The sequence below is a fragment of the Enterobacter sp. FW301-JW81 genome (assembly GCF_058788735.1).
The window spans coordinates 56,251-517,623 of record NZ_JBYTBA010000002.1; the positions used below are offsets into that span (position 1 = coordinate 56,251).

Below are 461,373 nucleotides of genomic sequence, written 5' to 3' on the forward strand. Positions count from 1 at the left end.
GCTCTCTTTCTGGCGCAGCAGGTCGGCAAACTGCTGGCGTTTGTCGTGGGTGACCCACTGAAAGGTTTGCTGATAGTTGGCGATAAACTGATTAAAAAGCGCCGGCAGTTCAGGACGCGACTGCCCCTGAACGGCAATGTGCGGCGTGTCGGAGAGCAACTGTTTGCAGTGCCAGATAAACTCGCTAAAACCGCTGAACCCCAGCTTCTGACACAGACGCATTATGGTGGCAGTGGATACGAACGTCGCCTGAGCCAGCTCGCGAACCGTAATCTTGCCGACCAGCAGCGGATGTTCCGTCAGGTGGGCAAGGACGCGGTACTCCGCGCGGGTCAGGGATGCCCCGCGCGTTAACAGCGTGGCCAGGCGGTTATCCATTACTTCGCCGGTTCAACCGGCAGGTCGTCACGCGCGCCCCATTCGCTCCAGGCACCGTCGTAGAGCGTAACGTCATTTACGCCGAGCGTGGCGAGCGCCAGAATAACCACGCAGGCCGTTACGCCGGAGCCGCAGCTGGCAATAACCGGACGGTGTAAATCCACGCCCGCACGGTCAAAAATAGCGCGCAGCTCGTCGGTGGTTTTCAGTTCGCCCTCAAACACCAGATCGCCCCACGGCACGTTCAGCGCGCCCGGAATATGGCCGCGCTTGAGCCCCGGACGCGGTTCGTCCGCTTCTGCATTAAAGCGTGGCGCAGGGCGAGCATCGACTATTTGGGCCGTTTTTTCATGGCTCACGACCAGCACGTCGGTCAGGCGTTTCACCACGTGAGCGTCGAAGGTGGCATCGAATTCGCCTTCCGGCAGCGTCACGTCGCCCTGCTGGAGCGGCAGCTCGTCGCGCTTCCAGCCCGCGAGGCCGCCCGCCAGAATCGAGACCTTTTCCACGCCGAAGTTTTTCAGCATCCACCACGCGCGCGGGGCCGAGAAGAGGTTACCTTCGTCATAAACAACGAGGTGTTTGTCTTTGCTGACGCCCAGCTCGCGCATCGCCACGGAAAACGCTTCCGGGCGCGGCAGCATGTGCGGTAGGGGAGAGGTGTGATCGGAGAGGGCTTCAATATCAAAAAATACCGCGCCAGGCAGGTGTCCTGCGCGGTATTCACCGGGAACATCGCGATGCTCTTGCCCCGGCGGGGCCATACGCGCGTCAATAATCTGAACTTCCGGATCGTCACCGTGCTCAATCAGCCAGTCGGCGGCGACAAAATATGAGGTGGACATGGGTTGCCTCCATTCTTTTCCGTAAAAAAGGATTGTCGGTGTTTTTTCTGACACCGACAAGCAAACCACGTTCAACTCGCGAGCAAGCCCCTATTTTTTCACCGTTTCGCCGTCCTGCCAGGCTTTTTGCAGCGCAGGCCAGTAGTCGCGGTTGGCCTCGATCATCTCATCGAGAATTGCCTTCGCGTGTTCCATGGTCGGCACGGTGCGGTTAAGGGTGAATGCCTGGAGGGCTTTCTCATAGCTCCCTTCGATAGTCGCCTCTACCAGCAGCTGTTCAGAGGCGAGCTGCTGTTGCAAAAGGGTCTGATGGAACAGCGGCACCTGGCCGATGCGAATCGGTTCCGGACCTTCGGAGGTGATATAAGCGGGGACTTCCACCACGGCATCGTAAGGCAGGTTGGTAATCGCACCGCGGTTTTCCACCATCACCAAATGGCGGCTCCGCAGGTTAAAAGCCAGCGAGCAGGCGACGTCAACGATAAATTCACCGTGGACGCCCACGTGGAAGGCATCCGGCAGAACCCCGGAGCGCTTGTACTCTTCGGCGGCGGCGAACAGCTTTTTCTCGCGCCCGTCCATCACTTCATTGGCGCGGGTATAGTCCGGGTTCTGATGCTCCACAATCTGGTTCGGCATCAGGTAATACTGCAGGTACGGGTTCGGCAGATACTCCGGGAAGTTGTCCATAATCGGCTTAATGTTGCGCCAGGTCTTCACCCAGGACGGATCGGAATGCTGCGGATCGGTTTTGGCCGCGTCTTCCGTCAGCAGGCCAAACTTCGCAATATGCTTACGCAGCTCTGGCAGCTTGTCCTCGCCGTCCACCAGCACGCGGGTAAACCAGCCGAAGTGGTTCAGACCGAAGTAGTCGACCTCCAGCTTGTGGCGATCGACACCCAGAATCGCCCCCATGTTACGCATGGCAGCCACAGGCATATCGCAAATGTTCAGCACGCGCGCGTTCGGGCGCAGGCGCCGCACCCCTTCCGCGACGATCGCCGCCGGGTTGGAGTAGTTCACGATCCAGGCCTTCTCGTGCGCGTAGCGATCCACCAGATCGATAAGCTCCACCATCGGCAGGATGGTGCGCAGACCATAAGCCAACCCGCCGGGCCCGCAGGTTTCCTGGCCTACCACGCCGTGGCGCAGCGGGATCTTCTCGTCCTGCTCGCGCATCTTATACTGGCCGACGCGCATCTGGGCGAAGACAAAATGCGCGCCGCTAAAGGCCACTTCCGGGTCGCTGGTTACGGTGAATTTGATGCTCTGACTGTGGTCGCGAATGACCTTCTCGACGACCGGCGCAATGGTGTTCTGACGCGCGTCGTCGATGTCGTAGAGGCGGATTTCAGCCAGCGGGAAATCCTGCAGGCGCATCATCAGGCTTTTCACAATACCCGGCGTGTAGGTGCTGCCGCCGCCGGCAATCGACAGAATGAATGGGGGTGTAAACATCTTTAGCTCCTTTCAGAGAAACGTCTCAACGGCTTCTCGCATTTTTTTGACGTGCAGCCCGTAGACCACCTGAACGTTGTTACCTTGTTTGATAATCCCTTTCGCGCCGGTCGCCTTCAGGCGTGGCTCGTCGATAATGGCGACGTCCTTCACCGTGACGCGCAGGCGGGTATAGCAGTTATCCACCACTTCAATATTTTCCCGACCGCCGAGACCCGCCACGATGGACTCACCCAGCCCGTCGTTGTTGCCTTTGGCCTGGTACTCCTGCTTGCTGTAGAGGCGCGTCTCCTTATCGTCATCCTCACGGCCCGGCGTCTTCATGTTGAAGCGCAGGATCAGGAAGCGGAACACCGCGAAGTAGAGGGCGAACATGATCAGCCCGACCACGATGTACATCGGCCAGTTGGACTTTTCCGTGCCGAGCGGCAGGTTGTAGAGGATGAAGTCGATAATCCCATTGGCGCCGATGGCGTGAACGCCCAGCAGCGAGAACAGCATCATGCCGATGCCGGTCAGCACCGCGTGCACAACGAACAGCAGCGGGGCGACGAACAGGAAGGAGAACTCAATCGGTTCGGTCACGCCGACCAGCAGAGAGGTGAGCGCTGCCGGGATCAGAATCGCCTTTGCCGCCGCTTTGCGCTCCGGCTTCGCGGTCATGTACATCGCCAGCGCCGCTGCAGGCAGGCCAAACATCTTGCTGATGCCGCGGGCGTCCCACACCACGGTGCTGCTGAGCTGCTTCACGTCCGGGCAGGCCATCTCGGCAAAATAGATATTGCGTGCGCCCTGATAGGTTGCGCCGCAGACCTCCTGCGTGCCGCCAAGTTCGGTATAGAGGAACGGGGTATAGACCAGATGATGCAGGCCGGTAGGCACCAGAATGCGTTCCAGGAAACCGTAGATTGCGACGCCAAACGGCCCGGAGCCTTTGATGGCCAGCGCCAGGGCGCTGATGCCGTGCTGGGCAAACGGCCACAGTTCACTCATCACCACGCCGAGCAGCATGGAGACGGGGAGCATGACGATGGCGACAAAACAGTGGCCGGAGTAAATCGCCATCGCGCCGTTAAACTGTACGCCGGAGTATTTGTTGTACAGGTAGCCGGAAAGCGCCCCGGTCAGTATCCCGGCAAAGACCCCCATTTCCAGCACCTGCACGCCCAGTACCATCGTCTGCCCGGCCGCTTTCATCTGCGCCGCTGGCGCCAGCGCGCCCTGCAGCTGTAGCGTTACGTTCATGGCGTTAATGAACACCACAAAGGTCACCAGGCCAATCAGCGCGGCATAGCCTTTATCGCGCGTCGCCAGGCCAATCGGGATGCCGACGGCAAACACCAGCGCCAGGTTGACCAGCACCGACACGGCAGATTTCGCGATAAGCTGACCAAGATGCTGGATCAGCGGATGGCCAAGAAACGGCAGATATTCCGCAAGATTACCGTTACCCAGCACGTTACCAAAGGCAATAAACAGACCGACGATCGGTAAGATCAGCACCGGTCCGTACAATGATTTTCCGAAATTTTGTAGGGCGTTCACGGCTCGTTTCATGGCTTTCTCTCTTATTGAACCGCGCACTCGGGGTGCGTCATGGTTATAAAACTAGCAGCCTTCAGACATGTTTATCCATCTATCTTATTGTTTTAAAAACAAATGACCTCAAAGGTAACATGTAACGTTTGGTGCTGTGATCGGTGTAGCATTGCCGGGTGACAGTAGGGGACCGTTCTGCGAGGCGCTTTCAGGATTCTAAAATTGGACTTTTTGAATTAATGAAACTTGCGGATAATACTTATCCGGACGACGACCAACAGGCCCCATAGGCCAGGGACAAAGGATGAAACCGTTTCGCCTAGCCGCGATTTCTCTCGCGCTGCTTACCACGTTTACGCTTGTCGGCTGTGATAACAGCGACGATACCACTCAGTCTGCGGCTCCCGCCGCCTCCACCCCATCGACACCGAAAGCCGCGGAAAAGCCCGACGCTGATAAGCTGGCAAAACTGGCGGCGCAGAGTCAGGGCAAAGCGTTAACCCTGCTGGACGCCTCAGAGGTGCAGTTGGACGGCGCTTCAACGCTGGTGCTGACATTCTCTGTTCCGCTCAATCCCGATCAGGATTTCGCGAAAACCGTGCATGTCGTGGACAAGAAAAGCGGCAAGGTTGATGGGGCGTGGGAACTTGCGCCTAACCTGAAAGAGCTTCGCCTGCGCCATCTGGAGCCTAACCGCAACCTGGTCGTCACCGTTGAACGTGACCTGCAGGCGCTGAACAAGGCGACGTTCGGCATTGATTATGAAAAAGCCCTGACCACCCGGGACGTTGAACCCACTGTAGGTTTTGCCAGCCGCGGCTCGCTGCTGCCGGGCAAGGTAGTGGAAGGTCTGCCGGTGATGGCGCTCAACGTCAACAACGTGGACGTGAATTTCTACCGCGTGAAGCCCGAATCGCTGGCCTCTTTTGTCAGCCAGTGGGAATACCGCAACTCGCTGACCAACTGGGAATCCAACAACCTGCTGAAGATGGCAGAGCTGGTTTACACCGGTCGTTTCGATCTCAATCCTGCGCGCAACACGCGTGAAAAATTGCTGCTTCCCCTGAAGGATATTAAACCGCTCCAGCAGTCTGGCGTTTATATCGCGGTCATGAACCCGGCCGGGCATTACAACTACAGCAACGCCGCAACGCTCTTTACCTTAAGCGATATTGGCCTGTCCGCTCACCGTTATCATAACCGTCTGGACATTTTCACCCAGAGCCTGGAGAACGGCGCGGCGCAATCCGGCGTTACCGTTACCCTGCTAAACGATAAAGGGCAGACGCTTGCCGAAGCGAAAAGCGACGGCGATGGCCACGCAAAGCTTGAGACCGACAAAGAAGCCGCGCTGATCCTGGCCAGCAAAGACGGCCAGACCACGCTGCTTGACCTCAAGCTGCCTGCGCTCGACTTGGCGGAGTTCGACATCGCAGGGAGCCCTGGCTACAGCAAGCAATTCTTTATGTTTGGCCCACGCGATCTCTACCGCCCGGGCGAAACGGTGATCCTTAACGGTCTGCTGCGCGACAGCGACGGTAAGCCACTTCCCGACCAGCCCGTGAAGCTTGACGTACTGCGTCCGGACGGACAGGTCGCGCGCACGATCGTCGTCAAGCCAGAGAACGGACTCTATCGTTTTAACTATTCGCTGGACAGCGGGGCGCAGACCGGCATGTGGCATATCCGCGCCAATACGGGCGATAACCTGCAGCGTCTGTGGGACTTCCACGTCGAAGATTTTATGCCTGAGCGTATGGCGCTTAACCTGAGCGGGCAAAAAACGCCGGTTTCACCTCAGGATAACGTCGACTTCAACGTGGTCGGGTATTACCTCTATGGCGCGCCGGCCAACGGAAATTCTCTGCAGGGCCAGCTTTTCCTGCGTCCGCTGCGTGATGCGGTGGCTGCGCTGCCGGGCTTCCAGTTTGGTGATATCGCCGAGGACAACCTGAGCCGCAGTCTGGATGAAGTTCAGCTTACGCTCGACGAACAGGGGCGTGGGCAGGTTTCTACCGAAAGCCAGTGGAAAGAGGTGCACTCTCCTCTCCAGCTGATCCTGCAGGCCAGCCTGCTGGAGTCGGGCGGTCGTCCGGTGACGCGCCGTGCCGAGCAGGCCATTTGGCCAGCGGCGGAGCTGCCGGGCATCCGTCCTCAGTTCGCCAGTAAAGCCGTTTACGACTACCGCACCGATACCACCGTTAACCAGCCGATTGTCGACGAGAACGGCAACGCCAGCTTCGATATCGTGTATGCCGATGCCAGCGGGGCGAAAAAAGCCGTTTCCGGGTTACAGGTTCGTCTGATCCGCGAGCGCCGGGACTATTACTGGAACTGGTCGGAAAGCGAAGGCTGGCAGTCGCAGTTTGATCAAAAAGATCTCATTGAAGGCGAACAGGAGCTGACCCTTAAGGCCGATGAAACCGGCAAAGTCACCTTCCCGGTTGAGTGGGGCTCTTATCGTCTGGAGGTTAAAGCGCCGGATGAGATGGTCAGCAGCGTGCGCTTCTGGGCGGGCTACAGCTGGCAGGATAATAGCGACGGCTCCGGGGCTGCGCGCCCCGATCGCGTGACGCTGAAACTGGATAAGCCAGCGTATCAGCCTGGCGATACCATCAATCTGCACATTGCAGCGCCGGCAGCAGGCAAGGGCTATGCAATGATCGAATCCAGCGAAGGGCCGCTGTGGTGGAAAGAGATCGACGTCCCGGAAAACGGGCTTGATCTCGCCATCCCGGTCGACAAGGCCTGGAAACGTCACGATCTCTATCTCAGCACGCTGGTGGTTCGTCCTGGGGATAAATCCAAATCCGCCACGCCGAAACGCGCGGTCGGTTTGCTGCATCTGCCGATGGGCGACGAAAATCGCCGCCTGAATATTGCGCTGGATAACCCGCAAAAAATGCGTCCAAACCAGACGCTCTCTGTGAAGGTGAAAGCCAGCGTGAAAGAGGGCACTGTGCCGCAGAAGGTGAACGTGCTGGTTTCGGCGGTGGACAGCGGCGTGCTGAACATTACCGATTACGTCACGCCAGATCCGTGGCAGGCGTTCTTTGGTCAGAAGCGCTACGGCGCGGATATCTACGATATCTATGGCCAGGTCATTGAAGGCCAGGGCCGCATGGCCGCGCTGCGTTTTGGTGGCGATGGGGACGAGCTGAAGCGCGGCGGCAAACCGCCGGTGAACCACGTTACCATTATCGCCCAGCAGGCGCAGCCGGTTACGCTTGATGCCAACGGGGAAGGCACCGTTACGCTGCCGATTGGCGACTTCAACGGCGAGCTGCGTCTGATGGCGCAGGCCTGGACGGAGGATGATTTCGGCAGCAGCGAAAGTAAGGTTATTGTGGCCGCGCCGGTCATTACCGAGCTGAATACTCCGCGCTTCCTGGCAAGCGGGGATACCTCGCGCCTGACGCTGGATCTCACCAACCTGACCGACAGGCCGCAAACGCTGAACGTGGCACTGACCGCAACCGGCAAACTGTCTCTTGAAGGCGCACAGCCGCAGCCGGTGCAACTGCCGCCAGGTGCACGAACTACCCTGTTTATTCCGGTGCGCGCGCTGGACGGCTATGGAGATGGTGAAGTGACCGCGCAGGTGACCGGCCTGCAGCTTCCTGGCGAGACCTTCGCTCCGCAGCAGAAGAGCTGGAAAATCGGCGTGCGTCCGGCGTTCCCCGCACAGACGGTGAACACGGGGGCCATGCTGAACCCTGGTGAATCCTGGACCGCACCGGCGCAGCATAGCAACGGTTTCTCTCCTGCCACGCTGCAGGGGCAACTGCTGCTGAGCGGCAAGCCGCCGCTCAACCTGGCGCGCTATATTCGCGAACTGCAGGCGTATCCGTATGGCTGTCTGGAACAAACCACCAGCGGCCTGTTCCCGTCTCTCTACACCAACGCGGCGCAGCTTGCCGCGCTTGGCATCAAGGGAGACACCGATGATAAGCGCCGTGCGGCCATTGATATTGGCATCTCGCGCCTGCTGCAAATGCAGCGTGAAGACGGTGGTTTTGCGCTGTGGGATAAAAACGGTCCGGAAGAGTACTGGCTTACGGCCTACGTGACCGACTTCCTGGTGCGCGCGGGCGAGCAGGGCTACAGCGTGCCTACCGACGCGGTCAATAACGCGAACGGCCGTTTGCTGCGCTACCTGCAGGATCCGGGCATGATGTCCATTCGCTATAGCGACGATACGCAGGCCAGCAAGTTTGCCGTGCAAGCCTATGCCTCGCTGGTGCTGGCTCGTCAGCAAAAAGCACCGCTGGGCGCGCTGCGTGAAATCTGGGATCGTCACGGGCAGGCGGCTTCCGGGCTGCCGCTGATGCAGCTGGGTATGGCGCTTAAGCTGATGGGCGATGCTCCGCGCAGCCAGCAGGCGCTGGATCTGGCACTCAAAACGCCGCGTAACGACAGTAAAACCTGGATGGCCGATTACGGCAGCCAGCTTCGCGATAACGCGCTGATGCTTTCTCTTCTGGAAGAGTACAAGCTGCTGCCGGACGCGCAAAATACGCTGCTGAATGTGCTGTCCGAACAGGCCTTCAGCCAGCGCTGGCTGTCCACCCAGGAGAGTAACGCGCTGTTCCTGGCCGGACGTTCGCTGCAAACCCTTTCAGGTACGTGGCAGGCGAACACTACGCTTTCTGATACCGCGTCAGGCGGGGATAAGGCGCTGGTACAAAACGTCAACGGTGACCAGCTTGGCGCGCTGGAGGTGACTAACACCGGGACGACACCACTGTGGGTCCGCCTGGACAGCACCGGTTATCCAGAAAATGCGCCTCAGCCGAGCTCGAACGTGCTGCAGGTTGAACGTCATATTCTGGCAACCGACGGCAGCACGAAGTCGCTCTCTTCGCTGAAAAGCGGTGAACTGGTGCTGGTGTGGCTGGAAGTGAAAGCCAGCCAGAACGTGCCGGACGCGCTGGTGGTGGATCTCCTCCCTGCGGGTCTGGAGCTGGAAAATCAGAACCTGGCGAGCAGCAGCGCCAGCCTGCAGGACAGCGGCAGCGAAGTGCAGAACCTGCTCAGCCAGATGCAGCAGGCTGACATTCAGCATATGGAATTCCGCGACGACCGCTTTGTCGCGGCTGTACCGGTAAATGAAGGTCAGCCGGTCACGCTGGTTTATCTGGCGCGCGCCGTAACGCCGGGAACTTACCAGGTGCCGGTTCCGATGGTGGAGTCAATGTACGTGCCGCAGTGGCGGGCGACGGGTGCGGCCAGTGGCCCGCTGATTGTTGTTCCATAATATGCGAATGGCACGTCTGACACGCTCCCGCTGGCTGTGGCTGGCGGGAGCGCTTCTCGTTTTATGGGGACTTATTGTCATCGCCGACCGCCTGTGGCCCTTGCCTCTGAAAGAGGTTAACCCCGCGCGGGTGGTGGTGGATGAGAAGGGAACGCCGCTCTGGCGTTTTGCCGACAACGACGGGATCTGGCGCTATCCGGTTACGATTGAAGAGGTCTCTCCCCGCTATCTTGAGGCGCTGCTCCAGTACGAAGATCGCTGGTTCTGGGATCATCCTGGCGTAAACCCGCTCTCTGTCCTGCGTGCCGCCTGGCAGGATCTCATTTCTGGCAAAGTCGTCTCTGGCGGCAGTACGCTCACCATGCAGGTAGCACGCCTGCTGGATCCACATCCGCGCACCTTTGGCGGTAAAATTCGTCAGCTCTGGCGGGCGATGCAGCTGGAGTGGCATCTTTCCAAGCGCGACATTCTCACGCTCTATCTCAACCGCGCACCCTTTGGCGGTACGCTGCAGGGGGTTGGGGCGGCAAGCTGGACCTATCTTGGCAAACCGCCGTCGCAGCTCAGCTATTCCGACGCGGCGCTGCTGGCTGTGCTCCCGCAGGCACCGAGCCGTTTACGTCCGGACCGCTGGCCTGAGCGGGCCGAAGCGGCGCGCAATAAAGTGCTCGATCGCATGGCGACGCAGGGGGTCTGGTCTGCAAAGCAGGTCAAAGAATCCCGTGAAGAATCGGTATGGCTGGCGCCCCGACAGATGCCGCAGCTGGCTCCGCTCTTTGCACGCATGATGCTCAGCAAAAGTCGCGACGCTAAAATTGTCACCACGCTTGATGCCGGGCTGCAGCGGCAGTTGGAAGAGCTGGCAATGAACTGGAAATCCCGCCTGCCGGCACGCAGCTCGCTGGCGATGATCGTCGTGGATCATACCGATATGAAAGTACGCGGCTGGGTTGGATCGGTGGATATCAACGATGACACGCGTTTTAGCCACGTCGATATGGTCAATGCGATCCGATCGCCAGGATCGGTGCTGAAACCGTTTATCTACGGCATGGCGCTGGACGATGGTCTGATCCATCCCGCCTCGTTGCTGCAGGACGTTCCAAGAAAAACCGGTGATTATCGCCCCGGGAATTTTGACAGCGGGTTCCACGGACCGGTCAGCATGAGTGAAGCGCTGGTGCGCTCCCTCAACCTGCCGGCCGTCCAGGTGCTGGAAGCCTACGGGCCAAAACGTTTTGCCGGGATGCTGAGTAACGCAGGCCTGCCGCTGATCCTGCCTGCGGGGGCTCAGCCGAATCTGTCTCTGATCCTCGGCGGGGCCGGCGCGCGGCTGGCAGATATCGCTGCGGCCTACAGCGCCTTTGCCCGACACGGTAAAGCGGGAAGGTTGCGGCTACAGCCTGGCGATCCGCTGAGTGAACGACCGTTACTCTCGCAAGGCTCGGCGTGGATTATCCGCCGTATTCTGGCGAATGAGGCGCAGCCGCTACCGGATAACGCGCTGCCGCAGGTTGCGCCGCTGGCCTGGAAAACGGGCACCAGCTACGGTTACCGCGATGCCTGGGCCATTGGTCTGAATGCCCGCTACGTGATAGGCATCTGGACCGGGCGACCGGACGGCACTCCCGTGGCGGGGCAGTTTGGTTTTGCCAGCGCGGTTCCGCTACTGAACCAGGTTAATAACCTGCTTCAGTCACGTTCAACGGTAGACGAAGCCCGTTTGCCGCGCGATCCGCGCCCGGCAAGCGTCGGGCGGGGCGCGATCTGCTGGCCTGGCGGTCAGTCGCTGCCGCAGGGCAGTGAAAACTGCCGACGCCGTCTGTCGACCTGGCTGCTTGAAGGGAGTGAACCGCCCACGCTGCTGTTGCCGGAGCAGGAAGGCATTCGCGGCATTCGTTTCCCCGTCTGGCTGGATAAAACGGGCAAACGTGTGGCAGCGGATTGCCCGGATGCAACAGAGAAGGTTCTTGACGTCTGGCCGCTGCCGCTGGAGCCGTGGCTGCCTGCCAATGAGCGTCGTGCGGCACGGGTTCCTCCTTCATCAGCAACCTGTCCTCCGCTCTCGCAGGACGCACCTGCGCCACTCATCCTGACCGGCGTGCGCGAAGGGGCCGTCATTAAACGTCTGCCGGGGGAATCCCGCGTTTCTCTGCCGCTTCAGGCGACAGGCAATAGCGGCGAGCGCTGGTGGTTTTTGAACGGAGAGCCTCTCGACGTGAAAGGAAGAGTTTACACATTACAGCTTGATAAATCGGGCGATTATCAGTTACTCGTTATGGATGAGACCGGGCAGGTTGCGACGGTGAATTTTACGCTGCAGTGACCTTAAAACTGCATTCGGCTGTGAGCTGTTGCTAAAACTCGTCTTATTTTAAAAAAATGTTACCTGAATCCATAGGCAATGGCGCTATTGCTCATTATAATCCGCGCCACACCATACTCAGGTATGCAAAACAACAGAACATTGACAGAGGTTATCATGGCTATTGAACGTACTTTTTCCATCATCAAACCAAACGCGGTGGCAAAAAACGTTATTGGCAGCATCTTCGCTCGCTTTGAATCAGCAGGGTTCAAAATTGTTGGCACCAAAATGCTGCACCTGACCGTTGAGCAGGCTCGTGGTTTCTACGCTGAGCACGAAGGTCGCCCATTCTTTGACGGCCTGGTTGAGTTCATGACCTCCGGTCCAATCGTTGTATCCGTGCTGGAAGGCGAAAACGCAGTACAGCGTCACCGCGATCTGCTGGGTGCAACCAACCCGGACAATGCGCTGGCAGGTACCCTGCGCGCTGACTATGCAGACAGCTTCACCGAGAACGGCACTCACGGTTCCGACTCCGTTGAATCTGCTGCGCGCGAAATCGCTTTCTTCTTCGCAGAAGGCGAAGTGTGTCCACGTACCCGTTAATTTAACGGTTTCGTTTACACATTATTTTCGTAAATGCCGCGTCCAGACGTGGCATCCCTGCGCCAGACTTTGTACAATGCAACGCCCCGGACGAGCAGACCGCTTTCCGGGGCGTTTCTATTCAACCCTCCATGGGCCATAACGTGTAACAACGAGGCCGGTAAATATTATGTCTGAATTAGTGAATACCTCCGAAGTCGCCATTCCTGCGGTTCCAAATAAAAATGGAAAAATCAACCTGCTGGATCTGAACCGTCAGCAGATGCGCGAGTTCTTTAAAGAGATGGGCGAAAAGCCGTTTCGTGCCGATCAGGTCATGAAGTGGATGTACCATTACTGCAGCGACAATTTTGATGACATGACTGACATCAACAAGGTCCTGCGCAATAAGCTCAAAGAAGTGGCTGAAATCCGCGCACCGGAAGTGGTGGAAGAGCAGCGCTCGGCCGATGGCACCATCAAATGGGCGATTGCGGTCGGCGATCAGCGCGTTGAAACCGTCTACATCCCGGAAGAAGACCGTGCCACGCTCTGCGTCTCTTCTCAGGTGGGCTGTGCGCTGGAGTGCAAATTCTGCTCAACCGCGCAGCAAGGCTTTAACCGTAACCTGCGCGTGTCAGAAATTATCGGCCAGGTCTGGCGTGCCGCGAAGATCGTGGGTGCGGCTAAAGTGACCGGTACTCGTCCCATCACTAACGTGGTCATGATGGGGATGGGTGAGCCGCTGCTGAACCTGACCAACGTGGTTCCGGCGATGGAAATCATGCTGGATGACTTCGGTTTTGGTCTGTCCAAGCGTCGCGTGACGCTGTCTACCTCAGGCGTTGTGCCTGCGCTGGACAAGCTCGGCGATATGATTGACGTTGCGCTGGCAATCTCCCTGCACGCGCCAAACGATGAAATTCGTGACGAAATTGTGCCGATCAACAAAAAGTACAATATCGAAACCTTCCTCGCTGCCGTGCGTCGCTATCTGGAAAAATCCAACGCTAACCAGGGCCGCGTAACCATTGAGTACGTGATGCTCGATCACGTCAACGACGGTACCGAGCATGCGCATCAGCTGGCTGAATTGCTGAAAGATACGCCATGCAAAATCAACCTGATTCCGTGGAACCCGTTCCCGGGCGCGCCGTATGGCCGCAGCTCGAACAGCCGCATCGATCGCTTCTCCAAGGTGCTGATGGAGTATGGTTTCACCACCATCGTGCGTAAAACCCGTGGTGATGACATTGATGCAGCATGTGGACAGCTGGCAGGTGATGTGATTGACCGTACTAAGCGTACCCTGCGTAAACGCATGCAGGGAGAGACGATCGCGGTTAAAGCTGTTTGATTATTATGCACTCACGGCGCATTATCTGCGCCGTGAAGCATAATCTTACTGAATAACCAGTCAGATTCGTGATGACTGCTCAATAATTACGGTGCGTTTCATCCGACTTTCGGGCAGTATGTAACGACGTAACAACAGTTTAGCCGTACGGGCAGGGCTGTACTGTCATCTCCGGGCTGACAGTCTTATACTGTCTGTTCAAGGTTAACTGACCAGAAGTTTCGCGGTGCGGGTGGCATTGTGACTCACCGGCACCTGAACCCTTTTTTTCACGTACCAGTAGTTGTAGCGAATGAATACTGAAGCCACTCACGACCAACATGAAGCACTCTCCACTGGCGTTCGTCTTCGCAACGCCCGTGAACAACTCGGACTCAGCCAGCAAGCCGTTGCGGAACGCTTGTGCCTGAAGGTTTCCACGGTTCGCGATATTGAAGAAGATAAGGCACCTGCCGATCTGGCTTCAACTTTCCTGCGCGGTTATATCCGCTCTTACGCAAAACTGGTGCACATCCCCGAAAACGAATTACTGCCAATGATGGAGAAGCAGGCCCCGGTCCGTGCAGCAAAAGTTGCGCCGATGCAGACCTTCTCCCTGGGGAAACGTCGTAAAAAACGTGATGGCTGGCTGATGAGCTTTACCTGGCTGGTACTGTTCGTGGTGATCGGTCTGACCGGCGCATGGTGGTGGCAAAACCACAAGGCGCAGCAGGAAGAGATCACCACCATGGCCGATCAATCCTCCGCCGAACTCAACCAGGCCGGAAGCGATAACGCCCAGAGCGTGCCGCTGAATACCGACGGCGCGGCCACCTCCAGCGAGCCACAGACGGCTGCGACAGAGGCGCCGGCGACCAATGCTGCGCAGGCTCCGGCAGCAACGGCTAACACCGCTCCGCAGGCTCAGCCTCAGGATCAAAACGCGGTGGTTTCCCCTTCTCAGGCAAATGTTGACACTGCGGCGAACGCGCCTGCGGCCACTCAGCCTGCAGACAATACCGCAGCGTCTCTGCCTACCAGCCCGGCGGGCACTGCCACAGCAGCCGATCCAAACGCGCTGGTGATGAACTTTAGCGCCGACTGCTGGCTGGAAGTGACTGACGCGACGGGTAAAAAGCTGTTCAGCGGCCTGCAGCGTAAAGATGGCACGTTGAACCTAACCGGCCAGGCTCCTTATAAACTTAAAATCGGCGCTCCGGCAGCGGTACAGATCCAGTATCAAGGAAAACCTGTCGACCTGAGCCGCTTTATCAGAACTAACCAGGTTGCACGTCTTACCGTTAATGCCGAACAATCAGCAGCACAGTAACAGACGGGCAACGCGGGAGATTTTTCATGCATAACCAGGCTCCGATTCAACGTAGAAAATCGAAACGGATTTACGTTGGGAATGTGCCAATCGGCGATGGGGCACCTATCGCCGTTCAGTCGATGACCAACACGCGCACCACGGACGTGGAAGCGACGGTCAATCAAATCAAAGCATTAGAGCGAGTAGGCGCGGATATCGTTCGCGTCTCCGTCCCGACCATGGACGCCGCCGAGGCGTTCAAGCTGATTAAACAGCAGGTCAGCGTTCCTCTGGTCGCGGATATCCACTTCGACTACCGCATCGCACTGAAAGTGGCCGAATACGGCGTCGACTGCCTGCGCATTAACCCGGGCAACATCGGGAACGAAGAGCGTATCCGCATGGTTGTGGACTGCGCGCGCGATAAAAATATTCCTATCCGCATCGGCGTCAACGCCGGTTCCCTGGAAAAAGATCTGCAGGAAAAATACGGTGAGCCTACGCCGCAGGCGCTGCTTGAATCCGCGATGCGCCACGTTGATCATCTCGATCGTCTCAACTTCGATCAGTTCAAAGTCAGCGTAAAAGCGTCCGACGTTTTCCTTGCGGTGGAGTCTTACCGTTTGCTGGCAAAACAGATCGACCAGCCTCTGCACCTGGGGATCACCGAAGCGGGCGGCCTGCGCAGCGGTTCTGTAAAATCCGCGATCGGTCTGGGGCTGCTGCTCTCCGAAGGGATCGGTGACACCCTGCGCGTTTCGCTGGCGGCCGATCCTGTCGAAGAGATCAAAGTCGGTTTTGATATCCTGAAATCACTGCGTATCCGCGCACGTGGGATCAACTTCATTGCCTGCCCAACCTGCTCGCGTCAGGAGTTCGACGTGATCGGTACGGTGAACGCGCTGGAACAGCGCCTGGAAGACATTATCACCCCGATGGACGTCTCCATCATCGGCTGTGTGGTGAACGGTCCGGGTGAAGCTCTGGTGTCAACCCTGGGCGTGACCGGCGGTAACAAGAAAAGTGGTCTCTATGAAGATGGCGTCCGCAAAGATCGTCTGGATAATAGCGACATGATCGACCAGCTTGAAGCCCGCATCCGTGCCAAAGCCGCCATGATGGACGAGACACAGCGTATCAGCGTTCAGCAGGTTGAAAAATAACGTGATGGGAAGCCGCAAGCTTCCCATGTATGATTGAACCCATTCTTTGGGTTTTTTTTGTATATAGAAAGAGAATAAACGTGGCAAAAAACATTCAAGCCATCCGCGGCATGAACGATTATCTGCCTGGCGAAACCGCCATCTGGCAGCGCATTGAAGGCACGCTGAAGCAGGTGCTCGGCAGCTACGGTTACAGCGAAATTCGTTTGCCGATTGTAGAGCAGACCCCGTTATTCAAACGCGCGATCGGTGAAGTCACCGACGTGGTTGAAAAAGAGATGTACACCTTTGAGGACCGCAACGGCGACAGCCTGACCCTGCGTCCTGAAGGTACGGCGGGCTGCGTACGCGCCGGCATCGAACATGGTCTTCTGTACAATCAGGAGCAGCGCCTGTGGTATATCGGACCGATGTTCCGCCACGAACGTCCTCAGAAAGGGCGTTATCGCCAGTTCAATCAGCTGGGGGTGGAAGTGTTCGGCCTGCAGGGCCCGGACATCGACGCCGAACTGATTATGCTGACGGCTCGCTGGTGGCGCGCGCTCGGTATCGCCGATCACGTTTCCCTCGAGCTGAACTCTATCGGTTCTCTGGAAGCGCGCGCTAACTACCGCGATGCGCTGGTGGCGTTCCTGGAACAGCATAAAGAGAAGCTGGACGAAGACTGCAAACGTCGCATGTACAGTAACCCGCTGCGCGTTCTGGACTCTAAAAACGCAGACGTTCAGGCACTGTTGAACGATGCGCCAGCGCTGGGTGACTACCTTGACGACGAATCTCGCGAACACTTCGCGGGCCTGTGCAAGCTGCTTGAAGCGGCGGGCATTGCCTATACCGTGAACCAGCGCCTGGTACGCGGTCTGGACTACTACAACCGTACCGTGTTTGAGTGGGTGACCACCAGCCTCGGTTCTCAGGGCACCGTCTGTGCCGGTGGCCGTTATGACGGCCTGGTTGAACAGCTTGGCGGTCGTGCGGCTCCTGGTGTTGGCTTCGCGATGGGTCTTGAGCGACTTGTTTTGCTGGTTCAGGCAGTTAATCCGGAATTTAAAGCAGATTCCGTTGTCGATATATACCTGGTGGCCTCAGGCGCGGAAACGCAGTCTGCGGCGATGCAGCTTGCCGAACGCGTGCGCGACGCGCTGCCGGAGGTGAAGCTGATGACCAACCATGGCGGCGGCAACTTCAAAAAACAGTTTGCTCGTGCCGATAAGTGGGGCGCAAGTATTGCACTGGTGCTGGGTGAGTCCGAAGTGGCTAACGGCGAAGTGGTGGTCAAGGACCTGCGCTCTGGTGAGCAGACAACGGTAACGCAGGACGGCGTTGCGGCGCACTTGCGCACTCTATTGGGCTAAGGAGAAGGACTGCGTGGAAATTTACGAGAACGAACACGATCAGGTCGACGCGATTAAGCGCTTCTTTGTCGAAAACGGCAAAGCGCTGGCTGTTGGGGTTATTTTAGGTATTGGTGCGCTGTTGGGCTGGCGCTACTGGAACAGTCATCAGGCGGATTCCGCGCGCGGCGCGTCTCTGTCTTATGAAAATACCATTAGCGCAATTCATGCCGATCAGCCGCAAACGCTGACTGCGGCAGAGAAATTTGCGGCTGACAACAAAAACACCTACGGTGCACTGGCTGCACTGGAAGTGGCTCAACAGTACGTCGATAAAAACGAACTGGATAAAGCCGCCGCCCAGCTGTCTCAGGGCCTTGCTGCGGCCAGCGATGAAAACCTGAAAGCGGTGATCAATCTGCGCCTGGCACGTATTCAGGTTCAGCAGAAGAAAGCTGACGATGCGCTGAAAACGCTCGATACCATCAAAGGCGAAGGTTTTGCTGCCATCGTTGCCGATTTGCGCGGTGAAGCACTGCTGAGCAAAGGTGACAAAGCGGGCGCGCGTAAAGCGTGGCAAGCTGGCGTGGATAGCAAAGCATCACCTGCGCTGAGCGAAATGATGCAGATGAAAATAAATAATTTGTCCGTCTGAGAGGGACCCGATGCAATTGCGTAAATTACTTCTGCCAGGACTGCTTTCTGTTACGTTATTGAGTGGTTGTTCACTGTTCAGTGGCGAAGAAGACGTTGTAAAAATGTCCCCACTGCCGACGGTTGAAAACCAGTTTACTCCCTCCACCGCATGGAGCACCTCCGTGGGCGATGGGATTGGTGATTTCTATTCCAACCTTCATCCGGCCTTTGCCGATAGCGTAATCTATGCGGCTGACCGCAAAGGTACCGTGAAAGCGGTGAACGCCGATGACGGAAAAGAAGTGTGGTCTGTTAACCTGGCGGAAAAAGACGGCTGGTTCTCCCGTAAACCTGCACTGCTTTCTGGCGGCCTGACCGTTGCCGGCGGCCACGTTTACGTGGGTAGCGAAAAAGCACAGGTTTATGCGCTGAACAGCAGCGACGGTTCTATTGCCTGGCAAACGACCGTGGCGGGTGAATCCCTGTCTCGTCCGGTAGTGAGCGACGGCCTGGTGCTGATTCATACCAGCAACGGCCAGCTGCAGGCGCTGAACGAAGCGGACGGTCTGGTGAAATGGACCGTTAACCTGGATATGCCTGCGCTCTCTCTGCGCGGTGAATCCGCGCCGGCTACCGCATTTGGTGCCGCCATTGTGGGCGGTGACAACGGTCGCGTGAGTGCCGTGCTGATGCAGCAGGGCCAGATGATTTGGCAGCAGCGTATCTCCCAGGCCACTGGCTCAACGGAAATTGACCGTCTGAGCGACGTGGATACAACGCCGGTTATCGTTAACGGTGTGGTTTACACGCTGGCCTATAACGGCAACCTGACCGCGCTGGATCTGCGCAGCGGCCAGATCATGTGGAAACGTGAGCTGGGTTCTGTGAATGATTTCATCGTTGATGGTAACCGCATCTATATGGTTGACCAGAATGACCGTCTGCTGGCGCTGAGCACCGAAGGCGGCGTGACGCTGTGGACGCAAAGCGATCTGCTGCACCGTCTGCTGACCGCACCGGCACTGTACAACGGCAGCCTGGTGGTTGGTGACAGCGAAGGGTATATGCACTGGATCGATCCGGATAACGGCCGCTTTGTTGCACAGCAAAAAGTCGACAGCTCCGGTTTCCTCACCGACCCGGTTGTGGCTGACGGCAAACTGCTGATTCAGGCAAAAGACGGCACGCTGTACGCGATCACGCGTTAATTACCCGGCGGTTGTAGTATACTAAACGGCTCCTGTTCACTCAGGAGCCGTTTTGACATTTTTAAAAACGCCGCAAAAGCGACGTTATTTTGAATTTTATGAGGCTTCAAACATGGTACCTGTGGTCGCGCTTGTCGGGCGCCCTAACGTTGGAAAATCCACTCTTTTTAACCGTTTAACACGCACCCGTGATGCGCTGGTTGCGGATTTCCCGGGGCTGACGCGTGACCGTAAGTACGGTCGTGCAGAAGTAGAAGGACGCGAGTTCATCTGTATTGATACCGGTGGTATTGACGGCACGGAAGATGGCGTTGAAACCCGCATGGCGGAACAGTCGCTGCTGGCGATTGAAGAAGCCGACGTGGTGTTGTTCATGGTGGATGCGCGCGCTGGCCTGATGCCTGCGGACTCCGCTATCGCTAAACACCTGCGTTCGCGTGAAAAACCGACCTTCCTGGTGGCGAACAAAACTGACGGTATCGATGCCGATCAGGCCGTTGCCGACTTCTGGTCTTTAGGTCTGGGTGAAATCTACCCGATTGCGGCATCGCACGGTCGCGGTGTGACCAGCCTGCTGGAAACCGTTCTGCTGCCGTGGGTTGACGAAGTTAACCCGCCGGAAGAAGTCGATGAAGATGCTGAATACTGGGCGCAGTTCGAAGAAGGTGAAGAGGGCGAAGAAGAGCCTGAAGACGACTTCAACCCGCAGGATCTGCCGATCAAGCTGGCTATCGTGGGTCGTCCAAACGTAGGTAAGTCTACACTTACTAACCGTATTCTGGGTGAAGAGCGCGTGGTCGTTTACGACATGCCGGGCACCACACGTGACAGCATCTACATCCCAATGCAGCGCGATGAGCGTGAGTATGTTCTCATTGACACCGCCGGGGTGCGTAAGCGCGGGAAAATCACCGATGTGGTGGAAAAATTCTCCGTTATCAAAACTCTGCAGGCGATTGAAGATGCCAACGTGGTGCTGCTGGTTATTGATGCGCGTGAAGGCATCTCCGATCAGGACCTCTCTCTGCTCGGCTTTATCCTCAATAGTGGGCGCTCACTGGTTATCGTGGTCAACAAATGGGATGGCCTGAGCAATGAAGTGCGTGAGCAGGTGAAAGAGACCCTCGACTTCCGTCTGGGCTTCATCGACTTTGCTCGGGTGCACTTTATCTCTGCGCTGCACGGCAGCGGCGTGGGTAACCTGTTCGAATCCGTACGTGAAGCATACGACAGCTCCACCCGTCGTCAGAGTACCGCCATGCTGACCCGTATCATGAATATGGCTGCGGAAGACCATCAGCCGCCGCTGGTGCGTGGCCGTCGCGTGAAGCTGAAATATGCCCACGCCGGTGGTTATAATCCGCCAATCGTGGTGATTCACGGCAACCAGGTGAAAGACCTGCCGGATTCCTACAAACGCTATCTGATGAACTACTTCCGCAAATCGCTGGACGTGATGGGCACGCCTATCCGCATCCAGTTCAAGGAAGGGGAAAACCCGTTCGCCAACAAGCGCAACACCCTGACGCCAAACCAGATGCGTAAGCGTAAGCGCTTGATTAAACACATTAAGAAAAGCAAATAAGCTTTCATCGTAAATTGCTAGCTATCATAAGCATCCTAAAGCCCGAATATTTCGGGCTTTTTTGTTTTCAGGGGCTATCATAAGAGTACAGGAAAGTGCATCCTTTAGGTGTACACAGAGGTGTACCCAGCATGCTGTTATGTCGTTTTGGGTACACCTTTACGCTTTTGGGTACACTTTTTGATGTACCAGTAGATTGCTAGGTATACGTGCATGCCAAAACTTACCGATATGCAGATCCGAGCGTGGATCAAGAGTGGCGAACGATTCGAGGGTAGGTCCGATGGCGAAGGACTTTATCTCCGCTTTCGCAAAGAAGACAAAACTCCATTCTGGCGTTTTCGATACAAACTTGCCGGCAAGCCTCGGACCTTAATGATTGGTTCTTATTCTGTTATCTCGCTTGCTAAAGCAAGGGAGATTGCTAAGGAACTTGCAGCCCGTGTTGCTCTTGGGCATGACGTGGCTGCAGAGAAGCAACAACGCAAGGCTGAAGCGATAGCGAAAATTGAAGCTGAAAAGAACGCTATCCACGTTTCTGAACTTGCAGCTGAGTATTACTCTCGTCAGATCGAGCCTACGTACAAGCATCCAGAGCTTTTCCTCGCTAGCCTGCAAAAGAATATTGTGGCCTTAATTGGAAAAATGAAGGTCGAAGAAGTTCGCCCACGCCACGTTGATAGTGTTCTTCAAGACGTTCTTAAGCGTGGGTCGCCCACAGTCGCTAATGACGTTCTCCGTATGCTCAAACGCCTGTTTGACTTCGCGGTCGTTCGAGGCATGATTGATGTTAATCCTGCTATATCATTCGGCTCAAAAGATGCTGGGGGAAAGGAGAAGGGAAGAAAGCGGGCATTGAGTCGTGATGAGTTAATAATGTTCTTTAAAGCGCTGCGTAGTGGGCAAGGAATCAGCAGGGAAAATGAGCTAGTTTTTAAACTTATTTTGGCGCTGGGTGTGCGCAAAATGGAGTTATGTGCTGCTGAATGGACTGAGTTCGATCTTGAGAAGGGCGTCTGGCATCTTCCCGGCTCAAGAGCAAAGAATGGCGATGACATTGATATACCATTGGCGCAGCCGGTGATCGAGTGGATAAAAGAAATAAGACTTTTTGCTGGAAACAGCCGTTGGTTTATACCCGGCAGGAGAGCCAGTAGCAGAACTCACATTAGCCGAGCAACTCTCAATATGGTCATGCCGTCTGTGTTGAGGGAAATGCATGGAATCGAGCCGTTCAGTATTCATGACTTGCGCCGTACTATGCGCACTCAAATGGCGGCGTTAGGAATTGATCCTTTGATAGCCGAGCGTTGCTTAAACCATAAAATCCCCGGCGTTGAAGGTATCTATAACCGGCACCAGTACTTCGAAGAGAGAAAAGCTGCATTATCGTGTTGGGCCGAATTAATGGTGACGTTGGAAAGAGGGGATAACTGAGGAGTTATGACATCTAAAGTGAAAGGGAGTAAAGCATGAAAGACATCTTGAGGAAATCACCAATTGAGAGGTTATGTGCTTCTGTATCCATCACGCCACAGGAAATGGCATTGGCACTCGCCGGTTTGAATCCACTAATGCGTCTCAGTGATGTACCCCCTGAGCACTCTGACTATGTTGATCTTACTCGCAAATCAATTGCGAGGGCGCTAAAAGTTCACAGGGATAAAAAAATAACTACAGATGAAGCTTGTAACGCCTTAGACATTTTTTTAGCTGCTTTCCCGTTCGTTGAAGAAAGTACACCCGAAGTAATCGCTCAAAAAGTTAAAGAAGCTATTGATGATTTGCGCGGCACTAAAGGATGGGAGGAGAAGGCTCGTAATTTAGGTGGGCTGCAGCTTATAAATTACATAAAAGAAACAAACAGAAGTGGACGTGGCCAACACCGTAAACAAGATGAACAGGAAGGAACGATGAAGATGATGGGGGTTCTCATTCATCTCTTAGTTAAAAAGTCCGGGGCATCCTCATATGTTAACTCGGGAAAGCCCAATATAAGTGCAATTTATAGTGACGTATTGGAATTATTAGAATCTGAAGGTTTATCAACGAAAGGCATAAGCCGAGCGGCATTTGCAGCAAAGGCAAAACAGGCGCTATTAGCGATGTATGCTGCAGAATAGAGTTTAGTTAGAGTGCCCGTTGCGTACTTGCACGAAGACAAAATGGGCATCTTATCGGTTTTCATTACTCAATATTTATCCGCCTTACTAAGCTGTTCCGCAACAAAAAAACTCATTCATTTCCTGATCACCCCCCCTCGATATCCACTTTCCCCTTTTATGTCATGGTTAGTCCGCTGTATTACTTAGCGCACTTGTACGCAGTTTCGCGCAGTTTTGTGCGGTTTTATGATGTTGTGGGCTATTGAATATTGTTGAATGACGTTGAGTGATGTTGAGTGATACGACGTTATGCATTGGTAGGTTAAGTCTTCTCATATAACCTCACTGCAAGTCATAGCTGGGCATTAACGGCCAATAACAGTCATTAACAGCCAATGTAACCCATTGAGTTACATGTGATGAGCATACATACCAAATGATACCTAGAGATACCTAGGCCTACAAAAAGATGTAAAGCGTTGATAACTCATCATGTTCGTATGACTTGTAATGTCCTGTTTTATAACAGTGATCAAATTTTCGGCGGTCACCTTGTTTTTCAAAAGATATTCATTATTTCAAAAGAAACCTAATTTCTTTCAAAAGAATCTATTTATGCTGGAAATGCTGCGTAAGGAATCATTAAACTTCATCTAACCTTACCAGCTATCACAGGAGCATAAAAATGTTGGAAAAACAGGAAGTTTACTCAGCTATTCCTACTGAAGGTTACATCCGTCGTTTCCGTATGCCTGCGTTGCTTGGGGTATCCATGCCCACAATTGATCGTTGGGTCAAAAATGGAATCTTGCCACGTCCCGTCAAATTGAGTGACAACGTGACTGCTTTTGATGCGCTAGAGATTAATCGCTGGCTAGAAGAGCGGCGCAAAGCTAACTAAGTCAGATCTTCACTTCTGTAAATTAGATTCGAGGAACAGTATGAAATCAAATAATGGCCTTAATGGTCAGGGCTTCCCTCACCCTGAAAACTGTAGTGATGATATTTCCGTTATCAATTTTGAGGGGCTAAAAGTTCGCATTGTTAAGCTCAATGGCGAACCGTGGTTCGTTGCAAAGGATGTTTGCGCGGCGCTGGAATTATCCAATTCGCGTATGGCGTTGCAGGCTCTGGATGATGACGAGAGAAATACCGTAACTTTAACTTACGGTATTCGTGGAAACCCAAATCATAGTGCTGTCTCTGAATCTGGTTTTTACAAACTGATCGCCCGTAGCCGCAAAGCTACTACGGCAGGCACATTCGCCCATCGTTTCAGTAATTGGGTATTTCGCGAGGTGATTCCCTCAATCCGCAAAACTGGCTCTTATGGCGTGCCGTTCGTGTTCCTGAACGATTTTAGCCGGCGTATGGCAGCCTATCAGCAGGAGGCCAGTAAACGCGGTTATAAGTTGCAGCAATGTAAGGGTGCTAAAGAGGCTCTTGAACGCGAGGAGATTCAACTATGGCGTAAGTATCAGCCTGAGCTGTTAGGTGAAGATGTTCACGAGACGTTCACTGAAGTTCGGCCAGCTATGGATTTAAACAAAAATCGAGTTCATGAATAACTTGCGTGCTCTTGCGATGTAGAGCACTCAAAATAAGTTTGTCGCGACAGCTCACTAAACAATTCGAAAAGGTTAATGCCATGAAGAACAATTATGCCCGTCTGGGGCAGGGCTTCGCTCACCCCAAAAACTCCTTGCCTTGTTATTCAACTGAAGGGTATGCTTTAAAAGCACCAGCAAAATCTGGTGTCGGGCGTGAGAACCCGGATAAGCAAAAGGCGATACCAGACGCCTATAGCGTCTTTTTTTGTGTCGTAAAGCCAGTACATCTTCATTCAGCGGGGAAGATCCGCGTCGAATCTATGGTGGCGCTGGCGGGGCAGCCGAAAGGCTGGCCGGTATCCTTTTGCACCGGTATTCTCACCCCCGTCAGTGTCACCACCCTTTATGAGCGTGAGAACTCAGGTGGTGACTCCAGTAAGCAAAAGGAGGCTGCCACATGGCTACTACCCCAACCCAAAAACTGCCCAAATTCACCTGGCTTTTCCTCGGTACGCCGAAAGGCCGGACCTGCACTCCCGTTGTTATCCGCATCGTTGCCGACAGTGAGCAAGAAGCCCGCGAGTTTTATTCCCGCTGGGATCTTATCTTTGCCGCCAAAATTCGCTCTGAATGTTCGCTTTATCAATACAGCAGCGGCGCGTTTGAACTGGATGTTGCGAAATTGGGAGGTAGCTATGTTTAACCTCCAGACCCTGACAGCTAAAGCCCGCGAGCTGCGCGGCAACGTGGTAAAAGCCACTACTACGAAAGGTAGCCGCACCATGACCCCCGTTTACGAACGGGAAGAGCAGCGCAAACTGCGCGAGCGCATCCAGCAGACCCAGCCGGACTGGGTTTTACTCTGGTGGGATATTGCGACCGTTACCGGCTGGCGTACCAGCGACGTGTGCAACTTCCGTTACTCCTGCATCAACTGGGAAACCGGCATTGCAACAATCATCGTAGCGAAGCAGACCAAAGCAGCAGAAGCCAGAGCGACCCGGAAGGGGATCGAGATTGTTCGCCAGCAGCGCAAGGACGCTGCCCGGCTTGCTGGCGATCACATTGGGTACATGCACTGGGATAGCGTGAGCTGCGACGAGCTGGCCGCCGGCATGACGGAAGAAGAACAGGCGATCGTGTTTGAGCTGGTGGCAAAGGCTGAAGTGAAGCACGACACCAAACAGCTGCCGCCGGGCATCATCAAACGACTGCGCGAACGCATGGAGCGCAATCTTATCGGTGACGACCTGGTATTTTCCCGCAGCCAGATTGAAAGTAATCGTTGCCAGTCTCTGGAAGGTAGCGTGAGCCGCCAGACAATCTGGAAGAAACTGCACAACGTAATGGTGTGGTTTACCCGCGTGGTAAACACGCGTCTGCGCCTGAGCGCCTATTCCAGCCGCAAAATTGCCGCCTTTAATCTCATGTCTGCCGGCGGCGAACAGGGTTTGCTGGTCGCCTCTGAAATGCTCGGGCACAGTAACCCGGCAATCACCCGAACTTACCTCCAGTTAGGCAGTAAGGCCTCCGCCATTCAATCCCGTCTGGCCATGGAGGTATCTGTATGACAACCGTTATCCCGATTTGCCGTCTCGGCGCTTTTCTCGAGCACGTATCTGAACAATTAAATAGCGCGCGATATTGTTTTGCCCGCCAGTCATTAAGGTATGGGGAGGAGAAATTATGACTCCTGTTTACGATCTGGTTCGCCGGGCCGACGGCAAAAACGTTTTCAGTTTCCCGGCCGGCGGCCGCTATCTGGTGGACACGTCGAACGGGTTGCAGTCGATGCGCCCCCTTATGGACGACGAGATCATTTTCACGGTGGAGAGTGCCGCGCGCTTTCTTAAGAGAATTGGTTATCAGGTAATCCCGCCAGCGGCGTAAGGTAAAAATATGACGATTAAAAATTCCGGCTTAACTGCTGGTGGCCGCGCTCACCCTGAAATCAGGCCGGGCGATAAATGGAAGGACGGTCGAGGCAACATCGTAATTATCGAAAGTTACCGATTCGACAGAGTGACATATTGCCGTGAAGGGTACAGCTCACCGTGTTTTTGCACGCCCGAAAGACTGGTACGGGAGTTTGAATTTGTTTCTTCCGCGCCGGTCGCCGGCGAAAAAGATATCGATCGGATTATGCGTGTACAGGGCATCGAACGAATTCGGGTTATGCGGGAAATCATCAGGGAGCGAGGGAACAGAAAATGAAGAATGCACCAAACCTTAAAAAGCAGCCGGCGGATCTCATGGAGGAGTCAATTATCTTTGCCGGAGCCGATGCCTGGACGTTCGCCAAAGCATGGCAGGAAATGAACCCGATTGGTGACACCGTGCCGCCGGTCGTGCTGGATAAAAAGCAGCTGGCAGAGCTGGAGAATATCCGCATTGTGGATGATGGCCGGCTCTATGCCCGGGTTTGCCGCGGCGGGCATCTGACCGAACGGCAGATAACCATTCTCGCGACAAAGCTGGCGGTGGCCGGCGTGGAGCGCGCGCAATTCTACTCTGAAGGTTATCAGCTTCTGGAGGACTGGACGCCGCAACTGCCGCGCCTCAGAGCCGATGCGGAAGCCGGCAAAAGCATGGTGATCGGCAAACCGCTGACGGATGTAAACCTCCGCGACCTGGCTGATAACGAAAAGGCGCTCATACTGGCCGCGCGTTACACCGGCATTGCGATCAATGAAAACAGCGAGGGCGTGTACGTCTACCGTGCCGGCATCTGGGAGAAAACGTCTCTGCTCGAGCTGAGCCGCGAAATGGTGGCTATCTACAACGAGAACAAAACTAACTTCAGCAAGCGCGCGATCAACAACGTTATCGACGCCCTGAAAATTGTTATCCCGGTAATGGGAGAGCCGCGGCGCAGCCTGATCCCCTTTGCTAACGGCGTCTACGATATGGAAACCGGCGTTTTCTCCGAACACAGCCAGGATAACTGGCTGACCAACCACAACGGCGTGAGCTACACGCCGGCGGTGCCGGGCGAAAACCTCCGCGACCACGCGCCGAACTTCCATAAATGGCTAAGTTACGCATCAGATAGAGACGCAATTAAGATGCAGCGCATCGCTGCAGCGCTCTTTATGGTGCTGGCGAACCGGTACGACTGGCAGCTGTTCCTCGAGATAACCGGGGAGGGCGGCAGCGGGAAAAGCGTCTTTACCCATATCGCCACGATGCTGGCCGGCGCGCATAACACCGCCAGCGGGAACATGGCGGCGCTCGACAGCGCGCGTGGGCGGGCGCAGTTCGTAGGGAAAAGCATGATAACGCTTCCTGATCAGCCCAAATATTCAGGAGAGGGCACCGGGATAAAGGCAATCACCGGCGGGGATGCCGTGGAGATCGACCCGAAACACGAGCACCAGTACACCGCCGTTCTGCGGGCGGTGGTTGTGGCCACGAACAACACGCCGATGATTTTCACCGAACGTGCCGGTGGCGTGTCCCGGCGCCGCGTAATTTTCCAGTTTAACCGGCGCGTCAGCGAAGAGGATAAGGATCCCGACCTGGCAGAAAAGATATCCGCTGAAATTCCGGTGGTTGTTCGTCGGCTGCTGGCGAACTTTGCGAACCCGGAAAAAGCGCGGGCGCTGCTGCTGGAGCAACGGAACAGCGAAGAAGCACTGGAGGTAAAGCAGAAAACGGATCCGCTATATGCCTTCTGCGCGCATCTGGAGCGCCTGGCTGATTGCGTGGGAATGCTGGTGGGTAACCGTAACCCGCCTCATCGCCCCCGCATGTACCTCTATCACGCTTATCTGAAGTTTCTTGAGGCGAACGGTTTCGAGAAGCCGCTGACGCTGAATAAATTCTCTGAGGGAATGGAAAGCGCCATGCGGGAGTTTAATCACGAATACCGCAAGGAGAGAAAGACCCGCGGCGTGGTGACGAACGTCGAACTTTCAGAGAGTGCGGAGGACTGGCTGCCACAGGCGCACCCGTTAGCTGAGGAAAAAAGATGAATGTTTAGCTAAATATGGCGAAAGGTGTTCATAGTGTTCATTGATTGGTTAAAGTTCAATTAAATCAATAAGATTGACTATGAACACCTTTGTTTAAGGTATTCATAGGGTATTCATAGTGTTCATAGGTCACTTTAGCTCTGTGCTCATAAAGCAAACAGAAATATGAACACCATGAACACTTGTAACCCCTGTATGTAGACCGGTGTTCATAGGTTAATTTGTTGTTTTGTCTGTAATTTATCGCCTTTATGAACACCATGAACACCTTGAGGGCAAATTCTTTAAAACGCATCCGCTCTTTTCGCGTTGTACACCCCTGCAATTTCATTAATATCGTTTCATAAATCGCAATTGATTATTCGATTGTTGCGATTAATGGAACTTTAACGGTCGCTATAACAGGGGGCATCATGAGCAAGGTTAACGTTAAGCCCGTTCTGCTGAACGGGGAACAGATTCAGGCTCTGAAAACCATTCAGGAGAGGGAGCGCCAGAAGTCGGGCATGGGGATCGCGCCGTCAATCCATGCTGTTGCGCGCAAGGTATTTGATGCGGGGCTGTCAAAAATGGAGGCAGGGCAATGAGCTACTCAATCAAAATTGGGAAACACAGCATCGAGCTGGCAGGTTATGCCGGTAAGGTTGTTGCGCCAAATACTCAGATGGCCGCTTTATTCCGTGGTATGGCGGGCGAACTCACCAGCCTGAGGACAACGGCGCAGCAGGCCGAAGCTGAGGCGGATTTGCTGGACTTTATCCGCAACGATCCGGATCTGAACGAACAGGCAAAAAATCGCAGGGCAGGTGAAGCCCGGAACCCGGACACGCTCAAAGACTTTACCCGCGGGGTGGCAGCCGTAAGCGAGCAGGCCGCAAACATTCTCGATTACCTGAAGAACAAGCTCGCTCCGGTTAATCCACTGGCATCTGATGATGTTCAGGGATTCATGCGTGACAGTGAAATGCGCCAGGCATTCGCCCGACTGGATCGCCGCAGCCAGGAAAAAATGCTGCTGTCGATGCACAGTGGAAAGCATCAGGAGCTGGCGGACGCCTTACTAAGGGCGCACGCAGTTTGTTCGGGGCTCGATACGGAACAGCTAAAACGTCTCGCCTTCTCCCGTATCGCATCAGAGAACGGGCAGGTGATTAGCGCGGTTGCCGATCTGGTCGACGCGGTAAGGAAAGACGTCGCACAAATTACAGCTGTCCGAACCTGGTATAACAATCTCGTGTACGGGAAGAACGACGATCCATCAGACGTACAGCCACGCATGACCGGCCTTGATCAGTTAAGCGAACATGTCAGCGCGATGCTCAAAGGCAGCCAGCGGCAGACACATTCAGAAGAGAAGCAGGCCGCCTGAGGGCGGCTTTTTTCTGCCCGGAGGGATACACCAGAATGCTGTTAAGTAAATCAGCCTACGCCAGGCATATGGGCGTCAGCCGGCAAACTGTTTACGGCTGGATAGCCCGCGGTGAAATTGTAATTTCAGGCGATAAAGTGGATGTTGACGCATCGCAGGCTAAACAAAATTCTGCTGGTGCTGGCGAACACCAGACTGAAATGACGTGGGCGCAGGCCGCCGCATGGGTATGGGGGCATGGCGGCGGGAAAGCACTGCCAGCTGATATTGATGCTGGCCAGCGAATAGAGGCCGCAGCCGCTGAGCTGGGTTTTGAAGTTCAGCACGAGCCCGATGAACAATTGCTGATTCTCTTCCGGCCGGATGAAGAAACCCACAGCTTCTATGGCAAAGATCACATGGCTGGTGGTTTGCGTTTCCTGCGTTCCGAGCTGGCCTATGTGGCAGCAATGCATCCAGACACCCAGGATGACTGGAGCGAAACAGGATTAAAGGCACTCTGTTTGCTGGCAGGCGAGAAACTGTAAACCCCCGGCCAAACCTAACTCCTCTAACTTGACACTTTTTCGTGAAAAACAGGGAAAAGTGTCAACCCCACCTAACGGATCCTGACGCCTACGAACAGCAGCTACAGCAGAAGTGTAAAGGGCTGGCGTTGAGAATTGTTGAGCCTTGGTTGTTAGCTTTTGTTAATCCTGATGCGAAGCAGGGCAGGTGTCAGCCTGTTATGGTTTGTTATGCCTTACTAGGGAAAACCAGGGGTAAAGTGTCAACCGCTACCGCTTTAGAAAACTTCAGGTACACGAACTCGGGAAGGGGAGGTGTTAAGCACTCCCCCTTTGCAACCATCCTCGAGCCTCTTTCAGATCGCTGTTCTGGTTTGCCCGGACGCTGGCGTTCAGATTGAGTTGTCAAAAGTTGTCACCCACCGGCAGCGCCAAAGGGCATTTTCGGCTGAACGCGCTCTAAGTTACAGTTGCTTTCAACAGACTTGTATAACTATTTCTGTTATACATATCATGAAGATAAGGTCCATTATGGTGGGATGTCAGGTAATATATATTTATAAAATTGTGGCTGAGTACGATAATGAAATAACCTTTGAATTTGTTGTTAACATTGGAGGGTTGTAAGTGAGCTTAGATTGGATACTTCAAAAAAAAGAAACCCACCGCCTTTATTCTAATGCGACTTGGGTTCCATTGCGGGCAGTTAAAACAAATGAACAAGGCCATGTATATAAGGTTGGTTATGAGAGTGATTTCTTCGGTTGTGGTTCTATAGCTGTTCCAATTGAGTTTAAAGAACAAGCCGAAAACCTTAGTTGGAACGATATTGGAATTGTAGAAACAAAACCTTATGCATACAGGAATGGTCAATATTCTCCTGTAGACCAATATGAATATCATGATAATGAACCTATAGGCCTACACTTGGTTTTTGATTATTCCCTTCCAGTGTTGGGTGGGAATATATGGATGCTAAATCCTGATTTGATTATGGCTCTTCGGATAGTCAAAGAGGAGAACTCTTGGGTTAGACCAGAAGAAAATTTTGTTGAAGTTGTTCGAGAGTTTTATGATAGTCAAGGTGAACCAAATTTAATTGAAATAAAGCGAGAGTATTTAATTGATTATCTTGCTGCAAGAAATTTATCATTGCGTTTATCGTATTATAAGCAGCGTGTTATAAACGTTGCATCTCTTGAAAATAGTCAATTTAGTGGATTGGCAGATCATCATGAAGAACAAAGGGATGGTGGTCGTTTCCAACTAAGAGTCTGTAGTAATAACGACGTGTTTGGTGGTAAATGGGCTATGTTCCGGACTTGGCGAACAGATATTGATGAGGATGAAGATGCACCTGTTATGGGGCCGGAAAACGAAAGTAATACTGCTTACGAAAAAAAGGAGGGTAACCATAGTGGATATGAAGGGACTCGAATTGAAGGAGAGTTCTGGCGAGATGAATGGATTGAACATCACGGCTTAAGCAAACGTGTCCGAGGCGATGATGATCCTAATTTGCCTCATTTTATTATTGAAACTGATGGGACACGATTAGCGTCCTCTAAACTGAATAAAGAAGATATCGGGCGCTGGTTATGGTTTCGTTCAAGTATCGTAAATGAACTTTTAAGCTTTCGCGGATTTTCTATCGAATGGTTTACGTCTGAAACAGGAGCCTTAATATCGGCTTCGCAAAAAAGTGTTCATTTTGGGATAAATGCTGCAGATCTCATTACCGTCTATGCTTGCGACATTGCTCGTCTAGATGGCTGGGAACAACATGTCTGGGCCGCGCATAATGTTGTCCCTGATGGCAAAGTATCTTCTGAGCTTTTGGCTGCGCAAGTTAAAGCGATGCCGGCTGAAACTTATGCAGTTGAGTTCTTGTTTTTTGAAGTTATGAAAATGTTGGAAGATATATTTAAAGAAAGACTTGGAATTGCATTGTTCTCACATGATATTGATATTAATGAGGCTAAAAAAAATATTCTAAGGTTTGTAAGCAGAGATCAGGCATCCTTACTTCGGTTGGCTAAAGAAATTGTAAGATATTTTTCAGATAGACTAAATGTCCGAGAATTAAGAAAAATATCAATGCATCCAGATAAGGAAAAATTAGGTTCAAATAAATTATTGCAAAATATTTTATCTCAAAAAGTTGGAGAAGAAAAAGCTCGAGAAATTTTTGGACCGATAGTTGGTGCCTATGATATGAGATTGGGAGATGCTCACCCAACAAGTTCGAAAATTGGAGATGCTCTTAGACTCGCTGGAGTTGAAGATGATATCTCCTATTTACGAAAAGGTGAACGATTAATTTCCAATGTCGGTCAATCTATTTGGTTTATTGGGAAGTATATTAATGAATAGAAAAACAATGCAAAATGGTTCGAAAGTAATCATTGATCTTTCTAATCCATTAGAGCTTCCTCTTCACTATATTGAACGGCTAAATAACATCAAGGAACTTTGTGAATCCATTGAATTTTCTGATGAATTTGTTCAGCATCAAAATGTAAGAGGATTAGTGAGGGATATAAATGAATACTGCCTGCAAAATAAAATAGTTGGTATTCACTATACAAGAGCTGAACCTGAAAGCATTTTAAAAAAAGGGTTGCTGATACGAAATGGTAGAGATATAAGAGAAACATTTCTTAATGAATATGGATATCTTTTTTCAGAAGATGAATTAATCTATATGAGAAAAGTTTGGCATAAATATTACCGAAATCAGCAAGAATCAGTTAGAGATGGAAGGGTTTTCTTCAACTTCACTGAAACAGCACTGGATAATCGTGGAGCGGAATTTTTACTGGGCATGTATGGTGGTGAACAAATCAATATGTGTTTTGAGCCTGAAGAGCCTATCGGTTCAAAATTAAACTCAATTGGTAAGGCTATGGTTATCAGGTGTTCATTAGACCCCCATAGAATTAAAACATTTATTGAACACCCATGGGGACAAATACTTATGTCCTCATTTCATTCACTACATAACCATGAAGTTCATCAAATCGATCAAGATGGTTATCAATTTGTACCAGTAAAGCCTGAAGATATCCTTGAGATCAGAGTATTGGATCAGTGAAGAGAGGGGGTATGAACTATAAGCAAATGCCCTAGATATGTTTAACTCTTGATGTAATCGGTCAACTAGAGCTACCGAAGCTCTTTTGGAGTGTACCCAAGGGTGTACACAACTATAATGTTAAATTTAAAAAGTGTTTAAATAACAATTACTTAAGTAATTATTGGGCGTTCACATTAAGAAAAGCAAATAAGCTCTGTCGCTCTCACGAAAGCCCGCGTTATCGCGGGCTTTTTTTTGCCCAATCATACCGCCGGTTTTCTCTGTGTGAAGTCAATCACTATTCACTTTTAACCATTTTTAAATCTAAGAAAGTAGACAATCGTCGAATTTTCATCTTAAAGTCCAGGGTCCGGTACTAGACAAAACTAGCGCCTGGTTATCAAATGGTTAACCAACTTTTCGCCGCATGTAAAAAATCGGCCAGATACGTAACTGGCCGGCGTACATGATGGTGTTTACAAGCACGACGACATACCTTTCGGGAGAATTATGCAATCCTCTGTTAATCAAAAAGAGAGCCGAACGTTCTTCGGCCATCCGTATCCGCTCGGTTCACTGTTCTTCACCGAGATGTGGGAGCGTTTCTCGTTTTACGGCATTCGTCCGTTACTGATCCTGTTTATGGCCGCCACCGTCTATGATGGCGGGATGGGGCTGGCGCGTGAAAACGCCTCAGCGATTGTCGGTATCTTTGCCGGTACCATGTACCTGGCCGCGCTGCCGGGTGGGTGGCTGGCCGATAACTGGCTCGGCCAGCAGAGAGCCGTCTGGTACGGTTCAATCCTGATTGCTCTCGGTCATCTGTCGATTGCGCTCTCCGCGGTGATGGGGAACAACCTGTTCTTTATTGGCCTGATGTTCATCGTGCTCGGCTCAGGGCTGTTCAAGACCTGTATTTCGGTGATGGTCGGCACCCTGTACAAAAAAGGCGATGCGCGTCGCGACGGCGGTTTCTCGCTGTTCTACATGGGCATCAACATGGGCTCGTTCATCGCGCCGCTGATTTCCGGCTGGCTGATTAAAACCCACGGCTGGCACTGGGGCTTTGGTATTGGCGGTATCGGGATGCTGGTGGCGCTGATTATCTTCCGCGTGTTTGCCGTTCCGGCGATGAAACGTTATGACGGTGAAGTCGGCCTCGATTCCACCTGGAACACCCCGATCGTTAAGCGTAACGGCGTGGGCGTTTGGCTGCTGGCGCTGGCGGCTGGCGTGGCAACGATCGTGACGCTGATTGCGCAGGGCGTGATTGTCATTAACCCGGTCGCGGTAGCCAGCGTGCTGGTCTACGTGATTGCGGCATCCGTTGCGCTCTACTTTATTTATCTGTTTGTTTTTGCGGGACTGAACCGTAAAGAGCGCGCCAGGCTGCTGGTCTGCTTTATTCTGCTGATCTCCGCGGCCTTCTTCTGGTCTGCGTTTGAGCAGAAGCCAACCTCGTTCAACCTGTTTGCCAACGACTACACTAACCGCACGATCGGTGATTTCGAAATCCCTGCGGTGTGGTTCCAGTCAATCAACGCCCTGTTCATCATCCTGCTGGCACCGGTGTTCAGCTGGGCATGGCCGAAGCTTGCGAGCAAAAATATTCGTCCGAGCAGCATCACCAAGTTCGTTATCGGTATTCTGTGTGCCGCAGCGGGCTTTGGCCTGATGATGCTGGCGGCGCAGAACGTGCTGAGCAACGGTGGTGCGGGCGTGTCGCCATTCTGGCTGGTGGGCAGCATTCTGATGCTGACGCTGGGTGAGCTGTGCCTGAGCCCGATTGGTCTGGCGACCATGACGCTGCTGGCGCCGGAAAGAATGCGCGGCCAGATGATGGGGCTGTGGTTCTGTGCGAGTGCTCTGGGTAACCTGGCGGCGGGCCTGATCGGCGGCCACGTGAAGGCCGACCAGCTGGATATGCTGCCGGATCTCTTCGCGCGCTGCTCCATCGCGCTGCTGATTTGTGCCGCGGTACTGATCGTTCTCATTGTTCCGGTGCGCCGCATGCTGGAAAATGCGCAAACTAAGCCGGCTGCTAACGCCTCATAAACCTCGATTTTGCCGGGGCGGCGTTATGCCCCGGCAATTTACTCAACGAGGTAAGAACATGCTGTTAGGGTTTGTTGGTCTTGGCGCAGTCGTTGAAACAGCTTACCTGCCCGCAATACGAAAACTTTTTGATACTCCCCCTCACTGTTTAGGCTTTGATATCCAGCCCGTAAAACAGCCGGAGGGTATAACGCGCTGCTCCACACTGTCTGACCTTCTCTCCCAGCCGCTTGATACCCTGTTTATCACCACCGCATCGCTGCACCATCTTGAGGTGCTGGAGCAGGCCATAGCCTCGCCCGTGCCGCGCATTGTGGTTGAAAAACCGATTGTCGCCATGCTTTCTCAAATCGAAAAGCTTAACGCGCTGCTGGCCATGCCCGGCGTGGCGCCCCGCGTGCTGGTGATCGACCACTGGATGGCGCGCATCGACACGGTGAAGCGGCAGCTGGTTGGCAATGTCTCTGACATCGTCAAAATCGACGGCTTTTTGCAGGAGCCGAGCGGATTTAACGCCGCAGGAGAACCCATCGCGCTTAACTTTGCCACTGGCGAGCCGGACGCGCGTACGCTTCGTCACCCTGATGGCGTGATTCTGGATATCGGTACGCACGTGCTGGCGATGCTGCGCGAAACGGTGCGCTATCTGGGCGGGAGTGATGAGATGACGTTGCAGGTGGTCACGGCTAAAGACCGCCTGGGCCACGCTATCGCAAAAGGCGACCTGACCACGGCGGAAGGTGAGGCGCATCTTCAGGGACACATCAGCGGCGTGTCGGTGGATATCTGGCTTAACAAATACGCGGGACCCGCGGGCGGGCAAAAAGGCTTACGGTTCTGGTTGCGCGACGGGCGGACCATCAGTTACGACCGGCACGGCGCAGAAGATGTGCTTGAGCTGATAAATAGCGACACGCGTCAACGCTGGAACATTCCCGGCACGATCTACGAGCACTGTCTTGCAGAGCATATTCTGGGCGCCAACAGCCTGTTTGAACGGGATCCGCACGAGGTGAGCCGCACGACGCGCCGCAGGATCGAGGAAGTGACACTGCTGCTGGCGTTACAGCAACAGCTGCGTGGCCCGCACTGACCGCGACGTGGTAAAATTATCGCAGACCTGAACCCTTTAAAGGAGTCACCATGACGATTACCTGCCCGGATTGCCAGGCACCGCTTGAGCCTCAGAATGGGGTAGCGCACTGCGAAAGCTGTAATAAGGATATTGCGCTCGAAGCCCGCTGCCCGGAGTGTCATCAGCCACTCCAGGTATTAAAAGCCTGCGGGGCGGTGGACTATTTCTGCCAGAACGGCCACGGTCTTATCTCTAAAAAACGCGTGGAGTTTGTTCGGGCCGAAGGTTAATCACACACGCAGCCTTCGCCCTTCTTCCACAGCTCGACCAGCGACTCGGGCGCTTCCTGCTCCGGTACCAGCACGATGATATCGGTGTAGTGGGCCTGATTTTGCCCGGTCCAGATAATCTGGATGCGGAAATAGCGCTGGTCGCCGCTGCCGGGTGACGAGGCCTGCCCCGGCGGCTGGCCGCGCGGAAAGGCCTGTTCAAGGATGCTCACCAGGCGCTGGCGCTGGGCCTCATTGAGCGAGGACAGCGCGATGGTGCGCTGGCCGCTCAGCTTAGGAATAAAAGCGACGCCGCCTTCCCGGGCCAGCTCAACCACGGCGTCATCCGTCAGTTCCGGAACCTGCATTTACAGCACTCCCACCTGTTCCCAGGCTTGTTTTATGGCCGCCCCAACGCCGCTGCCGGAGCGTTTCTCTCCGTGCGCTATCGTCAGTTTTGCAAAGGCCTCAAAATCCGCATCCTGCGCCAGATTGCGATCGCAAACCGTGTCGTACCAGGCATAACCCGCTTTTTCCCAGGCGTAGCCGCCGATCGCCGTCGCGGCCAGATAAAACGCCCGGTTGGGGATGCCGGAGTTCAGATGCACGCCGCCGTTATCCTCGCGCGTTTTAATGAAATCTTTCATGTGCGCGGGCTGCGGGTCTTTGCCGAGCAGCGGGTCGTCATAGGCGGTGCCCGGCTCAGACATCGAGCGCAGCCCTTTGCCGTTGATCCCTTTCGCCAGCAGCCCTTCGCCAATGAGCCAGTCTGCTTTATCGGCGGTTTGCTTCAGATGGTACTGTTTGACCAGCGAGCCAAACACGTCTGACAGCGACTCGTTCAGCGCGCCCGACTGTTCAAAATAGATAAGCCCGGCTTCGGTCTCGGTAACGCCGTGGCTCAGCTCGTGCCCCACGACGTCAATGGCGATGGTAAAGCGGTTAAAGATTTCCCCGTCCCCGTCGCCAAAAACCATCTGCTGGCCGTTCCAGAAGGCGTTCTGATATTCCCGGCCATAATGCACGGTGCCGGTCAGAATCAGGCCCTTGTTGTCGAGTGAATCGCGCCGATATGCTTTCCAGAAGAAATCATGGGTGATACCCAGATAATCGTAGGCTTCATCCACCGCCACGTCGCCGTTCGACGGCTGGCCTTCATAACGCACTTGCGTACCCGGTAGCTCCTGGGTCTGCTTCGCATCGTAGATATCACGCTCCAGCTGTCCGGCCTTGCTCACGTGCGGCGCGGCGGGCTTGCCGGGCATGTGGGCCATCAGAGTCTGGACATGGGTCAAGGTCTGGCGGGCACAGCGCTGCTGCGGCTCGGAACCGCTTTCGATAATGCGACGAAGGATGTAGGGGGGAATGACACTGTAAAGATGGGACATGCTGCTCTCCTTAGTTCTGGCAAGGCCGAATAAAAGGGAATAGCAGCAGTATAGTTTCTAACCGGCGAAGAATTATCCGGTTTTTCGCTGACGCGGCTTTTTCGCCGGTTTAATTGATTTCACTTCGCTTTCTACCCAGCCGTCCGACAGGCGGGTTGTCAGCACATCGCCGGCGTTCACCTGTTTGGTCTGCTTGAGCACTTTGCCGTCCGTCGCCGTCGTCACGCTGTAGCCGCGCGCCAGCGTGGAGAGGGGGCTGACCGCTTCAAGATGGGTCACCGCATTGCCGAAACGCTCGCGGGTGGTGCTCAGACGCGCGCGGATAGTTTCCGCCAGACGATACTCCAGCTGCTGGATCCGCGTTTGCGCGCGATAAATTTTCGGCTGCGGGTTCTGCTGGTTCAGGCGCTGTGTAGCTCGCTGCTGGCGCGAGACCGCGCGCTTAAGCTGCGCATCCACCGCAAAACTCATGCGCTGGCGCAGACGTTCCAGCACGGTCTGCTGACGCGCCAGACGCAGCTGCGGGTGCTGCTGCTGAAGACGGTGATGGATCTGGGTGAAGCGGCGAGTGCGGCTGGCGAGGAAGTAGTCCATCGCCATCTCCAGGCGCTGCTGGCCGTTCTGAAGCTGACGCAGCAGCTCCAGCTGGTTGCGGCTCACTACTTCCGCCGCCGCGGACGGCGTAGGCGCGCGTAGATCCGCGACAAAATCCGCAATCGTGACGTCCGTTTCGTGGCCGACGGCGTTCACAACGGGGATTTGGCTTGCGAAAATCGCTCGCGCCACGCGCTCGTCGTTAAAGCTCCACAGGTCTTCCAGCGAGCCGCCACCGCGCCCAACGATTAATACGTCGCACTCCTGACGGGCGTTCGCCAGTTCAATGGCGCGCACAATCTGGCCCGGCGCGTCGTCACCCTGTACGGCGGTCGGGTAGATAATGACGGGCAGGGAAGGGTCCCGACGCTTGAGCACGTGCAAAATATCGTGCAGTGCCGCACCGGTTTTTGAGGTGATGACCCCCACGCAGTGGGCCGGTGAGGGCAGGGGCTTTTTAAACTGCTGGTCGAACAGCCCCTCGGCAGAGAGCCTGGCTTTTAACTGCTCATACTTCTGCTGTAACAGGCCTTCACCCGCGGGCTGCATGCTCTCGACGATAATTTGATAATCACCGCGCGGCTCGTACAGGGTGATATTGGCGCGCACCAGAACCTGCTGGCCGTGCTGAGGACGAAACGTGACGCGACGATTGCTGTTGCGGAACATCGCGCAGCGCACCTGGGCGGTATCGTCTTTTAGCGTAAAGTACCAGTGGCCGGAGGACGGCTGCGTGAAGTTTGAGATTTCACCGCTGATCCAGACCTGCCCCATTTCCTGCTCAAGCAGCAAACGCACCGTCTGATTCAGGCGGCTGACGGTATAAATTGAGGGGGATTGAGAGGATAACATGTGAGCGGGATCAAATTCTAAATCAGCAAGTTATTCAGTCGATAGTAACCTGCTGAGAGGCAATCGCAAGCATTTTTTTCAAAAAAGTGTAGATGCAATCGGTTACGCTCTGTATAATGCCACGGCAATATTTAACCACCCAGGTCAGAGATATTGCCCATGCTACGTATCGCTAAAGAAGCACTGACGTTTGACGACGTCCTCCTCGTTCCCGCTCACTCCACCGTTCTGCCGAATACTGCCGATCTCAGCACGCAGTTGACGAAAACCATTCGCCTGAACATTCCTATGCTCTCCGCGGCAATGGACACCGTGACTGAAGCGCGCCTGGCTATTGCCCTGGCACAGGAAGGCGGCATTGGCTTTATCCACAAAAACATGTCTATCGAACGTCAGGCGGAAGAAGTTCGCCGTGTGAAGAAACATGAATCCGGCATCGTGTCTGATCCACAGACCGTTCTGCCAACCACCACCCTGCACGAAGTGAAGGCCCTGACCGAACGTAACGGCTTCGCCGGTTACCCGGTTGTGACCGAAGAGAACGAGCTGGTCGGTATCATCACCGGTCGTGACGTGCGTTTCGTGACTGACCTGAACCAGCCTGTCAGCGTGTACATGACGCCAAAAGAGCGTCTGGTTACCGTTCGCGAAGGCGAAACCCGCGACGTGGTGCTGGCAAAAATGCACGAAAAACGCGTTGAAAAAGCGCTGGTTGTCGACAGCAGCTTCCACCTGCGCGGCATGATCACCGTTAAAGATTTCCAGAAAGCAGAACGTAAACCTAACGCCTGTAAAGACGAGCATGGCCGCCTGCGCGTCGGTGCTGCGGTTGGCGCCGGTGCCGGTAACGAAGAGCGCGTTGACGCGCTGGTTGCCGCAGGTGTTGACGTCCTGCTGATTGACTCCTCTCACGGCCATTCCGAAGGCGTTCTGCAGCGTATTCGCGACACCCGTGCCAAATACCCTGACCTGCAGATCATCGGCGGTAACGTGGCCACTGGAGCAGGCGCTCGCGCGCTGGCAGACGCCGGCTGCAGCGCGGTGAAAGTGGGTATCGGTCCTGGCTCTATCTGTACCACGCGTATCGTGACCGGCGTGGGCGTTCCGCAGATCACCGCCGTGTCTGACGCGGTAGAAGCGCTGGAAGGTACCGGTATTCCGGTTATCGCTGACGGCGGTATCCGCTTCTCTGGCGACATCGCCAAAGCGATCGCCGCGGGCGCAGCTGCAGTAATGGTCGGCTCCATGCTGGCCGGTACCGAAGAATCCCCGGGTGAAATCGAACTCTACCAGGGCCGTTCTTACAAATCTTACCGCGGTATGGGCTCCCTGGGCGCGATGTCCAAAGGTTCCTCTGACCGTTACTTCCAGACCGATAACGCCGCAGACAAACTGGTGCCGGAAGGTATCGAAGGTCGCGTAGCGTATAAAGGCCGTCTGAAAGAGATCATTCACCAGCAGATGGGCGGCCTGCGCTCCTGTATGGGTCTGACCGGCTGTGGTACCATTGACCTGCTGCGTACTAAAGCGGAATTCGTACGCATCAGCGGTGCGGGTATCCAGGAGAGCCACGTTCACGACGTGACGATCACCAAAGAGTCCCCGAACTACCGTCTGGGCTCCTGATAAGTTTCCGCGCCCGGCTTCTGCCGGGCGCTCTGTTTTTGTTTCACTTGCCTCGGAATTAGCGTCAATGACGGAAAACATTCATAAACATCGCATTCTCATCCTGGACTTCGGTTCGCAGTACACTCAGCTGGTGGCGCGTCGCGTACGTGAACTGGGCGTTTACTGTGAGCTGTGGGCATGGGATGTCACGGAAGCACAGATTCGCGAATTCAATCCAAGCGGCATCATCCTGTCCGGCGGCCCGGAAAGCACTACCGAAGCGAACAGCCCGCGCGCGCCGCAGTACGTGTTCGAAGCTGGCGTGCCGGTATTCGGCGTCTGCTACGGTATGCAGACCATGGCAATGCAGCTGGGCGGCCACGTAGAAGGCTCTAACGAGCGCGAGTTTGGCTACGCACAGGTAGAAGTCGTCACCGACAGCGCGCTGGTGCGCGGTATCGAAGACTCCCTGACCGCAGACGGCAAACCGCTGCTGGACGTGTGGATGAGCCACGGCGACAAAGTCACCGCCATCCCGTCTGACTTCGTGACCGTTGCCAGCACCGAAAGCTGCCCGTTCGCGATCATGGCGAACGAAGAAAAACGCTTCTACGGCGTGCAGTTCCACCCGGAAGTGACCCACACCCGTCAGGGTATGCGCATGCTGGAGCGCTTCGTGCGTGACATCTGCCAGTGTGAAGCCCTGTGGACCCCGGCTAAAATCATCGACGACGCCGTTGAGCGTATCCGCCAGCAGGTTGGCGATGACAAAGTGATCCTCGGCCTCTCCGGCGGCGTGGACTCCTCCGTAACCGCAATGCTGCTGCACCGCGCGATTGGTAAAAACCTGACCTGCGTCTTCGTGGACAACGGTCTGCTGCGTCTGAACGAAGCCCAGCAGGTCATGGACATGTTTGGCGATCACTTCGGTCTGAACATCGTTCACGTGGAAGGCGAGCAGCGCTTCCTGGACGCGCTGAAAGGCGAGAACGATCCGGAAGCGAAACGTAAGATCATCGGTCGCGTGTTCGTGGAAGTGTTCGACGAAGAAGCGCTGAAGCTGGAAGACGTGAAGTGGCTGGCGCAGGGCACCATCTACCCGGACGTGATCGAATCCGCGGCCTCCGCCACCGGTAAAGCACACGTCATCAAATCTCACCACAACGTGGGCGGCCTGCCGAAAGAGATGAAGATGGGCCTGGTTGAACCGCTGCGCGAGCTGTTCAAAGACGAAGTGCGTAAGATCGGTCTGGAACTGGGTCTGCCGTACGACATGCTCTACCGTCACCCGTTCCCGGGCCCGGGTCTGGGCGTGCGCGTGCTGGGCGAAGTGAAGAAAGAGTACTGCGACCTGCTGCGTCGCGCGGACGCTATCTTCATCGAAGAGCTGCACAAAGCTGACCTGTACAACAAAGTGAGCCAGGCGTTCACCGTGTTCCTGCCGGTTCGCTCCGTCGGCGTGATGGGCGATGGCCGCAAGTACGACTGGGTTGTTTCCCTGCGTGCGGTGGAAACCATCGACTTCATGACCGCGCACTGGGCGCACCTGCCGTATGACTTCTTAGGCCGCGTGTCTAACCGCATCATCAACGAAGTAAACGGCATTTCCCGCGTGGTGTATGACATCAGCGGTAAGCCACCAGCTACGATTGAGTGGGAGTGATTTCCCAACCGGAAACGTCTGGTACTAACAGCTTCTAAATTATCTCTAAGCCCGCGGATTGCGGGCTTTTTTTGGGCCATGGCTGGCAACACCATGCGTGGTTTAAACGTGGTATTTCGAGAGGGGGGATTTATCGGTAAAACTGTGGTTTACACCCGATCCCATGCTGCACCAATTCAAGACTAAAGATAAGCGTTACAAAGAAAATAGCCATGTGGTTTATGGATGTTACCATTACCGCTGACCTGTCTCTTCTCGCTATGGCGTTGTCAGGTTAGTGCCAGGAGGGGAAGTTGTTGTGACGAAATATGCTAAATTATGTAGGGCTGATTACGATTAGGGAAAAGTAAAAACCTTAGCCACTTATGTATCAGCTTGACTGGCAAAAATTAGGGAGACGTAAGGTTTGACGAAGACTGAATATAGAGAAATGTTGCAAGGCACTTTAAAAAGCTACACACAAAGTGCAGTCGATATGATCTTTAAGATCAAGACTAACCTTCCAGAAAAAGCTAAGTCAGTCGAAGTCGGTATTCACCCTAATCAGGATGAGGACGGAATGTTTTCTGTCATGGTTCATCTTTGTGGCCCAGACCCGTATGTTCTCAACAAAGCTATAGCAGATTATCGATTACTTTTTGATGTAAAAGTAATCGAGGGCAAATTACATCCAAATGTACCCATATTAGATCCTGACGAAGCTTCATTTTCGATCAATGACATGATTGTTGAAGTTAGTATTGATTGGGTCAAGATAATATGGAATTTGTCTGGAGGTCTGAAAATTCCAGGATATGTATTTGGAGACGAATGTTCTTCAACAGATCTTATACCATTGAGCAAATGAATTGTCCGCTCCTCGCTCAAAGCAGACCTACGATTCGGTTAGCTTCCGCTCTGTGTCAGAAGTGGACGTTACTAACAGCGTAGTGTGTTAATCTATAGGGCGCAGGTCAGCTTATCTCTCATCAACTGTTTGAATTCTTGAGGAGCAGTAATATGGCAGTAGTACCTAGACTAAATGCACCAAGTAAAAAAATGATCTGGCAGTACTGGATTGACAACGGAATTCAAAGAGGTTTGGATGATACGCGCTATGATAATGCGTGTGATTTTAATGTATGTGTATGCTGTGGCCGCGAATCCTCAAAATTGGAGAGGGCGCATATTATCCCTCACTCACTAGGCGGAAGTAATGATGTCTCAAATTATATTCTGCTATGCAGTAAATGCCATAGAGAAAGCCCAGATATTGCTAATGAAACTGCGCTTATTGAATGGATGAATGAGCAACCTACTGAAATGGAAAGCTTGTTAAGACTAATCCAGCAGGAAATGGATAAATATAATAAAGAAACTCAAATGACAGTTAATGAAATTTTTATTAAAGAAATTTTCAGTGAGTTGTTCAAAAAAGCAGGAACACATGGTGGTAGATATTCTGATGCAACCAAGGTGTATATTATTAGGGAAGCTTTGAAAAAAATATTTATTCAGACTATTTGATGAATTAAATTACTTACAGTTATCCAGGTTAACCAGTCCATTAAATGTTAAATTTTATTTTACATTAGATTTGAATTTTTCTTTTAAGGATATGTCCGCTCCTCGCTCATACCGGACCTAACCCGCCCCACAAGCTCACTCCGTTTAGAGCATAGTCGTTCGGGTCTCTAAAATCGCATGACTCACCTGGATAGGACCCTTACAATTGCCTCTGAGCCGAACTTGCGACAACTGTTAGGTCACCAAAAAGCTAAACGGGGCCTTTCATGCTGAAACTCAGAACCATGCAGGTTTTTTCACCCTCATGATGGTTCCACCGCGCCGCTGCAAAGCCGACACCCATTCACCAACGGAGATTATCATCTTGAACAAGTCAATACTCGCATGCTCTGTGGCCGCGTTGCTGGCCGTGTCCGCCATGTCCGCCCAGGCCAGGCCCCCCGCCAGGCTCAAGTCGCCAGCATCGGGCGTGCTCTGCGACCGGTATGTATGCGCTAATGACAAGGGGATATCCCGCGAGTTGACAGAGACGTATCTCGGTAAGAAGGCTGCTGCAAACGAGGTGTTCACGTCGAGCAATGTCGATCTGACCGAATTCACCTTTGCCAACGGCATTTTCTGCGATGTAAAGGAACGACTGTGCCGTGAAGATCGCTATTATGGCGCGAACGGACAGCGCTCCGGGGCTGTATCTACAAAATACACTAAGCTTCTCTTTGACGAATAATGGTGATGAATAGAGACTACGTTATAAAGATATAAATTATATTTTGTAGTGTATATTTTAAATGATTACGTGGTTGTCAAAATTAAATTACTCGTTAAAGGTTTTATTGCGGAATATTATTCCATTACTACCCTTTAGCTGAGCGTAACAGTGAAGCGGTCTGGTTACGTGAATTCCCATTCACTACCATGAGCGAATAAAGGAATGATAAACCGCATAATTATTGTCGGCGGCGGCACGGGAGGGACGATTGTCGCCAACCTGCTGGCCAGAAAGTTACGGCGTGAAATTGCTGCCGGTCAGGTGGAGTTGATGCTGATCTCCGAATCGCCGGTACATTACTACAAACCGGCGTTTATGTATGTCGCGTTTAACCTCTTCCACCACCATGAACTGGCACGGCCTCAACGGCAATTACTGAGTCCGGAAATTCGATTTATTACCGATAAGATTGAATCCTTCGATTTTAAACAGCGTCGACTGTACGGTGCCAGTAAGCAATATTACGACTGGGACCTGCTGGTTATCGCAACCGGCTGCACGCCTTTCCCCCAAAAAATCCCTGGCCTTGCCGAAGCGGGCGATCATTTTTATCAATACGCGGCGGCAAGACAATTAGCGCATAAGCTCTCCACCATTAAAAAGGGGCGAATATTTATTACCGTCTCTTTCCCGGAAACGCCGAATGTTCCCCATCAGTGCGGCATCGCCCCCATTGAAACCACGCTGATGGTTGATGACTATCTGCGCCAGCGCGGCGTACGTAATCAGGTTGAGATTGTTTATACCTATCCGACCGTCGCGCAGCTGCTGCGAAACTGTCTGTTCCTGCAGCGTCCGGTTGGGGAGGCGCTGGGTGATATTTTTGCTGCCAAAGGAATACAGCATCAGCGCGGCTTTACCTTAAGCCATGTCGACCCTGACGGCAAAATTGCTTATTCCGCCGAGGGCGATTCACAGAACTTCGACATCCTGATGGCAACGCCTCCCATCAGAGCAGTAGAAGCGGTGCGTAACACCGGGCTCAGTGAGGTTCACAACGGTGAAGGCTGGCTGCCGACGGATCACCAAACGCTGGGCGTCTACGGCTTAGAAGGGGTGTATGTGATCGGCGATACCGTTGATCTCCCGATCAGTAAAGCGGGAGGGTCATGCCACAACCAGGCGCCGATCGTTGCCGACAACATTGTGGCGGAGCTGCACGGCAGACCGCCCGGAAGCGGTAACCACTACGACGGGCGGGTTCAGGCGGTCGCGCAGATGGGGCTCTGGGCGGGCATGCCGCTGGTGTATGACTATCGCAACGATGTCACGCCTATGCCGGCAACCAGGCTTGGCGGCATGCTGCGAAACGGCTTCAACCGTGGACTATATTGGGGCGTTGTGAGGGGGATGTTCTGATGAGTGAACAGGAACAGTTATTAAAAAGCCTCGCCCCGCTGATGGCAGGCAATCGTCTGAATAATCTGGTTGATCTGCTCGCCGTAGTAGCAGACCTGCTGGAAATGACCGATAACGCGATGGTCGAAAAACTGGCTGGCGTTTTTGAAGATGTGGTCACCGTGGGCTGGGAAGGCGGAACCGCGCTACGCATGGCGTGGGGTGAGCAGATTAACCGGGAAGGGGACATCTCGCTTCTGCAGGTGTTCGCCGCGCTCAACGATCCTGATACCCGCCGCGGCATCATGCTTCTACTGCGGGTCTTACAGATTACGGGGCAACGTCTGAATTCGCTTTCTTCCGTCAGTTATGCTGATTGCCCCGAGATAAGGAGTCGTTAATGTCTGGCTGATGCTCTTCAGGCGGCCGGGTAGCGGCTATGCCTTACCTGGCCCACCAAACTGCACCGGGGCTATTTCTCCCCGCCACCCAGCCGATACGCCAGCGCCACCACCAGCGACTGCACCAGGCACAGCGTCGCCGACTGAGACCGGAACGCATCCACCTGCGCCTCTTTTACCACAAAGCAGAGATCGCTAAACGTCGCCAGGGGGCTTATCTGGCTGTCCGTAATCACGATCTGCCGCGCGCCGACGCTGGCGGCAGTTTCGCTCACCATCACCGTCTCTTCCGCGTACGGCGAGAAGCTGATCGACACTACAATGTCGCGCGCCTTAATGCGGCTGATCTGCTCGCGCAGCATGCCGCCCATGCCGTCGAGCAGGATAGGGCGACACTCGAGGTGGCTCAGGGCGTAGGTGAGGTAGGCCGCGACGCTAAAGGAGCGGCGCAGTCCGGCGATGTAGATGGTATCGGCGTCGGCCAGCAGTTGTACCGCGCGCTCCAGCATCTCCGGTTCGGCGCGGGCGGCCAGCTGCTGCAGCGCCTGCGCGTTTGAACGGGCGAATTCCTGCAGGATATCGAGCGGTGTCTCCGGCACGGCCTCGCTCTCCATTTCGCGGAACAGCCGGGCGCGGTCGCTGTAGCTGGCGGTCTCTTCTACCAGGTTCATGCGAAACAGCTGTTTCATTTCGTTGAAGCCGGTGAAGTCAAAGGCGTTGGCAAAGCGGATCAGCGTCGAGGGCGGCACGTCGGCGCGCTCGGCAATAACGGCAACCGTATCAAAGGCCACGCTGTTGGTGTTATCCAGCACGTAGCGGGAGACCTGCTGCAGCCTCTTGCTCAGGCTATCGTAGCGATCGCGGATTTGCTGCTGCAGTTCGTTCAGGCTAGTTGCTGTCGTCATGTTATCCCCCAAATACAGTCATATGATTCTAAACGCAAAACCACGTTTTTTAAATGTCGGCCATCCATCTGGCAGCAAAAATGAAACAGAAGCTTCAGTCATTTCCTCGCCCGAAAAGTCTTAATAGCGCACGCGGGGTCAGTGTTGCTGGCTGTTAACATAAAAATCCATCCTTGATCACAATAATCATTATTTATTTTATTTCAACTTAAAATGGAATATTTGTTTCATATATAGTGTTCTGTACAGAGTGTTCAGGTCACAGTCACGTATCAACAGCGAGAGGTTAAGGATGGAGACGGTAGCGAATTTTATTCACGGCGAATGTGTCACCGGTTCAGGCCAGCGCGTTCAGGCGATCTTCAACCCGGCCACCGGCGAGCAGATCCGCCAGGTTGTGATGAGTACGGCGCGGGAAACCGAACAGGCGATTGCCGCCGCGCAGCAGGCGTTTCCGACGTGGGCGCGCCATGCTCCGCTGAAGCGCGCGCGCGTGATGTTCCGCTTTAAGGCGCTGCTGGAAGAGAACATGGAGCGCCTGGCCCGTATCATCAGCGAAGAGCACGGCAAGGTCTTCTCCGACGCGGTGGGCGAACTGACCCGTGGCCTGGAAGTGGTGGAGTTTGCCTGCGGCATCCCGCATCTGCAAAAGGGCGAACACTCGGCGAACGTCGGCACCGGCGTTGACAGCCACTCGCTGTTGCAGCCGCTCGGGGTCTGCGTCGGGATCACGCCGTTTAACTTCCCGGCGATGGTGCCGATGTGGATGTTCCCGATTGCGCTGGCGACCGGCAACACCTTCGTTTTGAAGCCGTCGGAAAAAGACCCTTCTCTCGCGCTGGCGCTGGCGCAGCTGCTGAAAGAGGCCGGCCTGCCGGACGGCGTGTTTAACGTGGTGCAGGGCGATAAAGAGTCCGTTGACGTGCTCCTGACCGACCCGCGCGTGCAGGCGGTGAGCTTTGTCGGCTCCACGCCGATTGCGGAATACATTTACCAGACCGCGTCCGCCCACGGCAAGCGCTGTCAGGCGCTGGGCGGCGCGAAAAATCACTGCATTTTAATGCCGGATGCCGATATGGAGATGGCGACCAATGCGATCATGGGCGCGGCCTACGGCGCGGCGGGGGAACGCTGCATGGCGCTCTCGGTGGTGCTGGCGGTGGGGGATAAAACCGCCGATGACCTCTGCGCCCGGCTGGAGAAACAGATTGCCGCGCTGCGCGTTGGGCCGGGTCTGGACCAGACGCCGGAAAACGAAATGGGGCCGCTTATCTCCTCCGCGCACCGAAGCAAGGTGCTGGGCTATATCGACAGCGGGGAAGCGCAGGGGGCAAAGCTTCGCGTGGACGGCCGCGGCTTCAGCGTGAAGGGGCACGAGCAGGGCTACTTCGTCGGGCCAACGCTGTTCGATAACGTCACCCCGGAGATGACCATCTATAAAGAAGAAATTTTTGGCCCGGTGCTTTCTGTGGTGCGCGTAGCAGATTACGCCAGCGCGGTGGATCTGATTAACCGCCATGAATATGGTAATGGCTCGGCCATTTTCACCCGCGACGGCGGCTGCGCGCGCCGCTTCTGTGAAGAGGTGCAGGCGGGCATGGTGGGCGTCAACGTGCCGATCCCGGTGCCGATGGCGTTCCACAGCTTCGGCGGCTGGAAGCGTTCCATCTTTGGCGCGCTCAACGTCCACGGCAACGACGGCGTGCGTTTCTACACCCGAATGAAAACCATCACCGCGCGCTGGCCGGAAATGCAGCAGGAGACAGGCGCTGCGTTCTCCATGCCGACGCTGGGCTGACAGGAGGTTTTATGCAAACCGAACGTATGACCATGGCCCAGGCGCTGGTCCGGTTCCTGAATCAACAGTACGTCAGCGTGGATGGCAACGAAACGCTCTTAGTGGAGGGCGTCGCCACCATCTTTGGGCACGGCAACGTGCTGGGTATCGGCCAGGCGCTGGAGCAAGATCCGGGCCATCTGCAGGTGATGCAGGGCTGCAACGAGCAGGGCATCGCCCATATGGCGACGGGATTCGCCAAACAGCACCGCCGTCAGCGTATTTTTGCCGTTACCTCCTCCGTCGGGCCGGGCGCCGCCAATATGGTTACCGCCGCGGCAACCGCCACGGCGAACCGCATTCCGCTGCTATTGCTGCCGGGCGATATCTACGCCAGCCGCCAGCCGGACCCGGTGCTGCAGCAGATTGAGCAGTATCACGATCTCAGCATCAGCACCAACGACTGCTTCCGCCCGGTCTCCCGCTACTGGGACCGCATTAACCGTCCCGAGCAGCTGATGAGCGCGATGCTAAGCGCGATGCGAACGCTTACTGACCCCGCCAATACCGGCGCGGTGACCATCTGCCTGCCGCAGGACGTGCAGGGGGAGGCCTGGGACTATCCGCTGAGCTTCTTCGCGCGTCGCGTGCACCACATCGAACGTCGTCCGCCCGATCCGCAGCGTCTGGCGCAGGCGCGGGCGCTGATTGCCCGCAAGCGTCGTCCGCTGGTGGTGTGCGGCGGCGGCGTGCGCTATTCCGGCGCGCATGAGGCGTTTCGCGAATTTGTCGAGACGCTGCAGCTGCCGTTTGCCGAAACCCAGGCCGGAAAGGGGGCGCTTGTAAGTGACCACCCACTTAACCTGGGCGGCGTAGGGGTGACGGGGGGAATGGCCGCCAACCAGCTCGCGCCACAGGCCGACCTGGTGATCGGCATCGGCACGCGCCTGACCGACTTTACTACCGGCTCCAAGGCGCTCTTTTCCCACCCGGACGTCGAATTCCTGCTGCTGAACGTGGCCGAGTTTGATGCCCTGAAGCTGGACGCCACCGCGCTGGTTGCCGATGCTCAAACCGGGCTGCAGGCCTTGACCCACGCGCTCGGGGATTACCGCAGCGGCTGGGGAGAGGCGATCGCTAATGCGAAATCCGCCTGGCGCGACGAGAGCCGTCGCCTGTGGGATCGCCAGTGGCGTCCTGACGACGCGCCTGAAGTGGCGGGGCACCTGGACGCGCAGCTGGCGGAATACGGCGAGGCGCTCAACACCCGGCTGACCCAGACGCGGGTGCTGGGGCTGATTAACCAGCATGTGGAGGATAACGCCATCGTGGTGGGCGCGGCTGGTTCGCTGCCGGGTGATTTACAGCGCCTCTGGCAGGTCAAAACGCCGGACAGCTATCACCTGGAGTACGGCTACTCCTGCATGGGCTACGAGATTGCGGCGGCCATCGGCGCGAAGCTCGCCAGACCCGAACAGCCGGTGTACGCCATGGTGGGGGACGGCTCCTACATGATGCTGCACTCCGAGCTGCAAACCGCGGTGCAGGAGGGCATTAAGGTTACCGTTGTGCTGTTTGATAACGCCAGCTTCGGCTGCATTAACAACCTGCAGATGGGGCACGGCATGGGCAGTTTTGGCACGGAAAACCGCCGTCGCAACCCGGAAACCGGGCGGCTTGACGGGCCGCTGGTGAAGGTCGACTTTGCGCAAAACGCGGAAAGCTACGGCTGCCGCGCGTGGCGGGTAAACGACGAGCAAAGCCTGCTGGCGGCGCTTGAGGCGTCACGCGCGCATCCGGGCCCGACGCTGCTGGACATCAAGGTATTGCCGAAGACCATGACCCACGATTACGCCTCCTGGTGGCGAACCGGCGACGCGCAGGTGGCGGCGTCTTCTGCCGTGCGCGAAGCCGCGGAGCAAACGCAGGCGCAGGTGAAAAAAGCCCGCCAGTATTGAGTTTTCCCGCCGTAACGAAATTTTCATTTCATTTCCCCTCACCCTAACCCTCTCCCCAAAGGGGAGAGGGGATGGTTCGGTGCGGCCTTTTCTCCCTGGCCCACCAGGGGAGAGGGCCGGTATGAGGGGCGCTTCTGTACGTCCTCTCATGTTGTGAGATTGATAACAAAATTTATCTCATTCATCTCAAAAGTGTTAACCCGCACTCAAAAACATAATTTTCACTATTTATAAAAATGAAATAAATGTTTTATTTATAGGGTCGTTAGTTCACAGCATTCACCAACACCGGGAGCCGTTATGTTTAACATTGCTTTACTGGGCGCTGGCCGAATTGGCCAGGTACATGCAGCTAACATCGCCAGCCACGGCGCGACCACGCTCTGGTCCGTGGTTGACCCGAATCAGGAATTTGCCACCCGTCTCGCCGCGCAGTATCAGGCCCGCCAGCAGAGCCTGGATGAGGCGATGACCGACCCTAACGTTCACGCCGTGCTGATCGCCTCCGCGACCGATACCCACGCGGACCTCATTGAAATGGCCGCCCGCCACGGCAAGGCCATCTTCTGTGAAAAGCCGGTACATCTCGACCTCGCCCGCGTGCGCGACTGCCTGAAGGTGGTCAAAGAGTACGATGTGCCGCTGTTCATCGGCTTTAACCGCCGCTTTGACCCGCAGTTCCGCCGCGTGAAAACCGATGCCCAGTCCGGGCGCATCGGCAAGCCGGAATCGTTGCTCATCATCTCCCGCGATCCGTCTCCGCCGCCTGCGGAGTACGTGCGCGTTTCCGGCGGCATGTTCCGCGATATGACCATCCACGACTTTGACATGGCGCGCTTCATCATGGGCGAAGAGCCGGTGTCTGTGTATGCCCAGGGCAGCAACCTGGTTGATCCGGCGATTGGCGAGGCGGGGGATATCGATACCGCGTTTATCGTTCTGAAATATGCCTCCGGCGCGATGGCGACCATCGTTAACAGCCGCCGCTCCTCGTATGGCTATGACCAGCGCCTGGAGCTGCACGGCTCCGAAGGGCTGCTGTGCGCGGGCAACATTCTGGAAAACCAGGTGCAGCACTACGGCAAACAGGGCTGCACCAGCGCGCTGCCGGAACACTTCTTCCTGCAGCGCTACAAATCCGCTTACGCCGCGGAATGGGAACACTTTGTTGCGGTCCTGCGCGGCGAAGCGGTGCCTGACTGCAGCGGCGATGATGGTGAACGTGCGCTGTACCTTGCGGATAAAGCGCTGGAGTCGCTGCGTAGCCAGCGCGAGATCGTCCTCTAAACACAACCACCCTACACAGAGAGACATAATAATGAAAAAACTGATCGTAGCCGCCCTCATCGCCATGACGTCCGGGGCCGCCCTCGCCGAAAACGAGCAAATTGTTTTCAGTACGCCAAACCTGGCCATGCCGTTTGAAGTTCACATGCAGCGCACGGCGGTGAAAGCCGCAAAAGAGATGGGCGTGAAGCTTCAGGTGCTGGACGGGCAGGGCAGCTCGCCAAAACAGGTGGCTGATCTGGAAAACGCCATTACCCGCGGGGCGCAGGGCTTTATCGTCTCCCCGAACGACGTGAACGCGGTCTCGAGCGCGGTGGATGAAATTCAGGATGCGAAGCTGCCGGTCGTCACTCTTGACCGCTCCGTCGACAGCCAGAAAAAAGTGCCGCACTTCGGCGCCAACAACTATAAGGGCGGCCAGGCAATTGGCGACTTCGTCAAAACCAAATTCCCCAACGGCGCGGAGATCATTCTCCTCACCGGCCAGCCGGGCTCTTCCTCCAATATTGAACGCACCAAAGGGATCCGCGACAGCCTGAAGGCGGGCGGGGATAAGTACAAGATCGTCGCCGATCAGACCGGGAACTGGATGCGTTCAGAAGGGATGCGCATCGTGGAAAGCGTTCTGCCTTCGCTGCCGAAACGCCCGCAGGTGATCCTCTCCGCCAACGACGACATGGCGCTGGGGGCGATTGAAGCGCTGCAGAGCCAGGGCGTGAAGCCGGGCGAGATCCTCGTGACCGGCTTTGATGCGGTACCGGAAGCGCTGGCCCGCGTGCGCGATGGCTGGCTGGCGGTGACGGCGGATCAGCGTCCGGGCTTTGCGGTGCAGACGGCAATGAGCCAGCTGGTGGCTAACGTGCGCGAGAAGAAAGCCATCACCGGGGCCGACTACCCGCCGACGCTGATCACCAAAGAGAACCTGCAGCAGGCCGAGCGTATCGGTGAGGCCGGTAACTAATATGTCCCGAGCCGCCTCTGGCGGCTCATCATGAGGAGGAGCAGACCGATGTCGCAACCCTTACTGAACGTGACCGACCTGGCAAAAAGCTTTTCCGGCGTTTGGGCGCTGAGCAGCGCGCAGCTGACCGTCGGCAGCGGAGAAATTCACGCCCTGTTGGGGGAGAACGGGGCGGGAAAATCCACGCTGCTGAAGGCGCTCGCGGGCGCGCAGCCGCAAACGCGCGGCGATATCTGGTTCAACGGCGAAGCGCTGCCGGTGGACGACTCCCCGGTGGAGCGGCAGAACAAGGGCATTATCACCATCTATCAGGAGTTCAACCTGCTGCCCAACATGACCGTCGCGGAAAACATGTTTCTCGGACGCGAGCCGCGCAGGCGTAACCTATTCGTCGACGAAAAGGCGGTCAACCAGGAGGCGCAGGTCATTCTCGATTACCTGCAGCTGAACGTTGCGCCAACCACGCCGGTCGCCCGCCTGAGCGTCGCCCAGCAGCAGATGGTGGAGATCGCCCGGGCGCTGACCCTCAACGCCCGGCTAATCATCATGGACGAACCGTCTGCCGCGCTAAGCGACAGCGAGGTGGAAAGTCTGCACCGCGTGGTGCGCGAGCTTAAAAACCGCGGCGTGAGCATTATCTACGTCACCCACCGTCTACATGAAGTTTTCCAGCTCTGCGATCGCTTCACCGTTTTCCAGGACGGCCGCTTCACCGGCACCGGCGCGGTGGCGGAGACCAACGTCGAACAGCTGATCCGCCTGATGGTCGGGCGCGACGTGGCCTTTAACCGTCGTCCGGCCAGCGAAACCCATCATGAAGACAAACCCGTCCGCCTGGCGGTGAAGGGACTGAGCCGCGAAAAGCCGCCGCTCGATCCGCACGGTATCGCCCTGCATGACATCAGCTTCCACGTTCACGCCGGGGAAGTCTTAGGCATTGCCGGGCTGGTGGGCGCGGGACGCACCGAGGTGGCGCGCTGCCTGTTTGGCGCAGACGCGTTTACCTCGGGAAGCTTTGAGCTGGACGGCGTGCCGTACCACCCGCGCGACCCGCTTTATGCCCTCGACCAGGGCGTGGCTTTGGTGCCGGAAGATCGCAAAAAAGAGGGGGCAGTGCTGGGGCTGTCGATTCGCGACAACCTGTCGCTCTCCTGTCTCTCCTCGCTGCTGCAGTGGCGCTGGTTCGTCAATACCCGCAAAGAGGACGACCTGATTGAGTCCTACCGCAAAGCGTTGCAGATCAAAATGGTCAACAGCGAGCAGGAGGTGCGCAAGCTCTCCGGCGGCAACCAGCAAAAAGTGATCCTCGCTCGCTGCATGGCGCTCAATCCGCGGGTGCTGATCGTCGATGAGCCGACGCGCGGCATCGACGTGGGGACCAAATCGGAAGTGCACCAGGTGCTGTTTGACATGGCGAAAAAGGGCGTAGCGGTGATCGTGATCTCCTCCGATCTGCCTGAAGTGATGGCGGTATCCGACCGGATCATCACCCTCAGCGAGGGCCGGGTAACCGGCGAGATCCACGGTGACGACGCTAACGAAGAACGGCTGATGACGATGATGGCAATCAACCACAACGCCCTGAACGCGGCATAACGGAGTTTCTCATGACGCAGATGATTTCTAAAACGCAGGCCCCGGTCAAACGCGCCGGACGCATCGATCCCATCGCCTTCTTCGAGCGCTTCGGGGTGCTGATTTTCATGATCCTGCTGCTGATCTTCTTCCAGTCGCAGAACAGTAACTTTTTCTCTGAACGCAATATTTTCAACATCCTGACCGAAGTGTCCATCTACGGGATCATGGCCGTGGGGATGACCTTCGTCATCCTGACCGCCGGGATCGACCTCTCCGTCGGCTCCATTCTGGCGGTGTGCGCCATGACCGCGGCGTACGTGATCAAAGGCGACAACTTCACCACCGTCGACCCGAACGCCTGGGGCGGCATGAGCTGGCTAATCGGGCTGGGGATTTGTCTGGCGATGGGCACGGCGATTGGCTTCCTGCACGGCCTGGGCGTCACCCGCCTGCGCCTGCCGCCGTTTATCGTCACCCTCGGCGGGATGACCATCTGGCGCGGCCTGACGCTGGTGATTAACGACGGCGCGCCGATCGCCGGTTTCGACCCAGGCTACCGCTGGTGGGGACGCGGGGAGCTGCTCGGCATCTCCATTCCAATCTGGATCTTCGCCATCGTCGCCGTCGGCGGTTATCTGGCGCTGCATAAAACCCGCTGGGGCCGCTTCGTCTACGCCATCGGCGGCAACCCGGAGGCGGCGCGCCTGGCGGGGGTGAACGTCAAGCGCGTGCTGGTCAGCGTCTACGTGCTGATTGGCTGTCTGGCGGGGCTGGCGGGCTTCATTCTGAGCGCGCGTCTGGGGAGCGCCGAGGCGGTCGCCGGGATCTCCTTTGAGCTGCGCGTCATCGCCTCGGTGGTGATTGGCGGCACCTCGCTGATGGGCGGCTACGGGCGCATCGGCGGCACCGTTATCGGCTCCATCATCATGGGTATTCTGATTAACGGCCTGGTGCTGATGAACGTCTCGGCCTACTACCAGCAGATTATCACCGGATTAATTATCGTTCTGGCGGTGGCGTTTGACACCTACGCCAAGAGCCGTCGCGGCGCACTGTGAGGATCACGATGAAAGAGGTTCGTATTGGATTGATTGGCACCGGGTATATCGGCAAGGCGCACGCTATCGCCTATGCCCAGGCCCCGACGGTGTTCAACCTGCGCGGCAGGCTGGTGCGCGAGATGGTGGCGGAAGTCACGCCGGAGCTGGCGGCAGAGCGCGCGCGGGCGTTTGGCTTCAACCGCTCCACCGGGGACTGGCGGGCGCTGGTGGCCGACCCGGCTATTGACGTGGTGGATATTTGTTCACCTAACCACCTGCATAAAGAGATGGCGCTGGAGGCGATCCGCCACGGCAAGCACGTCTACTCGGAGAAGCCGCTGGCGCTTAACGCCCACGATGCGCGCGAGATGGTCGACGCCGCGAAGCGGGCTGGGGTGAAAACGCTGGTGGGGTTCAACTACATGAAGAACCCGACCGCGCAGCTGGCGAAGGAGATTATCGCCCGCGGCGAGATTGGCGAGGTGATCCACTTCTACGGCACCCACAACGAAGACTACATGGCCGACCCGCTCTCGCCCATTCACTGGCACTGCTTCAGGGAGACCGCCGGGCTGGGGGCGCTGGGCGATCTCGCGGCGCATATCGTCAATATGGCCCAGTACCTGGTGGGGGATATCGAGCAGGTCTGCGGCGACCTGAAGATCGTGGTCCCGGAACGACCGGTGAAGGCCGGATCGTCGGAGATGATTGCCGTCGAAAACGAGGATCAGGCCCACGCGATGGTGCGCTTCGCGGGTGGGGCGCAGGGCGTGATTGAAACCTCCCGCGTCGCCTGCGGCCGCAAGATGGGACTGTCGTACGTCATTACCGGAACGAAAGGCGCCATCAGCTTCACCCAGGAGCGCATGGCGGAGCTGAAGCTCTATCTGCATGACGATCCGGTGAACCGTCAGGGGTTCCGCACGCTGCTCGTTGGCCCCGCGCACCCGGATTACGCCGCGTTCTGCATGGGCGCGGGCCACGGGATTGGCTTTAACGACCAAAAAACGGTGGAGGTGCGCGACCTGGTGGACGGGATTGCCGCCGACGCGCCGATGTGGCCGGACTTCGAAGAGGGCTGGAAGGTGTCGCGCGTGCTGGACGCGATTGCGCTCTCGCACCGGGAAGGCCGCTGGCTGAACGTGAACGACATTGTCTGATGAGGTATCAACGTGGAAAAGCAGTTTGATGTGATATGCATGGGCCGCGTGGCGGTAGACCTCTACAGCCAGCAGATTGGTGCCCGTCTTGAGGATGTCTCGAGCTTCGCCAAATACCTCGGCGGGTCGTCCGGCAACGTGGCGTACGGCACCGCGCGCCAGGGCCTGCGCTCGTCGATGCTGGCGCGCGTCGGCGATGAACATATGGGCCGCTTCCTGCGGGAAGAGCTCAACCAGGTGGGCTGCGATACCAGCCATCTGATTACCGATAAAGAACGCCTCACGGCGCTGGTGCTACTCGGCATTAAAGACCGGGACACCTTTCCTCTGATTTTTTATCGCGATAACTGCGCGGATATGGCCATTACGGCCAGCGATGTGGACGAACGCTACATCGCCTCCGCACGTTGTCTTGCCATCACCGGGACCCACCTTTCTCATCCGCAGACCCGCGAGGCGGTGCTGACGGCGCTGGGCTATGCCCGCCGTCATGGCGTGCGCACGGTGCTGGACATTGACTACCGTCCGGTGCTGTGGGGGCTGACCGCCTTAGGCGACGGCGAAACGCGCTTTATCGCCGCCGATAAGGTCACCCGCGAGCTGCAGGAGGTGCTGCACCTCTTCGACGTCATTGTCGGCACCGAAGAGGAGTTTCACATTGCGGGCGGCAGCACGGATACCCTGCAGGCGCTGGGGCAGGTGCGCGTCGTCAGTGAGGCAACGCTGGTCTGCAAACGCGGCGCGCTCGGCTGTTCGGTCTATACCGACGCCATTCCGCCCCGGCTGGACGACGGCCTGACGGTGACCGGCGTGCGCGTGGAGGTGCTGAACGTCCTCGGCGCGGGGGACGCGTTTATGTCCGGCCTGCTGCGCGGCTACCTGAACGACGAGGGCTGGGAGCAGGCGTGCCGCTACGCCAACGCCTGCGGCGCGCTGGTAGTCTCGCGCCACGGCTGCGCCCCGGCGATGCCGAGCAAAATCGAGCTGGATGACTATCTCTCCCGCGCCGCGGATGTGCCGCGCCCGGATCTCGATCCGCGTCTTAACCATCTCCACCGGGTGACCACGCGCCGCCGCGAGTGGCCGGAGCTGTGCGTGATGGCCTTCGACCACCGCAGCCAGCTTGAGGATATGGCGATGCAGTGCGGCGCGTCGCTTAAGCGCATTCCGGCTCTGAAGCAGCTGATCCTGCAGGCCAGCCGCGAGGCGGCGAGCCGCGCGGGGCTGGAGGGCAAAGCCGGCCTGCTGTGCGACGGCACCTTTGGTCAGGACGCGCTGAACGCGATCACCGGGGAAGGGTGGTGGATTGGCCGCCCCATCGAGCTGCCGGGCTCCCGGCCGCTGGAGATGGAGCACGGCAACATCGGCACCCAGCTTATCAGCTGGCCGCAGGAGCACGTGGTGAAGTGCCTGGTCTTTTTCCATCCGGAAGACGCCCACGGCCTGCGCCTGGAGCAGGAGCAGAAAATCGCCGAGGTGTACCACGCCTGCTGCCGGTCCGGGCACGAGCTGCTGCTGGAGGTGATTTTGCCCGCGACCATGCCGCGCAGCGACGAGCTCTACCTGCGCGCCATCTCCCGCTTCTACAACCTGGGCATTTACCCGGACTGGTGGAAGCTGCCGCCGCTCTCGGCCGACGGCTGGGCGGCGCTGAGCGAGATTATCGAACGCCGGGATCCGCACTGCCGCGGGGTGGTGATCCTCGGCCTGGACGCCCCGGCGGAACAGCTGCGCGCCGACTTTAAAGCCGCAGCGGGGCAGACGGTAGTAAAAGGCTTCGCCGTAGGGCGCACGCTGTTTGGCGATGCTTCCCGCGCGTGGCTGAAGCACGATATTGACGATGCGCAGCTGGTGGCGCGCATCCGGGACAACTACCTGCAGCTCATCGCCTGGTGGCGCGAGCGCGGACACGCATAATGGAGACGACAATGAGTGTGCAATTAGGCATTAACCCGCTAACGTGGACGAACGACGATCTGCCTTCTCTCGGCGCGGAGACGTCGCTGGAGACCTGTCTGAGCGAAGGGAAAGAGGCCGGTTTCGCCGGTTTCGAACTGGGGAATAAGTTCCCGCGCGAAGCGCGCCTGCTCGGCCCCATCCTGCAGCGCCACGACCTGCAGCTGGTTTCCGGCTGGTACTCCGGCCGCCTGCTGGAGCGCAGCGTGGAGGAGGAGATCGCCGCCGTGCAGCCGCACCTGACGCTGCTGCGCGAGCTGGGGGCGAAGGTGCTGGTATTTGCGGAAGTGAGCGGCTGTATTCACGGCGAGCAGCAGACCCCGGTACACCTGCGCCCGCGCTTCCCGCAGGCGCGCTGGAAAGAGTACGGCGAGAAGCTCACCGAGTTTGCCCGCTACACCCAGCAGCAGGGCGTCCAGATTGCCTACCATCACCACATGGGCACGGTGATTGAGTCTGCCGACGACGTGGACAATCTGATGACCCACACCGGAGAGGAGGTTGGATTGCTGCTGGACACCGGCCATCTGACCTTTGCCGGGGCCGATCCGCTGGCGGTGGCGCAGCGCTGGGCGTCGCGCATCAACCACGTTCACTGCAAAGACGTGCGCGCCGACGTGCTGGCGGACGTGAAAAACCGTAAAACCAGCTTCCTCGACGCGGTGCTGAGCGGCGTGTTTACCGTGCCGGGCGACGGCTGCGTGGATTACCCGCCGATTATGCGGCTGCTGAAGGCGCAGGACTATCACGGCTGGCTGGTGGTGGAGGCCGAGCAGGATCCGGCGATTGCCCATCCGCTGACCTACGCCCGTCTGGGGTATAACAACCTGAGCCGCCTGGCGCGCGACGCCGGGCTTATCTGAGGAGGCGACATGTCACGTCTGTTATCACGCTGGCAACAGCCGAACGGTGAAGGGCGCACGCAGTCCGTCACGCCGGAAAGCGCCGGCTGGGGATATGTTGGCTTTGAGGCGTATGAGCTGCAGGAGGGGCAGCAGCTAACGCTGCCTGCCGTCAGCGAAGAGCGCTGCCTGGTGCTGGTCGCCGGACGCGCCTCCATCAGCACGCCTTCCGCGCAGTTTAACGACATCGGCGAGCGGATGAGCCCGTTCGAGCGCATCAAGCCGTGGGCGGTTTACGTCACCCCGCAGGAGACGGTGCAGGTGAAGGCGCTGACGAAGCTGGAGCTGGCGGTCTGCGCCGCCCCCGGCAAAGGCACGTACCCTACGCGGCTGATTGCCCCGCAGGATATCGACGGTGAGGCGCGCGGCAAAGGCCACAACCAGCGCTACGTGCACAACATTCTGCCGGAAGACAAACCCGCCGACAGCCTGCTGGTGGTGGAGGTGTGGACCAATGAGGGCTGCACCAGCTCGTACCCGAGCCATAAGCACGACACGGATAATCCGCCGCAGGAGACGTACCTGGAAGAGACCTACTACCATCGCCTCAACCCGGAGCAGGGGTTCTGCATGCAGCGCGTCTACACCGACGACAGAACGCTGGATGAGTGCACGGCGGTCTATAACCGCGATGTGGTCATGGTGCCGAAGGGCTACCATCCGGTGGCGACGATGGCCGGGTATGACAGCTATTACCTCAACGTGATGGCCGGGCCGGTGCGAAAATGGATGTTCACCTGGGAAGAGGACCACGCGTGGATTAATAGCGATTATCCCGCGCAGAGGGGCAACTGAGGCGGCCTTTCTTGTCGGGTGGCGCTGCGCTTACCCGACCTACGAAACCGTAGGCCCGCGCAAGCGCAGCGCCGCCGGGCAAATTGTCCTCAGTGCATCCGCCTCGCCTGCTCAATCGTCCGGGCGATGGCGTCCGGCTGGCTCACCATCGACACGTGGCTCGCCGACACCTCGGTGGTTTTCGCGTGGATCGTCTTCGCCATCGCGCGTTCAAGCGCCGGGTTAATCATCCGGTCATTCTGACTCACCACGTACCAGCTCGGTTTGTTGTGCCACGCGGCGTGAGTCACTTTTTCTGCGAAAGCGTCGCCCTTTATTGGCCCCTGCGTAGCCGCAATGATCTGTTGTTCACCCGGTTTCACGTCAGGCGCGAAATCCTTCCTGACGGCGTCCGTTGGCAGATATAAATAGCCGTCCGCCGTTTTGGCGATGCCCGCGCTGCCCGACGGCTCGGGGTAGCTTCCTGCCAGATCCGCCGTCGACTGCCCGGAGTCCGGCGCAAATGCCGCCACGTAAACCAGCGATTTTACCCGCGCATCGTTGCCCGCTTCGCTAATCACGGTGCCGCCCCACGAGTGGCCTACCAGCACCACATCACCCTGGGCGCGGGCGATGGCTCGCCGCGTGGCGGCAACGTCATCTTTTAGCGACGTAAGCGGCAGCTGGACGGCAATGACCTCTGCGTGCTGTTTCTGCAACAGGGTAATCACCTTATTCCAGCTGCTGCCGTCGGCAAACGCGCCGTGCACCAGCACCACGCTGGTTTTACTCTCCGCAAAGGCGCTGGCGGAAAGCGCCAGCAGGCCTGCCGTCAGTACAGTCAGTGCTTTCATTCTGGGGCTCCTTAAAAATGGTGGACCGCCGCGTGGGGCGGGACGGTGAATTCAATGGTTTTGTGGTCGAGCGGCTTGTGCGTCGGGTCGGCCAGAATAATCGTCACCTTGTGCTTGCCGGCGGGCAGCCCCACCAGGATCACCGGCTCTCCGCTGGCGTCAGCCCAGTGCCACGGCGCGTCATCCACCACCACGTGAATGTGCCCGATGCGCGGGGCGACCCTGAGCGCATCGGGACCGAATACCGGCTCGATGCGCAGGTTTTCGGCCCGATACTGAATAAACACCGCGCCTTTGCTCAGCGGGCCGGCAAGGGGCGGATCGACAATCAGTTTTGCCGGCGGCTGTGGGCGTTCCAGCGGGGCAACGGCGGCGGGGCCATTCACGTCGGCGGCGCTCAGGTTGTCCAGGGGCGTGGCCCAGGCGCCGCTGGACGACGCCAGGGCCAATAATGGGAACAGTAAATAACGGCGGATCATCGGTTTCTCTCCTCATCGGTTCTGAATGGCGACAGGGAAAGAAAACCATTTTTATGTATCGGAGATATTTGCCGGAGGCGGCGTTTTGTACCCGTTTGTTAGCGTGGCCTGCTGGATACAGTGCGATACAGTTTGCCTGCCGCGACGGCGCACGATCGCTATCGCCAGCCCGGCAATCACCAGCGTCAGCCCCGTTGACACCCACATTGCGCCAGCGATACCCAGCGTTTTGTTGAGCCACGCATAGGCAAACGGTGAGGCTGCCGCCATCAGCTGGCCGGGGATAAGCAGCATGCCCGTTCGGCGGGCATAGCTTTCCGTGCTAAACAGCTCCAGCGGCAGGGTGGCTTTTACGATGGTAACCAGCCCGTTGATGGCCCCGTAGCCCAGCACAAACCCGGCTGCGCACCAGACAAACTGGGAACTGCTTAGCCCAACCAGAAAGCAGAGCGGCATGGCGAGCGCGGTGAAAAGCGTGAGTTTGGAGGGGGTTAAGCGGGCACCCGCCAGCACTTCCAGCGAGCGAGCAGCCGTCTGGCCTATCCCCCACAGCATGCCGATGGCGACCGGCAGGCCGAAGTGGATGATAAACTCCGGCAGATGGGTAGAGGTGCCGTTAGAGACAAAGGTGATAAGGGCAATGAAGGCGGCATAAAGCCAGCCGTTACGCCGCTCGCTGTTCAGCGGCGGCGCGGTGACCTTTGTCGTCACCGTCAGCTGCTGCGGGGGAAGCGTGCGTATCAGCACCGCGCTCAGCAGGCCGAAGAGAGCATAGACGTGCAGCGCTTCCTGCCAGCTCATCACCTGAAGCAGACCATAGCCCAGCGGCCAGAAGATAGCGGAGGCCAGCCCGCCCGCCAGCGTGACGCGTGAGATTGTTCTTCGCGCCTGCTGTCCGTAGAGGTTCACCAGCGCGGCGAACAGCGCATCGTACAGAGACAGGCGCATCCCTACGCCGGTGACCAGCCAGGCGCAGTACCAGCCAGCAAGCGTCTGGGTATACGCCATCCCCGCGCAGCTGATGGCGATCAGCAACGTGCCGCTCATCACCACCTTCTGGCCGCCAAAGCGCGCCAGCAGGCGGGCGACAAACGGGGAGACCGCCGCCATCACCAGCATCGCCAGCGTCAGGCCGAGGTAAATCTGCGGTGACGACCATCCCCGGTCGGCTGAAATGGCCAGCGCAAAGGTGCCGGGCATGTAAAACGAGATCCCCCAGTTGATGAGTTGATTACATCCCGCCGTGAGGGCGAGTCGGCGAGGCAGGGCAGGTGTTTCCATTAGTTTTCATTCCGCTATGCAGTTGTCCTGAGCATAACTCGCGGGGTATTGTGCTGGCAGGGCAGCAACCTTATGCGCGGTATAAGAGAAACTTTGAATGACGACGCTTAATCTGGGCTATCTCGCCACGTTCCGTCTGGCGATCCAGCGAGGCAGCTTTTCAGCGGCAGCGGATCTGCTGGGCATTTCCCAGCCCGCCGTGAGCCTGCAAATACGCCAGCTGGAGCAATTTCTGCAAACGCGGCTGGTGGAGCGTACCGGGCGGGGCATTAAGGCGACGGATGCCGGGCAGGCTTTACTGGCGCACGGGGAGCGTATTCAGCAGGCGGTGGATGAAGCCATCCGCTCCGTGAGCGCGTTCAGCCACGACGTGAGCGGCACCATTACGCTTGGCACGGGGGCAACGGCCTGCATTCATCTTCTGCCGCCGCTGCTGGAGCAGCTACGCCGAGAGTTTCCGCTCCTGAGCGTGGGGGTGACGACAGGCAACACCCTCGACATCGTCAGGGCCATCGAAGAAAACCGTCTCGATATGGGGCTGGTGACGCTGCCGGTGAGCGGCAGAGCGCTGGACGTCATGCCGGTGATGGACGAGGAGTTTGTCTTTATCGCATCATGGGAGCAACAGGATGCATTCAGGGAGCTCACCCCGGAGGCGCTGCACGCCCAGCCGCTGATTGCCTTTGAATCCGGCAGCGGTACCCGGGCGCTGATCGATGGCTGGTTTGCGTGCAATGGGTTAACGATCGCGCCGGTGATGCAGCTTGGCAGTATAGAGGCGATCAAACGCATGGTTCGCGCGGGGCTGGGCTACAGCATTGTTCCGCGCATGGCGGTCGAACAGGATGCCGATCGTGACGGGCTGTGCGTGATGTCGCTGACGCCCGTGCTGCAGCGGCAGCTGGCCGTGGTGATGCGGCAGGACAAAATCCTGAGCAAAGGCATAGCAGGCATTATTCGGATACTGCAAAACCCTCCGGCGGCCTAGCGGTCAGCGGTATCGACGGTCAGGCTGGATTGCTGTGACTGGGTTTTATCCTGATGGTGGTACCAGGCGCCAATCGAAGAGTAAACGAAGCGGCCAAAGAAAAACAGGAAGCTGATGAGCAGTATGATGCGGGTCATCCGGGTGTTAAATCGATGTCGTTTGCGCATACGCGTGACCTGACTCACTCTGTTTTTCCTGGGTAAGCCCATTTGGGCGATGAGGATATTAAGGCACAGCGGGAAGAGGGGGTCAATTCTGATGTGTGTAAATAACCGTCAATGTTTACATTAATTGATGTTATTGAATTTAATTAATGCATTTACCATATTGATAATATGAAGAAAATTATTTCAAAAAAAACGCCACAAAGCGTTATTTGCGTAAATTAGTTTGATTTAAGTCAACGGATTCCCGGCCCTGATATTTAAAATCCTTCCTCCACACTGTTCGCCCCGCACGTTGCTGGGCAGCGCGTACGTCAGGTTGGATGCCTGTCTTTATTTTCCCTCTGGAGCGATAGGGGTTTAACCGGGCATCTATGAACATTATTGCTTTCCTGATAAAAAATGAAAACCGCTGGTGGGCATTGCCGCTTATTTTGCCTGTGGTTTTACTTCCCATACTGAGCGTCGCGAATACGTTCACGCAGCTGGGCGACGGTATTGCGGCACTCTACTATTTGCCCCTCTCGTTTTTGCTTTCGCTGATGATGTTCTTTGGCCTGGAAGCCCTTCCTGGGATCGCGCTGTCGCTGTTTATCCGCTATTACCCGTCGGTCGGGATGTTTGAAACCGTCGCCGGTATGCTCCATTTTATCATCCCTTTGGTGCTCAGCTGGGGCGGTTACCGGGTGTTTGCGCCCCGACGGAATATGACGGCTTACGGCGACGTCCGGCTGATGGCGCAGCGCATCTTCTGGCAGGTCTTCTGCCCCGCGACGCTGTTTCTGGTGCTGTTTCAGTTTGCGGTCTATCTGGGCGTGTATGAGAGCCGCCAGAGCCTGGCGGGGTTAAACCCTCTCAATATTCGCACTCTCATTAACTACCAGGCGCTGCTGGTCAGCGGGCTGACGGGCGTGCCGTTGAGCTATCTGCTAATCCGCCTGATTCGCCATCCGCGTTATGTCAAAAGCCTTGTCTCGCAGATCCGTTGCCAGATAGACAAAAAGGTGACGATCGTGGAGTTTTTACTGTGGGCGATTGCGCTTGGCGGGCTGCTTTCGCTGCTGCTGCTGCCGATGAATGAAAACAGCTCCATTTTCACCACCAACTACACCCTGTCGCTGCTGATGCCGGTGATGCTCTGGGGCGCGATGCGTTTTGGCTATAAGCTGATATCGCTGATCTGGACGCCGGTGCTGCTGGTGTCTATTCACTATTTTTACCACTATATCCCGGTGAACCAGGGGTATGACATTCAGCTGGCGATCACCTCTTCCAGCTACCTGGTCTTCTCGTTTGTGGTGATTTATATGTCGATGCTGGCGACTCGCCAGCGCGCCGTGAATAAACGCTCCCGCAGGCTGGCGCTGCTCGACCCCGTCGTGCACATGCCTAACCTTCGGGCCTTGACGCGCGATCTGGCGAAGAACCCGTGGTCGGCGCTCTGCCTGCTGCGTATTCCGGAGCTGGAAATTCTGGGCCGAAATTACGGCGTGTTGCTGCGTATTCTGTATAAACAGCAGCTGGCGCAGTGGGTTAACGGCACGCTCCAGCCCAATGAGCAGGTGTACCACCTGACCGGGTATGACCTGGCGGTGCGACTCAACGCGGAATCGCACCAGCAGCGGATTGAGGCCCTGGACGAGCATATCAAACAGTTCCGCTTCGTCTGGGACGGCATGCCGCTGCAGCCGCAGGTTGGTGTGAGTTACTGCTATGTACGGTCTCCGGTTAACCATCTCTATCTGGTCCTCGGGGAGCTCGGGGTGGTTGCCGATCTGTCACTCTCCTCCAACCATCCGGAAAATCTTCAGCAGCGTGGTGCGGTCCATTTGCAGCGCAGCCTGAAGGATAAGGTTGCGATGATGAGCCGCCTGCAAAAGGCGCTCGATAACAACGAATTCACCCTGCTGGCGCAGCCCGTTCGCGGCCTGCGTGGCGATCGCTATCACGAAGTCCTGTTGAGGATGCCGGATATCAACGGGGTATTGATCTCTCCCGATCTGTTCCTGCCCGTCGCGCAGGAGTTTGGCTTGTCCTCGAGGGTGGATTTGTGGGTGCTGGAGCACACCCTGCGCTTCCTGGCCGCGCGACGCGAAAGGCTGCCCGGCCAGCGTTTTGCCATTAACCTGGCCCCGTCAACCGTTTGTCGGGTGCAGTTCCCGCTTGAGGTCAGCCGCCTGCTGGCGAAATACGCCATTGAGCCGTGGCAGCTGATTTTTGAGGTGACCGAGTGCAGCACCTTCGGCAGCGGGGAGCAGGCGCTACACATCCTCCAGCAGCTGCAGAAAATGGGGGTACGCATTGCGATTGATGATTTCGGCACCGGGTACGCGAGCTATGCGCGGCTGAAAAGCGTAGATGCGGACATACTCAAGATCGACGGCAGCTTTATCCGCAATATCGTCAATAACAGCCTGGATTATCAGATAGTGGCTTCGATCTGCCATCTGGCGCGCATGAAGAAAATGCTGGTGGTGGCAGAGTATGTTGAGACCGAAGAAATACGTAGCGCGGTTCACGCGCTAGGCATCGATTACGTGCAGGGCTATCTGATTGGCAGGCCGGCACCGCTTGAGTCGCTGCTGAAAGCTGAGGCGTCCACCGCGGACGCCTGAGCCGTTACGCGGCGACGTCGGCGCTCTCTTCTTCGATTTTGAGCAGCCAGCCGGTGACCGCTTCCCAGTACTGCTGCTCTTTTTCCAGGTCCAGCAGGACCAGCGCGTTCTGGCTAAACCAGTCGTGCGGGAAGCTCAGCGTCCAGTGATGGTCGTCGGTTTTCAGCTTCAGCGTTGGCGGCGTGGTGGTGGCCTGACGCTGGTTGTTGAGCAGCACGCCCAGGCGCAGCAGCTGAATCATCGGCAGGAACTGCTTCTTCTTGAACAGCGTGAAGCGCGGCAGATCGTCGAGCTTGATGGCTTTACGGTGATAGCGCACCAGGGTTGCCATCATGGTTTGCTGCTCCTGGTTGAAGCCGGGCAGATCGCTGTTTTGCAGAATATAGGCCGAATGGCGGTGCATCCCGCTGTGGTTAATGTTCAGTCCCACTTCGTGGAGCATCGCGGCCCATTTCAGCAGGGCGGCAAGCTGCGGATGGGCCAGCTTAGGGTTCTGCTCCTGCCACTGATCGTACATCTGAACGGTCGTTTCCAGCACGCGCTTTGCCTGTTCACGGTCGATGTTGTACTGGTTTGCCAGGCTTTGTGCGGTGCGGCTGCGGATATCCTGATGGCGGAAGCGGCCTTCCATCTCATACAGCACACCTTCACGCAGCGCGCCGTCAGAAAGACGCAGCTCTTTAATGGCCAGCGCATCAAACACGCCGCAGAGGATAGCCAGACCCGGCACGAAGACCGCTTTGCGCTCGTCGGAAAGGCCCGGCAGGCTTAGGGCGTCGAAGCTTTTATGTTTCAGCACTTCTTCGGTAAGCAGCGTCAGGCGCTCGGGCGTGATAAACCCGTCTTTTTCGCCCATCGCCAGCAGCACTTCATGCGCCGCTTTGATGGTGCCTGACGCGCCCAGCGCGACGTTCCAGCCCTGAATACGGTACTGCCAGGCCAGGTTTTCCAGCTTCTGGACAGCGGCCATACGCGCGCGCTGGAAATTTTCACGGGTGATGGTGCCGCCCGGGAAATACATCTGCGCGAAGCTGACGCAGCCCATACGGCGGCTTTCCACCAGGCGCGGCTCAAAGTCTTCGCCGATCACCAGCTCCGTAGAGCCGCCGCCGATGTCGATAACCAGCTTGCGCCCTTTTTCCGGCTGGGTGTGTTCAACGCCCATGAAAATCAGACGCGCCTCTTCGTTGCCGGAGATGATCTCAATCGGGTAGGGGATCACTTTTTCGGCCCGCTTGAGGAACTCTGGCGCGTTCAGCGCCTGGCGCAGGGTGTGGGTGCCCACGATGCATACGCTGGAGGGCGAGAAGCCCTGCAGACGTTCGGCAAACAGCGACAGGCAGTTTAACCCACGCTCCATTGCCTCTTCGCTAAGCATGCTGCGCTCGTCAAGGCCATCCGCCAGGTGCACGCGCTGCTTCAGACGACCAATGATCTGCAGCGCGCCATCCACCTCACGGGCGATGACCATGTGGAAACTGTTAGAGCCAAGATCGACCGCGGCGAATTCCTGCGGGCGTGGGGTCTTATCATTTATCGGCATAGGTTAATCGGGTTGCTCGAGTGATTTGATATAGTCGTAAATCGCCAGTTGCGACCGCACTTTACGACGGTTGCCGCGCGGTACGTAGCGGTTACTGAGTTCTTTGTCGATATAGCGTGCTTTCACGGTATCGCTGAACAGAATCTCGATGATGTCGAGGATCTGCTGCTTCAGACGCGGATCCAGCAGCGGCGTCGCGACTTCAATTCGGTAGTCAATATTGCGCGTCATCCAGTCTGCAGAAGAGAGATAGACCTGTTTATCACCCGCATTATCAAAAATATAGACCCGATCGTGTTCCAGGTAACGGTCAACAATGCTGATCACGCGAATATTGTCGCTGATGCCTTCCAGTTCCGGGATCAGGGAGCACATGCCGCGGATCAGCAGGTTAACCGGCACGCCGGAGCTGGACGCCGCGTACAGCCTGTCCACCAGCCCTTTGTCGACCAGGTTATTGAGCTTCAGCGTGATGCCGGACGACAGCCCTTTCTGGGCATTGGCGATCTCTTTATCGATCATATCGTACAACAGGCGGCGCGAGTTCTGCGGCGACACCAGCAGATAATCGAAGCTCACCGGCCGGTACGGGTTCTCAATAAAGTTAAATACGCGACGCACCTCGTTCGTGATGCGGGCATCCGCGGTCAGCAGCGAGTAGTCGGTATAAATTCGCGCGGTTTTCTCGTTAAAGTTCCCGGTACCGATGTGGGCATAACGCACGACATCGTCGCCCTCTTTACGGGAGATCAGGAACAGTTTGGCGTGAATTTTCAGCCCCGGCGCGGAGAAGATAACGTGAACGCCCGCTTCCGTCAGACGGCGCGCCCAGTGAATATTCGCCTCTTCGTCGAAGCGTGCCTGCAGCTCAACCACCACGGTGACTTTTTTGGCGTTGTGCGCCGCATGGATCATCGCATCGATGATGCGGGAATCTTTTGCCACGCGGTAGATGTTGATTTTGATCGCCAGGACGCTCGGGTCGAAAGAGGCCTGACGCAGCAGTTCCAGCACGTGCTCGAACGTGTGGTACGGATAGTAGAGCAGGACATCGCGTTCGCGAATGGCGTCGAACCCGTTGCGGAATTTATCAAACCACAGATGGCGCAGGCGCGGCAGCGGCTTGTTGACCAGATTGGCTTTGCCGACGTTCGGGAAGCCAATAAAGTCTTTAAAGTTGTGGTAGCGGCCACCCGGCACGATGGAGTCATAGCGCGAAATGGTCAGCTTCTCGCGCAGCATTTCCACCATGGCGTCCGGCATATCGCGCTGATAAACAAAGCGCACCGGCTCGGCCGTCAGGCGCTGTTTGAGGCTGGAGGACATCAGCTCCATCAGGCTGGCTTCCATCTCGTGCACCAGGTCATATTCGGCGTCACGGGTCATCTTCATCGAGTAGGCGTTTAACGCATCGTAATCGAAGAAGCCTTTAAAAATGTCGTCCAGGCAGTAGCGCAGGATGTTATCCAGCAGGATCATTGGCTTGCGTCGGCGCGGGGTTTCCGGCGGCAGGTTCACAAAGCGTGGCACCTTGTCGGACGGGATCTCCAGCAGCGCGTAACGGATAGACTCACCGCGAATGATCTCCACCGCCAGGTAGGTGTAGTCATCTTTCAGGAACTGCACCAGATCGGTTTCGCGGTTGATCAGAATCGGGGTAATGTGCTGGCGCAGATAGTGTTTGAAGTAGTGGCGCAGCCAGTTTTGCTGGTTAACGGAAAGCTGGCGTTCGTTAATCAGGAAGATTTGATTACGCGCCATTTCCAGCAGGAGTTCGTTATACAGGCCGTCAAATTCCTGATCGGCTTTCAGCACGCGAGACTGGATTTTGCCCAGCAGATGACGCGAGTGAGAGTTTAAGCCCTGTTCTTCGCTAATGATGATGCGCCTTTTCAGCTCGGCAAAGCGAACCTTATAGAACTCATCCAGGTTGTTGGAATAAATGCCCAAAAAACGCATGCGCTCGATCAGCGGGTTACTTTTGTCAGCCGCTTCCTGGAGTACACGTTCGTTGAATGCTAACCAGCTTAGCTCTTTCTCGATATATAACTTTTCCTGACCCATTACAGCTCACACTCCAGTTCAATCACAGGACGTGGTAAATCCGTCTCGTCCTTATTATGGCGAGCATTTCCACGATATGTCCAACAGTGCCAGAAAAGTATGACAGTTATTTTTTTGTTGGGGATTTTAGAAGGTTGGAGAAGGGAATATCGGGTAATGCAATGTACAGGTCGGGTAAGCGTGGCAGCGCTACCCGACATATCCAACTACTCTTCCGCCGCATAACCCTGTGGGGGTAACTTCACGCCGTCCAGCCAGGCTGCGCCGTCGCGCATTGCCAGACGCCCGTCAACAAACCAGCTGACCACCAGCGGGTAAATGGCATGCTCCTGGCTCTGCACGCGTTCAGTCACCTCTTCTTCGCTGTCGCCGTCAAAGACCGGGACTTTCGCCTGCAGGATCACCGGACCGCCGTCCAGTTCGTCAGTAACGAAATGCACGGAGGTGCCATGCTCTTCATCGCCGTTTTCCAGAACCTGACGATGGGTGTGCAGGCCGGGATATTTCGGCAGAAGCGAAGGGTGAATATTCAGCAGACGGCCTGCGTAATGCGCGACAAAAGCCGGGCTCAGAATACGCATATACCCTGCCAGCACCACGACGTCAGGGGCGTAGGCATCAATCTCCTGAACCAGCTCGCGGTCAAAGGCTTCGCGACCGGCAAACTGGCTGGCTTCCAGCGCGTGCGCGGGAATATTCGCTTCCCGCGCGCGCTCAAGGCCGAACGCATCGGCCTTGTTGCTGAATACTGCCCGAATGGTGCCGTTGATTTTCTTCTGTTTGCAGGCGTCAATTATCGCCTGCAAATTGCTTCCGTTGCCGGAAATGAGCACCACGATGTTTTTCATTCAATGACCACACGCTGTTCGGAATCGGAAGCTTTAATCGTACCGATTTTCCACGCGTTTTCACCTTTCTCTGTCAGCAGCTTAACCGCTTTATCCGCTTCGCTTGCCGGCAGGGCGATAACCATACCTACGCCGCAGTTAAAGGTGCGATACATTTCGTGAGAGCTCACGTTGCCTGCGGTCTGCAGCCAGTTGAAGACGGCTGGCCACTGCCATGACGATTCGTCGATCACCGCCTGCGTGTTATCCGGCAGCACGCGCGGAATGTTTTCCCAGAAGCCGCCGCCGGTCAGGTGAGCGATAGCGTGAACGTCGACGTTCTCGATAAGCTCAAGCACGTTTTTCACGTAGATGCGTGTCGGCGCCAGCAGATGGTCGGCCAGCGGTTTACCTTCAAGCTCGGTGGTCAGTGGGTCGCAGCCGCTCACCTCAAGGATTTTACGCACCAGAGAGTAGCCGTTAGAGTGCGGGCCGCTGGAGGCCAGGGCGATCAGCACGTCGCCATCGGCCACTTTGCTGCCGTCGATAATTTCTGATTTTTCTACCACGCCGACGCAGAAGCCTGCGACGTCATAATCTTCACCGTGGTACATGCCCGGCATTTCCGCGGTTTCGCCGCCGACCAGCGCACAGCCTGACTGCAGGCAGCCTTCGGCGATGCCGCTAATCACGCTGGCTGCGGTATCCACGTCCAGTTTGCCGGTCGCGTAATAGTCGAGGAAGAACAGCGGCTCTGCACCCTGAACCACCAGGTCGTTTACGCACATCGCGACCAGATCGATACCGATCGTGTCGTGACGTTTTAAATCCATCGCCAGGCGCAGCTTTGTGCCTACACCGTCAGTACCCGAGACCAGAACAGGTTCACGATATTTTTGCGGCAGCGCGCACAGTGCGCCGAATCCACCCAGACCACCCATCACTTCCGGGCGGCGGGTTTTTTTCACCACACCTTTGATTCGGTCAACCAGCGCATTACCTGCGTCAATATCAACACCGGCATCTTTGTAGCTGAGAGAAGTTTTGTTGGTCACGGCTCAAGTCCCCACGCGATTGCATAGCTAGTAAGAAAAATCGGCGCAATTCTAACAGTCCAGGCAAACGTTTGCGAGCCTATTCTCGGCGAGAGGATTTTTTTTTCTGTTGCGTCCCGGACTGCGCGCAAACTTGATTCCGTTCACGAAAATGAAACCGGTTTCGGCGATCTGCTTGCAAGCGGTTTGCGGAATGAACATCATAAACTGAAACCGGTTTCAGTTTCATTCAGGAGGGATGAAGGCATGAACATCGCCGCATTTGATATTGGTGGCACTGCATTAAAAATGGGTATCGCGACGGGGCAGGGAGCGCTGCTGCAGAGGGATAAGGCCGCCATTAAGAACAGCGACGGCGAGGCCATCCTTTCGCAGATGCTGAACTGGGTGGCGGCGCATCCCGGGCTTGCGGGGATCGCCGTCAGCGCGCCGGGGTATGTGAATCCGCATACCGGGTTTATCGAGATGGGCGGGGCGATTCGCCGCTTCGATCAATTCGCGATGAAAGCCTGGCTTGAGGCGCAGACGGGATTACCGGTCACTGTCGAGAATGACGCTAACTGCGTGCTGCTGGCGGAGCGCTGGCAGGGCAAGGCGACGGATATCGACAACTTTCTGGTGCTGACTATCGGCACCGGGATCGGCGGGGCGATTTTCTGCAATGGCAAGCTGGTTCACGGGGCGCGTTTTCGCGCCGGGGAATTCGGCTACATGCTCACGGAAAGGGCGGACTCAAGACGCGTTGTCCGCCACTCCATGAATGAAAACTGCACGTTACGCACCCTGCGCAAGCGTTACGCCGATTGTCACGGGCTGGCGCTGGATGACGTGACCGGAGAAGCCATTTTTGACGGTTATGACGCAGGCGACGCCGCGTGCCGTCGCCTGGTGGATGATTTTCTTAACGGCATTGCGACAGGTCTTTATAACCTGGCGAATGTTTTCGATCCGCAGACCATTTTCATTGGCGGCGGAATTGCGGAGCGGCCCGGTTTTATGGATTTGCTCCGCACCCATCTCGCGTGGTTTGGCATCGCGGATATCGCCGATGTTGTCAGCCACGGCAACCGCGCCGGGTTAATTGGCGCGGTTTACCACTTCAGACAGCAGTATCCGTCAGCAATCCGCAACATCGAATGAGGGAAAGAGTATGTCAGGATTTAAAGCAGGTTTTCTATGGGGCGGCGCGGTTGCCGCGCATCAGCTGGAAGGCGGCTGGAAAGAGGGCGGCAAAGGGGTGAGCGTCGCCGACGTCATGACCGCCGGCGCGCACGGCGTACCGCGTGAAATCACCAACGGCGTGCTGCCCGGGAAAAACTACCCGAACCACGAAGCCATCGATTTCTACCATCGCTATAAGGAAGACATCAGGCTCTTTGCCGAGATGGGGTTCAAATGCTTCCGTACCTCTATTGCCTGGACGCGTATTTTCCCCAAAGGGGACGAGCGGGAGCCTAACGAGGCGGGTCTGAAGTTCTATGACGATCTGTTCGACGAATGCCTGAAATACGGCATCGAGCCGGTTATCACGCTCTCTCACTTCGAAATGCCTTTCCATCTGGTCACGGAGTACGGCGGATGGCGCAACCGCAAGCTGATCGACTTCTTTGTTCGCTTCGCACACGTCGTTTTCCAGCGCTACCAGCATAAAGTGAAGTACTGGATGACCTTCAACGAGATCAACAACCAGGCCAACTTCCACGAAGACTTTGCGCCGTTTACCAATTCCGGGCTGAAGTATGAGCCGGGCGAAGACCGCGAGCCGGTGATGTTCCAGGCCGCGCACTATGAGCTGGTGGCGAGCGCCCTGGCGGTGAAGGCGGGGCGCGAGATTAATCCGTCGCTGCAGATCGGCTGCATGATTGCCATGTGTCCTATCTATCCGCTGACCTGCGCGCCTGACGATATGATGATGGCGATGAACGCCATGCACCGCCGCTACTGGTTCACCGACGTGCACGTGCGCGGCAGGTACCCGCAGCACCTGCTCAACTACTTTGAGCGTCGTGGATTTGCGCTGGATATTACCGAAGAAGATAAAGCGGCGCTGACGCAGGGCTGCGTGGACTACATCGGATTCAGCTATTACATGTCTTTCGCCACCAAAGCGACGGCGGATAATCCGCAGCTGGACTACGACGAGAGCAAGAGCCTGGTCTCTAACCCGTACGTGCAGAAATCCGACTGGGGCTGGCAGATTGACCCGGTAGGGCTGCGCTACTCCCTGAACTGGTTCTGGGATCACTACCAGCTGCCGCTGTTCATCGTTGAGAACGGCTTTGGCGCTATCGACGTGCAGGAGAGCGACGGCACCGTGAACGATCAGTACCGTATTGATTACCTGGCCGCACACATCCGCGAGATGAAAAAAGCGGTGGTGGAAGATGGCGTGGATCTGATGGGCTACACCCCGTGGGGCTGCATCGACCTGGTGTCTGCCGGAACGGGCGAAATGAAAAAGCGCTACGGCTTTATCTTTGTCGATAAAGACAATGAAGGTAACGGCACGCTGAACCGCAGCAAGAAAAAGTCGTTCGACTGGTATAAGCAGGTGATTGCGAGCAACGGCGAGCAGCTATAATTGCCCGGTGGCGCTGCGCTTACCGGGCCTACGGGACGTGTAGGCCGGGTAAGCGTTAGCGCCACCCGGCAGAACCCCGCACCCAAGCCGGAGTTTCGCCTCCGGTTTTTTTGTCTCTAAATCACTTTGCTTGATATACGTCAAGCAAGATGGGTATGGCCTAATCCGAAAAAAGCGGTATAATCCCGCGATTTTTTTGCGGATGCCACCTCAGAGGAGAAAGAGAATGAAGATTGTGGAAGTGAAACACCCACTCGTTAAACACAAGTTGGGCCTGATGCGTGAGCATGACATCAGCACGAAGCGTTTTCGCGAACTGGCCTCTGAAGTCGGCAGCCTGCTGACCTACGAAGCGACCTCCGATCTGGAAACAGAAAAAGTCACCATCGAAGGCTGGAACGGCCCGGTGCAGGTTGAGCAGATCAAAGGGAAGAAAATTACCGTTGTGCCAATCCTGCGTGCCGGTCTCGGCATGATGGAAGGCGTGCTTGAGCATGTGCCAAGCGCGCGTATCAGCGTGGTGGGGATCTACCGTAACGAAGAAACCCTTGAGCCGGTTCCTTACTTCCAGAAGCTGGTGTCTAACATCGACGAGCGTATGGCGCTGGTGGTTGACCCGATGCTGGCGACCGGCGGTTCAATGATCGCTACCATCGACCTGCTGAAAAAAGCGGGCTGCAGCAGCATTAAGGTGCTGGTGCTGGTTGCGGCACCGGAAGGGATCGCGGCGCTGGAAAAAGCGCACCCGGACGTTGAGCTGTATACCGCATCTATCGACCAGGGGCTGAACGAGCACGGGTACATCATCCCGGGGCTGGGCGATGCTGGCGATAAGATCTTTGGTACGAAATAATCGAATAACGATAAATAAGCCGACTTTGATAGTCGGCTTTTTTTTGAATAAAACACACATAACTAACCATCTCAGAGGAAAACACTATGACGCGCCGTGCTATCGGGGTGAGTGAAAGACCGCCGCTTTTACAGACTATCCCGCTTAGTTTGCAGCACCTGTTCGCCATGTTTGGCGCAACCGTGCTGGTGCCAATCCTGTTTCACATTAACCCGGCTACCGTGCTGCTGTTTAACGGTATCGGTACGCTGCTGTACCTCTTTATCTGTAAAGGCAAGATTCCGGCGTATCTGGGGTCGAGCTTCGCGTTTATCTCGCCGGTTCTGCTGCTGCTGCCGTTGGGTTATGAAGTGGCGCTGGGCGGGTTTATCATGTGTGGCGTCCTGTTCTGCGTGGTGTCCTTCATTGTGAAGAAAGCCGGTACCGGCTGGCTGGACGTCATGTTCCCGCCTGCTGCGATGGGTGCCATCGTTGCGGTCATCGGTCTGGAGCTGGCGGGCGTGGCGGCGAATATGGCCGGTCTGCTGCCTGCTGACGGTCAGTCACCGGATACCAAAACCATTATCATCTCGCTGGTGACGCTGGGCGTAACGGTGTTTGGCTCCGTGCTGTTCCGCGGCTTCATGGCGATTATCCCGATCCTGATCGGCGTGCTGGCAGGCTATGCGCTCTCCTTCGCAATGGGCGTGGTGGATACCACTCCAATCGCTCAGGCGCACTGGTTCGCGCTGCCAACCTTCTATACGCCACGCTTCGAATGGTTTGCTATCTTCACCATTCTGCCTGCGGCGCTGGTGGTGATTGCAGAACACGTCGGCCACCTTGTGGTGACGGCGAATATCGTCAAGCGCGATTTAATCCGCGACCCGGGTCTGCATCGTTCCATGTTTGCCAACGGCTTCTCGACCATTATCTCCGGGTTCTTTGGCTCCACGCCAAATACCACCTACGGTGAGAACATCGGCGTGATGGCCATTACCCGCGTCTACAGTACCTGGGTTATCGGCGGGGCGGCAATCATCGCCATTCTGCTCTCCTGCGTGGGCAAGCTGGCGGCAGCGATTCAGATCATTCCGGTACCGGTAATGGGCGGCGTTTCTCTGCTGCTGTACGGCGTGATCGGTGCCTCCGGTATTCGCGTGCTGATTGAATCCAAAGTGGATTACAGCAAGGCGCAGAACCTGATCCTGACCTCGGTTATCCTGATCATCGGCGTGAGCGGTGCGAAGGTACACATCGGCGCGGCCGAGCTGAAAGGCATGGCGCTGGCGACCATCGTGGGCGTGGGCCTGAGCCTTATCTTCAAGCTGATCTCTGTGATCCGCCCAGAAGAAGAGATACTGGACGTTGACGACAGCGAAAAAGCGTCACACTGATCGTATTAGCCGGGTGAAGGATCGCCCGGTTCTCTCCTTGCAGGTTCCGTGTTAAACTCCGTTCCGATTTTATGTAAGATCTGGTTGAGGTACTTCTGAACGGACCGGCACAGCTCTCTCTGCCACTCTATCTCCCTGACGACGAAACTTTCGCGAGTTTCTGGCCGGGTGATAACCCCTCTTTACTGGCTGCACTGCAAAACGTGCTGCGCCAGGATCACAGCGGATACATCTATATCTGGTCACGCGAAGGCGCGGGGCGCAGCCACCTGTTGCATGCCGCCTGTGCGGAGCTTTCCGCGCGGGGTGATGCGGTAGGCTATGTGCCGCTGGATAAACGTACCTGGTTTGTGCCTGACGTGCTGGAGGGAATGGAACATCTCTCACTGGTCTGCATCGATAATATCGAATGCGTGGCGGGGGATGAGCCGTGGGAAATGGCGATCTTTAACCTCTATAACCGCATTCTGGAATCGGGCAAAACCCGGCTGCTGATCACCGGCGATCGCCCGCCGCGTCAGCTTAACCTTGGTCTACCGGACCTGGCGTCTCGTCTGGACTGGGGACAAATCTATAAGCTCCAGCCACTGTCGGATGAAGATAAGCTTCAGGCGCTACAGCTTCGCGCAAAGCAGCGTGGGTTTGAGCTGCCGGAGGACGTGGGCCGCTTCCTGCTCAAGCGTCTGGACCGGGAAATGCGCACGCTGTTTGACACGCTCGATCAGCTCGATCGCGCTTCCATTACCGCCCAGCGCAAGCTGACCATTCCATTTGTGAAAGATATTCTCAAGCTTTGAGTTTTTTGCCGGGTGGCGGCTGCGCCTTACCCGGCCTACAAGGGCCGAGCGGTTTTCGTAGGCCCGGTAAGCGTAGCGCCACCGGGCTAGAGATCGTCCATCAGGTGCTCCACCAACAGCGGAATCGGCCTCCCCGACGCCACGCTTCGTCCGCTTTCACGCCACAGCGCCGTTCCGCTGATATCCAGATGGGCCCACGGAATGGTCGGCGGGCAGAAGTGATGCAGCAGCCACGCCGCCGAGGCGCTGATCGCCGCATTGTTGGTCGGCGTGTTGCACAGATCGGCGATGGCGCTGTCGGTCTGCTTTTTCAGCCGCGCGTCCAGCGGCAGGGACCACACTTCGTCGCCGCTCCGTTTACCCGCCTGCGTCAGCGCCGCGCGCAGCGGTTCATCCTGGGTCATCAGCCCGCTCAGCTCATACCCCAGCGCTTTCACCACCGCACCCGTTAGCGTCGCCATATCAATAATATAGCGCGCCTGCGGATGCCGCTGGCTGGCCCAGGCAATCGCGTCCGCCAGCACCAGCCGGCCTTCGGCATCGGTATTATTGATTTCTACCGTAGTGCCGTTGCAGGCCCTCGCCACCGTGCCGGGCTGCATGGCGTCCGGACCTATGGCGTTTTCCGCCAGAGCCAGCACGCCCATAATGCGAACGGGAAGGCCAAGCTCTGCGACGGTCAGCATCAATCCCAGCACGTTAGCCGCGCCGCACATGTCGTATTTCATGGTGTACATGCCTGCGCCTTCCTTTAGCCACAGGCCCCCGGTATCAAAGGTAATGCCTTTTCCTACGTAGCAGCGCACCGGGCCGTCAGAAACACCGTCATAGTGAATCGCCAGCAGCCTCGGGGGGCAGGAGGCGCCTTTACCGACGGCATGAAGGAGCCCCAGGCCTTGCTCAACAATGTCTGTTTCGTTGAGCACCTCGCACCGCAGGGCGGGGAAGGGGGCACACCGTTTTTGCGCCTCTTCGACCACAAACTGCGGCGTGCAGCGGTCGGAGGGGGTATCCGCCAGACGACGCGCGCAGATCATACCCCTGGCGATAGCCTGCTGCTGGCGGAAGATAGCTTCCAGCTTGTCCCGCTGTTCCGGCAGGCAGAGCGCGGTAATCTGCTCAAGACGAACGTCGCTGGCGGTTTTCTTCAGCTGCAAATCACTCAGCCTGTACGCCTGGTTAAAGAGAAAACGCAGCACCTGTACCAGCACAACGTCGTCGATGTTCGTGACGTCCAGTACCGCATGAGGGCTGACGGGAGAGGCCAGCAGCGGGCGCAGCGCCGCGAGCAGCCCTTCGGTCAGGCTGTCCTGCCAGAGCGCATCGGGCAGCAGGGTTATTCGGGCATACGGGGTGCAGCCGAAGCGGGCGTCGGCGATGCCGTCAGACGCGCGCATTTCCGCGACTAGCGCTGTGTCCGGCAAATGGGTACAGGAGGCGCGGGCGATGACATGGCTCTGCGGTTCTGCCTCTGAAAGTGCGGTAATGAACTGATACGTAATCATCATTGTTCCTCAATCGGCTCGCGGATCCGCGCGGCGTAGGCCTGCATCCATTCGTCATCCACGGCGTGATAGTGCGTTTTCTCCTGCCGGCGCTCGGTGCGAAATACGGTAAGCGGCTGGTGGGCGGTGGCGACCACAAACGAGAAGGTTTTGATGTTCGTCGCCGCGCCGAACTCGCCTTTGTTATTCATGCACACCACGGAGAGATCGCCCACGCGGCCAAAGCGCGACATCAGCCTGTCTTCCAGCTCGAAAACCGCTGAATCCGCCGCCTGCTGCGGCGTCATGCCCTGCGCCATGCGGCGAACGATTTCGTAGCTGGTACAGCCCTTCATCAAATCTTCCCCCACGCCCGTGGCGGTGGCGGCGCCAGTTTCGCTGTCGCAGTAAAAGCCGGAACCGATAATCGGCGAATCGCCGAGTCGGCCGCGTTTTTTCATAAACAGGCCGCTGGTGGAGGTGGCGACGCTCATCGACCCCTGTTTATCAAGGCCGATAATGCCGACGGTGTCGTGGCCGTCGTACGGGCTTAAGCCTTTATCCAGCGTCTCCCGACAGCGCTTGCGGTAATGCTGCATGGCGCGGTCGGTGAGCATGGTTTTGTCGGCAAAGCCCTGGCTCAGCGCCCATTCGCGCGCGCCCTGGCCGACCAGCAGGCTGTTATAGCGCTGGCGGCTAAGCGCCTGCGCCACGCGTGCCGGGTTGGCAATATCCACCAGATTGCCCACGGCACCAAACGCCAGCGTGTCGCCGTCCATGTAGGCAGCGTCCAGCTCAACCTCGCCATTTTCGGTGGGCAATCCGCCGTAGCCGACGGATTTATAAAATGGAAAGTCCTCGACGGCGGCAACGGCATCAACCACTGCCGCAGAGACCGGTTTTCCCGCAGCCAGCGCAGACGCCGACTCCGTGACGCCTTCAAGCGCCATTCGCCAGGTGGCGATAATTCCCCACATGCTTTACTCCTGTTTTGCAAGTGTCGTGTCGGTTTGCGTCGCGGTAGCCACTTCCGCCGCGCGGTACTGCTTGTCCACAATGCGCATAAAAGGCAGATACAGCATGGCGCCAATCAGCAGGTTGATAAGCTGCATCACGCTACCGCTGAGATGCCCGGTGACTATGAAACCGCTGATCACCGGCGGCAGCGTCCAGGGAATAAAGACCCCGGTGGTCACGGCGACCGCGCCAATTTTCATGGCGGCATACTGCACAGTGACCAGCACCAGCGGGACAAGGTTGAAGGGGATAAGCATGATCGGGTTCATGATCACGGGCAGGCCAAACAGAATCGGTTCGTTGATGTTAAACACCGACGCCCCTGCGCCCAGTCGCGCGACTTCCCGCATGTTTTTACTGCGGGCGAAAATCAGCATCGCAATGACCAGCGACAGCGTAGCGCCTGCGCCACCCATCCAGATCATGTCAAAAAACTGTTCCGTAATAATGTGCGGCGGCGTGGCGCCTGCCTGAATGGCCGCGATGTTATCGGTCTGGTTTTCCATCCACAGGGGACGAATAATGCCGTTGATCATCGAGCCGGAGTTAATGCCCACTGACCACAGGATGGTGATGCTGAATACCGTCATCAGCGCGCCAAAGTAAGAGGTGCCGTAGTGGCGCACCGGTGTGGCGACCACCTCATAAATAAACTGATGAATCGTGTTGTAGTGGGTGTTTTCAAAGACGATGCGGATAATCAGCACCAGAATCATGACCAGCAGTGCCGGGATCAGCGCCGCAAAAGACTCCTGCACTGCTGGCGGCACGCCGTCCGGCATTTTGATGACCAGATTTTTGCGCTTGAGCCAGCAGAACAGCTCCGTCCACAGCAGCGAGCCAATCATCGCCACGAACAGCCCTTTACTGCCAATCCACTCCACCGGCATCACGGTGATCCCGCCGTTTTCCGCCACTTTGTTAAACGGGGTCAGGATCAGAAACGCGACCAGCGCCAGAATGCCGCAGGAGATGCGGTCTTCGCCGTAGTGTTCGGCCAGGCGGAAAGCCACCAGGAAGCTGATAAACAGCGACATGGTCGAGAACACGGCGTTGAACGGAATTTCGATGATGGCGCTCCAGCTGGCGCCAAAGGCCTGAGACATAAACTGCTGATAGGTTTGATTCGGAAACGAGGAGATCACCAGCAGAATAGAACCGACGATGATAAAAGGCATGAACGACACGTAGGCGCCGCGAATGGCCCCGAGATGCCGCTGCTGTGCCGTTTTGGCCGCCAGCGGCATCAGCTTTGCTTCAAGAAATCCCAGAACATTGTTCATTGTGAACTCCGTACAAGATTGAGTGGTGCGGTTTATGTTATGTCTGTGGATTATCAGTGAAGCGTGGCGAGCGAAAGGTGAAATCGGTCACAAAGCAACCGCCTGTGCTATATAAATCTCATATGATTAGTTAACGGAATTGTAGCGATGGAAATTAAACTGCATGCCAATGCCACCACCACGCCACGCATTCGTCGCTATCTCCAGCAGTCCGATAAAAGCGACAGGGAGCTGGCGACCGAGCTCGGTATCTCCGTCACGACCGTCAGGCGCTGGCGCAACCGCGAGCAAATTACGGATAACCAGACAACGCCAAAAGTGATACACAAGGCACTGAGACAGGAACAGGTTGCGCTGGTGAATGCTTTACGTGAAGTCACGGGCGCGCCGCTGGACGAACTGCTGCTGATGGTCAATGAAGGACTCGGGATCGCCGTCTCCCGCGCGACCCTGAACCGTTACCTTAAGCCGGCTTCGATAAAGCAAAAGGGCGCGACGCTGCAGGGGAAAAAGGCGCTGAAGGCGGGCATCTTGCCGCAAAAACTTCTGCTGCATCATCTGCCTCTGTCGCTGCATATGGACGATGGCGGGGAACAGCATCTGCTCTGGGCGCGTGAACCCGTGAGCGGCTGGTGCTACGCCCGGCTGTATGCGGGCATTTCTCCGCCGCTGCTGACCCGCTGGGTGAACGACGCGCTGAAAGCCTGTCCGGCTGATATTCAATCTGTTGAGACTTTCGGGTTAGAGGTGAACCAACCGGAAGGCGGCGCCGCCGTGAAAGTGAACCCGCAGCAATACCGCGCCATTCAGGTTACTCTGCCGCTATGCGACATCATTCCACGCCTGAACAGCGAGCCGGCAGGCGAGCTGTTGATTAAGCTTTGCGAATTTTACAACCGGGGAAAGGTGCAGAAAAAGTTGGGAGAGAGTACGCCGCAGGCCTTTCTCGAAGCGCTGCGGCGTAACGATTAGAGGATCTCAAGCACGTCTTCCGGCGGGCGGCCAATGCGTGCCTGGCCGTTTGCCACCACAATCGGTCGCTCAATCAGCTTTGGATTTTCAACCATCGCCTGTACCAGCTCCGTCTCGGTGAGACGGCTGTCGTCCAGATTAAGCGACTTATACAGGTCTTCTTTCTTGCGCATCAGCTCTCTTGCACTGCCCATCCCCAGCATGTGCAGCAGTTGGCGAACGGTCTGCGCGTTGGGTGGAGTCTCGAGATAAAGCACCACCTCCGGCTCAACGCCGTTAGACTTCAGCAGGCTCAGGGTGTCGCGGCTCTTGGAGCAGCGAGGGTTGTGATAGATTTTTACGGCGTCTGTCATGACGTGAATTCTCCTTTATTACATCTTCTCGTACGGCTTAAAGCGCTGCTGCAGGCCGCGCAGCTGGTCGATTCGCGCGTCATAACGGGCCTGCTGGAGGCTGCCGAGTTTAACCTGCGCGCTGGCGCTGCTGAGCGTGGAAATCGCCTGATCGAGGCGCCCCACCAGGGCAAAGCCTTCGGCACGCGCCGCCAGCTCCTGATCGCGGTTGCCCAGCTGAGCTTCCGCCTGTGCGAGCAGGTCCCAGCCGTTTTGATCGTCTTTATTATTAAAGGTGTAGCGGTTCAGAATGGTCGCCGCTTCCCCCGGCTGGCCGCCCTGTAAGTAAGCATTCGCCAGGTTAAGCTGCAGCACCGGGTTGGTACGGACGTCTTTCGCCCCTTTCAGGCGGTTAATCGCATCGGCAGGTTTTTTCTGCCCCAGATCGATATCCGTCGAGAGATCGAGATACCACGGGTTATTCGGGTCTGCAGCCAGAAGCGGCTGCAGCGCCTTACGCGCCTCGTCGTATTTGCTGGCTTCCATCGCCTGTAGCGCCTGACCATACTGCGCGGCGTTTTTCTCACGCACGTTGCCTTTCGCCAGGGCATCCAGCAGGTCGCTGGTGAGCTGGTTACGCCCGGAATTGTACATCCCGAGCGTTCTCACTTTCGCCATGTAGAAATCCTGCGAAGACTGGACCACGACGGGACGCATCTGGTTGGCACGGTTTCGCGCATCCGACAGGCGGCTTTCCGGTAGCGGGTGCGTGAGCAGAATTTCCGGCGGGCGGGAGGAATAGCGCGCCTGATCGAGCAGTTTTTCCAGGAAGCTCGGCATGGCCTGCGGGTCGAAGCCCGAACGCTGCAGCACCTGAATGCCGATGCGGTCCGCTTCCTGCTCGTTTTGCTGGGTAAAGCTGATCATCCCCTGACGCGTACCGGCCAGCGTACCGGTTAAGGCGGCCATCCCGGCCTGCGGGCTGGCCATCGCCAACAGAATAGAGCCCAGGGCACCCACCCAGGTGAGCGGGGCGTTACGCTTCTGGTCTTCCATCGCACGCGCCAGGTGGCGCTGCGTGACGTGCGAAATTTCGTGCGCCATAACCGAGGCGAGCTGGCTTTCGTTATCGGAATAGCGAAATAACGCCGAATGCAGCACCACGTTACCGCCAAAGAAGGCGAAGGCGTTGATTTCGTCATTATTAATTAAATAGAAATGGAAGGGCGTTTTTACCGAGTCGGCGTGCGCCACCAGACGCATCCCCAGCCCGTTTATGTACTGTACCAGCAAAGGGTCGTTAATCAGCGGGGCGCTGCCGCGCAGCTGGCGAACATAGTAATCGCCCATTTGCATCTCTTGCCCAATAGAGAGCGTGCTTCCTGCCGTGGTGCCCATGTCCGGCAATGAATCGGACGAGTCAGCAAAAGCGGGTAACACCTGACCGACCGTCACTGCGGCAATCAGTGTTGCAACCAGTGTTTTTCTCAACTGCCTGAACATAACCACTGTCCTGTATGTTGGATGTGCTAATTTGACCGATGAACCGGCTTATCGTTCATCTCTGCTGCCCTGCGAGTGTAGCCGTGTTACCGCATGAAGAAAATCCCATTCATCAGGCTTTTGCGGATTGTGTCAGCGATACAAAAAGCGAAAGTCTTTTTTGTGACAGTTAGATACAATTCACCGTCTCACTCCCGCCATTCGATTCAGGGAAGGGTTGTATGCTCGAAATGTTAATGCAGTGGTACCGGCGTCGGTTCAGCGACCCGGAAGCCATTGCTTTGTTGGTTATTCTGGTTGCCGGGTTCGGTATTCTGTTCTTCTTCAGCGGTCTGCTCGCCCCTCTGCTGGTGGCGATTGTGCTGGCGTACCTGCTGGAGTGGCCAACGGCGCGCCTGGAACATATTGGCTGTTCCCGCCGCTGGGCAACCAGCATCGTGCTGGTGCTGTTTGTCGGCATTCTGCTGTTGATGGCCTTTGTGGTGATGCCCGTCGCCTGGCAGCAGGGGATCTACCTTATTCGCGATATGCCCGGCATGCTGAATAAACTGTCTGATTTTGCCGCCACGCTGCCGCGCCGTTATCCCGCGTTAATGGACGCCGGCATCATCGACGCGATGGCCGAAAATATGCGCGCCCGCATTATGACGATGGGCGATTCGGTGGTGAAATACTCTCTGGCGTCGCTGGTGGGGCTGCTTACCCTGGCCGTCTACCTCGTGCTCGTTCCGCTGATGGTCTTCTTCCTGGTAAAAGATAAGGATCAGATGCTCAACGCCGTGCGGCGCGTTTTACCGCGCAACCGCGGGCTGGCGGGGCAGGTCTGGGAAGAGATGAACCAGCAGATCACCAACTACATTCGCGGCAAGGTGCTGGAGATGATTGTCGTGGGGGTAGCCACCTGGATTGGCTTCCTGATATTCGGCCTGAACTACTCGCTGCTGCTGGCGGTGCTGGTGGGGCTGTCGGTCCTGATTCCGTACATCGGCGCGTTTGTGGTGACCATTCCGGTTGTGGGGGTCGCGTTGTTCCAGTTCGGGCTTGGGACGGAGTTCTGGAGCTGCTTCGCGGTATACCTGATTATTCAGGGGCTGGACGGTAACCTGCTGGTACCGGTGCTGTTCTCAGAGGCGGTGAATTTGCATCCGCTGGTGATTATCTTATCCGTGGTGATTTTCGGCGGGCTGTGGGGGTTCTGGGGCGTGTTCTTTGCCATTCCGCTGGCCACGTTGATTAAAGCCGTGGTCCACGCGTGGCCGGATGTGCCGGCGGTGGAAGAGAAGTAGTTTTTGTGCGGCCTGATGCCCTCACCCCGGCCCTCTCCCACGGGGAGAGGGGGAAAACACTAAAAACGGCAACCAGGTTGCCGTTTTGCTGTTTATCAGGCGCTTGCTTTCAGCCAGTTCAACACCACGTCGTGGTGGTTGCTGGTTTTGAAGTCGTCAAACACGTGTTCAATTTTACCGTCAGCGTCAATCAGGAAGCTGATGCGGTGAATGCCGTCGTAGGTTTTACCCATAAACGTCTTCTCGCCCCAGATGCCGAACTGTTCGCACACCTGATGATCTTCATCAGAAAGCAGCGTGAAGTTCAGCAGCTCTTTTTCAGCAAATCGTGACAGCTTTTCCGGTTTATCCGTGCTGATGCCCAGCACTTCCACGCCGACTTTTTTCAACTCGTCCATGTTGTCGCGTAAGCCGCAGGCCTGTACGGTGCAGCCGGGGGTCATGGCTTTCGGGTAGAAATAGACCAGAACACGCTGTCCCTGGAAGTCGGTCAAATTTACTTGCTCGCCGTCTTGATCCGGTAAGCTAAATTTCGGTGCGATGTCACCGGCTTTCAGTGGATTCATTACTCAACTCCATCCTGTTCGTGCTGCGAATAATTGACGACGCTTATACTGCCCTGCGCGTTTAATTCTGTACAGAGGGCTTTGAACGCTTGCTCGATATTTGACGCATCCTGTGAGGCAGGGCAATGCGCGGTAATCTGAATAAAGAGCGTGGGAACCGTGCTCTCGTCGCCCGGCTGTGTGCGGGAAACGAGCTCGGCGATGTTCATCTGATGGCTGTCAAACAGCGCGGTAAAGCGCTCAATCAGATGGGGGGAATCAGGGACTTCAACCTGCACCCAGACGGTAGCGGGCATGGCCGGACGCGGGCGCGCGGTGGTCCGTTTCATCACGATCAGCAAATCCAGCTCCGCGCCCTTCAGCGGCAGGGTCGATTCGATAAGCGTTATGGCATTCCATGTTCCGGAAAGCAGCATAATAAACGTGAACTCTTCGCCCAGCATTGCCAGACGGCTGTCTTCGATATTACAGCCGCAGCTGCTCACGTGACGGGTGATGGTGTTCACGATACCCGGCCTGTCGGCACCCAGCGCAGTGATAACCAGGTAATGTTGTGATGAGGTTGTCAAACCTGTTCTTCCTTTGCATGGTTAAGTCTTCCTAAGGAAAGCATAAAAAAAACATGCATACAACCGCCTGAGGGCCTCAGGTCGCTTGCTTTTATTACAGTTCCAAACGTACCATTGAGGCTCTTGTTCGCACAGAGGATGGCTCATGTTCACGGGAAGTATTGTCGCGCTTGTTACACCGATGGATGAAAAAGGTAATGTCTGCCGGTCAAGCATGAAGAAGCTGATTGATTACCATGTCGCCAATGGAACCTCGGCGATCGTTTCGGTAGGGACTACCGGTGAATCTGCAACGCTGAGCCACGAAGAGCACGGCGATGTGGTTATGCTGACCCTCGAACTGGCTGACGGACGTATTCCGGTCATCGCGGGGACAGGGGCTAATGCGACCGCAGAAGCTATCAGTCTGACCCAACGTTTTAACGACAGCGGCATCGTAGGCTGTCTGACGGTAACCCCTTACTACAACCGTCCTACCCAGGAAGGTTTGTTCCAGCACTTCAAAGCCATCGCTGAACATACTGACTTGCCACAAATTCTGTATAATGTGCCGTCCCGTACCGGCTGCGATATGCTGCCGGAAACCGTTGGTCGTCTCTCGGAAGTAAAAAATATTATCGGTATTAAAGAGGCGACAGGGAACTTAAGCCGCGTTCATCAGATCAAAGAGCTGGTTTCAGATGACTTTATCCTGTTGAGTGGTGATGATGCGACCGCGCTGGACTTTATGCAGCTCGGTGGTCATGGCGTGATCTCCGTAACGGCAAACGTTGCGGCGCGCGATATGGCTGAAATGTGCAAAATGGCCGCAGCCGGTCACTTTGATGAAGCGCGCGTCATTAACCAGCGTCTGATGCCGCTGCACAATAAATTATTTGTCGAACCCAATCCGATCCCAGTGAAATGGGCGTGTAAGGAGTTGGGGCTTGTAGCAACCGATACGCTGCGTCTGCCAATGACACCGATTACCGACCACGGTCGTGACATCGTCAAGGCAGCGCTGAAGCATGCCGGTTTGCTGTAAAGTTTAGGGAGATTTGATGGCTTATTCAGTACAGAAGTCGCGCCTGGCGAAGGTTGCGAGTGTTTCGCTTGTTATGCTGCTCGCTGCCTGTAGTTCAGACTCGCGCTACAAGCGCCAGGTGAGCGGTGATGAATCCTATCTGGATGCGACCCCGCTTGCTGAACTTCACGCACCGGCTGGTATGATCCTGCCGATTCAGAACGGCGATTATAATATTCCCGTGACCAACGGCAGTGGCCTGGTGGGTAAAGCGCTTGATATTCGTCCACCAGCACAGCCTCTGGCGCTGGTGAGCGGGGCGCGTACCCAGTTCACCGGTGATACGGCGTCTCTGTTGGTTGAGAGCGCGCGCGGTAGCACCCTGTGGCCGCAGGTTGTCAGCGTTATTCAGTCGAAGAACTACACCATCGATAAACGCGATGACGCCAGCCAGACGTTAACCACCGACTGGATCGAATGGAACCGTCTGGATGAAGATCAGCAGTATCGCGGTCGCTATCAAGTCTCCGTAAAACCACAGGGTTATCAGCAGGCGGTTAACGTTAAGCTGTTGAACCTGGAGCAGGCGGGTAAACCGGTTGCGGATGCCGCGTCCCTGCAGCGTTACAGCACCGAAATGCTGAACGTGATTGCCGCGGGTCTGGATAAGACCGCCACCGATGCCGCCAACGCCGCGCAGAGCCGCAGCGGTGCGACCTTCGATGTGCAAAGCGGTGCGGATGATACCGGCCTGCCAATGCTGGTGGTTCGTGCACCGTTTAATCAGACCTGGCAGCGTCTGCCAGCGACGCTGGAAAAAGTGGGCATGAAAGTGACCGACAGCACGCGTTCAACCGGCAGTATGACGGCAACGTACAAGCCGCTCTCCGACAGCGCGTGGCAGGAGCTGGGTGCGAAAGATCCTCAGCTTGCCTCCGGTGACTACAAGATTCAGGTAGGCGACCTTGATAACCGCAGCAGTCTGCAGTTTATCGATCCAAAAGGTCACACGCTGACCCAGTCGCAGAACGATGCGCTGGTCGCTGTCTTCCAGGCGGCATTCAGCAAATAAATACGAGGGCTGGTTAATCCAGCCCTTTTTATTTTAGTGCTACGCAAACGTGTGCGTGGCATAATATCCCCAGTTTTGAACACAAATCATCACACCAGGAGTAATGAAGATGCAGAAGCAAGCTGAGTTGTATCGTGGCAAAGCGAAGACCGTATACAGCACGGAAAACCCGGATCTGTTGGTGCTCGAGTTCCGCAATGATACGTCAGCAGGGGATGGCGCACGCATTGAGCAGTTCGATCGTAAAGGCATGGTGAACAACAAGTTCAACCACTTCATTATGACCAAGCTGGCCGAAGCGGGTATCCCGACTCAGATGGAAGCGTTGCTGTCCGATACGGAATGTCTGGTGAAAAAACTGGATATGGTTCCGGTTGAGTGCGTTATTCGTAACCGTGCAGCGGGCTCCCTGGTGAAGCGTCTGGGCATTGAAGAAGGTATCGAACTGAACCCACCGCTGTTCGACCTGTTCCTGAAAAACGATGCTATGCACGATCCTATGGTCAATGATTCCTACTGCGAAACCTTCGGCTGGGTGAATAAAGAGAACCTGGCGCGCATGAAAGAGCTGACCTACAAAGCCAACGACGTGCTGAAAAAATTGTTTGATGACGCGGGCCTGATCCTCGTCGACTTCAAGCTGGAGTTTGGTCTGTTCAAAGGCGAAGTGGTGCTGGGCGATGAGTTCTCACCGGACGGTAGCCGCCTGTGGGATAAAGAAACTCTGGATAAAATGGACAAAGACCGCTTCCGTCAGAGCCTGGGTGGCCTGATTGAAGCGTACGAAGCGGTTGCTCACCGTTTAGGCGTTAAGCTCGACTAACTCCCTCACTTGCCAAAGGATGTTCGCATCCTTTGGCGTCTTACCTTTGTTTCCTATGGTAATCTTGCCGTTAACCGCCTACGATCATAGCTATTATTAATGGAATAGTTCGAGGTGGTTATGCGCTGGCAAGGGCGTCGTGAAAGTGACAATGTAGAAGACAGGCGCAGTGATGGCGGCGGCGGCCCTTCAATGGGCGGTCCCGGCTTCCGGTTACCGAGCGGCAAAGGCGGGATAATCCTGCTGATTGTGGTGCTGGTTGCAGGATATTACGGCGTCGATCTCACCGGTTTAATGACCGGTCAGCCGCTGCAACAGCAGCAGCAATCTCAGCACTCCATCAGCCCGAATGAAGATGAAGCGGCTAAATTTACCTCCGTTATTCTCGCCACAACAGAAGACACCTGGAGTCAGCTGTTCGAGAAAATGGGGCGTACCTACCAGCAGCCGAAGCTGGTGATGTATCGCGGTGCAACCCGCACCGGATGCGGTACCGGGCAGTCTGTGATGGGGCCGTTCTACTGCCCGGCAGACGGCACCGTCTATATCGATCTCTCTTTTTACGATGACATGAAACGCAAGCTTGGCGCTGACGGCGATTTTGCCCAGGGCTACGTGATCGCACATGAAGTCGGTCACCACGTGCAGAAGCTGTTGGGGATTGAGCCAAAAGTGCGCCAGCTTCAGCAAAATGCCTCTCAGGCCGAAGTGAACCGCCTTTCCGTTAAAATGGAACTGCAGGCGGACTGCTTCGCGGGCGTCTGGGGCCACAGCATGCAGCAGCAGGGCGTTCTGGAATCCGGCGACCTTGAAGAGGCGTTAAATGCCGCTCAGGCTATCGGTGACGATCGCCTTCAGCAGCAGAGCCAGGGGCGCGTCGTGCCGGACAGCTTCACGCACGGTACTTCACAGCAGCGCTATAGCTGGTTTAAACGCGGTTTCGACAGCGGCGATCCGGCGCAGTGTAATACCTTCGGCAAAGCGATGTAATGCTGCCGTTTGAACAGCTGATAAGCGAGCTTGAGCGCACCGGCCATCGCCGGCTGGTGGTGCTCAGCGGTGATGCACAGTGGACGTTAACCCAGGCTGTCGCCCTGCGTGACGCCCTACCTGGAGACTGGGTTTGGCTGGACGAACACCCTTCACAGGCCATCAGTGGCCTGCTGGGACGCGAGTTCCGCCATGCCGTCTTTAACGCCAGCGCCGGGTTTGATGTCGCCGCGTTTGCCGCCCTTAGCGGAACGCTCAGCGCCGGAAGCCTGCTGGTGCTGCGGGTTCCACCGCTCGACGCGTGGGCCGAGCGTCCTGACGGTGATTCCCTGCGCTGGAGCGACAGCGCCGACGCGATAGCCACGCCGCATTTTGTCCGCCATTTCTGCCGGACCCTTGCCGCCGATCCCGACGCGATTGTCTGGCTTCAGGGTAGCGATTTATCCCTTCCACCTTTACCCGATGCGCCCGACTGGCGGCCCGCCAGCGGCGCGCCGCAGCGCGAGCAGGCTGAGATCCTGGATGTGCTTCAGGGGATGAGGAGGGGCATCGTGGCCGTTACCGCCGCGCGCGGGCGCGGAAAGTCAGCGCTGGCGGGAATGTTGCTGAATCGCATTACGGGCAGCGCCGTGGTCACCGCGCCCGCGAAGGGGGCAACGGATATCATTGCCCGATTTGCCGGAGAGCATTTTCATTTTATGGCCCCGGACGCGCTGCTTGCCTCTTCATGCCAGGCCGACTGGCTGATTGTCGATGAAGCCGCCGCGATCCCCGGCCCGCTGCTGGAAAAGCTGGTGAGCCGTTTCCCGCGCGTGCTGCTGACCACAACGGTGCAGGGCTATGAAGGGACGGGCCGGGGATTTTTGCTTAAATTCTGCGGTCGGTTTGCCGGGCTGCAGCGCTACAGCCTGTCAGCGCCGGTACGCTGGGCTACGGGCTGCCCGCTTGAGCGGGTCGTCGCCCGCGCGCTGCTGTTTGACGATACGCTGGTTGACCGCCGCCCGGAAGGGGAGGTGCGTTTAACTTCCCTGACCCCGGAGGCCTGGGAAAGCCGTCCGGCGCTGGCAGCGAGCGTATACGAACTTCTCTGCGCCGCGCACTATCGCACCTCGCCGCTCGATTTACGCCGCATGATGGACGCGCCCGGGCAGCAGTTTGCTGTCGCCGAAGCCAACCCGGTCATCGCCGGGGCGCTCTGGCTGGTGGAGGAGGGCGGGTTATCCCCTGAGCTTAGCCGCGCCGTGTGGGCGGGCTTCCGCCGTCCTCGCGGGAACCTGGTGGCGCAGTCTCTGGCGGCGCACGGCGGCTCCCCGCTGGCGGCCACGCTCCGAGGCCGACGGGTGACCCGCATTGCCGTGCACCCTCACCGTCAGCGGGAAGGGATTGGTCAGGCGCTTATCCGCAGCGCCAGCGGGGAAGATTATCTGTCGGTAAGCTTTGGTTACACCGATGAGCTTTGGCGCTTCTGGCAGCAGTGCGGGTTTGTGCTGGTGCGGATGGGAAGCCATCGTGAAGCCAGCAGCGGCTGCTATACCGCGATGGCGCTGCTGGCGTACAGTGAGGCCGGGCGTCAGCTGTGTGAGCAGGCGCAGCAGCGTCTGAGGCACGATGCGCGGGTATTATCGGCCTGGAACGGTGAAAAGATCCCGGTGGAAGATGAATGGGACGCTACCCTTAATCATGACGATTGGCTGGAGCTGGCCGGGTTCGCCTTCGCCCACCGGGCGTTTTCCACCTCCGTTGCGTCGTTAACGCGGCTGGTGCAGAGCGTTGATATGCCGCTTGCGGCCCTGCGCGGAAAAGTTGAGGCGAAAAAGGATGATGCCCGGCTAAGCGCTGACCTGGCCCTGCCCGGGCGAAAAGCGCTGCTGGTGAGAATGCGAGCGGAAACGGCACAAGCTCTTGAAAGGCTTGATGATGCTCGCTGTCAGCAGCTCAAAGACGCTATTTTGCAATGGCAATTTTTTCAATGACTTCTTCAGTAAAGTGGCATGGTCATTCCCGTCGCGAGGCGTAGAATCCAGGTCATCTATTAAGGAGACCACCATGAAACACGACCATTTTGTTGTTCAAAGCCCTGACAAACCGGCTAAACAGTTACTGCTTCTGTTTCATGGCGTTGGCGATAATGCCGTCAATATGGGTCAGATTGGCAGCTGGTTTGCGCCTGTTTTTCCGGAGGCATTGATTGTCAGCATTGGTGGCGTAGAGCCATGTGGTCCGAACGGACGGCAGTGGTTCTCCGTTCAGGGCGTGACGGAAGAGAACCGTCAGGCGCGCATTGATGCCATCATGCCCACGTTTATCGACATTGTCCGCTACTGGCAGCAGCAGAGCGGCGTAGGTGCCGACGCAACCGCGCTGATTGGCTTCTCGCAGGGGTCAATCATGTCGCTGGAAAGCGTAAAAGCGCAGCCGGGTCTGGCTTCGCGGGTGATCGCATTTAACGGCCGTTTTGCGACGCTACCGACCAGCGCGACCACGCAGACGACCATCCACCTGATCCACGGTGGTGAAGACCGGGTAATTGAGCTCTCGCATGCGGTTGCGGCGCAGGAAGCGCTGATTCGCGAAGGTGGGGATGTGACGCTGGATATCGTTGACGAACTGGGCCACGCGATTGACGACCGTAGCATGCAGTTTGCGCTCGATCGTTTGCGCTATACCGTACCGAAGCACTACTTTGATGAAGCGCTCAGCGGCGGCAAGCCGGATAACGATGATATTGTAGAGTTTATGTGAGGTTTCCCCCTCTCCCAGGGAGAGGGGAAACAGATCGATTACTTCTTCTGATCCTTCTTCGGCCAGTCGTCGTCATCGTCCCACTTGTCGTTAAAATCACGGTGCGGGGGAAGATCCGGTTTGTTGGCAAGAAATTTTTTATGGTCAACGCGCTTCAGATCTTTAATCACGTTAAGCAATACGCCGACCAGAAAAACTAACACCAGAATCCACCAGTACTTTGAAAGCCAGTCCATTCGCTATTCCTCTCAGAGCGTTCGTCAGGCGACGAGTTGCTCCATAATACGTTGATACATACGGGCCAGCAGTTGCAAATCTGCCGCATTGACACACTCATTTATTTTATGAATGGTTGCGTTCACTGGACCCAGTTCGACAACCTGGGCACCCATGCGGGCGATAAAGCGTCCGTCTGAGGTGCCACCCGTTGTCAGCAGCTGTGGCTTAATTTCATTATAGTGCTCGATGGCGTTCACCACCGCATCCACCAGTTTGCCGCGCTGCGTCAGGAACGGCTGGCCGGAAAGCCACCAGTCCACGGTGTAGCGCAGGTTATATTTTTCCAGCAGGGCGATAACGCGCGCCTTGATCGTCTCATCGGTCAGTTCAGTGCTGAAGCGGAAGTTGAACTGGACGAAATAATCTCCCGGGATAACGTTATTGCTGCCGGTCCCGGCCTTGACGTTCGCAATCTGCATGCTGGTCGGCGGGAAGAACTCGTTGCCTTTATCCCACTCAATCTCTACCAGCTCGCTCAGCATCGGTGCCGCGCGATGGACCGGGTTATCGGCCAGATGCGGGTAAGCAACGTGCCCCTGAACGCCGTGAATGGTCAGGTTACAGGTCAGCGAGCCGCGACGCCCGTTTTTGACGACATCACCCACCACTTCGGTACTGGACGGCTCGCCGACCAGGCAGTAGTCGAGACGCTCGTTGCGGGCCATCAGCGCCTCAACGACCTTCACGGTGCCGTTATGGGCGCTGGCTTCTTCGTCGGAGGTGATTAAAAACGCGAGACGGTTTTTGTGGTTCGGGTGCTGAGCAACAAAGCGCTCTGCCGCCACCACCATCGCCGCCAGAGAGCCTTTCATGTCTGCCGCACCGCGACCAAACAGCATGCCATCGCGGATGGTCGGTTCAAACGGCGGGTTAATCCAGCGGTCTGCGTCACCGGCGGGAACGACGTCAGTGTGTCCGGCAAAGGCCAGCGTTTCACCCTGGCCGCGCCACGCCCAGAAGTTCTGGGTATCGCCAAAATCCATGCGTTCCACGGTAAAACCGATGGCGCGCAGGCGCTCAATCATTAATGCCTGACAACCTGCGTCGTCCGGGCTAAGGGAAGGACGGCGAATAAGCTGCTGAGTCAGCTCAATGACCGGGCATGACATAGACTACACCTCAACGAAAAAAGTCTGAATAAAGGGTTTCACTGAAACCCAGCAGCATAGGCTGCCCTGGCGCGCAGAGCAATGGGCGTTTGATGATTGCCGGCATTTCGAGCATCAGTTTTGCCGCGCTGTCGGCATCTTTGATGCTGGCGCGCAGCGCTTCGTCCAGTTTACGCCAGGTGGTGCCGCGCGTGTTCAGCAGTGCTTCCCACCCCAGTTCGCTGATGGCGTTATGCAGAAATTCTGCATCAAGCCCATCCGCTCGGTAATCGTGGAAACGGTACTCTACGCTGTTGGCTTCCAGCCAGCGGCGGGCTTTTTTGATGGTGTCGCAATTTTTAATGCCGTACATCACAACCATGGTGAATCCTTTTGACCTAATGATGATTAAATGTTCAGTAAATTCGAAGATATATCCTTAAGTAGAATATAACACATTCAGGAATCGTCTGGATTTACACTTCTTCTTAATTCAACTCACAACTGTACGCTGAATATTCTTTCATCCTTTAAGCATAGATGTCCATAAACTTTAAAATGCTAATAAACTCAGCCAATAAAATAAAATTCAGCTGTCCGCAGTGTTATTTCAAAATATTGCTGGCCGTCACAAAAAATTGAGGGCTATCCGTTCATATTTATCATAAATCCACGCAGGACGTGGGGTGCAATCACAGCAATTGGTTAAATAGTCTTCACAATGACGGTCCGTTTTTGTAGAATGCGCATAATAATAAGAGAGGGTATTATGATTGAACGTGAACTGGGGAACTGGAAAGATTTTATCGAAGGCATGCTTCGTAAATGACATTCAGTAAGAATTGCAAGAGCACTAAAATAAGTAAAATAACCATAGTGTGAATTAATCACACAATAAAAAGGCGGCCGATAGAGCCGCCTTTTTTTATTTCAATCACTTACTCCGGGCGTTCCTTTAGCGGGAAGCGGCGACGCACTAGCACAAAGAACAGCGGAACGAAATAAATGGCAAGGATAGTGGCGGAAATCATGCCGCCCATGACCCCGGTACCCACAGCATGTTGGCTGCTGGAGCCTGCGCCGGTGCTGGTTGCCATCGGCAGTACGCCGAAAACAAACGCCAGCGACGTCATCAGGATCGGGCGTAAGCGCTGACGGCAGGCGTGCAGCGTGGCGGCCATCAGCTCGTGGCCTTTGGCATTCATCTCGTTGGCAAACTCAACGATCAGAATGGCGTTTTTCGCCGATAGCCCAATCACAGTGAGCAGCCCGACCTGGAAGTAGACATCGTTCTCCAGGCCGCGCATCCAGGTCGCGAGCAGTGCACCGATGACGCCAAGGGGCACGACCAGCATGACCGAGAACGGGACTGACCAGCTTTCATACAGTGCGGCAAGGCAGAGGAAGACCACCAGCAGCGAGAGGGCGTAAAGCGCGGGTGCCTGCGCTCCGGAGAGACGCTCCTGGTAAGACATGGCCGTCCACTCCAGGCCAAAACCGGCGGGCAGCTGCTGCACCAGTTTTTCCATGATGTCCATGGCGGTACCGGTACTGACGCCCGGGGCGGCTTCCCCAACGATTTCAACCGCGGAATAGCCGTTATAGCGCTCCAGACGCGGCGAACCGCTCTCCCAGTGCGAGTTGGCAAAGGCGGAGAAGGGCACCATGCCGCCGACATTATTCCTGACAAACCAGCGGTTAATATCATCCGGCAGCATGCGGAACGGCGCGGCGGACTGTACATACACTTTTTTTACGCGGCCGCGATCCATAAAGTCATTCACATAGCTCGAGCCCCACGCGGTTTGCAGGGTGTCATTGATATCGTTGATCGACACGCCCAGCGCCTGCGCCTTACGCTGATCGATATCCACCTGCAGCTGTGGGCTGTCGTCAAGGCCGTTATGGCGAACGCGTGTCAGGCCTGAATCGTTGCCCGCCAGCGCCAACAGCTTGTCGCGCGCCGCCATCAGCGCCGTATGGCCCGCACCGGCGTGATCCTGCAGCTCCATATCAAAGCCGGCAGAACTGCCCAGACCGCTTATTGCCGGCGGGCTGCTGGCAAAGACGCGCGCTTCTTTGATATGCGCAAAGGCTTTCGTCGCGCGCTCAATGATGGCAAACGATGTTCCCGTTTTCGTGTCGCGCTCGTCCCAGTCCTTCAGGCGGACGAACATGCGGGCGACGTTCTGCCCGTTGCCGCCCGGGCCGGAGCCGACGGTGGAGAAGACGGAAACAACGTTATCTTTCTCTTTGGTGAAGAAGTACTGCTCCACCTTCTGAACCACTTTCAGCGTCTGCTGCTGCGTTGCGCCGCTCGGGAGCTGCACCGAGGTGGTGAACATTCCCCGGTCCTCCATCGGCAGGAACGAGGTGGGCAGATGCATAAACAGCCAGACCATGCCGCCCAGCAGCACAACGTAAACCATCATCCAGCGCAGGCTGCGGTGCAGCACGCCGCCGACGGCAGATTCATACCGCGCGGCATTGCGGTTAAACATCCGGTTAAACCAGCCGAAGAACCCTCTCTGGCCGTGATGTTCCCCTTTGTGCAGCGGTTTCAGGATGGTGGCGCAGAGTGCGGGAGTGAGGATCAGCGCCACCAGCACGGAGAGCACCATCGCCGAGACGATGGTGATGGAGAACTGACGGTAAATCGCCCCGGTTGTGCCGCCAAAGAAGGCCATCGGGATAAAGACGGCCGACAGCACCATCGCAATACCGACTAATGCCCCCTGAATTTGCCCCATGGATTTACGCGTCGCCTGGCGCGGGGAAAGGCCCTCTTCGCTCATGATGCGCTCGACGTTTTCGACCACCACGATGGCATCATCCACCAGAAGGCCAATCGCCAGCACCATCGCAAACATCGTCAGGGTATTAATGCTGTATCCGAACGCGTACAGCACCGCAAAGGTCCCCAGCAGCACCACGGGGACGGCAATGGTTGGGATCAGCGTTGCGCGGAAGTTTTGCAGGAACAGGTACATGACCAGGAACACCAGCGCAATGGCTTCCAGCAGGGTCTTTACCACATCCTCAATCGACGCTTTAACGAAGGAGGTGGTTTCATAGGCGACTTTGTACTCCAGCCCGTGCGGGAAGTACTGCGACAGCTCGTCCAGACGGTCCAGCACCAGTTTCGCTGTAGCCATTTCGTTCGCGCCGGAGGCCAGCTTAACCCCCAGACCGGAGGCCTGATTGCCGTTAAAGCGGCTCAGGTAGTCGTATTTCTCCGCACCCATTTCCACCGTGGCGACATCGCCCAGGCGCACTTCCGACCCGTCCTGATTCACGCGCAGGGTGATGTTGCGGAACTGATCCGGCGTCTGCAGCAGCGATTGCGAATTGATGGTGGCATTCAGGGCCTGCTTATCAACGGACGGCGTTCCCCCCAGCTGCCCTACGGCAATCTGGGCGTTCTGGGCCTTGATGGCATCCGTTACGTCGGTCGCCGTCATCTGGACGCTGTTGAGCTTGTTGGGATCGAGCCAGATGCGCATTGAGTACTGTGAGCCGTAAGCGTCGATATCCCCCACGCCGTTAATACGGCTGATGGGATCCTGAATATTACTGGCGACGTAGTCCGCAATGTCCTGTTTATCCATCGAGCCATCTGTCGAGACAAACGCGATGGTCAAAATATTGGTATCACCGGTTTTACGCACGGTCACACCCTGGTTCTGTACCGCCTGGGGCAGCTTGCGCATGGCCGACTGCAGCTGGTTTTGTACCTGCTGCACCGCTTCGTCCGGGTCGGTGCCCGCCTTGAAGCTCAGGGTCACCGTCGCCTGGCCCGTGGCGCTACTCTGCGAGGACATGTACATCAGGTTATCCAGACCCGTCATGTTCTGCTCGATAACCTGCGTCACGGTGTTTTCCAGCGTTTGTGCGGAAGCGCCGGGGTAGTTTGCGGTGACGCGCACGTTCGGCGGTGCCAGATCGGGATATTGCTCAACGGGAAGTGAAGTAATCGCCAGGACGCCTGTCAGGCACAACAGGATGGCAAGCACCCAGGCAAAAATGGGGCGATCGATAAAAAAATTCGCCATGAAAAAGTGACCTCGTTTTGCTGCACGTCATTATTGTTTATTGCCCGCATAACTTTAGCGGTAAGGCCCAGGTCAAACGTGGAGAAATAAAGGAGATAATGTAAATTATCATGCGCTTTTCCCTGCGCTTCCTCCTTTACCGTTATTTACCCGCCGGTGCCTCAGGTACGGGGAATGTGACGCTGACCAGCGTGCCGCCGTTTTGCGGCTGTGAAAAATGCAGCGCTCCCCCAAGCCGTTGCGCGCGTTCACGCATAATGTTCAGGCCGTAATGCCCCGGCGGCTCGCTGGCCTCGCCAATTCCGATGCCGTTGTCACGAATGCTGACGCAGTGCGTACCGTCCGCTGCCGTCACGCAGCTCACCGCGATCTCAGTGGCCTGCGCGTGCTTAATGGCGTTCAGCACGGCCTCGCGTACGATCTGTAAAAGATGCACCTGCTTTTGCGCGTCGAGCGCCAGCGAGGAGAGGCGGCAGTCGAGATGCAGCTTAGCCTGCGTCTGGCTCTGCAGGGCATCGAGGGACTCCTGCAGCGCCGCGGGTAAATTCGCGTGGTTCAGCGTGAGCCGGAAGGTGGTGAGCAATTCGCGCAACTGCTGCCAGGCGTTGTTAAGCTCGCGGGAGAAGTCGGTGATGATGGTCTGCGCCGGGGCGTTTTCCTCCGGCACGGCGCGCTTAAGCAGGGCAAGCTGAATGCGCAGATACGACAGCACCTGCGCCAGCGAATCATGCAGCTCGCGAGCGATGGTGGCGCGCTCTTCCATCAGTAGCAGCTGCTGGTAATGCTTCTGTGCCTGGTTAAAGTACAGCCCGCGCCCGAGCATGGTTGCCACGCTTCGCATCAGCGGGAGGGGAACGCTGTCCGTCTCGCTTTGCCAGCGCAGCTCGCCGTAAAGGGTGTCCTGCATCAATACCGGCAGATTTTGCAGCGGGAGGCCGCGTGACTCCGTCCCTTCACACACCCGCCAGTCGTCGCTGGTGCGCAGCTCCAGATAACTCATCTGCGTATAGTCATGGACAATTTGCAGGATATGCCGGAAGCAGTGGCTGTCTATCTGGCCGGTATTCAGCGCCTGAGAGCACTTGAACAGCATGTCGAGCTGCTGGTGGGCGTCATGCAAATGCCGCGTCTTTTCCGCAACCGAGGCTTCAAGCGAGCGGTAGAGCGTGGCTAACTCGGCGGACATGTGGTTAAAGGCGCGCGAGAGCTGGCCCAGCTCGTTCGGCAGGGCGGTATCCGGCGCAGGGGTCGCAAACTCACCTCGCTCAATTCGCTCGCTGGCCGCCACCAGATTGTTCAGCGGCAATACCACCTGGCGACGGATGCGCCGCAGGGTAAACAGCGTCAGCAGCAGGATCCCAAGCGCGCCCGCCAGCGAGAGCAGGGTGACCGTCTGAATTTTATGTTCGGTGTAGTGCTGCAGGGCAAGCACGAAAGCATCAATGCGGCCGACAAAATCGCCAATGTGGCTTTGATACCACGCGCTGTCGCCGCGGGCGATGCGCGTGTCCATCTCCAGCCAGGCCACGTGCAACTGCTGATAGCGTGCTTTCACGTTGTCCGGAACGTACCAGCGGTTCAGCTTCTGCAGGGCAGGCGCGCTCAGCGTCTGTTGCCAGTTCTCGCGATGGGCGGCAAGGGAAGGGCTGTTGCGCTGCATCTCGTAGCCCAGGCGATAGCTCTGCATGCGCAGTGAGCCCGCGATATTAATGGCTTCGGCGTCACGCTGGCTGCTGGCAAGCGTCAGCAGCGCGACGGTGCTGGTCAGCACGGATAAAACAATGATCGAAAAGAATGCCCAGGCAAGGCTTCCGGAAACGGGTCGTTTAACGGTCACAGAACGGCTCTCTGAATAAAATTGATCTGCCACAGGTTCACTGGAAATAATTGGGCATCCTGGGCATTTGAACATTGCCCGATCGCGCCGTGATGCGTAAATACCATATTCATACAAAGAATAAGGTTATTGAACCAAAAACAGGTGTGGATATGAATCGTTTTATTATGGCTGACAGCCAGCAATGCATTGGGTGTCGCGCCTGCGAAGTGGCCTGCGTGATGGCGCACAACGGTGAGCAGCACGTCCTGAGCGAGCGCCATTTTCATCCCCGTATTACGGTCCTGCGAGCCGGCGAGAAACGAAGCCCCGTCACCTGCCATCACTGCGAAAACGCGCCCTGCGCGCAAAGCTGCCCGAACGGCGCCATCAGCAAATGCGATGACAGCGTACAGGTGAACCAACAAAAATGCATCGGCTGTAAGGCCTGCGCGGTGGCCTGCCCGTTTGGCACGATGGAAATTATCGTCACCCCGCTCGGCAGCAGCGGCGTGAAGGCCTCGGCGAACAAATGCGATCTCTGCCAGACGCGACCAAACGGCCCGGCCTGTATCGAAAACTGCCCGGCAGACGTCCTCTCCCTGGCGACGCCCGCCGTCCTGGACAATCTGGCAAAATCGCGCCGACAGCGCGCTGCCAGCCTGGAGGCGCGGCCCTGGCATGCGGAGGCCGTCAGAGAGGACGTCCCGCGCACTAAGCTGCAGCAGATGCAAACAACCCCGCCACGCGGCGAGCCCGACAAGCTGGCTGGCGCAGAGCGCGTGGGCCATTTTAACGAAATCTACCTGCCGTTTCGGGCCGAGCAGGCCGCCCGCGAGGCGTCGCGCTGCCTGACGTGCGGCGAGCACAGCATTTGCGAATGGACCTGCCCGCTGCACAACCACATCCCGCAGTGGATTGAGCGCCTCAGCGCGGGGGACATTGCCGGCGCGGTCGAGCTTTCTCATCAGACTAACTGTTTACCTGAAATTACCGGCCGCGTCTGTCCGCAGGACCGTTTATGCGAAGGGGCCTGCACAATCCGTGACGAGTCGGGCTCCGTGACCATCGGTAACATCGAGCGCTATATCGCCGAACGGGCGCTGGCGATGGGCTGGCGGCCGGATTTGTCCGCCGTCACGCCATCAGGTAAGCGTGTCGCGATTGTTGGCGCGGGGCCTGCCGGGCTGGCGTGCGCCGACGTGCTGGCGCGCAGCGGCGTGAGCGTGACGGTCTACGATCGGCATCCGGAAATCGGCGGATTGCTGACCTTTGGCATCCCGGCATTCAAGCTGGATAAATCGCTTCTCGCGCGGCGCAGAGAGATATTCACCGCGATGGGGATCCGCTTTGAGCTGAACTGCGAGGTGGGGCAGGACGTGTCGATGTCACAGTTAAAGAACGAGTACGACGCCCTGTTTATTGGCGTGGGTACCTATCGCTCGATGAAGGCGGGTATCCCGCACGAAGACGCGCCAGGGGTCTATGACGCGCTGCCTTTCCTGGTGGGCAATACGCGGCATGTTATGGGGCTGGAGGAGTCGGCCAGCGAACCGTTCATCGACACCCGTGGCTTAAACGTGGTGGTGCTGGGCGGGGGCGATACCGCGATGGACTGCGTCCGCACCGCGTTACGCCACGGCGCGGCGAACGTCACCTGCGCCTATCGTCGGGATGAGGCCAATATGCCGGGGTCGAAGAAAGAGGTGAAGAACGCCAGAGAAGAGGGCGCGGCGTTTGAATTTAACGTCCAGCCGGTCGAGCTGACGCTGGATCCTGACGGAAAGGTCAACGGTATCCGGATGCTGCGTACCGAGCTCGGTGAGCCGGATGCGCAGGGGCGGCGTCGTCCCGTTCCGGTGGCGGGGAGCGAGTTTGTGATGGCCGCTGATGCGGTCATTATGGCGTTTGGTTTTAACCCGCACGCGATGTCGTGGCTGCAGGCGCAGGGCGTTGAAACGGACGAGCGCGGGCGGATTATTGCCTCGGTTGAGAGCCGCTACCGTTACCAGACGACCAACCCGCAAATCTTCGCTGGGGGTGATGCGGTACGCGGTGCGGATCTGGTGGTAACCGCCATGGTGGAAGGGCGTCATGCGGCGCAGGGGATACTCGACTGGCTGGGAGTCAGTGCGCCAGAACACCATTAAACCGGCGGGCGACAAAGTGGGATTCACGGCGTAGTATAGGGCGACTCATTATGTTGTGGAGCCCGTATGACCCTGAAAATTGACGTTATCAAAGACAAAATTCTCTCTGAAAACTACTTTGTCCTGCGTAACATCACCTACGATCTTACGCGTAATAACGGTGAAGTGATCCGCCACAAACGCGAGGTCTACGACCGCGGCAACGGGGCAACCATTTTGCTCTATAACCGTGAAAAGCAGAGCGTGGTGCTGATCCGTCAGTTCAGGGTGGCGACATGGGTTAACGGCAACCCTGACGGACGTCTGATTGAAACCTGCGCTGGCCTGCTTGATAACGATGAGCCGGAAGTCTGCATCCGCAAGGAGGCCGTGGAAGAAACCGGCTTCGAAGTGGGCGAGGTCAAAAAGGTCTTCGAGCTGTTTATGTCGCCCGGCGGCGTGACGGAAATCGTTCACTTCTTCATTGCGGAATACAGCGACGCGCAGCGCACCCACCGGGGCGGTGGCGTAGAGGATGAAGATATCGAAGTGCTGGAGCTCCCCTTTTCCCGAGCGCTGGAGATGATGCGTTCAGGCGAAATCAGGGATGGTAAGGCAGTGATACTACTGCAGTATTTACAGACAACCGGGTTGATGAATAGCGCTTTTGAACGGATATAGTGTGTTTTTCAGATAAATCTATCCGATAAATCCGATTGAGCCATCCCGGCGGGAACACGAAGATACTGTCCAGTTAAGCGTTTTCGTTCCGGGATTGTGTCATTCATGCGCTACAGCGTCTTTTTATTTTCCCTGTTTTGCGTGCTTCTCGCGCCGCAGGTGCGGGCTGCGCCCGCGCAGCAAGCCTTCTCTGACTGGCAGGTGACCTGCAATAACCAGAACTTTTGCCTTGCGCGCAACACGGGCGAGCACCGCGGCCTGGTCATGACGCTTACCCGAAGCGCCGGGGCAAAAACGGATGCCACGCTGCGTATCGACCTCGGCGGACTTGAAACGCCCTCCGTCAAAGAGCCAGAGATAGCCCCCCGGCTGCTGCTGGATAACTCCCCTCTGAAGCTGGACAGACAGCACTGGCAGCTCACGCCCTGGCATCTTAAAACGGACGATGCGGCCACCATTACCGCCTTTCTGAAAAACATCCAGGAAGGGAAAGCCCTGACCCTGCGCGACGGCAAGCAGGTGATTTCCCTGAGCGGTCTGAAAGCGGCGCTGCTGTTCATTGATGCCCAGCAAAAGCGCGTCGGCAGCGAAACCGCATGGATTAAGAAGGGTGACGATCCGCCATTAAGCGTGCCGCCCGCGCCCGCCCTGAAAAAAGTGGCTGTCGTGAACCCCACCCCAACGCCGCTTTCCCACGCTGAACTTAACGACCTGCTGGATTATGGTACCGGGCGGATGAACAGCAGCCAGTGCTCGCTGGATCCTAACCGCCGGGAAGTGCGCGTTACCGCGTTAACCGATGATAAAGCGCTGCTGATCGTCAGCTGCGAGGCGGGGGCCTATAACACGGTCGATCTGGCGTGGCTGGTATCACGTAAGAAACCCTTCTCCGCCCGTAGCGTCAGGCTGCGGCTGCCGTTTACGCCGTCAAGCGACAGCAGTGAAATGGAGTTAATGAACGCCAGCTTCGATGAGAAAACGCGCGAGCTGACCACGCTCGCGCTCGGGCGCGGTATGGGGGATTGCGGGATCCAGACGCGCTGGCGCTTTGACGGCCAGCGTTTTCGCCTGGTGCGTTATGCCGAAGAGCCCAGCTGTGATAGCTGGAACGGGCCAGATGCCTGGCCGACGCTGTGGATCACGCGCTAGCTTTTAGCCGCCTTACCCGGCCAGCAACACATCCGAAACGTAGGCCGGGTAAGCGACAGCGCCACCCGGCAAAGCAGACCGCACCCTGGTTACTGTTTACGGAAAAAGTCGTTATACAGCATGTATAGGTGCGCTGCGCTCCAGGAGAAGTTGGGGGCGCCTTGCTGCGCGCCGGTCAGCGGATTGTAGTTTTCCTGGATCGGGCCGTCGGACGTTAACCCCTTTGCGTGCTTAAAGAAGTTTTCAGCCAGCGTTTGTGCCTGTTCCCGATAGCCATAGCGTTCCATCCCTTTTAGGCCAAACCAGAACTGGTCGACCCAGACCCGCCCGCGCCAGTAGATATCCGGGCCAAATGCCGGGTTGGTTAGTGCGGCAGTTCCGAGCGGCACATACGTGTTAAACTCTTTCGGATCCAGCATCACCTTCACCACGGCATCAGCATGCTCCTGCGTTGCCGCGCCGTTAAACAGCGGCGACCAGCCCTCCGGGCCTTTACCGCGCTCGACGATCGGTTTGCCCGCACAACCGTTGGCCAGCGGTTTATCCTCAATGCGGATGTCATAGTAAAAACCGCTTTTCGCGTCGAACATGCAGGTATTGATGTAGATCGCGAGCTTATCCGCCAGTTTGCGGTAGCGGCTGGCCTCCTGCTCTTTACCCAGCAGGTTCGCCATCTGCGCCAGATAGTGGTTGTCGCTGTACATATAGCTAGCCTGGTCGACGGACTCCTGCAGCAGCGAATACCCCAGTAGCCTGCCCTCTTTGTCGCGGTTTTCGGCAAACTTCACCGTCCAGTCGCTGCGCTTGCCGCCGTTTTCGACGTATTTATCCAGCTGGGCTTTATCGATAAAACCGAAGACGGCGGCGTCATCGCGCCCGGATTCCCACGAGGCCGCAACCTGCGCCGGGATCTCCAGGCTGTCGTAATGGCCATTATCGACCACGCGGGCATAGTTGTTCAGGCCGGAAAGCGACTCTTCTTTATCGCCTTTTTTCACCGTAAAGAGCATTTCGCCGCTGGCGGTATTATGGGCTTTATCACGCGTCGCGCCGTACTCCGGCACGCCGTTGCCGTTATGGTCGCGGTTGCGCAGCCACCAGTCGTGATAGGCCACCAGTTTAGGGTACATTTCCGCCAGCCAGGCCTTGTCCCGGGTGGTGTTGTACACCTCCATCACCGACCACGCGGCCAGGCTCGGCTTGGTATTGCGCTCGTTCCAGTTGCCGCCGTCGCCGCCGCGTTCCGGACTCAGGTTCCAGGCGATGAGATCCGGCACAAAGCCGGCATCCTGCGGACGCACCGGATCGTCAGGTTTGATTTGCCAGGAGAAGACCGCGCGAATGTTCTCTTTGGCGATATCCGGGTTGAAATGCGACATGGCAAACGCCTGTTTCCAGGTATCCCACGGCCAGGTCTGGTTGCCGGAGAACCAGCGTCCGGTGACGGATGGCGTCACCGTGTTATAGCGCACCGCGCCGCCAGGCGAACGCCAGTTGCCGTTCAGCGTTTCGATGGCTTTCACCGCCACGCGGGTTTGCTCGGGCGTCGCGTTTGGGTTGGTTAACCCTTTCTGCAAATAGCCTTCCCAGCGCCGCTGCGAGGCCGTCATATAGAAGGCCGGGCGCGCCAGAATATCGCGGATCTGCATCTGCTCGCGCTTCGCCTCATCGACGTTGAGCAGATGGGAGTAGGTGGTGTACAGCGTGGTGCTGCCGGTAATATGCGCCCGGCTGGTAAAGCGATGCCCGTCGACGGTGGTCTCGACGGGGATGGATTTATGCACCTGATATTCGGAGCTGCCGGAGGTCAGCAGATCCCATGTGGAACGCACCTTGCCAAAGGTCACCTTCAGGCCGTCACGCGCGGGGACCAGCCTGCGCTGATAGTCCGGATACGCGCCGTCGACAGTTTTATCCGACAGCGGTTTGCCCGCTTTGGCCTCCAGCTTCTCCAGCAGTTCGCCGTCCCACACCAGGTCGAGCGGTGCCTTGCTGGTGATGCGGGTTTCCAGCAGCGAGGTGCGCGCGGTGGCAAAGCGCAGCGTCATCGCGATCTGCACGTCTTTGGCGCTCAGCGTCTGCACCAGCGCGCCGGGAATGCTGTAGGCCTCGAGGGTAAAATCGACTTTTTTGCCGTTCTGATACACGCTCAGGCGATCGAAATTCGTCGCCATAAAGTTGATGTACTCTTCGGTGAGCAGCGCTACGCCGGGAAATCCTCCCTGAGTCTGCGGCCCGTCCGGCAGCAAATGCCCATGCCAGGCACCCAAATCGAAAAAGGGGTTAAATCGCTGGTGGTCGTCATCGTCAAAATCGTGCATATACGCCGGTGCACCGGCGCGGTTGATGACGTTTTTAAAATCATCTGGGGCGGCGGCGTGGGCCGAAAAACTGAGCGCCAGCGCGCAGGCCAGCGGTGTAAGGCTGAGTTTCACGGGGAAGATCCTTTTACCAGTAAAAGTATTGCATCAGGAAGACCCGGTCGCTCGGGTCGCCGGAGGCATTTTTCATATAGAACCGGCTGTCGGCTGCGGTAGCAAAGCGCCCATCGCCGTACTCGTACCAGATACCGAACTGCATAAACGAGGTCGTTTCATCGGCGGCATTGTCCGGGCGGTGCTTTGCATAGCTGTAAGCGGTGGAGAGATAAACGCCTTTTAACGCTTCAACCATGGCGCTGACCATATAGCCGGTCTCAGTGCCGGAGACGTCCTTGCCGCTGGCCCGCCCGGTGTGATGCCAGGCGCGCGCCGCCAGATTGGGCGACAGAATGCCGGTTAAAAAGAGCTGACCGGTGCCGTCGGTGACCTCAAGCCCGTTCATCCAGGTGACGTCTTTGACGAGGTCATACTGGATATAGCCGTTGGCCATCGCCGGATAGGTATATTTATCGTCATAGCGATCGTATTTACCAAAGTGCAGCCAGGCTTTGCTCTCGTCATGGTGCCCCGCAGGCGTGGCGGTGACGCTGTAGCGCAGGTTCCCGGAGCGGTTCTGTACCTTCAGCGCATACATAATGTCGCGGGTGTTGGGGATCACATAGCCCAGATCGGGCGTGAAATCTCCCCACCACTGCAGGTCATCGAGGGAGGAGTCCTGACGCAGGCTCAGCATGATTTCGGTATTGCCGTCAGTTTTGTAGCCGCCGTAAAGGCGGTTAAGCCCACCTTCGAATCCGCCCCAGCTGTGGTCGGGCACCCAGGCGTTGCCCTGATGGTCCGCCTGTACGGTCCAGCCCTCGCCGTAAATCAGGCCGAACCAGTGCCCGTGCTTCATTTCCAGACCGCCCTCAATATAGGTGCCGTCACTGTATTTATGTTTATCCGGACCTTCTAAATCCATATATCCGCCAACCCCCAGTTCGCCATAAAAACGAAATGACGGAGAGGTGATTTCCGGCGTTTTGGTATCGTCGTGCTCGGCTGGCCGCGCCTCTTCTGCGGCAAATGACGGGCAGCAGAAGGAGAGGGCGGCCAGCGCCCAGAACGTTTTTGTTTTAATTGTCATACACTCATCCCAAAGAAAAAATATCCCTGCCTGCCGTATTACTGACTATTCGAGGCCGGTGATGCTTCAATATGTTGTTGTTCTTTTGATAATCCTCTGACGTATTTGCTGTATTTCCACCAGGCAAATCCGAGGAATAAAACAATGCCGCCGACGTTATAGAAAATAATCGTCAGAATATTGCCCCCGGTCGGGAAGGTTGAGGCCACAAAGCCGATGGCGAATATCACAATCAGCATCGACACCACCACCATGCCCGTGGTGCGTGAGCCCATTTTGAAATCGCGCGGGAGATGATCGAGCCTGCGACGCAGGTTCAGGTAAGCCAGCATGATGAACAGCGGCGGTAACATCGACGCGGCCGCGGTCATATTGATCACGGTATTCATCAGCTCCTGCGCGGTATTGGACCCCATGGTTGGGATAATCATTAACGGAATGACGATCAGATACTGGATCCACGCCGCCCGCGCCGGTACGCCGTTCTCGTTCAGCGCCACGGTTTTTGGCCCAAAAATGCCGCTCGGGATTTCAGAGAAGAAGATTTTGACCGGCGTTGCGGTCCACATCAGCAGCGAGCCGAACATCGCGGTAAAGGAGACCAGGCCGACAAAGCGGTTCATCAGCACTTCCGGCAGGCCAAACCACACCGCCAGGCCGTGGAATACCTGCACCGAGCCGCCGGTAAATTTCAGCTCTTTACTGCTGATGAAGACGTTAATCAGCACCGAGGAGATGGAGTAGAGCACGCCGATGAAAATCCCCGCCAGAATGATCACCTTCACGAAGGATTTTGAACCGCCCTTGACGTCGTTAACGTACACGGCAACGGACTCTGCGCCCCCGGCGGCCATGAATATCCAGGTGGTGATGCCGAGGAAGGCCCAGTTGAAGTTGGGGATCATCGCGTCAACGGTAATCGGGTCGGCTGGCTGCACGCCGCCCACCAGCGCCGCACCGGCCAGCAGAATATAGGAAAGGGTCAACAGCAGCATGAGCGTTGAGGTCACAGAGGTGATGGGCCCCAGCATTTTTGCCCCGTTGGTGGACACCCAGGTCGAGAAGGCGAACAGCACCATGCTCAGTACCGTGGTGGCGAACGGCGTAAGAATGTACTCATAGCCCAAAAAGGCGTAAGAGGCGTAGGCGATGACGCGCGGCAATAACGAGGTGAAGAAGAACAGGTTCACGAACCAGTAGGTGTAGGCGGTAATAAACGCCCAGCGCCCGCCCAGCGAACTTTTCACCCAGGCGTACACGCCCGCTTCGGAGTTTTTATTCAGGGAGACAAACTCCGCGATGATTAAGCAGAAAGGAATAAAGTAGAACAGGGTGGCTAAAAAGAACATCGGCGCCGAGGCAAGCCCCAGCTCGATATTGTTGTTGATAACGTTGTTAAAACTGAATACGGCGGCAAACGTCAGCGACAGCAGGCCGAATTTGCCGATGGTATTACGCTTGGTAGTTTCAGACATAACATATCTCCGGGTACGAGGAGGGCGGTGCTTCATTGGCACCGCTGGATTTTTTATTTGTTATGGAAATAGCCGTCTTCGATGGTCACATAGAGGACGACTTTTTTTGCTGGCGTTTCGCTGATAAAGCGATACGCCTCGTGGTTTTCACAAATCACGATTTGCCCCTCGCGCACCTGTTCGGTTTGACCCACGCCTTTCAGGTATTCGCGGTCGGTTTCATCGCGGTAGCACTCCACAGGCTGAAGGGCGTCTTTTGCGGCGTACTCAATTTTCTGCGCGCCCTGCAGGTAGTAATGCACCTCGAAATAGCGGCGATGGCCAACGAACAGCGCGTCGGTGCTGGCATCGCAGGCCACGCGGTAGGCCAGCGAATCGCCAATTGAGTGGGCAACGCCGGGCTGGATGTGGTCGCTATTGTTGATGGCCTCTGCGCAGCGCTGCCATTTACGGCCCGTGCGATAACGCTGCTGGAACTGCTCCAGGCTGTCGAGAACAATCATTTGTCTGCCTCGCTGTGTGAATTCATGGAAAAGAAACCGGTGCCGAACCGATGGCGCACCAGCGTCTGCGCGGCGGTTTGTCCGCCTTCCAGCGGGAGCAGGGTGAAGCCGTAGCGGAACGGCCTGAACCAGACGCGCCAGGTGTCCAGCACTTCGCTTCCCCAGGAGTTGGAGCCCAAACCCAGGAGCTGATGGTCAAGGTTGAGGGTGATGTCATCGCAGCGACGCAGTTCGTTGCAGTGCTGCGCGGCGTGAATGTCCTCTGCCGTGTAGTGCCAGGCGCTGAAGTGAACAGGTTGCTCAGGCACCACCAGCAGGCCGCTGCCGCGACGGTTGGCGAGCGTCGCCCAGCGCACCTGCTGGCGGTTGCCGTTGTTCTGCGGGAACGGGTAGTTTTCAAACATCTCATCCACCGTGGTGTGCCACAGATCGATAGTGCTGGCCTGCTGGCTGTCCGGGTAGTTCTCACCGGGCCCGCGTCCGTAGTAGCTCACCTGGTCGAATTCGCCGTTGATGCCGAGGGTAAAGCCGATGCACGGAATAATGTGCGGGTAATCGCCGTAGCGTTCACCGCTCAGCTCAACGTTAATTTGCCCGTCGGCGGCAATGCGCCAGCGATAGGTGCAGCGCATGCCAAAATCAAACACCGGCGGGGCGATCAGCGTGCGGGTGGTAATGATGACCGCATCGTCGTGCTGCTCGACCTCAAAACCGCGCAGGTGCTCCTGCATAATCTGCAGGTGGTTGGGTTGCCACAGCCCCTCATACTCCTGCTTGTGGTTATCAATCATCGGTTTGAAAAAGTTTATTTTCGGTTCACGGGTGAGGTTTTCCTCACCGTTAACCTGCCAGGAGCAGAGTTTCCCCGTCACTTTTGAGAAGCGTGCGCGGAAGTTATGTCCGGTCACGCTGCAGCTCAGGCGGTCCTCTTCCAGCAGCAGCGGCGTCGCGTTGACGTTAATAAACGGCGTGGCGTGATCCGTGCGCGCTTTTAGCGGGAACTGATACACCGCGATCTCGTGCCCGGCTTCGCTGTAGCGCGTGCGGCTGTTTTTGCTGATGCGCACGGTCAGGAACGCTTCGCGCTCGTCGGGGGTGGGCAGGTCCAGAGGCATGCTGCGCGCGCTGTTGGGCCCGAGGCCTGTGATATGCAGCGGCTGGCTGTAAAGCGTTTCCCCTTCCGCACGCACCTCGACGAGCAGGGTGTAATCATCCAGCGTGGTAAACCAGAAGCGGTTTTCAACGTGCAGCTCGCCGTTCTGCCAGCGCAGCTTGACCGGGGCAATCACCTGCTTATATTCACGCAGCCCGGGGCCTGGCGTTTGGTCTGAGTAGATCAGCCCGTCGAGACAGAAGTTGTAATTATTCGGGTAGTCACCAAAGTCGCCGCCGTAGGCGTAGTACGTATTGCCGCTAGCATCAGCCGCCTGAATACCGTGGTCGCACCACTCCCAGACGTAGTGGCCCTGAATGCAGTCGTGGCGATCGAAGACGTGTTGATACTCCGTCAACCCGCCCGGGCCGTTGCCCATCGCATGGGCGTATTCGCAGATAATTCGCGGTTTAGCGTGGGGATATTCACCGAACAGATTCATCAGCGGCACGCGGGTGTACATGGTCGAGATGATATCGACCACCTCGGCGTCGCGATCCTCTTCGTAATGCAGCAGGCGCGTGTCATCCAGCGCCTTTGCCGCCCGGGCCATGGCGCGGATATTACAGCCGTAGCCGGACTCGTTTCCAAGCGACCAGATGATGATTGAAGGATGGTTTTTCTGGGCGTGGATATGGCGCTCGATGCGCTCAACGTAAACGGGCTCCCACACCGGATCGTCCGTGATGCGGCTCAGATCGCCGACGTTGGCAAAGCCGTGAGATTCCACATCCGTTTCCGCCATCACGAACAGGCCGTAGATGTCGCACAGCTCGTAGAAGCGCGGATCGTTGGGGTAGTGGGCGGTGCGTACCGAGTTAATGTTGTGCTGCTTCATCAGGATCAGATCGCGCTCGACGCGATCCATCCCCACGGCGCGGCCCTTCTGGTGATCGTTATCGTGGCGGTTCACGCCGTGCAGCTTCAGGTAGCGGTTGTTCACGTAGAACAAGCCGTCGCGCACCTTGATGTCGCGGAATCCGACGCGCTGCGGGATAACTTCCAGCACCTGTCCGTGCGCGTCTTTTAACGTCATTACCAGATGGTAAAGGTACGGTGATTCCGCAGACCACTGCTGAGGCCGTTTGACGTTAATGCTGAAGGCCGTTTCCGCGCAGCGGGTCACGGTCAGGCTGTCGGTCGTGCCCTGGTGGAGCACTACCTCGCCATCGTACAGGGCATACTCCAGCGACACGGCTGATGCCTGCGGGGCCAGGTTTTCCAGCTCCAGCTGACAGAAGAGGGTGGCGTCCTGATACGCCTCGTCGAAGGTGGTTCTGACGGTGAAATCGCGCACGTGAGCGGGATTTTTTCCGAGCAGATAAACGTCGCGAAATATGCCGGCCGTCCACCACATGTCCTGATCTTCAATGTAGGTGGAGTCCGCCCACTGCATCACGCGCACGCACAGCAGGTTTTGCCCGTCATGCACCGCGTGGCTGATATCAAACTCGGCGGTCAACCTGCTGCCCTTGCTAAAGCCAATGTACTGACCATTCACGTAGACTTCGAAATAGGTTTCGACGCCGTCAAATTTGATGAGGGTCTGCTTACCCCGCCAGCCCTCCGATAGCGTGAAGTAGCGCTGATACGCCCCGGTGGGGTTATCGGAGGGCACCCGGGGAACGTCCACCGGGAAGGGGAAGCCTTCGTCGGTGTACTGCAGCTGGCCGTGGCCTTCCATCTGCCACATGGCGGGTACGGTGATGTCGCCCCAGTCGGCCATGTACTCAGAGGTGAAGCTTTCCGGGACATAGAGCGGATGCGTGAAAAAACGAAAATTCCACTGGCCGCTGAGTGATAAAAAGCGGCTGCTGGCTTCGCGGGCAAAGGTGCGAGCCTGCGCGACGGTATCATATGAGAAGAAGTACGCACGCGGCGGGAGCCGGTTCTCGTGCGTGAGTTGAATATTTTCCCAGCGATTCATGCTATCTCCCTGTAGGGGTAAAACATCATTGCTGAGAAGTTTAGTAAAATTTTTACTAAATAAAATCAGTAAAACCGATTTGCTTTAACTCGATCACGAAATAAAAAAATGCCGGGCATGCCCGGCTGGGTGTTGAGCGTGGGGGATTAACGGGTCGTGCCGCGCAGCTTCAGCACGCTCGGGACAAAGACCTGCAGCGGCAGCGCTCGGCCGTCGCGGGATTTTTCCAGCAGCAGGTTAACCCCCTGGCTGCCCATCATTTCCGAGTGGATGCGCACGGTAGAGAGCGGTGGAAAGGTGAAGCGGGCGGTCGGGATATCGTTCACGCTGATGAGCGAAATGTCCTCGGGGATCGCCAGCCCTTTTTCATGAATAGCGCGCAATACGCCGATGGCTATCGAATCAGAGGCGACAAACAGCGCGTCAGGCCAGCTTGCCTGCGCCAGCATGGTTTTTGCCAGTTCATACCCGGACGAACTGGAAAAGCCGCCGCGCCAGATGTCCTGTTCTGACACCACCCCTTTCAGGCGGCCATACTCCACGAAAGCGGCTTCGCGGATATCGGCTTTTCCGGGCTCATCTTCCCCGCCAATAAAGCCAATACGCTTAACGTTTTGATGAATAAAGAAATCAACGATCTGCTTGCTGATGCGCGAGAGGTCAATGTCGACGGAATCGTACCCGCTGCCGGGCTCGTGAAAATCGATAAAGCAGACGTTGTCCGTTAAGGCCATCGCGGTACGGCGAATCGCCGAGGAGGGCTTGCCAACGATCAGTACGCCGGTGAGTTTTTTAATCTCAGGCAGGGTGGCGTTGGCGTAGCAGTTGCTCAGCTCGACGCCCAGTTTTTCACACTGCGTCTCAATCCCGTGGCGGATGGCAAGGTAGTAAGGGTCGTTAATCTCCAGCTCTTGCTGGTAGCTGTAGAGTGCCAGAATGTGTTGCTGACCCACCGCAGCAGACTGCATTTTGCGCGACGTGCTGCTCTTATATTCCAGCTTTTCTGCAATCTCCAGAATGCGGTGTTTGGTCTCTTCTTTTACGTTCAACGTTGGGTCATCGTTTAAAACCCGGGATACCGTCGCCAGCGAAACGCCAGCCTCCGTCGCGATGTCTTTGAGCGTTGCCATGTTTGTCCTTATTCCCCCACGTGGTAACCCATTGTAAAGGATGAATCAGGACATGCATCCGTTTTTAGTAAATATCCTGCCCATTGATTCCGGCAAATACCGTGCTAGTATTTAGTAAAATTTTACCAAGGAGAGAGCATGGAAACGGTAGCTTACGATGACTTTGCAAAGCTGGAGATCCGCGTGGGGACGATCGTGGACGTTAAGCGCCACGCTAACGCAGACAAACTCTATATCGCGCAGATTGATGTGGGCGGCAGAATGCTGCAAACCGTCACCAGCCTGGTGCCGTATTACCGGGAAGAGGAGTTGATGGGAAAAACGGTGGTGGTGCTGTGCAATCTGGCGAAAGCGAAGATGCGCGGCGAAACGTCTGAATGCATGTTGCTCTGCGCGGAAACCGATGACGCCAGCGAAAGCGTGTTGTTAACGCCGGAGCGGGCGATGGCGGCGGGCGTGCGGGTGGTATAAAAAAGGGTGGCAATGCCACCCGATTGTTTAGGCCCGGTAAGCGCAGCGCCACCGGGCACGCAGGCCGCACTAGATCACGCTCAACGCCTTCTCTACCACGTTCTCAACGGTAAAGCCGAAGTACGGGAACAGCTTGTCGGCAGGGGCGGACTCGCCGTAGCCCCGCATGCCAACAATCGCCCCCTTAAGCCCGACGTATTTGTACCAGTAGTCGGCAATACCGGCTTCCACCGCCACGCGCGCCGCGACGTTAGAGGGCAGAACCGATTCCCGGTACGCCTCGTCCTGAGCGTCAAAGATATCCGTCGACGGCAGGGACACCACGCGCACCGCGTGGCCTTCGGCGGTCAGTTTTTCCGCCGCTTTCACCGTGATTTCCACCTCCGAACCGGTTGCAATCAGGATCACGTCCGGCTTGCCGCCGCTGTCTTTCAGGATGTAGCCGCCGCGGGCGATATTTTTCACCTGCTCCGGGGTGCGCTCAATCTGCGCCAGGTTCTGGCGTGACAGAATTAATGCCGTTGGGCCATTGTGGCGCTCTACCGCCAGCTTCCAGCCGACCGCCGCTTCGACCTGATCGCACGGACGCCAGGTGCTGAAGTTTGGCGTCAGGCGCAGGCTCGCCAGCTGTTCAACCGCCTGGTGCGTCGGGCCATCTTCCCCCAGCCCGATGGAGTCATGGGTGTAGACCATAATCTGGCGCGCCTTCATCAATGCCGCCATGCGCGCCGCGTTACGGGCGTACTCGACAAACATCAGGAAGGTGGCGGTGTAGGGCACGAAGCCGCCGTGATGGGCGATGCCGTTGGCAATGGCGGTCATCCCGAACTCACGCACGCCGTAGTGGATATAGTTCCCGGCAATGTCCTCCTTCAGCGATTTCGAGCCGGACCAGATGGTCAGGTTACTCGGTGCCAGATCCGCCGAGCCGCCCAGCAGTTCAGGCAGGATAGGGCCGATGGCATTCAGCGTATTTTGCGAGGCCTTACGGGTGGCAATTTTCGCCGGGTTGGACTGCAGGTTTTCAATCAGCGCCTGGGTTTTATCGTCCCAGTCTTCCGGCAGGCCGCCGCTCATGCGGCGGGAAAACTCGGCGGCCAGCTCCGGGTGCGCTTTTTTGTAAGCGGCAAACTTCTCGTTCCAGGCCTGCTGCGCTTTTTCACCCGTTTCGCGGGCATCCCATGCCCTGTAGATCTCTTTCGGGATCTCAAACGGCGGATGTTTCCAGCCCAGCTTTTGCCGGGTCAGCGCGACTTCCTCTTCACCCAGCGCCGCGCCGTGCGCCTCTTCTTTGCCCGCCTTGTTCGGCGAGCCGAAGCCGATAGTCGTGCGGCAGATAATCAGCGACGGTTTGTCCTTCACGCTTTGCGCTTCCTGAATCGCCTTTTTCACCGCCTCAGGGTCGTGACCGTCGATCTCATGCACCACGTGCCAGTGGTAGGCCTCGAAGCGTTTCGCCGTGTCGTCGGTAAACCAGCCCTCGGTTTCCCCGTCGATGGAGATGCCGTTGTGATCGTAAAACCCGATCAGCTTGCCCAGCCCCAGCGTGCCCGCCAGCGAGCAGACCTCGTGGGAAATCCCCTCCATCAGGCAGCCGTCGCCCATAAACACGTAGGTGTAGTGGTCGACAATCTCGTGGTCCGGCTGGTTAAACTGTGCCGCCAGCGTGCGCTCGGCAATCGCCAGCCCGACCGCGTTGGCCAGCCCCTGGCCGAGCGGCCCGGTGGTGGTTTCCACGCCTGGCGTATAGCCAATTTCCGGGTGTCCCGGTGTTTTGGAATGCAGCTGGCGGAAGTTTTTCAGCTCCTCAAGCGGCAGGTCGTAGCCGGAGAGATGCAGCAGGCTATAGAGCAGCATTGAGGCGTGGCCGTTGGAGAGAATAAAACGGTCGCGATCGTACCAGGCGGGGTCGTTGGGGTTGTGCTTCAGGAAGTCGTTCCACAGCACTTCGGCAATATCAGCCATGCCCATTGGCGCGCCGGGGTGACCGGAATTGGCTTTCTGCACGGCATCCATGCTGAGGGCGCGAATGGCATTGGCTAGCTCTTTACGGGACATAGTTCACTCCGTGGCAAGGTTAAAGTTTGGCGGCGAGAAGATCTTCAAGTTTGCGCTGGTCGACGGCGAACAGGCGGATACCTTCCGCCAGTTTTTCCACGGCCATGGCGTCCTGGTTATGCTCCCAGCGGAATTCGGCTTCGGTCATGGCTTTTGGTTTTGGCAGGACGGTAGAGGTGGGCACCAGCTTGCGGATCACCGTTTCTTCTTTGTCCTGCAGCTCTTTAAGCAGATTAGGGGAGATAGTCAGGCGGTCGCAGCCCGCCAGGGCGAGGATCTGCTCGGTACGGCGGAAGCTCGCCCCCATCACGATGGTTTCATAGCGGTGCTGCTTGTAATAGTCGTAGATATTACGGACCGACTTCACGCCCGGATCCTCATCCACCACGTACGGGTCCATCGGCTGTTTCGCCTGGTACCAGTCGTAGATGCGGCCGACAAACGGCGAGACGAGGAATACGCCCGCTTCAGCGCATGCGCGCGCCTGAGCAAACGAGAACAGCAGCGTCAGGTTGCAGTGGATCCCCTCTTTTTCCAGCACTTCCGCCGCGCGGATGCCTTCCCACGTCGAGGCGAGTTTGATCAGAATGCGTGATTTATCGATTCCCTGCTCCTGGTAGAGCTCAACCAGGCGACGGGCTTTGGTGATGCTCTTTTCTTTATCGAACGAGAGGCGGGCGTCGACTTCGGTTGAAACGCGCCCCGGGATGCTTTTCAGAATTTCCGCACCGAAATTAACCGCCAGCTTGTCGCTGGCTTCAGCGACCTGCTGCTCCTGCGTTTTCCCGCGCTGTTTACCGTAGGCAATGGCGTCATCAATCAGATGACTAAAGTGCGCGAGCCCGGCTGCCTTGAGCAGGAGCGACGGGTTGGTGGTCGCGTCCTCCGGCTGATAGTGGCGAATCGACTCGATATCGCCGCTGTCTGCGACCACGGTGGTGAATTGTTTGATGCCGTCTAGCTGGTTCATAAATAATTACTCCTTGGAAATAAAAGAGTTAGATGAGTGCGTTAGTTCACACTTCTGAGAAAATCATGATGGACTTAACAAAAAAGCATAGCAGACGGGGGCGGCATTGCTTTTGAGACGGGTAACATGGCTGTTATAAATTGATAACAATTTTTGATGTGTGATGGTGAGAGTTTGGCAGCCTTCAAAGTTTATGTGCTGTCCTGCGGCGATACTATCTGACCGATACGTAAAAGGAATAACAAGATGGACGATCAGTTAAAACAGAGTGCCCTCGATTTTCACGAGTTCCCCGTCCCGGGCAAAATCCAGGTTTCCCCAACCAAGCCGCTTGCGACCCAGCGCGATCTGGCGCTGGCCTATTCACCGGGCGTAGCCGCCCCGTGTCTGGAAATCGAAAAAGACCCGCTGGCAGCCTACAAATACACCGCGCGCGGCAACCTCGTCGCCGTTATCTCGAACGGCACGGCGGTGCTGGGTCTCGGTAACATCGGCGCCCTGGCCGGGAAGCCGGTGATGGAAGGGAAGGGCGTTCTGTTCAAGAAATTCGCCGGTATCGACGTGTTCGATATCGAGGTGGACGAACTCGATCCCGATAAATTCATCAACGTGGTGGCCGCGCTGGAGCCGACCTTCGGCGGGATCAACCTGGAAGACATCAAAGCGCCGGAATGTTTCTATATCGAGCAGAAGCTGCGCGAGCGTATGAACATTCCCGTGTTCCATGATGACCAGCACGGCACCGCGATTATCAGCACCGCCGCCATTCTGAACGGCCTGCGCGTGGTTGAGAAAAATCTTTCTGACGTGCGCATGGTGGTTTCTGGCGCAGGCGCTGCGGCCATCGCCTGTATGAACCTGCTGGTGGCGCTGGGGATGCAGAAACACAACATCGTGGTCTGCGACTCCAAAGGCGTTATCTATAAAGACCGCGAGCCCAACATGGCGGAAACCAAAGCGGCGTATGCGGTGGAAGACGACGGCAAGCGCACGCTCGAGGACGTCATTGACGGCGCGGATATCTTCCTTGGCTGCTCCGGCCCGAAAGTGCTGACCCAGGAGATGGTGAAGAAGATGGCGCGCGCGCCAATGATCCTGGCCCTGGCGAACCCGGAACCGGAAATTCTGCCGCCGCTGGCGAAAGCGGTGCGTGAAGACGCCATTATCTGTACCGGCCGTTCTGACTACCCGAACCAGGTGAACAACGTGCTCTGCTTCCCGTTCATCTTCCGCGGGGCGCTGGATGTTGGCGCAACGGCGATCAACGAAGAGATGAAGCTTGCCGCCGTTCACGCCATCGCGGAGCTGGCCCACGCCGAGCAGAGCGAAGTGGTTGCCTCAGCCTACGGCGATCAGGATCTGAGCTTTGGCCCGGACTACATCATTCCAAAACCGTTCGACCCGCGTCTGATTGTGAAAATTGCGCCAGCGGTGGCCAAAGCGGCGATGGATTCCGGCGTGGCGACGCGTCCGATTCAGGACTTCGACGCTTACGTCGATAAGCTCACCGAGTTTGTCTATAAAACCAACCTGTTCATGAAGCCGATCTTCTCGCAGGCGCGCGCCGACGCGAAGCGCGTGGTGCTGGCGGAAGGGGAAGAGGCGCGCGTACTGCACGCCACCCAGGAGCTGATCACCTTAGGTCTGGCGAAGCCGATCCTGATTGGTCGTCCGAGCGTGATTGAGATGCGCATTCAGAAGCTGGGCCTGCAGATTAAGCCAGGCGTCGACTTCGAGATCGTCAACAACGAATCCGATCCGCGCTTCAAAGAGTACTGGAGCGAATACTACGCGATCATGAAGCGCCGCGGGATCACCCAGGAGCAGGCGCAGAAAGCCGTCATCAGCAACACGACGGTGATCGGCGCGATCATGGTCCATCGCGGCGAAGCGGACGCGCTGATCTGCGGCACCATCGGCGATTACCACGAGCACTTTAGCGTGGTGCAGGAGATCTTCGGCTATCGCGACGGCGTCCATACCGCCGGGGCGATGAACGCCCTGCTGCTGCCGAGCGGGAACACCTTTATCGCTGACACCTACGTTAACGACGATCCGAGCCCAGACGAGCTGGCGGAGATCACCGTGATGGCCGCAGAGACCGTGCGCCGCTTTGGTATCGAGCCTAAGGTAGCGCTGCTGTCGCACTCAAACTTTGGTTCGTCTAAATCCGCGGCGGCCTGCAAAATGCGTCAGACGCTGGAGCTGGTGCGCGAGCGTGCGCCGGAGCTGATGATTGACGGGGAGATGCACGGCGATGCGGCGCTGGTGGAGAGCATCCGCAACGAGCGTATGCCGGACAGCCCGCTGAAAGGATCGGCGAATATACTGATTATGCCGAACGTGGAAGCGGCGCGTATCAGCTATAACCTGCTGCGCGTCTCCAGCTCTGAAGGGGTGACCGTAGGACCGGTGCTGATGGGGGTGGCGAAACCGGTGCACGTGTTAACGCCGATTGCCTCTGTGCGCCGTATCGTGAATATGGTGGCGCTGGCGGTGGTTGAGGCGCAGACGCAGCCTCTGTAATTTTTACCCTCACCCTAACCCTCTCCCAAAGGGAGAGGGGATTTATACTCCCTCTCCCTTTGGGAGAGGGCCGGGGTGAGGGGTAAGGATTAAACCCAGTCCCGAACCTGAATAAACTCACTCAAGGCAGCCTCCGGGCTGCCTTCTTTTGGCTCGTAGCAGTACTCCCAGCGCACCAGCGGCGGCATCGACATCAGAATTGACTCCGTGCGCCCGCCGGTCTGCAGGCCGAACAGCGTCCCGCGATCCCACACCAGGTTGAACTCCACGTAGCGCCCGCGACGATAGAGCTGGAACTCGCGTTCGCGCACGCCGTAGTCGGTATTTTTACGGCGTTCGACGATGGGCAGATAGGCGTCGGTATAGCCTTCGCCCACCGCACGCATAAAGCTGAATGCGGTATCAAAATCGGGGGTGTTGAGATCGTCAAAGAACAGCCCGCCGATGCCGCGCTGCTCGTCGCGATGCTTCAGGTAAAAGTAGTCATCGCACCACTTTTTGAATTTCGGGTAGACGTCTTCGCCAAACGGCAGACAAAGGTCCCGCGCGGTGGTGTGCCAGTGCACGGCATCCTCTTTGAAGCCGTAGTAGGGCGTCATGTCGAAACCGCCGCCAAACCACCAGACCGGATCGGCCCCCGGTTTTTCCGCAATGAAAAAGCGGACGTTGGCGTGGCTGGTCGGCACAAACGGGTTGTGCGGATGCACCACCAGCGAGACGCCCATCGCTTCGAAGCTGCGGCCCGCGAGTTCAGGACGATGTGCGGTCGCCGACGCGGGCATGGCGTCTCCGTGAACGTGGGAAAAATTCACTCCCGCCTGTTCAAAAATACCGCCGTTACGCAGCACCCGGCTGCGTCCTCCGCCTCCGGCTTCGCGCTGCCAGCTATCTTCCTGAAATTCACCGCCGTCTGCGGCGGCCAGTTTCTGGCAAATCTCATCCTGCAGCTGCAGCAGGAACGTTTTAACCAGTTGAACATTGGGTTTCATCAACGTTTCCTGGAGTGCGCTTTTTGGTTATCGAACCAGTTGAAGTAGCTGATAATGCCGGAGGCGATAGCGTTGGCGATCTTCTGACGAAACGCCGTGGTGCCGAGGAGCCGCTCTTCTTCCGGGTTGGTAATGAAGGAGGTTTCCACCAGCACGGACGGGATTGACGGTGATTTCAGCACCACAAACGCCGCCTGCTCGGTGCCTTTACTGTGCAGACGATGCACCGGCTTAATCTTCTTCAGAATGTGCGAGCCGAGCGTCAGGCTGTTTTTGATCGTATCGGTCTGCACGAGGTCGAACAGCACTTGCTGTAGCAGGTGGTCTTTGTCGGTGGCTTTCTTCCCGGCGACTTCATCCGCCCGGTTTTCACGGTCGGAGAGGTATTTTGCCATGGCGCTACTGGCGCCACGGTTGGAAAGCGCAAACACCGAGGCGCCCGCCGCTGAAGGGTTGGTAAAGCCGTCGGCGTGAATCGACATAAACAGATCCGCACCGTGCTGGTGGGCAATCTCAACGCGGTCATACAGCGGAATAAAGGTGTCGCCAGAGCGAGTCAGACGGGCGTCAATGCCGTTGCTGCGTAAAATTGCGCGCACATTTTTTGCAATCGCCAGCACGACGTGTTTTTCTTTCGAACCGTTTTTGCCGATGGCGCCGGTATCAATGCCGCCGTGGCCCGGGTCAAGCATCACCAGACGCTTCGCGCCCGGCTTTTTGGTTTTCGGTTTGCTGTGTCCGTTACTGGTTTTGAGCGTGCTCTCGTCTTTCGCCTGAGCCTGCTTTGCGATACCCGTTAACGTTAAGGCCGCCAGCCCCGCTTTGAGAACCTGACGACGCGATGTGAGTGCTTTTAATGGTTTGAATGTGCTCATGCGGCCTGAATACTAAAAAATGGGGTCCTGGTGTTATATCGTATCGTGTTTCCCGTTACGACAGTCCATATTGAGAATTGTTTTACTTTTCATTTCAATACGTGACAAAGTGACATTATGCCAAATTTTGGCGAGATTTTCCCCGGTTATTGGCTAAAGGCGTGGTTCACGCCATAATCACTGTTTTTAAACCCGAAAAGGCGGTTAATACCATGGAGATACGCGTTTTTCGCCAGGAAGATTTCGAAGAGGTGATCACCCTTTGGGAGCGCTGCGATCTGCTGCGTCCGTGGAACGATCCGGAAATGGATATCGAACGTAAGGTAAATCACGACGTCAGCCTGTTTCTGGTCGCGGAGGTCAACGGCGTGGTCGTGGGAACGGTGATGGGCGGTTACGACGGCCATCGCGGCTCGGCCTATTATCTGGGCGTTCACCCGGAATACCGTGCCCGTGGCATCGCCAACGCGCTGCTTAATCGTCTCGAGAAGAAGCTTATCGCCCGCGGCTGCCCGAAAATCCAGATCATGGTGCGGGACGATAACGACGTGGTGCTGGGCATGTATGAACGTCTGGGCTATGAGCATTCTGACGTGCTGAATTTAGGAAAGCGTCTGATCGAAGATGAAGAGTACTGAGATCCATCCGGCAGATTATGACGCGCAGGGCCGCGTCAGGTTGCCCTTTTTATTCTGGTGCGTTCTGCTGCTGCAGGCCCGCACCTGGGTGCTGTTTGTGATGGCCGCCGCGTCGCGCGGGCAGGGCGACACGCTGCTGAATCTTTTTTACCCCGATCACGATGCCTTCTGGCTCGGCCTATTGCCGGGCGTGCCGGCAGTGGTGGCTTTTTTATGCAGCGGCCGACGGCAGACGATCCCGCGACTGTGGCGTGCGCTTCGCTGGCTGCTGATCCTTGCCCAGATTGCGCTTCTCTTCTGGCAGCCGGTACTCTGGTGGTACGGTGAACCGCTGACGGGCATCGGCGTTGCGCTGGTGGTTGCCGATATTGTGGCGCTACTGTGGCTGCTGACCAATCCGCGTCTTCGCGCCTGTTTTGCGCATCAGGATGATTAATCCGGCACTTTTTGCTGATGTCGCACTCCAACAAGCGTTGATTTAACAAGAAAGGACGTTTCAATGAAATCGCTGCGTTTACTTTTATGCGCTCTCCCGCTGGCATTGACCGGCTGTTCAACGCTCTCATCCATTAACTGGTCCTCTGCCTATCCGTGGAACTGGTTTGGCTCATCAACGGAAGTGACCGAGCAGGGCGTGGGGAAAATTACCGCCGCGACGGCGCTGGATCAGAATGCCATTCAGGATGCACTCAGCGGCGATTATCGCCTGCGCAGCGGCATGAAAACGGAGAATGGCAATATCGTTCGCTATTACGAAGCGCTGAAGGGCGACAAGCTGGCGCTGGTCATTAACGGTGACAAAGGCACGGTAAACCGCGTTGCGGTGCTGGACGAGGCCATTCCGACCGCCAGCGGCGTGAAGGTAGGAACGCCGTTTAGCGATCTCTATAAGCAGGCCTTTGGCAACTGCACCAGCGCCCCTTCTGACGCTGGCGTGGCGGTGGAGTGTAAGGCAGAAGGCAGCCAGCACATCAGCTACGTCTTTACCGGCACCTGGAGCGGTCCGGAAGGCTTGATGCCGTCTGACGACACCCTGAAGAACTGGAAGGTGAGCAAAATTATCTGGCAGCAGTAATTTGCGCCTGAACAAACCGCCTCGCTGAAATCCGGGTATAATACCCGCCATCAATGCCACGCTGACGTGGCATCTTTATTTCAGGAGGAGCGATGTCTCAGGTTCAGAGTGGCATTTTGCCAGAACATTGTCGCGCGGCGATTTGGATTGAAGCCAATGTAAAAGGGGACGTGGATGCCCTGCGTGCGGCCAGTAAAACGTTTGTTGATAAGCTGGCGACCTTCCAGGCTAAGTTCCCGGAAGCCCACCTCGGCGCCGTTGTCGCCTTTGGCAATAACGTCTGGCGTCAGCTGAGCGGTGGCGAAGGGGCGGAAGAGCTCAAAGACTTCATCCCCTACGGCAAAGGCCTGGCGCCAGCGACGCAGTACGACGTGCTGATCCACATTCTCTCCCTGCGTCACGACGTGAACTTTTCCGTTGCCCAGGCGGCGGTGGCGGCCTTTGGCGACAGCATTGAGGTGCAGGAAGAGGTGCACGGTTTCCGCTGGGTGGAAGAGCGCGACCTGAGCGGCTTTGTCGACGGAACCGAAAACCCGGCGGGCGAAGAGACGCGTCGTGAAGTTGCGGTGATCAAAGACGGCGTGGACGCGGGCGGCAGCTACGTGTTCGTGCAGCGCTGGGAGCACAACCTCAAGCAGCTTAACCGCATGAGCGTGCATGACCAGGAGATGATGATTGGCCGTACCAAAGACGCCAACGAAGAGATCGACGGCGATGACCGTCCGGTCACCTCTCACCTGACCCGCGTTGACCTCAAAGAAGACGGCAAAGGGCTGAAGATTGTCCGCCAGAGCCTGCCGTACGGCACGGCAAGCGGCACGCACGGCCTCTACTTCTGCGCCTACTGCGCGCGCCTGCATAACATTGAGCAGCAGCTGCTGAGCATGTTCGGCGATACCGACGGCAAGCGTGACGCCATGCTGCGCTTCACCAAACCGGTGACCGGCGGCTACTACTTCGCGCCGTCCGTTGAGCGTCTGCTGGCGCTGTAACCCCCTCACCCTGGCCCTCTCCCCACGGGGGAGAGGGGATTAATGCCTTATTCCCTTTTCTGCTTCTAAATCACCAAACGGTATATAAAACCGTTACTCCTTTGGTCCTCGTTATAAATATTATGACTATAAGATAGTCATCACATTTATAAGGGTGCGCAATGGCCGTTACTGTACTAAAAAAAGGAACTCTGGCGCTGGCAGGTTTACTGCTGGTGGCACAGGCGCAGGCGACTGAGCTGCTGAACAGTTCATATGACGTCTCCCGCGAGCTGTTTGCCGCCCTTAACCCACCGTTTGAACAGCAGTGGGCGAAAGACAATAACGGCGATAAGCTGACCATCAAGCAGTCTCACGCCGGTTCATCCAAGCAGGCGCTTGCCATTCTTCAGGGGCTAAAAGCGGACGTCGTGACCTACAACCAGGTCACTGACGTGCAGATCCTGCACGACAAAGGCAAGCTGATCCCGGCGGACTGGCAGAGCCGTCTGCCGAACAACAGCTCGCCGTTCTATTCCACCATGGGCTTCCTGGTGCGCAAGGGCAACCCGAAGAATATCCACGACTGGAGCGACCTGGTGCGTTCCGACGTGAAGCTGATTTTCCCGAACCCAAAAACCTCCGGCAACGCGCGTTATACCTATTTAGCGGCCTGGGGCGCGGCGGACAAGGCTGACGGTAACGATAAGGCCAAAACCGAGCAGTTCATGACCCAGTTCCTGAAAAACGTCGAAGTGTTTGATACCGGCGGCCGCGGGGCAACCACAACCTTCGCAGAGCGCGGCCTGGGTGATGTGCTGATTAGCTTTGAATCGGAAGTGAACAACATCCGCAAACAGTATGAAGCGCAGGGCTTTGAGGTGGTTATCCCGAAAACCAACATCCTGGCCGAGTTCCCGGTGGCGTGGGTGGATAAAAACGTGCAGGCAAACGGCACCGAGAAAGCGGCAAAAGCCTATCTCAACTACCTGTACAGCCCGCAGGCGCAGACCATCATTACCGATTATTACTACCGCGTGAATAACCCGGACGTGATGAACAAGCTGAAAGATAAGTTCCCGCAGACCGCGCTGTTCCGCGTGGAAGACCATTTTGGCTCCTGGCCCGATGTGATGAAAACGCATTTTGCCAGCGGCGGTGAGCTAGACAAATTGCTGGCGGCGGGGCGTAAGTAATGTTTGCAGTATCGACTAAACGCGTGCTGCCGGGCTTTACCCTAAGCCTCGGGACCAGCCTGCTGTTCGTCTGCCTGATCCTATTGCTGCCGCTCAGCGCGCTGGTGATGCAGCTCGCGCAGATGAGCTGGGCGCAGTACTGGGACGTGATCACCAACCCGCAGGTGGTGGCGGCCTATAAGGTGACGCTGCTGTCGGCGTTTGTCGCCTCCATTTTTAACGGCGTATTTGGCCTGCTGATGGCGTGGATCTTAACCCGCTATCGCTTCCCTGGCCGTACGCTACTTGACGCATTGATGGACCTGCCGTTTGCGCTGCCGACGGCGGTTGCGGGCTTAACCCTTGCGTCGCTCTTCTCCGTGAACGGGCTGTACGGCGAGTGGCTGGCGAAGTTTGACATCAAGGTGACCTATACCTGGCTCGGTATCGCGGTGGCGATGGCCTTTACCAGCATCCCGTTTGTGGTGCGTACCGTGCAGCCGGTGCTGGAAGAGCTGGGTCCCGAATACGAAGAAGCGGCAGAAACGCTGGGCGCCACGCGCTGGCAGAGTTTCCGCAAGGTGGTGCTGCCTGAGCTGTCTCCGGCGCTGATGGCGGGCGTCGCGCTGTCGTTTACCCGCAGCCTCGGTGAGTTCGGTGCGGTGATTTTTATCGCCGGGAACATCGCCTGGAAAACGGAAGTCACCTCGCTGATGATTTTCATCCGCCTGCAGGAGTTTGATTATCCGGCGGCGAGCGCGATTGCTTCGGTGATCCTCGCGGCCTCGCTGCTGCTGCTGTACTCGATTAACACTCTGCAAAGTCGCTTTGGTCGACGTGTGGTAGGTCACTGATGGCGGAAGTTACGCAATTGAAGCGATACGATGCGCCCCGCATCAACTGGGGTAAATGGTTTCTGATTGGGGCGGGCGTGCTGGTTTCCGCCCTTATTCTCGTCGTGCCGACGATTTATATCTTCGTTCAGGCGTTCAGCAAGGGGCTGATGCCCGCGCTGGAAAACCTGGCGAACCCGGATATGCTGCACGCCATCTGGCTGACCGTGCTGATTGCCTTGATCACCGTGCCGGTGAACCTGGTGTTCGGTACCCTGCTGGCGTGGCTGGTGACGCGCTTTAACTTCCCGGGACGTCAGCTGCTGCTGACCCTGCTGGATATTCCTTTTGCCGTGTCGCCGGTGGTGGCGGGCCTGGTCTACCTGCTGTTTTACGGCTCCAACGGCCCGCTGGGCGGCTGGCTGGATGAGCATAACCTGCAGATCATGTTTGCCTGGCCGGGCATGGTGCTGGTCACCATCTTCGTGACCTGTCCGTTTGTGGTGCGTGAGCTGGTGCCGGTGATGTTAAGCCAGGGAAGCAACGAAGACGAAGCGGCGGTGCTGCTGGGCGCGTCAGGCTGGCAGATGTTCCGTCGCGTGACGCTGCCGAATATCCGCTGGGCGCTGCTTTACGGTGTGGTGTTGACCAACGCCCGCGCAATTGGCGAGTTCGGTGCCGTTTCCGTCGTCTCCGGCTCTATTCGCGGTGAAACCCTGTCGCTACCGCTACAGATTGAGCTGCTGCAGCAGGACTACAACACCATCGGCTCGTTTACTGCCGCAGCGCTGCTGACGCTGATGGCCATTTTGACCCTGTTTTTGAAGAGTGTGGTGCAATGGCGTTTAGAAAATCAGGAAAAACGCCAGCATCAGGAGGGAAATCGTGAGCATTGAGATTGCCAATATTAAGAAGTCTTTTGGTCGCACCCAGGTGCTGAATGATATCTCGCTGGATATCCCCTCCGGACAAATGGTGGCGCTGCTGGGGCCGTCTGGCTCGGGTAAAACCACGCTGCTGCGTATTATCGCCGGGCTTGAGCATCAGACCAGCGGGCACATCCGCTTTCACGGCACCGACGTGAGCCGCCTGCATGCCCGGGACCGTAAGGTAGGCTTTGTGTTCCAGCATTACGCGCTGTTCCGCCACATGACCGTGTTCGACAACATCGCGTTTGGCCTGACCGTGCTGCCGCGTCGCGAGCGCCCGAATGCGGCGGCCATTAAAGCGAAAGTGACCAAACTGCTGGAGATGGTACAGCTCGCCCATCTGGCGGACCGTTTTCCGGCGCAGCTGTCCGGCGGACAGAAGCAGCGCGTGGCGCTGGCGCGTGCGTTAGCCGTTGAACCGCAAATTCTGCTGCTGGATGAACCCTTCGGCGCGCTGGATGCGCAGGTGCGTAAAGAGCTGCGTCGCTGGCTGCGTCAGCTCCATGAAGAGCTGAAATTCACCAGCGTCTTCGTGACCCACGATCAGGAAGAGGCGATGGAAGTCGCGGATCGCGTGGTGGTCATGAGCCAGGGCAACATTGAGCAGGTTGACGAGCCGGAGCAGCTCTGGCGTGAACCGGCAACCCGTTTCGTGCTGGAGTTTATGGGCGAGGTGAACCGTCTGCAGGGCACCATTCGCGGCGGACAGTTCCACGTGGGGGCGCACCGCTGGCCGCTGGGCTATACCTCCGCGCACCAGGGGCCGGTCGATCTGTTCCTGCGCCCGTGGGAAGTGGACGTGAGCCGCCGTACCAGCCTGGATTCACCGCTGCCGGTGCAGGTGCTGGAAGCTAGCCCTAAAGGGCACTACACGCAATTGGTGGTACAGCCTCTTGGCTGGTACACCGAGCCGCTGACCGTGGTTATGCGCGACGAGGTCCCGCCGCACCGGGGAGAGCGCCTGTTTGTCGGGCTGCAGCATGCCCGTATTTATCACGGGAAGGAACGTATCGAGACGCGCGAGGATATTGCTCTGGCGGAGTCAGCCTGATAGGTTATTAGGATGTTTATCGCCCGGTGGCGCTGCGCTGACCGGGCCTACAGCTAAAACTGCGTCTTGTAGGCCGGGTAAGCGAAGCGCCACCCGGCTTTTTTATTGAGTAAAAATCGTGAATACACTCGAACACACCATCGGCAACACGCCTCTGGTCAAGCTTCAGCGCATGGGGCCCGATAACGGCAGCGAAATCTGGGTCAAACTTGAAGGCAATAACCCGGCGGGGTCGGTGAAGGACCGTGCGGCGCTGTCGATGATTGTCCAGGCCGAAAAGCGCGGTGAAATTAAGCCAGGCGACGTGCTGATTGAGGCCACCAGCGGCAACACCGGTATCGCGCTAGCGATGATTGCGGCGCTGAAAGGCTACCGCATGAAGCTGCTGATGCCGGACAACATGAGTCAGGAGCGTCGCGCCGCGATGCGTGCCTACGGGGCCGAACTGATTCTGGTGACCAAAGAGCAGGGAATGGAAGGCGCGCGCGACCTGGCGTTAGAAATGGCTGAGCGCGGCGAAGGTAAGCTTCTCGACCAGTTCAACAACCCGGACAACCCCTACGCGCACTACACCACCACCGGGCCAGAGATCTGGCAGCAGACCGACGGGCGGATCACCCATTTTGTCTCCAGCATGGGCACCACCGGCACCATTACCGGGGTATCGCGTTTTCTGCGCGAGCAGGAGAAAGCCGTTACCATCGTTGGCCTGCAGCCGGAAGAGGGGAGCAGCATTCCGGGCATTCGCCGCTGGCCTGCGGAATATATGCCCGGCATCTTTAATGCGCAGCTTGTGGACCAGGTGCTGGATATTCATCAGCGCGAGGCGGAGAATACCATGCGTGAACTGGCCGTGCGTGAAGGCATCTTTTGCGGGGTCAGCTCGGGCGGCGCGGTAGCGGGCGCGTTGCGCGTTGCGCAGGCAAGCCCCGGCGCCGTCGTGGTCGCAATTATTTGCGACCGCGGCGATCGCTATCTGTCTACCGGCGTCTTTGGTGAAGAGAGTTATTCGCAGGGGGCGGGGATTTAAGCGTCATGGAGATGATTTTATTCCGGGATAATACCCGGGCGCAGCAAACCGATATTGTCGCGGTGCAGTCGCAGGTGGTTTACGGCAGCGTGGGGAACAGCATTGCGGTACCGAACATTCGTACCCACAGGCTGAACGTCACCGCCGTGCCGACGGTGCTGTTCAGCAACACGCCGCACTATGACACCTTCTACGGCGGCGTGATCCCCGATGAGTGGTTCAGCGGCTACCTGAAGGCGCTGGAAGAGCGCGAGATCCTGCGCGAGCTTAAGGCGGTCACCACCGGCTACATGGGCAGCGCCAGCCAGATTGCCCTGCTGGCGCAGTGGCTGAAGGCGGTGAAAACGCAGCATCCTGACCTGCTGGTGCTGGTCGACCCGGTTATCGGCGATATCGACAGCGGGATGTACGTGAAGCCTGACATTCCACAAGCGTATCGGGAGCATCTGCTGCCGCTGGCGCAGGGAATTACGCCAAACGTCTATGAACTGGAAGTGTTAAGCGGCAAACCGTGCCGCACGCCGGAAAGCGCCATCGCGGCGGCACAGGGATTGCTCTCCGACACCCTGAAATGGGTGGCGATCACCAGCGCGCCGGTTGCCGACGATCCGCAAAACATCCACGTGGTGCTGGTGACAAATGAAGGTGTTACCGTCAGCGCGCATCCGCGCGTAGAAACCGATCTGAAAGGGACGGGCGATCTGTTCTGTTCAGAGCTGGTAAGCGGAATCGTTGAGGGGAAAACCGTTGCCGATGCCATTCGCATGGCGGGCGATCGGGTGACTGACGTGATGCTGTATACGCAGTCGAAAGGTTACGACGAGCTTATCCTCCCCGCATAAACAAAAATGGCGCCCGAAGGCGCCATTTTTCTGTGCGGCAAGAATTACTTCTTGATGCGGATAACCGGGGTTTCGCCCACGGTGACGCTGCCCGACAGTTTGATCAGTTCTTTGATTTCGTCCATGTTGGAGATAACAACCGGCGTCAGGGTAGACTTGGCTTTTTCTTCCAGCAGTGGCAGATCGAATTCAATGACCGGGTCGCCAACTTTAACACGCTGGCCTTCTTCCGCGATACGTTTGAAGCCTTCGCCTTTCAGTTCAACGGTGTCGATACCGAAGTGAACGAACAGTTCGATACCGCTATCAGATTCGATAGAGAACGCATGGTTGGTTTCAAAAATTTTACCGATGGTGCCGTCAACTGGTGCAACCATTTTGTTGCCAGTTGGTTTGATCGCAATGCCATCACCAACGATTTTCTCAGCAAACACTACATCCGGCACGTCTTCGATGTTGACGATCTCGCCGGAGAGCGGAGCAACAATCTCAATAGTTCCGGTGTCTTTCTTATCATCAGAAACCAGAGATTTCAGTTTATCGAACAAACCCATGATCTTCTCCTAAGCAGTAATTTGGGCCGCATCTCGTGGATTAGCAGATTGTTTTTTCTTCAATGAACTTGTTAACCAGCGTCATTAACTCGTCCGTTGTCGGTTGAGCAAGAGCCTGCTCTGCTAACACCTTCGCATCTTCGAAGTTCGTGTTACGGATAATCTTCTTAATGCGCGGGATGGAAATGGCGCTCATAGAGAATTCGTCCAGACCCATACCCAGCAACAGAAGTGTAGCACGTTCGTCGCCTGCAAGCTCACCACACATGCCAGTCCATTTACCTTCTGCATGAGAAGCATCAATAACTTGCTTGATCAAGTTCAGTACGGACGGTGACATTGGCTGGTAGAGATGTGAAATCATATCATTACCACGGTCAACTGCCAGGGTGTACTGCGTTAAATCATTGGTGCCGATACTAAAGAAATCAACTTCTTTGGCTAAATGACGCGCAATGGTCGCGGCCGCTGGTGTTTCCACCATCACGCCGATCTCGATTGACTCGTCAAACGCTTTACCTTCGTCGCGCAGTTCCTGTTTGTAGATTTCGATCTCTTTCTTCAGTGCACGCACTTCTTCAACAGAGATGATCATCGGGAACATGATGCGCAGTTTACCGAAAGCGGAGGCACGCAGAATCGCGCGAACCTGGTCACGCAGGATCTCTTTACGATCCATCGCGATACGGATTGCACGCCAGCCCAGGAACGGGTTCTCTTCTTTCGGGAAGTTCATGTACGGCAGCTCTTTGTCGCCACCGATATCCATGGTACGGACGATAACGGCCTGAGAGCCACAGGCTTCAGCCACCGCTTTGTACGCCGCGAACTGCTCTTCTTCAGTTGGCAGGGCGTCACGATCCATGAACAGGAATTCAGTACGATAGAGACCCACGCCTTCCGCACCGTTACGCTCGGCGCCATCAACGTCGCGGACGGTACCGATATTCGCGCACACTTCTACCTGATGGCCGTCAAGGGTGATGGCTGGCAGGTCTTTCAGCTTAGCGAGTTCCGCTTTTTCAGTCGCAACCTGCTCCTGAACCGCGCGCAGTTTATCGATCTCTTCGTTGGTTGGGTTGACGTAAACCAGATTGTTTACGGCATCCAGAATCAGATAGTCGCCATTTTTCACCTGAGAGGTGACGCTACCGGTACCCACGATGGCAGGCAGTTCCAGAGAACGCGCCATGATAGAGGTGTGGGAGGTACGGCCGCCCGCGTCAGTGATGAAACCGAGGACCTTTTTCAGGTTCAGCTGTGCGGTTTCAGACGGGGTGAGGTCAGCGGCAACCAGGATAACTTCATCCTGAATCGCGCTCAGGTCGATAATGGCCAGACCCAGGATGTTGCGCAGCAGGCGCTTACCGATGTCACGTACGTCAGCCGCACGCTCTTTCAGGTATTCATCATCCAGTTCTTCCAGGGCAGTTGCCTGACCTTCGATAACTTCATGTGCAGCCGCGTCGGCCGTCATGCCTTTATCTTTAATCAGGGCTATGATTTCCTGCTCCAGCTCCTCATCTTCGAGCAGCATGATGTGCCCTTCGAAGATGGCTTCTTTTTCTTCACCGAAAGTTTCGCCAGCTTTAGTTTTGATTGCTTCCAGTTGCGCAGATGCCTTGGCACGACCGCTCAGAAAACGTTCAACTTCCTGATCAACCTTGTCGGCAGAAATTTTTTTCCGGTCGATGACGATCTCGTCTTCTTTCAGCAGCAGTGCTTTGCCGAAAGCGATACCCGGGGATGCTAAAATGCCTGAAATCATAACCCTACCTTACTTGTGACTGATATTTAAAAGAACCCGTAAACTTACTCGAGCTCAGCCATCAGTTTTACCAGATGCTCAACTGCTTTCTGCTCGTCTTCACCTTCCGCAGAGATGGTGACTACGGTGCCCTGAGTCAGGCCCAGAGTCTGCAGTTTAAACAGGCTTTTTGCGCTGGCGCTTTTGCCGTTGGAAGTCACAGTGATTTCAGAAGTGAAGCCTTTCGCTTCTTTAACAAACTGAGCAGCAGGGCGGGTGTGCAGACCGTTCGGAGCGGTAATGGTAACTTCTTGCTGGAACATTGTATTTCCCCAACTTATAGGTTTAGTGTTGTGGAACTAAAGTCTAGCCTGGCGACTGAACTTTAGCCTGTATTGTTAGCGCTGACGTTTCGATCGTCATTAAACATTATGCAGCGAAAGCAAGACTTGAACCAAATCATAAAATCGATTCAGCAAGGCTATTTCGTTCACTGATTAATTTCACGCATCAAAATAATTGCTGGTTTAAATACCAGACCCAACGGGGTGAAGCAATGCCAGGAGGGGCAAAAGTTTGAAGCAGGCCACAAAAAAGCACCTGAAAAGGTGCTTTTTTACGCGTTATTAACATGCTGGCACTACTGTTGCAGCTCTTTTTCGGTAAACAGATCGGCAAACAGTGCGGTGCTCAAGTAACGCTCACCCGAGGAGGGAAGGATAACCACAATATTCTTATTGGTAAAGGCCTCATCTTCCTGAAGTTTGAGCGCTGCCGCAACGGCCGCACCGGAAGAGATACCCGCCAGAATGCCTTCTTCATCCATCAGGCGACGCGCTGTAGAGATGGCTTCTTCATTAGTGATGGTAACCACTTTATCGATAAGCTTCAGATCCAGGTTGCCCGGAATGAAGCCCGCGCCGATACCCTGAATTTTGTGCGGGCCTGGTTTGAGCTCTTCGCCCGCCAGCGCCTGGGTGATAACCGGTGAGTCAGTCGGCTCAACGGCAACGGTGATCAGGTCTTTTTTACCCTTTGTGCCTTTAATATAGCGCGACACGCCGGTCAGCGTACCGCCGGTACCCACGCCGGAGATAAAGACATCAACCTGGCCGTCGGTATCTTCCCAGATTTCCGGACCGGTGGTCTTCTCGTGAATTTCCGGGTTAGCTGGGTTGCTGAACTGCTGCAGCAGCAGATATTTCGCCGGATCGCTGGCCACAATCTCTTCAGCTTTCTGAATGGCACCTTTCATGCCCTTCGCGCCTTCGGTCAGCACCAGATTCGCACCCAGCGCTTTAAGCAGTTTGCGACGCTCGATGCTCATGGTTTCTGGCATGGTCAGCGTCAGCTTGTAGCCGCGTGCGGCAGCCACATAGGCCAGCGCGATACCGGTGTTGCCGCTGGTCGGTTCCACCAGCTCAACGCCAGGCTTCAGTACGCCACGTTTTTCAGCATCCCAAATCATGTTTGCACCGATACGGCATTTTACGCTGAAGCTCGGGTTGCGTGATTCGACCTTCGCCAGAATGCGTCCATTACCGATACGGTTCAGTCGAACCAGGGGCGTATGACCGATAGTCAGCGAGTTGTCTTCATAAATCTTACTCATGGCCTGTCCTTAACTGTATGAAATTGGGATACCGACCCAGCATACCTGTTGAGCAGGTAGGGGGAAGTAAGGAATTCGCATATCTATATACTGCAAGGAAATAATGGGGATCAGTATGGAATAAGGGAGAGCATAAGCCCTCCCTCATTTACACAGTTTTGCATTATTTCCATAACGCGTGTTTAGCACGATAGCAGTCCACCCACATCGCCGTCGCACCGCAGACCGCCACGGGCATGATGAACAGATTGAGGAAGGGAATCATCGTGAACAGGCTGGTCAGCGCGCCGAACTGCATATTGGCGACCTTTTGGGTGCGCAGGGCAGTGCGCATCTCTTTAAACGGCACCTTGTGGTTATCGAACGGATAGTCGCAGTACTGGATAGCAAGCATCCAGGCGCTGAACAGGAACCACAGCACCGGTGCCACCGTCTGGCCAATGCCTGGCACAAAGTAAAGAATAAGCAGCACAATCGCCCGGGGCAGGTACCAGGCAAACTTCTGCCATTCGCGCTTCATGATGCGCGGGAGATCTTTCATTATCCCCAGTACGCCCGTATCCGGTGGCGTCGCGCCGGTAAGCCGTGCTTCCAGCTGTTCCGCCAGCAGGCCGTTAAACGGGGCGGCTATCCAGTTCGCAATCGTTGAGAAGAAGTACCCGAATACCAGCAGAACGGAGATCACCGCTACCGGCCAGAGCAGGTAGTTAAGCCACTGCAGCCAGTCTGGCACGTGGCTCATCAGCGACGGGATCCAGCTCTCCAGCTTGGTGAACAGCCACCAGAACGCGCCGCCCATCAGGATAATGTTGATCAACAGCGGCAGTATGACGAAGCGTCGAATACCCGGCAGGGAGACCAGTTTCCAGCCCTGAGAAAAATACCAGACACCGCTGCGCGGGGGAGAAGAAGATGTTGAAACCATAACCAGGCTGTACTCCTTTTTACACAACCAGTGGAATTGCTCGCCTATATTATCCACTTACGGACCAATGACCAGTTCGGAAATGTTCGAAAAACCAGCAAAAAGCACGATTTCCTTCATCTTTATGCTGTGAATGCTCTGCACACACTTGCACTTGACGTAAACGGCAAATACTCTTAGTGAGTAAATGTTTGCCGTGGTGGCAAGGTGTTAGAACAACAGAGAATATAATGATGCAGGATTTGCGTCTGATATTAATCATTGTTGGCGCGATCGCCATAATCGCTTTACTGGTACATGGTTTCTGGACCAGCCGTAAAGAGCGTTCCTCTATGTTTCGCGATCGCCCACTGAAGCGCATGAAGTCCAGTCGTGACGACGATGACAGTGAAGATGACATCGATGGCAGCGACGACGACGGCGTGGGTGAAGTTCGTGTTCATCGGGTCAATACTGCGCCCGGCGCGGCCCATGGGGAGCATGAAGCCCCCCGTCCTGCGCAGCACCAGTATCAACCGCCGTATGCTTCTGCACAGCCGCGCCAGCACGCGCCGCAGCCTGTAGAAGAGCCGGTGCGCCAGCCGCCGCAACAGCCTGTCCATCAGCAGCCTGCTGCGCCACAGCCGGTTCAACAGCAACCTGCGCCACAGCCGGTGCAACAACAGCCTGCACAGCCTGTACAACAACCGCAGCAGCCTGTTAATGTGCAGCCAGCGCCGCAGCCCGCTCCGGCCCCGCACGTTGAGCCTGAGCCCGTTGTCGAGCCTGAACCGGTTGTTGAAAAACCGCAGCGCAAAGAAGCGGTGATTATCATGAACGTGGCCGCGCATCACGGCAGCCATCTTAACGGTGACGTACTGCTGAACAGTATTCAACAGGCAGGCTTCAAGTTTGGCGATATGAATATTTTCCATCGCCACCTGAGCCCTGACGGAAGTGGCCCGGCGCTGTTCAGCCTGGCCAATATGGTTAACCCAGGCACCTTCGATCCGGAAATGACCGGTGATTTCGTGACGCCGGGTGTCACTATCTTCATGCAGGTGCCGTCCTACGGCGACGAACTGCAGAACTTTAAGCTGATGCTACAGTCCGCTCAGCACATCGCTGACGAAGTGGGCGGTGTGGTGCTCGACGATCAGCGTCGAATGATGACCCCGCAGAAGCTGCGCGAGTATCAGGACCGCATCCGCGAAGTTAAGGAAGCCAACGCGTAATCGTCGCGTTTACTTCAACTCCTCCTCAACCCCCGCATGTCGGGGGTTTTTTCTCATTGATGGTGTGATATGGACTCAATCGAACAACAACTCACTGAACTGCGAACCACGCTTCGCCATCATGAATATCTCTATCATGTTATGGACGCGCCGGAAGTGCCGGATGCGGAATATGACCGCCTGATGCGCGAACTGCGTGAATTAGAGGCGCAGCACCCGGAGCTTATCACGCCGGATTCTCCCACCCAGCGCGTCGGCGCTGAGCCGCTGGGCGCCTTCAGCCAGGTGCGTCATGAAGTACCGATGCTGTCGCTGGATAACGTCTTCGATGAAGAGAGCTTTCTCGCGTTTAACAAGCGCGTGCAGGATCGCCTGAAAAGCAGCGACGCTCTCATCTGGTGCTGCGAGCTAAAGCTGGATGGCCTGGCGGTCAGTCTTCTGTACGAAAACGGCGTGCTGGTGCGTGCCGCGACGCGAGGCGATGGCACAACGGGTGAAGATATTACGACCAACGTGCGTACCATTCGCGCGATCCCACTGAAGCTGCAGGGTGACAACATTCCTGCGCGTCTGGAAGTGCGCGGCGAGGTGTTCTTGCCCCAGGCGGGCTTCGAGAAAATCAACGACGAGGCGCGCCGCACTGGCGGGAAAGTGTTTGCTAACCCGCGTAATGCGGCAGCAGGCTCTCTGCGCCAGCTTGACCCGCGTATCACCGCGAAGCGACCGCTTACTTTCTTCTGCTACGGCGTGGGTATTCTGGAGGGCGGCGAGCTGCCGGATACGCATCTCGGACGTCTGCTGCAGTTTAAAGCGTGGGGCCTGCCGGTGAGCAACCGCGTTCAGCTCTGTGACTCCCCGGAGGCGGTCCTGGCGTTCTATCACAAGGTGGAAGAGGACCGTCCGACGCTCGGCTTTGATATCGATGGCGTTGTCATCAAGGTGAATTCGCTGGCCCTGCAGGAGCAACTGGGCTTTGTGGCGCGCGCGCCGCGCTGGGCGGTTGCGTTTAAATTCCCGGCCCAGGAGCAGATGACCTTTGTTCGCGACGTGGAGTTCCAGGTGGGACGGACGGGCGCCATTACCCCAGTCGCCCGTCTGGAGCCAGTGCAGGTTGCGGGCGTGCTGGTGAGTAACGCCACGCTTCATAATGCCGATGAAATTGAACGCCTGGGCCTGCGTATCGGTGACAAAGTGGTGATTCGCCGCGCGGGCGATGTTATCCCCCAGGTGGTTAACGTCGTTGAGTCAGAACGTCCTGACGATACGCGCGAGGTCGTCTTCCCGACCCACTGCCCGGTGTGCGGCTCTGACGTTGAGCGCGTTGAGGGGGAAGCGGTAGCGCGCTGTACGGGCGGCTTAATCTGTGGCGCGCAGCGTAAAGAGTCGTTGAAGCACTTCGTCTCCCGTCGGGCGATGGACGTTGACGGTATGGGCGACAAGATTATCGATCAGCTGGTGGAGAAGGAGTATGTCCACACCCCAGCGGATCTCTTCAGGCTGACGGCAGGTAAACTGACCGGTCTGGATCGCATGGGGCCAAAGTCAGCCCAGAACGTGGTCAATGCGCTGGAAGCCGCAAAAGAGACCACCTTTGCCCGCTTCCTCTATGCGCTGGGGATCCGTGAAGTGGGTGAAGCCACAGCGGCAGGGCTGGCGGCGTACTTCGGCACGCTGGAGGCGCTGGAAAAAGCGAGCATCGACGAGCTGCAGAAAGTGCCGGATGTCGGCATCGTCGTCGCCACGCACGTCTTTAACTTCTTTGCAGAAGAGAGCAACCGCGAAGTTATCGGCAAACTGCTGGAAGAGGGCATCAAATGGCCCGCGCCGGTAGTGGTTAACGCCGAAGAGATCGACAGCCCGTTCGCCGGTAAAACGGTTGTGCTGACCGGCAGCCTGAGCCAGCTTTCACGCGACGATGCGAAAGCGCGTCTGGTGGCGCTGGGGGCAAAAGTGGCGGGCAGCGTGTCGAAGAAAACCGACCTGGTGATTGCCGGGGAAGCCGCCGGTTCGAAGCTGGCGAAAGCCCAGGAGCTCGGCATTGCGGTTATCGACGAAGCGGAAATGATGCGTCTGTTAGGAGAGTAAGGTGGAGAAAGAGCAGCTCGTTGAGATCGCCAATACGGAGATGCCGTTCGGTAAATATAAAGGCCGCAGGCTGATCGATTTGCCGGAAGAGTATCTGCTGTGGTTTGCCCGTAAGGATGAATTCCCGGCCGGGCGGCTGGGCGAGCTGATGGCTATCACGTTACTGATCAAAACCGAGGGGCTGACCCAACTGGTACAGCCCCTGAAACGTTCTTAAGCCTTCGCGGCGCGGGTCTCTTCCTGCGCCAGTTTTTCCGTCTGGCGCTTGTAGCGACGCGCCAGCACTGCGCAGACCATCAGCTGGATCTGATGGAAAATCATCAGCGGCAGCACCATCATCCCAATTACTGATGTCGGGAACAGAATGTTGGCCATCGGGATACCGTTCGCCAGGCTCTTCTTCGAACCGCAGAAGACAATCGTAATTTCATCCGCTTTGTTGAAGCCGCACTTGCGTGCCACAAAGACGTTTACGGCAATCACAATCGCCAGCAGGACGATGCTGACCACCACGATAAACAGCAGTGAACCTGCCCCCACCTTGTGCCAGATCCCGTTCACGACCGCTTCGCTGAAGGCGGAGTAAACCACCAGCAGAATAGAGGTCTGGTCGGTTTTTGAAATCCATTTTTTATGCTTCGCCACAAACGCGCCGGTCCACGGCCGGGAGAGGTGCCCCAGGACAAACGGCAGCAGCAGCTGCAGGCAGATTTTGCCAACCTGCTCGAGGTTACCTTCCGCACCGTGCATGTTCATCAGCAGGCCTACCAGCAGCGGTGAGACGAAAATCCCTAACAGGCTGGACGCTGACGCTGAACAAACCGCCGCCGCGACGTTACCCCCCGCCAGCGAGGTAAACGCAATGGCGGACTGAACGGTCGCGGGCAGAATGCACAGATAGAGGAAACCCGTATAAAGCGCCGGATCGACGTTTACCGGTGCCCACCAGGCAAACAGCACGCCGAGTACCGGGAAAAGAATGAAGGTGCTGCACATCACCCACAGGTGCAGTCGCCAGTGACCACCGCCTGCAATGATCGCTTCACGGGAAAGTTTGGCACCGTGCATAAAGAACAGCAACGCGATGGCCGCCGTGGTGAGTCCTTCAAAGAACGGGACAAAACCGCCGCGTGCGGGGAAGAAGGAGGCCAGTAAAACGGTGACCACCAGGGTAAGCGTGAACGGATCAAGGATACGAAACAGTTTCATAATGACTCCTGAAATCAGATATCGCTATTGTGCTTTTTTCCATTTGAGAAATAAAATTGATTTATTGCATCCATTCATGAATTAAACAGATGAATTACTCCTTACGCCAGCTTCGCATTTTCGTCACCGTCGCCCATGCCCGCAGCTTTAGCCGGGCAGGGGATATCATCGGTCTGAGCCAGTCAGCGGTCAGCCACAGCGTGAAAGAGCTGGAGAATCAGACGGGCGTGAAATTGCTGGACAGAACGACGCGGGAAGTTGTGCTTACCGAGGCAGGGCAACAGCTGGCTCAGCGTCTGGAACGGCTGCTGGACGAACTGAACAGTACGCTCAGAGACGTGGGAAGGCTTGGGCAGCAGCTTTCGGGCACCGTGCGGGTGGCGGCCAGCCAGACCATTTCCGCGCAGCTTATCCCGCAGTGCATTGCCGAGGGTAACCACCGCTATCCGGATATCGATTTTGTGCTGCACGACAGGCCACAGCAGTGGGTACTGGAAAGCATCCGTCAGGGGGATGTGGATTTTGGTATTGTGATCGACCCCGGCCAGGTGAACGATCTGGAGTGGGAGAGCGTATTGTCTGAGCCCTTTTTGCTGCTCTGCCGGGATGACGATCCGCTGGCCATGCAGCCTCACGTTCACTGGCAGTCGTTGAAAGGTGCGAACCTGGTTTTACAGGATTATGCCTCGGGCAGTCGTCCGCTGATTGATTCCGCGCTGGTGAATCAGGGCGTAAAGGCAACAATCGTGCAGGAGATTGGTCATCCGGCGACGCTATTTCCGATGGTGGAAGCCGGCATTGGCATCAGCGTCTTGCCCGCCCTGGCACTTCCCCTGCCTCAGGGAAGCCGGCTGGCCGTCAAGCGACTGACGCCCGTAGTTGAGCGAAAACTGATGCTGGTGCGGCGAAAAAATCGTTCACTCTCGGGTGCGGCGCAGGCTATCTGGGAAGTGGTGCGTATCCAGGCACAACGATTAACCGAAGCCCGCATACGCGACCCACTGTTTAACGCATCAGACGATCAGATGTAGATATCAATCTGATTATTGTCTGACGGGCTGTTCACACCTTCCACTTTGCCCAGCTTTTGAGCCTGCTTCTTCTGGGCCTCTTCGGCCTGCTGGCGCAATAGCTGCGCAAGCTGTGTCTGCAACACTTTAAGCTGCGCCTGGATGAGCTCCTGCTGTTTTTTCTTCTCTTCCGGACTACCGGCACTCTCTGGTAGCTCTTTTAGCTGCTGAGTCAACTTGGCGATCTGCTCCGTGATACGCGTGATTTGCGCAGCAATATCGTTGCTGCCGGAACGATTACTTCCGCTATTGCTGGTTTGTACTGAGGGGGTCGTCACCTGAATTGTCGACATAGTCTTTCCTCTTGCTATAAAACAGAGGTATCGGCACCGACGGGATTAGCTTGAGCAAAACTGCTATATCTGGCAGGGAGTTGCATTGATACACAATCAGTATTGATGGTGCGGTGAAAGTGTATTGGAGGTGACCTGCAGGCTCCGGATATAAGACAAAGGTCATGCGATCCCTATCGCGATCTTAATCTTCAAGGAGCCTCTATGACCCTCTCGAATAACCCGTGGTACTGCGCCGACATCATCCGCACCGCTAAACCGAACTTCACGCCTCGCGTGGTGTTTATTCTCGGGTCCGGCCTTGGCGCGCTCGCCGACCAGATTGTTGACGCCGTTTCCCTGAGCTATGAAAAGCTGCCGGGCTTCCCGGTGAGCACCGTCCACGGTCATGCCGGTGAGCTGGTGCTGGGGCATCTTGCCGGGGTGCCTGTCGTCTGCATGAAGGGCCGCGGGCATTTCTACGAGGGCCGCGGAATGACCGTCATGACCGATGCGATCCGCACCTTTAAGCTGCTGGGGTGTGAACTGCTGTTTAGCACCAATGCTGCGGGTTCATTGCGTCCCAACGTTCAGCCAGGCAGTCTGGTTGCCCTGAGCGACCATATCAACACCATGCCGGGCACGCCGATGGTGGGGATGAACGACGAACGCTTTGGTGACCGTTTCTTCTCGCTGGCCAATGCCTACGACGCGGATTACCGTGCCATTCTGCAAACCGTGGCGACGAAAGCGGGATTCCCGCTGCATGAAGGGGTATTTGTTTCTTATCCGGGCCCTAACTTCGAGACCGCGGCAGAAATCCGCATGATGCAAATTATCGGCGGTGATGTGGTGGGGATGTCCGTAGTGCCGGAGGTAATTTCCGCGCGTCACTGCGGCCTGAAGGTTGTGGCCGTTTCTGCGATTACCAATCTCGCTGAGGGGCTGGGCGATGTCAAACTCTCGCATGAACAAACCCTCGCTGCTGCTGAGCTTTCCCGCCAGAACTTCATCAATCTTATCTGCGGTTTTCTTCGCCATATTGCCTGAGCAAAACAATAAAGTGGCCCGCGAGGGCCACGCTGCTATAAGGAATGGGTTATGAACATCACGACTCGCTTAAAGATAATGTCCTTTATGCAATATTTTATCTGGGGGAGTTGGCTGGTTACCCTCGGCGCCTACATGATAAACACCCTCCATTTTACCGGCTCCGACGTGGGCATGGTGTACAGCTCCAAGGGGCTTGCCGCAATCGTTATGCCTTCACTGGTGGGGATAATTGCCGACAAGTGGCTGCGGGCCGACCGCGCCTATGTGATTTGCCATCTCGTCTGTGCCGTCGCGCTCTGCTATGCCGCACAGGTCAATGAGCCCGGGCTGATGTTCTGGGTCATGCTGGTGAATGCGATGGCCTTCATGCCCACGATTGCGCTGTCGAATACGATTTCCTACTCTTGTCTTGAACAGGCGGGGCTGGAGACAGTGAGCCATTTTCCGCGAGTGCGGGTGTATGGCACCGTGGGTTTTATTGCGGCTATGTGGGCTATAAGCCTGATGGGGGCGGAGTTGAGCAACGTACAGCTCTATGCTGCGGCTGCCGCATCGCTGCTGCTGGCGCTCTATTCCCTGATGCTACCGGCTATTCCGGTGGTGAACACAAAAACGTCTCAGTCGCTGGCAAATAAGCTTGGGCTGAACGCGTTTATCCTGTTTAAACAGCCCCGCATGGCCGTGTTCTTTTTATTCGCGATGCTGCTGGGCGCCGTGTTGCAGATTACCAACACGTTCGGCAGCCCCTTCCTGCATGATTTTGCGCGTAATCCGGCGTATGCAGAGAGCTTTATTGTCAAATACCCGTCCATCCTGCTCTCCGTTTCGCAAATGTCAGAAGTGTTCTTCATTCTGACCATTCCGTACTTTCTTGGACGGTTTGGTATTAAAACCGTCATGCTGATGAGCATGGTGGCCTGGATGCTGCGGTTTGGACTGTTCGCGTTTGGCGATCCGTCCGCAACGGGCTTTGCGCTGCTCATGCTCTCAATGATTGTCTATGGCTGCGCGTTCGACTTCTTCAATATTTCCGGCTCGGTGTTTGTTGAACAGGAGGTGAGCGCCGATATCCGCGCCAGCGCGCAGGGGTTGTTTATGACGACCGTTAACGGTATCGGGGCGTATTTCGGATCGGTACTGAGCGGCGTGGCGGTCGACTATTTTTCGGTGGACGGGGTGAAGGACTGGCAGACGATCTGGCTGGTGTTTGCGGCCTATGCGCTGGCGCTCGCGGTGGTGTTTTATTTCAGCTTTAACTACCGGCACTCCAGTAAAAACAGCGAGATGCGCACAGTTGCGCACTAAATTTTTCCTCTTGACGATGAAAGGCTTTAAGGTAGGCGCTTAAGTGTTATCCCCAGGATATGTTTTGATGGAACGCGTCTATCGGACCGATCTCAAGCTGCTGCGCTATTTTCTGGCCGTGGCGGAGGAACTGCATTTTGGACGGGCTGCGGCCCGTCTCAATATGTCTCAGCCGCCGTTAAGCCTGCATATTAAAGAGCTGGAAAGCCAGCTGGGCACGTTGCTGTTTATTCGCCACTCGCGAAGCGTCGCGTTGACGCATGCCGGTAAGGTGCTGATGGAAGAGTCACGCCGGCTGCTTGCCAGCGCAAACCAGGCTCTGGCTCGCGTCGAGCAAATCGGCCGGGGGGAAGCAGGGCGCATTGAGCTGGGCATTGTCGGCACGGCCATGTGGAGCGAAGTGCGCACGGTGATGCGCGCTTTCCTGAAAGAGCATCCTAACGTTGATGTCGTTTTTCGTGAAAAATCGCCGGCCATGCAGATGGCGCTGCTTGAGCGTCGGGAGCTGGACGTTGGCATCTGGCGAATGGCAACGGACCCTACCGCGGGGTTTACCAGCGTGCGGTTGCGTGAGGCGGCTTTTCTGGTGGCGCTGCCGGAGGATCACCGCCTGGCGCGCGAATCAACTATTGCGCTTTCAGCGTTGCAGGACGAGTATTTTGTCACGATGCCGTCGGCCCATTCTGACTGGGCATTTTTACATCGCGTCTGCCAGCAGGCCGGGTTTTCGCCGATGATTGTGCGCGAAGCCGTTGAACCGCAAACGGTGCTGGCGATGATCAGCATGGGGATGGGAATTACGCTCGCCGCAGACAGCTACGCGCAAATGCAGTGGCCCGGCGTGGTGTTCCGCCCGCTGAAAGAACGAATACCGGCTGATTTGTATGTGGTGTATGACGAGAAGCAGGCGACACCTGCGGTGAAGACGTTGATTGCAACACTAACGATGTAAATCGCAGAAAGCAAAAAAGCGCCTTTAGGGCGCTTTTTTACATTGGTGGGTCGTGCAGGATGACTCGCTTCGCTCGCCCTTCGGGCCGTCGCCGTAAACGGCTCCGGTGCCTCACTGCGTTCGGCTCGAACCTGCTGCAGGTTCGAATCATCCAGATCGCAGATAGCAAAAAAGCGCCTTTAGGGCGCTTTTTTACATTGGTGGGTCGTGCAGGATTCGAACCTGCGACCAATTGATTAAAAGTCAACTGCTCTACCAACTGAGCTAACGACCCGAAATGGTGGGCGATGACGGGCTCGAACCGCCGACCCCCTCCGTGTAAAGGAGATGCTCTACCAACTGAGCTAATCGCCCATTTCGGAACTGCTGCGATAAGGTGAGAATGGTGGGCGATGACGGGCTCGAACCGCCGACCCCCTCCGTGTAAAGGAGATGCTCTACCAACTGAGCTAATCGCCCAATCTCAATTCTTATCTACACTGCGAGTCTACCTAAGTAGATGGTGGGTGATGACGGGCTCGAACCGCCGACCCCCTCCGTGTAAAGGAGATGCTCTACCAACTGAGCTAATCACCCCCGCTGTGTGGAGTCGCATTATAGGGAGAGTTGAAAATGAGTCAACGCATTTTCTAAAGTTTTTATTCGTTCGTCGTAAAATTAAACAAAACGATCGCGAAACGGGCTGTGGCGCATGATTTCTAAACAAAAATCGCAAACCTGGTCACGATAAAGGGATCAACATTGAGGATTCCCCCCACAGTGATAGAATATTGCCCATCGTTTTTCCCCCAGGATTTGCCGATTGCCGGCATCTTTATAACGTAAGGCCATTTCATGAAAATCAAAACTCGCTTCGCGCCGAGCCCGACAGGCTATCTGCACGTCGGTGGTGCACGTACCGCTCTCTATTCCTGGCTGTTTGCACGCCACAACAAAGGTGAGTTCGTGCTGCGTATTGAAGACACCGATCTTGAGCGCTCCACGCCGGAAGCAATTGAAGCCATTATGGATGGGATGAACTGGCTGAATCTGGAATGGGACGAAGGTCCGTATTTCCAGACCAAACGCTTTGACCGCTATAACGCCGTCATTGATGAGATGCTGGTCGCGGGCACGGCATATAAATGCTACTGCTCCAAAGAGCGTCTGGATGCGCTGCGTGAAGAGCAGATGGCGAACGGTGAAAAGCCGCGTTATGACGGCCGCTGCCGCCACGACCACAGCGAGCATGCTGCTGATGAGCCTTGCGTGGTGCGTTTTGCTAACCCGCAAGAGGGATCTGTGATCTTTGACGACCAGATCCGTGGCCCGATCGAGTTCAGCAACCAGGAGCTGGATGACCTGATCATCCGCCGCACCGATGGTTCCCCAACGTATAACTTCTGCGTCGTGGTTGACGACTGGGATATGGAAATTACCCACGTTGTCCGTGGTGAAGACCATATCAACAATACCCCGCGCCAGATCAACATCCTGAAGGCGCTGAATGCGCCTGTTCCGGTCTACGCGCACGTTTCGATGATCAACGGCGACGACGGCAAGAAACTGTCTAAACGTCACGGTGCGGTAAGCGTTATGCAATACCGCGATGACGGCTATCTGCCGGAAGCGCTGCTGAACTACCTGGTGCGTCTGGGCTGGGCCCACGGCGACCAGGAGATCTTCAGCCGCGAAGAGATGATCGAACTGTTCTCTCTGAGCTCAGTGAGCAAATCAGCGAGCGCGTTTAATACTGACAAGCTCCTGTGGCTGAACCACCATTACATCAATACCATGCAGCCAGAATATGTGGCGACGTACCTGCAGTGGCACATCGAACAGGCAAATATTGATACCCGCACCGGTCCTGAGCTGGCGGATCTGGTGAAACTGCTCGGCGAGCGCTGCAAAACGCTGAAAGAGATTGCTGAAAGCTGCCGCTACTTCTATGAAGAGTTTGACGAGTTCGACGCGGACGCCGCGAAGAAACACCTGCGTCCGGTTGCGCGTCAGCCGCTGGAAGTGGTGCGTGACAAACTGGTTGCCATTACGGAGTGGACCGCTGAGAATGTCCATCACGCCATTCAGGCGACGGCGGACGAGCTGGAAGTCGGCATGGGTAAAGTCGGTATGCCGCTGCGCGTTGCGGTGACCGGTGCGGGGCAGTCCCCGGCGCTGGATGTGACGGTTCATGCCATCGGCAAGTCACGCAGCGTGGCGCGCATTAACAAGGCGCTGGACTTTATTGCTGAACGCGAAAATCAGCAGTAATTAAGTCCTCGATAGGAAGAACGGCAGGGTTACCTGCCGTTTTTTTATGGGTATCATTCAGCAATATCCAGACGCGTAAGAAAACCGCGTATCCCTTCGCGTTTCAAAAAGGCTTCCAGACGCTTCTGCTCTGGCTGAGTCATACTTTCCAGGGTCTCAAGAATGCCCGGACGCAGGTTTGAAGATGGTTCGCTGTAGGAAGAGGTGACTTCAGCGAGATGGTAAACCGCCTGACGGTTTCGGATCGCCGGGAGGCTCATAATATGTTCCTTCACGCGCGCATCAACATGGATGAGCCGCGCCCGACCGCCCTTCACGCCGTTGAGTCCTTCGGTTTTCCATCCCTGCTGGCGTATCCAGCGATTAACCGTTTGCCTGGCAACGCCCAAACTTTCCGCCAGCTCTTCCGTGGTCATTTTGCTACGTAATCTTCTCATATCAGTTCTGATCGCGAATCCCTAAACGTTGCAATAATCCGGTAATCCCTTCCCGCAGCAACAGCGATGTCATCTGCTTCTGCTCTTCCGGCGTCATTTCATTGGCCAGCGTCAGGAGTAGGGTGTGAAGCGAACCGTCATGGCTGGTGCCTGCCGGCAGTTCGGACGTCTCCGTTGCACGACGTGCGCTGCGGATAAAGTCACGCACTTTTTCGTTCACATGCACCAGGCGCGCTTTCCCGCCCTGGACTCCTGGTTTTGGCGATGTAATCCAACCCTCTTTGCGTACCCATTTATTGATGGTCTGGCGGCTATAGCCAGTGAGCAGGGCTAACTCTTCTGGCGTCATTCGTTCCTTGATCATGCAATTTCCTGAATATTCGTAGGGTTAATTAACGGCCCATTTTATAGCACCGTTTTAGCTGAAAACGTGACAGGCTTAACTCATGACTGCGAGAAGGCTCGCAAAGTGATTCATTTGCATGATTTTTCGGCGATTGAACTGCGGCCGTTGATTTTGCCGTTGACACTCCGCAGCGGAATTCATATTATGCCGCCCGTCAACATGACAGCTTTACGATGGGGCTATAGCTCAGCTGGGAGAGCGCTTGCATGGCATGCAAGAGGTCAGCGGTTCGATCCCGCTTAGCTCCACCAAACTCTGAACCCAACAGAGTGCGGTCAGTAAAGTAACATGTGGGGCTATAGCTCAGCTGGGAGAGCGCTTGCATGGCATGCAAGAGGTCAGCGGTTCGATCCCGCTTAGCTCCACCAAAATTGTAAACCCTCGTCGAAAGACGAGGGTTTTTTTATCTGTTTGTAACACCCGTCCCCATTTTTTGTTATCAAAAAGAAGATATTCCTGTACCTCACCTCAATCGATATCAATAAAGCAGTCTATAAATAGACTTGAACTTGATTCGCGCAATTAATAAACCTATTATCCATCCGGTCAATGATTCCCCCGGAAAATAACGCCCCTGATTAATGAATAGAAAAACTTACAATAATGTAAAGATATTTATGATTGCCCTGGCACTTTGCCTGATTGCGGTACCCATCTCCCGTTATCTCTCTCCCCGCGCAATTGTAAATGGTCACGACGTTTATTTAGCATGGTTACCGCTAAGCGTTATGCTGGCGGTAATTCTGCTATTTGGACGCAGGGCCATTCTTCCCATTTTGTTAGGTTTTAGTGTCACTAATTTATTTTATGTTAATTTAGCACCGCTACAATATACAGTATTACTGTTTTGTCAGACCTTTGCATTGTTCGCGGCGTGCGGCCTTCTGCGCCTCATGCTGGGCAAGCGTTGGCGTTACTGCATCCCCAACAAGCACATCGGTTTACGTATATTCTGGCTCGGTTTTATCGTACCAATAGGTATTAAGCTGTCGATGTATATGGCGGGCTATTTGTTTGATTTTCCGGTGACTATTTCCACATTTTTCGGCGAAGGAACGGTAATTTATAACGTTGTGGATATACAAAGCCTGATATGCGCGGCGCTGATTTTTACCATGATGTTCTATTACCCATTAAGAATGATAATTAATCCTCGTTACGCGATGAACTTCTGGCGGCGAAGCGTGAAGCCCGTGTTTTTCCACAAGAATTCATTATATATTTTTGTCTGGCTGATGCTTTTAAGTTTCATTCTCGTCATTTTATGTGGTCCATTTGAATCACCCGTCATTGCGGGCTATTTGATGCCGCTGATTTTTATTCTTTTTACCTTAGCGATAAGTCGCCTGACCTATGCGCTTATCTCTCTGCTGTGGGCCGCATCTGCACTCCTGCTGTTGTCCTACAACTACAACTTTCTTAACGGGGTGGAATCGGGCCATTCGCTCTCCTTTATCCTCTCCGTACTTATCTCTTTCGCCATCTGTTTGCTTTACATGTCGCGAATTTACCAGCGCAGCGAGTGGCTGAAGCGGGGATGGCAGAACAGGGCGCTCACCGATCCGCTGACCGGTTTGCCCAATATTCGCGCGCTGGAGGATCATCTTGAGATTCACCCGGATGCAAAAGTAAGTATTCTGCGTATGGATAACCTGGAGTTTTTGAGCCGCCACTACGGGATCCTCATGCGGGTCCATTGCAAACGAACTATTGCCGCGTCGCTCCAGCCGCTTCTGCAAAAAGATGAAGCGCTCTTCCAGCTTCCGGGAAGCGAGCTGGTGCTGGTATTACTGGGGCCGGGAATCGCTGAACGTCTCCAGCATATGGTCGATCGACTGAACAGCCGCAAGATTTTCTGGAACAATACCGGGCTGGATATCGAGTTTGGCGCGTCCTGGGGAATGGTTGAAAACGGTGAAAAGCTGCACCACACGCTGGGGCAACTGAGCTGGCTGGCTGAGCAATCCTGCGGCGAGCACAACGTTCTTGCGCTCACGAATAGCCTCGAAGCGGCATCAGGACAAACGACAGAGCGCGTGCTGATGCTGGCGCGGATTAAGCATGCCCTGGAGGCCGGTCAGTTCCATTTATACGCACAGCCCATCCAGAAGGCCGACGGCAGCGGTTACTACGAAATCCTGACGCGTATGGAAAGCGAGGGAGAGATGATTACCCCCGATCGCTTTATTCCGCTGATTGCCCAGTTCAACCTGAGCCACCGGTTCGATATGTACGTCATGGAAAAATTACTGGCGTGGCTGCGCGATCATCCTGCGACGCAGGCCGGTGCCCGCTTCTCCGTCAATTTGATGCCGCTAACGCTGATGCAAAAAGAGGTCGCTGGCGAGATTTGCGCGCTCTTTGAGCAGTACGGTATCGCGCCTCAGGCCGTCGTTCTTGAAATCACCGAGGAGCAGGCCTTCTCTAATTCAGGAAGCAGTATCAGCAATCTCCAGCAACTGCGGGATTACGGTTTCCGGATTGCCATTGATGATTTTGGTACGGGCTACGCGAACTATGAGCGCCTCAGACGCCTGCAGGCGGACATCATTAAAATTGACGGCTGCTTTGTGAAAGACATTTGTACCGATGACATGGATGCGATGATCGTGCAATCAATGTGTAATCTGGCGAAGACAAAATCGCTGTGCGTAGTTGCTGAATATGTAGAAACACCGGCGCAGCGCGAGATGCTGCTCCGCTTTGGTGTGGACTACCTGCAGGGGTATCTGATAGGCAAACCCAAACCGCTGGAAGAATTACGGGCATAAAAAAACCGGGAGCCAGGCTCCCGGTTTTTTTTAACGGTAAACGTTACAGAACCAGTGCCGCGATAGAAGCAGACAGGACGCTCACCAGGGTAGAACCGTAAACCAGTTTCAGGCCAAAGCGAGAAACCACGTTACCCTGTTCTTCGTTCAGACCTTTAATCGCACCGGCGATGATACCGATGGACGAGAAGTTCGCGAAGGAGACCAGGAACACGGACAGAATGCCTTCCGCGCGCGGAGAAAGCGTGCTGGCGATTTTCTGCAGATCCATCATCGCAACGAATTCGTTAGAAACCAGTTTGGTCGCCATGATACTGCCCACCTGCAGCGCTTCGTGAGCCGGAACACCCATCACCCATGCAACAGGGTAGAAGATGTAGCCCAGAATACCCTGGAAGGAGATACCCAGCACCGCAGCGAACAGGGCGTTCAGCGCAGAAATCAGCGCAATGAAGCCGATCAGCATAGCGGCAACGATAACCGCCACTTTGAAACCGGCCAGGATGTATTCACCCAGCATTTCGAAGAAGCTCTGGCCTTCATGCAGGTTGGACATCTGGATGTTTTCTTCGCTGGCGTCAACGCGGTACGGGTTGATCAGCGACAGCACGATAAAGGTGCTGAACATGTTCAGAACCAGCGCAGCAACAACATACTTCGGCTCCAGCATGGTCATATACGCGCCCACGATAGACATGGAAACGGTAGACATTGCGGTTGCTGCCATGGTGTACATGCGGTTGCGGGACATTTTGCCGAGAATATCTTTATACGCGATGAAGTTCTCAGACTGACCGAGGATCAGGGAACTTACGGCGTTGAATGATTCCAGCTTACCCATGCCGTTCACTTTGGATAACAGGAAACCAATTCCACGAATAACGAACGGCAGAACGCGGATGTGCTGCAGAATACCGATAAGCGCGGAGATAAAGACGATTGGGCACAGAACCTTCAGGAAGAAGAACGCCAGACCTTCGTCGTTCATTTTACCGAAGACAAAGTTCGTCCCTTCGTTGGCGAATCCGAGCAGTTTTTCGAACATTTCGGAGAAGCCTTTCACGAAGCCGAGGCCGACGTTGGAGTTCAGGAAGAACCACGCAAGTAAAACTTCAATGACCAGCAGCTGGACAACATAACGAATACGAATTTTTTTGCGGTCTGTGCTGACCAGCAATGCAAGTGCAGTAACGACAACAAGTGCCAGGACAAAATGAAGGACGCGGTCCATATTTGCTCCAAATATGAGGCAGGTTTAATTTTCGTGCACATTCTATGTAACAAGCGAAAAGAAAACGAGATCAAGGACACACTATAGTTACATCCTGTGACGAGTCTCAAAAATAGTGATCCACAATACATTTTTGTTATGTTAGGTAAATGAGTGAAAAGTTAAGTTTGTGTGCTAGTCTTCACAAAAGAGCGCGCGATTTCGCTTTCTGTTAAATCGCCCCCGCTTACCCGCCCGTCTATCGTTCACAGCTATCAGAGAAATCACTGTAAACTTCGCAAATGATCTTGATAATCATTCTCATTTTGATAGCATTAAACATAGCAAAGGCTATATTTCAGAGGCAGAAATGACAAACAGTCGCGTAGAGGGTAGCAGTAGCAGAGCAGCGCGCAAGTTGCGGTTCGCATTAATGGGACCTGCGTTCATCGCTGCTATTGGCTATATCGATCCAGGTAACTTTGCGACCAACATTCAGGCCGGGGCCAGCTTCGGCTATAAGCTGCTGTGGGTGGTTGTCTGGGCTAACCTGATGGCAATGCTGATTCAGATGCTCTCCGCAAAGCTGGGGATTGCCACCGGTAAAAACCTGGCGGAGCAAATTCGCGACCATTATCCGCGTCCGGCCGTCTGGCTCTACTGGGTTCAGGCGGAAATCATCGCCATGGCAACGGACCTCGCTGAATTTATCGGCGCGGCGATCGGCTTTAAGCTGATTCTGGGCGTGTCGCTGTTGCAGGGGGCGGTACTGACCGGGATTGCCACATTCCTGATCCTGATGCTGCAGCGTCGCGGTCAAAAACCGCTGGAGAAGGTCATCGGTGGTCTGCTGCTGTTTGTCGCGGCGGCCTACATCGTCGAGCTGATTTTCTCCCAACCGAATCTGGCGCAGCTCGGTAAAGGGATGGTGATCCCAAGCCTGCCAACCTCGGAAGCGGTGTTCCTGGCCGCCGGGGTGTTGGGGGCGACCATCATGCCGCATGTGATTTACCTGCACTCCTCCCTGACCCAGCATCTCCACGGTGGGACGCGTAAAGAACGTTATTCCGCAACCAAGTGGGATGTGGCTATCGCCATGACCATCGCGGGGTTTGTGAATCTGGCGATGATGGCTACCGCAGCCGCCGCTTTCCACTTTAACGGCCATACCGGCATCGCCGATCTTGACCAGGCTTATCTCACGCTGGAGCCGCTGCTGAGCCATGCAGCCGCCACGATATTTGGTTTGAGCCTGGTGGCCGCCGGTCTGTCTTCGACGGTGGTGGGCACGCTGGCAGGCCAGGTGGTGATGCAGGGATTTGTCCGGTTCCATATTCCGCTGTGGGTGCGTCGCTCCGTCACCATGCTGCCGTCATTTATCGTGATTCTGATGGGGCTCGATCCCACACGAATTCTGGTTATGAGCCAGGTATTGCTGAGCTTTGGTATCGCGCTGGCGCTGGTGCCGCTGCTGATCTTTACCAGCAACAAAACCCTGATGGGCGAGCTGGTCAACTCAACGCTGGTAAAACGGGCCGGATGGGCCATTGTGGTGGTGGTGGTGGCATTGAACCTGTGGCTGTTGATTGGAACCGCGCTGGGGCTTTAACAAAAAAAGGCGCCGCGGGGCGCCTTTTTGATTAGTGATGATGGCCGTGACCATGGCCTTTGCCGTGACCCCAGCCGCCGCGGCGGTCGTCACGATCGTTCCAGCCTTCACGGTAACCGCGCTCATACGCTTTGTCTTTATACCAGCCACGGTGTCTGCCGTTATCATGTTTCCACCAGCGATCGCCGCGCCACTCATAGTGACGATGCCAGTAGTCACGGTCGCGCCAGTAGCCACCGTCCCAGTATCTGCCGTAGTCGTCACGATCGCCAATTTGTAATTTTACTGATGGCAACAGGGTGATTTCGCCCGCAGTGGCGATCAGCGGGGCTGATGAAGCCAGTAATACCGCTGCAAGAATCAGTGACCTGAACATACTCTTTCTCCTTCACGATCGGGGCCTTTGATGGGCCTGTTAACGCAATATTACGAGTTGGTAAAGGCTCGTTTCATCGCCTCAACTCCGAATTCCTGAGTGAGAGCACTTTTTGCTAAAAGTGATTTTATTTTGAGCCGCTCAGGATGGCTTCAATACGGGCCAGCTCTTCGGCGGAGAAATGGCGGTTTTCCAGCATACCCGCGGCATCGTCAATCTGGGCGACTTTGCTCGCGCCAATCAGTACAGACGTCACCGATTCGTGGCGTAATATCCAGGCCAGCGCCATCTGCGACAGCTTCTGGCCTCTGCCTTCCGCCAGCGCGTTAAGTTGTCTTACCTTCTCCAGCTTCTCTTCGGTAATCTGCTCCGGATTGAGGAACTTACTGCCGCTTGCCGCGCGGGAGTCTGCGGGAATGCCGTCCAGATAGCGGTTGGTCAGTTGTCCCCCGGCCAGCGGCGAGAAGGGAATACAGCCAACCCCTTTTTCCTGCAATACGTCCAGCAATCCCGCTTCCGGTGCACGCTCAAACATGGAGTATTTCGGCTGGTGGATCAGGCAGGGGGTTCCGAGGTCATTAAGGATATCAATCGCCTGGCGGGCCAGATCGGCCGGGTAGTTGGATAACCCGACATACAGGGCTTTTCCCTGACGCACCGCGTGGTCAAGCGCTTTCATGGTTTCCAGCAGCGGCGTTTGTGGGTCGGGACGGTGGTGATAAAAGATATCTACATACTCCAGCCCCATGCGCTTCAGGCTTTGATCCAGGCTTGCCAGCAGGTATTTGCGTGACCCCCAGTCGCCATACGGGCCATCCCACATGGTATACCCCGCTTTGGTTGAAACGATCAGCTCGTCGCGCCAGGGCAGAAAATCCTCCTGCAAAATCCGTCCGAAATTACGTTCGGCGGATCCCGGTGGCGGGCCATAGTTGTTGGCAAGGTCGAAATGCGTAATACCCAGATCGAACGCGCGCTGTAAAAGTTGACGGCTGTTTTCGATAAGCGTGGTATCGCCAAAATTATGCCACAGCCCAAGCGAGATGGCGGGCAATCTGAGTCCGCTTTGCCCGCAGCGGCGATACTCCATTGTCTGATAACGACTTTTGTTCGGCTGATAACCCATTCTTATGACCTCTGGCGCTGAAGAGAAAAATCAGTGTATGCGTTTACATTAACGTGAAAAAAAGCAGCATAGCGCAGCATTTTTTGTAAAGCATTCTTTCCATACCCTTCTTAGCGCCAATTCTGGACAGCCATCACGCTTCTTTAATACTCAAGGTGAGGTCAACATTAGAAGGATACCTGTTCATGCGTACCCCATACTGCGTCGCCGATTACCTGCTGGACCGTCTTACAGATTGTGGAGCCGATCATCTGTTTGGCGTGCCGGGCGACTATAACCTGCAGTTTCTCGACCACGTGATAGACAGCCCAGATATCTGTTGGGTGGGCTGTGCCAACGAGTTAAATGCCTCTTATGCCGCTGACGGATATGCCCGATGTAAGGGCTTCGCCGCGCTGCTGACGACATTTGGCGTAGGAGAGTTAAGCGCCATGAACGGCATTGCGGGCAGCTATGCCGAGCACGTGCCGGTACTGCATATTGTGGGGGCGCCAGGCATGGCGTCACAGCAGCGAGGGGAACTGCTGCACCATACGTTGGGCGACGGTGAGTTTCGTCACTTTTACCATATGAGCGAACCGATCACTGCCGCACAGGCGATCCTGACCGAACAAAACGCCTGCTATGAGATTGATCGGGTGTTAACTACCATGCTCCGGGAACGTCGCCCCGGCTATCTGATGATGCCTGCCGATGTGGCAAAAAAAGCCGCCACGCCTCCTGTAAACGCTCTCACTCTCAGGCATGCGCATGCCGATAGCGCTTGCCTGAAGGCGTTCCGGGATGCCGCCGAGAGCAAGCTGGCCATGAGCAAGCGTACTGCGCTGCTGGCCGATTTCCTTGTCCTGCGCCATGGACTGAAACATGCACTACAGAAATGGGTCAAAGAAGTGCCGATGGCGCACGCCACCATGCTGATGGGCAAAGGCATATTTGACGAGCGTCACGCGGGTTTTTACGGGACGTACAGCGGTTCGGCAAGCGCCGGCGCGGTAAAAGAGGCGATTGAAGGGGCGGATACGGTGCTGTGCATCGGCACGCGATTTACCGATACCCTGACCGCTGGCTTCACTCACCAGTTGACCCCGTCGCAAACGATAGAAGTTCAGCCTCATGCCGCCCGCGTCGGGGATATCTGGTTTACCGGTATTCCTATGCTTCAGGCGATTGAGACGCTGGTGGAACTGTGCAAGCAGCACGTGCACGGTACGCCTGCGCCGTCGTCTCAAAGTGCAATGGCCTACCCGCAGCCGGACGGCTCGCTGACGCAGGAGAATTTCTGGAGAACGCTGCAAACGTTTATTCGCCCGGGAGACATTATTCTTGCGGATCAGGGCACTTCGGCCTTCGGCGCGATCGATCTTCGACTTCCGGCAGACGTGAACTTTATCGTCCAGCCGCTGTGGGGGTCGATTGGCTACACGCTGGCAGCGGCATTCGGCGCGCAAACGGCCTGCCCGAACCGGCGCGTGATTGTGCTGACGGGGGACGGCGCGGCGCAGCTCACCATCCAGGAGCTCGGCTCGATGCTGCGGGATAAACAGCGCCCCATCATTCTGGTTCTTAACAACGAAGGGTATACGGTGGAAAGGGCAATCCACGGACCAGAGCAGCGATATAACGACATTGCGCTGTGGAACTGGACGCAAATTCCGCAGGCGCTTAGCCTCGATCCTCAGGCCCAGTGCTGGCGGGTCAGCGAGGCGGAGCAGCTGGCGGACGTCCTTGAAAAAGTAGCGCACCACGAGCGGCTCTCGCTGATTGAGGTGATGCTGCCGAAAGCAGACATACCGCCGCTGCTGGGTGCGCTTACTAAAGCGCTGGAAGCGCGCAACAGCGCCTGATCACCTGTCGTTTCGCCAGGCCATCATCATCGGTTTGCCCGCCAGCAGGAGCCAGGCGGGCAACATCACGATGCAAAGTAGCGGGATGAGGGTGGTATCCGGTACCACTACGGCGGCCATAAACAGGCTCAGCCAGGCATCGCGCGTGACCACCAGCACCAGCCCCAGAATTGAGCAGGAAACGGTAATCGCTGCCGGAACGGCATCGACGTGTTCGTGCAGCATCAGCCCCAGCGCTACGCCGACAAAGACCGCCGGGAAGATGCGTCCGCCGCGGAAACCGCAGGCCGCAGCCACCACCAGCGCGGCCAGTTTTATCACGGCAAACAGCAGATAATCCGATACGCTAAACACCTGGCTAAAAGCCAGCTGCTGCATCTCGTCCAGACCTTTAAACAGCGTCACCTTCCCGCCGATTGCCCCTAAAACCCCGAGAATCAAACCGCCGATACCCAGAATCAATACCGGGTGCTTGAGTTTATGCATTAGCCGGTGCAGGCGTGGAAGGCACCATACCGCCACCATGCCCAGCGCGATGGCAATCGCGACAACGACGGCGCCGCTGAAAATATCGGCTATCTGCATCTGGCCGTAGTGGGGCAGGGAGAGGGAAAAATGGGGATGGAAAAACAGGCTGGTCGTCAGCGCCCCGGCGGCTGCGGCCATCAGCGGAGCAAACAGTTTATCCCAGAGCGGAACATCGTTATTGCTGCTGAGCGTCTGGGAAAAGATCAGTGCCGCGGCAACGGGCGTGCCGAAAAGCGCCCCAATGGTGCCTGCTGAGGCGAGGATGGTCCAGTCCAGCGCGCCAACGCGGGGCAAAATGCGTGAACCGAGGAAAACTGCCAGGCCAATATTCACCGCCATAATCGGATGCTCAGGCCCCAGGCTAACGCCGCCTGCCAGGCCGATAATCAACGCAACAATCAGCCCCGGCAGCGCGGAAGGAGGTACCGGGGCACCAATCAGCGGTTCCTGCGCCGGATCGGGGCCGGCATGCCCGGGACTAAAACGGATGACCAGGCCCACCGCAATGCCGGTCAACGTCAGCATCAGGATGATCCAGGCAGAGGAATCAGCGGTAACGCCCAGTTTTACCGGAAGCGCTGTCCATAACATCGTTTGCAGCACCGACGCGACTTTCATCACGACAATGAGCACCAGGCTTGAGGCCACGCCAATGATTAACGCCGGAATGGCCAGCAACAGCATGGTTCTGGCTCGCGGGTGGAGCATGATGATTTCCTTGTACAAAACGCAATGACGTTACTTTGCACAATCAGCTTTATGGCAATAGTGCAAAAGGTGCTGAAACGGTAAAGTTATTCTGTGACGAAGATCGATAATCCATGGGCATTCACCTTCCGGTCGTTGTTGTTATCACGCCTTGAACTTACAGTGTCCCAAAAGATTTATTCTGACTTTAGCGGAGCAGTAGAAGAATGACAAAGTATGCTTTGGTAGGCGATGTGGGCGGCACGAACGCGCGCCTCGCATTATGCGATGTAAGTAGCGGTGAAATTTCCCGGGCGAAAACCTACTCAGGACTGGATTATCCAAGCCTTGAGGCCGTTGTCCGCGTCTACCTGGAAGAGCAGCAGGTGAGCGTTGAAGACGGCTGCATCGCGATCGCCTGCCCGATAACCGGCGACTGGGTCGCAATGACCAACCATACCTGGGCATTCTCCATCGCCGAGATGAAAAAAAACCTCGGTTTTGCGCATCTTGAAATCATCAATGACTTCACCGCGGTGTCCATGGCGATCCCGATGCTGAAGCCAGAGCATCTGATCCAGTTTGGCGGCGCCGAACCGGTCGAAGGCAAGCCGATTGCGGTTTACGGGGCCGGTACAGGTCTGGGCGTTTCGCATCTGGTGCATGTGGCTCAGCGCTGGGTGAGCCTGCCGGGTGAAGGCGGCCACGTGGACTTTGCGCCAAACAGCGAAGAAGAGGGCATTATCCTCGAAGAATTACGCGCTGAGATCGGCCACGTCTCCGCCGAGCGCGTGCTCTCCGGTCCGGGGCTGGTGAACCTGTACCGTGCGATTGTGAAATCGGACGGTCGCCTGCCGGAAAACCTGCAGCCGAAAGACGTCACCGAACGCGCGCTGGCGGACAGCTGCATTGACTGCCGCCGCGCGCTGTCGCTGTTTTGCGTAATCATGGGACGTTTCGGCGGTAACCTGGCGCTGACGCTGGGGACCTTCGGCGGCGTCTATATTGCGGGCGGGATCGTACCGCGCTTCCTTGACTTCTTTAAAGCCTCAGGCTTCCGCGGCGGGTTTGAAGATAAAGGCCGTTTCAGAAGCTATGTGCAGGACATTCCGGTTTATCTGATCGTGCATGATAACCCAGGCCTGCTTGGCTCGGGTGCCCACCTGCGTCAGGTTCTCGGTCAAATCCTCTGAAACAGAGCCCTCTCCGGCAGGAGGGGGCGCTTTCTTTACAGGTGCATCAACTGGCGGAACTCTTTCACCTTGCTGCGGCTCACCGGCACCTGAAAATCCAGATCTTTCAGGCGCAAAATATAGGTGTTGTTAAACCACGGTTCGATCTCGCGGATCTTGTTTAAATTCACGCAGAACGAACGGTGACAGCGGAAAAAGTGTGCCGCCGGCAGCTTGCTGCAAAATTCGGTGATGTTCATCGCCATCACGTAAGATTCCCGCCGCGTATAGACAAACGTCATCTTTTCATGGGCTTCGGCATAGTAGATGTCATTGACCGGCGTCACGATGATGCGCTCATCTTTGACCAGGTTTATGGTGTCGTTTTCCCGCACCGCTGGGCTGGCGTTCGCGGGCGCAGCTAGCTGCTGCCATGCGGCCTCCAGCTTTTGCAGCATGCTGACAATCCGCGACTCCTGATAAGGCTTCAGAATATAGTCAAATGCCTCCAGCTCAAAAGCCTCCACGGCGTGCTCTTTCCACGCGGTGACGAAAACGATAAACGGCTTATGGGCAAACTGATTGATGTTTTGCGCCAGCAATACGCCATCCAGCGACGGGATATTAATATCCAGGAAAATGGCGTCGACCCGGTTATGCTGCAGGAACTTCAGCACGTCCAGACCATCATCAAAGGTGCCCACGATCTCCATCTGGCTGTGGGTTTTGATAAGCCAGGTTAGCTCCTGTTGAGCCAGGAATTCATCTTCTACGATGATGACTTTCATGGGTTACTCCACATGGGGTAACAGCGATGTCGTCGAATGAACGAGAGAGCGTTCATTCGGGACGTAAAAGGCAATTTCGGTGCCCGGTTCAAGACGGTGAATATGCAGTCCGTCGCCGTAAAGCAGTTTAACCCGGTGGTGCACGTTCAGCAGGCCGATTTTATTCCCGGGCATCTCGTTAGACTCCACGCGCTCGATGACTTTTGGATCAATCCCGTGGCCGGTATCGCGCACGGCAATGCGCACGCGGTTGCCGCTTTCGGTGATGCTGATGGTGACGACGCCTTTACCTTTACAGGGCTGTATACCGTGTACGATTGCGTTTTCGACCAGCGGCTGGATAAGCAGGCTCGGGATCACGCAGTTGACCTCTTCGTCAATATCGTAAATGACCGTGAGTTTGTCACCAAAGCGCGCCTGCTCAATCGCGATGTAGTCTTTGATTTGATACAGCTCTTTTTTGATGTCGATCTGCTCGTCATCTTTCAGCTCAATGTTGTAGCGCAGATAGCGCGACAGGTTGAAGATCAGCTGGCGCGCGGTGTCCGGATTAAGACGTATGGAAGAGGAGATAGCGTTCAGGGCGTTAAACAGGAAATGAGGATTGATTTTGCTCTGCAGCGCGCGCAGCTCTGCCTTATTTGCCATCTCACGCAGTTGCTCGGCCCGCGAAACTTCAAGCTGGGTAGAGATAATCTGCGACAGGCCAATGGCCATCTCCTGCAGTGAGGAGGTGATCTGATGCGCGTGACAATAATAAATTTTCAGCGTGCCCGTCACGACGCCTTTCTCCCACAGCGGGATCACCAGCATGGAGTGGATTTCAGGCGTTCTGTGGGCTTCGTCATTGTTTTTAATAATTATTTTCCCGTAGTTAATCGCCTGTCGGGTGGTCGGGCTTATGGTGTCATCATTGTCGCGATAGTTATGTTCCCCCACGCCGACGTAGGCCAGAACGTGGTCGATATTGGTAATGGCGACGGCATCAGCATGGATGTCGTGGCGAATAATCTCGCAGACCTGACGCAGCGATTCCGCGTTAACGTGGCGGAAAAGCGGCAGCGTTTTGTTGGCGATATCCAGCGCCAGCTTAGCCTGACGTGCGGCGCTGGCCTCTTTTTCCCCTTCTACGCTCTGCACCAGCAGCACAATAAAACCGATGCAGACGCTGCCGAGGATCATCGGAATACCGATTTTCGAGACGATATCCAGCCCCAGTGCGGTGGTGGGGGCCCAGACGACCACCAGGATCATGGTCAGCGTTTCGCACACCATGCCCGCGACGATCCCGGCGCGCCAGCGCTGTTTTTTCGGGATTTTGCGGCTGATCCAGCCGGACAACACCCCGGCGATAATGCTGGTGATAAAGCATGGCACCGCCGTTACGCCACCGATATCAATCAGGTAGCGATGGGTCCCGGCAATCAGACCGGTGATAACGCCCACCCACGGACCAAACAAAATCCCGCCGGACATGACGGCGATAATGCGCACGTTCACCAGCGACCCCTCTACCGGCACGCCGGACCAGGTGCTGAACAGGGCGAACAGCGAAAAGATGGCGGTAACGGCCAGCAGCTCTTTTGGCGAGTGTGCAGATTTGTGCAGCAGCTCGCGAAAAAGGCGAATGCGGATAAGGAAAAACAGGCAAATCAGCATTAATGCCGCACGGTCAAAAACCGCCAGCAGCATAGTGAATATTTCGTGCACGAGTAGACCTGGGAAAACGGGAAAGAACCATGATAAAAAACCTGGTGCGGATTGACCAGCTATCCGTCAGGTTTATCAAATGGGGAAAAACCATAATTTACAAAGGGGATTATCTTCCGGGGATTGACGCGTCCCGGTTTTTTATTGTCGGCGCGGCATCTGGTAACTGGTTTGATATCATCATGTTAAATAACCGCTACCAGACAGGCGTTCTTCAAACAAAGGCTTCCGCTTTTAGACGCAGTCGGGTTCCGGTTTTCCTGCGAGCGCTTTTTTTTCATTTCCCTCTCGACAGCATGATTTTTTTCAGGTTATTTTCTAAACACGCCACATCAGTGGCAGCGTCGCTCGGACGGTCCGGGCGCTAACGTTAATCTGAGGAATCTATGGCTGAATTCAGTCCTGAACGCCGTTTTACGCGTATCGATCGTCTCCCCCCTTACGTTTTCAACATCACCGCTGAGCTGAAGATGGCTGCGCGTCGGCGCGGCGAAGATATTATCGATTTTAGTATGGGTAACCCTGACGGCCCAACGCCACCGCACATTGTTGAGAAACTTTGCACGGTTGCCCAGCGCCCGGATACCCATGGCTACTCAACGTCTCGCGGTATTCCCAGGTTACGTCGCGCGATCTCGCGCTGGTATCAGGATCGCTATCAGGTTGATATCGATCCTGAAAGTGAAGCCATTGTTACCATCGGCTCGAAAGAGGGGCTGGCACACCTGATGCTGGCCACCCTGGATCATGGCGATACGGTTCTGGTCCCGAATCCCAGCTACCCAATTCATATCTACGGCGCGGTCATTGCCGGGGCGCAGGTCCGTTCCGTGCCGCTGGTGGAAGGTGTCGATTTCTTTAACGAGCTGGAACGCGCGATTCGCGAAAGTTATCCGAAACCCAAGATGATGATCCTCGGTTTCCCGTCGAACCCAACGGCCCAGTGCGTGGAGCTCGATTTCTTCGAGAAAGTGGTCGCGCTGGCGAAGCGTTATGACGTGCTGGTGGTCCACGATCTGGCCTATGCTGACATCGTCTATGACGGCTGGAAAGCTCCGTCGATTATGCAGGTCCCGGGCGCGCGTGACGTGGCGGTAGAGTTCTTTACCCTGTCGAAAAGCTACAACATGGCGGGCTGGCGTATTGGCTTTATGGTGGGTAACAAAACGCTGGTGAATGCACTGGCGCGTATTAAGAGTTACCACGACTACGGCACCTTCACGCCGCTCCAGGTTGCCGCTATCGCTGCTCTGGAGGGCGATCAGCAATGCGTTCACGAGATTGCTGCCCAGTATAAGCGCCGCCGCGACGTGCTGGTAAAAGGGTTACATGAAGCGGGCTGGATGGTAGAAATGCCGAAAGCGTCCATGTACGTCTGGGCTAAAATTCCTGAGCCGTACGCGGCGATGGGGTCCCTGGAGTTTGCCAAAAAACTGCTCCAGGACGCGAAGGTGTGTGTGTCACCGGGCATTGGCTTTGGTGATTACGGCGACACCCATGTGCGATTTGCCCTGATCGAAAACAGCGACCGTATTCGTCAGGCGGTGAGGGGCATCAAGAGCATGTTCCGGGCCGACGGGCTGCTCTCCTCAAAGAGCGTCGCTGAAACCCCCGCGTCGTCATGACATAAAAAAACAGGAGCCGATGGCTCCTGTTTTTTTGACAGCATGTTCTTCACTAGATCATCAGGGCAAAGGTTCCGGCCCAGACTAAAACAATCACCGAAATGCCCATAAAGAAATATTTCACGTTTCATCGCTCCGCGTATCTTGTGGTACGCATTTAAAAACAGAGTCCACCTGAGTATAGAGAACTGAAATCCGGTCAAAACGGAAATGAGAATTTTCCCGTTACGCCGCCGACCCCAGCTCAGAATTCTGTGCTTTCCTGATGCCAGACGGCGCTAATGTACGCCTAAAAATAGGGGGTGACAAGAGGGATTTTTTTAAATAATTTCCGTCACTTACGAGTGTCGTGGAACGGCGACAGTTTGATTTCGTAACGCAATAAATTCACTTTGAGCGACGCACAGAAAGACGGTTTTGCAGCAGGATGGCAGGTGATTGAAAAGGTTAGTTTCTTAGCGAAACTAACCTTCATAAAGCGCTTAAATGTAGAGCGAGGCTTCGCCGAGCGGGCGCGTTTTGAAACGACGATGCATCCAGAGATACTGCTCCGGCGCACGCATGATTTCGGTTTCGATGACCTTGTTGATAAACGCTGCGGCTTCGCACTCGTTTTCCGGATAGTTAGCCATTTCGGGGGAGATGTGCAGACGATAGCCTGATTTATCCGCTTTTCTCACCATCGTCACGGTCAACATGGAAGCGCCCGACAGACGCGAAATGACAAAGGTGCCGTTGGTCGTCGCAACGTCTTTAACCGCGAAGAACGGTGCAAAGCTGCTGCCCTTACGTCCATAATCCTGATCGGGTGCAAACCAGACGGCCTCACCTTTCTTCAGGGCGCCGACCATACCGCGCAGGTTATTACGGCTGATCATCGCCTTATTGGAACGCATGCGGCCACGGGTCTGAACCCACTCCATCAGCGCACTGTTGTGAGGGCGGTAGGTGGCCATCATTGGCTGACACAGACCCATCACGCGGCCACCGAGTTCCAGCGACATAAAGTGAACGCCGACGACCATCACGCCACGATTTTGCATCTGCGCGCGTTTAAGGTTATCCAGGCCTTCCACATCAAACCACTTGCGGACGCGCTCATCCGGCCAGAACCAGGCCATGCCGGTTTCAAGCAGCGCCATGCCGATAGACTTGAAGTTTTCAGCGATGAGCTTCTCGCGCTCCTCGGCATTGTATTGTGGAAAGCAAAGCTCAATATTTTTACGCGCGATGGATTCGCGACGTTTCAGGAAAAAGCGGGATGTGCTGCCGAGTCTTGAACCCAGTAAGCGGATCACCGGATAAGGAAGCTGTACCAGCAACCACAGTAAGCCAAGGCCAAACCATGTAAACCAGTAACGCGGATGCAAAAATGCGCGTTTGAAATTGGATTGAGACAAAATAGAGAAACCTATGTAGAGCCGGTGAAAGTAACGCTTAATGCGATACCACGTGCCTATTAGACCGTAGTACAAGGTCATGGTTGCAGGCTTTACCGATCTTTACGGCGTTACCTGGCCATAGCTGACATTGGGTGGGCGGCATAATGTAGCACCGTTATACGATATGTGCTATTACTCGTTTTTGATTAAAAAAGCGGCAGTCTGGGAGGTTTTTGATTTTACTACTTTTAAACCCGACAACTTGGTCGAAGGCAACCATGGTTGTTCAATGTGGGGCGATGCATGCTTTTGGTCCGACTGAAGCGTGTTACAGCACCGCGGATACGTTTCCACGTGCTGTAACCCACTTGTCAATCACCGATTAATTGAACTTATAATTAACAATAATCTGGCTCTGATAACCATAAACTGGGACCATAGTTCCCGTTCCTTCGACAATGGCTTTCATGCTGAGTACTTGGTTTGGTGCCAGGTTATAAGTGGAAAGATCAACTGAACCTGAATTTGAGTTGCCAATATTGACGCACATTGTATTGGCACTTGTGCACAAGGAAACCTTAAGCCCCTGCTGAGTGCGACTGAAAGCCCAGTTATAATAAACGACACCAATTTTTCCGGTGGATGGCGTTCCAGAAATTACCGGAAAGTTTTTTTGATACCATTGATTCTTAAGTGTGATATCAGGAGCATTCGTTGTGCTTGAATAAGCCCCTTCCGTTGCATAAGCAGGTGACGTCAGAACTAATAATCCAGATAAAGCAAGAAGCATCGTTTTCCGTTTCATAGAAACCTCATCATTGAGTAATACATAATTTAATACTCTGCATTTTAGTTATGTCAGAGATGATTATTGAGTTGCCATAGGTGATTATAAGAAAACTCAGTAATAACCTACTGTCAGGTCATGGTTAATTTTATTTAAGTTCAATTAATCGTTTGTGGTATATTTTTGGAAATATTTGTCATTAAAATGACGGTGCGATATGTCAGGTGTTTAACCTATCGGTCATTGTTTAATGAACTTTAGGAAGATTATGGTAGTTGACTTGTTAAACAATGCTGATGCGTGGGCATTTGATTTGTTTCTTTAAAAAAAATTTTTATCGGTTAAAGAATTTTTCTATCTGGCCGTTATAACCATAGACAGTGAAATTACTTCATTCTGGACTGACTTCTGCAGTAGTCCTATAACAGATAAAAATTAACAATGATGAGATGTTTATTCTGCGTGGTTGAGAAAAAAACTTGGGTGGAAAATGAACACTTCTGCTGCTGAGTTGGTTCGACTGGAGTCCGTCTCCCATTCGTATGGGGCGGGGGACTCCCATCATAAGGCACTACGTAATGTTTCATTGTCAATCCCGTCAGGACAAACCTGCGCTATCGTCGGATCCTCGGGCTCTGGGAAAAGTACGCTTCTCAATCTGATCGGTTTACTTGATACCCCAACAACGGGACATCTTTTCCTGAACGGAAAGAATATGTCTCTGTGCAGCGCTGAAGCGCTGGCAATTGCCCGTAATCATACTATCGGTTTTATCTTTCAGAGTTTCAATCTGCTACCGGGATTAAGTGTCCTGGACAATGTTGCCCTGCCGTTATTATATCGTGGGGTAAAGCGTCATCATGCTCAGGAAATAGCCCGTTATTACGTAGGATGCGTGGGGTTAGGTGACAGAATAAAACACCTTCCGGCTGATTTGTCGGGTGGTCAGCGCCAGCGTGTCGCTATTGCGCGCGCGCTGGTTGCCCAACCAGCACTACTTCTTGCTGATGAACCGACGGGAAATCTCGATAGCCAGAATGTCGCCAGTATTATTGAACTGCTTATGACTCTAAATGATGATTTTGGCACCACGTTAATCGTGGTGACTCACGATACGTCGATAGCAAGAAAAATGTCTCGCTGCATCAATGTTTGCGATGGAAAAATTAACGAGGTATTGAATGACTGAACCACGTTATTCCGTGCCGCAGCCATCTTCTCATTCGGTACGCTATGGAATGCCATTTTCTCAGCAAATACTTGAGTCACTCGAAAATCTGCATTTGCTGGGACGGCGTGCAATATTAGCGCTATTGGGCATTGCTGTTGGCTGCGCTGCCGTAGTCGCATTACTGAATATTGGCCGTAATGCCGAAAATGAAGCGATGCGCATATTTCAGGGGATGGGGAGCGAAATTATGGTGGCGAATATACAACGCCTGATGAATGGAAAAATGAATCCACTCCTCCCGTCACCCAATCTTGATATCAGTGCATTGCATAAAACGATACCCGAAATAAACGCGGCATCGGTTCTCATCCCTGCCAGCGTTCAGGTGCGCATGAATGGCCGGACGGACAGCGCGACGGTGGTAGGGAGTAGTGCTGAACTTCCCTCTGTGCTGGGATTAACGTTAGCGCAGGGCCGGTTTTTAAGTGATTTTGATGGATATAGCACCTATGTCGTTTTAGGTGCAAATGTTGCTGAGCAATTGACACAAATTAACGGTCACGCTGTTCAACCCGGTACGGTGATCCAGTTAGGGGATTATCTGTATCAGATTGTCGGGATCCTTGCCTCCACGGGACCCAATCCGATTATCCCCCTCTCAATTGATGACGTTATCCTCATGTCGGACAGAGGGATGCGGCGAGTGATCGGGTTACCACAGATTGGCAATGTAGTTATACGAAGCCAAAACAGTGACGGACAGGAACACATTTCTTCCAGACTGCAAGCCTGGTTAGCTGAACAAATGCCAGGTTTTGACATTCACGTACAGCTCCCACGCCAGTTAATTGAGGGGATGGAACAACAATCACGACTGTTTTCATGGCTCCTGACGGGATTGGGAGGAATCTCTCTGCTGGTGGGCGGTGTAGGAGTGATGAATGTTATGGTTATGAACGTTTCAGAAAGGCGCAGAGAGATCGGTGTTCGTATGGCCCTTGGCGCGCGTCCGCGAGATATTGCGACACTTTTTCTCCTTGAGGCGCTGGTTCTCGCTTCTGTCGGCGCGTTGCTTGGGGCTGTGGTGGGGATGTTTTCAGCCTGGCTCTTTGTCTACTTTGCGGGCTGGTCTGATTTTGTCTTTTCACTGACCGCGTTGCAGTTGGGAACCGGTAGTGCAATCGCGATTGGGCTGTTCTTTGGGCTCTCTCCCGCCCTTTCGGCGGCCCGTCTTGAACCTGTGGATGCGTTGCGTGATGTGTAGAAGCGTTTTTCAAATCCTCGCTTTCCTTATTATTATGGTTCCGCTCGAAGGGTTGTCGGCGGCCTGGCAGAGCTCCTCTCCGGAGGATAACAGTACTATCAGTTTAACCCTGAGCGATGCGGTATATCTGGGCCTTCGGGATAATCGCAATATCCGTAGCGCTTACCTAAATCGTGTTGCTCAAAAATTCGATCTGTATGTGGCAGAGGATCGCTTCACACCCAAACTCGTCATTTCAGGCAATTATCTTGTGCAACAAAATCAGGATAATCGCTCCGGACAGACCACGCTCACGCCAACAACCACGCTTTTAACTCCTTATGGAACGCGGATGAGTCTTGGATGGACGTATCAAAATACCGATGCAAAATCCGGGAATGGTACACAAAGCGATGGGGCAAACTTTACGGTCATTCAGCCTTTGCTGCGCGGGGCGGGTAAGGATATCGCGACTGCTCCGGTACATCTGGCTCAACTCACAGAGCAAGTGAATCGTTTGAATTTAAAAACGTCAATTTCCCGGACTATTACCCAGATTATCAGAGCCTATCGCGATCTCTTACTGGCACAGGAGCAGTTAAAAATCGCTCAGAATTCATTAGTAAGGGCGAAAAAACTGATCGAGATTAACCGAACGATGATTGCTGCTGGACGCATGGCTGAATTTGACATCGTGCAGACAGAAGCGGATGAGGCCTCTCAGGAGCTTGCTCAGGAAGAAGCCTTAAACAGGCTCGATATTGCCCGTCTCGCATTATTACAACTGTTGGCTGTAGATCTCCATTCCCCGGTAGTTGCAACGGAGTCATTAAATGCACATCGGGTGGTTATCCGGGCCGATGAGGCATTTCAGCAGGCTAAAAATTCCCAGCCGGAGTATCTGGCCCAGCTTATCCAGGGCGATCAGGCAACCATTAATCTTGCGGTTGCCCGCAATCAGCGCCTTTGGGACGTCTCACTCGTTGGAGGCGCCGCGCAGCAAAACAACCGTATAAATGGTGGCGCAAATGCACATACCTGGGATAACTATGTAGGGATTGCCGTCGAAGTTCCCATCGGTGAGTTGAATACGCGTCAGGCTGAAGTACAGGCCCAGGTGAATGTAAAAAATCAGCAGCTGCAGGTGGAGGAATTTAGGCAGAAACTTGAAAGGGATGTTACCAACGCCGTACGGGATATTGACACACGATGGCGACAATTTGAGATATCCCAGCGTGCCAGGGATCTGTCACGTCGAAAGCTTGAGATTGAGCGAGAAAAATTGACGCTTGGCCGCTCCAGTAATTTCCAGGTTCTGAGTTATGAAAATGATTTGCGGAATGCAGAAAACACGAGACTCAATGCCCTTATTGCATATCTGAACGCGCAGGCAGACCTCGATCAAATTCTGGGAACAACACTGCAAAGCTGGGATATCACACTTAATGACTAGTTTGTTGACTTCAGCAAAAATATTGTTGCGGGTGCGATGGGGGATTGCATTAATTTCCACGCTGTGCCTTGCAGGGGCACTTGTTTACTGGTGGAGCGTCAAAGCACCCACTCAGGAAATAGCAACGCCCTCAGAACGCTGGATCCCCGTTTCTCCACAGCGACTGGAGAAGCAGTTGGGATTAACAGGCCGTATTCGGCCAGTACATGAAGAGACTTTGTCTTCCCCATTTGAAGGGGAAGTAAAAGCGTTGTATGTGACTGAGGGGCAACGCGTTGAAAAGGGGCAAAAACTGATAACCCTTGATAATGGGCTGGTTGAAATACAGTTGCGGCAGGCTCAGACAGAGCTGCTCAAAGCGCAAAAAGAAGCGGACAACTATCACAACTGGCATCGTAGCCCTGACGTCGCCCGGGCACGGCGAGGAGTACAATCTGCGCAGTTTACGCTCACTAACAGCAAAAAAAATCTTCGCGATACAAGATTGCTTTTTGAACGAGGGATTGTTGCCCGAATGGAGGTCGAGGCTCTTGAGCAGCTTGTTGGTGCGCAGCAGCAGGCGCTGGATTCTGCTCTGGATGATTTGTACGCTGTTGAGGCGCAGGGAGGAAGCAACTATCTAAAAATTGCAGAAATGGCGCTGGCTAATGCCAGAACTCGTTACGATATCCTGCTTGCGCAGTCAAAAAAACAGACGCTTTACGCCCCATTTTCTGGCGTTGTTGCGCGTCCGCAAAGTTCTGACGTCGGGCGGACCGCCGCACTCCACGTGGGAACACCGGTCAGCCAGGGAACAGAGTTACTGACTGTGGTTGGCCTTGATACGCTCCAGGTTGTTTCACGTGTGGAGGAGATTGATTTACACCAGTTAAGGGAAGGAATGCCTGTACGTATTACTGGCGATGGTTTTAGCAGCAAAACGCTTTCGGGGCGCGTCAAAGCCATAGGTATGCAGGATAATGCGAGCGATTCACAGGGCGCCTACTATGACGTGATTGTCTCCATTGATTCCCCCGTGGCCGACCTTCAACCGGATATACGGTTGGGGATGAGCGCTCGCCTCGACGTGATTACCTATCGTAACGATCGCGCTACCACCGTCCCTGTTGCGTCTTTACAGACCGATGATAAAACTGGCGAGAGGTTTGTTGTTTACCGCCAGTCACCTGCCGCTCCGCATCAAAAAATCACGGTATCGATTGAGGAAACCGTTGTGCAAGGGGCTGTCGTGAAGGGCATTTCTGCAGGAGAAGTGCGCATTGCGCAGTAAGAAATACGGCACTGAAGGGGTATAATGGTGTCCCCTGCAGGAATCGAACCTGCAACTAGCCCTTAGGAGGGGCTCGTTATATCCATTTAACTAAGGGGACGAGGCGGCACGAGTATAGCCTTATTTACACTTTGCGTTAAGCGCATTGCCGCCTGACTGCTCAAAGAGTCACCATTCAGGTCGATTTTTTTGTCGATTTATCATCATTTTCCCGTGCCTTTTGTTCCGCTTTGCGTTTGTTAGACATGTCGTTACGGATTTGAGCATGGCTTAACAGCGCGAAGATAAACGTTCCGCCGCAGATGTTTCCTGCAAGCGTCGGCAGGGCAAAGGGCCAGAAAAAATCGCTCCAGTGAAGCGTACCGTTAAAGACCAGATAGAGGATCTCCACGGTTCCGACCACAATATGAGTGGTGTCGGCGAGCGCAATCAGCCAGGTCATTAATATGATCACCACTATTTTGGCGCTGCCGGCTGAAGGAAACATCCAGACCATGGTGGCGATAATCCAGCCGGAGATGATGGCATTTGAGAACATTTCTAGCGGCGTGTTTTTCATCACGTCCATGCCAATTTTCACAAACGCGTCCCGGGTGGGTTCATCAAAAATCGGCATGTATTCAAACGCCCAGGCCGCGATGCCCGTGCCGATGATATTACCCAGCAGGACCACGCTCCATAGACGCATCAGTAAACCGAAATTGCCGAGGGTAGGGTTTTGCATCACCGGCAAAACGGCCGTCACCGTGTTTTCGGTAAACAGCTGCTGGCGAGCCATGATGACAATCACAAAGCCGAAGGTGTAGCCGAGGTTCTCCAGTAAAAAACCACCGGGCACCCCTTCCAGCTGAACATGAAATATCCCTTTTGCGAGCAGAGATGCGCCCATTGACAGACCTGCCGCGATAGCCGACCAGAAGAGGGCCATGGCATCGCGCTCCATCTCTTTTTCGCCATCCTGGCGTATATGCTCGTGGATGGCCATCGCGCGGGAAGGGAGGCGGTCTTCATCAATTTCTATCTTCTCGCCGCGCGCTTTCTCCTCGCTTTCAATCTCAAGCTCCTCATTGCTCTCGCCAATTTTTTCTTCGCTCACTTCTTTCATATCTGCTCCCGGAGGTTGATCTTTCTGTTAAGCGTAGCGGCTTTTATCGGGATGCCTGTGGGGATGGTCTTAAATTGGCGGCAATGACAACAAAGGTGATACATCTCTTTCAAAGACATTATAAAATTGCGAGCGAAACGAATTCCAAAAGCCAGGCTATGCTGAGATCAGAGTCACGGTGGTTACTGCCCGTAATTGTGCTCATAGACATCGGTAAACGTGCTGTTACAATCACTTGCACGTTTACAGACGGAGCGTCACGGCTCCGTTACGGATGGCAATCAACGATAGCCATACTGAACAGGGAGATATTTATGAAACTTCGGCTGTCGGCGCTTGCGCTGGGCGCGACGATGCTTGTGGGCTGCGCCAGCTCCGGGGAGCAAACGGGACGCTCCGATCCTCTCGAAGGATTTAACCGCTCAATGTATAGCTTCAACTACAACGTGCTGGACCCGTATGTGGTTCGCCCGGTGGCTGTAGCATGGCGTGATTATGTTCCCCAACCTGCGCGTAACGGATTAAGTAACTTTACCAGCAACCTCGAAGAGCCTGCGGTCATGGTGAACTACTTCCTGCAGGGTGACCCGTATCAGGGGATGGTGCACTTTACCCGCTTCTTCCTGAACTCCATCTTGGGGATGGGTGGCTTTATCGATGTCGCCGGCATGGCTAACCCGAAACTGCAGCGTGAACAGCCGCACCGTTTCGGCAGCACGCTGGGCCATTATGGCGTCGGATATGGCCCTTACGTGCAGTTACCGTTCTACGGCAGCTTTACTATCCGTGATGATGGCGGCGATATGGTGGATACGCTGTATCCGGTCCTGTCGTGGCTGACCTGGCCGCTGTCGATTGGTAAATGGACGGTAGAAGGGATTGAAACCCGCGCGCAATTGCTCGACTCTGATGGCCTGCTGCGTCAGTCTTCAGATCCGTACATTATGGTGCGTGAAGCGTACTTCCAGAATCATGACTTTATCGCCAACGGCGGTAAGCTGAAGCCGGAAGACAACCCGAACGCGAAGGCTATCGAAAACGAACTAAAAGATATTGATTCGGAGTAAATAAAAAAGGTGAGCAATGCTCACCTTTTTTGATTTCAGCGCAATTAGAACGCGTAGTTGAAGTTCATACCATACAGCCAGGCTTTACCTTCGGAAGAGAACTCATACGGACCTTCCTTGAAGTTAACTTTTTGACCGTGCATGTAAGAGATACCGGCATCAACCGAGGCATCTTTGTTGAAGGCATAGGTCGCACCTGCGCTCAGCCAGAAGCGGTCCTGATCCGGAATAGAGATGGAACGCTTGTCGGCAGGTACCGGGCTGTCATCGAAGGCAATACCGGTACGGAACGTCCAGTTGTCATCCATGTAGTAGGTGGTCCCCAGCGCGATGCGGTAAGCGTCGCGGAAGCTTTCATCTTTATAGAAGAGCGTGTCGCCCTTGCTGTTGGTCGCTTTCAGCTCCTGGAACTGACTCCAGCTGGTGTAGGTCAGGCTATAGTGAATTGCCCACTGCGGTGCCACTTTGTTATAACCAGACAGTTCCCACATTTCCGGCAGGTGCAGGCTCAGAGAACCGCCGGTGGTACTGCCGTTGGTGCCCATCGGCAGGCCGAAGTTGCCGAGGATCTGGTTATAGGCAGAAGGCAGGCTGCTCTTATAGTCGCCATCAAAGTCGATTTTTACTTCGGAACGGTAGGTAAAGCCGTAACGGTTGTTCTTATCGAGTTCGTACAGGATACCGGCGTTCCAGCCAAAGCCCCACTCGTCACCCTTCAGATAGGCAATCTGGGTGTCTGCCGGAATGCCCGCCACTTGCTGCGCCAGTGGTGGTGGCAGCGCGCCCGATCCCGCCACGATTTTGCCCAGGTCGCCCGCGTAGCGTTCGATTTTCGCTTTGGCATACACGGCGTCAAAGCCAACGCCAAAGCTCCAGTGATTGTCCAGACGGTAAGCACCGCTCAGGTTCAGGTTTAGGGTTTCCAGGTCGGTTTTACCGCCAAACGCCCCAGCGGCATAGTTATCACCAAACTCGGTCGCTAAACCGTAGTTAGAGGTGACGGAGGCACCCCAGCCAAACTGGTCGTTGATAGGTGCGACGAAGTGCAGGTTTGGCACCCATGCCGTTGGCGCGATGTTATCTGCATTCAGGCTGGCGCCCGTCGGAGAACGACCTGAAATATCAACGCCTGGATCGACAAAAATAGCACCAGCAGAGAAGGTCGGACGATCGAACATCATGATCAGCGCAGGGTTACGACTCGCGTTACCCGCGTCATCCGCGATCGCACCTTCCCCGGAATACGCACGGCCAAGGCCAGAGGAAGAAAATTCGTTTAACTGAAAGCCCGCTGACCAGGCGGAAGTAGAGACGATTGCCACTGCGACTGCCAGCGCAGTTTTGTTGAACAGGGTTTTCTGGCTCATGACCATAACCTCATTGAGTTATTTTTATTCAATAATTGTTACATACCGTAACAGGAGCGCGAAGTGTAGGGTCTGAGGTATGACATACAAATCAGACCAGTGGCGTGAGTATAGGTCTGACCAGCTAGAATGTTGCAAGTTTGTTTATTAATATTTTCAAACATGTTTCTTGAAACGAGATCTGGTTGGCAAAATTGTGACCATCGCGACTCACCCAAAAGGGTGGTTTTTGTTTTAGATCATTTTTTAGTGTGATATTGGTCACTTATCCGCTTTTACGCCATTAACGGCTGGAGAGAGCCAGCGCCGGGGCGTAAAATATCAGCATCGTGTTTATCTCGCGCGCTGCGCGAATACAGAGGAAATTGAGCTATGAGTAAATGCAGTGCTGATGAAACCCCGGTTTGCTGCTGTATGGATGTTGGGACCATCATGGACAACACCGATTGCACCGCCTCTTACAGCCGCGTATTCACCAACCGTGCCGAAGCGGAAGAGACCCTGGCTGCGCTGAGCAAGCGCGCGCGCGATGTTGAATCCGATCCGTGCGAAATCAAGTCTACCTTCACCGAAGTGGACGGTGGCGTGAAGCTGGACATCGATTTTGTCTTTGCCTGCGAAGCCGAAACGCTGATTTTCCAGTTAGGCCTGCGTTAATCCTTTTTGCCCGGCGGCGCTTCGCTTGCACGGGCCTACGATTTTGTAGGCCGGGTAAGGCAACGCCGCCACCCGGCAACATACCGCACAAATGCCTCTGCCATGCACGGGCATTTTTCTTTTTCTTCTCTGTGTTTTAGCTCGCACTTTTTCGTTTCCCCGATTGGCTGAATGTAAAAAAATGGTTAAGACTATTATCAGGTCAGACCACTTTATGTTTGAGTTAATTTTTACAGGGGAGTGTTATGAGTCAGGCATTACCGCTTATTACCCGTCAGGGCGATCGCATTGCCATCGTCAGCGGATTGCGCACGCCATTTGCGCGTCAGGCAACGGCGTTTCACGGCATACCGGCTGTCGACCTGGGGAAAATGATAGTGGGAGAGATGCTGGCTCGCAGCGAAATTCCGCCTGAAGTCATCGAACAGCTGGTTTTCGGCCAGGTTGTGCAGATGCCGGAAGCGCCTAATATTGCGCGGGAAATTGTTCTCGGTACCGGGATGAACGTTCATACCGATGCCTACAGCGTCAGCCGCGCCTGTGCGACCAGTTTCCAGGCCGTTGCTAACGTTGCTGAAAGCCTGATGGCGGGCACTATTCGTGCCGGGATTGCAGGTGGGGCGGATTCCTCTTCGGTGCTGCCGATTGGCGTCAGTAAAAAGCTGGCGCGCATCCTGGTGGATGCCAACAAAGCCCGCACGACGGGGCAGAAACTCAAACTCTTATCGCGTTTACGCCTGCGCGACCTGATGCCTGTGCCACCTGCCGTCGCGGAATACTCTACCGGCCTGCGCATGGGAGATACCGCTGAGCAGATGGCAAAAACGTACGGCATCACCCGCGAACAGCAGGATGCCCTGGCGCATCGTTCACATCAGCTTGCGGCAAAAGCCTGGTCGGAAGGCAAGCTGACCGACGAGGTCATGACCGCCTATATTCCCCCTTACCGCGAACCGCTCTCGGAAGATAACAACATTCGCGGCAACTCGACGCTGGCGGATTACGCAAAACTGCGCCCAGCGTTTGACCGCAAGCACGGTACGGTAACGGCGGCTAACAGTACGCCACTGACGGATGGGGCCGCCGCCGTGATCCTGATGACCGAATCCCGCGCGAAAGAGCTGGGCATCACCCCTCTGGGCTATTTACGCAGCTATGCCTTCACCGCCATTGATGTCTGGCAGGACATGCTGTTAGGGCCTGCCTGGTCCACGCCGCTGGCGCTGGATCGCGCGGGGCTGACGCTGGCTGATTTAACCCTGATTGATATGCATGAAGCGTTCGCCGCGCAAACCCTGGCCAACGTACAGCTGCTGGCAAGTGAGCGTTTTGCACGCGACGTGCTTGGCCGCGCGCATGCCACGGGCGAAGTGGATCAGAGTAAATTCAACGTGCTGGGGGGCTCCATCGCCTACGGTCATCCGTTTGCGGCGACGGGGGCGAGAATGATCACGCAAACATTACACGAGCTACGCCGTCGTGGCGGCGGTTTTGGTCTCGTCACCGCCTGCGCGGCGGGTGGGCTGGGTGCAGCAATGGTTCTGGAGGCTGAATAATGGACATGACATCTGCATTTAACCTAACGGTTCGCCTCGATAACGTCGCCGTGATAACCATTGATGTCCCTGATGAAAAGATGAATACCCTGAAGGCCGAGTTTGGTGTTCAGGTGCGCGCGATGCTAAAGCAGATCCGCGAAAACAAGGCTATTCGCGGCCTGGTGTTTATCTCTGCCAAGCCGGACAACTTTATTGCCGGGGCCGATATCAACATGATCGCCCGGGCGCAAAGCGCGCTGGAGGCGGAAGAGCTGGCGCGTCAGGGCCAGCAGGTGATGGCGGAGATTAATGGTCTGCCGATCCCGGTCATCGCAGCCATCCACGGTGCCTGTCTGGGCGGTGGGCTGGAGCTGGCGCTGGCCTGTCATAGCCGCATCTGTACTGACGATGCGAAAACCGTTTTAGGCCTGCCTGAAGTGCAGCTCGGCCTGCTGCCTGGCTCCGGCGGAACGCAACGTCTGCCGCGCCTGGTGGGCGTCAGCACGGCGCTGGAGATGATCTTAACCGGTAAACAGCTGCGTGCCCGCCAGGCGCTAAAGGCCGGTCTGGTCGATGACGTCGTACCGCATTCCATTTTGCTGGAGGCTGCCGTTGAGCTTGCGCTGAAGGGACGTCAGGCAAAACGTCCTTTGCCGGTCCGCGAGCGCATGCTGGCCGGGCCACTGGGGCGAACGCTGCTGTTCAACATGGTGGGCAAAAAGACCGAACAAAAAACCAAAGGCAACTACCCGGCGGCAAAGCGGATCCTGGAGGTTATTGAAACCGGGCTGTCTCAGGGAAGCAGCAGCGGCTATGCCGCTGAGGCCAAAGCCTTTGGCGAACTGGCGATGACGCCGCAGTCACAGGCGCTGCGCAGCATCTTCTTCGCCAGTACAGACGTGAAAAAAGATCCCGGTAGCGAGGCGCAGCCTGCTCCGCTGCGTGCCATTGGCGTGCTGGGTGGTGGGCTTATGGGCGGGGGCATCTCATTTGTTACCGCCAGCAAAGGTAAATTGCCTGTACGTATCAAAGACATTAATCCTAAGGGGATCAACCACGCGCTGCAGTACAGCTGGCAGAACCTTGATCAAAAGGTAAAACGCCGCCATATCAGAGCTAGCGAGCGGGATAAGACCCTGGCGCTAATCTCCGGCACGACGGACTACAGCGGCTTTGCCCACCGCGATCTGGTGATTGAGGCCGTGTTTGAAGACCTGGCGCTTAAGCAGCAGATGGTCGCTGACGTTGAGCAACATTGCGCCCCGCATACCATTTTTGCCTCAAACACGTCGTCATTACCGATTGGCGATATCGCGGCGAAAGCCGCGCGTCCGGAGCAGGTGATAGGCCTGCACTTCTTTAGCCCGGTCGAAAAAATGCCGCTGGTGGAGGTGATCCCACATGCCACGACCAGCCCGCAAACCATCGCCACCGTAGTGAAGCTGGCTAAAATGCAGGGCAAGACGCCGATCGTGGTGGCGGACAAAGCTGGCTTTTACGTCAACCGCATTCTGGCCCCCTACATAAATGAAGCCATGCGGCTGCTGACGGAAGGCGAGAAAATTGAGCACGTCGACGAGGCGCTGGTAAAGTTTGGTTTCCCCGTTGGCCCAATCCAACTTTTGGATGAGGTGGGAATAGACACCGGCACTAAAATTATACCAGTGCTGGAAGCTGCCTATGGCGATCGTTTTAGCCCACCTGCAAACATTGTTTCTGCAATTTTGAAGGACGATCGCAAAGGGAGAAAAAATGAACGTGGTTTCTATCTTTACGGCGCGAAAGGGCGTAAAAGCAGAAAACAGGTCGACCCTTCGGTTTATGGGCTTATTTCGACCACCGGTCAGGGAAAACTGTCCGCCGTTCAGTGTGCTGAACGCTGCGTGATGATGATGCTCAATGAAGCGGCGCGCTGCTTTGGTGAGCAGGTGATCAAGAGCGCGCGCGATGGTGACATCGGCGCGGTATTTGGTATTGGTTTCCCGCCGTTCCTTGGCGGCCCGTTCCGTTACATGGATACGCTCGGCGCGGATGAAGTAGTTGCGATCCTGCAACGTCTGGCTTCGCAATATGGTCCACGGTTTACACCGTGTGACGAATTATTGCAGATGGCGGAACGGGGCCAGACATTTTGGTCCGCAAGGGAAACTGTCCTCGTAAGCTGAGGTCAAAGAAGGGTAAATCCTGAAGTGAATGAACCTGTTCTGGCGATTTTGTAAACAGAGATTGACTATACTTACGCCATTGAGGTAAAAAACAGCGTTTCATTCACCGAATGGATCAGGCACAATGCCCGGCCATCGGGTTTTCTACCTCTCAGCATTTATCGCGGGTAGTTAACGCCGGTGATTCTGGTTAACAAAAGCGGTGCAATATGCAAGTTTTTATCATGCGTCACGGCGACGCGGCACTCGATGCCGCCAGTGACTCAGTACGTCCTTTGACCGTCTGTGGCTGCGACGAATCTCGTCTGATGGCGACCTGGCTTAACGGTCAAAAAGTGGACATCGAACGCGTTCTGGTGAGTCCGTTCCTGCGTGCAGAACAGACGCTGGATGTGGTGGGGGAGTGTATGAACCTGCCGGCCAGTGTGGATGTTCTCCCTGAACTCACCCCCTGTGGCGATGTAGGCCTTGTCAGCGCTTATCTTCAGGCGCTGTGCAATGAAGGTGTCGCTTCCGCGCTGGTCATTTCCCACCTGCCACTGGTTGGCTATCTGGTATCTGAGCTGTGCCCGGGCGAAACACCGCCTATGTTCACGACATCCGCCATTGCTAATGTCTCTCTGGACGAAACGGGCAAAGGTGTCTTCAACTGGCAGATGAGCCCGTGCAACCTGAAGATGGCAAAAGCCATCTGACGTGACGTGCGTTAGGGCGGGGGAGCACAATTTGCCCCCGCCGTCCTGTCAGGGTAATTCTGGCGGCTGCCACTCTTCCACTTCTATCAACACCAGTAATGCGGCATCTCCGCCGTACTCTTTGGGTGCCTGATGGAAAGCCATCACGTGTGGATGCTGAGCCAGCCACAGCGGTGTCTGTTGCTTCAGAATGTGTTTACCGTGGCCATGCATCACGCAGGCGCAAAAAACATGCTCGCGGCGACAGGCCGCGATCAGTGCTCCCAGCTCCTGTTTGGCCTGCATCTGCGTTAACCCGTGCAGATCGAGAAACAGCTCAGGCGAATAATCCCCGCGGCGTAATTTTTTCAGCTCAAAATGGCTGACGTCTTCGCGTACATACTTCACAGCCCCTTGCGTATTGAGCAGCGGCTGAAATTCATCTGAAAAATAGTGGCTGTTATCCGCCTGCTCCTGCAGCAGCCGTTTGACCGGTACTTCGCTGATTTTTTTACGCTGCGGGCGGTGGACGATGGTGTCCTGAGCGATTTTACGCGTCCCGGTCATCAGCTGTCGGAAGAGCGCCTGATCCTCCTCAGTGAGCGATGTTTTCTTTTTCATTCGTCATTCTCATCTCGTATTTCCGATAGTGTACCCGACTAAACGCATTTTTTAACCTCAAGCGCGACGCGTCATTGCTGATTTATCGCCGTCTTCATGGCAAACTAGCCGCCGAAAATTATGCGAGCATGCCCTGGAGGAAAGAGTGGATAAAATATTTGTCGATGAAGCAGTAAACGAGCTGCATACCATACAGGACATGTTGCGCTGGTCGGTTAGCCGCTTCAGCGCCGCCAATATCTGGTACGGTCACGGTACCGATAACCCGTGGGATGAGGCCGTACAGCTGGTGCTGCCATCCCTCTACCTGCCGCTGGATATTCCGGAAGATATGCGCACCGCGCGCCTGACCTCCAGCGAAAAGCACCGTATCGTTGAGCGCGTAATCCGCCGCGTGAACGAGCGCATCCCGGTCGCCTACCTGACCAACAAAGCCTGGTTCTGCGGCCACGAGTTCTATGTTGATGAACGCGTGCTGGTGCCGCGCTCGCCGATTGGTGAGCTGATTAACAATCATTTTGAAGGCCTGATCGGCCATCAGCCGCAGCACATTCTGGATATGTGTACCGGCAGCGGCTGCATTGCCATTGCCTGCGCTTACGCCTTCCCGGAAGCGGAAGTGGACGCCGTAGATATCTCCACCGACGCGCTGGCCGTGACCGAGCACAACATTGAAGAGCACGGTCTGATCCATCACGTTACGCCAATCCGTTCTGACCTGTTCCGCGACCTGCCGACGCTGCAGTACGATCTGATCGTCACCAACCCGCCGTACGTTGATGCGGAAGACATGTCCGATCTGCCGAACGAATATCGTCACGAGCCGGAGCTGGGCCTGGCGTCAGGCTCTGACGGCCTGAAGCTGACCCGCCGCATCCTGGCCTGCGCGCCGGATTATCTGACCGACGACGGCGTTCTGATTTGTGAAGTGGGCAACAGCATGGTACATCTGATAGAGCAGTACCCGGATGTGCCGTTCACCTGGCTTGAGTTCGACAACGGCGGTGACGGCGTCTTTATGCTGACCAAAGCGCAGCTGCTCGACGCGCGCGAACACTTCAGCATCTATAAAGATTAATCCAGCGGGCTTCGGCCCGTTTCACAACGCTCAAACACAAACAACTACATCGGAGCCGTGATGGCAGGAAACAGTATTGGACAGGTATTCCGGGTGACCACGTTTGGTGAGTCGCACGGGCTGGCACTGGGCTGTATCGTTGATGGCGTACCGCCGGGCATTGAACTGACCGAAGCAGATTTACAGCACGACCTTGACCGTCGTCGTCCGGGTACCTCTCGCTACACCACGCAGCGTCGCGAGCCGGACCAGGTCAAAATTCTCTCCGGCGTTTTCGAGGGCCGCACCACAGGCACCAGCATTGGTTTGCTTATCGAAAACACCGATCAGCGCTCTCAGGACTACGGCGCCATCAAAGACGTCTTCCGTCCGGGCCACGCAGATTATACCTACGAACAAAAGTACGGCTTCCGCGACTATCGCGGCGGCGGACGTTCATCGGCGCGTGAAACCGCGATGCGCGTGGCGGCAGGGGCGATTGCCAAAAAATACCTGCAGCAGAAATTTGGCATCGTTATCCGCGGCTGTCTGACCCAGATGGGCGACATTCCGCTGGCGATCAAAGACTGGGAGCAGGTTGAACAAAACCCGTTCTTCTGCGCCGATGCGGACAAGCTTGAAGCGCTGGATGAGCTGATGCGCGGCCTGAAAAAAGAGGGCGACTCCATTGGCGCGAAAGTGACCGTGGTGGCCGACGGCGTCCCGGCTGGCTGGGGCGAGCCGGTATTTGACCGTCTCGACGCCGACATCGCCCACGCGCTGATGAGCATCAACGCGGTGAAGGGCGTAGAGATTGGCGACGGTTTTGACGTGGTATCCCTGCGCGGCAGCCAGAACCGCGACGAAATCACGAAAGCGGGTTTCCAGAGTAACCACGCGGGCGGCATTCTGGGCGGTATCAGCAGCGGGCAGCAGATTGTAGCCAACATCGCGCTGAAGCCAACCTCCAGCATTACCGTGCCGGGCCACACGATTAACCGCGATGGCGAAGAAGTTGAGATGATCACCAAAGGACGTCACGATCCGTGCGTGGGGATCCGCGCGGTGCCGATCGCAGAAGCGATGCTGGCGATCGTGCTGATGGATCACTTCCTGCGCCAGCGCGCGCAGAATGCGGATGTGACGACCACCATTCCACGCTGGTAAACATGAAAAAAACCGCAATTGCTCTGCTGGCGCTGCTCGCCAGTGGAGCCAGTCTGGCCGCGACGCCATGGCAAAAAATCACCCACCCGGTGGCGGGGAGCGCGCAGTCCATTGGCGCCTTTTCCAACGGCTGTATCGTCGGCGCTCAGGAGCTGCCTCTGCAGTCTGATACCTACCAGGTGATGCGTACCGATCAGCGACGCTATTTCGGCCACCCGGATCTGGTGCTGTTCATCCAGCGTCTGGGAAACCAGGTGCATAACCTGGGGCTGGGCACGATGCTGATTGGCGATATGGGGATGCCTGCCGGCGGACGCTTCAACGGCGGTCACGCCAGCCACCAGACCGGACTGGACGTGGATATCTTCCTGCAGCTGCCGAAAGCGCGCTGGACCTCAGCCCAACTGCTGAAGCCGCAGGCGCTGGATCTGGTGGCGAGCGACGGTAAGCGCGTTGTGCCATCACTCTGGACGCGGGATGTATCCAGCATGATCAAGCTCGCGGCAGAAGATAACGACGTCACGCGGATTTTCGTCAACCCGGCCATCAAGCAGCAGCTCTGCCTGGATGCCGGAACCGATCGCGACTGGCTGCGCAAAGTGCGCCCGTGGTTCCAGCATCGTGCACATATGCACGTTCGTCTGCGTTGCCCGGCGAACAGCCTGGAGTGTGAAGATCAGCCGTTACCTCCGCCAGGCGATGGCTGCGGTGCGGAACTGCAAAGCTGGTTTGAACCGGCAAAACCTGGAACCTCTAAGCCTGAGAAGAAGACACCGCCTCCGCTGCCGCCTTCCTGCCAGGCGCTACTGGATGAGCATGTACTTTAATGGATAATTTCGTCGATCTGTTTATGGTGTCACCGCTGCTGCTGGTGGTGCTGTTCTTTGTGGCTATGCTGGCCGGTTTTATCGATGCGCTCGCGGGCGGCGGCGGATTATTAACCGTACCCGCGCTGCTGGCGGCGGGCATGAGCCCGGCTCAGGCGCTTGCCACCAACAAGCTGCAGGCCTGCGGCGGCTCGCTCTCCGCATCGCTCTATTTTATCCGCCGCAAGGTGGTGAGCCTGGCCGATCAGAAGCTCAATATCCTGATGACCTTTATCGGCTCAACGTCGGGCGCGCTGCTGGTTCAGCACGTGCAGTCCGATATCTTGCGCCAGATCCTGCCGATCCTTGTCATCTGCATTGGCCTTTACTTCTTGCTGATGCCAAAACTCGGTGAAGAGGATCGCCAGCGTCGTCTGCACGGTTTGCCGTTTGCTCTGATTGCCGGTGGCTGCGTCGGTTTTTACGACGGTTTCTTCGGCCCGGGCGCAGGCTCGTTTTACGCGCTGGCGTTTGTGACGCTGGCCGGGTTTAACCTCGCCAAATCCACCGCCCATGCCAAAGTGCTCAACGCGACATCAAACGTCGGCGGCCTGCTGCTGTTTATCATTGGCGGCAAGGTCATCTGGGCAACCGGCTTTGTGATGATGGCAGGGCAGTTTCTCGGGGCGCGCGCAGGCTCGCGTCTGGTATTAAGTAAAGGACAAAAGCTGATTCGGCCGATGATCGTTATCGTCTCGGCGGTAATGAGCGCCAAACTGCTTTATGACAGCCATGGACAGGAGATCCTCACCTGGTTGGGGATGAACTAATGAACAGTACGCACAAATACGAACAGCTGATTGAGATTTTTGACGGCTGTTTTGCTGATGATTTTAATACCCGTCTGATTAAAGGCGACGACGAACCGATCTATCTTCCTGCTGATGCAGAGGTTCCGTATAACCGCATCGTCTTTGCGCACGGTTTTTACGCCAGCGGTCTTCACGAGATTTCTCACTGGTGCATCGCGGGTAAAGCGCGTCGCGAGCTGGTGGACTTCGGTTACTGGTACTGCCCGGACGGACGTGACGCCGCCACGCAGGGACAGTTTGAAGATGTGGAAGTGAAACCGCAGGCGCTGGAGTGGCTGTTCTGCGTCGCGGCGGGCTTCCCGTTCAACGTGAGCTGCGACAACCTTGAAGGCGACTTCGAGCCGGACCGTATCGTTTTCCAGCGCCGCGTTCACGCGCAGGTGATGGAATATCTTGAGAAAGGCATCCCGGAACGTCCGGCGCGCCTGATCGAGGCTTTACAGAATTATTACCACACGCCGAAGATGACGGCGGAATGCTTCCCATGGCCGGAAGATCTTTAACAGAGGAAAGAAGATGATCGCAGAATTTGAATCACGCATTCTGGCGTTAATTGATGACATGGTGGAACACGCCAGTGATGATGAGCTGTTCGCCAGCGGTTATCTGCGTGGTCACCTGACGCTTGCCGTAGCCGAGCTGGAAGCAGGGGACGATCACTCTGCCGAGGCCGTTCACGATGAAGTGACCCGCAGCCTTGAAAAAGCCATTCTGGCCGGGGAACTCTCTCCGCGCGACCAGTCACTGGTGCTGGGCATGTGGGACACTTTGTTCCAGCAGGCGAAACGCTAAGCTGCCGCCTTCTCTTCCCTCTCCCCTTTGGGGAGAGGGCCAGGGTGAGGGGATTTGACCGCACCCTACTTAACCTTCTTCCCCTTCAGCAGCTTCCGCACCCATAATCGATTCGGATTCAGTCCCGCAAGCGTAACCCTGTCCAGCGGAATCGGCTCGTCGCTCATTTGCGCGGCTAATACTTCAGCCAGCAGCGGCGCAGAGCACAGCCCGCGTGAACCCAGCCCGCCCAGCATAAACAGCTCCGGATACGCCGGTGCGGCCGCCGCCGTCTCCTTGTGTTCAGCCAGATCCTGATAGGCCTCAAGCGTAGCTTCGTAGTCCGGCACGTTTCCCGCCATCGGCAGGTGATCGCGGGTGGCACAGCGCACGCCGCAGCGCGCTTCCCCCTCGCTGACGTCCACCTCTTTCGCCCACGCCGCATCCGGGAAACAGTCAATCAGGCGCTGACGGTTTTGCGTCTGATCCGCCTCGCTATAGCGCATTTCCGTTTCGCCACGATGATAGCTGGCCCCGATACAGTGATGGCCGTTAGACGGATTTTGCGGCGTCAGGTAGCCGTCATAGCACAGCACCTGGCGCAGTTGGCCGAGCGCAGGTGCGGTCGGGATATGGCTCACCTGGCCGCCGACTGGATAAACCGGCAACGCTTCTGTCTGGATAAACTCGCTGATATGGTGCCCGTTGGCCAGAACAACGCTGGCATGGTGCGCCTCTTTGCCATTGGCAAATCGCAGACTCCAGCGTTCCGTCCGGCGCAGTGATTCCACCCTGTGGGCATAATGCGTCGTCAGCCCGCGCGACTGCGCGAGGGCAATGACCGCCGCGGTCAGCTCGGCCGGGCACAGCCAGCCGCCGAGAGGATACTGAATGCCTCCACAGCCGGTTTCCACGCCAGCGGTGTCTGCCACCACTTGCGTACTTACCGCGCGGGCAATCTCGTCAGGCAGACCCAGTGAAAGCATCTGCGTGATTTTTTGCTGGCTCTTTTCATCCCAGCCGAGCTGCGTGACGCCGCACCAGTCATGGTCGAACGCTACCGGCAGGGCGTCATACAGGCGACGGGCGAAGGTAAACGCCGCCGGGAAAAACTGGAACAGCGCCGGGTCGTGCGCGCTTAAAAGCGGATAGAGCGCCCCCTGGCGGTTGCCGGACGCGCCGCTTGCTGGCGCGTCGTCAGCGCAGTAGAGCGTGACCTGCCAGCCACGGTGGAGAAGCGCGAGGGACAGCAGGGCGCTGGCGATCCCCCCGCCGACTATCGCCACCTCACGCGATGCGCTGGCACCGCGTGCAAACCAAGGGGCGTTGGCGGGGATGTCCAGCGTGCGCTCCATCCTGCCGACCAGCATGTCGCGCTTGCGGCCAAAGCCTTTGGTTTTCTGCATGGTAAAGCCCGCCTCCTGCAGCCCGCGGCGGACAAAGCCTGCCGAGGTAAAGGTGGCGAGCGTTGCGCCCGGGCGAGCCAGTCGCGCCATCGCGCTAAACAGGTGCTGGCTCCACATGTCCGGGTTTTTGGCGGGCGCAAAGCCGTCCAGGAACCATGCGTCCACCTTCTGATTCATCGAGTCGTCGAGCGTATCGGTCAGGTCGTTAATATCGCCCAGCCAGAGGTCCAGCGTGACGCGTCCGCCGTCCAGAATCAGGCGATGACAGCCGCCGATGTGGGGCGGCCACTGCGCCTGGAGCTGCTCTGCCCACGCTGCTAGCTCTGGCCAGCGCTGATGGGCAAGCCGCAGGTCATGCGCGGTGAGCGGGAATTTTTCGAAACTGATGAAATGTAATCTTTGTAGCGTAGCCTCAGGGTGTGCAGCGTGAAACCGATCGAACGCCTGCCAGAGGGTTAAAAAGTTCAGCCCGGTACCAAATCCGCTCTCCGCGACCACAAACAGGCTGCGCGGGTGCGCCGGGAAGCGGGCGCTGAGCTGGTTTCCGTCGAGGAAAACATAGCGGGTTTCTTCAAGTCCGTTATCATTAGAAAAATAGACGTCATCAAAATCTCGGGAAACAGGTGTACCCTCAGCGTTGAATTCGAGGTTGGCGGGTTGTATAGCTTTTTGTTTCACGTAAGTTACTCGTCTGACAGGCAGTGGCACGATCTTAACGATGTGAGTCCATCGGTGCAAATTTCCGCAGAAAATGTCTGATCGGACTTGTTCGGCGTACAAGTGTACGCTATTGTGCGACTCGAAACTTACTATAGTGCGACTTACAGAGGTATTGAATGAAACGTGCAGTGATTACTGGCCTGGGCATTGTTTCCAGCATCGGTAATAACCAGCAGGAAGTCCTGGCATCTCTGCGTGAAGGACGCTCCGGGATCACTTTCTCTGAAGAGTTTAAAGATTCAGGTATGCGTAGCCACGTATGGGGTAACGTCAAACTGGACACCACCGGTTTGATTGACCGCAAAGTGGTTCGTTTCATGAACGATGCCTCTATTTATGCTTATCTCTCCATGCAGGAAGCGATCAAAGATTCCGGCCTGAGCGAAGAGGTTTATCAGAACAACCCGCGCGTGGGTCTGATCGCCGGTTCCGGCGGCTCATCAAAAGCGCAGGTATTCGGCGCTGACGCAATGCGTAGCCCGCGTGGTCTGAAAGCGGTAGGTCCGTACGTGGTCACCAAAGCCATGGGTTCTGCGGTTTCCGCATGCCTGGCGACCCCATTCAAAATCCACGGTGTGAACTACTCCATCAGCTCCGCGTGTGCAACTTCCGCACACTGCATCGGTAATGCTGTTGAGCAGATCCAGCTGGGTAAACAGGACATCGTATTTGCTGGCGGCGGCGAAGAGCTGGGCTGGGAAATGGCCTGTGAATTCGACGCAATGGGCGCACTGTCCACCAAATACAACGAGACGCCAGATAAAGCGTCCCGTACCTATGACGCGCACCGTGACGGTTTCGTTATCGCGGGCGGCGGCGGCATGGTTGTGGTTGAAGAGCTGGAGCACGCGCTGGCACGCGGCGCGCACATCTACGCTGAAATCGTGGGCTACGGTGCCACGTCTGACGGCGCCGACATGGTGGCTCCATCCGGTGAAGGCGCGGTGCGCTGCATGAAGATGGCGATGCACGGCGTTGATACCCCAATCGACTACCTGAACTCTCACGGCACCTCTACGCCAGTAGGCGATGTGAAAGAGCTGGGTGCGATCCGTGAAGTGTTTGGCGACAATAGCCCGGCGATCTCCGCGACCAAAGCCATGACCGGTCACTCTCTGGGTGCGGCTGGCGTGCAGGAAGCGATCTACTCTCTGCTGATGCTGGAAAACGGCTTTATCGCGCCAAGCATCAACATCGATGAGATGGATGAGCAGGCTGCTGGCCTGAACATCGTCACCAAACCAATGGACGCGACGCTGACCACCGTCATGTCCAACAGCTTCGGTTTCGGCGGCACCAACGCCACGCTGGTGATGCGCAAGCTGAAAGCATAAGTTTTATGTTTGATTCAGAAAGGGAGCCATAAGGCTCCCTTTTTTATGCATTGACAACCGGCTGATCTCACAGGCAAACTTCACCCCTCAACATTATCCTCACGATAATGCGTAAGCGTTTAACGTCAACCAACGCGCCTTAATCCTGATAACCAGGTAGAGGGGGCGTGGCATTTTTCCCGCCTTACTCTTCATTTCGGAGTAAAGCATGACTGCAGTAACTCAAACAGAAACAACGCCTTCAGCGAACGTCTCGCTGTTCCGTATCGCCTTTGCGGTATTCCTGACCTATATGACCGTTGGCCTGCCGCTGCCGGTGATCCCGCTGTTTGTTCATCAGGAACTCGGCTATGGCAACACCATGGTCGGCATCGCCGTAGGCATCCAGTTTTTAGCGACGGTTCTAACCCGGGGATACGCCGGACGGCTGGCGGATCAGCACGGTGCTAAACGTTCAGCGCTGCAGGGGATGTTTGCCTGCGGACTGGCGGGCGGCGCATGGCTGCTGGCGGCTCTCCTGCCGGTAGACGCCGCGTATAAATTTGCCCTGCTGGTGCTGGGCCGCTTAATCCTGGGCTTTGGTGAAAGCCAGCTGCTGACCGGCACCCTGACCTGGGGAATGGGCCTGGTGGGCCCGGCACGTTCCGGCAAAGTGATGTCCTGGAACGGCATGGCCATCTATGGCGCGCTGGCCGCGGGCGCCCCGCTTGGGCTGCTCATCAATAGCCAGTTCGGATTTGCGGCGCTGGCAGCCACCACCATGGTGCTGCCGCTGCTGGCGTGGGCGTTTAACGGCTCGGTGCGTAAAGTGCCCGCGCACAAGGGCGAACGTCCTTCCCTGTGGAGCGTGGTCGGCCAAATCTGGCAGCCGGGTCTTGGCCTGGCGCTGCAGGGCGTGGGGTTTGCGGTGATTGGTACCTTCGTCTCGCTCTATTTTATGAGCCGTGGCTGGGCGATGGCCGGTTTTACGCTCACCGCTTTTGGTGGCGCGTTTGTGCTGATGCGCGTGCTCTTCGGCTGGATGCCGGATCGCTTTGGCGGCGTGAGGGTGGCGGTGGCGTCGCTGGTGATTGAGACCATCGGTCTGCTGCTGCTGTGGAATGCACCCGTAGCATCCGTTGCGCTGCTTGGAGCGGCGCTGACCGGCTGCGGCTGTTCACTGATTTTCCCGGCGCTCGGCGTTGAAGTGGTGAAGCGCGTGGCCCCGCAGGTGCGCGGTACGGCGCTGGGCGGCTATGCGGCGTTTCAGGATATCTCATACGGGGTCACCGGGCCGCTGGCCGGTCTGTTAGCCACCTCGTTTGGTTATCCGTCGGTCTTCCTGGCTGGTGCGGTTTCAGCGGTTGTTGGGATCGTGGTGACGCTGGTGGCGTTTCGTAGGTCGTAGTTTTATGCCCGGTGGCGCTGCGCTTACCGGGCCTACAACCGCGCGAACCGTAGGCCGGGTCAGGCGTAGCCGCCACCCGGCAGTTTTAAGCAACCAGCCAGAAAATCGCCAGCGCAATCAGTAACGCAATAAACAGCAATCCCGGACGCGCAGAGAGGTTTCTGAACGTCTCCACGACGGGCGCAAACAGCGGGTTGTAGATTGGCTGAATGTTTCTCACCTCCGGCACGCCGCCTTCACGCTCGGCGCGGCGAATGAAGATCTGATTGAGCACATCCTGCACCTGTGCGGTAGTCAGTACCGTTTGCGGTGTGGCCTGCCAGTTTTGCTGGACGTAATCCCGAATCATCTCGAACTCGCGCGGCTCAAGCGGCTGTTTCAGTGCGGCCTGAACGGTATGCAGGGTAGGCGCATTCTGGGTGCTGAGCGTCTGGCGCGCCTGGAGCCAGGTCACCAGATGGGTAAACTGTTTGGCCGGGATCAGCTCGCCTGCCTTCACGCCTGACAGTTCCAGCATGGATTGCCAGATAAGCTTCGTCGGTTCGCCGGTGGCCGCGGCCAGCTTTGTCACCATCTGCTTGAGCGTGTTGTGCTCGGCGGGCAGCAGCGAACGCTCGGTCGACGGACGCACCTGAGGCTGCGGAATAGACAGCTCATTGTTCTGCAACAGCGTCAGCACGGTTTTAAGCTGGTCTGGCGTCAACTGGCCCAGGGCGGTTTGACCATACTGCTGGCGAATAAAATCACTCACCGCCTGGCGGTTATTCCCCTGGCCAAGCAGCTCCGTCAGCTGCGCGACAATCTGGCGCGTAGTGTGGTTCTGCTGCGCGGTATTGATACGCTGGTTCAGGTTTTGCTCGGCAGCAGGGAAGTGGCGGGACTGTAGCGGCGCGTCGTTTCTCATGCCCAAATCATGCTTTACCCCAGCCCAGACTTCCGCGTTTTGCTGCGAAGTCAGCGCAATAAGGCGCGTGATCAGTCGCTCCAGCACGGTGCGCTGTTGCGTGGATAGCGGTTGTTCGCCGGCAACGTTTGGCGTAACAGGGCCTTCACCCGGAGGGCGCGGCGGCGTGCCTGAAATGGGCTGCATCGTCAAAAATCCTTAAAGTCAAAACTCAGCGTAAACCTGGCAGACGTATATGCCTGGCGGCCAGATTATGGCACACTTGGCAGGTTTTCTTCCTCTCAAACAGGTACTCAGACGTGAAAATCCTCGTTGATGAAAATATGCCTTATGCCCGCGAGCTGTTTAGCCGCCTGGGTAACGTTAAGGCTGTTCCTGGTCGCCCGATCCCGGTCAACGAACTGGATGACGCAGACGCGCTGATGGTGCGCTCGGTGACCAAAGTAAATGAGGCATTGCTCGCCGGTAAAGCGATTAAGTTCGTCGGGACCGCAACGGCAGGGACCGATCATGTGGATGATAAATGGCTTACGCAGGCCGGGATCGGTTTTTCCGCCGCGCCGGGCTGTAACGCCATTGCCGTCGTGGAATACGTTTTCTCCTCGCTGCTGATGTTGGCCGAGCGAGACGGTTTTGTGCTGAAAGACCGCACCGTGGGGATTGTTGGCGTGGGTAACGTGGGTGGACGCCTGCAAAAGCGCCTGGAAGCGCTAGGGATCCGCACGCTGCTGTGCGATCCGCCGCGCAAGGACAACGGTGATGACGGAGATTTTCGCTCGCTGGACGAGCTGGTTGAACAGTGTGACGTGCTGACTTTCCACACCCCGCTGTTTAAAGAGGGGCCGTATAAGTCACTGCATCTCGCTGACGACGCGCTGATCCGCCGCCTGAAGCCTGGCACTATTCTGATAAATGCCTGCCGTGGTCCGGTGGTGGATAACGCCGCGCTGCTGGCGTGTCTGAATGAAGGACAAGACCTCAGTGTGGTGCTGGACGTCTGGGAGCCGGAGCCGGATCTCAGTGTTGAGCTGCTTAATAAGGTGGACGTGGGCACCGCGCACATCGCCGGTTACACCCTTGAGGGGAAAGCCCGCGGCACGACGCAGGTCTTCGAAGCCTACAGCACCTTTATTGGCCATCCGCAGCAGGTGGCGCTGGATACCTTACTTCCCGCGCCTGAGTTTGGCCGCATTACCCTGCACGGCCCGCTCGATCAGGCAACGCTGAAAAGGCTGGTGCATTTGGTGTATGATGTGCGCCGCGATGATGCGTTGCTGCGTAAAGTGGCGGGGATCCCGGGTGAGTTTGATAAGCTGCGCAAGAACTACGTTGAGCGCCGCGAGTGGTCCTCCCTTTATGTAATATGCGACGACGCCCCGGCGGCGACGCTGCTGCATAAGTTAGGGTTTAACGCCGTTCATCACCCGGCGCATTAATGTCTTCTTAATGCTCCCTGTCGGATACTCCGACAGGGACGCTTTTTTATTTCTGGAGTAAACCACCATGTCTGAAGGCTGGAACATTGCCATTTTAGGTGCCACGGGTGCCGTGGGCGAAGCCCTGCTCGAAACCCTTGCTGAGCGTCAGTTCCCGGTGGGTGATATCTATGCGCTGGCGCGTACGGATAGCGCGGGTGAGCATCTGCGTTTTAACAGTAAATCCGTGATGGTCCAGGATGCGGCAGCGTTCGACTGGACCCAGGCGCAGCTGGCGTTTTTCGCCGCGGGCGCTGAAGCCACTGCTGCGTACATTGAAGAGGCGACCAACGCAGGCTGCCTGGTGATCGACCTGAGCGGCCTGTTCTCAATGGAGCCCGATGTGCCGCTGGTGGTGCCGGACGTGAACCCGTTTGTGCTGGCTGACTACCGCAACCGTAACGTCATTGCTGTACCGAACAGCCTGACCAGCCAACTGCTGACCGCCCTGAAACCGCTGATCGACGACGGCGGCCTGTCGCGCATTACCGTCACCAGCCTGCTGTCCGCGTCCGCGAACGGCAAAAAGGCCGTTGACGCGCTGGCCGGACAGAGCGCGAAGCTGCTGAACGGCATCCCGATTGACGAAGACGATTTCTTTGGTCGCCAACTGGCGTTCAACATGCTGCCATTGCTGCCGGATCGCGAGGGTTCCGTACGCGAAGAGCGCCGTATCGTCGATGAAGTTCGTAAAATTCTGCAGGATGACGGACTGATGATCTCCGCGAGCGTCGTACAGTCCCCGGTCTTCTACGGCCACGCGCAGATGGTTGGTTTTGAAGCGCTGCGTCCGCTGGCAGCAGAAGAGGCGCGCGACGCGTTCGGCCGCGGTGAAGACATCGTGCTTTCTGAAGAGAGCGAGTTCCCTACCCAGGTGGGCGATGCCTCAGGGAGCGCACATCTCTCTGTAGGCTGCGTGCGCAACGATTACGGTATGCCGGAGCAGGTTCAGTTCTGGTCTGTTGCCGATAACGTTCGCTTTGGCGGCGCGCTGATGGCGGTGAAGATCGCTGAAAAACTGGTGCAGGAGTATCTGTACTGATGTCAGCAGTGGAGCAAAAGCCAGTTCATAAAATTGCCCTCGGCATTGAGTACGACGGCAGTAAATATTATGGCTGGCAGCGTCAGAATGAGGTGCGCAGCGTCCAGGAAAAGCTGGAAAAAGCGCTCTCTCAGGTGGCAAACGAGCCGATTAACGTCCTGTGTGCAGGACGTACGGACGCGGGTGTTCACGGCACGGGGCAGGTGGTTCACTTTGAAACCACCGCCGAACGTAAGGATGCCGCCTGGACGCTGGGTGTAAATGCGAATTTGCCTGGTGACATTGCGGTGCGTTGGGTAAAAGCTGTACCGGATGATTTTCACGCGCGCTTCAGCGCCACGGCGCGTCGCTACCGTTATGTCATCTACAACCAGCGCCTGCGTCCGGCGGTATTAAGCCAGGGCGTGACGCATTTTTATGAACCGCTTGATGCTGAACGGATGCATCGTGCGGCGCAGTGCCTGATTGGTGAAAATGACTTTACCTCGTTTCGTGCGGTCCAGTGTCAGTCCCGTACGCCGTGGCGTAACGTCATGCACATAAACGTTAGCCGTTATGGCGCGTATGTGGTGGTGGATATCAAAGCCAATGCCTTTGTACATCATATGGTTCGGAATATTGTGGGCAGCCTGATGGAAGTGGGTGCCGGACACCAGCCGGAGAGCTGGATTGCAGACCTGCTGGCAGCGAAGGACAGAACGCTTGCGGCAGCCACGGCGAAAGCGGAAGGATTGTATCTGGTCTCGGTAGACTATCCGGATCGGTTTGACCTGCCAAAACCGCCAATGGGCCCGCTGTTTTTAGCGGACTAAACAAAGGTGCAATTAGGGCTTAGACAATATGGACGTAATTCGTTTTTTGATTGATTTCATCCTGCATATTGATGTTCACCTGGCGGAGCTGGTCGCGCAGTATGGCGTCTGGGTTTACGCCATTCTGTTCCTCATTCTGTTTTGTGAAACCGGTCTGGTCGTTACCCCGTTCCTGCCGGGAGATTCCCTGCTGTTCGTCGCCGGGGCGTTATCGGCGCTACCTACCAATGACCTGAACGTGCACCTTATGGTTGTGCTGATGGTGATTGCCGCCATTATTGGCGATGCGGTCAACTATACGATTGGACGCGTGTTCGGCGAGCGGCTTTTCAGTAATCCTGATTCGAAAATTTTCCGTCGCAGCTATTTAGATAAAACCCACGCGTTTTATGAGCGTCATGGCGGAAAAACCATTATCCTTGCGCGTTTTGTGCCTATTGTGCGTACATTTGCACCGTTTGTGGCGGGAATGGGGCATATGTCCTATCGTCATTTTGCGGCATACAACGTGGTTGGCGCGCTGCTGTGGGTATTGCTGTTTACCTATGCAGGCTACCTGTTCGGCGATCTCCCGGTGGTTCAGGAAAACCTTAAGTTACTGATTGTAGCGATTATTGTGCTTTCCGTGCTGCCAGGCGTTGTCGAAATTATTCGTCACAAGCGTGCGGCGGCAAAACAAGCGAAGTAAATGCACACTGGCGGTTCGACCACTTTTTTATCCAAAGTTTCGGGCTGTTATGTTTTAATGTGCAACATTCATGGTCTGTTGGAGGCAAAAATGGCATTATTCGCCTCTTATAGCAAAACTGGCATACGACCAGGTTCAGGCAGAAAGGTTATCAATGAGCTGGATTGAACGAATTAAAAGCAACATTACCCCAACGCGCAAAGCGAGCATTCCTGAAGGGGTATGGACGAAGTGTGATAGCTGCGGCCAGGTTCTGTATCGCGCAGAGCTGGAACGCAACCTTGAGGTGTGTCCGAAGTGTGACCACCATATGCGTATGTCGGCGCGCAACCGCCTGCATAGCCTGCTGGACGAAGGTTCTCTGGTAGAACTGGGCAGCGAGCTTGAGCCAAAAGACGTGCTGAAGTTCCGCGATTCCAAAAAATACAAAGATCGTCTGGCCTCTGCACAGAAAGAGACCGGCGAGAAAGACGCGCTGATCGTCATGAAAGGCACCCTGCACGAGATGCCGGTTGTTGCCGCTGCGTTTGAGTTCGCCTTTATGGGCGGCTCAATGGGATCCGTGGTCGGTGCGCGCTTCGTGCGTGCCGTTGAGCAGGCGCTGGAAGACAACTGCCCGCTGATCTGCTTCTCTGCCTCCGGCGGTGCGCGCATGCAGGAAGCGCTGATGTCTCTGATGCAGATGGCGAAAACCTCTGCTGCGCTGGCGAAAATGCAGGAGCGCGGTCTGCCGTATATCTCCGTGCTGACCGACCCAACCATGGGCGGCGTCTCTGCTAGCTTCGCGATGCTGGGCGATCTGAACATCGCTGAGCCAAAAGCGCTGATCGGCTTTGCGGGCCCTCGTGTTATCGAGCAGACCGTTCGTGAAAAACTGCCGCCTGGCTTCCAGCGCAGTGAGTTCCTCATTGAGAAAGGCGCCATCGACATGATCGTTCGCCGTCCGGAAATGCGCCTGAAGCTGGCGAGCATCCTGGCGAAGCTGATGAATCTGCCAGCGCCGAACCCGGATGAGCCGCGCGAAGGCGTGGTGGTACCGGATCAGGAACCCGAGGCCTGATAACTGAAAAGGGCAGGGCCGGTTGGCGCTGCCCTTTTGCTTTCTAATCTGTTAATGACAACCGGGCATTATGGAAAATAAAAGCATTCCCCAAGCCACGTCGCCCCTGGCCGCGTGGCTTTCTTATCTGGAAAACCTGCACAGTAAAACCATCGATATGGGGCTTGAACGCGTAAGCCAGGTCGCCGCGCGTCTTGATGTGCTCAAACCGGCACCTTTCGTGTTTACCGTCGCGGGCACCAACGGCAAAGGTACCACCTGCCGTACCCTGGAATCCGTGCTGATGGCTGCGGGTTACAGGGTAGGCGTGTACAGCTCTCCTCACCTGGTACGCTACACCGAACGGGTGCGCGTGCAGAACGGCGAACTGCCGGAATCGGCGCATACGGCGTCGTTCGCGGAAATTGAAGCCGCGCGCGGTGAAACCTCATTAACCTATTTCGAATACGGTACTCTGTCGGCGCTGTGGCTGTTCAAACAGGCGCAGCTTGACGTGGTAATTCTGGAAGTTGGGCTCGGTGGTCGTCTTGATGCGACCAATATGGTGGATGCGGACGTGGCGGTGGTCACCAGCATCGCGCTGGACCATACCGACTGGCTGGGTCCGGATCGTGAAAGCATTGGCCGCGAGAAGGCCGGTATTTTCCGGGCCAATAAGCCTGCCGTGGTCGGCGAGCCGGATATGCCACACACCATCGCTGAGGTGGCACACGAGAAGGGCGCGCGTCTGCTGCGCCGCGGCGTTGACTGGCAGTATGAAGTGCGTGATAACGCCTGGCGCTTTAGCGATGCACAGGGCGCGCTGGACAACCTGCCGCTGCCGCAGGTGCCACAGCCTAACGCGGCGACTGCCCTGGCGGCACTTCGTGCGAGCGGCCTTGCGATCAGCGAGCAGGCGATCCGCGACGGCATACAGAACGCGATTCTGCCCGGGCGCTTCCAGATTGTCAGCGAGTCACCGCGTTTGATACTGGACGTGGCGCACAACCCCCATGCGGCGGCGTATCTCGCGGAACGTCTCAAATCGTTACCAAAAACCGGGCGAGTGCTGGCGGTTATCGGTATGCTTCATGATAAAGATATCGGCGGGACGCTGGCCTGCATGGAGAGTGTGGTCGATAGCTGGTATTGTGCTCCTCTGGAGGGGCCGCGCGGCGCGACGGCTGAGCAGCTGATGGAACATCTCGGCAAAGGCGCAATCTACAGTAGCGTGGCGCAGGCCTGGCATGCCGCGATGGCGGATGCTAAACCAGAAGATACCGTGCTGGTGTGTGGTTCATTCCACACGGTGGCACATGTCATGGAAGTGATGGACGCGGGGAGAACCGGTGGCGAGTAAGTTTCAGAACCGTTTAACAGGAACCATTGTGCTGGTCGCGCTCGGGGTGATTATTCTCCCGGGTCTGCTCGACGGGCAGAAAAAGCATTATCAGGATGAGTTTGCCGCTATTCCGCTGGTCCCTAAACCGGGCGACCGCGATGAGCCGGATATGCTGCCGGCGGCGACGCAGGCGCTTCCTGCTCAGCCACCGGAAGGTGCGGCGGAAGAGGTGCGTGCGGGCGATGCTGCAGCGCCGTCGCTCGATCCGTCTCGCCTGGCGGCAGCGAGCAACAGCGACATCGATCCTGTGCCGGTAGAGCAGCCTAAGCCTGTTGAAAAACCGAAGGCGGTCGATAAACCGCAGCCGAAACCGCAGCGTGATAAAACGGCAGAACAGCTTGCCGCGGCGTCAGCGAAACCGGCTCAACAAGAGGCCGCTGCCCCAACGGGTAAAGCCTACGTAGTACAGCTGGGCGCGCTGAAAAATGCGGATAAAGTCAATGAGGTGGTGGGTAAACTGCGCAGTGCGGGATATCGTGTTTACACTTCACCAACCACGCCGGTGCAGGGTAAAATTACCCGTATTCTCGTAGGGCCAGAAGCGTCTAAGGACAAGCTGAAAGGTTCGCTCGGCGAGCTGAAGCAGATCTCCGGCCTGAGCGGCGTAGTGATGAGCTATAGCGCGAACTGATAAAATCTTGCCCCTCACCCTCACCCTAACCCTCTCCCCAGAGGGGCGAGGGGATAGTTTGCTCCCTCTCCCTTGAGGGAGAGGGCTGGGGTGAGGGGGAACGGCAGACGTCCAAAGAGACGTAATAAGCCACGGCGTTGAACATTTTTTCAGCGCCTTTTTTATTTACGCGGGGGAAGGAAATCCCTACGCAAACGTTTTCTTTTTCTGTTAGAATTCGCCCCGAACTGGATGACAGGGCGTTAAATCGTGGGACACATATGGTCTGGATTGATTACGCCATCATTGCGGTGATTGGTTTTTCCTGTCTGGTTAGCCTGATCCGTGGCTTTGTTCGTGAAGCGTTATCGCTGGTGACATGGGGTTGTGCTTTCTTTGTCGCCAGTCATTACTACACTTACCTGTCTGTCTGGTTCACGGGCTTTGAAGATGAACTGGTCCGAAATGGAATCGCCATCGCGGTGCTGTTTATCGCGACGCTGATTGTCGGCGCTATCGTGAATTACGTGATAGGTCAGCTGGTCGAGAAAACCGGTCTGTCAGGAACGGACAGGGTGCTCGGGATCTGTTTCGGGGCATTACGAGGCGTGCTGATTGTGGCCGCGATCCTGTTCTTCCTGGATACCTTCACCGGGTTCTCCAAAAGCGAAGACTGGCAAAAATCGCAGCTCATTCCAGAGTTCAGCTTCATCATCAGATGGTTCTTTGACTATCTGCAAAGCTCGTCGAGTTTTTTGCCCAGGGCATAAACCCTGAGATGTGGCTTAACGAGGAAAAGACGAATGTGCGGTATTGTCGGTATCGCCGGTTTCATGCCGGTAAACCAGTCGATTTATGACGCGTTATCGGTGCTTCAGCACCGTGGGCAGGATGCTGCGGGTATCATCACCATTGATGCAAACAACTGCTTCCGTTTACGCAAGGCGAATGGCCTGGTAAACGATGTGTTTGAAGCCCGCCATATGCAGCGTCTGCAAGGTAATATGGGTATCGGTCACGTTCGTTATCCTACTGCTGGCAGTTCCAGCGCTTCTGAGGCACAGCCTTTCTACGTCAACTCACCGTACGGCATCACGCTTGCTCATAACGGCAACCTGACCAACGCGCACGAGCTGCGTAAAAAGCTGTTCGAAGAGAAACGTCGCCACATTAACACCACCTCTGATTCTGAAATCCTGCTTAACGTGTTTGCCAGCGAGCTGGATAACTTCCGTCACTACCCGCTGGAAGCCGACAACGTCTTTGCTGCTGTCGCAGCGACAAACCGCCAGATCCGCGGAGCGTATGCCTGCGTCGCGATGATCATCGGTCATGGCATGGTCGCCTTCCGCGATCCAAACGGCATTCGTCCGCTGGTGCTCGGCAAGCGCGACCTCGGCGATGGTCGTACCGAATATATGGTTGCCTCTGAAAGCGTGGCGCTGGATACCCTGGGCTTTGAGTTCCTGCGTGACGTTGCGCCGGGCGAAGCGGTTTACATCACCGAGAAGGGCCAGCTGTTTACCCGCCAGTGTGCCGATAACCCGGTCAGCAACCCGTGCCTGTTTGAATACGTTTACTTTGCCCGCCCGGACTCCTTCATCGACAAGATTTCCGTCTACAGCGCGCGCGTGAATATGGGCACCAAGCTGGGCGAGAAGATTGCCCGCGAGTGGGACGATCTCGACATCGACGTCGTCATTCCTATCCCGGAAACCTCCTGCGATATCGCGCTGGAAATCGCCCGCATTCTGGATAAGCCATACCGTCAGGGCTTCGTGAAGAACCGCTACGTTGGCCGTACCTTTATCATGCCGGGCCAGCAGCTGCGTCGTAAGTCCGTGCGTCGCAAACTGAACGCCAACCGCGCCGAGTTCCGCGACAAGAACGTTCTGCTGGTGGATGATTCCATCGTTCGCGGCACCACCTCTGAGCAAATCATCGAGATGGCGCGCGAAGCGGGTGCGAAGAAAGTCTACCTGGCCTCTGCGGCCCCGGAGATTCGCTTCCCGAACGTGTACGGTATTGATATGCCAACCGCCAACGAGCTGATCGCACACGGCCGTGAAGTGGACGAAATTCGCCAGATCATTGGTGCCGACGGCCTGATTTTCCAGGATCTGAACGATCTCATCGACGCGGTGCGCGCCGAGAACCCGGATATTCAGCAGTTTGAATGCTCCGTGTTTAACGGTATTTACGTGACCAAAGACGTTGACCAGCAGTATCTCGACTATCTGGATTCGCTGCGCAACGACGATGCAAAAGCCGTTCAGCTGCAAAACGATCTCGAAAGTTTAGAGATGCACAACGAAGGTTGATGCTCCGGCAGGTGAGGGCGTATGCCCTCACTTGCAACTCCCCGCAAAATCCTGCACAGTCTGCCCTGAATCAGTAAGGGCAAAAATCATGAAACGACTCATTGTTGGGCTCAGCGGCGCCAGTGGCGCGATTTACGGCGTACGTCTGTTACAGGTTTTGCGTAACGTGGCTGAAGTCGAAACCCATCTGGTGATGAGCCAGGCGGCGCGGCAGACCCTCTCGCTGGAAACCGATCTCTCCCTGCGCGATGTTCAGGCCCTGGCGGATGTCGTTCACGATGCCCGTGATATCGCTGCTAGCATCTCCTCAGGCTCGTTTAAAACAGCCGGTATGGTTATCCTGCCCTGTTCCATTAAAACGCTCTCCGGCATTGTGAACAGCTATACCGATACCCTGGTAACCCGCGCGGCGGATGTGGTGCTGAAGGAGCGTCGTCCTCTGGTGCTCTGCGTGCGGGAAACGCCGCTGCATCTGGGGCACCTGCGCTTAATGACTCAGGCCGCCGAGCTCGGCGCGGTCATCATGCCGCCGGTACCGGCGTTCTATCATCGCCCAACTTCGCTGGATGACGTGATTAATCAGACCGTTAACCGCGTGCTGGATCAGTTCGACATCGACCTGCCGGAAGATCTCTTCACCCGCTGGCAGGGGGCCTGATTCTGTGCACAAACAGAGTGCATGAAAAGAGACGTTGCCCTGTTTCAGGGCAATTATGCAACGGCGATCATATCCTCGACATTTAATTCGTTTTTTCCCTTTTTCTCTCTCCGGTTCGTTCGGCAGACCTGCTATCTTTCACCATTAAGGCAATATCGCAACGTTTTATTAACATATTTAACGTCGAAGTTTCGACCAGACGGCAATGTGGCATAAGACCTGCAAGATGAAGCCTGCAACACAACACACAACACAATACATAATAAAATCACGGTACTTGAGGGTAAATGTATGAAGAAGACGGTTCTGGCTCTGTCTTTGCTCGTGGGGTTAAGTGCGGCAGCAGGTAGCTACGCAGCGCTTCCACAGACGGTTCGTATCGGTACAGACGCAACCTACGCGCCATTCTCTTCCAAGGATGCGAAAGGCGATTTCGTGGGGTTTGATATCGATCTGGGTAATGAAATGTGCAAACGCATTGCGGTGAAATGCACATGGGTGGGCAGCGACTTCGACGCGTTAATCCCGTCGCTGAAAGCCAAGAAAATCGACGCCATTATCTCTTCTCTCTCCATCACCGAAAAACGTCAGCAGGAGATTGCCTTCTCTGACAAGCTCTACGCCGCGGATTCTCGCCTGATTGCCCCTAAAGGTTCCCCGATTAAGCCAACCATCGACTCGCTGAAAGGCAAGCACGTTGGCGTGCTGCAGGGATCGACCCAGGAAGGTTATGCCAATGCAAACTGGCGTGAGAAGGGCGTAGACGTGGTGGCTTACCAGAACCAGGATCTGATTTACTCTGACCTGGCGGCGGGCCGTCTGGATGCGGCATTCCAGGATGAAGTCGCCGCGAGCGAAGGCTTCCTGAAGCAGCCGGCGGGTAAAGACTACGCGTTTGCAGGCCCGTCCGTGAAAGACAAAAAGTACTTTGGCGACGGCACCGGTATTGGCCTGCGTAAGGATGATACCGAGCTGAAGGCCGCCTTCGACAAAGCCTTTGCAGAGCTGCGTAAGGACGGTACTTACGACAAACTGGCGAAGAAATACTTCGACTTCAACGTATACGGTGACTAAGTCCAGGCGACAACGCACCGAAAAGGTGCGTTGTGGGAGCGGTTGACCCAATGCGGTGCGTTTATTGCACCGTATTGGATCGCTGTGTGCATACTTACGCATTTTTAATGCAAAAATTCCCGACTTAAGGGCATTAGTCTTTGCCTGAAAGAGGGGATTGATGGCACATTAGCACCACCCCGTCGTCGTAAAAATCCCGTATGAAGACAGTTTGTTGAGGACAAATATGAAAAAACTCGTGTTGTCATTATCTCTGGTACTGGCCTTTTCCAGCGCCACCGCGGCATTCGCAGCCATTCCACAGAAAATCCGGATTGGTACCGACCCAACCTATGCGCCGTTCGAATCGAAGAATTCAAAGGGTGAACTGGTCGGTTTTGACATCGATCTGGCCAATGAGCTGTGCAAACGCATCAAAGCACAGTGTACCTACGTTGAGAACCCGCTGGATGCGCTAATCCCATCCCTGAAAGCGAAAAAAATCGACGTGATCATGTCCTCACTCTCCATCACCGAAAAACGCCAGCAGGAGATTGCCTTCACGGACAAACTCTATGCGGCCGATTCGCGTCTGGTGGTGGCGAAGGCTTCTGACATTCAGCCAACGCTGGAGTCGCTGAAAGGCAAACGCGTCGGCGTGCTGCAGGGCACCACGCAGGAAACCTACGGCAACGAACACTGGGCACCGAAGGGGATTGAGATTGTCTCCTATCAGGGCCAGGAAAATATTTACGCTGACCTGACGGCAGGCCGTATTGACGCGGCATTCCAGGATGAAGTCGCGGCGAGCGAAGGCTTCCTGAAAACGCCGGTGGGTAAAGATTACAAGTTTGGCGGTCCGTCCATTAAGGACGTGAAGCTGTTTGGTGTGGGCACCGGTATGGGCCTGCGTAAAGAAGACAACGAGCTGCGTGAGGCGCTGAACAAAGCGTTTGCTGAAATGCGCGCGGACGGCACCTACGACAAGCTGGCGAAAAAGTACTTCGATTTTAACGTTTACGGCGGCTAATCGCCCCGTCAAATAACGTGCGGCCCCTCCCGCTGCGGGAGGGGAAAAGACACGGTTCCACCACTCACGATACGACAGGGCTCGCGGTATGCTGTACGGATTTTCTGGCGTTATTTTACAGGGCGCGCTTGTCACCCTTGAGCTGGCTATCAGCTCCGTGGTGCTGGCGGTGCTGATTGGTCTGGCAGGCGCAGGGGCGAAGCTTTCAGCTAACAAACCGCTGGCGCTGATCTTTGAAGGCTACACCACGCTCATTCGCGGCGTTCCCGATCTGGTGCTGATGCTGCTTATCTTTTACGGTCTGCAGATTGCGCTTAACAGCGTGACGGATGCGATGGGCATGGGACAAATTGATATCGACCCAATGGTGGCCGGTATTATTACCCTCGGTTTTATCTACGGTGCCTACTTCACCGAGACCTTCCGCGGTGCTTACATGGCCGTGCCGAAAGGCCACATTGAGGCGGCGACCGCATTTGGTTTTACCTCTTCACAAACGTTTCGTCGGATTATGTTCCCGGCCATGATGCGCTATGCGCTGCCGGGCATCGGCAACAACTGGCAGGTTATCCTCAAAGCCACAGCGCTGGTCTCGCTGCTCGGCCTGGAAGATGTGGTGAAAGCCACTCAGCTGGCAGGCAAAAGCACCTGGGAGCCGTTCTACTTTGCGGTGGTTTGTGGCGTTATCTACCTGGTCTTTACGACCGCCTCCAATGGTGTGCTGCTTCTGCTCGAGCGTCGCTACTCCGTGGGTGTGAAGAGGGCTGACCTGTGATTGAGATTATTCAGGAATACTGGAAATCGCTGCTGTGGACAGATGGCTATCGCTTTACCGGCGTGGCGATCACGCTCTGGCTGCTGATCTCCTCCGTGGTGATGGGCGGCATTCTGGCGGTGTTTCTTGCCATTGGCCGCGTGTCGAACAATAAATTTATTCAGTTCCCTATCTGGCTGTTTACCTACGTCTTTCGCGGTACGCCGCTGTACGTGCAGCTGCTGGTGTTCTATTCGGGAATGTACACGCTGGAGATCGTAAAAGGCACCGAGATGCTGAACGCGTTCTTCCGCAGCGGCCTGAACTGTACGGTGCTGGCGTTGACGCTCAATACCTGCGCCTATACCACCGAGATTTTTGCGGGGGCAATTCGTTCTGTGCCTTACGGCGAGATTGAAGCGGCGCGCGCGTACGGCTTTTCATCAGTGAAGCTTTACCGCTGCATCATTCTGCCCTCAGCGCTGCGTATCGCGTTACCGGCGTACAGCAACGAAGTGATTTTGATGCTGCACTCCACCGCGCTGGCCTTCACCGCGACGGTGCCGGACCTGCTCAAAATTGCGCGCGATATCAACTCCGCGACCTATCAGCCGTTTACCGCGTTTGGCATTGCGGCAGTACTCTATTTAATTATCTCGTATGTTTTGATTAGCCTGTTCCGTAAGGCTGAAAAACGCTGGTTGCAGCATATAAAACCTTCTTCGACGCACTGAGAAAGATGATGGCTGAGAACAAATTAAACGTTATTGATTTGCACAAACGCTACGGCGAACATGAAGTGCTGAAAGGGGTGTCGCTGCAGGCGAATGCGGGCGACGTGATCAGTATCATCGGCTCATCCGGCTCGGGGAAAAGTACCTTCCTGCGCTGCATTAACTTCCTTGAAAAGCCGAGCGAAGGCTCGATTGTGGTGAGCGGGCAGAATATCACGCTGGTGCGTGATAAAGACGGCCAGCTGAAGGTGGCAGATAAGCATCAGCTGCGCCTGCTGCGTACGCGTCTGACGATGGTGTTCCAGCACTTCAATCTCTGGAGCCATATGACGGTGCTGGAGAACGTGATGGAAGCGCCGGTTCAGGTGCTGGGCCTGAGCAAGCAGGAAGCCCGCGAGCGCGCGGTGAAATACCTGGCAAAAGTGGGTATCGACGAGCGTCAGCAGATGAAATACCCGGTGCATCTCTCCGGCGGTCAGCAGCAGCGTGTCTCCATCGCCCGCGCGCTGGCGATGGAACCCGAGGTGCTGCTGTTCGACGAGCCGACTTCAGCCCTGGACCCGGAACTCGTCGGCGAAGTGCTGCGCATCATGCAGAAGCTGGCCGAAGAGGGCAAAACGATGGTGGTGGTGACGCACGAGATGGGCTTCGCCCGTAACGTCTCGAACCACGTTATCTTCCTGCATCAGGGTAAAATTGAAGAGCAGGGGCATCCGGACGAGGTGCTGGCGAACCCGCAAAGCCCGCGCTTGCAGCAGTTCCTGAAGGGGTCGTTGAAGTAGGTTTGGCTTTTCTCCCTCTCCCTGTGGGAGACCGCAGTACCGCCAAATCGCCCGGTGGCGCTTCGCTTACCGGGCCTACGGACCGGGTGTTCTCCCTCTCCCTGTGGGAGAGGGTCGGGGTGAGGGCATCAGACCGCACCACACTCCAGCCGATACACCCAGTCGTCGTACCGCACGCCGTCAATCTCATACGCCTTTTCCAGCACCTGCGTGCGAGCAAACCCCGCTTTCTCCAGCACCCGCACCGACCCGACATTGTCCGCCAGCACGTAGGCGTTAATCGCCTTCACGCCGGTCTGGTTAAAGGCGTAATCACACACCGCGCGCAGCGCCTCGCTGGCGATACCTTTTCCCTGTGCGGCAGGCACAACCGTATAGCCGATGTCGGCCTCTTCACGATTCTCAGCGCTGATTTGCAGGCCGATATCGCCCAGCGGCGTGTCATCATTCTGAAAGCGGATCACAAACACATGTGCAGCCGTGAGCCGTGCGGCAAACACGCGTCGCGTCTCTTTTTCGGGGGCGATGGCGGCCATATAGCGCATGATGGCGGGGTCTTCGCGCAGCGAGCGAAAGAAGGCCCAATCAGTGGGTTCGAAAGGGGTAAGGTGCAGACGGGGAGTGGTGATAGTTGCCATAGTTACGCCATTTCATCGGAACATGGCGTACGACTGTAGCATATTCACCGCACCACATCCCCCAGTGCTTCTTCTAAATCATACCAGCGAAACGCAAACCCGGCCGCTTCCAGCCGTTTGGGTAGCGCGCGCTGTCCGCCTAATACCAGCACAGAGGCTTCCCCCATCATCAGGCGAATGACCGTGGCAGGTACGCGCAAAATCGCCGGGCGGTGCAGGACATGCCCCAGCGCGTGGGCAAACTGTTCGTTACGCACCGGATACGGCGCAACCATGTTAAACGGCCCGCGCAGGTCGTTATCCAGCAGCCAGAGAATACCGTTGACCATATCGTCGATGTGGATCCACGCCAGATACTGACGGCCATTGCCGATGGGGCCGCCGAGTCCAAGTCGGAATGGTGGAAGCATCTTCCCCAGGATTCCGCCTTTCGGCGCAAGCACGACGCCGGTCCGCAGCAGGCAGACGCGGGTACGATCGCTCTGCGCCGCGCAGGCAAGACGCTCCCACTGGGCGCAGAGCTTATGGGTAAACTCGTTATGGGGCGGCTCTTCCTCGGTCACCACCACCTCTCCGAGATCGCCATAATAGCCCACCGCTGAACCCGAAATCAGCACCGAAGGCGGCGTGTGGCTATTGCGGATTAGCTCGACCAGCTTTTCGGTAATGTTCCACCGGCTGCTGCATAACAGCTGTTTTTGCTCCTCCGTCCAGCGCTTATCGGCGATGGGTTCACCCGCGAGGTTAATGACGGCGTCGAAGCCGTCCAGATTTTGCTGCTCGGCCAGATTTTTCCAGATGTCGATACCTGCCCCCAGCACCTGGCGTGCTTTCTCAGGGCTGCGCGTGACCACGGTAACGTCGTGATGCAAGGCCTGCAGGCGCGCAATAAGGTGACGACCAATGAGGCCAGTACCGCCGGTCAGCAAAATCTTCATACAACCTCCAGGTTTACGCCTGGCGTTTCCAGCTTAACGTCATAGAGACGGAGTCGGCGTAACGCAGGGCGTGAAGTTTATCGATCTCAACTTCAGCATAAGTGACCCAGTGATGTTCGCGTGCGATATCGAGCACATCCTGAGTTAATTTTTCCAGCAGAGAGAAGCGGTTATTTTCCACGTACTGGATGATGTTTTTGGTGATGGTGCGGTAGTTCAGCGCGTCATTGATGTCTTCGCTTGCTCGCGCTTTGTCTGCGGGATAGTGAATCACTACGTTAATGACAATATCCTGACGGTTGGCGATCTCTTCCTCTTTGATGCCGATAAAGGTACGCAAGCGTAAATTTTTTATACGAATAACAGCGTCTGGCTGTGACATTGCAGGTCTTCTCCGTGTCAGTATTTTCCGCTCATCATACATGAGAGGCTTGCGGGCACCCAGCCTCATACCGTGTTAAATCTGCTGGATTTTTTGCATCGCGCGTTCGGTGGCCGGGCGGGTCCGAATACGCTCAAACCAGTTGTTCACGGCCGGGTAAGCGGCTAAGTCAATTCGGTGTTTTTCATGCGTATTCACCCACGGCCAGCAGGCGATATCGGCAATGCTGTAATGATCGCCCCCGAGCCACGGCGTTTTCTTCAGCCGACGGTTCAGCACGTCATAGAGCCGTTGAGTCTCAACCTGATAGCGCTCTATCGCATAAGGAATAGGCTGTGGGGCGTAAGCGGTAAAATGGTGATTTTGCCCCAGCATGGGTCCCAGTCCGCTTGCCTGCCAGAAGAGCCACTGCAGGGTATGGTGACGTTCGCGCAACTCTCCGCTCAGCAGTTTGCCGGTTTTCTCCGCCAGGTAGAGCAAAATCTCACCGGATTCAAACAGGCTCAGCGGCCTGCCTCCGTCGGCCGGCTGGTTATCAATAATGGCCGGGATTTTATTGTTCGGCGAGATAGCCAGAAAGAGAGGACTGAACTGATCGCCTTTGCTGATATCCACGCGAATGATCCTGTAATCCAGCTCGGCTTCCTCAAGAAAGAGGGTGATCTTATGGCCGTTTGGGGTAGGGGCATAATAAAGGTCGATCATTCTCAACTCCTGTCCATGCGAATAGTGATGCCATGACAAATGAGTATAGGTGGTTGTTGTAAATCGTGAGTTTTCATCAAGTGACAGCGAGGCAAAGAGGTTATATGTTGAGTAAAAACCGATCAGCCGATGAGGATGTTATGAACCAGCCCGTAATTACGTTGTGGTCCGATGCGAATTTCTTTTCTCCCTATGTAATGAGCGTATACGTTGCGCTGGCCGAAAAAGGGCTCACTTTTACGCTGAAGACCGTCGATCTCGACGGCGGTGAACACCTCAAACCGCAGTGGCAGGGTTACGATCTGACCCGACGCGTGCCAGTGCTGGAAATTGATGGTTTTGCCCTGAGCGAATCCTCGGCGATCGATGAGTATCTGGAAGATCGGTTCGCGCCGCCCGAGTGGGAGCGGATCTACCCGCACGACCTGCAAAAACGCGCCCGGGCGCGGCAGATCCAGGCGTGGTTGCGCAGCGATCTGGTGCCGATTCGCGTGGAACGCTCAACGGATGTCGTTTTTGCCGGGGTGAAAAAGCCATCCCTGAGCGCAGAGGGCACTGAAAGCGCGCAGAAGATGATTGAAACCGCCACCGCGCTGCTCTCCCACGGCAACCCGAACCTGTTCGGCGAGTGGTGCATTGCCGACGCCGATCTGGCGTTGATGCTAAACCGCCTGATCCTCAATGGTGACGAGGTGCCGCAGCTGCTGGTCGATTATGCCGCGTTTCAGTGGCAGCGAGCCTCCGTGCAGCGCTATGTGGCACTCTCCGCTAAGCGCGCGGGCTGATAAGCCCTGACGCTTCAGGTATGATGTGGGCAGTCTGATTTCCCGAGGAGTGACTGATGAAACTGATGTTTGCGTCGGATATCCATGGATCGCTGCCCGCTACCGAGCGCGTGCTCTCTCTGTTTGCACAAAGCGGCGCGCAGTGGCTGATTATTCTGGGCGATGTGCTCAATCACGGCCCGCGCAATGCGCTGCCGGAAGGCTATGCCCCTGCGCAGGTGGCTGAAAAACTGAATGCGTATGCCTCGCGCATCATCGCCGTTCGCGGCAACTGCGACAGCGAAGTGGACCAGATGCTGCTGCATTTTCCTATTACCGCGCCGTGGCAGCAGGTGCTGCTGGAACAAAGCCGCCTGTTCCTGACCCACGGGCATCTTTTTAGCCCGGATAATCTCCCTGCGCTCGCGGCTGGCGATGTCCTGGTTTACGGTCATACTCATATTCCGGTTGCTGAAAAACGCGGTGACATTTATCACTTTAACCCGGGTTCGGTCAGCATCCCGAAAGGCGGATATCCTGCGAGCTATGGCATGCTGGATGGAAATACCCTGAGCGTTATCGCACTTAATGATCAGCAAGTTATTGCGCAGATAGCGATTAATCCGTAAGTTACACCTCAATTACAAACGCGCCGAAAGAGCGCTTAGACGAGAAGGTTTCCCGATGGTGGAGCAGAGTCATTTGGCAAGTACAGAGTGGGTTGACATTGTCAACGAAGAGAATGAAGTGATCGCGCAGGCCAGCCGTGAACAAATGCGTGCGGAGCGCCTGCGTCACCGTGCGACATATATCGTTGTTCATGACGGTATGGGCAAAATTCTGGTTCAGCGCCGCACGGACACCAAAGATTTTCTCCCTGGTATGCTGGATGCCACAGCAGGTGGCGTTGTCCAGGCGGATGAAGTGCTGCTGGATTCTGCGCGTCGTGAAGCGGAAGAAGAGTTAGGTATTGCCGGTGTGCCGTTTGCCGAGCACGGTCAGTTCTATTTCGAGGATGAGCATTGTCGCGTCTGGGGCGGGCTGTTTAGCTGCGTCTCTCACGGTCCGTTCGCCCTGCAGGAAGAAGAAGTCAGCGAAGTGAACTGGATGACGCCGGAAGAGATTACCGCGCGCTGCGACGAGTTCACGCCGGATTCGTTAAAAGCGCTGGCGCTGTGGATGACCCGTAACGCCAAAAACGAATCCGCTAAACCGGAAAAAGAGGAAGAGGCCGAGTAAGCTTCAGCAACTCTCTCTCAGACACAGACTGGACGCGATGGGCTTTTGATCGCGCCAGTCCCCGTCATTCAGGCGCTCCAGTAACGCTTTCCCGGCTTCAATCCCAATCTTACGATGCGGTATCGCCATCGTCGTCAGCGGCGGCTGACAGACGCGGCTGACGTCGCTATCGCCAAAACCCACAACTGCCAGATCGTCCGGCACCTTGATTCGCCTGCGCTGGCATTCGTACAGTACGCCGCAGGCCAGCTCGTCAGAGACGCACACCAGCGCATCCAGCTCGGGCCAGGCCAGCAGGAATTCAGGCAGCTGCGCTGCACCGGTCGAGAAACTCGGCGACATCGCCGCGTTAATGACCCGGTTCGGCGACATATGGTGGCGAAGCATGGCCTTGTACCAGCCCTGCAGATGCTGCTGGAAAATCCACTGCTCCTGATTGGCGCACAGCAGGCCAATATTTTGGTAGCCGCGCTTAATCACCATTTCCGTCAGCTCATACATGGCCGCCACGTTATCAATCCCGATGTTCATATCAATCGGGTCGGCACGCATGGCACCCATTTCCATCACCGGAATGGAGGCATTTTTGAGCCAGTGACGAACGGTATCGGTATGTTCAACGCTGAGCAGGATAGCGGCGGCAATATTCGACGCCAGCAGCGTCTCCAGCAACTTCTCTTCCTGCTCAAGACGGTGCTGGGATTCAGCCAGCATGATCTGATACCCGGCAGGCTGCAGCACCTGCTGTAGCCCGGCGAACATCTCCGAGCAGCCGGCCTCGGAGAGATTAGGCACTACCATGGCTATCGTCCATGACGACGCCGAGGCCAGCGCGCTGGCGGCAAGATTAGGCATGTAGCCCAGCTCCTGCACCGCTGCTTCAATTTTTTCTCGTAGTTTATCGGAAACCTGTTCGGGCGTGCGGAGTGCACGGGACACGGTCATCGTGCCCACACCGGCAAGCTGTGCGACATCGGCGAGTGTCACTTTACCAGTACTGCGCCGTTTTCGGGTTAGAGACATACACCTTCCTGCTGACCAGACGCGTTCTTATTTTCCTTCGCTTCACGTGACAGGCAGTATACGCCTTAAATCCCTTTTTTTGCTGTGTTTTAGCACCGTGATTGCAATTTGATAGCGCTATCACATTTCTGCATGTTAACGATTGGTAGCGCTATCTTTGTGATCGCGATCGCAGTCATTCGGCGATGCGTTGAATAAAGTTTGCTCATCTTTAGCGTGTAGCGGGAGTGAAAAGTGCTCAAAAAATGGATATATGATACAACCATCACGCTGCAGGATAGCGTCGAAAACTGGCCGCAGGCGCTGGAGCTGTGCGCGAAGCCGCTGCTGGATTTGCAGGTGATTGAGCCTGAATACGTCACGGCCATCATCCAGCAGCACCACGCGTTAGGTCCCTATTATGTGCTGGCACCAGGGCTGGCGATGCCGCATGCGCGGCCGGAGGAAGGAGCTAAAGGACTGGGGTTGTCATTATTAAAACTAAAACAGGGCGTCTCATTTGGTGCCGGCGAGTTTGACCCTGTCGATGTCATTATTATGCTCGCGGCACCCGACAAAAATAGCCATATCGGAATGATCTCATCGCTGGCCGAATTGTTTTCCAGCGATGCAGATATGGCACAACTGCATCAGGCGAATACTCTGGAGGAGATAAAAACGATTATTAACCGCTTCTGATTTATTTTTTAATCCGGTTTTTCACGACATTACGCGTCTGCGTGGTGGGGCGTACTCTACTCAAAATAAGGGGACAAACAATGAAAATCATGGCTATTTGCGGTTCTGGCCTGGGCAGTAGTTTTATGGTCGAAATGAACATTAAAAAGGTTCTCAAAAAGCTGGACATTGAGGCCGACGTTGAGCACTCCGATCTCTCCTCGGCAACGCCGGGCGCGGCCGATCTGTTCGTGATGGCAAAAGACATTGCGGCCAGCGCCAGCGTGCCGGAAAGCCAGCTGGTGGTGATCAACAACATCATTGATATCAACGAACTTGAAGCGCAGCTGCGCGGCTGGTTCGAAAGACAATAACCCTGATAAGGCGAGGTGGATATGTTTATCCTTGAAACGCTGAATTTCGTTGTTGATATATTAAAAGTCCCTTCGGTACTGGTTGGGTTAATTGCTTTAATTGGCCTGGTTGCACAGAAAAAAGCATTTTCCGACGTGGTGAAAGGGACCATTAAAACCATACTGGGCTTTATTGTACTCGGCGGTGGCGCCACGGTGCTGGTTGGGTCATTAAATCCTTTAGGCGGCATGTTTGAACACGCCTTTAATATCCAGGGCATTATTCCTAATAACGAGGCGATTGTTTCCATTGCGCTGGAAAAATACGGTGCTTCAACCGCGCTCATTATGGCCTTTGGGATGGTGGCGAATATTATCGTCGCCCGCTTTACCCGCCTGAAGTACATCTTCCTGACCGGGCATCACACCTTCTACATGGCGTGCATGATTGGCGTGATCCTGACGGTGGCGGGCTTTGAGGGGGTAGGGCTGGTGTTTACCGGATCGCTGATCCTCGGCCTGATCATGGCTTTCTTCCCGGCGATTGCGCAGCGCTACATGAAGCGCATTACCGGCAACGATGAGATTGCCTTCGGCCACTTCGGCACCCTGGGCTACGTGCTCTCCGGCTGGATTGGCAGCAAGGTGGGTAAAGGCTCACGCTCAACCGAAGAGATGAACCTGCCGAAGAACCTGAGTTTCCTGCGTGACAGTTCCATCTCTATTTCCCTGACCATGATGATTATCTACCTGATCATGGCGGTGAGCGCCGGACGCGAGTACGTCGAGGCCACCTTCAGCGGCGGTCAGAACTACCTCGTCTACGCCATCATCATGGCGATTACCTTCGCGGCGGGCGTGTTCATCATCCTGCAGGGCGTGCGCCTGATTCTGGCGGAAATCGTCCCGGCCTTTACCGGCTTCTCGGAAAAGCTGGTGCCCAATGCGCGTCCAGCACTGGACTGCCCGGTGGTCTATCCGTATGCGCCAAACGCAGTGCTGATCGGCTTCCTGTTCAGCTTCCTCGGAGGAATTGTGGGGTTGTTCATCTGCGGGCAGTTCAGCTGGGTGCTGATCCTGCCGGGCGTGGTGCCGCACTTCTTCACCGGCGCAACGGCGGGCGTGTTTGGTAACGCCACCGGCGGACGTCGCGGGGCAATGATTGGCGCCTTTGCCAACGGCCTGCTGATCACCTTCCTGCCGGTCCTGCTGCTGCCGGTGCTGGGCGCAATTGGCTTTGCCAACACCACCTTCTCGGACGCTGACTTCGGCGCGGTCGGGATTGTGCTCGGCAACCTGGCGCGCTTCCTGTCGCCGCTTGCCATTACCGGACTGGTCGTTGCGTTGTTCGCGCTGCTGGTGGCGTACAACGTCTTCGCGAAAAACAAACCTGCGGGCGGTAACGCGCAGGAAAACACCGGAGCCAAATCATGAATGAGAAAGAGATAACCGAACTTGCGCGTCAAATTCGTCTTGAGACCCTGAAAACGCTGACGCAGCTGGGGTTTGGCCACTACGGCGGCAGCATGTCGGTGGTTGAAACCCTGGCCGTGCTGTACGGCGCGGTGATGAAAATCGACCCGGCGGACCCGGACTGGCCAGAGCGGGACTATTTTGTTCTGTCGAAAGGCCATGCAGGCCCGGCGCTCTACAGCACGCTGGCGATTAAGGGTTACTTCCCGGTGGAGGAGCTGAGCACGCTCAACCACAACGGTACGCGGCTGCCAAGCCACCCGGACCGCCTGAAAACGCGCGGCGTGGATGCCACCACCGGTTCGCTGGGGCAGGGGATTTCCATCGCCGGCGGCATGGCGCTGTCGCACAAGCTAGCGGGGCGACCGAATCGGGTGTTTTGCATTGTCGGTGACGGCGAGTTGAACGAGGGACAGTGCTGGGAAGCCTTCCAGTTTATCGCCCACCATCGCCTGAAAAACCTGACGGTGTTCGTCGACTGGAACAAACAGCAGCTGGATGGCGAGCTGGATGAGATCATCAGCGCATTCGACCTGGAGGGGAAATTCCGCGCCTTTGGCTTTGACGTCGCGACGGTGAAGGGTGACGACATTCCGGGTCTGCTGACAGTAACGTCGCGGGTCCCGACTGCCGATGCACGTCCGTTAGTCGTCATCCTCGACAGCATCAAAGGGCAGGGGGTGCCGTACCTGGAGCAGCTCAGCAACTCGCATCACCTGCGGTTAACCCCGGAGAGCAAAGCGGCCCTCAACGAGACGATTCGCCAACTGGAGGCTTCACATGATTAAGGTTGCACCGGCAGGACAGAAAGACGCCGTTGAGATGCGCAAGGTATACGCGGGCTTTGTGGCAAAACAGATTGAGGCTGGCAGTGAGATTATCGCTCTGGAAGCCGACCTGATGAGCTCGATGGCGATGGACGGCGTGGCGCGCGATTATCCGCAGCACGTGATTAACTGCGGCATTATGGAAGCCAACGTCATCGGCACGGCGGCGGGGCTGTCGCTTACCGGACGTAAGCCGTTCGTGCACACCTTCACCGCGTTTGCCAGCCGCCGCTGCTTCGACCAGCTGTTTATGTCCCTGGACTACCAGCGCAACAACGTAAAGGTAATTGCCTCGGATGCGGGGGTAACGGCCTGTCACAACGGCGGGACCCATATGTCATTTGAGGATATGGGCATCGTACGCGGTCTGGCGCACTCGGTGGTGCTGGAAGTCACCGATGCGGTGATGTTTGAGGACGTGCTGCGCCAGCTTATCGACCTCGAAGGCTTCTACTGGGTGCGCACCATCCGTAAGCAGGCGCCGAGCGTCTATGCGCCGGGCTCAACCTTCACCATCGGTAAAGGCAACGTGCTGCGCGAGGGGAGTGATATTACGTTGATCGCCAACGGCATCATGGTGGCGGAAGCGCTGGAGGCGGCGCGTCAGCTGGAGCAGGAGGGCGTCAGCGCGGCGGTCATCGACATGTTTACCCTGAAGCCTATCGACAGGATGCTGGTGAAAAACTACGCCGAGAAAACCGGACGAATTGTGACCTGTGAAAACCACAGTATTCACAACGGGCTGGGGTCAGCGGTGGCGGAAGTGCTGGTGGAAACCTGCCCGGTGCCGATGCGGCGAGTGGGGGTGAAGGAGCGTTACGGTCAGGTGGGGACGCAGGAGTTCCTGCAGAAGGAGTATGGCCTGACGGCACATGACATTGTGTCGGCGGCGAGAGAGCTGCTGTAATAAAAAAGGCGACTCTGTAGTCGCCTTTCTTGCCGGATGGCGCTTCGCTTATCCGGCCTACAAAACCGTAGGCCCGGTAAGCGCTAGCGCCACCGGGCTTTTTATCTTACTGCTGCTGCTGCGAAGACTGGATCGCGGTCAGCGCGATGGTGTAGACGATATCGTCAACCAGCGCACCACGGGACAGGTCGTTCACAGGTTTGCGCATACCCTGCAGCATTGGCCCGATGGAGATCAGGTCTGCAGAACGCTGTACCGCTTTGTAGGTGGTGTTACCGGTGTTCAGATCCGGGAAGATGAACACGGTAGCGCGACCTGCAACCGGAGAGTTCGGCGCTTTGGATTTCGCAACGTCAGCCATAACGGCGGCATCGTACTGCAGCGGGCCGTCGATCATCAGGTCAGGACGTTTTTCCTGTGCCAGACGGGTCGCTTCACGCACTTTCTCTACGTCGCTACCTGCACCAGAGGTGCCGGTGGAGTAGGAGAGCATCGCCACGCGCGGTTCGATACCGAAGGCAATCGCGGAGTCCGCGGACTGGATTGCGATTTCCGCCAGCTGCTCTGCAGTTGGATCCGGGTTGATCGCGCAGTCGCCGTAAACGTAAACCTGTTCAGGCAGCAGCATGAAGAATACGGAAGAGACCAGAGAGCTGCCCGGTGCCGTTTTGATCAACTGCAGCGGTGGACGAATGGTGTTTGCGGTGGTGTGAACCGCACCGGAAACCAGACCGTCAACTTCGTCCTGCTCCAGCATCAGCGTACCCAGCACTACGTTGTCTTCCAGCTGTTCGCGCGCAACGGCTTCGGTCATGCCCTTACTCTTACGCAGCTCAACCAGACGGGCAACGTAGCTTTCGCGAACCACTTCAGGGTCAACGATTTCTATACCAGCGCCCAGCTCAACGCCCTGAGACGCCGCAACGCGGTTGATCTCATCCGGGTTACCCAGCAGCACACAGGTCGCGATGCCGCGCTCTGCACAGATAGCTGCCGCTTTAACGGTACGCGGTTCGTCGCCTTCTGGCAGAACAACGCGTTTGCCTGCTTTACGCGCCAGCTCGGTCAGCTGGTAGCGGAATGCAGGAGGAGACAGACGGCGGCTGCGCTCGGAGGTCGCGGTCAGGGATTCAATCCAGTCTGCGTTGATGTAGCCCGCAACGTATTCCTGAACTTTCTCAATACGCTCATGGTCATCAACCGGCACTTCCAGGTTGAAGCTCTGCAGGCTCAGAGAGGTCTGCCAGGTATTGGTGTTCACCATGAAGACCGGCAGGCCGGTCGCGAACGCGCGTTCGCACAGTTTGCTTACGCGTGGGTCCATTTCGTAAGCGCCGGTCAGCAGGATGGCACCGATTTCCACGCCGTTCATCGCGGCCAGGCAGGCTGCAACCAGCACGTCTGGACGGTCTGCGGAGGTCACCAGCAGGGAACCTGCGCGGAAGTGTTCCAGCATGTGCGGAATGCTGCGCGCACAGAAGGTCACGGACTTCACGCGGCGGGTGTTGATGTCGCCTTCGTTAACGATGGTGGCGTTCAGGTGACGCGCCATGTCGATTGCACGGGTGGCGATCAGATCGAAGCTCCATGGCACCGCGCCCAGAACTGGCAGCGGGCTGGATTCCTGCAGCTTAGCCGGGTCAACTTTGACCACTTTCGCTTTGGAAGAGTCATCGAAGATTTCGGACAGGTCAGGGCGAGTACGGCCCTGCTCATCAACTGGCGCGTTCAGCTTGTTTACGATCACGCCGGTGATGCTGGTATTTTTCGCGCCGCCGAAGCTGCTGCGCGTCAGTTCGATACGCTCGTTTAGCTGCTCTGGGGTGTCGGTGCCCTGAGACATCACGAAAACGATCTCTGCGTTCAGGGTTTTCGCGATTTCGAAGTTCAGAGACTGGGCAAACTGGTGTTTGCGCGTCGGGACCAGGCCTTCAACCAGCACCACTTCAGCGTCTTGCGCGTTAGCATGGTAGTTGGCGATGATCTCTTCCATCAGCACGTCTTTCTGGTTGCTGGACAGCAGAGATTCAACGTGGCTCATCTTCAGCGGTTCGGCCGCTGGCAGATTGGAGTTCTTGCGAACGATTGTGGTGGTCTGGTCTGGCGCATCGCCACCGGCACGTGGCTGGGCGATTGGCTTAAAGACGCTCAGACGAACGCCTTTGCGTTCCATAGCACGGATAACGCCAAGGCTGACGCTGGTCAGGCCGACGCTGGTTCCGGTAGGGATCAGCATAATAGTACGGGACACGGTTTATCCTCTTTCGTTACCGCCTAAATGTGGCGGGTTACAAAACAGCACCGCCAGCATTGCTGGCGGTGTGGAATCAGGCAGTCAGGCGGTGCGCGTCTTGCGCAATGACCAGTTCTTCGTTAGTTGGGATAACGAGAGCAGGGCGGGTGCCTTCTTTGTTGATGAAGCCAGACTTGCCGAAGCGGGCAGCCAGGTTACGCTCGTGATCAACGTCGAAGCCCAGAACGCCCAGTTTGCCCAGGGACAGTTCACGAACCATTGCCGCGTTCTCACCGATACCACCGGTGAAGATAACCGCGTCCAGACGACCGTCCATCAGCGCAGTGTAAGAGCCGATGTACTTCGCCAGACGGTGGCAGTAAACGTCCATTGCACGTTTAGCGTCTTCTTTCTCTGCGTAGTTGTCTTCAACGTAACGGCAGTCGCTGGTGACTTCGGTCAGACCCAGCAGGCCAGACTCTTTGGTCAGCATTTTGTTGATCTGGTCAACGCTCATGCCCAGGGTGTCGTGCAGGTGGAAGATGATCGCCGGGTCGATGTCACCGGAACGGGTACCCATCACCAGACCTTCCAGCGGGGTCAGACCCATGGAGGTATCAACACATTTACCGTTGCGGATAGCAGAAACAGAACCACCGTTGCCCAGGTGGCAGGTGATGATGTTCAGTTCTTCAACCGGCTTGTTCAGAACTTTTGCGGCTTCCTGAGTCACATAGAAGTGGCTGGTGCCGTGCGCGCCGTAACGACGTACGCCATGCTCTTTGTACAGGCTGTATGGCAGGGCATAGAGGTAAGACTCTTCCGGCATGGTCTGATGGAACGCGGTGTCGAATACGGCCACGTTTTTGTCTTTCAGATTCGGGAAGGATTTCAGCGCTTCAGCGATGCCGATCAGGTGCGCCGGGTTGTGCAGCGGTGCAAAAGAGGCGGAGTCTTTGATGCCCTGGATAACAGATTCGTCGATCACGACGGAGCTGGTGTATTTTTCGCCGCCGTGGACGATACGGTGACCAATCGCAGTCAGCTGAGCAGACAGTTCTGGTTTTTGTGCCAGAATAGTGTTAACGATAAAGTTCAGCGCTTCACTGTGAGCGGCGCCTGCACCTAAAGCCGCTTCTTGTTTGCTGCCGTCCATCTTCCACTTGATACGTGCTTCAGGCAGATGGAAACATTCGGCCAAACCAGAGAGGTATTCGTCACCGTTGAGCGCATCGATGATGGCGAATTTCAGTGAGGAGCTACCGCAGTTCAGAACCAGTACTAACTTACTCGACATGGAAGTACCTATTATTGATACGTGGCTAAAAAAACGTCAGTGAGTCTTACAGCGTAACGCATGATGACTCAGACATTTATGATTAACATCATGCCAAACGAACATTGTGGCATGATGGAAGAAATAACTATGATTTTATGCCATTTTGCACAATTTTCAGCCAATGGCATAATATGCGATAATTTGACGAGTTAATGATTCTCGTCTAAGGCCCTATCAGGCTGGCACAGGATACCCGATACGGGGTAGAGATGACAAAATATTTTGAACGTTGTCATAGCTTGTTGTGGTTTTGCACGAAAATTTTAATTTTTATATGTGAAGTTGAGGTACAGCCATGTCGACACCAGAGATCCCGTCCGTAAATTTCTTCAGTCTGTTTCGTCGGGGACAGCATTACGCGAAGACGTGGCCGATGGAAAAGCGCCTTGCGCCCATGTTCATTGAGAATCGCACCATCCGCGCCACGCGCTATGCGATTCGCTTTATGCCGCCCGTCGCCGTCTTTACGCTGTGCTGGCAGATAGCGCTGGGTGGGCAGCTTGGTCCTGCCGTCGCGACGGCACTCTTCGCGTTAAGCCTGCCAATGCAGGGCCTGTGGTGGTTAGGTAAACGTTCCGTCACGCCACTCCCACCTTCTATTTTACACTGGTTTTATGAAGTTCGCGGAAAACTGGAGGAGGCCGGACAGGCGCTCGCCCCGGTCGAAGGCAAGCCCGACTACCAGGCGCTGGCGGACACGTTAAAGCGTGCTTTTAAGCAACTGGATAAAACATTCCTCGATGACTTGTGATTGATCATCGAAACGACGACGAAAAGAAGGCACAGTAACAATCAGTTACCGTGTCTTTTTTTTAAGTGCAATGCGCTACAGGAGTCGAAAGATGGAAATGACCCATGCTCAACGTCTGATTTTGTCTAACCAGTACAAGATGATGACTATGCTTGATCCCGATAACGCTGCGCGCTACAGCCGCCTGCAGACCATCGTCGAACGCGGCTTTGGTTTGCAAATGCGCGAACTGGACCGCGAGTTTGGCGAGCTGAAAGAAGAAACCTGCCGCATCGTGATCGACATCATGGAGATGTATCACGCCCTGCACGTCTCCTGGACGAATCTCAAAGATCAGCAGTCCATTGACGAGCGCCGCGTGACTTTCTTAGGCTTTGATGCGGCAACGGAAGCGCGTTATCTGAGCTATGTTCGCTTTATGGTGAATACCGAAGGGCGTTACACCCACTTTGACGCGGGTACCCACGGTTTCAACGCGCAGACCCCAATGTGGGATAAATACCAGCGTATGCTGAGCGCGTGGCACGCCTGCCCGCGTCAGTACCATTTAAGCAGCAACGAAATTCAACAAATCATTAATGCCTGACGGAGGTGCATGTGCAGTGTAGAGGTTTTCTGTTTGATCTGGACGGTACGCTGGTGGATTCGCTGCCGGTTGTGGAGCGTTCATGGTGCCACTGGGCTGACAGACATGGCATCGACCATCAGGAGGTGCTGAATTTTATCCATGGCAAACAGGCCATTACCTCGCTACGGCACTTCCTGGCCGGACGCTCTGAGGACGAAATTCAGGCGGAGTTCAAATACCTGGAACATATTGAAGCCACAGACACGGACGGCATCACCGCCTTACCGGGCGCGCGTGAACTGCTTGAGCATCTGAACGAAGCGCAGATCCCGTGGGCTATCGTCACCTCAGGCTCCATTCCCGTCGCTCATGCCCGCCATAAGGCGGCAGGCCTACCGAAGCCGGAAGTGTTTATCACTGCGGAGCGCGTTAAGCGCGGCAAACCCGAACCCGATGCCTTTTTACTGGGTGCTGAACTGCTGGGGCTCGCCCCCGCAGAGTGTGTGGTAGTAGAAGATGCGGCGGCCGGCGTACTGGCCGGGCTGAACGCCGGAAGCCACGTTATTGCGGTGAATGTTCCGGCGGGGTCTCCCCGCCTGGAGGAGGCAGACTTTGTGCTGGATTCTTTGACGGCCCTGGCTGTTTCGAAAGCCTCTGACGGCGTTGTAACCGTCTCGCTAAAAATGTAAACCCATGATATAGCCCCACGCTGATGGGGCTTTTTTATGGCAAAATTTCTCATCTCCCACTGACAAGGACATGTTGTGAACGGTGAACTGATTTGGGTCCTGAGCCTGCTTTTAATCGCCATCATTCTTTTTGCAACGGGCAAGGTGCGCATGGACGCCGTCGCCTTGTTTGTCATCGTCGCGTTTGTGCTGAGCGGTACGCTCACGCTGCCGGAAGCCTTCTCCGGGTTCAGCGATCCCAACGTTATCCTCATTGCCGCCCTGTTTATCATCGGGGATGGGCTGGTGCGCACCGGTGTGGCGACCATCATGGGGTCGTGGCTGGTGAAGGTGGCGGGCAACAGCGAAACGAAAATGTTGATCTATTTGATGCTGACGGTCGCCGGGCTGGGGGCGTTTATGAGCTCAACGGGCGTGGTTGCTATCTTTATCCCGGTGGTGCTGAGCGTCTCCATGCGGATGCAGAGCTCGCCGTCGCGCCTGATGATGCCCCTGAGTTTTGCCGGTTTGATCAGCGGCATGATGACCCTGGTGGCAACGCCGCCGAACCTGGTCGTCAACAGCGAGCTTATTCGGGAAGGCTTCCAGGGCTTCAGTTTTTTCAGCGTCACCCCGCTTGGGCTGGTCATTCTGGTGCTGGGCGTGCTTTACATGCTGCTGACCCGTTTTGCCCTCAAAGGCGAAAAACAGGACAAAAGCAAAGAGGGCTGGAAACGACGCACCTTCCGCGATCTGATAAAAGAGTATCGCCTCACCGGGCGCGCGCGCCGTCTGGCCATTCGCCCCGGCTCGCCGATGGTGGGGCAACGGCTTGACGACCTGAAGCTGCGCGAGCGCTATGGCGCGAATGTGATTGGTGTCGAGCGCTGGCGTCGTTTTCGCCGGGTCATCGTCAACGTCAACGGGGTATCGGAATTCCGCGCGCGGGATGTCCTGCTGATTGATATGTCTACCGCGGATGTAGATCTGCGCGAGTTTTGCAGTGAACAGATGCTGGAACCGATGGTGCTGCGCGGAGAGTATTTCTCAGACCAGGCGCTGGATGTCGGCATGGCCGAAGTGTCGCTGATCCCCGAATCGGAACTGTTGGGCAAAACCGTGCGGGAAATGGGGTTCCGGACGCGCTATGGCCTGAATGTCGTGGGGCTGAAGCGCGATGGCGTGGCGGTGGAAGGGGCGGTGGTGGACGAGCCGATCCTGCTGGGCGATATCTTTCTCGTCGTCGGCAACTGGAAGTTGATTAGCCAGCTCGGGCAAAAGGGCCGCGACTTTGTGGTGCTCAACATGCCTGTTGAAGAGAGCGACGCCTCCCCGGCGCACAGCCAGGCGCCCCATGCCATTTTTTGTCTGGTATTGATGGTGGCGCTGATGCTGACCGACGAGATCCCAAATCCGGTTGCGGCCATTATTGCCTGCCTGTTAATGGGGAAATTTCGCTGCATTGATGCCGAGAGCGCCTATAAAGCGATTCACTGGCCAAGCATCATTTTGATTGTAGGGATGATGCCGTTTGCACTTGCCCTGCAAAAAACCGGCGGTGTGGATTTAGTCGTTAAAGGACTTATGGACGTTGGCGGAGGATACGGCCCGTATATGATGATGATGTGCCTGTTCGTCATGTGCGCCACCATCGGGCTGTTCATTTCCAATACCGCCACGGCGGTGCTGATGGCGCCCATCGCGCTGGCGATGGCGAAATCCATGGGCGTATCGCCGTATCCCTTTGCGATGATGGTGGCGATGGCTGCATCAGCGGCGTTTATGACGCCGGTCTCTTCACCGGTCAATACCCTTGTGCTGGGGCCGGGGAACTACCGGTTCAGCGATTTTGTGAAGCTGGGTGTGCCGTTCACCGTGCTGGTGATGCTGGTATGCGTGGTGTTGATACCGGTGTTATTCCCGTTTTAGCGTGAGCGCAGAAACGTAGGCCGGGTAAGGCGAAGCCGCCACCCGGCGAAAAATTACAACGGAGAATCCTGGCTAATCTCATCCAGCGATAAATGGAAGCTCGGTACAAATACCTGCATAAAGTAATCCATCTCTTCGCTGCGGCGGGATTCCAGCGTTTTTTCCAGACGCGTTTTCGCCAGTAAAAACTCGTTATTCCCCGCGGACAGCTCTTCGAGACACTTCAGGTAGGCACACAGCGCGTCGGCTTGTTTGACCAGCGACTTTTCGTCTTCCGTATACTGATGCTCATCGATGAGCGGTTCAAAGATGTCGCGCAGCTCTTCTGGCACCATGTCAATCAGCTTCTGCTGAGCAATCTTTTCGATGGCCTTATATTCCTGCGCAATCTGCGAGTTGAAATATTTCACCGGCGTAGGCAGATCGCCGGTCAGCACTTCCGAGGCATCATGGTACATCGCCAGCAGAGCGATGCGTTCGGCGTTGACCTGACCGTTGAATTTGCGGTTTTTGATGGCGGCCAGCGCGTGCGCGACCATAGCAACCTGCAGGCTGTGCTCTGAAACATTTTCCGTGCGGACGTTGCGCATCAGCGGCCAGCGGTTGATGAGCTTCAGACGGGAGAGGTGGGCAAAGAAATGGCTCTGACTCATAGGTTACCTTTTGTCTTTACTGCGACACGCATTCATTGTGCGGGGAGGGGAGGCAAGATGCAAATCTGCAGGTGTTGTAGGCCGGGTAAGCGTAGCGCCACCCGGCAGAAAGCCAGCGTTACTGATGATAACCGGACAGGAATCGCCCGAAGCGGTTGATGGCCATTTCGAGGTCATCTTCGCGCGGCAGCGTCACGATACGGACGTGATCTGGCCATGGCCAGTTAAACGCCGTGCCCTGAACCAGCAGCACTTTTTCCTGCAACAGGAAATCGAGCACCATTTTCTGGTCGTCGTGAATGTTGAAGCGCTTCGCGTCGATTTTCGGGAACATATACAGCGCCCCGTTCGGCTTCACGCAGGAGACACCCGGGATATCGTTGATCAGCTCCCACGCGCGGTTACGCTGTTCGTACAGGCGACCGCCGGGAACGATGAACTCGCTAATGCTCTGATAGCCGCCAAGCGCCGTCTGGATCGCGTGCTGCGCCGGAACGTTGGCGCATAAACGCATGGAGGCCAGCATCTCCAGCCCTTCAATATAGCCTTTGGCGTGTTTTTTCGGACCGTTTAAGACCATCCAGCCCTGACGGAAACCGGCCACGCGGTAGGTTTTAGACAGGCCGTTAAAGGTGACGGTCAGCAGATCCGGGGCCAGCGCGGCAATAGAGTGGTGCTGTGCTGCGTCGTACAGGATCTTGTCGTAAATCTCGTCAGCGAAGATGATCAGGTTATGCTGGCGAGCGAGCTCGACGATCTCCATGAGCAGCTCTTTTGAGTAGACCGCGCCCGTCGGGTTGTTCGGGTTAATGATCACAATGCCGCGCGTGCGAGGCGTGATTTTCGCGCGAATGTCATCGAGGTCCGGGAACCAGTCAGAGGACTCATCGCACAGATAGTGTACGGCTTTACCGCTGGACAGCGATACGGCTGCCGTCCACAGCGGGTAGTCCGGCGCGGGTACCAGCATTTCGTCTCCGCTGTTCAGCAGCGCCTGCATTGCCTGCACAATCAGTTCGGAAACGCCGTTACCGATATAAATATCTTCAACGGTAACATCACGCATACCGCGTGCCTGGTAGTGCTGCATGATGGCTTTACGTGCGGAGTAAAGTCCTTTTGAATCGCAATAGCCCTGTGCGGTAGGAAGGTTGCGGATCACATCAACCAGAATTTCATCCGGCGCTTCAAAACCAAATGGCGCGGGGTTACCAATGTTGAGTTTCAGAACCTTATTGCCTTCTTCTTCAAGGCGTTTAGCCTCTTTCAGAACCGGGCCACGGATGTCATAACAGACGTTATCAAGCTTGCTGGATTTTTCGATAGGGGACATGAACCTTTAACCTTTTCGCTATTATTGCCGCTCCCTGCCGTGGAAGTCAGCACGGAATAATGTACTCCCCCCTCGCTTCGTTTTGAAGGGCGTGCAGTAGAAGATTTTGTGCTGGTAGCGAAATTTTGATAAATCTTTTTCTCTGAGGGTAAACTTTTTTACTGCCTTAAAGTTGTACACATAGAGAGGAACTAGGTTAATTGTGCTATGTGGTCGTAGAAATGCTGTATATTGTGCTGGTGAAAAATAAGTGATGAGGAGACAGAGGTGGCAATCACTCTGGGTGACTTTTCGTAAAACCTGAATGCTTGATACATCTTACGTTAATAGCATACTGTGGCTAAAAGTTACTCATGTGAAATTAATGTTAAGTGCCATTAATGAATGGTCTTAATCTAAATTAAAATTTATTTATTATTAACCTAAAAAATGCAACTTTAGTTAATTCTAATAAAATTAGTTTAGAAGCTTAACATTCTTCTTTAATCCTTAATATTGCAATAAGACTTATAAATAAAGTGGATTTGGGTTAAGATGTCTTTCAGGAAAGCAGAGGTCAGATACCAGCTTTTTGTATATCAGACACTGACTTTCCGAATTAATTGATTGTTATTGTTGGAGTTATCTCTGGCTGGAATGTGTCGAACATCTCCTGCTACGTTGACAGCGCTGCGATAAAGATGGCAGAAAAGGTGTTATACCTTTAATGTAATTTACATAAACCTGCGAACATCTAAATATCCTGAACGTTAAAAGAGAATAAAAATAACGTCATGAAACGTGCTTTCTGACTGTTGATATAAAGCAGCACAATAACTATCTGTCAGGCAGTCTGCCGGGCCGGGATGCGAGGGAAAACCTTCAGAGGGAATTGCTTAACTGTTATACACACAGCTTCAACCCGGGCAGCTCCGCACGAGCAACCTGAAAGTGAAAAGATATGATAAATGCAAATCGTCCGATAATGAATCTCGACCTCGATCTGCTGAGAACGTTTGTTGCGGTCGCCGATCTCAACACTTTTGCAGCTGCTGCTGCCGCCGTTTGCCGAACCCAGTCCGCCGTTAGCCAGCAAATGCAGCGGCTGGAGCAACTGGTTGGTAAAGAGCTTTTTGCCCGTCACGGGCGTAATAAGCTCTTAACGGAACACGGTATTCAGCTTCTGGGTTATGCCAGGAAAATTCTTCGCTTTAATGATGAAGCATGTATGTCATTAATGTTTAGCAACCTTCAAGGGGTGCTAACGTTAGGCGCATCTGATGAGTCAGCGGATACTATATTGCCGTTTCTTCTCAACCGCATTAGTTCGGTTTATCCGAAGCTTGCGCTGGATGTCAGCGTAAAGCGTAATGCCTTTATGGTTGAGATGTTAAATGAGAATAAAGTCGACCTGGTGGTCACCACGCATCGTCCCGGGCAGTTTGATTGCCTGACGCTGCGTACATCGCCTACGCACTGGTATTGCGCAGCCGAATATGTGCTGCAAAAAGGGGAGCCGGTTCCTCTGGTGTTACTGGATGACCCGAGCCCGTTCCGCGATATGGTGCTGACGGCGTTGAATGAGGCCAACATTCCGTGGCGTCTGGCGTACGTGGCTTCCACGTTGCCAGCGGTTCGTGCCGCGGTGAAAGCCGGGCTTGGCGTAACGGCCCGTCCGGTAGAGATGATGAGCCCGGATCTGCGCGTCCTGGGTAAATCCGATGGGCTTCCAGCGCTGCCAGATACGGAATACCTGCTCTGCCATAACTCAGCCAGTCATAACGAGTTGGCAAAAGTGGTGTTCGAGGCGATGGAAAATTACCACAACCCATGGCAGTTCGAGCGTGTTACCTCCGAAGGGGGGGATGATTCCCTGATTGTAGAAGGTGACTTTGAGTGATCGCTAGCTCAAAATTGTGGTAACAAAATGTAAGTGTAAAAAAAAGCCACTCGTGTGATTTTCGCATGCAGTGGCTTTTTTTTAGCAACAATACCCACTTGCGACGAGTGGGTTTTTAAGATTATATATATTAATCAAATGGTTGAACTGTTTTGATTAAAACTTATCCGTTTCCCGTTCTCACGTCATCCGTATCCTACCTTTGTTAAAAAAACAGGAAAGATGTTGCCGTTTTCCAGGTTGAATTAACAAAAGCGTGTCTCAGATCAAGAAAATACTCCTATTTGGGGGGAGGAATCGTTGGCAAATCCTGTCAAAATAGGAGGGTTATTTTTTTTACTTCCGAAACGGACACGATTCAACAACATACATTTGACGGAAAGTCATGTACCCACCAGGGTTAAAGGGCACCAAATGTTAATGAGAATCGCTCGATGTAATTTAATGTGAAGAAACCTTTGTTAAAGTTGACAATAGGTTATAGAAAGGAGTAAAAAACCCCATCATTTTGCTGTCTACGTCTCATTTCTGACAGTTAGTGTAAGGTTATTTGTTCCTCCCCATGAATCGATGTGATGCCCATCTGCCAGCAAGAGCAGTGTCGTTGGTATCACTTTTGATGAGTAAGCAATGAGTATGTCAACATCCACAGAAGTCATCGCTCATCACTGGGCATTCGCAATCTTTCTTATTGTAGCCATTGGCCTGTGCTGCCTGATGTTAGTCGGCGGCTGGTTCCTGGGCGGTCGCGCCCGCGCAAGGCACAAAAACACACCTTTCGAATCAGGTATTGATTCAGTAGGTACCGCTCGCTTACGCCTGTCTGCCAAGTTCTACCTGGTAGCCATGTTCTTCGTCATCTTCGACGTGGAAGCGCTTTACCTCTTCGCGTGGTCTACCTCCATTCGCGAAAGTGGTTGGGTGGGCTTTGTCGAGGCCGCAATTTTCATTTTAGTGTTACTGGCCGGTCTGGTTTATCTGGTGCGTATTGGCGCGCTGGACTGGACACCTGTGCGTTCACGCCGTGAACATATCAACCCGGAAAACAGTATCTCTAATCGTCAGCAGTAACAGCGAGGCAATAAGATGGATTATACGCTCACCCGCATAGATCCTAACGGTGAGAATGACCGTTACCCCCTGCAAAAACAGGAGATCGTAACCGACCCCCTGGAGCAAGAAGTCAATAAAAGCGTGTACATGGGCAAACTCGAGCATGCCATGCACGATATGGTCAACTGGGGTCGTAAGAACTCCATCTGGCCGTACAACTTTGGCCTTTCTTGCTGCTACGTTGAAATGGTGACGTCATTCACTGCGGTGCATGACGTTGCGCGTTTTGGGGCAGAGGTATTGCGTGCTTCCCCACGTCAGGCTGACCTGATGGTGGTAGCCGGTACCTGCTTTACCAAGATGGCGCCTGTTATTCAGCGTCTTTATGACCAGATGCTGGAGCCAAAATGGGTTATCTCCATGGGCGCATGTGCAAACTCTGGCGGTATGTACGACATTTATTCCGTCGTGCAGGGCGTAGATAAGTTTATTCCAGTGGATGTGTACATCCCGGGTTGTCCGCCACGTCCGGAAGCTTACATGCAGGCGCTGATGCTGCTGCAGGAGTCCATCGGTAAAGAACGTCGCCCACTGTCGTGGGTTGTTGGCGATCAGGGTGTGTATCGCGCGAACATGCAATCTGAGCGCGAGCGTAAACGTGGTGAACGTATTGCCGTCACCAATCTGCGTACGCCTGACGAAATTTAATTTGCGCCTGTAGGCCTGGAGAACACCTTCGCATATCACTACTCAAATAGCGCGAAGCCAGGCTCAACAGTCACCACGGACCATTTGCAATGGTGAACAATATGACCGACTTAACCGCGCAAGAAGCCGCCTGGCAGACAAGGGATCATCTGGATGACCCCGTCATTGGCGAACTGCGCAACCGTTTTGGGCCGGATGCCTTTACTGTTCAGGCTACCCGCACCGGGGTACCCGTTGTTTGGGTGAAGCGTGAACAATTGCTGGAAGTTGTCGATTTCCTCAAGAAATTGCCAAAACCGTACGTCATGCTGTTTGACTTACACGGCATGGATGAACGTCTGCGTACCCACCGCCAGGGTCTCCCTGCTGCGGATTTCTCCGTTTTCTACCACCTGATCTCAATAGACCGTAATACGGATATTATGCTCAAGGTGGCATTGTCTGAAAACGACATGCATCTGCCGACGATCACCAAACTTTTCCCAAACGCCAACTGGTATGAGCGTGAAACCTGGGAAATGTTCGGCATGACCTTTGATGGCCACCCGCATCTGACGCGCATCATGATGCCGCAGACCTGGACCGGCCACCCGCTGCGTAAAGACTACCCGGCACGTGCGACCGAATTCGATCCGTTTGAGCTGACCAAAGCCAAGCAGGATCTGGAGATGGAAGCGCTGACCTTCAAACCGGAAGACTGGGGCATGAAGCGCGGTACCGATAACGAGGACTTCATGTTCCTCAACCTCGGTCCAAACCACCCGTCCGCGCACGGTGCATTCCGTATTATTCTTCAGCTTGATGGCGAAGAGATTGTCGACTGCGTACCGGACATCGGCTACCACCACCGTGGTGCCGAGAAGATGGGCGAGCGTCAATCCTGGCACAGCTACATTCCGTATACCGACCGTATCGAGTATCTCGGCGGCTGCGTAAACGAAATGCCATACGTGCTGGCCGTTGAGAAACTGGCGGGTATCGTTACGCCGGATCGCGTTAACGTGATTCGCGTCATGCTGTCAGAACTGTTCCGTATCAACAGCCACCTGCTGTACATCTCTACGTTCATTCAGGACGTCGGCGCGATGACGCCGGTCTTCTTCGCCTTTACCGACCGTCAGAAAATCTACGATCTGGTCGAAGCAATTACCGGTTTCCGTATGCACCCTGCCTGGTTCCGTATCGGCGGTGTGGCACACGATCTGCCGCGCGGCTGGGACCGTCTGCTGCGTGAATTCCTCGACTGGATGCCAAAACGTCTGGCGTCTTACGAGAAAGCCGCGCTGCGTAACACCATCCTGAAAGGCCGTTCCCAGGGCGTTGCTGCCTACGGCGCGAAAGAAGCGCTGGAGTGGGGGACCACCGGTGCAGGTCTGCGCGCAACCGGTATTGATTTCGACGTGCGTAAAGCGCGTCCTTACTCTGGCTACGAGAACTTCGACTTTGAAGTCCCGGTTGGCGGCGGTGTTTCCGACTGCTACACCCGCGTGATGCTGAAAGTAGAAGAGCTGCGCCAGAGTCTGCGCATCCTTGAGCAGTGCCTCAACAACATGCCGGAAGGCCCGTTCAAAGCGGATCACCCGCTGACCACGCCGCCGCCGAAAGAGCGCACGCTGCAACATATCGAAACCCTGATCACCCACTTCCTGCAGGTTTCCTGGGGCCCGGTCATGCCGGCGCAAGAATCCTTCCAGATGATTGAAGCGACCAAGGGTATTAACAGTTACTACCTGACCAGCGACGGCAGCACCATGAGCTACCGCACACGCGTGCGTACGCCGAGCTTTGCGCACCTGCAGCAGATCCCGTCCGCCATCCGCGGCAGTCTGGTCTCCGACCTGATTGTGTATCTGGGTAGTATCGATTTTGTTATGTCAGATGTGGACCGCTAATTATGCACGAGAATCAACAACCACAAACCGAGGCTTTTGAGCTGAGTGAAGCAGAACGTGCCGCCATTGAGCACGAGATGCACCACTACGAAGACCCGCGTGCGGCGTCCATTGAAGCGCTGAAAATCGTACAGAAACAGCGTGGTTGGGTGCCGGACGGGGCGATCTATGAGATCGCAAAAGTGCTGGGTATTCCGGCAAGTGACGTAGAAGGCGTAGCCACGTTCTACAGCCAGATCTTCCGTCAGCCGGTTGGCCGCCATGTGATCCGCTACTGTGACAGCGTTGTCTGCCACATTACCGGCTATCAGGGCATTCAGGCTGCGATTGAAAAGAAGCTTAATATCAAGCCGGGCCAGACCACGTTCGACGGCCGCTTTACGCTGCTGCCGACCTGCTGCCTGGGTAACTGCGACAAGGGGCCGACCATGATGATTGATGAGGATACTCACAGCCATCTGACGCCGGAAGCGATTCCTGACCTGCTGGAGCAGTACAAATGAAAACTGTAATTCGTACTGCTGAGACGCATCCGCTGACCTGGCGTCTGCGTGATGATAAACAGCCGGTATGGCTCGACGAATATCAGAGCAAAAACGGCTATGCCGGTGCGCGTAAAGCCCTTGGCGGCATGGCGCCCGACGACATCGTAAATGCGGTGAAAGATTCTGGCCTGAAAGGGCGCGGCGGCGCGGGCTTCTCCACCGGTCTGAAGTGGAGCCTGATGCCGAAAGACGAATCCATGAACATCCGTTACCTGCTGTGTAACGCTGATGAAATGGAGCCGGGCACCTATAAAGACCGCCTGCTGATGGAACAGCTGCCGCACCTGCTGGTGGAAGGCATGCTGATCTCCGCGTTTGCGCTGAAAGCCTACCGTGGCTACATCTTCCTGCGCGGTGAGTACATCGAAGCGGCAGAAAACCTGCGTCGCGCGATCGCGGAAGCCACCGAAGCGGGCCTGCTGGGTAAAAACATCCTGGGCACCGGCTTTGACTTCGAGCTGTTCGTGCACACCGGTGCCGGGCGTTATATCTGCGGTGAAGAAACCGCGCTGATTAACTCCCTGGAAGGCCGTCGTGCGAACCCGCGTTCCAAGCCACCGTTCCCGGCAAGCTCCGGCGTATGGGGTAAACCGACCTGCGTAAACAACGTCGAAACCCTGTGTAACGTTCCGGCTATCCTCGCCAACGGCGTGGAGTGGTATCAGGGCATCTCCTCAAGTAAAGATGCCGGTACCAAGCTGATGGGCTTCTCCGGTCGCGTTAAAAATCCTGGCGTCTGGGAACTGCCGTTCGGTACCACCGCACGCGAAATTCTTGAAGACTACGCCGGCGGCATGCGCGATGGCCTGAAATTCAAAGCCTGGCAGCCGGGTGGGGCAGGGACAGACTTCCTGACCGAAGCTCACCTTGACCTGCCAATGGAATTCGAAAGCATTGGTAAAGCAGGCAGCCGTCTGGGTACGGCGCTAGCGATGGCCGTCGACCACGAGATCGGCATGGTATCGCTGGTGCGTAACCTGGAAGAGTTCTTCGCCCGCGAGTCCTGCGGCTGGTGTACACCGTGCCGTGATGGTCTGCCGTGGAGCGTGAAGATCCTGCGTGCTATCGAACGTGGCGAAGGCCAGCCTGGGGATATCGAGACGCTTGAGCAGCTGTGTCGATTCTTAGGCCCGGGTAAAACCTTCTGTGCCCACGCACCGGGTGCCGTCGAACCTCTGCAGAGCGCGATTAAATATTTCCGCGACGAGTTCGAAGCAGGCATCAAGCAGCCGTTCAGCAATACCCATGCGATTAATGGGATTCAGCCGAACCTGCTTAAAGCGCGCTGGTAACGACAAGAATTTTGATTAACGCTCGGTTTCGACTGAGCCAACTGGAAGCATGCTAATGGCTACGATTCATGTAGACGGCAAAGAATATGAGGTCAACGGGGCGGACAACCTGCTGGAAGCTTGTCTGTCGCTCGGCCTTGATATTCCGTATTTTTGCTGGCATCCGGCGCTGGGCAGCGTCGGTGCTTGCCGCCAGTGTGCGGTGAAGCAATATCAAAACGCGGAAGACACGCGTGGTCGCCTGGTGATGTCCTGTATGACGCCAGCCACCGAAGGCACCTTTATTTCGATTGATGACGAAGAAGCGAAACAGTTCCGCGAAAGCGTTGTGGAATGGTTGATGACCAACCACCCGCACGACTGTCCGGTCTGCGAAGAGGGCGGTAACTGCCACCTTCAGGATATGACCGTGATGACCGGTCACAGCTTCCGTCGCTATCGCTTTACCAAGCGTACCCACCGTAACCAGGACCTGGGGCCGTTCATCTCTCACGAAATGAACCGCTGCATCGCCTGCTACCGCTGCGTGCGTTACTACAAAGATTACGCGGACGGCCAGGATCTGGGCGTCTATGGCGCACACGATAACGTCTACTTCGGTCGTCCGGAAGACGGGGTGCTTGAGAGCGAATTCTCCGGTAACCTGGTGGAAATCTGCCCAACCGGCGTATTCACCGATAAAACCCACTCCGAGCGCTACAACCGTAAGTGGGACATGCAGTTTGCGCCAAGCATCTGCCAGCAGTGTTCCCTCGGCTGTAACACCAGCCCGGGCGAGCGCTACGGCGAACTGCGTCGTATCGAAAACCGCTACAACGGCACCGTTAACCACTACTTCCTGTGCGACCGCGGTCGTTTCGGCTATGGCTATGTGAACCTGAAAGACCGTCCGCGTCAGCCGGTTCAGCGCCGTGGCGACGACTTTATTACCCTGAACGCTGAACAGGCGATGCAGGGCGCGGCAGACATTCTGCGCCAGTCGAAGAAAGTGATCGGTATCGGCTCCCCGCGCGCCAGCATCGAAAGCAACTTCGCGCTGCGCGAGCTGGTTGGCGCGGAAAACTTCTACACCGGTATCGCCCAGGGCGAGCAGGAACGTCTGCAGCTGGTGCTGAAAGTGCTGCGTGAAGGCGGTGTCCACACCCCTGCGCTGCGCGAAATTGAATCTTATGATGCGGTTCTGGTGCTGGGTGAAGACCTGACGCAGACCGGCGCACGCGCGGCTCTGGCGGTTCGTCAGGCGGTGAAGGGTAAAGCACGTGAAATGGCGGCCGCGCAGAAAGTGGCTGACTGGCAAATTGCGGCAATCCTGAACATCGGCCAGCGCGCTAAGCATCCTCTGTTTGTGACTAACGTCGACAACACCCGTCTGGACGATATCGCGGCCTGGACCTACTGTGCACCGGTTGAAGATCAGGCGCGCCTCGGATTTGCGATTGCCCACGCGCTGGACAACAGCGCGCCGGCAGTTGAACTGGATCGCGACCTGCAGAACAAGGTCGACGTGATTGTTCAGGCCCTGGCGGGTGCGAAGAAACCTCTGATTATTTCAGGCACTAACGCCGGAAGCGCGGAGATCATTCAGGCCGCAGCAAACGTTGCCAAAGCCCTGAAAGGCCGCGGTGCCGACGTCGGCGTGACCATGATTGCCCGTGCGGTAAACAGCATTGGTCTGGGCATGATTGGCGGCGGCTCGCTGGAAGCTGCGCTAAGCGAACTGGAATCCGGTTCTGCTGACGCCGTTGTGGTGCTGGAAAACGACCTGCATCGCCATGCTTCTGCCGCGCGCGTAGACGCCGCACTCTCCAAAGCGCCGCTGGTGATGGTTATCGATCATCAGCGCACCGCGATTATGGATAAAGCGCACCTGGTGCTCTCTGCGGCAAGCTTCGCAGAAAGCGACGGTACCGTAATCAACAACGAAGGCCGCGCGCAGCGTTTCTTCCAGGTTTACGACCCGGCGTACTACGACAGCAACACCGTGATGCTGGAAAGCTGGCGCTGGCTGCACTCCCTGCACAGCACCGTGCAGAGCCGTGAAGTGGACTGGACGCAGCTCGACCACGTTATCGACGCGGTAGTCGAGAAACTGCCTCAGCTGGCAGGCATTAAAGATGCCGCGCCTGAAGCAAGCTTCCGCATTCGCGGCCAGAAACTGGCGCGTGAACCGCACCGCTACAGCGGCCGTACCGCAATGCGCGCCAATATCAGCGTGCACGAACCGCGCCAGCCGCAGGATAAAGACACCATGTTCGCCTTCTCAATGGAAGGGAACAACCAGCCGTCTGCCCCGCGTTCACAGATCCCATTTGCGTGGGCTCCGGGCTGGAACTCCCCGCAGGCATGGAACAAGTTCCAGGCTGAAGTGGGTGGTTCACTGCGCCACGGCGATCCGGGCGTACGTCTGATTGAAGCCTCCGAAACCGGTCTGGACTTCTTCACGACCGTTCCGGCGAGCTTCCAGGCGCAGGAAGGTAACTGGCGCATTGCGCCGTACTACCATCTGTTCGGTAGCGACGAGCTGTCCCAGCGTTCACCGGTCTTCCAGACCCGCATGCCGCAGCCGTACATCAAGCTCAACCCGGCGGATGCCGCGAAGCTTGGCGTTAACGCTGGCGCACACATTGCCTTTAGCTATGACGGCCAGACAATCAGCCTGCCGCTGATTATCTCCGAAGGTCTGACAGCAGGGCAGGTGGGTCTGCCGATGGGTATGCCTGGCATCGCGCCGGTACTGGCGGGTGCGCGTCTTGATAACCTGCAGGAGGCAAAAGCATGAGTTGGTTAACGCCGGATCTTATCGACATCCTGCTGAGCATTCTGAAAGCGGTTGTGATTCTGCTGGTGGTGGTCACCTGCGGCGCGTTCATGAGCTTTGGTGAACGTCGTCTGCTCGGTCTGTTCCAGAACCGTTACGGACCGAACCGCGTGGGCTGGGGTGGTTCACTCCAGCTGGTCGCGGACATGATCAAGATGTTCTTTAAAGAGGACTGGATCCCGCGCTTCTCTGACCGCGTGATCTTTACTCTGGCGCCGATGATCGCCTTCACCTCGCTGCTGCTGGCGTTTGCGATCGTTCCCGTCAGCCCGACCTGGGTTGTGGCTGACCTGAACATCGGCATTCTGTTCTTCCTGATGATGGCTGGCCTCGCGGTTTACGCGGTGCTGTTCGCAGGCTGGTCCAGTAACAACAAATACTCGCTGCTGGGTGCGATGCGTGCTTCCGCGCAGACGCTGAGCTACGAAGTGTTCCTGGGTCTGTCCCTGATGGGCGTGGTGGCGCAGGCCGGTTCATTCAACATGACCGACATCGTCAACAACCAGGCCGACATCTGGAACGTTATCCCGCAGTTCTTTGGGTTTATTACCTTTGCTATCGCGGGCGTGGCCGTGTGTCACCGTCACCCGTTTGACCAGCCAGAAGCCGAACAGGAACTGGCCGACGGTTACCACATCGAATATTCCGGTATGAAATTCGGTCTCTTCTTCGTGGGCGAGTACATCGGTATCGTCACCATTTCCGCGTTGATGGTAACGCTGTTCTTTGGTGGCTGGCATGGCCCGTTCTTACCGCCGTTCATCTGGTTCGCGCTGAAAACCGCGTTCTTCATGATGATGTTCATTTTGATTCGCGCAGCGTTACCGCGTCCACGTTATGACCAGGTAATGTCCTTCGGCTGGAAAGTGTGCCTGCCGCTGACGCTCGTCAACTTGTTGGTAACGGCGGCTGTCATTCTCTGGCAGCAGCCATAAGGGGCTATAGACCATGACCTTAAAAGAATTACTGGTAGGCTTCGGTACCCAGGTACGCAGTATCTGGATGATCGGCCTGCACGCGTTTGCCAAACGCGAAACCCGGATGTACCCGGAAGAGCCGGTATATCTGCCGCCGCGCTACCGTGGCCGTATCGTGCTGACGCGCGACCCGGACGGTTCCGAGCGCTGCGTTGCCTGTAACCTGTGTGCGGTAGCGTGCCCGGTAGGCTGTATCTCTCTGCAGAAAGCAGAGACGGTAGACGGCCGCTGGTACCCTGAGTTCTTCCGCATCAACTTCTCACGCTGCATCTTCTGCGGTCTGTGTGAAGAAGCGTGCCCAACCACGGCGATTCAGCTGACTCCAGACTTCGAGCTGGGTGAGTACAAGCGTCAGGACCTGGTGTACGAGAAAGAGGATCTGCTGATTTCCGGTCCGGGCAAATACCCGGAATATAACTTCTACCGGATGGCGGGTATGGCAATCGACGGCAAAGATAAGGGCGAAGCAGAGAACGAAGCTAAGCCTATCGACGTCAAGAGCCTGTTACCGTAAGGAGAGGGCAATGGAATTCGCTTTTTATATCTGTGGCCTTATCGCCATCCTGGCTACGCTGCGAGTGATTACGCACACCAATCCGGTGCATGCGCTGCTGTACTTAATCATCTCGCTGCTGGCCATTTCCGGGGTGTTCTTTGCGCTGGGCGCGCACTTCGCCGGTGCGCTGGAAATCATCGTCTACGCCGGGGCCATTATGGTGCTGTTCGTGTTCGTGGTGATGATGCTGAACCTGGGCGGCTCTGAAATTGAGCAGGAACGTCAGTGGTTAAAACCGCAGGTGTGGATTGGCCCGGCAATCTTGTCGGCCATCATGCTGGTGGTGATCGTTTACGCCATCCTGGGCGTAAACGATCAGGGCATCGACGGAACGCCAATCAGTGCTAAAGAGGTCGGTATCACGCTCTTTGGCCCATACGTTCTGGCGGTTGAACTGGCCTCAATGCTGCTGCTGGCAGGTCTGGTTGTTGCTTTCCACGTTGGCCGCGAAGAGCGCGCTGGCGAGGTGCTGAGCAACCGCACTGACGACCGCGCGAAAAGAAAAACGGAGGAGCGCGCATGATCCCCTTAACACATGGACTGATCCTCGCTGCGATTTTATTCGTTCTGGGTTTGACCGGTCTGGTTATCCGCCGCAATCTGCTGTTTATGCTGATCGGCCTGGAAATCATGATTAACGCCTCCGCGTTGGCCTTCGTGGTCGCCGGAAGCTACTGGGGCCAGACCGATGGTCAGGTGATGTACATTCTCGCCATCAGCCTTGCGGCTGCCGAAGCGAGTATTGGCCTGGCGCTGTTACTGCAGCTCCATCGTCGCCGCCAGAACCTGAACATCGATTCAGTAAGTGAGTTGCGTGGATGAACATGCTTGCCTTAACCATTATTTTTCCGCTGATTGGCTTCGTGCTGCTGGCGTTTTCTCGCGGCCGCTGGTCTGAGAATCTGTCTGCGACCGTGGGCATTGGCTCAATCGGTCTGGCTGCGCTGGTGACGGCGTATGTGGGTATCGACTTCTTTAACAACGGACGTCAGCCATTCAGCGTTCCGCTGTGGACCTGGATGTCGGTCGGTGATTTCAACATCGGCTTCAACCTGGTGCTGGATGGTCTTTCGCTGACCATGCTCTCCGTGGTCACTGGCGTCGGCTTCCTGATCCACATGTTCGCTTCCTGGTACATGCGCGGTGAAGAGGGTTACTCCCGCTTCTTCGCCTACACCAACCTGTTTATCGCCAGCATGGTGGTTCTGGTCCTGGCCGATAACCTGCTGCTGATGTATCTGGGCTGGGAAGGCGTGGGTCTGTGTTCTTACCTGCTGATCGGTTTCTACTTTACCGATCCGAAGAATGGCGCGGCGGCCATGAAAGCGTTCGTCGTAACCCGCGTGGGTGACGTCTTCCTCGCCTTCGCGCTGTTCATTCTTTACAACGAACTGGGCACGCTGAACTTCCGCGAAATGGTGGAACTGGCGCCAGCGCACTTCGCCGCAGGCAACAACATGCTGTGGTGGGCAACGCTGATGCTGCTGGGTGGTGCCGTGGGTAAATCCGCGCAGCTGCCGTTGCAGACATGGCTGGCCGACGCGATGGCGGGTCCAACCCCTGTCTCCGCGCTGATCCACGCTGCAACCATGGTAACCGCAGGCGTCTACCTGATTGCGCGTACCCATGGCCTGTTCCTGATGACTCCGGAAATTCTGCACCTGGTGGGTATCGTCGGTGCGGTCACGCTGGTGCTGGCAGGCTTTGCCGCGCTGGTGCAGACCGACATCAAACGCGTTCTCGCGTATTCCACCATGAGCCAGATTGGTTACATGTTCCTCGCGCTGGGCGTTCAGGCGTGGGACGCAGCCATTTTCCACCTGATGACGCACGCGTTCTTTAAAGCGCTGCTGTTCCTCTCATCCGGTTCCGTGATCCTGGCCTGCCATCACGAGCAGAACATCTTCAAGATGGGCGGACTGCGTAAGTCCATTCCGCTGGTTTATATCTGCTTCCTGGTCGGCGGCGCGGCGCTGGCGGCACTGCCGCTGATTACCGCGGGCTTCTTCAGTAAGGACGAAATCCTTGCGGGTGCCATGGCGAATGGTCATATCAATCTGATGGTTGCGGGTCTGGTCGGTGCGTTCATGACCTCCCTGTATACCTTCCGTATGATTTTCATCGTATTCCACGGTAAAGAACAAATTCACGCTCACGCAGGGAAGGGGATTACCCACCACCTGCCGCTGATTGTGCTGCTGGTACTGTCCACCTTCGTTGGCGCGATGATTGTGCCACCGCTGCAGGGCGTACTGCCAGACACCACCGAGCTTGAGCACGGTCGCGTTCTGACGCTTGAAATCACCTCCGGCGTGGTCGCTATCGCGGGCATCCTGATCGCTGCATGGCTGTGGCTGGGCAAACGTACGCTGGTCACTGCCGTGGCCAACAGTGCGCCAGGCCGTCTGCTGGGCACCTGGTGGTATAACGCGTGGGGCTTCGACTGGCTGTACGACATGATCTTCGTTAAGCCGTTCCTGGGCATTGCGTGGCTGCTGAAGCGCGACCCACTGAACAGCCTGATGAATATCCCGGCGATCCTCTCCCGCTTTGCAGGTAAAGGCCTGCTGTACAGCGAGAACGGTTATCTGCGCTGGTATGTGGCGTCCATGAGCATCGGTGCGGTTGTCGTGCTGGCGCTGCTGATGGTGTTGCGTTGATCGTTAAGTGAATTTTATTCGAATTCGTTGAAAATCAGGCCCCTGCTGGGGGCCTTAAAAAGGAATGTAAATCGCCATGTTACTACCCTGGCTAATATTAATTCCCTTCATCGGCGGCTTCCTGTGCTGGCAGACTGAACGCTTTGGCGTGAAGATGCCGCGCTGGATCGCGCTGATCACCATGGGATTGACGCTCGCGCTTGGTCTGCAACTCTGGTTGCAGGGTGGCTACTCTCTGACCCAGTCTGTGGGCATTCCGCAGTGGCAGTCTGAGTTTATCCTGCCGTGGATCCCACGTTTCGGCATTACGATCCACCTGGCGATTGACGGTCTGTCGCTGCTGATGGTGGTGCTGACTGGTCTGCTCGGTGTTCTGGCGGTACTCTGCTCCTGGCGTGAAATCGAAAAATACCAGGGCTTCTTCCACCTGAACCTGATGTGGATCCTGGGCGGCGTTATCGGCGTGTTCCTTGCCATCGACATGTTCCTGTTCTTCTTCTTCTGGGAGATGATGCTGGTGCCGATGTACTTCCTGATCGCGCTGTGGGGCCATAAGGCGTCCGACGGTAAAACGCGTATCACGGCGGCAACCAAGTTCTTCATCTATACCCAGGCGAGTGGTCTGGTAATGTTGATTGCCATTCTGGCGCTGGTGTTTGTTCATCACAACGCGACCGGCTCCTGGACCTTCAACTACGAAGACCTGCTGAAGACCCCGATGTCGCACGGCGTTGAATACCTGCTGATGCTGGGCTTCTTCATCGCGTTCGCGGTGAAAATGCCGGTGGTTCCTCTGCACGGCTGGCTGCCAGACGCGCACTCTCAGGCGCCAACGGCGGGTTCCGTTGACCTGGCGGGCATCTTGCTGAAAACGGCGGCCTACGGTCTGCTGCGTTTCGCACTGCCGCTGTTCCCGAATGCCTCCGCTGAGTTCGCACCGATTGCCATGTGGCTGGGTGTGATCGGTATCTTCTACGGTGCCTGGATGGCCTTCACGCAGTACGACATCAAGCGTCTGATTGCGTATACCTCCGTTTCCCACATGGGCTTCGTGCTGATTGCTATCTACACCGGCAGCCAGCTGGCGTACCAGGGCGCGGTGATCCAGATGATTGCGCACGGTCTGTCCGCAGCCGGCCTCTTCATCCTGTGCGGCCAGCTGTACGAACGTCTGCATACCCGCGACATGCGTATGATGGGCGGCCTGTGGAGCAAAATTAAATGGCTGCCAGCGCTGTCCATGTTCTTCGCGGTTGCCACCCTGGGGATGCCGGGCACCGGTAACTTCGTCGGCGAATTTATGATTCTGTTCGGCAGCTTCAAAGTGGTACCGGTGATTACCGTGATCTCCACCTTTGGTCTGGTATTCGCTTCCGTGTACTCGCTGGCGATGCTGCACCGCGCTTACTTCGGTAAAGCGAAGAGCGAAATTGCTGCACAAGAACTGCCGGGGATGTCGCTGCGTGAGCTGTTCATCATCCTGCTGCTGGTCGTACTGCTGGTGCTGCTGGGCTTCTTCCCGCAGCCGATTCTGGATACCTCGCACAGCGCGATGGGTAATATCCAGCAGTGGTTTGTTAATTCTGCTTCTACTACAAGGCCGTAATTCGCCATGACAATAACTCCACAACAACTGATCGCGCTGCTACCGCTGCTGATCGTCGGATTGACGGTGGTGGTTGTGATGCTCTCCATTGCGTGGCGACGCAATCACTTCCTGAATGCCACGCTGTCGGTCATCGGCCTGAACGCCGCGTTAGTCTCTCTCTGGTTTGTTGGCCAGGGTGGAGCGATGGACGTCACCCCGCTGATGCGCGTTGACGGTTACGCCATGCTGTATACCGGTCTGGTTCTGCTGGCGAGCTTGGCAACCTGTACCTTTGCGTATCCGTGGCTCGAAGGCTACAACGACAATAAAGAAGAGTTTTATCTGCTGGTTCTGATTGCCGCGCTGGGCGGCATTCTGCTGGCGAACGCGAACCACCTTGCTGCACTGTTCCTCGGCATTGAGTTGATCTCTCTGCCGCTGTTCGGTCTGATTGGTTACGCCTTCCGCCAGAAGCGCTCTCTGGAAGCCAGCATCAAGTACACCATCCTGTCTGCGGCGGCGTCCTCGTTCCTGCTGTTTGGTATTGCGCTGCTGTACGCACAGTCCGGTAATCTCTCCTTCATGGCGCTCGGCAAGAGCCTCGGCGACGGCATGCTGCATGAGCCGCTGCTGCTGGCGGGTCTGGGCATGATGATTGTTGGCCTTGGCTTCAAACTCTCTCTGGTTCCGTTCCACCTGTGGACGCCAGACGTATACCAGGGTGCTCCGGCTCCGGTGTCGACCTTCCTGGCGACGGCGAGCAAAATCGCTATCTTCGGGGTGGTCATGCGTCTGTTCCTGTACGCACCGGTGGGTGACAGCGAAGCGGTTCGCGTGGTGCTGGGCATCATCGCGTTCGTCTCCATCATCTTCGGTAACCTGATGGCGCTGAGCCAGACCAACATCAAACGCCTGCTGGGCTACTCGTCAATCTCTCATCTGGGCTACCTGATGGTGGCGCTGATTGCGCTGCAGAGCGGTGAGATGTCGATGGAAGCCGTAGGCGTGTATCTGGCCGGTTACCTGTTCAGCAGCCTCGGCGCGTTCGGCGTGGTGAGCCTGATGTCCAGTCCGTACCGTGGTCCGGATGCCGATTCACTGTTCTCCTACCGTGGTCTGTTCTGGCACCGTCCAATTCTGTCCGCGGTAATGACGGTGATGATGCTCTCTCTGGCGGGTATCCCGATGACGCTGGGCTTCATCGGTAAATTCTACGTGCTGGCCGTCGGTGTGCAGGCGCACCTGTGGTGGCTGACCGCGGGCGTGGTTATCGGCTCCGCGATTGGTCTGTACTATTACCTGCGTGTGGCAGTGAGCCTGTACCTGAGTGCACCTCAGCAGCTCAACCGTGATGCCCCAACCAACTGGCAGTACAGCGCCGGCGGTATTGTGGTACTCATCTCCGCACTGCTGGTGCTGATCTTCGGTATCTATCCGCAGCCGCTGATTGATATCGTGCAGCGAGCGATGCCATTAATGTAAAAGCAAAAAACCCGCCTCGGCGGGTTTTTTTATGGTCTTCGCCCTCTCCCTGTGGGAGAGGGTTGGGGTGAGGGCACCAGCCCGCTCCAGACTTAAGCCAGCTGCTTGCGGCTAATCAGCGGCCCGTCAATCTTCTTCATCGAGCGGTCCAGCACTTCCTCAATCACCGACGACAGCTCGTTCAGCTCAAACTTCGCCACGTAACCGTCCGCCTTCACCTTACGAATATGATCTTCGTTGGCGTTGCCGGAAAGGGAAGAGTGGATCACCACCGGAATGTCCTTCAGGAACGGGTCGGTTTTGATTTTACGCGTCAGCGTAAAGCCGTCCATCTCCGGCATTTCGAGGTCGGTCAGCACCAGAGCGATCTTATCGGTGATCGGCACCCCTTCAGCCTGCGCCTGTGCCGCCAGCACGCCAATTTTTTCCCACGCCTCTTTACCGGTGATATGCAGCTGCGCCGGTATCTCCATCGCCTGCAGGCCTTTCTCCAGCATCGAACGCGCGACTTTGGAGTCTTCCGCGACGATGGCGACAGCGCCTGGCTTAATATGGAATTTGGTGGTCTTCAGGTTTGTGGCGTGCAGATCGTGATTGGCCGGGGTGATGTCATACAGGATCTGCTCAACGTCCAGCACCATTGCCAGATCGTTGGTATCGGTCTTCTCGTCCAGGCAGGCTATGCTGGTGATATAGCGGCCGCTGACGGCGGTTTCCGCCGCGTGCACCTGCTTCCAGTCCAGACGCATGATGTTCTCAACCGATTCCACGGCAAACGCCTGCACGCTGCGGGCATATTCGGTGATCAGCAGAATGTTCAGCCCGGTCGTGGGCTTACAGCCCGCTACGGCGGCCAGATCGATCACCGGAATCACCTGATCGCGAATATTCACCATTCCCATCAGCGGTGATTTCATCCCTGCGGGTTTCGTGAACTCCGGCATCGGCACAATTTCACGCAGCTTAAAGACGTTAATGCCAAACAGCTCGGATTTATTTTCGTTAAGAGAGGTGCCCAGACGGAACAGCAACAGTTCAAAACGGTTCGACAGGGTCAGATTCGCCCTGTCATCAATATCTTTCTGGAAATTATCCATTCTACCCTCGAGAGAAATGCTGACCTTTTAATCGTTATCGGCATCCTGAGAGAAAAATGAAGGACTAAACGCTGACCTGAGCGAAATCTTCGGCCAGCTCACATTCCGGGAACAGCGCGCGGCACTCCGCCAGCAGGCTTGCGCATCCCCGCGCGTCGTAGCGTGAACTGACGTGGGTGACGATGAGCCTCCCGACGCCCGCGTCACGGGCAAGCTGCGCCGCCTGACGCGTGGAGCTATGGCCACGGCTGTTGGCTTTCTCTTCCATTGCCGCTTCAAGCGTGGCTTCGTGCACCATCACGTCCACGCCCTGAGCCAGCGTGAGCGCCGCCGGGCACGGGGCCGTGTCGCCAAAAATCGCCAGTTTTTTGCCGGGCTGCGGTGCGGCGAGATAATCCTGGCCGTTAATAACGCGCCCGTCCTCCAGCGTGACGGTCTCTCCGTGCTTCAGGCGCTGGAACAGCGGCCCGGGCTTAACGCCGTCGGCCATTAGCGCAGCGGCATCCAGCGCGCCGGGTTTGTCATGCGCTTCAATACGGTAGCCATAGCATTCCACTGGATGATTGAGTGGTTGGGCCGTAACCCTATAATCCCCGTCATCGAAAACCACGCCTTCTGTAATCTCAACGATCTCCAGCGGATAATCCGTCCACGAGCCGCTCAGGCGCAGCGTGGTTTCAACAAATTCACGCACACCCGCAGGCCCGTAAATCGTCAGCGGGTTGGCATTACCGGCCATTGAGCGGCTGCACAGCAGGCCGGGCAGGCCAAAGAGATGGTCACCATGCAGGTGAGTGATAAAGATTTTATCCAGCTTGCCCGGGTGATAAGCGGTATGTAACAGCTGATGCTGCGTCCCTTCACCACAGTCAAACAGCCACAGCCCGCCGCGGGTTGGGTGTTTAAGATCCAGCAGAATCGCCGTCACATTTCGTGAGCGGGTTGGCACGCCAGCGGACGTACCCAGAAAAATCAGTTCCATAACGCAATCAGCCCTTTGCCGAACGGGGAGGGGTTTAGTATAACGTGATGAACCCCAGGAAGGAGACTGACATGATCCAGTGGCAAGATTTACACCATAGCGACCTCACCGTTCATTCGCTCTACGCGCTGCTTAAACTGCGCTGTGAAGTGTTCGTGGTTGAACAGACCTGCCCGTATCAGGACATCGACGGCGATGACCTTGTCGGCGAGAACCGTCATATCCTCGGCTGGCGCGATAACGAGCTGGTCGCGTATGCGAGGATTCTGAAAAGCGAAGACGATTTTGAGCCTGTCGTTATTGGCCGCGTCATCATCAGCGGCAAGGCGCGCGGCGAAAAACTGGGCTACCAGCTTATGGAAAAAACGCTGGAAGCGTGCCAGAAACAGTGGCCGGACAAGGCGTTATACCTGGGTGCGCAGGCGCACCTGCAGTCGTTTTATGCCCACTTTGGCTTCACGCCGGTAACGGAAGTGTATGACGAAGATGGCATTCCCCACATCGGCATGGCGCGGGAAGTGAAACAGGCGTAATGGCGGCGCGTTGGCTATAGTTAGCGGACTGGTGTACTAACATGGAGAAAACTATGTCATTTCAATCCTGGGATACCCGTATCGATGACGATCTGGCCTTACTGAGCGAAACGCTGGAAGAGGTGTTACGTTCCTCGGGCGACCCTGCCGATCAGAAATATATTGAGCTAAAAGCCCGTGCCGAACAGGCGCTGCATGAGGTCAAAAACCGCGTCAGCCATGCGTCTGATACCTATTACTACCGCGCTAAAAAAGCGGTTTATCGTGCCGATGATTACGTGCATGAAAAACCGTGGCAGGGTATCGGCGCAGGCGCTGCTGTAGGCCTGGTTCTCGGCCTGCTGCTGGCCCGTCGTTAAGCCGCTTAACCACTCCCTATACGTGGGTACTGCTATTTATGGTCAGTACCCCGTATAATACGAGGTTTTAACAGGGAGAGGTTCGCGTGAATTCGATTTTCCTCGCGCTGGAGCATCTGCGTACCCAGCTTACGCAAGCGTTACCCGCAGCACCCGGCATACGTCATTTCGACGTCTCTTTCCCGTTAAACGATGCCTTCGATCCCCTCGCCTGGCTGGGGACGCAGCAGTGCTATCCTCAGTTTTACTGGCAGCAGCGTAACGGCGATGAAGAGCTGGCTGCGCTGGGGGCGGTTACCCATTTTTCCTCTCTGGCGATAGCCTCACAGTTTTTGCGTGAGCAAAATGCGGCAGGTGATACCCGTATCTGCGGCCTGAACGCCTTTAACCCGGAGCAGGGCAGCCTCTTTTTACCCCGTCTGCTCTGGCGACGCACGGCCGGAAACGCCACGCTGCGCCTGCAATTATGGAGCGAGCGCTCGCTTCAGGACGACGCCTTTGCCGCGCGGGATTTTTTACAGCAGCTTCAGCCTGCCAGGCCTATCCGCCCGCTGGCCGTTCAGGTTGAGCACGAAACCCATCAGCCGCAACAGGCCGAATGGCTGAGACTTGTCCACAGGGCGACCGAAACCATCGCGCGCGGTGATTTTGAAAAGGTCGTCCTCGCGAGGGCCACCGATCTTCAGTTTACACGGCGCATTAACCCCGTCGCGCTGATGGCGGCCAGCCGCGCCCTGAATTTACATTGCTACCATTTCTGCATGGTATTTGACGCCAGCAACGCCTTTCTGGGCTCAACGCCCGAGCGACTCTGGCGGCGGCGCGGCAGGCTGCTGCGCACGGAAGCGCTGGCGGGCACGGTTGCCAGCCACAATGATGATAAACAGGCGCAGCGTCTGGGCGAGTGGCTGCTGAATGACGATAAAAACCAGCGTGAAAATATGCTGGTCGTGGAAGATATCTGTCAGCGTCTTCAGCACCACACGCAGACGCTTGAGGTACTGCCAGCCCAGGTGGTGCGCCTGCGTAAAGTGCAGCATTTGCGCCGCTGTATCTGGACAGAACTCAAGCAGGCCGATGATGAGCAGTGTCTGCATATGTTGCAGCCAACCGCGGCCGTTGCGGGATTACCGCGACAGCCTGCACGCGAGTTTATCCAGAAGGTTGAACCCTTTAACCGCGAGTGGTACGCCGGTTCGGCCGGGTATTTATCGCCCGATCAAAGTGAGTTCTGCGTGGCATTGCGCTCCGCCCGCGTACTGGAGGATTCCCTGCGGCTTTACGCTGGCGCCGGCATTGTCAGCGGATCTGACCCGGAGCAGGAGTGGCAGGAGATTGAAAATAAAGCCGCCGGATTGCGCTCTCTGCTCCTAAGGGATTAATACTGATTCGCGCAATCCCGATTCACATCAAAATTCCAATTTTTTCTATTATTTATACTGTGTCGCATTCTTGATACCGGACAATCTCATGTCAGTAAGTTCTTTTAACCGACGCTGGGCGGCGGTGATCCTTGAAGCCCTGACGCGCCATGGCGTCAGGCACGTGTGTATTGCACCGGGTTCTCGCTCAACGCCGCTGACGCTGGCGGCCGCCGAAAACCGGGCGTTGATTCATCACACCCACTTTGATGAACGCGGCCTCGGCCACCTCGCACTGGGCCTGGCGAAAGCCAGCAAAGAACCTGTGGCGGTGATTGTCACCTCCGGTACCGCGGTGGCAAACCTCTATCCGGCGCTGATCGAAGCCGGGTTAACCGGTGAAAATCTGATTCTGCTCACCGCCGATCGCCCCCCTGAGCTTATTGACTGCGGCGCCAATCAGGCGATTCGCCAGCCGGGACTCTTTGCTTCACATCCGTCGCAGACGATTTCGTTACCGCGTCCCACCCAGGATATTCCGGCAAGCTGGCTGGTTTCCACCGTCGATCACGCCATGGAGACGTTGCGTGGCGGGGCGTTGCACATCAACTGCCCGTTTGCCGAGCCGCTGTATGGTGAGCTGGACGACACGGGCCTGGAATGGCAGCACTCTCTCGGTGACTGGTGGGAGAGTGAAAAACCGTGGCTACGCGAGCAGACGCACCTTGAGAGCGCAAAACAGCGCGACTGGTTCTTCTGGCGGCAGAAGCGCGGTGTGGTCATCGCCGGGCGCATGAGCGCCGCTGAAGGCAAGCTGGTCGCGGAATGGGCACAAACGCTCGGCTGGCCACTGATTGGCGATGTGCTTTCCCAGACCGGTCAGCCGCTGCCGTGCGCCGACCTCTGGCTGGGTAATGCGAAAGCGGTTACCGAGCTGTCGCATGCGCAGATTGTGGTGCAGCTGGGTTCGAGTTTGACCGGCAAGCGGTTACTGCAGTGGCAGGCTACCTGCACGCCGGAAGAGTACTGGCTGGTGGATCCGCTGGAAGGGCGGCTCGACCCGGCGCACCATCGCGGTCGTCGCCTGGTCAGCAGTATTGACGCCTGGCTGACGCTCCATCCGGCAGAAAAGCGCAAACCCTGGGCGGTGACCCTCCCGGACCTTTCGCGTCAGGCGTGGGAGCTGACCAAAGCGCACTGCGACGCGTTTAGCGAGGCCGGGCTGGCGCACCGTATTCGCCAGCTTCTGCCTGAGCAGGGGCAGCTGTTTGTCGGCAATAGCCTGGTGGTGCGCCTGATTGACGCCTTTTCGAAGCTGCCTGCCGGCTACCCGGTCTACAGCAACCGCGGCGCCAGCGGTATCGACGGCCTGATCTCAACGGCGGCGGGCGTGCAGCGCGCCAGCGCGAAATCGACGCTGGCGATCGTGGGCGATCTCTCCGCGCTCTACGATCTCAACGCGCTGGCGTTGCTACGTCAGGCGTCAGCCCCGTTTGTGCTGATTGTGGTCAACAACAACGGCGGGCAGATTTTCTCCCTTTTGCCCACGCCGCAGAGCGAGCGCGAGCGCTTCTATCTGATGCCGCAGAACGTGCACTTCGAACACGCCGCGGCGATGTTCAGCCTGAAATACCATCGCCCTGAAAGCTGGGAACAGCTGGATGCCGCGCTGGGCACCGCCTGGAAACAGCCGGGCGCGACGCTGATTGAGCTGGTGGTGAACGATGCAGATGGTGCGCAGATGCTGCAAAGCCTGCTGGCGCAGGTGAGCCAGCTGTGATCCTCTCTGGCGTGCAGCGGGCCGGCGAGCCAGGCTATCCCTGGCTGGTCTTCTTGCACGGCTTTTCCGGGGACTGCCGCGAGTGGCAGAGGGTCGGTGAAAAACTCAGCGACTACCCCCGGCTGTATCTGGATCTGCCGGGTCACGGTGGATCCCGAGATTTGAGCGTGACGGGGTTTGAGGAGATGAGCACGCTGCTCACCCAAACCTTGCTTAGTTACAACATACTCAAGTTCTGGCTCATCGGGTACTCCCTCGGCGGCCGCATTGCGATGTTCCATGCCTGCCAGCAGCCTGAGGGTCTGCTGGGCGTGGTGGTAGAGGGCGGGCATCCGGGCCTGGAGGATGCCGAAGCGCGAAATGCGCGGCTGGCATCTGACCGCCGCTGGGCGAGACGTTTTCGTACTGAACCGCTGAGTAAGGTATTCGCTGACTGGTATCAACAGCCCGTTTTTGCCTCACTCACGGATGCCCAGCGCGAGGCGCTGATTACCCTGCGCAGCCAGAACAGAGGCGCGGCGCTGGGGATGATGCTCGAAGCGACGTCGCTGGCCGTGCAGCCCGATTTGCGTGCCGCGCTTGGGGCACGCCATTTCTCTTTTGATTATCTCTATGGCGAACGCGATGAGAAGTTTGCGGCCCTTGCCGCTGAGCTGAACGCCGTTCGCCATGCAATTCCCAACGCCGGACACAACGCCCACCGGGAAAATCCCGATGCGGTTACCGCGAGTCTGGCTCAGATACTGCGTCTTCGTATAAAGGACATTCTATGATCTATCCTGATGAAAACATGCTCTATGCACCGGTTGAATGGCAAGACTGCTCCGAAGGCTACACCGACATTCGCTACCACAAATCCACCGACGGCATTGCCAAAATCACCATTAACCGTCCGCAGGTGCGCAACGCCTTCCGTCCGCTGACCGTTAAAGAGATGATCCAAGCCCTGGCGGATGCGCGCTACGACGACAACATCGGCGTGATTGTCCTGACCGGCGAAGGCGATAAGGCGTTCTGCTCCGGCGGCGATCAGAAAGTGCGCGGTGACTACGGCGGATACCAGGACGATGCCGGCACGCACCACCTGAACGTGCTCGATTTCCAGCGTCAGATCCGCACCTGTCCAAAACCGGTGGTGGCGATGGTGGCAGGCTACTCCATCGGTGGCGGTCACGTGCTGCACATGATGTGTGACCTGACCATTGCGGCAGAGAACGCCATCTTCGGCCAGACGGGCCCGAAAGTAGGCTCCTTCGACGGCGGCTGGGGTGCCTCCTACATGGCACGCATCGTCGGGCAGAAAAAAGCCCGTGAAATTTGGTTCCTGTGCCGTCAGTACAACGCTCAGGAAGCGCTGGATATGGGCCTGGTGAATACCGTGGTGCCGATTGCCGATCTCGAAAAAGAGACCGTACGCTGGTGTCGCGAAATGCTGCAGAACAGCCCGATGGCGCTGCGCTGCCTCAAAGCCGCGCTCAACGCCGACTGTGACGGTCAGGCGGGTCTGCAGGAGCTGGCGGGCAACGCCACCATGCTGTTCTACATGACCGAAGAGGGTCAGGAAGGGCGCAACGCGTTTAACGAAAAACGCCAGCCGGACTTCAGCAAATATAAACGGAATCCGTAATGCGTCGCGCGCAGGTATACCGCTGGCAGATATCGATGGACGCGGGCGTGGTGCTGCGTGAACGGCGGTTAAAAACCCGTGACGGCTTCTTCGTGCATCTGCAGCAGGGCGAGCGGGAAGGCTGGGGCGAGATTTCGCCTCTGCCGGGCTTTAGCCTCGAGTCGCTGGAGGACGCGCAGGCTGCATTGCTGGCGTGGACAGAAACGTGGCGTGAGGGCGAGAACCCGGCGTTACCGGACGTGCCTTCCGCGGCTTTTGGTATCAGCTGCGCGCTGGCGGAGCTGGACGGTAGCCTGCCTGAAGAGGCTAACTACCGCGCGGCACCGCTCTGCACAGGGGATCCGGACGAACTCTTCGCGCTGCTCTCCGCCATGCCGGGCGAGAAGGTCGCGAAAATCAAAGTCGGCCTCTACGAAGCGGTGCGCGACGGCATGGTTGCCAACCTGCTGCTGGAGGCGATCCCCGACCTGCACCTGCGTCTGGATGCTAACCGCGCCTGGACGCCGCTGAAGGCGCAGCAGTTTGCGAAATACGTCAACCCGGAGTACCGCAGCCGCATTGCCTTCCTGGAAGAGCCGTGTAAAACCCGCGACGATTCGCGCGCGTTTGCCCGCGAAACGGGGATTGCCATCGCCTGGGATGAAAGCCTGCGCGAAGCGGGTTTTGCCTTCGTTGCCGAACCCGGCGTCAGCGCGGTAGTGATTAAGCCGACGCTGACCGGCAGTCTGGCGAAGGTGCGCGAGCAGGTTGCGGCGGCGCACGCCGCAGGGCTGACGGCGGTGATCAGCTCGTCGATTGAGTCCAGCCTGGGGCTGACCCAGCTGGCGCGTATTGCCGCCTGGTTAACGCCGAACACGGTGCCTGGCCTCGATACGCTGAACCTGATGCAGGCCCAGCTTATCCGCACGTGGCCGGACAGCGCGCTGCCGTGCCTCGGCACCGAGGCGCTGGAGCCGCTGTTATGAGTTTTACCGACTGGCCCTGGCGGCACTGGCGCGCGCTGACTGCCGATAAGCCTGCCCTGAGGCTGAACGACGAAACGCTTACCTGGCAACAGCTGTGCGCGCGCGTCGACAGCCTTGCGGCGGGGTTTCACCAGCAGGGCGTGGAGGAGGGCGACGGTGTGCTGCTGCTGGCTCATAACCACCCGCAAACCCTGCTGGCGTGGCTGGCGCTGCTCCAGTGCGGAGCGCGGATCCTTCCCGTGAATCCACAGCTGCCGCGCCCGCTGCTGGACGTGTTGCTTCCCCAGATGACCCTGCGCTTTGCGCTGGTGCTGGACGGTCTCTACGACGCTCTTCCTCCCCTGAGCATGCGCGAGCGCGCGGGTGAATATCGCGCCGCGTGGCAGCCTGCGTGGCTGGCGTCCATGACGCTGACCTCCGGCTCTACCGGTCTGCCTAAGGCGGCGGTGCATACCTGCGAGGCCCATCTGGCCAGCGCGCGCGGCGTGCTGACGCTGATGCCCTACGGAGAAGACGACGACTGGCTGCTTTCGCTGCCGCTGTTTCACGTTTCCGGTCAGGGTATTTTATGGCGCTGGCTGCTGGCCGGCGCACGGTTAACCGTGCGCGAGAAACAGCCGCTGGCGCAGGCCTTGCGCGGCTGTACGCACGCCTCGCTGGTGCCGACCCAGCTCTGGCGTCTTCTGAATACCGAAAGCCACATTGCTCTGAAAGCGGTTTTGCTTGGCGGGGCGGCCATTCCGGTGGAATTGACGCAAAAGGCGAGAGAGCAGGAGATTCGCACCTTCTGCGGTTACGGCCTGACCGAGTTTGCCTCTACCGTCTGCGCGAAAGCGGCGGACGGCGAGCCGGACGTGGGCAGTGCCCTGCCGGGTAGAGAGGTACAGGTCGTTAACGGTGAAGTCTGGATCAGGGCGCAAAGCATGGCCTCAGGCTACTGGCGCGACGGCGCGCTGATGCCGCTGACCAATGCGCAGGGATGGTTCGCCACCCGCGATCGCGGCGAGCTGCATGACGGCCGCCTGACGATTCTGGGCCGCATGGACAATCTCTTTTTTAGCGGCGGAGAAGGGATCCAGCCGGAAAGCCTTGAGCGGGTTATCGCCCGGCATCCGCAGATTAACCAGGTGTTTATCGTCCCGCTGGACGACGCCGAGTTCGGGCAGCGTCCGGTGGCGGTGGTGGAGTGTGAGCCGGGAACGGATATCGCCTGTTTGCCTGACTGGGTCACGGATAAGCTGGCGCGTTTTGAGCAGCCCGTCCGCTGGCTGCTGCTGCCGACCGAGCTTAAAAATGGCGGCATTAAAGTTTCGCGTCGTGCGCTGCAGCAGTGGGTGAACGCATCGCTGAAAGGATAATAGCCGTTTCAAATAGTTACAATCTACCGACCTGCCGCACGCAGAGTGCTTGATCCCCGGAAGAGTCAGGTTAAAATCTCGCGGTTTTGGGACTTCTTATAAAATGTGCGGGATCGCGACAATGAAAAAAGTGGCATTAATGGGCTTCGGCCTGATGGTTGTTTCTGCGGCGGCTAACGCTATTAGCATTAACGGCTCGGCGGGTCAGGACTATACCCACCTGGGCTTTGGCATGGGTACAGAGACCTCCGGTCTGGCGATGACCGGCGGCTGGACGCATAACGATGACGACGGCGACGCGGCCAGCCTCGGCCTGGGTCTTAACGTTCCTCTCGGCCCGTTCCTGGCGACCGTCGGCGGTAAAGGTATCTATACCAACCCAAATGACGGTGACGAAGGGTACGCAGCGGCAGTGGGCGGCGGCCTGCAGTGGAAGATTGGCGACAGCTTCGGCCTGTTTGGCGAGTACTACTATTCTCCCGACTCCCTCTCAAGCGGTATCGAAAGCTATGAGGAAGCCAACGCCGGCGCGCGCTGGACCATCATGCGTCCGATTACCATCGAAGCAGGCTATCGTTATCTGAACCTGGCCGGCAAAGACGGCAACCGCGACAACGCGCTGGCCGACGGCCCGTACGTGGGCGTCAGCGCAGGCTTCTAATCACTCCGGCGCGGCATTCTGTCGCGCCAGTTTCTCTCTTCTCCACCCCGCGTTTGCGCTATAGTGTTTTGACCAAATTAGCGGGAGAACATAATGATTAACGTGGAGATGTTATCCACCGGCGACGAAGTGCTGCATGGCCAAATTATTGATACCAATGCTGCCTGGCTTGCCGATCTTTTCTTTGAGCAAGGATTACCGTTAACGCGCCGCAACACGGTGGGCGACAATCTTGAGTCACTGGTCGCTATTCTGCGTGAACGCAGCGAACACTGTGACGTGCTGATTGTGAACGGTGGGCTCGGCCCTACCAGCGACGATCTCAGCGCGCTGGCCGCCGCGACCGCAAAAGGCGAAGGGCTGGTGCTGCACGAGGCGTGGCTTTCGCAGATGGAGCGCTTTTTCTCCGAACGCGGCCGCATCATGGCCCCCAGCAACCGCAAGCAGGCTGAAATCCCCGCCAGCGCTGAGCTGGTCGATAACCCGGTCGGCACCGCGTGCGGGTTTGCCATGCAGTTGAACCGCTGCCTGATGTTCTTCACGCCGGGCGTGCCCTCAGAATTTAAAGTGATGGTCGAGCAGCAGATCCTGCCGCGCCTTCGCGATCGTTTTACCCTGCCGGAACCCCCGCTTTGCCTGCGTCTGACCACCTTTGGCCGCTCGGAAAGCGATCTGGCTCAGAGCCTCGACCACCTGGCACTGCCGCCGGACGTGTCCATGGGGTATCGCTCCTCCATGCCGATCATTGAACTTAAGCTTACCGGTCCGGCCACGCAGAAAGAGGCGATGCTGGCCCTGTGGCCTGAGGTGCAGCGCGTGGCGGGCGAAAGCCTGATTTTTGAAGGCACGGAAGGGCTTCCGGCGCAGATTGCGAAGCATCTGCAGTCGCGCCAGCTGAGCGTGACCTTAAGCGAGCAGTTCACCGGCGGCCTGCTGGCGCTGCAGCTGTCGCGCGTTAACGCACCGCTGCTGGCCAGCGAAGTGGTGCCGTTCCAGCAGGAGACGCTGGCGCAGACCGCCCGCTGGGCTTCTGAGAGAAGGGTGAAACATTTTGCCGGTCTGGCGCTGTTTGTCGGGGGGCTGGATGAGGAATACCTTAACTTTGCGCTGGCCACGCCGGAAGGCACCTGGGCGCTGCGGGTAAAAATGAGCATCACCCGCCACAGCCTGGCGGTGCGTCAGGAGGTTTGCGCCATGATGGCGTTGAACATGCTGCGCCGCTGGTTGAATGGCAAAGAGGTTGCCAGCGAGCACGGCTGGATCCATGTGGTCGAGTCGCTGTTCGTTGAGTAAAACCCGTGCCGGGGCCTTTTGCCCCGGCACCGTTTAGCCCAGCGCCTTCGCCAGCAGGGTAATCGGATGTTCACAGCGCTTGCTGGTGGACATCTCAATCTGCCACTTGCAGGTTTCGCAGTCGGTCACCACGATATCCGCGCCGCTCTCTTCAATCTGGCGAAACAGCGGGGCGCCAATCGCCTGTGACGTTTCGTAGTTCTCACGCTTGAAGCCGTAGGTTCCTGCAATCCCGCAGCAGCGCGAATCCAGCACCGTTAGCTCAAGGCCCGGAATCAACCGCAGCAGTTCAAGCGTATAGAGCGACCAGCCCATTTTCTCCATATGACACGGCGTGTGGTACACCACTTTCAGGGGCAGTTTCCCCAGCGGCAACGTCTGCCCGCTGTCCAGTTTGCGCCACAGGAAACGCGTCGCCAGCTCGATGTGCTCGCGCAGCCCGCTATTATCCACGTCCAGCAGATGCGGGTACTCGTCGCGCAGGGTGAAGGTGCAGGTGGACGAGGTCGCCAGCACCGGAATACCCTTGTCGACAATGGCTTCGCGCAGCGACGTAACGTTGCTTTTGGCCTGCCTGCGCGCTTTATCGGTAAACCCGTTGGCAATCAGCGGTACGCCGCAGCACTTCTCCTTGTTCAGTAGCTGAACGCCCGTTCCCATGGCGTTAAGCACCTTCAGCAGATCTTTACCCAGCTGCGGGTGGTTATAATTCACATAGCAGCCGTGGAAAAAGGCCACCTGGTCGGCATACTTCGCCTGCTCCACGGCGACGGACTTGTACCAGCGGCGGAAAGTGCCGTGAGAATATTTCGGCAGGCTGCGGTGATGGTCTATCTTCAGCGTGGCATCCAGCAGCTGGCGCACCGGTTTGAGAGAGGTCGCCGCGTTCACCAGCGGGGCAAACGGCGTTGAGACGCTGCCCATCAGATCGGTGTGGCTCAGAATGGCGTCCCGCAGCGTCGGCTTTTGCGTGCCGTAGCGCGCCCGGGCGCGCTGGATGATATCGCCGATTTTAACATCCGACGGACAGGCCACCTCGCAGCGTTTGCAGTTAATGCAGTATTTCAGCGCCTCGTCATACAGCCTGCCGTCCTTCAGACGCAGACGCTCGCCGTCCGGTCCGGCCTGCTTTGGTCCGGGATAGCGTGGGTTCACGCCGCTGACCGGGCAGACGGTGGTACACACCGTGCATTTAATGCAGCTTTCAAAACGGGTGTCGTTCATTGTTCAGCCTCCGTGCGCTGGATAATCCGCTCTGCCACATACAGCGCCGTGACGGCGCAGACGCCACCACCGCATCCCTGAGCGATGGGATCGTATCCGCCCAGCAGCGAGCCGATGGCAAAGAGATTGCTGACGGGCTTACCGGAAAGCTGCGGGTGTAGCTGGTTATCGACAATCACGCCGAACTGTTGCCAGGGCTGGGGCGAGAAGAAATCACTCTGATACCAGTCCGCACGGGAGGCGCTTTGCCGGACATCCAGCCCCATAATGGCTTCCCGAATGCCCTCCCGGTTGCTCAGCAGTCCGTTACTGAAGAAACTGCCGCTTGCCAGCACCGTATAGCGGGCGCGAAGCGGAATATCATCGTGGTTGCGCGTCCAGACTTCGCTTACCGCGCCGTCCGTCAGGGTGATTTTTTTCACCTCGTCACCCGCCATCCAGACGCCACCCTGCGCAACAAACTGGCGCTGGAGCTGGGTATGCAGGCGAATACCCGGTACGGAAGGGGGCAGCGTTGGCAGCAGGCCGAGCGTGCAGGGCAGTCGATCCGAGAGCCAGCGCCAGAGCCGGTTGTCGTGTAAGCCAAAGCAAGCGGGCATCAACAGCGCGTCGCAGCTTTCGCCGAGCGGCCTGAGCGCGTCATACAGCAGCGGCCACTTATCTTCGTTATCGAGGAAACGGGCGATATTCACCGCGCGAAACTCGCTCGGGTTGTCGCGCAGAACATCAAGCTCGGGCAGCTCTATCTCTGCCGTTTCGGCATTAACGCCCTGGCGGCAAAGCGATGCCGCCGCGAGATGGGGCTGAAAATCAAGAAAACCGCTAATACCCACTACCCGCACGCGCGCGGCACTGAACGGGGTAACGGGCACCTCCTCCGGACTTAGCCAGGCGGAACGCAGGGTACCGAGCGGCGTGACGCGCTGATGATTTTGCCTGGCGCTCCCCTTCATGCGCGCGCCGCAGTCCGCCAGTAGCGCTTCGGTTTCCAGGGCAAAGCGGTCAATATTATGCGCGCCAATCAGGTGATAGGGGTGCTCCGGCGGCAGCTTATCGCGGTACGTATCGTCCACCAGGTCCAGCGATCCCGACGAGAAGTGCAGAGCGCTCTGACCCCGGGTGATAATGGCGCAGCGCAGCCCCCGCTTTGTGAGTTTGATGCCACAAAGCAGGCCTGCGAGCCCGCCGCCGACAATCACGGTGTCAAATTTCATCGCGTTGCTCCTTCTCAAGACCGCAAAGCCCCTGGTAGACCCAGCGGGTAAACTCGCTTTCACGCAGGGCATCTCCCCAGGCAACAGGCTGAATCCCTTTCCAGCGCTCGTTTAAAAACGCGCTGAGCTGATCGAGCGACTGGGTGGCGGTGGTGGTATGAAAGCGTTGCAGCAGACCGGCGGCACGACAGGCGCACAGCTCGCCCTGGCAGGTCCCCATTCCGACGCGGGTGCGGCGGCGGAGATCGAGCAGGCTATTGACCGTCAGGTTCTCTACCGCGTACTGCACTTCACCGGCGGTCACGGCTTCGCATTCGCATACGAGGCTGCGGCTCAGCCGCCCTTCGCCCAGCCAGGCCGGCGTTCTGTCGCCATGGCGATAGATGGCCGATCCGCGCAGAGGGGCTGGCAGAGAGATAATTTTTTGCAGCGTCTTCTCGGTGGACTGCCGCGAACCGGGCAGAGGCTGTTCTGCCGTTACGCACGGTTCGGTATTGCCCAGCTTGCGGCAGACGGCATCCGTTGCCCACTCCGCCATCAGGCGATAGGTCATCAGCTTGCCACCGGTGATGGTGATAAACCCGTCCAGGCCGTCACGCGCGGCATGGTCGAGCAGCACAATGCCGCGGCTGACGTTTCGCCCGCTTGGGTCGTTATCGCTGGCGACTAGCGGACGTACGCCCGCATAGGCCCGCAGGATCCGGGTCTGCGCCATTACCGGGGCCAGCTTTTCCCCTTCGCGCAGCAGGATATCCACCTCTTCGGCGGTCACGCGGTTGTAATCAATCTCGCTGTAGTCCACGTGCGTTGAGGTGGTACCGATTAACGAAATGGTATCGCCGGGGACGAGGATGTCGGCATCGGACGGTTTGCGGCAGCGGTTGATCACGTGGTTATTAATGCGATGGTCGAGGATCAGCAGGGAGCCTTTCGCCGGGAACATGCGAACCGAGAGCTCAGCGTATTCCGCAATGTGCTGCCCCCAGATCCCCGCGGCATTGACGACGACGGAGGCAAACAGCTCGCTGTGTTCATTGTATTGCGTGTCATACACCCGCACGCCGCAGATGCGATGGCCTTCGCGGATAAGCCCGGTCACTTCGTGCCCGGTCAGTATGTGCGCACCATGCTCGCGAGCGTCCAGCATGTTGGCGGCGGTCAGGCGAAAAGGATCAACCGTACCGTCAGGCACTTTTACCGCGCCCGTCAGGGCCGGGTTGACGGAGGGCTCAATGCGCCGCGCGAGGGCAGGGTCGATAGCCTCGGCCTGAATCCCCGCCGCGCGACAGGCGGTAATAAAGGTTGACTGAAAGGCGAGATCGTCTTCGGGAAGCGTAATAAACAGACCATCGGTGGGTTCAATGCAGTGGCGGGCTATGCGCCGCAGGATCTGATTTTCGGCAATACATTCGCGCGCGGATTCGCCGTCGGTCACGGCGTAGCGGGCGCCGCTGTGAAGCAGTCCATGATTGCGGCCGGTAGCGCCCGTCGCTATGTCATGGCGCTCCAGAAGCGTGACGCTTAATCCCCGCAGGGCGCAATCGCGTGCGATGCCAGAGCCGGTTGCGCCACCGCCAATGATAATCACATCGCTGTAACGAGGATCGTGAATTGTCATTGTCATCCCTCTGTGTTCGTTTTTTTATCATTTAGCCACATGAAAACTGTGGTTTGTTTGATTTCGAACACAAACGAGCGAAATTCGAAAGTGAAACGTGATTTCATGCGCTTTTTTGCGCATTCTGTCATATTTCTGTAACAATCTGTGCGTTGATTCACAGTAACAATCACTGTGATTTCTTAACATCGCGACCTCTCTGGAGTATGGGGCAGTTAAACCCCTGTAAATACAATTTTTGGCCACGGAGGCTGTCATGCTCAGTATCTTCAAACCTGCGCCGCATCGGGCGCGTCTGCCAGAGGCAGAAATTGATCCGCTATACCGCCGCCTGCGTTGGCAAATTTTCCTGGGGATCTTCTTCGGGTACGCGGCGTACTACCTTGTTCGTAAAAACTTTGCGCTCGCCATGCCGTACCTGGTGGAGCAGGGCTTTTCCCGTGGCGATCTGGGGTTCGCGCTGTCAGGTATTTCCATCGCCTACGGTTTTTCCAAATTCATTATGGGTTCAGTGTCCGACCGCTCGAATCCGCGCGTGTTTCTGCCGGCCGGCCTGATCCTGGCGGCAGCGGTTATGCTGTTTATGGGCTTTGTGCCGTGGGCAACCTCCAGCATTGCCGTCATGTTCGTGCTGCTGTTCCTCTGCGGCTGGTTCCAGGGCATGGGGTGGCCGCCGTGCGGACGCACTATGGTGCACTGGTGGTCGCAGAAAGAGCGTGGCGGCATCGTGTCGGTGTGGAACTGCGCGCATAACGTGGGTGGCGGCATTCCGCCTCTGCTGTTCCTGCTGGGAATGGCCTGGTTCAACGACTGGAAAGCCGCGCTGTATATGCCTGCCTTTGGCGCCATCGTGGTGGCGATTATTGCCTTCGCCCTGATGCGCGATACGCCGCAGTCCTGCGGCCTGCCGCCGATCGAAGAGTACAAAAACGACTATCCGGATGATTACAGCAAGGAGCATGAAGAAGAGCTGACCGCAAAACAGATCTTCATGAAGTACGTCCTGCCGAACAAGCTGCTGTGGTACATCGCGGTAGCGAACGTGTTCGTTTACCTGCTGCGCTACGGCATTCTGGACTGGTCACCGACTTACCTGAAAGAGGTGAAGCACTTCGCGCTGGATAAATCTTCGTGGGCCTACTTCCTGTATGAATATGCGGGGATCCCGGGCACGCTGCTTTGCGGCTGGATGTCGGACAAGGTGTTTAAAGGCAACCGCGGTGCGACGGGCGTCTTCTTTATGACTCTGGTGACCATCGCCACCGTAGTGTACTGGCTCAACCCGCCGGGCAACCCGTCAGTAGATATGGCCTGTATGATCGTCATCGGCTTCCTGATTTATGGTCCGGTTATGCTGATCGGTCTGCACGCGCTGGAGCTGGCACCGAAGAAAGCGGCAGGCACGGCGGCAGGCTTTACCGGTCTGTTCGGCTACCTGGGTGGGTCGGTCGCGGCGAGCGCCATCGTGGGCTATACCGTTGACTTCTTCGGCTGGGACGGCGGCTTTATGGTGATGATTGGCGGTAGCGTGCTGGCGGTACTGCTGCTGATTATCGTGATGATTGGTGAGAAACGTCACCACGCGGAAGTGCAGGCACGTCGTCAATAAGGAGCATTGCCATGAAATTATCTTACGTAACAACCGGCCTGCTGCTGGCGGGCCTGATGACAGGCTCCGCGCTGGCGGCAGATAAAATCGTCATCGCCCACCGCGGCGCGAGCGGCTATCTGCCGGAGCATACGCTGCCGGCAAAAGCGATGGCCTATGCGCAGGGCGCGGATTACCTGGAGCAGGACCTGGTGATGACGAAGGACGACCAGCTGGTGGTCCTGCACGATCATTATCTTGACCGCGTGACGGACGTGGCGGAGCGTTTCCCGGACCGCGCCCGCAAAGATGGCCGGTTCTACGCCATTGATTTTACCCTGGATGAGATCCGCTCCCTGAAGTTTACCGAAGGCTTCGAGATTGAAAACGGCAAGAAGGTGCAGGTCTATCCGGGACGTTTCCCGATGGGCAAATCTGACTTCCGGATCCACACCTTCCAGGAAGAGATTGAGTTTGTTCAGGGGCTGAACCACTCAACCGGGAAAAATATCGGTATCTACCCGGAAATCAAAGCGCCGTGGTTCCACCACCAGGAAGGGAAAGACATTGCCGCGAAGACGCTGGAGGTGCTGAAGCAGTACGGTTACACCAGCAAGATGGACAAGGTTTACCTGCAGTGCTTTGACGCCGCCGAGCTGAAGCGCATCAAAACCGAGCTGGAGCCGAAGATGGGGATGAACCTCAATCTGGTACAGCTGATTGCCTATACCGACTGGAATGAAACCCAGGAGAAGCAGCCGGACGGCAAGTGGGTGAACTACAACTACGACTGGATGTTTAAGCCGGGCGCGATGAAGCAGATTGCGCAGTACGCCGACGGCATCGGGCCGGATTACCACATGCTGGTGGCGGAGGGTTCGACCCCGGGCCACGTGAAGCTGACGGCGATGGTGAAAGAGGCGCATGCCAGCAAGATGCAGGTTCACCCGTACACGGTGCGTGCAGACCAGCTGCCGGAGTATGCAACGGACGTGAATCAGCTTTATGAGGTGTTGTACAACCAGGCGGGCGTGGACGGACTGTTTACGGATTTCCCGGATAAAGCGGTGAGCTTTTTGAAGGATAAACGCTGAAATTGCCGGGTGGCGGCTGCGCCTTACCCGGCCTACGAACTGCGGTTTTGTAGGTCGGGTAAGCGAAGCGCCACCCGACGCAATCACATCTCGATCTCAATATCGCCTTTTGCCCTGCAGCAGCAGGGCAAAATTTCCCCTTCGTTGATAAAGGCCAGCGGTTCGGTCAGCCAGTCCACCTGGCCTGCGACCAGGCGGCAGCGGCAGGAGCCGCAATAGCCTTCACGACACTGGTACTCTACCTCCACCTGATGCGCTTCAAGCGCCACCAGCAGGGAAGGGTGCTCTTCTTGGCACAACACTTCGGTGCCCGAAAGACTCAACGTTACGCGCGTCATCAGAGCTGGAAGTCGCTCAGGTCGTCAGTGTTGACTTCAGAATCAATCTGACCGACCAGGTAAGAACTCACTTCCACTTCCTGCGGCGCTACCTGCACGTTATCGGACACCAGCCAGGTGTTGATCCACGGGATTGGGTTAGAGCGCGTCTGGAACGGCAAATCGAGACCGACGGCCTGCATACGGATGTTGGTAATGTACTCAACGTACTGGCACAAAATGTCTTTGTTCAGGCCAATCATGGAGCCGTCGCGGAACAGGTAATCTGCCCACTCTTTCTCCTGCTGAGCCGCCAGCACGAACAGGTCATAGCACTCCTGCTTGCACTCTTCGGCGATTTCAGCCATTTCCGGGTCGTCCGTGCCGCTGCGCAGCAGGTTCAGCATGTGCTGGGTGCCGGTCAGGTGCAGGGCTTCATCACGGGCAATCAGGCGGATGATTTTGGCGTTGCCTTCCATCAGCTTGCGCTCGGCGAAGGCGAAGGAGCAGGCAAAGCTGACGTAGAAGCGGATCGCTTCCAGCGCGTTGACGCTCATCAGGCACAGGTACAGCTGTTTTTTCAGCGCGCGCAGGTTCACGGTAACGGTCTTGCCGTTCACGTTGTGCGTGCCTTCACCCAGCAGATGCCAGTAGCTGGTCATCTCGATCAGCTCGTCGTAGTAGTGGGAAATGCCTTCGGCGCGCTTCTGGATCTGCTCGTTGGTGACGATATCGTCAAACACCACCGCCGGATCGTTCACGATGTTGCGGATGATATGGGTGTAAGAGCGGGAGTGGATCGTCTCGGAGAACGCCCAGGTTTCCACCCAGGTTTCCAGCTCAGGAATCGAGATCAGCGGCAGCAGCGCCACGTTCGGGCTACGGCCCTGAATGGAGTCCAGCAGCGTCTGGTACTTCAGGTTGCTGAGGAAGATATGCTTTTCGTGATCCGGCAATGCCTGGAAATCAATACGATCGCGGGAAACGTCCACTTCTTCCGGGCGCCAGAAGAAGGAGAGTTGCTTTTCAATCAGCTTTTCGAAGATGTCATATTTTTGCTGATCGTAGCGTGCCACGTTGACCGGCTGGCCGAAGAACATCGGCTCTTTGAGCTGGTCGTTTTTCGTCTGTGAAAAGGTGGTATATGCCATTGCGGTGAGTCCTGTTGAGATTTTATTGCCCGGCGGCACTGCGTTTGCCGGGCCTACAAAACCGTAGGCCGGGTAAGCGTAGCGCCACCCGGCGAAGTGCTTAGATCTTACATGCGCCGCTTTCGCAGCCATCGTCCTGAATTGACGGAACCATGTCGTCCTGGGCGTCTTCCGCACCATCACGGGTGTTGTGATAGTACAGGGTTTTCACGCCAAATTTATAGGCGGTCAGCAGGTCTTTCAGCAGCTGCTGCATCGGAACCTTGCCGGACGGGAAGCGCGTCGGGTCATAGTTGGTATTGGCAGAGATAGACTGGTCGATAAACTTCTGCATGATACCCACCAGCTGCAGATAGCCGTCGTTGTTAGGCATTTCCCACAGCAGCTCGTAGTTGTTACCCAGCGTCTCGTAATCCGGTACCACCTGACGCAGCACGCCGTCTTTCGACGCTTTAATGCTGACGTGGCCGCGTGGAGGCTCAATACCGTTGGTGGCGTTAGAGATCTGCGAAGAGGTCTCGGACGGCATCAGGGCAGAGAGCGTGGAGTTACGCAGGCCGTGAGTCTTAATGGACTCGCGCAGGCCTTCCCAGTCGAGGTGCAGCGGCTCGCTGACAATCGCATCCAGGTCTTTCTTGTAGGTGTCGATTGGCAGAATGCCTTTCGCGTAGGTGGTTTCGTTGAACCACGGGCACGCGCCTTGCTCTTTCGCCAGCTCGTTGGAGGCTTTCATCAGGTAGTACTGAATGGCTTCAAACGTCTGGTGCGTCAGGTTGTTGGCGCTGCCGTCAGAGTAACGCTTGCCGTTTTTCGCCAGCCAGTAGGCGAAGTTGATCACGCCGATACCCAGCGTGCGGCGACCCATCGCACCGCGTTTGGCTGCCGGGATTGGGTAATCCTGGTAATCAAGCAGGGCGTCGAGGGCACGTACGGCCAGCACGGCCAGCTCTTCCAGCTCGTCCAGGCTCTTAATCGCACCCAGGTTGAACGCGGACAGCGTACACAGCGCGATTTCACCGTTTTCGTCGTTCACGTCTTCCAGCGGTTTGGTCGGCAGGGCGATCTCCAGACACAGGTTAGACTGGCGCACTGGCGCAACAACCGGGTCAAACGGGCTGTGGGTGTTGCAGTGGTCAACGTTCTGGATGTAGATACGACCGGTAGAGGCACGTTCCTGCATCATCAGGGAGAACAGGTCTACCGCCTTCACGCGCTGTTTGCGGATGCTGTCGTCTTTTTCGTATTTGGTGTACAGACGCTCGAACTCGTCCTGATCGGCGAAGAACGCGTCATACAGGCCCGGGACGTCGGACGGGCTGAACAGGGTGATGTCTTCGCCCTTCAGCAGACGGGTGTACATCAGCTTGTTGATCTGCACGCCGTAGTCCATGTGGCGCACGCGGTTGCCTTCAACGCCGCGGTTGTTTTTCAGCACCAGCAGGCTTTCCACTTCCAGGTGCCACATTGGGTAGAACAGGGTCGCTGCACCGCCGCGCACGCCGCCCTGCGAGCAGGATTTCACTGCCGTCTGGAAGTGCTTATAGAACGGAATACAGCCGGTGTGGAACGCTTCACCGCCGCGAATCGGGCTGCCCAGCGCACGGATGCGACCGGCGTTGATACCGATACCGGCGCGCTGGGAAACGTATTTCACAATGGCGCTGGAGGTGGCGTTGATGGAATCCAGGCTGTCACCACACTCGATCAGTACGCAGGAGCTGAACTGACGGGTTGGGGTGCGCACGCCAGACATGATTGGCGTAGGCAGAGAAATTTTGAACGTCGATACCGCATCGTAGAAACGCTTCACGTATTCCAGACGGGTGTCGCGCGGGTAGTTAGAGAACAGGCAGGCAGCCACCAGAATATAGAGGAACTGGGCGCTTTCGTAGATCTCACCGGTTACGCGGTTCTGAACCAGGTATTTGCCTTCGAGCTGCTTCACCGCCGCATAGGAGAAGTTCATATCGCGCCAGTGATCGATAAACCCGTTCATCTGCTCGAACTCTTCTTCCGTATAGTCTTCCAGCAGATGCGTGTCGTATTTGCCCAGCTCGACCATTTTCACCACGTGATCGTACAGCTTAGGCGGCTCAAACTGGCCGTAGGCTTTTTTACGCAGGTGGAAAATCGCCAGACGTGCAGCGAGGTACTGATAATCCGGTGCTTCGCGGGAGATCAGATCCGCAGCTGCCTTGATGATGGTTTCATGGATATCAGACGTTTTGATGCCGTCGTAGAACTGGATGTGGGAACGCAGTTCAACCTGGGAGATAGATACGTTGTTCAGTCCTTCTGCTGCCCAGTCGAGAACTCGATGGATTTTGTCCAGATTGATACGCTCGGTGGTACCGTCGCGCTTTGTCACCAGCAGACTCTGATTCATGTGGGGTTTACCTGTCCGTGAAATAAAAAAATATCCCCCGCTTATCCACAGATCCGTCTTGTGACTAACTCTGTGGATAAATACTACATATAGGGGGTTTGCGATAAGAAAAACGCTATATGGTGAGTATTCTAGTATCGAATCTTTTCAGCACAAGGGTTGATTTTGACGTTAAATTGAGGTTGTGAAAGGGTAAAAAAGGCTAAGTCCTCGTACCGTAAGGCCTGGAAGACATGTCAATAATTAAGAAAAAAAATTCAAAATTTGATCGAGTGCTGATTTCTTCAACGGGAGGTCAGAATTGCGCAACATGATGTCGCGCAATCTTTATAAGAATAACGAATGACGTTAGTCGTTTTTGGCGGTGGTATGCAACATATAGTTAACATCTACGCCCGGTGCGAGCTTGAATTTATCGGTCAGCGGATTGTAGTGCAGGCCGGTGATGTGTTGCTCTTTGAGCCACGTCTGGTCAACCCAGCTTAACAGCTCAGCAGGCTTGATGAATTTCTTCACGTCGTGCGTGCCTTTCGGCACCATGCGCAGCACATATTCTGCGCCGACGACGGCCATCAGCCAGGCTTTACCGTTACGGTTGATCGTCGAGAAGAAGACCTGTCCACCCGGTTTAACCAGTTTTGCACAGGCATGCACCACGGACTGCGGATCGGGTACGTGCTCCAGCATCTCCATGCAGGTCACCACATCGTACTGATGAGCATGTTTTGCCGCGTGTTCTTCGACGGTTTCCTGCACGTATTCCACCTGGATGCCGGACTCCAGCGCATGAAGACGGGCAACCTGCAACGGTTCAAAGCCCATATCGAGGCCAGTGACGTTCGCCCCTTCGCGCGCCATGCTCTCAGCCAGGATACCGCCGCCGCAGCCGACATCGAGCACTTTTTTACCGAACAGACCGCCGGAACGCTCCGCGATATAGCCCAGACGCAGCGGGTTAATGCGGTGCAGCGGTTTGAACTCACCTTCGAGATCCCACCAGCGGGAGGCCACCGCTTCAAATTTGGCAATCTCTTCGTGGTCAACGTTGTGAGCCACCGGGGATTTTTCGGCATTCATGGGCGCTTTTACTCCTTATTTAGCAAGACAAAGGAGTATATCAGGCAATCCCTGTGAATAAAGCGTATAGGTTTACCTCAATCACCTCGGCTGTGTTATAATTTGCGACCTTTGAATCCGGGATACAGTAGAGGGATAGCGGTTAGATGAGCGACCTTGCGAGAGAAATTACACCGGTTAACATCGAGGAAGAGCTGAAGAGCTCCTATCTGGACTATGCGATGTCGGTCATTGTTGGCCGTGCGCTGCCGGATGTCCGCGATGGCCTGAAGCCGGTACACCGTCGCGTACTATACGCCATGAACGTATTGGGCAATGACTGGAATAAAGCCTATAAAAAATCTGCCCGCGTCGTGGGTGACGTCATCGGTAAATATCACCCGCATGGTGATACCGCCGTGTATGACACCATCGTCCGTATGGCGCAGCCATTCTCCTTGCGTTACATGCTGGTAGATGGTCAGGGTAACTTTGGTTCTGTTGACGGCGACTCCGCAGCGGCGATGCGTTATACGGAAATCCGTATGTCGAAAATCGCCCACGAGCTGATGGCCGACCTGGAAAAAGAGACCGTTGATTTCGTCGATAACTACGACGGCACCGAGCGCATTCCTGATGTTATGCCAACCAAGATCCCGAACCTGCTAGTGAACGGTTCGTCCGGTATCGCGGTCGGTATGGCAACCAACATTCCGCCGCACAACATCACCGAAGTGATCAACGGCTGCCTGGCCTATATCGACGATGAAGACATCAGCATTGAAGGGCTGATGGAACACATCCCGGGTCCGGATTTCCCGACGGCGGCGATCATCAACGGTCGTCGCGGTATTGAAGAAGCGTACCGCACCGGTCGCGGCAAGATTTACATCCGTGCCCGCGCCGAAGTGGAAGCGGACGCTAAAACCGGCCGTGAGACCATCATTGTTCACGAGATCCCGTATCAGGTGAACAAAGCGCGTCTGATTGAAAAAATCGCCGAGCTGGTAAAAGAAAAACGTGTTGAAGGTATCAGCGCGCTGCGTGACGAGTCTGACAAAGACGGTATGCGTATCGTGATTGAGATCAAACGTGACGCGGTGGGTGAGGTTGTGCTGAACAACCTGTACTCCCAGACTCAGCTCCAGGTTTCCTTCGGTATCAACATGGTGGCACTGCACCATGGTCAGCCGAAGATCATGAACCTGAAAGAGATCCTGAGCGCGTTCGTGCGTCACCGCCGTGAAGTGGTGACCCGTCGTACCATCTTCGAACTGCGCAAAGCGCGCGACCGTGCGCACATCCTTGAAGCGCTGGCCGTTGCCCTGGCTAACATCGACCCGATTATCGAGTTGATTCGCCGTGCACCGACGCCGGCAGAAGCGAAAGCCGCCCTGATCGCGCGTCCGTGGGAGCTGGGTAACGTGGCCGCCATGCTGGAACGTGCGGGCGATGACGCTGCGCGTCCTGAGTGGCTGGAGCCTGAATTCGGCGTGCGTGACGGTCAGTACTACCTGACTGAACAGCAGGCCCAGGCGATTCTGGATCTGCGTCTGCAGAAACTGACCGGCCTTGAGCACGAAAAACTGCTCGACGAATACAAAGAGCTGCTGGAACAGATTGCCGAGCTGCTGCATATCCTGGGTAGCGCAGATCGCCTGATGGAAGTGATCCGTGAAGAGCTGGAGCTGGTCCGCGATCAGTTCGGCGATGAACGTCGCACCGAAATCACCGCGAACAGCTCTGATATCAATATTGAAGACCTGATCAACCGTGAAGACGTGGTGGTTACCCTGTCTCACCAGGGCTATGTGAAGTATCAGCCGCTGACCGACTACGAAGCACAGCGTCGTGGCGGTAAAGGCAAATCGGCAGCCCGTATTAAAGAAGAAGACTTTATCGACCGCCTGCTGGTGGCAAACACCCATGACACGATCCTCTGCTTCTCCAGCCGGGGCCGTCTGTACTGGATGAAGGTCTATCAACTGCCGGAAGCGAGCCGTGGCGCGCGTGGTCGTCCGATCGTTAACCTGCTGCCGCTGGAAGCGAACGAACGTATCACCGCTATTCTGCCGGTACGCGAATACGAAGAAGGCGTGAACGTCTTTATGGCCACCGCCAGCGGTACCGTGAAGAAAACCGCCCTGACCGAATTCAGCCGTCCGCGTTCTGCGGGCATCATCGCGGTGAACCTCAATGAAGGCGATGAGCTGATTGGCGTTGATCTGACTTCCGGTTCTGATGAAGTGATGCTGTTCTCTGCCGCCGGTAAAGTGGTGCGCTTTAAAGAGAACGCCGTCCGCGCAATGGGCCGTACCGCTACGGGCGTTCGCGGTATCAAACTGGCGGGCGAAGACAGCGTCGTTTCTCTGATCATTCCGCGCGGTGAAGGGGCAATCCTGACCGTGACGCAGAATGGTTACGGTAAACGTACGGCGGAAGGGGAATACCCAACCAAGTCTCGCGGCACGCAGGGCGTTATCTCTATCAAGGTGACCGAGCGCAACGGTTCCGTTGTTGGCGCGGTGCAGGTAGACGATGCCGACCAGATCATGATGATCACGGATGCCGGTACGCTGGTGCGTACCCGCGTTTCTGAGATTAGCGTGGTGGGCCGTAACACCCAGGGCGTGATCCTCATCCGTACTGCGGAAGATGAAAACGTGGTGGGTCTGCAGCGTGTTGCCGAGCCAGTGGATGACGAAGAGCTCGACTCCATCGACGGTAGCGTCGCGGAAGGTGATGATGAAATCGCGCCAGAAGCCGACACCGACGATGATGCAGCGGACGACGCTGACGAGTAATGTCTCCTGATGCAAAAAAGGGCCGAATTCCGGCCCTTTTCTTTTGCAGAAGCAGATAAGTCAACGTTGCGACCTGGCGCGTTTACCGCTACCTTAACCACATTCTTTTGACCCCGACGGCGGAGCCTCGCCCCTTTGAAATACCTCGTCTCCTTTCGTAATACGCTGAAAGTTTCTCGCTATCTGTTTCGGGCGCTGGCGCTCTTGCTTTGGCTGCTGGTGGCCTTGTTCTCGGTGTTTTACATCGTTAACGCGCTGCACCAGAAAGAAGCGGAGATCCGCCAGGAGTTTAATTTAAGCTCCGACCAGGCCCAGCGCTACATTCAGCGAACGTCTGACGTGATGAAGGAGCTGAAGTATATTGCCGAAAACCGCCTGACGGCGGAAAACGGTATCCTTGCGCTTCGCGGGCGTAATGACAAAACCGAAGTCCCGGACTTCCAGCCGCTGTTCCCGGACTCCGACTGCTCCACCATGAGCAATACCTGGCGCGGGTCGCTGGAATCGCTTGCCTGGTTTATGCGCTACTGGCGAGACAATTTCTCCGCCGCCTATGACCTCAACCGCGTATTCCTGATTGGCAGTGAAAATCTCTGCATGGCTGACTTTGGCCTGCGCGATGTGCCCGTTGAGCGTGATGACGCGCTGAAAAGCCTGCATGAGCGTATTGTGAAATATCGCAATGCGCCGCAGGACGAGCGCGGGAATAACATCTTCTGGGTGAGCCAGGGCCCGCGCGCGGGCGTGGGGTATTTCTACGCCCTGACGCCGGTTTATCTGGGCAATCGCCTGCAGGCGCTGCTGGGAATTGAGCAGACCATTCGCATGGAAAACTTCTTCACTCCAGGCAGCCTGCCAATGGGGGTGACCATTCTTGATGAAAATGGTCATCAGCTGATCTCGCTTGCCGGGCCCGATAACCGTTTAAACGTCGAACCGCACTGGATGCAGGAGCGGTCGTGGTTTGGCTATACCTCGGGTTTCCGCGAGCTGGTGCTGAAGAAGAGCCTGCCGCCTTCGTCGCTGAGTATCGTCTATTCGCTGCCGGTGGATATGGTGCTTGAGCGGATACGCATTCTTATCATGAATGCCATTCTGCTGAACCTGATCGCGGGTGGGGCGCTGTTCACCCTGGCGCGCATGTATGAGCGGAAAATCTTTATTCCTGCCGAAAGCGATGCTCAACGGTTGGAGGAACACGAGCAGTTTAACCGCAAGATCGTCGCGTCGGCACCGGTAGGGATCTGTATTCTGCGTACTCAGGACGGGACAAATATCCTGAGTAACGAACTGGCGCATAACTACCTGAACATGCTGACGCATGAGGACCGGCAAAGGCTGACGCAGATTATCTGCGGTCAGCAGGTTAACTTTGTCGACGTGCTCACCAGCACGCACACCAACCTGCAGATTAGCTTTGTCCATTCCCGCTATCGTAATGAAAACGTGGCGATTTGCGTGCTGGTGGACGTCTCCGCGCGCGTAAAAATGGAAGAGTCGTTGCAGGAGATGGCACAGGCCGCAGAGCAGGCGAGTCAGTCGAAATCCATGTTCCTTGCCACCGTCAGCCACGAGCTGCGCACGCCGCTGTATGGGATTATCGGTAACCTCGATCTGCTCCAGACGAAAGAATTGCCGAAAGGGGTCGACAGGCTGGTGACGGCGATGAACAACTCCTCCAGTCTGCTGCTGAAAATCATTAGCGATATTCTCGACTTCTCTAAAATTGAGTCTGAGCAGCTGAAAATCGAACCGCGGGAGTTCTCGCCGCGCGAGGTGATGAACCATATCAGCGCCAACTATCTGCCGCTGGTCGTGCGTAAACAGCTGGGGCTTTACTGCTTTATCGAACCGGACGTGCCGCTGACGCTGCACGGCGATCCGATGCGCCTGCAGCAGGTTATCTCTAACCTGCTCAGCAACGCCATAAAATTCACCGATGTTGGCTGTATCGTGTTGCACGTCTGCCGGGCGGGGGATTACCTGAGCATTCGCGTGCGCGACACGGGAGTGGGCATTCCGGCGAAGGAGGTGGTTCGTCTGTTCGACCCGTTCTTCCAGGTCGGTACCGGCGTGCAGCGTAACTTCCAGGGCACCGGCCTGGGGCTGGCGATTTGTGAGAAGCTTGTCAGCATGATGGACGGTGATATCTCGGTTGATACCGAGCCCGGCATGGGCAGCCAGTTCACCATCCGCATTCCGCTCTATTCGGCGCAGTATCCGGCGAAAGCGACGCTTGACGGGCTGAGTGATAAGCGCTGCTGGCTGGCGGTGCATAATGCTTCACTGAATGACTACCTGACGGCACTGCTCACCCACAGCGGTGTCAGGGTGTGCAGCTATGAAGGCCAAACGCCGGACGTGGACGATGTGCTGATTTCCGACGAGATGCTGGAACAGCCGTGGCAGGGGAGAGGAACGGTGCGCTTCTGTCGCCACCACATCGGCATTCCGGTTGAGCGCGAGCCGGGTGAATGGGTACACAGCGTTGCAACGCCGCACGAGCTGTTGAGCTTGCTGGCGCGCATCTACAAGGTGCAACTGGAAGAGAGCGACAGCGCCGGCGGATTGCCATCACCGGATTCTCTGGCGTCGGTGAATGACGATATGATGATTCTGGTGGTGGATGACCATCCGATTAACCGCCGCCTGCTGGCAGACCAGCTCGGATCGCTTGGCTATCAGTGCAAAACCGCTAATGACGGCGTGGATGCGCTGAATGTGCTGAGTAAAAATCACATTGATATCGTGCTTAGCGACGTCAACATGCCCAACATGGACGGTTACCGCCTGACGCAGCGCATCCGACAGCTTGGCCTGACGCTGCCGGTGGTGGGCGTAACGGCGAACGCGCTGGCGGAAGAGAAACAGCGCTGTCTGGAGTCAGGAATGGACAGCTGTCTGTCGAAACCGGTGACGCTGGACGTGCTGAAGCAGACATTGTCGATTTACGCAGATCGCGTGAGAAAAACCAGAATATAAAAAAGGCCCGCAAGGGCCTTTTTTATTTGCCCGGCGGCGCTGCGCTTGCGCGGGCCTACGGGTTCTGTAGGCCGGGTAAGCGCGAGCGCCACCCGGCATTTACAGTGGGGATCAATCCTTATCCGTTGCGCTCAGCGTAACGGAGGAGAGATAGTTCAGCAGAGCAATATCGTTGTCCACGCCCAGCTTCATCATCGCTGATTTCTTCTGGCTGCTGATGGTTTTAATACTGCGGTTCAGCTTCTTGGCAATTTCGGTGACCAGGAAACCTTCTGCGAACAGGCGCAGAACTTCGCTCTCTTTCGGCGACAGGCGTTTGTCACCGTAACCCCCCGCGCTGATTTTTTCCAGCAGGCGAGAGACGCTCTCAGGCGTGAACTTCTTGCCTTTCTGCAGCGCAGCAAGCGCTTTTGGCAGATCGGTCGGTGCGCCTTGTTTCAGCACAATCCCTTCGATATCCAGATCCAGCACGGCGCTCAGGATCGCCGGGTTGTTGTTCATGGTCAGAACAATGATCGAGATGTCCGGGAAGTGGCGTTTAATGTATTTGATGAGCGTGATCCCATCACCGTATTTGTCCCCAGGCATGGAGAGATCGGTAATGAGCACGTGTGCATCAAGCTTTGGGAGGTTATTGATCAGTGCTGTAGAGTCTTCAAATTCACCGACTACATTCACCCACTCGATCTGTTCAAGTGATTTGCGAATACCGAACAGTACAATCGGATGGTCATCGGCAATAATTACGTTCATATTGTTCATGTATAAGGCTACCTTGCTACAGCAAGCTTTTGACGTAGGCGTCAATGTCGCTGATGTATTTTTCAATGCCAGAGGCATCTTTCTCACGAATTAGATGTTCCAGCGTTTCACATAACTGCTTGCCGGGAACCAGATTAAGCATGGCAAACACCCCTTTAAGCCGGTGTGCTGTCTGTGCCAGCGCTGCAAAATCATTCGCAGCGGACTCAGTATACAACCGCTTAACATCATCTGGTACTGTATCAACAAAGAGTGAATAATATCCGCTGGCGTGAAGCTCGGCGTTTTCATTGCCGCCTAACGGTGATTCCGCTATCTCTTCCTGCGCCAGCTGCTCTTCTATTAGTTGTAGTACAGCTTCCTGCATCGCATTGCTTATATTAAAGTTGACGCGCAGCTGGCCAGGGCCGATTTTCCGCACGCCTGACTCATCATCGCTTAAAAGCAAGCCGGAGGCAGTAAGATTAGACGGATTATCAGTTAAAAACAGATCATATTCTTGACTTGCAAGCCTTTCATCCGGCGTGATGCAGGCCGCACCCCAGTTTTCTAACTGACGAACCACAATATTGCGGATCTCATTCGAGGTCACATCAACCATCACCACGACATCATCCAGCAGACGTTCTTCATCTTCTTCCTGTGGATTGGCGGGCATTTTGACGTGCAGAGAATAACGGGTGCCGAGTGATTCACGGGCTTTAATATTCAGATGACCGCCGAGCTTACGCGCCAGCTGATCGCACAGCCAGAACGTCAGCGCATTGGCCTTGCCGTAGCGATCGCTTTGCGTGTCATTCAGGAACGGGAAGTGCAGATTATCAATTTCACTCGTCGTTACCCCTTCCCCGGTGTCCAGAATGCGGAACGTCAGGCGATCTTCTGCCGACTCGTCCGTACTGACTTCGAGGGTGATCTTACCGATCTGCGTGGTGGTCACGGCATACTGAATAATCATCAACAGAATGCGACGCAGCGCTTCACGATCGCCGTGGCGTACGTCATTCGCGGACAAACGGTTATTGATCAGTAGCTGCAGCCCTTTACGCTTAATCACGGGCAGAACTTCCGGAACCACTTCGTCGATCAGATCCTGAATGGAGAAGAGGGTTGGCGTTCCCTTCCAGAAGTCATTCTCCAGCATGTTCGCCAGCTGGATCTCATCAACCATACGCACCAGCGAGTCGGCCTGGCAGGCAAGCTGGTGGCTTTCAGAGGTGTTTAGCGCCGCTGCCTGAGTCGCCAGCATTTTTAACGGCTGCTTGAAGGCATCGCCAATGTTTTGCATAAATGCGGCGCGCCCCTGCTGGTTTTTCTCATACAGCCTTTGCGCCTGCTTGAGCTTTTTATTCACCAGCACTTCGCGATCCTGATCGCGGATAATAAAGATTTGCGTACGCGAGGCCACCTGGCTGCGGAACTGACGGATCTCGTACAGCTCGTTATTAATCGTGGCTTGAATGACCCCCTGATGCTGATCCGCCATGGTGGTGATGTTCTGCAGGTTCAGATGCGGCAGCAGATGGTCAGCAATTTTGTTGCTCATCACCGTACGATTCGCTTCCTGATCGTGAACTAACACCCCGAGCGGCAGCACGGAAACAATCTCTTCATTCAGCGCACGCAATACGCGCAGCTCATTGCCGGTACCGGCCGGAACCGCAGAGGCGTCGCTCTGCCGTCCCGTCTGGAAGCGGAACGTGCTATAGCCAAACAGGGCCAGCGCAAGCAGGCCAATATTCAGCAGCAGAGGCAGCAGGATATTTTGCAGGGTATCGAGTAACAGCGTGCCAAACGGAACCTGCCACACCAGACGCATACCGGTCGAGTTGAGCGACGAGGCAATTTCGATTTTCGAACCGTTAAAGGAGATCGATACGCTCTCTGCGGCCTCTTTGTCAGGCGCCGAACGCATATTCTGGGTACTGCTGTCTGGCTCCAGACGGAAGCTGTCGAGCGGCATGTCCGGAGGAATTAAATCATTAATCGGTAAATCGAAGGCCACGACCGTTGCCAGATGCCCCGGCTGGTTAAAGGTGGTACGCAGGGTAAAGTAATGGCCATTTTGCCATGCCAGCCGGCGCAGTGATGAGAAGCTCTCACGTTCATCAAGGGCGTTGGCCTGCTGCAGCATCTCTGCCCGGCGGGAATCGACAATGCTACCCACGGTCGTCTCTTTAAATCCGGAAGAGAGATCTTTCAACGGCAGCGTTGAGATCAGGATCATGCTGTTGTCCTGACCGTTGAGATAGTACATCGACCACGGTACCGTTTCGGCACCCCAGAGGGTATCCAGATAGGTCGAAATGCGCTGGGTCATCTCAAGCGTCGCGCTGTCATGAGAGCCAAAGATAAGCGCCTCAGTCTTGCGCTGCGGTTTTTCGAGGTAATAGACATCCTGCTTAAGCCGCGTTTCCTGAAGCCCATCCCCGGATGAAGAGGCCGGTGCTGCCGCGATGTTGTCGTAAATCTGCCAGGTGGCGTAGCGCCAGGTATCTATGCGCTTGTGCACGGCGTGGGTGATATCAACGACCTGATAGCTCTTATCCTTCAGCCAGGCGTTAACCGCGCTCTGTACCATCACCCCCATTGTGACTAACAGCACAACGATCAAAAGAAGAAAGAAACGGGTGATGCTCCCGGGAAGGAGGGAGAATTTGCTCGGGGCGGTAGTTTCAGTCTGACTCATTGATATCTTTAACCCGTTATGGTCGTGCTCTGTGGCGATAGGGCAGTATAAAGGGTAATAACTGAATTTCCAGCGCCACTGTCCCGGAACAGGCGACTTTTTCAACCAACAATATCGGCGGCGAGGAGTGCAGTAAACATGTACAAACGCGCCCTGCGCGTACAGATATAACGCATTATCAGCCGATAAATAGCACGAATTAACAAGAAATTAAGTTTTGCATCAATCGCGTGCTTTCGGTGGCTACACGAAGAGAATTTAGTTAATAGTCGTTACAATTACGCTGCGGTAGCACAAAAAAAGAAAGATTACGTAAAGAAAGGTAAAAAAAAACCGAATGCGAAGCATCCGGTTGAATTAGGGATAAACAGACATTCAAAGCTGAATGACGGTAATAAATAAAGTTAATGATGATAGCGAGAGTTATTTTAGAGATTAGGGGCGATCTTGTTTTGTCATTCAGTGCTGTAACGTTTTTTATTGTAACTCATTGATATTAGTGTAATGTCATTTCTGTTTGATTATAAGTGCTAAATTCATAAGCTATTTGTGCTTTGTAAAAGTTCCTTGATGTTTACATTTTGAAACATGTTGATAGATAAATGAAACATCTTCAAAGTTTTCGTATCATATTCGCATTGGATTATTCTGTAATTTTGAGGAGAATGAAATTGCCGACTGGTTAATGAGGGTTAACCAGTAAGCAGTGGCAATTATAAGGCATATAACAGAGGGTTAATAAAATGAAAGTTAAAGTACTGTCCCTCCTGGTACCAGCACTCCTGGTGGCAGGCGCAGCAAATGCGGCCGAAATTTATAACAAAGATGGCAACAAATTAGATCTGTACGGCAAAGTCGATGGTCTGCACTATTTCTCTGACGACAAGAGTGCCGACGGCGACCAGACTTACATGCGTCTTGGCTTCAAAGGCGAAACTCAGGTTAACGATCAGCTGACCGGTTACGGCCAGTGGGAATACCAGATCCAGGGCAACACCTCTGAAAGCGACAACCAGGCCTGGACGCGTGTGGCGTTCGCGGGTCTGAAATTCGCTGAAGCGGGTTCTTTCGATTACGGTCGTAACTACGGTGTGATCTACGACGTAACCTCCTGGACCGACGTTCTGCCAGAATTTGGCGGCGATACCTACGGCGCAGACAACTTCCTGCAGTCCCGCGCTAACGGCGTGGCGACCTACCGTAACCAGGACTTCTTTGGTCTGGTCGATGGCCTGAACTTTGCTCTGCAGTATCAGGGCAAAAACGGCAGCGTAAGCGGCGAAAACGACACCGGTCGTAGCACCCTGAAACAGAACGGCGACGGCTACGGTGCGTCCCTGACCTATAACCTGGGCGAAGGCTTCAGCATCGGTGGTGCAATGTCTTCTTCTAAGCGTACTGCTGACCAGAACAACACCGCTAACCCGGCGCTGAAGGGTGAAGGCGACCACGCTGAAGTGTATACCGGTGGCCTGAAATACGACGCCAACAACATCTACCTGGCGGCGCAATACTCTCAGACCTACAACGCAACGCGTTTCGGCAACTCTCAGAGCAGCAGCGACATTTACGGTTTTGCTAACAAAGCGCAGAACTTCGAAGTGGTTGCTCAGTACCAGTTCGACTTCGGTCTGCGTCCATCCGTGGCTTACCTGCAGTCTAAAGGTAAGGACATCGAAGGTTACGGCGACCAGGATCTGCTGAAATATGTTGATGTGGGTGCGACTTACTACTTCAACAAAAATATGTCTACCTACGTGGATTACAAAATCAACCTGGTTGATGAAAATGAATTCACCCGTCAGGCGGGTATCGGTACTGACGATATCGTCGCGCTGGGCCTGGTTTACCAGTTCTAATCGCTTCACCGTATAGCACAGGGGCCTGACGGCCCCTTTTTTGTGTTTTTTTTAGGCCCTCACAATTCACCCGTTTTGGTGTACTCTTGCCGCCCTGGCATGAGGATAATAATGAATGGACATGACTTTTTTACGCGCCAGCTTTCTGGCAACCCTTTTTTTCCTGACCGCTTGTGACTCTTCCACGCCGGTGGCAACCCCCGATGCACCCGCCGCGACGGTGCTTGAAGGCAAAACGATGGGCACCTTCTGGCGCGTCAGCGTGATGAACCTTGATAAGACACGCGCAGATGAGCTTCGTGGCAAAATTCAGACGCAGCTGGACGCTGACGATCAGCTGCTGTCGACATATAAAAACGACTCGGCGCTGATGCGCTTTAATCTTTCAAGCACGACCTCCCTGTGGCCGGTGAGCGAGGCGATGGCCGATATCGTGACCGAGGCAATGCGCGTGGGCTACAAAACCAACGGTGCGATGGATGTGACCGTCGGCCCTCTGGTGAACCTCTGGGGATTTGGTCCCAACAAGCAGCCAGTTACCGCGCCCGATCAGGCGGCCATTGATGACGCTCGCGCCCGGACCGGGCTTCAGCATCTGACGGTGATCAATCAGTACGGGCAACAGTATCTGCAAAAAGATATTCCCGATCTGTTTGTCGATCTATCGACGGTAGGGGAAGGCTATGCGGCGGATCATCTGGCTGCGCTGATGGCGCAGGAGGGGATTTCGCGCTATCTGGTGTCCGTGGGCGGTGCGTTAGTCAGCCGGGGCATGAACGCCAGCGATAAACCGTGGCGCGTTGCGATTCAAAAGCCGACCGATCGGCAAAATGCCGTGCAGGCGATGGTGGATATCAACGGACATGGCATCAGCACCTCCGGGAGCTACCGTAACTATTACGAGCTCGACGGGAAACGTATTTCGCACGTTATTGACCCGCAGACCGGACGTCCGATCGAGCATAACCTGGTGTCGGTGACGGTGATTGCCCCCACCGCGCTGGAGGCGGATGCCTGGGATACCGGGCTTATGGTACTCGGTCCGGAGAAAGCGAAAGAGGTGGTGCGTCAGGAAGGGCTGGCGGTTTATATGATCGTTAAAGAGGGCGACGGGTTCAAAAGCTGGCATTCGCCGCAGTTCAACAGCTTCCTCGTGAGCGACAAAAATTAAAAAGCAAGGTTGCGGGTTTTTAATCAGTGGCACTCAGGCACGCTGTATATATGCTTATAAGAGGAGCCGATAATGAGAAACCCGACCTTAATGACCGATGAGGATCGCTGGCTGGCCGTGCTGGCCCGCGATCCGCGCGCTGACGCTCAGTTTGTCTTTGCCGTGCAGACGACGGGGATTTTCTGTCGCCCGTCGTGCCGTGCCCGTCACGCGCTGCGTAAAAATGTCCGCTTTTATCCTGATGCCCAGCATGCCGTTCAGGCAGGGTTTCGTCCGTGCAAGCGCTGCATGCCGGATAAACGCGATCCGCATGAGCAGAAGCTGGCAAAAGTGGAACACGCCTGCCGTCTTCTGGAGCAGGATCCTGCGTTAACCCTGGAGAAACTGGCGCAGCAGGTTGCCATGAGTCCTTTCCATTTCCACCGTCTGTTTAAGTCCGTAACCGGTATGACGCCAAAAGCCTGGCAGCAGGCTGCGCGGGGACAGCGCCTGCGCACCGCGCTTGCGCAGGGAGACAAAATTACCGATGCCGTGCTGGCGGCCGGGTTTCCTGACAGCAGTAGCTATTATCGCAAAGCTAGCGATGCGTTGGGCATGACGGCGAAGCAGTACCGTAAAGGTGATGCGGCCGTACGTTATGCCATCGATGACTGCTCGTTAGGACGCTGCCTGGTGGCGGAAAGCGAGCGGGGGATCTGCGCGATCCTGCTGGGTGACAACGACGCGGAATTAGCCGAGGAGCTTGCGACGGTATTTCCAAAAGCAGAGCACGCGCCGCTGGACGATGCTTTCGCGCGGCGGATCCATCAGGTGATTGCCAGTATTGATGACCGCGCGGTTCCGCTCGCGCTGCCGCTGGATATTCGCGGAACCGCGTTCCAGCAGCGGGTCTGGCAGGCCCTTCGCCACATCCCCTGCGGTGAAACGGCAAGTTACCAGCAGGTGGCGCAGGCGATTGGTCAACCCGGTGCGGTGCGCGCCGTTGCCGGCGCCTGTGCCGCAAACACGCTGGCGATTGTAATCCCCTGTCATCGCGTTGTTCGCAGCGACGGGGCGCTGTCAGGCTATCGATGGGGAACGGAGCGAAAAGCGCTATTACTGAAACGTGAGGCAAAACGCCAGGAGGGATAATGCTCGATCTTTTTGCGGATGCTGAACCCTGGCAGGAGCCGCTTGCGCCGGGGGCGGTTATCCTGCGCCGCTTTGCGCTCTCCCGTGCGGCGGCGCTGCTTGCCGGTATTGAAGAGGTGACGGCCGTTTCACCGTTTCGCCATATGGTGACGCCGGGCGGATACACCATGTCGGTGGCCATGGCCAACTGCGGCGAATTAGGTTGGGCGACAAACGCGCGGGGCTATCTGTATGCGCCGAACGATCCCACCACCGGCCAGCCGTGGCCCCCTATGCCTGCGGTTTTTCAGGCACTTTGTCACGATGCCGCGGTTGCGGCGGATTATGCCGACTTCCGTCCGGATGCCTGCCTGATTAACCGCTACGCCGTCGGCGCGAAGCTCTCTCTGCATCAGGACAAGGATGAGCCCGATCTGCGCGCGCCCATCGTTTCGGTATCGTTAGGTCTGCCCGCCGTTTTCCAGTTCGGCGGATTGCGCCGCAACGATCCGCTCAGGCGCATTATGCTGGAACATGGCGATGTGGTGGTGTGGGGCAGGGAGTCGCGGCTTTATTACCACGGCATTCAGCCGCTGAAGCCCGGGATTCACCCGCTCACGGGCGAGTACCGTTATAACCTGACCTTCCGTCAGGCGGGGTACAGTAAACTAAAATAAGAATTATTCTTGATGTCCGCGCAGGGCAGTTTACACTGCTGGCTGATTTTTATTGTCCGGATTGCCTGCATGCAACTACTTCTCCTTGTCTGGCGTCAGTATCGCTGGCCATTCATCGCCGTAATGGCGTTAAGCCTCGCCAGCGCCGCGCTGGGTATTGGCCTGATCGCGTTTATTAACGTGCGTTTGATTGAAATGGTCGATACTTCGCTCTCCGTATTGCCGGAATTTCTTGGCCTTCTCCTGCTGCTGATGGCGGTAACGCTCGGCTCTCAGCTGGCGCTGACCGCGCTCGGCCACCATTTCGTTTTCCGTTTGCGCAGCGAGTTTATCAAGCGGATTCTGGATACCCAGGTAGAACGCGTGGAACAACTCGGCAGTGCTTCTCTGCTGGCGGGGCTGACCAGCGATGTGCGCGCCATTACCATCGCGTTCGTTCGGCTGCCGGAGCTGGTTCAGGGGATCATTCTGACCTTTGGCTCTGCGGCCTATCTCGCCTGGCTCTCCAGCAAAATGCTGGCGGTGACCGCGCTGTGGATTGCGATCACCATCTGGGGCGGTTTTGTGCTGGTGTCCCGCGTCTATAAACACATGGCGGTACTGCGCGAAACCGAAGATAAGCTCTATAACGATTACCAGACGGTACTGGAAGGGCGCAAAGAGCTGACCCTGAACCGCGAGCGCGCCGAGTATATCTTTAACAACCTCTATATCCCGGACGCGCGCGAATACCGGCACCATATTATCCGTGCGGATACGTTCCACCTGAGCGCGGTAAACTGGTCAAATATCATGATGCTGGGAGCGATTGGCTTGGTATTCTGGATGGCGAACAGCCTGGGCTGGGCGGACACGAACGTCGCGGCAACTTATTCGCTGACGCTGCTGTTCTTGCGTACACCGCTGCTCTCGGCCGTCGGTGCCTTGCCGACTCTGCTAAGCGCGCAGGTGGCGTTCAATAAGCTCAAAAAATTCGATCTCGCGCCGTTTAAAGCCGAATTCCCGCGTCCGGAGACCTTCCCGAACTGGCAGACGCTGGAGCTGCGTAATGTCACGTTCCGCTATCAGGACAACGCATTCTCCGTGGGGCCAATCAATCTGACGATTCACCGCGGCGAACTACTGTTCCTGATTGGCGGCAACGGCAGTGGAAAATCGACCCTGGCGATGCTGCTCACCGGGCTTTATCAGCCGCAGTCTGGCGAAATTTTGCTGGATGGCAAGGCGCTGAGCGCAGAGAAGCCCGAGGATTATCGCAAGCTTTTCTCGGCGGTCTTCACCGACGTCTGGCTGTTCGATCGGCTGCTGGGGCCGGAAGGGCAACAGGCTAATCCTGCGCTGGTGGAGAAATGGCTGGCGCAGCTGCAGATGTCGCACAAGCTGGAGCTACAGGACGGGAAGATCCTCAACCTGAAGCTCTCCAAAGGGCAGAAAAAACGCGTGGCGCTGCTGCTGGCGCTGGCGGAAGAGCGTGACATCATTCTGCTGGACGAGTGGGCGGCCGATCAGGACCCGCATTTCCGCCGCGAATTTTATCAGGTGCTGCTGCCGCTGATGCAGGAGATGGGCAAAACCATTTTCGCCATCAGCCATGACGATCATTACTTTATTCATGCCGACCGTCTGCTGGAGATGCGCGACGGCAGGCTGAGCGAGCTGACCGGCGAAGAGCGCGATGCGGCATCTCGCGATGCGGTGGCGCGTACGGCCTGATGCCAATGTGCCGGGTGGCGGCTTCGCCTTACCTGGCCTACGTTTTTGTAGGCCCGTGCAAGCGTAGCGCCGCCGGGCACAATGATTTGCACAATATGCCGATTTTTTCTTCATCCCACTTCGTTGTTTATTCTTATTTACATATCCCCGCGCTATGCTTAATACCAACTTATTTCATGGATTTATGATTAATGTCGGTATTAAAGAAAAACAGCGCCAGGCAGCGTGACCAGGAACGTGCGCGACTTATCTGGCTTCTCACGACCGATAAAGCGGTCACTTCTACGTTATTAGGCAAACTCACCCTGGCTGAGCAATATGATGTCGGCACCCTGGCCGACGATATTGCTGAGGTAGGTGCGCTGGTTGCTCATTTACCCCCGCCGGATCTGGCGGATACCCTTGAAGCGCTCCCCTCAGAAGAACGCCACGCCCTGTGGCGGCTGGTGCAGGATCACGAGCGCGGGCAGGTGCTGCTTGAGGCCTCCGAAAACGTCTGGGATGACCTTATCGACGAGATGAGCGACCGGGATATTCTCGACGCCCTGCAAACCCTGGATATCGACGAGCAGATTTACCTCGTTCAGCACCTGCCGCGAAACCTGACCGGTCGCCTGCTGGCTTCCCTGCCTGCCGATGAACGCGCGCGCGTGCGCCAGGTGATGCACTACGAGAAAAACAGCGTCGGCGCGATCATGGAATTCGGCGTGATCACGGTACGCCCGGACGTGACGCTCGGCACCGTGCAGCGCTACCTGCGCCGTCTGGGCAGGATGCCGGACAACACCGATAAACTGTTTGTCACCTCGCGGGATAAAACCCTGCTCGGCGAGCTGGAGCTGAAAACCATCCTGCTCAACAGCACCCAGCGGAAGGTGAGCGAGGTGATGGAAAACGAGCCGATGGTCTTCTCCCCGGAAGACGATGCGGAAAAAGCGGCGCGTACCTTCGAACGTGACGACCTCGTGAGTGCCGCGGTCGTGGATTCCGTCGGCAAACTGATGGGGCGTCTGACCATCGATGAGATCGTTGACGTGGTCTATGAAGAGACCGATAACGACCTGCGTGCGCTTGGGGGGATCAGCGCCGAAGATGACGTCCATGCCTCCGTCGGCAAGGCGGTGAAAACGCGCTGGGCCTGGCTTGCTATCAATTTGTGTACCGCGTTTATCGCCTCCCGCGTGATTGACGGCTTTGAACATACCATTTCGCAGCTGGTGGCGTTAGCCTCGCTGATGCCGATTGTGGCCGGGATTGGCGGCAACACCGGAAACCAGACCATCACCATGATCGTTCGCGCGCTGGCGCTGGAAAATATTCAGCCGGGTAACTTTTCGTGGCTTATTTTTAGAGAGATGGGCGTCGCGCTAATTAACGGCCTGGTGTGGGGGGGCATTATGGGGGGCATCACCTGGTGGTTATACGACGATATGCCACTGGGCGGCGTGATGATGCTGGCGATGGTACTCAACCTGCTGGTGGCGTCGATAATGGGCGTGATTATCCCGCTGACGATGACCAAACTGGGGCGCGACCCCGCGGTGGGGTCGAGCGTGATGATCACCGCCATCACCGATACCGGCGGTTTCTTTATTTTTCTTGGGCTGGCGACGATTTTTCTTCTTTAAGCCGACGCTTAGCGCGGGCGGGAAGCAGCGGCATGACGATGATCCCGCCCAGCACGCCAATTGCCAGGTTGCCGGTTGATACCGTTGTGGCCACGGTGACCAGCATCACCACCGTTTCCGCAATCGGGGCATTTTTTAACGTGGCTGGCTGAAGGCTGTGCCAGCTGAACGTTTTAATGGCGACAATCGCCATGATCCCGGCCAGTACGGCCATCGGGATTTTAGCCATCACTTCACTGAGCGCCGTCACGAGAATTAGCAGTACGACGCCTGCCGCGATGGTGGAGAGGCGGCTTCGTCCTTTCCCCATCTCGACGTTGACGATGGTTTGCCCGATCATTGCGCAGCCCGCAATACCACCATAAAAACCGGACAGAATATTACCCACGCCCAGCCCGATGCTCTCACGGCGCTTGCTCGACGGCGTTGCGGTCAGCTCATCCACCAGCTTTGCCGTCAGCAGGGATTCCAGCAGGCCGACGAACGCGATACTCAGCGCGCACGGCCAGATGATGCTCAGCGTCTGTAAATTAAGCGGAACCAGCAGCTCGGTTAGCCCTGGTAAACCGCCGCTTATCGCGCCTTCATCACCCACGGTCGGCAGGATTTGACCGGTGGTCACGGTATAAAGCGTCAACACAACAATGGCAATCAGCGGCGACGGGACGCTTTTGACGTAGCGCGGTACCCACAGCACGATCAGCACCGTCAGCACGAACAGGCCTACAATCAGCGGGCTTCGGCTCCAGAAGTGAGGTACCTGGGCGAAGAAAATCAAAATACCGAGCGCGTTAACAAACCCGGTCATGACGGCCTGAGGAATAAAGCGCATCAGCCGCGCTATGCCCGATACCCCAAACAGGATCTGAATCACGCCAGCCATCAGTACCGCCGGCAGAATGTACTGCACGCCGTGCTGATGCACCATCGGGCCAATGACCAGCGCGACGGAACCGGCCGCTGCCGTGACCAGCGCCGGACGACCGCCCAGCACGGACAGGGCAAGACACAGCACCACGGAGGCAAAAAGGCTGACCTTCGGGTCAACGCCCGCGACCACCGAAAATGAAATAACTTCGGGGATCAGCGCCAGAGCGGTAATCACGCCCGCCAGCGTTTCACGCATCAGAAGCTTGGGTGAGCTGAGGACCGTGGTGACGCGGCCTTCGTTGGGCAAAGCAGGTTGGGGTAAGGACATAACAATTCGCTGGTTAGGGCAGGCTTCCGTGCGCGCGATCACAAAGTGCAGGATAGTAGCCAGAAAATGCCCCTATTGCCAGCCGCCAGCATAATCCCCTACAAACAATCCATCATTAAATTTCACAATTACAATAATTTCGTAACCTTTAAACAATATTTAAAAGTTGTTACCGTGCCCCCGCAGCTTTTTTCACCTGCAATTTCCACGCATCAAGCACTTTTACACTAAGGCATAAATTATGAAAAAAATGACTGCCATGCTCTTTTCTCTGGCCGTGGGGCTTAACACCGTCTCTATGGCGGCGAAAGCTGACGCACCAAAAGAGCAGGAAACGGACGTCCTTTTAATTGGTGGCGGTATCATGAGCGCCACGCTGGGAACCTATCTGCAAGAACTGCAGCCGGACTGGTCAATGACCATGGTCGAGCGCCTCGATGGCGTGGCGCAGGAGAGTTCGAACGGCTGGAATAACGCCGGTACCGGACATTCGGCACTCATGGAACTGAACTATACGCCGCAGAAAAAGGACGGTTCCATTAGTATCGAGAAGGCGGTAGAGATCAACGAAGCCTTCCAGATTTCTCGCCAGTTCTGGTCTCACCAGGTCAACAGCGGCGTGATGCACGATCCGCACTCGTTCATCAATACCGTACCGCACATGAGCTTTGTGTGGGGCGAACAGAACGTTAACTTCCTGCGCGCGCGCTACGCGGCTCTGCAGCAGAGCACGCTGTTCCGCGGTATGAAATATTCAGAAGACCACGCGCAGATTAAAGAGTGGGCTCCGCTGGTCATGGAAGGTCGTGACCCGAATCAGAAAGTCGCGGCGACCCGCACCGAAATTGGTACCGACGTCAACTACGGTGAAATTACCCGCCAGCTGGTAACGTCTCTGAAGAAGAAAGAGAACTTCAACCTGCAGCTCAGCACCGAAGTGCGCGGTTTCAAGCGCAACGCGGATAACAGCTGGAGCGTGACCGTTGCCGATCTGAAAAACAATGAAGCCGAACACGTCATTAAGGCGAAGTTTGTGTTTATTGGGGCAGGTGGCGCGGCGCTGAAGCTGCTGCAGGAGTCCGGTATTCCGGAAGCTGACGACTATGCGGGCTTCCCGGTTGGCGGTCAGTTCCTGGTGTCCGATAACCCGGAGGTGGTTAATCGTCATCTGGCAAAAGTGTACGGTCAGGCTTCTGTAGGTGCGCCGCCGATGTCCGTTCCGCATATCGATACCCGTATGCTTGACGGCAAACGCGTGGTGCTGTTTGGACCGTTCGCGACCTTCTCCACCAAGTTCCTGAAAAACGGTTCTCTGTGGGATCTGCTGAGCGCCACGACCACCTCTAACGTCAAGCCGATGATGGATGTAGGGCTGGATAACTTCGACCTGGTGAAATACCTGATTAGCCAGGTGATGCTCTCTGACGACGACCGTTTCGAGGCGCTGAAAGAGTACTATCCGCAGGCGAAGAAAGAAGACTGGCGTTTGTGGCAGGCGGGTCAGCGCGTACAAATCATCAAACGCGATCCTAAAGAGGGCGGCGTGCTGCGTCTGGGTACGGAAGTGGTGAGCGATAAGGATGGCACCATCGCCGCGCTGCTGGGTGCTTCACCGGGTGCGTCTACTGCTGCGCCAATCATGCTGCACCTGATGGAAAAAGTGTTTAAGGATAAAGTTTCCAGCCCGGAATGGCAGGCTAAGCTGAAAACCATTATTCCATCCTACGGCACGAAGCTGAACGGTAACGTGGACGCGACGGAGCAGGAGCTGGAATACACCAGCCGCGTACTGCAGCTGCAATATGTTAAGCCGCAGGCTGCTGATGCTGCACCAAAAGCTGAGCTGAAACCTCAGGCGGAAAACAAACCGGTTGCGGATATCGCGCTGTAAGATAAAAGCAAAACGGCAACATACGTTGCCGTTTTTGGTATTTTCCCCCTCTCCCTGTGGGAGAGGGTTGGGGCGAGGGCACCAGAGCGCACCCGACCTGGTTTTAACGTACTACCGCTTGTCCGACATTCTCATCAGCCTTCCACACGCGATACTTCACCTCGACGTTTTCAGGCGTATACACCACGATTGGCAGCTTGCTGTTGTAGCGCAGCAGACTGTTGTCACCCAGATACGCAGTCACAAATTTCTTCTCTTTTTTGCCGTCCGGGCAGGCCATCATGGTGGAGACCGGAGAGGTCACTTTATTAAAGACGTAATAGTCATAACCCCAGCCTTCCAGCGTTTTGCTTTCAAGTTGACCGCCCAGACGGTGCTGGTTGCAGTCCACTTCCAGCGTCTTGCCAATTAATAGTTCCACTTTGAAGTTCCCTTCATCCTGCTGAACCGGTAACTGAATCACCTGACGCTTCATCCCTTTGTCCGCTTTCGGATACGGGGCAACTTTTTCCAGCGGCTGCTCTTTTGGGGTTTCGCTGGCGAAAGCGCCGGTGCTGGCGCACGCGGCGGCGATGAGGGCGATGGCAAATTTAGGTGCGTTTTTCATTGTCATTCCTTTATGTCAAAACGATCCTGCACAGGTTAACATAACAACTATAAATGATTGGTGTTATTTACTTACATTTTCAATATATACAGAGTTATAAGCTTTTAATTTGCGTGTCATGTGGTTATTTGTGCTGGTGTGGAGTGAGGTGCCAGTTCGTGTTATTTTAAGCACTCTATAATGTTATTCATCTGTAAAGGGAAGAGAGATGGTTTGTGCAAAACTTAAAACACCTGAAGGCCGCAAGTTTCTCCTGGCGCTGCTGGTGGTATTTATGATTGCTGCCGCGTGCGTTGGGCGGGCAACCATTGTCGGCGTTATCGAACAGTACAATATCCCCCTCTCAGCCTGGACGACCAGCATGTACGTCCTGCAATCGGCCATGATCTTCGTCTACAGCCTGGTGTTCACCGTTCTGCTGGCCATACCGCTGGGCATTTTCTTCCTGGGCGGTCGCGAGAAGCACTGAGCGTCGATATGCGAAAACTAAGCCATCCTGCGGGGTGGCTTTTTTTATGTCTGACGATATTTTACCCGCACTTCCAGGATATTCTGTTTCGAGCAAAATGTTCAACATACAGCAGGAGATGCGCAATGTTATCCCGGTTTGCAACACTCAGCCGGATCCCGAAAGGCGTCTGGGTTGTTGGGGGGGTCAGCATGTTGATGGATATCTCCTCGGAGATCATTCACAGCCTGCTACCGCTGTTTATGGTGACGACGCTCGGAGCCAGCGTGATTTTCATCGGTTTGATCGAAGGTCTGGCCGAAGCCACTGCGCTGTTTATCAAGGTATTTTCCGGGGCAATTAGCGACTATCTGGGTAAACGTAAAGGGCTGGCGGTGCTGGGCTATGGCCTCGGTGCGCTAAGTAAGCCGTTGTTTGCTATTGCCTCTTCCTCCGGCATGATTCTGGGGGCACGCTTAATCGACAGGGTGGGGAAGGGAATACGGGGGGCACCGCGCGATGCGCTGGTCGCTGACGTTACGCCCCCCGAGTTGCGCGGTGCCGCGTTCGGTCTGCGTCAGTCAATGGACACCGTGGGCGCATTTCTCGGCCCGCTTTTGGCCGTTGGCTTGATGCTGCTGTGGAACGATGATTTTCGTACTATTTTCTGGATTGCGGTGATCCCCGGCGTACTCGCCGTTGCCTTGCTTTTCTTCGGCCTGCATGAGCCTAAAACCCCTGTCGAGCATAAACGAACGAATCCCATCAAACGAGAGAACCTCCGGCGTCTGGGTAAAGGCTGTTGGTGGGTGATTGGGTTAGGTGCCGTTTTCACACTCGCACGTTTCAGTGAGGCATTTCTTGTCCTCCGTGCCCAGCAGTCCGGCGTGCCGCTGGCATTGATCCCGCTGGTGATGGTGGCGATGAATCTGCTCTATTTCCTCTCAGCCTATCCGTTTGGCAAATTATCCGACGTCATGAGCCACACCCGGTTACTGCAGTGGGGGCTGGTGGTGCTGATAGGAGCGGACATTGTGCTGGCGCTGAGCACCCACTGGGCGGGCATTATTTTAGGCGTTGCGCTTTGGGGCGTGCATATGGGGATGACGCAAGGATTGCTGGCGGCAATGATTGCTAAAACCGCGCCAGCGGATTTACGCGGCACGGCTTTCGGTATTTTTAGTCTGGTCAGCGGCGTGGGGTTGTTAATTGCCAGCGTGGGAGCCGGGGTGATATGGGAAACGTTTGGCGCGGAATATACGTTTTATGCTGGTGCGGTGATTTGTCTGGTTGCGCTGGTGTATCTGCACAAAATGCCGGGCGAGGCGCAATAAAAAAACCAGCCATCAGGCTGGTTTTCAAAGTGTTTTTGGTCGGCACGAGAGGATTTGAACCTCCGACCCCCGACACCCCATGACGGTGCGCTACCAGGCTGCGCTACGTGCCGACGCATAGGAAGAATACTACTCGATTCCGTTTTGAATGCAAGGGAATCTGTCGCTAACTGGTTTATAATTAATCAGTTAGCGATGAAGCGCTTCTCATCCGTCAGGACCTGCAGCAGCAGGCTTAGCTGCGGTTTCTGGTCTTTCAACCGTTCACCCTGCAGATTATACGTCTGGTAATTCCCGTTGCTGTTCAGCAACAGCGTCAGCTTCGGCGTGGTCACCACCAGCGTGTTACTCCCGGCAGCGGTGACCCAGTTATGGCGGCGCGCGGCGCTGAAGAGATCCTGCCCCTGCGAATACTCGTTTGCTGGCGTGCTGACGTGCAACAGGCGTTGCATCAGGGTGGTCATGACATCTTTATGCTCGGTAAGCATATTGATGCGCTGAGCAGGGGTACCAGGCCAGTGGATCACCAGCGGAACCTGCAGGTTCGGGCGTGACCAGCTCATACTCTTCGTCTCGTTGCCCAGCGGGACGCCATGGCCTGCGGTGACGATCACCACGGTGTTGTCCAGCTTGCCTGACTCGCGTAGTGCGCCAAGCACGCGGCCTATCTGCGCATCGACATCGCCAGCCGCACGGCCGTAGCGTCGCGCAAAGTCATTCTTATTACTGTCGGCAAGCGTTGTGCCGTTAAACGCAACCCATGAGAACCAGCGGTTATCTTCCTGCGCGTAGCGCTGCAGCCAGTTGATCCATTGGCTGGCGGTCTGCGCGTCGGACTGATCTTGCGCCGGCGGTAGTGAGAAATCTGACAGCAGCGCCTGACGGTAGAGCGGGCTGTTAAAGCCATCTGATGAGAACAGCCCTAACTGGTAACCTTGCTGATTCAGCCCGGTAATCAGCGCCGCAGGTGTACGGGTAGAGAGTACGCCGTCCATGTAGCCGGCTGAAATACCGTAGAAGAGGCCAAAGATGCCCGCATCGGTTGAGTTACCGGAGCTCATATGCTGAGTAAACGAGACGTTTTGACTCGCGAACTCGGCCAGGGCAGGCATCTGCTTCTCGTAACGGGAATAGTTCAGGCCGTCGACGGTGATCAGCAGGACGTTTTGCCCGCGGCCCATGTCGCGATAGCGCAGGTCGCTCAGCGGATACTGAACGCTGACGGCTTCCGGGTTACCCTGTTCGACCAGGCGGCGCTGGTACTCCTGCGCATCAAGCAGGCCGTGTTTCTCAAGGAAGCGACGGGCCGTCATTGGATACGAGAGCGGCAGGTTAGCGCGCTGCATGGTAATAGGGCGATAGAAGTTCGCATCCGCCCAGATATACATGATGTGCGAACTGACAAAAGAGACGAAAAAGAGCGTGGCGACGGGCTTCGCATAATGGCGTCGCCGGGTCAGACTGCGAAGTTTTTGCCAGCTCCAGGTGGCAAACAGCATCTCAATCAACAGGATCACCGGAACGCTGATAAACATCAGCTGCCAGTCACGGGCCGTTTCATTCTGGTCGGGGTTAATCACCAGTTCCCAGACGATGGGGTTGAGATGCAGGTGGAAGCGGGTGAACACTTCGCTGTCGATAAGCAGCAGCGTCATCCCCACCGTCGCAAGGATGGCGGACAAGAACCGCATCAGACGCTGCGACATGACGATAAACGTCAGGGGGAACAGGATCAGCAGATAGGTGGCGAAAACCAAAAAGCTAAAGTGACCCACAACGCTCATCCAGGAGTAGATCCGCCCGGTTAGCGTTGTTGGCCAGTCTGCGACAAAAAGATAACGACAGCCAATGACCGTCGCCAACAGAATGTTGAACAGGGCAAACCAGTGCCCCCAGCTGACCATCTGGGAGACTTTTTCACGGTAGCGCTGACGATTCGTCACCATAAACTGTTGTTCGTATCCCTTAATGGGCCTGGTCGTTGCTGACGGATGACTGTAAAGCCTGGGCGAAAGATTTTGCGATCGCCTGACGCTGAGCCGGAGCAACGCTGGTGTTAATAAGGTTGGTGACCATATTTCCCAAAACCATCAGGGAGAGATCGGTCGGCGTTTTATGTTTTTCAAGTACGTTGACCAGCTCACTGAGCAGTTGTTCAACGTGTTCATCACTGTAGCGGGAATGTTGTGGCATAAATCAAAATCAGTTTGTTGATGAAAGGGCAACATATTACCGTAGCAACAGCTTTTTTTCCCCTTTTTTATCTGTTGTTGCACACATGCCCTGGTGGTGGTTGAATACCGCCCGGTCTAAAAGGAGAGTTTATCATGAGTCTGGAAATCAACCAGATTGCCTTGCACCAGCTTATCAAGCGCGATGAGCAAACCCTTGAAGTGGTGCTGCGCGATTCGTTACTGGAACCCACGGCGACCGTTGTGGAGATGATGGCAGAGCTGCATCGCGTCTATAGCGCCAAAAATAAAGCCTATGGTCTGTTCAGCGAAGAGAGTGAACTGGCAGATAGCCTGCGCCTGCAGCGTCAGGGTGAAGAGGATTTCCTGGCGTTTAGCCGCGCCGCAACCGGGCGTCTGCGCGACGAACTGGCGAAATATCCCTTCGCCGACGGCGGGATCGTGCTGTTCTGCCACTATCGCTATCTGGCCGTAGAGTATCTGCTGGTTACCGTACTGAATAACTTAAGCAGCATGCGCGTGAACGAGCAGCTGGATATCAGCTCGACCCATTATCTGGATATCAACCATGCGGATATCGTGGCGCGTATTGATTTGACCGAGTGGGAAACGAATCCGGAGTCGACCCGCTACCTGACTTTCCTGAAGGGGCGCGTGGGTCGAAAAGTGGCTGATTTCTTCATGGACTTCCTTGGTGCCAGCGAAGGTCTTAACGCCAAAGCGCAGAACAAAGGTCTGCTCCAGGCGGTTGATGACTTCACGGCTGAAGCACAGCTCGATAAATCTGAGCGTCAGAACGTACGCCAGCAGGTTTACAGCTACTGCAACGAACAGCTGCAGGCAGGGGAGGAGATTGAGCTGGAGTCGCTGTCAAAAGAGCTGGCGGGCGTGAGCGAAGTCAGCTTCCAGGAATTCACCGCGGATAAAGGTTATGAGCTTGAAGAGAGCTTCCCGGCGGATCGCAGCACGCTGCGTCAGTTAACCAAGTTTGCCGGCAGCGGCGGCGGGTTAACCATCAATTTCGACGCGATGCTGCTGGGTGAACGTATTTTCTGGGATCCGGCCACCGATACGCTGACCATCAAAGGTACGCCGCCGAACCTGCGCGATCAGCTTCAGCGCCGCACCTCGGGCGGGAAATAACAGCCATAAAAAAACCCCGCAGAAGCGGGGTTTTTTTTCGACGTGTTTGCGATTACGCGCGAACGAAGTCGATGTGAGACAGTTTTGGCTTGAACGGGTGACGCTGAACAGCCTGAACTTTCACTTTTTCTTCTTTACCGCCAACAACGATGGTCAGAACTTCGCTGTAGAATTCAGCTTTGGTCTGCAGGTTCCACAGTTTGTCGTGATCCAGTTCGATTGCAACTGGAGCAGCTTCGCCACCGTAAACGATAGCCGGGAACTTGTTAGCGTTACGCAGGCGGCGGCTCGCACCCTTACCCTGCACGTTACGTACTTCTGCTTCGATAGTGAACATTGATTTCTCTCTGTATTTAAAACCCTGCTACAGGCGACCCAGCAGCAGGTGAGTGTTCTGCCTCACGGATGTGAAGCGGGCGGCATTTTATACTCAAATGCCCCTCACATCAATGAAAAGTCCCGCTAACCGCGTAATTCGTTGGCGCGACGGAAGCGACCTTCGTAGTCAAAGATTTTCTCACGTACCTGCCAGAACTGGCCTTTCTTGCGGGCGACAACAAAATCCGGATGGCGCAACAGCACCTGCTGACGCACGATATCGGCCACGGTTATCCAGCGCAGGGGCACGCCCGGCGTGCGGGTGTGCGGGCGGATAAACAGCTGTTCGAAAGCCGTTCGCTGGGCGGGCGTCTGAACCCGGAAGCGTTCGCTGACGTCCGCCCCGTCCTCATCGTAATAGGTGATTTTTAACCATTCACCTTTTTCATCGGCACCGGGCTGCAGTGCCATGCCGGAACAGCGCAGCACCAGCGCATCTTTTAACTTCAGCGCCGCTTTCAGCATGTCGTCCGGGTCGACCAGTACCGTGTCGCACTCCCGGCAGCGGCGCGCGGCAATGTCGTTTTCCGCATTACACTGCGGGCAGTTTTTAAAGCGGAAGCGGAAGTCGCACTGCTCGCGATGCCCCTCGTCATCTTCAAACCAGCCCTGACAGCGGCGGCCAAAGTGTTCGATCAGCGTCCCGTCGGAGGTGGTTTTTCCCCAGAAGGTGTTGGCAAAGCCGCAGGCAGGGCAAAAGACCTGGACGGGCACGTTGTCGCTTTTCCCTTTTGGCGCGCCGACTTCAGGCGTGTAGAGATCGTGCGGGTTGCCGGCATAATCCAGAATCAGGCAGTCGGTTTTCCCGGGAGCCAGGCGCAGGCCGCGGCCAACAATTTGCTGATACAGGCTGACCGATTCGGTCGGGCGCAAAATGGCGATCAGATCTACGTGCGGCGCGTCAAAGCCGGTGGTCAATACCGACACGTTCACCAGATAGCGGAACCGCTGGGCTTTAAAGGCGTCAATCAGGCCGTCGCGCTCCGGGCCGGGCGTCTCGCCGGTGATTAACGCCGCGTCGCCAGAGGGCAGTAACCCGGTGATCTCGCGCGCGTGCTCAACAGTGGCGGCAAAGATCATCACCCCTTTGCGCGTCGCGGCAAACTCCTTAATCTGGCTGATGATGTGCGGCGTAATGCGCTTTTGCTTTTTCAGCTCCTGGTTAAGATCCGCTTCGCTGAACAAGCCGTTGCTCTGCGCCTGCAGACGGCTGAAATCATACTGCACCACCGGCATATCCAGCCGTTCTGGCGGCGTCAGGTAGCCATGTTTAATCATATAACGCAGCGGAAGTTCGTAAATGCAGTCGCTAAACAGGGCCTTGTCATCGCCGCGCACCATGCCGTGATAATGGTAGCGATAGATCCAGCCTTTCCCCAGGCGAAACGGGGTCGCCGTCAGGCCCAGCAGGCGTAAGTGAGGGTTCACCTCTTTCAGGTGCGTCAGGATTTGCTGATACTGGCTGTCGTCGTCATCGCTGATGCGGTGACACTCGTCGACAATCAGCAGCGAAAATTCGCTGCGAAACAGGTCCAGATTGCGGGCCACCGACTGCACGCTGCCAAATACCACTTTGCCGTGGCTCTCTTTACGCTTTAGCCCGGCGGCGAAAATGTCGGCCTCCAGCCCAAGCGCACAATACTTGGCGTGGTTTTGCGCGACGAGCTCTTTGACGTGGGCCAGCACCAGCACGCGGCCACGGGCCAGGCGCGCCAGTTCGGCGATGACCAGGCTTTTGCCTGCACCGGTCGGGAGCACTATCGCCGCCGGCTCGCGATGTTTACGGAACCAGGCGAGCGTGGCGTCAACGGCTTCCTGCTGGTAGGGTCGAAGTGTAAAAGTCATAGGGTCTCGGTTTCGTTATTCCGCACATATACCCGTCATACTTCAAGTTGCCTGTGCGTTGGCTGCACTCGAATTATTTAGGGTACAGATAGTATGCCACGAAACTTTTTCCCTTGAGTGGCGCAACCAGACCATTATACTGAGCCGTTCCAGACTGCTTCTTTTTTCGGACCTCTAGTCCGACTTCCAGCACCATTAAGGCTAAAAAGATTTCATGCGACTTGATAAGTTTATCGCTCAGCAACTCGGCGTAAGCCGCGCTATTGCCGGGCGCGAAATTCGCGCCAGCCGCGTTACCGTGGATGGCGACATTGTGAGAGACAGCGCGTTCAAACTCCAGCCTGACCACCAGGTGGAATATGACGGCAATCCGCTGACCCAGCAGCACGGTCCGCGCTACTTCATGCTCAATAAGCCGGAAGGCTATGTCTGCTCAACGGACGATCCGGATCACCCGACGGTACTCTATTTTCTCGACGAACCGGTTGCACACAAGCTGCATGCCGCAGGCCGCCTCGATATCGACACCACCGGTCTGGTGCTGATGACCGACGACGGGCAGTGGTCGCACCGCATCACCTCGCCGCGCCATCACTGCGAGAAAACCTATCTCGTGACGCTGGAGTCTCCGGTTGCGGATGACACGGCAGAGCAATTCGCCAAAGGCGTTCAGCTGCATAATGAAAAAGACCTCACCAAACCGGCGGTACTGGAAGTCATTACCCCAACGGAAGTCCGTCTGACCATCAGTGAAGGGCGCTACCATCAGGTGAAACGTATGTTTGCCGCGGTGGGGAACCACGTTGTGGGCCTGCACCGTGAGCGGATTGGTGCGATTGAACTCGATCCCGACCTGGCGCCAGGCGAATACCGCCCGTTAACGGAAGAAGAGATTGCCAGCGTCGGTCTGCCTTCGCACTAATTTCAGGAGAACTCTGTGACCACCAGGCCACGCTCGTCGTTCAAAATCGTCTTTATTCTTGGCCTGCTGGCCATGCTGATGCCGCTGTCTATTGATATGTACCTGCCCGCGCTGCCGGTCATTTCCGCGCAGTTTGGCGTTCCGGCGGGCAGCGCGCAGATGACGCTCAGCACCTATATTCTCGGCTTTGCCCTCGGCCAGCTGTTTTATGGCCCGATGGCGGACAGCCTTGGACGCAAGCCCGTCATTCTTGGCGGGACGCTGATCTTTGCGGCGGCTGCGGTTGCCTGTGCGCTGTCGCAGACCATCGATCATCTGATTATCATGCGCTTCCTCCACGGTCTGGCGGCGGCAGCGGCAAGCGTGGTGATTAACGCCCTGATGCGCGATATCTACCCGAAAGAAGAGTTCTCCCGCATGATGTCGTTTGTGATGCTGGTGACGACGATTGCGCCGCTGGTCGCTCCGATGGCCGGTGGGGCAGTGCTGGTGTGGTTTAGCTGGCACGTGATTTTCTGGATCCTGGCACTGGCCGCGCTGCTGGCCTCGGCGATGATTTTCTTCTTTATTGATGAAACGCTTCCCGCCGAGCGCCGCCAGAAGTTCCACATCCGTACCACAATCGGCAACTTTGCCTCGCTGTTTCGCCACAAGCGCGTGCTGAGCTATATGCTGGCGAGCGGGTTCAGCTTCGCCGGGATGTTCTCCTTCCTGAGCGCCGGGCCGTTTGTCTACATCGAGCTGAATCACGTTTCACCTCAGCATTTCGGCTATTACTTTGCGCTCAACATCGTCTTCCTGTTTATCATGACCATCATCAACAGCCGATTTGTCCGGCGGGTGGGGGCGCTGAACATGTTCCGCGCCGGGCTGTGGATCCAGTTTGTGATGGCTATCTGGCTGGTGGTGAGCGCGTTTCTGGGCGTAGGCTTCTGGGCGCTGGTCGTCGGTGTGGCGGCCTTTGTTGGCTGCGTGTCGATGGTGTCATCTAACGGGATGGCGGTGATCCTGGATGAGTTTCCGCATATGGCGGGTACCGCATCGTCGCTGGCGGGGACGTTCCGCTTCGGTATAGGCGCTATCGTCGGAGCGCTGCTGTCTATGGCCACCTTTACGACGGCGTGGCCGATGCTGTGGGCGATGGCTTTTTGCGCAACCAGCTCCATACTCTTCTATCTTTACGCCAGTCGACCGCGAAAAGCGGCTCACTAAAACATAAAGAAGGCCCGGCAGGGCCTTTTTTGTTGATACATATCAACCAAACCCACGTTCGTTTATGCCGTGTTTGTTTATTTTATGTAAAATCTATTTATGTAAAAAGTCACATCATTGTATTCAAAAAGGTTGAGTTAGATCGCAGAAACGGGTACATATAGCGCCGAAGCGAGCCTGGATACGAATAAAAAGCGCTGAATAGTGCAGGGTGGCGCTGATGTGTTACTATAAATGTAAATAAATTGTGAAGTAAATTTTGCTTCCGGGGAACGAACGTGAATACATTACAACTCTCCATTGTCCATCGCTTGCCTCAGAGCTATCGCTGGTCAGCGGGTTTTGCAGGTTCGAAAGTTGAACCGATTCCGCAAAACGTCGCGGGCTGCGAGAATTGCCTCGTGGCACTCAAACTGCTGAGCCCGAGCGACGAAAATGCATGGCGGGTGATGGAACGTCTTAGCCAGGCCCTGACGGATATTGAAGTGGACAGCTCCGTGCTGGAGTGCGAAGGCGAGCCGTGCCTGTTTGTGAAAAGCCAGGACGAATTTGCCGCCACCTGCCGCCTGAAAAATTTTGGCGTTGCGATTGCTGAGCCTTTCTCTGGCCAATACCCGTTCTGAGCGCTAGTCTGCCGACAACAGCTGGCGCGTGTAGCGCTGCGTTGGTGCGCTAAATACGCGCTGGCACTCACCTTGCTCGACCACTTCTCCCTGTCGCAACACAATTACCTGATGGCATAGCGCCCGCACCACCTGTAAATCATGGCTGATAAAGATATAGGCCAGCCGGTGTTTTTCCTGTAATCCTTTGAGCAGCGCCAGGATCTGCGCCTGAACGGTCCTGTCCAGAGACGACGTTGGTTCATCGAGAATAATCAGCTCCGGTTTCAGGATCAGCGCGCGGGCAATCGCGATTCTCTGGCGCTGTCCGCCGGAGAATTCAGCCGGATAGCGGTGACGCGTCTCGGGATCTAAACCCACTTCAACCATTACCCGCATGACCTCCTGCTCGCGCTGCTGAGCGCTCAGAGCGGGCTGATGCACCCGCAGACCCTCTTCGACAATCTGCAACACACTGAGCCGCGGGTTAAGCGAGGAGTTGGGATCCTGGAAGACCACCTGCATGCGGGGACGTACGGGCAGCATCTGGCGCCGGTTCCAGCGGTGCAGCGGCATGCCGTCAAAGAGGATCTCGCCCTGCGAGGCAATTAAGCGCAGCAGCGCCAGACCGGTGGTGCTTTTCCCCGAACCGGATTCGCCCACCAGCCCCAGAGACTCGCCAGGGCGCAGCGAGAAGCGGAGGTTCTTCAGCACCGGGTTCCGATCGACAATGCGCCGCAAAATTCCTTTGCGGATTGGGAACGAAACGGACAGATCCTCAACGCGCAACAGCGGCGCGCTGTCCGCATCGAGAGGAACCGGATCGCCGGAGGGTTCGCTGTCGAGCAGGCGCTGCGTATACGGATGTTGCGGTGCGTGCAGCAGCGTGGACGCGATATTCTGTTCAACACACCGCCCGTTTTGCATCACCGCAACGCTGTCGGCCAGCTTTCTCACAATGCTGAGGTTGTGCGTGATAAACAGCAGGCTCATATTGAGCTCGTCACGCAGCTCCCGCAGCAGAGTCAATATTTGCGCCTGTACCGTCACGTCGAGCGCCGTTGTGGGCTCGTCGGCAATCAGCAGTTCCGGGCGCGTGAGCAGCGCCATAGCAATCATCACGCGCTGGCGTTCGCCGCCGGAGAGCTGGTGCGGAAAATCATTCAGCCGTTTGGCCGCATTGCGTATGCCTGTCCGTTCAAGACAGTCCAGAATTTCTCCCCGCGCGGCCTCTTTGCGTATTCCCCTGTGCAGCGAGAGCACTTCATAGAGCTGTTTTTCCAGGCTGTGCAGAGGGTTAAGCGAAACCATTGGCTCCTGGAAGATCATCGCAATTTTGTTGCCGCGGATGCCGCGCAGGGTATGTTCGTCGGTATGCAGCAGTGAACTGCCGTGAAACAGAATATCTCCCTGCGGGTAGCTTACCGGCGGAGACGGCAGCAGGCGCAGGATAGAGAGTGCCGAAACGCTCTTGCCTGAACCCGACTCGCCCACCAGGGCCAGCGTTTCACCGCGCTGGATCTGCAGCGACAGATCGGTAACCACGGTGCGCGTCTTGCCCTGATTTGAAAAAGCAATCGACAGGTTATCAATGCTGAGAAGGGGCTGGGTCATCTTATACCGCCTTGTTAGGATCGAAGGCGTCGCGCACGGCTTCACCAATAAAAATCAGCAGCGAAAGCAGTACGGCCACGGAGAGGAAGGCGGCGATGCCTAACCACGGCGCCTGCAGGTTGTTCTTGCCCTGCAGCAGCAGTTCGCCGAGCGACGGGGAACCCAGCGGTAGCCCAAAGCCAAGAAAATCCAGAGAGGTGAGTGTGGTGATGGAGCTGCACAGAATAAACGGCAGGAAGGTGAGCGTTGCCACCACGGCGTTAGGCAGCATGTGGCGGAAGATGATCCCCCGGTCGCTTACGCCAAGCGCCTGCGCGGCGCGAATATAGTCGAAATTGCGGGTGCGCAGGAACTCCGCCCGCACCACGCCCACCAGCGCCATCCAGCCGAACAGGACGGTGATGCCTAACAGCCACCAGAAGCCCGGCTGCACCACGCTGGAAAGCAGGATAATCAGAAACAGCGTTGGCATGCCGGACCAGACCTCAATAACCCGTTGACCCCACAGGTCGATTTTGCCGCCGTAGTAGCCCTGAACCGCACCCGCCACGACACCCATCACGCTGGAGAAGATCGTCAGCATAAGGCCAAAGAGGATAGAAATTCGCGTGCCGTACAGGATGCGCGCCAGCACGTCGCCACCGTTGGCATCCGTCCCCAGCCAGTTTTGCGCGGAGGGCGGAGAAGGGAAGGGGGCCGTGGTGGCGAAGTTAATGCTGTTTGCGCCAAAACGCACCGGTGCCCAGAGCGCCCAGCCGTGCTGCTCTATCTGCTGGCGGAGCCACGGATCCTGATACTCTGCCGGCGTTGCAAACGGGCCGCCAAAGTCGCTTTCGCTGTAGTTGGCGATAACCGGCACGTACCAGCGGTCGTTAAAATGCACCAGCAACGGCTTGTCGTTGGCGATGAGCTCCGAAAACATGCTCAGGACAAACAGCACGGCAAAAATCCACAGCGACCAGTAGCCGCGGCGGTTGTGGCGAAAACGGGCCCAGCGGGCCTGGTTGACGGGGCTTAAGCGCGGCATCAGCGGCCCTCAAAATCGATTCGGGGATCGACCAGCGTATAGCTGATATCACTGATGATATTCAGCAGCAGGCCAATCAGGGTGAAAATATAGAGCGTGCCAAACATCACCGGATAATCACGCGACACGGTGGCCTCATAGCCCAGCAGGCCCAGACCGTTGAGCGAGAACATCACCTCTATCAGCAGCGAGCCGGTAAAAAACATACTGATGAACGTGGCTGGAAATCCGGCAATTACCAGCAGCATGGCGTTGCGAAACACGTGCTTCCACATGATCTGCTTCTCGCTCACGCCCTTGGCGCGGGCAGTGACGACGTACTGTTTACGAATTTCATCGAGAAAGGCGTTTTTGGTCAACATGGTCAGGGCGGCAAACCCGCCAATGACCGTGGCCAGAACCGGCAGCGTGATATGCCAGAGATAGTCGGTAATTTTCTGATACCACGGTAAGGTGCTGAAATCGGCGGAGACCAGCCCTCGCAGCGGGAAGAGGTCGAAATAAGTTCCCCCGGCAAAAAAGACGATCAGCAGGACGGCAAACAGAAACGCCGGAATGGCGTAGCCGATGATGATGAACGTGCTGCTCCAGATATCAAACCGGCTGCCGTTGTAAACCGCTTTGCGGATCCCCAGCGGAATAGAGACCAGATAGACGATCAGCGTTCCCCACAGCCCCAGCGTTATCGAAACCGGCAGGCTTTGCTTAATCAACGTTAATACTGACGCGCTGCGAAACAGGCTATCGCCAAAATCAAAGCGGATGTAATCCCAGAGCATTTTGAAATAGCGCTCGTGAATTGGTTTGTCAAAGCCGTAGCGATGGGTGATCTCGGCGATCACCTCAGGATCCAGTCCGCGCCCGCCGCGATAATGGCTTTCACTGATATTCCCCACGCCGGTTCGCGCATGGCTCGCGCCCATGCCTTCACCGCCACCGCCGGGCATGCCGCCGCTGTTGCCAAATTCAATGGCGGCAATAGCCTGATCGACCGGCCCCCCGGGGGCGATTTGCACGATAAAAAAGTTAATCGTGATGATGGCCCACAGGGTGGGGATGACCAGCAGAAGACGGCGGATAAGATATGCACCCATGATGATTCCCTATCGCCGCTCAGCGGGAAGTCTGGCGGCTTTATTAACGTCATACCACCAGGTATCAAAGCCCAGGGAATAGACCGGGCGCACGGCAGGCACGGAGAACTTGTCCCAGCGCGCAAGGCGATCTTCGCCCATATACCACATCGGCAGCATGTAATAGTTCCAGGTTAACACCCTGTCGAGGGCGCGCCCAAGCGGCAGGAGCTTTTCTTTATCCCCCTGCGCCGCCACAATTTTCGCAATCAGCGCGTCAATCGCCGGGCTTTTAACGCCGGGTGCATTGTATGAGGAGTCGATGTAGCTGGAGGCCCAGGATATTTGCAGGTCCGAGCTCGGCCACGGCTGCGCGGGCCACAGGCGCTGCATCATGTCGTAATCACGGCTGCGCATGCGGCTGGTGATCTGCGCGTTATCAACCTGACGAATGTTCATGGTTACGCCCAGCCGCTCAAGATTGTGCTTAAACGGCAGCACCCACTGATCGTTGCCCCCGGACGAAAGCAGCAGCTCAAAGCTGAGAGGCTTGCCCGTTTTGGCATCAACACGCTTTTGATTCTTCAGAGGCCAGCCAGCGTCATCCAGCAGCTTGCTGGCTTTCAGCAGGTTGTCGCGATCGTAACCGTCACCGTTCGACGCGGGCGGCTGAAACACGCTGGTGAAAACCTGCGGCGGAACCTCGGCTTTCAGCGGTGCCAGCAGGACCAGCTCGTCGGCTTTCGGGTAATCACGCGCGGCGTACTCGGTATTCTGAAAATAGCTGTTAGCGCGGCTGTAGGCGCCGTAGAACAGGGCTTTGTTCATCCATTCGAAATCAAAGGCCAGGGAAATGGCTTCCCGCACCCGGCGGTCATTGAAAACCGGACGCTGAATATTAAACGCCAGCCAGCGCGTGTCCTGGGCGGATTCATTTTTATGCTCGTCTTTGACGATATAGCCTTTGGCGAAATTTTTCCCGATATAGCGGGTTGCCCAGTTTTTAGCGCTGTTCTCGACGCGTAAGTCGAAGGCACCGGCTTTGAAGGCTTCAAACGCCACGTTATCGTCAAGGTAGTAATCATAGCGAAGGGTGTCGAAATTCCAGCGCCCGCGGTTTACCGGCAGGTTGGCCGCCCAGTAGTCTTTGACACGGGAATAGACTACATACTGCCCCATGCGCCAGTCGGTGATGCGATACGGGCCGCCCGCCAGCGGTGGCGTCGAGAGCGGGTCGCTTAGCTTATGGTTTTTCCAGAACGATTCCGGCATGACGGGCAACGAGAACAGGCTGAGCATATTCTCTTTGTTCGGTTCGCTGAGCTCAATGCGCACGGTGAGCGGCGCAATGGCTCTGACCGACGCGCCTTTATACACGATGCGGAACTGTGGAACGCCTTCGGTCATGAATTTATGGAAGGTGAACGCAACGTCGCTGGCCTTAACCGGCGAGCCGTCATGAAAGCGGGCCCGCGGGTTCAGCGAGATTTCCGCCCAGGCGAAGTTATCGGCATAACGCACGTTCTCGGCAATCAGCGGATAGTAGCTGCCGGGCTCGTCATCAGACGTGACAAAGAGCGTATCGTAAAGCGATTCCGTTCGCGCCGCCGCCACGCCGCGCAGGGCGAAGCGGTTGAAGTTGTCGAAGGTTCCCGTGGCGGAAAGCGTGACCTTCCCGCCTTTCGGCGCGGCAGGGTTGACGTAATCGAAGTGCGTAAAATTAACCGCGTATTTCGGCTCGCCAATGACCGCGAAGGCGATATTTTCTTTGATGGCCTGCGCCTGGCTGGACAGGCTCGTTAATGCCAACATCAGCAACATGAAGCGCATAAGCATCTCGCGGCAGCTCCCTCTTTTACAGACCGGCTCGGTTAAGCTGAATAATAAGTGACGCCACGGGCATTGTGAAATTATTCACCGTCGAGTGAAACGTCAGGACGCCATTGGCGGAACTGCTCCAGCGGCATAGGACGGCTAATCCAGTAGCCCTGCAGGTAGTTAACACCGTGTTCACGCAGCCAGGCGGCCTGTTCCGGTGTTTCTACGCCTTCGGCAACGGTCAACATATCCAGTCGTCTTGCCAGCGTCAGGACGGCATCCAGCACCGGCGACGTTACGGTCTCGGTGCCGATCGCATTCACGAAACCACGGTCGATTTTGAGGTAGTCCATGGTGAAATGCTCAAGATAGATCAGCGCGCTGTGGCCGGTGCCAAAGTCATCAATGGCTATCTCAAAGCCTTCGTTGTGCAGCCATTCGAAGAGGCTGTTGGCTTCGCGATGGTTAAGCATGTCGCGCTCGGTAATTTCCAGCACGATCTGGAAGTAATCCGGCGGCAGTAACGCTTTGAAGATGCGCATGTCGTCTTTGAAGCTTTCCGCATGCAGATGCCCCGGCGCAATGTTGATGCCCACCTTTGCGCCCGGAGGGAGCAGCGTTTGTAACACGGGGGCATCGCGAATAATAAGATCAAAGAGATGCAGCGTCAGCGGGACAATCAGCTTCTGCGCTTCGGCAAAATTGATAAACGCGTCCGGCGGAATTTCCCCCATGGTCGGGTGTTTCCAGCGCATCAGCACTTCAAGCCCGGTCATCCTGAGCGATTTGGCATCGACGACGGGCTGATAGACCACGTAAAACTGGCCGCGCTTAATGGCGCTTAAAATCTCTTTGCCAGGATTCAGCCGTATGCTGAGGATATAGTAGTTGAGCGATCCGGCACAAATGCCGCATACCAGCCCGAAGAACAGCGCGTAGAGAATTTCATCGCTGGTCCATGCGTCCGCATAAAGATTAATGGTCAGGGGGACGTCTTTCAGCGTCGCGGTGCGGGCCGGGATTTCACGTAAGTCGTGCGCCTTCACCAGCGTGCTGGACCGCGTTGACAACGCATGATCGCCAATAATGATGGCGATACCCGCGAATTCATCCTGGCGTGCGGTATAAAGCAGGTAAGGCGTCAGATTAAGATTCACCGAGGTAAACACGCCACCGTCTTTTACTAACGGGTTACGGTACCAGATGGCAATCGCGGGCTTATTGGGCAACATCGGGGTACCTGGAAGCAATGCCATATCGATCTGCTTATCAATGTGCAGCTCGGGTACCAGCCCCTCCATCGGGGTATTCATCGGGCCCGTGGCAGAAGAGCAGAACGCCATTTTGTCTCTGACCAGCAGGAATGCGCGAACGTTAATGCTAAAGGCGGCGCGCGAGGTGAGTTCCTGATTGACGTCATGGCAACTGTTCAGCGTGAGCGGCTGGAGGGCATCGATGGCGCTTTTTAACTCATCGAAATAGCTTTCCATGTAGATGCTGACGTCGTGAATCAGGGTGTCGAATTTGACTTCGCGCTTGTGGTAGCTCCAGAAAAATTGCAGCGAACCCAGGAGCAGGGCGGCAATAAGGCCTGTGATAATGCTGAGGATCAGTATCTTGCGATTACTGGAGAAGTAGCGGGTGAACATAGACGTCGTGATTCCTGAAATGCCGCTGGATGTATTCAGTGTAATGGGCAAAAAAAAACACTGCCGAAGCAGTGCTTTTTTTCATCATATCGTCAGCCAAGGGATAACCAACGATACAATTATCATATTAACTGCGGGTCAATACGCGGCGCGCTTCGTTATAGCGCTTCTTCCAGTACGGCTCGTTCATGCTGGAAATGGTCACACCGCTGCTGGTGGAGGCATGTACAAACTGGTCGTTACCAATATAGATGCCAACATGTCGACCCGTGGAACCTGCACGGAACAGAACTAAGTCACCGGTGCGAAGTTTAGTGCGCGAAATCGACTTGCCCATTTCCTGCTGTTCATAGGTTGAACGCGGAAGATCTAACCCAAACTGCTCGCGGAACGTACGCTGTACAAAACCGGAACAATCAATACCTGTTTTTGTGCTGCCGCCAAGACGATAGCGCACGCCTTTCCAGCTAGCATACTGGTCCATAATGCGGGACTTCACGTCCAGATTACGTACCATATTTTCAAATTCATCCTGAGAGGCTTGCAGTGACGAGGAATCTTCCATTCCCACAACACGCGTCTCAGGATGCATATTCTTTGCGGTGTTCGATGTACTACATGCAGACAACAGTACCGCGACTGCTATCGCCGGGATCCCCCGTAAGATATATCTCAGAAACGGTTGAGATTTGACCATTTTGTTTATTATCCCTTGAAGTCCTTAACGACAAATATCGTTATAAAAATGCCAAACGTGACGAGACTAATTATCTGTTCACATTGAGACAATTCTTTCTGGTCACATTTGTGGCACAGCGCACAAAATTATTCACCAGCGAAATAATTATCTCTATGGGGCAAAACGAGTTCGAGATTAACCGATTGCCAGGGGTATTGCGAGTAAAAAAAGCCTTTTTTTTATAAGAAAATGTGATACAGAAAGTAAAAATCCGTAATTGCTTAAATTACCGTCAGATCCGACGCCTAATCGCGCAATTGCTTCATTTTTATCATGAATATGATGACGAGAATATGACAGTGGGGAAAGATCGCGCTGGGAGCAGCATCAGGGATCATGTCGATCCCTGATAGTTAGCGGTAATTTGAGTGAGTTATTTGTTTAATTATTGTTGCGCTTTGCCGGGAAGATAGCGATCGAACAACGCTATTATCCTGTCGCTCAGCGGGGTCAACAGACACCACGGCAGCGCAATCAGCGCAACGGAGAGCGAACCGACGGCAATATCGGTGAACCAGTGGGCGCCAATCATTACGCGCGGGAAGGCAAAAACCACAAAAATAATCAGGGCTATGGCAAAGGCTTTTCTGCCGAAATAGCGAAGCATAATTGCGGAAAAAATAAGCAGCATCATCCCGTGATCGCCGGGGAAACTGTCCTTCGACGCATCTTTTGTTGGAATATGCAGCAGCTCGCTGACGCGATAAATATCGGTGAAGAATAGCGTTGGGCTTGAACGCTTCACCGGAATAATCGCGGTGGCCAGCTGGTTAATTAACACAGCAAACAGCAGCATCACCAGACCGATAATCAGGATACGCCGACGTCCGGCTTTATCCTCTTTCAGCCAGAAAGAGAGCATCAGGCAGCCCATGGCCAGCAGGGAGAAGCCGTCAAAGGCGCGGTTGTTGGTAATTGCCACCAGCCACAGGAACGCGTTGCTCTTCACCAGCTCCTGGTTGAAGAAGTGAAAAATGGCAGAATCCAGCGGGAACCAGAAACCATGATCCGCCGGGATATACCAGGAGAAGAAAAGCGCCAGGCCGGCGACATTAAGCAGTAATATCAGGGGAAATCGAGTTGTCATAACGTTCTGCATAGAGTGAAAACTGGGGCAACGTTAGCCGCCCGAACTTAAACGAATCCTCAACAGGCTGGACTGCAGGGCATTCCAGTCGGCGTTAACCGCACTAATTAACTCTATACGGCTGTCAGGCGGCGCCACATTTTGCGTTTCAATAAAGAAATCGTCGCCCTGGCGATTGATTCGCACCAGGCCGTCCGGCGTGCGCATAATCCCTTTCACGCGATCGACGGGCGCAAGTCTGGCCCACTCCAGAATCCCGATGGTGTCGAAAACGGTGTCAGCATCAAAAATCCATCCACAGGCCTGATATCCCTGGCCGCTGTTCAGATTACGACGCCAGCGCTGGTGCTCCGGCAGGCTCAGTGCGCCCAGGCCCTGCTTAACCGGATGACTGTGCGCGTGATCCGCGCTGGCAGGCAGCTCGGTGAGGTTCAGACGAGGCAGGTCAAGCAGGGCGCCGTCAATTTTCCCCTGTGTGGCTTGCACTCGCGTGCGGTTGCCGCCGAAATGCTGCCACCACGCGTCCAGCACGGCCTGGCTTTCCGCCGTGGCGCGATCTTCTTTATTGGCGACGATAACGTCTGCCGAGGCGAGCTGATCGCGGAAGTTCTCATTGGCTACCGCTTTTTCATCCAGTAGCTGACGAGGATCGAGCAGGCACAGGGTGGCGCGCAGATCGATCCACGGCTCGTAAACCGGGGCGGTCAGTAAATCGAGGATCTGCTTCGGGTGACCGAGCCCGGTGGGTTCAATAAGCAGGCGGTCGGGTTTGCCCTGACGCAGCAGGGTATTGAGCCCCACCTGCATCGGCAGGCCATTGACGCAGCACATGCATCCGCCGGGGATCTCTTTAATCATCGCGCCGCTGGATGACAGCAATGCACCATCAATGCCCACCTCGCCAAATTCATTGACCAGCACGGCCCATTTTTCGGCCGGATCTTTATTCGCCAGCAGGTGAAGAATGGAGGTGGTTTTACCGCTGCCGAGAAAACCGGTGATGAGGTTGGTTTTGGTCACGTGTGCTCCGCAAGAGAATTGTGATGCTATAACACTATTCTCTTATCCTGGCGAAAAATGTGCCCAATGAGAAGGGGAAGGGCGAACGGAGGCCGCATCCGTTCGCGTTAAGCGCAATAATCGCTAAATATTTAACGTTTCAATAACAGCCTGACGCGCGCCGTGGCGGGCAATGCGCTGATATGCCTGGCTGACAGCCTCAACAAACGTGCCGTTTTGCGCGAGATCGTGTCCAAAGACCTCGTTCAGCCCCAGTATAGCGTTAACGCGCCCGGCGTCGCTGCTGGCGTCAACAATCGCGCGGATTTTTTCGCTGAGGGGATCGCGAACGTCAATCGCGTTGCCACGCTCGTCGGTACCGCTGACGTAGCGTATCCACCCGGCCACGCCCAGGGCCAGCAGCGGCCACGGCGTTTTTCGCTCAAGATGGACGCGGATCCCATCCAGCATTCTCTGGGGCAGCTTCTGGCTGCCGTCCATCGCGATTTGCCACGTGCGATGCTGAAGTGCCGGGTTGGCAAAGCGCTCAAGCAGGCTGTCAGCGTATGCGGTGAGGTCGACATCCTTAATACGTAATGTGGGAGCCTGTTCGTTCAGCATGAGGCGCCGGGCGGCTTCGCGGAAGGCTGCGTCTTCCATACATTCATTAATATGCGCGTAGCCGGCGAGATACCCCAGATACGCCAGGAAAGAGTGGCTGCCGTTGAGCATGCGTAACTTCATCTGCTCCCACGGCAGAACGTCCTGCACCATCTGGACGCCCGCAGCTTCCCACGCCGGACGGCCGGCGACAAAATTATCTTCCACTACCCACTGAATAAACGGTTCGCAACTGATGGCGCACGGATCTTCAACGCCGAGCGCGTCGGTGATTTCCGCCAGCGAGGCTTCGGTCGCGGCGGGCACAATCCTGTCGACCATCGTTCCCGGGAAACTCACGTGGGTATCAATCCATTCTGACAGCGCCGCGGAACGCTTTTGCGCCATGCCCAGCACCGCGTTTTTCACCACGTGACCGTTGTCGGGGATATTGTCGCAGGACAACACGGTAAAAGCGGGCAGGCCGCGCTCGCGGCGGCGGTGGAGCGCTTCGACCAGGATCCCTGGGGCGGAATGCGGCTCTGAGGGGTTTTCAAGATCGTGGGCGATCCGGGCGTTGTGCAGATCCAGCTTACCGGTCGCGGGATCGATGCAGTAGCCTTTCTCCGTGATGGTGAGCGACACAATCGCCACCTGAGGCTCACAAAATTTCTCAATAATCGCCGGCAGAGAGTCCAGCTTTGCGTTCAGGCATTCGTGGACGGCACCGACGATAATCGGCTGATTGCCGTCTGCGCCTTTCTCCAGCACGGTAAACAGATGATCCTGCGCGCGCAGCTGGCCCATCAGCACGTCGCCGCTGAAAAGGCTAATCTCACAAATCCCCCAGTCGCCGCCTTTTTCATTCAGCACCCGGTTTGTTAACAAAGCCTGGTGCGCGCGGTGAAAGGCACCAAAGCCAAAATGGACGATGCGGGAGCGTAATTGCGCGCGATCGTAGCGAGGTTGCTGAACGTGGGCAGGAAGCGAGGTGGAGGCAATTGTCTTCATGAAATACACACCTGATTAACCATTAATTAACAATGCCAGTGTAAAGTTATATGACAGCAAATAAAATTGGTGAGCCGTAAATATCCCCGTTCTGTGAGTTTGATCAATCAATGTGTGGCGGTATGTTGACCCTTAGCGGCAAACATGTATGGTAGTCGTCATTGCAGTAACGTATATTGGTATAACAACTTAAGAGGGTGAGGCAATGGAACAAACCTGGCGTTGGTACGGGCCGAACGATCCGGTTTCTCTTGATGATGTGCGTCAGGCTGGCGCAACGGGTGTCGTCACGGCGCTGCATCATATTCCTAACGGTCAGGTATGGCCGATTGAGGAAATTCAACAGCGTCAGGCGCTGCTGGCGGAGAAGGGAATAACCTGGTCTGTGGTGGAAAGCATTCCGGTTCATGAAGAGATCAAAACCCATTCCGGTGAGTACCAGACGTGGATTGCTAACTATCAGCAGAGCATTCGCAACCTGGCAGCCTGCGGCATTGATACGGTCTGCTATAACTTCATGCCCATTCTGGACTGGACGCGGACCGACCTTGAGTATCAGATGCCGGACGGTTCAAAAGCGCTGCGTTTCGATCAGATTGCCTTTGCGGCATTCGAACTGCACATTCTGAAACGCCCTGGCGCCGAAGCGGATTACACCGCAGAAGAGCAGCAGCAGGCGCGTGAGTGGTTTAACGCCGCCAGCGAAGCAGACATCGAAAAGCTGACCCGTAATATTATTGCTGGCCTGCCGGGTGCTGAAGAGGGGTATACGCTGGATCAGTTCCGCGCGCGTCTGGCGGAATACGGCGATATTGATAAGCACCAGCTGCGTGAAAATATGGCGTATTTCCTGCGCGCTATCGTGCCGGTCGCTGAAGAGGCGGGTGTACGCCTCGCCGTGCACCCGGACGATCCTCCGCGTCCTATCCTTGGCCTGCCGCGTATCGTTTCCACCCTGGAAGATATGCAGTGGCTGAAAGAGACGGTAAACAGCATCTATAACGGCTTTACCATGTGTACCGGCTCCTACGGCGTGCGCGCGGATAACGATCTGGTACGGATGATTGAAACCTTCGGCGATCGTATCCACTTTACGCATCTGCGTGCGACCTGTCGTGAAGCGAACCCGAAAACCTTCCACGAGGCGGCGCACCTTGGCGGCGATGTGAATATGGTTGCGGTGGTGGATGCTATTCTGGCGGAAGAGGCGCGTCGCAAGCAGGCTGGCGATGTGCGTCCTATCCCGTTCCGTCCGGATCACGGACACCAGATGCTGGACGATCTGCGTAAGAAGACCAACCCGGGCTATTCGGCGATTGGCCGGCTTAAGGGAATGGCGGAAGTGCGCGGCGTTGAGCTGGCGCTGAAGATGACGAAGTATCCGGAGCTTCTGTAAGCTCTGTTTCCCGGTGGCGCTACGCTTACCGGGCCTACAAAAAAACCGGCCTGAGTGCCGGTTTTTGTATTTTTGTAGGTCGGGTAAGGCGAAGCCGCCACCCTACAAATGCCGCAATCAGTCAGCGCGACCCATATAGCGTTTTTCTTCGATATGGATGCGGATTTTCTCGCCAGCGGAGAGGTATTCCGGTACCTGCACAACCAGGCCGGTCGTCAGGGTTGCCGGTTTGTTGCGCGCGCTGGCGGACGCGCCTTTGATGCCTGGCGCGGTTTCAACGATTTCCAGATCGACGGTCTGAGGCAGTTCCAGGGCCAGCAGCACGCCGTCCCAGGTCAGGACCTGCATGTCAGGCATACCGCCTTCAGGGATGAACAGCAGCTCTTCTTCGATCTGATCTTTGGTGAAGATGTACGGGGTGTAATCTTCTTTATCCATGAACACGTATTCGTTGCCGTCAATGTAGGAGAAATCGACATAGCGGCGGGTCAGGGTCACGGTATCGACGATATCGTCACCTTTAAAGCGCTCTTCCACTTTCAGGCCGGTACGCACATCGGCGAAACGCATTTTGTACAGCGTTGCTGCACCACGGGCGCTCGGGGCCTGAATGTCGATATCTTTCACAATCAGCAGTTTGCCGTTGTAATTCAGCACCATACCTTTCTTAATTTCGTTCGCTCTTGGCATTGCAGTAATCCTGTTTACGGGAGGTAAAAAATATCGCGCCAAATTACTCGCGCGCGGCCTTTCAGGCAAGAGGAATTCGCGGCTTTTGCTATCAATACGCAAAAGGTGTTACTGTGCGCGCGATGCCCGACTGCGCGGGCGTCCGTCAGCGAAAGAGAGCATTTATGGATTGCCGTCCAGACTGTGGCGCGTGCTGTACTGCACCGTCCATTTCAAGTCCCATTCCAGGAATGCCCGAGGGCAAGCCTGCCAATACCCGCTGCGTTCAGCTCTCGGAAACGAATCTGTGCATGATCTTTGGCTCGCCTTTGCGCCCGAAGGTCTGCTCCGGGCTTCAGCCCACTGCCGAAATGTGCGGCAGCACGCGAGGGCAGGCGATGACGTACCTTCTTGAGCTGGAAGCGCTCACCGCGCCCTAAACGTCTTTAATCCGCGTCAGACAGCCAATCGTCAGCGTACACATCACCAGCGCAATCCAGAACACCGTGTGATAGTTCCAGATTTCAGCCACCACGCCGGCCATTGAGCCGGCGATAATCCAGCCCACGCGGGTGGTATTAGTATAAAGGGTGGTGGCAGAGCCTGCCTGACCCGGCATCAGATCCTGGAAGTAGAGCATGCCTATCCCGGCGAGAATGCCGATATAGATGGCGTTCAGCAGCTGTAAAGCCAGCAGCAGCCCCGGCGTATGAACCGTCAACATACCGATATAGAACAGCAGACCCGCGACGGCGGCGATGCGCATTAAAAAACGCTTCCCGAAACGCTTTGCGTAATAGCCTGCGATGAGCATGGTCGGGATCTCCAGCCCGGCGGCGGTGCCCATCATAATGCCCGCCAGCTTCTCCGACAGGTGCAGTTCATCAATAATAAACAGCGGCATATTGATGATATACAGGCTGTTGGTACCCCACATCAACGTGCAGACAACAAACAGGAGCAGGGCATCGCGGCGGTTGCGGCGCGGCGCTTCCAGCACGCCCGTTGCCACTTTCGGCTCTTTGCGCATGGACGGCAGAAAGAACCACACCAGCGCCCCGCACGCTACAAACGCGACGGCCGCGCTCAGGTACATCACCGTAAAGCCAAACCCCATCGCCAGCGCGTAAGCCAGCGGCGGGCCAATTACCCACGCCAGCGACACCTGAGCACGCAGAACGGAGCTGAACATCACCGCTTCACGCCCGGTATGGTCGGCGTGTTCGCGGGCAAGGGCGAACATCTGCGGGTTCGCCGTCGAGCCAAAGCTGCTCAGGAACACCCCGACGAAGAGCAAAATGAAATAATTGCGGTTCCAGGCAAACAGAACGCAGGCCAATACCCCCAGCAGGCAGCAGAAAACGATCAGGCTTTTACGATCGCCTTTTCTGTCGGATCGCCCCGCCAGAAACTGACTGACCAGGATGCCGATGATGGCGCTGCCGGTAAAAAAGAAGCCGACCATTGCCGGGCGGGCGTGAACCTCATTCGTCAGAAATAAACTCAGCGTCGGCGTCTGTAACGCACCGGCAATGCCCGTGAAGAAGGCAACAACCAGGAATGCCGCTGAGGTCAAATCAAAGGGCTTCGGCGAGGCGGCCGCAGGGGTGTTATGCATGTTTTATAATTAGCGAGTAGCAGAGAGGAGGCGGAGTTTACGCCGTCAGCTAAAAAATAAACAGTGGGTGCGGTCAATGATGCCACGAAAAATCAAAATGGCATTTCAACTTATAAACAGGCTGGCTGACCTTAGCTGAAACTGACTTGCTGAACTTCAGCTGAACGAAGAAGAAATGTGCTGTATCTCTAAATTCTGACATCAGAAAGACGAGTTTACTTGCAAGGCTTTGCAGAAAGCGCAAGACTTTTTGAAACGTTTCAGCGCTATCTTGTTTAAACAAACGGAGCAGGCTAGCGCATTTTTTCTCATTAAAGCTGAAACGATTCAAGTTCAGCAGGAGTGGAGAACCATGTTCCAGTTATCTGTTCAGGATATCCACCCGGGCGCTCAGGCCGGGGATAAAGAAGAGGCTATTCGCCAGGTTGCCGCCGCGCTTGTGCAGGCGGGCAACGTCGCGGACGGCTATGTAAACGGCATGCTGGCGCGTGAGCAGCAGACCTCAACCTTCCTCGGCAATGGCATTGCCATTCCGCACGGCACAACCGACACCCGCGATCAGGTGCTGAAAACCGGCGTTCAGGTTTATCAGTTCCCGCAGGGCGTGCTCTGGGGTGACGGTCAGGTGGCTTACGTGGCTATCGGTATCGCGGCCAGCAGCGACGAACACTTAGGCCTGCTGCGTCAGCTGACGCATGTCCTGAGCGATGACGCGGTAGCTGAACAGCTTAAGTCTGCCACGACGGCGGAAGAGCTGCGCGCCTTGCTGATGGGCGAAAAACAGAGTGAAGCGCTGAAACTGGATAACGAAACGCTGACGCTGGACGTGGCTGCCTCCGATCTGGTGACGCTGCAGGCGCTGAACGCAGGTCGGCTGAAAGAAGCCGGCGCGGCAGACGCCACCTTTGTCACCCGCGCGATCAACGATAAGCCGTTGAATCTGGGTCAGGGCATCTGGCTGAACGACAGTGCTGAAGGCAACCTGCGCAGTGCTATCGCCGTGAGCCGTGCGGCCAATGCGTTTGACGTCGAAGGCGAACGCGCAGCCATGCTGGTGACCGTGGCGATGAACGACGATCAGCCGGTTTCCGTGCTGAAGCGTCTGGGCGACCTGCTGCTGAACAACAAAGCTGAAAAACTGCTGAACGCTGATGCCTCTACCGTGCTGGCACTGCTGACCAGTGATGATGCGCTGACGGATGACGTGCAGTCGGCGGAGTTCGTTGTGCGCAACGAACACGGCCTGCATGCCCGTCCTGGCACCATGCTGGTGAATACCATTAAACAATTCGAGAGTGAGATCACCGTGGCGAATCTTGATGGCACGGGCAAACCGGCCAACGGCCGTAGTCTGATGAAAGTTGTCGCGCTGGGCGTGAAGAAAGGCCACCGACTGCGTTTCACCGCGCAGGGTGCGGATGCTGAACAGGCGCTGAAAGCGATTGGCGACGCCATCGCGGCGGGTCTGGGGGAGGGCGCATAATGAGCAGACGTGTTGCGACTATTACGCTGAACCCGGCTTATGACCTGGTGGGATTTTGCCCTGAAATTGAGCGCGGCGAAGTCAACCTCGTGCGTACCACTGGCCTGCATGCTGCGGGTAAAGGGATCAACGTCGCGAAAGTGCTCAAGGATCTCGGTATCGACGTCACCGTGGGCGGATTCCTCGGTAAAGATAACCAGGATGGCTTCCAGCAGCTGTTCAGCGAGCTGGGCATTGCCAACCGTTTTCAGGTTGTGCAGGGCCGTACCCGTATCAACGTTAAGCTGACCGAGAAAGACGGTGAAGTGACCGATCTCAACTTCTCTGGCTTCGAAGTGACGCCGTCAGACTGGGAACGTTTTGTTAACGACTCGCTCACCTGGCTTGGCCAGTTTGACATGGTCTGCGTCAGCGGCAGCCTGCCGTCCGGCGTGAGCCCGGAAGCGTTTACCGACTGGATGACGCGCCTGCGCAGCCAGTGCCCGTGTATTATTTTCGACAGCAGCCGCGACGCGCTGGTTGCGGGTCTGAAAGCCTCACCGTGGCTGGTGAAGCCGAATCGCCGCGAGCTGGAGATCTGGGCGGGCCGTAAGCTGCCAGAATTAAAAGATGTGATTGACGCTGCCCATGCGCTGCGCGAGCAGGGTATCGCTCACGTGGTTATCTCGCTTGGCGCAGAAGGCGCGTTGTGGGTTAACGCGTCTGGCGAATGGATCGCCAAACCGCCGTCGGTTGACGTTGTCAGCACCGTTGGCGCAGGGGATTCCATGGTTGGCGGCCTGATTTACGGTCTGCTGATGCGTGAATCCAGTGAACATACTTTACGTCTTGCCACCGCCGTTGCTGCCCTGGCCGTAAGCCAGAGCAATGTCGGTATTACCGATCGTACCCAGTTAGCCGCGATGATGGCGCGCGTTGACTTAAAACCTTTTAACTAACAGCAGGAGAGGAATAATGAAAACGCTGCTGATCATTGACTCCGGTCTCGGACAGGCTCGCGCCTATATGGCGAAGACCTTGCTGGGCGCGGCGGCACAAAAAGCACATCTGGATATTATCGATAATCCAGGCGATGCAGAACTGGCCATTGTACTGGGCGATAAAATCCCGGCTGACAGTGCGCTGAACGGCAAAAAAGTGTGGCTGGGCGATATTAATCGCGCGGTGGCACACCCGGAACTGTTCCTGAGCGAAGCGAAAGGCCACGCTTCCGTCTACAGCGCACCTGTCGCGACGGCGCCGGCTGCGGCCGCAGGTCCGAAACGCATTGTGGCGGTGACGGCCTGCCCGACCGGCGTGGCTCACACCTTTATGGCGGCTGAGGCCATTGAAACCGAAGCGAAAAAACGCGGCTGGTGGGTAAAAGTTGAAACCCGCGGCTCGGTTGGCGCCGGCAACGCCATCACCCCTGAAGAAGTGGCGGAAGCCGATCTGGTGATCGTGGCGGCGGATATCGAAGTGGATCTGGCGAAATTTGCCGGTAAGCCTATGTACCGTACCTCTACCGGCCTGGCGCTGAAAAAAACCGCTCAGGAGTTTGATAAGGCGCTGGTGGAAGCGAAGCCGTATCAGGCAACCGGCGCGCGTCAAACCGCAACGGAAGGTAAGAAAGAGTCTGCAGGCGCCTATCGCCATCTCCTGACCGGCGTGTCTTACATGCTGCCGATGGTGGTTGCGGGTGGTCTGTGTATCGCTCTCTCGTTCGCATTTGGTATTACCGCGTTTAAAGAAGAAGGCACGCTGGCGGCTGCGTTGATGCAGATCGGCGGTGGATCCGCGTTCGCGCTGATGGTCCCTGTTCTGGCAGGCTTTATTGCCTTCTCCATCGCTGACCGTCCTGGCCTGACGCCGGGTCTTATCGGCGGTATGCTGGCAGTAAGCACCGGTTCCGGCTTTATCGGCGGTATCATCGCCGGCTTCCTGGCCGGTTACGTCGCGAAGCTCATTAGCGCGAAGCTGAAGTTGCCGCAGAGTATGGAAGCCCTGAAGCCGATTCTGATCATCCCGCTGATTTCCAGCCTGGTGGTCGGCCTGGCGATGATTTACCTGATTGGTAAACCTGTTGCGGGCATCCTGGCGGGTCTGACCCACTGGCTGCAAACTATGGGCACCGCGAACGCGGTTCTGCTGGGTGCTATCCTCGGTGGCATGATGTGTACCGATATGGGTGGTCCGGTGAACAAAGCGGCGTACGCCTTTGGCGTTGGCCTGCTGAGTACCCAGACCTACGCGCCGATGGCAGCCATCATGGCAGCCGGTATGGTGCCTCCGCTGGCGCTCGGTCTGGCGACGATTATTGCCCGCCGTAAGTTCGATAAAGCGCAGCAGGAAGGCGGTAAGGCCGCGCTGGTGCTGGGTCTGTGCTTCATCACCGAAGGGGCGATTCCGTTCGCGGCCCGTGACCCAATGCGCGTCCTGCCGTGCTGTATCGTGGGTGGGGCAGTGACGGGGGCTATCTCCATGGCGGTTGGCGCGAAACTGATGGCACCGCACGGCGGTCTGTTTGTTCTGCTGATCCCTGGCGCTATCACCCCGGTTCTGGGCTACCTGCTGGCAATCGTTGCCGGTACGCTGGTGGCGGGTCTCTCTTACGCAGTGCTGAAACGTCCGGAAGCGGAAGTCGTGGCAAAAGCAGCGTAAGCAATAAACAACAAAAAAGCCGGGTTGCATTATGCACCCGGCTTTTTTTTATGCCGCCTGTTCAGCGGTTTGCTGCGCCTTGAGCCAGGCAATCTCTTCTGCCCAGATATCCGGATTGATGGTTTCAAGCACCATCGGAATACCGTCGAAGCGGGCGTCCTGCATGATAAAGCGGAACGCGTCATGGCCGATGTTGCCTTCGCCCAGGCTGTGGTGGCGGTCAACGCGGCTGCCAAAGGCGCTTTTCGCATCGTTTAGGTGCATTCCGCGCAGGTACTTAAAGCCCACGATGCGCTCAAACTCATCAAACGTGTTTTTCGTTGCCTCGGTCGTGCGCAGGTCATAGCCGGCCGCAAAGGCGTGGCAGGTATCAATGCACACGCCGACGCGGGATTTATCTTCCACGCCGTCAATAATGGCCGCCAGATGTTCGAACTTAAAGCCGAGGTTGCTGCCCTGACCGGCGGTATTCTCAATCACCGCGGTGACGCCCTGGGTTTTATCCAGGGTGATGTTGATGGACTCGGCAATGCGCGCCAGGCAGGCATCTTCATCGATTTGCATCAGGTGGCTACCCGGATGGAAGTTCAGCAGCGTCAGCCCCAGCTGTTCGCAGCGCTGGACTTCATCCAGAAACGCTTCGCGGGACTTATCCAGCGCTTCCTGAACCGGATGCCCGAGGTTGATTAGGTAGCTGTCGTGGGGGAGGATCTGGCCCGGCCCGTAGCGGTATTTCTCACAGGCGGCTTTGAAGTCATCAATCACTTCAGAGGTCAGCGGCGCGGCGCGCCACTGGCGCTGGTTTTTGGTGAACAGGGCGAAAGCGGTCGCCTCAATTTCGGCGGCGCGAATGGCGGCATTCGCAAGGCCACCTGCAGCGCTAACGTGCGCTCCAACATATTTCATAAAAAACTCCTGCTAACCCGAAACGCTTATGATAGCGGGTTAGCAGGAGAAGGACGAGATGGTTTATGCCATCAGGGTGTGCACGGCGAGGTTAATGGCACCACCGCCGACAATCAGCCAGATGAAGAGCACCAGCGCCATCAGCAGCGGTTTCGCACCAGCTTTTTTCAGCGCGCTGACGTGCGTGGTCACCCCCAGCGCCGCCATGGCCATCGCCAGCAGCACCGTATCCAGCGTCACCAGCATATCGACAACGGCTTTCGGCAGCAGGTGGAAGGAGTTGAAAATCGCCACCACGATAAACAGGATCGCAAACCACGGAATGGTGATTTTGCTTTTCTCGCTGCCGCCCGCCGGAGCCAGCTGTTTAACCCGCGCGGCCAGGAAAATCAGGAACGGCGCCAGCATCATTACGCGCAGCATTTTGGCAATCACCGCCGCGTTTTCGGCTTCCGGGTTAATGGCGTGTCCTGCGGCAACCACCTGGGCCACTTCGTGCATGGTTGAGCCAATATAAATGCCGTACGTTTCCGGGCTAAACCAGTGGGCAACCAGCGGATACATCGCCGGGTAGAGGAAAATTGCCAGCGTACCGAAGATCACCACCGTCGCCACCGCCACCGTCACCTTGCTGGCTTCGGCTTTAACGACGGGTTCCGTTGCCAGCACCGCCGCGGCCCCGCAAATACTGCTCCCGGCACCGATCAGCCAGCTGGTATGCTTATCCAGGCCAAAGACTTTCTGACCGATAAAGCAGGCCAGTAAAAAGGTGCTGGTGAGGGTCAGGACGTCGATAGCGATCCCGCTCACGCCCACGTCCGCAATCTGCGAAAAGGTGAGACGGAAGCCGTAAAGGATGATCCCGAGACGCAGCAGGTGCTGTTTGGCAAAGATCACGCCGCCGTCGCAGGATTTCCAGATATGCGGGTAAACGGTATTTCCCACGACCATGCCGAGCAATATTGCCAGGGTTAACGCGCTAAAGCCTGCCCCCGCGATGGCCGGAATACTACCGCCCCATAGCGCCACGCCGGTAACCGCTGCGCTGAGCGCAAGACCCGGCACGAAGTGCCACACTGTACGATGATGTTGTAAGGTGATTTCTGACATAACCTTCTCCTTTGTCTGGCTAAAGGTTACGGCGCTCTGGCTTAAAAATAAAATTGATTATATACTTATAATCAATCTATATAAGTGGTAAGCAACCATGCACATTACATTGCGTCAGCTGGAAGTGTTTGCCGAGGTGCTGAAAAGCGGTTCGACGACCCAGGCGTCACAAATGCTGGCGCTCTCGCAGTCTGCGGTCAGCGCGGCGTTGACCGATCTTGAAGGGCAACTGGGCGTTCAGCTTTTCGACAGGGTAGGGAAGCGTCTGGTGGTCAACGAACATGGCCGTCTGCTCTATCCGCGCGCGCTGGCGCTGCTCGAGCAGGCTATCGAAATCGAACAGCTGTTCCGCGAGGATAACGGTGCAATTCGCGTTTACGCCAGCAGCACCATCGGGAATTACATTCTGCCGGAAGTGATTGCCCGCTACCGCCGGGATTTCCCGACCCTGCCGCTGGAGATGAGCGTGGGCAATAGCCAGGACGTCATCAACGCGGTGATCGATTTCCGCGTGGATATCGGCCTCATCGAAGGACCCTGCCATAACGTCGACATCATTGCCGAGCCCTGGCTGGAGGATGAGCTGGTGGTGTTTGCTTCCCCGGCCTCATCTTTACTGCAGGGGGAAGTGACGCTGGAACGCCTCGCGCAGGCGCAGTGGATCCTGCGCGAGCAGGGCTCCGGCACGCGTGAAATTGTCGATTATCTGCTGCTTTCCCATCTGCCGCATTTCCAGCTGGGGATGGAGCTGGGCAATTCAGAGGCCATCAAGCACGCGGTGCGCCACGGGCTGGGCATCAGCTGTCTTTCCCGGCGCGTCATTGCTGAACAGCTTGAGACGGGCTCGCTGGTGGAAATTCCCGTTCCGCTCCCAAAACTGGTACGCACCCTGTGGTGCATCCATCATCGTCAGAAACACCTTTCCAGTTCGCTGCAGCGTTTTCTGCGCTATTGCGAGATGTAATCTTCCCCTCTCCTCAAAGGGGAGAGGGGAAAGCCCCGATTTCTGCTTTACTTATAATCCTGGCCGAGTCATGAAGCTCTCTTATAACTGAGTATTTCTGCCGGAAGGAACGCGGATCGTCTGCTACAATCGCGCCTCATTTATTAAATGGACAGCATTTTCATATGGTTTCAGAAATTAAAACCACAGAAGCGCCCACGCTACGTCGTGAACTGAAGGCGCGTCACCTGACGATGATCGCGATTGGCGGCTCAATCGGTACAGGTCTTTTCGTTGCCTCCGGCGCAACGATTTCGGCAGCAGGCCCGGGTGGGGCACTTTTCTCTTATATTCTGATTGGCCTGATGGTGTACTTCCTGATGACCAGCCTGGGCGAACTGGCCGCGTACATGCCGGTATCCGGTTCGTTTTCGACCTACGGTCAAAAATACGTTGAAGAAGGCTTCGGCTTCGCGCTGGGCTGGAACTATTGGTACAACTGGGCGGTCACCATCGCCGTTGACCTTGTCGCCGCACAGCTGGTAATGAACTGGTGGTTCCCGGATACGCCGGGCTGGATCTGGAGCGCTCTGTTCCTGGCCGTCATCTTCCTGCTGAACTACATCTCCGTGCGCGGTTTCGGCGAAGCGGAATACTGGTTCTCTTTGATCAAAGTGGCAACCGTCATCATCTTTATCGTCGTCGGTGTGGCGATGATCGTTGGTATTTTCAAAGGCGCTGAACCTGCGGGCTGGAGTAACTGGGCGATAGGCGATGCGCCGTTTGCCGGTGGCCTCTCGGCGATGATTGGCGTGGCAATGATTGTCGGCTTCTCCTTCCAGGGGACCGAGCTGATTGGCATCGCCGCCGGTGAGTCAGAGAACCCGGAGAAAAATATTCCGCGGGCGGTCCGTCAGGTCTTCTGGCGTATCCTGCTGTTCTATGTGTTCGCGATCCTGATTATCAGCCTGATCATTCCGTACACCGATCCAAGCCTGCTGCGCAATGACGTTAAAGACATTAGCGTCAGCCCGTTCACGCTGGTCTTCCAGCACGCCGGCCTGCTTTCTGCCGCGGCAGTGATGAACGCCGTTATCCTGACCGCCGTGCTTTCAGCCGGTAACTCCGGGATGTACGCGTCCACCCGTATGCTTTACACGCTGGCATGCGACGGTAAGGCACCGCGTATCTTCGCGAAACTGTCCCGAGGCGGCGTCCCACGTAACGCGCTGTACGCGACAACGGTAATCGCCGGTCTGTGCTTCCTGACTTCCATGTTTGGCAACCAGACGGTGTACCTTTGGCTGCTTAACACCTCAGGGATGACGGGCTTTATCGCGTGGCTGGGCATTGCCATTAGCCACTACCGTTTCCGCCGTGGCTTCGTCAAGCAGGGTCACGATATTAACTCGCTGCCGTATCGCTCCGGCTTCTTCCCGCTGGGTCCCATTTTCGCCTTCATTCTGTGCCTGATCATTACGCTCGGACAGAACTATGAAGCGTTCCTGGCGGACACCATTGACTGGGGCGCCGTTACGGCGACCTACATTGGTATTCCGCTGTTCCTCGTCATCTGGTTTGGCTACAAGCTGACGAAAGGAACAAAATTCGTTCGCTACAGTGAAATGGAATTCCCGGAACGATTTAAACAATAACCGCACTTCCTCTCTCTTTAGCCCGCTCATTCGAGCGGGCTTTTTTATTCCCGCATCCTGAAACAAAGATATATTTCTTAACAATTTAATTGATAATAATTATCGTTTGCTTTATCGTTATCAAAAATAAGCGTGTCACCGACCCACCGCAGATGTGGGCGGCAAGGAAGACGCTGTGAGCGATGATGATTTGATTTAGTTGTATTTACCTCATGGAGATATGGAATGTTTAGGTTGAATCCCTTCGTCAGGGGAGGACTTTGTGCGTCCGCAATGTCCCTGGCCCTGCCTGTTATCGCAGCGGAATCCGGCGACACAATGGTTGTAACGGCCTCCGCGACCGAGCAAAACCTGAAAGACGCACCCGCAAGCATCAGCGTGATTACCCAGGAAGATTTGCAGCGCAAACCCGTTCAGAATCTGAAAGATGTGTTACGGGATGTGCCGGGCGTTCAGCTCACGAGCGAAGGGGACAACCGTAAAGGGGTAAGTATTCGCGGACTGGACAGCAGCTATACGCTGATCCTGATCGACGGCAAGCGCGTTAACTCGCGTAACGCGGTGTTCCGTCATAATGATTTCGACCTCAACTGGGTGCCGGTTGACGCCATCGAACGAATCGAAGTGGTGCGCGGACCGATGTCTTCTCTTTATGGTTCCGATGCGCTGGGCGGCGTGGTGAACATTATCACCAAAAAAATCGGCCAGAAATGGACGGGCACCCTGAGCGCCGATTCCACGATTCAGGAACATCGCGATCGTGGAGACACGTATAACGGTCAGTTCTACACCAGCGGACCGCTGGTCGACGGCCTGCTGGGGCTGAAAGCCTACGGTAGCCTCGCGAAGCGTGAGAAAGACGCTCAGCAGAAATCATCCACTACGGCGAGCGGTGAAACACCGCGCATTGAGGGCTTCACCAGCCGCGATGCGAATGTGGAATTCGCCTGGACACCGTCTGAAAATCACGACTTTACGGCGGGCTACGGTTTCGACCGTCAGGATCGTGACTCGGATTCCCTCGATAAAAACCGCCTTGAACGTCAGAACTACTCTCTCAGCCACAATGGTCGCTGGGGCGTCGGCAACAGCGAGCTGAAGGTTTACGGCGAAAAGGTGGATAACAAAAATCCGGGCAACAGCAATCCGATCACCTCCGAGAGCAACGCGGTGGACGGAAAATACGTGCTGCCGATGGGCGAAATCAACCAGCTGCTGACCTTCGGCGGCGAATGGCGTCACGATAAGCTGAAAGACCCGGTCAACCTGACGGGCGGTTCCAGCAGCAGTACCTCGACAAGCCAGTATGCTCTGTTCCTGGAGGATGAGTGGCGTATCTTTGAACCTCTGGCGCTGACCACCGGCATCCGTATGGACGACCATGATACCTACGGTGACCACTGGAGTCCGCGAGCCTATCTGGTCTACAACGCGACCGATACCGTAACGGTGAAAGGCGGCTGGGCTACCGCGTTTAAAGCGCCGTCACTGCTGCAGCTGAGCCCGGACTGGGTCACCGGCTCGTGCCGCGGTGCCTGTGAGATTGTCGGTAACCCGGACCTGAAACCGGAAACCAGCGAGAGCTTTGAATTCGGTCTCTACTACAGCGGAGAAGAGGGCTGGTTAGAGGGCGTGCAGGCCAGCGTCACCACCTTCCAGAATAATGTGGATGACCGCATCAGCATTAGCCGTACGGCCAATGTGAATCAGGCGCAGGATTATCCTAACTACGTTGGGCTGAATGCGGACGGCGAACCGATTTTCCGCTACTACAACGTCAACAAGGCGCGCATCCGTGGGGTGGAAACCGAGCTGAAATTCCCGCTGGCGGAAGACTGGAAAGTGACGCTGAACTACACCTATAACGACGGTCGTGATATCAGCAACGGTGGCAACAAGCCGCTGTCCGATCTGCCGTTCCATACCGCCAACGGTACCGTTGACTGGAAGGCGACGCAGGACTGGTCGTTCTATGTTCAGGGCAACTACACCGGTGAGAAACGCGCGCTGACCAGCAGTGCACCAACGCCGGGTGGCTACGTCATCTGGAATACCGGCGCCGCGTGGCAGGCGACGAAAAGCGTGAAGCTGCGTGCGGGCGTGCAGAACCTGCTGGATAAAGATCTGAGCCGTGACGATTACAGCTATACGGAAGATGGCCGTCGTTACTTTGTCGGCGTGGATTATAAGTTCTGATGTAACCTTTATGCCCGGTGGCGCTTCGCTTACCGGGCCTACAAAACCCGCGAATGTAGGCCGGGTAAGGCGAAGCCGCCACCCGGCAATCATCAGCACTTATGCGAACAAATGCTCCGCATGGAAGCGGAGATGGTCCTCAATAAAGGACGCAATGAAGTAATAGCTGTGATCGTATCCCGGCTGAATGCGCAGCGTCAGCGGCCAGTCTTTCTGGCGCGCCGCCTCTGCCAGTACCGCAGGCTGTAGCTGACCGGCGAGGAACTGATCCGCATCACCCTGATCGATAAGGGTGGGAATGGCCTCTTCAGCGTTGCTGTTCAGCATCAGCGCGCAGCTGTCCCAGGCCAGCCATTTTTCCGCATCCTCACCCAGATAGTGGGTAAAGGCTTTTTGCCCCCACGGCACCTGAGAAGGATTCACGATAGGGGCAAATGCCGACACGCTGGTGTATTTACCCGGGTTTTTCAGCGCCATTATCAGCGCCCCGTGACCGCCCATCGAGTGGCCGCTAATCGCGCAGCGGTGACCTACCGCAAACTGAGCCTGCACCAGGGCAGGAAGCTCATCGCGAATGTAATCATACATACGGTAGTGGCGCGCCCAGGGCTGTTCGGTCGCATTCAGATAAAACCCGGCGCCTTTGCCCAGGTCGTATCCTGCATCGTCGGCCACATCATCGCCACGCGGGCTGGTGTCTGGCATCACCAGCGCAATGCCCAGCTCGGCGGCAATACGCTGCGCGCCCGCTTTGGTGGTGAAGTTTTCGTCGTTGCAGGTCAGGCCTGAAAGCCAGAACAGAACCGGTGGGTTTTCCGTCGGGGGCAGGAAGATACTGAACGTCATCGCACAGTTCAGAACGGTGGAGTCGTGCCGCCAGCGCTGCTGTCGACCTTCAAAACAACGGTGCTCTTCGAGCAGTTCCATGCAGGGCTCCTTAATGAGAATGCGCATTCATAACATCCATAATACAGCGTTTTCATTGACCTGTGAGCAACTTTCACTTTCACCGGACGGCGAGATGCTGCATCATAAATTTACTTTTCTTTAACATTTGGAGCGGTCATGGCGCTGCGTATTGCGCTCAGTGGGTTCGTCGTTCTGGTGGTGGCAATGGGGATCGGGCGCTTTGCCTTTACGCCTCAGGTGCCGCTGATGATTGCTGCCGGGCAGCTTACGCTGACCAGCGCGGGCCTGGTGGCGGCGATGAATTATCTGGGCTATCTGGTGGGTGCATGGGATGCGATGCGCGCGCACCGCTTTGTTGAAGCGCGCCTCTGGCTGGGCATCACGGGCGCGGTGGCGTTGACGCTGCTCTCTGCCGCGGCGGATAACGCCGTTGTACACGGTCTGCTGCGCTTTGTGATTGGCTGCATGAGCGGCTGGTCGATGGTGCTGATTGCCGCCTGGACTAACGAGCGGCTGGGGCAGCTGGGTAAACCGGGCCTGAGCGCGGCCGTGTTTGCCGGCCCGGGGGCTGGTATTGCCCTGAGCGGGCTGCTCGGCGTCTATATCCAGGCGAAATCCCTCTCGGCCGGGGCGGCATGGCAAATCTACGGCGTGCTGGCGCTGGTGCTGATTGCCCTGGTGGCGCGCTACCTGCCGCGTTCCGGTCAACTACATCGACCGGGAACCGCGCCGGAGCCGCTGGTGCTGACGGCAGATTTAAAGCGTCTGGTCTGGAGCTACAGCCTGGCCGGGTTTGGCTATATCCTTCCGGCGACCTTCCTGTCGCAGATGGCGGCGGTGCGTTTTCCCGGCAGCCTGTTCGCCCAGTTCGTGTGGCCGATTTTTGGTATCGCCGCCGTGGTGGGGATTGCGCTCAGCATTCTGTTGCGCCATACCTCAACGGCTAACCGCAGGCTGGCTATCGTGCTGTGGTTACAGGGGGCTGGCGTGCTGGCGGCCTGGCTGCTGCCGGGAATAGGTGGATTGCTGACGGGTGGGCTGCTGGTGGGTGGCGGGTTCCTCTGCGCCGTTCAGCTCTCGCTTTTATACGGCCGCGAACTGGCACCGAACCACACGCGGTATATGGCGGGTCTGCTTACTACCGGGTATGCCATAGGGCAGCTGGTAGGGCCGGTGACCTCGGCGTTATCGACCTGGCTTACCCACCGGCTGGAGCCTGCGCTGGGGCTGGCGGGCGTTGCGCTGTTCGTCGGCGGGGCTCTGGTCTGGAATCGTCACGCTGAAAGGTAGCAGCAATTGCAATAATTATCGTCGTGAATACTGGATTATGTGCGCGGCCTCACGCACAATGAGCGCATACTTTTGCCACAACGAGGGCAAAAGACGCCACACCTGCAGGAGAACAAAATGTCATCACTCAGTAAAGAAGCTGCCCTGGTCCACGAAGCCCTGGTTGCGCGCGGTCTTGAAACGCCACTGCGTCCGCCCGTACAGGATCTGGACAATGAAACCCGCAAGCGTCTGATTGCCGGTCATATGACCGAGATCATGGAGCTGCTGAATCTCGATCTGAGTGACGACAGTCTGATGGAGACGCCGCACCGCATCGCAAAAATGTACGTCGACGAAATTTTCTCGGGCCTGGATTACGCCAACTTCCCGAAAATTACCGTCATCGAAAACAAGATGAAAGTGGACGAGATGGTCACGGTACGCGATATCACGCTGACCAGCACCTGCGAACACCATTTCGTCACCATCGACGGTAAAGCGACCGTGGCGTATATCCCAAAAGATACGGTGATCGGCCTGTCGAAGATCAACCGCATCGTGCAGTTCTTTGCACAGCGTCCGCAGGTGCAGGAGCGTCTGACGCAGCAGATCCTGACCGCGCTGCAAACGCTGCTGGGCACCAATAACGTGGCCGTCTCTATCGACGCGGTTCACTACTGCGTGAAAGCGCGCGGCGTGCGTGATGCGACCAGTGCAACCACCACAACCTCGCTGGGTGGTCTGTTTAAATCAAGTCAGAATACCCGCCAGGAGTTCCTGCGCGCCGTTCGTCACCACAACTAAGTCTTACAGGGCAGGGACCATGGAGCGAAACGTCACGCTCGATTTTGTTCGCGGCGTCGCCATTCTCGGTATCCTGCTGCTTAATATCAGCGCCTTCGGTCTGCCGAAGGCGGCTTATCTCAATCCTGCATGGTATGGCGACATCACGCGCAGTGATGCATGGACGTGGGCGATCCTCGATCTTTTCGCCCAGGTCAAATTCCTCACGCTCTTTGCCCTGCTGTTTGGCGCAGGCCTGCAGCTTCTCCTCAAACGCGGTACGCGCTGGATACAGTCGCGCCTGACGCTGCTGGTGCTTCTCGGGTTTATCCACGGTCTGTTCTTCTGGGACGGCGATATTCTTCTCGCGTATGGGCTAGTCGGGCTCATCTGCTGGCGCCTTATTCGCGACGCGCACAGCGTAAAAAGCCTGTTTAACACCGGCGTGATGCTCTACGTCATGGGGCTTGGGGTACTGCTGCTGCTGGGGATGATCTCCGGTGAGGCGACAAACCGTGCCTGGATCCCGGATGCCGCTAACCTGCAGTACGAGCAGTTCTGGAAGCTGAAGGGCGGTACGGAAGCGATAAGCAACCGTGCGGATATGCTGGGGGATAACCTCCTTGCGCTGGGCGCGCAATACGGCTGGCAGCTGGCGGGAATGATGCTGATGGGCGCGTCGCTGATGCGCACCGGCTGGCTGAAAGGCGAATTTAGCCTGCGCCACTATCGCCGCATGGGCGCCGGGCTGGTCCTGCTCGGCGTGCTGATTAACCTTCCGGCGGTGATTACGCAGTGGCACCTCCACTGGGATTACCGCTGGTGCGCTTTCCTGCTCCAGGTGCCGCGTGAACTGAGCGCGCCGTTCCAGACCATCGGCTATGCGGCGCTGATCTATGGCTTTTGGCCAACGCTTTCTCGCCTGTGGATTGTCAGCGCTATCGCCTGCGTGGGCCGCATGGCGTTAAGCAATTACCTCCTGCAAACGCTGATATGCACCACGCTTTTCTATCGCTTTGGCCTGTTTATGAAATTCGACCGCCTCGCGCTGCTGGCGTTTGTTATCCCGGTCTGGGTAGTAAACCTGGCGTTTTCTGTTCTCTGGCTACGCTATTTCCGCCAGGGACCGCTGGAGTGGGTGTGGCGTCAGTTAACCGCACATGCTTCAGGGATATCATTGAAAAATACATCCAGATAACGATCTGGATCACAATCATTAACAAAACGGATGTAAGCGTTTTCATGAGTGTGAGCTTCTTCACGTAGTCCCCTTTCTCTCGCTGCCAAAATAGCCACCTTGCTAAACACAGGGGGTGTCTGTGAGTTGCTGCAATCCTTTGAAGGATGGTGAATATGATCACCATTCGTGACGTCGCCCGTCAGGCGGGCGTTTCCGTGGCTACCGTTTCGCGCGTGCTGAATAACAGCGCGCTGGTCAGCCCTGAAACCCGTGAAACCGTAATGAAAGCCGTGACCCAGCTCGGGTACCGGCCAAATGCCAATGCTCAGGCGCTTGCGTCGCAGGTTAGCGACACTATCGGCGTGGTGGTGATGGATGTATCGGATGCCTTTTTCGGCGCGCTGGTGAAAGCGGTGGATGTGGTCGCCCAGCAGCATCAGAAATATGTCCTGATCGGCAATAGCTATCATGAGGCGGAAAAGGAACGCTACGCCATTGAAGTGCTGATTCGCCAGCGCTGTAACGCCCTGATTGTCCACTCAAAAGCCCTGAGCGACGAAGAGTTAATCGGGTTTATGGATCAGATCCCGGGCATGGTGCTCATCAACCGCATCGTCCCGGGCTATGCCCACCGCTGCGTCGGGCTGGATAACGTCAGCGGCGCAATGATGGCCACCAAAATGCTCATCAACAACGGGCATCAGCGGATCGGTTATCTGGCCTCCAGCCACCAGATTGAAGATGACGAACTGCGGCGCGAGGGGTGGCAAAACGCCCTGAAAGAGCACGGCATTACGCCATCAGACAGCTGGACTGGAACCGGGACGCCTGACATGCAGGGCGGTGAGGCGGCCATGGTGGAGCTGCTGGGGCGCAATCTGCAGCTTACTGCGGTGTTTGCCTATAACGACAGCATGGCGGCAGGGGCCCTGACGGCGCTGAAGGATAACGGCATTGCGGTGCCACAGCATTTATCACTCATCGGCTTTGACGATATTCCGATTGCCCGTTACACCGACCCACAGCTGACAACGGTGCGTTACCCCATTGCCTCTATGGCGAAACTGGCGACTGAGCTGGCGTTACAGGGGGCGGCAGGGCTGCTGGATCCGGGGGCAACACATTGTTTCATGCCGACTTTAGTGCGTCGTCACTCCGTCGCGCCCCGGCAAATTGTGGTTCCGATCACTAACTGATTACATGATGTGATGTAACCGTTTTCAATCTGTGAGTAAATTCACAGTATCTTAACAAGGCGCTGACTATGATGTCAGCGTTTTAGGGGCTGAAACGCTATGTAACGGTGATTATTCACTTTCACTATAGCCAATGTGCCGCAAACAACGAATAAAACGCATTTCTGGATCGTTACCGAACACGGAAGATAGAAATTTTATAAGTGAACTTCGGCTGTCAGTAACGTTTTATTAACACCTGCCCGCCGATCGTTATTCACAAGAACTACCCTGCATAAAAAAAACCGGAGATACCATGAATAAGAAGGTGTTGACCCTGTCTGCTGTAATGGCAAGCATGCTTTTTGGTGCAGCAGCGCACGCTGCGGATACCCGTATTGGTGTGACCATCTATAAATACGACGACAACTTCATGTCTGTTGTGCGTAAAGCAATTGAGAAAGATGCTAAAGCAGCGCCAGACGTTCAGCTGCTGATGAATGACTCCCAGAACGACCAGTCCAAACAGAACGACCAGATCGACGTTCTGCTGGCGAAAGGCGTGAAAGCCCTGGCCATCAACCTGGTTGACCCGGCTGCAGCAGGCACGGTGATTGAAAAAGCGCGCGGCCAGAACGTGCCAATCGTCTTCTTCAACAAAGAACCTTCCCGTAAAGCGCTGGATAGCTACGACAAAGCGTATTACGTCGGTACCGACTCTAAAGAGTCCGGTATTATTCAGGGCGATCTGATTGCCAAACACTGGGCGGCGAACCCGAACTGGGACCTGAACAAAGACGGACAAATTCAGTTCGTTCTGCTGAAAGGCGAGCCAGGCCACCCGGATGCTGAAGCCCGTACCACCTACGTTATCAAAGAGCTGAACGACAAGGGCCTGAAAACCCAGCAGCTGGCGTTAGATACCGCGATGTGGGATACCGCTCAGGCGAAAGATAAAATGGATGCGTGGCTGTCCGGTCCTAACGCGAACAAAATCGAAGTGGTTATTGCCAACAACGACGCGATGGCAATGGGCGCGGTAGAAGCGCTGAAAGCACACAATAAGTCATCTATCCCGGTATTCGGCGTGGATGCGCTGCCAGAAGCGCTGGCGCTGGTTAAATCCGGCGCGATGGCCGGTACCGTGCTGAACGATGCCAACAACCAGGCGAAAGCGACCTTCGATCTGGCGAAAAACCTGGCCGATGGCAAGGGCGCGGCAGATGGCACCAGCTGGAAAATTGAAAACAAAATCGTTCGCGTACCTTACGTGGGCGTAGACCAGTCCAACCTGGCTGAGTTTATCGGTAAATAAGTTATTTGTACTGTCTTCACTGGGCGCAATTCGTTGCGCCCTTTTATAACGCGATATGCGAGGCCAACAAGGTATAATTATGGTCAGCACAACTACTCAGTCATCCGGTGAATACCTGTTGGAAATGAGCGGCATCAACAAGTCATTTCCCGGCGTTAAGGCACTCGATAATGTTAATTTAAAAGTTCGTCCTCACTCTATTCATGCATTGATGGGTGAGAACGGTGCGGGTAAATCAACATTATTAAAATGCCTTTTTGGGATCTATCAAAAAGATTCTGGCAGCATTCTTTTTCAGGGGAAAGAGATCGATTTCCATTCAGCGAAAGAAGCGCTGGAAAACGGTATCTCAATGGTTCACCAGGAATTAAACCTGGTACTGCAGCGTTCGGTCATGGATAACATGTGGTTGGGGCGTTATCCAACCAAAGGTGTCTTTGTCGATCAGGACAAAATGTATCGCGACACCAAAGCGATTTTCGATGAGCTGGATATTGATATCGATCCGCGCGCCCGCGTGGGGACATTATCCGTATCCCAGATGCAGATGATCGAAATTGCCAAAGCGTTCTCCTATGATGCGAAAATCGTCATCATGGACGAACCGACATCGTCATTAACGGAAAAAGAGGTTAATCACCTTTTTACCATTATTCGTAAGCTGAAAGATCGCGGCTGCGGCATTGTGTATATCTCCCACAAAATGGAAGAGATCTTCCAGCTGTGCGATGAGATAACCATCCTGCGCGACGGCCAGTGGATTGCCACGCAGCCGCTGGAAGGGCTGGACATGGACAAGATCATCGCCATGATGGTCGGCCGTTCCCTGAACCAGCGCTTCCCGGACAAAGAAAACAAGCCGGGCGAAGTGATCCTGGAAGTGCGCAATCTGACCTCGTTACGCCAGCCGTCTATCCGCGACGTCTCCTTCGACCTGCACAAGGGTGAAATTCTGGGGATTGCCGGCCTGGTGGGGGCAAAACGTACCGACATCGTGGAAACCCTGTTTGGCATTCGTGAGAAGGCTCAAGGCACCATTACGTTGCACGGAAAGAAAATCAATAACCACAACGCTAACGAAGCCATTAATAATGGTTTTGCGCTGGTCACGGAAGAGCGTCGTTCGACCGGTATTTACGCCTATCTGGATATTAACTTTAACTCGTTAATTTCTAATATTCGCAATTACAAAAACAAAGTCGGTCTGCTGGATAACTCCCGCATGAAGAGCGATACCCAGTGGGTTATTGACTCCATGCGCGTGAAAACGCCAGGGCACCGCACCCAGATTGGTTCGCTTTCGGGCGGTAACCAGCAGAAAGTCATTATCGGCCGTTGGTTATTAACTCAGCCAGAAATTCTGATGCTGGATGAACCGACCCGCGGTATTGACGTCGGCGCGAAGTTTGAAATTTATCAGCTGATTGCCGAGCTGGCGAAAAAGAATAAAGGGATCATTATTATTTCTTCCGAAATGCCGGAATTGTTAGGGATCACAGACCGTATTCTGGTTATGAGCAATGGTCTCGTTGCCGGTATTGTTGACACCAAAACGACAACGCAAAACGAAATTTTGCGTCTTGCGTCTTTGCACCTTTAAGATCAGGGGCTCCTCATGAGTGCGTTAAATAAAAAAAGTTTTCTCACTTACCTGAAAGAAGGCGGTATTTACGTTGTTCTTTTAGTACTGCTGGCTATCATCATTTTCCAGGACCCTACGTTCTTAAGCCTGCTGAACCTGAGTAACATTCTGACCCAGTCCTCCGTGCGTATTATCATTGCGCTGGGCGTGGCGGGCCTGATCGTGACGCAGGGGACGGACCTTTCCGCGGGGCGTCAGGTTGGTCTGGCGGCGGTTATCGCGGCAACCCTGCTGCAGTCGATGGAAAACGCCAACAAGGTGTTCCCGGAAATGGCCACCATGCCGATTTTCGTGGTGATCCTGATTGTCTGCGCTATCGGCGCGGTAATTGGTCTGATCAACGGCATTATCATCGCTTACCTGAACGTGACGCCATTCATCACCACGCTGGGTACGATGATCATTGTTTACGGCATCAACTCCCTGTACTACGACTTTGTCGGTGCATCTCCTATCTCGGGCTTTGACAGCGGCTTCTCGACCTTTACGCAAGGGTTTATCGCGCTGGGCAGCTTCCGCCTGTCGTACATCACCTTCTATGCGCTGATTGCGGTGGCCTTCGTCTGGATCCTGTGGAACAAAACGCGCTTTGGTAAAAACATCTTCGCTATCGGCGGTAACCCGGAAGCGGCGAAAGTCTCCGGCGTCAACGTTGCCCTGAACCTGCTCTTCATCTACGCGCTGTCCGGCGTGTTCTACGCCTTCGGCGGGATGCTGGAAGCGGGCCGTATCGGCTCTGCCACGAACAACCTTGGCTTCATGTACGAGCTGGATGCGATCGCAGCCTGCGTGGTGGGTGGCGTCTCCTTCAGCGGCGGCGTGGGTACCGTACTCGGCGTTGTGACCGGTGTGATCATCTTTACCGTCATCAACTACGGGTTGACCTACATCGGCGTGAACCCGTACTGGCAGTACATCATCAAGGGCGCCATCATTATCTTCGCGGTCGCGCTGGATTCCCTGAAATACGCCCGTAAGAAGTAAGCGTCTCTCGCTATACCCGGCCCGCTCACCGAGCGGGCTTTTTTTATGCCCTACGCCAGATTTGACTCCTCCCGGGTCACAATGCGCTCAAACCAGTCGAGTTCCGAGAGCTTGCAGGCGACCCACTGGGCGGAAAAGGCTTCACCCAGGCTGTCGGTGAGATACTGACAGCGGGCAAATGTTTCAATCGCCTCCTGCTGAAACAGCGGCAGAGCGGGGTGATCCTGCTGCGGCTGCGGTAACTCCTCCTCGTCGATATTTTCCAGCCCGTACAGCATGCCGGTCAGGATGGTCGCGGCGACCAGATACGGATTCGCATCGGCCCCGGCCAGCCGGTACTCGATACGACGGTTGCTGTCATCCGAGCAGGGAATACGCAGGGCGGCGGCGCGGGTGTTATAGCCCCAGGAGTTAAACACGGGCTCCGTCAGGTTTTTACGCAAGCGACGAAACGCGTTGACGCCCGGCGCGAGAATGGCGACGGAGGCGGGCATCAGCGCCAGCTGGCCCGCGATGCACAAGCGCACCATGCTGTTGAGCGCGTTCACCGGTGAGGCAAAGACGTTGTCGCCGCGGCTGTCGTTGAGGCTGAAATGAAAGTGCAAACCGCTGCCGGAAAGCTCGCCGAAGGGCTTGGCCATAAAGTTGGCCTGCAGGCCGTGCTTTTCGGCAACGTATCGGGTCAGGCGGCGCAGCGCCAGCACGTTATCACAGACCTCAACAACGCGGTGGCTGTGCTTGAGGTTTAATTCGTACTGGCCGGACTCGGCTTCCGCCACGATCCCGGTCAGCGGGATGCGCTGAAGGTTTGCCAGCTGTTCCAGCTCGTCAAACAGCGCCGCGTGGGCTGCCGTGGTATCCATATGAAAACAGCCCTGATTTTGCGCATCATGGCGTTCATGCCCCGTCAGATAAAATTCGATTTCCGGGGCAATGACCGGGAAAAGGCCGTGCTGGTGGAAGCGGGCCAGGACGTTCTGCAGGATCGCGCGCGGCTCAAGCGGGCAGGGTTTATCGTCGGTGTCTCTCATGGTCAACAGGATCTGCGCGTTGTGCTGCGGATCCTGCGGACAGGGGCGCAGGGTGCCGGCAACGGGGAGGCAGAGCCGGTCGGGTTCATCATGAAGCGGGGACGCAATTTTTCCTTTCTGGTCCATCGAGTAGACGGAAAGGGGAAAATAACAGCCGTTTTCCAGCGTCAGCATGCTCTCCACCGAGAGGCGCTTGCCGCGCATCGTGCCGTTGATATCGTTCAGGTAAACGTCAACGTGTTTCGTCTGCGGATAGCGTTCCAGGTAATCGGCCACTTCTACTGAAATGTCGTGCTGCAGGGCGTCAATTTTTTCATCAAGCCAGAGGCCAGAATTGAGTTTGCCGGGGAGTGATAAACCGGGGAAGTTAAAATACGGGCGAAGACTTTTCAGGAAAAACGCATTCATTATCGAGTTCATAGTCATTCTTCAATGAAGCCGTAGCGGCAGTGAACTCAGGTTAAAAGAGCCGGCGTAAAGGGGGGATAAAAAGCGTCAGGACCGGCGTAAAGAAAGTATAAAGGCAGGCCTATTTTTTCTCTTTTTTCTGCATATCCAGCAGCTGCTCCGGCGTCACCGCCGGATAACCCTGCGCGTCTTCCGGCACTTCATGCATCGCCGGGATCGGCACCAGCGGGCCTAAAAAGCGCGGTTCGCGTTTGAAAATATAGAGGTCGGCCAGGGCACCAAAACGGGCGCCAAACTCGCGGACGCGCACGCTCAGCATATCTTTTGGCGACGGCACCGCGTAGCACTGCGCCTGAATGCCCATGTGCAGGGCGATAAACAGCGCGCGCTCGCAGTGGAAGCGCTGGGTGATGATGATGAAGTCGTTGGTATCGAAGACTTTGCGGGTGCGTACGATGGAGTCCAGGGTGCGGAACCCGGCGTAGTCGAGCACGATATCGGCAGGGTCCACGCCCCCGGCAATCAAGTCCTTACGCATCGTCACCGGTTCGTTATAGCTTTGCAGGGCGTTATCCCCGCTCAGCAGCAGATAGTTCACCTTACCGCTGTTGTAGGCATTCAGCGCGCCCTGAATGCGGTAACGGTAATACTGGTTAATGACGCCGGTGCGGTAGTACTTGGCGGTGCCGAGCACCACGCCAACCTGACGATAGGGCAGGTCCTGCAGGTCATCAAAGATGTAGGGGGCGGTTTTCCAGCTCATCCAGCGATCGAGACCCAGCACGATCAACAGCAGTATGCCGACCAGGACAGACAGGCTGTAAAAAACGCGCTTTAACATGCAGATGGCTCGTACCGAAGGTGAAATTTAACTCAGGCTACTTTACCCGCCTGGTTAGCGCAAGAAACAGAGACTCAACTGAGGGGTTTTTCAGCAAACGGGCGGGCATTTCTGCCCGCCGGAAGGATTACGCAAGCAGCACGCGGTCAATCGTCGTACAGCCGAGCGCCTTAAGCGTCGCGGCGGTTGCATCCCACTGAATCAGCGGCGCATCGGCAATTTCGGCCAGAATGGCGCGCTGAATGTCAGGGTAGTCATAGCCGTTCAGGCTCAGCAGGTTAAGTGCGCCCTGCAGCGGCGGCAGCGTTGGGTTAAACGCGGCGTTTTCCGCATAGCTGCCGCTAAAGGTACGGCCATCGCGGCACTGCAGCGCGACGCCGCTCGGGGACTTGCTGTACGGCGTATGGCTCTTGTTGGCAGCGGCAATGGCCGCCTGGTTCAGGTCATCGCCGGACAGGGCGAAACCGTGGTCCTGCTCGTCCATCAGCAGCGTTTTGATCTCCAGATCTTTCGGGCCAAACGCGTCCGGCAGGTAATCCGCCAGCGTGTGCGGCGCGCGACCCGGCAGGTTGATGCGCAGCTGCAGCCCGCTGTTCAGCTCGTTCATGAACTGACGGCAGTGGCCGCACGGGGTGTAGTTCACGGTAATGGCGCTCAGCGCTTTTTCACCGCGCAACCAGGCGTGACTGATGGCGCTCTGCTCGGCGTGAACGGTTTGCTGCATGGTTGCGCCCAGGAACTCCATATTGCCGCCGAAGTACCAGGTGCCGCTGACGCCCCGCGCAATGGCCCCGACGTTGAAGTGGGAGAGATCGGCCCGCGCGCAGGCGGCGGCCAGGGGGAGCAGTGCGAAAGCCAGCGCGTCTTCGTCCAGTCCCGTTGCCTGTTTCAGCATCGTGACCTGCTCAGCCGTCAGCAGGGCGGGGAAGTGTGCATCTGCCAGAACGGGAGCCAGGGCTGACTGCAAATTCTCTGCAAGCTGGGCGAAAGCAGCTTGAAAACGTGGGTGCATGGCGTTTGCCTCATAAAGGTTAATGGATCGGTAGTTTACGGAGCCGTCAGGGCTTTATATGTGATCCACTTCTCATTATGTATGCAACTTATGAAATCAAAATGAAATTTGCGCGACGCATCGCAAATTTTAGCCCATTACCGCCAGGATCAGCGGGAAAATGAACGGGGCCAGCAGGGAGGTGATAATCCCGCAGATCACCAGCGCCAGGGAGCTAAACGCCCCTTCCTGATAGTCCAGCTCCGCGCAGCGGGCGGTGCCCAGCGCGTGCGAAGCGGTGCCCATCGACAGCCCACGTGCAGCCTTAGTATGAATACGCATCGCGTTCAGCAGGGTGTGGCCAAACACCGCGCCGAGAATCCCGACGAAAATAACGCACATCGCGCTGATGGCCGGAATACCGCCGAGGCTGCCGCCGACCGCCATCGCGATAGGCGTAGTCACCGATTTCGGCAGGATAGAGGCCGCAATCTGCGGAGAAGCCCCCATCAGCATCGCCACCGACGTCCCGGTGATCATCGCCACAAGGCTGCCCACAAAACAGATGGTAATGATGGATTTCCAGCGAGCGCGGATCTGGTGCAGTTGCTCATAAAGCGGAAAGGCCAGCGCGACAACGGCGGGCTGCAGCAGGTCGTTTAAAATTTTGCTGCCGGCAAAGTAGCGTTCATAAGGAATGCCGGTGAGCAGCAGGAACGGAATAATCACCACCATCGCCACCAGCAGCGGGTTCAGCAAGGGCATTTTGAAACGTGCGGCAAGCTTACGCGCGGCGAAGAACACCGCCAGGGTTAACGGCAGCGACCACCAGATATTGGCCATCATTTTTTTGTTTTCTCCCCAATCACGTTACGTTCGCCATGCACCAGATGCGAACTCCAGCTCACTACCAGGAAAACCACCAGCGTACTGACCGCGCAGGAGACCACAATCGGGCCGAACTGGGCCTTGAGCAAATCAAAATACTGCATGACCCCGACGCCGATAGGCACGAAAAGCAGCGCCATATAGCGAATGAGAACGAAGCAGCCGGGGTTGACCCACTTTGCGGGCAAGATTTGTAATGCCAGCAAAACAAAGAGGATCAGCATACCGATAATGCTGCCGGGAATGGTGATAGGCAGCAGCGACGCGATGAAAATCCCGGCATACAGGCAGGCGTAAATCAGGACGAATGCGCGCAGATATTGCCAGATAATGTTCAATGATTTACTCATGGTGATAGTCCTTGCTGAAACGCATTCATCATACAATTAAACCTAAAAATGTGCCATGGATCACATCATGAATTTTGAGCATACCAGACATTCCAGAATGGAACGTCCGGTATCACCTTATGGAGACAGGCTACAGTTTAGAGGAAAGGGATTGCGCTGGCGAAGTGACGCGCCAGAGATTGCATCAGCGCGAGGCGGTCAGTTTATCGAGAAAGGAATACAGCGCCTGGTTCATTTCGCCATAATCATGGGAGCGGATTTTTTCCGCCGTTTCGACAAAACGGAATTCACCCGCACGGCGGAGGTCGTTCTGCGAATGCTCAATCAGCAGCTCTACCACCTCCGGCGTCAGTTCCATATGGCACTGAAAACCGTAAACCCGTTCGCCGTATTGCACGATCTGGCGGGGACAGCCCTCGCTGTAAGCGAGAACCTTAGCCTGCGGCGTCAACCCCGGCATGTCGTTATGCCAGTGACCGACGTTCAGCACGCTGCCAAAGTCCTTAAACAGCGGGTTCGCCTTGCCTGCATCCGTGAGCCTGACGGGAAATTTGCCGATCTCTTTTTCCGGGCTATGACAAAACGCTGCGCCCAGCGCCTCACCGATAAGCTGTGAGCCCAGACAAACGCCTATCACCGTTTTACCTGCCTCTATCGCGCGGCTGATGAGTGCCTTTTCCGCCTGTGCATCAAACCAGGGGCATTCCTCAAGCGTAGTGGCGGGTGACTGCGGGCCTCCCATGATGATAAGCAGGTCTGTGCGCCCCAGCTCCTCGGGTAAAGGATCGCCCTCATAAACTCTGGTGTAGCTCAGACGACAGCCGCGATTTTTCCCCCAGATCTCATAGGCGCCTGGCGCTTCGAAATGTTCATGAATGATAAAATGGATGTGCATTGCGTCTCTCTCTGGTTACGTGTACAAGCAGCATCATAAGAGGAAGGGGGGAATGTGAAATGCCAACCGTTATCGATAAAACGCCAATTCACGACGATGCCATCGGATGGTCAAGAGGGGCCATTAGCTATACGCGCGGCGAAGTGGATCCGCCTCACCAGCATTCGCAGGGGCAGCTACTGTTTGCCATCAAAGGGGTCATGCTGGTCGAAACCGGCAGCAAACGCTGGGTCATACCGCCGCAGCGCGCGCTGTGGATCCCTCCCTTTCAGGAACACACCTACAGCGTGCTATCCACAACGGAGCTCCGTGCGGTCTGGTTTAGCCCGACGCTGATATCGCAATGCGAGCCTTTTAAGCGGAAAGAAGAGGTTCACGTGATTATGGCGACAGCGTTGTTCAAAGAGCTGATTGCCGGGCTGTTCAGCGCGGAATACCGCCCGGCAAGCCAGCGCAGCATGGCCGTTTTGCTGCTCGATATCCTCAGCGAGACGCAGCAGATTTTGGCCGAACTGCCGATGCCCGTGGATGAGCGCTTACATCGCGTTGCCTGTGACATCATTGCCAACAATCTCTGGGATCTTTCTCTGGAAAGGCTGGCGGAACGGGCCGCGATGTCTGAACGCACATTTTCGCGCGCGTTTATCAAAGATACCGGCTTTAGCTTCCGGGCCTGGCGACAGCGTGCAAGAATTTGTGCCTCGCTGGATCTGCTCGCAAACGGATACCCGGTTAAGCAGGTAGCCTGGATGCTGGGGTTTTCCGGCCCGGCGGCATTTGCGGCGGCGTTTCGCGCCATTGTTGGGGCAACGCCGGGTGACTTTCTCCCTGAACAGAAGCGCTTCCCAGCGATATAGAGAGCGGCTACTATAGCGCGTCTTTTTTCACAGGTACTGCTATGCGTGTTTTACTGGCCCCAATGGAAGGCGTGCTCGACTCCCTCGTGCGCGAGCTTCTGACCGAGGTGAACGATTACGATCTCTGCGTGACGGAATTTTTGCGCGTGGTCGATATGTTGTTGCCGGTAAAATCCTTCTTCCGCCTGTGCCCCGAGCTGCACAACAACAGCCGCACCTCTTCCGGCACGCTGGTGCGTATTCAGCTGCTAGGCCAGTATCCGGAATGGCTGGCGGAAAACGCCGCCCGCGCGGTTGATCTGGGCTCTTACGGCGTGGATCTCAACTGCGGCTGTCCGTCGAAGCTGGTGAACGGCAGCGGCGGTGGGGCGACGCTGCTGAAAGATCCTGAGCTGATTTACCGCGGTGCGAAAGCGATGCGTGAGGCCGTGCCCTCGCACTTGCCGGTAACGGTTAAGGTGCGCCTGGGGTGGGACAGCGACGCGCGGCAGTTTGAAATCGCCGATGCGGTGCAGCAGGCCGGGGCTACCGAACTGGTGGTGCATGGTCGCACCAAAGACGATGGCTACAAGGCCGATCGCATAAACTGGCAGGCGATCGGTGAGATCCGCAAGCGCCTCACCATTCCGGTGATCGCCAACGGCGAAATCTGGGATTACGAGAGCGCGCAGGCCTGTCTGAACGCCACCGGCTGCGATGCGGTAATGATCGGTCGCGGCGCGCTTAACGTGCCTAACCTTAGCCGGGTGGTAAAATATAACGAGCCGCGTATGCCGTGGGAAAACGTCGTCACGCTGCTGCAAAAATACAGCCGGCTGGAAAAGCAGGGCGACACCGGTTTGTATCACGTGGCGCGAATTAAGCAGTGGCTGAGCTATTTACGCAAAGAGTACGATGAAGCGCTGGGTTTATTTCAGGAGATCCGGACATTACAGACTTCTGCTGATATTGCCCGGGTGATCCAGTCAAAATAATAAGCGTTAAATTGCTCACACTTTTTTAAACCGGAAAACAGTTCCGGTTTTCAACGTGGCGCGACGGTGTTAAGGTGCCACTGTTTTCAACGCAGGATTGTTACTGGTTAACAGGCAAAACCTAAGCGTTTCACAGCATTCTCGCTGTGGAGCGCTTAGGTTTTTTTTTGCCTGTCGTTTACGCAGGAGAGACATTTGGCTTAGCGCTTTTTACTGATTTTAAAAAAATGAAATATCGACAGGAAATAGAAAAATTTCCTGCGGCCGGTTACGCACTAAATACTCACTCACAGGTTGTTATAATGGCATATAAAAATAAACTCTACGCGTTCGCCTTATTGACGATATCCCCGCTGTCGATGGCGCAAGACTGGAACGGAACGGTATTAGGCTTCGAGGCTCCGCCGGCTCCCCTTCTCGGCGAAATGCTCGGCGTTCGAAAAATCCTCAACGATAACGGCTTTACGTACAATCTCGGCTATTTAAATGAAATCGGCTGGAACGGCGGCGGGGGCTATAACCATGATTCCCACGTGGCGTATATCGACCAGTTTGCGCTGACCTTCAACCAGGATCTGGAGCGCTGGACCGGCATCCCGGATGCGCGTATCGAAGGGAACATCGTCAACCGCAACCACAATGACGATCTCACCACCAAACGCGTTCAGGACCCGCGCGTCAACTTCAACGATCTGACCCAGGAGAGCTGGGGCGGACAGTCCATTACCCGCCTGGGCTGGCTGACCTTTGCCCGCAGCTTTGACGACCGGCGTCTGACCTGGCGCATCGGGATGATGAACAAGGTGCAGACCTTTGACCAGATCATCCCCTGTGATTTTCAGCTGCTGTCGCAGTGCGGCGGGAAGTCAGCCAACTCGCTGACCTGGAACAACTGGAACGTGCACACCTGGGGCACAACGCTGGAGTATAAGCTCACGCCAACCGTCACCTTAAAAGGCGGCGTGATGGAGCAAAACCCGGACGCCTCCAGCCGCAGCCACGCGTGGAGCTGGTCGACGAAGGGCAGTAAAGGGGTCTTGCTGCCGGTTGAAATCGAAGCGCGTCCGCTGATTAACGGCCTGCCGGGCGCGTACAACCTGGGCGTGGTGTTTACCAACGCGCCGCAAACCGATCTCTATCGCGGCAAATCCGGCGGGGCAGGCGCGACGGACCCGGACGGGTTTGAAACGCACAACCGGACCTGGTTTATGTACGCTGGGCTGAACCAGCAGCTTACGCAGCATCAGGACGATCCGAATCGCGGGTTGAGCACCTCGTTCAGTATGAGCCTTGCGGATCAAAGCACTAACTATATGCACCAGGTTTACGCCGCCTCGCTGCGCTACCGCGGGCTGTTTGATGCGCGGCCGGAAGACTGGATTGGCTTCGGCTTAACCTGGGTGGATATGAGCAGCCAGTACGCGCGCAACCAGCGTTACCTGAACAGCCTGAGCGGCGTTGCCGATTATAACAATCCGGCATATCACCCGGTGCCGGGCCATTCCCTGAACGGCGAGTTTTACTATCGTTTCCGCCCGGTGTCCTGGCTGGAGCTGCAGCCGGGCATTCAGTACTGGCACCATCCGGGAGGGGTTTCCCGCACGCAGGACGCCTGGGTAACCGAGCTGAAAACGGTGGTGAGCTTCTGATATCACCGTAGCAAGTTCGATCCGCGTCACGTTTCTGATGCGTGAGGCATTGAGGCTACGAATGAAACTGATAAAGTGCCAGAACTGGATTGTTACTGCTTCGGCAGGCAAAACCTGATTTTCTGGCATCTGCCGGAGGTCAGGTTTTTTTGTTTCTGGGGTTCCGATGAAAATCGCCAAAATTCTTAATAACAATGTGGTGGTTGTTCAGGATGAGCGCGGGCGCGAACAGGTGGTGATGGGCCGTGGGCTGGCCTTTCAGAAGCGCGTCGGTGAAGCGCTGGATACCGCGCTGATTGAAAAGGTGTTTGCGCTACAAAGCGATGAGCTGGTGCGGCGTCTCGGGGAGCTGCTGAGCCAGATCCCGCTAGAGGTCATGACCACCTGCGATCGCATCATTGAGCTGGCGGCGCAGCGGCTCGGGAAATTGCAGGAAAGTCTGTACATCACCCTAACAGACCACTGCTACTTTGCGATTGAACGCCAGAAGAAAGGGCTGGCGATCAAAAACGTGCTGCTGTGGGATATCAAGCGGCTGTATCCGAAGGAGTTCGAATTAGGGCAGGAGGCGCGGGCCATAATCGCCAGACGCCTGAACGTCGAACTGGAGGAGGATGAGGCCGGGTTCATTGCCCTGCACCTGGTGACCGCGCAGCTGAATAGCGAAATGCCGGAAGTGATGCACGTGACGCGGGTGATGCAGGAGATCCTGCAGCTGGTGAAGTATCAGCTGCAGCTTGAATATGACGAAGAGTCGCTCAGCTATCAGCGTTTTGTCACCCACCTGAAGTTTTTTGCCCAGAGGATGCTCACCCGCACCGTGGTGGAGGATGACGATGTCTCGCTGCATACGGCGGTAAAGGACAACTACGCGAAAGCGTGGAAATGCGCGGAGAAAATCGCGCAGCATCTGCATAAAAGCTATCAGCGCGAGCTGACAACTGAAGAAATTATGTTCCTCGCCATTCATATTGAACGGGTGAGAAAAGAGGGGCGTTAAGCCTCAAATCTGGATTGTTACTGCATAACGCAGGCAAAACCTGAGTGCGGTCTTCGAAAGGAGGACGTTCTCGGGTTTTTTTTATTTTTATACTCAGTCAACAGGTGCCTGCGGGCATCGGATGTAAGGAAATCGAGATGGAATACCAGGCTTTAGCGACGGATATTCTCGGCCACGTTGGCGGAAAAGAGAACATTGTCAGCCTTGTCCACTGCGCGACCCGGCTTCGCTTTAAACTGAAAGATACCCAGAAAGCGGATGCCGAAGGGCTGAAGAAAAACCCGGGCGTGATCATGGTGGTTGAGAGCGGCGGCCAGTTTCAGGTGGTGATTGGCAACCACGTGCATGACGTCTGGCAGGCGGTGCGCAAAGAGGCCGGGCTCACTGACGATGCGCCAGCCGTGGAAGAGAAGGGCGACAAGGGCAACCTGCTGGGCCGCCTGATTGACATCGTCTCCGGGATCTTCACCCCGTTTATCGGCATTCTGGCGGCGTCCGGTATTCTGAAGGGGCTGCTGGCGCTGGCCGTGGTGTGCGGCTGGCTTACTCCCGAAAGCGGTACCTATAAAATCTGGTTTGCCGCCAGCGACGCGCTGTTCTTCTTCTTCCCGCTGGTGCTGGGCTATACCGCGGGCAAGAAATTCGGCGGCAACCCGTTTATTACCATGGTGATCGGCGGGGCGCTTACCCATCCGATGATGATTGCGGCGTTTAACGCCAGCCAGCAGCCGGGCGCGGTTGCCGAGGCATTTCTCGGTATCCCGGTGACCTGGTTTAACTACAGCTCGTCGGTGATCCCGATTATTCTCGCCTCGTGGGTGAGCTGCTGGCTGGAAAAACAGAGCACCAGGCTGCTGCCTTCCTCGATGAAAAACTTCTTCGCGCCGCTGATCTGTCTGGGCGTGACCGTGCCGCTGACTTTCCTGGTTATCGGGCCGCTGGCGACCTGGCTGAGCCAGATGCTGGCGAACGGCTATCAGGGCATCTACGTTCTGGCGCCGTGGCTGGCGGGGGCGGCGATGGGCGCGCTGTGGCAGGTCTGCGTCATATTTGGCCTGCACTGGGGGCTGGTGCCGCTGATGATTAACAACCTCGCGGTGCTGGGACATGACTCCATGCTGCCAATGTTACTGCCCGCGGTATTTGGCCAGGTGGGGGCGGCGCTCGGGATCTTTATTCGTACCCGCGATGCCCGCCAGAAGATGCTGGCAGGCTCATCGGTCACGGCCGGAATATTTGGTATCACCGAACCGGCGGTCTATGGCGTCAACCTGCCGCTGCGCCGTCCGTTTATCTTTGGCTGCGTGGCGGGGGCTATCGGCGGGGCGATTGTCGGCTTCAGCGATACCCACGTTTACTCCTTCGGCTTCGCCAATATCTTTACCATCGCCCAGATGATCCCGCCGGGTGGGATAGATGCCACGCTGTGGGGCGGCCTTATCGGCACCGCGGTGGCGCTGGTGCTGAGCTGCGTCCTGACGCTGGCGGCAGGCATGCCGGGCCGCACAGCGCCGCAGCCTGTGGTTTCGGCAGGGGAAAACGATGTCTTATCCCCTATGACCGGGACCGTGCTGGCGCTCGACCAGGTGCCGGACACCACGTTTGCCAGCGGACTGCTGGGCAGCGGTGCCGCCATTATTCCTTCCGCTAACAAAGTGGTTGCCCCGTTTGCCGGCGTAGTGGCCTCGCTGTTCCAGACCAAACACGCCATTGGCCTGCTCAGCGACAGCGGGATTGAAGTATTGATCCACGTGGGTATCGACACCGTGAAGCTCGACGGCAGGCCGTTTACCGCCCACGTGAAGGTAGGCGACAGGGTACAGCCCGGCGACCTGCTGCTGGAGTTTGACCGACAGGCGATTATCGATGCCGGATACGACCTGGCGACCCCGATTATTATCAGTAACAGCGATGAGTATCGTGACGTGGTGACCGTGGCGGCAACCTCCGTCAGCGCCGGTTCGCCGCTGCTCAGCGTAAGCCATCAATAACAGGAGAACGTGATGAAAACTTTCCCGGACGATTTTTTATGGGGCGGCGCGGTAGCCGCAAATCAGGTAGAAGGCGCGTATCTGGAGGAGGGTAAAGGGCTGTCCACCTCAGACGTTCAGCCGCAGGGGGTCTTCGGCCCGGTAGTTGAGCGCGTCCCAGGGGACAGCGGCATCAAGGATGTCGCCATCGACTTCTATCACCGCTACCCGGAAGACATCAAGCTGTTCGCCGAGATGGGCTTTAGCTGCCTGCGCGTCTCCATTGCCTGGACGCGCATCTTCCCGAACGGTGACGAGCAGCAGCCTAACGAGGCGGGGCTGGCGTTTTACGACAGGCTGTTTGACGAGCTGGCCGCGCACAACATCACGCCGCTGGTGACGCTGTCCCACTACGAAATGCCGTGGGGGCTGGTGAAGCAGTACGGCGGCTGGGGCAGCCGTCAGACTATCGGATTCTTTGAACGCTACGCCCGCACCGTGTTTGCGCGCTACAGGGAGAAGGTGAAACTCTGGCTGACCTTCAACGAGATCAATATGTCTCTGCACGCGCCGATGACCGGCGTGGGCCTGCCGGAAACCAGCAGCAAAGGCGAGGTGTACCAGGCAATCCACCACCAGCTGGTGGCCAGCGCGCTAGCGGTGAAGGCCTGCCACGAGATTATCCCGGATGCCAGAATCGGCAACATGCTGCTGGGCGGCCTGATGTATCCGCTGACCTGCAAGCCGGAAGATGTTCTGGAGACGCTGCAGGAAAACCGCGCGTGGCAATTCTTTGGTGACGTGCAGTGCCGCGGGGCGTACCCGGGGTATATGCAGCGCTTCTTCCGCGACAGCGGGATCCAGCTGGAGGTAACGGATGCCGACCGCGAGGCGCTAAAATCGACCGTCGATTTTATCTCGTTCAGCTACTACATGACGGGCTGCGTTACCGCGGATGAAGCCCTCAACCAGCAGGCGCGCGGCAACATCCTGAGCATGGTGCCCAACCCGCATCTGGCCAGCTCCGAATGGGGCTGGCAGATTGACCCGATAGGCCTGCGTACCCTGTTAAACGTGCTCTGGGATCGCTATCAAAAGCCGTTGTTTATCGTGGAAAATGGCCTGGGTGCGAAGGATAAACCGGACGCTGACGGCGTGGTGCAGGACGACTACCGCATCAGCTATCTCAACGATCACCTGGTGCAGGTGCGGGAAGCCATTGACGACGGCGTTGAGGTGATGGGCTATACCAGCTGGGGGCCAATCGACCTGGTGAGCGCGTCTAAAGCTGAACTCTCTAAGCGCTACGGCTTTATTTACGTCGATCGCGACGACAGCGGAAAAGGCACGCTGGCGCGCAGCCGCAAGAAAAGCTTCTACTGGTATAAAGAGGTCATTGCGACGAAAGGCGCTTCGCTGAAAGCCTAATACAGGTAATTTGCCCGGCGACGCGCCGGGCAAATGAATCAGAAAATCATCTTGAATACGCCGGTGACCACCAGCAGTCCTATCAGAAATATAATTAAAATAACCCACAGTAATATTTTCATTCGCTTCTCCTGCGTATGTATGTCGACTGTAAGTGTAGCAGTCAATTCATTGGTAAGATGAATTCTCTAATTTAATTTATTTGCAGGGTGTATAATTTGCTGAATATGAAAATGTATGACTAATTGCGCATTGCCACGCATTACTAAAAAAAAGAACGGCATCAGGCGTAATTTGCGCCTTTATTTTTTGCGTGAATGGCGTAATGAAACGTTTTCTTATTTTATCTCTGAGTGCTCCCCTGACATTTATTCTCTTCGGCTGTGCGCCGCAGCATGCCACGGTATCCGCTATTCAAACCCAGCCGGTCACGGCGTCGGTGAATACGGTTCTTAATCATCAGGACTGGCCGAAAAATGAGTGGTGGAAGGAATATAACGATCCTCAGCTTACCGGGCTTATTGCGAAAGCACTGAACGATGCGCCGGATATGCAGATTGCCCGTCAGCGCATTACGCTTGCCGAAGCGCAGGCGAAAGCCGCTATGGCAGCCGACGGTCTGCAGATTGATTTTTCAGCGGATGCCGAACGTCAGAAAATGTCCGCCGAAGGGCTGATGGGGCCCTTTGCCATTACCGACCCGGCGGCAGGCACTACCGGGCCGTGGTACACCAATGGCACCTTTGGCCTGACGGCAGGCTGGGATCTCGATCTGTGGGGAAAAAACCGTGCGCAGGTCGAGGCCCGAATCGGCAAAGTGAATGCGCAAAAAGCGGAGCTTGAGCAGACCCGGCAGCTTCTGGCCAGCAGCGTGGCGCGGCTCTACTGGGAGTGGCAAACTCAGGCCGCTGCGGGGGAGGTCCTCTCGCAGATTAAACGCGAGCAGGAAAACATTATTGGCGCCGACAGCGAGCTGTATCAGCACGGGATCACCTCCTCCGTGGAAGGGGTCGAAACCGATATCAACGCCAGCAAAACCGAAGAGCAGCTGACAGAAGTCAACGGGAAGATGAAGGTCGTAGAGGCGCGCCTGGTGGCGCTGACGAATTCCTCCTCCGTGGCGCTTACGCGGCACGCGCTGCCGACGGTAGACGCCGCCTTACCGGCGACGCTGGGATATGAACTGCTGGCACGCCGCCCGGATCTCCAGGAAGCACACTGGTATATCGAAGCCTCCATGAGCGAGGTGGAGGCCGCCAGAGCGGCTTTCTATCCAGACGTGAACCTGATGGCCTTCTTACAGCAGGATGCGCTTCACCTCAGCGATCTGTTCCGCGCGTCAGCGCAGCAGATGGGCGTGACCGCCGGGCTGACGCTGCCGATCTTCGACAGCGGCAGGCTGAACGCCAGCCTTGATATCGCTCAGGCGCAGAGCAATCTCTCGGTGGCGAACTACAACAAAGCGGTGGTGGAGGCTGTCAATCAGGTGGCGCGTACGGCCAGTGAGGTCGAAACGCTGACGGCGAAGAACCGCCAGCAGCAGCAGGTTGAAAAAGATGCGGCACGGGTGGTGGCGCTGGCGCAGGCGCGCTTTAGCGCGGGTATCATTGCGGGTTCCCGGGTCAGTGAAGCCAGAATACCGGCCCTCAAAGAGCATCTAGCCGGCGTGATGCTGCAAGGCCAGTATGTCGACGCCACGCTGCAACTGACGTCCGCGCTGGGCGGTGGCTATCATCATGGCTAAAAATGGCCGTTATCTATACTTACCTCTTTGCAGTTTTTCAGGAGGTGAGTATGACCAGAGTAGCGATTGTGACCGCATCGGATTCCGGGATTGGTAAAACCACGGCCCTGATGCTGGCTGAACGCGGGTTTGATATCGGCGTCACCTGGCACTCGGATGAAAAAGGGGCGCTGGAAACCTGCCGGGAAGTCGAAGCGCAGGGGCAGCGCGCAGAGGCGATCCATCTTGATTTAAGCACGCTGCCGAAAGGCGCCGAAGCCATTGAAACGCTGATTGCGCGCTTCGGGCGGCTGGACGTGCTGGTTAATAATGCGGGGGCGATGAACAAAGCGCCCTTCCTTGAGATGCCGTTTGACGACTGGCGGAGCATTTTCACCGTTGACGTGGACGGCGCGTTTCTCTGTTCGCAGATTGCCGCACGGCAGATGGTGAAGCAGGGGGAAGGGGGGCGGATCGTGAATATCACCTCGGTACATGAGCACACGCCTCTGCCGGAGGCCAGCGCCTACACGGCGGCCAAACATGCCCTCGGCGGGTTAACCAAGTCCATGGCGATGGAGCTGGTTAAGTACAATATTCTGGTGAACGCCGTCGCGCCGGGTGCCATTGCCACACCGATGAACGATATGGACGACAGCGAAGTGAAGGAAGGCTCAATGCCGGAAATCCCGCTGGCAAGGCCAGGCCACACGAAAGAGATTGCCAGCCTGGTGGCGTGGCTTTGCGACAGCGACGCCAGCTACACGACGGGGCAATCGTTTATTGTCGACGGGGGTTTTATGCTGGCGAACCCGCAGTTTAAGCCGGAAGGGTAGGTTCCCCTCACCCTAACCCTAACCCTCTCCCTGTGGGAGAGGGCCGGGGTGAGGGCATCAGACCGCACTCACTCCTCATCCCGCGTCTTTTCCCGATGCTTCAGCCACAGCCTGACCCCAATCACCGCCACGACCACCAGAATCAGCCACGCCCAGTGTTTCAGGTGCTGGTCGAGATTATGCAGCCACGGGCCAATCACTTCGCCACCCACGTAACCGAGCGTCGTAAAGATCAGCGCCCATGCAATCGCGCCAACAACATTGAGCGGCAGGAAAATTTTTGGCGGCAGGCGGCTGGCGCCTATCAGTATTGGCCCGATAATCCTGAAGCCGTACATAAAGCGGGTACCAATCACGAACAGGTAAGGATGGCGCTGAATCAGGCGCTGGGCGCGATTGATTTTCTTTTTGTGTTTAGCAAAACGCTTAAGCAGCGTTGGACCAAAGCGCAGCCCCAGAAAGTAGAGCAGCTGATCGCCAATCATGCCCCCCAGCGCGACCGCGGCAACAACCAGCGGGAATTTCAGCAACCCCTGATGCGCGGCGACGCCGCCCAACAGCGTGATGGTTTCACCTTCTGCCACGCTGCCGATGACCAGCGCGGCGTATCCGTATTGTTCAATAAGACTGTTGATATCCATTACGTGGACGTTATCTCCCTCAGCGTTTCCTTGTTAATCATATACCCCATGAATCAACAGCGGGGAAATCAACGGAAATTTCCCACTGTACAGAAAATAATCTAAAGCCTGCATTATACTTAAGGTATCGATGACGGGCCGACAACAAGGGGGCGCTATGAACCATGTCTGGGGACTTTTCTCCCATCCCGATCGTGAGATGCATGTCATTAAAAGTGAGAACGAAACGGTCTCGCATCATTACACGCACCACGTGCTGCTGATGGCGGCGGTGCCGGTAATATGCGCCTTTATTGGAACAACACAAATCGGCTGGAACTTCGGTGATGGCACTGTGGTTCAGCTTTCGTGGTTTACCGGGCTTTATCTGGCCATCGTTTTTTATGGCCTGATGCTGGCGGGTGTGGCGGTCATGGGGCGCGTTATACACTGGATGGCGCGTAACTATCCGCAGCGTCCATCGCTTACGCACTGTATGGTCTTCGCCGGGTATGTCGCGACCCCGCTGTTCTTAAGCGGTATTGTTGCGCTCTATCCACTGGTCTGGCTGTGCGCGCTGATCGGTACTATTGCCCTCTTTTACACCGGCTATCTGCTGTATCTGGGGGTCCCTACCTTCCTCAATATCAATAAAGAAGAAGGCCTGAGCTTCTCCAGCTCAACGCTCGCCATCGGCGTGCTGGTCCTGGAGGCGCTACTGGCGCTGACGGTCATCCTTTGGGGTTACGGATACCGTCTCTTCTAAGCTCACTGCATTGCTGGCGTAAATGCCAGCAATGCAGCATCTGTTCACGATTATCCGCTGGCGACAACGCCTTGTGACCGCTATGATGCCGAAGCCAGCCTGTGTTTATCCGTCAACACAGGCGGTGTACGTCAAACGTGCGTGAATAATTATCAGAAGTCTCACCATGCTGAAATTCCGAGTCTCTTTAGTTAGCCTGGCGCTGCTGCTGGGTGTGTCCGCTGCCGTGCCGGCCGTCGCTAAAACGCCCGCGGTGACCGCCGCTGCTGCCCAGCCGCAAATTGCGTCCGGCAGCGCGATGATTGTCGATCTCAACACCAATAAGGTGATTTACGCCAGCCACCCGGACCTGGTGCGCCCGATCGCCTCGATTACCAAATTAATGACCGCGATGGTGGTGCTTGATGCCCATCTGCCGCTGGACGAAAAGCTGAAAGTGGATATCAGCCACACGCCGGAGATGAAAGGGATCTACTCCCGCGTGCGTCTGAACAGCGAAATCAGCCGTAAAAATATGCTGCTGCTGGCGCTGATGTCGTCTGAAAACCGCGCTGCGGCGAGCCTGGCGCACCACTATCCGGGCGGCTACGACGCCTTTATCCGTGCGATGAACGCGAAAGCCAAAGCGCTGGGGATGAGCAACACGCATTACGTTGAGCCGACGGGTCTGTCGATCAACAACGTCTCCACGGCCCGCGACCTGACGAAACTGCTGATAGCCAGCAAGCAGTACCCGCTGATTGGACAGCTCAGTACCACCCGTGAAGAGATGGCGACCTTTGCGAACCCGGCCTACACGCTGCCGTTCCGCAATACTAACCATCTGGTTTACCGGGATAACTGGAATATTCAGTTAACGAAAACGGGCTTTACCAACGCGGCAGGACACTGTCTGGTGATGCGCACCGTGTTTAACGGTAAGCCGGTGGCGCTGGTGGTGATGGATGCCTTTGGCAAATACACGCACTTTGCCGATGCCAGCCGTCTGCGTACCTGGATTGAGACCGGGAAAGTGCAGCCCGTTCCGGCCGCGGCATTGACGTATAAAAAGCAGAAAGCGGAACAGATGGCGACGGCGCAGAACGATTGAGTCTCCTCTGCGCGCTGATGCCCTCACCCCGACCCTCTCCCACAGGGAGAGGGAGAAAAGACTAAAAAAACGGTAACCCAGGTTACCGTTTTGCTTTTATTCCGGCAGCGTCCAGTCACCATCGTTGAGCGGGCGCTGCATAATCACCGTATCCCGCCAGTCGCCTTTCTTATATCCCACGCTGCGCAGCTGGCCGACAATCTCGAAGCCATGTTTTTTATGCAGCCGCAACGAGCCGGAATTATTATTGCCATCTCCCACCACGGCAACCATCTGCCGCCACGGGCCTTGTTCGCAGCGTTCAATCAGCGCGGACATTAACGCTGAGCCAAAACCGCGCCCGGTGATGCTGGCATCCACGTAAATCGACTCTTCCAGGGTATAGCGGTAGGCGTGTCGCGGACGGTAAGGGGTGGCGTAGCAATAGCCCACCACGATGCCGCGATACAGCGCGATAAGCCACGGTAAACCGTTCTCAGCCACGCTTTTCATACGATGACGCATTTCATCGACGGTGGGGGGAACTTCTTCAAATGACGCGCGTCCGTGAAGCACATGCCAGGCATAGATGGCGGCGATGGCGTGCACATCATCGGGAAGGGCATCGCGCACTTCCAGTTCGGTCTCGGATAAAACGTCAATAGCCGACATGATGTGCCCGCTCCTCGTTATAGAAAGCCGGAGAAACGTTTCTCCGGCGACAGGCAGTTACTCTATAATGATTAAGGAGCGCTAAACAATCTCTCAAATTTGGCTGTAGGAATTAATCAGACGCTTGCGTAATCTGCTGCTCCGTATCAGCACTTTCTTTCCAGTATTTATTCCGCGTTGTTTTACCAATGCCGGGATTCATGCTGTTTGTAGGGTCATTCTCGCGATAAAACTGCTTAAGTGCGTCTGGGGCTTTATAAAGATGCCCGACGTTGTGTTCCGCAGGATATTGTGCGCCACGCTCGTGCAGCAGCGCGAGCATCTGCTCCTTCAGCGCGTGCGCATCGACCCCTTTTTTGACAATGTAGTCCTGATGGAAGACGTAACACATAAAGTGGCCGTAATAGAGTTTGTGCACCAGCTTGCTGTCGATTTCCGGCGGCAGGTGTTCAAACCACTCGGTGTCGTTGCGCCGCAGGGCGATATCCAGCGCCAGAATATCTTCTACCTCTTCGGAATGCACCGCCTGATAACGGATGGCGGCGCCCGCGGCGGCAAAGCGGTGCAGGAACGCCTTGCTGCCCTCTTCAGGCGTACAGGCAAAGAAATCCCCTTCGGCGGTTTTAAAGAATTCGCTCAGCCAGGTCTGCGCTTCGGCGATCCCGTCCCCGGCCATTTTCAGCAGCAGATGGTGCTCGTACTTGTCGCGCCAGGTTTTCATCCTCTCCGGTAAATGTGCCGGGAAAACGTTGCCCAGCTTCTGCATAAAGCGGTCAGTGAAGTGGGGTTTAAACAGCGACACTTTCTCCAGCATCGCGTCGGTGCGGCCCTTCATGGTGAAGAAGAACGGCATTTTGTCGGTGCCGAGCTTGTCGATCATCAGGAAGGTATCTTTGCCGTAGCGCTCGGCGATGTCGTAAATGTCCCGGTGCATATACTCGCCGGCCACCGGCAGGTGGGTGAATTCACCCAGAATATGACGGCGGATCTCCGTCAGAACCTCAGGCTGGTTGGTACCGATGTAAAACACCTGCTGCTTTTTCTCTGCCGGGAAGGTGTCGAGACGCACCGCAAAAACGGCCAGCTTGCCCGCACAGCCGGAGGATTCAAACAGGCGATCCGGGTCGGCGTTATAGCGCGCCGGCGTATCGGCTTCGATATCCCGCACGCGGGTCACGTAATCATGATCGTGCGCATGACGCCCGTCGTGCTGAACGTCTTCGTCCTTCACGCGATCGTCGTCGAGCTTGCTGAGGATCTGCTCCGGCGTCACGCCCAGATCGATACCGAGATGGTTAACCAGCGTCAGCTTGCCGTTTTCGTCAATGCGGGCAAACAGGGACATCTCGGTGTAGGCGGGACCGCGCTGCACCAGCGAGCCGCCGGAGTTATTGCAGATCCCACCGACCACCGAGGCGCCAATGCAGGAGGAACCGATCACCGAATGCGGCTCACGGCCCAGCGGCTTAAGCGCTTTTTCCAGGGAGTAGAGCGTCGTGCCGGGGAACGCCAGCACCTGCTCGCCTTTATCCAGCAGGTGCAGCTTGTCGAGGCGCAGGGTGCTGATAATGACGATGTCGCGATCGTAATCGTTGCCGTTCGGCGTTGAACCTTCTGTCAGGCCGGTATTGGCCGCCTGCATTAAAATAATCTTGTCGGCGGCGACGCAGGCGCTCAGCACGCGCCACAGTTCAAGCAGCGTGCCGGGGAAAACCACCGCCAGCGCTTCGCCCTGGCCGGAGCGGAAACCCTTACGGTAGCGGGCGGTTTTGGCCGGGTCGGTAAGCAGGTGAGAGGAGCCAACCAGGCGCGACAGTTCGTTAATAAAAGTTGTGTTATCGTTTGTTCGAACAGAAGACATCTTCCACTCCTTGTGGTGGGGCAAATTTCTCGCTGTAAAGCATAGCGCGATTAACTGTTAAGCGGTCGAGTATTCACGAGAAAAATCAGAGAATAACCCTGCAACGTTCAGAGGGTTTGTGGCACACTGCGCTTTTCGCACGGTTTGGCCGAGATCTTCCGGCGGTTATTGATGAGAGAGTAAAACGACATGAAATGGCTATGTTCTGTAGGTGTCGCCGTCAGCCTGGCGCTGCAACCTGCGCTGGCAGAGGATTTGTTTGGTAATCACCCGCTCACGCCTGAAGCCCGCGACGCGTTTGTCACGGAATTGCTCAAAAAGATGACGGTTGATGAGAAAATCGGTCAGCTGCGTCTTATCAGCGTCGGCCCGGATAACCCGAAAGAGGCCATCCGCGAGATGATCAAAGACGGGCAGGTGGGCGCCATCTTTAATACCGTCACCCGCCAGGATATCCGCAAGATGCAGGATCAGGTGATGGATCTCAGCCGCCTGAAAATTCCCCTGTTCTTCGCCTATGACGTGGTGCACGGCCAGCGTACCGTTTTCCCGATTAGCCTCGGCTTAGCCTCCTCCTTTAACCTCGACGCGGTGAAAACCGTCGGGCGCGTGTCGGCTTATGAAGCCGCGGACGATGGCCTGAACATGACCTGGGCGCCAATGGTGGACGTCTCGCGCGATCCGCGCTGGGGCCGCGGCTCGGAAGGCTTTGGTGAAGATACCTATTTAACCTCCACGATGGGCAAAACTATGGTGGAAGCGATGCAGGGCAAAAGCCCGGCGGATCGCTACTCGGTGATGACCAGCGTCAAGCACTTCGCGGCCTATGGCGCAGTGGAGGGCGGGAAAGAGTACAACACCGTCGACATGAGCCCGCAGCGCCTGTTTAACGACTACATGCCGCCGTACAAGGCTGGGCTGGATGCGGGCAGCGGCGCGGTGATGGTGGCACTGAACTCGCTGAACGGCACGCCAGCGACGTCTGACTCCTGGCTGCTGAAAGACGTGCTGCGCGACCAGTGGGGCTTCAAGGGTATTACCGTTTCTGACCACGGGGCGATTAAAGAGCTGATCAAACACGGCACCGCCTCCGACCCGGAAGACGCGGTGCGCGTGGCGCTCAAGTCCGGCATCAACATGAGCATGAGCGACGAGTACTACAGCAAATACCTGCCGGGACTGGTGAAGAGCGGCAAGGTCACGATGGCGGAGCTGGACGATGCCGCGCGCCACGTGCTGAACGTGAAATACGATATGGGGCTGTTTAACGATCCTTACAGCCACCTGGGTCCGAAAGATTCTGACCCGGCGGACACCAACGCCGAGAGCCGTCTGCACCGCAAAGAAGCGCGTGACGTGGCGCGCGAAAGCCTGGTTCTGCTGAAAAACCGCCTCGACACGCTGCCGCTGAAAAAATCCGGCACCATTGCCGTGGTGGGCCCGCTGGCCGACAGCAAGCGCGACGTGATGGGCAGCTGGTCTGCCGCAGGCGTGGCCGACCAGTCCGTGACCGTGCTGACCGGGATTAAGAGCGCCGTGGGTGATAACGCGAAGGTGGTGTACGCCAAAGGGGCGAACGTTACCAACGATAAAGACATCGTCGCCTTCCTCAACCAGTACGAGGAAGCGGTGAAGGTCGATCCGCGCACGCCGAAGGAGATGATCGACGAGGCGGTGAATACCGCGAAGCAGTCTGACGTCGTTGTCGCCGTCGTGGGCGAAGCGCAGGGGATGGCGCATGAAGCCTCCAGCCGTACCGATATCACCATTCCGCAGAGCCAGCGCGATCTGATCGCCGCCCTGAAGGCCACCGGCAAGCCGCTGGTGCTGGTGCTGATGAACGGTCGTCCACTGGCGCTGGTGAAAGAAGATCAGCAGGCTGACGCTATTCTGGAAACCTGGTTTGCCGGTACCGAAGGCGGTAACGCCATCGCCGACGTGCTGTTTGGTGATTACAACCCGTCTGGCAAGCTGCCGATGTCCTTCCCGCGCTCCGTCGGGCAGATCCCGGTCTACTACAGCCACCTGAACACCGGTCGTCCGTACAACGCCGACAAGCCGAACAAGTACACCTCGCGCTACTTCGACGAAGCCAACGGCCCGCTGTATCCGTTTGGTTACGGCCTGAGCTACACCACCTTCAAGGTCTCCGACGTGAAAATGTCTGCACCGACCCTGAAGCGTGACGGCGACGTCACCGCCAGCGTTGAGGTGACCAACACCGGCAAGCGCGAAGGGGCGACGGTTATCCAGATGTACGTTCAGGACGTGACGGCCTCCATGAGCCGTCCGGTGAAACAGCTGCGCGGCTTTGAGAAAGTCACTCTGAAACCTGGTGAAACCAAAACCATCAGCTTCCCGATTGACGTGGATGCGCTGAAGTTCTGGAACCAGCAGATGAAATACGATGCGGAACCGGGCAAGTTTAACGTCTTTATCGGCGTGGATTCCGCCCGGGTGAATAAAGGCGAGTTCGAGCTGCTGTAACCTTTCCTTCCTTTGCCTCCCCCGTCCTGCGGGGAGGCGTCTTACCTTATGCTAAAAAGGCATTTTGACGGTTAATCCCGCCGTTTTAAGCTACGCTTTTCTCTCAAGCCTCTGAAAAAGGCAGCAAAAAAATGAGGATAGTAGAATGACGATTACAAAGGGGATGTTGGGATCTGCGGTGCTGCTGGCGGCGCTGAGCCTGCCGCTACAGGCGGCGGAGCCGGTAAAAGTGGGCTCAAAGATTGATACCGAAGGCGCGCTGCTCGGCAATATTATTTTGCAGGTGCTGGAGAGCCACGGCGTGAAAACCGTCAATAAAGTCCAGCTCGGCACCACGCCCGTCGTGCGCGGCGCGATTACCTCCGGCGAGCTGGATATCTACCCGGAATACACCGGCAACGGCGCGTTTTTCTTTAAACAGGAAAACGATCCGGCATGGAAAAATGCCAAAGCCGGGTATGAGAAAGTCAAAAAGCTGGACGCGGAGCAGAACAAGCTGGTCTGGCTGACCCCGGCCCCGGCCAACAATACCTGGACTATCGCGGTGCGCAAGGACGTGGCGGAGAAAGGAAAGCTGACCTCGCTTGCGGATCTCAGCCGCTATCTGAAAGAGAAGGGCGACTTTAAGCTTGCGGCATCCGCGGAGTTTATCGAGCGTCCTGACGCGCTGCCCGCGTTTGAAAAAGCCTACGGCTTCAAGCTCGACCAGCCGCAGCTGCTCTCTCTGGCGGGCGGGGATACCGCGGTGACCATCAAAGCGGCGGCGCAGCAAACCTCTGGCGTTAACGCGGCCATGGCCTACGGTACCGACGGTCCGGTGGCGGCGCTTGGTCTGCAGACCCTGACCGATCCAAAGGGTGTACAGCCGATTTATGCCCCGACCCCGGTCGTGCGTGAGGCGGTGCTGAAAGCGTATCCGGAGATTGCCGACTGGCTTAAGCCGGTCTTCGAAAAGCTGGATGAAAAAACGCTGCAACAGCTGAATGCCAGCATTGCCGTCGAGGGGCTGGATGCCAAAAAAGTGGCCGCCGACTTCCTGAAACAACAAGGGCTTGTGAAGTAACGGGAAAGGGCTGTGCCAATAAAATGTCATAACCGCGTACTGCTGCTGTTGGCCTGCGTGGCCATCGCGGCAGTCGCGCTGCCGTTTGTGAATGTTGCCCCTAACCGCCTGATGTCAGGGGAAGGGCGCTATCTCTGGGAAGTGTGGTCGTTCACGCCGTGGTGGCTGACGGCGGCGCTGGGCGCGTGGGTTGCGCTATCGCTCTGGCAAGGGCGCACGGCGCAGTGGCTGACGCTGCTCCTCGCTGAAGGGCTGTTTATCATCCTGTTCTGGGGGGCCGGGCAGGCGGCGACGCACATGGCGTCTGCGGAAAGCCCGCTGGCGAGAACCACGGTGGGCAGCGGCCTCTGGCTGTGGCTGGCGCTGTGTCTGCTGGCCTGCAGCGATGCTATCCGTCGACTCATCTCCAGCGCCGTCTGGCGCTGGGTGCTTAACGCACAGATATGGTGTATTCCGTTATTCCTGCTGTTCAGCGGTGAGCTGAACAATCTCTCGCTGTTAAAAGAGTATGCCAACCGTCAGGAGGTGTTTGATGATGCCCTGGCGCAGCATCTGACGATCCTCTTCGGCACGCTCTTTCCGGCGCTTCTGCTCGGGATCCCCCTGGGCATGTGGTGCTATCGCCATCCTTCACGTCAGGGCGGGGTCTTTGCCGTGCTCAACGTTATCCAGACCATTCCCTCCGTCGCGCTGTTTGGTCTGCTGATTGCGCCTCTGGCCGGGCTGGTGAAATCGTTTCCGGTGCTGGGAACGCTCGGGATAGCCGGAACGGGGTTAACGCCCGCCCTGATCGCGCTGGTGCTGTACGCGCTGTTGCCGCTGGTGCGCGGCGTGGTCGCGGGCTTAAGCCAGGTCGCGCCGGATGTGCTGGAAAGCGCCCATGCGATGGGCATGAGCGCGCGGCAGTGTTTCTGGAAGATTCAGCTGCCGCTGGCGCTGCCCCTGCTGCTGCGAAGCCTAAGGGTGGTGGCGGTACAAACCGTCGGCATGGCGGTGATTGCGGCGCTGATTGGCGCGGGCGGCTTTGGCGCGCTGGTGTTCCAGGGACTGCTGAGCAGCGCCCTGGATCTGGTGTTATTGGGCGTGGTTCCCACGATTGCGCTGGCGGTTGTCGTCGACGCGCTGTTTGCCTTATGGCTCGCGCTGCTCAGGAGAAGAGCCAATGATTGAATTTCATGATGTCAGTAAAACCTTTGCCGGCCGTCCAGCGGCGAGCCACCTGAACCTGAACTTTGCCGAGGGCGCGTTTTCCGTGCTGATTGGCACCTCCGGCTCGGGAAAATCCACCACGCTGAAGATGATCAACCGGCTGGTTGAGCACGACAGCGGGGCGATCCGCTTTGCCGGAGAAGAGATCCGCAGCCTGCCGGTGCTGGAGCTGCGTCGCCGGATGGGGTATGCCATTCAGTCTATCGGCCTGTTCCCGCACTGGACGGTGGCGCAGAACATTGCCACCGTGCTGCAGCTGGAGAAATGGTCGCGGGCTAAAATCGCTGACCGCGTTGATGAACTGATGTCTCTGCTGGGGCTCGAGCCCGCGCTGCGTGACCGCTATCCGCACCAGCTATCCGGGGGCCAGCAGCAGCGCGTCGGCGTGGCGCGCGCGCTGGCGGCCAATCCGCAGGTGCTGCTGATGGATGAACCCTTTGGCGCGCTGGATCCGGTAACGCGCGGGGCGCTACAGGCGGAGATGACCCGCATTCACCGCATTCTCGGACGCACGATCGTTCTCGTGACGCACGATATTGATGAAGCTCTGCGCCTGGCCGACCATCTGGTGCTGATGGATCACGGCGAGGTGGTGCAGCAGGGGTCGCCGCTTGAGCTATTAACATGGCCGAAAAACGACTTTGTGCGCGAGTTTTTCGGCCGCAGCGAGCTGGGCGTCAGGCTGCTCTCCCTGCGGACGGTCAGCGACTATATGCGTCGCGAAGAGGTGCCGGCGAGCGGCGAACCGTTGCAGGAGCAGATGAGCCTGCGGGATGCTCTCTCCGCGTTCGTCGCGCGCCAGTGCGAGGTATTGCCCGTTTCGGACGCCCGCGGGGCGCCGTGCGGAACCTTACACTTTCGCGATCTGCTGGCAGGGGAGGTGACGCGTGAAGGCGCTGCGTGATCCGCTTCTCTGGCTGGTAGCGCTCTTTGTTGCCTTACTGGTTCTGATGCCGCACAGCGCGCCGCTGTTTAACGCCCTTTTTCCGGGGCTGCCGCGGCCGGTGTATCAGCAGGAGAGCTTTGTTAATCTCGCCCTGGCGCATCTCTGGCTGGTGGCGCTCTCAAGCGTCATTGCGGTTGTGCTGGGCACAGGCGCTGGCATCGCGGTCACGCGGCCTGCGGGGCGGGAGTTTCGTGCGCTGGTAGAGACGATTGCGGCCATTGGACAGACGTTTCCGCCGGTGGCGGTGCTGGCGATAGCGGTTCCGGTGATGGGCTTTGGCCAGCAGCCCGCCATTATTGCGCTGATTCTGTACGGCGTATTGCCGGTGCTGCAGGGCACGCTGGCGGGCCTCGCGGCGGTACCGGCGTCAGTGCTGAGCGTGGCAGAAGGGATGGGGATGAGTCGCGGCCAGCGGCTGCGCAAGGTTGAACTGCCGCTTGCGGCACCGGTTATCATTGCCGGGATCCGCACGTCGGTCATTATTAACATCGGGACGGCGACCATTGCGTCTACGGTCGGCGCCAGTACGCTGGGAACGCCGATTATTATCGGCCTGAGCGGGTTTAATACGGCTTACATCGTGCAGGGAGCGGTGCTGGTCGCGCTGGCGGCAATCGTCGTCGATCGCGTTTTTGAGCGGCTGGCACAGTACCTCAGCCGACACCGCCGCGAACAATAAACGAGTATCCTGCCAGCATCACGCCGCCGATACCGCTCACGGCCATCAGGACAAAAAGGGTAATAATGGCCAGTTTGGTTGCCTTCATCATGTGCTCCTGTTGTTAACGGAGCAATTATACGGTGAAGCGCAGGTGTTAATGAACCATTAAATGCCGTTATGGTTCATCCGGGCCAAGGGAATAAACCGGATAACCATTCTCTCGCCATTGTGACAGCAGCTGCTGCTGAGAGGCGGACGGCACTTCACCACACCAGACCAGCAGGGTCTGGCCGTCGAAAAATTCGGGCTTAAGCTGCGCCAGGGAGTGCGCAAGGACATCCACGCGCCAGCCCTTTTGGGTCGCGATCCACGCTTCCAGCCACAGGCGGGTGGTATCGTGCACGTTCCAGCCGACCACCAGCGCATCTTTACCGGCCTTGTTCTTTGCCGAGGCAAGGCAGACGGCGATGTAGTTGATCAGCACCCCGTCGAGCAGGCTGAGCAGCGCCTGCAGGGTGGACTGCTGGCACTGCAGGCGTCGACGGAGCGGAATAAAAAGATGGCTGATCAGGGTCTGTGCCGGATACTCGCGGCCCTGCTCTTTTATCCACGCGCGCAGGCGCTGCAGGTTGCCCGCCTGCAGGAGCCGCAGCAGGGTTTCCTGCTGTTCGCGCCAGCGGTGCTGCGTGTCAGGGTCGTCGTGGCTGAGCAGGGACTTTACTTTACCGACCTGCACCCCGTTGTCGATCCAGCTTTTGATCTCGCGGATCCGGTCGATATCAGCATCGTTAAAAAGGCGATGCCCGCCGTCCGTTCTCTGCGGTTTAAGCAATCCGTACCGTCGCTGCCACGCCCGTAGGGTAACGGGATTGATATCACAAAGGAGTGCCACTTCACCTATCGTGTAAAGCGCCATATTCGCCCCCTGGCTTACGCGTCCCCAGCTTAACTGTAGACCCACTTTGCTGAACCAGGAAGAATTGATTGTTTTTTGCACAAATAATGCGAAGCGTATGCGATGTTCTGAAAAAGGTGTGATAACGGACACGATTTTGCGCTTTTTTGGGATGCTTCAAAGAAAGTTGAGCCGCATCGGTGTATGTTACGCGTTTTTAGCGTGTGCGGTTTTGAGTATGTACGAGTTTAATCTGGTGCTGCTGTTGCTTCAGCAGATGTGCGTGTTTCTTGTCATTGCCTGGCTGATGAGTAAAACGCGCCTGTTTATCCCGCTGATGCAGGTCACCGTACGTCTGCCGCATAAGCTGCTCTGCTACGTCACCTTCTCCATTTTCTGCATCATGGGGACCTATTTTGGTCTCCATATCGAAGACTCTATTGCCAATACGCGCGCTATCGGCGCGGTGATGGGCGGGCTGCTCGGCGGTCCCGTCGTCGGTGGCCTCGTCGGCTTAACCGGAGGGCTGCATCGCTATTCCATGGGCGGGATGACGGCGCTGAGCTGTATGATCTCGACGATCGTGGAAGGGCTGCTCGGCGGGCTGGTGCACAGCTACATGATTAAGCGCGGCCGGCCGGATAAAGTCTTTAGCCCGATTACCGCCGGGGCGATCACCTTTGTGGCCGAAATGGCGCAGATGGCCATCATTCTGCTGATCGCCCGTCCGTTTGAAGATGCGCTGCACCTCGTCAGCAGTATTGCCGCCCCGATGATGGTGACCAACACGGTGGGCGCGGCGCTGTTTATGCGTATTCTGCTCGACAAGCGCGCCATGTTTGAGAAGTACACCTCGGCCTTTTCCGCCACGGCGCTGAAGGTCGCCGCGTCGACCGAAGGGATCCTGCGCCAGGGGTTTAACGAAGAGAACAGCATGAAGGTCGCGCAGGTGCTCTACAAGGAGCTGGACATCGGCGCGGTGGCAATAACCGACCGCGAGCGGCTGCTGGCCTTTACCGGCACCGGGGACGATCACCATCTGCCGGGTAAACCCATCTCTTCAGCCTATACGCTGCGCGCCATTGAAACCGGTGAGGTGGTGTATGCCGACGGTAACGAAGTGCCTTACCGCTGTTCGTTGCATCCGCAGTGCAAGCTGGGCTCTACGCTTGTGATTCCGCTGCGCGGGGAAAATCAGCGGGTGATGGGCACTATCAAGCTGTATGAGGCGAAAAACCGTCTGTTCAGCTCGATCAACCGCACGCTGGGGGAGGGGATCGCCCAGCTGCTGTCAGCGCAAATCCTCGCCGGGCAGTATGAACGGCAGAAAGCGCTGCTGACGCAGTCGGAGATTAAGCTGCTGCATGCCCAGGTTAACCCGCATTTCCTGTTCAATGCCCTCAACACGCTCAAAGCGGTGATCCGCCGCGACAGCGATCAGGCCGCGCAGCTGGTGCAGTTTCTGTCGACCTTTTTCCGCAAAAACCTGAAGCGGCCGTCGGAGATCGTCACCCTCGCCGATGAGATCGAGCACGTAAATGCGTACCTCCAGATCGAGCAGGCGCGTTTCCAGTCGCGCCTGCAGGTCTCGCTCTCCGTTCCGGACGAGCTGGCGTATCAGCATCTCCCGGCCTTTACCCTGCAGCCTATTGTGGAAAACGCCATTAAACACGGCACGTCACAGCTTCTCGGAACAGGAGAGATAACCATTGCCGCCAGCCGTTTCAACCACCATCTGGTGCTGGATATTGAAGATAATGCCGGGCTATATCAGCCTTCCGCCTCCGGCGGTTTGGGGATGAGCCTGGTGGATAAACGCCTGCGCGCCCATTTTGGCGATGACTGCGGCATTACCGTTGCCTGTGAGCCAGACCGATTTACCCGTATTACCGTACGACTGCCGCTGGAGGAAAACGCATGTTAAGAGTGCTGATTGTGGATGACGAGCCGCTGGCACGGGAAAACCTGCGCGTTCTGCTGCAGGAGCAGCCAGATATAGAGATTGTGGGAGAGTGCGCGAACGCCATTGAGGCCATCGGCGCGGTTCATAAGCTGCGCCCGGACGTGCTGTTCCTCGATATTCAGATGCCCCGAATCAGCGGGCTGGAGATGGTCGGCATGCTCGACCCGGAGCATCGCCCCTACATCGTGTTTCTGACGGCGTTTGATGAATATGCCGTTAAGGCCTTTGAGGAGCACGCGTTTGACTATTTACTCAAGCCGATTGAAGAGAAGCGTCTGGAAAAAACGCTCACCCGCTTGCGCCAGGAGCGGACCGCACAGGACGTTACGCTGCTCCCGGAAAACCAGCAGCCGCTGAAGTTTATTCCGTGTACCGGGCACAGCCGGATTTACCTCCTGCAGATGGATGACGTGGCGTTTGTCAGCAGCCGCCTGAGCGGCGTATTTGTCACCAGCGCGGAAGGGAACGAAGGGTTTACCGAGCTGACATTGCGGACGCTGGAGAGCCGCACGCCGCTGATCCGCTGTCATCGTCAGTATCTGGTCAATATGGCGCACCTGAAGGAGATCCGCCTGGAAGATAACGGCCAGGCCGAGCTGGTGCTGCGCGCGGGGCAAACCGTACCGGTCAGCCGCCGCTACCTGAAGAGTTTGAAAGAGGCGATTGGGCTGTAAAACTGGTACACTGCGCGCCATTGCATCATCGACATTCGAAGGCTCTATGCTAAGTAACGATATTCTTCGTAGCCTGCGCTACACCCTGAAAGCAAACAATAACGACATGGTGCGCATTCTTGCGCTGTCGGACATGGAATCCACGTCTGCCGGTTTCGACACCTGGATGACCAAAGAAGATGAAGAGGGCTTTGTTCGCTGCCCTGACATCATTCTGTCGGGTTTCCTGAACGGCCTGATTTACGATAAGCGCGGCAAAGATCCGGAAGCGCCAGAGCTGGCGCTGGAGCGTCGGGTGAACAACAACACGGTGCTGAAAAAGCTGCGCATTGCGTTCTCGCTGAAAACGGACGATATCGTGGCGATTATGACGGAGCAAAAATACCGCGTATCCGTGCCGGAAGTGACCGCCATGATGCGCGCGCCGGACCACAAAAATTACCGCGAGTGCGGCGACCAGTTCCTGCGTAATTTCCTGCGCGGGCTGACCCACCGGGTGCATCATCCGAAGGGGTGATTTTTAGCCGGGTAGCGGCTTCGCCTTACCCGGCCTACAAAACCCGTAGGCCCGTGCAAGCGCAGCGCCGCCGGGCAAAAAAAAGCCGGAGACACTCTCCGGCTTTTTTGTTATTTCACCTGCTGGCCAGGCTTCGCGCCTTCGTCAGGGCTTAACAGGAAGATATCTTTCCCGCCAGGGCCCGCGGCCATCACCATCCCCTCAGAGATGCCGAAGCGCATTTTGCGCGGTGCCAGGTTGGCGACCATCACGGTCTGACGACCAATCAGCACCTGCGGGTCCGGATACGCAGAACGGATGCCGGAGAAGACGTTACGCTTCTCGCCGCCCAGATCCAGCGTCAGGCGCAGCAGTTTGTCAGAACCCTCCACGAATTCCGCGTTTTCGATCAGCGCCACGCGCAGGTCGACTTTGGCGAAATCGTCAAAGGTAATGGTTTCCTGAATCGGATCGTCTGCCAGCGGGCCGGTAACCGGTGCCGCAGCCGCCTTCACCTCTTCTTTAGAGGCTTCCACCAGGGCTTCAACCTGCTTCATCTCGATGCGGCTGTACAGCGCTTTAAAGGTGTTCACCTTGTGGCCGAGTAGCGGCTGCTGGATGGCATCCCAGGTCAGTTCGGTGTTCAGGAACGCTTCAGCACGGGCTGCCAGCTGCGGCAGAACCGGCTTCAGATACGTCATCAGCACGCGGAACAGGTTGATGCCCATAGAGCAGATGGCCTGCAGATCGGCATCGCGACCTTCCTGTTTAGCGACAACCCACGGTGCCTGCTCGTCCACGTAGCGGTTTGCCAGGTCGGCCAGCGCCATGATTTCGCGCACCGCTTTGCCGAACTCGCGGGTTTCCCAGGCTTCGCCAATGGTCGTTGCCGCGTCGGTAAAGGTTTTGTACAGGGCTGGGTCAGCCAGTTCGGCCGCCATCACGCCGTCAAAACGCTTGGCAATAAAGCCCGCGTTACGGGAGGCCAGGTTCACCACCTTGTTGACGATGTCCGCGTTCACGCGCTGCACGAAATCTTCCAGGTTCAGGTCGATATCGTCGATGCGGGAAGAGAGCTTCGCGGTGTAGTAGTAGCGCAGGCTGTCCGCGTCGAAGTGGTTCAGCCAGGTGCTGGCCTTGATAAACGTACCGCGAGATTTGGACATCTTCGCGCCGTTGACCGTCACGTAACCGTGCACGAACAGGTTGGTAGGCTTGCGGAAGTTACTGCCTTCCAGCATCGCCGGCCAGAACAGGCTGTGGAAGTAAACGATATCTTTACCGATGAAGTGATACAGCTCGGCCGTGGAATCTTTCTTCCAGTATTCGTCGAAGCTGACGGTGTCGCCACGCTTGTCGCACAGGTTCTTGAAGGAGCCCATGTAGCCGATTGGCGCGTCCAGCCAGACGTAGAAATATTTGCCCGGCGCGTTCGGGATTTCAAAGCCGAAGTACGGCGCATCGCGGGAGATATCCCACTGCTGCAGACCCGATTCGAACCACTCCTGCATTTTGTTCGCCACCTGCTCCTGCAGCGCGCCGCTGCGGGTCCACGCCTGCAGCATTTCGCTGAAGGACGGCAGATCGAAGAAGAAGTGCTCGGAGTCACGCATCACAGGCGTTGCGCCAGAAACCACGGACTTCGGATCGATAAGCTCGGTCGGGCTGTAGGTCGCGCCGCACACTTCGCAGTTATCGCCGTACTGGTCCGGGGATTTACATTTCGGGCAGGTGCCTTTGACGAAACGGTCCGGCAGGAACATGCCTTTTTCCGGATCGTACAGCTGAGAGATGGTGCGGTTTTTAATAAAGCCGTTCTCTTTCAGACGGGTGTAGATCAGCTCCGACAGCTCGCGGTTTTCGTCGCTGTGCGTGGAGTGATAGTTGTCATAGCTGATGTCAAAGCCAGCAAAATCGGTCTGATGCTCCTGACTCATTTCGGCAATCATCTGCTCCGGGGAAATCCCCAGCTGCTGCGCTTTCAGCATGATCGGCGTGCCGTGGGCATCGTCCGCACAGATGAAGTTAACCTCGTGGCCGCGCATTCGCTGGTAACGGACCCAGACATCAGCCTGGATATGCTCCAGCATGTGGCCGAGGTGGATTGAGCCGTTGGCGTACGGCAGTGCGCACGTTACCAGAATTTTCTTCGCGACTTGAGTCATAGTAGGCATTACTTCTTTTAACTGTGAAAAGGGTTTTTGATATTACCAAAAGGGGCATTATTAAGTAAGCACAAACCACGGCCTTTCAGGTAAACTTGTTCTTCTAAGGTCTTATTCACAAGAACAAAGGAGTCGGGATGAGTTCTCAATCCCAGGCCAAATCACCGGAAGCCTTACGAGCAATGGTTGCCGGGACGCTGGCTAACTTTCAGCATCCAACCCTGAAGCACAATCTCACTACGCTGAAAGCGTTACACCACGTTGCCTGGCTGGACGATACGCTGCACGTTGAGCTGCAGATGCCGTTCGTCTGGACCAGCGCTTTTGACGCGCTGAAAGAGCAAACCAGCTCTGAGCTGCTGCGCATTACCGGCGCGAAGGCGATTGACTGGAAGCTGAGCCACAGCATTGCCACGCTGAAGCGTGTGAAAAACCAGCCGGGCATTAACGGCGTGAAAAACATTATCGCCGTCAGTTCAGGCAAGGGTGGGGTGGGTAAATCCTCCACGGCCGTCAACCTGGCGCTGGCGCTGGCGGCGGAAGGGGCAAAGGTCGGTATTCTTGATGCCGATATCTACGGCCCGTCTATTCCGAACATGCTGGGCGCGGAAAACCAGCGTCCAACCTCGCCGGACGGCACCCACATGGCGCCGATTATGGCCCACGGTCTGGCCACTAACTCCATCGGTTATCTGGTGACTGACGATAACGCCATGGTCTGGCGCGGCCCAATGGCCAGCAAAGCGCTGCTGCAGATGCTGCAGGAGACGATGTGGCCGGATCTGGATTATCTGGTGCTGGATATGCCGCCGGGTACCGGTGATATTCAGCTGACGCTGGCGCAAAATATTCCGGTCACGGGCGCGGTTGTCGTGACGACCCCGCAGGATATCGCGCTGATCGACGCCAAAAAAGGCATCGTGATGTTCGAGAAGGTGGAAGTGCCGGTGCTCGGTATCGTCGAGAACATGAGCATGCACATCTGCAGCAACTGCGGTCACCACGAGCCTATCTTCGGTACCGGTGGGGCAGAAAAACTGGCCGCGAAGTATCACACCCAGCTGCTGGGTCAGATGCCGCTGCACATTACTCTGCGTGAAGATCTGGACAGTGGAAAGCCGACGGTTGTCAGCCGTCCGGACAGCGAATTTGCCGAGATGTATCGTCAGCTGGCGGGTCGCGTTGCGGCGCAGCTTTACTGGCAGGGCGAAATCATCCCAGGGGAAATCGCGTTCCGCGCGGTGTAAATCCCCAATGCTGGATTGCCGGGTGGCGGCTTCGCCTTACCCGGCCTTCGGAATACGGTTTCGTAGGTCAGGTAAGCGAAGCGCCACCTGACTTTACCCAAGCCGGTAATGCATCAGGTAGTACTCTCCCTCCGGAGAATCCCCCGTCGCCTCAATGTGCCAGCCATGCCGCTGGTAAAACGCGATAGCCCGCGCATTCTTCACCAGACACTTAAGCGACCCCGTACTGGTAAACGTCTTCTGCACCTGTTCCAGGAGCACATGCCCGACTCCGTGGCTTTGATACTGCGGGTCAACAAACAGGTTGTGCAGAAAATTATCGTTCGCCCAGACGGAGGCAAAACCCAGACGATGGCCGTTCTGAACAGCAACCCAAATCACTTCGTCACGGGTTGCCGCATCAAAATCTTCAAGCTGCCAGTCTGAGCTGTCCAGCCAGGGCCAGGCTTCGCGCCGGGCGTGGAGGAAGAGCGTGCGCAGGAAAGGGCGGTCACTTTCCTGCCAGGGACGAACCAGGAGGGTATCAGCGATGATAGAAGATATCTCCATTATAGGCTTTGTAGATTTTGCCGTCTGCATCGCCAATCAGGACGTAGTTTTCGCCCATATAGGTCCAGTGTGTTCCCGCATCCGGGGCCGGAAGGTTACGCAACTGGTACTGTTTGATGGTGTACTCAGGCGTTTGATACTGTGCTGGCGCTGTGTCGCCAATTTTAAACTTCGTAAAATCCGCGATGAACTCTTGTTCCTCATAGGCCTTGATGCCGGACGGCGCCGCAGCCGTTTGCGGGGCAGCAAATGCGGATCCCGCCAGAGACAGTAATACACCCAGTAGCAGCAATTTACGCTTAGCCATTTTTTCTCCAGTGATATCGTTACAGATACTCTCAGCCTGCTGTTGTGTTGATGATAGGGCAGACGGTCTATTTTAAGTATCACAGCAGAGTCTGTTCGAAAAAAAAATGTAACAAAAGTGGACGGTTTTGGGTAGTGCAAACGGTTAATACTATTTTATTTATGAATGTTTTTTACTAAGACTAATTCAGCGCGGTAATGTTTTTTTTAATTAAATCTGAAAATACAGCTTAACTATAATTTTTTGAGCTGAAATACATGCATTTTATTAAAAGCCGATTTAAACTTAAAAAGCGGGGCGGTTTAATTCTTATTCTACACCGTTTCGGTCCTTCAGTTATTTCCATACATCATTCGATGATGTGTATTTTTATATAATTGCTTTAAAAACAGTACATTGAAAAAGTGGGTGATTCTTATGGATTGCCTGTTACGCGTTTGTTGCGACCATGAATGATAAATTTATTCTAATGAAAAACACAACGGCATTATCTGTAATATTCCTGGCGATAAGTCAGTTAACGGGCTGTGTATTTTCTCCTGGGCAAACATTAAGCTCATCGGGGAAAAATATTATCGCGTCCGGAGATGACAATACTAATTTAGATAAGCGCGTGGATCTTTATCCTCTTACCCCTTCACTGATAGAGAAACTGCGCCCTGCCATCGCGAAATCTCAGCCAAATCCTAAGCTGGATGAGCAGGTCAGAAACTGGGAATACCGTATCGGAAGTGGGGATATTTTAACCGTCACCGTCTGGGATCATCCTGAACTGACGACCCCGGCCGGGCAATATCGCAGCGCCAGCGACACCGGTAACTGGGTGAATGCGGACGGTACGCTCTTTTATCCCTATATCGGCAAACTCCCTGTTGCAGGAAAAACGGTCTCTGAAGTCAGGGAAGAGATTGCCGCGCGCCTGGATAGCGTCATCGAAAGCCCGCAGGTGGATGTCAGCGTGGCCGCTTTCCGTTCACAAAAAGCCTATATCACCGGCGAGGTCGCCAAATCGGGCCAGCAGGCGATTACCAATATTCCTCTGACGGTGATGGATGCCGTCAACGCGGCGGGGGGACTGTCCGCCGACGCTGACTGGCGCAATGTGGTGCTCACTCACGAGGGGAAAGATTCGCGCCTCTCTCTTTACGCGCTGATGCAGCACGGTGACCTGACGCAGAATAAGCTGCTCTATCCCGGTGACATCCTGTTTGTTCCGCGTAATGACGCGCTGAAAGTCTTTGTGATGGGCGAAGTGATCAAGCAGAGCACGCTGAAGATGGACAGGAGCGGGATGACCCTTGCAGAAGCGCTGAGCAACGCGGGCGGCTTAAATCAGGACATGGCCGATGCGACGGGCATTTTCGTCATTCGCTCTGTCAGAAAAGACAAGGATGCGGGAAAAATCGCCAACATTTATCAGCTTAATGCCCGGGATGCCTCCGCGATGGTGCTGGGCACCGAATTTCAGCTTGAACCCTACGACATTGTCTATGTCACCACGGCACCGCTGTCGCGCTGGAATCGCGTCATCACTCAGCTTGTGCCGACCATCACTGGCGTTCATGACCTGACCGAAACGGTTCGTTACATCAGACAGTGGCCGCAATAATGTTCGACTCCATCTTAGTGGTATGCACAGGAAATATTTGCCGCTCACCGATAGGAGAGCGGCTGCTGCGCCAGCGGATACCGGGAAAGCGGATAACGTCGGCAGGCATATTTGGGCTGGAAGGAAGCCCGGCGGATGTGGTTGCCCGGGAGGTGGCCTGGCGACACGGGATCTCACTCGAAGGGCATCAAGCCCGCAGGCTGACTCCGCAGCTGATGCGGGAATCGGATCTTATTCTGGTGATGGAGCCTGCCCATCTTCGCTTTATCTCCGCCATGGCACCGGAAATTCGCGGCAAATCAATGCTCTTTGGACAATGGCTTGAGCCGCAGGACATCCCCGATCCCTATCGTAAGAGCCGTGAAGCATTTGACTATGTTTTTGGGCTGTTGGGGAAAGCCAGTCAGGAATGGGCGCATCGGTTGAGTCAAAAAGGAATGAAGCGTTAATGTCGTCATACACCACAGACAGTTACGGTGCAGCAGCACCTGAAAATCACGAAATTGATCTCGTCCGTCTCCTCGGCGAGATGCTCGATCACCGCGCAGTTATTTTAACGATGACGCTCGTTTTCACTCTGCTTGCGGGGCTGTATGCCTTTTTGGCCACGCCCGTTTATCGCGCTGATGCCTTAATCCAGGTAGAAGGAAAACAGGATAACAGCCTGCTCAAGAACTTAAGCCAGTTCAGCAGTGAACTGTCTCCCGATGTTGAGCCCGAAATTCTCCTGCTGAAATCGCGTATGATCCTGGGCGCCACGGTAGACGCACTGGGCTTAACCCAGCATGTGACAGAGCGCACTCTCCCTGTTGTGGGACGCCTGTGGGCGCGTTTGCAGGGCCAAAAGCCCGCCACCTTAACCTTGAGCTGGCTTCAGATCTCTCCGGTTGAGGGAAAACCACGCACTCTTGTGCTTACCGTGCTGGGAAAAGGCGCGTACCGGCTGGAGGGGGACAATTTTTACGCCGAGGGCAAGGAAGGAATAGCGCTTGAAAAGGAGGGGGTTTCCCTGCTGGTCAAGACGGTTAATGCCTCACCAGGCACGCGGTTTACGCTCCAGACCAGGACCCGTCTGGAGGCAATTAACGACCTGAGTACACAATTCAACGTGGCTGAGTCTGCCCGGCAGAGCGGCGTGCTGACGTTATCCCTTACCGGTCGCGATCCTGAGCATATTGCGAATGTCCTCAACCGAATAGCCCACATTTATCTGCAGCAGAACATTGCCCGCCAGGAAGCGCAGGATTCCCGTAGCCTTGCCTTTTTGCAGCAGCAGTTACCCAAAATCAGAAGCGACCTGGATTTGGCCGAAGAGCGGCTGAACCAGTATCGCAAACAGCGGGATTCGGTTGACCTCTCGCTTGAAGCGAAATCGGCTCTCGAGCAGATCGTGAATATTGAAAACCAGCTTAACGAGCTGACCTTTCGTGAAGCGGAAATCTCGCAGCTGTTTAAGAAAGAGCACCCGAACTATCGCGCACTGCGTGAAAAACGTCAGACGCTGGAGCAGGAAAAGGTCCGCCTGAATCAGCGTATTTCAGCCATGCCCTCCACCCAACAGGATATCTTGCGCCTCAGTCGGGACGTGGAGTCCGGGCGCACCATCTACCTGCAGCTTCTCACCCGCCAGCAGGAGCTGAACATTTCTCGCTCCAGCGCCATCGGCAACGTGCGAATTATCGACAGCGCGGTCACGCAGCCCGATCCCATTAAACCGCGGAAGCCGTTGATTATCGTCGCTGGCATCCTGCTGGGGCTGATGTGCTCGATGGGTCTGGTGCTGGTCCGCATTGCGTTGCGACGCGGCATCAACACCTCTGAGGAGCTAGAAGGGCTGGGCGTACAGGTGATGGCTACCTTGCCGCGTTCGTTGTGGCTGTGGAAAAAAACGAACCTGCGAAGAAGACGAGCGTTTGGCACGCGCTGGAAACACAGGATCACCGATGTGCCCTTTCTACCCGTTGACCAGCCTGCGGATATTTTTGTCGAGGCCGTTCGGGGGCTGCGCACCAGCCTGCATTTCACGCTGCAGGAAGCCACTAACCGAATCGTCATGATTTCAGGCCCCACGCAGGACTGCGGAAAAACGCTTGTCAGCACCTCGCTGGCCGCGATTGAGGTACAGGCCGGGCTCAGGGTGTTATTCATTGATGCGGATATGCGCGAAGGGTATGTCCACAACGTGTTTGGCCTGAAAAACCACACTGGACTGTCCGGCGTACTTGGCGGGCAGTGCGAGTGTCTGGAGGCGATTCAGCGCTATGAAAAAGGCAATATTGACGTACTGACCTGCGGGCCGGTTCCGCTGCGGCCTGCAGAACTGCTGATGAGCGAACGCTTCAGGGCGGTAATGGCGTGGGCGGATGAACATTATGATCTTGTGATCCTTGATACGCCGCCGGTGCTCGCCGTTACCGATGCCGCAGTGGCCGCCCCGGTGGCGGCAACCTCAATACTGGTCGCCCGCTTTGGCAAGACCAGCCTGAAAGAGATGGAAAACAGCGTCAAACGTCTGCAGCAAACGGGCGCGCGTATCAACGGCACCGTGCTGAATGACGTGGTGAAATCGGCCGCGCTTTATTACCGCGCGGGCTATGGCCATTATGAGTATGGTCAAAGCCCGAAACGGCAACAGCGCAAGGGTTAGTGCTTCACCAGCGTGGCAAAGTAATAGACCAGCGGGATGGCGAGGATCCAAAGCCCAACAGGGATTTCTCGCCATTTTCCTGCAATCGCTTTAATGACAACGTAAAACAGCAGCCCCCCAGCAATACCTGTCCCGAAGCTGTTGGCAATGAGCGTAATCATCACCATCATCAGCACCGGCAGCCCGTCGGTGAAGTTCGCCAGATCCACCTTACGCAGGCCGCTGAACATGTTCAAACCGATCAGGATCAGGGCGGGCGCAGTGGCTTCTTTCGGGATCATCAGCGCAACGGGGGTAAACAGCAGCATCAGCAGGAACATGAACGCGGCAGCCAGCGCCGTCATGCCGGTTTTCCCGCCCGCTTCCGCGGCCGCCGAGGATTCAATCAGCGCCGTGGCGGCAGGAATGCCCACCCACGGGCCGAGCGCGGCGGCAATGGAGTCCACCATAAACGGACGATTGATATTGGCCATATTGCCCTCTTCATCCAGCAGCCCGGCTTCGCCGCCAACCGCCAGCGTGGTGCCCATGGTGGAGAAAAACTCCGAGGCAAAGAAGACAAACAGGAACGGCAGAAAGGCAATGTTCAGTGCGCCCAGCATGTCGATGTGGCCCAGCACCGGCGTGAGCGAATGGGGCATATCGATGAAGCTGGCGGGAAGTTTTGTGACTCCCATCGGAATGCCCACGAAGGTGGCAAACAAAATGGCCCACAAAATGGCACCGGGAATACGACGCGCCTGCAGGGCAATGGCCAGGAACAGGCCGGCGAGCGCCACCAGCGCACCGGGTGACAGAAAATCCCCCAGCATCAGCGCGTTAGTTTTCGCGTTGGCCAGCACCAGCCCGGCATTGCGGAAGCCGAGTATGGCGACAAAAAGACCGATAGAGGCCGTTAGCCCAAGCTTGATGGACTGCGGTACGGAGCGGGTCACGACTTCACGCAGGCCAAAGCGGGTGAGAAGAAAGAACAAAATCCCCGACCAGCAGGCAATGCCCAGGCCAATTTGCCAGCCGATGCCTTCACTCCCCGCCAGCGTTACCCCGACCAGCACCGAGCCACCAATGCCCGGCCCGACAATAAACGGCAGGTTGGCGTAAAACGCCATCAGCAGCGTACCGGCCACAAACACTAAAATCGTGCCCGTGGTCGCCGCGCCTTTATCCATCCCGCCCACGGCCAGCAGCCCAGGGATGACCACCAGTAAATAGGCGGCGGCGAGAAAACCGGTAAGACCTGCCAGACACTCGGTACGCACGGTACTGCCGCGCGTATGCAGTGCAAAACGACGTTCAATCCAGCTCCCTGGTGCTGGCGAATTCACGGTGTTGTCGGCCATTATCCGGCTCTCCTTCGGTATCATTGTGTGGTGTCCGGGGTTTCCCGGTAAGAAATCAGCGGATTGACAATCTGACGCGTGCTGCCGTCGGTCAGTCCAAGATCGGTCAGATGCGGCCCGGCGTTACACGCAAGGCAGGTTCCTTCAATAGCTTTAAAGACCCGGTACGGCGGCTCCCAGTCGGCAACCTGGCTGCTGCGATCGCGTAATTCGCTGAACTGGCGGGCCAGCTCGGCAGGGGGAAGCTCTGACAGCATGCCTGCGATCGGCATTGCAACATGCGCGATGACGCGACCGTTTTGGACCAGCGCCATGCCGCCGCCGCTCTCGATCAGCGTGTTGGCGGCCAGCGCCATATCGTCGGGATCGCGGCCCAGCACTACCAGATTATGCGAGTCGTGGGAGTAGCTGGTGGCAATGGCTCCCCGCAGCTCTCCCCAGCCTTCCAGCAGCGCGATTTGCGGCGTTGCCGCATGGCGCGCGTGGCGGTGCTGAACCCAGATCAGGCTAAAGCCAGCCGGTATTTCAACGCGTCCGTGACGAACCCGGGCGTCAGTTTCGCCCCAGCGGGTAAAACGCGCGCCGCTGATATGGCGCAGGCGCGCAACGCCGTGTTTTGCGTTATCAATGCGCATGGAAAAATCACTGGCGGCCAGGGGCGACAGGCGTACGGTATCACGCGGCAGCGCCAGCGGCGTATCAGCGATAGGCTCGACCATCTCCCCGTCGCGGGCAATGCATTTTCCGGCGACGTACACCCGGCGAGCCGTCAGTTTTTCCAGGGAGTCGAACACCACCAGGTCCGCGCGTCGACCGGCGGCAATCAGTCCGAGGTCGTTGCGCTGCAGGCGAAGGGAGGCATTCAGGGTGGCAAACCGCAGCGCGTCCGTCGCCGGAAGACCGTGTTCAATCAGCAGGTTGAGCAGGGCGATAATACCGCCTTTTTCCAGCAGCACGTCAGGCGGAACGTCATCGGTGCAGACCGTGATTTGTGACGAGAGATGCGGCAGCGTTTTCAGGGCGCTGACAATCTCGGGCAGCAGATAGGGATGCGAACCGCGGATCTCCAGCGTCAGCCCGGCGCGCAATTTTTCCAGCGCGTCCTCGGCGGAGGTGAGCTCATGGTCAGAGGTGACGCCCGCCGCCAGATACGCCTGTAAATCGGCGCCGCTGAGTCCACGCGCGTGGCCTTCAATGAGCTTCCCGCTTTCCAGGCCGGCCTGCAGGATCTCCAGCATACGCTGGCTGCCGTTCAGCACCCCGTGCATATCCATCACCTCCGCCACGCCGCGCACCTCCGGCCAGCCGAGCAGGGTATTCATCTCTTCGCCCGCAAAGTCCGCGCCGGACATCTCCAGCCCCGGCGTGGAAGGCACGCTTGAGGGCGCCGCGACCATCACCTGCAGCGGCAGGTTACGGCTGGCCTCAATCGCGAAACGGACGCCATTCATCCCGAGCACGTTTGCCAGCTCGTGTGGATCCCAGAAGACCGCCGTGGTGCCCTGGGCCAGCACGATCTCCGCGTAGCGCGCGGGCAGCAGGTGCGAGCTTTCAAGGTGAACATGCGTATCCATAAGGCCCGGCGAGAGGAACTGGTTGTTCAGGTCGTGTGTCTCAAGCGCATCGTCACGGCTGCCGCGCGGGTGGACGCTGGCGATAAGCGAGCCGACGATACCCACGTCCGCCTCGCGGATCTCACCGGTTGCCATATCGACAATTCGGGTATGGGTAAGCAGCAGGTCAAACGGCGTTTCGCCTCGTGCGGCCTGAACGGCGCGGCGTCGGGTTTCGGCAGTCATGCAATTAACAGTTCCAGCATTGAAATATTGACGTTACTCTATGCACCCGGCAAACGTTTGCCCAGCTGATAAAATTTATCGCCCGATAACCCCGGGTTATTCTTTGACGCGTGTAATGGATAATCATGACGGAACCCTGGCAGCGCTTGCCTGCGCTCTCCCTTCGGCAGTTACAGTATTTTGTCACCCTGGCGCAGCTGCGTCATTTTACGGATACCGCCAGTAAACTGGCCATCAGCCAGCCTGCGCTCAGCAGCGCCCTGCGGCAAATCGAAACGGTGCTCGGCGGCAAGCTGGTCAACCGTACCGCGTCGTCAGTCACGCTGACCGAGCTGGGCAACGCCATTTTACCGCACGCGCAGCGGGTGCTCAGCGTGGCGCAGCTTGCGTTTGATGATATGCAGCAGATTGTGCAGGCCGGCGGCGACGGCACGGTGCGTATCGGCCTGGTGCCTTCCGTCAGCTCGCTGCTGTTTCCGCTGCTGCCGCAGACGCTTGCCCAGGCTTTTCCACGCCTCCGGGTGGAGTTTCACGATCAAACCAACGATGCGCTGGTGGCGCAGCTCCTGAAAGGGCAGATTGATTTTGGCATCGGGGCGCTGGACAGTTCGGTACCCGAAGAGCTGGACGTGTTCCCGCTGCAGGAGGATCCGTTTGTGGCGGTGTTCCACTGCGACGATCCGCTGGCCGCGTCGGCGCACGTGCCCTGGAAACAGCTGGTGGGCCGGGATATTGCCGTCTTCTCCAAAGGCAACATCCAGCGGCTGGTCAATGCGCTTGCCGAAAGCCATCGTCTTTCGCTGCAGACGCGCTATCAGCTGGACTATATCGAGACGCTCTACGGCCTGGTGCGTTCGAAACTGGCTGTGGCGATCTTACCGCAGCTTTATACCACCCATCTGCAGGATCCGCAGCTTAAGGTGGTTCATCTCCAGCAGCCGGCCCTGTCCCGCACGGTGGCGCTGATGCGTGCCCCGCAGGCGCTTCCCCCGCTCATTGAATCCTGCTTTACGCTGATGGTCGACACCTTACGCACGAAGTAGCGCGACACTTCTTTACAGCGCGGCGGCGCGCAGCCCGCTAAGATGACCTTCGTTAAATCAAGAGGTCACAATGGACAACCGCAAAATGAGTCGACTGCGCCGCTGGGCGCGGGAAGGGATCATTCTCGTTCTGCTGACGCTGGTCGTGGTGTGGGGCGTGGATCGGTACCGCAAGCCGACGTTGCCCGCCAGCTTTAGCGCAACCCCAATGCAGAGCATTGACGGCAAGATGCACGACATCGCGGCGCTCAGCCAGGATCGCCCGCTGCTGATTTATGTCTGGGCCACCTGGTGCAGCATTTGCCGCTACACGACGCCTGCGGTTAATCAGCTGGCAGAAGAGGGCGGGAACGTGGTGAGTATTGCCATGCGTTCCGGTGATAACGCGAAGCTTGAGCGCTGGGTTGAAAAGAAACAGCTGAAAATGCCGGTGATAAACGATGAAAACGGCACGCTGTCGCAGGAATGGCAGGTAAGCGTGACGCCGACGCTGGTCATTGTATCGAAGGGGAACGTTGTCAGCACCACGACGGGCTGGACGAGCTACTGGGGATTAAAAATCAGGATGTGGTGGGCAGGCGTATAAAGATAACCCCTCTTCCGGCGGAAGAGGGGTTTTGCATTACTTAGCCAGAATTTCCTGCGCGGTACGCTCAACCAGCGACAGCAGGATTTTAATATCCTCCAGCGTCACGGTTGGGTTCAGCAGCGTCAGCTTCAGGCAGGTTACGCCGTTATGCTCGGTCACGCCGACGTTTGCACGGCCGGATTCCAGCAGCGCATCACCAATTTTCTGGTTCAGCAGGGCGATACCCGCGTCGTCCATCTGGACCTGTCCGCGGAAGCGGAACAGAACGCTTGCCAGCTGTGGCTGCATTACCAGTTCCAGAGCAGGCTGCTCCTTCACGTAAGCCGCAACCTGCTGTGCCAGCGTTACGCCGCAATCGATGATCGCCGCGTACTGCTCCTGACCCAGCGCTTCCAGGCTCATCCACAGCTTCAGAGCGTCGAAACGACGGGTGGTCTGCAGAGATTTGGACACCAGGTTTGGCACGCCTGCCTCTTCGTCGAACTCGGAGTTCAGGTAGGCCGCCTGATAGCGCATCAGCTCATAGTGGCGCGCTTCTTTCAGCAGGAACGCGCCGCAGCTGATGGTCTGGAAGAACTGCTTGTGGAAGTCCAGGGTAACGGAATCCACCAGCTCGATGCCGTCCAGGTAGTGACGATACTGCTCAGACATCAGCAGCGCACCGCCCCAAGCCGCATCAACGTGTACCCAGATGTTCTGCTTCGCCGCCAGTTCTGCAATGGCGCGCAGCGGGTCGATAGCACCGGCGTCGGTGGTACCTGCCGTCGCGACAATCGCCAGAATCTGTTCGCCGTTCGCATTGCACTGTTCAATTTTCGCCGCCAGATCGGTCAGATCCATACGGGAGAATTCGTCCGTTTTCACCTGCACGACGGACTGGTAGCCCAGACCCATCAGCGCCATGTTCTTCTGCACGGAGAAGTGCGCGTTCTCGGAGCACAGCACGCGGATTTTACGCAGATCGCCAACCAGGCCGTCCTGCTGAACGGAGTGACCCTGACGCGCAAAGAACGCATCGCGGGCCAGCATCAGGCCCATCAGGTTGCTCTGGGTGCCGCCGCTGGTGAAGACACCTGCGTCGCCAGCCTGATAACCCACGCGGGTACGCAGCCATTCGATCAGTTTGATCTCGATGATGGTTGCGGACGGGCTTTGATCCCAGGAGTCCATACTCTGGTTGGTGGCGTTGATCAGCACTTCCGCCGCCTGGCTTACCACCAGGCTTGGGCAGTGCAGGTGCGCCACACACTGCGGGTGATGAACGGACAGGCTGTCTTTCAGGAAGAACTCCACGGCGCGTTCAATCGCCGCTTCGTTGCCCAGCCCTTTCGGGTTGAAATCCAGCTTAATGCGGTCGCGCAGTTCCGCGACCGTTTTGCCCTGGTACATCTCAGGCTGTTTCAGCCACTGCATCACAGCCTGAGTGCTTTGTTCAATCGCCTGCTGGTAAGCTTCAATGCTCTGCGCAGAGGAGAACAAAATTGGGTTTGAATCAGACATCGTAATCAACAACTCCGGTTACGCCGGGCGAACGCCCGCAGCAAGCAGCGCCTGCTCGAATTTATCCAGGAAGATCTTTAGCTCTTCATCGCTGATCAGCAGAGAAGGCAGCAGACGCAGAACGATACCGTTACGGCCACCGCGCTCCAGAATCAGACCGGCTTCGAAGCACTTCTTCTGAATCAGTGCAGACAGCTCGCCGTCGCCCGGGAAGCAGCCCATGTGGTCAGCGGCTTCGTGCGGCTTAACGATCTCGATACCGATCATCATGCCCAGACCGCGAACGTGGCCGATAACCGGATAACGTTTCGCCATCTCTTTCAGCTGGCCTTTCAGCCATTCGCCTTGCGCAGCCACTTTGCCTGCGATGTTCTGGTCTTTCAGGATTTTCAGCGTCGTCAGACCGGTTGCCATCGCCAGCTGGTTGCCGCGGAAGGTACCGGTGTGGTGACCTGGCGCCCATGCATCGAACTGCTTTTTGATACCGAGCACGGCCAGCGGCAGACCGCCACCGACAGCTTTAGACATCACGATGATGTCTGGCTCAATGCCAGCGTGTTCGAAGGCGAAGAATTTACCGGTACGGGCAAAGCCAGCCTGAACTTCGTCGAGGATCAGCAGAATGCCGTGTTCCTGAGTGACTTTACGGATGCGCTGCAGCCACTCAGCCGGAGCCGGGTTCACGCCGCCTTCGCCCTGAACCGCTTCCAGAATGACGGCAGCAGGTTTACGCACGCCGCTTTCAACGTCGTTGATCAGGTTATCGAAATAGTAAGTCAGCGCTTTCACGCCCGCTTCACCACCGATACCCAGCGGGCAGCGGTACTCGTGCGGATAAGGCATGAACTGCACTTCTGGCATCATACCGTCAACCGCTTCTTTCGGAGACAGGTTGCCGGTCACGGACAGCGCGCCGTGAGTCATGCCGTGGTAACCACCAGAGAAGCTGATGATACCGCTACGGCCGGTTACTTTTTTCGCCAGCTTCAGCGCCGCTTCAACGGCGTCAGCACCGGATGGACCGGTGAACTGCAGGCAGTACTCTTTGCCCTGACCAGGCAGCAGAGAGAGCAGGTATTCGGAAAACGCGTCTTTCAGAGGCGTTGTCAGATCCAGGGTATGTAACGGCAAGCCGCTGGTAATGACATTTTGGATGCTTTTCAGCACATCAGGATGGTTATGGCCAAGCGCAAGGGTGCCTGCGCCTGCTAAACAGTCAAGGTATTCTTTATTATCTGCATCGGTGATCCACACGCCTTCTGCTTTAGTAATTGCTAAAGGCAGTTTGCGCGGATAACTCCTGACGTTAGATTCAAACTCGGCCTGACGGGCCAGATAGGTTTCGTTGCTTTTGTGGGCATCTACGGTGTCAATACGGACTTTATCCGTCATCATATCACTCCTACAACCGCCGCTTCGTTATGAGCCACGATTGAATAAAAAGTTAAAAAACAGATGGGGGGCCTGAAAAAAACGCCGCCAATATAGAGCCTTTTGCCACGGGGCTCAATGGTTAATTTGTTTACTGTTTTGTGACACGAGGCGCAGGGGAAGGATTATCCCCGTTTTCAGAAAGGAAGTTGCACTTTATGGCAAATAAAAACAGCCTGTTACGTGCTTTCTGCTATGACGGTAAAAACATAAAAAAGAGTGTGACAAATCGTGCCATTCGCTCACTGAAAAGGAGGGTGACCGCCTCGTTAGCACGCTTATTTCTGCGACAGGTGCAAAAAGTTGTGGTCATGATGGATGCGCAACGGAATTACGCATTAAAAATGGGCTCTCAACGCGCGTGGTTTCGCGATGGGTTTCACCGTTAATAATATGCAGGGCGCTCAGGCGGCCAATTTCATAATGCGGCAGCTGAACCGTTGAAAGAGGCGGGAGAAAGAGCTCTCCGATGCCCACCATATTGTCATAGCCGATAACCGCGATATCTTCAGGGATGCGAAGCCCTTGCGCCAGCAGGGTCTGGTACACCATCAATGCAATACGATCGTTACCGCAGATAACGGAGTCGAACCGGGGAATGCCTTTCTGAATGCGCGCCCGCACGGCTGACGGAATGTCGCGATAGTGCTCGTCGCCAAACGCCATGTAGCTATGTTCCAGGCTGTCCGGGTCGAGCCCCGCTTCACGGCATGCGCGCTCCAGCCCCCGGCGGCGCCGGGTTGTGGCCAGATGGTCCGCCGGTAAATGCAGGCACAGGGGCTGTCGATAGCCCTCGGCGAGTAACGCCTGCACGGCGGCGTACTGCCCCTGTTCATCATCAGGGATATAGCTGGCGACCTGTTCACTGACGCTTTCGCAGTTGGCCAGCACGCACGGAAGGGTGAGGAGCTTGGCAGGGAGAGGAACCTGGCGTAATCCCATTGTGGTGTAAATAATCCCGTCCGGGCGGTGGGAGAGCAGCAGATCGACAATCGCATCCGGGTTGTCATCGGTAAACATATTCATGACGAAGCTGTTCCAGCCGTGCATCCGGGCGGTCTCTTCTATGGACAGCGTAATCTCCACCGAGAAAGGCGTCGTCACCGTATCGAGCGCCAGCACGCCGATGGTTTTCGGTGAGGCATTTGCGCCGCGTATTTTCTTGGCGGAAAGATCGGGTACGTAGCTGGTCTGCTCGATAGCCTGCTGTACGCGCGCCAGCGTTTCCGGCTTAAGGCGCTCCGGGCTGTTAAGCGCGCGTGAGACGGTCATCAGCGATACGTTAGCCAGCTTTGCGACGTCCTTCAGGGAAGCCATTTTCTTACTCCGTTAATGCCACGTGTTAAAGAGTATACAACTAAGTGACTGATGTAAAAGGAAAGGGTATGCAGTAGTGGTGTCAGACAGACATCATTGATGAATAGTCGATCGCGATCTCACTTCTGCAATGTTAACGTTAACTTTCGTGATTAACATCATGAATCTGATCCAAACCGCATGAGAAGTGTTTAATGTTAACGTTACCATCGCGTCATTACTCCAATATGAGAATGTCATGATGAAAACGCATCACTCTCACAGCTATCCCTTATTGAGCGCATTACTGTTTTTCTTTTTTGTCACCTGGTCTTCTTCCGGCTCTTTGCTGTCCATCTGGCTTCATCAGGAGGTGGGCCTAAAGGCGGGCGATACCGGCATTATCTATGCCGTGCTTTCTGTCTCCGCGCTTTTCGCTCAAATCTGCTATGGATTCATTCAGGACAAACTCGGTCTGCGCAAGAATCTGCTCTGGTTTCTGACCAGCCTGCTCATTCTTTCTGGTCCGGCCTTTTTGCTGTTTGGCTATCTGCTGCAGATTAACGTTTTACTCGGCAGTATTTTCGGCGGGATTTACATCGGCCTGACGTTTAACGGCGGGATAGGGGTACTGGAGTCCTATACCGAGCGCGTGGCCCGCCAGAGCCAGTTTGAGTTCGGCAAGGCGAGGATGTGGGGCTCGCTCGGCTGGGCGGTGGCAACCTTTTTCGCGGGGCTCCTGTTTAACATTAATCCGAAGCTTAACTTCGCCGTCGCGAGCTGCGCAGGGCTGGTGTTTTTTGTTTTGCTGGCGCGTCTCAGGGTCTCTTCCGCCCCGCACGCCATGCAGGAAGCGGTGTCCGGCGGTAAGGTCACGCTGGAAGATGCCTTGCGCCTGCTGACGCTGCCGCGGTTCTGGGCGCTGGTGTTTTTCGTTATCGGCACCTGTATTTATGGCGTTTACGACCAGCAGTTCCCGGTCTATTTCTCCTCCCAGTTCCCGACCTTACAGGAAGGGAACGCCATGTACGGCTATCTCAACTCCTTCCAGGTTTTCCTTGAGGCAGCGGGTATGTTCTGCGCGCCATGGCTGGTGAATCGCCTTGGCGCGAAGAATGGCCTGATTTTCGCGGGCATGGTGATGGCGATGCGCATGGTGGCATCGGGGCTGGTTGAAGGGCCGGTACTGATCTCCATTACCAAGCTACTGCACGCGGTTGAACTGCCCGTATTGCTGGTCTCAATCTTTAAATACAACAGCTTACATTTTGATAAACGGCTTTCTTCCACCCTCTATCTGGTGGGCTTTGCCTGTACAAGCTCGGTAATTGCCTCGGTCCTGTCGCCGCTGGCCGGTTACAGCTATGAGAAATACGGCTTTGCCCAGTCCTATCTCATTATGGGGCTATTAGTGTTCAGCACCACGTTTATCTCCATCTTCCTGTTGCGCTCGGGTAAGTCCTCTTCTGACCCGCTCATGACGCAACCTTCCACCATCTGATTGAAAGAGTAGAGAAATGACGTATTCCATTACAAAAGCAGAGCAGGAACTTCAGTCCAGACGCGAAGGGCTTAACCTGCGCTGGTATCCGCGTTACCACCTCGCTGCGCGCGCTGGCTGGATGAACGACCCAAATGGCCTGGTCTGGTTTGACGGCTGGTATCACGCTTTTTACCAGCATCATCCGTACTCCACCCAGTGGGGGCCCATGCACTGGGGCCATGCGCGCAGCAAGGATTTAGTTCATTGGGAACACCTTCCGGTTGCGCTGGCGCCGGAAGGACCAGAAGACAAGGACGGCTGTTTTTCCGGATCGGCGGTGGTGGATGGCGATACGCTGGCGCTGATATACACCGGACATAAATTCCACGGCGATCCGGATGATGAGGCGAATCTCTACCAGGTGCAGTGCCTGGCGACCAGCCGCGACGGCATTCATTTTGCCCGGCAGGGAATGATTGCTGACACGCCCCCTGGCCTGCATCACTTCCGCGACCCGAAGGTGTGGCGTGAAGGGGAGAGCTGGTACATGGTTGTCGGCGCGCGGGACGGCGAGACGGGCCAGGTGCGCGTTTATCGTTCTGCCGATCTGCACGCCTGGCAGGATATGGGCGTGCTCGCGGTGGCTGAAAAAGAGATGGGCTATATGTGGGAATGCCCGGACTTTTTCACCCTCAACGGTAAACGCGTGCTGATGTTTTCACCTCAGGGGATGGTTGCCGAAGGATTTAAAAATCGCAATCTTTACCAGAGCGGCTATCTGGTGGGCGAGTGGCAGCCCGGGCAGCCTTTTGTGCGTGAAGGTGAGTTTGAGGAGATGGATCGCGGGCATGATTTCTACGCGCCACAAAGTTTCCTCACGCCTGATGGCCGCCGCATCGTTATCGGCTGGCTGGACATGTGGGAATCCCCGCTGCCGGAACAGGAGGACGGCTGGGCAGGCATGCTCTCTTTACCGCGCGAACTGACGCTTGGCGCGGATAACTGTCTGCAAATGCTGCCGGCCAGAGAGGTCGAAGGTCTTCGGGACGCGTGGTTCCCCTGGCCGGTTAGCACGCTTAACAATCAGCAGATGACTCTGCTGGAACGCTGCGACGCGATGGAGGTTATTCTGCAGTGGGATTGCGCAAACAGCACTGCGGAACAATACGGTATCCGACTTGGAGCCGGGCTACGCGTCTATGTTGATGCGCAGATGCAGCGCCTGGTGCTGGAGCGCCACTACCCGCAGTATGGCCTGTGCGGGACCCGTAGCGTCGCGCTCGATATGAACGGCACGCTAAACCTGCGCCTGTTCTTTGACAGCTCATCCGTAGAGGTGTTTGTGAATGACGGAGAAGCCTGCCTTAGCAGCCGTATTTATCCTGATGAAGATTGCCGCGAGCTGGCGCTGTTTGCCTGGACCGGGGCGGCTTCGCTTATCGATGCCGGGGCCTGGCAATTAGGCTGACACGGGTTACATCTGGATAGGAGCATGCGGCGTTTCAGCCATGCCAGAAATCACAAAAGGCGACCGGAGTCGCCTTTTTTTAGTGATGACTTACTTTTGCTCTTAAGTTATGTAATTGAAAACGTCCATCGGTTAAGGACAGCTTTTGCAATATACGAAAGGCTTAATTAATGTGAGGCCCTGGAAATTATTTTGAAAGTTGTGCATTCAATACTTTCTCATTTTCAACTACAAGCGTTAATGTGTAGTCTGATTTCCTCCATACCCCGTTATTAGGCTTCCAGCTTTTAGAAAGAAGATATTCAGCAGCATCAGAGATAGGCATATTCATGACATGATCTGCTTCACTGGAAAACTGCTTAAAGCTATTGCTTGTCTTCGCTGGCTTAACATCACATTGTCCGTTTGCATCCATAACCTGGGTGCAGCCTTTAGCAAGGTGTTTATGTGCTGATTGTGCATGTTGTAGAGCATCTTTCTTAGCCCAAATACCAGTCCCAGCAGTAGCGTCACGTGCATTAACCCATGCTGCATTTTGAGCAGCTTCATTATAAGATTGTTGGCGGTTTTGCTCTACCAGGTAGCATGTATCTTTACTAATACCCTTGCTTTCACACTCATTCATTCTTTGTTGTGCCATTTGAGCAGGAGTAGAACATCCGGTAAGAAGAGAAAAGGCACTGACTATCATTGCTAACATCATTAATTTTTTCATTGACCTAATACCTCAAATTTAATGAAATCTGCTATAGCTATTACAACTAAAGAGAGCAGGTAAACTAAAAACTTTTTCATGTCTTTTAAATTCCACAATGGAAGTAAGATTGATACATAATCCCCATCCATGCACCAACAATTAAAAGAATAATATACAGAATAACAGAAATAAAAATGTACTTTGTCATGTTCGCTATCATTGGTACTATCATATATAGTTAGTTAACTAAACAATCATGGCCGAGTTTTTTGCTTAACGTCGGTTAACTGGCTATTTATTTTAATGCGGGATTTTCCGTATTAAAACGCTTAATCAGAGCCCCCAGTAAAGTGACTGGAATTAAGAGCTTTACTTAGAATCCGAAACCTACGCCAGCCCCAAGCGCGAAATCGTTATTAGTGCTTGATGATACACCCGCTTTCACCGTAGCCGCTCCAGCATGAAAAGAGGCGCCAACACTTACGGCTTGCTCGTCTTTAAAACTACCAGCGCCAGCAGAGAACATAACTTTTTGGCCTGCTTCAACTTGTGGCATAGAGGCAATCGCAATTGCGCTTGCAGCACCAGAGCGGGCTTCTTTCTTGTTACCGTCCACTTCATCACGTAATGATTTGAATTGTGCGTTAGTGTTAGCTTGTTGCTGGCTAAACACTTTTTTAGCGTCTTGCAGATCTTGAGCAACGCTAGCAGTCTGGGTCGAAGTGGATGCGATGGCAGCAGCATTAGCTGCTACTTTAATTTGTGTCACCATGTCCACTTTGTTAATGGTGGTGGTTACACCGTCTTTACCATTGTTACCATCTTTACCGTTAATCCCGTCTCTACCGTTCTTACCATCAAGACCATCTTTACCTGTAGCACCCGTTGCACCGGTGTCACCCTTAGCGCCATCTTTACCATCCACGCCGTTAGTAGGCTTGGGCGCATTTTCTAAAGAGGTAATACGTTGGTCATGATTAGCTAATACAGAACCTTGCAACTTGCTTTGATTTTGCAAGTCGATAATATCAGTGCCATTCTTAACAACACCTTGTAAAGCCGTGTTTGCTTTATTTCCGGTTTCATTGATTAATATATCTTGCTTACTGTCGGTGATACTTTGACCTGCTTTGTTGTCGTCAATTTTCTGATTCAGAGTCGTAATAAATTGTGTATTGGCATCAACCCCAGCTTGAGCTGCATCAGCTTTATTCACAGCCGTGTTAGCTGTATCTTGTGCGTTATTAATGGCAATATTTGCTTTAGCAATATCGCCTTGCAGGTTGTAGATTTGCCCGTCTTGCTGAACGTTGCTAGCCTTGATGTTATCAAGGTTATATGCGGTGTTGTCAGTCCCCTGAATCTGAATGAAAGTACCCGGGTTGTTAACGTTATCGTTAAGGTTTACGTTTACATCAGCAGCATTAGCCATACTAGCAAACACATTACCCATTACAAAAACAGCAATAACTGATTTATTTAAAGACTTCATTTATAAACTCTCATCATCAATGTAAGCAAAAAAATTAAAGTAAATGCGCTATCCTGGCGCAAGGGTATAACTTATTGTTATATCTCGATAATCTCGATATTTTGGTTTAATAACTTATTTCGTAACGTGTAGTAACTATCTATGAATGTGTAGTTTTAATTGTTGATCTAAATCAAGGGTGGCACCGGTGGCTCATTTGGCTAGTTGGGAAGGAAATGATATTTTCTCAATAAATACAGGTGTATAGCTTTTTATGAGAATGAGGTGTGAAAAAAAACATAAAACACCATTATATAAAGTATTCTTAAGTGTTTTAGCGGGAAATGATGCTAAATCTCTAAAACAGTTAATGTAAATTTATGGATTTTTCTAAATTCTTTTTTATCGAATTCTTCTTATGTTTTGAGTGAAGGTCATATTGAGCCTGGCAGTCTTTCGGTTGTTGCTTGTAAAAAATATTTATATTGAAAATTTAGTAAAAATGTATCTCGCTTGAATTGCTATGGCTGAGTAATAAAGATGTTACAGGCAATGATAATTAAATATCGTAAATATAAATGTAAACATTAACTTAAGATGATAAAGAGGAACCGGGAAAGGTATATAGGCTAACGGTGAAATCTTATAAGTGAATCATCCGCTCTGTGCACGCTAAGCAGCGTACAAGTGGGTGAGCAACTTCCTGTGAGTCTTTACGTGATTAAGATATCCTCAATGTGATCACTGCTGTGATAAATCGAAAAATCTTGCACCCTACCAGCGGCCCCGGTTACACTAAACGTTCACATATAGATAATGTGTAAACGATTGTTTTAAAAGTATTTTGACTCGGGGTGCCCTTCCACGTGAAGGCTGAGAAATACCCGTATTACCTGATCTGGATAATGCCAGCGTAGGGAAGTCAGATGCCTTCCCGGTCATCGCTTCTTCACGCAAGGCAGGAGCGAAACCATGCAGCCTGACCTGCTCGATTTACACGTTTTACACCACTTCCGAACCCGTTCTCCGCTTACCCATTGTATGACCAACGATGTCGTGCAGACCTTTACGGCCAACGTTTTGCTGGCGCTTGGCGCATCCCCCGCGATGGTGATTGAGGCCGAAGAGGCCGAACAGTTTGCCGGGATTGCCGATGCGCTGCTGATTAACGTTGGCACGCTGACGTCGCCGCGCGCCCAGTCGATGCGCCGGGCGATTGAGGGCGCGGTGGCGGCAGGAAAACCCTGGACGCTGGACCCGGTTGCCGTGGGCGCCCTGGCGTTCCGCACCCGTTTTTGCCATCAAATTCTCGCCCTGAAGCCGGCGGCCATTCGCGGCAATGCCTCCGAAATTCTGGCCCTTGCCGGCATGAGCGCGGGCGGGCGCGGCGTTGATACCACCGACACCGCCGCCAGCGCGGTGCCTGCTGCCGAGGCGCTGGCCCGCCAGATTAATGCCATTGTGGTTGTCACCGGTGAGGTGGATTACATCACGGACGGACAGCGAACCCGCACGGTCACGGGCGGTGACCCGCTGATGACGCGCGTGGTGGGTACCGGGTGCGCGCTCTCTGCCGTTGTGGCGGCGAGCTGCTCGCTGCCGGGCGATCGGCTGGATAACGTTACCGCCGCCTGCGGATGGATGAAGCGGGCCGGAACGGTCGCCGTTGCGCAGTCTGGTGGCCCGGGCAGTTTTGCCAGCGCGTTCCTGGATGCGCTCTACACGCTGGAGGAGCAGGCATGAAGCGAATTAACGCACTGACCATCGCCGGCACCGATCCCAGCGGCGGCGCCGGCATTCAGGCCGACCTGAAAACGTTCTCCGCGCTCGGCGCGTACGGCTGCTCGGTCATTACCGCGCTGGTGGCGCAAAACACGCGAGGCGTGCAGTCGGTCTACCGTATCGAGCCTGATTTTGTCGCCGCGCAGCTGGATTCGGTGTTCAGCGACGTGCGCATCGATACCACCAAAATCGGCATGCTGGCCGAGACGGATATTGTTGAAGCGGTGGCGGAACGGCTTCAACGCTATCAGGTGCAAAACGTGGTGCTGGATACCGTCATGCTAGCAAAAAGCGGTGACCCGCTGCTCTCCGCTTCCGCCGTTGAGACGCTACGCAAAAAGCTGCTGCCGCAGGTGGCGCTTATTACGCCAAATCTGCCCGAAGCCGCCGCGCTGTTAGGTGCGCCGCACGCGCAAACTGAACGCGAGATGAAAGAGCAGGGGAATGCGCTGCTGGCAATGGGCTGCGGGGCGGTGCTGATGAAGGGCGGGCATCTGGATGACGCGGAAAGCCCGGACTGGCTCTTCACCCCCGATGGCGAGCTGCGCTTCACCGCGCCTCGCGTGCAGACCAAAAATACCCACGGCACCGGGTGCACGCTCTCTGCCGCGCTGGCGGCGCTGCGCCCACGGCATGAAAGCTGGGCCGATACGGTGCAGGAAGCGAAAGCCTGGCTCTCGGCGGCGCTGGCAAAAGCGGATAGTCTGGAGGTCGGTCACGGTATTGGGCCGGTTCACCATTTTCATGCATGGTGGTAGGCCTTATACTGGCAGGACACACCACGCCTGAGAAAAACAGAGATGGAACAAGCGCATACCCGGTTAATCGCTCAACTGAATGAACGGATCGCCGCGCCCGACAACACGCCGCTGTACCTGAAGTTTGCCGAAACGGTAAAAAACGCGGTGCGCAGCGGGGTGCTGGCGCACGGGAATATTTTGCCCGGCGAGCGCGATCTGAGTCAGTTAACCGGCGTGTCGCGCATCACCGTGCGTAAAGCGATGCAGGCGCTTGAGGAAGAGGGCGTGGTGACCCGCGCCCGCGGCTATGGAACGCAAATTAACAACATCTTTGAATACTCGCTCAAAGAGGCGCGCGGTTTTTCCCAGCAGGTGGTGCTGCGCGGCCAGAAGCCGAATACGCTGTGGGTCAACAAGCGGGTGGTGAAGTGTCCGGAAGAGGTGGCGAATCACCTTTCAATTCCCCCGGAGAGCGAGGTGTTCCTGCTCAAGCGTATTCGCTACGTTGACGAGGACGCGGTCTCTATTGAGGAGTCCTGGGTGCCGGTCGGGTTAATTCCCGATCCGGATGCGATCGGTATCTCGCTCTACGATTACTTCCGCAGCCAGAATATCTTCCCGCAGCGCACCCGCTCGCGCGTCAGCGCCCGCATGCCGGATAGCGAGTTTCAGGCGCACATCAGGATGGATGAAAAAATACCGGTGCTGGTGATCAAGCAGGTCGCGCTCGATCAGCAACACCGGCCGATTGAGTACAGCATCAGCTACTGCCGCAGCGATCTATACGTCTTTGTGTGCGAGGAGTAATGCCTCGCGAGTGGGGGCGCAATCGCCGCCGCGGTGGCTGACCACCCAGGCGGCGACCGCGTTGCCGAGCTGCACCGCTTCCGCCAGCGACCATCCTGCCGCCAGCCCGGCAAGCGTGCCGCCCGCATGGCTATCGCCTGCGCCAATGGTGTCCACGACCGTAGCCGGGAATGCCGGAATAACGCCCGAGGCGTCGCCGTCATACCAGGCGGCACCGTCTTTATCATGCCGCACAATCAGCGCGGCGCCGAAGCGCTGCTGCCACTGTGTTCCTAGCGTTTCGACCTCCACGCCGAGCCGTTCAGCGGCAAGTTGCGCCTCCTGGCGGTTGAGCGACACGATCGGCCTGCAGGCCATGATCCGCGCCATCAGCGCGTCGGGGATATCCGCGATGCGAGGGCCGAAATCGATAAACGCCGTCACGTCCCGCAACCCTTCCAGCCAGCCCGTCAGCAGCTCGCCGCACGGCGAGGCCAGCTGGTAGCCGGACAAATAGACCAGGCTGTTTTGCGGAACGTGAAGCGCATCAAGCCAGCGCTGCTGCCACTGGTTCTCCACGCCGCTAAACGACATAAAGGTGCGCTCGCCGTCTGGCTCCACCAGCGCCAGGCACCAGCCGTTGTCGCCGGTTTCGGCCTCCACCGCGCTGTGCAGATCCTGCTTTGCCATCGCGTTACGGATAATATCCGCCCACACGCCGTGGCCGACGGGCAGGGCGTTTTGCGCGGCGATCCCGAGCCGCTTCAGGGCGATGGCAATGTTCAGCGCGCAGCCGCCAATATTCACCCCCTGCTGTTTTAACTCGATATCACACCCGCGCCAGGGCAGGGCGTAGGCGTCGGCGATGACGTCAATCACCGCCGCGCCCAGCACCGTCACCGGGCGCGCGGCGTTCAGGGCATCGAGACGTTGGGCAAATGAATTCATACGCCCTCCTTTTGCTCCCGGTAGTGCAGGAGTTTCTCGCAGTAATGGCCGAAATCGAGCTTGTTAACCGCGTCGAGCTCGGCTTTGAGGGCCGGATCAATGGCCTGCACGCCGTGGAGCGCCCCGCAGATGGCCGTCGCCATTGCGCCAATGGTGTCGGTGTCGCCGCCGAGATTGGCGCATAACACCGCGCAGCGGTTCGGATCGGTTCCCGCCAGTTCGACCATCGCGATGGCCGCCGGAACGGACTCAACGGTACTGGTTCCCGCGCCAATAAGCTGATAAATCTGCTCGCTGGCGGAGTCGATGCCGTTGGCTTCCCGCACGGTCTTCAGCGCCAGCTCAATCCGTGCCGCCAGCGACGCGCTGAAGGTGGTGGTTTTCGCTTCCTGCGCGTAGCGGGCGATACCCGGCAGGGCATCGACGATGTTCTGCCAGCTTTCCCCGTCGATAGCGCGTGACACCGCCCAGGCAATCACCACCGCGCCGGCAATCGCGAGGTCCGATTTATGGGTCGGGCTGGAGGCCAGCGCCACCTGCGCCACAAAGTGTTCCAGCCGCGTCGCCGGGAGCAGGCAGCCCAGCGGGGAGGCACGCATCGCCGCCCCGTTGGTCACACCGTTGTTTTCCAGCTCGCTGACCGGCTTTCCGTCACGAATCGCGTTAAGCGCGATTTTTGACGTCGGGCCGAGCACGTTCTTGTTAAAGGCGTCGAAATCGAGCGCCCAGCGCAGAATATGTTTGCCTATAACATCCGCGTTAATTTCCCCCTCGCACTCAATAATCGCATCCGCCAGGCACAGCGCCATTGAGGTATCGTCGGTGAACTCTGCCTGCCTGAAATAGCAGGCCGCGTTATTCTCAGCCGGGCCGGGTAAGAAGCGGTCTATCCAGCCGAAGTGCGCTTTGACGCGCTTTCTCGGCCACAGCTCCGACGGCATGCCCATCGCATCCCCTAACGCCTGCCCGTAAAGGGCACCGAGAACACGTTCTTGTTTCATTTAACTTCCCCTTGTATCAGCGCAGCATCGCCATCAACCACCTCAATTGCAGTGATCTCTTTGTCCGATTCGCGGAAAAACAGCATAAACAGCACGGCAATCACGGCAATCATGATCCCGCCGAATGCCCACATTCCGGCCCAGTTGAAGGTCAACCCATTCACCGGCTCTTTGTATGCGAACATTTTTTCCATCATTACGCCGCCGAGGCGGTAACCCAGCAGGCTACCAAACCCCTGACAGCACAGCGTAATCAGGCCTTGTGCGGCGGTGCGCATATGCACCGGCGCTTTTTTGTCCACGTAGATATACGCGGTTACGTAGTAGAAGTCGTAGCTCACCCCGTGCAGCAGAATGCCGAGGAACAGCAGGGCGTAGGTGAAGTACTGCTCCGCACCGCCGTAAACGAAGAAACCGTAGCGGATAGCGGCGGTGATCAGGCCCAGCAGTAAGACCTTCTTAATACCAAAGCGTTTGGTGAAGAACGGCAGCGCCAGCATAAAGAAGATTTCAGAGAACTGGCCGAGCGTCATCCAGCCGGTGGCATTTTTCATCCCCACTTCGGTGAGATAGCCGTTGGCGAAGATGTAATAGAAGGCCAGCGGCATGGCGAACAGGAACGAGCAGAAGAAGAACACCAGGAAGTTTTTGTCGCGCAGGAGGATCAGCGCATCCAGGCCCAGCATTACTTTGATATCCAGTTTGCCGGTACTTTTCGGCGGCGTGTTCGGCAGGAACAGGGCAAATACGCCGAGCAGGGCGGAGCTGGCGGCCGTCATCAGCAGCGGAATATTGGTATCGGAAATATCGCTATAGCCCAGCATCTGCGGCAGGAAGCCACACGCCAGCCCGGAGGCGATCCAGCCGATCGTGCCCATCACGCGGATGCGCGGGAAATCGGCCTCGACGTCGTCCACGTTGGCGAAGGCAATACTGTTGGTCAGCGCGATGGTGGGCATATAGGTCAGGGAGTAAACCAGCAGCAGCGGGAAGAAGGTGCTGAACTGGGTTTGCTGTGCGGCGAAGTACATCAGAATCGCGCCGGCAAACATCAGCACCGCCAGCACTTTCTGCGCGGCAAAGAAGCGGTCCGTCAGCGAGCCGACCAGAATAGGGGAGAGGATTGCGGCAATCGCGGTACAGGCGTAGGACCAGCCGATTTCCCCGGCGGTAAACCCGCTTTTGCTCAGCCACAGCCACAGCGGCACGAACCAGGCTCCCCAGATAAACCATTCAACAAACATCATGAATGACAGTTGGACTTTCGTTTTCATTTTTTAATCCTGCATGTCAGAGAGGGTACGCCTTTAACATACCACTGAATAATACCTTTTAAATACCTTTGTGGCGATTGTTTGATCAATGTAACAGTTTTGTTGTACACGAATCGAGCCAGCAGATTGTGCTGAAAAAAAATGCAAATGGTGGAAAATCTGTTAAGTCGGTACCAGGCTTAGTCTGCCCATAAATAATGGGACTGGATAAACACACACCGACACGACGTCGGACTTACGGGAGTATCACATGACTGATATTGCGCAGTTGCTTGGCAAAGACGCCGACAGCCTTTTACAGCATCGTTGTATGACCATTCCAGCCGACCAGCTGTATCTGCCTGGTCACGACTACGTTGACCGCGTGATGATCGATAACAACCGTCCGCCTGCGGTTCTGCGAAACATGCAGACCCTCTACAACACCGGGCGGCTCGGCGGCACGGGGTATCTCTCTATTCTGCCGGTAGACCAGGGCGTTGAGCACTCGGCGGGCGCGTCTTTCGCGGCGAATCCACTCTATTTTGATCCGAAGAACATCGTTGAGCTGGCGATTGAAGCGGGCTGTAACTGCGTGGCGTCCACCTACGGCGTGCTGGCCTCCGTCTCGCGTCGCTACGCCCACCGCATTCCGTTCCTCGTGAAGCTGAACCACAATGAAACCCTCAGCTACCCCACCGAATATGACCAGACGCTCTACGCCAGCGTCGAGCAGGCTTTCAATATGGGGGCGGTGGCCGTCGGGGCGACGATTTACTTCGGCTCTGAACAGTCTCGCCGTCAGATTGAAGAGATCTCTGCGGCGTTTGAGCGCGCGCACGAGCTGGGCATGGTGACCGTGCTGTGGGCGTACCTGCGTAATAATGCGTTCAAAAAAGACGGCGTGGATTACCACGTGTCCGCGGACCTGACCGGGCAGGCAAACCACCTGGCGGCCACCATCGGCGCGGATATTGTGAAGCAGAAAATGGCCGAGAATAACGGCGGGTACAAAGCGGTGAACTTCGGTTACACCGATGACCGCGTTTACAGCAAGCTGACCAGCGATAACCCGATCGACCTCGTGCGCTACCAGCTGGCGAACTGCTATATGGGCCGCGCCGGGCTGATTAACTCCGGCGGGGCGGCGGGCGGGGATACTGACCTGTCAGACGCGGTTCGTACGGCGGTTATCAACAAACGCGCGGGCGGCATGGGGCTGATCCTTGGCCGTAAGGCGTTTAAGAAATCGATGGCCGACGGCGTGAAGTTGATTAATGCGGTTCAGGACGTCTATCTGGATAGTAAAGTGACGATTGCCTGACGCCTCCATTTGGGCTGAGGATTTCCCACAAAATAATGCCTGCACGGACGACTCCCTCTCCCTTGAGGGAGAGGGCTGGGGTGAGGGGGAACATACGGCTCTGGTGGTCATTCCGTTCACTTCATGTTCCTTGCTACTCTGTAACGACATGACCGGTGAACGTGCCAGGGTGGCTCAGTCGCCACCACCCTGGCGACCCGGGCTCCCGGCGGTAAATCGCCGCTTCGCGGATTGCTCGCCCCATCCTTGGGGCTCACCCTTTCAGGGCCAGCGCAGGCGCTGTCCAAAATTGCTCCCGGCAATTTTGTCCTCGGCTTATTCCTTCAGGCTATCGGGTCGGGCATGAGCCTGCATCCCTGCAGGCCACGCCCTCTCGGCGCATCCCTGCGCCTCGCCCCGGCCTTACGGAAACGCCTCGGCGATTTACAGCCGGACCAGGGCATCGCTGTAAACCATTCATTTTCCTGAAGCAACATTCACCGCTTCCGGTTAAAAAATTACCGGGGATCCCTCAGCCTGGTGTGAGAGGGCACCATTGCGCACTTTGCTGAATATCAGCGCAGAAGCGCACAGTCCGGCGGCAGCCGGCACTGCAGCGCGCCGGGCAAGACCTCAATGCGGAACTGTGTCCCGCTCAGCGGTTCACCATCGAGGTTAAACGTCATCCCGTGCGGAGCATTCACTTCAAACCATGCCGATTTTCCGGCAATGATATTCGGGCTCTCTTCCGGCTGCGTCAGCGTGGTAAACAGCGCGGGCAGCAGGCCGTCGCCCGTGAAAATACGCAGCTGTAGCTGACCGTCATTGATCAGCGCTTCCGGGCATAGCTGCTGCCCGCCGCCTGCCTGGCGTCCATTGCCAATACCGATCACCAGCGCGTCACCCTGCCACTGAAAATCCTCGCCGTGAATTTCGCAGCGGTCCGGCTTGAGGGTGTCCATGCGCATCAGGCCGTGGATCAGATATGACACGCCGCCCAGCGCCGCCTTCAGTTTTTCGGGCGTCTCACTGGTGATGCGCGTGCCGAACCCGCCGGTTGCCATATTGATAAAGCAGGTTTTGTCATTGACCTGAGCAATATCCACGGAGGTGGCTTTGCCGAGGATCGCCAGCTGGAGCGCTTTTTCTAACTCCTCCGGGATCCCGGCGCTGGTGGCAAAATCATTGGCGGTGCCGAGCGGTAAAATACCCATTACCGGGCGGTTTGTCGTGGGCAGGTCGATAAGCGCAGAGGCGATCTCATTGATGGTGCCATCGCCGCCGCCGGAAATAATGGTTTTGACGCCCAGCCGGATGCCTTCATCGATGTACCGTGCCGCGTCGCCTTTTTCAAACGTCACCCGCACGTGAATGCGCGCACCGTCTTCACGTAGTTGGGCAATTGCCTGACGCAACACATCGTTGCCGGCACTTTTGCCATTGAGAATCAATAAACTGTCTGGATAGGTTGCCATCCTCGCTGCTCCCTTTTTTAGCGTTAGTAAGAGTGTATAGCAGAGAAGAAAAAAGCGGGTAAGAACAGGATGAAAGGAACAAACCAGGCACGAAAGCGCGTTACAATTCAGCAATGAGATTCATGTAATCACAGAAAAGCGATGATAAATAAAATTCTGGTAAGCGCATGCCTGATGGGCTTCAAAGTCCGCTATAACGGTAGTGAAAAATCCCGAATGAACGAGCAACTCGCTCGCTGGGAACAGGAACGACGTCTGGTTATTCACTGCCCTGAACTTGCTGCCGGGCTGCCTGTACCGCGTCCTCCGGCAGAGATTATCTCTGCTGATGGTAAAGACGTCGTGCACGGGCAAGCAAGAATAATTGAAAATACAGGGCAGGATGTGACTGAGCAATACCGGCTTGCAGCATGGCTCGCGCTGCAAGCCGCACAGGAATCTGGCTGCAGCGCCGCGTTGTTAACGGACGGCAGCCCAACGTGTGGCAGCGTGATGATTTATGACGGTTCTTTTAGCGGTATACGCAAGATGGGTATGGGGGTTGCGGCATCGCTGCTCGCAGAGCATGGGATAGCGGTGTTTTCAGAGAAGCAAATCGACGCGCTTATTGCCTGGATTGCGGAAAGAGAAGGCAAAAAATAAGCCCGCGTAAGGGAGATTACGCAGGCTAAGGAGGTGGTTCCTGGTACAGCTAGCATTTATGGGTTATGTTTTTCAGCGGGGGGATAATACCCGTATTGAACGAAGCGGTATGTGATCCGATTCTAAGAATTATCCCAGCGTGAAAAAATTTCCCTGATTGACTATTTGCCGTGTGGATTACGCGTGCTTTCACCGTTGAAATTACGCATCAGCAGCGCGAACTTCAGCTCCACCTCTTCCGGAACCGGCAGCCAGACGGTATGGCCGTCACCCGGTGCCACCTCAATCATTTCGCCTTTGCCGTTTTCCAGATGCTCCAGCGTGAAGTTTATGTTGCCCTGTGGGGTCATCAGCTCCAGGCTGTCGCCTTTGGTGAACTTGTTTTTCACCGCCACAGCCGCCAGCGCGCCCTTGCGCTCGCCGGTGAAGTCACCGACAAACTGCTGGCGTTCCGAGACGGAGTAGCCGTGCTCGTAGTTCTGGCAATCGTCATGGGTGTGACGGCGCAGGAAGCCTTCGGTGTAGCCGCGGTGCGCCAGGCCTTCCAGGGTTTCCAGCAGGCTGGTATCGAACGGTTTACCGGCGGCGGCATCGTCGATAGCTTTGCGGTACACCTGCGCGGTGCGCGCGCAGTAGTAATAGGATTTGGTGCGGCCTTCGATCTTCAGAGAGTGCACGCCCATCTGGGTCAGACGCTCGACGTGGGCGATGGCGCGCAGATCTTTTGAGTTCATGATGTAAGTACCGTGCTCGTCTTCAAAGGCGGTCATGTACTCGCCCGGACGTTTGGCTTCTTCAATCATAAACACGCTGTCGGTTGGCGCGCCGATGCCCAGCGTAGGCTCAACGTTGGTCACCGGGATCGGCTCATGCTTGTGGACGATGTTGCCGATGTCATCCTCTTTGCCTTCCTGGACGTTATATTCCCAGCGGCAGGCGTTGGTGCAGGTGCCCTGGTTCGGGTCGCGCTTGTTGATATAGCCGGAGAGCAGGCAGCGGCCAGAGTAGGCCATGCACAGCGCGCCGTGAACGAAGATTTCGATTTCCATATCCGGCACCTGGGTGCGGATCTCTTCAATCTCTTCCAGGGAAAGCTCGCGGGACAGAATGACGCGGGTCAGCCCCATCTGCTTCCAGAATTTGACCGTCGCCCAGTTGACGGCGTTAGCCTGTACGGAGAGGTGAATATCCATCTCCGGGAAGTTCTCCCGAACCAGCATGATTAAACCCGGATCCGACATGATCAGCGCGTCCGGCCCCATATCCACCACCGGCTTCAGGTCACGGATGAACGTCTTCAGCTTGGCGTTGTGCGGCGCGATGTTGACCACCACGTAGAATTTTTTGCCCAGAGCATGCGCTTCGTTGATACCGAGCTGCAGGTTCTCGTGGTTGAATTCATTGTTACGCACGCGCAGCGAGTAGCGAGGCTGGCCCGCGTAGACGGCGTCGGCACCATAGGCGAAAGCGTAACGCATATTTTGCAGCGTTCCCGCCGGGGAAAGGAGTTCCGGTTTAAACATGTTTGTTCTCGTTCTGATGACAGGTCAGATCCGCGTGCACTTGGTGCAGCGGTAAGGGGAGATCCCCCACTTTAAGGGCGGGCATTGTAGCGCTGCGGGGCTGGGAGGTAAAGCGCCGGGTCGCGTCACCGCTCTCCCGGCGCGCGTCGTGCTGTCAGGTGTTGTCTTTTACCGTCTGGGCAGAACCGTTGGTTTTGACCGAGGCGATGCCCTTATCACGCGACTGTTCCGTCGCATAAAGCTGGCTGCTGCCAATGACCTGATGATTGCCCGCCTTGAGATTGAAATGGAACTTACCGTTAGAGGCCGTTTTCTTCTCATAGCGCTCGTCCAGGGGGCTGTTCGTGCGTACGGAGGCAATGCCGTTTTCGGCGGCACTTTTGCTGGTGTAAAGCTCGCTGGTCAGAACGATCTCTCCGTTTCCAGCCTTCAGCACAAACCTGAACTGACCATCACTGCTTTTACTTAATTCGAACCAACCAGACATAGGAACTCCTTGATCGAAAGTAAAATTATCAGCACCAGTTATAAGTAAGCGAACCGGTAAAAAGAGTATGGTTGATTCCTGGATGGATTCCAGAAAAGAAAAACCCGCCAGGGGCGGGTTTCAGAGGTAAACGTCACACTATCCTGCACGCATCCGCTTCCCATCGATATCCCACGCCATACACCGCGCGAATAAAAGACTGCTCGGCGTCCAGCGCCTCCAGCTTGCGGCGCAGGTTTTTGATATGGCTGTCGATGGTGCGGTCGGTCACGACGCGGTAATCGTCATACAGGCGGTTCAGCAGCTGTTCGCGGGAGAACACTTTCCCCGGCTCGTGGGAGAGTGTTTTCAGCAGGCGAAACTCGGCGGGAGTGAGGTCCAGCAGCTTGCTGCGCCAGCTTGCCTGGAAACGGCTCTCATCGACGATCAGCGGGCTTTCCGCGTCCAGCACCTGAAGTTCGCGCTGCGGTTTGCAGCGGCGCAGAATGGTTTTCACGCGGGCAACCACTTCACGCGGGCTGTAGGGTTTGCAGATGTAATCGTCCGCGCCAATTTCGAGCCCCAGCAGACGGTCAATCTCTTCAATTTTGGCGGTCACCATGACGATCGGCACGTCGGAGAAGCGACGAATTTCCCGGCACAGGGTCAGGCCGTCGGTACCGGGCAGCATCAGGTCCAGCAGGATCAGGTCCGGCGGCGTCTGGCGCACGTAGGGCAGCACCTGGTCGCCGTGGCTTATCAGTGACGGGGCATAGCTGGCCGCGCGCAAATAGTCGATAAGCAGCTGCCCAAGCTTGGGTTCGTCTTCGACAATCAAAATGCGCGGTGTGTTTTCGTCAATCGGTAGCTCAGTCATACTTCTCTCGATAAATCCCGTTCCAGCGGTAACTCTACTGTAATGCTAACTCCGCCAAAAGGCGAATGGGCGGCGCGGAGGGTGCCATTATGCGCCTCGACGATGTTAACGCAAATCGCCAGCCCCAGGCCGGAACCGCCGCTGGCGCGGTTACGGGAGCCTTCGGTGCGGTAAAACCGTTCAAACAATTTATCCAGCTGCGCATCCTGCACCCCGGGGGCGGAATCCGCGAAGGTGAGGGCGAAGCGTCCGTTTTCCTGTTTGCCGGAGATATGCAGCCCGCCGCCGCTGTCGGTATAGCGCAGGCTGTTTTCCAGCAGGTTGTTGAAGAGCTGCATCAGACGGTCCTTGTCGCCAAACACCACCGCGCTGTCCGGCAGGGAGAGGTCGATTTTCAGGTTGCGGCTGGCAAAACGTTCCCGGAAGGCGCCGCTGGCGACCTCAAGCACGTTAATCACGTCGATGGGCGCCTTCTGGTAAGCCAGCGCGCCTTCATCCGACATGGAGAGCTGGTGGAGATCGTCCACCAGCTTGGTGAGCGTGCCCACCTCCGCCTGCAGGGAAGCGACCGATTCGGGCGTAAACTGGCGCACGCCGTCCTGAATGGCCTCCAGCTCGCCGCGCAGCACCGCCAGCGGGGTGCGCAGCTCGTGGGAGATATCGGCCATAAAGTCGCGGCGCATCTGCTGGTTCTTCTCCAGCGTGCTGGCGAGCTGGTTAAAGTCCTGCGCCAGCTTGCCCAGTTCGTCCTGGCTGCGGGTATCGACGCGGGTGGTGAAATCCCCGGCGGCCAGCTTGTGCGTGCCTTCTACCAGCCGTTTTACCGGCGCGAGCAGGCCGCGCGCCAGCGGGAAGGTGGCGAGCGCGGCGAGCAGGGTGGAGAGGGCGACAATCAGCCAGCTTGTCCGGCGCTGCTGGCGGTCAAAGTTAATGTCGGTGTTGCGCGTCAGGCGCTCCACCGGAGAGGCGATAACCCAGCCGACGGTCGCGTTGTTGACCTTGATCGCGCGGCGGGTGCCGTCCGGCGGTATCGGCGCTCGCGGGCCAACCAGCGTGCGCATGTCCTGGTCGATCACCCAGAACTGGGTGCGCCAGCCGTGCGGCGGCATACCCGGGCCCGGACGATCGTCACCCGCGTCGTGCTCCAGCGAGCGCAGGATCTGGAAAACAAACCGGTCATTGTTGCGCAGAAAACGCCAGTTGCCGTGCTGGGCGTACTGTTCACTCAGCGCATCGCTCAGCCCCTGCAGGCGCTGCTCGTTGCCGTGCTTGATGTAATCAATAAACCCGCGCTCAAAGCTGATCCGCACCGCCCAGTGCATGGTAACCAGCAGAACGATACAGGTGGCAAATATCGCCACAAAGAGCTTGCCGGTAATCCCCGGACGCCAGAATTTCATGAGCCACTCCTTTTGCCGCGCCTAATCACGACGTTCTTGCTGGTATCATCCGGCACTCTGGCGAAGATGAAAGCGGGCAGGGCGATAATGACCGCCATGCTGAGATAGGTATATAAAAAGACCTGATGCGCCACCGGCGTGTCGACGCTGAGGTGGTGCTGACCGTACATGCCGAGCAGCAGGCCGGCAATTGTGACGCCCACGCTCATGGAGAGCTGCATAATCATCGACAGCAGGCTGTTGCCGCTGCTCGCCAGCTCGTCCGGCAGGTCTTTCAGCGTCAGGGTATTCATCGACGAGAAGCGCATGGAGTTAACGATCCCCTGGCAGAACAGCACTAGCGGCAGGGCGTAGTACCAGCCCATCAGCGCCACGGCCATAAACAGCAGGCTGACCAGCGCCAGCCCCAGCGTGGCGGCCACCAGCACGTGACGATAGCCAAAGCGGTTAACGACCTGCACCACGATGCGCTTCATGCCCATGCTGCCGAGCACCATAGGGATCATCATCAGGCCCGCGTGAAACGGCGAGAAGCCCATGCCAATTTGCAGGAATACGGGCGTCATAAACGGCAGCATGCCGCTGCCGACGCGTCCGGCGAAGCTGCCGAACAGGCCGAGACGGTAGGTGGGGTTGTTAAACAAACTCAGGCTGAACAGCGCCTTGTCGTTTCCTCTGGCGTGCCAGAGGTACCACAAAATGGCGGTGAGGCCGGGGGCGACAAGGATACCCAACGTCAGGGACGAAATCCCCAGCCCTTTTTGCCCGTCGAGCGCGAGGGTGAGCGTTGCCATGCCCGCCGCCAGCAGGATAAAGCCAAAGAGATCGAAGCGACGCGTCTGCATTTTGTAGTTCGGCATCAGGGTCAGCGTGGCAATCGCGCCGATGATGCCCACCGGCAGGTTAATTAAGAAAATCCAGTGCCAGGAGGCGTACTCCACCAGCACCCCGCCCAGCGCCGGGCCCAGCAGCGGCCCCACCTGGCCGGGCAGGGTCACAAAGGTCATCGCCGCCATGTACTGCTCGCGCGGGACAATCTTCATTACCGTTAACCGCCCGACGGGCACCATCATCGCCCCGCCAACGCCCTGCAGCACGCGCGCCATCACCAGCTGGTCGAGGGTATTGGCCTGGGCGCAAAACAGCGAGCCGGTGGTAAACAGCACGATGGCGGTGAAGAAGATATTCCGCACCCCGACTTTGTCGGCCAGCCAGCCGCTGGCAGGCAGCATCACGGCCACCGTCAGCACGTAGGAGACAATCACCATATGCATATGCAGCGGGCTCTCCCCGAGGCTTTTCGCCATCGAGGGGAGGGCTGTGTTGACGATGGTCGTATCCAGCGACTGCATAAAAAAGCCGAAGGCGACTATCCATAATTGCCAGCGAACGCTGCTGGGAAGCTCAGTCATTTACCCGGTCACCGTGGTTCTGTTTTTACGCGAAAAGCGCAGCCGCAGGCGGTCAAAGAACAGATAGACCACCGGCGTGGTGTATAGCGTCAGCAGCTGGCTCATCACCAGGCCGCCGACAATGGTGATCCCCAGCGGCTGGCGCAGCTCAGAGCCGTCGCCGCCCGAAATCACCAGCGGCAGCGCGCCAAACAGCGCCGCCAGGGTGGTCATCATGATCGGACGAAAACGCAGCAGGCAGGCCTGGAAGATTGCCTCTTCCGGCGACAGGTTGCCGTTGCGCTGGGCGTCCAGCGCGAAGTCGACCATCATGATGGCGTTTTTCTTCACAATACCAATTAACAGCATGATCCCGATGAGCGCGATGAGGCTGAACGGCGCGCCGAACAGCTCCAGCGCCAGCAGCGCTCCGACGCCTGCCGACGGCAACGTCGAGAGGATGGTCAGCGGATGCACGTAGCTCTCATACAGGACGGCAAGCACAATATAGACCGTGGCAATAGCGGCCAGAATCAAAATCACCTGCGAGTTCATCGTCTCCTGGAACACCTGCGCGGTGCCGGCAAAGCTGCCGCGCACGGTGGACGGCACGCCAAGCTGCGTCATCGCACGGTTGATGGCGTCGCTGGCCTCCGAAAGTGACGAACCGGCGGGCAGGTTGAAGGAGATGGTCGACGCTGCCGACAGCCCCTGATGGTTCACCGAAAGCGGCGCGTTGGCCGGTTGCCAGCTGGCAAAGTAAGAGAGCGGTATCGCCTTGCCGTCATTGTTGATCACAAACATCTTGTCCAGGGCGCTGATGTCCTGGGTATAGCGCGGGTCAACCTCCATCACCACCTTATACTGGTTCATCGGCTGATAGATGGTAGAAATCTCGCGCTGGCCGAAGGCGTTGTTCAGCAGGCTGTTGGCGGCTTCAACGTTAATGCCCAGGCGTGACATGGTTTCGCGGTCGTAGGTCAGGGCCATCTCGGCGCCGTTGTCCTGCTGATCGGAGTTCACGTCCGCCAGCTCCGGCAGGGCGGCCAGCGCTTTGCGGATCTTCGGCTCCCATTCGCGCAGGGCGGCTAAGTCATCAGAAAGCAGGGTGTACTGGTAGCTGGCGTTCGCCTGTCGCCCGCCGACGCGGATATCCTGAACGGCCATCAAAAACAGGTTAGCGCCCGGCTCTTTGGCGAGCTTCACCCGCAGGCGGTCAATCACCTGCTGCGCCGTTTCGTCGCGCTCGCCGCGCGGTTTCAGGGTAATAAACATCATCCCGCTGTTAACGCGTGACCCGCCGGTAAAGCCGGTCACGTTATCCACGGCTTTGTCTTCACGAATGATCTTCATAAAGTCCTGCAGCTTGCCGCGCATCGCCTGGAAGGAAATGCTCTGGTCCGCCTGAATACCGCCCATCAGCACGCCGGTATCCTGCTCCGGGAAGAAGGTTTTCGGGATGGTGATATACATCCAGACGTTGAGCACGATGGTGCCGATCAGCACCAGGCTGACAAGCCGGGTATGGCTCAGCACCCACTTCAGCGATTTCCCGTAGCCTTCCTGCATTGCCATCAGGAAACGGCCAAAGCCTTTACGGCGCGGCTGCGAGTGCGGCTTGCTGCGCTTGAGCATCCAGCCGCACATCATCGGCGTGAGCGTTAAGGAAATAACCAGCGAAATACCGATGGCAACCGACAGCGTGACGGCAAACTCCCGCAGCAGCCTGCCCGGCAGCCCGCCCATCAGCAGCAGCGGCAGGAACACCGCCACCAGCGACAGGCTCATCGAGAGCACCGTAAAGCCCACCTCGCGCGTGCCCTGAAGCGCGGCCTGCAGCGGCTTCACGCCGGCTTCCAGGTGGCGGGAGATGTTTTCCAGCACCACGATGGCATCATCCACCACGAAGCCCGTCGCAATCGTCAGGGCCATCAGCGACAGGTTGTTGAGGCTAAACCCGCACAGATACATGGCGGCAAAGGTACCGATCAGCGACACCGGCACGGCCACCGCCGGGATCAGCGTCGCCCGGCCGGAGCGCAGGAACAGGAACACCACCAGGATCACCAGCGCGACGGAGATAATCAGCGTTTGCTCCACCTCTTCCAGCGAGGCGCGAATGGTCGGAGAGCGATCCTGGGCAATTTGCAGGTCGATCGCTGCCGGGATGGTCTGCTGCAGCTCCGGGAGGCGGGCGCGAATGCTGTTCACCGTCTCGATAATGTTGGCTTCCGGGAGCTTGCGGATCATCAGCAAAATCGCCGGCTTGGCGTTGGTCATCCCGGCGTTGCGCACGTCCTGCACCGAGTCGGTGACGCTGGCAACGTCGCTTAAGCGCACCGCCGCGCCGTTGTTGTAGTGAATAATGAGCGGCTGATACTCCGCCGCGGTTTTCAGTTCGTCGTTGGTGTGGATCTGCCAGCGGTGGCTGTTGTCCTCAATCGCCCCCTGCGGTTTGCGCACGTTGGCGTTGCTGATGGCGGAGCGCACGTCGTCCAGCGACACGCCCTGATTGAACAGCGCCTGCGGGTTTAACCCCACGCGCACGGCGGGCAGGGAGCTCCCGCCGACGCTCACGTCACCGACGCCGTTAATTTGAGATATTGTCTGCGCCAGCTGGGTGGACGCAAAGTCGTACAGCTGCCCCTGCGAGTAGGTGTCCGAGGTCAGCGTCAGGATCATGATCGGCGCATCGGACGGGTTGGCCTTGCGGTAGGTCGGGCGGCTCGGCATCCCGCTGGGGAGCAGGCTTTGCGCGGCGTTGATGGCGGCCTGCACGTCCCGCGCCGCGCCGTTAATATCCCGGTCGAAGCTGAACTCCAGAATGATGCGCGTGCTGCCGAGCGAGCTGCTGGAGGTCATCTCGTTGACCCCCGCAATTCGCCCGAGCGAGCGCTCCAGCGGCGTGGCAACGGACGAGGCCATGGTTTCCGGTGACGCACCCGGCAGCGAGGCGCTGACCATGATCACCGGGAAATCCACCTGCGGCAGGGGCGCTACCGGCAGCAGCCGGAAGCCCAGCACGCCGCAGAGGGTAATGGCGAGCGAAATTAATATCGTCGCCACCGGGCGATAAATGAAGAGGGCGAAAAACTTCACTTATGCCTCCTCTTCACGTTTCGGGAAGCGGCTTTTGGCCCACAGCGCCAGGCGGTCAAACAGCAGATAAATTACCGGCGTGGTGAACAGCGTCAGCACCTGGCTCACCAGCAGACCGCCGACCATGCCGATACCCAGCGGACGACGCAGCTCCGCGCCGACGCCGGTGCTGAGCATCAGCGGCAGCGCGCCCAGCAGGGCCGCCAGCGTGGTCATCAGGATCGGACGAAAACGCAGCAGGCAGGCCTGGAAGATGGCATCGCGCGGCGACATGCCCTGCTCGCGCTCGGCGGCCAGGGCGAAGTCGATCATCATGATGGCGTTTTTCTTCACGATCCCGATAAGCAGGATGATGCCGATAATGGCAATGACGTCCAGCTCGCTGCCCGCCAGCATCAGCGCCAGCAGCGCCCCCACGCCCGCCGTCGGCAGGGTCGAGAGGATGGTGATCGGGTGGATAAAGCTTTCGTACAGCACGCCGAGCACGATGTACATCGCTACGACGGCAGCGACAATCAGCCAGATGGTATTGCCCAGCGCGGCCTGAAACGCCAGCGTGCTGCCCTGGAACTGGGTCTGAATATCGGACGGGAAGCTTACCGCTTTTTCAGCGGCCTGAATGGCCTCCACCGCTTCGCCGAGAGAATAATTGTCCGGCACGTTGAAGGAGATGGTGGTGGACGGGAACTGATCCAGATGGTTTATCGACAGCGGGGTGTAGCGCTCCTCCACCGTCGCGATAGCGCTCAGCGGCACAACACCGCCGTCTTTGCTGGTCAGGCGCACCGAGTCCAGCCCCGCCAGGCCCGGCGTGTTTTCCGTGTTGTGCTCCATCACCACGCGATACTGGTTCGCCTGGGTGTAGATGGTGGAGATCAGACGCTGCCCGAAGGCGTTATACAGGGCGTTATCCACGTCCGCCATGGTAATGCCCAGACGGCTGGCGGCGTCGCGGTTGACGTTCACATACGCCGCCAGGCCTTTGTCCTGCCAGTCGCTGCTGACGTCCGAGAGCTGCGGCAGGGTTTTGAGCTTATCCACCAGCTGCGGCACCCAGGTGCTGAGCGCGTCCAGCGAGGTGGCCTGCAGCGTGAACTGGTACTGCGTGCGGCTGACCTGGGTATCGATGGTCAAATCCTGAATCGGCTGCAGGTATAGCTCAACGCCCGGCACGCGGGCGACGGCGCTTTGCAGACGTTCAATCACGGCGTTGACGCGATCGTCGCGCTCATCCAGCGGCTTGAGGTTGATCTGCAGGCGCGCGCTGTTGAGCGACGGGTTAGTGCCATCCACGCCCACGTAGGAGGTGAGGCTCTCCACTGCCGGATCCTTCATGATGATTTCAGACACCTGCTGCTGGCGCTGCGCCATGTTGGCGAAGGAGACCGACTGCGGGGCCTGAAGCGTGCCCTGAATAATGCCGTTGTCCTGGATCGGGAAGAAGCCTTTCGGAATGAAAATCCACAGCATCACGCTGAGCGCCAGCGTGCCGAGCGCCACGCCGAGCGTCGCCCACGGATGGTTGAGGACTTTCGCCAGCACGCGACCGTAGGCGGCAATAATCCGCTCGAACATGCGCTCGGAGGCGCGGGAGAAGCGGTTTTGCTTGCGCAGGGATTCGTGGCTCAGCATGCGGGCACACATCATCGGCGTCAGGGTCAGCGACACCACGGCGGAGATCAAAATGGCGACGGCCAGCGTGACGGCAAACTCGCGGAAAAGACGCCCGACGATATCGCCCATAAACAGCAGCGGGATCAGCACCGCAATCAGCGAGAAGGTCAGCGAGATAATGGTAAAGCCGATCTCGCCCGCGCCTTTAAGCGCGGCCGCCAGCGGTTTTTCGCCTTTCTCGATATAGCGCGAAATGTTCTCGATAACAACGATGGCATCGTCCACCACGAACCCGGTGGCGATAGTGAGCGCCATCAGCGTCAGGTTGTTGATCGAGAAATCGAGGAACACCATGACGGCAAACGTGCCGACCAGCGAGAGAGGTACGGCGACGGCGGGAATAATGGTCGCCGGAACGTTGCGCAGGAACAGGTAAATGATCATGACCACCAGCGCAATCGCCAGCATCAGCTCAAACTGGGTATCGGTGACCGACGCGCGAATGTTGGTGGTGCGGTCAGAAAGCACCTTCACGCTGACCGATTTCGGCAGGCTTTCAATCAGCTGCGGCAGCATGGTGCGGATGCTGTCGGCGGTTTCGATGATGTTGGCGCCCGGCTGGCGCTGGACGTTCATGACGATCGCCTGCTGCCTGTTGGCCCAGGCCCCCAGCCAGCTGTTTTCCGCGCCTTGCTCCACGGTCGCCACATCGCCCAGACGCACCGGAGCGCCGTTCTGGTACGCGATAATCAGCTGGCGGTATTCATCGGCGGACTGCATCTGGTCGTTGGCGGAGAGTGTGACCGCGCGGGTCGGGCCGTCCAGCGAACCTTTCGCCGAGTTGACGTTGGCATTGCTGATGGCGCTGCGGATGGTTTCGCTGGTCAGACCCAGCGCGGCAATCGCCTGCGCGTTAAGCTTGACGCGAACGGCCGGGCGTTGTCCGCCCGCCAGCGTGACGAGACCGACGCCGGAGACCTGAGAAATCTTCTGCGCCACGCGCGTTTCGACCATGTCTTCGACCTGGGTCATCGGCATGGCGGAGGAGGTGACGGCAAGCGTCATGATCGGCGGATCCGCCGGGTTTACCTTGCTGTAGACCGGTGGGTTAGGCAGGTCCGACGGCAGCAGGTTGGTGGCGGCGTTAATCGCGGCCTGCACCTCCTGCTCGGCGACGTCCAGCGACAGTGTAAGCTGGAACTGCAGCGTCACGACGGATGCCCCGCCGGAACTCTGGGAGGACATCTGTTTTAGCCCCGACATCTGGCCGAACTGGCGCTCCAGCGGGGCGGTGATGGCGGAGGTCACTACGTCCGGGCTGGCGCCGGGATAAAGCGTCACCACCTGAATGGTTGGATAATCCACCTCAGGCAGCGCCGACACGGGCAGAAAGCGATAGCCGATAATCCCGGCGAGCAGGATCGCCACCATCAGCAGCGTGGTGGCGACAGGACGGAGGATAAACAGGCGTGACGGCCCACCTGTAGAGCCTGGCGGCATAACCTGCATCAGGAGGTCGCTCCCTGTTTCGCCGGCTCAACCACTTCCACTTTGGCCCCTTCGGTCAGACGGTCGATGCCGTCTGTCACCACGCGGTCGCCAGCGGAAAGCCCGGCGGCGATGACCACCGTCTGGCTGTCCTGAATCCCGGTTTTCACCAGATGTTTACTGACCTTATTGTCGCTGTTCAGTACCCAGACGAAGTTGCCTTCGTTACCCATCTGCAGCGCGGCGGTGGGGATCACCACCGCGTTCTCTTCGGTAGCGACCAGCATTCGCGCGTTGACGAACTGGTTCGGGAAGAGGGCATCGTCCTGGTTGTTAAAGCGCGCCTTCAGCTTGATGGTGCCGGTGGTGGTGTCGATCTGGTTATCCAGACTGAGCAGGGACCCTTCGCTCAGTTTCTGCTTGTTGGTGCGGTCCCAGGCTTCCACTACCAGGCCTTTGCCGGCTTTTTGCGCCTGCACTACCGTCGCAATGTCGCTCTCCGGTAGGGTAAAGACTAAATCAATCGGGTGGGTCTGGGTGATCACCACGATGCCCGTGGTGTCGCCGCTTGAGATCTGGTTGCCGATATCAACCTGCTTCAGGCCGACGCGGCCGTCAATCGGCGCGGTGATGCGGCTCCAGTCCAGCTGCAGCTGTGCGCTGGCGACGGCGGCTTCGTCGGCTTTGATGGTGCCCTGCGTTTCGCTGACCAGCGACTGCTGGGTGTCCAGCTCCTGACGAGAAACGAGGTTAGTTTTCACCAGCTGCTGGTAGCGCGCTAAATCGCGCCGGGCGTTGGCGAGCGTGGCTTTGTCTTTCGCGAGCTGGCCCTGCGCCTGGGCGAGAGCAACCTTAAACTGGCTTGGGTCGATTTCCGCCAGCAGATCGCCCGCTTTGACCTGCTGGCCTTCCTGGAAGTGAATAGCCATCAGCTGGCCGTCGACGCGGCTACGCACCGTCACGGTGTTGGCGGCGGTAATGGTTCCGAGACCGGTAAGGTAGCGTGGAACGGCCTTGTTCACCGCCGTCGCCGCCTGGACCGGGGCCAGCGCGCCGCCGCGCATCCCGTGACGCCCTCCACCTGCCGGGCGCTGTGGCTGGCTGTTGGCACCGGCGGGGGTGGTGGAGTTCGCGGATTGACTGTGCCAGTACCAGGCGGCGGCAAGGACCACCACAATGATGCCAGCGGCGATTGCCCAGCGGGATTTATGATTGCCTTTCATCGTTATACGTTCTCATCCTGAATACTTCGGGGAATGATACTAGTTTAGTCAGGCAACACAGCGGAAAAATGGAGGAAATATGGAAGACTGTCAGGAATGGTCTGAGTGTGGTGCTCTTTTTAGCCGGGTGGCGCTTCGCTTACCCGGCCTACAGCCGAGGGTTTTGTAGGCCGGGTAAGGCGAAGCCGCCACCCGGCGCAACGACATTAGCTAAACATCACCTGCGCCCAGCGCGCCAGGCCCGCGGTAACGGAGCCAAAGTCATCCCCACCTGCAATCGGGATCCCCGGCAGCTGTTCCGCCAGCGCTTTCTTGATCAGCGGTGAACGGGCGCTACCCCCGGTCAGGTAAATCACGTCAGGCTTCTCTTTGCCGTTCTCCAGCGCCAGCTGCACCTGTTCCAGAATACGCTGCAGCGGCTGAGCGAGCGCCGTCTCCAGCCCCTCCTGTGAAATCGCCGTGGCCAGTTCGTCGCTGATAAACGGCAAGGACACCGCATGTTCAGCGCGATCGGAGAGGGCGATTTTGCTCTCTTCCGCAGTACGCACCACGCGGTAGCTGAGGCGCTGACGCCACACTTTATACAGCAGGGCGACCTTATCGGCGTCCTGGGCATCGCGCACCAGATCGTTAAGGAAGCGGCCGTTAGCGGTGCTGTAAAAATCGCTCTGCGCCGGCACGTCGTTGATGGCGATGGCGTTCCACCATGGCAGGATCGGCAGAGCGATCCCTTTCTCCGTTTGCCCGCCCATGCCCAGCAGCGGCATCAGGCTCTTAAAGGCCAGCGCGATGTCGAGGTCGTTACCGCCTACGCGGCAGCCGCTGTGCCCCAGCAGGCTGTTTTCGCGGTCGCGACGGTTATGCCACTGCGGCCCCATCAGCAGCAGCGAGCAGTCTGTGGTGCCCCCGCCGATGTCGACCACCAGCACGCGCTTCTCTTCCGACAGCGTGGCTTCAAAGTCCAGCCCCGCCGCAACCGGCTCGTACTGGAATACCACGTCGCGGAAGCCTGCGCGGTGCGCCGCGCGCTCCAGGATCCCCTGCGCCTGCTGGTTGGCCTCATCGCCCCCCAGCCCCTGGAAGTTGATTGGTCGGCCAATCACCGCCTGGGTAATCGCCTCTGGGACCTGGGTCTGTGCCTGATTGCGGATGTGCAGCATCATCGCGCATACCAGGTCTTCAAACATCGCCACCTGCTGCGGCTTCAGGCCGCTGGCGCCGAGGAAGGACTTTGGCGACTTAACGAAGTAGACCTCTTCAGGATCTTCAATGTAGTGCCCGAGCGAAGAGAGGCCGAACTGCACGCTGGACGGCGTAACGTCGATATCTTCCTCGCGGTTGAAGCTGACAGCACGGCGCAACAGCGCCTGGGTTTCCGCCGCCGAAGCCGGAACCTGGTGGTGGCGGAACAGCCATTCGCTGACCGCTTCGCGGGTGGGCGCGCAGAGCATTGACGGCAGCAGCGTGCTCTCTTTTTCCATTTTCAGGAGCTGTGGTTGCCCGTTTTGCATAATCGCAACCGAGCAGTTTGCCGTACCGTAGTCGAATCCAATAAACACGATTGATCCCCATGCCAGTGAGAAGGGGCGAGACTTTAGCGGAATGCCCGTCCGGCGACAACAGGAATATGAAAGCAAGGCAAAACAGGACCTTTCCGTTTATGCTGTGGAGAACCTAAAAGGAGAGACGATGTACACCCTGACCTGGCTTCCCCCTTACGACTGGCAGTGGATGTTTGGCTTTCTTGGCGCGCGTGCGGTGGCGGGCGTTGAAACCGTCACGAGCGACTACTATGAGCGCAGTTTTGCCTGCGAAGGACATCAGGGGATCTTTCGCGTTACGCCGGATATCGCCACCCACACGCTGAGCGTGACGCTCAGCCCAGGGTTAATCCCGGTTGCGCAGACGTGTCTTGAGCGCATCGCGCGGCTGTTCGATCTCGCCTGCAACCCGCAGCATATAGCGGAGACGCTGGGCGACCTCGGCGCTGCCCGGCCGGGCTTGCGCTTGCCGGGGGCGATGGATGCGTACGAGCAGGGCGTTCGGGCGATTCTCGGACAGCTGGTGAGCGTGGCGATGGCGGCGAAGCTGGCCTCGCGCGTGGTGGCGCTGTGCGGTGAACCCGTGGCGGATTGCCCTGGCTATCTCTGCTTCCCCACGCCGCAGGCGCTGGCGGTAGCGGACCCGCTGGCGCTGAAAGCGCTGGGCATGCCGGTAAAGCGCGCGGAGTCGTTGATTCATCTGGCGCAGTCGGTCATCGACGGGACGTTTCCGCTTTTCCCGCCCGCGAATATTGAGGAAGGGATGAAGGCGTTACAACAGCGGCCGGGAATTGGTCGCTGGACGGCAAACTACCTGGCCCTGCGCGGCTGGCAGGCGAAAGATGTGTTTCTGCCGGATGATTATCTGATTAAGCAGCGCTTCGCCGGGATGACGCCCGCGCAAATTCGCCGCTACGCCGAACGCTGGCAGCCCTGGCGCTCTTACGCGCTGCTTCACATCTGGTATACCGACGGATGGGCGCCGTCAGTTGATGGCGAAATAGCTGGTGTTAAGAAGTAGATCCAGCGGCTGCGGCTCGGCGATGGTATCGCCAAAGATAAAATCAATGCCGATGCCGGAGAGCGTATCCATCATGATGGGCTGATTGCAGGGGCCAGCTATGGTCTTCATGCCCAGACGCTGGGCATGGCCCTGTACGATGGTGACCATCATTTCATCCATCAGATTGCCGTAAACGTTGGTCACCACTTCCGCGTCCAGCATCAGATAGTCGGCCATATTGGCGCTCAGGTGGCTAAAGACGTTCATGTCGCGGCCCACCTGGCTGAAAATGATGCGACAGCCCGCCTGGCGAAGCTTTTGCAGACCCCGCTGCAGGTTCTTATCCGGGCTGCACACCACGTCGGCTGAGATAACCAGATGCAGGAGACGGCCCGGAATCGGGCTTTTATCCAGCAGGTCGAGAAGTTCATCGACCAGCGTCACGCTGGCTAAACCGGCCTCAGAAAGGGGAAGCGCGATACCCATACCTTTACTGGCGATCTGTGCCGCAAAGGCGCGGAAAAACTCGCTAAAGATACGTCTGTCGAGGGCGTGAAAAAGCTCAGGCTCCGCCAGGCCCGAGCGGAAAGCGTGCTCTTCCTGAACTTCGCCCTGGCTGGTCCACAGGCGTAATGAAATCAGCCAGAAATTACTGCTTTCCGGAATGCGCGGGGAGGCGACGCTGCGGGCAATCATCATCAGGTGATTGTCTTTAATCATGTGCCACTGCTCGTCAAGCGACATCATGCTGCGCGTGCTGCGGTCCCGCTCCTGCTGGGGTTCGTAAACCGTCACCATGCCGCGCCCGCCGTTTTTCGAGGCATAACAGGCAATGTCCGCCTGCGACATGATCTCCGACGCCTGATGGTTGTTTTCATCTATCAGCGTGATCCCGGCGCTGGCACCTATCCGGTGCAGACGGCCTTCCCACATAAAGTGGTAGTCATTGATGGTCTGGATCAGGCGGTTGGCGATATAGCGTGCGCTTTCAATATTGCAGTCCGGCAACAGTAACCCGAATTCGTCTCCGCCCAGGCGCGCCAGCACGTCGCTGGAGCGAAGCATGGTCAGCATTAAGGAAGAGAGTTCCCGCAGCAGCGCATCGCCGGCGGCATGGCCTGCCGTATCGTTGACGGCCTTAAAGCGATCGAGGTCGATAAAGACCAGGGCGTGACGCTGGCGCGTTTCGCGAACGGTCTGCAGGAGCCGCTTGAGATGGCTTTCGAAGCTGACCCGGTTGGCGAGGTGGGTCAGGGCATCGTGGGAGGCGCTGTAGCTCAGCTGGCGCAGCATTTTGCGCGACTCGGTGACGTCCTGAATTACGATAACGGAGCCAATACTCTGCCCATCCAGCGTGCTGAGCGGCGTAATGCTGTAGTGAATATCGAAGTTTCCGCCGGTGCGGCAGTTCAGGACCACGTCCTGATCGATATCGGAACGGGACATATCGCCGCTGTGAATATTCTCCATCAGCGGCCCTTTTTCACCGAAGGTGATGTGTAACACCGTCAGGACCGGCTGTCCAATTGCCTCGGTCTGCAGCCAGCCGCTCATTTTCTCGGCGACCGGGTTCATAAAGGTGACATTCATGTTGATATCGGTACACAGCACCGCTTCACCGATAGAGTCGAGGGTAATGTGCAGACGCTCTTTTTCCTGGAAGAGGGCCTCGTTGAGCTGCTTCACCTCGGTCATGTCCATGTTGATCCCGAGCAGACGCTCAACTTCACCCTGCTTATTCAGCACCCGGTTCGCCAGGGAGCGAATATGGCGCACGCCTTCCTTCACGCGGATGCGGAACTCCAGCTTAAACGGCAGGCGGGAAATCAGAGAGTCCCGCAGGACCTGCTCCGCGTGGGCGCGATCTTCCGGCAGCATCGTTTCATGCCAGAGCTGCCAGGTGGGCTTGATGTGCGGCGGAATTTCATACAGCTCAAACATCCGCTTATCCCAGCTAATAACGTCTGGCTCCAGATCCCACTCCCAGATGCCGATGCCGCCCGCTTCGTTAGCAAGCGTAATGCGCTCCATCAGGCGCTTATTGACCCACTCGGTCTGCTTCAGGTCGTTAATATCTTCAATCTGGGCGATAAAATAGAGCGGCGAGCCGTCGGCATGACGCACCACGGAGACGGCCAGCAGCGCCCAGACCACTTCTCCGTTGCGGGTGTAATAGCGCTTCTCAAGGGTGTAGGTATTGATCTCGCCGTTGACCAGCTGTTCAAGCTGTTCCAGGTCGGTATGGAGATCTTCCGGCCAGGTGAGCTGCTGGAAGGTCAGTGCCTGGAGCTCCGTCTGGCTGTAGCCGAGGAAATTGCACAGCGCCTTGTTGGCCTGAAGCCAGTTGCCCTCAATGCTGACCAGCGCCATGCCGATGGCGGAATACTCCATCGCATTACGAAAACGCTCTTCGCTTTCGGTGATGTGTTTGCGCTCGGCGCGGAAGGCATACATCACCATGGTCATTACGTTGGCCGGCAGGAGCAGCATCAGGAACGGCAGCCACGGTGCGTTCATCATCGGCCCGGCGTGCTGGGTTGTTAGCGCCACCGGGTTACGAGCAATCATCAGCGACACGACCATCACGGTGACCAGAAACACCAGGAAGGCCTCCATCCGCGGCAGGCGCACGGCGCTCCACATCAGCAGAACGATAACGCAGGTAAAGGGCCACGGCAGCCAGGTGATGGCTGCCCAGCTAAGCACTAACGTGACGGCAAGCGTAGTTAGCGTTTCCAGCAGCAGTCTCGGGTCACGGTGGCGCAGCAGATAATGCGGTTTAAACAGCAGTCCCAATGGCACCACCGCCAGCGCGCCAATGGCTTCTGACAGCACCCAGACGAAGAAATTACGCAGCGGCTCAGGGCCGGGCGCCACCAGAGTAACGAGAATGCCGCCCACCAGCGGCGGGACCAGCGCGCTGCCGATGGCTACGCGGATCCAGTCATTCAGATTCTGCAGCGGGTTGTACCACGGAAGTAATTTGCGCAGGAACACCGCGCCGATAACGGCCTCAATCACGTTGATTGAAGGGTAGATGAGGCTTACCGATCCCCACGAAAACAGCATCCACGAGGCCATAATATTGCCGAAAGAACAGGCCAGGGCAATGCCCGGCCACATTTTTCCGGCATGGCGGTAAAACGCCACCATCATAATGGCGGTGGGAAACCAGAGCGGGGCCAGCAGCGTGCCGAAGCGGGTGAGTTCCAGCGAAAATAAGGTAAAGATAAAGGTGACCAGGCCCAGACAGACAAGTCGTAATAAAGGATGTGGGGTGGTAACCAAAACCCGCTGGTATTGTTTATTCATTACCGCTTTATCCAGAGACGCCATGCCGTCAGGGAAGATGTTCGAACGCGTGAATTTGATAATTTGGTTTATGCTAGTACAAACAATTTACAATTCATATGGCGACTGCTCAGAATTTGACACCATAGACTTATTAAATAGTTACTCCGCGAGAAAAAAAGGGTAAACGCTGAAAAAACGTTCATTTAAATTTCACTCAGGGAGTAATGCGCCACTTTTCGGCCAGTCTCGCAGAACCTGTGCATTCGACTGGTATCACGCCCGCGAAATCCCTATAATTGCCGCGTTTGACGCTCCGGCGTCGTCCTTCCTTAACATCCAGGTTAATCAGGTCGCTAAATTTATGACTGATAAGTCTCATCAGTGCGTCATTATAGGCATCGCCGGCGCATCGGCTTCAGGTAAAAGTCTAATTGCCAGTACGCTTTATCGCGAACTGCGTGAACAAGTAGGTGATGAGCATATCGGCGTCATTCCCGAAGACAGCTATTACAAAGATCAATCCCATCTGTCGATGGAAGAGCGCGTCAAAACCAACTATGACCACCCCAATGCGATGGATCACAGCTTGCTGTTCCAGCATTTAGAAGCGCTTAAGAGCGGCCAGGCGATTGAGCTGCCCGTTTACAGCTACGTAGAACACACCCGCACCCAGGAAACCATCCGCATCGAGCCGAAAAAGGTCATTATCCTTGAAGGTATCCTGCTGCTGACCGATGCCCGTCTGCGCGAGTCCATGAACTTCTCGATTTTCGTCGATACCCCGCTGGATATCTGCCTGATGCGCCGCATCAAGCGTGACGTTAATGAACGCGGCCGTTCGATGGACTCCGTCATGGCGCAGTACCAGAAAACGGTCCGCCCGATGTTCCTGCAGTTTATTGAGCCCTCCAAACAATACGCCGATATCATCGTGCCGCGCGGCGGCAAAAACCGCATCGCCATTGATATCTTAAAAGCGAAAATCAGCCAGTTTTTTGAATAAGCCGCGTGAATTGTGTACCGTTCAGAGATAACCTGGTTTTACCCTGAGCGCTTATCGCCTCAGGGTACGATGCATGAAAGGAGAAAGTGCCGTGCGTCTTTGCGATCGCGATATTGAAGCCTGGCTGGATGAAGGCCGTTTGTCTATTACCCCGCGTCCACCCGTGGAGCGTATCAATGGGGTGACCGTTGATGTACGGTTGGGTAATAAATTCCGCACCTTTAGCGGCCATACTGCACCGTTTATTGACCTTAGCGGGCCGAAGGACGAAGTCAGCGCCGCGCTCGATCGCGTGATGAGTGATGAAATCGTTATCGACGAAGGCGACGCTTTTTATCTGCATCCGGGTGAACTGGCGCTGGCGGTGACGTATGAATCCGTCACTCTGCCTTCGGACCTGGTCGGCTGGCTTGATGGCCGTTCTTCGCTGGCGCGACTGGGGCTGATGGTTCACGTAACCGCGCACCGTATCGATCCAGGCTGGTCGGGGCGTATCGTACTGGAATTCTTCAATGCCGGTAAACTGCCTCTGGCGCTGCGTCCCGGCATGATGATCGGTGCGTTAAGCTTTGAGCCGCTGTCAGGCCCGGCAGACAGGCCTTATAACCGCCGGCAGGACGCAAAATATCGCGACCAGCAGGGTGCGGTTGCAAGCCGTATTGATAAAGACTGATCGTTAGTCCATTGAGGATGCCATGAGAAGAGTTCTGACAACGCTGATGATTTTGCTGGTGGTGCTGGTTGCTGGCCTTTCGGCGTTGGTTCTGCTGGTTAACCCTAACGATTTCCGCGCTTACATGGTGCGGCAGGTCGAAGCACGCAGCGGTTATCAACTGAAGCTTGATGGATCGCTGCGCTGGCACGTCTGGCCGCAGCTCAGCATTCTCTCTGGCCGCATGTCGCTCACGGCGCCGGGGGCTTCCCAGCCGCTGGTTTCCGCAGACAATATGCGCCTTGATGTGGCGCTGATCCCGCTCTTCTCTCATCAGCTGCAGGTTAAACAGGTGATGCTGAAAGATGCGGTCATTCAGCTCACTCCGCAAACCGAAGCCGTGCGCGATGCGAATGCGCCGGTTGCACCGCATGAAAATACCCTGCCTGATGAACCGTCTGATACAGGCTGGTCCTTTGATATTGGCAAGCTGAAAGTCGCCGACAGCGTGCTGGTTTTCCAGCATGAAGATGAGGAGCAGGTTACCGTTCGCAACATTAACCTGCAGATGGAGCAGGACGCTCACCATCTTGCCACGGTGGACTTTAGCGGGCGCGTGACCCGCGATCAGCGCGATCTCACCCTGTCGCTGAATGCCAGCGTCAACGCAGCAGACTATCCGCATCAGCTCACCGCCGACGTTCAGCAGCTTAACTGGCAGCTAACGGGCGCCGATCTCCCTACCCAGGGGATTACCGGGCAGGGGACGCTGCAGGCCGTGTGGCGCGAAGAACAAAAGCAGCTGGAGCTGGATAATCTCAACCTGCAGGCGAATGACAGCACTCTGAAGGGGCAGGCAAGCGTCTCGCTCGAAGAGAAACCGAAGTGGGTGCTGAACCTGCAGTTCGACAAGCTCAATTTGGAAAACCTGCTGCCGCCTCTGCCAGCAGGCGCAGCGGACGGCGATGCCGTGCAAACGGGGCAAAGCCAGGCACCGATATCACGTCCGGTTATCTCGTCGAATCTCGATCAGCCTGACTATAACGCCCTGCGCGGATTCACGGCGGATATTCTGCTGAAAGCCAATAGCCTGCGCTGGCGCGGCATTGATTTTACCGACGTGAGCAGCCAGATGTTTAACCATAACGGTTTGCTGGTGATCTCCGAGCTGAGCGGCAAGATGGGGGCAGGGCATCTCTCCCTACCCGGCACGCTGGATGTCCGTAAAGACGTTGCCAGCGCCGAATTCCAGCCGCGTCTCGACAACGTTGAGATCGGTACCATCCTGAAGGCGTTTAACTATCCGATATCCCTGACGGGGCAGCTGACGCTGGCGGGCGACTTCTCGGGCACAAAAATTGATGCCGATGCCTTCCGCCGCGAGTGGCAGGGGCAGGCGCATATCGACTTAAAAGACTCCCGTATGGAAGGGCTTAACTTCCAGCAGCTGGTGCAGCAGGCGGTGGAGCGCAGCAGCGACGTGAAAGCCCAGGAGAACTACGACAGCGCCACGCGCCTCGACAGCTTCACCACAGACCTGACGCTGGATAACGGACTGCTTGCGCTTGCCGACATGCAGGGAACCTCTTCCATGCTCTCGCTGACGGGCGATGGCTCGATGGATCTGGTGAAAGAGACGGCGGACACGCGCTTTAATGTCCGGGTACTTTCCGGCTGGCAGGGCGAAAGCGCGCTCATCGACTTCCTGAAAGAGACGCCGATCCCGCTGCGCGTTTATGGCAAATGGCAGGCGCTGAATTACAGCCTTCAGGTGGATCAGATCCTGCGTAAGCATCTGCAGGATGAAGCCAAACGTCGGCTTAACAGCTGGGCGGATCGTAATAAAGATTCACAGACCGGGAAGGATGTGAAAAAGTTGCTCGATAAGCTGTGATGCCTGTTGTGCCGGGTGGCGGCTTTGCCTTACCCGGCCTACAAAAGCCAGACACCGTAGGCCGGGTAAGCGAAGCGTCACCCGGCTTTTTACACCTCAAAATCCAGTTCTTCCTCGTCCTGCAGTGGGATGAGCTGAACCTTCTGCACGCGGTGGTTTTCAATCTGCAATGTTTTCAGCAGATAGTCGCCCACCTGAACCTCTTCCCCCGGCTGCGGAATACGCTGTAAATACTCCATCAGCAGGCCCGCAATGGTGTGATAGTCCCGTTTTTCATCCAGCGGCAGCGGCACATACTGCACCAGGTCTTCAAGCGGCATATGGCCGTTGGCCGTCCATGAGCCGTCTGCGTTTTTCTGGATGTCATGGCGGGCATCAATCTCATCCACCTCATTGGGTAAATTACCGGCGATGGTTTCCATCACGTCGCTGAGCGTGACCAGTCCTTCAACCGACCCAAACTCATCCACTACAAAGGCAAAGTGCGTGCGCGCGTTACGGAATTGCTCAAGGGCCGAAAGCAGCGGTAGCCCCTCCGGGAAAACCAGCGGCTGGCGGACCAGGGCGCGGAGATTGAGCGTCTCGCCGTGCAGCTGCTGTTGCAGCAGGTCGATGACGTGGACCACGCCCAGCAGCTCCTCTTCCTCTTCGCCGCCGGTGACCACCACGCGGGTGTGCTGGTTTTTGTCCAGCAGGGCGCGTATTTGCGCTTCCGGGGCCGTCAGGTCGATATGCTCAATGTCATGCCGCGACGTCATGATGCTGCTGACCGTGCGCTGATTAAGGTTGAGCACCCGCTCAATCATCAGCCGCTCCTGCGGGTTAAAGATCTGCCCGTCGCTGTGATCGGCCAGCATGGAGGAGGATTCAGCGTCCAGCTCCGCATCCTCTTTCTTGCCGCTTAACAGGCGCATGACCGTGTCGGCCGTGCGCTGGCGAAGGGTCTGATTCGCGGAAAGGAAGCGGCGGCGGTTAAATATCGCCAGCTGGTTAAGCGCTTCAATCATGACGGAGAAACCGATGGCGGCGTAGAGGTAGCCTTTTGGAATGTGGAACCCAAAGCCGTCGGCCACCAGGCTAAAGCCAATCATCAGCAGGAAGCTCAGACAGAGGATAACGATGGTCGGGTGACTGTTCACAAACCGTGTCAGCGCCTTGCTGGCCATCACCATCAGCGTGATGGCGATAATCACCGCCGCCATCATCACCGCAAGATGGTCCACCATCCCGACGGCGGTGATCACCGAGTCGAGGGAGAAGACCGCATCCAGCACCACAATTTGCGCCACCACCGGCCAGAACTTCGCCCCGCGGCGCTGGGTCGGGTTCTCGCTGTCTTTGCCTTCGAGCCGCTCGTTCAGCTCGACGGTGGCTTTGAACAGCAGGAACAACCCGCCGAAGAGCATGATCAGATCGCGGGCGCTAAAGCTCAGCCCGTGAAGGGAGAACAGAGGCTGAGTCAGCGTCACCAGCCAGGAGATAGAGGCCAGCAGCAGTAAGCGCATCACCATCGCCAGCAGCAGACCCGTCACGCGCGCGCGGTCGCGCTGGGAAGGGGGCAGTTTTTCGGCGAGGATGGCGATAAAGACCAGATTATCAATCCCGAGCACTAACTCGATGACGACCAGCGTAACCAGCCCGGCCCAGATTGAGGGATCGGCAATCCATTCCATAGTAATAGTAATACCTTCTGTTATATGACGAATGTCACACTTCGATCATGGATAAAGCCGGGGGAAAATGCAATGCCGGGCTGAGATTTCTCTTAATACGAAACGCTAAAAAGAGAGCAATCTGGTGACGCTGTAAATAAGGGGAATACGTATATTTAATTACAGGAATATCATTTTAGGATATATCGCAGTTAATGGTTTTTGCTCTCTCTTTGTCAATATAAAGAAAATCCTAAAAGGTCAAAAATTTGCTCTTAATATTAATCTTAAAAACCGATATTAGGACAGTTGTCTCCTTGCCTGCTATTAGGTTAGCTGCAACAATTCTCCCAGCATCAAATGTTAAATCTCGGTGTTGCTATTATTGTTCGGTCTTCAGGGATGGTTATTCATTATCCGCCGGGTATCTCAAGCGGCTGATATATTTCCAGAAGACCTTGCTCAAGAGGGTGTCTATCCATAACACATTGTTTAGTCAGTGGATTGGTAACTGAAAGCCAAGGGCGGTAGCGTGCCTGAAAGCGTGTGAATCAGCCTCGATTATTCTGTCAATAGCCAATGGATGAATAAGCTTTTTTTAGGACTGATGCCAGTTATATTTCTAATTGATTAACTGCATGCTGAAACCCAATACGACTCGAGCTTATTTAAATTGCACAGGATAATTACTCTGCCAAAGTGATAAATAATCAATGATGAAATCCAAAATGAAATTGATGCCATTATTGGTGTCTGTGACCTTGATGAGTGGTTGCACGGTCTTTCCCGGCAGCAATATGTCAACAATGGGTAAGGATGTGATCAAGCAACAGGATGCCGATTTTGATCTCGACAAAATGGTGAATGTTTATCCACTTACGCCACGTCTGGTCGAACAATTACGTCCACGTCCGAACGTTGCTCAGCCGAATATGTCGCTGGACCAGGAAATTGCCTCCTATCAGTACCGCGTGGGGCCGGGTGACGTGATTAACGTGACCGTCTGGGACCACCCTGAACTGACCACGCCAGCGGGCCAGTACCGCAGCTCAAGCGACACCGGTAACTGGGTGCAGTCAGATGGCACTATGTTCTATCCCTACATTGGTAAAGTCCATGTAGCCGGGAAAACGCTTGCCGAGATCCGTAGTGATATTACCGGCCGCTTAGCGCAGTACATCGCCGACCCGCAGGTGGACGTTAATATCGCCGCATTCCGCTCGCAAAAAGCCTATATCTCCGGCCAGGTGAACAAATCGGGCCAGCAGGCCATCACCAACGTTCCCCTGACCGTACTGGACGCCATTAACGCCGCGGGCGGCTTAACCGACGGCGCCGACTGGCGCAACGTCGTGCTGACCCACGAAGGCAAAGAGCAGCGCATTTCGCTGCAGGCGCTGATGCAAAACGGCGATCTGACCCAGAACCGCCTGCTCTATCCGGGCGACATTCTCTACGTACCGCGCAATGACGATCTGAAAGTCTTCGTTATGGGTGAAGTGAAGAAACAGAGCACCCTCAAAATGGACTTCAGCGGTATGACCCTGACCGAAGCGCTGGGCAACGCGGAAGGCATCGACCTGACCTCGTCGAACGCCAGCGGCATCTTCGTTATCCGTCCGCTTAAGGGCGAGGGTACGAAAGGCAAGATTGCCAACATTTATCAGCTGGATATGTCCGATGCGACGTCGCTGGTGATGGCAACGGAGTTCCGCCTCCAGCCATACGATGTGGTGTACGTCACCACCGCGCCGGTCGCCCGCTGGAACCGCCTGATCAACCAGTTGCTGCCAACCATCAGTGGCGTTCGCTACATGACGGATACGGCGCGCGACATTCATACCTGGTAATCCGCGATGTTTAACAAAATTCTGGTGGTATGCGTGGGGAACATCTGCCGTTCCCCCACGGCTGAGCGGCTGCTGAAGCAGTACCAGCCTGAGTTAACGGTCGACTCCGCTGGGCTTGGCGCACTGGTCGGCAAAGGGGCCGACGAGCGTGCGACGAGCGTGGCGCGGGATCATAACCTCTCTCTTGACGGGCACGTTGCCCGCCAGGTCACCGGCCGCATGTGCCGGGAGTATGACCTGATCCTGGCGATGGAAAAACGCCATATTCATGCGCTATGCGATATCGCACCGGAGATGCGCGGCAAGGTGATGCTGTTTGGTCACTGGGACAATGAGCGCGAAATCCCCGATCCGTATCGCAAAAGCCATGAGGCCTTCGAGGCGGTTTACACCTTACTTGACCAGTCTGCCCAACAGTGGGCGCAGGCACTGAAAGCTCAGCAGGGATAACAATGACAGAAAAAACAAGACCTTCTGCCGCCCCGACTTCGGGCAGTGATGAAATTGATATTGGGCGCCTGGTCGGCACGGTTGTAGAGGCAAAGTGGTGGGTTCTGGGTATTACCGCCGTCTTTGCCGCTGCGGCCGTCGTCTACACGCTGTTCGCCACCCCTATCTACAGCGCCGACGCGCTGGTGCAGATCGAGCAGAACACCGGCAACTCGCTGGTGCAGGACATTGGCTCTGCGCTGGCGAACAAGCCGCCGGCCTCCGACGCTGAAATTCAGCTTATCCAGTCACGTCTGGTGCTGGGTAAAACGGTTCACGACCTCGGGCTCGATATCTCCGTCACCAAAAATACCTTCCCGATCTTTGGTGCCGGCTGGGATCGGCTGATGGGCCGCAACAACGACACGGTGAAAGTCACTGACTTCGTGCTGCCGAAAGGGACCGCCGATCAGACCTTTACCTTGACGGTACTTGGCCCGAAACAGTACCAGCTGACCAGCGACGCGGGCTTTAGCGCGCGGGGTGAAGTCGGGCAGATGCTTACCAAAGACGGCGTCAGCATGATGGTCAGCGCGATCAACGCCCACGAGGGCGGAGAATTCACCGTTACCAAATTCTCCACGCTGGGGATGATCAACAATCTGCAAAACAACCTTACCGTTACCGAAAACGGTAAGGACACCGGCGTGCTGAGCATGACCTTTACCGGTGAAGATAAGGATCAGATCCGCGACATCCTGAACAGCATTACCCGCAACTACCTTGAGCAGAACGTCGAGCGTAAGTCGGCCGAAGCGGCGAAGAGCCTGGCCTTCCTCGCTAAGCAGCTCCCGGAAGTTCGTGCTCATCTGGATGACGCCGAGAACAAGCTGAACGCCTATCGTCAGGATAAAGACTCCGTCGACCTGCCGCTTGAGGCGAAATCGGTCCTTGATTCGATGGTCAACATTGACGCGCAGCTCAACGAGCTGACCTTCAAAGAGGCGGAAATTTCCAAGCTTTATACCAAACGTCACCCGGCCTACCGCACGCTGCTGGAAAAACGCCGTACGCTGGAAGAGGAAAAGGCGAAGCTCAATGACCGCGTGACCGCGATGCCGAAAACGCAGCAGGAAATCGTGCGTCTCACCCGCGACGTGGAGTCCGGACAGCAGGTTTATATGCAGCTGCTGAACAAACAGCAGGAGCTGAAAATCACCGAAGCCAGTACCGTCGGTGACGTGCGTATCGTCGACCCGGCCATTACCCAGCCTGGCGTGCTGAAGCCGAAGAAAGCGCTGATTATTCTCGGCAGCATTATTCTCGGCCTGATGCTCTCCATCGTGGGCGTGCTGCTGCGTTCACTGTTCAACCGCGGAATCGAAAGCCCGCAGGCGCTGGAAGAGAACGGTATCAACGTTTACGCCAGCATCCCGCTGTCTGAATGGCAAAAATCCCGCGACAGCGTCAAAACCATCAAAGGCGTTAAGCGTTACAAGCAGAGCCAGCTGCTGGCGGTGGGTAACCCAACCGACCTGGCGATTGAAGCGATACGCAGCCTGCGTACCAGTCTGCACTTCGCCATGATGCAGGCTAAAAACAACGTCCTGATGTTGACCGGCGTTAGCCCGTCAATCGGTAAAACCTTTGTCTGCGCCAACCTTGCGGCGGTGGTCAGCCAGACCAACAAGCGCGTGCTGCTGATCGACTGTGATATGCGCAAGGGCTACACCCACGAGCTGCTGGGCACCAACAACGTCAACGGTCTGTCGGAGATCCTCCTCGGTAAAGGTGAAATCAGCCAGAGCGCGAAGCCGACTACGGTGCCGAAATTTGACCTGATCCCGCGCGGCCAGGTACCGCCTAACCCGTCCGAACTGCTGATGAGCGAACGCTTTACCGAACTGGTGGAGTGGGCGAGCAAGAACTACGACCTGGTGCTGATCGATACGCCGCCAATTCTGGCCGTAACCGACGCGGCCGTAGTGGGTCGCCTGGCGGGTACCACCCTGATGGTGGCGCGCTACGCGGTGAACACGCTGAAGGAAGTGGAAACCAGCCTGAGCCGCTTCGAGCAGAACGGTATTGAGGTGAAAGGGGTGATTCTGAACTCCATCTTCCGCCGCGCTACCGGGTACCAGGATTACGGCTATTACGAGTACGAATATAAATCTGACAGTAAATAATAATCCCCCTCACCCTAACCCTCTCCTCTGAGGGGAGAGCAGCTTTTCTCCCTCTCCCTCCGGGAGAGGGTCGGGGTGAGGGATAAGGGGAAGACCATGACCACACAACGCCCTTTAGTATCAATCTATATGCCGACATGGAATCGTCAGCAGCTGGCGATCCGCGCAATTAAATCGGTTTTACGTCAGGATTACGATAACTGGGAACTGATCATCGTGGATGACTGTTCTTCCTCGTATGAACAGCTGCAAAAATTTGTCACTGACCTCAACGACCCGCGGGTGGTCTATACCCACAACGCAATAAACTCCGGCGCCTGTGCGGTGCGTAACCAGGCGATTATGCAGGCCAAAGGGCAGTATCTGACCGGCATTGACGACGATGACGAATGGACGCCGAACCGCCTGTCTATCTTCCTGTCGCACAAAGAGCAGCTGGTCACGCACGCTTTCCTGTATGCCAACGACTATGTCTGCCAGGGCGAGGTTTATTCGCAGCCTGCCAGCCTGCCGCTGTACCCGAAATCACCGTACTCCCGTCGCCTGTTCTACAAGCGCAACATCATTGGTAACCAGGTCTTTACCTGGGCATGGCGCTTTAAAGAGTGCCTGTTCGATACCGAACTGAAGGCCGCGCAGGATTACGACATCTTCCTGCGCATGGTTGTGGAGTACGGCGAGCCGTGGAAAGTGGAAGAGGCCACGCAGATCCTGCACATCAACCACGGGGAGATGCAAATCACCTCCTCGCCGAAAAAATTCTCCGGCTACTTCCATTTTTACCGCAAGCACAAGGACAAGTTTGACCGTGCCAGCCGTAAATATCAGCTCTTTACCCTCTATCAGATCCGCAATAAGCGCATGAACTGGCGCACGCTGCTGACGCTGCTGTCCGTGCGTAACGGCAAGCGCCTGGCTGATGGGCTTCGGGGGAAATAATGTTTCTGGAAGATTGCCGCGCTAACAGCTGGAGCCTGCGCCCGTGCTGCATGGTTCTGGCCTACCGCATCGCGCATTTTTGCTCGGTGTGGCGTAAGAAAAACGTGCTGAACAATATCTGGGCAGCACCGGTGCTGATCCTGTACCGCATCATTACCGAATGCTTTTTTGGCTATGAGATTCAGGCCGCTGCCACCATTGGCCGCCGCTTCACCATCCACCACGGCTATGCGGTGGTGATCAACAAGTTCGTGGTCGCCGGGGATGATTTCACCATTCGTCATGCGGTCACCATTGGCAACCGCGGGCCTGACAGCCTGGCCTGCCCGGTCATCGGCAACAACGTCGAGCTGGGGGCGAACGTGGTGATTATTGGTGACATCACGATAGGTAACAACGTCACGATTGGTGCTGGCAGCGTGGTGCTGGACAGCATTCCGGATAACGCGCTGGTGGTGGGAGAAAAAGCCCGCGTGAAGGTGATTAAATGAACATTCTGCAATTTAACGTACGCCTCGCAGAAGGCGGAGCAGCAGGCGTGGCGCTGGATCTGCACCAGCGCGCGCTGCAAAAAGGTCTTCAGTCCCGGTTTATTTACGGCTACGGCAAAGGCGGCAAGAAAAGCGTCAGCCATGATAACTACCCGCAGGTGCACAAGCACACGCCGCGTCTGACCTCGATTGCCAACATTGCGCTGTTCCGCCTGTTTAACCGCGATCTGTTTGGCAACCTGAACAACCTTTACCGCACCGTGACGCGCACGACCGGTCCGGTTGTGCTGCATTTTCACGTTTTGCACAGCTACTGGCTGAATCTGGAAGAGGTGGTGGCATTTTGTCAGAAGGTACAGGCCCACAAGCCCGACACCCGCTTCGTCTGGACGCTGCACGATCACTGGAGCGTGACGGGCCGCTGCGCGTTTACCGACGGCTGCGAAGGCTGGAAAGATAACTGCCAGAAATGCCCGACCTTAAGCAACTATCCGCCGGTGAAGGTGGATCGCGCCCACCGGCTGGTGGACGGAAAGCGCCAGCTGTTCCGCGATATGCTCTCGCTCGGCTGTACGTTTATTTCCCCGAGCCAGCACGTGGCCGATGCCTTCAACAGCCTGTACGGAGCAGGGCGCTGCCAGATTATCAACAACGGCATCGACGTGGCGACGGAAGCCATCCTTGCGGAACTGACCCCGGTGGCGGAAACCGCAGGCAAACCGAAAATAGCCATCGTTGCGCACGACCTGCGTTACGACGGTAAAACCAACCAGCAGCTGGTGCGCGACATGATGGCGTTGGGAGACAAGATAGAGCTTCACACCTTCGGCAAGTTTTCGCCGTTCGAAGGGGCCAACGTGGTAAATCACGGGTTTGAAACCGACAAGCGCAAACTGATGAGCGCGCTGAACGCCATGGATGCGCTGGTGTTCAGCTCGCGCGTGGATAACTACCCCCTGATCCTCTGCGAAGCGCTCTCCATCGGCGTGCCGGTCATCGCCACCCACAGCGATGCTGCGCGTGAAGTGCTTGAAAAATCCGGCGGGAAAACCTTTGCGGAGCAGGAGGTCTTGCCTCTGGTCCAGCTGCCGAAGGCGCAGATCGCCGAGGCCGTTTTTGGCACTGACCTGGAATCGTTCCGCAACCGCAGCCGCAAGGCCTACAGTGGACAACAGATGCTGGAGGAGTATGTCTCGTTCTATCAGAATCTGTAGTTATCTGCTGCTGCCGCTGATCTACCTGCTGGTCAACGTCAAAATTGCCCAGCTCGGCGAAAGCTTCCCGATAACCATCGTTACCTTCTTGCCCGTTCTGCTTCTGCTGTATGTCGATAAAATCAACCTGAAGAAGCTGATGATTGCCCTGGGGCTGGGCACGGGCCTGACGCTGTTTAACTACATCTTTGGTCAGTCGCTGGATGCCAGTAAATACGTCACGTCGACCATGCTGTTTGTTTATATTGTCATTATTATCGGAATGGTCTGGAGTATTCGGTTTAAAACTATTTCTCCGCACAATTATCGGAAAATCCTTAGGTTCTTTTATATTGCCGTTGCGTTAATTGTCATGCTTGCTGCTATGGAGATGGCGCAAATTATTCTCACCGGCGGCAGTAGCCTGATGGAGATAATTTCGAAATATCTCATTTACAGTAATAGCTATGTATTGAACTTCATTAAGTTTGGCGGTAAGCGTACTACAGCCCTCTATTTTGAACCGGCGTTTTTCGCTCTGGCGTTAATCTCAATTTGGCTCAGCATCAAACAGTTTGGTATCAAAACGCCTAAGACCGATGCTATGATTCTTGCAGGAATCGTTCTGTCTGGGTCGTTCTCAGGGGTAATGACATTTATCCTGTTTTACCTGCTGGAGTGGGCGTTCCAGTACCTGAACAAAGATGCGATTAAGAAAAAACTGCCGCTGGCGATTATCTCCCTGACGGTATTTATGGTAGGCGTGATATTTGCTTTCCCGTACATCTCAGAACGTCTGGGTGATTTGGGAACGGAAGGGTCCTCGTCCTATTATCGCATCATTGGTCCGCTGGTTATGGTGGGTTATTCCTTAACCCATATTGATGGTGTAGTAAGATTCGGCTCACTTTACGAATATGTTGCATCATTCGGAATCTTTAACGGTGCGGATGTCGGTAAAACCATAGACAATGGTCTGTATCTGTTAATTATTTATTTTTCGTGGTTCGCCGTACTGTTGACGCTGTGGTATCTGTTTAAAGTTTTCAAAATGATGATTAACGCGTTTGGTGATAACCAGAACTTTCGCGTGCAGCTTTATCTGTTTACTCCGGTGTCGCTGTTTTTTACCGGGTCAATATTTAGCCCGGAATATGCTTTCTTGATTGTCTGTCCGTTTATTCTGCGCAAAGCGCTTAATATTACGAACGCATGACGAAATGAGGTGATTTATGTTTCTTAGCGTCATTACTGTCGCTTTTCGTAATTACGAAGGGGTGGTAAAAACCTGGCGCTCGCTGCGTAACCTGGCGCGCGATCCCAGCCTCACCTTTGAGTGGATTGTGGTCGACGGTGGTTCGAACGATGGCACGGCGGAGTTTCTGGAAAAACTCAACGGTGAGTTCAACTTACGCTACATCAGCGAGAAAGATAAAGGCATCTACGATGCAATGAACAAAGGCATTAGCATGGCGCAGGGGCGTTATGCCATTTTCCTGAATTCCGGCGATATCTTCCATGACGATGTGGCGCTGTTTGCCCGTCAGCTGGCGCGCCAGAAAGAGGACGCCATGTATATTGGCGATGCGCTGCTCGATTTTGGCGATGGACATAAAGTGTGCCGCAGCGCGAAGCCAGGCTGGTATATCTATCACAGTTTACCTGCCAGCCATCAGGCCATTTTCTTCCCGGTAAAAGGTCTGAAAAAACACCCTTACGATTTGCAGTATAAAGTGTCATCAGATTATGCGCTGGCCGCCAGCCTGTATAAATCAGGCTACCCGTTCCGTCGCATGAAAGGGCTGGTGTCCGAATTTTCGATGGGCGGCGTGTCAACGTCAAATAATCTCGAGCTGTGTAAGGATGCCAAAAACGTGCAGCGCAGAATATTACGTGTGCCGGCATTCTGGGCAGAATTATCTTATTTATTACGCGTGCGCACCACGGGTAAAACGAAAGCCTTATATAACAAAGCCTGAATATAAGGAAACGTAATGCAGGATCTGAACGGTTTCTCCGTACCGAAAGGTTTTCGGGGCGCGGGCGGTATTAAAGTGCAGCTGTGGTGGGCCGTTCAGGCCACCTTATTTGCCTGGTCACCGCAAATACTGTACCGCTGGCGAGCATTTTTATTGCGCCTGTTTGGCGCAAAAATAGGAAAAAACGTAGTCATCCGACCTTCGGTAAAAATTACCTACCCCTGGAAATTAACGCTTGGGGATTACGCCTGGGTAGGGGATGACGCGGTGTTATATACCCTTGGCGAGATTACGATTGGCGCAAATTCGGTGGTTTCACAGAAGTGTTATTTGTGCACCGGCAGCCACGACTTTATGAGTCAGCATTTTGATATTACCGCTTCGCCTATTGTGATTGGTGAAAAATGCTGGCTGGCAACGGATGTTTTTGTTGCACCGGGTGTTTCTGTTGGCGATGGCACGGTCGTTGGTGCCCGCAGCAGCGTTTTTAAATCGCTACCGGCAAATAAAGTTTGCCGTGGCAACCCCGCAGTGGTGATACGCGAACGCGTTGAAACTGATTAAATTCATAAGTAGAGGAATATAAACATGTCTAAAGTCGCTCTCATCACCGGCGTTACCGGGCAGGATGGTTCTTACCTGGCAGAGTTTCTGCTGGAAAAAGGATATGAAGTTCACGGTATTAAGCGTCGTGCGTCTTCTTTCAATACCGAACGTGTGGATCACATCTATCAGGATCCGCACGCGGCAAACCCGAAATTCCATCTGCACTACGGCGACCTGACCGATACCTCCAACCTGACCCGTATCCTGCAGGAAGTTCAGCCGGATGAAGTGTACAACCTGGGCGCGATGAGCCACGTAGCGGTTTCCTTCGAATCCCCGGAATACACCGCTGACGTTGACGCCATGGGTACCCTGCGTCTGCTGGAAGCCATTCGCTTCCTCGGCCTTGAGAAGAAAACCCGCTTCTACCAGGCATCCACCTCCGAGCTGTACGGCCTGGTGCAGGAAATTCCGCAGAAAGAGACCACGCCGTTCTACCCGCGTTCTCCGTATGCAGTCGCAAAACTGTACGCTTACTGGATCACCGTGAACTACCGTGAATCCTACGGCATGTACGCCTGTAACGGCATCCTGTTCAACCACGAATCTCCACGCCGCGGCGAAACCTTCGTGACCCGCAAAATCACCCGCGCTATCGCGAACATCGCGCAGGGTCTGGAATCGTGCCTGCACCTCGGTAACATGGACTCCCTGCGTGACTGGGGCCATGCCAAAGACTACGTGAAAATGCAGTGGATGATGCTGCAGCAGGAACAGCCAGAAGACTTCGTGATCGCGACAGGCGTGCAGTACTCCGTGCGTCAGTTCGTGGAAATGGCTGCCGCGCAGCTGGGCATCAAGCTGCGCTTCGAAGGCACCGGCGTGGAAGAGAAGGGCATTGTGGTGTCCGTGACCGGCCATGACGCACCGGGCGTGAAGCCGGGCGACGTTATCGTTCAGGTTGACCCGCGCTACTTCCGTCCTGCTGAGGTGGAAACCCTGCTGGGCGACCCAACCAAAGCGCACGAGAAGCTGGGCTGGAAACCAGAAATCACTCTGCAGGAGATGGTTTCTGAGATGGTGGCCAAAGATCTTGAAGCAGCGAAAAAACACTCCCTGCTCAAGTCTCATGGCTACGAGGTTGCCATCGCGCTGGAGTCCTGAGAATGACAAAACAACGTATTTTTGTCGCCGGTCATCGCGGAATGGTGGGTTCCGCGATTGTTCGCCAGCTGGAGCAGCGCGGTGACGTAGAGGTGATTGTCCGCACCCGCGACGAGCTGAACCTGCTCGACAGCCGTGCGGTACAGGACTTCTTTGCTAACGAACGCATTGACCAGGTGTATCTGGCGGCGGCAAAGGTGGGCGGCATTGTTGCCAACAACACCTACCCGGCAGATTTCATCTACGAAAACATGATGATTGAGAGCAACATCATTCACGCGGCGCATCTGCACAACGTGAATAAGCTGCTGTTCCTCGGATCGTCCTGTATTTACCCGAAAATGGCGAAGCAGCCGATCGCCGAAAGCGAGCTGCTGCAGGGCACGCTTGAAGCGACCAACGAGCCGTACGCGATTGCCAAGATTGCCGGGATCAAGCTGTGCGAGTCCTATAACCGTCAGTACAACCGCGACTATCGTTCGGTGATGCCGACCAACCTGTACGGACCGCACGACAACTTCCACCCGAGCAACTCGCACGTGATCCCGGCGCTGCTGCGTCGCTTCCACGAGGCGACCGCCGAGAACGCACCGGACGTGGTGGTGTGGGGCAGCGGCACGCCGATGCGCGAATTCCTGCACGTGGACGACATGGCTGCCGCCAGCATCCACGTGATGGAGCTGGATCGCGAAGTGTGGCAGGAGAACACCGAGCCGATGCTGTCGCACATCAACGTGGGCACCGGCGTGGACTGCACCATTCGCGAACTGGCGCAGACCATCGCGCAGGTGGTGGGCTACAAAGGCCGCGTGGTGTTTGACGCGACCAAGCCGGACGGCACGCCGCGCAAGCTGCTGGACGTGACCCGTCTGCATCAGCTGGGCTGGTACCACGAGGTGTCACTGGAGCAGGGGCTGGCCAGTACCTACCAGTGGTTCCTGGAAAACCAGCACCGCTTCCGGGGGTAATGATGTTTTTAAGTCAGGAAGATTTTGCCACGGTGGTGCGTTCCACTCCGCTCATCTCAATTGATTTGATCGTGGAGAACGAACGCGGCGAGTTCTTGCTGGGGAAACGAACCAACCGTCCTGCACAGGGATTCTGGTTCGTGCCCGGCGGGCGCGTGCAGAAGGATGAGACGCTGAGCGATGCGTTTGAGCGTCTCACTCTGGCAGAGCTGGGCCTGCAGCTGCCGATGGCAGCGGGCCAGTTTTACGGGGTCTGGCAGCACTTCTATGACGATAACTTTTCGGGCACCGGGTTCACCACGCACTACATCGTGCTGGGGTTCCGCCTGAAGGTGAGTGAGGCAGACCTGCGTCTGCCTGATTCTCAGCATGACGACTACCGCTGGCAGACGCCAGAGGCGTTGCTGGCTAGCGACAATGTGCACGACAACAGCCGTGCCTATTTCCTGGCCGATCGTCAGTCTGAGGTGCCGGGACTATGAAGATCCTCGTATACGGAATCAACTACTCGCCGGAGTTAACCGGTATCGGGAAATACACCGGCGAGATGGTCGAGTGGATGGCGAGCCAGGGACATGACGTGCGGGTCATTACCGCGCCGCCGTATTACCCGGAATGGAAAGTAGGGGAGCGCTACTCAAGCTGGCGCTACCGTCGCGAAGAGGGAGCGGCGACCGTCTGGCGCTGCCCGCTGTATGTGCCTAAGCAGCCCTCGACGCTGAAGCGGCTGATTCATCTCGGCAGCTTTGCGCTAAGCAGCTTCTTCCCGCTGATGGCGCAGCGTCGCTGGAAGCCGGATCGCATCATTGGCGTGGTGCCGACGCTGTTTTGCACGCCGGGCATGCGCCTGCTGGGCAAACTCTCCGGCGCGCGCACGCTGCTGCACATTCAGGATTATGAAGTTGACGCCATGCTGGGCCTGGGGATGGCAGGCAAAAGCAAAGGCGGCAAGGTGGCGAAGCTCGCCAGCGCGTTTGAGCGCAGTGGGTTACACAACGTGGATTACGTCTCAACGATCTCGCGCTCAATGATGAACAAGGCGCAGGAGAAGGGCGTCCCGGCGGAAAAGGTGATCTTCTTCCCGAACTGGTCTGAAGTCGCGCGTTTTCGCGACGTGACTGAGCAAGACGCTCAGGCGCTGCGCGCAGAGCTCGGTTTGCCTGATGACCAAAAAATCATTCTTTATTCAGGCAACATCGGCGAAAAGCAGGGGCTGGAGAGCGTGATCGAAGCGGCCCAGCAGCTAAGCCAGCATCCGTGGACGTTTGTGATTGTCGGGCAGGGCGGTGGGAAAGCGCGGCTGGAAAAAATGGTAAGCGAACGCGGCCTGACCAACGTGAAGTTCTTCCCGCTTCAGTCCTATGAGGCACTGCCTGCGCTGCTGAAGATGGGTGACTGCCATCTGGTGGTGCAAAAACGCGGCGCGGCGGATGCGGTGCTGCCGTCCAAGCTGACCAACATTCTGGCAGTGGGCGGTAACGCGGTGATTACGGCAGAAGCCGAAACAGAATTAGGCCAGCTGTGTGACAGCTACCCGGGGATTGCGGTGTGCGTGGAGCCGGAATCGGTCCCGGCGCTGGTCACCGGCATTGAACAGGCACTCGCCATGCCAAAACTGAACACGGTGGCACGTGAATATGCCGAACGCACGCTCGAGAAAGAGAACGTGCTGAGCCAATTTATTGCAGATATACGGGGATAAATCATGAGTCAAACCACTTTGTATCCGGTTGTGATGGCTGGTGGCTCTGGTAGCCGGTTGTGGCCGCTGTCCCGCGTGCTCTATCCAAAACAGTTCCTCTGCCTGAAAGGGGAGCTCACCATGCTGCAAACGACGGTTAACCGTCTGCACGGCGTGGAGTGTGAAAGCCCGGTGGTGATTTGTAACGAACAGCACCGCTTTATTGTTGCCGAGCAGCTGCGCCAGCTGAACAAACTCACAGAAAACATCATTCTGGAGCCTGCCGGTCGTAACACTGCCCCTGCGATCGCCCTGGCGGCGCTGGCGGCAAAACGCAGCAGCCCGAACTGTGACCCGCTGATGCTGGTGCTGGCGGCGGACCACGTTATCCAGCAGGAGGACGCGTTCCGCGACGCGGTTCGTGCGGCCATTCCTTATGCCGACAGCGGCAAGCTGGTGACCTTCGGCATCGTGCCGGATCTGCCGGAAACCGGCTATGGCTATATCCGCCGCGGCAGCGTGACGCCGGGTGAAGGCGACAGCGTGGCGTTTGACGTGGCGCAGTTTGTTGAAAAACCGAATCTGGAAACCGCGCAGGCGTACGTCGCCAGCGGGGAGTACTACTGGAACAGTGGGATGTTCCTGTTCCGTGCCGGACGCTATCTGGAAGAATTGCAGAAGTATCGCCCGGACATTCTCAGCGCCTGCGAGAAAGCGATGGCTACGGTTGATCCGGACCTCGATTTTATCCGCGTGAACGAAGAGGCATTCCTCGCCTGTCCGGAAGAGTCCATTGACTACGCGGTGATGGAACGCACGGCTGATGCCGTCGTGGTGCCGATGGATGCGGGCTGGAGCGACGTTGGCTCCTGGTCGTCCCTGTGGGAGATCAGCGCCCATACCCCGGAGGGTAACGTCCATCACGGTGATGTGATTAGCCACAAAACGGAAAACAGCTACGTCTATGCCGAGTCCGGCCTGGTTACCACGGTTGGCGTGAAAGACCTGGTGGTGGTTCAGACCAAAGACGCCGTGCTCATTGCCGACCGTAACGCCGTGCAGGACGTTAAAAAAGTGGTGGAAAAAATCAAGGCGGATGGTCGCCACGAGCACCACATTCACCGCGAAGTCTACCGTCCGTGGGGCAAGTATGACTCCATTGACGCAGGCGAGCGTTACCAGGTGAAACGCATCACCGTGAAGCCGGGTGAGGGGCTTTCTGTACAAATGCATCACCACCGTGCCGAGCACTGGGTAGTGGTCGCGGGCACGGCGAAAGTCACCATCGACGGCGAAGTCAAGCTGCTGGGTGAAAACGAATCCATCTATATTCCGCTGGGGGCGACGCACTGTCTGGAGAACCCGGGGAAAATTCCTCTCGACTTAATTGAGGTGCGCTCCGGCTCGTATCTGGAAGAGGACGATATCGTGCGCTTCCAGGACCGCTACGGGCGGGTGTAGCACTCCGCAACATGCCCGGTGGCGCTGCGCTTGCCGGGCCTACGAATGACAAAAAAATCAATTTGGCCATTTAGTGGTCAGGGCCGACTGTTGCCTGAAAAAGGGGTCATCATGGAAAAATTAACCTGTTTTAAAGCCTACGATATTCGCGGCAAGCTGGGTGAAGAGCTGAACGAAGATATCGCGTGGCGCATCGGCCGCGCGTACGGCGAATATCTCAAGCCAAAAACCATCGTGCTGGGCGGCGACGTGCGCCTGACCAGCGAGTCCCTGAAGCTGGCGCTGGCGAAAGGGCTGCAGGACGCGGGCGTTGACGTGCTGGATATCGGCCTTTCCGGGACCGAAGAGATTTACTTTGCCACCTTCCACCTCGGCGTGGACGGCGGTATCGAAGTGACCGCCAGCCACAACCCGATGGACTACAACGGCATGAAGCTGGTGCGCAAGGGCGCTCGCCCTATCAGTGGCGACACCGGCCTGCGCGACGTGCAGCGCCTGGCGGAAGCCAACGATTTCCCGCCGGTGAACGACGCGAAGCGCGGTAGCTACAAGCAGATCAATTTGCAAAAAGAGTATATCGACCACCTGCTGGGCTACATCAACGTGGCGAACTTCAAGCCGCTGAAGCTGGTGATTAACTCCGGCAACGGCGCGGCCGGCCCGGTGGTGGACGCTCTCGAAGCCCGCTTTAAAGAACTGAACGTGCCGGTGACCTTCGTCAAAGTGCACAACACCCCGGACGGCAACTTCCCGAACGGTATTCCTAACCCGCTGCTGCCGGAGTGCCGCGACGATACCCGCAACGCGGTGATTGAGCACGGCGCGGATATGGGCATCGCCTTTGACGGCGATTTCGACCGCTGCTTCCTGTTCGACGAGAACGGGCAGTTCATCGAGGGCTACTACATCGTCGGCCTGCTGGCGGAAGCGTTCCTCGAGAAAAACCCGGGCGCGAAAATCATTCATGACCCGCGCCTGTCCTGGAACACCGTCGACGTGGTGTCCGCGGCAGGCGGCACGCCGGTAATGTCCAAAACCGGCCACGCCTTCATCAAAGAGCGCATGCGCGAAGAAGACGCCATCTACGGCGGCGAAATGAGCGCCCACCACTATTTCCGCGACTTTGCCTACTGCGACAGCGGGATGATCCCGTGGCTGCTGGTGACCGAACTGCTGTGCCTGAAGGGGAAAACGCTGAGCGAGCAGGTAGCGGACCGCATGGCGGCGTTCCCGGCGAGCGGGGAGATCAACAGCAAGCTGGCGCAGCCAGCCGAGGCCATTGCCCGCGTGGAGCAGCACTTTGCCATTCACGCGCTGGAAATTGACCGTACAGACGGTATCAGCATGGCGTTCCCGCAGTGGCGCTTTAACCTGCGCTCGTCCAACACCGAGCCGGTGGTGCGCCTGAACGTGGAATCCCGCGCTGACACCGCGCTGATGGAAGCCCGAACGAAGGACATTCTGGCGCTGTTGAATCAGTAATATTTGCCCCTCCCGGTGGGAGGGGGAACTGAATACAGGAACAACGATGACGAATCTAAAAAAACGCGAACGAGCGAGAACGAATGCATCGTTAATCTCTATGGTGCAGCGTTTTTCTGATATCACCATCATGGTCGGTGGATTGTGGGCGGTGTGTCGGATCAGCGGACAATCGTTCTTATATATGCATCTGCTGATGGCGCTGATTGCGCTGGTCGTGTTTCAGATGATCGGCGGGATGACGGATTTCTATCGTTCGTGGCGCGGCGTCAAAATGACCACCGAACTGATGCTGCTGCTGCAGAACTGGACCCTGAGCCTGATCTTCAGCGCGGGCCTGGTGGCGTTCAGCCATGATTTTGACAATCGTCTGGTGACCTATCTCTGCTGGTATCTGCTGACCTGCGTCGGCATGGTGGTGTGCCGCTCTCTTATCCGCTTTGGCGCGGGCTGGCTGCGCAACCGGGGTTATAACCGTCGCTTCGTTGCCGTGGCAGGGGATTTGCCCGTCGGGCGGGTGCTGCTCGACAGCTTCCGCAAAGAGCCGTGGTTAGGTTTTGAAGTGGTGGGGATTTATCACGACGCGAAGCCTGGCGGCGTGCCTTCGGACTGGGCGGGCAATTACGAGCAGCTTATTGAAGACGCAAAAGCCGGCAAAATTCACAACGTCTACATCGCCATGCAGATGAAAGACGAATCCCGCATTAAGCAACTGATGCGCGAACTGGCGGATACCACCTGTTCGGTGATCCTGATCCCGGACGTGTTTACGTTCAACATCCTTCACTCCCGCATTGAAGAGGTGAACGGTGTGCCGGTCGTACCGCTGTACGACACGCCGCTGTCAGGTATTAACCGCGTGCTGAAGCGTCTGGAAGATATCGTGCTCTCTTCGCTGATTTTACTGCTCATCTCCCCGGTGCTGTGCTGCATCGCCCTGGCGGTGAAGCTGAGCTCTCCCGGACCGGTTATCTTCCGTCAGACCCGCTACGGCATGGACGGTAAGCCGATTATGGTGTGGAAATTCCGCTCCATGAAGGTGATGGAAAACGACAAGGTGGTGACCCAGGCAACGCAGAACGATCCGCGCGTCACCCGCGTGGGGAACTTCCTGCGTCGTACCTCGCTGGACGAGCTGCCGCAGTTCATCAACGTGTTCACCGGCGGGATGTCGATTGTCGGACCTCGCCCGCACGCGGTCGCGCATAACGAGCAGTACCGTTCGCTGATTGAAGGCTACATGCTGCGCCATAAGGTGAAGCCGGGCATCACGGGCTGGGCGCAGATTAACGGCTGGCGCGGTGAAACCGACACGCTGGAAAAAATGGAAAAACGTATTGAGTTCGATCTGGAGTACATCCGTGAGTGGAGCGTCTGGTTCGATATCAAGATTGTTTTTCTGACCATCTTCAAAGGTTTCGTGAACAAAGCGGCGTATTAAGATGAGCTTACGTGAAAAAACCATCAGCGGCGCGAAGTGGTCAGCGATGGCGACTATCGTCATCATTGGCCTTGGCCTGGTGCAGATGACCGTCCTGGCGCGCATTATCGATAATCACCAGTTCGGTCTGCTGACCGTTTCGCTGGTGATTATCGCGCTGGCCGATACGCTGTCTGACTTTGGTATCGCCAACTCGATTATCCAGCGCAAAGAGATTAGCCACCTTGAACTGACCACGCTCTACTGGCTGAACGTGGGGCTGGGGATTTTCGTGTTTGTGCTGGTCTTCCTGCTGAGCGACACCATCGCCAGCGTGCTGCACAACCCGGATCTCGCGCCGCTGATGCGTACGCTGTCGTTTGCTTTCGTGGTGATCCCGCACGGGCAGCAGTTCCGCGCGCTGATGCAAAAAGAGCTCGAGTTCAACAAGATCGGCATGATCGAGACCAGCGCCGTGCTGGCGGGCTTTACCTTCACCGTGGTGAGCGCCCATTTCTGGCCACTGGCGATGACGGCCATTCTGGGGTATCTGGTTAACTCTGCCGTACGCACGCTGCTGTTTGGCTATTTTGGCCGCAAAATCTACCGTCCGGGGCTGCATTTCTCTCTCGCTTCTGTCTCGTCCAACCTGCGCTTTGGCGCATGGCTGACGGCGGACAGTATCATCAACTATGTCAATACCAACCTTTCAACGCTGGTGCTGGCACGTATTCTCGGCGCGAGCGTGGCGGGAGGCTACAACCTGGCCTACAACGTTGCGGTCGTTCCCCCGATGAAGCTGAACCCGATTATTACCCGCGTGCTGTTCCCGGCGTTTGCCAAGATTCAGGACGACACCGAGAAGCTGCGCGTCAATTTTTACAAGCTGCTTTCGGTGGTGGGGATTATTAACTTCCCGGTGCTGCTGGGGCTGATGGTGGTTTCCAGCAACTTCGTGCCGCTGGTGTTTGGCGAAAAGTGGAACGGAATTATCCCGATCCTGCAGCTGCTTTGCGTGGTGGGGCTGCTGCGCTCCGTGGGGAATCCGATTGGTTCCCTGCTGATGGCGAAGGCGCGCGTGGATATCAGCTTTAAGTTCAACGTCTTTAAAACCTTCCTGTTTATTCCGGCAATTATCGTGGGTGGACACATGGCGGGTGCCATCGGCGTCACGCTGGGCTTCCTGCTGGTGCAGATTATCAACACCGTTCTGAGCTACTTCATCATGATCAAACCGGTGCTGGGTTCCAGCTACCGTCAGTACATCCTGAGCCTGTGGCTGCCGTTCTATCTCTCATTGCCGACCCTGGCGGTGAGCTACGGCCTGGGCATTATCCTCAGCGGCCATCTGCCGCTGGCCGCGCTGCTGGCGGTGCAGGTCGCCGCGGGCGCGCTGGCCTTCGTCGTGATGATTGTGCTGTCGCGCAATGCGCTGGTGGTAGAGATGAAGCGCCAGTTTTGCCGTAACGAAAAAATGAAAACGCTGCTTCGCGCAGGCTAGTTATTTAAGAGGCCATTATGAAATTATTAATTCTTGGCAACCATACCTGCGGCAACCGTGGCGACAGCGCCATCCTGCGCGGTTTACTGGATGCGATTAACACCCTTAAGCCTGAGACCGAAGTGGACGTGATGAGCCGTTATCCGGTCAGTTCATCCTGGTTACTGAACCGTCCGGTGATGGGCGACCCGCTCTACAGCCAGATGAAACAGCATAACAACGCCGCGGGCGTGATGGGGCGCGTGAAGAAAGTGCTGCGCCGTCGCTACCAGCACCAGGTGCTGCTTTCCCGCGTGACCGACACCGGCAAGCTGCGCAATATTGCTATCGCGCAGGGCTTTACCGATTTCGTTCGTCTGCTGTCGGGCTATGACGCCATTATCCAGGTTGGCGGTTCGTTCTTCGTCGATCTCTACGGCGTGCCGCAGTTTGAGCATGCGCTTTGTACGTTCATGGCGAAAAAGCCGCTGTTTATGATTGGCCACAGCGTGGGGCCTTTCCAGGACCCGCAGTTTAACCAGCTGGCAAACTACGTTTTCGGCCACTGCGATGCCCTGATCCTGCGCGAGTCGGTCAGCCTCGATATGATGAAGCGCAGCGAGATCGATACGTCAAAAGTTGAGCACGGCGTGGACACGGCCTGGCTGGTGGATCACCAGGATGACAGCTTCCAGGCAAGCTACGCGGTGCAGCACTGGCTCGACGTGGCGGCGAAACAGAAAACCGTCGCGATTACCCTGCGCGAGCTGGCGCCCTTCGATAAGCGTTTAGGCACGACGCAGGCGGCGTATGAGAAAGCGTTCGCCGACGTGGTGAACCGCGTGCTGGACAGCGGTTATCAGGTGCTGGCGCTGTCCACCTGCACCGGTATCGACAGCTACAACAAAGATGACCGCATGGTGGCGCTGAATCTGCGCAACCTTGTCAACGACCCGTCCCGCTATCACGTGGTGATGGACGAACTGAATGACCTGGAGATGGGCAAGCTGCTCTCCGCCTGCGACCTGACCGTAGGCACCCGTCTGCACTCGGCGATTATCTCGATGAACTTCGGTACGCCGGCCATTGCCATCAACTATGAGCACAAATCCGCCGGGATTATGCAGCAGCTCGGCATGCCGGAAATGGCCGTGGATATCCGTCATCTGCTGGATGGTTCGCTCGGCACGATGGTGGGGGACACCCTGGGCCAGCTGCCGGCCATCAATGAACGCCTGGCCGTGGCGGTGAAAGCCGAGCGCGAGAAGGGCATCGGAATGGTGAAATCGGTACTGGATCGCGTACGGGAGGGGAAATGAAGGTTGGTTTCTTCTTGCTGAAATTTCCGCTGTCGTCTGAAACGTTTGTCCTGAACCAAATCACCGCGTTTATCGATATGGGATATGACGTGGAGATTATCGCCCTGCAAAAGGGCGATACCCAAAACACCCATGCGGCGTATACCCAGTATGGGCTGGAGGCGAAAACCCGCTGGCTGCAGGATGAGCCTTCCGGGAAGGTGAGCAAGCTGCGCCACCGGGCCAGCCGGACCTTACGCGGGATCCATCGCGCGTCGACCTGGCGCGCGCTGAATGTGTCCCGCTATGGCGCAGAGTCCCGCAATTTGATCCTGTCGGCCATCTGCGGGCAAACGGCGCAGCCGTATCGTGCGGACGTGTTTATCGCCCACTTTGGCCCGGCGGGCGTTACCGCCGCGAAGCTGCGCGAGCTGGGGGTGATTGACGGTAAAATTGCGACCATCTTCCACGGCATTGATATTTCCAGCCGTGAAGTGCTGAACCATTATACCCCGGAGTATCAGCAGCTTTTCCGACGCGGTGACGTGATGCTTCCCATTAGTGAACTGTGGGCCGGACGGCTTAAAAACATGGGCTGCCCGGGAGAGAAAATTGCCGTTTCGCGTATGGGGGTGGATCTTACCCGCTTCACTCGCCGCCCGGTGAAGGTGCCGGGCAAACCGCTGCAGATCATCTCCGTCGCTCGCCTGACCGAGAAGAAAGGGCTGCATGTGGCCATTGAAGCCTGCCGCCAGCTGAAGGCGCGCGGGGTGGATTTCCACTATCGCATTCTGGGCATTGGGCCGTGGGAGCGTCGTCTGCGTACGCTTATCGAGCAGTATCAGCTGGAAGATGTTGTCGAGATGCCGGGCTTCAAGCCGAGCCACGAGGTCAAGGCCATGCTTGATGAAGCGGATGTGTTCCTGCTGCCTTCCGTCACGGGCACCGATGGCGATATGGAAGGCATTCCGGTGGCGCTGATGGAGGCGATGGCCGTGGGGATTCCAGTGGTATCGACCCTGCACAGCGGGATCCCGGAGCTTATCCAGTCTGACTATTCTGGCTGGCTGGTGCCGGAAAATAACGCCATGGCCCTGGCCGATCGATTAGCGGCATTCAGCGACATCGACCAGCAGGCGCTGGAGCCCGTGCTCCACAATGCCCGACAAAAAGTAGAAACCGATTTTAACCAGCAGGTGATTAATCGCCGGTTAGCGAGCCTGCTGCAAACGTTGTAACGCCGAGGTTGTATGCTGAAAAAGATTACCCGACGCACCTTCGTCTCTTCTCTGTCCGTTCTGGCCGCCGCGCCGCTGCTGTCGCCCCGCCTTGCGCGGGCGGCAGCCGGAAGAACGGTTTCTGTGAATCAGTACAATAACAACGACTGGATCGCCGCCTTTAAGCAGGCGTTTAAAGATGGGGACACGGTTGTTGTCCCTGCGGGGCTCACCTGCGAAAACATCAATACGGGCATTTTCATTCCCGACGGGAAAACGCTGCTGATCCGCGGGGCGTTAACCGGCAACGGACGCGGCCGCTTCGTCCTTCAGGAGGGCAGTAAGGTCATTGGCGAGGGCGCGGGACGCACGGAAAATATTACCCTGGACGTTCGCGGCTCTGACTGTGCGATCAAAGGACTCGCGATGAGCGGGTTTGGTCCGGTGACGCAGATCTACATCGGCGGGAAGAAGCCCAGCGTGATGCGCAATCTTGTCATTGATAACATCAGCGTGAGCCAGGCCAACTATGCCATCCTGCGCCAGGGTTTCCATAACCAGGTGGACGGTGCCCGCATCACCAACAGCAAGTTTAGCCACCTGCAGGGCGATGCGATCGAGTGGAACGTCGCTATCAATGATCGCAATATCCTGATTTCCGACCATGTGATCGACAACATCAACTGCACAAACGGCAAGATCAACTGGGGCATTGGCATTGGCCTCGCCGGAAGCACCTACGATAATGACTATCCGGAAAAGCAAACCGTTAAGAACTTCGTGGTGGCCAACATCACCGGCAGCAACTGCCGTCAGCTCGTACATGTTGAAAACGGCAAACATTTTGTTATCCGTAATATAAAGGCCAAAAATATTACGCCTGACTTCAGTAAAAAGGCGGGAATAGACAACGCCACGGTAGCAATTTATGGCTGTGATAATTTCATTATTGATAATGTCGACATGGTAAATAGTGCCGGAATGCTCATCGGCTACGGCGTGATTAAAGGCGATTATTTGTCCATTCCGCAAAACTTTAAGCTCAACAATATTCACCTCGATAATCGCCAGCTGGCGTATAAGCTGCGCGGAATACAAATTTCATCCGGCAACGCCACGTCATTTGTTGCGATTACTAACGTCGAGATGCAGCGCGCTACCCTGGAACTGCACAATAAGCCTCAGCATCTTTTCTTACGAAATATCAATGTGATGCAGGAAGCCGCCGTAGGGCCTGCCCTGAAGATCAATTTCGACCTTCGCAAGGACGTGCGGGGCAAATTTATGGCTAAAGATGAGACGCTGCTGTCGCTGGCGAACATAAAAGCCGTCAATGAGAAGGGGCAAAGCTCGGTGGATATCGACCGGGTTGATCAGCAGGTGGTGAATACCGAGCGGCTGAATTTTGCGCTTCCGCACAGATAATCGACAATTGTTGATTTTGGGACTATTCCTGGCACAAAAGCGTGATCTAATCAGATTACAACTACAGAAATTAGTGTAGCCAGGGCGTAACATTACCTAATAATCACGGCAAATCATGCTGGCGAAAACGGGTTTAAGAGCTATAATTCGTCAACCATTTTAAGGTGGAAGATATAATGATTAATTTGAAAGCAGTCATTCCGGTAGCAGGCCTGGGCATGCATATGCTGCCAGCCACAAAAGCCATTCCTAAAGAGATGCTGCCGATCGTCGACAAGCCAATGATTCAGTACATTGTCGACGAGATTGTTGCTGCAGGGATCAAAGAAATCGTCCTGGTGACGCATTCGTCCAAAAATGCGGTAGAAAACCACTTCGACACCTCTTACGAACTCGAGGCGCTGCTTGAGCAGCGCGTCAAACGCCAGCTGCTGGCGGAAGTACAGTCTATTTGTCCACCGGGCGTGACCATCATGAACGTGCGCCAGGCGCAACCGCTGGGGCTGGGTCACTCTATCCTGTGCGCCCGTCCGGTTGTAGGTGATAACCCGTTCATCGTTGTGCTGCCGGACATTATCATTGACACCGCGTCTGCCGATCCGCTGCGCTACAACCTGGCGGCAATGGTCGCACGTTTCAATGAAACGGGCCGTAGCCAGGTGCTGGCAAAACGCATGAAAGGCGATCTCTCCGAATACTCCGTTATCCAGACGAAAGAACCGCTGGAGACGGAAGGGCAGGTGAGCCGCATCGTTGAGTTCATCGAAAAACCGGATCAGCCGCAGACGCTGGATTCTGACCTGATGGCGGTTGGCCGTTATGTTCTGAACGCAGATATCTGGGCCGAGCTGGAAAAAACCGAGCCAGGTGCCTGGGACCGTATCCAGTTGACCGACGCAATTGCCGAACTGGCGAAAAAGCAGTCTGTTGACGCGATGCTGATGACCGGCGATAGCTATGACTGCGGTAAGAAAATGGGGTATATGCAGGCGTTTGTGAACTATGGGCTGCGTAACCTGAAGGAAGGGGCGAAGTTCAGAAGTCGGATTGAGAAGTTGCTGGCTGACAACTGATATTTTCTTAAACGATCTGTATAAGCGGTAGTCATCATCAGGGTATGTGGATACATAACCAAAATGATGCCTGCCGTTTTTTGTTATTAATTCTAATAATAACATGGATTTATCTGATTCAAATCTCTCCAGATTTGTAACGATTTGTGCTTGTTTCTGAGGTCATTTAGGACGACAATTAACGCCAGTTTTTTGTCTGTATTCAGACAAGATGAAACATTTAATCCAACATCGCTCAGTGCACTGGTAGCTGTGAAGCCAGGGGCGGTAGCGTGCCTTGCATTCGCAATTGAATATTGAATGAACAGTCGTGACCTATACAGTTTCTCGCGATTCTGCACTCCTCGCGGGCAAAAAAAATCAGATTGAGTAGATAGGGGATGGCAATGAAAGTATTGGTGACGGGCGGAACCGGATTTCTTGGTACTGCTTTAGTCCGGACGTTGAAATCATCAGGACACGAGGTGATATTAACAACGCGCAGGCAGGAGAACACTGAACAGGGAATTTACAACCTGGGTGATATCTCAGCCGATACCAACTGGATAAATCTTCTTCAGGGATGCGACACTGTCATTCATACTGCGGGAAGAGCACATATCCTTAATGATTATGCACAAGATGCTTTGGCGGAATTTCGTCGCGTTAATCACGACGCGACCATGAAATTAGCAACAGATGCCGCGACAAGTGGGGTAAAGCATTTTATTTTCGTAAGCTCGATCGGTGTTAACGGTAATTCCACTTCGGGAATCCCTTTTTCTGAAGCGTCGGAGCCCCGACCAATCTCTGATTACGCCATTTCCAAGCTAGAAGCTGAGCAGAGCCTGCTTAAAAACTTCGCAAATACTGATATGGCTATCACCATAGTCCGTCCTGCATTAATTTGTGGTGAAAACGCGCCGGGAAATATACAGCGTCTTTTAAAACTGGTGTCTAAGAACTTGCCGTTACCATTTAAAAATGTCAGGAACAAGCGGGCACTCGTGTCACTAGATAATGTTGTCAGCTTTATCAATGAATGCGTCGTTAATGAAAAATCAAAAAATCAACTCTATTTACTCGCAGATGCGGAACGACCTTCTACAGAAGATATGATTATTGCCTTTGCTTCAGGTATGGGCATTAAAGCGAAAGTTATCTATTTCCCTACGGTGATCCTGAAGTTAATGCTTTCTGCTGTTGGTAAAGGTGGAATTTACGACCAATTATTTGGCAATCTTGAAGTCGACGCCACCAAATCACGGGAACATTTGCACTGGACCCCCCCGATAACGCTTCAAGAAACTATGAAAAAAACGGCGAAGTATTATATCGAAGGTAATAAAGAATGATGAATTTTGGAATTGTGATATTCGCTTTTTTAGTATCGTGTATGCTGACCTGGGGGTTACGCGGTTATGCCATCAAGCATAATGTCATAGATCGACCAAACCAGCGAAGCTCGCATTCTGTGCCGACGCCGCGAGGTGGTGGGGTGGCTATCGTCCTGACGCTCCTGGTGGCGTTAGTATGGTTTTATTTCAGCCGCGAGCTGACATTGGATAGTTTCCTGGGGTTATTTATACCAGGGTTAATTGTTACCATCATTGGTTTCCTTGACGATCATGGTCATATCGCGGCTCGCTGGCGCCTTTTGATGCATTTTCTGGCTGCGGCAATTGGCATCTATTTCTTAGGCTCTTTCCCGGTAATTACGCTATTTGGCTACGATCTTTTCTTATCCTGGATTGGTATGATTCTCGGCTGTGTGTATCTGGTCTGGATGCTAAATTTATATAATTTCATGGATGGGATTAATGGCTTAGCCAGCGCAGAGGCAATCACATTTGCCGCATGTAGTGCAGTGTTGATTGTTGTAAACCAGTACACTGACGCGCCTGGAAGTATTTATCCGCTGACGCTTGCTCTTATCGGTGCCGCGGCCGGCTTTATTGTCTGGAATTTTCCGGTAGCGAAAATCTTCATGGGCGATGCCGGGAGTGGTTTCCTTGGAATAACTATTGGGTTGATGATCCTCCATATTGCGAAAGTAGATACGCATTTCTTTATTGCAGAGTTATGTTTGCTGGGCGTATTTATCGTTGATGCCACTACAACCTTGCTGCGGAGAGTTGTAGCGGGCAAAAAAGTCTATGAAGCGCATGCCAGCCATGGCTATCAAATCCTTGCAAGAAAGTATGGCAGCCACGTTCCGGTGACAATGATGGCGATTGCCGTCAATCTGCTGTGGCTCTTCCCAATCGCCTTCCTTATCGCCTCAGCCAAAATTGATGGTGTTGTAGGGCTGATTATCGCCTGGCTCCCGCTTTTCGCTATTGCACTCAAATGTGGTGCAGGCGTTAAAGACAAAGAGAGCAACGTCAATGCATAACTTAATGATTTTGGGGGCGGGTGGCCATGGGCGTACACTCTGCGAGGTGGCGAGACTCCTGGGATATACGGATATCGTTTTTCTTGACGATAATGCATCCCCCATCTATGACATTAACAAACTCATTATTGGAAAAATTTCAGAACTACAGTTACATATCGAAAAGACCAGTCATGTAGCGATTGGTATCGGAAATAATAAAGTCAGAGAACAGCTCTATCAGCAGATTATCAGCTTAGGTATTCACCCTGTAACGCTTATACATCCCTTTGCATTTATCAGCCCCTCGGCGACCATCGCTGAAGGTTCTGTCGTATTAGCGGGAGCAGTGATTGGTGCCAACGCGAGATTAGGTGTGGGTACGATTATTAATAGCCATTCGACTGTAGATCACGATTCTTCTCTAGGCGATTTTGCTCACTTAGGAGTTGGTGTTCATCTTGCTGGCGGCGCTATTATTGGGAAATCAGCGTTTCTGCAGGCGGGTACAGTGGGTGGTTATAATACAATAGTAGATGATTACTCAGTGTGTCCTGCTGGTACTATTTTATAAACTGAATGCAAGCTTTAACGAGGCGACCAGTTTTTTGTATGCTAAATTATTTAATATCTTTACCCAGACCAATAAAAAGAATCATAACTCTTTCGATAGATGTTGTACTGCTCTTATGTGCATTTTGGTTTGCATTTTGGGTACGCATTGATTCTATGACTCCAATATATAGCACGGAACATTGGCTATTTATATTTTCAATAATTTTCGTCACCTTGGCGATATTTGTTAAATTAGGGCTTTATCGAGCCGTAATCCGCTATATTACCGCAAAAATATTACTGGTCGTTACAGTGGGGATGGTTATATCATCCATTTTGCTTATTATTGCAGCGTTTTATACCAATCTCTATTTGCCGAGAACGATTCCATTCATTTATTTCTCGTTCGGTTTACTGCTCATTGCCGGATCGCGGCTTGGTATGAGGATGTTGGTAAATCGTGGATTGAATCTGGGCACTCGGGTGGTGATTTATGGTGCCGGTGCATCTGGCCGTCAGCTACTGCCAGCGCTGAGCCAGATGGACGAATATTATCCTGTTGCTTTTGTCGATGACAACCGTGCTCTGCAAGGTCAGGTAATTCACGGCGTCAGCGTTTTCGCGCCTGAAAAACTGCCATGGTTGGTTGAGAAATACGAAGCGAAGAAAATTCTGCTTGCTATGCCAAGTGCCAGTCGAGCCAGGAAGAACGAAGTCATTAAAACACTGGAAGGTCTGCCGTGCGAGGTACTCTCTATTCCCGGCATGGTCGATCTGGTAGAGGGTAAAGCGCGTATTGATTCGTTGCGCAAAGTGGTTATTACCGATCTGCTGGGCCGCGATCCCGTCTCACCGATTCCGGAACTGGTGTCTCGTAATATCAACGGGAAAACGGTTATGGTTACCGGGGCTGGAGGATCGATTGGTTCTGAGCTTTGCCGACAGATAATTAAAAATAAGCCGAACCAGCTTATTCTGTTCGAATTGTCAGAGTTCTCACTCTACTCCATCGATTCAGAACTGCGTAATTTGAATCTCAGCCAGAATTTTCAGGTTAAAATCTACCCTATCCTTGGTAATGTACAGAATAAAGAGCATCTCGAAAGATTAATCAAAGCATTCAACGTCGACACGATTTATCACGCTGCGGCGTACAAGCATGTTCCGCTTGTCGAATTCAACGTTCTTGACGGAGTGCGCAATAATATCTTCGGTACGCTGAGCTGTGCTCAGGCTGCGGCAAGTTGCGGTGTTGAAAGCTTTGTTTTAATTTCGACCGATAAGGCAGTCCGCCCCACGAATACGATGGGGGCAACCAAACGCATGGCTGAACTCGTACTGCAGGCGCTGGCAAAAGAAACCAGTAACACCTGCTTTAGTATGGTTCGCTTCGGCAACGTATTAGGTTCGTCAGGCTCTGTTGTGCCGTTATTTGAAAAACAGATAGCTGCGGGTGGTCCCGTGACGCTAACCCATGAGAATATAACGCGTTACTTTATGACCATCCCTGAAGCGGCACAGTTAGTCATTCAGGCTGGCGCAATGGGTACGGGTGGCGATGTATTTGTTCTGGATATGGGGGAACCCGTCAAGATCATCGATCTTGCGCATCGAATGATTACGCTGCAAGGGCTCACCGTTCGTGATGATAAAAATCCTTATGGTGATATTGCGATAAAAACGACGGGTCTGCGTCCGGGTGAGAAGCTGTATGAAGAGTTGCTTATCGGCGATAATGTATCTGTAACTCAGCACCCGCGTATCAGGACTGCTAACGAAGTGATGTTGCCGTGGAGTGAGATGAGTATTATTCTCCACGACCTCGACAATGCCTGCAGTGAGTTCAACTACGAACGCGTGCGTGAAATACTGTTGCAGGCGCCTGCGTCGTTCAATCCAACGGACGGTATCTGCGATTTACTCTGGAATGAAAAAGTAAGTTAAAATATCAGGTTGTCATTTTCTTAGCCCTGAGTACTTGTCGAAGGTTACCAGGGTGTCGGCATGTAATAAATTGTTTCTGAAAACCTTAAGAGCGAAATAAACGTGAAAATTCTGGTCACTGGTGGAGCAGGCTTTATTGGGTCTGCAGTGGTACGACACATTATTAATGATACGCAAGATTCTGTTATTAACGTCGATAAACTGACTTACGCAGGGAATCTTGAATCGCTGGCCGATGTTGCGCATAACGATCGCTATCATTTTGAACATGCCGATATCTGCGACAGCGATGCCATGGCACGTATTTTTGCAGAGCACAAGCCTGATGCTGTGATGCATCTGGCGGCCGAGAGCCACGTTGATCGCTCGATTACCGGCCCGGCTGCTTTTATCGAGACTAATATTGTTGGTACCTATGTTCTGCTGGAAGCAAGCCGTAAGTATTGGTCTGAGTTAAGTGCTGATAAAAAGGCTTCATTCCGTTTCCACCATATCTCAACAGATGAAGTTTATGGCGATCTTCCGCATCCGGATGAAGTTGCAAAGGGCTCTGAACTGCCGCTATTTACTGAAAAAACCGCCTATGCCCCGAGCAGCCCATATTCTGCGTCTAAAGCGTCCAGTGACCATTTAGTCCGTGCCTGGCTGCGCACCTATGGTTTCCCGACCATTGTCACTAATTGTTCTAACAACTATGGCCCTTACCACTTCCCGGAAAAACTTATCCCTCTGGTAATCCTGAATGCGCTGGATGGAAAAGCCCTGCCGGTTTACGGTAAAGGTGACCAGATCCGAGACTGGCTGTACGTTGAGGATCACGCCCGCGCTTTATATACCGTGGTGACGCAGGGCAAGATTGGCGAAACCTACAACATCGGCGGCCACAATGAAAAACAAAACCTTGATGTGGTAAATACCATCTGTAACCTGTTGGATGAAATTGTGCCTAAGGAAGGTTCCTATCGCGATCAGATAACTTACGTTGCTGATCGTCCTGGTCATGACCGCCGCTATGCGATTGATGCAGAGAAAATTAGTCAGGAGCTGGGCTGGAAGCCTCAGGAAACCTTCGAAAGTGGTATTCGCAAAACCGTAGAATGGTACCTGGCGAATACGCAATGGGTAGAGAACGTGAAAAGCGGCAGCTACAAATCGTGGATTGAAGAAAACTATGGGGATCGTGCTTAATGAACATCCTGTTGTTTGGCAAAACCGGTCAGGTGGGTTGGGAGTTACAGCGTGCCCTTGCACCGCTGGGTAATTTGATTGCTGTTGACGTCCATTCGAAAGAATATTGTGGTGATTTCAGTAAGCCTGAAGGGATTGCAGAAACTGTGCGCCTTATAAAGCCTGACGTAATCGTGAACGCGGCTGCGCACACAGCTGTCGATAAGGCCGAGTCAGAGCCAGAATTTGCTCAGCTATTGAATGCCACGAGTGTCGAGGCGATTGCTAAAGAGGCCCAAAAATTGGGGGCCTGGGTTGTTCACTACTCTACAGATTACGTTTTTCCGGGTAATGGAAGTACGCCGTGGTTGGAAACAGATGTCACAGCACCGCTCAATATTTATGGCGAGACGAAGTTAGCAGGTGAAAAAGCGTTAAGTGAAAATTGCTCACGCCATTTGATCTTCCGGACGAGCTGGGTTTATGCCGGCAAAGGGAATAATTTTGCGCGTACTATGCTGCGACTGGCAAAAGAGCGTTCTGAGCTGTCTGTTATTAATGACCAATATGGCGCACCAACTGGCGCTGAATTATTAGCAGACTGCACGGCTCATGCTATTCGAGTTGCGCTAAATAAATTCGAGGTGGCAGGTACTTATCATCTGGTTGCCAGTGGTACGACAACCTGGTATGACTATGCCTCGTTGGTATTTGAAGAAGCGCGTAAAGCAGGGATGGAACTGGCCTTAACTCAGCTTCATGGGGTGCCAACCAGCGCGTATCCAACGCCTGCAAAGCGTCCAGCAAACTCCCGCCTGAATACCTTAAAGTTCCAGCAAAATTTCAACCTGGTACTACCGCAATGGGAAGTGGGGGTAAAACGTATGTTGACTGAGTGGTTTACAGCAACAGCGATTTAATAATTATCAAGATGCCTGGGAATGGGTATCTCATGAATATAGAGATGATGAAATGAAAACGCGTAAAGGTATTATTCTGGCGGGTGGTTCTGGTACTCGCTTGTACCCAGTGACAATGGCTGTTAGTAAACAATTATTGCCAATTTATGATAAGCCGATGATTTACTATCCGCTCTCTACGCTGATGTTGGCAGGCATTCGAGATATTTTAATTATTAGTACTCCTCAAGATACACCGCGTTTTGAACAGCTTCTGGGTGATGGAAGCCAGTGGGGATTGAATTTACAATACAAAGTTCAGCCAAGTCCGGATGGGTTAGCGCAGGCTTTCATTATTGGTGAAGAATTCATTGGTAATGATGATTGCGCTTTGGTACTAGGGGACAATATTTTCTATGGACACGATCTTCCGAAATTGATGGATGCCGCCGTCAACAAAGAAAATGGGTCAACAGTCTTTGCCTATCATGTGAACGACCCAGAGCGCTACGGTGTTGTCGAGTTCGATAACAATGGTACAGCCATGAGCCTCGAAGAAAAACCGCTGAAACCTAAGAGTAATTATGCGGTTACGGGGCTCTATTTCTACGATAACAGTGTCGTTGAGATGGCAAAAAATTTGAAACCTTCAGCACGTGGTGAGCTGGAAATAACAGATATAAACCGTATTTACATGGAACAAGGAAAGCTTTCCGTTGCTATGATGGGCCGTGGCTTTGCCTGGCTTGATACAGGAACTCACCAGAGCCTAATAGAGGCGAGTAACTTCATTGCTACCATCGAAGAGCGTCAAGGACTCAAGGTTGCTTGCCCTGAAGAAATTGCCTATCGCAAAGGGTTTATTGATGCTGAGCAGGTAAAAAAACTTGCAGCGCCGTTATCAAAAAACCAATATGGACAATATTTGCTGAAAATGATTAAAGGTTATTAACTGATGAACATAATTAAGACTGAAATCCCCGATGTATTAATATTTGAACCAAAAGTATTTGGAGACGATCGTGGTTTCTTCATGGAAAGTTTCAATCAGCGAATGTTTAACGAAGCTGTAGGTAAAGAAGTTAATTTCATTCAGGATAACCATTCCAAATCTACTAAGAATGTACTTCGTGGTTTGCATTTTCAGCTTCAACCTTATGCTCAAGGTAAATTAGTGCGTTGTGTTGTAGGTGAAGTTTTTGATGTTGCCGTCGATATTCGTAAAGACTCGAAACATTATGGAAAATGGGTTGGAGTAAATCTTTCAGCTGAAAACAAGAAACAATTATGGATTCCTGAAGGGTTCGCTCATGGTTTTTTTGTGTTGAGCGATACTGCAGAATTTGTATATAAAACAACTAATTACTACTCTCCTGAACATGAGCGTTCAATCTTATGGTCAGATAGTGATCTGAACATTGAATGGCCGATAAGCCGCGATTCTTTACCAAGTTTGTCTATAAAAGATCTTGCTGGTAAAGCTTTCAGTGATTCAGATTATTAATTAATGCTTGGGCCTGTAAATAGCATACAGGCTTTTTTCACATAACTGAGTGTATTATACCAGTGAAAAAAAACATCATACTGCTATTTTTTGTTCAGGCGTCAAACTATTTATTTCCTTTACTAACCCTTCCTTATTTAATGCGTGTCCTGGGTGCTGAGAATTTTGGCGTTGTCGCTATGGTTCAGGCGTGGATACAATATATTATAATTTTCGTGGATTATGGGTTTAACTTTAGTGCGACGTTACTTATATCAGTCAATAAAAACAAACAGACTAAAATTGACTCTATTTATACAGCTGTGACTGCTGCCAAGTTAATATTGTTATTGGTTGTGTCTTTTATTTTTTGTTTGTACGTGATGATTAATGGTTCAAGTATATACTCACATCTGATCATTTTGGGCCTGATTTCTGTAATTGGCACAGTTCTATTTCCTGTATGGCTGTTTCAAGGAATTGAAAAAATGCAGGGTATTGCGATATGTACGACTATTGCGAAATGTGTATCACTATTGTTGATTTTCCTTTTAGTGAAAACACCTGACGATATGAATATGGCGGTTATTAGCCAATCATCAGGAATGTTTGTCTCAGGAATTTTAGCATGTATCTTTATAAAAAAACAAAAATTGGCGAAATTTACAAAGGTTTCAATACAAGAAATTTATTTAGTTTTGTCCAAAGGTTTTGATCTTTTTGTATCTAATATAACCATTAGTTTCTATACAACATTAAATATACTAATTATTGGATATTTTGGTGGTCCGACACTCGCAGGATATTTTTCAGCAGCAGACAAAATCCGAACTGCAGCCCAAGGTTTAATGAGCCCTGTACAGCAAGCTATGTTCCCAAGAGTAAGTTCATTGATTAATGAGGGGAAACAGCTCAAAGAAATTTTGAACTTATACGGAAAGAAATTCATTGCATTTGGATTTCTAATATCGATCTCAATGGCTGCCATAGGATATCCTGTATCTCTTTATTACTTTAGTGCCGAATATCGCGTATCATCTATGATATTACTGATGATGTCTCCTCTGCCATTAATTGTTTCAATCGGTGTTGTATATGGGCAGTGGTGGTTGATACCTAATAATTTAACAAAAATTGTCAGGAAAACATATCTGGCTGTTAGTCTCATGCATATTATTGTTTCTATTGTATTAATGCATATAACTCCAACTTACGGTGTGACTATCAGTGTTATCATTACAGAAATAATTGTTTCTGCTATTTTTGTCTTGGCTAGTTTTAATAGCGGAAAAATATTAAAATGATTAAGTGCAGGCCCAGAAACCCAGCTAGTTATCTAAGTCTCTATATTATCGTTTCATTAGCGTTATGGCTTTCTCAAAATAGTCTCTATATCACCTTTGATTCAGGTTTGATGATCTTAATTGTTGCTTATTTGTACTTTTTCTTAGGGTGTTATATAGGTAATCGAACGACAAGACATCATTATTCTGATCAAACAATAAGAAGTCAACCGATAGTTAATTTTACATTTCGGATGAAAGTTTTACTTGCAATTAACTTGTTGATATTAGTTTATCTTTCTTTGCTTTTTAAAGATATAATATTAAGCGGTATTTCATTTGCAGAATATAGGGATAGTTTATTCAAAGATCAATCAATAAAAGAGTATTATGGTGCTTTTGCTGCCTACTTATTTGTATTCGCAACGTTAGTTCCACTTTTTGGCATTAGCTATGGGTTATATTTAAAGATTAATAATAAGAAATCTATAATATTTTATCTCTCATTTTTAATGTTGATAGGAAAAGAAAGTATTTTGATTTCCAGATATTATGTCTTTGCCCCAGTACTTGCAGCAATTGTGATATTATATTGTTATGATAGTAAAATGACCTTAAAAAAGGTTGTCTTTGCTCTGGTTGTGTTTCTGCTCTTATTATTAGCAATATTTGCATTTAGAGGTGATAGTGATTTAAGCCAGAGTTTAACTAATACTCGTAATTATGCTGTTGCGGGCTACTCACTTTTTACTCATGCAATTGATAGTGGTGATATAGATAAATTATATGAACTTTCGAGTCCATTTTCATTTCTAGGTGTGCTTGGGGCTAAGTTTTATGACCAAAGCGCTTTCTTTGCAAAAGTGCAGGACTTTGTTCCACTCGGAAGTGCCGGTTATTTCAATGCATTTTATACATCATTACTATTACCGTTTTTATATTTTGGCAGCATAGGATTAGCTTTGCTAAGCTTATTATATGGATATATTTTATCAAAAAACCATAAATTGTTTATTTATAAAAATTCTTTCCTAAATTTCAATTCACTTTTTTCCTTGATTGTTATTTTCTTTTCTCATCAGTTTTTGCCTGTGCAGTTATCCTTTTTTTGGGATTATTTCCTAATTTCGTTATCTGTTCATTTTTTTGTAGTATGTTATAGAAATATAAGGAGCAATTTTTGAAAACGTTAGCATTTTATCTTCCACAATTTCATGAGATAGAAGAGAATAATGAGTGGTGGGGCAAAGGGTTCACTGAGTGGGTCAATGTCAAAAAAGCAACGCCTCTTTTTAGGAATCATAACCAACCTAGAGAACCGTTGAATGACTATTACTATAATTTGCTTGAAGTTGAAACTTTAAAATGGCAGTCAGAACTGGCAAAAAAATATCGTATTGATGGATTTTGTTTTTATCATTATTGGTTCAATGGTAAGCGTTTGTTGGACAAACCAGCTGAACTATTATTAGATAACAAAGATATAGATCTTCCATTCCTTTTTTCATGGGCTAACGAACCATGGACTCGTAGCTGGGATGGTAGTCATCGAGATGTCATTATGCCCCAGAGTTATGGGGATGAATCTGATTGGCTTAATCATTTTAATTATCTCAAACCGTTTTTCGAAGACGAAAGATATATTAAACATAATGGAAAGCCTGTTTTTCTGCTATACCGCTCTGCTAGTTTTGAAAAGTGCAATGAGTGGATTCAATATTGGCGAAAACTAGCTAAAGAAACTTCGTTCGGTGATATACATTTCGTATCAACACTTACTTCATTCGCTCAAGACCATCGCCAGCTTGATTTTGATGCAGAATTGAATTTTGAACCCATGTGCACTTTTGAACACAATATGGGAAAAATTAAGCCCGTGGTGCGAAAAATCGTTGGAAGACTAAAGCGTATTTCAAATGAAAAACTAAAAACGAATTACGTGGAACAGCTATTATCCTATCAATCAATTTGGGATAAAATACTTGAGAAAGATTTCAGTGACACTCATTATTCCGGTGCGTTTGTGGACTGGGATAATACTCCAAGGAAAAAAACCAAATCATTGGTTATGAAAGGAAGTAACCCGGAAATATTCAAGAATAATTTCGGCAAACTTTATAAAAAATCTCTGGCTGCAAATGTTCCTTATTTGTTTATAAATGCATGGAATGAATGGGCTGAAGGCACTTACCTTGAGCCTGACAAAAAAAATGGCTTTGGTTATTTGGAAGCAGTGAAAGAAACTGTTGAAAAATTCAGAAAAATTGATGGGTGATAGATCGTGATTAGTTCTGTAACTGTAACATTCAATCCTGATATTCTTTGTTTGGAAAAACAGTTTCTGTCTTTGCAAAACCAAATAGATGATGCTGTTATTGTGGATAACGGGTCTCAAAATTATAATGATGTAAAAGAATTAGCCAACAGATTTAATTTTGTTTTGATTAGTTTGCCCATAAATATGGGGCTTTCGCATGCACAAAATATTGGCATTGAAAATACTATATCTCGCGGTGCCAATTATTTATTACTGCTTGATCAAGACAGTGTGCTAGGTGCTAATTTTATTAGTGCCATGAGTAAAGTGTATACTCAATATAATGTTGGTATCCTAGGTCCATCTTTTTATGATCCGCACACAAACGAATTTTATTGGGGCACTAATTATATTGGCCCATTTATCAAACGAACACCTATTCAGGAAATAACGGATGTAACTTATGTTATTGCATCTGGCTCTTTCTTTTCTTCTGAAGTTTATAAGAAAGTTGGAAAAATGGAAGAGGCATTATTCGTTGACTATATTGATGTAGAATGGGCTCTGCGCGCTAAAAAAGTTGGATACCGCGTGGCAATGACTAATCAAGCTTCTATGGCACATACGATTGGTGATTCAAGGCTGAATCTATTAGGGCGTAAAATATCTATTCACAGCCCGATGCGACGTTATTTTCTCGTAAGGAATAGTTTCTTTATGATCAGAAAATCTTATATTCCTGTAGGTTATAAAATTCGAGAGGTTTTCCTGAATTTTGCTCGTGCAGCAATATCTTTGATACTGAATAAAGAAAAAAAGAAAACGCTAATGATGATATTTTACGGGATTTCTGATGGGGTTTCAGGTAGATTTGGACCATTCAAAAGAAATTAGTACATGGTGTAGCTGTCTCGTTGCAAATTGATGGGCGTTAGTAGCGATATAATTATTGGATTGTTCCAAAAATATGAAAATTCTTTACATAATAACACGCGCGAATGAAATCGGTGGGGCTCAGACTCATTTGCGTGATATGACATCGGCGTTGGTAAATGATAACCATCAGGTAGAGTTAATCGTTGGTGAACAAGGCGCTCTGGTTGATGAGCTTCGCGCGATGAATGTGAAAGTTCACATTATACCTGAACTTGTCAGGGAGATTTCGCCTTGTAAGGATATTAAATGCGCTCTAATCACCCGCAAAATTATAAAAGAATTTTCACCGGATGTCATTGCACTTCATTCTTCTAAAGCCGGAATTGTAGGTCGATTAGCTGCTCTTTTTCTGAATATTCCTGTTGTTTTCACCGTACATGGTTGGTCCTTTGCGAATGGTGTCAATGATAAAAAGCGTCGTTTGTATATTATTATTGAACGGTTATTCAGCAAGATCACAGATGAAATAATTACGGTGTCTGCTCAAGATAAACAACTTGCGATCGAACATAACGTCGCTTCAGCCAGTCAGCAAACAGTAATCCATAATGGTGTTCCATTAAAAAAAGCTACTCCACATGTTTATCATAATAATGCAGTAGTAAAGTTAATTTCAGTGGCTCGCTTCTCAGAACAAAAAGATCATGAAAGCTTATTGAAGGCTCTGAGTTTATTAGAGACAAGAAACTGGGCATTGACGCTGGTAGGTAAAGGACCAAGATTAGATGAGATGAAGCAGCTTTCACAGGATCTTGGAATAAGTGATAATGTCGTCTTCACAGGCGAACGTTTAGATGTCGATTACTTATTGGCAGACAGTGATATTTTCCTCTTGGTTTCTAACTGGGAAGGTTTCCCTATCAGTATTCTTGAGGCTATGCGTGAAGGCTTACCTGTTTTAGCTTCAGATGTTGGGGGCGTTTCTGAATCTGTCATTGATGGTAAAACAGGATATCTTGTCCCTCGAGCAGATGTTGATGCCATTAAAAATAGGCTAGTTGACTTAATTAACGATCGATCTTTACGTGTTGCATTAGGCAAGTCAGGAAATGATTTTTTCCTTGATAACTTCTCATTTAATGCAATGTATACTAAAACTGTTGAGCTTTATCAAAAAGCAATTAATAAGAAACATAATAAATAATTAAAATTTTTATAAATAAATTATATCTGCATGTTTTACAGGGATTAAATACATCCTGTTTTGTGTGGTCTTTGATGATCAAGGCCACAAATGCCTACCTCTGACCCTGATTTATGAGTTAAGATTCTTGCAAATTATATCTGTCGGGGGTACCCGACAGTGACCACACCTGACAGGAGTATGTAATGTCCAAGCAACAGATCGGCGTTGTCGGTATGGCAGTGATGGGGCGCAACCTGGCGCTCAACATCGAAAGCCGTGGTTATACCGTCTCCGTTTTCAACCGCTCCCGTGATAAAACCGAAGAAGTGATTGCCGAGAATCCAGGCAAGAAACTGGTTCCTTTCTATACGGTTAAAGAATTCGTTGAGTCTCTGGAAACACCTCGTCGTATCCTGTTAATGGTGAAAGCGGGCGCAGGTACCGATGCAGCGATTGACTCCCTGAAACCTTACCTCGAAAAAGGCGACATCATCATTGATGGCGGCAATACCTTCTTCCAGGACACCATCCGTCGTAACCGTGAACTGTCTGCCGAAGGTTTCAACTTCATCGGTACCGGTGTATCCGGTGGTGAAGAGGGCGCTCTGAAAGGCCCATCTATCATGCCTGGCGGCCAGAAAGATGCGTACGAACTGGTTGCGCCTATCCTGACTAAAATCGCAGCCGTAGCTGAAGATGGTGAGCCTTGCGTGACCTATATCGGTGCAGACGGTGCAGGTCATTATGTGAAGATGGTTCACAACGGCATCGAATACGGCGATATGCAGCTGATTGCTGAAGCTTATTCCCTGCTGAAAGGCGGCCTGAATCTTTCCAATGAAGAACTGGCGGAAACTTTCACCGAGTGGAACAAAGGCGAGCTGAACAGCTACCTGATCGACATCACCAAAGATATCTTCACTAAGAAAGATGAAGAGGGTAAATACCTGGTTGATGTGATTCTGGATGAAGCCGCGAACAAAGGTACCGGTAAATGGACTAGCCAGAGCTCGCTTGATCTGGGCGAACCGCTGTCTCTGATCACTGAGTCTGTTTTCGCGCGTTACATCTCTTCCCTGAAAGAGCAGCGCGTAGCGGCGTCTAAAGTGCTGTCTGGCCCACAGGCCAAACCAGCAGGTGATAAAGCCGAATTCGTTGAGAAAGTGCGCCGTGCGCTGTACCTGGGTAAAATCGTTTCTTACGCGCAGGGCTTCTCTCAGCTGCGTGCGGCGTCAGACGAGAACAACTGGGATCTGAACTACGGTGAAATCGCGAAGATCTTCCGCGCCGGCTGCATCATCCGTGCGCAGTTCCTGCAGAAAATCACCGATGCCTATGCTGAAAACGCCGGTATCGCTAACCTGCTGCTGGCACCGTACTTCAAGAAGATTGCGGACGAATACCAGCAGGCGCTGCGTGATGTAGTTGCCTATGCTGTTCAGAACGGTATTCCGGTTCCAACTTTCTCTGCTGCAGTAGCCTACTACGACAGCTACCGTGCTGCCGTTCTGCCTGCTAACCTGATTCAGGCCCAGCGTGACTACTTCGGCGCGCATACTTACAAGCGCACCGATAGAGAAGGCGTATTCCATACCGAATGGATGGAATGAGTTAACGCACTCGCTGTTATCGCAACCCGGAGCTCGTCTCCGGGTTTTTTTATGCAAAAACAGCTGCCTTATATTCGAAGTAGTCTGAATCTCATCCCACTCGAAGTGATTACTCCTGGTTTGCCTTGACAGTTCTGTTTGCCAGGAGGTACAAAGCCCAACAGTTATGTTTATCGTGATGGTCAGGTGGCCATCAGTACAGTTAACTCACAGAAGTCATTAGCGAATGAAAATAACAATTTCCGGAACAGGGTATGTCGGTCTCTCTAACGGCATTCTGATTGCTCAAAACCACGAAGTGGTTGCATTGGATATCGTGCAGGCCAAAGTGGACATGCTTAATCAGAAAAAATCGCCGATTGTCGACAAAGAAATCCAGGACTATCTCAGCAATAAGCCGCTGAACTTCCGCGCCACGACTGACAAAGAAGATGCATACCGCGATGCGGATTACGTCATCATTGCGACGCCTACTGACTACGACCCCAAAACCAACTACTTCAACACCTCGTCCGTCGAAGCGGTGATCAAAGACGTTATCGCGATCAATCCTCATGCGGTGATGGTCATTAAGTCAACGATTCCTGTGGGTTTCACTAAATCCATCAAAGAGAAGTTTGGGATTGATAACATCTTCTTCTCGCCGGAATTCCTGCGCGAGGGGAGAGCGCTTTTCGATAACCTCCATCCTTCGCGCATCGTCATTGGTGAACGCTCTGAGCGTGCCGAGCGCTTTGCCACGCTGCTTCAGGAAGGGGCCCTGAAGAA

General features: G+C 55.8%; 397 protein-coding genes, 8 tRNA genes, 1 other RNA gene, 2 pseudogenes and 1 riboswitch (2 of these 409 cut by a window edge). Of the genes and pseudogenes, 263 read left to right on the forward strand and 145 right to left on the reverse strand.

Going from position 1 to position 461,373, the window contains the following annotated elements:
- The 4 genes from AC3WOK_RS07260 to AC3WOK_RS07275 all read right to left on the reverse strand — a co-directional run.
- Positions 1–378, reverse strand: partial view of a MurR/RpiR family transcriptional regulator gene (locus AC3WOK_RS07260; RefSeq protein ID WP_063427837.1) — the 5' end (the start) only. Its footprint begins 393 nt before the window's first position; only the first 378 of its 771 coding nucleotides appear in the window; the start codon lies at positions 376–378; its stop codon lies beyond the left edge, outside the window.
- Entirely contained in the window at positions 378–1,223 is an 846-nt protein-coding gene (sseA, locus tag AC3WOK_RS07265) for a 3-mercaptopyruvate sulfurtransferase (protein ID WP_063427840.1), read from the reverse strand. The genes AC3WOK_RS07260 and sseA overlap by 1 nt, the downstream gene beginning before the upstream one ends.
- Before the next feature lie 90 nt (positions 1,224–1,313).
- Positions 1,314–2,681: a 6-phospho-alpha-glucosidase gene (locus AC3WOK_RS07270; protein ID WP_252000738.1), complete on the reverse strand. Its 1,368-nt coding sequence runs from the start codon at positions 2,679–2,681 to the stop codon at positions 1,314–1,316.
- A 12-nt stretch (positions 2,682–2,693) separates the two neighbouring features.
- Positions 2,694–4,238, reverse strand: a complete 1,545-nt coding sequence (locus AC3WOK_RS07275) for a PTS transporter subunit EIIC (RefSeq protein ID WP_059312117.1) — start codon at positions 4,236–4,238, stop codon at positions 2,694–2,696.
- A gap of 286 nt (positions 4,239–4,524) precedes the next feature.
- Here AC3WOK_RS07275 and AC3WOK_RS07280 point away from each other — a divergent pair, with 286 nt between their 5' ends.
- From AC3WOK_RS07280 to AC3WOK_RS07415, 28 genes and pseudogenes are all read left to right on the forward strand, one after another.
- Complete coding sequence (locus tag AC3WOK_RS07280; RefSeq protein WP_492354257.1) at positions 4,525–9,477, forward strand: alpha-2-macroglobulin family protein; 4,953 nt, start codon at positions 4,525–4,527, stop codon at positions 9,475–9,477.
- A 1-nt stretch (position 9,478) separates the two neighbouring features.
- Complete coding sequence (gene pbpC / locus AC3WOK_RS07285) at positions 9,479–11,803, forward strand: peptidoglycan glycosyltransferase PbpC (RefSeq protein ID WP_492354258.1); 2,325 nt, start codon at positions 9,479–9,481, stop codon at positions 11,801–11,803.
- A gap of 156 nt (positions 11,804–11,959) precedes the next feature.
- Entirely contained in the window at positions 11,960–12,391 is a 432-nt protein-coding gene (gene ndk / locus AC3WOK_RS07290) for a nucleoside-diphosphate kinase (protein WP_003860625.1), read from the forward strand.
- Positions 12,392–12,560: 169 nt separating this feature from the next.
- Positions 12,561–13,727 (forward strand): dual-specificity RNA methyltransferase RlmN, encoded by a 1,167-nt coding sequence (gene rlmN, locus AC3WOK_RS07295; RefSeq protein WP_014171168.1) that lies wholly within the window; start codon positions 12,561–12,563, stop codon positions 13,725–13,727.
- A gap of 292 nt (positions 13,728–14,019) precedes the next feature.
- A complete protein-coding gene (gene rodZ / locus AC3WOK_RS07300) occupies positions 14,020–15,036 on the forward strand; it encodes a cytoskeleton protein RodZ (RefSeq protein WP_059312114.1) in 1,017 nt (338 codons plus the stop codon).
- Positions 15,037–15,062: 26 nt separating this feature from the next.
- Positions 15,063–16,181, forward strand: a complete 1,119-nt coding sequence (gene ispG, locus AC3WOK_RS07305; protein ID WP_023308814.1) for a flavodoxin-dependent (E)-4-hydroxy-3-methylbut-2-enyl-diphosphate synthase — start codon at positions 15,063–15,065, stop codon at positions 16,179–16,181.
- Between the two features lie 80 nt (positions 16,182–16,261).
- Complete coding sequence (gene hisS, locus AC3WOK_RS07310) at positions 16,262–17,536, forward strand: histidine--tRNA ligase (protein WP_059312113.1); 1,275 nt, start codon at positions 16,262–16,264, stop codon at positions 17,534–17,536.
- Positions 17,537–17,549: 13 nt separating this feature from the next.
- A complete protein-coding gene (locus AC3WOK_RS07315) occupies positions 17,550–18,170 on the forward strand; it encodes a YfgM family protein (RefSeq protein ID WP_063957723.1) in 621 nt (206 codons plus the stop codon).
- 10 nt (positions 18,171–18,180) lie between these two features.
- A complete protein-coding gene (gene bamB / locus AC3WOK_RS07320) occupies positions 18,181–19,359 on the forward strand; it encodes an outer membrane protein assembly factor BamB (RefSeq protein ID WP_047346750.1) in 1,179 nt (392 codons plus the stop codon).
- A 112-nt stretch (positions 19,360–19,471) separates the two neighbouring features.
- Positions 19,472–20,944: a ribosome biogenesis GTPase Der gene (gene der, locus AC3WOK_RS07325; RefSeq protein WP_047346809.1), complete on the forward strand. Its 1,473-nt coding sequence runs from the start codon at positions 19,472–19,474 to the stop codon at positions 20,942–20,944.
- A gap of 213 nt (positions 20,945–21,157) precedes the next feature.
- Complete coding sequence (locus AC3WOK_RS07330; RefSeq protein ID WP_164961734.1) at positions 21,158–22,381, forward strand: tyrosine-type recombinase/integrase; 1,224 nt, start codon at positions 21,158–21,160, stop codon at positions 22,379–22,381.
- 35 nt (positions 22,382–22,416) lie between these two features.
- The gene (locus tag AC3WOK_RS07335) at positions 22,417–23,067 is read left to right on the forward strand and encodes a hypothetical protein (RefSeq protein ID WP_023325060.1); all 651 of its coding nucleotides are present in this window, start codon (positions 22,417–22,419) and stop codon (positions 23,065–23,067) included.
- A gap of 667 nt (positions 23,068–23,734) precedes the next feature.
- A complete protein-coding gene (locus tag AC3WOK_RS07340; RefSeq protein ID WP_023325059.1) occupies positions 23,735–23,950 on the forward strand; it encodes a helix-turn-helix transcriptional regulator in 216 nt (71 codons plus the stop codon).
- Positions 23,951–23,990: 40 nt separating this feature from the next.
- A complete protein-coding gene (locus AC3WOK_RS07345; protein WP_447280520.1) occupies positions 23,991–24,617 on the forward strand; it encodes a BRO-N domain-containing protein in 627 nt (208 codons plus the stop codon).
- An 80-nt stretch (positions 24,618–24,697) separates the two neighbouring features.
- Positions 24,698–25,009, forward strand: a pseudogene (locus AC3WOK_RS07350) (ash family protein); the annotation flags it as partial.
- 47 nt (positions 25,010–25,056) lie between these two features.
- Complete coding sequence (locus tag AC3WOK_RS07355; protein WP_447280525.1) at positions 25,057–25,302, forward strand: host cell division inhibitor Icd-like protein; 246 nt, start codon at positions 25,057–25,059, stop codon at positions 25,300–25,302.
- On the forward strand, positions 25,295–26,170 hold the full coding sequence (locus AC3WOK_RS07360; protein ID WP_447280524.1) for a site-specific integrase: 876 nt from the start codon (positions 25,295–25,297) through the stop codon (positions 26,168–26,170). Before AC3WOK_RS07355 ends, AC3WOK_RS07360 begins: the two co-directional genes overlap by 8 nt.
- Before the next feature lie 115 nt (positions 26,171–26,285).
- The gene (locus tag AC3WOK_RS07365) at positions 26,286–26,489 is read left to right on the forward strand and encodes a hypothetical protein (RefSeq protein ID WP_492354259.1); all 204 of its coding nucleotides are present in this window, start codon (positions 26,286–26,288) and stop codon (positions 26,487–26,489) included.
- Positions 26,490–26,498: 9 nt separating this feature from the next.
- Positions 26,499–26,813 carry a DUF4222 domain-containing protein gene (locus AC3WOK_RS07370; RefSeq protein ID WP_492354260.1) on the forward strand — a complete coding sequence of 105 codons (315 nt, stop codon included), beginning with the start codon at positions 26,499–26,501 and terminating at the stop codon, positions 26,811–26,813.
- A complete protein-coding gene (locus AC3WOK_RS07375; protein WP_492354261.1) occupies positions 26,810–28,573 on the forward strand; it encodes a DNA primase family protein in 1,764 nt (587 codons plus the stop codon). Before AC3WOK_RS07370 ends, AC3WOK_RS07375 begins: the two co-directional genes overlap by 4 nt.
- Before the next feature lie 413 nt (positions 28,574–28,986).
- Positions 28,987–29,160, forward strand: coding sequence for a hypothetical protein (locus tag AC3WOK_RS07380; RefSeq protein ID WP_014830800.1), 174 nt, complete (start codon positions 28,987–28,989; stop codon positions 29,158–29,160).
- On the forward strand, positions 29,157–29,942 hold the full coding sequence (locus AC3WOK_RS07385; RefSeq protein ID WP_492354262.1) for a hypothetical protein: 786 nt from the start codon (positions 29,157–29,159) through the stop codon (positions 29,940–29,942). The genes AC3WOK_RS07380 and AC3WOK_RS07385 overlap by 4 nt, the downstream gene beginning before the upstream one ends.
- A gap of 35 nt (positions 29,943–29,977) precedes the next feature.
- Positions 29,978–30,469: a DNA-binding protein gene (locus AC3WOK_RS07390; protein WP_492354263.1), complete on the forward strand. Its 492-nt coding sequence runs from the start codon at positions 29,978–29,980 to the stop codon at positions 30,467–30,469.
- A 606-nt stretch (positions 30,470–31,075) separates the two neighbouring features.
- Positions 31,076–32,821 carry a hypothetical protein gene (locus AC3WOK_RS07395; protein WP_492354264.1) on the forward strand — a complete coding sequence of 582 codons (1,746 nt, stop codon included), beginning with the start codon at positions 31,076–31,078 and terminating at the stop codon, positions 32,819–32,821.
- Entirely contained in the window at positions 32,814–33,542 is a 729-nt protein-coding gene (locus tag AC3WOK_RS07400) for a hypothetical protein (protein ID WP_492354265.1), read from the forward strand. The genes AC3WOK_RS07395 and AC3WOK_RS07400 overlap by 8 nt, the downstream gene beginning before the upstream one ends.
- Before the next feature lie 492 nt (positions 33,543–34,034).
- The gene (locus tag AC3WOK_RS07405; protein ID WP_492354266.1) at positions 34,035–35,579 is read left to right on the forward strand and encodes a peptide MFS transporter; all 1,545 of its coding nucleotides are present in this window, start codon (positions 34,035–34,037) and stop codon (positions 35,577–35,579) included.
- 58 nt (positions 35,580–35,637) lie between these two features.
- A complete protein-coding gene (locus tag AC3WOK_RS07410) occupies positions 35,638–36,672 on the forward strand; it encodes a Gfo/Idh/MocA family oxidoreductase (RefSeq protein WP_492354267.1) in 1,035 nt (344 codons plus the stop codon).
- 50 nt (positions 36,673–36,722) lie between these two features.
- Entirely contained in the window at positions 36,723–36,944 is a 222-nt protein-coding gene (locus AC3WOK_RS07415) for a zinc ribbon domain-containing protein (protein ID WP_025912814.1), read from the forward strand.
- Here AC3WOK_RS07415 and AC3WOK_RS07420 read toward each other — a convergent pair.
- From AC3WOK_RS07420 to xseA, 3 genes are all read right to left on the reverse strand, one after another.
- Positions 36,941–37,291, reverse strand: a complete 351-nt coding sequence (locus AC3WOK_RS07420; protein WP_025757698.1) for a protealysin inhibitor emfourin — start codon at positions 37,289–37,291, stop codon at positions 36,941–36,943. The genes AC3WOK_RS07415 and AC3WOK_RS07420 overlap by 4 nt on opposite strands.
- Positions 37,292–38,311 carry a M4 family metallopeptidase gene (locus AC3WOK_RS07425; RefSeq protein ID WP_492354268.1) on the reverse strand — a complete coding sequence of 340 codons (1,020 nt, stop codon included), beginning with the start codon at positions 38,309–38,311 and terminating at the stop codon, positions 37,292–37,294.
- Between the two features lie 72 nt (positions 38,312–38,383).
- Positions 38,384–39,757, reverse strand: a complete 1,374-nt coding sequence (gene xseA, locus AC3WOK_RS07430; protein WP_492354269.1) for an exodeoxyribonuclease VII large subunit — start codon at positions 39,755–39,757, stop codon at positions 38,384–38,386.
- Between the two features lie 159 nt (positions 39,758–39,916).
- On the opposite strand from xseA, the gene guaB reads away from it, so the two are divergent.
- The 7 genes from guaB to AC3WOK_RS07465 all read left to right on the forward strand — a co-directional run bounded on the left by guaB (position 39,917) and on the right by AC3WOK_RS07465 (position 47,042).
- Positions 39,917–41,383: an IMP dehydrogenase gene (gene guaB / locus AC3WOK_RS07435; protein WP_023333022.1), complete on the forward strand. Its 1,467-nt coding sequence runs from the start codon at positions 39,917–39,919 to the stop codon at positions 41,381–41,383.
- Positions 41,384–41,450: 67 nt separating this feature from the next.
- Positions 41,451–43,028 (forward strand): glutamine-hydrolyzing GMP synthase, encoded by a 1,578-nt coding sequence (gene guaA, locus AC3WOK_RS07440; protein ID WP_023300703.1) that lies wholly within the window; start codon positions 41,451–41,453, stop codon positions 43,026–43,028.
- A 406-nt stretch (positions 43,029–43,434) separates the two neighbouring features.
- The gene (locus AC3WOK_RS07445) at positions 43,435–43,875 is read left to right on the forward strand and encodes a DUF6389 family protein (protein ID WP_065366306.1); all 441 of its coding nucleotides are present in this window, start codon (positions 43,435–43,437) and stop codon (positions 43,873–43,875) included.
- 152 nt (positions 43,876–44,027) lie between these two features.
- The gene (locus AC3WOK_RS07450; RefSeq protein ID WP_059312104.1) at positions 44,028–44,534 is read left to right on the forward strand and encodes an HNH endonuclease; all 507 of its coding nucleotides are present in this window, start codon (positions 44,028–44,030) and stop codon (positions 44,532–44,534) included.
- Positions 44,535–44,838: 304 nt separating this feature from the next.
- Complete coding sequence (locus tag AC3WOK_RS07455) at positions 44,839–45,261, forward strand: YcgJ family protein (RefSeq protein ID WP_492354270.1); 423 nt, start codon at positions 44,839–44,841, stop codon at positions 45,259–45,261.
- 204 nt (positions 45,262–45,465) lie between these two features.
- Positions 45,466–46,662 carry an NAD(P)/FAD-dependent oxidoreductase gene (locus AC3WOK_RS07460; RefSeq protein ID WP_492354271.1) on the forward strand — a complete coding sequence of 399 codons (1,197 nt, stop codon included), beginning with the start codon at positions 45,466–45,468 and terminating at the stop codon, positions 46,660–46,662.
- On the forward strand, positions 46,662–47,042 hold the full coding sequence (locus AC3WOK_RS07465) for a helical membrane plugin domain-containing protein (RefSeq protein ID WP_492354272.1): 381 nt from the start codon (positions 46,662–46,664) through the stop codon (positions 47,040–47,042). The genes AC3WOK_RS07460 and AC3WOK_RS07465 overlap by 1 nt, the downstream gene beginning before the upstream one ends.
- 71 nt (positions 47,043–47,113) lie before the next feature.
- On the opposite strand, the gene AC3WOK_RS07470 is transcribed toward AC3WOK_RS07465, so the two are convergent.
- Positions 47,114–47,947 carry a MurR/RpiR family transcriptional regulator gene (locus AC3WOK_RS07470; protein ID WP_023338648.1) on the reverse strand — a complete coding sequence of 278 codons (834 nt, stop codon included), beginning with the start codon at positions 47,945–47,947 and terminating at the stop codon, positions 47,114–47,116.
- A 292-nt stretch (positions 47,948–48,239) separates the two neighbouring features.
- Between AC3WOK_RS07470 and AC3WOK_RS07475 the strand changes: the two genes are divergently transcribed.
- From AC3WOK_RS07475 to iolB, 10 genes are all read left to right on the forward strand, one after another.
- The gene (locus AC3WOK_RS07475; RefSeq protein ID WP_492354273.1) at positions 48,240–49,745 is read left to right on the forward strand and encodes a CoA-acylating methylmalonate-semialdehyde dehydrogenase; all 1,506 of its coding nucleotides are present in this window, start codon (positions 48,240–48,242) and stop codon (positions 49,743–49,745) included.
- Between the two features lie 11 nt (positions 49,746–49,756).
- Positions 49,757–51,682, forward strand: a complete 1,926-nt coding sequence (gene iolD, locus AC3WOK_RS07480) for a 3D-(3,5/4)-trihydroxycyclohexane-1,2-dione acylhydrolase (decyclizing) (protein WP_492354274.1) — start codon at positions 49,757–49,759, stop codon at positions 51,680–51,682.
- A 300-nt stretch (positions 51,683–51,982) separates the two neighbouring features.
- Positions 51,983–52,969 (forward strand): inositol 2-dehydrogenase, encoded by a 987-nt coding sequence (gene iolG, locus AC3WOK_RS07485; RefSeq protein WP_492354275.1) that lies wholly within the window; start codon positions 51,983–51,985, stop codon positions 52,967–52,969.
- A 31-nt stretch (positions 52,970–53,000) separates the two neighbouring features.
- The gene (locus AC3WOK_RS07490) at positions 53,001–53,930 is read left to right on the forward strand and encodes a sugar ABC transporter substrate-binding protein (protein WP_021241824.1); all 930 of its coding nucleotides are present in this window, start codon (positions 53,001–53,003) and stop codon (positions 53,928–53,930) included.
- Between the two features lie 48 nt (positions 53,931–53,978).
- Positions 53,979–55,526, forward strand: a complete 1,548-nt coding sequence (locus AC3WOK_RS07495; RefSeq protein WP_492354276.1) for a sugar ABC transporter ATP-binding protein — start codon at positions 53,979–53,981, stop codon at positions 55,524–55,526.
- Between the two features lie 11 nt (positions 55,527–55,537).
- Positions 55,538–56,566 (forward strand): ABC transporter permease, encoded by a 1,029-nt coding sequence (locus AC3WOK_RS07500; protein ID WP_032669397.1) that lies wholly within the window; start codon positions 55,538–55,540, stop codon positions 56,564–56,566.
- Positions 56,567–56,574: 8 nt separating this feature from the next.
- On the forward strand, positions 56,575–57,708 hold the full coding sequence (locus tag AC3WOK_RS07505; RefSeq protein WP_447856056.1) for a Gfo/Idh/MocA family protein: 1,134 nt from the start codon (positions 56,575–56,577) through the stop codon (positions 57,706–57,708).
- Between the two features lie 12 nt (positions 57,709–57,720).
- Positions 57,721–59,625 carry a bifunctional 5-dehydro-2-deoxygluconokinase/5-dehydro-2-deoxyphosphogluconate aldolase gene (locus AC3WOK_RS07510; RefSeq protein WP_063957737.1) on the forward strand — a complete coding sequence of 635 codons (1,905 nt, stop codon included), beginning with the start codon at positions 57,721–57,723 and terminating at the stop codon, positions 59,623–59,625.
- A gap of 11 nt (positions 59,626–59,636) precedes the next feature.
- Positions 59,637–60,527 (forward strand): myo-inosose-2 dehydratase, encoded by an 891-nt coding sequence (iolE, locus tag AC3WOK_RS07515; protein ID WP_492354277.1) that lies wholly within the window; start codon positions 59,637–59,639, stop codon positions 60,525–60,527.
- A 9-nt stretch (positions 60,528–60,536) separates the two neighbouring features.
- On the forward strand, positions 60,537–61,361 hold the full coding sequence (iolB, locus tag AC3WOK_RS07520; RefSeq protein ID WP_059312594.1) for a 5-deoxy-glucuronate isomerase: 825 nt from the start codon (positions 60,537–60,539) through the stop codon (positions 61,359–61,361).
- 89 nt (positions 61,362–61,450) lie between these two features.
- On the opposite strand, the gene AC3WOK_RS07525 is transcribed toward iolB, so the two are convergent.
- Genes AC3WOK_RS07525 through AC3WOK_RS07535 form a run of 3 tightly spaced genes read right to left on the reverse strand, consistent with a single transcriptional unit; the run spans position 61,451 to position 63,954 of the window.
- Entirely contained in the window at positions 61,451–62,194 is a 744-nt protein-coding gene (locus AC3WOK_RS07525; protein ID WP_492354278.1) for an alpha/beta fold hydrolase, read from the reverse strand.
- Positions 62,195–62,205: 11 nt separating this feature from the next.
- Complete coding sequence (locus tag AC3WOK_RS07530) at positions 62,206–62,673, reverse strand: DUF6130 family protein (RefSeq protein ID WP_063427906.1); 468 nt, start codon at positions 62,671–62,673, stop codon at positions 62,206–62,208.
- Positions 62,674–62,724: 51 nt separating this feature from the next.
- A complete protein-coding gene (locus AC3WOK_RS07535; RefSeq protein ID WP_252000745.1) occupies positions 62,725–63,954 on the reverse strand; it encodes an MFS transporter in 1,230 nt (409 codons plus the stop codon).
- 97 nt (positions 63,955–64,051) lie between these two features.
- On the opposite strand from AC3WOK_RS07535, the gene AC3WOK_RS07540 reads away from it, so the two are divergent.
- On the forward strand, positions 64,052–64,942 hold the full coding sequence (locus AC3WOK_RS07540; RefSeq protein ID WP_063427910.1) for a LysR family transcriptional regulator: 891 nt from the start codon (positions 64,052–64,054) through the stop codon (positions 64,940–64,942).
- Here the strand turns inward: AC3WOK_RS07540 and AC3WOK_RS07545 are convergent.
- Positions 64,939–65,127, reverse strand: a complete 189-nt coding sequence (locus tag AC3WOK_RS07545; RefSeq protein ID WP_021241815.1) for a YfgG family protein — start codon at positions 65,125–65,127, stop codon at positions 64,939–64,941. The two genes, AC3WOK_RS07540 and AC3WOK_RS07545, sit on opposite strands and share 4 nt — an antisense overlap.
- 353 nt (positions 65,128–65,480) lie before the next feature.
- On the opposite strand from AC3WOK_RS07545, the gene AC3WOK_RS07550 reads away from it, so the two are divergent.
- A complete protein-coding gene (locus AC3WOK_RS07550; protein WP_492354279.1) occupies positions 65,481–67,721 on the forward strand; it encodes an EAL domain-containing protein in 2,241 nt (746 codons plus the stop codon).
- 4 nt (positions 67,722–67,725) lie between these two features.
- Here the strand turns inward: AC3WOK_RS07550 and ppx are convergent, their stop codons facing one another.
- The 4 genes from ppx to purM all read right to left on the reverse strand — a co-directional run bounded on the left by ppx (position 67,726) and on the right by purM (position 73,210).
- On the reverse strand, positions 67,726–69,264 hold the full coding sequence (gene ppx, locus AC3WOK_RS07555; protein WP_059311978.1) for an exopolyphosphatase: 1,539 nt from the start codon (positions 69,262–69,264) through the stop codon (positions 67,726–67,728).
- A gap of 3 nt (positions 69,265–69,267) precedes the next feature.
- Positions 69,268–71,328, reverse strand: a complete 2,061-nt coding sequence (ppk1, locus tag AC3WOK_RS07560; protein WP_059311977.1) for a polyphosphate kinase 1 — start codon at positions 71,326–71,328, stop codon at positions 69,268–69,270.
- 206 nt (positions 71,329–71,534) lie between these two features.
- A complete protein-coding gene (gene purN, locus AC3WOK_RS07565; protein WP_059311976.1) occupies positions 71,535–72,176 on the reverse strand; it encodes a phosphoribosylglycinamide formyltransferase in 642 nt (213 codons plus the stop codon).
- Positions 72,173–73,210, reverse strand: a complete 1,038-nt coding sequence (gene purM, locus AC3WOK_RS07570) for a phosphoribosylformylglycinamidine cyclo-ligase (protein ID WP_047346721.1) — start codon at positions 73,208–73,210, stop codon at positions 72,173–72,175. The genes purN and purM overlap by 4 nt, the downstream gene beginning before the upstream one ends.
- Positions 73,211–73,456: 246 nt before the next feature.
- Between purM and bglK the strand changes: the two genes are divergently transcribed.
- The 5 genes from bglK (at position 73,457) to AC3WOK_RS07595 (ending at position 78,817) form a co-directional block, all read left to right on the forward strand.
- Complete coding sequence (gene bglK / locus AC3WOK_RS07575) at positions 73,457–74,350, forward strand: beta-glucoside kinase BglK (protein ID WP_063957744.1); 894 nt, start codon at positions 73,457–73,459, stop codon at positions 74,348–74,350.
- A 10-nt stretch (positions 74,351–74,360) separates the two neighbouring features.
- Positions 74,361–75,791 carry a 6-phospho-beta-glucosidase gene (locus AC3WOK_RS07580; protein WP_063427921.1) on the forward strand — a complete coding sequence of 477 codons (1,431 nt, stop codon included), beginning with the start codon at positions 74,361–74,363 and terminating at the stop codon, positions 75,789–75,791.
- 226 nt (positions 75,792–76,017) lie between these two features.
- Entirely contained in the window at positions 76,018–76,644 is a 627-nt protein-coding gene (gene upp / locus AC3WOK_RS07585) for a uracil phosphoribosyltransferase (protein ID WP_008501641.1), read from the forward strand.
- Positions 76,645–76,730: 86 nt separating this feature from the next.
- Complete coding sequence (gene uraA, locus AC3WOK_RS07590; RefSeq protein WP_492354280.1) at positions 76,731–78,020, forward strand: uracil permease; 1,290 nt, start codon at positions 76,731–76,733, stop codon at positions 78,018–78,020.
- Between the two features lie 95 nt (positions 78,021–78,115).
- Positions 78,116–78,817, forward strand: a complete 702-nt coding sequence (locus tag AC3WOK_RS07595) for a DnaA inactivator Hda (protein ID WP_216821201.1) — start codon at positions 78,116–78,118, stop codon at positions 78,815–78,817.
- A gap of 86 nt (positions 78,818–78,903) precedes the next feature.
- Here AC3WOK_RS07595 and AC3WOK_RS07600 read toward each other — a convergent pair whose 3' ends face one another.
- From AC3WOK_RS07600 to celB, 3 genes are read right to left on the reverse strand one after another with little or no spacing between them, the layout of a single operon-like run.
- Positions 78,904–80,322 carry a leucyl aminopeptidase family protein gene (locus AC3WOK_RS07600; RefSeq protein WP_492354514.1) on the reverse strand — a complete coding sequence of 473 codons (1,419 nt, stop codon included), beginning with the start codon at positions 80,320–80,322 and terminating at the stop codon, positions 78,904–78,906.
- Entirely contained in the window at positions 80,322–81,278 is a 957-nt protein-coding gene (locus AC3WOK_RS07605; RefSeq protein WP_492354281.1) for a glycosylasparaginase, read from the reverse strand. Before AC3WOK_RS07605 ends, AC3WOK_RS07600 begins: the two co-directional genes overlap by 1 nt.
- Before the next feature lie 3 nt (positions 81,279–81,281).
- Entirely contained in the window at positions 81,282–82,601 is a 1,320-nt protein-coding gene (celB, locus tag AC3WOK_RS07610; protein ID WP_492354282.1) for a PTS cellobiose transporter subunit IIC, read from the reverse strand.
- 147 nt (positions 82,602–82,748) lie between these two features.
- On the opposite strand from celB, the gene AC3WOK_RS07615 reads away from it, so the two are divergent.
- Positions 82,749–83,573, forward strand: a complete 825-nt coding sequence (locus AC3WOK_RS07615) for a helix-turn-helix domain-containing protein (RefSeq protein WP_063957747.1) — start codon at positions 82,749–82,751, stop codon at positions 83,571–83,573.
- Here AC3WOK_RS07615 and arsC read toward each other — a convergent pair.
- Both arsC and bepA read right to left on the reverse strand, forming a co-directional pair.
- On the reverse strand, positions 83,570–83,926 hold the full coding sequence (gene arsC, locus AC3WOK_RS07620) for an arsenate reductase (glutaredoxin) (RefSeq protein WP_063427929.1): 357 nt from the start codon (positions 83,924–83,926) through the stop codon (positions 83,570–83,572). The two genes, AC3WOK_RS07615 and arsC, sit on opposite strands and share 4 nt — an antisense overlap.
- Before the next feature lie 18 nt (positions 83,927–83,944).
- Entirely contained in the window at positions 83,945–85,408 is a 1,464-nt protein-coding gene (gene bepA, locus AC3WOK_RS07625) for a beta-barrel assembly-enhancing protease (RefSeq protein ID WP_045284557.1), read from the reverse strand.
- Positions 85,409–85,629: 221 nt separating this feature from the next.
- Here bepA and AC3WOK_RS07630 point away from each other — a divergent pair, with 221 nt between their 5' ends.
- Positions 85,630–86,694 (forward strand): AI-2E family transporter, encoded by a 1,065-nt coding sequence (locus tag AC3WOK_RS07630; RefSeq protein ID WP_047346712.1) that lies wholly within the window; start codon positions 85,630–85,632, stop codon positions 86,692–86,694.
- Positions 86,695–86,789: 95 nt separating this feature from the next.
- Here AC3WOK_RS07630 and bcp read toward each other — a convergent pair whose 3' ends face one another.
- Both bcp and AC3WOK_RS07640 read right to left on the reverse strand, forming a co-directional pair.
- Complete coding sequence (gene bcp / locus AC3WOK_RS07635; RefSeq protein ID WP_047346711.1) at positions 86,790–87,260, reverse strand: thioredoxin-dependent thiol peroxidase; 471 nt, start codon at positions 87,258–87,260, stop codon at positions 86,790–86,792.
- On the reverse strand, positions 87,260–87,829 hold the full coding sequence (locus tag AC3WOK_RS07640; protein ID WP_492354283.1) for a glycine cleavage system transcriptional repressor: 570 nt from the start codon (positions 87,827–87,829) through the stop codon (positions 87,260–87,262). The genes bcp and AC3WOK_RS07640 overlap by 1 nt, the downstream gene beginning before the upstream one ends.
- Before the next feature lie 145 nt (positions 87,830–87,974).
- On the opposite strand from AC3WOK_RS07640, the gene dapA reads away from it, so the two are divergent.
- The 6 genes from dapA (at position 87,975) to ypfH (ending at position 94,459) form a co-directional block, all read left to right on the forward strand.
- The gene (dapA, locus tag AC3WOK_RS07645) at positions 87,975–88,853 is read left to right on the forward strand and encodes a 4-hydroxy-tetrahydrodipicolinate synthase (protein ID WP_047346710.1); all 879 of its coding nucleotides are present in this window, start codon (positions 87,975–87,977) and stop codon (positions 88,851–88,853) included.
- A gap of 16 nt (positions 88,854–88,869) precedes the next feature.
- The gene (bamC, locus tag AC3WOK_RS07650) at positions 88,870–89,904 is read left to right on the forward strand and encodes an outer membrane protein assembly factor BamC (protein ID WP_059311968.1); all 1,035 of its coding nucleotides are present in this window, start codon (positions 88,870–88,872) and stop codon (positions 89,902–89,904) included.
- Positions 89,905–90,013: 109 nt separating this feature from the next.
- Complete coding sequence (gene purC, locus AC3WOK_RS07655) at positions 90,014–90,727, forward strand: phosphoribosylaminoimidazolesuccinocarboxamide synthase (RefSeq protein WP_008501631.1); 714 nt, start codon at positions 90,014–90,016, stop codon at positions 90,725–90,727.
- A 120-nt stretch (positions 90,728–90,847) separates the two neighbouring features.
- The gene (ypfJ, locus tag AC3WOK_RS07660) at positions 90,848–91,717 is read left to right on the forward strand and encodes a KPN_02809 family neutral zinc metallopeptidase (protein ID WP_063427933.1); all 870 of its coding nucleotides are present in this window, start codon (positions 90,848–90,850) and stop codon (positions 91,715–91,717) included.
- Positions 91,717–93,690: a tRNA(Met) cytidine acetyltransferase TmcA gene (locus AC3WOK_RS07665; protein ID WP_492354284.1), complete on the forward strand. Its 1,974-nt coding sequence runs from the start codon at positions 91,717–91,719 to the stop codon at positions 93,688–93,690. Before ypfJ ends, AC3WOK_RS07665 begins: the two co-directional genes overlap by 1 nt.
- A gap of 73 nt (positions 93,691–93,763) precedes the next feature.
- Positions 93,764–94,459: an esterase gene (ypfH, locus tag AC3WOK_RS07670; protein ID WP_039263710.1), complete on the forward strand. Its 696-nt coding sequence runs from the start codon at positions 93,764–93,766 to the stop codon at positions 94,457–94,459.
- Between the two features lie 38 nt (positions 94,460–94,497).
- Here ypfH and AC3WOK_RS07675 read toward each other — a convergent pair whose 3' ends face one another.
- The 3 genes from AC3WOK_RS07675 to AC3WOK_RS07685 are packed head-to-tail and all read right to left on the reverse strand — an operon-like array spanning position 94,498 to position 96,208.
- Positions 94,498–94,695, reverse strand: coding sequence for a YpfN family protein (locus tag AC3WOK_RS07675; protein ID WP_014171111.1), 198 nt, complete (start codon positions 94,693–94,695; stop codon positions 94,498–94,500).
- 24 nt (positions 94,696–94,719) lie between these two features.
- A complete protein-coding gene (dapE, locus tag AC3WOK_RS07680) occupies positions 94,720–95,847 on the reverse strand; it encodes a succinyl-diaminopimelate desuccinylase (RefSeq protein ID WP_063957750.1) in 1,128 nt (375 codons plus the stop codon).
- Positions 95,848–95,857: 10 nt separating this feature from the next.
- Positions 95,858–96,208, reverse strand: a complete 351-nt coding sequence (locus tag AC3WOK_RS07685; protein ID WP_059311965.1) for an ArsC family reductase — start codon at positions 96,206–96,208, stop codon at positions 95,858–95,860.
- A 387-nt stretch (positions 96,209–96,595) separates the two neighbouring features.
- Here AC3WOK_RS07685 and ypfM point away from each other — a divergent pair, with 387 nt between their 5' ends.
- The gene (gene ypfM, locus AC3WOK_RS07690) at positions 96,596–96,655 is read left to right on the forward strand and encodes a protein YpfM (protein WP_015572204.1); all 60 of its coding nucleotides are present in this window, start codon (positions 96,596–96,598) and stop codon (positions 96,653–96,655) included.
- Positions 96,656–96,764: 109 nt separating this feature from the next.
- Here the strand turns inward: ypfM and acrD are convergent, their stop codons facing one another.
- Entirely contained in the window at positions 96,765–99,878 is a 3,114-nt protein-coding gene (gene acrD, locus AC3WOK_RS07695) for a multidrug efflux RND transporter permease AcrD (protein WP_492354285.1), read from the reverse strand.
- 142 nt (positions 99,879–100,020) lie between these two features.
- Complete coding sequence (gene narQ / locus AC3WOK_RS07700) at positions 100,021–101,715, reverse strand: nitrate/nitrite two-component system sensor histidine kinase NarQ (protein WP_492354286.1); 1,695 nt, start codon at positions 101,713–101,715, stop codon at positions 100,021–100,023.
- 152 nt (positions 101,716–101,867) lie between these two features.
- On the opposite strand from narQ, the gene aegA reads away from it, so the two are divergent.
- The 3 genes from aegA to AC3WOK_RS07715 all read left to right on the forward strand — a co-directional run bounded on the left by aegA (position 101,868) and on the right by AC3WOK_RS07715 (position 105,653).
- Positions 101,868–103,844, forward strand: a complete 1,977-nt coding sequence (aegA, locus tag AC3WOK_RS07705; protein ID WP_492354287.1) for a formate-dependent uric acid utilization protein AegA — start codon at positions 101,868–101,870, stop codon at positions 103,842–103,844.
- 66 nt (positions 103,845–103,910) lie between these two features.
- A complete protein-coding gene (gene nudK, locus AC3WOK_RS07710; protein ID WP_492354288.1) occupies positions 103,911–104,504 on the forward strand; it encodes a GDP-mannose pyrophosphatase NudK in 594 nt (197 codons plus the stop codon).
- Positions 104,505–104,609: 105 nt separating this feature from the next.
- A complete protein-coding gene (locus AC3WOK_RS07715) occupies positions 104,610–105,653 on the forward strand; it encodes a DUF1176 domain-containing protein (protein WP_264438478.1) in 1,044 nt (347 codons plus the stop codon).
- An 89-nt stretch (positions 105,654–105,742) separates the two neighbouring features.
- Here the strand turns inward: AC3WOK_RS07715 and ygjK are convergent, their stop codons facing one another.
- The 6 genes from ygjK to ebgR all read right to left on the reverse strand — a co-directional run bounded on the left by ygjK (position 105,743) and on the right by ebgR (position 115,348).
- Positions 105,743–108,088, reverse strand: a complete 2,346-nt coding sequence (gene ygjK, locus AC3WOK_RS07720; RefSeq protein WP_492354289.1) for an alpha-glucosidase — start codon at positions 108,086–108,088, stop codon at positions 105,743–105,745.
- A 13-nt stretch (positions 108,089–108,101) separates the two neighbouring features.
- Positions 108,102–109,160 (reverse strand): protein YgjJ, encoded by a 1,059-nt coding sequence (gene ygjJ / locus AC3WOK_RS07725; protein WP_492354290.1) that lies wholly within the window; start codon positions 109,158–109,160, stop codon positions 108,102–108,104.
- Between the two features lie 38 nt (positions 109,161–109,198).
- Positions 109,199–110,635 (reverse strand): amino acid permease, encoded by a 1,437-nt coding sequence (locus AC3WOK_RS07730; RefSeq protein WP_047346697.1) that lies wholly within the window; start codon positions 110,633–110,635, stop codon positions 109,199–109,201.
- A gap of 53 nt (positions 110,636–110,688) precedes the next feature.
- A complete protein-coding gene (locus AC3WOK_RS07735; protein ID WP_492354291.1) occupies positions 110,689–111,138 on the reverse strand; it encodes a beta-galactosidase subunit beta in 450 nt (149 codons plus the stop codon).
- Positions 111,135–114,218, reverse strand: coding sequence for a beta-galactosidase subunit alpha (ebgA, locus tag AC3WOK_RS07740; RefSeq protein ID WP_492354292.1), 3,084 nt, complete (start codon positions 114,216–114,218; stop codon positions 111,135–111,137). Before ebgA ends, AC3WOK_RS07735 begins: the two co-directional genes overlap by 4 nt.
- Positions 114,219–114,364: 146 nt before the next feature.
- A complete protein-coding gene (ebgR, locus tag AC3WOK_RS07745; protein ID WP_047346694.1) occupies positions 114,365–115,348 on the reverse strand; it encodes a transcriptional regulator EbgR in 984 nt (327 codons plus the stop codon).
- Positions 115,349–115,486: 138 nt separating this feature from the next.
- Here ebgR and AC3WOK_RS07750 point away from each other — a divergent pair, with 138 nt between their 5' ends.
- The gene (locus AC3WOK_RS07750; protein ID WP_063957758.1) at positions 115,487–115,819 is read left to right on the forward strand and encodes a tRNA-binding protein; all 333 of its coding nucleotides are present in this window, start codon (positions 115,487–115,489) and stop codon (positions 115,817–115,819) included.
- A gap of 69 nt (positions 115,820–115,888) precedes the next feature.
- Here AC3WOK_RS07750 and tkt read toward each other — a convergent pair whose 3' ends face one another.
- Both tkt and tal read right to left on the reverse strand, forming a co-directional pair.
- Entirely contained in the window at positions 115,889–117,877 is a 1,989-nt protein-coding gene (gene tkt, locus AC3WOK_RS07755; protein WP_447856040.1) for a transketolase, read from the reverse strand.
- A gap of 19 nt (positions 117,878–117,896) precedes the next feature.
- Complete coding sequence (gene tal / locus AC3WOK_RS07760; protein WP_492354293.1) at positions 117,897–118,847, reverse strand: transaldolase; 951 nt, start codon at positions 118,845–118,847, stop codon at positions 117,897–117,899.
- A 246-nt stretch (positions 118,848–119,093) separates the two neighbouring features.
- Between tal and maeB the strand changes: the two genes are divergently transcribed.
- Positions 119,094–121,373, forward strand: coding sequence for an NADP-dependent oxaloacetate-decarboxylating malate dehydrogenase (gene maeB / locus AC3WOK_RS07765; protein WP_047346690.1), 2,280 nt, complete (start codon positions 119,094–119,096; stop codon positions 121,371–121,373).
- An 89-nt stretch (positions 121,374–121,462) separates the two neighbouring features.
- Here maeB and hemF read toward each other — a convergent pair whose 3' ends face one another.
- Positions 121,463–122,362, reverse strand: coding sequence for an oxygen-dependent coproporphyrinogen oxidase (gene hemF / locus AC3WOK_RS07770; protein WP_492354294.1), 900 nt, complete (start codon positions 122,360–122,362; stop codon positions 121,463–121,465).
- Positions 122,362–123,237: an N-acetylmuramoyl-L-alanine amidase AmiA gene (gene amiA / locus AC3WOK_RS07775; RefSeq protein WP_023308739.1), complete on the reverse strand. Its 876-nt coding sequence runs from the start codon at positions 123,235–123,237 to the stop codon at positions 122,362–122,364. Before amiA ends, hemF begins: the two co-directional genes overlap by 1 nt.
- Before the next feature lie 212 nt (positions 123,238–123,449).
- On the opposite strand from amiA, the gene AC3WOK_RS07780 reads away from it, so the two are divergent.
- The 10 genes from AC3WOK_RS07780 (at position 123,450) to pdxK (ending at position 131,781) form a co-directional block, all read left to right on the forward strand.
- Positions 123,450–123,875, forward strand: a complete 426-nt coding sequence (locus tag AC3WOK_RS07780) for a GNAT family acetyltransferase (RefSeq protein ID WP_059311953.1) — start codon at positions 123,450–123,452, stop codon at positions 123,873–123,875.
- On the forward strand, positions 123,862–124,311 hold the full coding sequence (locus AC3WOK_RS07785; RefSeq protein WP_047346687.1) for a DUF2919 domain-containing protein: 450 nt from the start codon (positions 123,862–123,864) through the stop codon (positions 124,309–124,311). The genes AC3WOK_RS07780 and AC3WOK_RS07785 overlap by 14 nt, the downstream gene beginning before the upstream one ends.
- A 63-nt stretch (positions 124,312–124,374) precedes the next feature.
- Positions 124,375–124,950 (forward strand): RpoE-regulated lipoprotein, encoded by a 576-nt coding sequence (locus tag AC3WOK_RS07790; RefSeq protein WP_063957762.1) that lies wholly within the window; start codon positions 124,375–124,377, stop codon positions 124,948–124,950.
- Positions 124,951–125,042: 92 nt separating this feature from the next.
- The gene (locus AC3WOK_RS07795; protein WP_492354295.1) at positions 125,043–125,942 is read left to right on the forward strand and encodes a Dyp-type peroxidase; all 900 of its coding nucleotides are present in this window, start codon (positions 125,043–125,045) and stop codon (positions 125,940–125,942) included.
- 161 nt (positions 125,943–126,103) lie between these two features.
- The gene (locus AC3WOK_RS07800; RefSeq protein ID WP_047346684.1) at positions 126,104–127,117 is read left to right on the forward strand and encodes a sulfate ABC transporter substrate-binding protein; all 1,014 of its coding nucleotides are present in this window, start codon (positions 126,104–126,106) and stop codon (positions 127,115–127,117) included.
- On the forward strand, positions 127,117–127,950 hold the full coding sequence (cysT, locus tag AC3WOK_RS07805) for a sulfate/thiosulfate ABC transporter permease CysT (protein ID WP_008501609.1): 834 nt from the start codon (positions 127,117–127,119) through the stop codon (positions 127,948–127,950). The genes AC3WOK_RS07800 and cysT overlap by 1 nt, the downstream gene beginning before the upstream one ends.
- Positions 127,950–128,825 (forward strand): sulfate/thiosulfate ABC transporter permease CysW, encoded by an 876-nt coding sequence (cysW, locus tag AC3WOK_RS07810; RefSeq protein ID WP_492354296.1) that lies wholly within the window; start codon positions 127,950–127,952, stop codon positions 128,823–128,825. Before cysT ends, cysW begins: the two co-directional genes overlap by 1 nt.
- Positions 128,815–129,909, forward strand: coding sequence for a sulfate/thiosulfate ABC transporter ATP-binding protein CysA (gene cysA, locus AC3WOK_RS07815; protein ID WP_059312900.1), 1,095 nt, complete (start codon positions 128,815–128,817; stop codon positions 129,907–129,909). Before cysW ends, cysA begins: the two co-directional genes overlap by 11 nt.
- Positions 129,910–130,027: 118 nt before the next feature.
- A complete protein-coding gene (cysM, locus tag AC3WOK_RS07820) occupies positions 130,028–130,939 on the forward strand; it encodes a cysteine synthase CysM (protein ID WP_059312899.1) in 912 nt (303 codons plus the stop codon).
- 5 nt (positions 130,940–130,944) lie between these two features.
- Positions 130,945–131,781, forward strand: a complete 837-nt coding sequence (pdxK, locus tag AC3WOK_RS07825) for a pyridoxine/pyridoxal/pyridoxamine kinase (RefSeq protein WP_492354297.1) — start codon at positions 130,945–130,947, stop codon at positions 131,779–131,781.
- Between the two features lie 44 nt (positions 131,782–131,825).
- Here the strand turns inward: pdxK and crr are convergent, their stop codons facing one another.
- The 5 genes from crr to cysZ form a co-directional block, all read right to left on the reverse strand.
- Complete coding sequence (gene crr, locus AC3WOK_RS07830; protein ID WP_000522253.1) at positions 131,826–132,335, reverse strand: PTS glucose transporter subunit IIA; 510 nt, start codon at positions 132,333–132,335, stop codon at positions 131,826–131,828.
- Between the two features lie 40 nt (positions 132,336–132,375).
- Complete coding sequence (gene ptsI, locus AC3WOK_RS07835) at positions 132,376–134,103, reverse strand: phosphoenolpyruvate-protein phosphotransferase PtsI (protein ID WP_023332954.1); 1,728 nt, start codon at positions 134,101–134,103, stop codon at positions 132,376–132,378.
- Between the two features lie 44 nt (positions 134,104–134,147).
- On the reverse strand, positions 134,148–134,405 hold the full coding sequence (gene ptsH, locus AC3WOK_RS07840; protein WP_000487600.1) for a phosphocarrier protein Hpr: 258 nt from the start codon (positions 134,403–134,405) through the stop codon (positions 134,148–134,150).
- A 317-nt stretch (positions 134,406–134,722) separates the two neighbouring features.
- Entirely contained in the window at positions 134,723–135,694 is a 972-nt protein-coding gene (gene cysK / locus AC3WOK_RS07845) for a cysteine synthase A (RefSeq protein WP_014884739.1), read from the reverse strand.
- A gap of 163 nt (positions 135,695–135,857) precedes the next feature.
- Positions 135,858–136,619 carry a sulfate transporter CysZ gene (gene cysZ / locus AC3WOK_RS07850; RefSeq protein ID WP_059312897.1) on the reverse strand — a complete coding sequence of 254 codons (762 nt, stop codon included), beginning with the start codon at positions 136,617–136,619 and terminating at the stop codon, positions 135,858–135,860.
- Between the two features lie 230 nt (positions 136,620–136,849).
- On the opposite strand from cysZ, the gene zipA reads away from it, so the two are divergent.
- The 3 genes from zipA (at position 136,850) to AC3WOK_RS07865 (ending at position 140,135) form a co-directional block, all read left to right on the forward strand.
- Positions 136,850–137,833, forward strand: coding sequence for a cell division protein ZipA (gene zipA / locus AC3WOK_RS07855; protein WP_492354298.1), 984 nt, complete (start codon positions 136,850–136,852; stop codon positions 137,831–137,833).
- A 69-nt stretch (positions 137,834–137,902) separates the two neighbouring features.
- On the forward strand, positions 137,903–139,918 hold the full coding sequence (gene ligA / locus AC3WOK_RS07860; RefSeq protein WP_063957767.1) for an NAD-dependent DNA ligase LigA: 2,016 nt from the start codon (positions 137,903–137,905) through the stop codon (positions 139,916–139,918).
- Between the two features lies 1 nt (position 139,919).
- Positions 139,920–140,135 carry a DUF3820 family protein gene (locus tag AC3WOK_RS07865; protein WP_059312894.1) on the forward strand — a complete coding sequence of 72 codons (216 nt, stop codon included), beginning with the start codon at positions 139,920–139,922 and terminating at the stop codon, positions 140,133–140,135.
- On the opposite strand, the gene AC3WOK_RS07870 is transcribed toward AC3WOK_RS07865, so the two are convergent.
- Positions 140,132–141,127, reverse strand: a complete 996-nt coding sequence (locus AC3WOK_RS07870; protein WP_059312893.1) for a bile acid:sodium symporter family protein — start codon at positions 141,125–141,127, stop codon at positions 140,132–140,134. The genes AC3WOK_RS07865 and AC3WOK_RS07870 overlap by 4 nt on opposite strands.
- 89 nt (positions 141,128–141,216) lie before the next feature.
- Between AC3WOK_RS07870 and AC3WOK_RS07875 the strand changes: the two genes are divergently transcribed.
- Positions 141,217–142,158, forward strand: coding sequence for a LysR family transcriptional regulator (locus AC3WOK_RS07875; protein WP_492354299.1), 942 nt, complete (start codon positions 141,217–141,219; stop codon positions 142,156–142,158).
- On the opposite strand, the gene AC3WOK_RS07880 is transcribed toward AC3WOK_RS07875, so the two are convergent.
- Positions 142,149–142,490: a FlxA-like family protein gene (locus tag AC3WOK_RS07880; RefSeq protein ID WP_492354300.1), complete on the reverse strand. Its 342-nt coding sequence runs from the start codon at positions 142,488–142,490 to the stop codon at positions 142,149–142,151. The two genes, AC3WOK_RS07875 and AC3WOK_RS07880, sit on opposite strands and share 10 nt — an antisense overlap.
- A 204-nt stretch (positions 142,491–142,694) precedes the next feature.
- Here AC3WOK_RS07880 and xapA point away from each other — a divergent pair, with 204 nt between their 5' ends.
- The 3 genes from xapA (at position 142,695) to AC3WOK_RS07895 (ending at position 145,779) form a co-directional block, all read left to right on the forward strand.
- Positions 142,695–143,519 carry a xanthosine phosphorylase gene (xapA, locus tag AC3WOK_RS07885; RefSeq protein ID WP_492354301.1) on the forward strand — a complete coding sequence of 275 codons (825 nt, stop codon included), beginning with the start codon at positions 142,695–142,697 and terminating at the stop codon, positions 143,517–143,519.
- Between the two features lie 51 nt (positions 143,520–143,570).
- Positions 143,571–144,827, forward strand: coding sequence for a nucleoside permease (locus AC3WOK_RS07890; RefSeq protein ID WP_492354302.1), 1,257 nt, complete (start codon positions 143,571–143,573; stop codon positions 144,825–144,827).
- A 67-nt stretch (positions 144,828–144,894) separates the two neighbouring features.
- Positions 144,895–145,779: a LysR family transcriptional regulator gene (locus tag AC3WOK_RS07895; protein WP_492354303.1), complete on the forward strand. Its 885-nt coding sequence runs from the start codon at positions 144,895–144,897 to the stop codon at positions 145,777–145,779.
- Positions 145,780–145,822: 43 nt separating this feature from the next.
- On the opposite strand, the gene AC3WOK_RS07900 is transcribed toward AC3WOK_RS07895, so the two are convergent.
- The 5 genes from AC3WOK_RS07900 to AC3WOK_RS07920 form a co-directional block, all read right to left on the reverse strand.
- Positions 145,823–145,951: non-coding RNA, RtT sRNA (locus AC3WOK_RS07900), on the reverse strand.
- Between the two features lie 26 nt (positions 145,952–145,977).
- Positions 145,978–146,053 (reverse strand) — tRNA-Lys (locus AC3WOK_RS07905).
- 4 nt (positions 146,054–146,057) lie between these two features.
- Positions 146,058–146,133: transfer RNA gene (locus AC3WOK_RS07910), tRNA-Val, on the reverse strand.
- A 29-nt stretch (positions 146,134–146,162) separates the two neighbouring features.
- Positions 146,163–146,238, reverse strand: a tRNA-Val gene (locus AC3WOK_RS07915).
- Positions 146,239–146,279: 41 nt separating this feature from the next.
- Positions 146,280–146,355 (reverse strand) — tRNA-Val (locus AC3WOK_RS07920).
- A 258-nt stretch (positions 146,356–146,613) separates the two neighbouring features.
- Here AC3WOK_RS07920 and gltX point away from each other — a divergent pair.
- A complete protein-coding gene (gene gltX, locus AC3WOK_RS07925; RefSeq protein WP_059312887.1) occupies positions 146,614–148,029 on the forward strand; it encodes a glutamate--tRNA ligase in 1,416 nt (471 codons plus the stop codon).
- 53 nt (positions 148,030–148,082) lie between these two features.
- Here gltX and AC3WOK_RS07930 read toward each other — a convergent pair whose 3' ends face one another.
- Positions 148,083–148,466, reverse strand: coding sequence for a YfeC-like transcriptional regulator (locus AC3WOK_RS07930; protein WP_059312886.1), 384 nt, complete (start codon positions 148,464–148,466; stop codon positions 148,083–148,085).
- Between the two features lies 1 nt (position 148,467).
- Entirely contained in the window at positions 148,468–148,830 is a 363-nt protein-coding gene (locus tag AC3WOK_RS07935) for a YfeC-like transcriptional regulator (protein ID WP_059312885.1), read from the reverse strand.
- Positions 148,831–149,047: 217 nt separating this feature from the next.
- Between AC3WOK_RS07935 and AC3WOK_RS07940 the strand changes: the two genes are divergently transcribed.
- The 3 genes from AC3WOK_RS07940 to AC3WOK_RS07950 all read left to right on the forward strand — a co-directional run bounded on the left by AC3WOK_RS07940 (position 149,048) and on the right by AC3WOK_RS07950 (position 151,643).
- Positions 149,048–149,123 (forward strand) — tRNA-Ala (locus AC3WOK_RS07940).
- Between the two features lie 41 nt (positions 149,124–149,164).
- Positions 149,165–149,240: transfer RNA gene (locus AC3WOK_RS07945), tRNA-Ala, on the forward strand.
- Positions 149,241–149,453: 213 nt separating this feature from the next.
- Complete coding sequence (locus tag AC3WOK_RS07950) at positions 149,454–151,643, forward strand: EAL domain-containing protein (RefSeq protein ID WP_063427979.1); 2,190 nt, start codon at positions 149,454–149,456, stop codon at positions 151,641–151,643.
- A 43-nt stretch (positions 151,644–151,686) separates the two neighbouring features.
- Here AC3WOK_RS07950 and AC3WOK_RS07955 read toward each other — a convergent pair whose 3' ends face one another.
- Entirely contained in the window at positions 151,687–152,874 is a 1,188-nt protein-coding gene (locus AC3WOK_RS07955; protein WP_014884725.1) for a NupC/NupG family nucleoside CNT transporter, read from the reverse strand.
- A gap of 349 nt (positions 152,875–153,223) precedes the next feature.
- Between AC3WOK_RS07955 and AC3WOK_RS07960 the strand changes: the two genes are divergently transcribed.
- The gene (locus tag AC3WOK_RS07960) at positions 153,224–154,462 is read left to right on the forward strand and encodes an Nramp family divalent metal transporter (protein WP_059312883.1); all 1,239 of its coding nucleotides are present in this window, start codon (positions 153,224–153,226) and stop codon (positions 154,460–154,462) included.
- 31 nt (positions 154,463–154,493) lie between these two features.
- Here AC3WOK_RS07960 and AC3WOK_RS07965 read toward each other — a convergent pair whose 3' ends face one another.
- Together AC3WOK_RS07965 and mgrA are read right to left on the reverse strand one after the other, a co-directional pair.
- On the reverse strand, positions 154,494–154,838 hold the full coding sequence (locus AC3WOK_RS07965) for a DUF2502 domain-containing protein (RefSeq protein ID WP_047346668.1): 345 nt from the start codon (positions 154,836–154,838) through the stop codon (positions 154,494–154,496).
- 127 nt (positions 154,839–154,965) lie between these two features.
- A complete protein-coding gene (gene mgrA / locus AC3WOK_RS07970) occupies positions 154,966–155,964 on the reverse strand; it encodes an L-glyceraldehyde 3-phosphate reductase (protein WP_059312882.1) in 999 nt (332 codons plus the stop codon).
- Between the two features lie 185 nt (positions 155,965–156,149).
- Here mgrA and ipdC point away from each other — a divergent pair, with 185 nt between their 5' ends.
- Positions 156,150–157,808, forward strand: coding sequence for an indolepyruvate decarboxylase (gene ipdC, locus AC3WOK_RS07975; RefSeq protein WP_059312881.1), 1,659 nt, complete (start codon positions 156,150–156,152; stop codon positions 157,806–157,808).
- On the opposite strand, the gene AC3WOK_RS07980 is transcribed toward ipdC, so the two are convergent.
- Positions 157,809–159,044: an ion channel protein gene (locus tag AC3WOK_RS07980; RefSeq protein ID WP_059312880.1), complete on the reverse strand. Its 1,236-nt coding sequence runs from the start codon at positions 159,042–159,044 to the stop codon at positions 157,809–157,811. It abuts the gene before it with no gap.
- A 206-nt stretch (positions 159,045–159,250) separates the two neighbouring features.
- On the opposite strand from AC3WOK_RS07980, the gene glk reads away from it, so the two are divergent.
- The gene (gene glk, locus AC3WOK_RS07985) at positions 159,251–160,216 is read left to right on the forward strand and encodes a glucokinase (RefSeq protein WP_063427987.1); all 966 of its coding nucleotides are present in this window, start codon (positions 159,251–159,253) and stop codon (positions 160,214–160,216) included.
- Positions 160,217–160,251: 35 nt separating this feature from the next.
- Here the strand turns inward: glk and AC3WOK_RS07990 are convergent, their stop codons facing one another.
- Together AC3WOK_RS07990 and AC3WOK_RS07995 are read right to left on the reverse strand one after the other, a co-directional pair.
- Entirely contained in the window at positions 160,252–160,983 is a 732-nt protein-coding gene (locus AC3WOK_RS07990; protein ID WP_063427989.1) for a LytR/AlgR family response regulator transcription factor, read from the reverse strand.
- A gap of 3 nt (positions 160,984–160,986) precedes the next feature.
- Positions 160,987–162,693 (reverse strand): sensor histidine kinase, encoded by a 1,707-nt coding sequence (locus AC3WOK_RS07995; protein ID WP_059312878.1) that lies wholly within the window; start codon positions 162,691–162,693, stop codon positions 160,987–160,989.
- Positions 162,694–162,722: 29 nt separating this feature from the next.
- Here AC3WOK_RS07995 and AC3WOK_RS08000 point away from each other — a divergent pair, with 29 nt between their 5' ends.
- Entirely contained in the window at positions 162,723–163,061 is a 339-nt protein-coding gene (locus AC3WOK_RS08000; protein WP_492354304.1) for a hypothetical protein, read from the forward strand.
- An 18-nt stretch (positions 163,062–163,079) separates the two neighbouring features.
- Positions 163,080–164,318 (forward strand): alanine transaminase, encoded by a 1,239-nt coding sequence (gene alaC, locus AC3WOK_RS08005; RefSeq protein WP_047346661.1) that lies wholly within the window; start codon positions 163,080–163,082, stop codon positions 164,316–164,318.
- Between the two features lie 52 nt (positions 164,319–164,370).
- Here the strand turns inward: alaC and ypdK are convergent, their stop codons facing one another.
- The 3 genes from ypdK to AC3WOK_RS08020 all read right to left on the reverse strand — a co-directional run bounded on the left by ypdK (position 164,371) and on the right by AC3WOK_RS08020 (position 166,505).
- Entirely contained in the window at positions 164,371–164,442 is a 72-nt protein-coding gene (ypdK, locus tag AC3WOK_RS08010; RefSeq protein WP_099458937.1) for a membrane protein YpdK, read from the reverse strand.
- A 358-nt stretch (positions 164,443–164,800) separates the two neighbouring features.
- Entirely contained in the window at positions 164,801–165,721 is a 921-nt protein-coding gene (gene lpxP, locus AC3WOK_RS08015) for a kdo(2)-lipid IV(A) palmitoleoyltransferase (protein WP_173829315.1), read from the reverse strand.
- Between the two features lie 361 nt (positions 165,722–166,082).
- Positions 166,083–166,505 carry a flagellar protein FlhE gene (locus AC3WOK_RS08020; protein ID WP_074164566.1) on the reverse strand — a complete coding sequence of 141 codons (423 nt, stop codon included), beginning with the start codon at positions 166,503–166,505 and terminating at the stop codon, positions 166,083–166,085.
- 472 nt (positions 166,506–166,977) lie between these two features.
- On the opposite strand from AC3WOK_RS08020, the gene AC3WOK_RS08025 reads away from it, so the two are divergent.
- The 4 genes from AC3WOK_RS08025 to AC3WOK_RS08040 are packed head-to-tail and all read left to right on the forward strand — an operon-like array spanning position 166,978 to position 171,624.
- Entirely contained in the window at positions 166,978–167,676 is a 699-nt protein-coding gene (locus AC3WOK_RS08025) for an ABC transporter ATP-binding protein (RefSeq protein WP_063427993.1), read from the forward strand.
- Positions 167,669–168,922: an ABC transporter permease gene (locus tag AC3WOK_RS08030; protein ID WP_492354305.1), complete on the forward strand. Its 1,254-nt coding sequence runs from the start codon at positions 167,669–167,671 to the stop codon at positions 168,920–168,922. The genes AC3WOK_RS08025 and AC3WOK_RS08030 overlap by 8 nt, the downstream gene beginning before the upstream one ends.
- Positions 168,923–168,956: 34 nt before the next feature.
- Complete coding sequence (locus AC3WOK_RS08035; RefSeq protein WP_492354515.1) at positions 168,957–170,354, forward strand: TolC family protein; 1,398 nt, start codon at positions 168,957–168,959, stop codon at positions 170,352–170,354.
- Positions 170,347–171,624, forward strand: coding sequence for an HlyD family secretion protein (locus tag AC3WOK_RS08040; protein WP_492354306.1), 1,278 nt, complete (start codon positions 170,347–170,349; stop codon positions 171,622–171,624). Before AC3WOK_RS08035 ends, AC3WOK_RS08040 begins: the two co-directional genes overlap by 8 nt.
- Positions 171,625–171,649: 25 nt before the next feature.
- On the opposite strand, the gene AC3WOK_RS08045 is transcribed toward AC3WOK_RS08040, so the two are convergent.
- Positions 171,650–171,724, reverse strand: a tRNA-Arg gene (locus AC3WOK_RS08045).
- Positions 171,725–171,799: 75 nt separating this feature from the next.
- A complete protein-coding gene (locus AC3WOK_RS08050) occupies positions 171,800–172,729 on the reverse strand; it encodes a formate/nitrite transporter family protein (RefSeq protein WP_047346659.1) in 930 nt (309 codons plus the stop codon).
- A 314-nt stretch (positions 172,730–173,043) separates the two neighbouring features.
- Here AC3WOK_RS08050 and mlaA point away from each other — a divergent pair, with 314 nt between their 5' ends.
- Positions 173,044–173,796, forward strand: a complete 753-nt coding sequence (gene mlaA / locus AC3WOK_RS08055) for a phospholipid-binding lipoprotein MlaA (RefSeq protein ID WP_047346658.1) — start codon at positions 173,044–173,046, stop codon at positions 173,794–173,796.
- Between the two features lie 44 nt (positions 173,797–173,840).
- Here the strand turns inward: mlaA and fadL are convergent, their stop codons facing one another.
- Complete coding sequence (fadL, locus tag AC3WOK_RS08060; protein WP_059312871.1) at positions 173,841–175,169, reverse strand: long-chain fatty acid transporter FadL; 1,329 nt, start codon at positions 175,167–175,169, stop codon at positions 173,841–173,843.
- 366 nt (positions 175,170–175,535) lie between these two features.
- On the opposite strand from fadL, the gene AC3WOK_RS08065 reads away from it, so the two are divergent.
- From AC3WOK_RS08065 to sixA, 4 genes are all read left to right on the forward strand, one after another.
- A complete protein-coding gene (locus AC3WOK_RS08065) occupies positions 175,536–175,820 on the forward strand; it encodes a YfcZ/YiiS family protein (protein WP_028013973.1) in 285 nt (94 codons plus the stop codon).
- 245 nt (positions 175,821–176,065) lie between these two features.
- Complete coding sequence (gene fadI / locus AC3WOK_RS08070; RefSeq protein WP_492354307.1) at positions 176,066–177,376, forward strand: acetyl-CoA C-acyltransferase FadI; 1,311 nt, start codon at positions 176,066–176,068, stop codon at positions 177,374–177,376.
- Entirely contained in the window at positions 177,376–179,523 is a 2,148-nt protein-coding gene (gene fadJ / locus AC3WOK_RS08075) for a fatty acid oxidation complex subunit alpha FadJ (RefSeq protein ID WP_492354308.1), read from the forward strand. The genes fadI and fadJ overlap by 1 nt, the downstream gene beginning before the upstream one ends.
- Positions 179,524–179,732: 209 nt before the next feature.
- On the forward strand, positions 179,733–180,218 hold the full coding sequence (sixA, locus tag AC3WOK_RS08080; RefSeq protein ID WP_047346653.1) for a phosphohistidine phosphatase SixA: 486 nt from the start codon (positions 179,733–179,735) through the stop codon (positions 180,216–180,218).
- A 48-nt stretch (positions 180,219–180,266) separates the two neighbouring features.
- Here the strand turns inward: sixA and smrB are convergent, their stop codons facing one another.
- Complete coding sequence (gene smrB / locus AC3WOK_RS08085; protein WP_059312868.1) at positions 180,267–180,818, reverse strand: endonuclease SmrB; 552 nt, start codon at positions 180,816–180,818, stop codon at positions 180,267–180,269.
- Positions 180,819–180,963: 145 nt separating this feature from the next.
- Here smrB and prmB point away from each other — a divergent pair, with 145 nt between their 5' ends.
- The 6 genes from prmB to AC3WOK_RS08115 are packed head-to-tail and all read left to right on the forward strand — an operon-like array spanning position 180,964 to position 185,512.
- Positions 180,964–181,896: a 50S ribosomal protein L3 N(5)-glutamine methyltransferase gene (gene prmB / locus AC3WOK_RS08090; protein WP_008502612.1), complete on the forward strand. Its 933-nt coding sequence runs from the start codon at positions 180,964–180,966 to the stop codon at positions 181,894–181,896.
- A gap of 60 nt (positions 181,897–181,956) precedes the next feature.
- Positions 181,957–183,042 (forward strand): chorismate synthase, encoded by a 1,086-nt coding sequence (gene aroC, locus AC3WOK_RS08095; RefSeq protein ID WP_059312867.1) that lies wholly within the window; start codon positions 181,957–181,959, stop codon positions 183,040–183,042.
- A gap of 2 nt (positions 183,043–183,044) precedes the next feature.
- A complete protein-coding gene (gene mepA, locus AC3WOK_RS08100) occupies positions 183,045–183,869 on the forward strand; it encodes a penicillin-insensitive murein endopeptidase (RefSeq protein ID WP_023312576.1) in 825 nt (274 codons plus the stop codon).
- Positions 183,869–184,678, forward strand: coding sequence for a sulfite exporter TauE/SafE family protein (locus tag AC3WOK_RS08105; protein WP_047346651.1), 810 nt, complete (start codon positions 183,869–183,871; stop codon positions 184,676–184,678). The genes mepA and AC3WOK_RS08105 overlap by 1 nt, the downstream gene beginning before the upstream one ends.
- The gene (locus AC3WOK_RS08110; protein WP_059312866.1) at positions 184,678–185,223 is read left to right on the forward strand and encodes an elongation factor P hydroxylase; all 546 of its coding nucleotides are present in this window, start codon (positions 184,678–184,680) and stop codon (positions 185,221–185,223) included. Before AC3WOK_RS08105 ends, AC3WOK_RS08110 begins: the two co-directional genes overlap by 1 nt.
- 13 nt (positions 185,224–185,236) lie before the next feature.
- Positions 185,237–185,512: a YfcL family protein gene (locus AC3WOK_RS08115; protein WP_059312865.1), complete on the forward strand. Its 276-nt coding sequence runs from the start codon at positions 185,237–185,239 to the stop codon at positions 185,510–185,512.
- A 65-nt stretch (positions 185,513–185,577) separates the two neighbouring features.
- Here the strand turns inward: AC3WOK_RS08115 and mnmC are convergent, their stop codons facing one another.
- The gene (mnmC, locus tag AC3WOK_RS08120; RefSeq protein ID WP_492354309.1) at positions 185,578–187,575 is read right to left on the reverse strand and encodes a bifunctional tRNA (5-methylaminomethyl-2-thiouridine)(34)-methyltransferase MnmC2/FAD-dependent 5-carboxymethylaminomethyl-2-thiouridine(34) oxidoreductase MnmC1; all 1,998 of its coding nucleotides are present in this window, start codon (positions 187,573–187,575) and stop codon (positions 185,578–185,580) included.
- Positions 187,576–187,733: 158 nt separating this feature from the next.
- On the opposite strand from mnmC, the gene fabB reads away from it, so the two are divergent.
- Together fabB and AC3WOK_RS08130 are read left to right on the forward strand one after the other, a co-directional pair.
- The gene (fabB, locus tag AC3WOK_RS08125) at positions 187,734–188,951 is read left to right on the forward strand and encodes a beta-ketoacyl-ACP synthase I (RefSeq protein WP_023312571.1); all 1,218 of its coding nucleotides are present in this window, start codon (positions 187,734–187,736) and stop codon (positions 188,949–188,951) included.
- 208 nt (positions 188,952–189,159) lie between these two features.
- The gene (locus AC3WOK_RS08130; protein WP_264438524.1) at positions 189,160–190,338 is read left to right on the forward strand and encodes an MFS transporter; all 1,179 of its coding nucleotides are present in this window, start codon (positions 189,160–189,162) and stop codon (positions 190,336–190,338) included.
- An 85-nt stretch (positions 190,339–190,423) separates the two neighbouring features.
- Here the strand turns inward: AC3WOK_RS08130 and flk are convergent, their stop codons facing one another.
- Positions 190,424–191,428 (reverse strand): flagella biosynthesis regulator Flk, encoded by a 1,005-nt coding sequence (gene flk / locus AC3WOK_RS08135; protein ID WP_492354310.1) that lies wholly within the window; start codon positions 191,426–191,428, stop codon positions 190,424–190,426.
- A 113-nt stretch (positions 191,429–191,541) separates the two neighbouring features.
- On the opposite strand from flk, the gene pdxB reads away from it, so the two are divergent.
- From pdxB to hisP, 15 genes are all read left to right on the forward strand, one after another.
- The gene (gene pdxB, locus AC3WOK_RS08140; protein ID WP_492354311.1) at positions 191,542–192,678 is read left to right on the forward strand and encodes a 4-phosphoerythronate dehydrogenase PdxB; all 1,137 of its coding nucleotides are present in this window, start codon (positions 191,542–191,544) and stop codon (positions 192,676–192,678) included.
- 67 nt (positions 192,679–192,745) lie between these two features.
- A complete protein-coding gene (locus AC3WOK_RS08145) occupies positions 192,746–193,759 on the forward strand; it encodes an aspartate-semialdehyde dehydrogenase (protein ID WP_063957835.1) in 1,014 nt (337 codons plus the stop codon).
- Positions 193,759–194,571, forward strand: a complete 813-nt coding sequence (truA, locus tag AC3WOK_RS08150) for a tRNA pseudouridine(38-40) synthase TruA (RefSeq protein ID WP_063431685.1) — start codon at positions 193,759–193,761, stop codon at positions 194,569–194,571. Before AC3WOK_RS08145 ends, truA begins: the two co-directional genes overlap by 1 nt.
- Before the next feature lie 28 nt (positions 194,572–194,599).
- Positions 194,600–195,259 (forward strand): DedA family protein, encoded by a 660-nt coding sequence (locus AC3WOK_RS08155; protein ID WP_059312859.1) that lies wholly within the window; start codon positions 194,600–194,602, stop codon positions 195,257–195,259.
- A 154-nt stretch (positions 195,260–195,413) separates the two neighbouring features.
- Entirely contained in the window at positions 195,414–196,319 is a 906-nt protein-coding gene (gene accD / locus AC3WOK_RS08160) for an acetyl-CoA carboxylase, carboxyltransferase subunit beta (RefSeq protein WP_023336427.1), read from the forward strand.
- Positions 196,320–196,389: 70 nt separating this feature from the next.
- Complete coding sequence (gene folC, locus AC3WOK_RS08165) at positions 196,390–197,658, forward strand: bifunctional tetrahydrofolate synthase/dihydrofolate synthase (RefSeq protein ID WP_492354312.1); 1,269 nt, start codon at positions 196,390–196,392, stop codon at positions 197,656–197,658.
- Complete coding sequence (gene dedD / locus AC3WOK_RS08170) at positions 197,648–198,331, forward strand: cell division protein DedD (protein ID WP_492354313.1); 684 nt, start codon at positions 197,648–197,650, stop codon at positions 198,329–198,331. Before folC ends, dedD begins: the two co-directional genes overlap by 11 nt.
- A gap of 260 nt (positions 198,332–198,591) precedes the next feature.
- Positions 198,592–199,080: a colicin V production protein gene (cvpA, locus tag AC3WOK_RS08175; protein ID WP_000262116.1), complete on the forward strand. Its 489-nt coding sequence runs from the start codon at positions 198,592–198,594 to the stop codon at positions 199,078–199,080.
- 33 nt (positions 199,081–199,113) lie between these two features.
- The gene (gene purF / locus AC3WOK_RS08180) at positions 199,114–200,631 is read left to right on the forward strand and encodes an amidophosphoribosyltransferase (RefSeq protein ID WP_047346639.1); all 1,518 of its coding nucleotides are present in this window, start codon (positions 199,114–199,116) and stop codon (positions 200,629–200,631) included.
- Between the two features lie 88 nt (positions 200,632–200,719).
- Complete coding sequence (locus tag AC3WOK_RS08185; protein WP_047346638.1) at positions 200,720–201,289, forward strand: UbiX family flavin prenyltransferase; 570 nt, start codon at positions 200,720–200,722, stop codon at positions 201,287–201,289.
- 291 nt (positions 201,290–201,580) lie between these two features.
- The gene (gene argT / locus AC3WOK_RS08190; RefSeq protein WP_063429138.1) at positions 201,581–202,363 is read left to right on the forward strand and encodes a lysine/arginine/ornithine ABC transporter substrate-binding protein ArgT; all 783 of its coding nucleotides are present in this window, start codon (positions 201,581–201,583) and stop codon (positions 202,361–202,363) included.
- A 226-nt stretch (positions 202,364–202,589) separates the two neighbouring features.
- A complete protein-coding gene (gene hisJ, locus AC3WOK_RS08195; RefSeq protein ID WP_023336423.1) occupies positions 202,590–203,372 on the forward strand; it encodes a histidine ABC transporter substrate-binding protein HisJ in 783 nt (260 codons plus the stop codon).
- A gap of 88 nt (positions 203,373–203,460) precedes the next feature.
- On the forward strand, positions 203,461–204,147 hold the full coding sequence (locus AC3WOK_RS08200) for a histidine ABC transporter permease HisQ (protein ID WP_023336422.1): 687 nt from the start codon (positions 203,461–203,463) through the stop codon (positions 204,145–204,147).
- A complete protein-coding gene (locus AC3WOK_RS08205) occupies positions 204,144–204,860 on the forward strand; it encodes an ABC transporter permease (RefSeq protein WP_008502590.1) in 717 nt (238 codons plus the stop codon). Before AC3WOK_RS08200 ends, AC3WOK_RS08205 begins: the two co-directional genes overlap by 4 nt.
- 8 nt (positions 204,861–204,868) lie before the next feature.
- Positions 204,869–205,642, forward strand: coding sequence for a histidine ABC transporter ATP-binding protein HisP (hisP, locus tag AC3WOK_RS08210; RefSeq protein WP_059312855.1), 774 nt, complete (start codon positions 204,869–204,871; stop codon positions 205,640–205,642).
- Between the two features lie 128 nt (positions 205,643–205,770).
- Here hisP and AC3WOK_RS08215 read toward each other — a convergent pair whose 3' ends face one another.
- The 4 genes from AC3WOK_RS08215 to yfcG all read right to left on the reverse strand — a co-directional run bounded on the left by AC3WOK_RS08215 (position 205,771) and on the right by yfcG (position 208,305).
- Entirely contained in the window at positions 205,771–206,280 is a 510-nt protein-coding gene (locus AC3WOK_RS08215) for a GNAT family N-acetyltransferase (RefSeq protein ID WP_059312854.1), read from the reverse strand.
- Positions 206,281–206,324: 44 nt separating this feature from the next.
- On the reverse strand, positions 206,325–207,218 hold the full coding sequence (locus AC3WOK_RS08220) for a TIGR01777 family oxidoreductase (RefSeq protein WP_492354314.1): 894 nt from the start codon (positions 207,216–207,218) through the stop codon (positions 206,325–206,327).
- Between the two features lie 13 nt (positions 207,219–207,231).
- Complete coding sequence (gene folX / locus AC3WOK_RS08225) at positions 207,232–207,600, reverse strand: dihydroneopterin triphosphate 2'-epimerase (RefSeq protein WP_047346633.1); 369 nt, start codon at positions 207,598–207,600, stop codon at positions 207,232–207,234.
- 75 nt (positions 207,601–207,675) lie between these two features.
- Positions 207,676–208,305: a GSH-dependent disulfide bond oxidoreductase gene (gene yfcG, locus AC3WOK_RS08230; protein WP_059312852.1), complete on the reverse strand. Its 630-nt coding sequence runs from the start codon at positions 208,303–208,305 to the stop codon at positions 207,676–207,678.
- Between the two features lie 140 nt (positions 208,306–208,445).
- On the opposite strand from yfcG, the gene yfcF reads away from it, so the two are divergent.
- The 3 genes from yfcF to yfcD are packed head-to-tail and all read left to right on the forward strand — an operon-like array spanning position 208,446 to position 210,308.
- Positions 208,446–209,090 carry a glutathione transferase gene (yfcF, locus tag AC3WOK_RS08235; RefSeq protein WP_063429134.1) on the forward strand — a complete coding sequence of 215 codons (645 nt, stop codon included), beginning with the start codon at positions 208,446–208,448 and terminating at the stop codon, positions 209,088–209,090.
- Positions 209,091–209,146: 56 nt separating this feature from the next.
- Positions 209,147–209,698 (forward strand): phosphodiesterase, encoded by a 552-nt coding sequence (yfcE, locus tag AC3WOK_RS08240; protein WP_063429132.1) that lies wholly within the window; start codon positions 209,147–209,149, stop codon positions 209,696–209,698.
- A gap of 55 nt (positions 209,699–209,753) precedes the next feature.
- Positions 209,754–210,308, forward strand: a complete 555-nt coding sequence (gene yfcD, locus AC3WOK_RS08245) for an NUDIX hydrolase YfcD (RefSeq protein ID WP_047346629.1) — start codon at positions 209,754–209,756, stop codon at positions 210,306–210,308.
- A gap of 3 nt (positions 210,309–210,311) precedes the next feature.
- On the opposite strand, the gene AC3WOK_RS08250 is transcribed toward yfcD, so the two are convergent.
- Positions 210,312–211,331 carry a LacI family DNA-binding transcriptional regulator gene (locus tag AC3WOK_RS08250; RefSeq protein WP_063429130.1) on the reverse strand — a complete coding sequence of 340 codons (1,020 nt, stop codon included), beginning with the start codon at positions 211,329–211,331 and terminating at the stop codon, positions 210,312–210,314.
- A gap of 234 nt (positions 211,332–211,565) precedes the next feature.
- Here AC3WOK_RS08250 and AC3WOK_RS08255 point away from each other — a divergent pair, with 234 nt between their 5' ends.
- The 5 genes from AC3WOK_RS08255 (at position 211,566) to AC3WOK_RS08275 (ending at position 215,548) form a co-directional block, all read left to right on the forward strand.
- Complete coding sequence (locus AC3WOK_RS08255; RefSeq protein ID WP_492354315.1) at positions 211,566–212,009, forward strand: PTS sugar transporter subunit IIA; 444 nt, start codon at positions 211,566–211,568, stop codon at positions 212,007–212,009.
- Positions 212,010–212,089: 80 nt separating this feature from the next.
- Positions 212,090–212,362 (forward strand): PTS sugar transporter subunit IIB, encoded by a 273-nt coding sequence (locus AC3WOK_RS08260; protein WP_047346626.1) that lies wholly within the window; start codon positions 212,090–212,092, stop codon positions 212,360–212,362.
- A gap of 21 nt (positions 212,363–212,383) precedes the next feature.
- Positions 212,384–213,775, forward strand: a complete 1,392-nt coding sequence (locus tag AC3WOK_RS08265; RefSeq protein ID WP_063429128.1) for a PTS ascorbate transporter subunit IIC — start codon at positions 212,384–212,386, stop codon at positions 213,773–213,775.
- Positions 213,772–214,602, forward strand: a complete 831-nt coding sequence (locus AC3WOK_RS08270; RefSeq protein ID WP_063429126.1) for a transketolase — start codon at positions 213,772–213,774, stop codon at positions 214,600–214,602. Before AC3WOK_RS08265 ends, AC3WOK_RS08270 begins: the two co-directional genes overlap by 4 nt.
- Complete coding sequence (locus AC3WOK_RS08275) at positions 214,595–215,548, forward strand: transketolase family protein (protein WP_047346623.1); 954 nt, start codon at positions 214,595–214,597, stop codon at positions 215,546–215,548. Before AC3WOK_RS08270 ends, AC3WOK_RS08275 begins: the two co-directional genes overlap by 8 nt.
- A 106-nt stretch (positions 215,549–215,654) precedes the next feature.
- Here the strand turns inward: AC3WOK_RS08275 and pta are convergent, their stop codons facing one another.
- A complete protein-coding gene (pta, locus tag AC3WOK_RS08280) occupies positions 215,655–217,799 on the reverse strand; it encodes a phosphate acetyltransferase (RefSeq protein WP_059312847.1) in 2,145 nt (714 codons plus the stop codon).
- Between the two features lie 76 nt (positions 217,800–217,875).
- Positions 217,876–219,078 carry an acetate kinase gene (gene ackA, locus AC3WOK_RS08285; protein WP_033146081.1) on the reverse strand — a complete coding sequence of 401 codons (1,203 nt, stop codon included), beginning with the start codon at positions 219,076–219,078 and terminating at the stop codon, positions 217,876–217,878.
- A 337-nt stretch (positions 219,079–219,415) separates the two neighbouring features.
- Between ackA and yfbV the strand changes: the two genes are divergently transcribed.
- From yfbV to AC3WOK_RS08305, 4 genes are all read left to right on the forward strand, one after another.
- Positions 219,416–219,871: a terminus macrodomain insulation protein YfbV gene (gene yfbV / locus AC3WOK_RS08290; protein WP_059312846.1), complete on the forward strand. Its 456-nt coding sequence runs from the start codon at positions 219,416–219,418 to the stop codon at positions 219,869–219,871.
- Positions 219,872–219,962: 91 nt separating this feature from the next.
- The gene (locus AC3WOK_RS08295; protein ID WP_008502874.1) at positions 219,963–220,457 is read left to right on the forward strand and encodes a YfbU family protein; all 495 of its coding nucleotides are present in this window, start codon (positions 219,963–219,965) and stop codon (positions 220,455–220,457) included.
- 11 nt (positions 220,458–220,468) lie between these two features.
- Complete coding sequence (locus AC3WOK_RS08300; protein ID WP_063429123.1) at positions 220,469–221,128, forward strand: sugar phosphatase; 660 nt, start codon at positions 220,469–220,471, stop codon at positions 221,126–221,128.
- 75 nt (positions 221,129–221,203) lie between these two features.
- Positions 221,204–223,036, forward strand: a complete 1,833-nt coding sequence (locus AC3WOK_RS08305; protein ID WP_059312844.1) for an SLC13 family permease — start codon at positions 221,204–221,206, stop codon at positions 223,034–223,036.
- Positions 223,037–223,089: 53 nt separating this feature from the next.
- On the opposite strand, the gene yfbR is transcribed toward AC3WOK_RS08305, so the two are convergent.
- A complete protein-coding gene (gene yfbR / locus AC3WOK_RS08310; RefSeq protein WP_028016242.1) occupies positions 223,090–223,689 on the reverse strand; it encodes a 5'-deoxynucleotidase in 600 nt (199 codons plus the stop codon).
- Between the two features lie 118 nt (positions 223,690–223,807).
- Positions 223,808–225,022 carry an alanine transaminase AlaA gene (gene alaA / locus AC3WOK_RS08315; protein WP_059312843.1) on the reverse strand — a complete coding sequence of 405 codons (1,215 nt, stop codon included), beginning with the start codon at positions 225,020–225,022 and terminating at the stop codon, positions 223,808–223,810.
- 940 nt (positions 225,023–225,962) lie between these two features.
- Here alaA and lrhA point away from each other — a divergent pair.
- The 14 genes from lrhA (at position 225,963) to nuoN (ending at position 242,472) form a co-directional block, all read left to right on the forward strand.
- On the forward strand, positions 225,963–226,901 hold the full coding sequence (lrhA, locus tag AC3WOK_RS08320) for a transcriptional regulator LrhA (protein WP_047346617.1): 939 nt from the start codon (positions 225,963–225,965) through the stop codon (positions 226,899–226,901).
- Between the two features lie 630 nt (positions 226,902–227,531).
- The gene (gene nuoA / locus AC3WOK_RS08325; RefSeq protein WP_003861475.1) at positions 227,532–227,972 is read left to right on the forward strand and encodes an NADH-quinone oxidoreductase subunit NuoA; all 441 of its coding nucleotides are present in this window, start codon (positions 227,532–227,534) and stop codon (positions 227,970–227,972) included.
- Positions 227,973–227,987: 15 nt separating this feature from the next.
- A complete protein-coding gene (gene nuoB / locus AC3WOK_RS08330) occupies positions 227,988–228,662 on the forward strand; it encodes an NADH-quinone oxidoreductase subunit NuoB (protein ID WP_003861482.1) in 675 nt (224 codons plus the stop codon).
- An 89-nt stretch (positions 228,663–228,751) separates the two neighbouring features.
- Entirely contained in the window at positions 228,752–230,554 is a 1,803-nt protein-coding gene (nuoC, locus tag AC3WOK_RS08335; protein WP_023312537.1) for an NADH-quinone oxidoreductase subunit C/D, read from the forward strand.
- 2 nt (positions 230,555–230,556) lie between these two features.
- Positions 230,557–231,057 carry an NADH-quinone oxidoreductase subunit NuoE gene (nuoE, locus tag AC3WOK_RS08340; protein ID WP_006176513.1) on the forward strand — a complete coding sequence of 167 codons (501 nt, stop codon included), beginning with the start codon at positions 230,557–230,559 and terminating at the stop codon, positions 231,055–231,057.
- Positions 231,054–232,391, forward strand: coding sequence for an NADH-quinone oxidoreductase subunit NuoF (nuoF, locus tag AC3WOK_RS08345; protein WP_023312536.1), 1,338 nt, complete (start codon positions 231,054–231,056; stop codon positions 232,389–232,391). Before nuoE ends, nuoF begins: the two co-directional genes overlap by 4 nt.
- Before the next feature lie 55 nt (positions 232,392–232,446).
- Positions 232,447–235,170, forward strand: coding sequence for an NADH-quinone oxidoreductase subunit NuoG (gene nuoG, locus AC3WOK_RS08350; protein WP_447856011.1), 2,724 nt, complete (start codon positions 232,447–232,449; stop codon positions 235,168–235,170).
- Positions 235,167–236,144 carry an NADH-quinone oxidoreductase subunit NuoH gene (gene nuoH / locus AC3WOK_RS08355; protein WP_047346615.1) on the forward strand — a complete coding sequence of 326 codons (978 nt, stop codon included), beginning with the start codon at positions 235,167–235,169 and terminating at the stop codon, positions 236,142–236,144. Before nuoG ends, nuoH begins: the two co-directional genes overlap by 4 nt.
- Before the next feature lie 13 nt (positions 236,145–236,157).
- On the forward strand, positions 236,158–236,700 hold the full coding sequence (gene nuoI / locus AC3WOK_RS08360) for an NADH-quinone oxidoreductase subunit NuoI (RefSeq protein ID WP_003861491.1): 543 nt from the start codon (positions 236,158–236,160) through the stop codon (positions 236,698–236,700).
- Between the two features lie 10 nt (positions 236,701–236,710).
- Positions 236,711–237,265: an NADH-quinone oxidoreductase subunit J gene (nuoJ, locus tag AC3WOK_RS08365; protein WP_047346614.1), complete on the forward strand. Its 555-nt coding sequence runs from the start codon at positions 236,711–236,713 to the stop codon at positions 237,263–237,265.
- Positions 237,262–237,564 (forward strand): NADH-quinone oxidoreductase subunit NuoK, encoded by a 303-nt coding sequence (nuoK, locus tag AC3WOK_RS08370; protein WP_003861496.1) that lies wholly within the window; start codon positions 237,262–237,264, stop codon positions 237,562–237,564. The genes nuoJ and nuoK overlap by 4 nt, the downstream gene beginning before the upstream one ends.
- The gene (nuoL, locus tag AC3WOK_RS08375; protein WP_447856009.1) at positions 237,561–239,402 is read left to right on the forward strand and encodes an NADH-quinone oxidoreductase subunit L; all 1,842 of its coding nucleotides are present in this window, start codon (positions 237,561–237,563) and stop codon (positions 239,400–239,402) included. Before nuoK ends, nuoL begins: the two co-directional genes overlap by 4 nt.
- Positions 239,403–239,478: 76 nt before the next feature.
- Positions 239,479–241,008 (forward strand): NADH-quinone oxidoreductase subunit M, encoded by a 1,530-nt coding sequence (nuoM, locus tag AC3WOK_RS08380; RefSeq protein WP_447856008.1) that lies wholly within the window; start codon positions 239,479–239,481, stop codon positions 241,006–241,008.
- Positions 241,009–241,014: 6 nt separating this feature from the next.
- A complete protein-coding gene (gene nuoN / locus AC3WOK_RS08385; protein WP_029740937.1) occupies positions 241,015–242,472 on the forward strand; it encodes an NADH-quinone oxidoreductase subunit NuoN in 1,458 nt (485 codons plus the stop codon).
- Positions 242,473–242,564: 92 nt separating this feature from the next.
- Here the strand turns inward: nuoN and AC3WOK_RS08390 are convergent, their stop codons facing one another.
- Both AC3WOK_RS08390 and rbn read right to left on the reverse strand, forming a co-directional pair.
- Positions 242,565–243,569, reverse strand: coding sequence for a chemotaxis protein (locus AC3WOK_RS08390; protein ID WP_032643418.1), 1,005 nt, complete (start codon positions 243,567–243,569; stop codon positions 242,565–242,567).
- 64 nt (positions 243,570–243,633) lie between these two features.
- Positions 243,634–244,551, reverse strand: coding sequence for a ribonuclease BN (rbn, locus tag AC3WOK_RS08395; RefSeq protein WP_063429119.1), 918 nt, complete (start codon positions 244,549–244,551; stop codon positions 243,634–243,636).
- Between the two features lie 71 nt (positions 244,552–244,622).
- On the opposite strand from rbn, the gene AC3WOK_RS08400 reads away from it, so the two are divergent.
- From AC3WOK_RS08400 to AC3WOK_RS08445, 10 genes are all read left to right on the forward strand, one after another.
- Positions 244,623–245,084 (forward strand): GNAT family N-acetyltransferase, encoded by a 462-nt coding sequence (locus tag AC3WOK_RS08400; protein WP_063957851.1) that lies wholly within the window; start codon positions 244,623–244,625, stop codon positions 245,082–245,084.
- A 53-nt stretch (positions 245,085–245,137) separates the two neighbouring features.
- A complete protein-coding gene (gene elaB / locus AC3WOK_RS08405; RefSeq protein WP_059312839.1) occupies positions 245,138–245,443 on the forward strand; it encodes a stress response protein ElaB in 306 nt (101 codons plus the stop codon).
- An 86-nt stretch (positions 245,444–245,529) separates the two neighbouring features.
- Complete coding sequence (gene menF, locus AC3WOK_RS08410) at positions 245,530–246,825, forward strand: isochorismate synthase MenF (protein WP_492354316.1); 1,296 nt, start codon at positions 245,530–245,532, stop codon at positions 246,823–246,825.
- An 88-nt stretch (positions 246,826–246,913) separates the two neighbouring features.
- Entirely contained in the window at positions 246,914–248,584 is a 1,671-nt protein-coding gene (gene menD, locus AC3WOK_RS08415; protein WP_492354317.1) for a 2-succinyl-5-enolpyruvyl-6-hydroxy-3-cyclohexene-1-carboxylic-acid synthase, read from the forward strand.
- Positions 248,581–249,357: a 2-succinyl-6-hydroxy-2,4-cyclohexadiene-1-carboxylate synthase gene (gene menH / locus AC3WOK_RS08420; protein WP_492354318.1), complete on the forward strand. Its 777-nt coding sequence runs from the start codon at positions 248,581–248,583 to the stop codon at positions 249,355–249,357. Before menD ends, menH begins: the two co-directional genes overlap by 4 nt.
- Entirely contained in the window at positions 249,354–250,211 is an 858-nt protein-coding gene (gene menB / locus AC3WOK_RS08425) for a 1,4-dihydroxy-2-naphthoyl-CoA synthase (protein WP_023312524.1), read from the forward strand. Before menH ends, menB begins: the two co-directional genes overlap by 4 nt.
- Positions 250,211–251,176, forward strand: a complete 966-nt coding sequence (gene menC / locus AC3WOK_RS08430) for an o-succinylbenzoate synthase (protein ID WP_492354319.1) — start codon at positions 250,211–250,213, stop codon at positions 251,174–251,176. The genes menB and menC overlap by 1 nt, the downstream gene beginning before the upstream one ends.
- Entirely contained in the window at positions 251,173–252,534 is a 1,362-nt protein-coding gene (menE, locus tag AC3WOK_RS08435; RefSeq protein WP_492354320.1) for an o-succinylbenzoate--CoA ligase, read from the forward strand. The genes menC and menE overlap by 4 nt, the downstream gene beginning before the upstream one ends.
- A gap of 121 nt (positions 252,535–252,655) precedes the next feature.
- Positions 252,656–253,195: a YfaZ family outer membrane protein gene (locus AC3WOK_RS08440; RefSeq protein WP_059312833.1), complete on the forward strand. Its 540-nt coding sequence runs from the start codon at positions 252,656–252,658 to the stop codon at positions 253,193–253,195.
- 93 nt (positions 253,196–253,288) lie between these two features.
- Positions 253,289–254,488, forward strand: a complete 1,200-nt coding sequence (locus AC3WOK_RS08445; RefSeq protein WP_059312832.1) for a nicotinamide mononucleotide deamidase-related protein YfaY — start codon at positions 253,289–253,291, stop codon at positions 254,486–254,488.
- Between the two features lie 33 nt (positions 254,489–254,521).
- Here the strand turns inward: AC3WOK_RS08445 and glpC are convergent, their stop codons facing one another.
- From glpC to glpA, 3 genes are read right to left on the reverse strand one after another with little or no spacing between them, the layout of a single operon-like run.
- Positions 254,522–255,712: an anaerobic glycerol-3-phosphate dehydrogenase subunit GlpC gene (gene glpC, locus AC3WOK_RS08450; protein ID WP_492354321.1), complete on the reverse strand. Its 1,191-nt coding sequence runs from the start codon at positions 255,710–255,712 to the stop codon at positions 254,522–254,524.
- On the reverse strand, positions 255,709–256,926 hold the full coding sequence (glpB, locus tag AC3WOK_RS08455) for a glycerol-3-phosphate dehydrogenase subunit GlpB (protein ID WP_492354322.1): 1,218 nt from the start codon (positions 256,924–256,926) through the stop codon (positions 255,709–255,711). The genes glpC and glpB overlap by 4 nt, the downstream gene beginning before the upstream one ends.
- The gene (glpA, locus tag AC3WOK_RS08460) at positions 256,916–258,544 is read right to left on the reverse strand and encodes an anaerobic glycerol-3-phosphate dehydrogenase subunit A (protein WP_059312829.1); all 1,629 of its coding nucleotides are present in this window, start codon (positions 258,542–258,544) and stop codon (positions 256,916–256,918) included. Before glpA ends, glpB begins: the two co-directional genes overlap by 11 nt.
- A 256-nt stretch (positions 258,545–258,800) precedes the next feature.
- On the opposite strand from glpA, the gene glpT reads away from it, so the two are divergent.
- Positions 258,801–260,153: a glycerol-3-phosphate transporter gene (glpT, locus tag AC3WOK_RS08465; protein ID WP_059312828.1), complete on the forward strand. Its 1,353-nt coding sequence runs from the start codon at positions 258,801–258,803 to the stop codon at positions 260,151–260,153.
- 11 nt (positions 260,154–260,164) lie between these two features.
- On the forward strand, positions 260,165–261,226 hold the full coding sequence (glpQ, locus tag AC3WOK_RS08470; protein WP_492354323.1) for a glycerophosphodiester phosphodiesterase: 1,062 nt from the start codon (positions 260,165–260,167) through the stop codon (positions 261,224–261,226).
- Positions 261,227–261,309: 83 nt separating this feature from the next.
- Here glpQ and yfaE read toward each other — a convergent pair whose 3' ends face one another.
- The 4 genes from yfaE to ubiG form a co-directional block, all read right to left on the reverse strand.
- Positions 261,310–261,564: a class I ribonucleotide reductase maintenance protein YfaE gene (gene yfaE, locus AC3WOK_RS08475; RefSeq protein WP_025757202.1), complete on the reverse strand. Its 255-nt coding sequence runs from the start codon at positions 261,562–261,564 to the stop codon at positions 261,310–261,312.
- Positions 261,564–262,694 carry a class Ia ribonucleoside-diphosphate reductase subunit beta gene (gene nrdB, locus AC3WOK_RS08480; protein WP_047346599.1) on the reverse strand — a complete coding sequence of 377 codons (1,131 nt, stop codon included), beginning with the start codon at positions 262,692–262,694 and terminating at the stop codon, positions 261,564–261,566. Before nrdB ends, yfaE begins: the two co-directional genes overlap by 1 nt.
- A gap of 100 nt (positions 262,695–262,794) precedes the next feature.
- Positions 262,795–265,080, reverse strand: coding sequence for a class 1a ribonucleoside-diphosphate reductase subunit alpha (nrdA, locus tag AC3WOK_RS08485; protein WP_023312513.1), 2,286 nt, complete (start codon positions 265,078–265,080; stop codon positions 262,795–262,797).
- Positions 265,081–265,428: 348 nt separating this feature from the next.
- Positions 265,429–266,157, reverse strand: a complete 729-nt coding sequence (ubiG, locus tag AC3WOK_RS08490) for a bifunctional 2-polyprenyl-6-hydroxyphenol methylase/3-demethylubiquinol 3-O-methyltransferase UbiG (protein WP_039263205.1) — start codon at positions 266,155–266,157, stop codon at positions 265,429–265,431.
- Positions 266,158–266,303: 146 nt separating this feature from the next.
- Between ubiG and gyrA the strand changes: the two genes are divergently transcribed.
- The gene (gene gyrA / locus AC3WOK_RS08495) at positions 266,304–268,940 is read left to right on the forward strand and encodes a DNA topoisomerase (ATP-hydrolyzing) subunit A (RefSeq protein WP_059312824.1); all 2,637 of its coding nucleotides are present in this window, start codon (positions 266,304–266,306) and stop codon (positions 268,938–268,940) included.
- 135 nt (positions 268,941–269,075) lie between these two features.
- Positions 269,076–271,922 (forward strand): two-component system sensor histidine kinase RcsC, encoded by a 2,847-nt coding sequence (gene rcsC, locus AC3WOK_RS08500; protein ID WP_063429099.1) that lies wholly within the window; start codon positions 269,076–269,078, stop codon positions 271,920–271,922.
- 111 nt (positions 271,923–272,033) lie between these two features.
- Here rcsC and rcsB read toward each other — a convergent pair whose 3' ends face one another.
- A complete protein-coding gene (gene rcsB, locus AC3WOK_RS08505) occupies positions 272,034–272,684 on the reverse strand; it encodes a response regulator transcription factor RcsB (RefSeq protein WP_003859405.1) in 651 nt (216 codons plus the stop codon).
- 16 nt (positions 272,685–272,700) lie between these two features.
- Positions 272,701–275,373: a phosphotransferase RcsD gene (gene rcsD / locus AC3WOK_RS08510; RefSeq protein WP_492354324.1), complete on the reverse strand. Its 2,673-nt coding sequence runs from the start codon at positions 275,371–275,373 to the stop codon at positions 272,701–272,703.
- Between the two features lie 743 nt (positions 275,374–276,116).
- Here rcsD and AC3WOK_RS08515 point away from each other — a divergent pair.
- The 6 genes from AC3WOK_RS08515 to mgtE all read left to right on the forward strand — a co-directional run bounded on the left by AC3WOK_RS08515 (position 276,117) and on the right by mgtE (position 283,531).
- Positions 276,117–277,232, forward strand: coding sequence for a porin OmpC (locus AC3WOK_RS08515; RefSeq protein WP_059312821.1), 1,116 nt, complete (start codon positions 276,117–276,119; stop codon positions 277,230–277,232).
- Between the two features lie 115 nt (positions 277,233–277,347).
- A complete protein-coding gene (apbE, locus tag AC3WOK_RS08520) occupies positions 277,348–278,403 on the forward strand; it encodes an FAD:protein FMN transferase ApbE (RefSeq protein WP_492354325.1) in 1,056 nt (351 codons plus the stop codon).
- A 72-nt stretch (positions 278,404–278,475) separates the two neighbouring features.
- The gene (gene ada / locus AC3WOK_RS08525) at positions 278,476–279,534 is read left to right on the forward strand and encodes a bifunctional DNA-binding transcriptional regulator/O6-methylguanine-DNA methyltransferase Ada (protein ID WP_492354326.1); all 1,059 of its coding nucleotides are present in this window, start codon (positions 278,476–278,478) and stop codon (positions 279,532–279,534) included.
- A complete protein-coding gene (gene alkB, locus AC3WOK_RS08530; protein ID WP_059312818.1) occupies positions 279,534–280,190 on the forward strand; it encodes a DNA oxidative demethylase AlkB in 657 nt (218 codons plus the stop codon). The genes ada and alkB overlap by 1 nt, the downstream gene beginning before the upstream one ends.
- Positions 280,191–280,259: 69 nt before the next feature.
- Entirely contained in the window at positions 280,260–281,903 is a 1,644-nt protein-coding gene (locus AC3WOK_RS08535; protein ID WP_059312901.1) for a multidrug ABC transporter permease/ATP-binding protein, read from the forward strand.
- Positions 281,904–282,094: 191 nt separating this feature from the next.
- Positions 282,095–283,531 carry a magnesium transporter gene (gene mgtE / locus AC3WOK_RS08540; protein ID WP_492354327.1) on the forward strand — a complete coding sequence of 479 codons (1,437 nt, stop codon included), beginning with the start codon at positions 282,095–282,097 and terminating at the stop codon, positions 283,529–283,531.
- Here mgtE and AC3WOK_RS08545 read toward each other — a convergent pair.
- Positions 283,494–284,783, reverse strand: coding sequence for a SulP family inorganic anion transporter (locus AC3WOK_RS08545; RefSeq protein WP_492354516.1), 1,290 nt, complete (start codon positions 284,781–284,783; stop codon positions 283,494–283,496). The genes mgtE and AC3WOK_RS08545 overlap by 38 nt on opposite strands.
- 187 nt (positions 284,784–284,970) lie before the next feature.
- Between AC3WOK_RS08545 and mqo the strand changes: the two genes are divergently transcribed.
- Positions 284,971–286,620 carry a malate dehydrogenase (quinone) gene (gene mqo / locus AC3WOK_RS08550; protein WP_063428859.1) on the forward strand — a complete coding sequence of 550 codons (1,650 nt, stop codon included), beginning with the start codon at positions 284,971–284,973 and terminating at the stop codon, positions 286,618–286,620.
- A 103-nt stretch (positions 286,621–286,723) separates the two neighbouring features.
- Here mqo and eco read toward each other — a convergent pair whose 3' ends face one another.
- Positions 286,724–287,227, reverse strand: coding sequence for a serine protease inhibitor ecotin (gene eco, locus AC3WOK_RS08555; RefSeq protein ID WP_059312027.1), 504 nt, complete (start codon positions 287,225–287,227; stop codon positions 286,724–286,726).
- Between the two features lie 208 nt (positions 287,228–287,435).
- Here eco and AC3WOK_RS08560 point away from each other — a divergent pair, with 208 nt between their 5' ends.
- Both AC3WOK_RS08560 and AC3WOK_RS08565 read left to right on the forward strand, forming a co-directional pair.
- Positions 287,436–287,696 carry a DUF2534 family protein gene (locus tag AC3WOK_RS08560; protein WP_126786712.1) on the forward strand — a complete coding sequence of 87 codons (261 nt, stop codon included), beginning with the start codon at positions 287,436–287,438 and terminating at the stop codon, positions 287,694–287,696.
- Positions 287,697–287,821: 125 nt separating this feature from the next.
- Entirely contained in the window at positions 287,822–289,009 is a 1,188-nt protein-coding gene (locus tag AC3WOK_RS08565) for an MFS transporter (RefSeq protein ID WP_492354328.1), read from the forward strand.
- Positions 289,010–289,045: 36 nt separating this feature from the next.
- On the opposite strand, the gene AC3WOK_RS08570 is transcribed toward AC3WOK_RS08565, so the two are convergent.
- The 3 genes from AC3WOK_RS08570 to AC3WOK_RS08580 form a co-directional block, all read right to left on the reverse strand.
- A tRNA-Pro gene (locus AC3WOK_RS08570) sits at positions 289,046–289,122 on the reverse strand.
- Between the two features lie 72 nt (positions 289,123–289,194).
- Positions 289,195–290,955, reverse strand: coding sequence for an LPS biosynthesis-modulating metalloenzyme YejM (gene yejM / locus AC3WOK_RS08575; protein ID WP_492354329.1), 1,761 nt, complete (start codon positions 290,953–290,955; stop codon positions 289,195–289,197).
- Positions 290,956–290,974: 19 nt separating this feature from the next.
- Complete coding sequence (locus AC3WOK_RS08580; protein ID WP_014884596.1) at positions 290,975–291,202, reverse strand: YejL family protein; 228 nt, start codon at positions 291,200–291,202, stop codon at positions 290,975–290,977.
- Positions 291,203–291,336: 134 nt separating this feature from the next.
- On the opposite strand from AC3WOK_RS08580, the gene yejK reads away from it, so the two are divergent.
- Positions 291,337–292,344, forward strand: coding sequence for a nucleoid-associated protein YejK (gene yejK / locus AC3WOK_RS08585; RefSeq protein ID WP_047346586.1), 1,008 nt, complete (start codon positions 291,337–291,339; stop codon positions 292,342–292,344).
- 52 nt (positions 292,345–292,396) lie between these two features.
- Here yejK and rplY read toward each other — a convergent pair whose 3' ends face one another.
- Both rplY and radD read right to left on the reverse strand, forming a co-directional pair.
- Positions 292,397–292,681, reverse strand: a complete 285-nt coding sequence (gene rplY, locus AC3WOK_RS08590; protein ID WP_029740955.1) for a 50S ribosomal protein L25 — start codon at positions 292,679–292,681, stop codon at positions 292,397–292,399.
- Between the two features lie 125 nt (positions 292,682–292,806).
- Positions 292,807–294,567: a DNA repair helicase RadD gene (gene radD / locus AC3WOK_RS08595; RefSeq protein WP_492354330.1), complete on the reverse strand. Its 1,761-nt coding sequence runs from the start codon at positions 294,565–294,567 to the stop codon at positions 292,807–292,809.
- A 214-nt stretch (positions 294,568–294,781) separates the two neighbouring features.
- On the opposite strand from radD, the gene rsuA reads away from it, so the two are divergent.
- From rsuA to AC3WOK_RS08610, 3 genes are all read left to right on the forward strand, one after another.
- Positions 294,782–295,489 (forward strand): 16S rRNA pseudouridine(516) synthase RsuA, encoded by a 708-nt coding sequence (gene rsuA, locus AC3WOK_RS08600; protein WP_013097990.1) that lies wholly within the window; start codon positions 294,782–294,784, stop codon positions 295,487–295,489.
- A 15-nt stretch (positions 295,490–295,504) separates the two neighbouring features.
- Entirely contained in the window at positions 295,505–296,701 is a 1,197-nt protein-coding gene (locus AC3WOK_RS08605) for a Bcr/CflA family multidrug efflux MFS transporter (RefSeq protein ID WP_059312050.1), read from the forward strand.
- A 278-nt stretch (positions 296,702–296,979) separates the two neighbouring features.
- Positions 296,980–297,324 (forward strand): YejG family protein, encoded by a 345-nt coding sequence (locus tag AC3WOK_RS08610; RefSeq protein ID WP_008500952.1) that lies wholly within the window; start codon positions 296,980–296,982, stop codon positions 297,322–297,324.
- Positions 297,325–297,327: 3 nt separating this feature from the next.
- On the opposite strand, the gene yejF is transcribed toward AC3WOK_RS08610, so the two are convergent.
- From yejF to AC3WOK_RS08655, 9 genes are all read right to left on the reverse strand, one after another.
- Positions 297,328–298,917: a microcin C ABC transporter ATP-binding protein YejF gene (gene yejF, locus AC3WOK_RS08615; protein WP_063428808.1), complete on the reverse strand. Its 1,590-nt coding sequence runs from the start codon at positions 298,915–298,917 to the stop codon at positions 297,328–297,330.
- A 1-nt stretch (position 298,918) separates the two neighbouring features.
- Positions 298,919–299,944, reverse strand: a complete 1,026-nt coding sequence (locus tag AC3WOK_RS08620; protein WP_059312052.1) for an ABC transporter permease — start codon at positions 299,942–299,944, stop codon at positions 298,919–298,921.
- Positions 299,944–301,038, reverse strand: coding sequence for a microcin C ABC transporter permease YejB (locus AC3WOK_RS08625; protein ID WP_059312053.1), 1,095 nt, complete (start codon positions 301,036–301,038; stop codon positions 299,944–299,946). The genes AC3WOK_RS08620 and AC3WOK_RS08625 overlap by 1 nt, the downstream gene beginning before the upstream one ends.
- Before the next feature lie 9 nt (positions 301,039–301,047).
- Positions 301,048–302,853, reverse strand: coding sequence for an extracellular solute-binding protein (locus AC3WOK_RS08630; protein WP_492354331.1), 1,806 nt, complete (start codon positions 302,851–302,853; stop codon positions 301,048–301,050).
- A 74-nt stretch (positions 302,854–302,927) separates the two neighbouring features.
- On the reverse strand, positions 302,928–304,484 hold the full coding sequence (locus tag AC3WOK_RS08635) for a cyclic di-GMP phosphodiesterase (RefSeq protein ID WP_492354332.1): 1,557 nt from the start codon (positions 304,482–304,484) through the stop codon (positions 302,928–302,930).
- 127 nt (positions 304,485–304,611) lie between these two features.
- Complete coding sequence (gene mepS, locus AC3WOK_RS08640) at positions 304,612–305,181, reverse strand: bifunctional murein DD-endopeptidase/murein LD-carboxypeptidase (RefSeq protein WP_047346578.1); 570 nt, start codon at positions 305,179–305,181, stop codon at positions 304,612–304,614.
- Between the two features lie 427 nt (positions 305,182–305,608).
- The gene (locus AC3WOK_RS08645) at positions 305,609–306,310 is read right to left on the reverse strand and encodes a phosphatase PAP2 family protein (protein WP_165602439.1); all 702 of its coding nucleotides are present in this window, start codon (positions 306,308–306,310) and stop codon (positions 305,609–305,611) included.
- 33 nt (positions 306,311–306,343) lie between these two features.
- On the reverse strand, positions 306,344–307,330 hold the full coding sequence (locus AC3WOK_RS08650) for a CobW family GTP-binding protein (protein WP_492354333.1): 987 nt from the start codon (positions 307,328–307,330) through the stop codon (positions 306,344–306,346).
- A gap of 123 nt (positions 307,331–307,453) precedes the next feature.
- The gene (locus AC3WOK_RS08655; RefSeq protein ID WP_492354334.1) at positions 307,454–308,920 is read right to left on the reverse strand and encodes a mannitol dehydrogenase family protein; all 1,467 of its coding nucleotides are present in this window, start codon (positions 308,918–308,920) and stop codon (positions 307,454–307,456) included.
- A 205-nt stretch (positions 308,921–309,125) separates the two neighbouring features.
- On the opposite strand from AC3WOK_RS08655, the gene uxuA reads away from it, so the two are divergent.
- Positions 309,126–310,316 carry a mannonate dehydratase gene (uxuA, locus tag AC3WOK_RS08660; protein ID WP_492354335.1) on the forward strand — a complete coding sequence of 397 codons (1,191 nt, stop codon included), beginning with the start codon at positions 309,126–309,128 and terminating at the stop codon, positions 310,314–310,316.
- Between the two features lie 117 nt (positions 310,317–310,433).
- On the opposite strand, the gene yeiP is transcribed toward uxuA, so the two are convergent.
- Positions 310,434–311,006 carry an elongation factor P-like protein YeiP gene (yeiP, locus tag AC3WOK_RS08665; protein WP_008500940.1) on the reverse strand — a complete coding sequence of 191 codons (573 nt, stop codon included), beginning with the start codon at positions 311,004–311,006 and terminating at the stop codon, positions 310,434–310,436.
- A 164-nt stretch (positions 311,007–311,170) separates the two neighbouring features.
- On the opposite strand from yeiP, the gene AC3WOK_RS08670 reads away from it, so the two are divergent.
- Positions 311,171–311,425 (forward strand): YkgJ family cysteine cluster protein, encoded by a 255-nt coding sequence (locus AC3WOK_RS08670; protein ID WP_023312483.1) that lies wholly within the window; start codon positions 311,171–311,173, stop codon positions 311,423–311,425.
- On the opposite strand, the gene setB is transcribed toward AC3WOK_RS08670, so the two are convergent.
- Positions 311,422–312,603 (reverse strand): sugar efflux transporter SetB, encoded by a 1,182-nt coding sequence (setB, locus tag AC3WOK_RS08675; protein WP_047346573.1) that lies wholly within the window; start codon positions 312,601–312,603, stop codon positions 311,422–311,424. The genes AC3WOK_RS08670 and setB overlap by 4 nt on opposite strands.
- Positions 312,604–312,955: 352 nt before the next feature.
- On the opposite strand from setB, the gene fruB reads away from it, so the two are divergent.
- Genes fruB through fruA form a run of 3 tightly spaced genes read left to right on the forward strand, consistent with a single transcriptional unit; the run spans position 312,956 to position 316,726 of the window.
- The gene (fruB, locus tag AC3WOK_RS08680) at positions 312,956–314,086 is read left to right on the forward strand and encodes a fused PTS fructose transporter subunit IIA/HPr protein (protein WP_063428865.1); all 1,131 of its coding nucleotides are present in this window, start codon (positions 312,956–312,958) and stop codon (positions 314,084–314,086) included.
- Entirely contained in the window at positions 314,086–315,024 is a 939-nt protein-coding gene (gene fruK / locus AC3WOK_RS08685; protein ID WP_014170919.1) for a 1-phosphofructokinase, read from the forward strand. The genes fruB and fruK overlap by 1 nt, the downstream gene beginning before the upstream one ends.
- Before the next feature lie 16 nt (positions 315,025–315,040).
- Positions 315,041–316,726, forward strand: coding sequence for a PTS fructose transporter subunit IIBC (gene fruA / locus AC3WOK_RS08690; RefSeq protein WP_447855977.1), 1,686 nt, complete (start codon positions 315,041–315,043; stop codon positions 316,724–316,726).
- 48 nt (positions 316,727–316,774) lie between these two features.
- Here the strand turns inward: fruA and nfo are convergent, their stop codons facing one another.
- Positions 316,775–317,632 (reverse strand): deoxyribonuclease IV, encoded by an 858-nt coding sequence (gene nfo, locus AC3WOK_RS08695; protein ID WP_059311499.1) that lies wholly within the window; start codon positions 317,630–317,632, stop codon positions 316,775–316,777.
- Positions 317,633–317,695: 63 nt separating this feature from the next.
- Complete coding sequence (locus tag AC3WOK_RS08700; RefSeq protein WP_492354336.1) at positions 317,696–318,742, reverse strand: YeiH family protein; 1,047 nt, start codon at positions 318,740–318,742, stop codon at positions 317,696–317,698.
- Positions 318,743–318,839: 97 nt separating this feature from the next.
- Here AC3WOK_RS08700 and yieE point away from each other — a divergent pair, with 97 nt between their 5' ends.
- From yieE to cirA, 3 genes are all read left to right on the forward strand, one after another.
- Complete coding sequence (yieE, locus tag AC3WOK_RS08705; protein WP_024908171.1) at positions 318,840–319,706, forward strand: DNA-binding transcriptional regulator YeiE; 867 nt, start codon at positions 318,840–318,842, stop codon at positions 319,704–319,706.
- A gap of 164 nt (positions 319,707–319,870) precedes the next feature.
- Positions 319,871–321,340 (forward strand): amino acid permease, encoded by a 1,470-nt coding sequence (locus AC3WOK_RS08710; protein ID WP_023336352.1) that lies wholly within the window; start codon positions 319,871–319,873, stop codon positions 321,338–321,340.
- Positions 321,341–321,565: 225 nt separating this feature from the next.
- A complete protein-coding gene (gene cirA, locus AC3WOK_RS08715; RefSeq protein ID WP_059311497.1) occupies positions 321,566–323,536 on the forward strand; it encodes a catecholate siderophore receptor CirA in 1,971 nt (656 codons plus the stop codon).
- Positions 323,537–323,635: 99 nt separating this feature from the next.
- On the opposite strand, the gene fghA is transcribed toward cirA, so the two are convergent.
- Positions 323,636–324,463, reverse strand: a complete 828-nt coding sequence (fghA, locus tag AC3WOK_RS08720) for an S-formylglutathione hydrolase (protein WP_059311496.1) — start codon at positions 324,461–324,463, stop codon at positions 323,636–323,638.
- Between the two features lie 138 nt (positions 324,464–324,601).
- On the opposite strand from fghA, the gene AC3WOK_RS08725 reads away from it, so the two are divergent.
- The 7 genes from AC3WOK_RS08725 to mglC all read left to right on the forward strand — a co-directional run bounded on the left by AC3WOK_RS08725 (position 324,602) and on the right by mglC (position 332,796).
- Positions 324,602–325,735, forward strand: a complete 1,134-nt coding sequence (locus AC3WOK_RS08725; protein ID WP_492354337.1) for a YbfB/YjiJ family MFS transporter — start codon at positions 324,602–324,604, stop codon at positions 325,733–325,735.
- A gap of 117 nt (positions 325,736–325,852) precedes the next feature.
- On the forward strand, positions 325,853–326,521 hold the full coding sequence (gene folE, locus AC3WOK_RS08730) for a GTP cyclohydrolase I FolE (RefSeq protein ID WP_023312471.1): 669 nt from the start codon (positions 325,853–325,855) through the stop codon (positions 326,519–326,521).
- A 19-nt stretch (positions 326,522–326,540) separates the two neighbouring features.
- Positions 326,541–327,698, forward strand: coding sequence for a DUF418 domain-containing protein YeiB (gene yeiB / locus AC3WOK_RS08735; RefSeq protein WP_492354338.1), 1,158 nt, complete (start codon positions 326,541–326,543; stop codon positions 327,696–327,698).
- A 155-nt stretch (positions 327,699–327,853) separates the two neighbouring features.
- A complete protein-coding gene (galS, locus tag AC3WOK_RS08740) occupies positions 327,854–328,876 on the forward strand; it encodes an HTH-type transcriptional regulator GalS (RefSeq protein ID WP_059311493.1) in 1,023 nt (340 codons plus the stop codon).
- A 295-nt stretch (positions 328,877–329,171) separates the two neighbouring features.
- Positions 329,172–330,170 (forward strand): galactose/glucose ABC transporter substrate-binding protein MglB, encoded by a 999-nt coding sequence (gene mglB / locus AC3WOK_RS08745; RefSeq protein WP_023312468.1) that lies wholly within the window; start codon positions 329,172–329,174, stop codon positions 330,168–330,170.
- A gap of 79 nt (positions 330,171–330,249) precedes the next feature.
- On the forward strand, positions 330,250–331,770 hold the full coding sequence (gene mglA, locus AC3WOK_RS08750; RefSeq protein ID WP_047174129.1) for a galactose/methyl galactoside ABC transporter ATP-binding protein MglA: 1,521 nt from the start codon (positions 330,250–330,252) through the stop codon (positions 331,768–331,770).
- A gap of 15 nt (positions 331,771–331,785) precedes the next feature.
- Positions 331,786–332,796 carry a galactose/methyl galactoside ABC transporter permease MglC gene (mglC, locus tag AC3WOK_RS08755; protein ID WP_029740401.1) on the forward strand — a complete coding sequence of 337 codons (1,011 nt, stop codon included), beginning with the start codon at positions 331,786–331,788 and terminating at the stop codon, positions 332,794–332,796.
- Positions 332,797–332,846: 50 nt separating this feature from the next.
- Here the strand turns inward: mglC and AC3WOK_RS08760 are convergent, their stop codons facing one another.
- The 6 genes from AC3WOK_RS08760 to AC3WOK_RS08785 form a co-directional block, all read right to left on the reverse strand.
- Positions 332,847–334,235 carry a glutamine synthetase family protein gene (locus AC3WOK_RS08760; RefSeq protein ID WP_492354517.1) on the reverse strand — a complete coding sequence of 463 codons (1,389 nt, stop codon included), beginning with the start codon at positions 334,233–334,235 and terminating at the stop codon, positions 332,847–332,849.
- Positions 334,236–334,356: 121 nt separating this feature from the next.
- Positions 334,357–335,076 carry an outer membrane permeability protein SanA gene (sanA, locus tag AC3WOK_RS08765; protein WP_047346560.1) on the reverse strand — a complete coding sequence of 240 codons (720 nt, stop codon included), beginning with the start codon at positions 335,074–335,076 and terminating at the stop codon, positions 334,357–334,359.
- 127 nt (positions 335,077–335,203) lie between these two features.
- Positions 335,204–336,088: a cytidine deaminase gene (cdd, locus tag AC3WOK_RS08770; RefSeq protein WP_492354339.1), complete on the reverse strand. Its 885-nt coding sequence runs from the start codon at positions 336,086–336,088 to the stop codon at positions 335,204–335,206.
- A gap of 129 nt (positions 336,089–336,217) precedes the next feature.
- Positions 336,218–336,913, reverse strand: a complete 696-nt coding sequence (locus tag AC3WOK_RS08775) for a CidB/LrgB family autolysis modulator (protein ID WP_492354340.1) — start codon at positions 336,911–336,913, stop codon at positions 336,218–336,220.
- Entirely contained in the window at positions 336,910–337,305 is a 396-nt protein-coding gene (locus AC3WOK_RS08780) for a CidA/LrgA family protein (RefSeq protein ID WP_014884558.1), read from the reverse strand. The genes AC3WOK_RS08775 and AC3WOK_RS08780 overlap by 4 nt, the downstream gene beginning before the upstream one ends.
- A 184-nt stretch (positions 337,306–337,489) precedes the next feature.
- Positions 337,490–338,200, reverse strand: coding sequence for a type 1 glutamine amidotransferase (locus AC3WOK_RS08785; protein ID WP_059311491.1), 711 nt, complete (start codon positions 338,198–338,200; stop codon positions 337,490–337,492).
- A gap of 59 nt (positions 338,201–338,259) precedes the next feature.
- On the opposite strand from AC3WOK_RS08785, the gene AC3WOK_RS08790 reads away from it, so the two are divergent.
- The 6 genes and pseudogenes from AC3WOK_RS08790 to AC3WOK_RS08815 all read left to right on the forward strand — a co-directional run bounded on the left by AC3WOK_RS08790 (position 338,260) and on the right by AC3WOK_RS08815 (position 346,078).
- Positions 338,260–339,057: an AraC family transcriptional regulator gene (locus AC3WOK_RS08790; protein WP_059311490.1), complete on the forward strand. Its 798-nt coding sequence runs from the start codon at positions 338,260–338,262 to the stop codon at positions 339,055–339,057.
- 41 nt (positions 339,058–339,098) lie between these two features.
- Entirely contained in the window at positions 339,099–340,031 is a 933-nt protein-coding gene (gene dusC, locus AC3WOK_RS08795; RefSeq protein WP_492354341.1) for a tRNA dihydrouridine(16) synthase DusC, read from the forward strand.
- Between the two features lie 359 nt (positions 340,032–340,390).
- A complete protein-coding gene (locus AC3WOK_RS08800; protein ID WP_431732517.1) occupies positions 340,391–341,680 on the forward strand; it encodes a carbohydrate porin in 1,290 nt (429 codons plus the stop codon).
- 166 nt (positions 341,681–341,846) lie between these two features.
- A complete protein-coding gene (licT, locus tag AC3WOK_RS08805) occupies positions 341,847–342,680 on the forward strand; it encodes a BglG family transcription antiterminator LicT (protein ID WP_047346552.1) in 834 nt (277 codons plus the stop codon).
- 24 nt (positions 342,681–342,704) lie between these two features.
- Positions 342,705–344,671 (forward strand): annotated as a pseudogene (gene bglF / locus AC3WOK_RS08810) (PTS beta-glucoside transporter subunit IIABC).
- Between the two features lie 12 nt (positions 344,672–344,683).
- Positions 344,684–346,078 carry a glycoside hydrolase family 1 protein gene (locus AC3WOK_RS08815; protein WP_047346550.1) on the forward strand — a complete coding sequence of 465 codons (1,395 nt, stop codon included), beginning with the start codon at positions 344,684–344,686 and terminating at the stop codon, positions 346,076–346,078.
- A gap of 38 nt (positions 346,079–346,116) precedes the next feature.
- Here AC3WOK_RS08815 and yohP read toward each other — a convergent pair whose 3' ends face one another.
- Entirely contained in the window at positions 346,117–346,200 is an 84-nt protein-coding gene (gene yohP / locus AC3WOK_RS08820; protein WP_015572324.1) for a small membrane protein YohP, read from the reverse strand.
- Between the two features lie 203 nt (positions 346,201–346,403).
- On the opposite strand from yohP, the gene mdtQ reads away from it, so the two are divergent.
- Together mdtQ and AC3WOK_RS08830 are read left to right on the forward strand one after the other, a co-directional pair.
- Positions 346,404–347,822, forward strand: a complete 1,419-nt coding sequence (mdtQ, locus tag AC3WOK_RS08825) for a multidrug resistance outer membrane protein MdtQ (protein WP_492354342.1) — start codon at positions 346,404–346,406, stop codon at positions 347,820–347,822.
- A gap of 50 nt (positions 347,823–347,872) precedes the next feature.
- On the forward strand, positions 347,873–348,637 hold the full coding sequence (locus tag AC3WOK_RS08830; RefSeq protein ID WP_492354343.1) for an SDR family oxidoreductase: 765 nt from the start codon (positions 347,873–347,875) through the stop codon (positions 348,635–348,637).
- A 68-nt stretch (positions 348,638–348,705) separates the two neighbouring features.
- Here the strand turns inward: AC3WOK_RS08830 and AC3WOK_RS08835 are convergent, their stop codons facing one another.
- On the reverse strand, positions 348,706–349,278 hold the full coding sequence (locus AC3WOK_RS08835) for a DedA family protein (protein WP_492354344.1): 573 nt from the start codon (positions 349,276–349,278) through the stop codon (positions 348,706–348,708).
- Between the two features lie 157 nt (positions 349,279–349,435).
- On the opposite strand from AC3WOK_RS08835, the gene AC3WOK_RS08840 reads away from it, so the two are divergent.
- Positions 349,436–350,023 carry a Yip1 family protein gene (locus AC3WOK_RS08840; protein WP_047346547.1) on the forward strand — a complete coding sequence of 196 codons (588 nt, stop codon included), beginning with the start codon at positions 349,436–349,438 and terminating at the stop codon, positions 350,021–350,023.
- A 166-nt stretch (positions 350,024–350,189) separates the two neighbouring features.
- Positions 350,190–351,113 (forward strand): D-alanyl-D-alanine endopeptidase, encoded by a 924-nt coding sequence (pbpG, locus tag AC3WOK_RS08845; RefSeq protein WP_492354345.1) that lies wholly within the window; start codon positions 350,190–350,192, stop codon positions 351,111–351,113.
- 96 nt (positions 351,114–351,209) lie between these two features.
- On the opposite strand, the gene AC3WOK_RS08850 is transcribed toward pbpG, so the two are convergent.
- The gene (locus AC3WOK_RS08850; protein ID WP_063432222.1) at positions 351,210–351,764 is read right to left on the reverse strand and encodes a GNAT family N-acetyltransferase; all 555 of its coding nucleotides are present in this window, start codon (positions 351,762–351,764) and stop codon (positions 351,210–351,212) included.
- 112 nt (positions 351,765–351,876) lie between these two features.
- Positions 351,877–353,625 (reverse strand): D-lactate dehydrogenase, encoded by a 1,749-nt coding sequence (gene dld / locus AC3WOK_RS08855; protein ID WP_492354346.1) that lies wholly within the window; start codon positions 353,623–353,625, stop codon positions 351,877–351,879.
- A gap of 189 nt (positions 353,626–353,814) precedes the next feature.
- Here dld and bglX point away from each other — a divergent pair, with 189 nt between their 5' ends.
- The 5 genes from bglX (at position 353,815) to AC3WOK_RS08880 (ending at position 360,009) form a co-directional block, all read left to right on the forward strand.
- Complete coding sequence (gene bglX, locus AC3WOK_RS08860; protein WP_492354347.1) at positions 353,815–356,112, forward strand: beta-glucosidase BglX; 2,298 nt, start codon at positions 353,815–353,817, stop codon at positions 356,110–356,112.
- 145 nt (positions 356,113–356,257) lie between these two features.
- The gene (gene osmF / locus AC3WOK_RS08865; protein WP_492354348.1) at positions 356,258–357,175 is read left to right on the forward strand and encodes a glycine betaine ABC transporter substrate-binding protein OsmF; all 918 of its coding nucleotides are present in this window, start codon (positions 356,258–356,260) and stop codon (positions 357,173–357,175) included.
- Between the two features lie 12 nt (positions 357,176–357,187).
- On the forward strand, positions 357,188–358,345 hold the full coding sequence (locus AC3WOK_RS08870) for an ABC transporter permease (RefSeq protein WP_063957662.1): 1,158 nt from the start codon (positions 357,188–357,190) through the stop codon (positions 358,343–358,345).
- Positions 358,338–359,288, forward strand: a complete 951-nt coding sequence (locus tag AC3WOK_RS08875; RefSeq protein ID WP_063431418.1) for an ABC transporter ATP-binding protein — start codon at positions 358,338–358,340, stop codon at positions 359,286–359,288. Before AC3WOK_RS08870 ends, AC3WOK_RS08875 begins: the two co-directional genes overlap by 8 nt.
- Positions 359,272–360,009, forward strand: coding sequence for an ABC transporter permease (locus AC3WOK_RS08880; protein WP_492354349.1), 738 nt, complete (start codon positions 359,272–359,274; stop codon positions 360,007–360,009). The genes AC3WOK_RS08875 and AC3WOK_RS08880 overlap by 17 nt, the downstream gene beginning before the upstream one ends.
- Here AC3WOK_RS08880 and AC3WOK_RS08885 read toward each other — a convergent pair.
- Together AC3WOK_RS08885 and mlrA are read right to left on the reverse strand one after the other, a co-directional pair.
- Positions 359,984–360,097 carry a protein YohO gene (locus tag AC3WOK_RS08885; RefSeq protein WP_008500895.1) on the reverse strand — a complete coding sequence of 38 codons (114 nt, stop codon included), beginning with the start codon at positions 360,095–360,097 and terminating at the stop codon, positions 359,984–359,986. The two genes, AC3WOK_RS08880 and AC3WOK_RS08885, sit on opposite strands and share 26 nt — an antisense overlap.
- Before the next feature lie 69 nt (positions 360,098–360,166).
- Positions 360,167–360,907 (reverse strand): HTH-type transcriptional regulator MlrA, encoded by a 741-nt coding sequence (gene mlrA, locus AC3WOK_RS08890; RefSeq protein WP_063431414.1) that lies wholly within the window; start codon positions 360,905–360,907, stop codon positions 360,167–360,169.
- 217 nt (positions 360,908–361,124) lie between these two features.
- On the opposite strand from mlrA, the gene AC3WOK_RS08895 reads away from it, so the two are divergent.
- Genes AC3WOK_RS08895 through AC3WOK_RS08905 form a run of 3 tightly spaced genes read left to right on the forward strand, consistent with a single transcriptional unit; the run spans position 361,125 to position 364,040 of the window.
- Positions 361,125–362,810 carry a sensor histidine kinase gene (locus AC3WOK_RS08895; protein ID WP_047346538.1) on the forward strand — a complete coding sequence of 562 codons (1,686 nt, stop codon included), beginning with the start codon at positions 361,125–361,127 and terminating at the stop codon, positions 362,808–362,810.
- Complete coding sequence (gene btsR, locus AC3WOK_RS08900) at positions 362,804–363,523, forward strand: two-component system response regulator BtsR (protein WP_045908659.1); 720 nt, start codon at positions 362,804–362,806, stop codon at positions 363,521–363,523. Before AC3WOK_RS08895 ends, btsR begins: the two co-directional genes overlap by 7 nt.
- A gap of 46 nt (positions 363,524–363,569) precedes the next feature.
- Complete coding sequence (locus AC3WOK_RS08905) at positions 363,570–364,040, forward strand: YehS family protein (protein WP_047346536.1); 471 nt, start codon at positions 363,570–363,572, stop codon at positions 364,038–364,040.
- Between the two features lie 110 nt (positions 364,041–364,150).
- Here the strand turns inward: AC3WOK_RS08905 and metG are convergent, their stop codons facing one another.
- Positions 364,151–366,184: a methionine--tRNA ligase gene (metG, locus tag AC3WOK_RS08910; protein ID WP_492354350.1), complete on the reverse strand. Its 2,034-nt coding sequence runs from the start codon at positions 366,182–366,184 to the stop codon at positions 364,151–364,153.
- Positions 366,185–366,321: 137 nt separating this feature from the next.
- Here metG and apbC point away from each other — a divergent pair, with 137 nt between their 5' ends.
- Positions 366,322–367,431, forward strand: coding sequence for an iron-sulfur cluster carrier protein ApbC (gene apbC / locus AC3WOK_RS08915; RefSeq protein ID WP_447855961.1), 1,110 nt, complete (start codon positions 366,322–366,324; stop codon positions 367,429–367,431).
- A gap of 93 nt (positions 367,432–367,524) precedes the next feature.
- On the opposite strand, the gene AC3WOK_RS08920 is transcribed toward apbC, so the two are convergent.
- Positions 367,525–367,980 (reverse strand): GNAT family N-acetyltransferase, encoded by a 456-nt coding sequence (locus AC3WOK_RS08920; protein WP_063431407.1) that lies wholly within the window; start codon positions 367,978–367,980, stop codon positions 367,525–367,527.
- Positions 367,955–368,287, reverse strand: a complete 333-nt coding sequence (locus AC3WOK_RS08925; RefSeq protein WP_023336316.1) for an RcnB family protein — start codon at positions 368,285–368,287, stop codon at positions 367,955–367,957. The genes AC3WOK_RS08920 and AC3WOK_RS08925 overlap by 26 nt, the downstream gene beginning before the upstream one ends.
- Before the next feature lie 469 nt (positions 368,288–368,756).
- On the opposite strand from AC3WOK_RS08925, the gene AC3WOK_RS08930 reads away from it, so the two are divergent.
- The 3 genes from AC3WOK_RS08930 to etk are packed head-to-tail and all read left to right on the forward strand — an operon-like array spanning position 368,757 to position 372,543.
- Positions 368,757–369,896, forward strand: a complete 1,140-nt coding sequence (locus AC3WOK_RS08930) for a polysaccharide export protein (protein ID WP_059311504.1) — start codon at positions 368,757–368,759, stop codon at positions 369,894–369,896.
- Entirely contained in the window at positions 369,896–370,345 is a 450-nt protein-coding gene (locus tag AC3WOK_RS08935; RefSeq protein ID WP_492354351.1) for an arsenate reductase/protein-tyrosine-phosphatase family protein, read from the forward strand. The genes AC3WOK_RS08930 and AC3WOK_RS08935 overlap by 1 nt, the downstream gene beginning before the upstream one ends.
- The gene (gene etk, locus AC3WOK_RS08940; RefSeq protein ID WP_492354352.1) at positions 370,345–372,543 is read left to right on the forward strand and encodes a tyrosine-protein kinase; all 2,199 of its coding nucleotides are present in this window, start codon (positions 370,345–370,347) and stop codon (positions 372,541–372,543) included. The genes AC3WOK_RS08935 and etk overlap by 1 nt, the downstream gene beginning before the upstream one ends.
- Here etk and AC3WOK_RS08945 read toward each other — a convergent pair.
- Both AC3WOK_RS08945 and AC3WOK_RS08950 read right to left on the reverse strand, forming a co-directional pair.
- Entirely contained in the window at positions 372,540–373,883 is a 1,344-nt protein-coding gene (locus AC3WOK_RS08945; RefSeq protein ID WP_059311470.1) for an NCS2 family permease, read from the reverse strand. The two genes, etk and AC3WOK_RS08945, sit on opposite strands and share 4 nt — an antisense overlap.
- A 20-nt stretch (positions 373,884–373,903) precedes the next feature.
- Positions 373,904–375,682, reverse strand: coding sequence for an adenine deaminase (locus AC3WOK_RS08950; protein ID WP_492354353.1), 1,779 nt, complete (start codon positions 375,680–375,682; stop codon positions 373,904–373,906).
- A 122-nt stretch (positions 375,683–375,804) separates the two neighbouring features.
- Here AC3WOK_RS08950 and AC3WOK_RS08955 point away from each other — a divergent pair, with 122 nt between their 5' ends.
- Both AC3WOK_RS08955 and AC3WOK_RS08960 read left to right on the forward strand, forming a co-directional pair.
- Positions 375,805–376,725, forward strand: a complete 921-nt coding sequence (locus AC3WOK_RS08955) for a LysR family transcriptional regulator (protein ID WP_165587279.1) — start codon at positions 375,805–375,807, stop codon at positions 376,723–376,725.
- Between the two features lie 70 nt (positions 376,726–376,795).
- Positions 376,796–377,311, forward strand: a complete 516-nt coding sequence (locus AC3WOK_RS08960) for a protein disulfide oxidoreductase (RefSeq protein WP_072250658.1) — start codon at positions 376,796–376,798, stop codon at positions 377,309–377,311.
- A 36-nt stretch (positions 377,312–377,347) separates the two neighbouring features.
- Here the strand turns inward: AC3WOK_RS08960 and AC3WOK_RS08965 are convergent, their stop codons facing one another.
- From AC3WOK_RS08965 to AC3WOK_RS08975, 3 genes are all read right to left on the reverse strand, one after another.
- Positions 377,348–378,814, reverse strand: coding sequence for a pyridoxal phosphate-dependent decarboxylase family protein (locus AC3WOK_RS08965; protein ID WP_059311468.1), 1,467 nt, complete (start codon positions 378,812–378,814; stop codon positions 377,348–377,350).
- A gap of 18 nt (positions 378,815–378,832) precedes the next feature.
- Entirely contained in the window at positions 378,833–380,209 is a 1,377-nt protein-coding gene (locus AC3WOK_RS08970) for a diaminobutyrate--2-oxoglutarate transaminase (protein ID WP_014884533.1), read from the reverse strand.
- Between the two features lie 345 nt (positions 380,210–380,554).
- Positions 380,555–381,562 (reverse strand): LacI family DNA-binding transcriptional regulator, encoded by a 1,008-nt coding sequence (locus tag AC3WOK_RS08975; protein ID WP_492354354.1) that lies wholly within the window; start codon positions 381,560–381,562, stop codon positions 380,555–380,557.
- A 238-nt stretch (positions 381,563–381,800) separates the two neighbouring features.
- Between AC3WOK_RS08975 and AC3WOK_RS08980 the strand changes: the two genes are divergently transcribed.
- Both AC3WOK_RS08980 and AC3WOK_RS08985 read left to right on the forward strand, forming a co-directional pair.
- The gene (locus AC3WOK_RS08980) at positions 381,801–383,042 is read left to right on the forward strand and encodes an MFS transporter (RefSeq protein WP_447855956.1); all 1,242 of its coding nucleotides are present in this window, start codon (positions 381,801–381,803) and stop codon (positions 383,040–383,042) included.
- Positions 383,043–383,058: 16 nt separating this feature from the next.
- The gene (locus AC3WOK_RS08985; RefSeq protein ID WP_492354355.1) at positions 383,059–384,492 is read left to right on the forward strand and encodes a glycoside hydrolase family 32 protein; all 1,434 of its coding nucleotides are present in this window, start codon (positions 383,059–383,061) and stop codon (positions 384,490–384,492) included.
- Between the two features lie 187 nt (positions 384,493–384,679).
- On the opposite strand, the gene AC3WOK_RS08990 is transcribed toward AC3WOK_RS08985, so the two are convergent.
- Together AC3WOK_RS08990 and AC3WOK_RS08995 are read right to left on the reverse strand one after the other, a co-directional pair.
- Positions 384,680–385,207 (reverse strand): hypothetical protein, encoded by a 528-nt coding sequence (locus AC3WOK_RS08990; protein ID WP_186437541.1) that lies wholly within the window; start codon positions 385,205–385,207, stop codon positions 384,680–384,682.
- A 355-nt stretch (positions 385,208–385,562) separates the two neighbouring features.
- Positions 385,563–386,681 carry a YadA C-terminal domain-containing protein gene (locus AC3WOK_RS08995; protein WP_492354356.1) on the reverse strand — a complete coding sequence of 373 codons (1,119 nt, stop codon included), beginning with the start codon at positions 386,679–386,681 and terminating at the stop codon, positions 385,563–385,565.
- 819 nt (positions 386,682–387,500) lie between these two features.
- Positions 387,501–387,597: riboswitch (TPP riboswitch) on the forward strand.
- 35 nt (positions 387,598–387,632) lie between these two features.
- Between AC3WOK_RS08995 and thiM the strand changes: the two genes are divergently transcribed.
- From thiM to AC3WOK_RS09010, 3 genes are read left to right on the forward strand one after another with little or no spacing between them, the layout of a single operon-like run.
- Positions 387,633–388,403 carry a hydroxyethylthiazole kinase gene (thiM, locus tag AC3WOK_RS09000; RefSeq protein WP_492354357.1) on the forward strand — a complete coding sequence of 257 codons (771 nt, stop codon included), beginning with the start codon at positions 387,633–387,635 and terminating at the stop codon, positions 388,401–388,403.
- Positions 388,400–389,200 (forward strand): bifunctional hydroxymethylpyrimidine kinase/phosphomethylpyrimidine kinase, encoded by an 801-nt coding sequence (gene thiD, locus AC3WOK_RS09005; protein ID WP_059311462.1) that lies wholly within the window; start codon positions 388,400–388,402, stop codon positions 389,198–389,200. Before thiM ends, thiD begins: the two co-directional genes overlap by 4 nt.
- Positions 389,201–389,242: 42 nt before the next feature.
- Positions 389,243–389,989 (forward strand): GntR family transcriptional regulator, encoded by a 747-nt coding sequence (locus AC3WOK_RS09010; protein ID WP_063957649.1) that lies wholly within the window; start codon positions 389,243–389,245, stop codon positions 389,987–389,989.
- On the opposite strand, the gene AC3WOK_RS09015 is transcribed toward AC3WOK_RS09010, so the two are convergent.
- From AC3WOK_RS09015 to AC3WOK_RS09025, 3 genes are read right to left on the reverse strand one after another with little or no spacing between them, the layout of a single operon-like run.
- Entirely contained in the window at positions 389,963–390,916 is a 954-nt protein-coding gene (locus AC3WOK_RS09015) for a PfkB family carbohydrate kinase (protein ID WP_059311460.1), read from the reverse strand. The two genes, AC3WOK_RS09010 and AC3WOK_RS09015, sit on opposite strands and share 27 nt — an antisense overlap.
- A complete protein-coding gene (locus AC3WOK_RS09020; protein WP_059311130.1) occupies positions 390,913–391,917 on the reverse strand; it encodes an ADP-ribosylglycohydrolase family protein in 1,005 nt (334 codons plus the stop codon). The genes AC3WOK_RS09015 and AC3WOK_RS09020 overlap by 4 nt, the downstream gene beginning before the upstream one ends.
- Positions 391,914–393,191, reverse strand: a complete 1,278-nt coding sequence (locus tag AC3WOK_RS09025) for a nucleoside permease (RefSeq protein ID WP_492354358.1) — start codon at positions 393,189–393,191, stop codon at positions 391,914–391,916. Before AC3WOK_RS09025 ends, AC3WOK_RS09020 begins: the two co-directional genes overlap by 4 nt.
- 250 nt (positions 393,192–393,441) lie before the next feature.
- Between AC3WOK_RS09025 and fbaB the strand changes: the two genes are divergently transcribed.
- Positions 393,442–394,494, forward strand: coding sequence for a class I fructose-bisphosphate aldolase (gene fbaB, locus AC3WOK_RS09030; protein WP_023312424.1), 1,053 nt, complete (start codon positions 393,442–393,444; stop codon positions 394,492–394,494).
- Between the two features lie 554 nt (positions 394,495–395,048).
- Here fbaB and yegS read toward each other — a convergent pair.
- The gene (gene yegS / locus AC3WOK_RS09035; protein ID WP_063957648.1) at positions 395,049–395,948 is read right to left on the reverse strand and encodes a lipid kinase YegS; all 900 of its coding nucleotides are present in this window, start codon (positions 395,946–395,948) and stop codon (positions 395,049–395,051) included.
- Positions 395,949–396,089: 141 nt separating this feature from the next.
- Here yegS and AC3WOK_RS09040 point away from each other — a divergent pair, with 141 nt between their 5' ends.
- On the forward strand, positions 396,090–396,590 hold the full coding sequence (locus AC3WOK_RS09040) for a 2-thiouracil desulfurase family protein (RefSeq protein ID WP_492354359.1): 501 nt from the start codon (positions 396,090–396,092) through the stop codon (positions 396,588–396,590).
- 161 nt (positions 396,591–396,751) lie between these two features.
- On the opposite strand, the gene trhP is transcribed toward AC3WOK_RS09040, so the two are convergent.
- The 9 genes from trhP to yegD all read right to left on the reverse strand — a co-directional run bounded on the left by trhP (position 396,752) and on the right by yegD (position 411,230).
- Entirely contained in the window at positions 396,752–398,113 is a 1,362-nt protein-coding gene (trhP, locus tag AC3WOK_RS09045) for a prephenate-dependent tRNA uridine(34) hydroxylase TrhP (protein ID WP_492354360.1), read from the reverse strand.
- Between the two features lie 154 nt (positions 398,114–398,267).
- Positions 398,268–398,600 (reverse strand): YegP family protein, encoded by a 333-nt coding sequence (locus tag AC3WOK_RS09050; protein ID WP_047346508.1) that lies wholly within the window; start codon positions 398,598–398,600, stop codon positions 398,268–398,270.
- A gap of 133 nt (positions 398,601–398,733) precedes the next feature.
- Positions 398,734–399,456: an envelope stress response regulator BaeR gene (gene baeR / locus AC3WOK_RS09055; protein WP_047346507.1), complete on the reverse strand. Its 723-nt coding sequence runs from the start codon at positions 399,454–399,456 to the stop codon at positions 398,734–398,736.
- Positions 399,453–400,856, reverse strand: coding sequence for an envelope stress sensor histidine kinase BaeS (baeS, locus tag AC3WOK_RS09060; protein WP_492354361.1), 1,404 nt, complete (start codon positions 400,854–400,856; stop codon positions 399,453–399,455). Before baeS ends, baeR begins: the two co-directional genes overlap by 4 nt.
- A complete protein-coding gene (locus tag AC3WOK_RS09065; protein WP_492354362.1) occupies positions 400,853–402,268 on the reverse strand; it encodes an MFS transporter in 1,416 nt (471 codons plus the stop codon). The genes baeS and AC3WOK_RS09065 overlap by 4 nt, the downstream gene beginning before the upstream one ends.
- Positions 402,269–405,346 (reverse strand): multidrug efflux RND transporter permease subunit MdtC, encoded by a 3,078-nt coding sequence (mdtC, locus tag AC3WOK_RS09070; RefSeq protein WP_492354363.1) that lies wholly within the window; start codon positions 405,344–405,346, stop codon positions 402,269–402,271. It abuts the gene before it with no gap.
- Positions 405,347–408,469: an MdtB/MuxB family multidrug efflux RND transporter permease subunit gene (locus tag AC3WOK_RS09075; RefSeq protein ID WP_492354364.1), complete on the reverse strand. Its 3,123-nt coding sequence runs from the start codon at positions 408,467–408,469 to the stop codon at positions 405,347–405,349.
- A complete protein-coding gene (locus AC3WOK_RS09080; RefSeq protein WP_063957643.1) occupies positions 408,469–409,671 on the reverse strand; it encodes an MdtA/MuxA family multidrug efflux RND transporter periplasmic adaptor subunit in 1,203 nt (400 codons plus the stop codon). The genes AC3WOK_RS09075 and AC3WOK_RS09080 overlap by 1 nt, the downstream gene beginning before the upstream one ends.
- 206 nt (positions 409,672–409,877) lie before the next feature.
- Complete coding sequence (yegD, locus tag AC3WOK_RS09085; RefSeq protein ID WP_492354365.1) at positions 409,878–411,230, reverse strand: molecular chaperone; 1,353 nt, start codon at positions 411,228–411,230, stop codon at positions 409,878–409,880.
- A 130-nt stretch (positions 411,231–411,360) separates the two neighbouring features.
- Here yegD and alkA point away from each other — a divergent pair, with 130 nt between their 5' ends.
- The gene (gene alkA / locus AC3WOK_RS09090) at positions 411,361–412,233 is read left to right on the forward strand and encodes a DNA-3-methyladenine glycosylase 2 (RefSeq protein WP_492354366.1); all 873 of its coding nucleotides are present in this window, start codon (positions 411,361–411,363) and stop codon (positions 412,231–412,233) included.
- Here the strand turns inward: alkA and AC3WOK_RS09095 are convergent.
- Positions 412,198–415,527 carry a diguanylate cyclase gene (locus AC3WOK_RS09095; protein ID WP_492354367.1) on the reverse strand — a complete coding sequence of 1,110 codons (3,330 nt, stop codon included), beginning with the start codon at positions 415,525–415,527 and terminating at the stop codon, positions 412,198–412,200. The genes alkA and AC3WOK_RS09095 overlap by 36 nt on opposite strands.
- A gap of 343 nt (positions 415,528–415,870) precedes the next feature.
- On the opposite strand from AC3WOK_RS09095, the gene udk reads away from it, so the two are divergent.
- The 3 genes from udk to asmA all read left to right on the forward strand — a co-directional run bounded on the left by udk (position 415,871) and on the right by asmA (position 419,058).
- Entirely contained in the window at positions 415,871–416,512 is a 642-nt protein-coding gene (udk, locus tag AC3WOK_RS09100) for a uridine kinase (RefSeq protein ID WP_008500855.1), read from the forward strand.
- Positions 416,513–416,603: 91 nt separating this feature from the next.
- A complete protein-coding gene (dcd, locus tag AC3WOK_RS09105) occupies positions 416,604–417,185 on the forward strand; it encodes a dCTP deaminase (RefSeq protein ID WP_047346799.1) in 582 nt (193 codons plus the stop codon).
- Between the two features lie 22 nt (positions 417,186–417,207).
- Positions 417,208–419,058 (forward strand): outer membrane assembly protein AsmA, encoded by a 1,851-nt coding sequence (gene asmA / locus AC3WOK_RS09110; protein WP_059311140.1) that lies wholly within the window; start codon positions 417,208–417,210, stop codon positions 419,056–419,058.
- 89 nt (positions 419,059–419,147) lie between these two features.
- Here the strand turns inward: asmA and AC3WOK_RS09115 are convergent, their stop codons facing one another.
- The gene (locus tag AC3WOK_RS09115; protein ID WP_059311141.1) at positions 419,148–420,731 is read right to left on the reverse strand and encodes a TerC family protein; all 1,584 of its coding nucleotides are present in this window, start codon (positions 420,729–420,731) and stop codon (positions 419,148–419,150) included.
- 692 nt (positions 420,732–421,423) lie between these two features.
- Here AC3WOK_RS09115 and AC3WOK_RS09120 point away from each other — a divergent pair.
- The 36 genes from AC3WOK_RS09120 to ugd form a co-directional block, all read left to right on the forward strand.
- Positions 421,424–422,560 (forward strand): polysaccharide export protein, encoded by a 1,137-nt coding sequence (locus tag AC3WOK_RS09120; RefSeq protein WP_042719349.1) that lies wholly within the window; start codon positions 421,424–421,426, stop codon positions 422,558–422,560.
- Positions 422,561–422,566: 6 nt separating this feature from the next.
- Positions 422,567–423,010, forward strand: coding sequence for a low molecular weight protein-tyrosine-phosphatase Wzb (wzb, locus tag AC3WOK_RS09125; RefSeq protein ID WP_047346496.1), 444 nt, complete (start codon positions 422,567–422,569; stop codon positions 423,008–423,010).
- A gap of 2 nt (positions 423,011–423,012) precedes the next feature.
- Positions 423,013–425,175 carry a tyrosine-protein kinase Wzc gene (wzc, locus tag AC3WOK_RS09130; RefSeq protein ID WP_264438620.1) on the forward strand — a complete coding sequence of 721 codons (2,163 nt, stop codon included), beginning with the start codon at positions 423,013–423,015 and terminating at the stop codon, positions 425,173–425,175.
- 96 nt (positions 425,176–425,271) lie between these two features.
- Positions 425,272–426,114 carry a colanic acid biosynthesis glycosyltransferase WcaA gene (gene wcaA, locus AC3WOK_RS09135; RefSeq protein ID WP_023312403.1) on the forward strand — a complete coding sequence of 281 codons (843 nt, stop codon included), beginning with the start codon at positions 425,272–425,274 and terminating at the stop codon, positions 426,112–426,114.
- A complete protein-coding gene (gene wcaB / locus AC3WOK_RS09140) occupies positions 426,114–426,605 on the forward strand; it encodes a colanic acid biosynthesis acetyltransferase WcaB (RefSeq protein WP_059311144.1) in 492 nt (163 codons plus the stop codon). The genes wcaA and wcaB overlap by 1 nt, the downstream gene beginning before the upstream one ends.
- A complete protein-coding gene (wcaC, locus tag AC3WOK_RS09145) occupies positions 426,602–427,819 on the forward strand; it encodes a colanic acid biosynthesis glycosyltransferase WcaC (RefSeq protein ID WP_492354368.1) in 1,218 nt (405 codons plus the stop codon). The genes wcaB and wcaC overlap by 4 nt, the downstream gene beginning before the upstream one ends.
- Positions 427,794–429,014 (forward strand): colanic acid polymerase WcaD, encoded by a 1,221-nt coding sequence (gene wcaD, locus AC3WOK_RS09150; protein ID WP_047346492.1) that lies wholly within the window; start codon positions 427,794–427,796, stop codon positions 429,012–429,014. Before wcaC ends, wcaD begins: the two co-directional genes overlap by 26 nt.
- Before the next feature lie 16 nt (positions 429,015–429,030).
- Entirely contained in the window at positions 429,031–429,777 is a 747-nt protein-coding gene (wcaE, locus tag AC3WOK_RS09155) for a colanic acid biosynthesis glycosyltransferase WcaE (protein WP_047346491.1), read from the forward strand.
- Positions 429,778–429,792: 15 nt separating this feature from the next.
- Positions 429,793–430,341, forward strand: coding sequence for a colanic acid biosynthesis acetyltransferase WcaF (gene wcaF / locus AC3WOK_RS09160; RefSeq protein WP_045908623.1), 549 nt, complete (start codon positions 429,793–429,795; stop codon positions 430,339–430,341).
- A gap of 24 nt (positions 430,342–430,365) precedes the next feature.
- Positions 430,366–431,487 carry a GDP-mannose 4,6-dehydratase gene (gene gmd, locus AC3WOK_RS09165; protein ID WP_014884502.1) on the forward strand — a complete coding sequence of 374 codons (1,122 nt, stop codon included), beginning with the start codon at positions 430,366–430,368 and terminating at the stop codon, positions 431,485–431,487.
- Positions 431,488–431,489: 2 nt separating this feature from the next.
- Positions 431,490–432,455 carry a GDP-L-fucose synthase gene (gene fcl, locus AC3WOK_RS09170; protein ID WP_024908102.1) on the forward strand — a complete coding sequence of 322 codons (966 nt, stop codon included), beginning with the start codon at positions 431,490–431,492 and terminating at the stop codon, positions 432,453–432,455.
- 2 nt (positions 432,456–432,457) lie between these two features.
- Positions 432,458–432,937, forward strand: a complete 480-nt coding sequence (locus AC3WOK_RS09175) for a GDP-mannose mannosyl hydrolase (RefSeq protein ID WP_072250627.1) — start codon at positions 432,458–432,460, stop codon at positions 432,935–432,937.
- Positions 432,934–434,157: a colanic acid biosynthesis fucosyltransferase WcaI gene (gene wcaI / locus AC3WOK_RS09180; protein WP_063430497.1), complete on the forward strand. Its 1,224-nt coding sequence runs from the start codon at positions 432,934–432,936 to the stop codon at positions 434,155–434,157. The genes AC3WOK_RS09175 and wcaI overlap by 4 nt, the downstream gene beginning before the upstream one ends.
- A gap of 3 nt (positions 434,158–434,160) precedes the next feature.
- Positions 434,161–435,597 (forward strand): mannose-1-phosphate guanyltransferase, encoded by a 1,437-nt coding sequence (cpsB, locus tag AC3WOK_RS09185; RefSeq protein ID WP_047346489.1) that lies wholly within the window; start codon positions 434,161–434,163, stop codon positions 435,595–435,597.
- Positions 435,598–435,708: 111 nt separating this feature from the next.
- Positions 435,709–437,079 carry a colanic acid biosynthesis phosphomannomutase CpsG gene (gene cpsG, locus AC3WOK_RS09190; protein WP_063430499.1) on the forward strand — a complete coding sequence of 457 codons (1,371 nt, stop codon included), beginning with the start codon at positions 435,709–435,711 and terminating at the stop codon, positions 437,077–437,079.
- 46 nt (positions 437,080–437,125) lie between these two features.
- Positions 437,126–438,520, forward strand: a complete 1,395-nt coding sequence (gene wcaJ / locus AC3WOK_RS09195; protein ID WP_492354369.1) for an undecaprenyl-phosphate glucose phosphotransferase — start codon at positions 437,126–437,128, stop codon at positions 438,518–438,520.
- A gap of 1 nt (position 438,521) precedes the next feature.
- A complete protein-coding gene (gene wzxC, locus AC3WOK_RS09200; RefSeq protein ID WP_063957637.1) occupies positions 438,522–440,000 on the forward strand; it encodes a colanic acid undecaprenyl disphosphate flippase WzxC in 1,479 nt (492 codons plus the stop codon).
- 17 nt (positions 440,001–440,017) lie between these two features.
- A complete protein-coding gene (gene wcaK, locus AC3WOK_RS09205) occupies positions 440,018–441,298 on the forward strand; it encodes a colanic acid biosynthesis pyruvyl transferase WcaK (protein WP_492354370.1) in 1,281 nt (426 codons plus the stop codon).
- Positions 441,295–442,515, forward strand: coding sequence for a colanic acid biosynthesis glycosyltransferase WcaL (gene wcaL / locus AC3WOK_RS09210; RefSeq protein ID WP_492354371.1), 1,221 nt, complete (start codon positions 441,295–441,297; stop codon positions 442,513–442,515). The genes wcaK and wcaL overlap by 4 nt, the downstream gene beginning before the upstream one ends.
- Before the next feature lie 12 nt (positions 442,516–442,527).
- Positions 442,528–443,919, forward strand: coding sequence for a colanic acid biosynthesis protein WcaM (gene wcaM / locus AC3WOK_RS09215; RefSeq protein ID WP_063431931.1), 1,392 nt, complete (start codon positions 442,528–442,530; stop codon positions 443,917–443,919).
- A 176-nt stretch (positions 443,920–444,095) separates the two neighbouring features.
- Complete coding sequence (gene galF, locus AC3WOK_RS09220; RefSeq protein WP_492354372.1) at positions 444,096–444,992, forward strand: GalU regulator GalF; 897 nt, start codon at positions 444,096–444,098, stop codon at positions 444,990–444,992.
- Positions 444,993–445,372: 380 nt separating this feature from the next.
- A complete protein-coding gene (locus tag AC3WOK_RS09225; protein ID WP_492354373.1) occupies positions 445,373–446,326 on the forward strand; it encodes an NAD-dependent epimerase/dehydratase family protein in 954 nt (317 codons plus the stop codon).
- A complete protein-coding gene (locus AC3WOK_RS09230; RefSeq protein ID WP_492354374.1) occupies positions 446,323–447,366 on the forward strand; it encodes an MraY family glycosyltransferase in 1,044 nt (347 codons plus the stop codon). The genes AC3WOK_RS09225 and AC3WOK_RS09230 overlap by 4 nt, the downstream gene beginning before the upstream one ends.
- Complete coding sequence (locus AC3WOK_RS09235) at positions 447,359–447,919, forward strand: PglD-related sugar-binding protein (protein ID WP_492354375.1); 561 nt, start codon at positions 447,359–447,361, stop codon at positions 447,917–447,919. Before AC3WOK_RS09230 ends, AC3WOK_RS09235 begins: the two co-directional genes overlap by 8 nt.
- A 155-nt stretch (positions 447,920–448,074) precedes the next feature.
- On the forward strand, positions 448,075–449,844 hold the full coding sequence (locus AC3WOK_RS09240; protein WP_492354376.1) for a polysaccharide biosynthesis protein: 1,770 nt from the start codon (positions 448,075–448,077) through the stop codon (positions 449,842–449,844).
- 102 nt (positions 449,845–449,946) lie between these two features.
- Complete coding sequence (gene rfbB / locus AC3WOK_RS09245) at positions 449,947–451,032, forward strand: dTDP-glucose 4,6-dehydratase (RefSeq protein ID WP_492354377.1); 1,086 nt, start codon at positions 449,947–449,949, stop codon at positions 451,030–451,032.
- Entirely contained in the window at positions 451,032–451,931 is a 900-nt protein-coding gene (rfbD, locus tag AC3WOK_RS09250) for a dTDP-4-dehydrorhamnose reductase (RefSeq protein WP_492354378.1), read from the forward strand. Before rfbB ends, rfbD begins: the two co-directional genes overlap by 1 nt.
- Positions 451,932–451,983: 52 nt before the next feature.
- On the forward strand, positions 451,984–452,862 hold the full coding sequence (gene rfbA / locus AC3WOK_RS09255; protein ID WP_492354379.1) for a glucose-1-phosphate thymidylyltransferase RfbA: 879 nt from the start codon (positions 451,984–451,986) through the stop codon (positions 452,860–452,862).
- Between the two features lie 3 nt (positions 452,863–452,865).
- On the forward strand, positions 452,866–453,414 hold the full coding sequence (gene rfbC / locus AC3WOK_RS09260) for a dTDP-4-dehydrorhamnose 3,5-epimerase (RefSeq protein WP_492354380.1): 549 nt from the start codon (positions 452,866–452,868) through the stop codon (positions 453,412–453,414).
- Between the two features lie 62 nt (positions 453,415–453,476).
- Positions 453,477–454,697, forward strand: coding sequence for an oligosaccharide flippase family protein (locus AC3WOK_RS09265; RefSeq protein WP_492354381.1), 1,221 nt, complete (start codon positions 453,477–453,479; stop codon positions 454,695–454,697).
- Entirely contained in the window at positions 454,694–455,860 is a 1,167-nt protein-coding gene (locus AC3WOK_RS09270) for an O-antigen polymerase (protein WP_492354382.1), read from the forward strand. The genes AC3WOK_RS09265 and AC3WOK_RS09270 overlap by 4 nt, the downstream gene beginning before the upstream one ends.
- Complete coding sequence (locus AC3WOK_RS09275) at positions 455,857–456,951, forward strand: glycosyltransferase WbsX family protein (protein WP_492354383.1); 1,095 nt, start codon at positions 455,857–455,859, stop codon at positions 456,949–456,951. The genes AC3WOK_RS09270 and AC3WOK_RS09275 overlap by 4 nt, the downstream gene beginning before the upstream one ends.
- 6 nt (positions 456,952–456,957) lie before the next feature.
- Complete coding sequence (locus AC3WOK_RS09280) at positions 456,958–457,827, forward strand: rhamnosyltransferase (protein WP_492354384.1); 870 nt, start codon at positions 456,958–456,960, stop codon at positions 457,825–457,827.
- A 73-nt stretch (positions 457,828–457,900) separates the two neighbouring features.
- A complete protein-coding gene (locus AC3WOK_RS09285; RefSeq protein WP_492354385.1) occupies positions 457,901–459,013 on the forward strand; it encodes a glycosyltransferase family 4 protein in 1,113 nt (370 codons plus the stop codon).
- Between the two features lie 185 nt (positions 459,014–459,198).
- The gene (gene gnd, locus AC3WOK_RS09290; RefSeq protein WP_492354386.1) at positions 459,199–460,605 is read left to right on the forward strand and encodes an NADP-dependent phosphogluconate dehydrogenase; all 1,407 of its coding nucleotides are present in this window, start codon (positions 459,199–459,201) and stop codon (positions 460,603–460,605) included.
- 226 nt (positions 460,606–460,831) lie between these two features.
- A protein-coding gene (ugd, locus tag AC3WOK_RS09295; protein WP_492354387.1) for a UDP-glucose 6-dehydrogenase crosses the window boundary here: on the forward strand, positions 460,832–461,373 show its 5' end (the start). Its footprint extends 625 nt past the window's final position; 542 of the gene's 1,167 nt are visible here — the first part of the coding sequence; the start codon lies at positions 460,832–460,834; its stop codon lies beyond the right edge, outside the window.

Coding starts and splice junctions, on each gene's coding strand:
- sseA (WP_063427840.1), bottom strand. CDS start 1,223: ATGTCCACCTCATATTTTGTCGCCGCCGACTGGCTGATTGAGCACGGT.
- AC3WOK_RS07270 (WP_252000738.1), bottom strand. CDS start 2,681: ATGTTTACACCCCCATTCATTCTGTCGATTGCCGGCGGCGGCAGCACC.
- AC3WOK_RS07275 (WP_059312117.1), bottom strand. CDS start 4,238: ATGAAACGAGCCGTGAACGCCCTACAAAATTTCGGAAAATCATTGTAC.
- AC3WOK_RS07280 (WP_492354257.1), top strand. CDS start 4,525: ATGAAACCGTTTCGCCTAGCCGCGATTTCTCTCGCGCTGCTTACCACG.
- pbpC (WP_492354258.1), top strand. CDS start 9,479: ATGCGAATGGCACGTCTGACACGCTCCCGCTGGCTGTGGCTGGCGGGA.
- ndk (WP_003860625.1), top strand. CDS start 11,960: ATGGCTATTGAACGTACTTTTTCCATCATCAAACCAAACGCGGTGGCA.
- rlmN (WP_014171168.1), top strand. CDS start 12,561: ATGTCTGAATTAGTGAATACCTCCGAAGTCGCCATTCCTGCGGTTCCA.
- rodZ (WP_059312114.1), top strand. CDS start 14,020: ATGAATACTGAAGCCACTCACGACCAACATGAAGCACTCTCCACTGGC.
- ispG (WP_023308814.1), top strand. CDS start 15,063: ATGCATAACCAGGCTCCGATTCAACGTAGAAAATCGAAACGGATTTAC.
- bamB (WP_047346750.1), top strand. CDS start 18,181: ATGCAATTGCGTAAATTACTTCTGCCAGGACTGCTTTCTGTTACGTTA.
- der (WP_047346809.1), top strand. CDS start 19,472: ATGGTACCTGTGGTCGCGCTTGTCGGGCGCCCTAACGTTGGAAAATCC.
- AC3WOK_RS07330 (WP_164961734.1), top strand. CDS start 21,158: ATGCCAAAACTTACCGATATGCAGATCCGAGCGTGGATCAAGAGTGGC.
- AC3WOK_RS07335 (WP_023325060.1), top strand. CDS start 22,417: ATGAAAGACATCTTGAGGAAATCACCAATTGAGAGGTTATGTGCTTCT.
- AC3WOK_RS07340 (WP_023325059.1), top strand. CDS start 23,735: ATGTTGGAAAAACAGGAAGTTTACTCAGCTATTCCTACTGAAGGTTAC.
- AC3WOK_RS07345 (WP_447280520.1), top strand. CDS start 23,991: ATGAAATCAAATAATGGCCTTAATGGTCAGGGCTTCCCTCACCCTGAA.
- AC3WOK_RS07355 (WP_447280525.1), top strand. CDS start 25,057: ATGGCTACTACCCCAACCCAAAAACTGCCCAAATTCACCTGGCTTTTC.
- AC3WOK_RS07360 (WP_447280524.1), top strand. CDS start 25,295: ATGTTTAACCTCCAGACCCTGACAGCTAAAGCCCGCGAGCTGCGCGGC.
- AC3WOK_RS07365 (WP_492354259.1), top strand. CDS start 26,286: ATGACTCCTGTTTACGATCTGGTTCGCCGGGCCGACGGCAAAAACGTT.
- AC3WOK_RS07370 (WP_492354260.1), top strand. CDS start 26,499: ATGACGATTAAAAATTCCGGCTTAACTGCTGGTGGCCGCGCTCACCCT.
- AC3WOK_RS07375 (WP_492354261.1), top strand. CDS start 26,810: ATGAAGAATGCACCAAACCTTAAAAAGCAGCCGGCGGATCTCATGGAG.
- AC3WOK_RS07380 (WP_014830800.1), top strand. CDS start 28,987: ATGAGCAAGGTTAACGTTAAGCCCGTTCTGCTGAACGGGGAACAGATT.
- AC3WOK_RS07385 (WP_492354262.1), top strand. CDS start 29,157: ATGAGCTACTCAATCAAAATTGGGAAACACAGCATCGAGCTGGCAGGT.
- AC3WOK_RS07390 (WP_492354263.1), top strand. CDS start 29,978: ATGCTGTTAAGTAAATCAGCCTACGCCAGGCATATGGGCGTCAGCCGG.
- AC3WOK_RS07400 (WP_492354265.1), top strand. CDS start 32,814: ATGAATAGAAAAACAATGCAAAATGGTTCGAAAGTAATCATTGATCTT.
- AC3WOK_RS07405 (WP_492354266.1), top strand. CDS start 34,035: ATGCAATCCTCTGTTAATCAAAAAGAGAGCCGAACGTTCTTCGGCCAT.
- AC3WOK_RS07410 (WP_492354267.1), top strand. CDS start 35,638: ATGCTGTTAGGGTTTGTTGGTCTTGGCGCAGTCGTTGAAACAGCTTAC.
- AC3WOK_RS07415 (WP_025912814.1), top strand. CDS start 36,723: ATGACGATTACCTGCCCGGATTGCCAGGCACCGCTTGAGCCTCAGAAT.
- AC3WOK_RS07420 (WP_025757698.1), bottom strand. CDS start 37,291: ATGCAGGTTCCGGAACTGACGGATGACGCCGTGGTTGAGCTGGCCCGG.
- AC3WOK_RS07425 (WP_492354268.1), bottom strand. CDS start 38,311: ATGTCCCATCTTTACAGTGTCATTCCCCCCTACATCCTTCGTCGCATT.
- xseA (WP_492354269.1), bottom strand. CDS start 39,757: ATGTTATCCTCTCAATCCCCCTCAATTTATACCGTCAGCCGCCTGAAT.
- guaB (WP_023333022.1), top strand. CDS start 39,917: ATGCTACGTATCGCTAAAGAAGCACTGACGTTTGACGACGTCCTCCTC.
- guaA (WP_023300703.1), top strand. CDS start 41,451: ATGACGGAAAACATTCATAAACATCGCATTCTCATCCTGGACTTCGGT.
- AC3WOK_RS07450 (WP_059312104.1), top strand. CDS start 44,028: ATGGCAGTAGTACCTAGACTAAATGCACCAAGTAAAAAAATGATCTGG.
- AC3WOK_RS07455 (WP_492354270.1), top strand. CDS start 44,839: ATGATGGTTCCACCGCGCCGCTGCAAAGCCGACACCCATTCACCAACG.
- AC3WOK_RS07460 (WP_492354271.1), top strand. CDS start 45,466: ATGATAAACCGCATAATTATTGTCGGCGGCGGCACGGGAGGGACGATT.
- AC3WOK_RS07465 (WP_492354272.1), top strand. CDS start 46,662: ATGAGTGAACAGGAACAGTTATTAAAAAGCCTCGCCCCGCTGATGGCA.
- AC3WOK_RS07470 (WP_023338648.1), bottom strand. CDS start 47,947: ATGACGACAGCAACTAGCCTGAACGAACTGCAGCAGCAAATCCGCGAT.
- AC3WOK_RS07475 (WP_492354273.1), top strand. CDS start 48,240: ATGGAGACGGTAGCGAATTTTATTCACGGCGAATGTGTCACCGGTTCA.
- iolD (WP_492354274.1), top strand. CDS start 49,757: ATGCAAACCGAACGTATGACCATGGCCCAGGCGCTGGTCCGGTTCCTG.
- iolG (WP_492354275.1), top strand. CDS start 51,983: ATGTTTAACATTGCTTTACTGGGCGCTGGCCGAATTGGCCAGGTACAT.
- AC3WOK_RS07490 (WP_021241824.1), top strand. CDS start 53,001: ATGAAAAAACTGATCGTAGCCGCCCTCATCGCCATGACGTCCGGGGCC.
- AC3WOK_RS07495 (WP_492354276.1), top strand. CDS start 53,979: ATGTCGCAACCCTTACTGAACGTGACCGACCTGGCAAAAAGCTTTTCC.
- AC3WOK_RS07500 (WP_032669397.1), top strand. CDS start 55,538: ATGACGCAGATGATTTCTAAAACGCAGGCCCCGGTCAAACGCGCCGGA.
- AC3WOK_RS07505 (WP_447856056.1), top strand. CDS start 56,575: ATGAAAGAGGTTCGTATTGGATTGATTGGCACCGGGTATATCGGCAAG.
- iolE (WP_492354277.1), top strand. CDS start 59,637: ATGAGTGTGCAATTAGGCATTAACCCGCTAACGTGGACGAACGACGAT.
- iolB (WP_059312594.1), top strand. CDS start 60,537: ATGTCACGTCTGTTATCACGCTGGCAACAGCCGAACGGTGAAGGGCGC.
- AC3WOK_RS07525 (WP_492354278.1), bottom strand. CDS start 62,194: ATGAAAGCACTGACTGTACTGACGGCAGGCCTGCTGGCGCTTTCCGCC.
- AC3WOK_RS07530 (WP_063427906.1), bottom strand. CDS start 62,673: ATGATCCGCCGTTATTTACTGTTCCCATTATTGGCCCTGGCGTCGTCC.
- AC3WOK_RS07535 (WP_252000745.1), bottom strand. CDS start 63,954: ATGGAAACACCTGCCCTGCCTCGCCGACTCGCCCTCACGGCGGGATGT.
- AC3WOK_RS07540 (WP_063427910.1), top strand. CDS start 64,052: ATGACGACGCTTAATCTGGGCTATCTCGCCACGTTCCGTCTGGCGATC.
- AC3WOK_RS07550 (WP_492354279.1), top strand. CDS start 65,481: ATGAACATTATTGCTTTCCTGATAAAAAATGAAAACCGCTGGTGGGCA.
- ppx (WP_059311978.1), bottom strand. CDS start 69,264: ATGCCGATAAATGATAAGACCCCACGCCCGCAGGAATTCGCCGCGGTC.
- ppk1 (WP_059311977.1), bottom strand. CDS start 71,328: ATGGGTCAGGAAAAGTTATATATCGAGAAAGAGCTAAGCTGGTTAGCA.
- purN (WP_059311976.1), bottom strand. CDS start 72,176: ATGAAAAACATCGTGGTGCTCATTTCCGGCAACGGAAGCAATTTGCAG.
- bglK (WP_063957744.1), top strand. CDS start 73,457: ATGAACATCGCCGCATTTGATATTGGTGGCACTGCATTAAAAATGGGT.
- AC3WOK_RS07580 (WP_063427921.1), top strand. CDS start 74,361: ATGTCAGGATTTAAAGCAGGTTTTCTATGGGGCGGCGCGGTTGCCGCG.
- upp (WP_008501641.1), top strand. CDS start 76,018: ATGAAGATTGTGGAAGTGAAACACCCACTCGTTAAACACAAGTTGGGC.
- uraA (WP_492354280.1), top strand. CDS start 76,731: ATGACGCGCCGTGCTATCGGGGTGAGTGAAAGACCGCCGCTTTTACAG.
- AC3WOK_RS07600 (WP_492354514.1), bottom strand. CDS start 80,322: ATGATTACGTATCAGTTCATTACCGCACTTTCAGAGGCAGAACCGCAG.
- AC3WOK_RS07605 (WP_492354281.1), bottom strand. CDS start 81,278: ATGTGGGGAATTATCGCCACCTGGCGAATGGCGCTTGAAGGCGTCACG.
- celB (WP_492354282.1), bottom strand. CDS start 82,601: ATGAACAATGTTCTGGGATTTCTTGAAGCAAAGCTGATGCCGCTGGCG.
- AC3WOK_RS07615 (WP_063957747.1), top strand. CDS start 82,749: ATGGAAATTAAACTGCATGCCAATGCCACCACCACGCCACGCATTCGT.
- arsC (WP_063427929.1), bottom strand. CDS start 83,926: ATGACAGACGCCGTAAAAATCTATCACAACCCTCGCTGCTCCAAGAGC.
- bepA (WP_045284557.1), bottom strand. CDS start 85,408: ATGTTCAGGCAGTTGAGAAAAACACTGGTTGCAACACTGATTGCCGCA.
- AC3WOK_RS07630 (WP_047346712.1), top strand. CDS start 85,630: ATGCTCGAAATGTTAATGCAGTGGTACCGGCGTCGGTTCAGCGACCCG.
- bcp (WP_047346711.1), bottom strand. CDS start 87,260: ATGAATCCACTGAAAGCCGGTGACATCGCACCGAAATTTAGCTTACCG.
- dapA (WP_047346710.1), top strand. CDS start 87,975: ATGTTCACGGGAAGTATTGTCGCGCTTGTTACACCGATGGATGAAAAA.
- bamC (WP_059311968.1), top strand. CDS start 88,870: ATGGCTTATTCAGTACAGAAGTCGCGCCTGGCGAAGGTTGCGAGTGTT.
- purC (WP_008501631.1), top strand. CDS start 90,014: ATGCAGAAGCAAGCTGAGTTGTATCGTGGCAAAGCGAAGACCGTATAC.
- ypfJ (WP_063427933.1), top strand. CDS start 90,848: ATGCGCTGGCAAGGGCGTCGTGAAAGTGACAATGTAGAAGACAGGCGC.
- AC3WOK_RS07665 (WP_492354284.1), top strand. CDS start 91,717: ATGCTGCCGTTTGAACAGCTGATAAGCGAGCTTGAGCGCACCGGCCAT.
- ypfH (WP_039263710.1), top strand. CDS start 93,764: ATGAAACACGACCATTTTGTTGTTCAAAGCCCTGACAAACCGGCTAAA.
- AC3WOK_RS07675 (WP_014171111.1), bottom strand. CDS start 94,695: ATGGACTGGCTTTCAAAGTACTGGTGGATTCTGGTGTTAGTTTTTCTG.
- dapE (WP_063957750.1), bottom strand. CDS start 95,847: ATGTCATGCCCGGTCATTGAGCTGACTCAGCAGCTTATTCGCCGTCCT.
- AC3WOK_RS07685 (WP_059311965.1), bottom strand. CDS start 96,208: ATGGTTGTGATGTACGGCATTAAAAATTGCGACACCATCAAAAAAGCC.
- acrD (WP_492354285.1), bottom strand. CDS start 99,878: ATGGCGAATTTTTTTATCGATCGCCCCATTTTTGCCTGGGTGCTTGCC.
- aegA (WP_492354287.1), top strand. CDS start 101,868: ATGAATCGTTTTATTATGGCTGACAGCCAGCAATGCATTGGGTGTCGC.
- nudK (WP_492354288.1), top strand. CDS start 103,911: ATGACCCTGAAAATTGACGTTATCAAAGACAAAATTCTCTCTGAAAAC.
- AC3WOK_RS07715 (WP_264438478.1), top strand. CDS start 104,610: ATGCGCTACAGCGTCTTTTTATTTTCCCTGTTTTGCGTGCTTCTCGCG.
- ygjJ (WP_492354290.1), bottom strand. CDS start 109,160: ATGACAATTAAAACAAAAACGTTCTGGGCGCTGGCCGCCCTCTCCTTC.
- AC3WOK_RS07730 (WP_047346697.1), bottom strand. CDS start 110,635: ATGTCTGAAACTACCAAGCGTAATACCATCGGCAAATTCGGCCTGCTG.
- AC3WOK_RS07735 (WP_492354291.1), bottom strand. CDS start 111,138: ATGATTGTTCTCGACAGCCTGGAGCAGTTCCAGCAGCGTTATCGCACG.
- ebgA (WP_492354292.1), bottom strand. CDS start 114,218: ATGAATCGCTGGGAAAATATTCAACTCACGCACGAGAACCGGCTCCCG.
- ebgR (WP_047346694.1), bottom strand. CDS start 115,348: ATGGCAACGCTCAAAGACATCGCGACGGAGGCTGGCGTTTCGCTGGCG.
- AC3WOK_RS07750 (WP_063957758.1), top strand. CDS start 115,487: ATGGAAACGGTAGCTTACGATGACTTTGCAAAGCTGGAGATCCGCGTG.
- tkt (WP_447856040.1), bottom strand. CDS start 117,877: ATGTCCCGTAAAGAGCTAGCCAATGCCATTCGCGCCCTCAGCATGGAT.
- tal (WP_492354293.1), bottom strand. CDS start 118,847: ATGAACCAGCTAGACGGCATCAAACAATTCACCACCGTGGTCGCAGAC.
- maeB (WP_047346690.1), top strand. CDS start 119,094: ATGGACGATCAGTTAAAACAGAGTGCCCTCGATTTTCACGAGTTCCCC.
- hemF (WP_492354294.1), bottom strand. CDS start 122,362: ATGAAACCCAATGTTCAACTGGTTAAAACGTTCCTGCTGCAGCTGCAG.
- amiA (WP_023308739.1), bottom strand. CDS start 123,237: ATGAGCACATTCAAACCATTAAAAGCACTCACATCGCGTCGTCAGGTT.
- AC3WOK_RS07780 (WP_059311953.1), top strand. CDS start 123,450: ATGGAGATACGCGTTTTTCGCCAGGAAGATTTCGAAGAGGTGATCACC.
- AC3WOK_RS07785 (WP_047346687.1), top strand. CDS start 123,862: ATGAAGAGTACTGAGATCCATCCGGCAGATTATGACGCGCAGGGCCGC.
- AC3WOK_RS07790 (WP_063957762.1), top strand. CDS start 124,375: ATGAAATCGCTGCGTTTACTTTTATGCGCTCTCCCGCTGGCATTGACC.
- AC3WOK_RS07795 (WP_492354295.1), top strand. CDS start 125,043: ATGTCTCAGGTTCAGAGTGGCATTTTGCCAGAACATTGTCGCGCGGCG.
- AC3WOK_RS07800 (WP_047346684.1), top strand. CDS start 126,104: ATGGCCGTTACTGTACTAAAAAAAGGAACTCTGGCGCTGGCAGGTTTA.
- cysT (WP_008501609.1), top strand. CDS start 127,117: ATGTTTGCAGTATCGACTAAACGCGTGCTGCCGGGCTTTACCCTAAGC.
- cysW (WP_492354296.1), top strand. CDS start 127,950: ATGGCGGAAGTTACGCAATTGAAGCGATACGATGCGCCCCGCATCAAC.
- pdxK (WP_492354297.1), top strand. CDS start 130,945: ATGGAGATGATTTTATTCCGGGATAATACCCGGGCGCAGCAAACCGAT.
- crr (WP_000522253.1), bottom strand. CDS start 132,335: ATGGGTTTGTTCGATAAACTGAAATCTCTGGTTTCTGATGATAAGAAA.
- ptsI (WP_023332954.1), bottom strand. CDS start 134,103: ATGATTTCAGGCATTTTAGCATCCCCGGGTATCGCTTTCGGCAAAGCA.
- ptsH (WP_000487600.1), bottom strand. CDS start 134,405: ATGTTCCAGCAAGAAGTTACCATTACCGCTCCGAACGGTCTGCACACC.
- cysK (WP_014884739.1), bottom strand. CDS start 135,694: ATGAGTAAGATTTATGAAGACAACTCGCTGACTATCGGTCATACGCCC.
- cysZ (WP_059312897.1), bottom strand. CDS start 136,619: ATGGTTTCAACATCTTCTTCTCCCCCGCGCAGCGGTGTCTGGTATTTT.
- zipA (WP_492354298.1), top strand. CDS start 136,850: ATGATGCAGGATTTGCGTCTGATATTAATCATTGTTGGCGCGATCGCC.
- ligA (WP_063957767.1), top strand. CDS start 137,903: ATGGACTCAATCGAACAACAACTCACTGAACTGCGAACCACGCTTCGC.
- AC3WOK_RS07870 (WP_059312893.1), bottom strand. CDS start 141,127: ATGAAACTGTTTCGTATCCTTGATCCGTTCACGCTTACCCTGGTGGTC.
- AC3WOK_RS07875 (WP_492354299.1), top strand. CDS start 141,217: ATGAATTACTCCTTACGCCAGCTTCGCATTTTCGTCACCGTCGCCCAT.
- AC3WOK_RS07880 (WP_492354300.1), bottom strand. CDS start 142,490: ATGTCGACAATTCAGGTGACGACCCCCTCAGTACAAACCAGCAATAGC.
- xapA (WP_492354301.1), top strand. CDS start 142,695: ATGACCCTCTCGAATAACCCGTGGTACTGCGCCGACATCATCCGCACC.
- AC3WOK_RS07890 (WP_492354302.1), top strand. CDS start 143,571: ATGAACATCACGACTCGCTTAAAGATAATGTCCTTTATGCAATATTTT.
- AC3WOK_RS07895 (WP_492354303.1), top strand. CDS start 144,895: ATGGAACGCGTCTATCGGACCGATCTCAAGCTGCTGCGCTATTTTCTG.
- gltX (WP_059312887.1), top strand. CDS start 146,614: ATGAAAATCAAAACTCGCTTCGCGCCGAGCCCGACAGGCTATCTGCAC.
- AC3WOK_RS07930 (WP_059312886.1), bottom strand. CDS start 148,466: ATGAGAAGATTACGTAGCAAAATGACCACGGAAGAGCTGGCGGAAAGT.
- AC3WOK_RS07935 (WP_059312885.1), bottom strand. CDS start 148,830: ATGATCAAGGAACGAATGACGCCAGAAGAGTTAGCCCTGCTCACTGGC.
- AC3WOK_RS07950 (WP_063427979.1), top strand. CDS start 149,454: ATGAATAGAAAAACTTACAATAATGTAAAGATATTTATGATTGCCCTG.
- AC3WOK_RS07955 (WP_014884725.1), bottom strand. CDS start 152,874: ATGGACCGCGTCCTTCATTTTGTCCTGGCACTTGTTGTCGTTACTGCA.
- AC3WOK_RS07960 (WP_059312883.1), top strand. CDS start 153,224: ATGACAAACAGTCGCGTAGAGGGTAGCAGTAGCAGAGCAGCGCGCAAG.
- AC3WOK_RS07965 (WP_047346668.1), bottom strand. CDS start 154,838: ATGTTCAGGTCACTGATTCTTGCAGCGGTATTACTGGCTTCATCAGCC.
- mgrA (WP_059312882.1), bottom strand. CDS start 155,964: ATGGGTTATCAGCCGAACAAAAGTCGTTATCAGACAATGGAGTATCGC.
- ipdC (WP_059312881.1), top strand. CDS start 156,150: ATGCGTACCCCATACTGCGTCGCCGATTACCTGCTGGACCGTCTTACA.
- AC3WOK_RS07980 (WP_059312880.1), bottom strand. CDS start 159,044: ATGCTCCACCCGCGAGCCAGAACCATGCTGTTGCTGGCCATTCCGGCG.
- glk (WP_063427987.1), top strand. CDS start 159,251: ATGACAAAGTATGCTTTGGTAGGCGATGTGGGCGGCACGAACGCGCGC.
- AC3WOK_RS07990 (WP_063427989.1), bottom strand. CDS start 160,983: ATGAAAGTCATCATCGTAGAAGATGAATTCCTGGCTCAACAGGAGCTA.
- AC3WOK_RS08000 (WP_492354304.1), top strand. CDS start 162,723: ATGATAAAAAACCTGGTGCGGATTGACCAGCTATCCGTCAGGTTTATC.
- alaC (WP_047346661.1), top strand. CDS start 163,080: ATGGCTGAATTCAGTCCTGAACGCCGTTTTACGCGTATCGATCGTCTC.
- AC3WOK_RS08020 (WP_074164566.1), bottom strand. CDS start 166,505: ATGAAACGGAAAACGATGCTTCTTGCTTTATCTGGATTATTAGTTCTG.
- AC3WOK_RS08025 (WP_063427993.1), top strand. CDS start 166,978: ATGAACACTTCTGCTGCTGAGTTGGTTCGACTGGAGTCCGTCTCCCAT.
- AC3WOK_RS08030 (WP_492354305.1), top strand. CDS start 167,669: ATGACTGAACCACGTTATTCCGTGCCGCAGCCATCTTCTCATTCGGTA.
- AC3WOK_RS08035 (WP_492354515.1), top strand. CDS start 168,957: ATGGTTCCGCTCGAAGGGTTGTCGGCGGCCTGGCAGAGCTCCTCTCCG.
- AC3WOK_RS08040 (WP_492354306.1), top strand. CDS start 170,347: ATGACTAGTTTGTTGACTTCAGCAAAAATATTGTTGCGGGTGCGATGG.
- AC3WOK_RS08050 (WP_047346659.1), bottom strand. CDS start 172,729: ATGAAAGAAGTGAGCGAAGAAAAAATTGGCGAGAGCAATGAGGAGCTT.
- mlaA (WP_047346658.1), top strand. CDS start 173,044: ATGAAACTTCGGCTGTCGGCGCTTGCGCTGGGCGCGACGATGCTTGTG.
- fadL (WP_059312871.1), bottom strand. CDS start 175,169: ATGGTCATGAGCCAGAAAACCCTGTTCAACAAAACTGCGCTGGCAGTC.
- AC3WOK_RS08065 (WP_028013973.1), top strand. CDS start 175,536: ATGAGTAAATGCAGTGCTGATGAAACCCCGGTTTGCTGCTGTATGGAT.
- fadI (WP_492354307.1), top strand. CDS start 176,066: ATGAGTCAGGCATTACCGCTTATTACCCGTCAGGGCGATCGCATTGCC.
- fadJ (WP_492354308.1), top strand. CDS start 177,376: ATGGACATGACATCTGCATTTAACCTAACGGTTCGCCTCGATAACGTC.
- sixA (WP_047346653.1), top strand. CDS start 179,733: ATGCAAGTTTTTATCATGCGTCACGGCGACGCGGCACTCGATGCCGCC.
- smrB (WP_059312868.1), bottom strand. CDS start 180,818: ATGAAAAAGAAAACATCGCTCACTGAGGAGGATCAGGCGCTCTTCCGA.
- aroC (WP_059312867.1), top strand. CDS start 181,957: ATGGCAGGAAACAGTATTGGACAGGTATTCCGGGTGACCACGTTTGGT.
- mepA (WP_023312576.1), top strand. CDS start 183,045: ATGAAAAAAACCGCAATTGCTCTGCTGGCGCTGCTCGCCAGTGGAGCC.
- AC3WOK_RS08105 (WP_047346651.1), top strand. CDS start 183,869: ATGGATAATTTCGTCGATCTGTTTATGGTGTCACCGCTGCTGCTGGTG.
- AC3WOK_RS08110 (WP_059312866.1), top strand. CDS start 184,678: ATGAACAGTACGCACAAATACGAACAGCTGATTGAGATTTTTGACGGC.
- AC3WOK_RS08115 (WP_059312865.1), top strand. CDS start 185,237: ATGATCGCAGAATTTGAATCACGCATTCTGGCGTTAATTGATGACATG.
- fabB (WP_023312571.1), top strand. CDS start 187,734: ATGAAACGTGCAGTGATTACTGGCCTGGGCATTGTTTCCAGCATCGGT.
- AC3WOK_RS08130 (WP_264438524.1), top strand. CDS start 189,160: ATGACTGCAGTAACTCAAACAGAAACAACGCCTTCAGCGAACGTCTCG.
- flk (WP_492354310.1), bottom strand. CDS start 191,428: ATGCAGCCCATTTCAGGCACGCCGCCGCGCCCTCCGGGTGAAGGCCCT.
- AC3WOK_RS08145 (WP_063957835.1), top strand. CDS start 192,746: ATGTCTGAAGGCTGGAACATTGCCATTTTAGGTGCCACGGGTGCCGTG.
- truA (WP_063431685.1), top strand. CDS start 193,759: ATGTCAGCAGTGGAGCAAAAGCCAGTTCATAAAATTGCCCTCGGCATT.
- AC3WOK_RS08155 (WP_059312859.1), top strand. CDS start 194,600: ATGGACGTAATTCGTTTTTTGATTGATTTCATCCTGCATATTGATGTT.
- accD (WP_023336427.1), top strand. CDS start 195,414: ATGAGCTGGATTGAACGAATTAAAAGCAACATTACCCCAACGCGCAAA.
- folC (WP_492354312.1), top strand. CDS start 196,390: ATGGAAAATAAAAGCATTCCCCAAGCCACGTCGCCCCTGGCCGCGTGG.
- cvpA (WP_000262116.1), top strand. CDS start 198,592: ATGGTCTGGATTGATTACGCCATCATTGCGGTGATTGGTTTTTCCTGT.
- purF (WP_047346639.1), top strand. CDS start 199,114: ATGTGCGGTATTGTCGGTATCGCCGGTTTCATGCCGGTAAACCAGTCG.
- AC3WOK_RS08185 (WP_047346638.1), top strand. CDS start 200,720: ATGAAACGACTCATTGTTGGGCTCAGCGGCGCCAGTGGCGCGATTTAC.
- argT (WP_063429138.1), top strand. CDS start 201,581: ATGAAGAAGACGGTTCTGGCTCTGTCTTTGCTCGTGGGGTTAAGTGCG.
- hisJ (WP_023336423.1), top strand. CDS start 202,590: ATGAAAAAACTCGTGTTGTCATTATCTCTGGTACTGGCCTTTTCCAGC.
- AC3WOK_RS08200 (WP_023336422.1), top strand. CDS start 203,461: ATGCTGTACGGATTTTCTGGCGTTATTTTACAGGGCGCGCTTGTCACC.
- hisP (WP_059312855.1), top strand. CDS start 204,869: ATGGCTGAGAACAAATTAAACGTTATTGATTTGCACAAACGCTACGGC.
- AC3WOK_RS08215 (WP_059312854.1), bottom strand. CDS start 206,280: ATGGCAACTATCACCACTCCCCGTCTGCACCTTACCCCTTTCGAACCC.
- AC3WOK_RS08220 (WP_492354314.1), bottom strand. CDS start 207,218: ATGAAGATTTTGCTGACCGGCGGTACTGGCCTCATTGGTCGTCACCTT.
- folX (WP_047346633.1), bottom strand. CDS start 207,600: ATGTCACAGCCAGACGCTGTTATTCGTATAAAAAATTTACGCTTGCGT.
- yfcG (WP_059312852.1), bottom strand. CDS start 208,305: ATGATCGACCTTTATTATGCCCCTACCCCAAACGGCCATAAGATCACC.
- yfcF (WP_063429134.1), top strand. CDS start 208,446: ATGAACCAGCCCGTAATTACGTTGTGGTCCGATGCGAATTTCTTTTCT.
- yfcE (WP_063429132.1), top strand. CDS start 209,147: ATGAAACTGATGTTTGCGTCGGATATCCATGGATCGCTGCCCGCTACC.
- yfcD (WP_047346629.1), top strand. CDS start 209,754: ATGGTGGAGCAGAGTCATTTGGCAAGTACAGAGTGGGTTGACATTGTC.
- AC3WOK_RS08250 (WP_063429130.1), bottom strand. CDS start 211,331: ATGTCTCTAACCCGAAAACGGCGCAGTACTGGTAAAGTGACACTCGCC.
- AC3WOK_RS08260 (WP_047346626.1), top strand. CDS start 212,090: ATGAAAATCATGGCTATTTGCGGTTCTGGCCTGGGCAGTAGTTTTATG.
- AC3WOK_RS08265 (WP_063429128.1), top strand. CDS start 212,384: ATGTTTATCCTTGAAACGCTGAATTTCGTTGTTGATATATTAAAAGTC.
- AC3WOK_RS08270 (WP_063429126.1), top strand. CDS start 213,772: ATGAATGAGAAAGAGATAACCGAACTTGCGCGTCAAATTCGTCTTGAG.
- AC3WOK_RS08275 (WP_047346623.1), top strand. CDS start 214,595: ATGATTAAGGTTGCACCGGCAGGACAGAAAGACGCCGTTGAGATGCGC.
- ackA (WP_033146081.1), bottom strand. CDS start 219,078: ATGTCGAGTAAGTTAGTACTGGTTCTGAACTGCGGTAGCTCCTCACTG.
- yfbV (WP_059312846.1), top strand. CDS start 219,416: ATGTCGACACCAGAGATCCCGTCCGTAAATTTCTTCAGTCTGTTTCGT.
- AC3WOK_RS08295 (WP_008502874.1), top strand. CDS start 219,963: ATGGAAATGACCCATGCTCAACGTCTGATTTTGTCTAACCAGTACAAG.
- yfbR (WP_028016242.1), bottom strand. CDS start 223,689: ATGAGTCAGAGCCATTTCTTTGCCCACCTCTCCCGTCTGAAGCTCATC.
- alaA (WP_059312843.1), bottom strand. CDS start 225,022: ATGTCCCCTATCGAAAAATCCAGCAAGCTTGATAACGTCTGTTATGAC.
- lrhA (WP_047346617.1), top strand. CDS start 225,963: ATGATAAATGCAAATCGTCCGATAATGAATCTCGACCTCGATCTGCTG.
- nuoA (WP_003861475.1), top strand. CDS start 227,532: ATGAGTATGTCAACATCCACAGAAGTCATCGCTCATCACTGGGCATTC.
- nuoB (WP_003861482.1), top strand. CDS start 227,988: ATGGATTATACGCTCACCCGCATAGATCCTAACGGTGAGAATGACCGT.
- nuoC (WP_023312537.1), top strand. CDS start 228,752: ATGGTGAACAATATGACCGACTTAACCGCGCAAGAAGCCGCCTGGCAG.
- nuoE (WP_006176513.1), top strand. CDS start 230,557: ATGCACGAGAATCAACAACCACAAACCGAGGCTTTTGAGCTGAGTGAA.
- nuoF (WP_023312536.1), top strand. CDS start 231,054: ATGAAAACTGTAATTCGTACTGCTGAGACGCATCCGCTGACCTGGCGT.
- nuoG (WP_447856011.1), top strand. CDS start 232,447: ATGGCTACGATTCATGTAGACGGCAAAGAATATGAGGTCAACGGGGCG.
- nuoH (WP_047346615.1), top strand. CDS start 235,167: ATGAGTTGGTTAACGCCGGATCTTATCGACATCCTGCTGAGCATTCTG.
- nuoI (WP_003861491.1), top strand. CDS start 236,158: ATGACCTTAAAAGAATTACTGGTAGGCTTCGGTACCCAGGTACGCAGT.
- nuoJ (WP_047346614.1), top strand. CDS start 236,711: ATGGAATTCGCTTTTTATATCTGTGGCCTTATCGCCATCCTGGCTACG.
- nuoK (WP_003861496.1), top strand. CDS start 237,262: ATGATCCCCTTAACACATGGACTGATCCTCGCTGCGATTTTATTCGTT.
- nuoL (WP_447856009.1), top strand. CDS start 237,561: ATGAACATGCTTGCCTTAACCATTATTTTTCCGCTGATTGGCTTCGTG.
- nuoM (WP_447856008.1), top strand. CDS start 239,479: ATGTTACTACCCTGGCTAATATTAATTCCCTTCATCGGCGGCTTCCTG.
- nuoN (WP_029740937.1), top strand. CDS start 241,015: ATGACAATAACTCCACAACAACTGATCGCGCTGCTACCGCTGCTGATC.
- AC3WOK_RS08390 (WP_032643418.1), bottom strand. CDS start 243,569: ATGGATAATTTCCAGAAAGATATTGATGACAGGGCGAATCTGACCCTG.
- rbn (WP_063429119.1), bottom strand. CDS start 244,551: ATGGAACTGATTTTTCTGGGTACGTCCGCTGGCGTGCCAACCCGCTCA.
- AC3WOK_RS08400 (WP_063957851.1), top strand. CDS start 244,623: ATGATCCAGTGGCAAGATTTACACCATAGCGACCTCACCGTTCATTCG.
- elaB (WP_059312839.1), top strand. CDS start 245,138: ATGTCATTTCAATCCTGGGATACCCGTATCGATGACGATCTGGCCTTA.
- menD (WP_492354317.1), top strand. CDS start 246,914: ATGTCAGTAAGTTCTTTTAACCGACGCTGGGCGGCGGTGATCCTTGAA.
- menB (WP_023312524.1), top strand. CDS start 249,354: ATGATCTATCCTGATGAAAACATGCTCTATGCACCGGTTGAATGGCAA.
- menC (WP_492354319.1), top strand. CDS start 250,211: ATGCGTCGCGCGCAGGTATACCGCTGGCAGATATCGATGGACGCGGGC.
- menE (WP_492354320.1), top strand. CDS start 251,173: ATGAGTTTTACCGACTGGCCCTGGCGGCACTGGCGCGCGCTGACTGCC.
- AC3WOK_RS08440 (WP_059312833.1), top strand. CDS start 252,656: ATGAAAAAAGTGGCATTAATGGGCTTCGGCCTGATGGTTGTTTCTGCG.
- AC3WOK_RS08445 (WP_059312832.1), top strand. CDS start 253,289: ATGATTAACGTGGAGATGTTATCCACCGGCGACGAAGTGCTGCATGGC.
- glpC (WP_492354321.1), bottom strand. CDS start 255,712: ATGAACGACACCCGTTTTGAAAGCTGCATTAAATGCACGGTGTGTACC.
- glpB (WP_492354322.1), bottom strand. CDS start 256,926: ATGAAATTTGACACCGTGATTGTCGGCGGCGGGCTCGCAGGCCTGCTT.
- glpA (WP_059312829.1), bottom strand. CDS start 258,544: ATGACAATTCACGATCCTCGTTACAGCGATGTGATTATCATTGGCGGT.
- glpT (WP_059312828.1), top strand. CDS start 258,801: ATGCTCAGTATCTTCAAACCTGCGCCGCATCGGGCGCGTCTGCCAGAG.
- glpQ (WP_492354323.1), top strand. CDS start 260,165: ATGAAATTATCTTACGTAACAACCGGCCTGCTGCTGGCGGGCCTGATG.
- yfaE (WP_025757202.1), bottom strand. CDS start 261,564: ATGACGCGCGTAACGTTGAGTCTTTCGGGCACCGAAGTGTTGTGCCAA.
- nrdB (WP_047346599.1), bottom strand. CDS start 262,694: ATGGCATATACCACCTTTTCACAGACGAAAAACGACCAGCTCAAAGAG.
- nrdA (WP_023312513.1), bottom strand. CDS start 265,080: ATGAATCAGAGTCTGCTGGTGACAAAGCGCGACGGTACCACCGAGCGT.
- ubiG (WP_039263205.1), bottom strand. CDS start 266,157: ATGAATGCCGAAAAATCCCCGGTGGCTCACAACGTTGACCACGAAGAG.
- gyrA (WP_059312824.1), top strand. CDS start 266,304: ATGAGCGACCTTGCGAGAGAAATTACACCGGTTAACATCGAGGAAGAG.
- rcsB (WP_003859405.1), bottom strand. CDS start 272,684: ATGAACAATATGAACGTAATTATTGCCGATGACCATCCGATTGTACTG.
- rcsD (WP_492354324.1), bottom strand. CDS start 275,373: ATGAGTCAGACTGAAACTACCGCCCCGAGCAAATTCTCCCTCCTTCCC.
- AC3WOK_RS08515 (WP_059312821.1), top strand. CDS start 276,117: ATGAAAGTTAAAGTACTGTCCCTCCTGGTACCAGCACTCCTGGTGGCA.
- apbE (WP_492354325.1), top strand. CDS start 277,348: ATGGACATGACTTTTTTACGCGCCAGCTTTCTGGCAACCCTTTTTTTC.
- ada (WP_492354326.1), top strand. CDS start 278,476: ATGAGAAACCCGACCTTAATGACCGATGAGGATCGCTGGCTGGCCGTG.
- alkB (WP_059312818.1), top strand. CDS start 279,534: ATGCTCGATCTTTTTGCGGATGCTGAACCCTGGCAGGAGCCGCTTGCG.
- AC3WOK_RS08535 (WP_059312901.1), top strand. CDS start 280,260: ATGCAACTACTTCTCCTTGTCTGGCGTCAGTATCGCTGGCCATTCATC.
- mgtE (WP_492354327.1), top strand. CDS start 282,095: ATGTCGGTATTAAAGAAAAACAGCGCCAGGCAGCGTGACCAGGAACGT.
- mqo (WP_063428859.1), top strand. CDS start 284,971: ATGAAAAAAATGACTGCCATGCTCTTTTCTCTGGCCGTGGGGCTTAAC.
- eco (WP_059312027.1), bottom strand. CDS start 287,227: ATGAAAAACGCACCTAAATTTGCCATCGCCCTCATCGCCGCCGCGTGC.
- AC3WOK_RS08560 (WP_126786712.1), top strand. CDS start 287,436: ATGGTTTGTGCAAAACTTAAAACACCTGAAGGCCGCAAGTTTCTCCTG.
- AC3WOK_RS08565 (WP_492354328.1), top strand. CDS start 287,822: ATGTTATCCCGGTTTGCAACACTCAGCCGGATCCCGAAAGGCGTCTGG.
- yejM (WP_492354329.1), bottom strand. CDS start 290,955: ATGGTGACGAATCGTCAGCGCTACCGTGAAAAAGTCTCCCAGATGGTC.
- AC3WOK_RS08580 (WP_014884596.1), bottom strand. CDS start 291,202: ATGCCACAACATTCCCGCTACAGTGATGAACACGTTGAACAACTGCTC.
- yejK (WP_047346586.1), top strand. CDS start 291,337: ATGAGTCTGGAAATCAACCAGATTGCCTTGCACCAGCTTATCAAGCGC.
- rplY (WP_029740955.1), bottom strand. CDS start 292,681: ATGTTCACTATCGAAGCAGAAGTACGTAACGTGCAGGGTAAGGGTGCG.
- radD (WP_492354330.1), bottom strand. CDS start 294,567: ATGACTTTTACACTTCGACCCTACCAGCAGGAAGCCGTTGACGCCACG.
- rsuA (WP_013097990.1), top strand. CDS start 294,782: ATGCGACTTGATAAGTTTATCGCTCAGCAACTCGGCGTAAGCCGCGCT.
- yejF (WP_063428808.1), bottom strand. CDS start 298,917: ATGACCCAGCCCCTTCTCAGCATTGATAACCTGTCGATTGCTTTTTCA.
- AC3WOK_RS08620 (WP_059312052.1), bottom strand. CDS start 299,944: ATGCCGCGCTTAAGCCCCGTCAACCAGGCCCGCTGGGCCCGTTTTCGC.
- AC3WOK_RS08625 (WP_059312053.1), bottom strand. CDS start 301,038: ATGGGTGCATATCTTATCCGCCGTCTTCTGCTGGTCATCCCCACCCTG.
- AC3WOK_RS08630 (WP_492354331.1), bottom strand. CDS start 302,853: ATGCTTATGCGCTTCATGTTGCTGATGTTGGCATTAACGAGCCTGTCC.
- AC3WOK_RS08635 (WP_492354332.1), bottom strand. CDS start 304,484: ATGTTCACCCGCTACTTCTCCAGTAATCGCAAGATACTGATCCTCAGC.
- mepS (WP_047346578.1), bottom strand. CDS start 305,181: ATGGTCAAATCTCAACCGTTTCTGAGATATATCTTACGGGGGATCCCG.
- AC3WOK_RS08645 (WP_165602439.1), bottom strand. CDS start 306,310: ATGACAACTCGATTTCCCCTGATATTACTGCTTAATGTCGCCGGCCTG.
- AC3WOK_RS08655 (WP_492354334.1), bottom strand. CDS start 308,920: ATGAAGACAATTGCCTCCACCTCGCTTCCTGCCCACGTTCAGCAACCT.
- uxuA (WP_492354335.1), top strand. CDS start 309,126: ATGGAACAAACCTGGCGTTGGTACGGGCCGAACGATCCGGTTTCTCTT.
- yeiP (WP_008500940.1), bottom strand. CDS start 311,006: ATGCCAAGAGCGAACGAAATTAAGAAAGGTATGGTGCTGAATTACAAC.
- AC3WOK_RS08670 (WP_023312483.1), top strand. CDS start 311,171: ATGGATTGCCGTCCAGACTGTGGCGCGTGCTGTACTGCACCGTCCATT.
- setB (WP_047346573.1), bottom strand. CDS start 312,603: ATGCATAACACCCCTGCGGCCGCCTCGCCGAAGCCCTTTGATTTGACC.
- fruB (WP_063428865.1), top strand. CDS start 312,956: ATGTTCCAGTTATCTGTTCAGGATATCCACCCGGGCGCTCAGGCCGGG.
- fruK (WP_014170919.1), top strand. CDS start 314,086: ATGAGCAGACGTGTTGCGACTATTACGCTGAACCCGGCTTATGACCTG.
- fruA (WP_447855977.1), top strand. CDS start 315,041: ATGAAAACGCTGCTGATCATTGACTCCGGTCTCGGACAGGCTCGCGCC.
- nfo (WP_059311499.1), bottom strand. CDS start 317,632: ATGAAATATGTTGGAGCGCACGTTAGCGCTGCAGGTGGCCTTGCGAAT.
- AC3WOK_RS08700 (WP_492354336.1), bottom strand. CDS start 318,742: ATGTCAGAAATCACCTTACAACATCATCGTACAGTGTGGCACTTCGTG.
- yieE (WP_024908171.1), top strand. CDS start 318,840: ATGCACATTACATTGCGTCAGCTGGAAGTGTTTGCCGAGGTGCTGAAA.
- AC3WOK_RS08710 (WP_023336352.1), top strand. CDS start 319,871: ATGGTTTCAGAAATTAAAACCACAGAAGCGCCCACGCTACGTCGTGAA.
- cirA (WP_059311497.1), top strand. CDS start 321,566: ATGTTTAGGTTGAATCCCTTCGTCAGGGGAGGACTTTGTGCGTCCGCA.
- fghA (WP_059311496.1), bottom strand. CDS start 324,463: ATGGAACTGCTCGAAGAGCACCGTTGTTTTGAAGGTCGACAGCAGCGC.
- AC3WOK_RS08725 (WP_492354337.1), top strand. CDS start 324,602: ATGGCGCTGCGTATTGCGCTCAGTGGGTTCGTCGTTCTGGTGGTGGCA.
- folE (WP_023312471.1), top strand. CDS start 325,853: ATGTCATCACTCAGTAAAGAAGCTGCCCTGGTCCACGAAGCCCTGGTT.
- yeiB (WP_492354338.1), top strand. CDS start 326,541: ATGGAGCGAAACGTCACGCTCGATTTTGTTCGCGGCGTCGCCATTCTC.
- galS (WP_059311493.1), top strand. CDS start 327,854: ATGATCACCATTCGTGACGTCGCCCGTCAGGCGGGCGTTTCCGTGGCT.
- mglB (WP_023312468.1), top strand. CDS start 329,172: ATGAATAAGAAGGTGTTGACCCTGTCTGCTGTAATGGCAAGCATGCTT.
- mglA (WP_047174129.1), top strand. CDS start 330,250: ATGGTCAGCACAACTACTCAGTCATCCGGTGAATACCTGTTGGAAATG.
- mglC (WP_029740401.1), top strand. CDS start 331,786: ATGAGTGCGTTAAATAAAAAAAGTTTTCTCACTTACCTGAAAGAAGGC.
- AC3WOK_RS08760 (WP_492354517.1), bottom strand. CDS start 334,235: ATGAATGCGTTTTTCCTGAAAAGTCTTCGCCCGTATTTTAACTTCCCC.
- sanA (WP_047346560.1), bottom strand. CDS start 335,076: ATGTTAAAGCGCGTTTTTTACAGCCTGTCTGTCCTGGTCGGCATACTG.
- cdd (WP_492354339.1), bottom strand. CDS start 336,088: ATGCACCCACGTTTTCAAGCTGCTTTCGCCCAGCTTGCAGAGAATTTG.
- AC3WOK_RS08775 (WP_492354340.1), bottom strand. CDS start 336,913: ATGATGGCCAATATCTGGTGGTCGCTGCCGTTAACCCTGGCGGTGTTC.
- AC3WOK_RS08780 (WP_014884558.1), bottom strand. CDS start 337,305: ATGAGTAAATCATTGAACATTATCTGGCAATATCTGCGCGCATTCGTC.
- AC3WOK_RS08785 (WP_059311491.1), bottom strand. CDS start 338,200: ATGCACATCCATTTTATCATTCATGAACATTTCGAAGCGCCAGGCGCC.
- AC3WOK_RS08790 (WP_059311490.1), top strand. CDS start 338,260: ATGCCAACCGTTATCGATAAAACGCCAATTCACGACGATGCCATCGGA.
- dusC (WP_492354341.1), top strand. CDS start 339,099: ATGCGTGTTTTACTGGCCCCAATGGAAGGCGTGCTCGACTCCCTCGTG.
- AC3WOK_RS08800 (WP_431732517.1), top strand. CDS start 340,391: ATGGCGCAAGACTGGAACGGAACGGTATTAGGCTTCGAGGCTCCGCCG.
- licT (WP_047346552.1), top strand. CDS start 341,847: ATGAAAATCGCCAAAATTCTTAATAACAATGTGGTGGTTGTTCAGGAT.
- AC3WOK_RS08815 (WP_047346550.1), top strand. CDS start 344,684: ATGAAAACTTTCCCGGACGATTTTTTATGGGGCGGCGCGGTAGCCGCA.
- yohP (WP_015572324.1), bottom strand. CDS start 346,200: ATGAAAATATTACTGTGGGTTATTTTAATTATATTTCTGATAGGACTG.
- mdtQ (WP_492354342.1), top strand. CDS start 346,404: ATGAAACGTTTTCTTATTTTATCTCTGAGTGCTCCCCTGACATTTATT.
- AC3WOK_RS08830 (WP_492354343.1), top strand. CDS start 347,873: ATGACCAGAGTAGCGATTGTGACCGCATCGGATTCCGGGATTGGTAAA.
- AC3WOK_RS08835 (WP_492354344.1), bottom strand. CDS start 349,278: ATGGATATCAACAGTCTTATTGAACAATACGGATACGCCGCGCTGGTC.
- AC3WOK_RS08840 (WP_047346547.1), top strand. CDS start 349,436: ATGAACCATGTCTGGGGACTTTTCTCCCATCCCGATCGTGAGATGCAT.
- pbpG (WP_492354345.1), top strand. CDS start 350,190: ATGCTGAAATTCCGAGTCTCTTTAGTTAGCCTGGCGCTGCTGCTGGGT.
- AC3WOK_RS08850 (WP_063432222.1), bottom strand. CDS start 351,764: ATGTCGGCTATTGACGTTTTATCCGAGACCGAACTGGAAGTGCGCGAT.
- dld (WP_492354346.1), bottom strand. CDS start 353,625: ATGTCTTCTGTTCGAACAAACGATAACACAACTTTTATTAACGAACTG.
- bglX (WP_492354347.1), top strand. CDS start 353,815: ATGAAATGGCTATGTTCTGTAGGTGTCGCCGTCAGCCTGGCGCTGCAA.
- osmF (WP_492354348.1), top strand. CDS start 356,258: ATGACGATTACAAAGGGGATGTTGGGATCTGCGGTGCTGCTGGCGGCG.
- AC3WOK_RS08875 (WP_063431418.1), top strand. CDS start 358,338: ATGATTGAATTTCATGATGTCAGTAAAACCTTTGCCGGCCGTCCAGCG.
- AC3WOK_RS08885 (WP_008500895.1), bottom strand. CDS start 360,097: ATGAAGGCAACCAAACTGGCCATTATTACCCTTTTTGTCCTGATGGCC.
- mlrA (WP_063431414.1), bottom strand. CDS start 360,907: ATGGCGCTTTACACGATAGGTGAAGTGGCACTCCTTTGTGATATCAAT.
- AC3WOK_RS08895 (WP_047346538.1), top strand. CDS start 361,125: ATGTACGAGTTTAATCTGGTGCTGCTGTTGCTTCAGCAGATGTGCGTG.
- btsR (WP_045908659.1), top strand. CDS start 362,804: ATGTTAAGAGTGCTGATTGTGGATGACGAGCCGCTGGCACGGGAAAAC.
- AC3WOK_RS08905 (WP_047346536.1), top strand. CDS start 363,570: ATGCTAAGTAACGATATTCTTCGTAGCCTGCGCTACACCCTGAAAGCA.
- metG (WP_492354350.1), bottom strand. CDS start 366,184: ATGACTCAAGTCGCGAAGAAAATTCTGGTAACGTGCGCACTGCCGTAC.
- apbC (WP_447855961.1), top strand. CDS start 366,322: ATGAGTTCTCAATCCCAGGCCAAATCACCGGAAGCCTTACGAGCAATG.
- AC3WOK_RS08920 (WP_063431407.1), bottom strand. CDS start 367,980: ATGGAGATATCTTCTATCATCGCTGATACCCTCCTGGTTCGTCCCTGG.
- AC3WOK_RS08925 (WP_023336316.1), bottom strand. CDS start 368,287: ATGGCTAAGCGTAAATTGCTGCTACTGGGTGTATTACTGTCTCTGGCG.
- AC3WOK_RS08930 (WP_059311504.1), top strand. CDS start 368,757: ATGAAAAACACAACGGCATTATCTGTAATATTCCTGGCGATAAGTCAG.
- AC3WOK_RS08935 (WP_492354351.1), top strand. CDS start 369,896: ATGTTCGACTCCATCTTAGTGGTATGCACAGGAAATATTTGCCGCTCA.
- etk (WP_492354352.1), top strand. CDS start 370,345: ATGTCGTCATACACCACAGACAGTTACGGTGCAGCAGCACCTGAAAAT.
- AC3WOK_RS08945 (WP_059311470.1), bottom strand. CDS start 373,883: ATGGCCGACAACACCGTGAATTCGCCAGCACCAGGGAGCTGGATTGAA.
- AC3WOK_RS08950 (WP_492354353.1), bottom strand. CDS start 375,682: ATGACTGCCGAAACCCGACGCCGCGCCGTTCAGGCCGCACGAGGCGAA.
- AC3WOK_RS08960 (WP_072250658.1), top strand. CDS start 376,796: ATGGACAACCGCAAAATGAGTCGACTGCGCCGCTGGGCGCGGGAAGGG.
- AC3WOK_RS08965 (WP_059311468.1), bottom strand. CDS start 378,814: ATGTCTGATTCAAACCCAATTTTGTTCTCCTCTGCGCAGAGCATTGAA.
- AC3WOK_RS08970 (WP_014884533.1), bottom strand. CDS start 380,209: ATGATGACGGATAAAGTCCGTATTGACACCGTAGATGCCCACAAAAGC.
- AC3WOK_RS08975 (WP_492354354.1), bottom strand. CDS start 381,562: ATGGCTTCCCTGAAGGACGTCGCAAAGCTGGCTAACGTATCGCTGATG.
- AC3WOK_RS08980 (WP_447855956.1), top strand. CDS start 381,801: ATGATGAAAACGCATCACTCTCACAGCTATCCCTTATTGAGCGCATTA.
- AC3WOK_RS08985 (WP_492354355.1), top strand. CDS start 383,059: ATGACGTATTCCATTACAAAAGCAGAGCAGGAACTTCAGTCCAGACGC.
- AC3WOK_RS08990 (WP_186437541.1), bottom strand. CDS start 385,207: ATGAAAAAATTAATGATGTTAGCAATGATAGTCAGTGCCTTTTCTCTT.
- AC3WOK_RS08995 (WP_492354356.1), bottom strand. CDS start 386,681: ATGAAGTCTTTAAATAAATCAGTTATTGCTGTTTTTGTAATGGGTAAT.
- thiM (WP_492354357.1), top strand. CDS start 387,633: ATGCAGCCTGACCTGCTCGATTTACACGTTTTACACCACTTCCGAACC.
- thiD (WP_059311462.1), top strand. CDS start 388,400: ATGAAGCGAATTAACGCACTGACCATCGCCGGCACCGATCCCAGCGGC.
- AC3WOK_RS09010 (WP_063957649.1), top strand. CDS start 389,243: ATGGAACAAGCGCATACCCGGTTAATCGCTCAACTGAATGAACGGATC.
- AC3WOK_RS09015 (WP_059311460.1), bottom strand. CDS start 390,916: ATGAATTCATTTGCCCAACGTCTCGATGCCCTGAACGCCGCGCGCCCG.
- AC3WOK_RS09020 (WP_059311130.1), bottom strand. CDS start 391,917: ATGAAACAAGAACGTGTTCTCGGTGCCCTTTACGGGCAGGCGTTAGGG.
- AC3WOK_RS09025 (WP_492354358.1), bottom strand. CDS start 393,191: ATGAAAACGAAAGTCCAACTGTCATTCATGATGTTTGTTGAATGGTTT.
- fbaB (WP_023312424.1), top strand. CDS start 393,442: ATGACTGATATTGCGCAGTTGCTTGGCAAAGACGCCGACAGCCTTTTA.
- yegS (WP_063957648.1), bottom strand. CDS start 395,948: ATGGCAACCTATCCAGACAGTTTATTGATTCTCAATGGCAAAAGTGCC.
- AC3WOK_RS09040 (WP_492354359.1), top strand. CDS start 396,090: ATGATAAATAAAATTCTGGTAAGCGCATGCCTGATGGGCTTCAAAGTC.
- trhP (WP_492354360.1), bottom strand. CDS start 398,113: ATGTTTAAACCGGAACTCCTTTCCCCGGCGGGAACGCTGCAAAATATG.
- AC3WOK_RS09050 (WP_047346508.1), bottom strand. CDS start 398,600: ATGTCTGGTTGGTTCGAATTAAGTAAAAGCAGTGATGGTCAGTTCAGG.
- baeR (WP_047346507.1), bottom strand. CDS start 399,456: ATGACTGAGCTACCGATTGACGAAAACACACCGCGCATTTTGATTGTC.
- baeS (WP_492354361.1), bottom strand. CDS start 400,856: ATGAAATTCTGGCGTCCGGGGATTACCGGCAAGCTCTTTGTGGCGATA.
- AC3WOK_RS09065 (WP_492354362.1), bottom strand. CDS start 402,268: ATGACTGAGCTTCCCAGCAGCGTTCGCTGGCAATTATGGATAGTCGCC.
- AC3WOK_RS09075 (WP_492354364.1), bottom strand. CDS start 408,469: ATGCAGGTTATGCCGCCAGGCTCTACAGGTGGGCCGTCACGCCTGTTT.
- AC3WOK_RS09080 (WP_063957643.1), bottom strand. CDS start 409,671: ATGAAAGGCAATCATAAATCCCGCTGGGCAATCGCCGCTGGCATCATT.
- alkA (WP_492354366.1), top strand. CDS start 411,361: ATGTACACCCTGACCTGGCTTCCCCCTTACGACTGGCAGTGGATGTTT.
- AC3WOK_RS09095 (WP_492354367.1), bottom strand. CDS start 415,527: ATGAATAAACAATACCAGCGGGTTTTGGTTACCACCCCACATCCTTTA.
- udk (WP_008500855.1), top strand. CDS start 415,871: ATGACTGATAAGTCTCATCAGTGCGTCATTATAGGCATCGCCGGCGCA.
- asmA (WP_059311140.1), top strand. CDS start 417,208: ATGAGAAGAGTTCTGACAACGCTGATGATTTTGCTGGTGGTGCTGGTT.
- AC3WOK_RS09115 (WP_059311141.1), bottom strand. CDS start 420,731: ATGGAATGGATTGCCGATCCCTCAATCTGGGCCGGGCTGGTTACGCTG.
- AC3WOK_RS09120 (WP_042719349.1), top strand. CDS start 421,424: ATGATGAAATCCAAAATGAAATTGATGCCATTATTGGTGTCTGTGACC.
- wzb (WP_047346496.1), top strand. CDS start 422,567: ATGTTTAACAAAATTCTGGTGGTATGCGTGGGGAACATCTGCCGTTCC.
- wzc (WP_264438620.1), top strand. CDS start 423,013: ATGACAGAAAAAACAAGACCTTCTGCCGCCCCGACTTCGGGCAGTGAT.
- wcaA (WP_023312403.1), top strand. CDS start 425,272: ATGACCACACAACGCCCTTTAGTATCAATCTATATGCCGACATGGAAT.
- wcaB (WP_059311144.1), top strand. CDS start 426,114: ATGTTTCTGGAAGATTGCCGCGCTAACAGCTGGAGCCTGCGCCCGTGC.
- wcaC (WP_492354368.1), top strand. CDS start 426,602: ATGAACATTCTGCAATTTAACGTACGCCTCGCAGAAGGCGGAGCAGCA.
- wcaD (WP_047346492.1), top strand. CDS start 427,794: ATGTCTCGTTCTATCAGAATCTGTAGTTATCTGCTGCTGCCGCTGATC.
- wcaE (WP_047346491.1), top strand. CDS start 429,031: ATGTTTCTTAGCGTCATTACTGTCGCTTTTCGTAATTACGAAGGGGTG.
- wcaF (WP_045908623.1), top strand. CDS start 429,793: ATGCAGGATCTGAACGGTTTCTCCGTACCGAAAGGTTTTCGGGGCGCG.
- gmd (WP_014884502.1), top strand. CDS start 430,366: ATGTCTAAAGTCGCTCTCATCACCGGCGTTACCGGGCAGGATGGTTCT.
- fcl (WP_024908102.1), top strand. CDS start 431,490: ATGACAAAACAACGTATTTTTGTCGCCGGTCATCGCGGAATGGTGGGT.
- AC3WOK_RS09175 (WP_072250627.1), top strand. CDS start 432,458: ATGTTTTTAAGTCAGGAAGATTTTGCCACGGTGGTGCGTTCCACTCCG.
- wcaI (WP_063430497.1), top strand. CDS start 432,934: ATGAAGATCCTCGTATACGGAATCAACTACTCGCCGGAGTTAACCGGT.
- cpsB (WP_047346489.1), top strand. CDS start 434,161: ATGAGTCAAACCACTTTGTATCCGGTTGTGATGGCTGGTGGCTCTGGT.
- cpsG (WP_063430499.1), top strand. CDS start 435,709: ATGGAAAAATTAACCTGTTTTAAAGCCTACGATATTCGCGGCAAGCTG.
- wcaJ (WP_492354369.1), top strand. CDS start 437,126: ATGACGAATCTAAAAAAACGCGAACGAGCGAGAACGAATGCATCGTTA.
- wzxC (WP_063957637.1), top strand. CDS start 438,522: ATGAGCTTACGTGAAAAAACCATCAGCGGCGCGAAGTGGTCAGCGATG.
- wcaK (WP_492354370.1), top strand. CDS start 440,018: ATGAAATTATTAATTCTTGGCAACCATACCTGCGGCAACCGTGGCGAC.
- wcaL (WP_492354371.1), top strand. CDS start 441,295: ATGAAGGTTGGTTTCTTCTTGCTGAAATTTCCGCTGTCGTCTGAAACG.
- wcaM (WP_063431931.1), top strand. CDS start 442,528: ATGCTGAAAAAGATTACCCGACGCACCTTCGTCTCTTCTCTGTCCGTT.
- galF (WP_492354372.1), top strand. CDS start 444,096: ATGATTAATTTGAAAGCAGTCATTCCGGTAGCAGGCCTGGGCATGCAT.
- AC3WOK_RS09225 (WP_492354373.1), top strand. CDS start 445,373: ATGGCAATGAAAGTATTGGTGACGGGCGGAACCGGATTTCTTGGTACT.
- AC3WOK_RS09230 (WP_492354374.1), top strand. CDS start 446,323: ATGATGAATTTTGGAATTGTGATATTCGCTTTTTTAGTATCGTGTATG.
- AC3WOK_RS09235 (WP_492354375.1), top strand. CDS start 447,359: ATGCATAACTTAATGATTTTGGGGGCGGGTGGCCATGGGCGTACACTC.
- AC3WOK_RS09240 (WP_492354376.1), top strand. CDS start 448,075: ATGACTCCAATATATAGCACGGAACATTGGCTATTTATATTTTCAATA.
- rfbD (WP_492354378.1), top strand. CDS start 451,032: ATGAACATCCTGTTGTTTGGCAAAACCGGTCAGGTGGGTTGGGAGTTA.
- rfbA (WP_492354379.1), top strand. CDS start 451,984: ATGAAAACGCGTAAAGGTATTATTCTGGCGGGTGGTTCTGGTACTCGC.
- rfbC (WP_492354380.1), top strand. CDS start 452,866: ATGAACATAATTAAGACTGAAATCCCCGATGTATTAATATTTGAACCA.
- AC3WOK_RS09270 (WP_492354382.1), top strand. CDS start 454,694: ATGATTAAGTGCAGGCCCAGAAACCCAGCTAGTTATCTAAGTCTCTAT.
- AC3WOK_RS09285 (WP_492354385.1), top strand. CDS start 457,901: ATGAAAATTCTTTACATAATAACACGCGCGAATGAAATCGGTGGGGCT.
- gnd (WP_492354386.1), top strand. CDS start 459,199: ATGTCCAAGCAACAGATCGGCGTTGTCGGTATGGCAGTGATGGGGCGC.